General features: G+C 65.5%; 296 protein-coding genes, 2 tRNA genes, 1 pseudogene and 4 riboswitches (1 of these 303 cut by a window edge). Of the genes and pseudogenes, 161 read left to right on the forward strand and 138 right to left on the reverse strand.

The window, feature by feature from the left end:
- The 7 genes from WKW82_RS09990 to WKW82_RS10020 all read right to left on the reverse strand — a co-directional run.
- A protein-coding gene (locus WKW82_RS09990; protein WP_340342131.1) for an aldo/keto reductase crosses the window boundary here: on the reverse strand, window positions 1-854 show its 5' portion. 166 nt of this gene lie to the left of the window's left edge; only the first 854 of its 1,020 coding nucleotides appear in the window; the start codon lies at window positions 852-854; its stop codon lies beyond the left edge, outside the window.
- Window positions 851-2,533, reverse strand: a complete 1,683-nt coding sequence (locus tag WKW82_RS09995; protein ID WP_340342132.1) for a GMC family oxidoreductase — start codon at window positions 2,531-2,533, stop codon at window positions 851-853. The genes WKW82_RS09990 and WKW82_RS09995 overlap by 4 nt, the downstream gene beginning before the upstream one ends.
- The gene (locus tag WKW82_RS10000; protein ID WP_340342133.1) at window positions 2,523-4,025 is read right to left on the reverse strand and encodes an aldehyde dehydrogenase family protein; all 1,503 of its coding nucleotides are present in this window, start codon (window positions 4,023-4,025) and stop codon (window positions 2,523-2,525) included. Before WKW82_RS10000 ends, WKW82_RS09995 begins: the two co-directional genes overlap by 11 nt.
- A gap of 20 nt (window positions 4,026-4,045) precedes the next feature.
- Window positions 4,046-4,804, reverse strand: a complete 759-nt coding sequence (locus WKW82_RS10005; RefSeq protein ID WP_340342134.1) for an enoyl-CoA hydratase/isomerase family protein — start codon at window positions 4,802-4,804, stop codon at window positions 4,046-4,048.
- Between the two features lie 13 nt (window positions 4,805-4,817).
- Window positions 4,818-5,981 (reverse strand): dihydrodipicolinate synthase family protein, encoded by a 1,164-nt coding sequence (locus WKW82_RS10010; RefSeq protein WP_340342135.1) that lies wholly within the window; start codon window positions 5,979-5,981, stop codon window positions 4,818-4,820.
- A 29-nt stretch (window positions 5,982-6,010) separates the two neighbouring features.
- A complete protein-coding gene (locus WKW82_RS10015) occupies window positions 6,011-6,778 on the reverse strand; it encodes a 3-ketoacyl-ACP reductase (RefSeq protein ID WP_340342136.1) in 768 nt (255 codons plus the stop codon).
- 151 nt (window positions 6,779-6,929) lie between these two features.
- Window positions 6,930-8,060: an acyl-CoA dehydrogenase family protein gene (locus WKW82_RS10020; protein WP_340342137.1), complete on the reverse strand. Its 1,131-nt coding sequence runs from the start codon at window positions 8,058-8,060 to the stop codon at window positions 6,930-6,932.
- A 109-nt stretch (window positions 8,061-8,169) separates the two neighbouring features.
- On the opposite strand from WKW82_RS10020, the gene WKW82_RS10025 reads away from it, so the two are divergent.
- Window positions 8,170-9,690, forward strand: coding sequence for a CoA-transferase (locus tag WKW82_RS10025; RefSeq protein ID WP_340342138.1), 1,521 nt, complete (start codon window positions 8,170-8,172; stop codon window positions 9,688-9,690).
- A 49-nt stretch (window positions 9,691-9,739) separates the two neighbouring features.
- Here the strand turns inward: WKW82_RS10025 and WKW82_RS10030 are convergent, their stop codons facing one another.
- The 7 genes from WKW82_RS10030 to WKW82_RS10060 form a co-directional block, all read right to left on the reverse strand.
- Window positions 9,740-10,255 carry a hypothetical protein gene (locus WKW82_RS10030; RefSeq protein ID WP_340342139.1) on the reverse strand — a complete coding sequence of 172 codons (516 nt, stop codon included), beginning with the start codon at window positions 10,253-10,255 and terminating at the stop codon, window positions 9,740-9,742.
- Window positions 10,256-10,280: 25 nt separating this feature from the next.
- Entirely contained in the window at window positions 10,281-10,739 is a 459-nt protein-coding gene (locus WKW82_RS10035; RefSeq protein ID WP_340342140.1) for a deaminase, read from the reverse strand.
- Window positions 10,736-11,299, reverse strand: a complete 564-nt coding sequence (locus WKW82_RS10040; protein ID WP_340342141.1) for a dihydrofolate reductase family protein — start codon at window positions 11,297-11,299, stop codon at window positions 10,736-10,738. Before WKW82_RS10040 ends, WKW82_RS10035 begins: the two co-directional genes overlap by 4 nt.
- Window positions 11,300-11,510: 211 nt before the next feature.
- Window positions 11,511-13,022: a tripartite tricarboxylate transporter permease gene (locus WKW82_RS10045; protein WP_340342142.1), complete on the reverse strand. Its 1,512-nt coding sequence runs from the start codon at window positions 13,020-13,022 to the stop codon at window positions 11,511-11,513.
- A 13-nt stretch (window positions 13,023-13,035) separates the two neighbouring features.
- The gene (locus WKW82_RS10050; protein ID WP_340342143.1) at window positions 13,036-13,524 is read right to left on the reverse strand and encodes a tripartite tricarboxylate transporter TctB family protein; all 489 of its coding nucleotides are present in this window, start codon (window positions 13,522-13,524) and stop codon (window positions 13,036-13,038) included.
- A gap of 214 nt (window positions 13,525-13,738) precedes the next feature.
- Complete coding sequence (locus tag WKW82_RS10055; RefSeq protein ID WP_340342423.1) at window positions 13,739-14,140, reverse strand: phage holin family protein; 402 nt, start codon at window positions 14,138-14,140, stop codon at window positions 13,739-13,741.
- Between the two features lie 212 nt (window positions 14,141-14,352).
- Window positions 14,353-15,408 carry a sugar phosphate isomerase/epimerase family protein gene (locus tag WKW82_RS10060; RefSeq protein WP_340342144.1) on the reverse strand — a complete coding sequence of 352 codons (1,056 nt, stop codon included), beginning with the start codon at window positions 15,406-15,408 and terminating at the stop codon, window positions 14,353-14,355.
- Window positions 15,409-15,681: 273 nt separating this feature from the next.
- Here WKW82_RS10060 and WKW82_RS10065 point away from each other — a divergent pair, with 273 nt between their 5' ends.
- Window positions 15,682-16,650: a S1C family serine protease gene (locus tag WKW82_RS10065; RefSeq protein WP_340342145.1), complete on the forward strand. Its 969-nt coding sequence runs from the start codon at window positions 15,682-15,684 to the stop codon at window positions 16,648-16,650.
- A 196-nt stretch (window positions 16,651-16,846) separates the two neighbouring features.
- On the opposite strand, the gene WKW82_RS10070 is transcribed toward WKW82_RS10065, so the two are convergent.
- On the reverse strand, window positions 16,847-17,629 hold the full coding sequence (locus tag WKW82_RS10070; RefSeq protein ID WP_340342146.1) for an IclR family transcriptional regulator: 783 nt from the start codon (window positions 17,627-17,629) through the stop codon (window positions 16,847-16,849).
- 258 nt (window positions 17,630-17,887) lie between these two features.
- On the opposite strand from WKW82_RS10070, the gene WKW82_RS10075 reads away from it, so the two are divergent.
- From WKW82_RS10075 to WKW82_RS10095, 5 genes are read left to right on the forward strand one after another with little or no spacing between them, the layout of a single operon-like run.
- Window positions 17,888-18,847: a TRAP transporter substrate-binding protein gene (locus WKW82_RS10075; RefSeq protein ID WP_340342424.1), complete on the forward strand. Its 960-nt coding sequence runs from the start codon at window positions 17,888-17,890 to the stop codon at window positions 18,845-18,847.
- 19 nt (window positions 18,848-18,866) lie between these two features.
- The gene (locus tag WKW82_RS10080; RefSeq protein ID WP_340342147.1) at window positions 18,867-19,316 is read left to right on the forward strand and encodes a type II 3-dehydroquinate dehydratase; all 450 of its coding nucleotides are present in this window, start codon (window positions 18,867-18,869) and stop codon (window positions 19,314-19,316) included.
- Window positions 19,313-19,885, forward strand: a complete 573-nt coding sequence (locus WKW82_RS10085) for a TRAP transporter small permease (RefSeq protein ID WP_340342148.1) — start codon at window positions 19,313-19,315, stop codon at window positions 19,883-19,885. Before WKW82_RS10080 ends, WKW82_RS10085 begins: the two co-directional genes overlap by 4 nt.
- The gene (locus tag WKW82_RS10090; protein ID WP_340342149.1) at window positions 19,882-21,162 is read left to right on the forward strand and encodes a TRAP transporter large permease; all 1,281 of its coding nucleotides are present in this window, start codon (window positions 19,882-19,884) and stop codon (window positions 21,160-21,162) included. Before WKW82_RS10085 ends, WKW82_RS10090 begins: the two co-directional genes overlap by 4 nt.
- Window positions 21,163-21,209: 47 nt before the next feature.
- Window positions 21,210-22,208 carry a TRAP transporter substrate-binding protein gene (locus tag WKW82_RS10095; RefSeq protein ID WP_340342150.1) on the forward strand — a complete coding sequence of 333 codons (999 nt, stop codon included), beginning with the start codon at window positions 21,210-21,212 and terminating at the stop codon, window positions 22,206-22,208.
- 32 nt (window positions 22,209-22,240) lie between these two features.
- On the opposite strand, the gene WKW82_RS10100 is transcribed toward WKW82_RS10095, so the two are convergent.
- The 5 genes from WKW82_RS10100 to WKW82_RS10120 all read right to left on the reverse strand — a co-directional run bounded on the left by WKW82_RS10100 (window position 22,241) and on the right by WKW82_RS10120 (window position 25,597).
- A complete protein-coding gene (locus WKW82_RS10100) occupies window positions 22,241-22,546 on the reverse strand; it encodes a YciI family protein (RefSeq protein ID WP_340342151.1) in 306 nt (101 codons plus the stop codon).
- 142 nt (window positions 22,547-22,688) lie between these two features.
- Window positions 22,689-23,375, reverse strand: coding sequence for a hypothetical protein (locus tag WKW82_RS10105; RefSeq protein ID WP_340342152.1), 687 nt, complete (start codon window positions 23,373-23,375; stop codon window positions 22,689-22,691).
- 63 nt (window positions 23,376-23,438) lie between these two features.
- A complete protein-coding gene (locus WKW82_RS10110; protein ID WP_340342153.1) occupies window positions 23,439-24,593 on the reverse strand; it encodes a Shedu immune nuclease family protein in 1,155 nt (384 codons plus the stop codon).
- Window positions 24,594-24,667: 74 nt separating this feature from the next.
- The gene (locus WKW82_RS10115) at window positions 24,668-25,033 is read right to left on the reverse strand and encodes a DUF6697 family protein (protein ID WP_340342154.1); all 366 of its coding nucleotides are present in this window, start codon (window positions 25,031-25,033) and stop codon (window positions 24,668-24,670) included.
- 78 nt (window positions 25,034-25,111) lie between these two features.
- A complete protein-coding gene (locus WKW82_RS10120) occupies window positions 25,112-25,597 on the reverse strand; it encodes a hypothetical protein (protein WP_340342155.1) in 486 nt (161 codons plus the stop codon).
- 138 nt (window positions 25,598-25,735) lie between these two features.
- On the opposite strand from WKW82_RS10120, the gene WKW82_RS10125 reads away from it, so the two are divergent.
- Window positions 25,736-25,966, forward strand: a complete 231-nt coding sequence (locus WKW82_RS10125) for a site-specific integrase (RefSeq protein WP_340342156.1) — start codon at window positions 25,736-25,738, stop codon at window positions 25,964-25,966.
- A 125-nt stretch (window positions 25,967-26,091) separates the two neighbouring features.
- Here the strand turns inward: WKW82_RS10125 and WKW82_RS10130 are convergent, their stop codons facing one another.
- Together WKW82_RS10130 and WKW82_RS10135 are read right to left on the reverse strand one after the other, a co-directional pair.
- The gene (locus tag WKW82_RS10130; protein ID WP_340342157.1) at window positions 26,092-27,249 is read right to left on the reverse strand and encodes an acyl-CoA dehydrogenase family protein; all 1,158 of its coding nucleotides are present in this window, start codon (window positions 27,247-27,249) and stop codon (window positions 26,092-26,094) included.
- A 107-nt stretch (window positions 27,250-27,356) separates the two neighbouring features.
- Window positions 27,357-28,157, reverse strand: a complete 801-nt coding sequence (locus WKW82_RS10135; protein WP_340342158.1) for a CPBP family intramembrane glutamic endopeptidase — start codon at window positions 28,155-28,157, stop codon at window positions 27,357-27,359.
- Window positions 28,158-28,288: 131 nt separating this feature from the next.
- Between WKW82_RS10135 and WKW82_RS10140 the strand changes: the two genes are divergently transcribed.
- A complete protein-coding gene (locus WKW82_RS10140; RefSeq protein WP_340342159.1) occupies window positions 28,289-29,803 on the forward strand; it encodes a CYTH and CHAD domain-containing protein in 1,515 nt (504 codons plus the stop codon).
- A 155-nt stretch (window positions 29,804-29,958) separates the two neighbouring features.
- On the opposite strand, the gene gntK is transcribed toward WKW82_RS10140, so the two are convergent.
- Window positions 29,959-31,494, reverse strand: a complete 1,536-nt coding sequence (gene gntK, locus WKW82_RS10145; protein ID WP_340342160.1) for a gluconokinase — start codon at window positions 31,492-31,494, stop codon at window positions 29,959-29,961.
- A 187-nt stretch (window positions 31,495-31,681) separates the two neighbouring features.
- Between gntK and WKW82_RS10150 the strand changes: the two genes are divergently transcribed.
- On the forward strand, window positions 31,682-31,891 hold the full coding sequence (locus tag WKW82_RS10150; protein ID WP_340342161.1) for a hypothetical protein: 210 nt from the start codon (window positions 31,682-31,684) through the stop codon (window positions 31,889-31,891).
- Between the two features lie 218 nt (window positions 31,892-32,109).
- Here WKW82_RS10150 and WKW82_RS10155 read toward each other — a convergent pair whose 3' ends face one another.
- A complete protein-coding gene (locus WKW82_RS10155) occupies window positions 32,110-32,817 on the reverse strand; it encodes a glutathione S-transferase N-terminal domain-containing protein (RefSeq protein ID WP_340342162.1) in 708 nt (235 codons plus the stop codon).
- A 126-nt stretch (window positions 32,818-32,943) separates the two neighbouring features.
- Here WKW82_RS10155 and WKW82_RS10160 point away from each other — a divergent pair, with 126 nt between their 5' ends.
- Window positions 32,944-33,279 carry a COG4315 family predicted lipoprotein gene (locus WKW82_RS10160; RefSeq protein ID WP_340342163.1) on the forward strand — a complete coding sequence of 112 codons (336 nt, stop codon included), beginning with the start codon at window positions 32,944-32,946 and terminating at the stop codon, window positions 33,277-33,279.
- 45 nt (window positions 33,280-33,324) lie between these two features.
- On the forward strand, window positions 33,325-33,978 hold the full coding sequence (locus WKW82_RS10165) for a cupredoxin domain-containing protein (RefSeq protein WP_340342164.1): 654 nt from the start codon (window positions 33,325-33,327) through the stop codon (window positions 33,976-33,978).
- 59 nt (window positions 33,979-34,037) lie between these two features.
- Here the strand turns inward: WKW82_RS10165 and WKW82_RS10170 are convergent, their stop codons facing one another.
- The 6 genes from WKW82_RS10170 to WKW82_RS10195 form a co-directional block, all read right to left on the reverse strand.
- Complete coding sequence (locus WKW82_RS10170; RefSeq protein WP_340342165.1) at window positions 34,038-34,385, reverse strand: type II toxin-antitoxin system ChpB family toxin; 348 nt, start codon at window positions 34,383-34,385, stop codon at window positions 34,038-34,040.
- Window positions 34,379-34,630: an AbrB/MazE/SpoVT family DNA-binding domain-containing protein gene (locus WKW82_RS10175; RefSeq protein ID WP_340342166.1), complete on the reverse strand. Its 252-nt coding sequence runs from the start codon at window positions 34,628-34,630 to the stop codon at window positions 34,379-34,381. The genes WKW82_RS10170 and WKW82_RS10175 overlap by 7 nt, the downstream gene beginning before the upstream one ends.
- A gap of 134 nt (window positions 34,631-34,764) precedes the next feature.
- Window positions 34,765-35,484: an aspartate/glutamate racemase family protein gene (locus tag WKW82_RS10180; RefSeq protein WP_340342167.1), complete on the reverse strand. Its 720-nt coding sequence runs from the start codon at window positions 35,482-35,484 to the stop codon at window positions 34,765-34,767.
- A gap of 20 nt (window positions 35,485-35,504) precedes the next feature.
- Window positions 35,505-36,326 (reverse strand): ABC transporter permease, encoded by an 822-nt coding sequence (locus WKW82_RS10185; protein WP_340342168.1) that lies wholly within the window; start codon window positions 36,324-36,326, stop codon window positions 35,505-35,507.
- A 117-nt stretch (window positions 36,327-36,443) separates the two neighbouring features.
- The gene (locus tag WKW82_RS10190) at window positions 36,444-37,388 is read right to left on the reverse strand and encodes an ATP-binding cassette domain-containing protein (protein WP_340342169.1); all 945 of its coding nucleotides are present in this window, start codon (window positions 37,386-37,388) and stop codon (window positions 36,444-36,446) included.
- A gap of 32 nt (window positions 37,389-37,420) precedes the next feature.
- A complete protein-coding gene (locus WKW82_RS10195) occupies window positions 37,421-38,311 on the reverse strand; it encodes a LysR family transcriptional regulator (protein WP_340342170.1) in 891 nt (296 codons plus the stop codon).
- A 107-nt stretch (window positions 38,312-38,418) separates the two neighbouring features.
- Between WKW82_RS10195 and WKW82_RS10200 the strand changes: the two genes are divergently transcribed.
- The 4 genes from WKW82_RS10200 (at window position 38,419) to WKW82_RS10220 (ending at window position 42,538) form a co-directional block, all read left to right on the forward strand.
- Window positions 38,419-39,366: a pyridoxamine 5'-phosphate oxidase family protein gene (locus WKW82_RS10200; RefSeq protein WP_340342171.1), complete on the forward strand. Its 948-nt coding sequence runs from the start codon at window positions 38,419-38,421 to the stop codon at window positions 39,364-39,366.
- A 642-nt stretch (window positions 39,367-40,008) separates the two neighbouring features.
- Window positions 40,009-40,707, forward strand: coding sequence for an ArsR/SmtB family transcription factor (locus WKW82_RS10210; RefSeq protein WP_340342172.1), 699 nt, complete (start codon window positions 40,009-40,011; stop codon window positions 40,705-40,707).
- A 71-nt stretch (window positions 40,708-40,778) separates the two neighbouring features.
- Window positions 40,779-42,044 (forward strand): D-amino acid dehydrogenase, encoded by a 1,266-nt coding sequence (locus WKW82_RS10215; protein ID WP_340342173.1) that lies wholly within the window; start codon window positions 40,779-40,781, stop codon window positions 42,042-42,044.
- On the forward strand, window positions 42,041-42,538 hold the full coding sequence (locus WKW82_RS10220) for a hypothetical protein (RefSeq protein ID WP_340342174.1): 498 nt from the start codon (window positions 42,041-42,043) through the stop codon (window positions 42,536-42,538). The genes WKW82_RS10215 and WKW82_RS10220 overlap by 4 nt, the downstream gene beginning before the upstream one ends.
- Before the next feature lie 26 nt (window positions 42,539-42,564).
- On the opposite strand, the gene WKW82_RS10225 is transcribed toward WKW82_RS10220, so the two are convergent.
- From WKW82_RS10225 to WKW82_RS10235, 3 genes are all read right to left on the reverse strand, one after another.
- Window positions 42,565-43,893, reverse strand: coding sequence for an energy transducer TonB (locus WKW82_RS10225; RefSeq protein WP_340342175.1), 1,329 nt, complete (start codon window positions 43,891-43,893; stop codon window positions 42,565-42,567).
- A gap of 62 nt (window positions 43,894-43,955) precedes the next feature.
- The gene (locus WKW82_RS10230) at window positions 43,956-44,966 is read right to left on the reverse strand and encodes a J domain-containing protein (protein WP_340342176.1); all 1,011 of its coding nucleotides are present in this window, start codon (window positions 44,964-44,966) and stop codon (window positions 43,956-43,958) included.
- 2 nt (window positions 44,967-44,968) lie between these two features.
- On the reverse strand, window positions 44,969-46,681 hold the full coding sequence (locus tag WKW82_RS10235; protein WP_340342177.1) for a molecular chaperone HscC: 1,713 nt from the start codon (window positions 46,679-46,681) through the stop codon (window positions 44,969-44,971).
- 239 nt (window positions 46,682-46,920) lie between these two features.
- Here WKW82_RS10235 and WKW82_RS10240 point away from each other — a divergent pair, with 239 nt between their 5' ends.
- Together WKW82_RS10240 and WKW82_RS10245 are read left to right on the forward strand one after the other, a co-directional pair.
- Complete coding sequence (locus WKW82_RS10240) at window positions 46,921-47,640, forward strand: SIR2 family NAD-dependent protein deacylase (RefSeq protein ID WP_340342178.1); 720 nt, start codon at window positions 46,921-46,923, stop codon at window positions 47,638-47,640.
- Complete coding sequence (locus tag WKW82_RS10245) at window positions 47,637-49,610, forward strand: site-specific recombinase (RefSeq protein ID WP_340342179.1); 1,974 nt, start codon at window positions 47,637-47,639, stop codon at window positions 49,608-49,610. The genes WKW82_RS10240 and WKW82_RS10245 overlap by 4 nt, the downstream gene beginning before the upstream one ends.
- Window positions 49,611-49,812: 202 nt before the next feature.
- On the opposite strand, the gene WKW82_RS10250 is transcribed toward WKW82_RS10245, so the two are convergent.
- The gene (locus tag WKW82_RS10250; RefSeq protein ID WP_340342180.1) at window positions 49,813-50,025 is read right to left on the reverse strand and encodes a DUF3820 family protein; all 213 of its coding nucleotides are present in this window, start codon (window positions 50,023-50,025) and stop codon (window positions 49,813-49,815) included.
- Window positions 50,026-50,043: 18 nt separating this feature from the next.
- Window positions 50,044-50,415, reverse strand: a complete 372-nt coding sequence (locus tag WKW82_RS10255; protein ID WP_340342181.1) for a translation initiation factor Sui1 — start codon at window positions 50,413-50,415, stop codon at window positions 50,044-50,046.
- 12 nt (window positions 50,416-50,427) lie between these two features.
- On the opposite strand from WKW82_RS10255, the gene WKW82_RS10260 reads away from it, so the two are divergent.
- Together WKW82_RS10260 and WKW82_RS10265 are read left to right on the forward strand one after the other, a co-directional pair.
- Window positions 50,428-51,714 carry a DEAD/DEAH box helicase gene (locus WKW82_RS10260; protein WP_340342182.1) on the forward strand — a complete coding sequence of 429 codons (1,287 nt, stop codon included), beginning with the start codon at window positions 50,428-50,430 and terminating at the stop codon, window positions 51,712-51,714.
- On the forward strand, window positions 51,711-52,019 hold the full coding sequence (locus tag WKW82_RS10265; protein WP_340342183.1) for a hypothetical protein: 309 nt from the start codon (window positions 51,711-51,713) through the stop codon (window positions 52,017-52,019). The genes WKW82_RS10260 and WKW82_RS10265 overlap by 4 nt, the downstream gene beginning before the upstream one ends.
- A 283-nt stretch (window positions 52,020-52,302) precedes the next feature.
- Here the strand turns inward: WKW82_RS10265 and WKW82_RS10270 are convergent, their stop codons facing one another.
- The 5 genes from WKW82_RS10270 to WKW82_RS10290 all read right to left on the reverse strand — a co-directional run bounded on the left by WKW82_RS10270 (window position 52,303) and on the right by WKW82_RS10290 (window position 59,541).
- Entirely contained in the window at window positions 52,303-53,820 is a 1,518-nt protein-coding gene (locus tag WKW82_RS10270; protein ID WP_340342184.1) for an AMP nucleosidase, read from the reverse strand.
- A 451-nt stretch (window positions 53,821-54,271) separates the two neighbouring features.
- A complete protein-coding gene (gorA, locus tag WKW82_RS10275; RefSeq protein ID WP_340342185.1) occupies window positions 54,272-55,642 on the reverse strand; it encodes a glutathione-disulfide reductase in 1,371 nt (456 codons plus the stop codon).
- Between the two features lie 54 nt (window positions 55,643-55,696).
- Window positions 55,697-57,757: a DUF6600 domain-containing protein gene (locus WKW82_RS10280; RefSeq protein WP_340342186.1), complete on the reverse strand. Its 2,061-nt coding sequence runs from the start codon at window positions 57,755-57,757 to the stop codon at window positions 55,697-55,699.
- Between the two features lie 161 nt (window positions 57,758-57,918).
- Entirely contained in the window at window positions 57,919-59,100 is a 1,182-nt protein-coding gene (locus WKW82_RS10285; RefSeq protein WP_340342187.1) for an extracellular catalytic domain type 1 short-chain-length polyhydroxyalkanoate depolymerase, read from the reverse strand.
- A gap of 12 nt (window positions 59,101-59,112) precedes the next feature.
- Entirely contained in the window at window positions 59,113-59,541 is a 429-nt protein-coding gene (locus WKW82_RS10290; RefSeq protein ID WP_340342188.1) for a CopG family transcriptional regulator, read from the reverse strand.
- Between the two features lie 97 nt (window positions 59,542-59,638).
- Here WKW82_RS10290 and WKW82_RS10295 point away from each other — a divergent pair, with 97 nt between their 5' ends.
- The gene (locus WKW82_RS10295) at window positions 59,639-60,091 is read left to right on the forward strand and encodes a rhodanese-like domain-containing protein (protein ID WP_340342189.1); all 453 of its coding nucleotides are present in this window, start codon (window positions 59,639-59,641) and stop codon (window positions 60,089-60,091) included.
- 187 nt (window positions 60,092-60,278) lie between these two features.
- Here WKW82_RS10295 and WKW82_RS10300 read toward each other — a convergent pair whose 3' ends face one another.
- Complete coding sequence (locus tag WKW82_RS10300) at window positions 60,279-61,259, reverse strand: zinc-binding dehydrogenase (protein WP_340342190.1); 981 nt, start codon at window positions 61,257-61,259, stop codon at window positions 60,279-60,281.
- 47 nt (window positions 61,260-61,306) lie between these two features.
- On the opposite strand from WKW82_RS10300, the gene WKW82_RS10305 reads away from it, so the two are divergent.
- Window positions 61,307-62,080 (forward strand): type III pantothenate kinase, encoded by a 774-nt coding sequence (locus tag WKW82_RS10305; protein WP_340342191.1) that lies wholly within the window; start codon window positions 61,307-61,309, stop codon window positions 62,078-62,080.
- Between the two features lie 24 nt (window positions 62,081-62,104).
- Here the strand turns inward: WKW82_RS10305 and WKW82_RS10310 are convergent, their stop codons facing one another.
- The 3 genes from WKW82_RS10310 to argE form a co-directional block, all read right to left on the reverse strand.
- Complete coding sequence (locus WKW82_RS10310) at window positions 62,105-62,659, reverse strand: exonuclease (protein ID WP_340342192.1); 555 nt, start codon at window positions 62,657-62,659, stop codon at window positions 62,105-62,107.
- 116 nt (window positions 62,660-62,775) lie between these two features.
- A complete protein-coding gene (locus WKW82_RS10315; protein ID WP_340342193.1) occupies window positions 62,776-64,014 on the reverse strand; it encodes a DUF445 domain-containing protein in 1,239 nt (412 codons plus the stop codon).
- 67 nt (window positions 64,015-64,081) lie between these two features.
- The gene (gene argE / locus WKW82_RS10320; protein ID WP_340342194.1) at window positions 64,082-65,293 is read right to left on the reverse strand and encodes an acetylornithine deacetylase; all 1,212 of its coding nucleotides are present in this window, start codon (window positions 65,291-65,293) and stop codon (window positions 64,082-64,084) included.
- 304 nt (window positions 65,294-65,597) lie between these two features.
- Here argE and WKW82_RS10325 point away from each other — a divergent pair, with 304 nt between their 5' ends.
- The 6 genes from WKW82_RS10325 (at window position 65,598) to WKW82_RS10350 (ending at window position 72,778) form a co-directional block, all read left to right on the forward strand.
- Entirely contained in the window at window positions 65,598-66,773 is a 1,176-nt protein-coding gene (locus WKW82_RS10325) for a glycerophosphodiester phosphodiesterase (protein WP_340342425.1), read from the forward strand.
- A gap of 111 nt (window positions 66,774-66,884) precedes the next feature.
- Window positions 66,885-68,087 (forward strand): M20 aminoacylase family protein, encoded by a 1,203-nt coding sequence (locus WKW82_RS10330; protein WP_340342195.1) that lies wholly within the window; start codon window positions 66,885-66,887, stop codon window positions 68,085-68,087.
- A gap of 52 nt (window positions 68,088-68,139) precedes the next feature.
- On the forward strand, window positions 68,140-69,234 hold the full coding sequence (locus tag WKW82_RS10335; protein ID WP_340342196.1) for a M14 family metallopeptidase: 1,095 nt from the start codon (window positions 68,140-68,142) through the stop codon (window positions 69,232-69,234).
- 70 nt (window positions 69,235-69,304) lie between these two features.
- On the forward strand, window positions 69,305-71,362 hold the full coding sequence (locus WKW82_RS10340) for a molybdopterin-containing oxidoreductase family protein (protein WP_340342197.1): 2,058 nt from the start codon (window positions 69,305-69,307) through the stop codon (window positions 71,360-71,362).
- Complete coding sequence (locus WKW82_RS10345) at window positions 71,359-72,480, forward strand: aminopeptidase (RefSeq protein ID WP_340342198.1); 1,122 nt, start codon at window positions 71,359-71,361, stop codon at window positions 72,478-72,480. The genes WKW82_RS10340 and WKW82_RS10345 overlap by 4 nt, the downstream gene beginning before the upstream one ends.
- Complete coding sequence (locus tag WKW82_RS10350) at window positions 72,473-72,778, forward strand: polyhydroxyalkanoic acid system family protein (protein WP_340342199.1); 306 nt, start codon at window positions 72,473-72,475, stop codon at window positions 72,776-72,778. The genes WKW82_RS10345 and WKW82_RS10350 overlap by 8 nt, the downstream gene beginning before the upstream one ends.
- A gap of 168 nt (window positions 72,779-72,946) precedes the next feature.
- On the opposite strand, the gene WKW82_RS10355 is transcribed toward WKW82_RS10350, so the two are convergent.
- The gene (locus WKW82_RS10355) at window positions 72,947-73,930 is read right to left on the reverse strand and encodes an AraC family transcriptional regulator (protein WP_340342200.1); all 984 of its coding nucleotides are present in this window, start codon (window positions 73,928-73,930) and stop codon (window positions 72,947-72,949) included.
- A gap of 75 nt (window positions 73,931-74,005) precedes the next feature.
- Here WKW82_RS10355 and WKW82_RS10360 point away from each other — a divergent pair, with 75 nt between their 5' ends.
- Complete coding sequence (locus WKW82_RS10360; RefSeq protein WP_340342201.1) at window positions 74,006-75,250, forward strand: CaiB/BaiF CoA transferase family protein; 1,245 nt, start codon at window positions 74,006-74,008, stop codon at window positions 75,248-75,250.
- 24 nt (window positions 75,251-75,274) lie between these two features.
- Here WKW82_RS10360 and WKW82_RS10365 read toward each other — a convergent pair whose 3' ends face one another.
- The 4 genes from WKW82_RS10365 to WKW82_RS10380 form a co-directional block, all read right to left on the reverse strand.
- Complete coding sequence (locus WKW82_RS10365) at window positions 75,275-75,529, reverse strand: acyl-CoA-binding protein (protein ID WP_340342202.1); 255 nt, start codon at window positions 75,527-75,529, stop codon at window positions 75,275-75,277.
- A gap of 209 nt (window positions 75,530-75,738) precedes the next feature.
- Window positions 75,739-76,536, reverse strand: coding sequence for a tetratricopeptide repeat protein (locus tag WKW82_RS10370; protein ID WP_422823458.1), 798 nt, complete (start codon window positions 76,534-76,536; stop codon window positions 75,739-75,741).
- Between the two features lie 32 nt (window positions 76,537-76,568).
- Window positions 76,569-77,252: a TetR/AcrR family transcriptional regulator gene (locus WKW82_RS10375; RefSeq protein WP_340342204.1), complete on the reverse strand. Its 684-nt coding sequence runs from the start codon at window positions 77,250-77,252 to the stop codon at window positions 76,569-76,571.
- Between the two features lie 107 nt (window positions 77,253-77,359).
- On the reverse strand, window positions 77,360-77,824 hold the full coding sequence (locus WKW82_RS10380) for a phasin family protein (protein ID WP_340342205.1): 465 nt from the start codon (window positions 77,822-77,824) through the stop codon (window positions 77,360-77,362).
- Between the two features lie 301 nt (window positions 77,825-78,125).
- On the opposite strand from WKW82_RS10380, the gene rfbB reads away from it, so the two are divergent.
- From rfbB to WKW82_RS10440, 12 genes are all read left to right on the forward strand, one after another.
- The gene (gene rfbB, locus WKW82_RS10385; RefSeq protein WP_340342206.1) at window positions 78,126-79,196 is read left to right on the forward strand and encodes a dTDP-glucose 4,6-dehydratase; all 1,071 of its coding nucleotides are present in this window, start codon (window positions 78,126-78,128) and stop codon (window positions 79,194-79,196) included.
- Window positions 79,193-80,083, forward strand: a complete 891-nt coding sequence (gene rfbD / locus WKW82_RS10390; protein WP_340342207.1) for a dTDP-4-dehydrorhamnose reductase — start codon at window positions 79,193-79,195, stop codon at window positions 80,081-80,083. The genes rfbB and rfbD overlap by 4 nt, the downstream gene beginning before the upstream one ends.
- A 24-nt stretch (window positions 80,084-80,107) precedes the next feature.
- Complete coding sequence (rfbA, locus tag WKW82_RS10395; RefSeq protein WP_340342208.1) at window positions 80,108-81,004, forward strand: glucose-1-phosphate thymidylyltransferase RfbA; 897 nt, start codon at window positions 80,108-80,110, stop codon at window positions 81,002-81,004.
- The gene (gene rfbC / locus WKW82_RS10400) at window positions 81,001-81,549 is read left to right on the forward strand and encodes a dTDP-4-dehydrorhamnose 3,5-epimerase (RefSeq protein WP_340342209.1); all 549 of its coding nucleotides are present in this window, start codon (window positions 81,001-81,003) and stop codon (window positions 81,547-81,549) included. The genes rfbA and rfbC overlap by 4 nt, the downstream gene beginning before the upstream one ends.
- A 51-nt stretch (window positions 81,550-81,600) precedes the next feature.
- Entirely contained in the window at window positions 81,601-82,683 is a 1,083-nt protein-coding gene (rfbG, locus tag WKW82_RS10405; RefSeq protein ID WP_340342210.1) for a CDP-glucose 4,6-dehydratase, read from the forward strand.
- Window positions 82,680-83,531: an NAD-dependent epimerase/dehydratase family protein gene (locus WKW82_RS10410; protein WP_340342211.1), complete on the forward strand. Its 852-nt coding sequence runs from the start codon at window positions 82,680-82,682 to the stop codon at window positions 83,529-83,531. Before rfbG ends, WKW82_RS10410 begins: the two co-directional genes overlap by 4 nt.
- On the forward strand, window positions 83,506-84,486 hold the full coding sequence (locus tag WKW82_RS10415) for a glycosyltransferase family 2 protein (RefSeq protein WP_340342212.1): 981 nt from the start codon (window positions 83,506-83,508) through the stop codon (window positions 84,484-84,486). The genes WKW82_RS10410 and WKW82_RS10415 overlap by 26 nt, the downstream gene beginning before the upstream one ends.
- Before the next feature lie 19 nt (window positions 84,487-84,505).
- Entirely contained in the window at window positions 84,506-85,279 is a 774-nt protein-coding gene (rfbF, locus tag WKW82_RS10420; RefSeq protein WP_340342213.1) for a glucose-1-phosphate cytidylyltransferase, read from the forward strand.
- A gap of 31 nt (window positions 85,280-85,310) precedes the next feature.
- On the forward strand, window positions 85,311-86,015 hold the full coding sequence (locus WKW82_RS10425) for a class I SAM-dependent methyltransferase (RefSeq protein WP_340342214.1): 705 nt from the start codon (window positions 85,311-85,313) through the stop codon (window positions 86,013-86,015).
- Window positions 86,012-86,410: a GtrA family protein gene (locus WKW82_RS10430; protein ID WP_340342215.1), complete on the forward strand. Its 399-nt coding sequence runs from the start codon at window positions 86,012-86,014 to the stop codon at window positions 86,408-86,410. Before WKW82_RS10425 ends, WKW82_RS10430 begins: the two co-directional genes overlap by 4 nt.
- 129 nt (window positions 86,411-86,539) lie before the next feature.
- Window positions 86,540-88,135, forward strand: a complete 1,596-nt coding sequence (locus tag WKW82_RS10435) for a hypothetical protein (RefSeq protein ID WP_340342216.1) — start codon at window positions 86,540-86,542, stop codon at window positions 88,133-88,135.
- Window positions 88,136-88,846: 711 nt separating this feature from the next.
- Complete coding sequence (locus WKW82_RS10440) at window positions 88,847-89,596, forward strand: class I SAM-dependent methyltransferase (RefSeq protein WP_340342217.1); 750 nt, start codon at window positions 88,847-88,849, stop codon at window positions 89,594-89,596.
- Between the two features lie 286 nt (window positions 89,597-89,882).
- Here WKW82_RS10440 and WKW82_RS10445 read toward each other — a convergent pair whose 3' ends face one another.
- Complete coding sequence (locus WKW82_RS10445) at window positions 89,883-91,031, reverse strand: glycosyltransferase (protein ID WP_340342218.1); 1,149 nt, start codon at window positions 91,029-91,031, stop codon at window positions 89,883-89,885.
- Window positions 91,032-91,041: 10 nt separating this feature from the next.
- Window positions 91,042-92,439, reverse strand: coding sequence for a glycosyltransferase (locus tag WKW82_RS10450; protein WP_340342219.1), 1,398 nt, complete (start codon window positions 92,437-92,439; stop codon window positions 91,042-91,044).
- 990 nt (window positions 92,440-93,429) lie between these two features.
- Here WKW82_RS10450 and WKW82_RS10455 point away from each other — a divergent pair.
- The 8 genes from WKW82_RS10455 to WKW82_RS10490 are packed head-to-tail and all read left to right on the forward strand — an operon-like array spanning window position 93,430 to window position 102,417.
- The gene (locus WKW82_RS10455; RefSeq protein ID WP_340342220.1) at window positions 93,430-95,454 is read left to right on the forward strand and encodes an FkbM family methyltransferase; all 2,025 of its coding nucleotides are present in this window, start codon (window positions 93,430-93,432) and stop codon (window positions 95,452-95,454) included.
- The gene (locus tag WKW82_RS10460; protein WP_340342221.1) at window positions 95,429-96,598 is read left to right on the forward strand and encodes a glycosyltransferase family 4 protein; all 1,170 of its coding nucleotides are present in this window, start codon (window positions 95,429-95,431) and stop codon (window positions 96,596-96,598) included. The genes WKW82_RS10455 and WKW82_RS10460 overlap by 26 nt, the downstream gene beginning before the upstream one ends.
- Window positions 96,546-97,988 carry a glycosyltransferase gene (locus WKW82_RS10465; RefSeq protein WP_340342222.1) on the forward strand — a complete coding sequence of 481 codons (1,443 nt, stop codon included), beginning with the start codon at window positions 96,546-96,548 and terminating at the stop codon, window positions 97,986-97,988. The genes WKW82_RS10460 and WKW82_RS10465 overlap by 53 nt, the downstream gene beginning before the upstream one ends.
- Entirely contained in the window at window positions 97,985-98,557 is a 573-nt protein-coding gene (locus tag WKW82_RS10470; protein ID WP_340342223.1) for a dTDP-4-dehydrorhamnose 3,5-epimerase family protein, read from the forward strand. Before WKW82_RS10465 ends, WKW82_RS10470 begins: the two co-directional genes overlap by 4 nt.
- Window positions 98,558-99,784: a methyltransferase domain-containing protein gene (locus WKW82_RS10475; protein WP_340342224.1), complete on the forward strand. Its 1,227-nt coding sequence runs from the start codon at window positions 98,558-98,560 to the stop codon at window positions 99,782-99,784.
- Window positions 99,781-100,623: an NAD-dependent epimerase/dehydratase family protein gene (locus WKW82_RS10480; protein WP_340342225.1), complete on the forward strand. Its 843-nt coding sequence runs from the start codon at window positions 99,781-99,783 to the stop codon at window positions 100,621-100,623. The genes WKW82_RS10475 and WKW82_RS10480 overlap by 4 nt, the downstream gene beginning before the upstream one ends.
- Window positions 100,620-101,690, forward strand: coding sequence for a class I SAM-dependent methyltransferase (locus WKW82_RS10485; protein WP_340342226.1), 1,071 nt, complete (start codon window positions 100,620-100,622; stop codon window positions 101,688-101,690). The genes WKW82_RS10480 and WKW82_RS10485 overlap by 4 nt, the downstream gene beginning before the upstream one ends.
- A complete protein-coding gene (locus WKW82_RS10490) occupies window positions 101,680-102,417 on the forward strand; it encodes a cephalosporin hydroxylase family protein (RefSeq protein ID WP_340342227.1) in 738 nt (245 codons plus the stop codon). Before WKW82_RS10485 ends, WKW82_RS10490 begins: the two co-directional genes overlap by 11 nt.
- Before the next feature lie 97 nt (window positions 102,418-102,514).
- On the opposite strand, the gene WKW82_RS10495 is transcribed toward WKW82_RS10490, so the two are convergent.
- The 7 genes and pseudogenes from WKW82_RS10495 to WKW82_RS10525 all read right to left on the reverse strand — a co-directional run bounded on the left by WKW82_RS10495 (window position 102,515) and on the right by WKW82_RS10525 (window position 112,757).
- A complete protein-coding gene (locus WKW82_RS10495; protein WP_340342228.1) occupies window positions 102,515-104,041 on the reverse strand; it encodes a hypothetical protein in 1,527 nt (508 codons plus the stop codon).
- A 199-nt stretch (window positions 104,042-104,240) separates the two neighbouring features.
- The gene (locus tag WKW82_RS10500) at window positions 104,241-105,818 is read right to left on the reverse strand and encodes a hypothetical protein (protein ID WP_340342229.1); all 1,578 of its coding nucleotides are present in this window, start codon (window positions 105,816-105,818) and stop codon (window positions 104,241-104,243) included.
- A gap of 8 nt (window positions 105,819-105,826) precedes the next feature.
- Entirely contained in the window at window positions 105,827-106,075 is a 249-nt protein-coding gene (locus tag WKW82_RS10505) for a hypothetical protein (RefSeq protein WP_340342230.1), read from the reverse strand.
- Window positions 106,076-106,772: 697 nt separating this feature from the next.
- Window positions 106,773-106,925: pseudogene (locus WKW82_RS10510) on the reverse strand (IS66 family transposase); the annotation flags it as partial.
- Between the two features lie 30 nt (window positions 106,926-106,955).
- Window positions 106,956-108,962 (reverse strand): radical SAM protein, encoded by a 2,007-nt coding sequence (locus WKW82_RS10515; RefSeq protein WP_340342231.1) that lies wholly within the window; start codon window positions 108,960-108,962, stop codon window positions 106,956-106,958.
- 4 nt (window positions 108,963-108,966) lie between these two features.
- A complete protein-coding gene (locus WKW82_RS10520; protein ID WP_340342232.1) occupies window positions 108,967-111,027 on the reverse strand; it encodes an aminotransferase class III-fold pyridoxal phosphate-dependent enzyme in 2,061 nt (686 codons plus the stop codon).
- Window positions 111,024-112,757: an aldo/keto reductase gene (locus WKW82_RS10525; protein WP_340342233.1), complete on the reverse strand. Its 1,734-nt coding sequence runs from the start codon at window positions 112,755-112,757 to the stop codon at window positions 111,024-111,026. Before WKW82_RS10525 ends, WKW82_RS10520 begins: the two co-directional genes overlap by 4 nt.
- Window positions 112,758-113,122: 365 nt before the next feature.
- On the opposite strand from WKW82_RS10525, the gene WKW82_RS10530 reads away from it, so the two are divergent.
- On the forward strand, window positions 113,123-113,311 hold the full coding sequence (locus WKW82_RS10530) for a hypothetical protein (RefSeq protein ID WP_340342234.1): 189 nt from the start codon (window positions 113,123-113,125) through the stop codon (window positions 113,309-113,311).
- Window positions 113,312-113,372: 61 nt separating this feature from the next.
- On the opposite strand, the gene WKW82_RS40605 is transcribed toward WKW82_RS10530, so the two are convergent.
- The 6 genes from WKW82_RS40605 to WKW82_RS10555 form a co-directional block, all read right to left on the reverse strand.
- Window positions 113,373-113,834, reverse strand: coding sequence for a DUF4214 domain-containing protein (locus WKW82_RS40605; RefSeq protein WP_422823454.1), 462 nt, complete (start codon window positions 113,832-113,834; stop codon window positions 113,373-113,375).
- Window positions 113,835-113,999: 165 nt separating this feature from the next.
- Window positions 114,000-114,350 carry a class I SAM-dependent methyltransferase gene (locus WKW82_RS40610; RefSeq protein WP_422823455.1) on the reverse strand — a complete coding sequence of 117 codons (351 nt, stop codon included), beginning with the start codon at window positions 114,348-114,350 and terminating at the stop codon, window positions 114,000-114,002.
- A gap of 104 nt (window positions 114,351-114,454) precedes the next feature.
- Window positions 114,455-115,366, reverse strand: coding sequence for a GDP-mannose 4,6-dehydratase (locus WKW82_RS10540; protein ID WP_340342236.1), 912 nt, complete (start codon window positions 115,364-115,366; stop codon window positions 114,455-114,457).
- Window positions 115,363-116,400 (reverse strand): GDP-mannose 4,6-dehydratase, encoded by a 1,038-nt coding sequence (gene gmd, locus WKW82_RS10545; protein WP_340342237.1) that lies wholly within the window; start codon window positions 116,398-116,400, stop codon window positions 115,363-115,365. The genes WKW82_RS10540 and gmd overlap by 4 nt, the downstream gene beginning before the upstream one ends.
- 558 nt (window positions 116,401-116,958) lie before the next feature.
- On the reverse strand, window positions 116,959-118,479 hold the full coding sequence (locus WKW82_RS10550) for a glycosyltransferase family 4 protein (protein WP_340342238.1): 1,521 nt from the start codon (window positions 118,477-118,479) through the stop codon (window positions 116,959-116,961).
- Window positions 118,472-119,692 carry a glycosyltransferase family protein gene (locus WKW82_RS10555; RefSeq protein WP_340342239.1) on the reverse strand — a complete coding sequence of 407 codons (1,221 nt, stop codon included), beginning with the start codon at window positions 119,690-119,692 and terminating at the stop codon, window positions 118,472-118,474. Before WKW82_RS10555 ends, WKW82_RS10550 begins: the two co-directional genes overlap by 8 nt.
- 197 nt (window positions 119,693-119,889) lie before the next feature.
- Between WKW82_RS10555 and WKW82_RS10560 the strand changes: the two genes are divergently transcribed.
- The 4 genes from WKW82_RS10560 to WKW82_RS10575 all read left to right on the forward strand — a co-directional run bounded on the left by WKW82_RS10560 (window position 119,890) and on the right by WKW82_RS10575 (window position 126,339).
- Entirely contained in the window at window positions 119,890-121,719 is a 1,830-nt protein-coding gene (locus WKW82_RS10560; RefSeq protein WP_340342240.1) for a glycosyltransferase family 2 protein, read from the forward strand.
- A 6-nt stretch (window positions 121,720-121,725) separates the two neighbouring features.
- On the forward strand, window positions 121,726-122,898 hold the full coding sequence (locus WKW82_RS10565) for a glycosyltransferase (RefSeq protein WP_340342241.1): 1,173 nt from the start codon (window positions 121,726-121,728) through the stop codon (window positions 122,896-122,898).
- Window positions 122,899-123,257: 359 nt separating this feature from the next.
- A complete protein-coding gene (locus WKW82_RS10570; protein ID WP_340342242.1) occupies window positions 123,258-124,211 on the forward strand; it encodes a GDP-L-fucose synthase family protein in 954 nt (317 codons plus the stop codon).
- A complete protein-coding gene (locus WKW82_RS10575) occupies window positions 124,204-126,339 on the forward strand; it encodes a glycosyltransferase family 4 protein (RefSeq protein ID WP_340342243.1) in 2,136 nt (711 codons plus the stop codon). Before WKW82_RS10570 ends, WKW82_RS10575 begins: the two co-directional genes overlap by 8 nt.
- 79 nt (window positions 126,340-126,418) lie before the next feature.
- On the opposite strand, the gene WKW82_RS10580 is transcribed toward WKW82_RS10575, so the two are convergent.
- The 3 genes from WKW82_RS10580 to WKW82_RS10590 are packed head-to-tail and all read right to left on the reverse strand — an operon-like array spanning window position 126,419 to window position 129,408.
- Complete coding sequence (locus WKW82_RS10580) at window positions 126,419-127,183, reverse strand: ABC transporter ATP-binding protein (RefSeq protein WP_340342244.1); 765 nt, start codon at window positions 127,181-127,183, stop codon at window positions 126,419-126,421.
- 6 nt (window positions 127,184-127,189) lie between these two features.
- A complete protein-coding gene (locus WKW82_RS10585) occupies window positions 127,190-127,993 on the reverse strand; it encodes an ABC transporter permease (RefSeq protein ID WP_340342245.1) in 804 nt (267 codons plus the stop codon).
- Entirely contained in the window at window positions 127,990-129,408 is a 1,419-nt protein-coding gene (locus WKW82_RS10590) for a mannose-1-phosphate guanylyltransferase/mannose-6-phosphate isomerase (RefSeq protein WP_340342246.1), read from the reverse strand. Before WKW82_RS10590 ends, WKW82_RS10585 begins: the two co-directional genes overlap by 4 nt.
- Window positions 129,409-129,595: 187 nt before the next feature.
- On the opposite strand from WKW82_RS10590, the gene WKW82_RS10595 reads away from it, so the two are divergent.
- From WKW82_RS10595 to WKW82_RS10605, 3 genes are all read left to right on the forward strand, one after another.
- Window positions 129,596-131,608, forward strand: coding sequence for an acyltransferase family protein (locus WKW82_RS10595; protein WP_340342247.1), 2,013 nt, complete (start codon window positions 129,596-129,598; stop codon window positions 131,606-131,608).
- A gap of 13 nt (window positions 131,609-131,621) precedes the next feature.
- Window positions 131,622-133,493, forward strand: a complete 1,872-nt coding sequence (locus tag WKW82_RS10600; RefSeq protein WP_422823456.1) for a glycosyltransferase family 2 protein — start codon at window positions 131,622-131,624, stop codon at window positions 133,491-133,493.
- 61 nt (window positions 133,494-133,554) lie between these two features.
- On the forward strand, window positions 133,555-134,538 hold the full coding sequence (locus WKW82_RS10605) for a glycosyltransferase family 2 protein (protein ID WP_340342249.1): 984 nt from the start codon (window positions 133,555-133,557) through the stop codon (window positions 134,536-134,538).
- A gap of 89 nt (window positions 134,539-134,627) precedes the next feature.
- On the opposite strand, the gene WKW82_RS10610 is transcribed toward WKW82_RS10605, so the two are convergent.
- Window positions 134,628-135,380 (reverse strand): glycosyltransferase, encoded by a 753-nt coding sequence (locus WKW82_RS10610; protein ID WP_340342250.1) that lies wholly within the window; start codon window positions 135,378-135,380, stop codon window positions 134,628-134,630.
- A gap of 43 nt (window positions 135,381-135,423) precedes the next feature.
- Between WKW82_RS10610 and WKW82_RS10615 the strand changes: the two genes are divergently transcribed.
- From WKW82_RS10615 to WKW82_RS10635, 5 genes are all read left to right on the forward strand, one after another.
- Window positions 135,424-136,518 carry an MraY family glycosyltransferase gene (locus tag WKW82_RS10615; protein WP_340342251.1) on the forward strand — a complete coding sequence of 365 codons (1,095 nt, stop codon included), beginning with the start codon at window positions 135,424-135,426 and terminating at the stop codon, window positions 136,516-136,518.
- A gap of 230 nt (window positions 136,519-136,748) precedes the next feature.
- On the forward strand, window positions 136,749-137,642 hold the full coding sequence (gene argB / locus WKW82_RS10620; RefSeq protein WP_340342252.1) for an acetylglutamate kinase: 894 nt from the start codon (window positions 136,749-136,751) through the stop codon (window positions 137,640-137,642).
- Between the two features lie 175 nt (window positions 137,643-137,817).
- Window positions 137,818-138,462, forward strand: coding sequence for a nucleoid occlusion factor SlmA (slmA, locus tag WKW82_RS10625; RefSeq protein ID WP_340342253.1), 645 nt, complete (start codon window positions 137,818-137,820; stop codon window positions 138,460-138,462).
- 238 nt (window positions 138,463-138,700) lie between these two features.
- Window positions 138,701-139,762, forward strand: a complete 1,062-nt coding sequence (locus WKW82_RS10630) for a bifunctional nicotinamide-nucleotide adenylyltransferase/Nudix hydroxylase (protein ID WP_340342254.1) — start codon at window positions 138,701-138,703, stop codon at window positions 139,760-139,762.
- A 64-nt stretch (window positions 139,763-139,826) separates the two neighbouring features.
- The gene (locus tag WKW82_RS10635; protein ID WP_340342255.1) at window positions 139,827-141,275 is read left to right on the forward strand and encodes a nicotinate phosphoribosyltransferase; all 1,449 of its coding nucleotides are present in this window, start codon (window positions 139,827-139,829) and stop codon (window positions 141,273-141,275) included.
- A 138-nt stretch (window positions 141,276-141,413) separates the two neighbouring features.
- Here WKW82_RS10635 and WKW82_RS10640 read toward each other — a convergent pair whose 3' ends face one another.
- The 4 genes from WKW82_RS10640 to WKW82_RS10655 all read right to left on the reverse strand — a co-directional run bounded on the left by WKW82_RS10640 (window position 141,414) and on the right by WKW82_RS10655 (window position 145,807).
- Complete coding sequence (locus WKW82_RS10640) at window positions 141,414-142,472, reverse strand: malate/lactate/ureidoglycolate dehydrogenase (protein WP_340342256.1); 1,059 nt, start codon at window positions 142,470-142,472, stop codon at window positions 141,414-141,416.
- Window positions 142,473-142,478: 6 nt separating this feature from the next.
- Window positions 142,479-143,411, reverse strand: coding sequence for an SMP-30/gluconolactonase/LRE family protein (locus WKW82_RS10645; RefSeq protein WP_340342257.1), 933 nt, complete (start codon window positions 143,409-143,411; stop codon window positions 142,479-142,481).
- A 64-nt stretch (window positions 143,412-143,475) separates the two neighbouring features.
- On the reverse strand, window positions 143,476-145,002 hold the full coding sequence (locus tag WKW82_RS10650; RefSeq protein ID WP_340342258.1) for a UxaA family hydrolase: 1,527 nt from the start codon (window positions 145,000-145,002) through the stop codon (window positions 143,476-143,478).
- Window positions 145,003-145,099: 97 nt separating this feature from the next.
- On the reverse strand, window positions 145,100-145,807 hold the full coding sequence (locus tag WKW82_RS10655; protein ID WP_340342259.1) for a FadR/GntR family transcriptional regulator: 708 nt from the start codon (window positions 145,805-145,807) through the stop codon (window positions 145,100-145,102).
- Between the two features lie 179 nt (window positions 145,808-145,986).
- On the opposite strand from WKW82_RS10655, the gene WKW82_RS10660 reads away from it, so the two are divergent.
- From WKW82_RS10660 to WKW82_RS10670, 3 genes are read left to right on the forward strand one after another with little or no spacing between them, the layout of a single operon-like run.
- Window positions 145,987-146,721, forward strand: coding sequence for an SDR family oxidoreductase (locus WKW82_RS10660; RefSeq protein WP_340342260.1), 735 nt, complete (start codon window positions 145,987-145,989; stop codon window positions 146,719-146,721).
- Window positions 146,718-147,473 (forward strand): SDR family NAD(P)-dependent oxidoreductase, encoded by a 756-nt coding sequence (locus WKW82_RS10665; protein WP_340342261.1) that lies wholly within the window; start codon window positions 146,718-146,720, stop codon window positions 147,471-147,473. The genes WKW82_RS10660 and WKW82_RS10665 overlap by 4 nt, the downstream gene beginning before the upstream one ends.
- A 59-nt stretch (window positions 147,474-147,532) precedes the next feature.
- Complete coding sequence (locus WKW82_RS10670; protein WP_340342262.1) at window positions 147,533-148,384, forward strand: fumarylacetoacetate hydrolase family protein; 852 nt, start codon at window positions 147,533-147,535, stop codon at window positions 148,382-148,384.
- 158 nt (window positions 148,385-148,542) lie between these two features.
- On the opposite strand, the gene WKW82_RS10675 is transcribed toward WKW82_RS10670, so the two are convergent.
- Together WKW82_RS10675 and WKW82_RS10680 are read right to left on the reverse strand one after the other, a co-directional pair.
- Entirely contained in the window at window positions 148,543-149,814 is a 1,272-nt protein-coding gene (locus WKW82_RS10675) for a D-amino acid dehydrogenase (protein ID WP_340342263.1), read from the reverse strand.
- Window positions 149,815-149,841: 27 nt separating this feature from the next.
- Window positions 149,842-149,950, reverse strand: a riboswitch (glycine riboswitch).
- A 3-nt stretch (window positions 149,951-149,953) separates the two neighbouring features.
- Window positions 149,954-150,054, reverse strand: a riboswitch (glycine riboswitch).
- Between the two features lie 2 nt (window positions 150,055-150,056).
- Entirely contained in the window at window positions 150,057-150,260 is a 204-nt protein-coding gene (locus tag WKW82_RS10680) for a hypothetical protein (protein WP_340342264.1), read from the reverse strand.
- A gap of 165 nt (window positions 150,261-150,425) precedes the next feature.
- Between WKW82_RS10680 and WKW82_RS10685 the strand changes: the two genes are divergently transcribed.
- From WKW82_RS10685 to WKW82_RS10730, 10 genes are all read left to right on the forward strand, one after another.
- The gene (locus tag WKW82_RS10685) at window positions 150,426-151,103 is read left to right on the forward strand and encodes a TetR/AcrR family transcriptional regulator (RefSeq protein WP_340342265.1); all 678 of its coding nucleotides are present in this window, start codon (window positions 150,426-150,428) and stop codon (window positions 151,101-151,103) included.
- Window positions 151,104-151,147: 44 nt separating this feature from the next.
- Window positions 151,148-152,944, forward strand: coding sequence for an acyl-CoA dehydrogenase C-terminal domain-containing protein (locus tag WKW82_RS10690; protein ID WP_340342266.1), 1,797 nt, complete (start codon window positions 151,148-151,150; stop codon window positions 152,942-152,944).
- 30 nt (window positions 152,945-152,974) lie between these two features.
- The gene (locus WKW82_RS10695; protein ID WP_340342267.1) at window positions 152,975-153,412 is read left to right on the forward strand and encodes a DUF2147 domain-containing protein; all 438 of its coding nucleotides are present in this window, start codon (window positions 152,975-152,977) and stop codon (window positions 153,410-153,412) included.
- Between the two features lie 21 nt (window positions 153,413-153,433).
- Window positions 153,434-155,833, forward strand: a complete 2,400-nt coding sequence (locus tag WKW82_RS10700; RefSeq protein ID WP_340342268.1) for a 3-hydroxyacyl-CoA dehydrogenase/enoyl-CoA hydratase family protein — start codon at window positions 153,434-153,436, stop codon at window positions 155,831-155,833.
- Window positions 155,834-155,844: 11 nt separating this feature from the next.
- Window positions 155,845-157,044 (forward strand): acetyl-CoA C-acyltransferase, encoded by a 1,200-nt coding sequence (locus tag WKW82_RS10705; RefSeq protein ID WP_340342269.1) that lies wholly within the window; start codon window positions 155,845-155,847, stop codon window positions 157,042-157,044.
- 104 nt (window positions 157,045-157,148) lie between these two features.
- On the forward strand, window positions 157,149-157,979 hold the full coding sequence (locus WKW82_RS10710) for an acyl-CoA thioesterase (RefSeq protein ID WP_340342426.1): 831 nt from the start codon (window positions 157,149-157,151) through the stop codon (window positions 157,977-157,979).
- Between the two features lie 142 nt (window positions 157,980-158,121).
- Window positions 158,122-158,862, forward strand: a complete 741-nt coding sequence (locus tag WKW82_RS10715) for an SDR family oxidoreductase (protein WP_340342270.1) — start codon at window positions 158,122-158,124, stop codon at window positions 158,860-158,862.
- A 23-nt stretch (window positions 158,863-158,885) separates the two neighbouring features.
- Window positions 158,886-159,479 (forward strand): 2-hydroxychromene-2-carboxylate isomerase, encoded by a 594-nt coding sequence (locus WKW82_RS10720; protein WP_340342271.1) that lies wholly within the window; start codon window positions 158,886-158,888, stop codon window positions 159,477-159,479.
- Window positions 159,480-159,628: 149 nt separating this feature from the next.
- Complete coding sequence (locus WKW82_RS10725) at window positions 159,629-160,408, forward strand: enoyl-CoA hydratase (protein WP_340342272.1); 780 nt, start codon at window positions 159,629-159,631, stop codon at window positions 160,406-160,408.
- Window positions 160,409-160,564: 156 nt separating this feature from the next.
- Window positions 160,565-161,539 carry a tripartite tricarboxylate transporter substrate-binding protein gene (locus WKW82_RS10730; RefSeq protein WP_340342273.1) on the forward strand — a complete coding sequence of 325 codons (975 nt, stop codon included), beginning with the start codon at window positions 160,565-160,567 and terminating at the stop codon, window positions 161,537-161,539.
- A 79-nt stretch (window positions 161,540-161,618) separates the two neighbouring features.
- On the opposite strand, the gene WKW82_RS10735 is transcribed toward WKW82_RS10730, so the two are convergent.
- Window positions 161,619-162,041: an acyl-CoA thioesterase gene (locus WKW82_RS10735; RefSeq protein WP_340342274.1), complete on the reverse strand. Its 423-nt coding sequence runs from the start codon at window positions 162,039-162,041 to the stop codon at window positions 161,619-161,621.
- Between the two features lie 40 nt (window positions 162,042-162,081).
- Between WKW82_RS10735 and WKW82_RS10740 the strand changes: the two genes are divergently transcribed.
- The 10 genes from WKW82_RS10740 (at window position 162,082) to WKW82_RS10785 (ending at window position 174,585) form a co-directional block, all read left to right on the forward strand.
- Window positions 162,082-164,106 carry an ABCB family ABC transporter ATP-binding protein/permease gene (locus tag WKW82_RS10740; RefSeq protein ID WP_340342275.1) on the forward strand — a complete coding sequence of 675 codons (2,025 nt, stop codon included), beginning with the start codon at window positions 162,082-162,084 and terminating at the stop codon, window positions 164,104-164,106.
- Window positions 164,107-164,129: 23 nt separating this feature from the next.
- Window positions 164,130-165,071, forward strand: a complete 942-nt coding sequence (locus tag WKW82_RS10745) for a 2-hydroxyacid dehydrogenase (protein WP_340342276.1) — start codon at window positions 164,130-164,132, stop codon at window positions 165,069-165,071.
- Window positions 165,072-165,522: 451 nt separating this feature from the next.
- On the forward strand, window positions 165,523-166,161 hold the full coding sequence (locus WKW82_RS10750) for a MarR family winged helix-turn-helix transcriptional regulator (RefSeq protein WP_340342277.1): 639 nt from the start codon (window positions 165,523-165,525) through the stop codon (window positions 166,159-166,161).
- Entirely contained in the window at window positions 166,142-166,609 is a 468-nt protein-coding gene (locus WKW82_RS10755) for a MarR family winged helix-turn-helix transcriptional regulator (protein ID WP_340342278.1), read from the forward strand. Before WKW82_RS10750 ends, WKW82_RS10755 begins: the two co-directional genes overlap by 20 nt.
- A 52-nt stretch (window positions 166,610-166,661) precedes the next feature.
- Window positions 166,662-168,245: an ABC transporter substrate-binding protein gene (locus WKW82_RS10760; RefSeq protein WP_340342279.1), complete on the forward strand. Its 1,584-nt coding sequence runs from the start codon at window positions 166,662-166,664 to the stop codon at window positions 168,243-168,245.
- Window positions 168,246-168,255: 10 nt separating this feature from the next.
- Window positions 168,256-169,197, forward strand: a complete 942-nt coding sequence (locus WKW82_RS10765) for an ABC transporter permease (protein ID WP_340342280.1) — start codon at window positions 168,256-168,258, stop codon at window positions 169,195-169,197.
- 33 nt (window positions 169,198-169,230) lie between these two features.
- A complete protein-coding gene (locus WKW82_RS10770) occupies window positions 169,231-170,169 on the forward strand; it encodes an ABC transporter permease (protein ID WP_422823459.1) in 939 nt (312 codons plus the stop codon).
- A 4-nt stretch (window positions 170,170-170,173) separates the two neighbouring features.
- Window positions 170,174-171,802 (forward strand): ABC transporter ATP-binding protein, encoded by a 1,629-nt coding sequence (locus WKW82_RS10775; protein WP_340342282.1) that lies wholly within the window; start codon window positions 170,174-170,176, stop codon window positions 171,800-171,802.
- A gap of 53 nt (window positions 171,803-171,855) precedes the next feature.
- Entirely contained in the window at window positions 171,856-173,358 is a 1,503-nt protein-coding gene (locus WKW82_RS10780; RefSeq protein WP_340342283.1) for a M81 family metallopeptidase, read from the forward strand.
- A 42-nt stretch (window positions 173,359-173,400) separates the two neighbouring features.
- A complete protein-coding gene (locus WKW82_RS10785) occupies window positions 173,401-174,585 on the forward strand; it encodes a M20 aminoacylase family protein (RefSeq protein WP_340342284.1) in 1,185 nt (394 codons plus the stop codon).
- 51 nt (window positions 174,586-174,636) lie between these two features.
- Here the strand turns inward: WKW82_RS10785 and WKW82_RS10790 are convergent, their stop codons facing one another.
- From WKW82_RS10790 to WKW82_RS10800, 3 genes are read right to left on the reverse strand one after another with little or no spacing between them, the layout of a single operon-like run.
- Window positions 174,637-175,626 carry a tripartite tricarboxylate transporter substrate binding protein gene (locus WKW82_RS10790; protein ID WP_340342285.1) on the reverse strand — a complete coding sequence of 330 codons (990 nt, stop codon included), beginning with the start codon at window positions 175,624-175,626 and terminating at the stop codon, window positions 174,637-174,639.
- A 29-nt stretch (window positions 175,627-175,655) separates the two neighbouring features.
- Window positions 175,656-176,483, reverse strand: coding sequence for an alpha/beta fold hydrolase (locus WKW82_RS10795; RefSeq protein ID WP_340342286.1), 828 nt, complete (start codon window positions 176,481-176,483; stop codon window positions 175,656-175,658).
- A complete protein-coding gene (locus tag WKW82_RS10800) occupies window positions 176,480-177,031 on the reverse strand; it encodes a cupin domain-containing protein (RefSeq protein ID WP_340342287.1) in 552 nt (183 codons plus the stop codon). The genes WKW82_RS10795 and WKW82_RS10800 overlap by 4 nt, the downstream gene beginning before the upstream one ends.
- 158 nt (window positions 177,032-177,189) lie before the next feature.
- On the opposite strand from WKW82_RS10800, the gene WKW82_RS10805 reads away from it, so the two are divergent.
- Window positions 177,190-178,098: a LysR family transcriptional regulator gene (locus WKW82_RS10805; RefSeq protein ID WP_340342288.1), complete on the forward strand. Its 909-nt coding sequence runs from the start codon at window positions 177,190-177,192 to the stop codon at window positions 178,096-178,098.
- A gap of 79 nt (window positions 178,099-178,177) precedes the next feature.
- On the opposite strand, the gene WKW82_RS10810 is transcribed toward WKW82_RS10805, so the two are convergent.
- Complete coding sequence (locus WKW82_RS10810; protein ID WP_340342289.1) at window positions 178,178-179,632, reverse strand: amidase; 1,455 nt, start codon at window positions 179,630-179,632, stop codon at window positions 178,178-178,180.
- A gap of 114 nt (window positions 179,633-179,746) precedes the next feature.
- Between WKW82_RS10810 and WKW82_RS10815 the strand changes: the two genes are divergently transcribed.
- The 10 genes from WKW82_RS10815 to WKW82_RS10860 all read left to right on the forward strand — a co-directional run bounded on the left by WKW82_RS10815 (window position 179,747) and on the right by WKW82_RS10860 (window position 190,142).
- Complete coding sequence (locus WKW82_RS10815; RefSeq protein WP_340342290.1) at window positions 179,747-180,751, forward strand: LysR substrate-binding domain-containing protein; 1,005 nt, start codon at window positions 179,747-179,749, stop codon at window positions 180,749-180,751.
- A 102-nt stretch (window positions 180,752-180,853) separates the two neighbouring features.
- Window positions 180,854-182,305, forward strand: a complete 1,452-nt coding sequence (locus WKW82_RS10820) for an aspartate ammonia-lyase (RefSeq protein ID WP_340342291.1) — start codon at window positions 180,854-180,856, stop codon at window positions 182,303-182,305.
- Window positions 182,306-182,435: 130 nt separating this feature from the next.
- Window positions 182,436-183,329 (forward strand): transporter substrate-binding domain-containing protein, encoded by an 894-nt coding sequence (locus WKW82_RS10825; protein WP_340342292.1) that lies wholly within the window; start codon window positions 182,436-182,438, stop codon window positions 183,327-183,329.
- Between the two features lie 99 nt (window positions 183,330-183,428).
- Window positions 183,429-184,148 (forward strand): amino acid ABC transporter permease, encoded by a 720-nt coding sequence (locus tag WKW82_RS10830; protein ID WP_340342293.1) that lies wholly within the window; start codon window positions 183,429-183,431, stop codon window positions 184,146-184,148.
- A gap of 90 nt (window positions 184,149-184,238) precedes the next feature.
- Complete coding sequence (locus WKW82_RS10835; protein WP_340342294.1) at window positions 184,239-184,928, forward strand: amino acid ABC transporter permease; 690 nt, start codon at window positions 184,239-184,241, stop codon at window positions 184,926-184,928.
- A 135-nt stretch (window positions 184,929-185,063) separates the two neighbouring features.
- Entirely contained in the window at window positions 185,064-185,801 is a 738-nt protein-coding gene (locus WKW82_RS10840; protein ID WP_340342295.1) for an amino acid ABC transporter ATP-binding protein, read from the forward strand.
- Window positions 185,802-185,909: 108 nt separating this feature from the next.
- Entirely contained in the window at window positions 185,910-186,608 is a 699-nt protein-coding gene (locus tag WKW82_RS10845) for an HAD family hydrolase (RefSeq protein ID WP_340342296.1), read from the forward strand.
- 150 nt (window positions 186,609-186,758) lie between these two features.
- A riboswitch (TPP riboswitch) is annotated at window positions 186,759-186,867 on the forward strand.
- Between the two features lie 77 nt (window positions 186,868-186,944).
- The gene (thiC, locus tag WKW82_RS10850; RefSeq protein WP_340342297.1) at window positions 186,945-188,840 is read left to right on the forward strand and encodes a phosphomethylpyrimidine synthase ThiC; all 1,896 of its coding nucleotides are present in this window, start codon (window positions 186,945-186,947) and stop codon (window positions 188,838-188,840) included.
- Window positions 188,841-188,922: 82 nt separating this feature from the next.
- Entirely contained in the window at window positions 188,923-189,603 is a 681-nt protein-coding gene (locus WKW82_RS10855; RefSeq protein WP_340342298.1) for a glutathione S-transferase family protein, read from the forward strand.
- Between the two features lie 11 nt (window positions 189,604-189,614).
- Window positions 189,615-190,142, forward strand: coding sequence for a CinA family protein (locus tag WKW82_RS10860; RefSeq protein WP_340342299.1), 528 nt, complete (start codon window positions 189,615-189,617; stop codon window positions 190,140-190,142).
- 170 nt (window positions 190,143-190,312) lie between these two features.
- Here WKW82_RS10860 and WKW82_RS10865 read toward each other — a convergent pair whose 3' ends face one another.
- The gene (locus tag WKW82_RS10865) at window positions 190,313-190,570 is read right to left on the reverse strand and encodes a hypothetical protein (RefSeq protein ID WP_340342300.1); all 258 of its coding nucleotides are present in this window, start codon (window positions 190,568-190,570) and stop codon (window positions 190,313-190,315) included.
- Between the two features lie 530 nt (window positions 190,571-191,100).
- On the opposite strand from WKW82_RS10865, the gene WKW82_RS10870 reads away from it, so the two are divergent.
- Window positions 191,101-191,778: a hypothetical protein gene (locus tag WKW82_RS10870; RefSeq protein WP_340342301.1), complete on the forward strand. Its 678-nt coding sequence runs from the start codon at window positions 191,101-191,103 to the stop codon at window positions 191,776-191,778.
- Window positions 191,779-191,794: 16 nt separating this feature from the next.
- On the opposite strand, the gene WKW82_RS10875 is transcribed toward WKW82_RS10870, so the two are convergent.
- Window positions 191,795-192,832 carry an AraC family transcriptional regulator gene (locus WKW82_RS10875; RefSeq protein ID WP_340342302.1) on the reverse strand — a complete coding sequence of 346 codons (1,038 nt, stop codon included), beginning with the start codon at window positions 192,830-192,832 and terminating at the stop codon, window positions 191,795-191,797.
- Window positions 192,833-192,964: 132 nt separating this feature from the next.
- On the opposite strand from WKW82_RS10875, the gene WKW82_RS10880 reads away from it, so the two are divergent.
- From WKW82_RS10880 to WKW82_RS10955, 16 genes are all read left to right on the forward strand, one after another.
- On the forward strand, window positions 192,965-194,137 hold the full coding sequence (locus tag WKW82_RS10880; RefSeq protein ID WP_340342303.1) for an isovaleryl-CoA dehydrogenase: 1,173 nt from the start codon (window positions 192,965-192,967) through the stop codon (window positions 194,135-194,137).
- An 11-nt stretch (window positions 194,138-194,148) separates the two neighbouring features.
- Complete coding sequence (locus tag WKW82_RS10885; protein ID WP_340342304.1) at window positions 194,149-194,574, forward strand: PaaI family thioesterase; 426 nt, start codon at window positions 194,149-194,151, stop codon at window positions 194,572-194,574.
- 25 nt (window positions 194,575-194,599) lie between these two features.
- Window positions 194,600-196,279, forward strand: a complete 1,680-nt coding sequence (locus tag WKW82_RS10890; protein WP_340342305.1) for an AMP-binding protein — start codon at window positions 194,600-194,602, stop codon at window positions 196,277-196,279.
- On the forward strand, window positions 196,276-196,446 hold the full coding sequence (locus tag WKW82_RS10895; protein WP_340342306.1) for a hypothetical protein: 171 nt from the start codon (window positions 196,276-196,278) through the stop codon (window positions 196,444-196,446). The genes WKW82_RS10890 and WKW82_RS10895 overlap by 4 nt, the downstream gene beginning before the upstream one ends.
- A 2-nt stretch (window positions 196,447-196,448) precedes the next feature.
- Entirely contained in the window at window positions 196,449-198,071 is a 1,623-nt protein-coding gene (locus tag WKW82_RS10900; RefSeq protein ID WP_340342307.1) for a carboxyl transferase domain-containing protein, read from the forward strand.
- 22 nt (window positions 198,072-198,093) lie between these two features.
- Window positions 198,094-198,603, forward strand: a complete 510-nt coding sequence (locus WKW82_RS10905; protein ID WP_340342308.1) for a DinB family protein — start codon at window positions 198,094-198,096, stop codon at window positions 198,601-198,603.
- On the forward strand, window positions 198,603-199,406 hold the full coding sequence (locus WKW82_RS10910; protein WP_340342309.1) for an enoyl-CoA hydratase/isomerase family protein: 804 nt from the start codon (window positions 198,603-198,605) through the stop codon (window positions 199,404-199,406). Before WKW82_RS10905 ends, WKW82_RS10910 begins: the two co-directional genes overlap by 1 nt.
- Window positions 199,403-200,074, forward strand: a complete 672-nt coding sequence (locus WKW82_RS10915) for a DUF4126 domain-containing protein (protein ID WP_340342310.1) — start codon at window positions 199,403-199,405, stop codon at window positions 200,072-200,074. The genes WKW82_RS10910 and WKW82_RS10915 overlap by 4 nt, the downstream gene beginning before the upstream one ends.
- Window positions 200,067-202,067, forward strand: a complete 2,001-nt coding sequence (locus WKW82_RS10920; protein WP_340342311.1) for an acetyl/propionyl/methylcrotonyl-CoA carboxylase subunit alpha — start codon at window positions 200,067-200,069, stop codon at window positions 202,065-202,067. Before WKW82_RS10915 ends, WKW82_RS10920 begins: the two co-directional genes overlap by 8 nt.
- A 17-nt stretch (window positions 202,068-202,084) precedes the next feature.
- Window positions 202,085-203,026, forward strand: a complete 942-nt coding sequence (locus tag WKW82_RS10925; protein ID WP_340342312.1) for a 2-hydroxyacid dehydrogenase — start codon at window positions 202,085-202,087, stop codon at window positions 203,024-203,026.
- A 186-nt stretch (window positions 203,027-203,212) separates the two neighbouring features.
- Window positions 203,213-204,133 (forward strand): hydroxymethylglutaryl-CoA lyase, encoded by a 921-nt coding sequence (locus WKW82_RS10930; RefSeq protein ID WP_340342313.1) that lies wholly within the window; start codon window positions 203,213-203,215, stop codon window positions 204,131-204,133.
- Window positions 204,134-204,336: 203 nt separating this feature from the next.
- On the forward strand, window positions 204,337-204,825 hold the full coding sequence (locus WKW82_RS10935) for a YbaK/EbsC family protein (RefSeq protein ID WP_340342314.1): 489 nt from the start codon (window positions 204,337-204,339) through the stop codon (window positions 204,823-204,825).
- Between the two features lie 26 nt (window positions 204,826-204,851).
- Window positions 204,852-205,127: a DUF1289 domain-containing protein gene (locus tag WKW82_RS10940; RefSeq protein WP_340342315.1), complete on the forward strand. Its 276-nt coding sequence runs from the start codon at window positions 204,852-204,854 to the stop codon at window positions 205,125-205,127.
- Entirely contained in the window at window positions 205,124-205,765 is a 642-nt protein-coding gene (locus WKW82_RS10945) for a 2-hydroxychromene-2-carboxylate isomerase (protein WP_340342316.1), read from the forward strand. The genes WKW82_RS10940 and WKW82_RS10945 overlap by 4 nt, the downstream gene beginning before the upstream one ends.
- A 196-nt stretch (window positions 205,766-205,961) precedes the next feature.
- Complete coding sequence (locus WKW82_RS10950) at window positions 205,962-207,656, forward strand: MFS transporter (RefSeq protein ID WP_340342317.1); 1,695 nt, start codon at window positions 205,962-205,964, stop codon at window positions 207,654-207,656.
- Between the two features lie 102 nt (window positions 207,657-207,758).
- Window positions 207,759-207,917 carry a hypothetical protein gene (locus WKW82_RS10955; protein ID WP_340342318.1) on the forward strand — a complete coding sequence of 53 codons (159 nt, stop codon included), beginning with the start codon at window positions 207,759-207,761 and terminating at the stop codon, window positions 207,915-207,917.
- A 211-nt stretch (window positions 207,918-208,128) separates the two neighbouring features.
- On the opposite strand, the gene msrA is transcribed toward WKW82_RS10955, so the two are convergent.
- Both msrA and msrB read right to left on the reverse strand, forming a co-directional pair.
- A complete protein-coding gene (gene msrA / locus WKW82_RS10960) occupies window positions 208,129-208,638 on the reverse strand; it encodes a peptide-methionine (S)-S-oxide reductase MsrA (protein WP_340342319.1) in 510 nt (169 codons plus the stop codon).
- 17 nt (window positions 208,639-208,655) lie between these two features.
- Complete coding sequence (gene msrB / locus WKW82_RS10965; protein WP_340342320.1) at window positions 208,656-209,096, reverse strand: peptide-methionine (R)-S-oxide reductase MsrB; 441 nt, start codon at window positions 209,094-209,096, stop codon at window positions 208,656-208,658.
- Window positions 209,097-209,217: 121 nt separating this feature from the next.
- Here msrB and WKW82_RS10970 point away from each other — a divergent pair, with 121 nt between their 5' ends.
- The 4 genes from WKW82_RS10970 to WKW82_RS10985 all read left to right on the forward strand — a co-directional run bounded on the left by WKW82_RS10970 (window position 209,218) and on the right by WKW82_RS10985 (window position 220,037).
- The gene (locus tag WKW82_RS10970) at window positions 209,218-215,385 is read left to right on the forward strand and encodes an excinuclease ABC subunit UvrA (protein ID WP_340342321.1); all 6,168 of its coding nucleotides are present in this window, start codon (window positions 209,218-209,220) and stop codon (window positions 215,383-215,385) included.
- Window positions 215,386-215,646: 261 nt separating this feature from the next.
- The gene (locus WKW82_RS10975) at window positions 215,647-216,621 is read left to right on the forward strand and encodes a tripartite tricarboxylate transporter substrate binding protein (RefSeq protein WP_340342322.1); all 975 of its coding nucleotides are present in this window, start codon (window positions 215,647-215,649) and stop codon (window positions 216,619-216,621) included.
- A gap of 246 nt (window positions 216,622-216,867) precedes the next feature.
- Window positions 216,868-218,415, forward strand: coding sequence for an amino acid permease (locus WKW82_RS10980; protein WP_340342323.1), 1,548 nt, complete (start codon window positions 216,868-216,870; stop codon window positions 218,413-218,415).
- Window positions 218,412-220,037, forward strand: coding sequence for an amidohydrolase (locus WKW82_RS10985; protein ID WP_340342324.1), 1,626 nt, complete (start codon window positions 218,412-218,414; stop codon window positions 220,035-220,037). Before WKW82_RS10980 ends, WKW82_RS10985 begins: the two co-directional genes overlap by 4 nt.
- A 118-nt stretch (window positions 220,038-220,155) precedes the next feature.
- Here the strand turns inward: WKW82_RS10985 and WKW82_RS10990 are convergent, their stop codons facing one another.
- Window positions 220,156-220,983 carry an HAD-IIB family hydrolase gene (locus WKW82_RS10990; RefSeq protein WP_340342325.1) on the reverse strand — a complete coding sequence of 276 codons (828 nt, stop codon included), beginning with the start codon at window positions 220,981-220,983 and terminating at the stop codon, window positions 220,156-220,158.
- A 99-nt stretch (window positions 220,984-221,082) separates the two neighbouring features.
- Between WKW82_RS10990 and WKW82_RS10995 the strand changes: the two genes are divergently transcribed.
- From WKW82_RS10995 to WKW82_RS11005, 3 genes are read left to right on the forward strand one after another with little or no spacing between them, the layout of a single operon-like run.
- On the forward strand, window positions 221,083-222,078 hold the full coding sequence (locus tag WKW82_RS10995; RefSeq protein WP_340342326.1) for an ABC transporter ATP-binding protein: 996 nt from the start codon (window positions 221,083-221,085) through the stop codon (window positions 222,076-222,078).
- Window positions 222,078-222,914: an ABC transporter permease gene (locus WKW82_RS11000; RefSeq protein ID WP_340342327.1), complete on the forward strand. Its 837-nt coding sequence runs from the start codon at window positions 222,078-222,080 to the stop codon at window positions 222,912-222,914. Before WKW82_RS10995 ends, WKW82_RS11000 begins: the two co-directional genes overlap by 1 nt.
- A 1-nt stretch (window position 222,915) precedes the next feature.
- Window positions 222,916-223,719 carry an ABC transporter permease gene (locus tag WKW82_RS11005; RefSeq protein ID WP_340342328.1) on the forward strand — a complete coding sequence of 268 codons (804 nt, stop codon included), beginning with the start codon at window positions 222,916-222,918 and terminating at the stop codon, window positions 223,717-223,719.
- Between the two features lie 138 nt (window positions 223,720-223,857).
- Here WKW82_RS11005 and WKW82_RS11010 read toward each other — a convergent pair whose 3' ends face one another.
- The 3 genes from WKW82_RS11010 to WKW82_RS11020 form a co-directional block, all read right to left on the reverse strand.
- Window positions 223,858-224,316: a DUF3592 domain-containing protein gene (locus tag WKW82_RS11010; protein ID WP_340342329.1), complete on the reverse strand. Its 459-nt coding sequence runs from the start codon at window positions 224,314-224,316 to the stop codon at window positions 223,858-223,860.
- A 6-nt stretch (window positions 224,317-224,322) separates the two neighbouring features.
- A complete protein-coding gene (locus WKW82_RS11015) occupies window positions 224,323-225,951 on the reverse strand; it encodes a peptide chain release factor 3 (protein ID WP_340342330.1) in 1,629 nt (542 codons plus the stop codon).
- A gap of 245 nt (window positions 225,952-226,196) precedes the next feature.
- Window positions 226,197-226,832 (reverse strand): hypothetical protein, encoded by a 636-nt coding sequence (locus WKW82_RS11020; RefSeq protein ID WP_340342331.1) that lies wholly within the window; start codon window positions 226,830-226,832, stop codon window positions 226,197-226,199.
- Between the two features lie 96 nt (window positions 226,833-226,928).
- A riboswitch (S-adenosyl-L-homocysteine riboswitch) is annotated at window positions 226,929-226,998 on the forward strand.
- Between the two features lie 67 nt (window positions 226,999-227,065).
- Between WKW82_RS11020 and ahcY the strand changes: the two genes are divergently transcribed.
- From ahcY to WKW82_RS11040, 4 genes are read left to right on the forward strand one after another with little or no spacing between them, the layout of a single operon-like run.
- The gene (gene ahcY, locus WKW82_RS11025; protein WP_340342332.1) at window positions 227,066-228,505 is read left to right on the forward strand and encodes an adenosylhomocysteinase; all 1,440 of its coding nucleotides are present in this window, start codon (window positions 227,066-227,068) and stop codon (window positions 228,503-228,505) included.
- A 10-nt stretch (window positions 228,506-228,515) separates the two neighbouring features.
- Window positions 228,516-229,313, forward strand: a complete 798-nt coding sequence (locus tag WKW82_RS11030) for a TlyA family RNA methyltransferase (protein ID WP_340342333.1) — start codon at window positions 228,516-228,518, stop codon at window positions 229,311-229,313.
- A gap of 15 nt (window positions 229,314-229,328) precedes the next feature.
- Window positions 229,329-230,162: a methylenetetrahydrofolate reductase [NAD(P)H] gene (gene metF, locus WKW82_RS11035; RefSeq protein WP_340342334.1), complete on the forward strand. Its 834-nt coding sequence runs from the start codon at window positions 229,329-229,331 to the stop codon at window positions 230,160-230,162.
- Window positions 230,159-230,887: a septal ring lytic transglycosylase RlpA family protein gene (locus WKW82_RS11040; protein ID WP_340342335.1), complete on the forward strand. Its 729-nt coding sequence runs from the start codon at window positions 230,159-230,161 to the stop codon at window positions 230,885-230,887. The genes metF and WKW82_RS11040 overlap by 4 nt, the downstream gene beginning before the upstream one ends.
- 147 nt (window positions 230,888-231,034) lie before the next feature.
- Here the strand turns inward: WKW82_RS11040 and WKW82_RS11045 are convergent, their stop codons facing one another.
- Window positions 231,035-232,003 carry a 23S rRNA (adenine(2030)-N(6))-methyltransferase RlmJ gene (locus tag WKW82_RS11045; protein WP_340342336.1) on the reverse strand — a complete coding sequence of 323 codons (969 nt, stop codon included), beginning with the start codon at window positions 232,001-232,003 and terminating at the stop codon, window positions 231,035-231,037.
- 304 nt (window positions 232,004-232,307) lie between these two features.
- On the opposite strand from WKW82_RS11045, the gene rplM reads away from it, so the two are divergent.
- From rplM to erpA, 3 genes are all read left to right on the forward strand, one after another.
- Entirely contained in the window at window positions 232,308-232,739 is a 432-nt protein-coding gene (rplM, locus tag WKW82_RS11050) for a 50S ribosomal protein L13 (RefSeq protein ID WP_340342337.1), read from the forward strand.
- 11 nt (window positions 232,740-232,750) lie between these two features.
- Entirely contained in the window at window positions 232,751-233,143 is a 393-nt protein-coding gene (gene rpsI / locus WKW82_RS11055) for a 30S ribosomal protein S9 (RefSeq protein ID WP_213957394.1), read from the forward strand.
- A 127-nt stretch (window positions 233,144-233,270) separates the two neighbouring features.
- Entirely contained in the window at window positions 233,271-233,636 is a 366-nt protein-coding gene (gene erpA / locus WKW82_RS11060; RefSeq protein WP_340336028.1) for an iron-sulfur cluster insertion protein ErpA, read from the forward strand.
- A gap of 744 nt (window positions 233,637-234,380) precedes the next feature.
- On the opposite strand, the gene WKW82_RS11065 is transcribed toward erpA, so the two are convergent.
- Window positions 234,381-235,508 carry an anhydro-N-acetylmuramic acid kinase gene (locus WKW82_RS11065; protein ID WP_340342338.1) on the reverse strand — a complete coding sequence of 376 codons (1,128 nt, stop codon included), beginning with the start codon at window positions 235,506-235,508 and terminating at the stop codon, window positions 234,381-234,383.
- A gap of 23 nt (window positions 235,509-235,531) precedes the next feature.
- Window positions 235,532-236,881, reverse strand: coding sequence for a peptidoglycan DD-metalloendopeptidase family protein (locus tag WKW82_RS11070; protein ID WP_340342339.1), 1,350 nt, complete (start codon window positions 236,879-236,881; stop codon window positions 235,532-235,534).
- Between the two features lie 159 nt (window positions 236,882-237,040).
- Between WKW82_RS11070 and tyrS the strand changes: the two genes are divergently transcribed.
- Window positions 237,041-238,273, forward strand: coding sequence for a tyrosine--tRNA ligase (gene tyrS, locus WKW82_RS11075; protein ID WP_340342340.1), 1,233 nt, complete (start codon window positions 237,041-237,043; stop codon window positions 238,271-238,273).
- 88 nt (window positions 238,274-238,361) lie between these two features.
- Here tyrS and WKW82_RS11080 read toward each other — a convergent pair whose 3' ends face one another.
- Both WKW82_RS11080 and WKW82_RS11085 read right to left on the reverse strand, forming a co-directional pair.
- Window positions 238,362-238,886 carry an OmpA family protein gene (locus tag WKW82_RS11080; protein ID WP_340342341.1) on the reverse strand — a complete coding sequence of 175 codons (525 nt, stop codon included), beginning with the start codon at window positions 238,884-238,886 and terminating at the stop codon, window positions 238,362-238,364.
- A gap of 80 nt (window positions 238,887-238,966) precedes the next feature.
- Window positions 238,967-239,437: a FecR family protein gene (locus WKW82_RS11085; RefSeq protein WP_340342342.1), complete on the reverse strand. Its 471-nt coding sequence runs from the start codon at window positions 239,435-239,437 to the stop codon at window positions 238,967-238,969.
- A 158-nt stretch (window positions 239,438-239,595) separates the two neighbouring features.
- Here WKW82_RS11085 and WKW82_RS11090 point away from each other — a divergent pair, with 158 nt between their 5' ends.
- Both WKW82_RS11090 and dtd read left to right on the forward strand, forming a co-directional pair.
- Window positions 239,596-240,504, forward strand: coding sequence for a cation diffusion facilitator family transporter (locus WKW82_RS11090; RefSeq protein ID WP_340342427.1), 909 nt, complete (start codon window positions 239,596-239,598; stop codon window positions 240,502-240,504).
- The gene (gene dtd / locus WKW82_RS11095; protein ID WP_340342343.1) at window positions 240,501-240,941 is read left to right on the forward strand and encodes a D-aminoacyl-tRNA deacylase; all 441 of its coding nucleotides are present in this window, start codon (window positions 240,501-240,503) and stop codon (window positions 240,939-240,941) included. The genes WKW82_RS11090 and dtd overlap by 4 nt, the downstream gene beginning before the upstream one ends.
- A 73-nt stretch (window positions 240,942-241,014) precedes the next feature.
- Here the strand turns inward: dtd and ybeY are convergent, their stop codons facing one another.
- Together ybeY and WKW82_RS11105 are read right to left on the reverse strand one after the other, a co-directional pair.
- Window positions 241,015-241,476: an rRNA maturation RNase YbeY gene (ybeY, locus tag WKW82_RS11100; RefSeq protein ID WP_340342344.1), complete on the reverse strand. Its 462-nt coding sequence runs from the start codon at window positions 241,474-241,476 to the stop codon at window positions 241,015-241,017.
- Window positions 241,473-242,420, reverse strand: a complete 948-nt coding sequence (locus WKW82_RS11105; protein ID WP_340342345.1) for a PhoH family protein — start codon at window positions 242,418-242,420, stop codon at window positions 241,473-241,475. Before WKW82_RS11105 ends, ybeY begins: the two co-directional genes overlap by 4 nt.
- Window positions 242,421-242,565: 145 nt before the next feature.
- Between WKW82_RS11105 and ruvA the strand changes: the two genes are divergently transcribed.
- Window positions 242,566-243,138: a Holliday junction branch migration protein RuvA gene (ruvA, locus tag WKW82_RS11110; protein WP_340342346.1), complete on the forward strand. Its 573-nt coding sequence runs from the start codon at window positions 242,566-242,568 to the stop codon at window positions 243,136-243,138.
- A 50-nt stretch (window positions 243,139-243,188) separates the two neighbouring features.
- On the opposite strand, the gene WKW82_RS11115 is transcribed toward ruvA, so the two are convergent.
- The 7 genes from WKW82_RS11115 to WKW82_RS11145 are packed head-to-tail and all read right to left on the reverse strand — an operon-like array spanning window position 243,189 to window position 249,654.
- Window positions 243,189-243,800: a YdeI/OmpD-associated family protein gene (locus WKW82_RS11115; RefSeq protein ID WP_422823457.1), complete on the reverse strand. Its 612-nt coding sequence runs from the start codon at window positions 243,798-243,800 to the stop codon at window positions 243,189-243,191.
- On the reverse strand, window positions 243,772-244,725 hold the full coding sequence (locus WKW82_RS11120; protein WP_340342348.1) for a phosphatidate cytidylyltransferase: 954 nt from the start codon (window positions 244,723-244,725) through the stop codon (window positions 243,772-243,774). Before WKW82_RS11120 ends, WKW82_RS11115 begins: the two co-directional genes overlap by 29 nt.
- Window positions 244,722-245,399: a lysophospholipid acyltransferase family protein gene (locus tag WKW82_RS11125; RefSeq protein WP_340342349.1), complete on the reverse strand. Its 678-nt coding sequence runs from the start codon at window positions 245,397-245,399 to the stop codon at window positions 244,722-244,724. Before WKW82_RS11125 ends, WKW82_RS11120 begins: the two co-directional genes overlap by 4 nt.
- A 43-nt stretch (window positions 245,400-245,442) precedes the next feature.
- Window positions 245,443-245,877: a hypothetical protein gene (locus tag WKW82_RS11130; RefSeq protein WP_340342350.1), complete on the reverse strand. Its 435-nt coding sequence runs from the start codon at window positions 245,875-245,877 to the stop codon at window positions 245,443-245,445.
- Between the two features lie 24 nt (window positions 245,878-245,901).
- Window positions 245,902-247,245, reverse strand: coding sequence for a phosphatase PAP2/dual specificity phosphatase family protein (locus WKW82_RS11135; protein ID WP_340342351.1), 1,344 nt, complete (start codon window positions 247,243-247,245; stop codon window positions 245,902-245,904).
- Window positions 247,242-249,002, reverse strand: coding sequence for a bifunctional alpha/beta hydrolase/class I SAM-dependent methyltransferase (locus tag WKW82_RS11140; RefSeq protein WP_340342352.1), 1,761 nt, complete (start codon window positions 249,000-249,002; stop codon window positions 247,242-247,244). Before WKW82_RS11140 ends, WKW82_RS11135 begins: the two co-directional genes overlap by 4 nt.
- A 31-nt stretch (window positions 249,003-249,033) precedes the next feature.
- Window positions 249,034-249,654: a CDP-alcohol phosphatidyltransferase family protein gene (locus tag WKW82_RS11145; protein WP_340342353.1), complete on the reverse strand. Its 621-nt coding sequence runs from the start codon at window positions 249,652-249,654 to the stop codon at window positions 249,034-249,036.
- An 84-nt stretch (window positions 249,655-249,738) separates the two neighbouring features.
- Between WKW82_RS11145 and ruvB the strand changes: the two genes are divergently transcribed.
- A complete protein-coding gene (gene ruvB / locus WKW82_RS11150) occupies window positions 249,739-250,794 on the forward strand; it encodes a Holliday junction branch migration DNA helicase RuvB (protein ID WP_340342354.1) in 1,056 nt (351 codons plus the stop codon).
- Between the two features lie 4 nt (window positions 250,795-250,798).
- A complete protein-coding gene (gene dmeF / locus WKW82_RS11155; RefSeq protein ID WP_340342355.1) occupies window positions 250,799-251,791 on the forward strand; it encodes a CDF family Co(II)/Ni(II) efflux transporter DmeF in 993 nt (330 codons plus the stop codon).
- On the opposite strand, the gene WKW82_RS11160 is transcribed toward dmeF, so the two are convergent.
- Complete coding sequence (locus tag WKW82_RS11160) at window positions 251,776-253,521, reverse strand: lysoplasmalogenase family protein (RefSeq protein ID WP_340342356.1); 1,746 nt, start codon at window positions 253,519-253,521, stop codon at window positions 251,776-251,778. The two genes, dmeF and WKW82_RS11160, sit on opposite strands and share 16 nt — an antisense overlap.
- A gap of 95 nt (window positions 253,522-253,616) precedes the next feature.
- Here WKW82_RS11160 and WKW82_RS11165 point away from each other — a divergent pair, with 95 nt between their 5' ends.
- Window positions 253,617-254,486 (forward strand): UDP-2,3-diacylglucosamine diphosphatase, encoded by an 870-nt coding sequence (locus WKW82_RS11165; RefSeq protein WP_340342357.1) that lies wholly within the window; start codon window positions 253,617-253,619, stop codon window positions 254,484-254,486.
- Window positions 254,487-254,796: 310 nt separating this feature from the next.
- Here the strand turns inward: WKW82_RS11165 and WKW82_RS11170 are convergent, their stop codons facing one another.
- Together WKW82_RS11170 and WKW82_RS11175 are read right to left on the reverse strand one after the other, a co-directional pair.
- Window positions 254,797-255,519 (reverse strand): histidine phosphatase family protein, encoded by a 723-nt coding sequence (locus WKW82_RS11170; protein WP_340342358.1) that lies wholly within the window; start codon window positions 255,517-255,519, stop codon window positions 254,797-254,799.
- Between the two features lie 621 nt (window positions 255,520-256,140).
- A tRNA-Met gene (locus WKW82_RS11175) sits at window positions 256,141-256,217 on the reverse strand.
- 22 nt (window positions 256,218-256,239) lie between these two features.
- Between WKW82_RS11175 and WKW82_RS11180 the strand changes: the two genes are divergently transcribed.
- The 3 genes from WKW82_RS11180 (at window position 256,240) to WKW82_RS11190 (ending at window position 258,731) form a co-directional block, all read left to right on the forward strand.
- Complete coding sequence (locus WKW82_RS11180; RefSeq protein WP_340342359.1) at window positions 256,240-256,989, forward strand: sigma-70 family RNA polymerase sigma factor; 750 nt, start codon at window positions 256,240-256,242, stop codon at window positions 256,987-256,989.
- Entirely contained in the window at window positions 256,986-258,380 is a 1,395-nt protein-coding gene (locus tag WKW82_RS11185) for a hypothetical protein (protein WP_340342360.1), read from the forward strand. Before WKW82_RS11180 ends, WKW82_RS11185 begins: the two co-directional genes overlap by 4 nt.
- Window positions 258,381-258,512: 132 nt before the next feature.
- Complete coding sequence (locus WKW82_RS11190; RefSeq protein ID WP_340342361.1) at window positions 258,513-258,731, forward strand: hypothetical protein; 219 nt, start codon at window positions 258,513-258,515, stop codon at window positions 258,729-258,731.
- A gap of 2 nt (window positions 258,732-258,733) precedes the next feature.
- Here the strand turns inward: WKW82_RS11190 and WKW82_RS11195 are convergent, their stop codons facing one another.
- Window positions 258,734-259,513: an enoyl-CoA hydratase gene (locus WKW82_RS11195; RefSeq protein ID WP_340342362.1), complete on the reverse strand. Its 780-nt coding sequence runs from the start codon at window positions 259,511-259,513 to the stop codon at window positions 258,734-258,736.
- A gap of 111 nt (window positions 259,514-259,624) precedes the next feature.
- Between WKW82_RS11195 and WKW82_RS11200 the strand changes: the two genes are divergently transcribed.
- Window positions 259,625-260,089 (forward strand): CopD family protein, encoded by a 465-nt coding sequence (locus tag WKW82_RS11200; RefSeq protein ID WP_340342363.1) that lies wholly within the window; start codon window positions 259,625-259,627, stop codon window positions 260,087-260,089.
- Between the two features lie 114 nt (window positions 260,090-260,203).
- Here WKW82_RS11200 and WKW82_RS11205 read toward each other — a convergent pair whose 3' ends face one another.
- From WKW82_RS11205 to WKW82_RS11215, 3 genes are read right to left on the reverse strand one after another with little or no spacing between them, the layout of a single operon-like run.
- Window positions 260,204-262,021, reverse strand: coding sequence for a M61 family metallopeptidase (locus WKW82_RS11205; RefSeq protein ID WP_340342364.1), 1,818 nt, complete (start codon window positions 262,019-262,021; stop codon window positions 260,204-260,206).
- Window positions 262,021-262,749, reverse strand: a complete 729-nt coding sequence (locus tag WKW82_RS11210) for a DsbC family protein (RefSeq protein WP_340342428.1) — start codon at window positions 262,747-262,749, stop codon at window positions 262,021-262,023. Before WKW82_RS11210 ends, WKW82_RS11205 begins: the two co-directional genes overlap by 1 nt.
- Window positions 262,750-262,774: 25 nt before the next feature.
- Entirely contained in the window at window positions 262,775-263,893 is a 1,119-nt protein-coding gene (locus tag WKW82_RS11215; RefSeq protein ID WP_340342365.1) for an FAD-dependent monooxygenase, read from the reverse strand.
- 75 nt (window positions 263,894-263,968) lie between these two features.
- Between WKW82_RS11215 and WKW82_RS11220 the strand changes: the two genes are divergently transcribed.
- Both WKW82_RS11220 and ychF read left to right on the forward strand, forming a co-directional pair.
- Window positions 263,969-264,850, forward strand: a complete 882-nt coding sequence (locus WKW82_RS11220) for an MOSC domain-containing protein (protein ID WP_340342366.1) — start codon at window positions 263,969-263,971, stop codon at window positions 264,848-264,850.
- Window positions 264,851-264,988: 138 nt separating this feature from the next.
- Window positions 264,989-266,080 (forward strand): redox-regulated ATPase YchF, encoded by a 1,092-nt coding sequence (gene ychF / locus WKW82_RS11225; protein WP_340342367.1) that lies wholly within the window; start codon window positions 264,989-264,991, stop codon window positions 266,078-266,080.
- A 108-nt stretch (window positions 266,081-266,188) separates the two neighbouring features.
- On the opposite strand, the gene WKW82_RS11230 is transcribed toward ychF, so the two are convergent.
- The gene (locus WKW82_RS11230; RefSeq protein WP_340342368.1) at window positions 266,189-267,562 is read right to left on the reverse strand and encodes an MFS transporter; all 1,374 of its coding nucleotides are present in this window, start codon (window positions 267,560-267,562) and stop codon (window positions 266,189-266,191) included.
- A gap of 128 nt (window positions 267,563-267,690) precedes the next feature.
- Between WKW82_RS11230 and WKW82_RS11235 the strand changes: the two genes are divergently transcribed.
- Window positions 267,691-268,365 carry a glutathione S-transferase gene (locus tag WKW82_RS11235; protein WP_340342369.1) on the forward strand — a complete coding sequence of 225 codons (675 nt, stop codon included), beginning with the start codon at window positions 267,691-267,693 and terminating at the stop codon, window positions 268,363-268,365.
- 119 nt (window positions 268,366-268,484) lie between these two features.
- Here the strand turns inward: WKW82_RS11235 and WKW82_RS11240 are convergent, their stop codons facing one another.
- A complete protein-coding gene (locus tag WKW82_RS11240; RefSeq protein WP_340342370.1) occupies window positions 268,485-268,955 on the reverse strand; it encodes a YqaA family protein in 471 nt (156 codons plus the stop codon).
- Between the two features lie 179 nt (window positions 268,956-269,134).
- Here WKW82_RS11240 and dusB point away from each other — a divergent pair, with 179 nt between their 5' ends.
- The 3 genes from dusB to purH are packed head-to-tail and all read left to right on the forward strand — an operon-like array spanning window position 269,135 to window position 272,071.
- Window positions 269,135-270,187, forward strand: a complete 1,053-nt coding sequence (gene dusB, locus WKW82_RS11245; RefSeq protein ID WP_340342371.1) for a tRNA dihydrouridine synthase DusB — start codon at window positions 269,135-269,137, stop codon at window positions 270,185-270,187.
- Window positions 270,188-270,209: 22 nt separating this feature from the next.
- Complete coding sequence (locus tag WKW82_RS11250) at window positions 270,210-270,446, forward strand: Fis family transcriptional regulator (protein WP_340342372.1); 237 nt, start codon at window positions 270,210-270,212, stop codon at window positions 270,444-270,446.
- A 17-nt stretch (window positions 270,447-270,463) separates the two neighbouring features.
- Complete coding sequence (purH, locus tag WKW82_RS11255; RefSeq protein ID WP_340342373.1) at window positions 270,464-272,071, forward strand: bifunctional phosphoribosylaminoimidazolecarboxamide formyltransferase/IMP cyclohydrolase; 1,608 nt, start codon at window positions 270,464-270,466, stop codon at window positions 272,069-272,071.
- 244 nt (window positions 272,072-272,315) lie between these two features.
- Here purH and hemL read toward each other — a convergent pair whose 3' ends face one another.
- Both hemL and thiD read right to left on the reverse strand, forming a co-directional pair.
- Window positions 272,316-273,605 (reverse strand): glutamate-1-semialdehyde 2,1-aminomutase, encoded by a 1,290-nt coding sequence (hemL, locus tag WKW82_RS11260; protein WP_340342374.1) that lies wholly within the window; start codon window positions 273,603-273,605, stop codon window positions 272,316-272,318.
- 301 nt (window positions 273,606-273,906) lie between these two features.
- Window positions 273,907-274,878, reverse strand: coding sequence for a bifunctional hydroxymethylpyrimidine kinase/phosphomethylpyrimidine kinase (gene thiD / locus WKW82_RS11265; RefSeq protein ID WP_340342375.1), 972 nt, complete (start codon window positions 274,876-274,878; stop codon window positions 273,907-273,909).
- 111 nt (window positions 274,879-274,989) lie between these two features.
- Between thiD and WKW82_RS11270 the strand changes: the two genes are divergently transcribed.
- From WKW82_RS11270 to WKW82_RS11295, 6 genes are all read left to right on the forward strand, one after another.
- The gene (locus WKW82_RS11270) at window positions 274,990-275,160 is read left to right on the forward strand and encodes a rubredoxin (protein WP_340335923.1); all 171 of its coding nucleotides are present in this window, start codon (window positions 274,990-274,992) and stop codon (window positions 275,158-275,160) included.
- A gap of 84 nt (window positions 275,161-275,244) precedes the next feature.
- Entirely contained in the window at window positions 275,245-275,643 is a 399-nt protein-coding gene (locus tag WKW82_RS11275) for a response regulator (protein WP_340342376.1), read from the forward strand.
- On the forward strand, window positions 275,643-276,008 hold the full coding sequence (locus WKW82_RS11280; protein WP_340342377.1) for a response regulator: 366 nt from the start codon (window positions 275,643-275,645) through the stop codon (window positions 276,006-276,008). Before WKW82_RS11275 ends, WKW82_RS11280 begins: the two co-directional genes overlap by 1 nt.
- 95 nt (window positions 276,009-276,103) lie before the next feature.
- Window positions 276,104-276,640 carry a chemotaxis protein CheW gene (locus WKW82_RS11285; protein ID WP_340342378.1) on the forward strand — a complete coding sequence of 179 codons (537 nt, stop codon included), beginning with the start codon at window positions 276,104-276,106 and terminating at the stop codon, window positions 276,638-276,640.
- Between the two features lie 148 nt (window positions 276,641-276,788).
- The gene (locus tag WKW82_RS11290) at window positions 276,789-279,083 is read left to right on the forward strand and encodes a methyl-accepting chemotaxis protein (RefSeq protein ID WP_422823460.1); all 2,295 of its coding nucleotides are present in this window, start codon (window positions 276,789-276,791) and stop codon (window positions 279,081-279,083) included.
- Between the two features lie 21 nt (window positions 279,084-279,104).
- The gene (locus tag WKW82_RS11295) at window positions 279,105-285,437 is read left to right on the forward strand and encodes a hybrid sensor histidine kinase/response regulator (protein ID WP_340342380.1); all 6,333 of its coding nucleotides are present in this window, start codon (window positions 279,105-279,107) and stop codon (window positions 285,435-285,437) included.
- 187 nt (window positions 285,438-285,624) lie between these two features.
- Here the strand turns inward: WKW82_RS11295 and WKW82_RS11300 are convergent, their stop codons facing one another.
- From WKW82_RS11300 to WKW82_RS11310, 3 genes are all read right to left on the reverse strand, one after another.
- Complete coding sequence (locus WKW82_RS11300; protein WP_340342381.1) at window positions 285,625-286,557, reverse strand: aspartyl protease family protein; 933 nt, start codon at window positions 286,555-286,557, stop codon at window positions 285,625-285,627.
- A gap of 239 nt (window positions 286,558-286,796) precedes the next feature.
- Window positions 286,797-287,672 carry a helix-turn-helix transcriptional regulator gene (locus WKW82_RS11305; RefSeq protein ID WP_340342382.1) on the reverse strand — a complete coding sequence of 292 codons (876 nt, stop codon included), beginning with the start codon at window positions 287,670-287,672 and terminating at the stop codon, window positions 286,797-286,799.
- A 149-nt stretch (window positions 287,673-287,821) separates the two neighbouring features.
- Window positions 287,822-289,315 carry a cryptochrome/photolyase family protein gene (locus tag WKW82_RS11310; RefSeq protein ID WP_340342383.1) on the reverse strand — a complete coding sequence of 498 codons (1,494 nt, stop codon included), beginning with the start codon at window positions 289,313-289,315 and terminating at the stop codon, window positions 287,822-287,824.
- Between WKW82_RS11310 and WKW82_RS11315 the strand changes: the two genes are divergently transcribed.
- The 7 genes from WKW82_RS11315 to WKW82_RS11345 all read left to right on the forward strand — a co-directional run bounded on the left by WKW82_RS11315 (window position 289,314) and on the right by WKW82_RS11345 (window position 295,337).
- Complete coding sequence (locus tag WKW82_RS11315; protein ID WP_340342384.1) at window positions 289,314-289,913, forward strand: YqgE/AlgH family protein; 600 nt, start codon at window positions 289,314-289,316, stop codon at window positions 289,911-289,913. The genes WKW82_RS11310 and WKW82_RS11315 overlap by 2 nt on opposite strands.
- 22 nt (window positions 289,914-289,935) lie before the next feature.
- Entirely contained in the window at window positions 289,936-290,373 is a 438-nt protein-coding gene (gene ruvX, locus WKW82_RS11320; RefSeq protein ID WP_340342385.1) for a Holliday junction resolvase RuvX, read from the forward strand.
- Complete coding sequence (pyrR, locus tag WKW82_RS11325) at window positions 290,370-290,867, forward strand: bifunctional pyr operon transcriptional regulator/uracil phosphoribosyltransferase PyrR (RefSeq protein WP_340342386.1); 498 nt, start codon at window positions 290,370-290,372, stop codon at window positions 290,865-290,867. The genes ruvX and pyrR overlap by 4 nt, the downstream gene beginning before the upstream one ends.
- Before the next feature lie 108 nt (window positions 290,868-290,975).
- Entirely contained in the window at window positions 290,976-291,938 is a 963-nt protein-coding gene (locus WKW82_RS11330) for an aspartate carbamoyltransferase catalytic subunit (protein WP_340335913.1), read from the forward strand.
- A 145-nt stretch (window positions 291,939-292,083) separates the two neighbouring features.
- Entirely contained in the window at window positions 292,084-293,358 is a 1,275-nt protein-coding gene (locus tag WKW82_RS11335; protein WP_340342387.1) for a dihydroorotase, read from the forward strand.
- A 14-nt stretch (window positions 293,359-293,372) separates the two neighbouring features.
- On the forward strand, window positions 293,373-294,122 hold the full coding sequence (locus tag WKW82_RS11340; protein ID WP_340342388.1) for a lysophospholipid acyltransferase family protein: 750 nt from the start codon (window positions 293,373-293,375) through the stop codon (window positions 294,120-294,122).
- Between the two features lie 372 nt (window positions 294,123-294,494).
- Window positions 294,495-295,337, forward strand: a complete 843-nt coding sequence (locus WKW82_RS11345) for an NAD-dependent protein deacetylase (protein WP_340342389.1) — start codon at window positions 294,495-294,497, stop codon at window positions 295,335-295,337.
- Window positions 295,338-295,343: 6 nt separating this feature from the next.
- Here the strand turns inward: WKW82_RS11345 and WKW82_RS11350 are convergent, their stop codons facing one another.
- The 15 genes from WKW82_RS11350 to WKW82_RS11420 all read right to left on the reverse strand — a co-directional run bounded on the left by WKW82_RS11350 (window position 295,344) and on the right by WKW82_RS11420 (window position 314,476).
- A complete protein-coding gene (locus WKW82_RS11350) occupies window positions 295,344-295,757 on the reverse strand; it encodes a DUF1801 domain-containing protein (protein ID WP_340342390.1) in 414 nt (137 codons plus the stop codon).
- A 90-nt stretch (window positions 295,758-295,847) separates the two neighbouring features.
- A complete protein-coding gene (locus tag WKW82_RS11355) occupies window positions 295,848-296,324 on the reverse strand; it encodes an AAC(3)-I family aminoglycoside N-acetyltransferase (protein WP_340342391.1) in 477 nt (158 codons plus the stop codon).
- Between the two features lie 58 nt (window positions 296,325-296,382).
- Window positions 296,383-298,002, reverse strand: coding sequence for an FGGY-family carbohydrate kinase (locus tag WKW82_RS11360; protein ID WP_340342392.1), 1,620 nt, complete (start codon window positions 298,000-298,002; stop codon window positions 296,383-296,385).
- Window positions 297,999-298,139: a hypothetical protein gene (locus WKW82_RS11365; protein ID WP_340342393.1), complete on the reverse strand. Its 141-nt coding sequence runs from the start codon at window positions 298,137-298,139 to the stop codon at window positions 297,999-298,001. The genes WKW82_RS11360 and WKW82_RS11365 overlap by 4 nt, the downstream gene beginning before the upstream one ends.
- A 187-nt stretch (window positions 298,140-298,326) precedes the next feature.
- Window positions 298,327-304,335 (reverse strand): DUF4347 domain-containing protein, encoded by a 6,009-nt coding sequence (locus WKW82_RS11370; RefSeq protein ID WP_340342394.1) that lies wholly within the window; start codon window positions 304,333-304,335, stop codon window positions 298,327-298,329.
- A gap of 18 nt (window positions 304,336-304,353) precedes the next feature.
- Entirely contained in the window at window positions 304,354-306,513 is a 2,160-nt protein-coding gene (locus WKW82_RS11375; RefSeq protein WP_340342395.1) for a site-2 protease family protein, read from the reverse strand.
- Window positions 306,514-306,516: 3 nt separating this feature from the next.
- Window positions 306,517-307,329 carry an efflux RND transporter periplasmic adaptor subunit gene (locus WKW82_RS11380; RefSeq protein ID WP_340342396.1) on the reverse strand — a complete coding sequence of 271 codons (813 nt, stop codon included), beginning with the start codon at window positions 307,327-307,329 and terminating at the stop codon, window positions 306,517-306,519.
- The gene (locus WKW82_RS11385) at window positions 307,263-308,018 is read right to left on the reverse strand and encodes a hypothetical protein (protein WP_340342397.1); all 756 of its coding nucleotides are present in this window, start codon (window positions 308,016-308,018) and stop codon (window positions 307,263-307,265) included. Before WKW82_RS11385 ends, WKW82_RS11380 begins: the two co-directional genes overlap by 67 nt.
- 8 nt (window positions 308,019-308,026) lie before the next feature.
- Entirely contained in the window at window positions 308,027-308,926 is a 900-nt protein-coding gene (locus tag WKW82_RS11390; RefSeq protein ID WP_340342398.1) for an efflux RND transporter periplasmic adaptor subunit, read from the reverse strand.
- Window positions 308,923-310,356 carry a TolC family protein gene (locus WKW82_RS11395; RefSeq protein ID WP_340342399.1) on the reverse strand — a complete coding sequence of 478 codons (1,434 nt, stop codon included), beginning with the start codon at window positions 310,354-310,356 and terminating at the stop codon, window positions 308,923-308,925. The genes WKW82_RS11390 and WKW82_RS11395 overlap by 4 nt, the downstream gene beginning before the upstream one ends.
- Window positions 310,349-310,480: a hypothetical protein gene (locus WKW82_RS11400; RefSeq protein ID WP_340342400.1), complete on the reverse strand. Its 132-nt coding sequence runs from the start codon at window positions 310,478-310,480 to the stop codon at window positions 310,349-310,351. The genes WKW82_RS11395 and WKW82_RS11400 overlap by 8 nt, the downstream gene beginning before the upstream one ends.
- Window positions 310,481-310,700: 220 nt before the next feature.
- Window positions 310,701-311,084 carry a DUF1622 domain-containing protein gene (locus WKW82_RS11405; RefSeq protein ID WP_340342401.1) on the reverse strand — a complete coding sequence of 128 codons (384 nt, stop codon included), beginning with the start codon at window positions 311,082-311,084 and terminating at the stop codon, window positions 310,701-310,703.
- Between the two features lie 11 nt (window positions 311,085-311,095).
- The gene (locus WKW82_RS11410; protein WP_340342402.1) at window positions 311,096-311,581 is read right to left on the reverse strand and encodes a YidH family protein; all 486 of its coding nucleotides are present in this window, start codon (window positions 311,579-311,581) and stop codon (window positions 311,096-311,098) included.
- Window positions 311,582-311,590: 9 nt separating this feature from the next.
- Window positions 311,591-312,574 carry a formylglycine-generating enzyme family protein gene (locus WKW82_RS11415; protein WP_340342403.1) on the reverse strand — a complete coding sequence of 328 codons (984 nt, stop codon included), beginning with the start codon at window positions 312,572-312,574 and terminating at the stop codon, window positions 311,591-311,593.
- Between the two features lie 210 nt (window positions 312,575-312,784).
- On the reverse strand, window positions 312,785-314,476 hold the full coding sequence (locus WKW82_RS11420) for a GMC family oxidoreductase (protein ID WP_340342404.1): 1,692 nt from the start codon (window positions 314,474-314,476) through the stop codon (window positions 312,785-312,787).
- A 169-nt stretch (window positions 314,477-314,645) separates the two neighbouring features.
- Between WKW82_RS11420 and WKW82_RS11425 the strand changes: the two genes are divergently transcribed.
- On the forward strand, window positions 314,646-315,716 hold the full coding sequence (locus WKW82_RS11425) for an AraC family transcriptional regulator (protein WP_340342405.1): 1,071 nt from the start codon (window positions 314,646-314,648) through the stop codon (window positions 315,714-315,716).
- Window positions 315,717-315,858: 142 nt separating this feature from the next.
- Here the strand turns inward: WKW82_RS11425 and WKW82_RS11430 are convergent, their stop codons facing one another.
- The 3 genes from WKW82_RS11430 to WKW82_RS11440 all read right to left on the reverse strand — a co-directional run bounded on the left by WKW82_RS11430 (window position 315,859) and on the right by WKW82_RS11440 (window position 319,941).
- On the reverse strand, window positions 315,859-316,476 hold the full coding sequence (locus WKW82_RS11430; protein ID WP_340342406.1) for a response regulator transcription factor: 618 nt from the start codon (window positions 316,474-316,476) through the stop codon (window positions 315,859-315,861).
- A gap of 10 nt (window positions 316,477-316,486) precedes the next feature.
- Entirely contained in the window at window positions 316,487-318,754 is a 2,268-nt protein-coding gene (locus tag WKW82_RS11435) for a sensor histidine kinase (protein ID WP_340342407.1), read from the reverse strand.
- 395 nt (window positions 318,755-319,149) lie between these two features.
- Window positions 319,150-319,941, reverse strand: coding sequence for an SDR family NAD(P)-dependent oxidoreductase (locus WKW82_RS11440; protein ID WP_340342408.1), 792 nt, complete (start codon window positions 319,939-319,941; stop codon window positions 319,150-319,152).
- Window positions 319,942-320,309: 368 nt separating this feature from the next.
- Here WKW82_RS11440 and WKW82_RS11445 point away from each other — a divergent pair, with 368 nt between their 5' ends.
- Window positions 320,310-320,636, forward strand: a complete 327-nt coding sequence (locus WKW82_RS11445; RefSeq protein WP_340342409.1) for a hypothetical protein — start codon at window positions 320,310-320,312, stop codon at window positions 320,634-320,636.
- 11 nt (window positions 320,637-320,647) lie between these two features.
- The gene (locus WKW82_RS11450) at window positions 320,648-321,022 is read left to right on the forward strand and encodes a hypothetical protein (protein WP_340342410.1); all 375 of its coding nucleotides are present in this window, start codon (window positions 320,648-320,650) and stop codon (window positions 321,020-321,022) included.
- Window positions 321,023-321,049: 27 nt separating this feature from the next.
- On the opposite strand, the gene WKW82_RS11455 is transcribed toward WKW82_RS11450, so the two are convergent.
- Genes WKW82_RS11455 through WKW82_RS11470 form a run of 4 tightly spaced genes read right to left on the reverse strand, consistent with a single transcriptional unit; the run spans window position 321,050 to window position 324,620 of the window.
- A complete protein-coding gene (locus tag WKW82_RS11455) occupies window positions 321,050-322,027 on the reverse strand; it encodes a tripartite tricarboxylate transporter substrate binding protein (protein ID WP_340342411.1) in 978 nt (325 codons plus the stop codon).
- Between the two features lie 38 nt (window positions 322,028-322,065).
- Complete coding sequence (locus tag WKW82_RS11460; RefSeq protein WP_340342412.1) at window positions 322,066-322,857, reverse strand: class II aldolase/adducin family protein; 792 nt, start codon at window positions 322,855-322,857, stop codon at window positions 322,066-322,068.
- Window positions 322,858-322,879: 22 nt separating this feature from the next.
- The gene (locus WKW82_RS11465) at window positions 322,880-323,359 is read right to left on the reverse strand and encodes a MaoC family dehydratase (RefSeq protein ID WP_340342413.1); all 480 of its coding nucleotides are present in this window, start codon (window positions 323,357-323,359) and stop codon (window positions 322,880-322,882) included.
- Window positions 323,360-323,417: 58 nt separating this feature from the next.
- A complete protein-coding gene (locus WKW82_RS11470; RefSeq protein ID WP_340342414.1) occupies window positions 323,418-324,620 on the reverse strand; it encodes a CaiB/BaiF CoA transferase family protein in 1,203 nt (400 codons plus the stop codon).
- Window positions 324,621-324,737: 117 nt separating this feature from the next.
- On the opposite strand from WKW82_RS11470, the gene WKW82_RS11475 reads away from it, so the two are divergent.
- Window positions 324,738-325,661 (forward strand): LysR family transcriptional regulator, encoded by a 924-nt coding sequence (locus tag WKW82_RS11475; protein ID WP_340342415.1) that lies wholly within the window; start codon window positions 324,738-324,740, stop codon window positions 325,659-325,661.
- A 22-nt stretch (window positions 325,662-325,683) separates the two neighbouring features.
- Here WKW82_RS11475 and WKW82_RS11480 read toward each other — a convergent pair.
- Window positions 325,684-325,758: transfer RNA gene (locus WKW82_RS11480), tRNA-Arg, on the reverse strand.
- Between the last annotated feature and the right edge of the window lie 292 nt (window positions 325,759-326,050).

A 326,050-nucleotide genomic window follows, 5' to 3' on the forward strand; every position in this document is an offset into this window, starting at 1 on the left:
AACTGCAGTGCTACGGCCGGCAACGGCACCTGGTACTGCGCGCAGACTTCCTCGATGTCGGCCACGCGCTTCATGATCGCCGCTGGCGCGGGCGCGTAGTTGTACTTGGCGCCCGGCTTCGCGCCGGTCGCCAGGATGCCGGAATTGAAGCCACCGCCGACGACCACGGCAGCGCCGCGCTGTTCGCACAGGGGCAGGAATTCATCGAGCGCGTCCTGTTCGAGCAAGGTATAGCGGCCCGCCAGCAGGAAGCAGTCGAAGTCGCGCTGCCGCAGCGCTTCGTGGCAGACCTGCCATTCGTTGACGCCCACGCCGATGGCCTTGACGACGCCTTCGGAGCGGAGCTTCTCCAAGGCCTTCCAGCACCCATCCATCGCCTGCTTGAACACCGCGGGCTGGTCCGTGCCGCGGGTGAAGACATCGATGTCGTGGATGAAGCAGATGTCCATCCGCTCCAGGCCGAGCCGCTGCAGCGAGTCCTCGAAGGAGCGCATCGTGCCGTCGTAGCTGTAGTCGAAGTGCATCGTGAACGGCGCGGCATCGACCCAGGGGGCGAACTTGATGTCTGATCGGCGCGCGGGCTTGAGCACCCGGCCGACCTTGGAGGACAGGACGAAGTCGTCACGGTTCTTCCACCGCAAGCTTTGCCCTGTGCGCAGTTCCGAGAGTCCGTGGCCGTACATCGGCGCGGTGTCGAAGTAGCGCACGCCCGCGTCCCAGGCCGCGCCGAACATGGCGTCTGACTCGGCCTCGGGTATGGCGCGGAAGATGTTGCCGACAGGTGCCGTGCCAAAGCCGAAGGCGGTGACGTCGAGGTCGACGCGGCCGAGCTTGCGCTTTTGCGTGGGGTTCAATTGATCGTCTCCAGGGCTTTTGAACGGGAAGTCGCTGCGCCGTCGCTCACGCGCGCGTCGGCCATCCACGGTTGGGCCGCTCGACGAGTCGCAGCACCGCCGCCACGGATCAACTCCGCTGCCTTCTCCCCGATCACGATCGACGGCGCATTGGTGTTGGAACTGATCAGCCGCGGCATCACCGAGCTGTCGCAGATGCGCAGGCCTTCGATGCCGCGCACGCGCAGTTCCGGGTCCACCACCGAGTTCACATCGCCACCCATGCGGCAGGTTCCTACCGGGTGGTAGGACGTGCGGCCGAACTGGCGCGCATAGGCTTCGAGGTCCGCCGTGGTCGACACGCGGTCGCCGGGGAAGTGCTCCTTGCGGATGTACTTGGCCAGCGCCGATTGCCGGAAGATCTCGCGGCTGATGCGGACGCCTTCCACCGAGGTCTTCACGTCGCGCTCGTCGCCGAGGAAGTTCGGGTCGACCACCGGCATCGCGCGCGGGTCGGCGCTCGTCAGCGTGACCGAGCCGCGCGCATGCGGACGCACGGCGTAAGAGTTCAGCGTCACACCCGAGCCGGATTCGATCTTCGGCACACCGGCCTCCACGCCCGCCCCGACCAGGAAGTGAAACTGCAGGTCCGGCGTCGGCTCGTTTCGATCGGCGTACCAGAACGCACCGCCCTCGACGATGTTGGACGCCACCGGACCCTTCCGGAAGAGCGCGTACTGCAAGCCAGCCCAGGCCATCCAGTGCGGCTTCGCGTACTTGTCGAAGCTGTCCGGACCATTGAGTTCATAGACGATGTCGATGCCGAAGTGGTCGTGCAGGTTCTGCCCCACCTCGGGCTGGTCGGCCACCACGTTGATGCCGAGCTTGCGCAGCTGCTCGGCCGGGCCGATGCCAGACAGCAGCATCAGCTTGGGCGAGCCAATCGCGCCGGACGTCACCAGCACCTCGCGCGCACAACGCACCACGCTGGGACGCCCCGCCTCGATCACTTCCACGCCCACCGCGCGGCCCTTTTCGATCACGATGCGGTTGATCAGCGCATCCGTCTTCACCGTGAGGTTGCGCCGCCCTTGCGCGGGCCGCAGGTAGCCCACCGCCGCGGAGCAGCGCTTGCCGTTGCGCGTCGTGGTCTGGTAGGCGCCGGCGCCTTCCTGCGTCGCGCCGTTGAAGTCCGGGTTGTAGGGCATGCCCATCTGCTGGCAGGCCTGCACGAAAGCCTGCGTCATCCGGTGCGGCGCACCGTTGGAGACACCCAGCGGCCCGCCGATGCCGTGCAGCGGCCCCGACAGCGTGTCGTTGTCCTCCGAGCGGCGGAACAGCGGCAGCAGTTCCTCGAAGGACCAGCCGTCGCAGCCGAAGTCATTGGCCCAGGCGTCATAGTCCTGCGCACAACCGCGTGTGAACACCTCCGCATTGATAGACCCGCCACCGCCCAGCACACGCGCCTGCGCATACGGGATCTCGCGGTTCATCGCATGCTTCTGCGGCGCAGTCTTCAGGCCCCAGGTCATGGGGCCGGCGGTCATCTTGTAGAAGCCGACCGGCATGTGGATCCACGGGCTGCTGTCGCGCGGACCGGCCTCCAGCAGCAGCACCTTGACGTCGGCATCCTCGGACAGCCGGGCCGCGAGTGCGCAGCCTGCGGAACCGCCGCCGACCACGATGTAGTCATAGTCCATCGCTTGCTCCAATCCAGTGAGTGCGCGGCTGCAGGTTGATGTGCGCCGTCTTGACTTCGGTGTATTCCTCGATGCCGGCCAGCCCCGCATCCCGGCCGATGCCCGATTGCTTCATGCCGCCCATCGGCGCCTCGGGGCCATTGTCCAACGTCGTGTTGATCCACACACGTCCCGCCTGCACTTCGCGCATGGCGCGCAGGGCGAGGTTCACGTCCTGCGTCCAGATCGAGGCGGACAGGCCGAACTCGGTGTCGTTGGCGATGCGGATCGCATCCTCGAAGGTGTCGAAGGGGATGACGGCCAGCACCGGGCCGAAGATCTCGTCCCGCAGCAGCGGCATCTCGGCCGTCACGTTGGTGAGCAGCGTGGGCTGCACGAAGTTGCCCTTCTCGCAGCCGGTGCGTCCACCGCCCGCCACCACGGTCGCGCCGAGCGCCACGCCGCCATCGATGTACGACAGCACCTTGTGCATGTGGGCCTCGTCGAACAGCGCGCCGACTTGCGTGGCCGGGTCGAGCGGGTCGCCGACCACGATGCGGCGCATCTTGGCCGCGAGCTTCTGCGTGAACACCTCGGCGATCGAGCGATGCACCACGAGCCGGCTTGCGCCGACGCAGCATTGGCCCGCGTTGAAGGCCATGCCGAAGGCGACGCCATCGGCCGCATCGTCGAGGTTGGCATCGGCGAACACGACGTGCGGGTTCTTGCCGCCCAGCTCCAGCCCGAGCTTCTTGATGTTGCCGACCGAGGCCTGGATCGCCTTGCGGCCCGTGCCGGTCGAGCCGGTGACCGAGACCATGTCGACGAGGTCGCTGTCGAGCAGGACCTGGCCCACTTCCGAGCCGTGGCCGCTCACGAGGTTGACCACGCCGTCGGGCAGGCCGGCCTGTTGCAGCAGTTCACCGAGGCGCAGCGTGGTGCCGCTGGTGGCTTCCGAGGGCTTGACGACTGCGGTGCATCCGGCGGCCAGCAGGAAGGGCAGGCGCTCGGCCAGGATGAAGAAGGGGAAGTTCCACGGCGTGATGACGCCGATCACGCCCAGCGGTTGGCGCAGCACCAGCGCGAGCAACCGGTCGCCGAGGTTGTTGAGCGTCTCGCCCGCCATGGAGCGCGAGGCACCCGCGGCAAAGCGCCACACGTCCGCCGCGCCGCGGATCTCGCCCTTGGCCTGCGTGATGGGCTTGCCGGTTTCCAGGCATTCGATGAGTCCCAACTCGTCGACGTTCTGTTCGATCAGGTCCGCCACCTTGAACAGCACCTTGGCGCGCTCGGCCGCCGGCATGCGCGGCCACGGGCCGGTGTCGAAGGCGGTGCGGGCGGCGCGGATCGCGTCCTTGGCATCCTGCGCCGTGCCGGCGGGCCATTGCGCCACGGGGGTGCCGTGGCCGGGGCTGTGGCGTGTCGTCAGCTGGTTGCCATGGCCATCGGTCCAGCGACCATCGATGAACATCTGGAAGCGTCGGGGCGTGGCGGGTAGTTGGTTCTCATGCATGGGTTGTCTCCTCCTCGGGGTCAAAAGATGGCGGTTGTCTTGGCCTTGAACGCGGCGATGCCGATGGCGGCGTCGGCGCTGGCTTTCACGGCGCGGGCCGCTTCGGCGTAGAAAGTGGCGGGCTCGTCGGGGTCGTTCACGATGGCCGCCTTGGACCAGCGGGCGGCGGTGGGCGACATGCGGCAGAGCGTGTCGACGAACCGGCCGAGCGCGGTTTCGAAACCTGTCGCAGGCCACACGGCATTCAGCGCGCCCCACTGTTGCGCCGTGGCTGCGTCGAGTTCGCGGCAGGTCAGCACGGCTTCCAGCGCCCGGCCGCGGCCCACGATGCGTGCGAGGCGGTTGCCGCCTTCCCAGCCCGGCATCGCGCCGATGCCGACTTCCGGGAAGCGCAGCCGCGCCGCATGGCTGGCCACGCGCAGGTCGGTCGCCAGCGCCAGCTCCAGGCCGCCGCCGAAGCAGAGGCCTTCGATGGCGGACACGGTCGGGCAGCGCAGCGTTTCCAGCCGCCCGAAGACGCGGTTGCCATGCGCGATCCATTCCTTGGCGAACTGGGCCGGCGTCATCGGCGCCCACTGCGCGATGTCGGCGCCGGACGAGAAAGTGCCGCCGATCGTGCCGCGCAGCACCACCACGCGCACGCTGGCGTCCTGCTCGACCTGGTCGATGTGCCGGTCCAGCTGGCCCAGCATGTTCAGGTCCAGCGCGTTGGCCTTGCCGGGGTTCGACAGCTGAAGCGTCAGCACCGCGCCTTCGCGCGACGACAGGATTTCGCCCATGGCCCTGACTCCTTCAGGCCTGCACGCCGTAGAGCGCGAGGAACTGACGCATGCGCGACGCTGCCAGTTCAGGGTCGCGCAGCAGCCCAGCCTGGTCGGCCATCTTGTAGATGTCGACGAAGTAGGGCAGCGGGCGCATCGCCTGGTGGCCGGCCAGCATCACGAAGTGCGACTGGTGGCCGTTGAGCCAGGCGAGGAACACGACACCGGTCTTGTAGAACTGCGTCGGCGCGCCGAAGATGCGGCGCGACAGCGGCACGGTGGGTTCGAGGATGTCGAGGAAGCGTTGCTTGTCGCCTTGCGCGAGGGCGGCGAGGGCGTGCGAGGCGGCCGGCGCGATCGCGTCGAAGATGCCGAGCAGCGCATGCGAATAGCCCACCTCATCGCCGGCGATGAGTTCGGGGTAGTTGAAGTCGTCGCCGGTGTACATCTTCACGCTGGCGGGCAGCATGCGGCGCATGTCGATCTCGCGTTGCTTGTCGAGCAGGGAGATCTTGATGCCGTCCACCTTGCTGGTGGATTCGGCAATGACCTGCAGCGCGATGTCGCGTGCAGCCGTGAGGTCGTCGGTGCCCCAGTAGCCGGCGAGTGCCGGGTCGAACATGGAACCGAGCCAGTGCAGCACCACCGGATGCTCGGCACGCGCGAGGACCGTGCGGTACACCTTCAGATAGTCGTCGGGCGTCTTCGCCACACGGGCCAGCGCGCGGCTGGCCATCAGGATCAGCCGGCCGCCGGACTGCTGGATCGCATCGACTTGTTCGAGGTACGCAGCGGTCACGTCGTCGAGCGTGCGCACGGTGGCCGGGTCGAGGTGGTCGGTGCCGCAGCCGCTGTAGATGGGCACGTTGGTGCCGCTCAGGGCCTTTTGCGTTTCACGGATCAGCGTGAGCGAATCGGTCCAGGAGAGGCCCATGCCGCGCTGCGCGGTGTCCATGGCTTCGGCGATGCCGAGACCGAGTTCGGCCAGGTAGCGGCGGTATTGCAGCGTGGCCTCCCAGTCGATCTTGCCGCCGCTGGACGGTGCCACGTCGGCAAACGGGTCCGCCACCACGTGGGCCGCGGAGAACACCACGCGGTTGAAGGCGCACGCCGGTGCTTGCGCGGACCAGGGCGTGCCTTGCAGGCGGTAGGGCGTCAGGCGGCCGTCGGCACCGGGGAGCTTGAGTTCGGTCATGTTGTCGTGTCTCCTTGAATTCGTGTTGTTCAGAAGCGTTGGATCAGCAGGCCGCCGTCCACGCGAACTTCTTGCGCCACCGTGTAGGGCAGCAGGCCGGCGGCCATCGTGCGGATCACGCGGGCCACGTCTTCGGGCATGCCCCAGCGCGGCTCGATGGTCATGCCATTGGCGATGAGTGCGTCGTACTTGGGCTTGGACGGCGCCGTCATCTCGGTGAGGATCAAGCCAGGCTGCACCTCGAACACGCCGATGCCCAGCGGCGCCAGGCGCATCGCGAACAGGCGCGACGCCATGTGCAGCGCGATCTTCGACATGCAGTACTCGCCGCGCTCCACCGTCGCGGCGGCGGCGTTCGACGAGGTGACGAACACCATGCTGCGGTAGACACCATCCTGGCGCTGCTGCGCGACCATGTGCTTGGCCACGGCCTGCGACAGGAAGAAGGTGCCGCGCGTGTTGGTGTCGAAGCAGCGGTCGTAGCTTTCCTCGCTGACTTCGAGCAGGTCGCCGCGCTGCATGACGGAGACACCCGCGTTGTTGACCATGCAGTGGATCTCGCCGAACTCGGCCACGACCGCATCGATGAAGGGCTGGTGGCTCGCGCGATCGGCGATGTCGATCTCGTAGACCTGGCAATGGCGGCCGGTTGCGCGGATGTCGGTCTTGAGCTGATCGAGCTTCTCGCCGTCCTTCCAGGCCAGTGCCGCGATGTCGAAGCCTTCGGCTGCGAGGGCGAGGGCGGTGGCGCGTCCGATGCCGCGCGATGCGCCGCTGACGATGGCTGTCTTCTTCATGGTGAGATTGGCTTCGCTTTGATGTGTTGTGGTTGCACCGCATGTGACGGATGCGGTTCCATTTCCAGGGCACCCGCGGAACCGGCTTTGCCGGGCCGCTGGGTGCGCCCCCTTGAGGGGGAGGCGCCGCAGGCGCGTTCGGGGGCGGGCTTCATTTCAGAAGATTGCGCGCGATGATCACGCGCTGGATCTGGTTGGTGCCCTCGTAGATCTGCGTGATCTTGGCGTCGCGGTACAGGCGCTCGACCTCGTACCCGCGGATGTAGCCGCTGCCGCCGAAGATCTGGATCGCGTTGCTGCTGTGGGTCACGGCGGCATCGCCGGCAAAGCACTTGGCCATCGACGATGCGGCGGTGGCGTCCTCGCCCGCATCGATCTTCGAAGCGGCCGAGCGCACCAGCAGCCGCGCCGCCTCGGTGTCCTTGGCCATGTCGGCCAGCATGAATTGGATGCCCTGGAATTCGGAGATCGGCGCGCCGAACTGCTTGCGGATCTTGGCCTGTTCCACCGAGGCATCGAGCCCAGCCTGCAGGATGCCGACGGCCAGCGAAGCGATGCCGATTCGGCCCTTCTCCAGCACGCTCATCATCATGTGGAAGCCGCGGCCTTCGGTGCCCAGCATGGCATCGGCGGGCAACACCACATCGTTGAAGGCCAGTTCGCCAACCTGCGACGAGCGCTGGCCCAGCTTGTGTTCCTTGGGCCCGCGCGAGACGCCGGCCGAATGGCAGTCGACGATGAAGATGCTCATGCCGCGCTTGCCGGCGGCCGGATCGGTGCGGGCCAGCACGAAGGCCACGTCGGCCACCGGCGCGTTGTGGATCCACAGCTTGGCGCCGTTGAGCACCCAGCCGTCGCCCTTGCGCACGGCGGTGGTCTTCACTCCCGACACGTCCGAGCCTGCGCCGGCTTCAGTGATGCAGTAGGCGCCACGCTTCTGTGCGCGGATCAGTGGCTCGATCCACTGTTCTTTCTGTGCGTCGGTGCCGTGGGCGCAGAGCAGGGTGGTCAGCAATTCCACCAGGCCGCACTGGTCGGCGATGGAGCCGTAGCCGCGGCTCAGTTCCTCCATCACGATGCTGTAGGCCAGGCAGTCCAGGCCGGCGCCGCCATAGGTGTCAGGCACCGTGATGCCGAACAGGCCGCTCTCGCCCATCGCTGCATAGATGTCGCCGGCGAAGGCTTCTTCCCGGTCCAGGCGCTCCGCTTGCGGGCGAATCACCTCGTTGGCAAAGCGCTTCGCCATGTCGGCGACTTGAGTGTGTTCCATCGTCAATTTCATGCTCGTCTCCTTTGAATTAGGGTGAAACCCTGATGTATGTAACTGGTTAGTTATTACAATCATGGCAGACGTTTGGCCCGTCGGTCAAGCGCAATCACAAGGAAACGCAATGAAAAAAGTCAGAATCGTTGGCGCCGACCAAATGGCGAGCGAAGTTTTCGATGGCGCGACCGTGGTGCTCAGCGGCTCCGGCGGTGGCTTGCAGGAGGCGGATCACATCGCAGAGGCGATCGAGAAGCGCTTCCTCGCCACGGGGCATCCGCGCAATCTCACGTTGATCCACGGCCTGGGCATCGGCGACGGCATCGCCACCGGCATCACGCGCTTCGCCCACAAGGGCATGGTCAAGCGCGTGATCGGCGGCCACTGGAGCTGGTCGAAGAAGATGCAGGAACTGGCGCGCACCAATGAGATCGAGGCCTACACGCTGCCGGCCGGGCCGATCCAGACCCTGATGCGCGAAACGGGCGCCGGGCGCCATGGGCTGGTCACGCACATCGGCCTGCACACCTTTGCCGACCCGCGCCACGGCGGCGGGCGCTGCAACGACAAGGCGACGGAAGACCTGGTCGAAGTCATCACGCTCGGCGGCAAGGAACTGCTCTGGTACAAGCCGATCCAGGTCGACTTCGCGCTGATCCGCGGCACCGCCTGCGATCCGCAAGGCAACCTCACCTCGCGCGAGGAACCGTCGGAAATGGACGCCTTCGCCGCGGCGATGGCCGCGCACAACTGCGGCGGCAAGGTGCTGGCGCAGGTGCGCGACGTGCTCGACGAATCCATCTCGCCGGCCCGCGATGTCAGCGTACCGGGCGTGCTGGTCGACATGGTCTGCCAGTTCGCCGCGCAGACCCAGACCACCGGTGCGGCCTACGACCTCAGCATGAGCGGCATGCAACGCGCGCCCGACACTCGCGCCGCCATGCCCTTGCCGGATGGAGTGCGCTATCTCATCGCGCGCCGCGCCGCGAAGGAACTCCGCGCCGACGCCTGCGTCAACTTCGGCTTCGGCGTGCCGGATGGCATCCCCGCCGTGGCCCAGGCCGAAGGCCGCGAGATCGGCTGGACCACCATCGAACAAGGCCCGCACAACGGCGAGTTGCTCGGCGGCCACCTGTTCGGCGCGACGCGCTATCCGAGCGCCATCGTCAAGTCGACCGAGCAGTTCGACTTCTTCAGCGGCGGCGGCGTCGACATCGCCTTCCTCGGCATGGGCGAGCTGGATGCGGAAGGCAACGTCAACGTGTCATGGCTGGGAGACAGCATCGTCGGCCCGGGCGGCTTCGTCGACATCACGCAGCGCGCGAAGAAGGTGGTGTTCTGCGGCACCTTCGAGGCGAAGGGGCTGGTGGTGGAGCATGAAGGCGAGGAGGTGTTCATCCGCCGGCATGGCGACGTGTCGAAGCTGGTGAAGAAGGTGCGGCACATCACCTTCAGCGGCGCGCGGGCGCGGGCGGATGGGCAGGAGGTGCTTTACGTGACCGAACGGGCGGTGTTCCAGCTGACGCCGAACGGGCTGCGGCTGATTGAAGTGCCGCCGGGGGTGGATGTGCAGGCGGATGTGCTGGATCGCATGCCGTTCGAGGTGGAGGTGGGCATTGCCCTTTCTCCATGCACGGAAAGCGCCTGAACAACGCAATCCGGCCCGACGAGACCGCGGGTGGCAGGTCCGACGCGAGTCAGCCCCCGTTGCCTCCTGCCGGCGGATTCTCGAACTTGCTCACGATGTCCGTCACGAAGCGCTCCGAGAACCCTGCGATGAATGACCAGAACAGCATCTTTGCGTAGTCCACGCCGGTGCCATGCACGGCGAAGATGTTTGAAAATCCCTTGCGATCGTCTGAAGCATCGGGAACGAACTTCGGGAACAGGTCGCCGCTGACGAGCGTGGACAGGAAGAGCACGTACAGCACGATCGCCAGAATGCCGCCGACCAGTGGCGACAGGCAGACGTAGACCCACGAGTTGGCCAGCAGCGTGAGGTCATCGGCCGACATGGTCTTGAGCCGGCGCTGCAGGCCGACGAAACCGCCAACCACACCCACGGCGAACGCGGCCATGGGCGCGGCGATGATGTCCTCCGTGGGCCCGTAGTTGGAGAACAGCGCGCCCGAGACCACCACCACGACGAGTACGCCGAGACACAGCGCAAGTCGATTGCTGATCTTCCGGATGTTGGCGAGCGTATCCGTCATGAGGCCTCCCGTGCTTGTGTCGGCCTCATTGTGCGACGGATCGAGGCGGGCCCGCGTCCATCAGGGCGGGGCCGAAGTACATGCGGCTGACACCCGCCCGCGCTGCAGCGGCTTCGCACAAGGCGCAAGGGCGCGATGTCGAGTACAGCACCGAACCGGCCAGGTCGGCGCGCCCGAGGCGGCGCTGCGCATCGCGGATGGCCACGCGCTCCGCATGCGCGTTGATGTCCTTGTCCTTCACCACCCGGCTTGGACCTTCGCCCGCGAGGGTGCCGTTCAGCACGACGACGGCGCCGTAGGGCTGGTCGCCCCATGATTCGGCAAGCGACTTTTGCGCAGCGGCTGCTTGGTACCAGCTGCCGTCTGGCACGGCTGGAAACGCACGGCCAGCGGCGTACGACCCGGCAGGGGCAAACGCGAGGGCCGCAGTGCGAACCATGGCCACGCGGCGCGTGCAAGCGGTAGCGGGAAGCTTGTCGATCATGACCGTCCTCCTGGTACCTCGTATCGAAGTTCCGCGAAGCCGGCGCCGAAACTTCGCGCGGATGTCAGCCGCAGTGCGGCGGCTCCGGTGATCCGGCGCGGGAGAAGCGGCTTGCCTGTGGCCAGCGTGACCGACCCGATCTGGACGATGACCTCGTCCAGCAATCCCGCGTCGTGGAACTGACCCGCCAGGTCCCCGCCGCCGACGATCCACAGGTTCTTGCCCGATGCGGCCTGCCGCATCTGCTCGTGGACCGGGCGGACATCTCCTTGCACGAAGCGGATGTCGGCCCCTTCTACCCGCTCATGCTGGCGAGACGACAACACCCACGTCGGTTGCGTGTAAGGCCACGGCGCTTGCTTGCCGGTCCCCGGCTTGACGACATGGCGGAGCATCCACGCGTACGTGGACGAGCCCATCGCCATCGCGCCGACCTCCTGGATGAAGGCCGGGTAGCTCGTGTCGTTGATGTGGCCGAGGGGGAAGAGCCATTCGAGCGAGTCGTCCTCCGTGGCGATGAAACCGTCGAGGCTCGAGGCGGTGTAGTACTGGGTTTTCATGGCGCTTTCATGGTGGCGATTCATGTCGGATGTGAGCCGCACAAGGCATCGGACGCATTCTGGACAGCGCTGGCGCAGGGTCAAGCATCTCCCCCGCTCTTGCCGAGCTGCGGGATGGCGCAGCATCGCATCAGGTTCATCACCGCGCCAACAAAAAAGCCGCCCTCAGGCGGCTCCCTCGCATCACCGGGGATGCCCGGCCGAGTCGCGCTCACTCCTCCACGAACGCCTCTTCCCGCTTCGCCTTGATCGAAGGCAGCAGCACGATTCCCAGCAGCAGCAGCGCCGCCAGCAGCAGCCCCGCCGACAGCGGTCGCGTCACGAACACGCTCCACGTCCCGCGCGACAGCAGCAGCGCGCGGCGCAGGTTCTCTTCCATCATCGGCCCGAGGATGAAGCCCAGCAGCAGCGGCGCGGGCTCGGTCTTGAGCTTGAGGAACAGGTAGCCGATGAAGCCGAAGGCAGCGACCATCCAGATGTCGAAGGTGTTGTTGTTCGTCGAGTACACGCCAATGGCGCAGAACAGCACGATCGCCGGGAACAGGAACTTGTAGGGCACGGTCAGCAGCTTGATCCACATGCCGATCAGCGGCAGGTTCAGGATGATCAGCATCGCGTTGCCGATCCACATCGAGGCGATCAGGCCCCAGAACAGTTCCGGGTTGCTGGTCATCACCTGCGGGCCCGGCTGGATGTTGTGGATGGTCATCGCGCCGACCATCAGCGCCATCACGGCGTTCGGCGGGATGCCCAGCGTCAGCAGCGGGATGAAGGAGGTCTGCGCACCGGCGTTGTTGGCCGATTCCGGCGATGCGACGCCGCGGATGTTGCCCTTGCCGAAAGCGACTTCGCCCGGGCGCATCTTGATCTTCTTCTCCAGCGCATAGGCCGCGAAGGCCGCCAGCAGCGCGCCGCCACCGGGCAGGATGCCGAGGGCTGAGCCGAGTGCCGTGCCGCGCATCACTGCCGGCGCCATGCGCTTGAAGTCGTCGGCGGTGGGCCACAGGCCCTTGACGTTGGCGGTGAACACTTCGCGTTCGGAGTCGGGCTGCGAGAGGTTGCCGATGATTTCGCCGTAGCCGAACACGCCCATGGCGATCACCACGAAGCCGATGCCGTCGGTCAGTTCGGGGATGTCGAAGCTGAAGCGCGCCACGCCCGAGTTCACGTCGGTGCCGACGATGCCGAGCAGCAGCCCCAGCACGATCATGGCCACCGCCTTGATCAGCGAGCCGGAGGCCAGCACCACCGCGCCGATCAGGCCCAGGCACATCAGCGAGAAGTACTCGGCCGGGCCGAACTTGAAGGCCAGTTCGGTCAGCGGCGGCGCGAACGCGGCCAGGATCAAGGTGCCCACGCAACCCGCAAAGAACGAGCCCAGACCGGCGGCGGCGAGTGCCGGACCCGCGCGCCCCTGCCGCGCCATCTGGTAGCCGTCGATACAGGTCACCACCGAGGACGATTCCCCCGGCAGGTTCACAAGGATGGCGGTGGTTGAGCCGCCGTACTGCGCTCCGTAGTAGATGCCGGCCAGCATGATCAGCGCCGACACGGGTGGCAGCGCATAGGTGGCGGGCAGCAGCATCGCGATCGTCGCGACAGGCCCGATGCCCGGCAGCACGCCGATCAGCGTGCCCAGGATGCAACCGACCAGGCAGTACAGCAGGTTGGTGAAGGTGAACGCGACACCGAAACCGAGCGCGAGATTGTTGAAGAGTTCCATGAGTCAGGTCTCCTCAGCCCGTGATGAACGTAGGCCAGACCTGGATCTGGAGTTTCAGCGCCCAGATGAAGGCGATGTAGCTGCCGACGGCAAGGATGGTGGAGAGCACCAGCACGTCGCGCAACTTGAAGTGTTCGCCAGCGAGGCTGGAGATGATGGTCAGCGCATAGATCGCGATGATCATGCCCATGGCAGGGACGCCGATGCTCGGCAAGCCACCGAGCAGCACGCCGAACGCGAGGTTGGCCACGATCACGAAGAACAGCGGCTTCCAGGCCCATTTGCCGATCGGCTCGCCGTCCGCGGTCTCGACGATCATGCCCTCGGCCATGATGATCACGCCGAGGATCGCCAGGATGATGCCGAGCATCAGCGGGAAGTAACCCGGCCCCATGCGGGCGCCGTCTCCGATGTTGTAGGTGGTGGCGCCGATGGCGAAGGCGCCCCCGACGGCGGCGAACATGACTCCTGAAAAGAAGTCGGTCTGACTCTTGATGCGCATGGCGGATGTGTCCCCAGTTGGTCGGGGAAGCATCGTGTCAAGAGCCTGACCATTGACTGACCAAGCCTGTACGCACTAACGCGTATCGTTGTCTTGCGCTATCAAAAAAATAGCGAAATGTGGCGCTTGAACCTGACTTCCAGCGCCGTCTATCAGTCGATTCGCGCGTGAAGCTTGGCGCGGCAAGCACTTGCGAGCTGGCTGTGACAGGCCACTACAGCCACTGCCCGCTGCTGGGCATCTGGATCTGGATGTCCGGCGTGCCACCCACGAAGAAGCCGCCGATCACGATGCTGAGCACCGAGATGAAGAGACTTGCGAACAGCGCCGTCCAGAAGCCCGACACGTGGAAGCCGCGCACCAGCGCCGCCACCAGCAGGATCATCAACGCGTTGATCACGAGCAGGAACAGCCCGAAGGTCAGCAGCGTGAGCGGCAGCGTCAGCACGATCAGCAGGGGTTTGACGACGGCATTGGCCAGGCCCAGCAGCAAGGCCGAACCGATCAGCGCTCCCGTGCTGTCGAACTTGAGGCCGCGGAACAAAAGGCTCGCGAGCCAGAGGGAAAGGGCCGTGATGGCCCAGTGAAGCAGGAAGGGGGTGAGGTTGGCAAGCATGTGGTCCATTTTCAGTGAACCAGGGCGACGACGAGCGGATGCTCTGCGAGTGGGCACCCGCGGAACGGGCTTTACCGGGCCGCTGGGGGCGCCCCCTCGAGGGCTGAGGGCCGCGGCTCCGAGCCTGCCTGCGCAGGCTCGGACGGCCCGCAAGAGCAGCCACCTCTGGCAGCCGCCCGGGCGCCGCAGGCGCATCGGAGGGTGGGCCTGTTTCAGCCGATGCCGAGCACCCGCTTGTTGGCCGCGGTGTCGATGCCGCCTGCCGCGAAGTCGTCGAAGGCCCGGTCGGCCACGCGGATGATGTGGTCGGCAATGAAGGCCGCGCCTTCGCGCGCGCCGTCCTCCGGGTGCTTGATGCAGCACTCCCACTCCAGCACCGCCCAGCCCGGGAAGTCGTACTGCGCCATCTTCGAGAAGATCGCCGCGAAGTCGACCTGCCCGTCGCCCAGCGAGCGGAAGCGTCCGGCGCGGTTGATCCACGACTGGAACCCGCCGTACACGCCTTGCTTGCCGGTCGGATTGAACTCCGCATCCTTCACATGGAAGATCTTGATGCGCTCGTGGTAGTGGTCGATGTAGTCCAGGTAGTTGAGCTGCTGCAGCACGAAGTGGCTCGGGTCGTAGAGCAGGCAGGCGCGCTTGTGGCCGCCGACGCGCTCCAGGAACATCTCGTAGGTCACGCCGTCGTGCAGGTCTTCGCCGGGATGGATCTCGTAGCAGACGTCGACGCCGGCGTTGTCGAAGGCATCGAGGATCGGCAACCAGCGCCGGGCCAGTTCGTCGAAGGCTTCCTCGATCAGACCCGGCGGGCGCGGCGGCCACGAGTACAGGTAGGGCCATGCGAGCGCGCCGGAGAACGTGGCATGCGCGGTCAGCCCCAGGTTGGCCGAAGCCTTGGCTGCGAAGTGCAGTTGTTCGACCGCCCATTGCTGTCGTTTGACCGGATCGTTGCGGACTTCGGCCGCGGAGAAACCATCGAAGCCGGCGTCGTACGCGGGATGCACCGCCACGAGTTGGCCCTGCAGGTGCGTCGAGAGTTCGGTGATCTCCAGCCCGTGCGAAGCCAGCGTGCCCTTCACCTCGTCGCAGTAGGTCTGGCTTTCGGCGGCCTTCTTCAGGTCGAACAGGCGACCGTCCCAGCTCGGGATCTGCACGCCCTTGTAGCCGAGTCCCGCGGCCCATGCGGCGATGGCGTCGAGCGAGTTGAAGGGTGCACTGTCGCCGGCGAACTGGGCCAGGAAAATCGCTGGCCCCTTGATGGTCTTCATTCAGTGAATCTCCGTGGGTGAATGCGGCGCCGATGATGCGGCGCGGCGATTCCGCAGTCAACGCGCGCGCGTCGCGCGGACGCCGCGCTTCTTGTCGTGGGTCCACGATGCAAGCCGATGGGAGGGCCGTGCACATTACGACCCCGCGAGGCCGGCGGCGCGCTTCCGGGCGCAGCACAACGGTGTACGGATCGGCGAGCCGACTGGCCTCGACGCCCGGCCTTGCGTTTGCGAGCCCCGCCACCACCTGAGTCACCTGGAAGGAAAGCAATCATGGGTGCACGACCGGAATTCACGAGCGACGACGCGCTTCTCGATGCCTACTCCGAGACGGTCGCCTCGACCGTCGAGAAGGTGCAGGACGCGGTGGTGTACATCGCCGCGCACAAGACGGCCGCACGCGGTCGACAGGGCGGCGCCGGCTCCGGTTTCCTGTTCACGCCCGACGGCTACCTGCTGACCAACAGCCACGTCGTGCATGGTGCGACGTCGCTCGAAGTGGTGCGCCCGGACGGTACGCGCAGCGACGCGCAATGGGTCGGCGAGGACCCCGAGACCGACCTGGCGGTGCTGCGCATCGGCGCGAGCCGTGCGCTGTCGCATGTCGAGCTGGGCGACTCGTCGAAACTGCGCGTCGGCCAGGTGGCCATCGCGATCGGCAATCCGCTCGGCTTCAATCACACCGTGACGAGCGGCATCGTTTCGGCGCTCGGCCGCTCGCTGCCGTCGAACACGGGCCGGATGATCGACAACGTGATCCAGACCGATGCGGCACTCAACCCCGGCAATTCGGGCGGCCCGCTGCTCGACACGCGCGGCCGTGTGATCGGCGTCAATACGGCCATCATCCCCGGCGCGCAGGCGATCTGTTTCGCCGTCGCGGTGAACTCGGCCAAGTGGGTGGTGCAGCAACTGTTCGCGCATGGCCGCGTGCGGCGTGCGTTCATCGGGCTGTCGGGCTCGACCGTGCCGATCTCGCGCCGCGTGGCGCGCTTCCTGGACGTGCAGCAGGACACCTCGGTGCGCGTGTCGGCCGCACAGGAAGGCTCGCCCGCCGCGTTGGCCGGACTCAAGGCCGACGACCTCATCATCGGCATCGACGGAGCGCCGGTGCGCACGGTGGACGACCTGCAGCGCCTGCTCGACGAATCGCGCATCGGCAAGCTCTGTGTGCTGCGCGTCCTGCGCGGCGCGCAGCCGCTCTATCTCAGCGTGACGCCGTTGGAGTCCAAACGGAATTGAGCGCGGGAGCGCCTGGTCTGATCCCGGCGGCGGGGCTCATTTCAGTTTTCCACCACGCTAATCGCGTGACCCACGACGCATGAAACCAGTGCGAGCAATGCCTGTTCGTGGGCACCCGCGGATCCGGCTTTGCCGGGCCGCTGGGTGCGCCCCCTTGAGGGGGTGCGCCGCAGGCGCTGCGGGGGTGGGTTTCATTTCACGCGCGGCGCTTGAACATCGCCGACGCGCCGCTCGCATGTGCCACGTCTTCCGCCGTCGCAAGCAACGCCGGGCCGAGTTCCAGCATGCGGTCTTCCGTCAATCGAACCAGCGGCCCGGCGATGGTGATCACGCCGATGGTCCTGCCATTGCCGATGCGCACCGGCGCGGCCATCGCCGTCATCGCCGGCGCGAACACCTCGTTGATCATGCTGAAGCCGCGCTTGCGCGCCGCGCGCACGTAGGCCAGCACGGCCTTCACGGTGGTCGGCGCCTTGGGGCCGAATTCGCCCGGCTTGCCGAAGCCCTGTCGCGCAACCAGTTCCAGCGCTTCCTCGTCGGTCATCGTCGAGAGCCAGGCGTGCCCCGCGGAACTGCATGACAGGTTGACCGACAGGCCCATGTCCGGGTCGTAGCGCAGCCCGCGCCGCGCGCCCTGGGCCTTGGCCACGAAGGTGAGGTCGTCGCCATCGACCACGGCCAGCCGCACCAGTTCGCCGGCTTCGTTGGCCAGGTTGTCGAGCAATGGTTGCGCCACATCGACGATGCCGCTGTTGCTGAGGAAGCTCAGGCCCAGCGACACCAGCTTGATGGTCAACGTGTAGTCGCCGTGGCTCTGGTCCTGCCGCACATAGCCGCAGCGCACCAGTTCGACCAGCAGGCGGTGCGTGGCGCTCAGCGGCATGCCGAGGTCGGCCGCCAGCGAAGAGAGCGGCCGGCCTTCCGGATGCTCCGCCAGGTGCTCCATCAGTTTGAAGCTGCGTTCAAGTATTGCGCTCATGTCTTGGTGTCCGCGGCCTCCGGTGCAGTGCAGTGCTGGGAAGGGCCTCGTCTCGTGGTGCGGAACCGTCACTGTACTCCCAGAATGCGCAAGTGTTTTCCCTACTGGAAAAGTTTTCCACTAAACCTAACATCGCCCCGCATCGGGACATGAACGTGTCGAAATGCATCCGTGTCCCCGCCCGATCCTTCCTCCCTGGAGTCTGTCTTGAGAACCCTTCTTCTTCGTTCGCTGGCCGCCGCCGGCCTGTCCCTGGCCATGGTCGCCTCCGCCGTCGCGCAAGAGGCGCAGGAGCGCGTGATCCGCTTCGGCCACCTGAACAATGCGGACCATCCGGTGAGCTTCGGCGTCAAGCGCTTCGCCGAACTGCTGGCCGCCAAGAGTGGCGGCAAGATGAAGGTGCAGGAGTTCCCGGCCTCGCAACTCGGCAACGAACTGCAGCAGCAGTCCGCGTTGCAGGGCGGCGTGCAGCAGATGTCGGCGCCGGCCACCACCTCGCTCGCGGGCATCGTGAAGGAGTTCGGCCTGGTCGACTTCCCGTTCTCGGTGAGCAACTTCGCGCAGGCGGATGCGTTGCTGGACGGCCCGCTGGGCCAGGCGCTGATCGCCAAGTTGCCGGAGAAGGGCCTGGTCGCGCTGGGCTACTGGGACCTGGGCTTTCGCAACGTCACCAACAGCAAGCGTCCCATCACCAAGGCCGAGGACCTTGACGGCCTGAAGATCCGCGTGATCCCCAACCCGGTGTTCCTCGAGACCTTCAAGTCCTTCAAGGCCAACCCGGTGCCGATGCCCTTCGCCGAGCTGTACGGCGCGCTGGAGGCCAAGGCGGTGGATGGCCAGGAGAATCCGTACTCGGTGATCCTGTCGAACAAGATGTTCGAGGTGCAAAAGTACCTGAGCGCCACCAACCACGTCTATGCGGCCAACATCGTGCTGGTCAGCAAGAAGTTCTGGGATGGCCTTTCGCCCAACGAGCAGAAGTGGATGAACGAGGCCGCCAACGAGGCGCGCGGCTACCAGCGCCAGGTGAGCCGCGCGGCGGCACAGAAGTCGGTGGGAGAGCTGCAGGCCAAGGGCATGCAATTCAACGAGGTGAGCCCCGCCGAGCAGGCCCGCATGCGCCAGATCGCCAAGCCGGTCACCGACAAGTTCGCGGCCAGCTACGACCCGGCCATGGTCAAGCTCTACAACGACGAACTCGCGCGCATCCGCAAGTGATCACGCAGGACACATCAGCATGAAGATCCTCGTCCTGCACGGACCCAACCTCAACCTCTTCGGCCGGCGCGAGCCGCACATCTACGGCCACACCACGCTGGCCCAGATCAACGAGCGGCTGCAGAAGCTGGCCACCGAACTCGGCGTGACGCTCGACATCCTGCAGTCGAACCACGAAGGCGCGCTGATCGACTTCCTGCACGAGAACATCGACGCGGCGCAGGGCGCGCTGGTCAATCCTGCCGGCCTGACGCAACATGGCGTCCCCCTGCATGACGCCATCAAGGCCATGCCCTTCCCCACGCTGGAGGTCCACATGTCCAACATCGCCGCACGGGAAAGCTGGCGCGCGCATTCGATCATCTCGCCGGCCGTGAAGGCAACGATCCAGGGCCTCGGCCCGATCTCGTACCTGGCCGCCCTGCGCGCGCTGGTCGAGACCCTGCGCGAAAGCGAAGCTGCTGCATGAACCGCTGGATCGACCGCGCCTGCAAGGTCGTCGAGGCCGTCATTGCGCTGTTCCTCGCGGTGATGGTGGTGCTGGTGTTCGGCAACGTGGTGCTGCGCTACGGCTTCAACTCGGGCATCACGGTGTCCGAGGAAGTCTCGCGCTGGCTCTTCATCTGGGTCACCTTCCTCGGCGCCATCGTGGCGCTGAAGGAGCATGGCCACCTCGGCGTGGACATGGTGGTGCAGAAGCTGCCGCCCATCGGCAAGAAGTTCTGCGCCGTGGCCGGCCACCTCATCATGATCTACATCACCTGGCTGCTGTTCCAGGGCAGCCTGGCACAGACGCGCATCAACTGGGACGTGACTGCCCCGGTCACCGGCGCCTCGATGGCGATCGTCTACAGCGTGGGCATCGTGTTCGCGGTGCTGGCCGGCGGCATCCTGCTGCTCGACCTGGTGCGCATCCTCACCGGACAGATCGCCGACAAGGACCTGGTGATGATCCAGGAGTCGGAAGAGTCGGTGCAGTTGCAGCAGATCCTCGGAACTAACGCCGCGGACGCGTCGCACGGAGGCCGCAAGCCATGACCATCCTCGTCTTCGTCGGCTCGCTGCTGCTGGCCATGGCCATGGGCATCCCGATCGCGTTCTCGCTCCTGGCCAGCGGCGTGGCGCTGATGTGGCACCTCGACCTGTTCGACGCGCAGATCCTTGCGCAGAACGTCATCGGCGGCGCCGACAGCTTCCCGCTGCTGGCGGTGCCCTTCTTCATGCTGGCCGGCGAGGTCATGAACGTCGGCGGGCTCTCGCGGCGCATCGTCAATTTCGCGATGGCGCTGGTAGGCCACGTGAAGGGCGGGCTCGGCTACGTGACCATCCTGGCGGGTTGCCTGCTGTCGGCGCTGTCGGGCTCGGCCGTGGCCGATGCGGCGGCGCTGACCGCGCTGCTGCTGCCGATGATGGTGAGCGCCGGGCACGACAAGGCGCGTTCGGCCGGCCTCATCGCCGCCACCGGCGTGATCGGCCCGGTCATCCCGCCGAGCATCGGTCTGGTGATCTTCGGCGTGGCGGCCAACGTCTCGATCTCGAAGCTGTTCCTCGCGGCCATCGCGCCGGGCCTCATGATCGGCGGCGCGCTGTGGCTCACCTGGGCCTGGCTGGTGCGGCGCGAGAAGATCATCCCGCCGCCGCGCAAGTCGGCCGCCGACATCATGCGTGCCTTCCGCGATGCGCTGTGGGCCTTGCTGCTGCCGGTCATCATCCTGGTCGGCCTGCGCATGGGCGTCTTCACGCCAACCGAGGCCGCCGTGGTCGCTGCGGTGTATGCGCTGTTCGTGTCGATCGTGATCTATCGCGAGATCACGTGGAAGGACTTGTACGGCATCTTCGTCGGCGCGGCCAAGACCAGCGCGATCGTGATGTTCCTCATCGCCGCGGCGATGGTCAGCGCCTGGCTCATCACCGTGGCGGACCTGCCGTCGAAGGTGGTCGGGCTGCTGCAGCCGTTCATGGGCAACAAGATCCTGCTGATGTTCGCGATCATGGTGCTGGTGATGATCGTCGGCACCGCGATGGACATGACGCCGACCATCCTGATCCTCACGCCGGTGCTGATGCCGATCGTCAAGGCTGCCGGCATCGACCCGGTCTACTTCGGCGTGCTGTTCATCATCAACAACTCGATCGGGCTCGTCACGCCGCCGGTGGGCACGGTGCTCAACGTGGTGGCCGGGGTCGGGAAGATATCGATGGACGATGTCACCAAGGGCGTGGTGCCATTCATGATCGCGGAGTTCGCAGTCATGTTCCTGATGGTGCTGTTCCCGCAACTGGTCATCTGGCCGGCCCGCTTCTTCAGCGGCTGATTCCAGCCATCGCTTTTCGATTCATCAAGAAGACAGGAGATTTGCTCATGAAGATCTGGAAGACGCTCATCGCCACCGCCGCCGTGCTCGCCATGGCCAGCGCCGGCGCGCAAGTGAAGGAACGCAGCCTCAAGTTCGCGTTCCAGAACCAGACCGGCCATCCGCAGGCGCAGGGCGCGCAGAAGTTCGCCGACCTGGTGGCGGCCAAGTCGGGCAACAAGATCAGCGTCAAGCTGTTCGCGGGCGGCACGCTCGGCGGCGACCTGCAGACGGTGTCGGCGCTGCAGGGCGGCACGGTCGAGATCACGGTGCTGAACGCTGGCATCCTCAGCGCGCAGGTGAAGGAGTTCGCGGTCTACGACTTCCCCTTCCTGTTCAACAACGGGCAGGAAGCCGATGCCGTGACCGACGGGCCCTTCGGCCAGAAGCTGTTCGCCAAGCTGGACGAGAAGGGCCTGAAGGGGCTCGGCTACTGGGACCTGGGCTTTCGGAATCTCACCAACAGCAAGCGCCCGATCACCAAGGCCGACGACATCGCCGGCCTGAAGATCCGCGTGATCCAGTCGCCGATCTACGTCGACCTGTTCAACACGCTGGGTGCCAACGCGACGCCGCTGCCTTTCCCCGAGCTGTATCCGGCCCTCGACCAGAAGGCGGTGGACGGCCAGGAGAATCCGAACACGGTGATCCTGTCGTCCAAGTTCGCGGAGGTGCAGAAGCACATCACGCAGACCCGCCACATCTACAACCCGCAGGCGCTGATCATCAGCAAGAAGACCTGGGACTCGATGAGCGACGAGGAGAAGAAGATCATCTCCGACGCCGCCACTGAAGCCACGGCCTTCCAGCGCGGCGTGTCGCGCGGTGCGGCCGACAGCGCCCTGGCCGCGCTGAAGACCGCCGGCATGACCGTCAGCGAACTGCCGCTGGCCGAGGTGGCCAAGCTCCGCGAGAAGGTCAAGCCGGTGATCGACAAGTACACCGCGACCGTGGGCGAGGCGACGGTGAAGGAACTGATGGCGGAAGTGGCGAAGGTGCGGAAGTAGGGCGCGCTTGCCTGGCTATTTCAACGCTGCCCTCAGGACTGCGGGTCGAGCCGGAAGACGCGCAGTTCCTGGTCGCCGCGACAGGCCTGGGCGATGCGCGCCGCCCACGCGATGGCCTCATCGCGCGAAGGCAGTTCCAACGCGGTGAAGCCGCCGTCGAGCGTGGGCGTCAAAGGAAAGCCGCCCGTTGCAATCGCGCCGTCAGCAGAGACGAGAACGGGCGGGGCGTCTTCGTCGATTCCGCCGGCGAAGACGTAGACGCCAGCGGCTTTCGCCTCATTAATGACGGCGTCTGCGTCGCGGCCCACCGCTCCCAATTCGCCATGGGGCACAACCATCGCCGCGCTGGAAAAGAGATCAGGTATTTGGCCATGGTGTTCCTTCTCGTGATTGACGCGGTCGCGAAGCCTATGTGCGGCCTCTGACGTTGGGATTCATCTCAGTGATTGCCACGGCAGTTCGCTGGAACGAAGGGTAGATTCATCTTGACCGCTTAACCCTGCCAAGGTAGCCCGCAATACTAAGAACGATAAGACTCAAAGTAGCAAAGACCTGCAGAAAAAACAAATTTGCAATTTGAAGTTTGTCTGCGGCATAGGAAACGTTGGTTAACGTACTAACATATAGCGATGCAAGCACGGACACGCTGATATTTTCAGACTTCAATGATGTAACAGAGTAGAGGGCGGCCGAAAACAGGAAGATCTCCAAATAACTGCGGAGGGCAAGCTTCATTCGCGCTTCATTTGGTAATTTAGAGGCATTTCGGGAGGTCGTTATGTCGATCCCGAAAGCGATTGCAATCTCAAAACTGCGAGAAATTGAGCGCCAAACGATGAGTGCGACCGAGATGCCGAATGGACCGTAGCCCTCATGCTCCGTTGCTGCTACCGCGACAAAAATGATCGTGCTGAGGAGAAGGTTCCAAAGGTTGTAGTTCGCGATTAGGCGGGCTCTCAGTGCCACACGTTTGAACCCAGGTGGATTTATTAGCTTGCAGTTTCTCGCGAGCCAATAGCTAGGACTTACCAACATTGATATGTGGGGTGATGCAAGTTTCCAAGAAACATGCTTCCAGCCGGCGAAATATGCGAACACACCTATGCGCAATACGGCCTCCAATATGCCGTAGAGAACTAGCGCGATGATCAGGTTCAGTGCATCCATAAATCTAACGACCAAATTAACCTGCAAAAATGCCCCGTAATTTTGCCCGCATGGAACCTACAGTTAAATTTCATGCTGTTCGACGATGAAACGGGCCCGTTCATATAACTCATCGAACGTGATGATTTCAGGGCTAGACGTATTGCGTCTGAAAAGTTCAAATGAGCGATACCGCTCCTGATTGACCCCCTTGTCGCTGACGAATTCCTGCAGGCTACCAATGACCATGAATGACTTCGGAACGAAGTTGAACGCTTCTTCGCCCGTTGGGTTGCCAACGTCATCAGTTATTGAGAGCTTCGTGCGAATGGACTCAGTGGCTAGCGCGACGGTTCCATGTACTTGCGAAACTCCGCCTGCCAGTTCGTCCGACGGGGCCCAGCAACCGGAGCGATATGCCTTTGTTTGCAGCAAGGCAGTTTTGTGGGTCTTGATTTCAGTAAAGCACAAACTTGAGATAACGCCTCTGGTTCGGAGAAGTGTATCAACTCGCTTGCCGTGCTCTGAAAAGGTGTGCCCATGAACAACCTGCTCGAGCTTTTTTTCGTCAAGCGAAGATAGATGGATGTAACTCAAGCCATAACCAAATATCCAAGGGTTTTTTTCGAAAAATTTTTGCCAAACACCTTCGTCTTTGCATTGCTTCTTCACTTTCACTTCTTCGAAGTAGTCCGGATCTTCCAGGAGCTTGCAAAAAACTTGCAGCTGCCTCTTTCTATATCCAACCGCGACCACGTCTTCTTTGGTGATGGTTGACCGGAGTACTTCAGCGAAAAGCTCTTGGTTGTCGTGAAATATCGCTTGCGCTTGGGCATTGGAAAGCACGACCCGGCGTAGATCTTCGTCAGTGATTTTCTGCGAGCCACGTTCCGTCAAACGCATAGTCTGAACATGGTTCAGGAACTCTACGAGTTTGCCAATTTCTTCACCGATAAATGCGAAGCTAGCGTTGTGTGGCTTGTTTGTGGCAACCGTGTATCCTTGGATGCTGAGCACGAAAGTCTTGCGGTTGTCCTCAAAAAATTTCGCGGTAATGCATGACTTGGCACCCTCTTTGTGTCGAATTACCAATTCATCCTTGACTGACGCGAACGCATACGTTTCAGGCTGTTCCAACAACTTGGTCGCTATCCGAACCTTGCGGTCTGGATTGCCAAATGCATCCAGTCGTGGACTGATGTAGGTTGTCCCTGGTTCCGGATTTTGGTAGTTGTCCATTGGCGATTCGTCAGATGGCGCTGTTGGAAGGGACCGGTGAGACGCCGCCGTAAGCGATCGGCTCGACTGCTGAGTTAGGCCAATTCAACGGCAAGAGATACGTCTGATGGCTCGCGTCCTGAATCGGCGACCAGCGAGGCAAATGTGGGGCCTGAGTAGTGCGATGCGACTACTCGCAGCTTTCCGCAGTATTCCCATCTGTTGACCCCACGCTTCAGGAATACAGGAAGCGGTTCGCGTTGTTGCGCAAGCGCGGCACCCGCAGCGGCGATGATTGGACCCCGCCCGCATAGTACGACGCTTGGAGCGCGCGGGTTCAAATTTGGTTTGACGCACACGGCCACAACCTTGCCCCCTACGGTGGGAAGGTAAGCCTGTTTGCTGCCGCCGAGCGCCTCGTGGATTTCGTCTCTGGAATACTCACCGCCGATTTCGAACATAGCGCTCCGATGATTGATTTGATGGGGCTTAACGTACGAGTTCACCGGCTGCCGAAGACACTTCGCTGGAGCACGGGGCTATTTTTGAGAGCCAGCCATTTTGCGCGGCTGCGATTCTTGCTTTCGCCAAGAGCGGAAGCCAAGACCAGAGGCAATGGTGCCCAGCACGACGCAGACTCCGCCGATGTACATCCAGAGCGTTCGCATAAAAGCGAAATGCTTGTTCAGGTCACCGTGCTTCTTTAGCTCAACGATGGCCGTATCGACTGCCGGCATCAAGAGCTTGGTTTCATCGTTGAGTTTCCAGAAGTCGGCCAGTAGTGCCGCCCGCTTCGTTGCGTTGGCTTCTGCGCGAACAGACTTGGAAAGGTCAACCTGTCGGTCGATCGCTGCCGACAATCGAGCATATGCGGCCTTCGCTGCGTTTGCCTTCTCGTCAGCGTCGATTCTTCGCAATTCAGCTTGGTGGAATCGCTCAACCGCCACCGTGCCGCCGAGGACAGCGATGACAATTCCACCGACAGCGAAGAACTTGCACAGCTTGTCGGTTGGAAGTTCAGCCACAAGTCACTCCTTTAGCCTGCGGGACACGATGCGCAATAGTTTGTAGCACAAAGAGACCTGAGCGAACTGCCGATTCATCCTGCATTGGGGCAAGCGCCATCCGCGGGACACAGGGGCGGTCAAGGTGGAAGCGTTCCTGTGGACCTCGCAGTGGAGCGCAACGTTGCGGCCTCCACGCACAACCTCTACAAGAACGTCTTCGGTGCCGTCCTGCCATGGCTCGACGAGGCAGTGCAGGCGCGCACGCTCAAGCGCCTGCCGGTGATGCTCATGCAGCGCGAGGTGCGCGATCAGCTGGATGAACTCAACGGGCCGATGTGGCTCAGGGTGAGCCTGCAGTACGGCACCGGCATGCGCCTGCTCGAATGACTGCGGCTGCGCGTGTCACAAGCGACGTGAGCACCACCATGGCCTCAACGCACGTCCTCAACAAAGGCGGTCATGGCGTGCTGAGCCCGCTCGATGCGCTCTGGGCGAGCAGCAGGTACGGCCCACTACCGCGGCGGCCGCTTCGCAATCCCCATCGTCTTGGCGAGGATCCCCAGCATCACCTCATCCGCCCCGCCGCCAATCGACCCCAGCCGCCCATCCCGGTAAAGCCGCGACACCCGGTTCTCCCAGGTGAAGCCCATCCCGCCCCAGAACTGCAGGCACGTATCCGCCACCTGGCGCGTAAGGCGCCCGCACTTCAGCTTGGCCATCGACGCCAGCTCCGTCACGTCCTGCCCTTCCACATGCAGGTCGCAGGCCCGGTAGGTAAGGGCGCGCAGCGCTTCCACCTCGGTCTTCAGTTCGGCCAGCTTGAACTGCACCCATTGCTGGTCGGCCAGCGTGCCGCCGAACAGCTTGCGCTGCTGCGCCCATTCGATGGTGTCGCGGATGCAGTCTTCCATCGGCGCCAGCGAACTCGCCGCGGCCCACAGCCGCTCTTCCTGGAACTGCTGCATCTGATAGACGAAGCCCTGGCCCTCTTCGCCGATGCGGTAGCGCTGCGGCACCCGCACGTCGTCGAAGTAGATGAGGCCCGTGTCGCTCGAATGCATGCCGATCTTGCGGATCTTCTTTGCCTTCTCGATGCCCGGCAGGTTCATCGGCACCATCACCAGCGACTTGTTGCGATGCGCCGAGCCCTCGCTGGTGTTGACCAGCATGCACATCCAGTCGGCCTGGAAGCTGTTGGTGATCCACATCTTCTGACCGGTGATGAGGTAGTCGTCGCCGTCCTTGCGCGCCACGCTCTTGAGGCCGGCCACGTCGCTGCCGGCGCCGGGTTCGCTGACGCCGATGCAGCCGACCATATCGCCGGCAATGGCGGGCGCCAGGAACTCGCGGCGCAACTCGTCGCTGCCGAAGCGCGCCAGCGCCGGCGTGCACATGTCGGTCTGCACGCCAATGGCCATCGGCACCGCGCCGCAGCTGATGTGGCCCAGCGCCTCGGCCAACGCCATCGCGTACGAATAGTCCAGCCCGCCGCCGCCGAAGGCTTCCGGCTTGTTCAGGCCCAGCAGGCCGAGGTCGCCCATGCGCTTGAAGACCTGGTGCGCCGGAAAGGCCTCGGCCTCTTCCCATTCGTCGACGTGCGGATTGATTTCCTCGTCGATGAAACGGTGCATCGTCTTCTGGATCTCGAGGTGTTCGTGTGTGTACTGCATGGTGAGGGCGACTCTAGGGGCGGCAGGTGCGCAGCGGCTTGCGATAACTGGCTGGCAGGCCCGGTGGCCGGATTGCCGCCTGCAAGGCCTGGCGGGCGGGTTGCTGGTCAGCGCGCGCGCGGCGACAGCATGCGCCGCAGCGCCATCGTGCCGCAAGCCGCCGCTGCCAGCGACGCGAGCCAGACCATGGCCACGCTGGTCATCGACACGTTGCCGGAATGGCTGCTCATCAGGCGGCCCATCGCGAACGGGCCGCAGTTGTACGCACCATGCAGCGCGATGCAGGGAATGAGCGAGCGCGTTCGTTCGTAGAGCCAGCCGAGCACCATGCCCATCGCGACGCCGACCACGAACTGGTAGATGTTCATGTGCGCCGCACCGAAGAGAATCGCTGACCAGAGGATCGCCTGCCCCCTCGAATACTGCCGCAGGAAGCCGCGCAGCACGATGCCGCGGAACAGCATCTCCTCCAACACCGGCGCCAGCACGCACGCGGCGATCACCGATGCGATGCCGCTGTCGCTTATGCGCTGGAACAGCGTTTCTTCCCACCTCGACATGGGCGCGATGCGCACCAGCACCTCCAGCACCGCCGAGATCATCAGCATCAGCGCCGGAACCAGCAGCAACACCGGCGGCACGATGAGCGCCAACGTCGCCCGGCGGGATGCCGACGAGTGATGGAACAGGCTGCGGTAGGTGATGTTCTGGAAATGCATCACCACCACGAACACGCAACCGTGGGCGAGCACCAGGGTGAGCGCGCTGAGCTGGTCGGGAGTCAGCTGGACGAAGCCGCGCATGTCCCGCAGCGCCGCGCCGACAAACAGCTGGCAAAGAAGCAGCGCGCCATACAGCAGCACGGCCTGGAATGCCGTGGGAAATGCCTCTCCCTCAGGTCGCTGCATAGTCGATTGTTGTCTGGAGCCTGGACGCGTCGGCGATCGTAGCGTGGCCAACGCCATGAATACATTGGGCGTTCCCCGCACAAGCGCCGCGAGCCGTGCCAACATTCGCAGCTCCCCTTCGAAGAGCGTTCATGGAAATCGAATTCAAGTTCCAGGTGCCTGCTCACCGCCTCAAGGCCGTCACGCAGGACATGCGCGTCGGCAAGGCCGCCCGCCAGCACATGCAGGCGCATTACTTCGACACGCAGGACGGCGCACTCGCCGCGCGCGGCGTGGCACTGCGCGTGCGCAAGGAAGGCCGGCGCTGGGTGCAGACCGCCAAGGCGCTCGGCGACGGCCCGTTGCATCGGCTGGAACACAACGTCGACCTGGCCGCCAGCGGCGCGGTGCGCCCGGAGCCCGATGCACAGCGCCACGCGGGCACACCGGTCGGCGACCTGCTCGACAAGTTGCTCGACCACGGCGCAATACCGCTGGTCGAGACCTTCGGCACCGACATCTGGCGACTCGCGCGCAACGAACGCGAGGGCGACACGACCATCGAACTGGCACTGGACACCGGCAAGGTCATGACGCCGCCCGGCGACGGCCGCGAAGGGGGCGCGTCGCAGGTCTGTGAGCTGGAACTCGAACTGGTCGATGGCCGCGTGCAGGACCTGGTCGCGCTCGCGCTGCGCTGGTCGCAACGGCATGGGCTCTGGTTCAGCACGGTCACGAAGGCGGAGCGCGGGCAGCGGCTGCTGTTGGCCGAGGAGGGCGAGCGCCCGGTCAAGGCATCGCCACCTGTCTATGGCACGAATGCAATCACAGGCGACGCCGTGCAGCGCACGGTGCTGGCCGCCTGCCTGGCCCAGATCCTTCCGAACGCCAGCGCCATCGCCGCGGGCAGCGAGGACGCTGAGGTGATCCACCAGCTGCGCATCGGCATCCGGCGCACGCGCACCGCGCTGCGCGAGCTGGACGCGCTGGCGCCGGGGCGCTTCGATGCGGCCTGGGAGGCGCCGCTCGTCGAGGTGTTCCGTGCGCTCGGGGCGCAGCGCGATCGTTCGCTGCTGCTGTCGGTCATGCAGCCCAGGCTCGACGCGGCCGGTGCGCCGGCCATCGCCATGCAGTCGCCCGACGATGCGCAGCCGGCGCCGTCCGCGGGCGACGTGGTGCGTGCGCCGGCATTCCAGGCCGCGCTGGTGTCGCTCATCGGCTTCACGGCATCGCCTGTGGATGATCCAGCGGCAGCGCAGCTCGACGCAAGCGCCACACGCCAGGTCCTGCAAGCGCATCTGGGCAAGCTTCACAAGCAGGTCGTGCGCGACGGCAAGCGCTTCGAACAGCTCACCGCCGAAGAACAACACCGCACGCGCAAGCGCGTCAAGCGGCTGCGCTATCTCGCCGAGTTCGTGGCGCCGCTGTTCGACAAGGCGGAGGTCAAGCGCTATGTTGCGGGCCTGGTCCCGGCGCAGGATGCGCTCGGCGAATTCAACGACGAGGTCGTCGCCCTCGCCAACTACCGCGAAGCCGCCGCGACCGATCCGCACGCGTGGTTCGCCGTGGGCTGGCTGACTGCACAACAACCAGATGCCGCGCGCGCCTGCCGCAAGGCGCTGCGCCGACTTGCCACGGCGCGACGGTTCTGGCGGAAGAGCGACTGAAACAACTTTGCAATCAAGCGCAAGCCAAGGCGGCGCGCCGCAGACAGTGCTGCAGCACGGCAAGGCGATCCAACGCAGTCATGCGTTGGATTGCGAAGTCGTATGAAGCCATTTCACGACGTCAGTTGCGGATCGCGGCCTTGGCCTGGGGCGGATCACTCCCCCTGCTGGAACGCCGCAATCGCGCGGTACTCCTCGGCCAGCTTCTCCGGCAACGCCGAATAGATCGGCAGCAAGCGCTTGTAGACCGCCACGTTGCGCGGATTCGGCGTATGCCGATGCGTCGCGCCGACCATGCCGGCGACGACCTCGATCGAATCGACATGGCCCAGTGCATAGAGGCCGAGCACCGCAGCGCCCAGGCAAGAGCTCTCGAAGCTCTCGGGCACCACCACCGTGCGGTCGAACACGTCGGCCATCATCTGACGCCACAGGCCCGAGCGCGCGAAGCCCCCTGTGGCCTTGATCGTGGTGCTCGGTCCGATGATCGACTCCACCGCCGGCAGGATGCTGTGCAGGTTGAAGATCACGCCTTCCAGCGCTGCGCGGATCATGTGCTCCTTGCGGTGGTGCATGCCCAGGCCGAAGAAGGAGCCGCGCAGGTTGGCGTTCCAGTACGGCGCGCGCTCGCCGGCCAGGAACGGGTGGAACAGCAGCCCCTCGGCACCGGCCGGCACGCGTTCGGCAATGCGCGTGAGCACTTCGTACGTGTCGATGCCCAGGCGCTTGGCTGTCTCGGCCTCGGCCGCCGCGAACTCGTCGCGCACCCAGCGCAGGATGATGCCGCCGTTGTTCACCGGCCCGCCGACCACCCAGTGCCGCTGCGTGAGCGCATAGCAGAAGGTGCGGCCGGACGGGTCGGTCATCGGCTTGTCGACCACGGTGCGCATCGCGCCGCTGGTACCGATGGTCACGGCCACCTCGCCGGGCGAGATCGCATTCACGCCCAGGTTGGACAGCACGCCGTCGTTGGCACCCAGCACGAACGGCGTGTCGACCGCCACGCCCAGCTTCGTGGCGACCGTTGCGGCCAGCCCCGTCACATGCTCCGTCGTCGGTACGGGATGCGGCAACTGCTCCGGTCTCACCCCGGCCAGTTCCAGCGCTTCGGTGTCCCAGTCCAGCGTCGACAGGTTGAACAGCCCGGTGGCCGAGGCGATCGAATGGTCCACCAGCCAGCGCCCGAACAGCCGGAAGAACACGTACTCCTTGATGCCGACGAAGCGCGCTGCCTTGCCGAACAACTCCGTGCGGTCATGGCGCAGCCACACCAGCTTGGCCAGCGGCGACATCGGATGGATGGGCGTGCCGGTGCGCCGGTAGATCGCGTCGCCGTTCCATTCGGTCTTGATGCGCTCGGCCCATGTCACGGCGCGGTTGTCGGCCCAGGTGATGCTGTGGGTGAGTGGCTCGCCGGCCTTGTCCACCAGGATCAGGCTGTGCATCGCCGCGCTGAAGGACACGCAGACCACGTCTTCCGGCGCCGCACGGCACTGCGCGACGCAGGAGGCGATCACCGCGAGCACGGCCTGGTAGATCTGTTCCGGGTCCTGTTCCGCTGCGCCCGGCTCGGGCCGCAGCAGCGGGTAGTCGACCGCGTGGTGGGACAGCACCTTGCCCGCGATGCTGAACGCGACGGCCTTGGTACTGGTGGTGCCGATGTCGACACCGATGGCGATGGGATGGGTCATGGCAATCCGGGAGATTTCCGACATTAGACAGCGCCGCAGCGAACGGCCCCGGCGTTGCGCGCGGAAGATTCACCTCCGCCGTCGCGCGCGCCGAGTATTGCCCGAGCCGGCGGCTACAGTCACGCCCATGAGCGTCCAAGCCCTCCGATCCACCTTCGGTCCCAACTGTCACTGGTGCAAGCTGCCCATGGATTTCGACGAGCCGCACGGCCGGCCGGAGTCCGCCACCATCGAGCACCTGAACGACGCGACCTTGGGCAGCGTCCGCAAGCAGCAGCATCGCCGGCTGGCGCATGCGGCCTGCAACCAGGCGCGCAATGCGTTCAGGCTGCAGGCGGAGCGCGGGTTTGCGCAGTGGATCGAGGAGCGGGTGCGGGGCGCCGGGTCGGAGCTTTGATGATGGTGCGGACGACCCGGAGCACAGATCATTCCACGTCCAGGCGGGGTGGCGAGGACCAGGCAGCGTTCCTGGCGCGTGGCATGCGCTCGCTCGCCAGCGCGCGGAAATCAGGCCAGTACTTCGAGGCCGACGACGTCATAAAACAGCTCCGGGCCAGGCTTGCAGCAGCAAGGGCCCGTCGGCCGCTGGATACGCGGTGAGCTGCCGCGTTCGAGTCACGCAGGCCGCGCAGGAATCGTCAACCCTCTGGCCACCGCCGGCCGCGCCACGAAGGCCGCCAGCACCCGCGCCACGTTGGCAAAGTCCTTGAAACCCACCAGCTCGCCCGCCTCGTAGAAGCCGTTCAGGTTGCGGATCCACGGGAAGCTCGCGATGTCGGCGATGGTGTATTCGTCGCCCATGATCCATTGGCGGCCTTCGAGGTGCTTGTCGAGCACGCCCAGCAGGCGCCGGGCCTCGGCCACATAGCGGTCGCGCGGGCGCTTGTCCTCGTAGTCCTTGCCGGCGAACTTGTGGAAGAAACCCACCTGGCCGAACATCGGGCCGATGCCGCCCATCTGGAACATCAGCCATTGCAGCGTCTCGTAGCGGCGGGCGTCGTCCTTGGGCATCAGCTGGCCGGTCTTGCCCGCCAGGTACACCAGGATCGCGCCGGACTCGAACAGCGCCAGCGGCTTGCCGCCCGGGCCGTTGGGGTCGAGGATCGCCGGGATCTTGTTGTTCGGGCTTAGCGACAAGAACTCCGGCGTCATCTGGTCCTGCTTGCCGAAGTCGACCAGGTGCACCTCGTAGGGCAGCCCGGTCTCCTCCAGCATGATCGACACCTTCACGCCGTTGGGCGTGGGCAGCGAATACAACTGGAGCCGGTCGGGGTGCGTGGCGGGCCACTTCCGGGTGATGGGGAAATTGGATAGATCGGTCATGCGCCGATTCTGGCCGCGCCGCGCGTTCGCTGCAGGCCGTGCAAATTTCGGGTCGACCCTCTCGCACAGATGTATCTAAAAGCGCAATCTCGCGCCCATCATTCACATGCCATGACGAGGAAGTCCATGAAACTGGTTGCCTGCCTTGCCCTGAGTCTTGCCGTTCTTGCCGGTTGCGCAGCGGCGCCGACCAACCTGCCGGTCAAGGCCGCTGGCGGGATGCTGGTCAATGCCAAGGGCCTGACGCCCTACACCTTCGACAAGGATGTGGCGACCTCGGGCAAGTCGGTCTGCAACGGCGACTGTGCCGGGAAGTGGCCGCCGGTCATTGCCGCCGATGGCGCCCGCCCGGGCGGCGACTACCGCGACGACGGCAAGAAGCAGTGGGCCTTCCGCGGCAAGCCGCTCTACACCTGGCCGGAAGACAGGAGCCGGGAGACAAGTACGGCGACAACTACCTGAAGGTCTGGCACATCATGCCCGGCTGATCAACTTCAAAAGCGCTCCATGAAGACCAGGACACGCGGCCTCGTTGCCTCGGCATTGCTCGCGCTTGCCGGTTGCGCGGCAGCCAGCACCTCGCTGCAGGTCAGCGTGCTCGACAAGGAAGGCAAGCCCGTCACCAACGCGGTCGTGGTTAGCGCGGGCCGATCCACCACGCCCGCCCGGCTGCCGAAGGACGTGGTCATCAGCCAGCAGGACATGCGCCTTGTCCCGACGGTCAGCGTGGTGGCGGTGGGCGCCAAGGCGCACTTCGTCAACAACGATCCGTGGGAGCACCACGTGCGCGCCTCGGCCGCCGGCATCGCGCAGTTCAACGACGATGCCGCGGGTGGCTTCGAACTGCGCATCGACGGCAAGGCGGAAGGCAAGGCCGCCAAGGTCGCGGATGCGGTGTCCGACAAGCCCGGCGCGGTGCTGCTCGGCTGCCACCTGCACAACTCGATGCGCGGCTACGTCGACGTGCGCGATTCGCCCTTTGCCTCGCTGACCAACGCCGAGGGCCTCGCCACGCTCAACGTGCCGGAGGGCGCGGCGATCATCAAGGTCTGGCATGCGGACCAGCTCATCGACATCGCGCCGCAACAGGCCACGCTGACCGCGGCGCCTGCGACGGCGACGATGCAACTGAGCGTGGTGCCGAGGGGAAGGCAGCTTTAGTCTGCGCTGACCGGAGCGTTCGAGGGCGCCGCACGCTGGGCCGCAGCCGGTTTCCTCAACTACTCGATCAGCGCCATGAGTCGTCCCAAGGCGTCGTCAATGACTTCCTGCGGAACGCGTTCGACCTTGCGCGCTCCACGCGCTGCGAGGTCGAGCATTCGAATCTTGTTCATCAGCGCGACGCCTTGCGTCTTGCAACCTGTCCCCATGAGAGACGCCGCAAATCCCGCGTAGCGCGAATAGTCGCCTCCTTGCGTGATGGGTGCCACCAGCACGTCTCCGAGGCGATTGAACTCCTTCGTCGTCAAGACCAGCGCAAATCGTTGTCCACGAGTTTCATGCCCGACGATGGGGTCCAGGCTCACGCTCACGACATCGCCTCGATCAAAGCCGGCCGCTCTCACCATACTTCGTTGCCCACCGGCTTGGAGGCCTCCCAGAGCGCCATGTCCGCGGGGGGGGCGGCCTTGGTATCGCATTGACTCACCAGCTCAGCCAATGTGAAACGCCGCTTGGGAGATAGCACGATGTTGCCCTCCGATGTCGTTTCCAGACTCATCGTCTGGCCTGACTTGAGGCCCAGATCGCGCAGCACGGCAGGTGGCATGACCGCCACCGTGCTGTTTCCATATTTCCTCAGAACCACTTCCATTGCGTCACCTCCTTACGTTTGACACCGTTGAAAATGTTAGGGCATTCGAGCAATGAAGTAAAGCATTGCTAAACGTCGATTGCTGCGATCCGACGCAGCCAGCGGCCGGAAGACAATGCCAGTCGTATGGAACTTCAGGACGCCCCGACAGCCCTGCGCAACGCTGCCCGCGCCAGCAGCCGTGTGGAATCGAGCGTCGGCAGCGCCGCATTGCTGTCATCGACGACCAGCGGTATCTCCGTGCAGGCCAGCACGACGGCGTCGCAGCCGTCGTCTTCCTTCAGGCGCTGGATCACGCGCTGGTAGCGTGCCACCGAGGCGGGCTTGAAGATGCTGCGTACCAGCTCGTCCAGGATGATGTGGTTGCTGTCGTCGCGCTCTGCGACGGTCGGGCGCACGTACTGCAGGCCGCGCGCCGTCAGCTTCTCCGGATAGACCTCGCTGTCGACCAGCCAGCGTGTACCCAGCAGGCCGAGCCGCTGGAAGCCGCGCCGTTGCGCCTCGGCCGCGACCACTTCCGCGATGTGCAGCCACGGCAGCGGCGACGCCGGCGCGACCAGCGGCAGCGCCTGGTGGATGGTGTTGTCGGGGCAGACCAGGAAGTCCGCACCGGCACGCGCGAGCCTGTGGGCGGATGCCAGCATCAGGCCGGCGATGCCCTGCATGTCATTGCGCTCCAGGCAGCGCACGTAGTCGGCCAGCGAGGCCGTGTGCATCGACACCTCGGGATGCGCATGCGGGCCCAGCAACAAGGCGCCTTCGACGCAGATGGTCTTGTAGCAAAGCGCGGCGCCTTCGGCCGAGCAGCCGACGATGCCGATGTGCAAGGGGGCAGGTTGCATCTTGGTTTCCATCTCGGCAACTCCTTTCGTCATCAGGCGCTGAAGCGCTTGCGCGTGAGGGCCAGCGCGGCCCAGAACGCGACCACCGTGTAGACGACCAGCACCAGCACATGCTGCACCCAGCCGTCCGGCCACTGGTCCATGAACAGCGGCCGCACCAGCAGCACCGCACTGGTCAGCGGCAGCCACGCGGCCACGGCACGCACAACGCCGGGCAACTGCTCCAGCGGAAAGAACACGCCGCTCAGGAACATCATCGGTGTGAGGAACAGCGTGAAGTAGTAGGTGAAGAAGTCGTAGCCCTTGGCCAGCGCATTGAAGATCAGCGCCATCGACGAAAAGGTGATGCCCGCGCCGGCCAGCACCACCCAGGCCACCAGCAGCTTCGGACTGTGGCTGATGCCCAGGCCCAGCATCACGAACAGGATCGCCGTCACCGTGAAGATCGACTTGAACGCGGCCCAGAGCATCTCGGCCATCACGATGTCGTCCAGCCCGACCGGCGCGTTCATGATGCCGTCCCAGGTCTTCTGCACGTGCATGCGCGAGAAGGCGGAGTACAGCGCCTCGAAGGAGGCCGCGTTCATCGCGCTCATGCAGATCGAGCCGCTGGCGAGGAACAGGATGTAGGGCACCTTGGTGCCATCGACGTTGACCTCGCCCACCAGCATGCCCATGCCGTAGCCGAAGGCCACCAGCCAGATCAGCGGCTCGGCAATGTTGCCGATGAGGCTGGGCACCGCGAGCTTGCGCCATACCAGCAGGTTGCGCAGGAACACGGGCCACCAGCGCATCGACATGGTGGGTGCGCGCCATACCGATTCAGGTTCGCTCAGGGGTGCAGAAATGGGCATGACCTTTCCTTTCACGAGGCACCGCGGAACCGGCTTCGCCGGGCCGCAGGTGCCGCCCCCTGCAGGGGGATGGAGGAGCGACACGAAGTGCGCGGATGCTGGGGGCGAGCAACAAAGTTATCCGTCTTCACGAATCTGCCTCCCGGTCATTTTGAGGAACAGGTCCTCGAGATTGGCAGGGCGGTGGAAGGTGCGCAAGCCTTGGTGCGAAGCCAGTGCCTGCAGCAGGCCGCGCGCATCCTGCGTGTAGAAGAACACGGTCTCTCCGCTGACCTCCACGCGCGCCGCCAGCGCCCTCAATTCCGGCCGCTCTGCCAGCGAGAGCGCGCCGTTGCCGTATACCTCGATGACGTCCGGCTCCAGGTGCTTGGCGATCAGGTCGCGCGGCTTGCCTTCGGCGATCTTGCGGCCATGGTCGAGCACGATCAGGCGCGAACAGAGGCGCTCGGCCTCGTCCATGAAGTGAGTCGTCAGCAGGATCGACTTGCCCTGTTGCAGCAGCACCTGCAGGCGCTCCCACATCAGGTGCCGCGCTTGCGGGTCCAGCCCGGTGGTGGGTTCGTCGAGCAGCAGCAACTTCGGGTCGTTGACCAGCGCGCGGGCCAGCGACAGCCGGCGCCGCATGCCGCCCGACAACTCGCCGGGCTTGGCATCGGCCTTGTGCGACAGGGCCGCGAATTCCAGCAACTGCGGAATGCGTGGCAGGATCTGCGCCTTCGAAAAGCCGAAGTAGCGGCCGTAGACCACGAGGTTCTCGGCGCAGCTGAAGTCCGGGTCGAGCGTGTCGAACTGCGTGACCACGCCGATCTGCGACTTGATGGCCAGCGCGTCGCGCGGCATCTGCAGTTCGGCATCGCCGCCATTGCGGTAGGTGATGTCGCCGGTGTCGGGCACCGTCAGGCCCAGGCACATGCGGATCGTCGTGGTCTTGCCGGCGCCGTTCGGCCCGATCACGCCCAGGCATTCGCCCGGCGCGATGTCGAAGGACAGGTCGTCGACCACGGTGGTGTCGCCGTAGCGCTTGCTGAGCTGCGACACATGGAAGAGGGCGGGGGTTGTCACCGGCGCATTGTCCGCGAGGCCACCGCTTTCCGTCACAGCGCGAACCCGCTGAACTCCTGCTTCATCCATTCCACGAAGGCACGCGTGCGGGCCGGCATCAGGCGCGCGTGGGGATAGATCAGGCTCACCGGCCGCGGCGGCGGCTCGAAGTCTTCCAGCACGATCCGCAGCCGGCCCTGCGCCACATGCGGCAGCACCTGGTAGGAGAAGAAGGAGCCGAAGCCCATGCCGGCGGCGCAGGCCTCGATGGCCGGTGCGATGTGGTTGAACTCGATGCGTCCGGCGGTCTGCACGGCGAGTGACTTGCCGGCGACCCGGAAAGTCCAGGGGCCGATGTTGGCCGGATGAATGTGCACACAGTCGACGTTGCGCAACGCATCAGGATGTGCCGGCACGCCGTGCTGCTTCAGGAAGGCAGGGCTGGCGACGACCACGCGGCGGATCGTGCCGAGCGCCTGCGCGACCAGCGACGAATCCTCCAGTTCGCTGATGCGGATGCCGACGTCGATGCCTTCCTCGAGCAGGTCCACCTTGCGGTCCTGCAGCAGCACACTGCAACGCATCTTCTCGTAGCGCTGCAGGAAGCGCGTGACGGCGGGCGAGACGTACATGTGGCCGAACATCACCGGCGCAGTCACGGTCAGTCGACCGACGGGCTCGCCGGCCTCGCGTGCCATTGCGTTGTCGGCCGCGTCGGCGGCGGCCAGCACCTCGCGCGCGCTCTGCAGGTAGTGGCGGCCTTCTTCGGTCAGGGCGTTGCGCCGGGTGGTGCGGTGGAACAGCCGCACGCCCAGATGGGCTTCCAGTCCGGCCAGCGAACGCACCACCGCCGGCAGTGAACTGTCGAGTGCGCGCGCCGCGCCGGTGAGGCTGCCCTGGTCGGCAATCTGCACGAAGGTCTGCATGGCTTTGAGGCGATCCATCGCCGCATTAAACCGAAAAGTGGAGCAGTGCACTGCGTGGAGGGGGATTCATTCGAAGATTGAAAGAAAGAACAATGAATGCACTGTTCTTCTGCGAGGCAATGCCCATGACCATCTCTGTTCTCGAAGCCGACGCGCCTTTCCACGAAGGCGAGAAGGCGCTGCAGGCCCATGCCGGTTCGCGTGCCAAGCTGGAGGAGGTCGGTGCCCGCGTGATCCGCGAGGCGATGCCCGCGCAACACCGCGACTTCTTCTCGCAACTGCCGTTCCTGTTGTACGGCCTTGTCGACGGGGAAGGGCAGCCGTGGGCGTCGGCGCTGGCTGCGCCTGCTGGCTTCATCCGCTCGCCCGACGACCGTCACCTCGACATCGCGGCCTTGCCCATGCCGGGCGATCCGGTTGCGGCGCTGGCGGAAGGCGCATCGATCGGCCTGCTCGGCATCCAGCCGCACACGCGCCGGCGCAACCGGGCCAATGGCATCGTCGATCGCGTCTATGGCGATGGTTTCTCCGTGCGCATCACGCAAAGCTTCGGCAATTGCCCCAAGTACATCTGGCCCCGCGAGCCTTCGTTCGCGGCGCGCGAGGGCACGGCGATGCCGTCCGAACACGCCGACCGGCTCGATGCCGAAGCCATGCGCTTCATCGCGCAGGCCGACACTTTCTTCATTGCCACGGCGCATCCGCACGCGCAATCGTCGGGTGCCGCAAGGGCGCATGGCGTCGATGTGTCGCATCGCGGCGGGCCGCGCGGCTTCGTGCGCGTCGTCGACGAACATACCCTTGTCGTGCCCGACTACCTGGGAAATTATTTCTTCAACACGCTCGGCAACTTGCTGCTTGAGCCGCGCGCCGGATTGCTGTTCATCGACTACGACAACGGCGATCTCTTGTATGTCGCCGCCAGCGTCAGGATCGTGCAGGACGAGGAGGAAATCTCTGCCTATCCGGGGGCGCAACGCCTGCTGGTGATGCACGTCACGAAGATGCTGCGGCTGCCTGCAGCACTTTCGTTGCGATGGGGTCAACCCGCGTCGTTGCCGCTGGCGCCGTGAGCCTGCTGCACGCAGCGCGGCGCTCATCGTGAGCCAAGGAAACGCTGATCAAGTCCCCCGTGGACCGCGCATCCTTTGCTCGGGCGGTCTGCGACGTTGCAAATCCGGGCCGTCCCATGAAAGCGCGGGATGCGTCCGTTGACCGACGCACGGTAGTCCCATCCCGCCTTGCGGATCGCGTCCAGTTCCAGGCCTTGCTCGACCAGTGCCTGCACGCCGCAGCCCAGGATGGCCCAGCACGGCAGCCACCACATCGGCGCGGCTCGCGACCCACAGTTTCAACGTGTCGTCGAAGGCAAGCGGCGGCCCCTGGCGCAGGGTCGCGTCGTACGCGTAGGGATCGGCATGCGTCAGCGCATCGATGGCATTGGCAGGAATCATTGGCAACCTCCTTGCTGTGGTGCGAGCGCCTTCGGAGCGGCCGGGCGGCGCCGTTGGACCCCCACGCTCGGCACTTCTTGTCCTCGCTGCCCCCGCGGGGGCGCCCTGCTGGTGGCGCTGGTCGCGGCCAACCTGCCTTTCGATGGACGCGATTCCGATGCGATCTGCAAGAAGCGAGCTTGCTGGGGGCGGCCCGGCGCAGCGCTCATGCCACGCATGATGCAGTTGATCCGGATTGCATGCTTCGACTACCATCGAAGCATGGATGACGATCCGGACGATCAAGCCGACACCCACCTGGCAAGCGTGGCCGCAGCGATTGCGGAGCCGGCACGCGCCCGCATGCTGTGCAGCCTGATGGACGGCCATGCGCGCACCGCGACCGAGCTGGCGACGGTCGGCGGCGTGGCGGCCTCCACCGCGAGTTCACACTTGGCACGGCTGCGTGAACAGAAGCTCATCGAGTCGGTGGCGCAGGGCAAGCACCGCTACTTCCGACTGGCTGGCAGCGACGTGGCCGCGGCGCTGGAAGGCTTGCTCGTCGTTGCCGGCGCCAGGCGCGACACCTTCAGGCCCAACACGCCCACACGCCTGCGCGCCGCGCGCACCTGCTACGACCACATCGCCGGCTCGGCCGGTGTCGCATTGCACGACCAGTTGCTGGCACAGGGCTGGATCGAGGCGGCGGCGCAGGGCAGTGACTACGAACTCACCGCCAACGGTGCGCTGGCGCTGGAAAGCCTGGGCCTGGACATCGACGCCGCGCGCCAGGCCCGGCGCCGCTTCGCCTGCGCCTGCCTCGACTGGAGCGAGCGCCGGCCGCACCTCGGCGGCGCGCTGGCCGCGGCCTGGCTGCAGCTGTCGCTGCGGCGCGGCTGGGTGCGGCAGGCATTGGACGAGCGCGAACTCACGGTCACGGGCAAGGCACATCGGGAAATGCCGGAGTTGTTTGGTGACTGAAGGCCGCGAACGTTTGCCATCGCCCCCTACACTGGACCAACGCCTGCCCCGAGGCGCACCAAAGGACTCGAATGAAGGTTGTCGTACTCGGTAGCGGCGTCATTGGCGTGACCGCGGCCTACCAACTCGCACTCGCGGGGCATGAGGTGACGGTGATCGACCGCCAGCCCGCCGCCGCGCGGGAGACCAGCTACGGCAACGCGGGCGAAGTGTCGCCCGGCTATTCCGCGCCCTGGGCCGGACCCGGCGTGCCGCTCAAGGCGATCAAGTGGCTGCTGATGCATCACCGTCCGCTGGTGGTGCGCCCCCACCTCGACCTGGGCATGGTGCGCTGGGGCATGTCCATGCTGCGCAACTGCACGGCCGCGCGCTACGAGGTCAACAAGGGCCGCATGGTGCGGCTGGCCGAATACAGCCGCCAATGCCTGGAGGAACTGCGCGACCAGACCGGCATCCAGTACGACCAGCGCATGCAGGGCACGCTGCAACTGTTCCGCACGCAGGCGCAACTCGACCACACCGGCGCCGACATCGCCGTCCTCAAGCGCTACGGCGTGCGCTTCGAACTGCTCGACCGCGATGGCTGCATCCGGCAGGAGCCCGCGCTCCATGGCGTGCGCGACAAGTTCGCGGGCGGTCTGCTGCTACCCGGCGACGAGACCGGCGACTGCTTCAAGTTCACCCAGAGCCTGGCCGCGATGGCCGTGCAGCAGGGCGTGCAGTTCCGCTACGGCACGCGCATCGAGCGGCTCAAGCTCGCGGCGCAGCAGGTCGATGGCGTGGTCACCGATGCCGGCACCGTCAAGGGCGATGCCTACCTGGTCGCGCTGGGCAGCCATTCGCCCTTGTTGCTCGCACCGCTGGGCATCCGCATCCCGGTGTACCCGGTCAAGGGCTACTCGATCACCGTGCCGATCACGGACGCCGCCGGCGCACCCGAATCCACCGTCATGGACGAGACGCACAAGGTCGCCGTCACGCGCCTGGGCGACCGCATCCGCGTCGGCGGCACGGCCGAACTGGCGGGCTACACGCTCAAGCTGCACGAGGCGCGTCGCCACACCCTGGAGCACGTCGTGACCGATCTGTTCCCGCGCGGCGGCGATACGCAGCGCGCCGAGTTCTGGTGCGGCCTGCGCCCGATGACGCCCGACGGCACGCCCGTCATCGGCGGCACGCGCCGGCCCAACCTGTACCTGGCCACCGGCCACGGCACGCTGGGCTGGACCATGGCCGCCGGCACCGGGCGCGTGATGGCCGATGTGATTTCGGGGCGCAAGCCGGGCATCGACATGAAGGGACTGACCATCGACCGCTATGCAGGAGCCTATCGATGAGACGACGGGGGCCCCGGTGGCTGCTCGCCGCGCTGACGGTGGTGGCCGCCGCCTTGCTTGCGGCCTGTGCCAGCACGCCGCCGCAGTTGACGCCGGAGTTGGTGGCCCGCATCGGCTACCAGTCACTCGGCCCGGAGATGAAGCTGAGCGACCAGATGCTGACAGTGTGGGTGCCCGCGCCGGCCCCGCCTGCCGACGGCGTGCCGCCGCTGTCGCCCGAAGCCTTTGCCGCGCTCGTGGCCGCGTCGTCGCCCATGGTGTCGGACCTGGCCCTGGTGATGGCGCGCGGTGCGAACGAGCCGGTCAACCTCGCGGTCGGTGGACCTGACAGCGCACTGGCCGCGCAGATCCTGCTGCGCGCCTTCCGCGCCTTGCAGGTGCCAGTGCCTTACCTGCGCATCGCGTTCGTCGGTCGGCCGGTGGATGTGAGTGAGCTCGCCGCCACGGCGGCGATGAAGCGGGCCGCGCTGCGCTTCGAGATGGCGCCGATGTAGCCGGCCGCAGCTCGCGTCGTTGCGCGCTACTTCTTGTCCTGCGCGAAGTTGATCGGCACGATGAACCAGGCGTTCAGGGGCTCGCCATCGCGGCCCCTCGCAGGAACAAAGCTGGCGCCGCGCACGCCGTCGAGCGCGGCACGATCCAGCCGCGCGTGGCCGGAACTCTGGTAAACCTCGATGTCGCCGGGGGTGCCGTCGCGGCGAACCATGACACGGATCAGCGCCTTGCCCGTTTCGCCGAGGCGCTGCGAGTCCTTTGGGTACACGACAGCCGGCGGCCGCTTGTATTGCGCGGGCGCGATGGCCGCGGCCACGGCCTGCGTGCCCGCCTTCAAGCCCCGTTCGCGCGCTACGTCCGCCGGGGTCCGGGACTTTGCCGGGCCTGCCGATGGCGCAGCGGCTGCATGCGTCTCGGCAGCCGGCGTGCTGGAGAGCGTGGCGGGCAGGGGCCTGTGAGGTCCCTTGGGTGCCGTCAAGAACAACAGGATGAACGCAACCGCCATCATGGCTAGCAAGATCAAACCGGGCATGCGATCCACCAGGCCCCGCAGCCCGCGCCGTGGTTCTTGCACGGGCGCCGGCGCGGGCCGCGCGGCAATCGCCTGCGACTCCCATTCCCGCCATTGCTGAATGTTCCTTGTGTTGGTGATCACATGGACCAGGTGGGGGTACGCACGTGCCATGTGCTCGACGAACTGCATGTGCGTCATCAGGAACGGCGCCTCGGGCCGCGCATTTCCCCGCAGCAGGCGCATCACCTTGTCCAGCGACAGGCGCGGGTCGGGCGCTTGCTGCTCGTACAGTTCCAGCTCGGTGATCACGCTGTCGACGATCTGACCCGCGCGGCCGAAGCCCTGCAGCCGCGAATGCTCCACGTGCCAGCGGAAGATCCCGATCGCGGCGGGCACCAGGAACTCATGCCCCGGCTGCCAGCCTTCCGCAATCAGCACCGCGATGCCGCCCTCGAACATCCAGCGTGCGTCCAGTTCCAGCAAGCGGGGGTCGTCCAGTGCGGCATGCAGGCGGTCCTCCGCCATCCGCAGGTTGACGACGGGCTTCGCGATCATGGATTGCGACAATGCCCGCAGCAGTTCCTGCGCCGTGGCCGACGGGTCGGTGGGGGCCGCCTCCTGCGCCTCGACCGGCGGCGCCGCAGCAGCCTCCTCGCGCGGGCTGCGGACCCAGTTCAACGCCGCTTCATAGGCAGCACGCAGGGCCTGGAAGCCATGCGGGTCGGTCTCCGGGTCGATCTGCTTGAGGCGTTGCGCATAGGAGCGGCGCACGTCGCGTTCCTGCGCGCCCGGCGACAGTTCGAGTGCGGCAAGACATGACGGAAGCGCTTCGCCGCTCATTCAGCAGGCTTCGCGCTGCGCACTGCGAACGCATTCGGGCGGGAGAGCGGCGCTCATCGTGCCTACTTCCGCACGTCGCCGTGCGATGCGGCCGGCAAGCCCAGCGTGCCTTCCACGATCCGGCCCGGCGCATGGTCCTGTTCGGTTGCGGACAAGCCGGTGCCGTGCGGCATCGTCTCGCCTTCGGACAGCCATGCCCATCCGAGCACGCCCAGCACAACCAGCACCAGCAGCAATTTCACCAAGATACCCAACGCTTTACCGAACTTGCGTAAGGCGTTCGAGCGCGACTGGCGCGACGCCACGACGCCGTCCTCCTGCCACTGCGCGAGGCTCGCGGTGTTGGTCACGACACGCAGCCAGTTCGGATAGCTCGCGATCACCTGCCGCATGTACTCCGTGCTGTACCTCGACTCGCCGTGGGTCGGCGGAGTCTCCCGGCGCAGGTCGCGGATCACGTCGCGTTGCTCCTCGCGCCGCGCGGCCGGCTGGGTCTGGTGGATCTCGAGTTCGCCGATGGCCTTGTCGATGATGGCGCCAGCGTGACCGTAGGCCTTCAGGCGCGGCCGGTCGGTGCGCCATTCGAAGCAGAGGATGGCGGGTCCGAACAGGTGCTGGTGGCCCGGCCGCCAGCCGTCCGCCAGCAGGTTGGCAATGCCGCCTTCGAAGGTGAAGCGCGCATCCAGATCCTGCAACTGCGGATCGTCGAGCGTGGCGCGCAGGCGCAGGCGCGCGTCCTCGGTGTCCCGTGGCGGCTGTCCGCTCATGGACTGCTTGAATTCCTCCAGCATGGCGCGCGCGGTGGCCTGCGTATCGGCATGCTGCAACTGCCGGATGCCTTCAGGGGTGGCCGGTTCCGCCTGCATCGCCGGCTTCGCGTCCTCGGCCACCCAATGCAACGCGAACTCGTAGGCCTCGCGCAGTTCCTGGAAGGCCTGGGGCTGCGCAGCGGGCTCGATCTGCTTGAGCTGCCGTGCATAGGCGCCGCGGATCTCGCGCGCACTGGCGTCGTTCTCCAGGCCCAGGACCTGGAGGAAGGCGGGTGTTTCGTCCTCTGTGCGTCTGGCTGCCACGATCAGTCCGCGTCCATGATGTACCCATCGCGCTCGATGCGGTTCAGGTGGTCTTCAAGCTGCCTTTGCATCGACGCGATGGCGCGCTGCTGCTGGCCGGCCAGGGCTTGCTCGAAGGTCGTGATCTGCGTGCCCAGCCATTCGCGCACCTCGCCGCGAAGCTGCTGGTAGACACGCTCGGCGCGCGCCATCAGCGTGCGGTTCTCGAGGGTGTCGCGCGGGTGGATCTTCAACTCCGCCAAGGAGCGCAGGCGCTGGGCGATCTCCTGGTCGGTGAGCAGCCCGGGGTTGCCCTCGATCACCAGGCTCGATGTCTTCTGCGTCTTGCGCAACGTGGCCTCCACTTGCAGCAGCCCGTTCACGTCATAGGTGAAGCGCACCTCGACGCCGGCATCATCGGTCGCTCCGCGCGGCATCTCGACGCGCAGGCGGCCCAGGTGCACGTTGTCCTTCACCATGCGGGCCTCGCCCTGGAAGATGTTCAGGTCGACGAACTGCTGGCCATGCGTCATGGGCAGGTAGGTTTTCACGCGGCTCACCGGCACCGGCGTGTTGCGCTCGATGATCGGGTCGAAATGGCCGTGCGCGGCGATGGTCTCTGACAGGCGCCGGCTGATCTCGACACCGAGGGAATAGGGCGACACATCGGTCATCACCACTTCCTTCAGCGCCTCGTCCCTGGCCTTCAGGCCGGCCTGCACGGCGGCGCCCAAAGCCACCACCTCGTCGGGGTTGAAGTCGATGGCGGGGAAGCGGCCGAACATGGTCGTGACCAGCCGACGGATCATCGGCATGCGTGTCGCGCCGCCAGCCAGCACCACGTTGTCGAGCTGGCCGCCGCGCAGATTGGCATCGCGCAGCGCGCGCTCCACCGGCGTGCGCAGGCGCTTCAGCAGCAGTGCGCAAGCCTGCTCCAGCATGGGCTCGTCCAGCGCCAACGAGATCGTTTCCTCGTTCACCCGCGCCGACATCGACGTGCGCGGCTGGCTGCTGAGTTCGCGCTTGGCCGCCTCGGCCTGCGCGACCATCCGCTGCATGAACAGCGCGTCCTTGCGCAGCGTGGCCGGCAACGACTTGCGTTCGAAGAACAGGTCGACCAGGCAGTGCACGAAGTCCTCGCCGCCGAGGAAGTTGTCGCCGGCCGAGGCACGCACTTCCATCACGCCCTCGAACAGTTCGAGGATCGACACGTCGAAGGTGCCGCCGCCCAGGTCGAACACCAGGAAGCGCGTCTCCGTACCCATGCGATGCATGCCGTAGGCCAGCGCCGCGGCGGTGGGTTCGTTGAGCAGGCGGTCGACACGCAGGCCCGCGAGTTGCCCGGCGGCCCGCGTGGCCTTGCGCTGCGCATCGGAGAAGTAGGCCGGCACGGTGATGACGGCCTCGGTCACGGGCTCGCCGAGCATGGCTTCGGCGTCGGCCTTGAGTGACTTGAGGACCAGCGCCGACAACTCCTCGGGACGGAAGTCGCGCTGGCCCAGGCGCAGGGTCTTGTCGCTGCCCATGTAGCGCTTGAAGACGGCGGCAGTGCGGTCGGGATGGGTCTGCAGCCGTTCGCGGGCGGCACGGCCGACGAGCACGGTGCCGTCCTCGTCGATGCTGATGCACGACGGCGTCAGCAACTCGCCAAGACTGTTCGGGATCAGGACGGACTGGCCATCGCGCCACGCAGCCACGAGGCTGTTGGTTGTACCCAGGTCAATACCGACAATCATCCATCCGTCCCCACGTGCGCGTCATGGCAGCGATCGTAGGTGCTGGCAACGAATTTCGTACCTAGCTGAAAGTGCGAAAGTAAGCGCAAACGTGTCATTTGCCGGGGACCGGACGCTCGAAGAAAGGTATCCCATGCCTGCCTTGCGGCAACACGCGGCGCGTGGCGGGCGCTTGCTTGCTGGCGGGCCAACACTCCCGATATGCTCGACCTCCGACAACAACCGAAGCGTGCGCAAACATGGCCAGCCTCAACCCTTGCAAGATTGTCATCTTCTCAGGCGCCGGGGTGAGTGCCGAGAGCGGACTGCCCACCTTCCGTGACTCGGCTGGACTCTGGCGGCAATACGCTTGGGTGGAAGTGGCCAGTCCCGAGGGCTGGCGCAAGCATCCCGAGGTGGTCCAGGCCTTCTACAACGAGCGCCGCCAGAAAGCCGCCGAAGCGCAGCCCAACGCGGCGCACCGGGCCATTGCCGAACTGGAGAAAAGCTTCGACGTCGTCGTCGTGACGCAGAACGTGGACGACCTGCACGAACGCGCCGGTTCCACGCAGGTGGTGCATGTGCATGGCGAGCTGGCCTTTGCCCGGGGCGAGCACAGCGGCCTGCGCCAGCACGTCGGGGCCGAGCCGATCCAGATGGGCCAACGCTGCGCCCGGGGCAGCCAACTGCGTCCGGACATCGTCTGGTTCGGTGAATCCGTGCAGCATCTGGAGGAATCGAGGGCGCACTTTGCCGAGGCCGGCCGCGTGCTGGTGGTGGGCACCTCGCTGTCGGTCTTCCCGGCTGCGTCGCTGGTGCATGCCGCGTCGGCCGAGGCCGACAAGGTGGTCGTGGCGCCTGAATTGGACAGTCCCCCGCAGGGCTTTGACTGGCTGCGCGGGAAGGCCACCGAATGTGTGCCGCCCTTGGTGGTCCGCTGGCTGCACGAGGTTCGCGCATCGCAGGGGCGGGCGGCATGAACCGGCCCGCAACTGCCAACGACCTCGACACGCTCCTTCACAGGCTGGACCCGCAGGCCAGCCTGGCCCAGCGTCACATCTGGCTGATCGACATGCTCGCCTGGATACGCGGTGACGCCTCGTCGCCCCAGGCCGCCGTGGAACGGGTGCAACAGCTCTTCGACGCCGTGGAGGCGCGGCCCGAGGTCTACGAGCGCCTGCGCGCGTGGTGGCGCACGTTCGGCCGCACGGTCGACCTGACCGCGCTGCTGGCCGAGCACGGCGTTCCGGTGCGTGGCGCATTCCTGGGCGAACTCAATGAGCGCTGGCGTCGCAAGATCCTGCCGGGCACGCCGGAGACCACCGACGCCTCCGAACTCATGCGCCTGGTGATGCCCAAGGATTCGGACGCCGCCTGGATCCAGCAACTCGACATCCACCTGCTGAAGCGCATCGGCAAGCTGACGCCGACGGAACTGATCGACGGCCTGCCGCGCTGGCAGCACGACATCCTGGACGCCATCACCTTCTGCGCCAGCCAGGTGGTGGCGACCGGCTTTTCAGCCGAACTGCGGAATGGCATGGACGAGACGGGGCGCGAGAGCGAACCCTTTCACCACCTCATGCCCGACCTGGACGCATTGCGCGAGGAAGTCGTCCGAGAGCCGCGCAACCCGGAGGCGCTGCAAGCGGCATTCGTGGCGTTTCGAGATCGGCTCGACGGCTGCCGTGCCGCTGCCATGTCGGTGTACACGCACCTCGACGAAAACGGCGTCTCGGTGGGGTTGGTGTTCAAGCTGCGGCAACTGCGCGCGCGCCTCGTGCGCATTCGGGACCTGCTCGACTGCCTGCTGTCGGAGCAGCATCAACGCACCGTGGCGCAACTGGTGGCGCGGCTGGTGATGGCCGGCGGCGAGCGCAACAGCATCCGCCAGTTGATCTCCGACAACTCCTCGCTGCTGGCCGCGAAGCTCGCGGAGCGCAATGCCGAAGTCGGCGAGCACTACATCACGCGCGACCGGTCCGAATACCGCGGCATGCTGCTGTCGGCCGCGGGTGGGGGCTTCATCACCGGCTTCACGGTGCTGCTCAAGTTCGGCTGGCTGGCCTTGGGCCTGACCGCGTTCTGGACCGGCTTCGGCGTGGGCGTGCTCTATGCGTTGAGCTTCATCGTCATCCAGTTCACGCACGCGACCCTGGCCACCAAGCAGCCCGCGATGACGGCGCCAGCCATGGCCGCCAAGCTCAAGGACCTGGAATCCGCGGGCGCGATCGAGTCCTTCGTGGACGAGGTGGCCAACCTCGTGCGCTCGCAGGTCGCCGCCGTGCTGGGCAATGTGTTGCTGGTCGCGCCGACCGCGCTGCTGTTGTACATGCTGCTCGACCGGGTCTTCGGCATCCAGGCGATCGACGAGCATCATGCCCACGAGACGCTGGATTCACTGGGCCTCTTCGGGACGCTGGTGCCGATGGCCGCGGCCACCGGGGTGGTGCTGTTCGCGAGCAGCCTGATCGCCGGATGGGCTGAGAACTACTTCGTGCTGCATCGCCTCGACTCGGCCATTCGCTATAACCCGCGCATCACCGCCAGGCTCGGTGCGGCACGGGCGCAGCGGTGGGCGAGCTTCTTGCGCACCCATATTTCGGGCCTGGCCGCGAACATCTCGCTCGGGATGATGATGGGCCTGGTGCCGGTCTTCTTCGACTTCTTCGGCGTGCCACTCCAGACGCCGCACGTCACGCTGTCCACCGGGCAGATCGCCGTGGCGGCGGAGGCGTTGGGGGCCGGGATACTGACGTCGTCGCTGCTGTGGTGGAGCGTGGCCTCGATCCCGGTGCTCGGCCTGCTGAACGTCGGTGTCAGCTTCTATTGCGCCTTCAGGCTGGCACTGCGGGCCCACAACGTGAGTGGCGTCGACCGGGCGCGCATCCGGGCTGCGATACGCGCGCGGTTGCGCAAGCGGCCGATGAGCTTCCTGTTGCCGCGATAAGCCAGCCCTTGAATCCGCCTTGGGCGGCGGGGGGAGGGGCGCCATGGGGAGCGGCTGCTCTTGCGGGCCGTCCAAGCCTGCGCAAGGAAGGCTTGGAGCCGCGGCCCTCGGCCCCTCAAGCGGGCGCACTCAGCGGCCTGGCGAAGCCGGTTCCGCGAGTACCCCCGAACAGAGACTGTGAGGTCGTGAAGGAAACGACGGGCTATCGTCTTCGCAGCGGCGCCAGCAGACCCTTCAACCCGTTGTGGTCGATCTCGTGCATCAACTGCAGCAAGCGGCCGATCTCGCCCTTGGGAAAGCCTTCGCGCGCGAACCAGGTGAGGTAGTTGCCGGGCAGGTCGGCGATCAGCATGCCCTTGTGCTTGCCGAAGGGCATCGGCGTCGTCACGAGTTTCTCGAGGTCTTCGGGGACCATGTCAGTGGGGCCTCGAGTTCAGCCACCGGCGCGTTTCACGACCATGCCCTGCTTCTGCAGCGCAGCGATCACCGTGTCGCGATGGTCGCCCTGGATTTCGATCACGCCGTCCTTCGTCGTGCCGCCCGATCCGCAGGCCGACTTGAGCTGCTTGCCCAGCAGCGCGAGCGCCGCCGCGTCGAGCGCCACGCCCTTGATCACCGTCACGCCCTTGCCCTTGCGGCCCTTGGTGTCCAGCGACACACGCACAATGCCGTCTGTGACGGGAATTCCCGCCGCCTTCGATTTGCACGTGCAGGCCGCAACCGGTTGGCCGCACCCGGGGCAAACCCGGCCAGTCTCGGTGGAGTACACCAGGCGGCTGCCGCTGTCCGATTTGTTCATCGCCATTCATTGCCCTTCATGCCATTTCCATCACTCGGCCTCGCGCCCGCTCTTTCGCAAGCTGCCACCGACGCGGGCTACCTCGCGCCGACGCAGATCCAGGGCACCGCCATCCCGGCCATCCTGCGCGGGCAGGACGTCCTGGGCCTGGCGCAGACCGGCTCCGGCAAGACGGCCGCATTTTCGCTGCCCTTGCTGCAACGCTGGGCCGAAGCGCCCCGGCACCGATCGCGCCGCGCGGTGCACACGCTGGTGCTGGTGCCCACGCGCGAACTGGCGGCGCAGGTGGGCGAGACGCTGCGCATCCTGGGCCAGCATTTGCATGAACGCCCGAAGATCGCTGTCCTGTTTGGTGGCGTGTCGGTCAATCCACAGATGATGGGCTTGCGCGGGGGCGCCGACATCGTCGTGGCCACGCCGGGACGTCTCATCGACCTGCTCGATCACAACGCCTTGAAGATCGGCAACGTGTCCGCCCTGGTGCTCGACGAGGCCGATCGCCTGCTCGACCTCGGCTTCGCGGAAGAACTGCAACGCATCCTCGCGCTGTTGCCTGCGCAGCGACAGAACCTGTTCTTCTCCGCGACCTTCGTTCCCGCCGTCGAAGCGCTCGCCGCCCAATTGCTGAACGACCCGCTGCGCATCGAAGTCGAGGCCACCGAAGCGACCGTGCCCGACATCGCCCAGCGCGCCATCGAGGTCGACACCAGCCGCCGCACGCAACTGTTGCGTCACCTGGTCCAGCAACAGAAATGGACCCGCGTGCTCGCCTTCGTCGCCACCAAGCACGCCGCCGAGATCGTCGCCGACAAGCTGCGCAAGGCCGGCATCGAGGCCGAGCCCTTCCACGGCATGCTGAGCCAGGGCAAGCGCACCCAGGTCGTGGCCGACTTCAAGGCCAGCCGCGTGCAGGTGGTCGTCGCCACCGACCTCGCGGCACGCGGCATCGACATCGCGCAACTGCCCGTGGTCGTGAACTACGACCTGCCGCGCTCCGCCACCGACTACGTGCACCGCATCGGCCGCACTGGCCGTGCCGGCGAAAGCGGCCTGGCCGTGAGTTTCATCACCGCCGATGCCGAGCCGCACTTCCGCCTCATCGAGAAGCGCCAGGGCTTGAGCGTGCCGCGCGAGCGCGTCGAGGGATTCGAGCCGGTGGAGGTCGCTGTTGCCGCACCGGCAGCGAAGCCCCTGACCGCGCCTGGCGTCCAGTCGCCCAACGGCGGCATCAAGGGCAAGCGCCCGAGCAAGAAGGACAAGCTGCGTGAAGCCGCTGCCCGTGTGGCGACCGGCAACAAGCCATGAGCTTGCGCTGGCTCGATTTCGACTACAGCGAAGGCAGCGACGACACCGGCGTGTTCGACGCGATGGCGTCCGTCGAATTGAAGTACGCGGCGGATGTCGAGGCCGAGATCGCCACGGTCGTCGCCTGGGCCGAGGCAGCGTTCGCGGGCCGGCGTGCGCCGGTGGAAGAGAGCGGCGAGTGGGACTGCGATGTCGGCGTTATTGACGAACCGGGCGCGACACCGCGCCGTTGCTTCAGCCTCTCCATCACAGGCACCGCGACCTTTTGCGAAGCATTCCGCGAACGCTTCGATGTGCAAGGTTGATCCTGAAAACAGCGGTCGAGGGGGTTGCCCCTTCGACAAGTTCGATCACGTTGACCACCCCCAAGCCCGGCATGCGATGCCCCTCGGGTCGCCGCCTCTGTGCCGCCGAAGCGCGCAGCGTCTTGCGGATCAGGGCCATGTGTTGTCTGAGCCGAAGGCGAGTTTCACATGGACCCCGCAAGACGCGAGCACTGCAGGGGAGCCGCGAAGCGGCCGGCACAGTGAAGGCGACCCGAGGGGTATCGCGTGACGGGCGCTCTTCAAGACGAGCGCAATAGACGCGTTACTGAAACGCCACCTCCGCAAAACTCCGCAACTTCCGGCTGTGCAGCCGACTCGACCCTTCACTGCGCAGGATCTCGATCGCCGCCATGCCGATGCGCAGATGCTGCTCCACCCGCTCGCGATAGAAGTGGTTCGCCATCCCAGGCAACTTGATCTCCCCGTGCAGCGGCTTGTCACTCACGCACAGCAACGTCCCATAGGGCACCCGGAACCGAAACCCGTTCGCCGCGATCGTCGCGCTCTCCATGTCCAGCGCCACCGCGCGGCTCTGGCTGAAGCGCCGTTGCGGCCGGTTGTCCGGCAGCAGTTCCCAGTTGCGGTTGTCCGTGCTGGCGACAGTGCCCGTGCGCATGATCGTCTTGAGCTCCGGCCCATGGAAGCCCGTCACTTGGGCCACCGCCTTCTCCAGCGCCAACTGAATCTCCGACAACGCCGGAATCGGCACCCACAACGGCAATTCCTCGTCCAGCACATGGTCCTCGCGCACGTAGGCATGGGCCAGCACATAGTCGCCCAACTGCTGCGCATTGCGCAAGCCCGCGCAATGGCCCAGCATCATCCAGGCATGCGGCCGCAACACCGCGATGTGGTCGGTGATCGTTTTCGCATTGGCCGGCCCCACGCCGATGTTCACCATCGAGATGCCGCTGTCGTCCGAGCGCACCAGGTGGTAGGCCGGCATCTGCGGCAAGCGCGGCGGCGGCGTGCCCTGGGTGCCGTCGAGCAAGCGGGCGTACCCACCGGCCGCGTCCGGTTTCAGGCCGCGCCGGGGCGTGACCACGTTGCCTGGCTCGATGAAGGCGATGTACTCGCTGTTCTCGTCCATCATCGCCTCGTGCCCCAAGCGCACGAATTCGTCGATGTAGAACTGGTAGTTGGTGAACAGCACGAAGTTCTGGAACCACTCCGACGCCGTCCCCGTGTAGTGGCGAAGCCGGTGCAGCGAATAGTCCACCCGCGCACCCGTGAACAACGCCAGCGGCTGCGGCTCACCGGCCCGCGCCTCATGCGTGCCGTTGGCGATGCCGTCGTCCATCGCGCCCAGGTCGGGCAGGTCGAACACGTCGCGCATCAGGGCGCGGCGCTCGACGCTCATCGTGCCTTCGATGTGGTCGTTCTCGACGAACGAGAAATGGATCGGTATCGGCTGGCTGCTGGTGCCGATCTCCAGCTCGACCTGGTGGTTCTCCAGCAGCAGCCGGAACTGCTCCGTGTAGTAGCGCGCGAACAGGTCGGGCCGCGTCAGCGTCGTCTCGTACCGGCCCGGTCCGGCCACGAAGCCATAGCTCAGGCCGGCATTCTCCGGTGGCGTGTGGCGCGACACCGTGTGCGTGTGCACCCGCACGAACGGATAGCAGGCGCGCATGCGGCCCGGCAGCGATGCGCCGGCGACGAAGCGCTGCATCGCATCGCGCAGGTGTTCCAGGCCTTCGTCATAAATGGCGCGGACCCGGGCCAGCGCCTCGGTCGCGTCATTGAAGCGGGCGGGCGGGGTGAAGGGGGGCATGTAGGGCATGGCTCATTGTGCAATGTCGCCGGACCCGGCCGGAATATTCGGGAAGCGCTATTCCCATCGCGCGCATCGGTTCAGGAAGCCATGCTCAGGCCATCCGGCAACCGGGCAGTTGCACCGGGAAGCGGCTTGTCATATCAGTTTTCCATGACGCTAATCGCGTGACCCACGACGCATGAAACCAGTGCGAGCAATGCCTGTTCGTGGGCACCCGCGGAACCGGCTTTGCCGGGCCGCTGGGTGCGCCCCCTCGAGGGGGAGGCGCCGCAGGCGCTTCGGGGGTGGGCCTTCATTTCAGTTTTCCATGACGCTGGCGCGTCTTCCGCGACGCATGAAACCGGGGCGAGCACAACGCTGCCTGTTCGTGGGCACCCGCGGAACCGGCTTTGCCGGGCCGCTGGGTGCGCCCCCTCGAGGGGGAGCGCCGCAGGCGCAGTCGGGGGTGGCTTTCATTTCAGGGAGACGGTTCCCGCATCGTCACGAACTCCTCCGCTGCCGTCGGATGGATGCCGATGGTGCTGTCGAAGCAGGCCTTGGTGGCGCCCGCGCGCATCGCCACCGCAAAGCCCTGCACGATCTCGCCGGCATCGGCGCCGACCATGTGGATGCCCACCACGCGATCGGTCTTCTTCTCGACGATGAGCTTCATGAAGGTGCGTTCGCTGCTGCCTGACAGCGTGTGCCGCAGCGCCTTGAACTCGCTGTTGAAGATCGCGACCTCACCGAACTTCTGCCGCGCGCGGGCCTCGGTGTAGCCGCAGGTGCCGACGTTGGGGTGCGTGAATACGGCGGTGGGCGTGAACTCGTAGTCGACCTTGCGGCGCGGCTTCCTGGCCTGCTTCGGATCGGGGAACAGCTCATCGACCACCACCATGGCCTCGGCCAGCGCGACCGGTGTGAGCTGCAGGCGCGTCGACACATCCCCCAGCGCGAAGATCGACGGCACCGAGCTGCGGTATTGCGCATCGACCACGATGGCGCCCTTGTCGTCCAGCGCCACGCCCGTGTTCTCCAGCCCCAGGCCCAGCGTGTTGGCGACGCGGCCGGTGGCGCCCAACACCACGTCGGCCTGCAACTGCGCGCCGCGGTCCAGCATCAGGTCGAGCCCGTCCGCGCCGCGCGTGATCGAACTGATCTGCGCATTGAAGCGGATGTCGACGCCGGCCTTCTTCATCTCTGCCGCGAGGAAGGCCCGCGCATCCTCGTCGAACTCGCTGAGGATGTGCGTCCTGCGCTGCAGCAGCGTGACTTGCGCGCCGAGGCCGTTGAAGATCGACGCGAATTCGCAGGCGATGTAGCCGCCGCCGATCACGACCAGCCGCTTGGGGAAGGGTTCGAGGTCGAACATCGCATCCGACACCACCACGTGCTCGCGCCCGACGAACTGCGGCACGAAGGGCATGCCGCCGGTGGCGATGATGATGTTCTTCGCCGTATGGCGCTTGCCGTCGACCTCGACCGTGTGCGCGTCGACCAGCGTGGCCCAGTCCTGCAGCATCGTGACGCCAGGGCCGTCGAGCAGTGCGCGATAGGTGTTGTTGAGGCGCTGGATCTCGGCCGCGCGATGCTTCTTCAGCACCTGCCAGTCGAAGCTCGGCTGGCCCACGTTCCAGCCATAGCCGGGCGCCTCGTGGAACGCTTCCGCATAGCCTGCGGCGTAGCTGTAGAGCTTCTTGGGAATGCAGCCGACGTTGACGCAGGTGCCGCCGAGTTCGGCCACCTCGGCCAGCGCCACGCGGGCGCCACGGGCCGCTGACATGCGGGCGGCGCGCACGCCACCGCTGCCGCCGCCGATCACGAAGAGATCGAAGTCAAAAGTGCGCATCGGGTACCTCCGCTGCCGACTGTAGCCGGCAGCGGCGTCACCCGTTGCCTGGCTCTACGGGCCGTCGCCGTTGGAGTTGCCTTGCGGGAAGCGGCGCGGCCGGGACCCGTCCCGGATTTCACCGGGCAGGCCCTGCGGCGATCGATGCTGCTGTTGCGGAGCCGCCTGCGGTTGCTGCAACCGCTGCTGCAGCATCTGCTGGTTGCGCTGCTGCGCCTGCTGTTGTTGCAGCAAGGCTTGCGCCTGCTGCTGGGCCAGTGCCTGTTGCTGGGCGTGCATCTGTTGTTGCGCGAGGGCCTGCTGCTGGGCGATCGCTTGCTGATGCGCGAGGGCTTGCTGCTGCGCTTGCGCTTGCGCGGCGCGCTGTTGCATCTCCTGCTGCTGGCGCATGGCCTGCTGCTGCTGGATCTGTTGTTGCTGCTGCAGTTGCGCCTGGCGCATTTGCGCTTCCTGTTGCTGACGCAGCGCCTGCTGCTGTTGCTGCACCTGGAACTGCTGTTGTTGCACCGCCTGGTTCTGGTTCGCGCGCAGCTGCAATTCCTGTTGCTGGCGGACTGCCTGCTGCTGTTGCACCGCTTGCTGGTACTGCTGCAACTGCATTTGCTGCTGGGCCTGCATCTGTTGTTGTTGCAGTTGCGCCGGCGTCGGGCCCGCAAAGCCGCGCTGCGGCGGTTGGCCTTGCTGCTGGCGCTGGAACTCCTGCGGCTGGCGCCATTCCTGCGGCTGGCGCCATTCCTGTGGCGGCCGCTGGCCGAACTGCTGCCGATCCCGTTGCTGCCACTGCGGCGGTGGAATGGCCGCGGCCGGGCGACCGATGAACCCGGCCGGTGCGCTGCCGATGCCCGGTGCGAAGTGCGGCGGCGCCACGGCCGGCGCGTTGGCCACCGGCACGCCGGTGAAGGCGGCGTCGGGCATGCGGATGCGGTCGCGCCGGCCGATCGGGCCGCGCCCGAACACATCGCTCGGCACCATGGTCACGCCTTGCTGGCGCTGGTTGGCATAGAAGTCGCTGCGTTGCGGGGTCCGGTTGTAGAGCGCCATGCGATTGGCCTGCTCCACGTAGCGTTGGCTCGCGTGGTAGCCGGGTCGCCAGGCCTCGCCGGGCGCCAGCGGAAACCAGCCGATGCCATTGCGTCCGCCGCCGATGGGCACCTGCGCCGAACCGCCACGCCCGCCGCCGACAAAGCCGACCAGTGCCGGCGAATACACCGGCCGCGACTGCTGGCGACCCGGCACCCAGCCCCAGCGCGAACCCACCTGCGCCCAGCGCCCGTAGTGAAACGGCGCGAAGCCCCACGGTGCGTTGTCGACCCAGGTCCAGCCCCAGGGCGCGACGTTGACCCAGTTCCCATCGCTGTACGGCGCCCAGTCGGAGGCCACGTTGCGCGGATACCAGACCGGGCCGAAGTCGTTGTCGTTCTGCCAGTCGCCGAAGTTGTCGAGTTGCTGGTAGCCGACGGTTTCGCGCGACACATAGCGAGCTGAAATCGATGCGTCCTCGGCCCGGCTGCGGTCGGCGATCCAGCGCTCGAAGGCGTCGTCGAGCGGCAGCGGCGCAGTGCCGGTGTTGGCCAGGTTGCGGCCACTCACGAGGATCTGCTGGCGCGCCGACACGATCGTCGATTCGCCGTTCTCGCCGTAGGCCACGCCGGCGCCGCTGGCCACCATCACCTGGGTGAGGTCGCCTTGCGGATCGGCTTGCACGCGATAGTCGCCCGGTTGCTGGATCACGAAGGCGAGGTTCCCGGTGTCGATCTCGACCTTTTGCCCGCCCACGTCATCGCGCACGCGCAGCTGGGCGGTGCCTTGCTGGATGGTGATGCGGATCGCCTGGTCGTTGACTTCGGTGAACTCGATGGCGGTGTTGCCGTCCAGCCGCAGCGCCGCGGAGCCGACGAACAGTTCAGCGCGTGCGTTGCGGTCGGCCCAGAGGCGGTCGCCGGTGGTCAGCGGCCGGTTCGGGATGGCGTCGTACCAGGAGTCGTCGCCGGCTGGCGAGAAGCTGACGGTGCCTTGCTGCGCGTTCAGGCGGGCGACGCGGCCCGGCGGATCTTCCTGCGCCGTGGCTTGCAAACCTGTGCATGCCAGCGCAAAGGCCAGCAGCCATTGCGCCATTCGGGACGAGAAAAAAGTGCAAGAAAGAGTCATGAAGGGGACGCCGGTCAGGAGTGCGTCATGAATCAACGCGCCAGCATCGCATTCGGCTGGCCGCCGCCACGCAAAGAAATGTCAAGCTGTGACGGATTGGGTCCCCGGACGCAGGGCAAGGTTCCCGTTCAACGGCGCGGGTGCGCGAGAAAGAAACGCAGCATTTCGGCGCTGGCATCGACCCCGTTCGGGTCGGTGAAGCTGCCGCTGCGGCTGCCGCCGGCCCAAGCGTGGCCCGCGCCGTGGAGCTGCCAATGTTCGACGGCCGCGGTGGGATAGGTGGTCCGGGTGAACCGTTGGTTGCCTGCGGATTGGCCTTGCGTGACCTGCGGTGCGGCGCTGGTCCCATTGCGCGCGCCGCGCGCCGCGGCCACGATCGCGGCGCCGTTGCTTGCATGCACGGTGCTGTCGGCGTCGCCATGGAACACGATCACGGGCAGCGCCTTGCCGTCATGAGGCGACGCCGTCGCGGCCCGGCCGCCCATGGCGGCCAGCGCGGTCATCAGGTCGCTGGCGGCGCCCATCGGCAGGCCCGAGTGCACACCGACTGCCGCGAAGATGTCCGGGTAGGCCCGCCCGAGGATGTCCGCCATCGCGCCGCCGGCCGACAAGCCCGCAACGTAGACGCGCGCCGGGTCGATGGCATGGTCGGCCATCACGGTCTGCACCAGTGCGGCGAGCAAGGCGGGCTCGCCCCGGCCACGTTGCTGGTGCTGCGTCTTGAACCAGTTCCAGCAGCCCTGCGCGTTCTCCCGTTGCGTCTGCGCCGGGTAGATGACGGCGAATCCTTGTGCGCGCGCCAGATCGTTCATGCGCGTGCCGGCGGCGAAATCGGCCGGGTTCTGGGTGCAGCCGTGCAGCATCAGCACGAGTGGCATCGGCCTTGCCGCGGCGGCAGCCGTGCGGGGCGGCAGGTACAGCTTGTAGGCCAGCGTGCGCCCGCCGTGGGCGAAGCGGCCATCGGTCCATTGCTCGGGCTCGGGGACGTCGTGGACGATCACCGGCTCGTCGGTCTCGACAGGCTCGACGATCCCGGCCGGCTCGACAATCTCCACGGCTTCGACCACCTCGGCCGGTTGGGCGCGAGCGAACGCCGCTGGCGGATGGGGGTCGACGATCACGCGGACTTCAACCTCGATGACATCGCCGTCGGCCGCAGGTGCCGGTGGCCTTGGAGGGGCCTCGCCATTGGCAGGGCGCGCTTTGCCGATGTGCAGCGCGCGCTGGATCGCCGCAGTCGCGGCCTGCAGGTTTCCGCTGCGGGTGAGCCGCGTGGCCTCGTTCATCAGGCGTTGGAGTACGGGATTCATGGGGGTCCTTGTTCAATGGATTCGGCTGGCCAACGCGGCCTTCACGGCAGGACTCGCCTGCAGCGCACCGAGCACGGTGATGGATTGGATGGTGGCCAGCGCCAACTCGGCCGACACGTCGAACGCGATGCTCGCCAGGCCCAGCACGCGGATGTCGAGCATCTGCCCGGCCGAGCGCGCCGCCTCGAGTTCCGCCACGCCGAAGCTCTGCAGCCCCAGCACCAGCGTCTTGCGCGCCACGACCTGCTTCAGCGCGTCGCCATGGGTGGTGAGCTGGTTGCGGATGGCGGTGCGGATGAAATCGGTGCGATTCGAATAGAAGCCCTCGGCCACCAGCAGGTCGACCTGGCCGAGGTCGATGTAGCCGAGGTTGATCGTGATCTTTTCGGATTCGCCGGGCGGCTTGGCCCGGGGCTGCGTGGAGAGGCTGGAAGAAGGCATGAGCGCATCATACACCATCCATATGGATGGTGTATGGATGTCTGGCGGATGGTTTTTCTTCAAGTCACGATTTGCCGCCGAGTGGCAGAATTTGCGTATGACCACCCCCACCGCTACCGCCACAGCAAATTCCGCGCCCCTCGGCGCCGTCCAGCCCGCCGCGGGCTACGCGGGCGACATCAGCCCCATGCTCGCCGCCCAATGGGTGGCCAGCGGGGAGGCGGTGCTGGTGGACGTGCGCAGCGATGCCGAGCGCGAATGGGTCGGTTATGTCCCCGGCGGCGTGGGCCTGGCCTGGAAGCAGTGGCCGGGCATGGTGCCCAACGCGGATTTCGACGAGGGCCTGCGCGCTGCCGTGCCGCAGGGACTCAAGGCCGTCATGCTGTGCCGCAGCGGCGTGCGCTCCATCGCGGCAGCGAAGCGCGCGACCGAACTGGGCATCGAGGCGTACAACATTCTCGAAGGCTTCGAAGGCAACCCGGACGAGCACGGCCAGCGCGGCCACGTCGGCGGCTGGCGCTTCCGCGGGCTGCCGTGGAAGCAGAATTAACGCGTCCCTCCAGCCACCGATCCCTCGGGCGCTTCTTCAAGCCCCAGTCGAGGGCAGCCAGTGGCCGAAAAGGCTTCTTCGTGGCCCGGTTCTCAGCGACCGTTCGAGTGCGGCTTCCAGCCGCCTGCGGAGGATCACCGGCGGCAACACCTGTTCCGCGGTGCTGCTGACGGTTCGAATCGACCCGCTACGCCGCGGTCAAGACGATCTTCCCGGCACGTCCGGGCACATCGCTCGCGGCAGCGGCTTCGCCTGCGCGGGCAATGTCGAACGCGGCCTCCACCGGCAATTTCAGCGACCCGGTCGCCACGGCCTTCATCAACTCGCCGATCAGCCTCGCCAGTTCCGCGGGCGGCGTGCTCTCGCTGCGCTTGGCGCCCCAGAAGCCCTTGACCGTGGCTTGCTTGAAGATCAGGTTGTCGGCGCCGATGACCAGCGGCTTGCCCGACATCGCGCCGAAGGACACCAGCGTGCCGCCGACCGCCATGACGCCCGCGATCTGGTTGGCCGCATCGCCGCCGATCGAGTCGACTGCGCGCAGGATCGGCGCCTCCCCGGTGATCGCCTTGACGCGGTCTTGCCAACCCGCTTGCTCCGTAGAGACGGCGTTGGCAATGCCGAGCGCTTCGAGTTCGGCGATTCCCGCATCGCGCCGCACCAGGTTCACGACATGGATGCCGCGCGCCTTGGCCAGGCCCGCCACCGTCTTGCCGACCGCGCCGTTGGCGGTGTTCTGCACCATCCATTCGCCGGGCTTCAGCTGCAGGTCTTCGAGCAGCATTGCGGCGCTCAGCGGCATCGCGATGAGCTGGCAGGCCGCCTCGTCGGGCAGCGCGTCGGGCACCGGGATGAGCTTGGCGGCGGGCGCCAGGAAGTACTCGGCCCAGGTCGCGCTGGCGCCGGCCATCATCACGCGCTGGCCCTTGGCCGGCGCGCTGACGTCGTCTCCGAGCGCATCGACGATGCCGACGGCTTCCGTGCCTGGCGTGGCCGGCAGCGGCGGCTTGTAGCCGTACACGCCGCGCACGATCGCCAGGTCGTGGTTGTGGATCGGCGACATGCGCATTCGCACGCGAATCTGGCCGGGGCCGGGCTCGGGAAGGGGCCGCTCGCCCAGCGCGAGGACCTCCTTGGGGTCGCCAAACGATTCGATGATGACGGTACGCATGCTTTGTGTCCCTGTGTGAATCAAAGGCGCTCAGCATAATGCCGCGCATGACCTTTCTCGCCATTGACATCGGCAACACGCGCCTCAAGTGGGCCATGTACGATGCGCCGCGTCCCGGCGCCAACCTGCTGGGACATGGGGCCGAATTCCTGGATCACATCGAAACCCTGGCCGAAGGCGCCTGGGCCGAGTTGCCGCAACCCGGCTCGATGCTGGGTTGCGTGGTGGCCGGCGACCAGCTGCGACGCCGCGCCGAGGAGCAGATCCACGAGCGCTTCGACTGCGCCGCCCGCTGGGTGGTGTCGAGTTCGGCCGAGGCCGGCATCATCAACGGCTACGACCATCCGACGCGCCTGGGCGCCGACCGCTGGGTGGCGATGATCGGCGCGCGCCATCGCATGCTGGCCGAGGGGCCGGCGCGGCCGATGGTGGTGGTGCTGATCGGCACGGCCGTCACGGTGGAGGCCATCGATGCGAACGGCAAGTTCCTGGGCGGGCTGATCCTGCCGGGCCACGGGATCATGCTGAAGGCGCTGGAGTCGGGCACGGCGGGCCTGCACGTGCCGACGGGCGAGGTCACCGACTTTCCGACCAACACCAGCGATGCGCTCACCAGCGGCGGCACCTACGCGATCGCCGGGGCCGTGGAGCGCATGGTCGCGCATGTGCGCAGGCACTGCCGCGCGGAGCCGGTGCGCTACATGGCCGGCGGTGCCGGCTGGAAGATGGCGCCGTCGATGGTGTCGCCCTTCGAGCTGGTCGAGAGCCTGATCATGGATGGGCTGCTGGTGATTGCGCAGGAGCGGATGCTGGCGAATTGACGGCCGTTCGTACGAGCGTTCCGATCAACGGCCGCGGTTCTCCGCAAGCATGTTGCAGAAGAGCGCGCCTTGCTCGATGGCGTCGTCCAAGGCCACGTGGCTGTGCGGCAAGTCATCGAACCAGCGCTTGGGCATGTTGCGCTTCGTGCTGTCGCGGTAGTCCGTCTTGAGGACCGCCATGGCGAAGGTCTTCATGTCCAGCGCGGAATGGCTGAACGGGCTTTCGCCTGCGAAACGGATCAGGTACCAGTAGATGAACAGGAAGTCGAAGCCAGCCGGATAGGCCACGAAGACCGGCCGCCCCGGCAGCGACCTGATCCAGCCGACGTAGGCTTTCATGGCCTGTCCAGGCGATTGGAGGTTCGAGCGGCAGGCGGCCCAGGCTGCGGGTTGCGTGGCCCACCATTCGGCCGTCTTCGGGTGTGCGGTCGCGTCCGGAAGCGTCTCCAGATTGGCGCTGAAAGTCGATAGGAGTTGCTTGTCCGCCGTGTACGCGGCTGAGCCGAAGCTGAGCATCGAGTGCGGGCCCGGGATGTGGCCATCGGTTTCGACGTCGGTGCTGATGTAGATCTCATTCATCGGCGAATGATCCTCGAACATCGGCAGGGCCGGTCAGCCCATCAGCCGGTGCGCGGGCTTCTTGATGGCCGCCATCGTCATGGGCAAGTCCTTTCACGGAAAACCCCAGACCTGGGTCACCCGCCCAGCCAATGCGTCACCGCATGAATGAGCAGCCCCACCAGCCCGCCGACCAGCGTGCCGTTGACACGGATGAACTGCAGGTCGCGGCCGATGTGCTGCTCCAGTTCGTCGGTCATCTCGTGGGCGTTCCACTGGCCGACGCGTTCGATGATGTAGAGGCGGATGTCCTCGCGGTAGCGCTCGATGGCCAGTGGTGCGGCGGCCTCGATCTGTTCGTTGATCCACTGCCGGATCTCCGTGTCGGCCTGGAGGCGCGTGCCGAGCGCCGAGGTCAATGCGGCAATGCGCTGGCCGATGATGGAGTCGGCACGGCCGAGGTCTTCGCGCAGCCAGCCCAGCAACTCATCCCACAGGCCCTGCAGGTAATCGCCGAGGGCGGGGTGCGCCATCAGCTCGGCGCGGATTTCCTCCCCGCGCTGCTGCAGCTCGGGGTCGTGCTGCAGTCGATCGATGAATTCGGCCATGGCGCTGTCGAAGCGCGCGCGCAGCGGGTGGTCCGGCTCGCCCGCGATCTCGGCCAGGCTCGTGGCGACGGCGGACACCACCTTCTTCGTGCCCATCCGCGCGGCCACCTGGTCCAGGCCGACGAAGCGCAGTGACTTGACCTCGCGCGCAATGGCCTCGGTGATCTGCGCCTGCGCAGTCTCGCCTTCCAGCAGTTCCGAAATCTGGGCCAGCGCGTCGTTCAGCAGGGCCTGGTGGCGGCCGCCGGCGGTCAGGGCTTCGAGGGCCTGCCCGGCGGCGCGGGAGATGTCGAGCTGCGCCAGGCCCGCCTTGGCGATGTTGCCGAGGAAGTCGCGCACCCGCGCATCGTCGAAGGCGGACAGCCCGTAGCGCGCGGCCAGCACTCCCCACTCGCCCAGCTTTTCCGCGCTGGCCGGCCGGGCCAGCCACTCGGCCAGTCGACCTGCGGGGTCGAACTCGCGCAGCTTGGCCAGCACCTGCTCGGTGCCGAGGAAGTTGTTGCAGATGAAGCCGGCGAGCTTGGCGCCGATGCGGTCCTTGTTGCTCGGGATGATGGCCGTGTGGGGGATGGGCAGGCCGAGCGGGTGGCGGAACAGCGCCACCACCGCGAACCAGTCGGCAATGGCGCCGACCATCGCCGCCTCCGAGAAAGCCGCGACATAACCCCACGCGCCCCACGCCGCGTCCGGGTAGCGCGCGCCCATCACGCTGGACAGCGCATAGAGCAGCGCGGCTGCGCACAACAAGGCCAGCGCGACGCGCTTCATGGCGTCGCGCAGGGACCGTCGCCCGGGGGCGTCATGCAAGGCACAACGGCTTCGGAAAGTGCCAGCTTCACCCGATCGCCTTGACGGTCGCCAGGCCCCGAATGAACTCCTCGCAGCGGGCCAACTGGTCCAGCGTCACGAATTCGTCAGGCTGGTGCGCCTGGTGGATGCTGCCTGGGCCGCACACGACCGTCGGGATGCCGGCGCGCTTGAACAGCCCGGCCTCGGTGCCGAACGCGATCTGCGTCACGCGCGATTCGCCCGACAGGCGTTGCGCCAGGCGCGTGACCGGGTCGTTGGCCGAGCCCATGAAGCTGGGCACTTCGCAGAGCGTTTCGAAGGCGAAGCCGGCCTCGGGCGCGACTTTCTTCATCGCCACTTCGGTCTTCGCGGCAAAGGCCAGCACCTCTTTCTGCATGTCTTGCGCATCCGCCGTCGGCAGGTTGCGGAACTCGTAGCGGAACTCGGCGTCGCGCGGCACCACGTTGTCGGCAATGCCGCCACGGAACTGGCCCACGCTGGCCGTGCTGTAGGGCACGTCGAAGCCCTCGTAGCGTTGTTCGTGCATCTCGAAGCCCTCGGCCATGTCGCGCAGCTTGCCGATCACGCGAGCGCCCATCTCGATGGCGTTGACCGAGTTCGGCGTCAGCGACGAGTGCGCCTCCTTGCCGCGCACGCAGCACTTGTAGCGGTACACGCCCTTGTGCGCGATGGCGGGCACCATCTCGGTCGGCTCGCCGATGATGCAGGCCAGCGGCTTGATGCCGGCCTCCTTCATGTCGGCGATCAGCTCCTTCACGCCGAAGCAGCCGACCTCCTCGTCATAGCTGAACGCGAAGTGCACCGCGAAGGGCGAGGTGCTTTCGACGAAGCGCTCGGCATTGGCCAGCGCGATGGCGATGAAGCTCTTCATGTCGGCCGAACCGCGGCCATACAGGCGCGGCACCGAATGCGCGAGTTCGCCATCGTCAGCCACGCCCTCTGGCCAGGCCTGCACGATGCCCGAGAGCGGATCGACGCTCCAGTCCTGCCCGTCCCACGGCACGGTGTCGGTGTGGCCCGAGATGATCACGCCAGCCGGCTTGCCCGCCCCCAGCGTGGCGAACAGGTTGGCCTTGGTGCGGTCGGCATTGCGCGTGATGCGGCTGCGCACGCCGATGCCGGCCAGGTGGTCGCGAATGAAATCGATCAGTTCGAGATTGCTTCTGCTGCTGACGGTGTTCATGCGCACCAGGGTTTGCGCGATGTGCAGGCTGCGGCTGGAGAGAACGTGTGGCATGAGGTCATTCTCCCGGAAGTGGGGGCGCTTCGGCGCCCGCGTGCGACGCCCGGTGGCCGCGTGTGAGTTCGTTCTCGAATTCCTGGCCGTCGGTATTGGGTGTCATCCCCCATCCGGAGGAGAAAAGCGCCGGGCCGGGTGCGCCGTGACAGGCGCTGACACATGAGGCGGGTAGGCTGTGGTCTTCCTTAGCGAAAGAAAGAGAAAAGCCATGCGCGCCATGCCTTCCGCAATCCCTGTCGCATCCCCCGCCGCATCCCCCGCCGCATCCCCCGCCGCATCCCCCGCCGCACGCGCGGTGTCGATGGCCTTGTCCGCCGCGGCGCTGGCCGCATTGGGCGCTTGCACCACGGCCAGCGTTGGCCCCCGGCCCTTGCCCACGCTCGACGGCCGCCCGCCGCTGGTAGTGGCGCACCGCGGCGCCTCCGGCTACGTCCCGGAGGAAACCATCGAGGCCTACGCCCGCGCCATCGAACTCGGCGCCGACGTGATCGAGATGGACCTCATCGTCACCAAGGATGGCGTGCTCATCACGCGCCACGACCCCAACCTCGCGCTCAGCACCGACGTCGCCACCAAGCCCGAGTTCGCCTCGCGCAAGAAGACCATGCAGGTCGACGGCGAAACGCAGACCGGCTGGTTCAGCCAGGACTTCACGCTGGCCGAGATCAAGACGCTCGGCGCGATCTCCACCGACCCCGAGCGCCCGCAGCAGTTCAACGGCCGCTACAAGATCCCGACCTTCCAGGAAGTGCTCGACCTGGCCGCCGCGAAACAGAAGGAAACCGGCCGCCCCATCGCCATCTACCCGGAGACCAAGAACCCGACCTGGTTCCGCGACCTGGGCCTGCCGATGGAAGACAAGCTCATCGCCATGCTCGACAAGGCCGGCCTCAACAGCAAGGCGGCGCCGGTGTTCGTGCAGTCCTTCGAGCCCGGCAGCCTCAAGTACATGAAGGGCAAGGGCCTGAAGACGAAGCTGATCCAGCTGATCGACGGCGACGGCATCGACCCGAAGACCGGCGCCATGACCTATGCGGTGCCGGTGGAGCGCCCCTGGGAATGGACCAAGGCCGGCGACAAGCGCACCTTCGCCGTGATGGTCACGCCCGCGGGCCTGGCCGAGATCGCCACCTATGCCGACGGCATCGGCCCGTGGAAGCGCTACATCATCAGCACCCGGGGAACCATCGGCGCCGATGGCAAGCAGGTCGACATCAACGGCGACGGCAAGCTCAACGACGCCGACTCGACCTCCATGGCGCCGACCACGCTGGTGGTCGACGCGCACAAGGCCGGCCTGTTCGTGCATCCTTTCACCTTCCGCAACGAGAGCCGCCGCCTGGCCAGCGACTACAAGGGCGACCCGAAGAACGAGTACCTCGCGTACTACCGGCTCGGCGTGGACGGTGTGTTTACTGACTTCACCGACACCGCGCTGGCGGCGCGCGCGGCTTGGCTGAAGGACACAGGTCGCTGAGAAGCCAGGCGTCCTCGCGACGAACACGCCCGGCCTGTTAAGTAGTGGCAAGCGGGGAATCGAGCCGGGCCTTTGCGAGCATTCGCGGCAAAGCCTAGACTGTCCCCCACCATGAAACTCATCGATTCCCTCGTCACCCAGGCGGCCGGCATCGCCGCGGTACGACGCGACCTGCATGCCCATCCCGAGTTGTGTTTCCAGGAGGTGCGCACGGCCGACGTGGTCGCCGCCAAGCTCACCGAATGGGGCATCCCGATCCATCGCGGGCTTGGCACCACCGGGGTCGTCGGCATCGTCAAGAACGGCACCAGCGGCCGTGCCATCGGCCTGCGTGCCGACATGGACGCACTGCCCGTGACGGAGCTCAACACCTTCGAACATGCCAGCAAGCACCACGGCAAGATGCACGCCTGCGGCCACGACGGCCACACCGCGATGCTGCTCGCGGCCGCGCAGCACCTGGCGAAGAATCGCAATTTCGACGGCACCGTCTACCTGATCTTCCAGCCGGCGGAAGAGGGCGGCGGCGGCGCGCGCGAGATGATCAAGGAGGGGCTGTTCGAGCAGTTCCCGATGGAGGCCGTGTTCGGCATGCACAACTGGCCCGGCATGAAGGCCGGCCAGTTCGCCGTGAGCCCCGGCCCGTGCATGGCGTCGAGCAACGAGTTCCGCATCGTCATCCGCGGCAAGGGCGGCCATGCGGCGCTGCCGCACACCGGCATCGACCCGGTGCCGATCGGCTGCGAGATGGTGCAGGCCTTCCAGACCATCCTCACGCGCAACAAGAAGCCGACCGACGCGGGCGTCATCTCGGTCACGATGTTCCATGCCGGCGAGGCGGTCAACGTGATCCCGAACAACGTCGAAATGCGCGGCACGGTGCGCACCTTCATGCTGGAGGTGCTGGACCTGATCGAATCGCGCATGAAGCAGATCGCCGAAGGCTTGTGCGCGGTGCACAACGCGGAATGCGAGTTCGAGTTCGTGCGCAACTACCCGCCCACCATCAACACCCCCGACGAAGCCAACTTCGCGCGCCGCGTGATGGCCGGCATCGTCGGCGAGGAGAACGTGCTGCCGCAGGACCCGGCCATGACCGCCGAGGACTTCTCTTTCATGCTGCAAGCCAAGCCGGGCGCCTATGCCTTCATCGGCAACGGCGACGGCGCGCACCGGGACCTGCACCACGGTGGCGGACCCTGCACGTTGCACAACGCGAGCTATGACTTCAACGACGAGTTGATTCCGCTGGGGGCGACCTGCTGGGTGAGCCTGGCCGAGCAGTTCCTGAAGCCTGGTGGTGCAACGGTATGAGCGCCTCGGGGGGCAGCGAGGACACGCAGTGCCGAGCGTGGGGGCGCGGGACATGATCGGCGTTGTCGAGGCTTTCTCGCCCACCTACGCCGAAGCCCGCCGCAAGTTCCTCCAGGGCTGCGTGACCGCCGGCCTCAGGGTCGACACGCATCCGCACCCACTCAAGGGCCGCGAGGGTGAAGACCTGGCGATGGATGTCGCGCTCGATGGCGCGGCCGATGCGGCGCTGCTGTTGATCGTCACCAGCGCATGCCATGGCGTCGAGGGCTATTGCGGCAGCGGCGTCCAATCCTTCGCGCTCCACGATGCCGAATGGCGCGACAAGGCGCATGCGGCCGGTGTCGCGGTGCTGTATGTCCATGCGCTGAACCCGCATGGCTTTTCGCACCGTCGCCGCGTGACGCAGGAGAACGTCGACTTGAATCGGAACTTCGTCGACTTCGCGCAGCCGGTGCCGGTCAACACCGCCTACGACAAGTTGCACAAGCTCCTCCTGCCCAAGGAGTGGCCGCCCGCGCCCACCAACCAAGCCGAGATCGGGGCATGGATCGAGAAGCACGGCCTGGCGGCCTACCAGCTTGCCATCACCGGCGGGCAGTACCAGCACGACGACGGCCTGTTCTTTGGCGGCAAGGCGCCGACCTGGAGCAACACCACATTTCGCAAGGTGCTGAGGACCTGCGGCCAGTCGGCGCAGCGCCTGGCCTGGATCGACCTGCACACGGGCCTGGGGCCGAACGGCATCGGTGAGCGCATCTTCGCCTGCCGCGACGACAAGGCCGCCTATGCCCGTGCCAACGCCTGGTGGGGCAGCGAGACGGCGCCGGTCACGTCGATCTACGACGGCTCGTCGACATCGGCCTTGCTGACCGGGCTCATGATGAACGCGGTCTACGAGGAATGTCCGCAGGCGGAGTTCACCGCCATCGCGCTGGAATACGGCACGCAACCGCTGCTCGAAGTGATGGGAGCCTTGCGCGCCGACCATTGGCTGCACGCGCATCCCGGTGCCGCACCCGAAGTGGCCGACACGATCCACGCGCAGATGATGGACGCGTTCTACACGGACACCGATGCGTGGAAGGGGCAGATCATCAGCCAGGCGCGGCAGGCGATGTTCCAGGCGGTGAATGGGCTGACGGCCTGATTTCCTGACCTGATTGGCTGCCCAACCCCACTGCCATCACCTGGCACGTACAAATCACTAGACTCGGCCGATGCTCACTGCCCCGGCGACCCCTGAAAAAACGACCGTGCTCGGCGCCTGCCCGCACGACTGCCCCGACACCTGCGCGCTGGTCACCACCGTGCAGGACGGCATCGCCGTCAAGCTGCAAGGCAACCCGAACCACCCGCACACCGCGGGCGTCCTGTGCACCAAGGTCTCGCGCTACATCGAGCGCACCGAACACGCCGAACGCTTGACGACCCCTTTGCGCCGCTCAGGCCCAAAGGGGTCCGGCCAGTTCACCCCGGTGACATGGGATGTGGCGCTGGACGCCATCGCCGCGCGACTGAAAGTGGTGAAACATCCGGAAACTATCTTGCCCTACAGCTATGCCGGAACCATGGGTCTGGTGCAGGGCGAATCGATGGACCGTCGCTTCTTCAACAAGCTCGGCGCGTCGCAACTCGACCGCACCATCTGCTCCACCGCGGGTGCTGAAGCCTTGAGTTTCACCTTGGGCGGCAAGGTCGGAATGCGGGTCGAATTCTTTGCCGAGTCGAAGCTGATCCTGATCTGGGGCAGCAACTCGATCGGCAGCAACCTGCACTTCTGGCGCCATGCGCAGGCCGCCAGGCGCAATGGAGCGCGCCTGGTCTGCATCGACCCGCGCAAGACCGAAACCGCCGACAAGTGCGACGAGCACATCGCCTTGCTACCGGGCACCGACGCCGCGCTGGCGCTGGCGCTGATGCACGAATTGATCGTGCACGACTGGCTCGACCACGACTACATCGACAAGCACACGCTGGGCTGGGATCGCCTGCGGGAGCGCGCCTTGCAATGGCCCCCGTCGCGTGCCGCACAGGTCTGCGGCGTACCCGAGGCGCAGATCGTCGCGCTGGCGCAGGCCTACGGCACGACCCTGCCAGCCGCGATCCGCATGAACTACGGCATGCAGCGCGTGCGCGGCGGCGGCAATGCGGCGCGCGCCATTGCCTGTCTGCCGGCGTTGACCGGTGCATGGCGCCATCGCGCGGGCGGTGTGCTGCTGAGTTCGTCGGGCCTGTACCCGATCGATCGCGCGGCACTGCAACGCCCCGACCTTCTGGCCGGCCGCACGCCGCGCACCATCAACATGACCACCATCGGCGACGCCTTGAACGACACGGTGCGTCCGGTCGATGTCCTCATCGTCTACAACAGCAACCCCGTCGCCATCGCGCCGGACTCCAGCAAGGTGGTCGCCGGCTTTGCGCGCGAGGACCTGTTCACGGTGGTCATGGAGCAGTTCCAGACCGACACCGCCGACTACGCCGACTACGTGCTGCCCGCCACCACGCAGCTGGAGCATTGGGACATCCACACCAGCTATGGCCACACCGACGTGCTGCTCAATCGCCCGGCCATCGCCCCGCGCGGCGAGGCGCGCAGCAACGCCTGGGTCTTCCGCGAACTGGCGCGGCGCATGGGCTTCACCGAACCATGCTTCTCGGACGACGATGAAACGATCTGCCGCCAGGCCTTTGCAGCCGGCGTGATCGACTTCGACGAACTGGAAGCGCAGGGCTTCACGACCCTGCGGCTGCCCGATGCGCCCTATGCCGAGGGCAACTTCCCCACGCCCTCGGGCCGGTGCGAATTCTTCAGCGCGCGCCTGGCCGCCATGGGCCAGGACGGCCTGCCCGACCACGTGCCCAACTACGAGCCCGCCGGCAGTTCGCCCGACTACCCGCTGGCCATGATCTCCCCGCCGGCGCGCAACTTCCTCAACTCCAGTTTCGTCAACGTGCGCAGCCTGCGTGCGATCGAGGGCGAGCCGCTGCTCGAGATCCATGCCGACGACGCCGCCGCGCGTGGCATCGATGACGGCGCGATCGTGCGCGTCTTCAACGCGCGCGGCGAATACCGCTGCCGCGCCGAGGTCTCGCGTCGCGCGCGTGCCGGTGTGGTGCACGGCTTGGGCATCTGGTGGCGCAAGCTCGGCCTGGACGGCACCAACGTCAACCAGCTCACCAGCCAGCGCCTCACCGACATCGGCCGCGGCCCGACCTTCTACGATTGCCTGGTGCAGGTCGAGCGCGACGGCGGGCCTTCCGCCGCATCATGACGCGCCGCCGCAAGGCCGCATGGCTGCTGCTGGCCGTGGCCGCCGGCACCCTGGCATCACTCGCGGGTTGCAGCAACCTGGGCTATTACTGGCAGTCGGCCAGCGGCCACCTCGACCTGATGCGCGCGGCCAGGCCGGTGCCGCAATGGCTGGCCGACCCGAGCACCTCCGCCGCGCTGCGCGACAAGCTGGCGCTCACGCAGCGCATGCGGCGCTTTGCCGTGACGGAGCTCGCGCTGCCGGACAACGCCAGCTACACCGGGTACGCCGACCTGCATCGCGCCGCGGCCGTCTGGAACGTGGTCGCCGCGCCGCCGTATTCGCTCAAGCTCAAGACCTGGTGTTTCCCCGTGGCGGGCTGCGTCGGCTACCGGGGTTACTACATGGAAGCCGATGCTTTGGCGGAGGCCGCAACGCAACGTGCCGAAGGCCTCGAGGCCGGTGTGTACCCGGTCCCGGCCTACTCGACGCTGGGCTGGCTCGACTGGGCCGGCGGCGACCCGCTGCTGTCCACCTTCATCGGCTACCCCGAAGGCGAACTGGCCCGCCTGATGTTTCACGAACTGGCCCACCAGGTCCTCTACGTGCCGGGCGACACCGCCTTCAACGAGTCCTACGCCACCGCGGTGGAGCGCATCGGCGGCGCGCGCTGGCTCGCCACCCAGGCCAGCGACGCGGCGCGTGCCGAGTACGCGCAGTTCGACCAGCGCCGCCAGCAGTTTCGCCAGCTTGCCCTTGAAACTCGCCGCCGCCTGGAGGCCATCTATGACACCGGTGAAGCCAGCAACGACGTGACCCGCGACTGGCCTAGGGTGGACGCGCAAAAGCAGGCGGCACTGGAAGAGTTTCGCGCGCGTTACGCCGGTTTGCGTGCGGGTTGGAGTGGCCCGCAGCAAGGCGCTTACGATCGCTGGGTTGCGCGCGCGAATAATGCGATGTTCGGCGCGCAGGCGGTTTACGATGACCTGGTGCCGGCCTTCGAGGCGTTGTACGAACGCGAGGGCCGCGACTGGCAGCGATTCCATGCGGCTGCCGCGAAGCTTGCCAAGCTGCCCAAGAACCAACGCGAGGAGGCCCTGAAAAACATGACTTACGAGAACGGAAAGCCCGGTGTCTGAGATCCACATTGAACGCAATCACACCTTGGGCATCGAGCGTGCGCGCGAAGTCGCGCGGGGCTGGCTCACGAAGGTCGAGAGCGAATACGGCATGGACTGCAAGTATTCCGAAGGCTGGGTCAGCGACACCGCCAAGTTCTCGCGTCCCGGGGCGGATGGCACGCTGAGGGTGACCGAGGACAACTTCTCCCTGCGCATGACGCTGGGCTTCCTGATGGAGTCCTACACCCGGCAGATCGAGGAGCAGATCACGCGCAACCTCGACGAACTGCTCGGCGACGCGGACAAATCGGGCTGAAGAAGGGGCGAATCTTTCTACTGCGGCCACCGATCTCGGGTCTGCGGTCCTCACCGCACGAGAGTGCGGTTCCGGTCCTCAACCCGACCTCGGCGCCCTCGCTACGAAATCTTCACCCCTCCTTCCCAGGGGTTGCGGCCGCCGAGCCCGGCTCCTGCCGGCCCGTCGTCACGCCGCGGCAGAGTAGCCGCCCTCGGAGGACGCGGCCGCCTGCATGCGATGGTGCCGCCGGAACTTGGACGGCGGCATGCTTTTCTGCATCAGGAACTGGCGGTTGAAGTTCGACAGGTTGTTGAACCCGACGTCCAGGCACACGTCCAGCACCGGCCGCTCGCTGTGCGCCAGGAGTTCGCAGGCGCGGCTGATCCGCAGCTCGTTCACATAGCGCACGAATGACTGGCCGGTGTGCTTGCGAAAGGCCCGCGAGAACGCGCTCGGGCTGCGCCCCACAAGGCCGGCGAGCACCGGCTCGCGCAGTTCGGTATGCAGGTTCTGTCCGATGTGCGCCAGCACGTGGTTGATCGCATGCGACATGAAGGATCGCGCCTCCGGCTTGTAGTTGGCACTGGCAAGGCGGCGGCGCTGGGTGTCGGCGAAAAGCAGCTCGAACAGCGACAACAGCAGCGCCACCCGGCGCAGCCCGGTCGCCCCAACCAGTTCTTCCATGATCGGCTTGGCCGACGTCGCGGTCGACGTGCTAAACACCAGCCCGGCGTTGGCCTCGCCGAGCAGCGGAGCCAGTTTGCGGAACTCCGGAAAGGTGCGCACCATGCCGTCGGCCAGCGACGCGCCAAACTGCACCATGATGCCGCGCTGGTCAGCCGCACCATCCGCCGGCAGGTCGCCGATCCAGTTGTGCGGCAGGTCCGGCCCCATCATCACAAGGTGACCCGGTTCGAAGCGCCCGATATGGTCGCCGACGAAGTACACCCCCTCGGTTTCCAGGATCAGGTGGATCTCGAATTCCGGATGAAAGTGCCAGCGTGCGGCTGGGCTCGGGTAGCTCACCACCCTCGCGGTGAAAGACTCGTCCCGCGACAAATTAACGACTTCTCTATCTGGCAGCATGCCAATGCCCTCCCTAAGTGCCTCCGCGTGCGAGCGCGGTTTCAACGCACTGTAGGGATGAGTGCCAAAGGTCACAAGCTGCACGCCACTAGGTGTTTCCCCTTGTGCGTACTTTAGGTTTACACGATGCCGGGCTGGCGCACATGCACACTCTCGGCCATGCAAGACACTGGCATTCCGCCCCTCTGCACGCCGGCCGCCGGACCCTTGTCGGGATTGCGCGTGGTCGAGCTGGGGCAACTCATCGCCGGGCCGTTCGCCGCCCGCACGCTGGCCGACTTCGGAGCCGAGGTCGTCAAGATCGAGCCGCCCGGCGCCGGCGATCCCTTGCGCCAGTGGCGCATGCTGAAAGACGGCACTTCCGTCTGGTGGCAGGCGCAGTCGCGCAACAAGCGCTCGCTGGCGCTGGATCTGCGTGAGCCGGAGGCGCAAGCCATCGTGCGGCAACTCGCGACCGAGGCCGATGTGCTGATCGAGAACTTCAGGCCGGGCGCAATGGAGGGCTGGGGCCTGGGCCCGGAAGCGCTGCTTGCGCTGAACCCGTCGCTGGTCATGCTGCGCATCAGTGGCTACGGCCAGACCGGGCCCTACCGCGACCGACCCGGTTTCGGCGTGGTGGCCGAAGCCATGGGTGGTTTGCGTCATCTGACGGGCGAGCCAGGCCGGGTGCCGGTGCGCGTGGGCGTGTCGATCGGCGATACGCTGGCCTCGCTGCACGGCGTGATCGGCGTGCTGCTGGCGTTGCACCATCGCCACACCACGGCGAGCGCGGCGATGCCGAAGGGCCAGGGCCAGGTCATCGACGTGGCGCTTTACGAGGCGGTGTTCAATTGCATGGAAAGCCTGCTGCCCGAATACAGCGCGTTCGGCGCGGTGCGCGAGGCGGCCGGCAGCGCACTACCGGGCATCGCGCCGAGCAACGCCTACCGCTGCCGCGACGGCTATGCCATCGTGGCCGGCAACGGGGACAGCATCTTCCGCCGCCTCATGCAGTGCATCGGCCGCGCCGACCTCGCGGCCGATCCGACGCTCGCCAGCAACGCCGGCCGCGTGGCGCAGGTGCAGATGATCGATGCGGCCATCGGTGACTGGGCGGCTTCGCGAACCGTTTCCGAGGTGCTGGCCGCGCTCGAGGCTGCGCATGTACCGGCGGGCCGCATCTACACGGTGGCCGACATCGCAGCCGATCCGCACTACGCCGCGCGCGGCATGCTGCAGCAGACGCCCCAGGCGGACGGCAGCACGCTTGCGCTGCCGGGCTTCGTGCCCAAGTTGTCGGTGACGCCCGCGACCTATCGGCGCGCGGCGCCGGCCTTGGGCGAAGACTCCGATGCCGTGCTGCGCGAGATGGGATTGAAGGACGAACAGATCGCGAACCTGCGGTCGCGCGGCATCGTGGCGTAAGCCGACGGGAGTTCGCGTTGCCCTTCAGCGAAGCGACTCGATCAGGTCAATGTAGCCCTGCTTGGCATCGTCGGCGCTCATGCCCTTGCGTGCGGTCCATGCGTCCCACTTGGCGCGGGCCACGAAGTCGCTGAAGGCCGGCTTCTTCTCGACGTTGTCGCCGGCGGAGGCTTGCTTGTACAGGCCGTAGATCTTCAACAAGGTCGGGTTGTCCGGGCGTTCGGAGAGCAGTTTGGAATTGGCGTGGGCAGCTTCGAAGCGGGTCTGGAGATCGGTCATGCGGCGCATTGTCTCAGCAGGCAGTGACGCCTTCTGGAGTCAGGCGGAGGGATCCGGGATCGGGCAGCCGAACGCCGAGGAGACTTCTGCAATAGTCGCAAAAGAGTTCCCTTGGCTTTTTCCTTGTCTTCTCGTCGCGTTCGGCGCGGAACCTTCGCATCCTCTACGTCCGGCTGTCCGCTCCCGCATGTCCAGCGAGCCGTTGAACTTCAGTCCTCGAGCCCGGCGCGCGCCAACTCCACTTCCAGCCGCTCGCGTGCGTCGATGGGCTGGATCGCCGCCGCTTGCTCGTAGAGCCGGGTGGCTTCGGGCAGCAGGTTGTCGCCTTGCAGCATCAGCAGCCCGCGCGCGTACTCCATGAGCCCGAGGGCGGAGCCGGGATGCAGTTCGAGGCCGCGCTCGAACAGTCGCATTGCTGCGTCGGCGCGCACGCCGTACGTCATGCGGGCGACGAGCGGGCCGACCTTGTCGATGACCTCCGCATGGAAGACGCCCAACTGGATGTGCGCATCGGCATGGTCAGGCTGCAGTTCGATGACACGCTCCAGCATGTGCTTGACCTTGCTGCCGAGGCCTTGCGCCAGGGCCCTTGCGACGCTGATGCCCTGGCTGTAGTTGCCGAGCGCGTAGGACTGCCAATAGAGCGCATGGCAGTTGTCGGGCTCCTGCGCCAACTGTGCCGCCGCGCGATCGGCGACTTCGCGGAACAGCGCCAGCCGGGTGCCTTCGCGCGGCTCGACGTAGTTGGCGTAGATGGCAGTGGCCTGGTTGGCCAGCGCATGCCCTTCCACGCCCTGCGCCAGGCCCAGCGCGACCGCCCGCTCGAACTCACCACTGTGGTACAGCGCCCAGCCTTCGGCCAACGGCCCTGGCGGGGGCGGCGGCAGGCCTTGGCCGGCGTGCAGCCGGGTCCAATGCAAGTGCAGGTTGCCGGCGTCGAAGCGCGCGACATCGCTGTAGGGCAACGGCGCCCACGGGCGCGCCGAGGGTCCTGCGGGCGTCAACAGCGACTGGGCTCGGGTGTTGGCGGGAGGAGTGGTCAAGCTGTCAAGGCCTCGTCTTCGTCTTCGTCGGTGGCATAGGCATCACTCAATGTCAGAAGATAGCTGCGCTGCACAGGCGCCAGGTAGGGCGCCAGCAGGTGCAGCGTATGCAGGGCACCGCGCAGCAAGGCAGCCTGGGCGTGCGCCGGCTCCAGCGCCTGGCGCGGATTGCGCACGTACTCGTAGCTGAGCCAGTAGGTCAGCACCACGACCATGCTTCGCGACAACGCTTCCACTTCGCGCAGGTCGATCTCCAGGTGGCCGGCGCGCGCCATGCCGGCGAGCAGCGCGCGGATGGCGCGGGCCTTCTTGTCCAGCACGAGCTGGAAGCGCGTCTCCAGCAGGCGGTTCTTGCTCAGCAGGTCGTTCAGGTCGCGGTACAGGAAACGATGGCGCCAGATCAGCTCGAACAGGCTGTGCATGAAGAACCACGCGTCCTCCACGTCGTTCACGCCCTCGCTGGCTTGCAGCAGTTCGTCCAGCTCCAACTCGTAGTCCTCGTACAAGCGGTTGATCAGCGCGTCCTTGGCCGGGTAGTGGTAGTAGAGGTTGCCGGGGCTGATGCCGAGTTCGGCCGCGACGAGCGTGGTCGACACGTTCGGTTCGCCGAAGCGGTTGAACAGGTCGAGCGCCGCCTCCAGGATGCGTTGCGCAGTGCGGCGTGGCGCCTTCTTGGCCATGTCGTAGCCCCGGTTTTTTGACTCTGCGGCGACTCTAGCGCAAACCGCGTCGCATGCGGCACGGGCTGGCGCAGGAATCGTCGATGCGCCCGCCCGCGGGTCGGCGATCAGCGATCTGCAGGACCGCTGCGCTTGATGCGCCGGCTCAAGACTTTCTTGGTCGCCACTGTCGATCGGGTGGCCGTGGCCTTGAGGCTGGCCAGTTCGGCCTCGAGTTCGGCCACGCGCGCGCGCAGGGCTGTCAGTTCGGCGGCCGAGGGCATGCCGAGATTGTCGAGTGCGCGGGCCACGCGGTCCTCGAAGATGTTCTCCAGCTTGCCCCACTGGCCGACTGCCTTGGCGCCGAATTCGGTGGCAAGACCGGCCATGCGGGTTTGCGCCTGAGCGAGCGTCTCCTCCGCCGCCTGCTGGGTCTTCTTTTGCAGGCCTGCGCCGTCCTTCACCAGCGCCTCGAACGCCTTGGCGCCTTCCTGCTGGGCCTTGGCGAAGGCACCGAGGCCAGCCAGCCAGATCTGCTGGGCGGAGTCCTTGATGCGATCGGCTGCTTTGTCGTCGTCTTTGGGTGTCGCCATTTGTCCAATTTCCTTCAGGGCGGTTGTTGCAAGACTCATCACGCGCGGACCCGCCTTGGAGGGTGGGCCAATGGCATCGTACGCACGCAGCGGTTTCGCAGAATGGGGTCGATTGTGCTTGCGCAGTCTTGCCCAAGGCGACTCCCCAGCGAAGTACCGTCGCAGGAACTGAAACTATTGTGTTCGCGACACCAGCCATCGGCGGCGATGTGTCGCGAGCAAGCGTGTTCCGCGCAGGGATAATCGCCTGCTCAGCGGCTGAGAGGCGGCCGGTTTCAATTTCTTGCACCCGGGGTATCACATGATTCTGGTTACCGGCGGCGCCGGCTTCATCGGCGCCAATTTCGTTCTCGACTGGGTCGCGCAGGGCAGCGAACCCGTCATCAATCTGGACAAGCTGACCTATGCCGGCAACCCCGAGACGCTGGCCTCGCTCGCGGGCAATCCGCTGCATGTCTTCGTGCAAGGCGACATCGGCGACAGCGCACTGGTCGACAAGCTGCTGGCCGAGCACAAGCCGCGCGCCGTCGTGAACTTCGCGGCCGAGTCGCATGTGGACCGCTCGATCCACGGGCCCGAGGATTTCGTGGAGACCAACGTGCTCGGCACCTTCCGCCTGCTCGAATCGGTGCGCGGTTATTGGTCGGCATTGCCGGCGGAGCAGCAGGCGGCGTTCCGCTTCCTGCATGTGTCCACCGACGAGGTCTACGGATCGCTGTCCGCCACCGACCCGGCCTTCACCGAAGACAACAAGTACGAGCCCAACAGCCCCTACTCCGCCAGCAAGGCCGCCAGCGACCACCTGGTGCGCGCCTGGCACCACACCTACAAGCTGCCGGTGGTCACCACCAACTGCTCCAACAACTACGGCCCGTTCCATTTCCCGGAAAAGCTCATCCCGCTCATGATCGTCAACGCGCTCGCCGGCAAGCCGCTGCCGGTGTACGGCGACGGCATGCAGGTGCGCGACTGGCTTTACGTCAAGGACCATTGCAGCGCCATCCGCCGCGTGCTCGAGGCGGGCCGGCTGGGCGAGACCTACAACGTCGGCGGCTGGAACGAGAAGCCCAACATCGAGATCGTCAACACGGTCTGCGCGCTGCTCGACGAACTGCAGCCCCGTGCGGACGGCAAGCCCTACGCGGCGCAGATCAGCTACGTCACGGATCGTCCCGGCCACGACCGCCGCTACGCGATCGATGCGCGCAAGCTTGAGCGCGAACTCGGCTGGAAGCCTGCGGAGACTTTCGACACGGGCATCCGCAAGACCGTCGAGTGGTACCTGGCCAATGGCGAGTGGGTGCGCAACGTGCAAAGCGGCGCCTACCGCGAGTGGGTGCAGAAGCAGTACGACACCAAGGCATCGGCATGAAGATATTGCTGCTGGGCAAGGGCGGGCAGGTGGGCTGGGAATTGCAGCGCAGCCTGGCACCCCTTGGCGGACTGGTGGCCCTGGATTTCGACAGTACCGATTTCCACGCCGACTTCAGCCGACCCGACGAACTCGCCGAGACGGTGCGCAAGGTGCGTCCCGACGTCATCGTCAATGCCGCCGCGCACACCGCAGTCGACAAGGCCGAGGGCGAACCCGAACTCGCGCGCAAGCTCAACGCGACCTCACCCGGCGTGGTGGCCGAGGCGGCGCAGCAGATTGGCGCGCTGATGGTCCACTTCTCCACCGACTATGTCTTTGATGGCAGCGGTACCGCGCCCTGGCGCGAGGACAGCGCCACCGGCCCGCTGAGCATCTACGGCAAGACCAAGCTTGAAGGCGAGGAACTTGTGGCACGGCACTGCAGCCGGCACCTGATCTTTCGCACGAGCTGGGTCTATGCCGCGCGCGGTGGCAATTTCGCCAAGACCATGCTGCGGCTCGCAAAGGAACGCGACCGCCTCACCGTCATCGACGACCAGGTCGGCGCGCCGACCGGTGCCGAACTGCTGGCCGACGTCACGGCGCACGCCATCCGGGATACCGTGCGCGACGCATCCAAGTCCGGCCTCTATCACGTGGTGGCCGGCGGCGAGACGAGCTGGAATGGCTATGCGCGCTTCGTGCTGGCGCAGGCCCTGGCCGCAGGCGTCGAGTTGAAGGCGTCGCCCGGCACGGTCGACCCCGTGCCGACCAGCGCCTTCCCGACGCCAGCCACGCGGCCGCACAACTCACGGCTGGACACGGGCAAGTTCCGATCCGCCTTCGGGCTCGACCTGCCGCAGTGGCAGGCGGGCGTGGCGCGCATGCTGCGCGAGGCACTTTGAACCTGGGACAAAGCGAAAAAAACCATGACAACAAGAACGAAGCGCAAGGGCATCATCCTCGCCGGCGGCTCCGGCACCCGCCTGCATCCGGCCACGCTGGCCATGAGCAAGCAACTATTGCCTGTGTACGACAAGCCGATGATCTACTACCCCCTGAGCACGCTCATGCTCGGCGGCATGCGGGACATCCTCATCATCAGCACCCCGCAGGACACGCCCCGCTTCCAGCAGCTGCTGGGCGATGGCAGCCAGTGGGGCATCAACCTGCAGTACGCAGTGCAGCCCAGCCCCGACGGTCTGGCGCAAGCCTTCATCATCGGCGACAAGTTCCTGGGCGATGCCCCCAACGCGCTGGTGCTGGGCGACAACATCTTCTACGGCCATGACCTTGGGAACCTGCTGGCCGATGCCGACGCCAAGGACGCCGGCGCCACGGTGTTCGCCTACCACGTGCAGGATCCCGAACGCTACGGCGTGGTCGCCTTCGATGCCAATGGCAAGGCCAGCAGCATCGAGGAAAAGCCGCTGCAGCCCAAGAGCAACTATGCGGTGACGGGCCTGTACTTCTACGACAACCAGGTCGTCGACATCGCCAAGGCCGTGAAGCCGAGCGCGCGCGGCGAACTGGAGATCACGGCCGTCAACCAGGCCTACCTCGACCTGCAGCAACTCAATGTGCAGATCATGCAGCGCGGCTACGCATGGCTTGACACCGGCACTCATGACAGCCTGCTGGAGGCCGGGCAATTCATCGCGACGCTGGAGCACCGGCAAGGGCTCAAGATCGCCTGCCCGGAAGAGATCGCCTGGCGCCACGGCTTCATCGACAGCGAGCAACTCGCCAAGCTCGCTGGCCCGCTGGAGAAGAGCGGCTACGGCAAGTACCTGAAGCACCTGCTGAACGACGAGGTTCGCTCGTGAAAGTCACGCCTACCGCGATCCCGGAAGTCCTCGTCATCGAACCGAAGGTTTTCGGCGACGAGCGCGGCTTCTTCTACGAGAGCTTCAACCAGAAGGCCTTCGACGAGGCCGTGGGGCAACATGTCGAGTTCGTGCAGGACAACCATTCGCGATCGGCAAAAGGGGTGCTGCGAGGGTTGCACTACCAGATCCAGCAAGCGCAGGGAAAGCTGGTGCGCTGCGTGCGCGGGGCGGTGTTCGACGTGGCGGTGGATATTCGCAAGTCGTCACCGACCTTTGGCAATTGGGTGGGGGAGGAATTGAGCGAGACCAACCACAAGCAGATGTGGGTGCCCGTGGGATTTGCGCATGGATTCCTGGTGTTGAGCGATTCGGCGGAGTTCCTGTACAAGACGACGGATTTCTATGCGCCCCTATTCGAGCGGGCCATACGATGGGACGATGATCGGATTGATGTCCAGTGGCCGCAATTGGACGTCGAGCTCAAACTCTCCGCCAAGGATATGGACGCTGCGCAACTGGATGCCGCACCGATTTTTGACTGATACTGCGTGCCGGGCGTGCTTCACCGCCCTAATTTCGAGCTGAGGAGAAAGATGACGGATGCGACTGGCTTCGAGGCAGATCTGCGCGGTCGCAGGGTATTTGTCACCGGCCATACAGGCTTCACCGGCGGATGGGCTTGTCTCTGGTTGAAGGTGCTGGGCGCAACGGTCGCGGGCTATTCGCTGGCGCCCGAGACCACGCCATCGTTGTTTGCCGCCGCTGGGATAGGGTCGGAAATCACTGGAACGATCGGCGACATATGCGAATACGAGCCGCTTCTCGCCGCAATGAAATCGTTCGAGCCCGAACTGGTTCTTCATCTGGCTGCGCAACCGTTGGTGCGCCGCTCATACCGAGAACCGCTCTTGACCTTCAACGTCAATGCACAGGGGACGGCCCATGTACTCGAAGCGGCGCGCTCGACGCCTGGCGTGCGCGGCGTCGTGTGCGTGACGACCGACAAGGTCTACCTCAACAAGGAATGGCCCTGGCCCTACCGTGAGAACGATCCGCTCGGAGGCAAGGACCCTTACAGCGCATCCAAGGCAGCGGCCGAGATGGTGATCCAGAGTTATGCGGCGTCCTACCCGTTCGCTGAGGGCAAGGGGCCTGCGATTGCCATCGCACGAGGTGGGAACATCGTCGGTGGGGGCGATTGGTCAGAGGACCGCCTTGTGCCCGACTTCGTCCGCAGCGTGGTCGACGACCGCTTGATGACGCTCCGCTATCCGGAAGCGACCCGTCCGTGGCAGCATGTTCTTGCGCTGGTGCACGGCTATCTCTTGCTCATGTCGAAATTGCTCGGCCCACGCGCCGGGGATTTTGCACGCGCGTGGAATCTGGGCCCCCAAGATCCGTTGCAGTATTCCGTGCGCGATGTCCTGGAACTCATGAGCGAAGAATGGAAGCGCCCAAGACTGGAGTTCATGAGCAACCCATTGCCGGAGGCGCGGGCGCTTGCGCTTGACAGTTCGCTCGCACGGAATCTGCTGGGCTGGCAACCGGCCTGGGACACCCGTCGCGTGATCCGCGAAACTTCAAGTTGGTATCGTGAGTACTACGCCGCGCCGCACGATGCGAAGGCAATCACGTTGCGCCAGATCGCGAAATGGCGCGAGGACATTGACGCGTGATCTATGTGATCGGCGGGCGCGGAAGACTGGGCCGGGCGATCGAGGCGTCCTGCCCTCGAGGTGAGGTCGTCGTTCTGGACCGCGCGACCTACCAGGATTGGTGGCGCGATGACGCCGGCGCTTCGATCACGCGTTTTTTTCGCAACGCCGAGCCCGGTTCGAGCGTGTTTGTCACCGCCGGCTTGCTGGATCCCGCCGTGTCGGAGGCTGAACACACGCGTGTCAATTTTCAGCTTCCCGCACACATCATCGAGAGTGCCTGCCAGCTCGGACTTCGGGTGATTACCTTTGGCACCGTGATGGAACGGCTCGTTGAACACCCTAATCCATACGTTGCCAGCAAAGCCGCACTCGGCCGTTTTGTTGCCGACCAGGCTGCGACGGGCCGACCGGTCACCCACCTGCAGATCCACACGCTTTACGGCGGAGGAGAGCCCGCGCCGTTCATGTTCCTCGGGCAACTCTATGGCGCGCTTCGTGAAGGTACCCCCTTTGAGATGTCACCCGGTCGCCAGCTGCGCGAGTACCACCATATCGACGATGATGTGGCCGCTTTGAGCGCGATGCTCAATGCGGGCGCAATCGGCGTGGTTCACCTGAGCCACGGAGAGCCATGCTCGCTGCGTGAGCTTGCGCAACACATCTTCGCGGCGCTCGGTCAACCTGAGCTTTTGCGATTGGGGGTGCGACCTGAGCCCGCGCAGGACAACTATTCGACAATACTATCCCGGTCACAAGGGAGTGAACAGGTCAGCTTTCGCCCGGCATTGGAAGGCGTCACTGACTTCTTGAGAGCACTCTTGTCGAGTTTTCACCGCGAACATGAACATCAGCAGCGACCTGCCTGATCGTCGACCGCTTGTGTCGATATCCATTCCCGTGCTCAACGAGGCCGGGAACATCCGAATCCTCTACGGGCGACTGACCGCACTTGCAGACCGCATGGCAGACAGGTGCGATCTGGAATTTGTCTTCACGGACAATCACTCTGACGATGAAACCTGGTCACTCCTTTCGGAGATTGCAGCTGGCGATCCGCGCGTCCGCGCCATCAGGTTCTCGCGCAATTTCGGATTTCAGAGCTCGATCCTCGCCAACTACCTGCACACCCGGGGCGACGCAGTGATGCAAATCGACGCGGATCTGCAAGATCCGCCAGAAATGCTCGAGCAATTCTTTGCGCTCTGGAGGCAAGGGAACCACGTTGTTTATGGCATTCGCCGCAAGCGGCCCGAAGGCATGCTGCTCAACCTCATTCGCAAGTGCGGGTATTGGGTCATCGACAAGGTCAGCGAACATCCGATCCCGCGGGACGTGGGGGACTTCCGGTTGGTCGATCGTGCGGTGATCAACGCCATCGCGAAGTTGCGAACGGCCAACCCGTACCTGCGCGGCATGATCGCCGGCCTGGGATTCAACCAGACCGGCATTGCCTACGATCGCGATGCCCGGACAATGGGCGAGAGCAAGTTCAATGTCTCGCGCCTCACGCAATTGGGGCTCACCGCGGTGTTCAATCACTCGACGGTGCCGCTCCGGATGTCGTCATTCTTGGGTATCGTCATCCTGCTTGGAAGCCTTGTCGGGGCCCTGTACTACGTGGCACTGCGCGTGATGCGCCCCGACCTGCCTCCGGGTTTCGTGAGTATCCAGCTCATGATCCTGTTCGGCATCGGACTCAACGCCTTCTTGCTGGGGATCATTGGCGAATACATTCTGAGAATCTATCGAATTCTCCGATCCGAGCCCATTGCAATCGTTGAGCAAAGTCTCAACCTGCAAGCAGGCGAGTTGAAGCTTTAGCAAACGAGAAAACGAGTAAATGAAAGCAGTCATCCTCGCAGGCGGACTTGGCACCCGAATAGCGGAAGAGTCAGACTCCAAGCCCAAGCCGATGGTGGAGGTCGGTGGTCGACCCCTTCTGTGGCACATCATGAAGATCTATGCGCATCACGGGATCAATGACTTCGTGATCTGCCTTGGCTACAAGGGCTATGTCATCAAGGAGTTCTTTTTCAACTACTACCGGCACATGTCGGATGTGCGTATTGACCTCCACACAGGCGATCACCAGATTCTCAACACTCATGCAGAGGACTGGCGGATCACCCTCGTCGACACCGGTGCTGAAACGATGACCGGTGGGCGACTGAAGCGCGCCGCGAAATATTTGGACAACGAGACGTTCTGCATGACCTATGGGGATGGCTTGTCAGACGTCGATATCGGGGCGGAACTGGCATTTCATCGTCAGCATGGGAAGCTCGCGACGGTACTTGCAGTGCAGCCTCCTGGGCGATTTGGCGTGTTGAACGTGGACGCTTCGCAGCATGTCACGAGCTTCGAGGAGAAGCCCAGCGATGAAATCGGCTGGATCAATGGTGGCTTCTTCGTTCTTGAGCCTGCTGCGATCGAATTCGTTGCGGACGACTCAACATCGTGGGAGCGCGCTCCCCTGATGAACCTCGCGTGTGAAGGTCAGCTAGCGGCATTTCAGCACGGTGGGTTCTGGCAACCTTGCGACACATTACGAGACAAGCGTGAGCTTGAGAGTCTCTGGACCCATGGAAAGGCGCCGTGGCGTGTCTGGAAATGACCGTGGGGCGAAGGGGCCCCATCACTCCCTGGTGAATTCCCCCGAGGTCGACGGCGCACCGGTGAAAATCGACTTTGACGACTACTCCGGCGACTATGAAAAACTCCTGCATGACAGCACGAAGCTCTATGTAGAGGATTCAGAGTACTTTGCGCGCTACAAAGTCGATTTGATCAGCCAGGCCCAGCATCGGTCGATCAAGCGGGTACTTGAATATGGTTGCGGAACCGGTCGCAATATCCGCTACCTGAGAGCGGCCTTCCCGGACGCAAAAATTGTTGGCACCGACGTTTCGGCTGAAAGTCTGCGAATTGCCGCCGCCGACAATCCCGACGCAGTGTTTGAAGTCGAACGTGAAGGGCTTGAGCTCGTCGAGTTCGATCTCATCTTCGTGGCGAGTGTGTTCCATCACATTCCACCAATCGAGCGGCAAGGGGTGATGCGAATTCTTGCCCAAAGACTCGCGCCGGGCGGCTCGATTGACATTTTCGAGCACAACCCCTTTAACCCTCTGACGCGGCGCATTGTAAACAATTGCCCATTTGACGCGGACGCGGTTTTGCTCAGGCCTTCCGAATTGCGTGCCCTGTTCCGAGGCGCCGCACTGGATTTGCGTCGACAGGCTTATTGCCTGTTCATCCCTCCACGGCTGTCTTGGCTATTGCCACTTGAGAAGTATATGGGTTGGCTTCCGCTGGGTGGACAATACTGGGTCAGCGCGGGTCGCGGTCAATGAAGCAACTCATGCGGTTCGCCGCCGTTGGCGTGCTTAACACCGCTGTTGGGTATGCAGTGATTTTCGGGTGCATGTACCTGCTCGGACTCAGCGCCGTTGTGAGCAATGTTCTCGGATTTGCGGTCGGACTTGTCATCTCGTACGTGATGAATCGGCGCTTTACGTTTCGCAGCGTCGCCTCAGCGCCGCGCGAAATGTTGCGCTTCGTGTTGATCTTCTTATTGGCTTATTTCTGCAATCTGGGTGTGCTTCTCTTGTTGATCAAGAGTGTTGGCATGCATGAGGGGATAGCGCAGGTACCTGCCGGGATCGTTTACTTCGGAATATCTTTCATTTTGAATAAGTACTACGTCTTCGCGCGGGTGGCGGCGGATCCGACTCGGCAGAAAGCTTGACGCGCTGGCTGGTCCAATGAGAACCGAGAAAACCAGTCCGATGATTTTCACGTGCCATGAGGCGATACCTGCATACCCGCTATTTGCGGCGCACGCGACTCTCCTGCAATTGAGCGCGTGCCTCGCCGCATGATCGAGAAGGCAACCCGCTCGGCAGTCCTCTGGGTGCTGTCGATTACCCTTGCGGCGCTTTTTTCCGCCTTTCAGATCCAATCGGCGTTGCATAGCGGATCGTTGTCCGTGCCTGTCTCCTATGACGACGTCGGATATTTCAATGACGCGCTTGCACGACTCGAAGTCTTGTACCTCGACGGCGGCAAGGCATTCTTGAAGCAATTTTGGACGAACCCTCCTCACGCGCCATTGCAGACCCTGCTGGCTCTTTTGGGGTTTGGCGTGTTCGGACCAGCGCCTTGGGCGGCCGACGCCATGAACGCGCTGCCATTGGCTATTGTCCTGCGTTTGTTTCTCGAGTTTGCGTGTCGGTCGTTGCCTTTGCCTGTAGCGGCGTTGGCGGGGACCGCCTTCCTCGGGTATCCGCTTCTTGGTCTGTTCGTACTCGAGTTTCGACCCGACATGATGTGCGCGTTGCTAACTTCCATCGGCGCGCTCATTGTGGTTGCAGATCCTCGTTGGCGAGAGGGGAGACGCGTCACCTTGGGTACGACAGTGGCTCTGTTCGTCGGCGCGCTCTTGGCGAAACCAACGTTGGCACCGGTGACCGTGGCGGTATTTGGCGCGGCCTTCTTTGCTGCTGTCACCCTCCATTCAAATTCGCGGACTGAGGCGAAGAAAATTGTCAGGATCGCTTTCGTGTGCGGAGCACTCGGAGTTTTGATCGTACTGCCCTACTACGTAGCGATCTTGCCGCACCTCATTGACTATATCTCGGTCAATGCGTTGGGAATTAATGCTCACTTATGGCGCGCAAACCTGTCTTGGTCGAATCACGCGCTCTATTACTTGACCGGCGCTGGCGGCTTGATTGCTATTGGCCGGGCGTGGCTTGTACTAGGCTGCACGATCATGATCTTGACATTGCCCCTCGCGATCCGCTTCCACCGGACAACGCTGGCTATTTTTCTCGTCGCTTTGATGGCGTATGCTGGCGTGACCGTGCCTGCAATGAAAAGTCCGTTTTTGGGCGTGATCGTGTCTGCTTTCTTGCTGTGCATCATTGCGATCCTGGTAGTGCAAATTCTGAAACGGCTTCCGCGGCAATTTCTCCTTGTTGCAGCACTCGGCCTGCTCACATTTTCGGCACTGACGTGGAGGCCGGTGGCCCTGATTCTCAACACCTTCGGCAGGCCTGCCACTGGTATGCAGGCAGAGCAGTACACTAGAATTTATTCACAGACGGCCGACGCACTCGCATCCATATCTGATCTCGGTCGCCGACAGCTCTATTTTCCAGTCATCGCACAGTATTTGAACCCCGACAATATCGAGTTTGAATTGCGACGTCGCAACTTCCCTGTGCCGACAATGCCGCGTGTTTATCATGACGGAGATATCTCTGCTCATCGAGATCTCATTTCGAAGTCTGATTTGGCGGTCCTGTTTTCAAACGAAACTACGCTGCCGAACCCTTGGCCTGCCAGCACAGGCGTTCGCAACGAGATTGGGTCGGCGTTGGCTGCGACAAACTCGTTCGAGCTCTTCGCAACCGTAGATGGCGGCCCTTTCGGTGGGCAGGTTCTCATTTTCAAGCGCAAAGGAACTTAGGAAGTCCAGACATCCAGGTTCGATTGCTTTGAATCCGGGAGTTTCTGATTGAGCCCGTCGACGAGCAAGGCCGCTGGGCCGCAGCGGTGCACGCTCAGTGCGCGCTAGCTGCCTTTAGTTCCTGCCCAGCCGCAGCGCGTCGATGCGGATCATGGCGCGTTCGCGCCAGTACTGAGAACGGCCGAGGTCAGCTCGCGCAGCCACTGCACGCGTCGCGGCGCAACTGGACCTCGAGCACCGCGACATCTGTGAGCGGTGCCGGCGGTACTGTGACGCGGCGGGCCTGCCGACGCCTTGAGGTACTTGATCCACCCGTGCGTTTTTGGCGGCACGCATTGAGGCGCAGGCGATGCGTTATCCAGATAGCGCTGTTTTCCAACCGAGTGAACACATCGCGTTCGGTATGACTACGTTCACCGGGCAAGGTGGGCAAGTCATGAATGCGCATCTCGTTGATTGGTCGAGGATGCGCAGGAGAAAATGAAGCTTGATATCGCTCTGTAATATTTCTTCGAACACGGCACGTTCCTGGCACATGATCCAGATGGCGGCCACGAAACTCCTGCGCCGTCAATCGACGCGTACCGGAAGGCGACGATGGCAGACTACACTGATATCCGGCCTGAGTGGCTTGATCTGAGCCGACGCCTAACGCCCTTTGTAGCGCCCGTGTGCGACCTAAAATGCTCAATTTTACGAGGAGACGACTCAATGAGAACAGAACCGATTCCGAAGCTGGAAGACTGTTGGTTTTACCATGTCATGGATTTGCCCGGCATCGGCACTGTCGATCATTTCGGAAGCTGGGACCTGCGAGGCAGATTCGACGAATACACAGGCAATGTATCGTTGAAAGGCAAATCACTCGTTGACGTGGGAACCGCTAGCGGATTTCTAACTTTCGAGGCCGAGAAGCGCGGTGCTATCGTCACGAGTTTCGACGTCCCCTCAGGAGATACTGTCAACGTAGATCCCGGTACAAACGCTGCCGCCAAGCGCGCAGAAATCCTAAAACTCCACAATAGTTACGATCTGGCGCACAAACTCTACCAATCCCAAGCTAAACGTGCCTTCGGCGATGCGTGCGAACTCTCGAAGCATGTCGCCCCGCACGACATTGTCCTGATCGCGCAAATGCTGGTTCACGTCCGCGACCCGCTTCTCGTTCTACAGGAAGCCTGCAAAGTGGCAAAAGAGAAGTTGATTGTCGTCGAGGGAAGCTTTGACCATCCAGAACCAATTGCGAAGTTTTACGGCGCGCAGTTTCCCGGCACAAATAGCTGGTGGCATTTGAGCAGCACGCTTTACCGCGACGCGCTGTCGCTGTTTGGTTTTACTGTCACGATGTCTGGTTACTCCACTTACCAATGCAATCATCCTGCCGCGCGTGGCATGCAACAAATATGGACTTTCGTTGCTGAGCGCTCTCAGCCAAGCGCGCCTCATCTATCAATCAACTAGCCGAGCACCACCGCATGTACCGTAGCAAGCAATGCAACGCATCCGAGTTGCACATATTTGGCACAGCTCTTTGATCTCAATCCGGCCTCACCCTGCTTGCTGAAACCGACGATGTGCTTGGTCTGTAAAGCTGGCTTCTTCTCATGTCCGCCATTTTCCAAGTTGACGGCCTCGACTTCGTTTTCGTCGTGGATGGGAGGGGCAAGTCACACGACGACAAGCTGCTGGTTCGGATCGGACACCTTCAGCGGACAGCTAAGACCAAGCCGAGGCTACCGAGTTTGCTTCAGACCACCACGTCCACTTCGCCCTGCAACTGCCGGAGCTGGGCCCATCTACGATAGAAATCGCCGTAGGCTCCCGCATCAGCTTCGGTAACAAGTGATTGGATGTTCTTGACCAACTCCTCCGCAAAGGGTTGCCAACGAAATCTGACGGCTTGCAATGCACCACGCTCGATCAGTTTGGTGCGCATCGCTGGCTCACGCACTCGTCGAAGAGCATTAGCCATCTCGGCAATCGATGTTCCGGAAATCATCAGGGCAGCGTCTCCGGCCACTTCTGCCAGCGATCCATGCGAAGTGCAGATGACAGGGCAGTGGGCTCCCATCGCTTCCGCGACAGGCAGGCCGAATCCTTCGTAGAGCGACGGGTAGACAAGGGCCGCCGCACCGCCGTAGGCCAAGGCGAGTTCGTCGTCATCGAGTCTGGCCTGGATGATCCTGGGCCGATCGGGGCTCAAGCCGGCATCGGGTGCAATTGGCTCACCGCCGACGCACAGCACGTCGAAGTCAGCGTTCATGCCCTGGATCGCGTCGAAGAAGAGGCTCGCGTTCTTGTAGTTGTTGGCTTGGACGCGAGAGCCCACGAATATGAAATAGGGCCTGTCCAGCCCCATGCGTCTTCGAAACTCGGCGATGGCACCTTCCTCTCGGGGCCTGAACACGGTCGGATCGATCCCGCAATAGGCGACCGATGTCTCGGCAGCGTCGAGTTCGGGATAGAAATGGAGCAGGTCCTTGCGCGTGTTGTTGGAAATGCACAGATGCCGCCGGGCGTGCAGGATGGCCAATTCCTTTTCGCGCCAGTCCCTGGCCGAAAGGTCGAATCCGAGCCGCTCTGGAATCATGTCGTAGACCAGCAGTAAGGACGGTGTTTCGGTTGGTGTGGTGTAGTAGGTCGAGGCGAAGGCCCGGGCACCGTAGTGACGGCAGACCTTTTCAAGCAATTGTGAATCGCCTGCGTTGTATCTGGACTTATAGCTTGGAAACGGAACGACTTCGACGCCATCGAGGTTGTCGTCGAAGCCACCTCTGTCCAGGAACACGATCGGCATGTCGAGCTTCTGCGCCAACAACGGAAGCACAGCTCGCCAGATGCGGGCGATACCTGACTGCGCAAGTTGGAAGAACACACCATCAATCACTAGCGCCATTGATATTTCCTCACGCGAGGTCGCGGCCGCGAGCGGCGGCGGCATGAGCGCGCAAAGCCCGTTGCGCCGCTGTGTAACGCCATTCCGGCGAGGCTAGTTCGGCTTCGCTGACGTCGACTGGCACGCTTGCCAACCTGCTCAATTCGTCCATGAAGTTTTCGTCCGACGACAGCAGCCAAGGCGAAAGAAGGTACCGACCGTGTCGCTTGGTGGCTTGCCGCGCCTCCACGATTCCGCGCGTGTTGGGCTGCGTCGACAAGCCCTCAGGGTTCACGAAGTAGACGACGTGAGGGTCGTTCACCTTGAAGAAAGTTTTTCCGGCCTTCGCGCAGCGCATCCAGAACTCATAGTCACCCGCTGACCGAAAAGTGGCGTCGAATAAGCCGACTTCGTCATGAACAGAGCTTCGCCACATCGGGGCGTTGTGTGGAGAGTTCGAGTGCATGAGGTTGTATGGCGTGACGACGGGGACCTGGCTCTTGAATCCGGCCGCTGCGCTTTTTGCGAAGGGTGCCATTCCCTCAAAAGAATAGTAGAAGTCTTGGTAAACGACGTCCACGAAAGGGAATTTTTCAAGGATCTCGGCTTGTCGCTCGAATGAGTCAACCCGACGAAGATCGTCCAAGTTGGTGTTAGTCAGATATTTGCCCTTCGACATCTGCACGCCGAGGTTCCAAGCCTCGTAGATACCAATTCTCGTCGCGGCCCGGTGATAAACGATATTTGGAAATCTCTCCATGTAGCGACTGATCGTTGCGCCTTCATTCTCTGGGGAGTCTGCATCGATGATGATCAGCTCGCAATGTGTTTCAAAAATGGTCTGCGACGTGATGTTCTCAAGGAATTGCTCAATGTAGTCGCCTCCGCGATAGAGGCTTGCAATGGCAGAAATAAGAATTCTTGGCTCACCTAGGTTTTTGTTCAGGCTTGCGTATCGCCTGGGTTCGAGGTGCGGGTAGTCGGTGCCAATCTCTTCGACTTTCTCCTGCCACGCCTTGACGCTGATGAGCTGATCCGTGCCCATCGATGTGATGATGGTTGGATCGTGGGTGGGCGGTTGCGCCGCTTCCATGAGCGCCTCGGTAGCGTGCTGGACAAACAGTTGCTGGACCAATTGGCTGCGGTTCAATTTTCGTCGACCCAGCATGTGGTCCCAATAAACGACCTCCGGAATAAGCGGGCTGCGGTCCAGCAGATATTCGTAAGCGAATTGGATAAAGCGGCCGTTCGACACATCTGGTAAGACGTTCGCGCGCTGCTGCACGCGCCGGGCTTCTTCCGAGCCTGCGATGGCCTCGACCATCACAGGAACGCTCATTCCATGGATGAGCACGGAATCGACCCAGTGGCGCCGCTCGTCCGGGCCCGGCACCCGCTCGAGAGCCAGGCGATAGAGATGCACCGCCACAGATTCGACTTCACTGGCACTGTGGGTTGTAGGAGGGTTCGGATGTGGGGCAGGAACAGGAGGCGGCGGTAGCGCTGGCTCTGGCGCAGGAGGCACTGCCAGCGCGGGCCCTCGCGCTAGCGCTGGCAATGAGGCCGCCTGGGTCGAAATGAACATGGCGTGATAGCCGTGTCCCAGCAGACGAACTAACCATTTTGGCAGGCGCCGAACGGCAGTCGACCTTCGTATCTGTTCAATCACGTAGCACCTTGTCTTGAGCGGCCGACAAAACGTTTGGGAGGCTCGCACGGGCAACGCCAAATGGCGTGAGAAAGCTTCCGAAATAATTGTGAACTAAGCTTAACAGAGCGCGTGATGGGTGTGCTCAGTCCGGTTTATGATCTCCGAGTCGCATGGTGCGGACGACGCTACGCGTTGGGATCGTGGGGATTGACATCACCCGAGATTGCCGGCTTCGTCGCCAAGCCCACCGATCCATCCCACCCAACCTCCGCAAGGCGAAGTGTTCCAGTCTTCAGTGAATCGATCCAAAGTCGCGACGATCCGTGTACCCATCGGGCCTTCTTGGCGCGAGGGCCTCATGAAGCGCCTTGTCCGCGACAGCGGCTGTCTATCGTGCCGATCTTTAACGACGTGGGCTATCTGATAGATGGGTTCAGCGGGTTGGCCGTCCTGGATCAGAAGGGCATCGAGGCCACTGCGGCGTTTGCCTGAGATATCTCGGAGCAGTTTGCGCAAGGCATCGCAAATCGCCCAGGTGGGCGTGCTCAGCGAGGCCGGATTGACAGGTCAGTCCATGGGCGACGCATTCCCGAGTTTCCCATTCCATTCCGAATACGGGCCACCTTTGTCCACGCCCTTAATTGAGGGACTGTATGCCGGCGAGCAAAATCGATCAATCTTGGCTGTTCGTGCGCAACCGGTCTTGAGAGAAATGAGGAAACCCTTGATCTATTGCGCCCCGCGCGTCCCCTGTTGCTGCAAGTTCTCATGACCGACGAAGCCCAGTCAATATCCTCCACTCCCTTCGTCTCATACGCTCAAAACTACGAAGACGTGATGCTTTGGCGCGCCCTGAGGCGGGTCGACCACGGCTTCTACATCGACGCGGGAGCGCAATCGCCCGAAACGGATTCTGTGACGAAGGCTTTCAGCCTGCTAGGTTGGCACGGGATCAACATCGAACCGCATCCCTACTATTTCGAGCAACTGCTCAATTTGCGGCCGCGTGACGTCAATTTAGGCGTCGCCGTCGGCGAGACCTCAGGCTCGCTGACGATGAATCTCATCGAGGGATCGGGCTTGTCAACTGCCAATGAGGCGTTTGCCGAACAGCATGCTGCTGCCGGCCATGCCATCCGGAAACATGAAGTGGACATGTTGACGCTGACGCAGGTGTGGGAACAGCACGTGCCGATGGGGCAGCCGGTTCACTTCCTCAAGGTTGACGTTGAGGGCTTCGAGCGATCCGTGCTGGCAGGTAATGATTGGGTGCGCCATCGTCCCTGGATTGTGCTGGTTGAAGCCACGCTGCCGAATACGCAAATCGAGTCCCACGAGGAGTGGGAGCCGATCCTCGAGAATGCGGGTTACAGGTTCGTCTATGCGGACGGCCTCAATCGCTTCTACGTCGCATTCGAACACACCGAGCTTGCCGAGGCCTTCAAGTATCCGCCAAACGTATTCGACGGCTTTTCGACGGTCCTCGAAGCATCCCTGCGCGAAGGCGAGTTGGCGCTGCGGAAGGACTTGGATGCGACCCAAAGTGCACTCCAGCAAGCCAACGAAGGCGTCGCCGTGCTTGTGCAAGGCATTGATGCAGAACGGAACGCACTGCTGCAAGCTAACGAACGCATCACTGTGCTTGTGCAGGGCCTTGATGCAGAACGGAACGCAGGGCAACAAGCTAACGAACGCATCGCTGCGCTTTCGCAAAGCCTTGACGCAGAACGAAACGCACTGCTGCAAGCTAACGAACGCGTCGCCGTGCTTGTGCAGAGCCTTGATGAAGAACGAAACGCACGGCAGCAAGCCCAAGCTGCGCTGCAACAAGCCGAAGTCCAAGTCTCCGATCTGTCGCGAGAAGTTGTTGCGCTCGAGCGGAGCCTGTATGAATCGAATCGTCGAATCGAGCATGCAGAGGTGAGCTTGATTCAAGCGCACGAGAGAGCGGCGACACTCCAGGCCGAGACTGTGGCCTTGGGGCATGAGGTCGCCGAGCGCCAAGAGATGTTGGAACGAGTGAACCGACATGCCAGTGTCGTGGAAACACAGCGAGACGAAGCCTTGCGGCAGCGAGACGCCATCACCCAGCAGCGAGATGCCATCACCCAGCAGCGAGATGCCATCGTTCAGTCAGTATGGTGGCGCATCACGAGCCCGGGCAGGAAATTGATGACAGCTGTTCCCTTGTCCGTGCGGCGATCGATTCGTCGTTGCGCAAAGGGGGCTTGGTGGCTGGTAACGCCCTGGCGCATTCCGGCAAGGATTCGCTTCTTGCGTGACCGTGGCCGTGCGCTGGAAGCGGACGCCAACGCCAGCGCATTGAACTTGTACCCAAGTTCGGCGTCCGGCCAGGCCGCTCCGCCAATTGAGCCGCTTCCGAGCGAACTCACCGATCGCACGGTCGCCGCTCGCTGGTGCATGTCACTTTTGCGTTCGCAGCCGGAGCTCCGGGCCCGTTTTCCGCGCGCTCTGACTCGACCGAAGGATGGATTCATTGACTGGTTGCGCCAGGAAGGGGGCAATCATTTCGGCCTCTCGCAATCATCCAGGTCGCTGGTCGTGGATGTTCTGCAAGAAGGCTTTGGAGCCAGGGCCCGCCAGTACTATCTGGGCCGCTCGGATGTGCGTTCGCTGGTTCCGGATGGACTCAGCCCGGGCGGCTTGGGCGGGCTGTATCGCTGGTTCGTGCTGTACGGATGTGCTGAAGGCCAAATATCTCCCGAGGAAGTGCTCTGGCTCGCCATGGAGGTTTCGGAGGAGACGGATGAACGAGAAAAGCAAGGTGGCTGACCGGCGTCCACGCCTCGCCTTGGACGCGTACGTTCTGGCGCAAGGCATCAAGACCGGCGTGTACCGGGTCTGTGACGAACTGTTCCCGCTTCTGATGTCCAGCGAGCACTTGGACAGCCGCATGTACATTCTTCCGCACGATGCGGTCCAGGCTTCTGGATTGAAAGGGCGGTTCAAAGCCCGGCTTTCGGCACACCAAGACGTCTCGCCGGACAATGCCGACTTGCTGTTATCACCGTTTGGTGTGCCACCTGACGACTGGGTGCTCAACCGTCATGTGCTTCATGCCCACGTGGTCTACGACTTGATCGCCGTGGAGCACCCCGAGTATTTCTCGGCAGAAGGTGCTGCAGAGGTCCGGCGCATCATGGACGGCCTGCGCGAGGACACCACGATCTTCGCCATCTCCGAATTCACGAAGCAGGATCTGCTGGCATACAGGCCCGATCTCCGCCCTGAGCAGGTGACGGTCATTCCGTTGGCTGCCGGTGCGCGCTTTCGACATTGCGCTGATGCAGCTCAACGTGTTGCGGCTCGGGCGAAATACGGCATTCCGCAAGACGTCCCCTATGTGATGAGTCTCGCCACGCTCGAGATTCGCAAGAACCTGGATCAGGTCGTCCACGCATTCCTCATGCACTTGAATGAGGATCCGCAGAGCGACCTGCATTTGGTGTTGTCGGGGATGTCCGGTTGGAAACTCGACCATTTGCAAAAAGCGCTCGCGGTCGCTGAACGCTGGCGCCATCGCATCGTCTTGACCGGATTCGTTGAGGATGCTGATCTGTCCGCTCTCTACAGCGATGCAGTTTGCTTCGTCTATTTGTCGCGCTATGAAGGGTTTGGCCTTCCGCCTTTGGAGGCGATGGCCTGCGGCACACCAGTCATCTGCTCGGACAACTCTTCGTTGCCTGAGGTGGTGGGCCAGGCTGGGTTGCTGTTCAATGCCGATGATGTCGAGGGCGTCGCCGGTGCCATGCATCGCCTGTTGAGGTCGCCGGGCTTGCGGCAAGAACTGGCGCAGGCCGGATTTGCGCGCGCTCGCACTTTCAGTTGGGAGCGCTGTGCGGCGATCGTGGAACAGACGCTGCTTGACGCTCACGCTGCGCGACGCGCATCCCTCGGCGAGGTGCCTCGCGATTGAGTTCGACACCTGGACGCCAATTGTGGAGCGCAGCATGACAAGGCCACCCGACCACACCATCACGATCGTCATTCCGACTTTCAATCGGCGATCGCTTCTGCAGAAGGCGGTCGAGAGCGTGCTCGAAGAGCGGCGAGTCCCAATTGTTCTCCATGTCTTCGACAATGCCTCGGACGACGAAACGGAGGCTTACGTTCGAGCACTGGCCCGACAGGATCCTCGGGTTGCCTATACGCGCAGGCCGGAAAATATCGGTGCGACTGCCAATTACGCGCAGGCGCTCGCCAGCATCGAAACCGACTATTTCGTACCGTTGGCCGACGACGACTGGCTGCTGCCGGATTTTCTGCACGATGCCCACCAATTGCTGGAAGCCACGCCAGAGTTGGGCGCGGCCGTGTTCGTGACGGAGGCGCGCAACGCGCAGGGCCAGGTTCTGACCACCTATCCGACCGCGCTGGACCAGATTCGATACGGTGAACTGCAGCCGCGCGAGCATCTCGAGGACTGGCTGCGCTATGGCCATTACGCCTGGAGCTCGATTCTCTGGCGCACGAAGACGCTCGAATGCGTCGGAGAGCCCTATCTGCACGTCGGGCTTCCGAGCGACGTGGACTTCCAGGCCCAGATCTTCTGCCACTACCCGGTGTACCTGACTCGTCAGACCGGCGCCGTTTATTCGCTGCACGACTTCCAGGCGAGCGGTGGCTACGACGTCTCTCACACACCTTCGTGGGCGCATCTGTTCAGGCGACTCGATCGCGAAATTGCAAGAGAAAGGATTTTCAGCCGCGAGGCTTACCTGCCCCTGCGAGAAATAGCGGAACAGCGCTATCGGATCTGCTGGACGGCGCCAGCAAGAAAGCCTTGGTCCGTCGCAAGCCGCGCTACGGCCGCATGCCTGGCCGGCTTTCGGCTCGGCGACTGGGAGACCGCTTTTTCGCTGGTGGACGACGTTCCAGGCTTGGCCGGCGGTTCGCCCTCGACGGGATTCGATCCGACCGTCGTGCGTTTGCCTCCGATCGGCGGGCGCACGTTGCCTGCGCATCCGGTGTCGGGCGGCGCAGCCACGGAACTGGTCGTCGCTGCGCTGGGCTGGATGAAGCAGGCCGTGCAAACGGTTGCCGGGCTCGAGCAGGAGAAACTGCGCGTCGAGCAGGAGAGGTCCAAGCTCGAGCAGGACAACGCACGACTGCAAGACGAGAACGCTCAACTGCGGCAGACGCTGTCCGCGGCCAGCGAGAGGAAAGCACAGGCCGAACTGATGGCTGAAACAAGCAACCAGCAACGCGCCAGCGCCGAGGCGCAACTGGAGGCCCTGGGCAACCATCCCTTGCTGAGGGCAATGAAAGGCCTGGGTCTTCTCCGTTGGTCGAAGACGAGCGGATGAACGTGACGTCGACTGCTGCGCGCTTCAGCATTGCCGAGACGACGTTGGACGGACTCGTCTGCATTCAGCGAAAGCAGCAGGAGGATGTGCGAGGTTTCTTCAGCCGGTTCTTCTGCGCCGACGAACTGCGTGCCGCAGGCTTCCGCGACCCCATCCAGCAGATCAATCACACGCTCACGCGACGTCGCGGCTCGGTGCGCGGATTTCATTTCCAGCGTCCGCCCCATGCGGAAACCAAGTTTGTCAGCTGCATCCGCGGCGAGGTTTTTGATGTGGCGGTCGATCTCCGAAGAGGCTCAGGCACTTTTCTTCGATGGCACGGCCAACGCCTGAGCGCGGACAACCATTGCAGCTTGCTGATCCCCAAGGGCTTCGCACATGGCTTCCAGGCCCTGAGCGACGATGCCGAATTGGTTTATCTCCATTCGGAACCCTACAACCCGATGGCCGAAGGTGCGCTCAACGTGCTTGACCCGGCGCTTGCGGTCGCTTGGCCGCTGCCATTGGGCGACCTCTCCGAGCGCGATGCCAATCATCCTTACCTCACAACTGATTTCGGTGGTATCTAGATGAAGTGTCGCCATTGCCATGCAGAGTTGAAGCTCCAGTTCATGGATCTCGGCTCCTCGCCCCCATCGAACGCCTACCTCAGTGCGGCGCAACTCGCGGTCCCGGAGAAGTGGTACCCGTTGCGCGTGCTCACTTGCACCGAATGCTGGCTCGTGCAAACCGACGACTGCGCACACTATGCCGAACTTTTCTCGGACGACTATGCCTACTTCAGCTCCTTTTCGACCAGCTGGCTGATCCACAGCCGTCGCTACGTCGAGTCGGTGACGCAACGCTTCGCGCTGTCTGCGGCTTCGCACGTGGTGGAGGTCGCGGCCAACGACGGCTACCTGTTGCAGTATGTCAAACAGGCCGGCATCCCCTGCACCGGTATCGAGCCGACGTCGAGCACTGCACGTGCGGCGAGGGCCAGGGAACTGGACATCGTCGAAGAGTTCTTTGGCGTGGCGCTGGCCGAGCGCCTGCTTGCCCAAGGCAAGGCCGCCGATCTGATGGTGGCCAACAACGTGCTCGCGCACGTGCCCGACATCAATGACTTCGTGGCCGGCTTTGCTCGCCTCCTCAAGCCGAACGGCGTGGCGACCTTCGAATTTCCCCATCTGACGCAACTGGTGGCCAAATGTCTGTTCGACACAATCTATCACGAACATTTCTCGTACCTGTCACTGACGGTGGTTCGACGGATCTTCGAGGCCAACGGACTCGAAGTCTTCGATGTCGATCAGCTCGACACGCAGGGTGGAAGCCTGCGGGTGTTTGCGCAGCGCCGGGATACGGGTCAGCATGCCGTAGAGAACACGGTCGCCAAATTGCTTCAGGACGAGGCGCGGGCGGGCATCGGTTCGGCCACCTACTATGCGGATTTCCAGAGCCGCGCTGACGACGTCCGTGACGGCCTCATGGCCTTCCTGATCGAGGCACGTCGTGAAGGCAAACGTGTCGGTGCCTACGGCGCGGCTGCCAAGGGCAACACCTTGTTGAACTATGCCGGCGTTCGACCCACGTTGCTGCCTTGGGTGGTCGACCGCAATCCCGCCAAGCTATCGCAATACATGCCAGGCAGCCGAATTCCGATCGTCGAGGAATGGCGGTTGAAGCACGAGCGCCCTGACTTCGTTCTGATCCTCCCCTGGAACCTGAAGACCGAGGTCTTGCAGCAACTCGCCTATATCCGAGACTGGGGCGGTCAGTTCGTGTGCGCCGTGCCGAGGATCGAAGTTCTATGAGGATCGCGGTCACCGGCGCCAGCGGGTTCATCGGGCGGCATGTCCTGCAGGCGCTGGTGTCGCGCAAGGGCGTCGAGGCGATCGCCGTGTCTCGCACCGCGCCGGGTGACTGGCTGCCCCTGGGCGTGCGGCAGGTCGCGCTCGACATGGCGGCGCTCCCGACCGATCCTTTTGACGTCATCGGCCGGCCCGACGCGGTCATTCACCTGGCTTGGGGCGGTCTCCCCAACTACATGTCGCGCGGCCACTACGAGGTTCAGCTTCCCCTGCAATATCGCTTCCTCCAACGACTGGTCGATGGCGGACTCTCGTCCCTGATATGCACAGGCACCTGCCTCGAATACGGAATGCGCTCGGGTGAGCTCCAGGAGTTCTTGCCTACCGACCCGCGCAACCCGTACGGATTTGCGAAGGACGCATTGCGCCGGCAACTCGAATTCCTTGCCGTCGAGCGTGGCCTCCGGTTGGGTTGGGCTCGCTTGTTCTACATGTATGGCGATGGCCAGGCCGCCGGCTCCCTGTACAGCCAGTTCCTGGCTGCCGGCGCTGCGGGTGCGTCGGAGTTTCCCATGTCCGGCGGAGAGCAACTGCGCGACTTCCTCCATGTCGCCGAAGTTGCCCGATCCTTGGTGGCGTTGGCGTGTGACGCGCCGGGCCCGTGGGTCGTGAACGTCTGCTCCGGCCGACCCACCTCGGTGCGGCGCCTGGTCGAAGGCTGGCTGGAAGAGCGTGGCTGGTCGATGAAGCTCGCGCTGGGCCGGTATCCCTATCCGAACTATGAACCGATGGCCTTTTGGGGCTCGAACGCCAGGCTGACCCAATTGCTGGGGCGTGCGTGAAGCAGTACGAGCTTCTGCGTATCGTCGATCTGCCCGTGCTGCAGAACAGGGTGTACGCCAGCGCGGAGTCGGCGCGGAACTCGCCGCGTGGAGACATGGCGCTGGTCCAGGACGCAGGCAGTGGCCTGATATTCAATGCCGCATTCGACCCGGACCTGCTGAGCTATGACGAGGACTACCAGAACGAACAAGCATGCTCACCGGTCTTCCAGCAGCATCTCGAAAATGTGCTGGCCATCATTCGCCGGCATTTCGATACGCCGTCCTTGCTCGAGGTCGGCTGCGGCAAGGGCTACTTCCTCGAGCATCTGCGTCACGCGGGCTACCGGGCGATCGGCATCGATCCGGCGTACGAGGGCGCGAGCCCACACGTGATCAAGGCGCCGTTCTCGTCCGCGCTGGGTCTGAGCGCCGACGCGATCGTGCTGCGGCATGTCCTCGAGCACATTCAGGGCCCGATGCATTTTCTTCGTGCGATCGCTCGGGCGAACGGAGGCCGAGGCAAGATCTACATTGAGGTTCCGTGCTTCGACTGGATCCGTGAGCGGCATGCCTGGTTCGATATCTTCTACGAACATGTCAACTACTTCCGGGCTTCTGACTTCCGGCGCATGTTCGGGAACATTCTCGAGCAGGGGCACACGTTCAACGGCCAGTATCTGTACGTCGTTGCCGACCTCTCATCGTTGCGAGACCCGAGCGCCATCCCTGCCGCGTCCGCCGAGCTGCCAGTGGACTTCCTCGCAGGCATCGTCCGCAGCACCGCGCTGGCGCGCCGCACGCCGGGTTGCAAGGCGATCTGGGGCGGCTCGTCGAAGGGCGTGATCTTTGCGCATCACATGCAGCGTGCGGGGGTCGACTTCGAATGTGCAATCGACATCAATCCGGTCAAGCAAGACCGTTTCATGGCGGGGACCGGGTTGAAGATCGTGTCACCGGAGACCGCATTTCGAACGCTGTCCTTCGGCGCACTGGTCTTCGTGATGAATTCCAATTATTTTGAAGAGATCGCCGCGCTCTCCAGGGACCGGTTTTGCCTCGTGAAGGGGGATCAGCATGAAGTTTGAAGATGAAGTGGCGGGGCGTATCGGTGCCAATGGCAAGAACGCCAAGCTGCAATCCGACGCACGGGCGTTGATGGACTCGTCCATCCGGGCCGGCTATTCATATAACTTTTCCTGGCTGGGACGCCCGATCATTCAATATCCCCAGGACATCGTCGCGATGCAGGAGATCATCTGGCGCGTCCAGCCCGACCTGATCATCGAAACCGGCATCGCGCACGGTGGATCGCTCGTCTTCTCCGCGGCAATGCTGGAACTGAATGCCGCCTGCGGCGGCCCCAACGACGCCAAGGTTCTCGGTATCGACATCGACATTCGCGCACACAATCGCGCCGCGATCGAGGCGCATCCGATGTTCAAGCGCATTTCGATGATCGAGGGGTCCAGCGTCGCCACCGAGGTCGTCGAGGAAGTCCGTCGCCACGCGGCGGGCAAGTGCAGCGTCCTGGTTTGCCTCGACAGCAATCACACCCATGCGCACGTTCTTGCCGAATTGCGTGCCTATGCGCCTTTGGTGACGATCGGCAGCTACTGCGTGGTCTTCGATACCATCGTCGAAGATCTGCCCTCCGACTTGTTTCCCGACCGTCCCTGGGGCCCAGGCGACAACCCGAAGACTGCAGTGGCCGAGTTCATGGCATCGACCTCCGACTTCGAGATCGATCGCCAGAGGGATGACCAGTTGCTGATCAGCGTCGCGCCGACCGGATACCTCAAGCGGACACGTTAGCCGGGGGGGCCGAAGGTCGGTACGGTTGGAGTGGAGTCGATCGATGGCCGCCATGCCTCCGACGTTCAGACGCTGACCACGAGCTGGCCGAAGCAGGCTATTTCCGCTTGAGCACCAGCACCTGACCGCGGTAGTAGCCGCTATCGATGGTCGCCACGACCTCGAAAGCGCCAGAGTCGCGAACAGAAGCCCCAATCTCCTTGAGCACGCCGGTGCTGGCTGGCCACGGCAGCGGCAGCTCGCTGTCATCCGAGAACAGGATCGCCAAGTCAGCGCGCGCCATCGCGGCGCGGTGGTCTGCCAAGTCGGCATTCAAGTAGAGCTGTTCCATCACCGGTGCCTGCATCCCGCGCCGACGTAGCTCGAACGCCAGATTGTCGAGATTCAGGTACTGGGCGATGACCGGGAAATAGAGCCGGTGCTGGCCGAGATCAGGAATTGCCGCGATAGCGTCCGCCGTCTGCAGGTAGATTCTGGTGAAGTTCTGCGCTTGGATCGGCGGCACCGGGGCGCCAAAGAGCCTCAGTGCGACAGGTCGCCAGGTAACAACCGAGAACGCGAACAGCCCGGCCGCGGCCGCGATCGCCACGCGGCGTGGCATCCGCTGAGCCAAGGCCACCGTCACAAGCGCGACGATGCCCAGCATGAAGGCGGGGACCACCACACCGATGAACGGGCTTTTCATGGAGGGCACCGTCACGCCGAGATAGGCGACCAGGGCGACCGCCAGTACAGCCACCGCCGCGCGCCAAGTCCTGAACAAGATCGGCAGCGACACGACCAACAGACTGGTGCCAAGCGCGAGCCACGGCGTGCCGATGGCCACCTTCCCGCCCGGGCCGGTCAGGTAGTACAAGGCTGGATTCGGCGTCGCGGCGTTCTTTGCCCAAATGCTGGCTTGAGACCCGAAGGCGTTTGACCAGATGTATGCGAACAGGCTGGGCAACACTGCGGCGTAGTAGGGCAGAACCAGCAGTACGCCGATGCCGCCGCAGATCAAAGCCAGCCGCGCTATGGCCTTGGCGTGCTCCCTTTGCGAGGCCATGGCGGCAACAGCTGCCGCTGCGAACACCACCGCGGTAATGGGGGCCAGCGTTGGCTTCGTCAGGAGGGCGCCGACGAACAGGGCCGACGAGACAGCCAACATCTTGCGATCACCCGCGCGCCAGCGCGGATCCGCGGCGATCGTGAGCGCGCCTACGGTCGTGAGGAGCGCACACAACATGTCGGGGCGAAACTCCAACACCAAGAGGCCGAAGAGCGGGAAGCCAAGGAGCGCCGCCGCCAGCAGCGTCGAAATGCCGAGGCTCAGCGAGCGCGTTGCAAAGCCAAGGAACAGGCGCAGGATGAGAGTCAGGGGCACCGCGTTCATGGCATCTGCGGCCCAAGGGTGGGGGCCCAACAGGCCGAAGCCCATCAGTGCAAGCAGCGTCTGCAGCGGTGCGTGAGGCGGGTTCACCCAGAAGCCAGCGAGCAACGCACGGCCGCCATGTCGATACAGGACATCCAACCGCGCGAGGGCGTCGTTGAAGTAGCCTACGTCGTCGTAGGTGACAGGAAGCGACAATGAACCGCTGTGCAGCGATGATTGAATTTGAAAGGCGGTGAACAGGGTGGCGAGCATGCTCGCCAAAAGCCAATTCGCGCGTGCTGCCTGCGCCTCTGTCACGCCGCGTTGACCACGCAAGGACCGAGATCGCAAGGCGCCAATGGATTGGCGGCGACGTACCCCGGAAATACAAGGAGCGCCACGGCCACAGCCATTACGGCATTGATCTTCACTATTCTCATGGCCGCAGATTGTGGCAGAGCTCGCATGATTTCTATTGCTGCGCGCCGTTGCGCACGAACATCCAGACCGAGCGAAGATTCTTGTCGGTATACAGCGGCCGTCCCTTGAAATCGGCTCGCGCGCGCAGCGTGTCCAGCAGCCGCCCTTGCAATCGCACGCCGGGGAAGTCGTATCCCAATGACTGGCCCACCATGCCGGCCTCGGCCAATATGATCAGATCCATTGACGAAATGCTTTGCTCGAATGGTTCCCACGTTTCCCAAGGCGCTCCAATGATTTTCCATTCAATACCCTGGCGACGGCTCATGAACTCGACCGTGCCGGAATAGACTGGCCCTGGCGCCGTGACCAAGGCGCTCCCGCCCGGCTTGGCTCGCATGGCATCGAGCACCTGCGGAAGGACGGCATATGTTGCCTCGTTGATCGATGCGATCGAAGAATCATTGCGGTTGACTGCGCTGCGCGGCACCCAGCATGTGATGAAGACCAGCGCGCCAATCAACAATGCAATTCGTCCGCGCACGCGCGATCGCATCACGATAAAGGCCAAGCACCAAGTTGAAGAGGCAATGATCGCGCCGTACAGAAAGCTGCCGACCATGGGCGACTTGACTGGACTCAGCGTCACGATCAGGTAGGCAGTCAGCGTCGCGGCCGCCAGCCCGGCCATGGTGCACAACGCTTTCGCATCCTTGGTGAGGGCCGCCCACGTCAGGCTAAGGACGAACAGCGGCACGCTGGCGTACCAGACCCATCCCAACACAGGGGTGCCGGCGCCCTTGTTGAGGTAATAGCTGATGTGGCCCCAAGCAGAGGTCTGCGTGCGCCACACACTTCCAGGCGCCATCACGTCGCGGATTTGGGCCAAGATGGCTGGCCCGCCCGTGAGAAGGTAGGGCAAGAGAACGCAAGCCGCACCCAGACTCAGCACAGCCACTGCTCGCATCGCCGCGCGCGGTGACCGTGGCGACTGCACCCACACCCTAAGGCAAAGACTCACCGCCAAACCAGCTGCCAGCATCAGTGCGGCAGCTGGTGCCGCCGTGGGCTTGGCGATGATCGAAGCGCCGACCAGCAATCCCAGCGCGAACAGGCGGGAAGCCTTCATCTGAACGATGTTGGCACTCACCAACAGTAACGCGGTAAACCCCACCATCAAGCCCCAGACGGGGTCAGGTCGAAACTCCGACAGCACGGTACCGAACAAGGGTACCGCAAGCAGACTTACCAGAACACCAGACCGCTTCCACGGCTCCAATTCGCGCAGGGCCAGCCATCCCAGCAGCACCACGAACAGCAGCCACCCGGAGCTGAGAACATACGGGCCCCAATCGGCGCCGGCGCTGAGCATCAATCCGAAAAGTCCGGTCAGGGCTGTGAATGGGGCGTGCGGCGGATTGAAGATAAAAAAGTCGGCGAGGCAGCGAAAGATGCCGACGCGATCCAGTAGTTCCAGCCGCGTCTGCCCATCGTTCAGGTAGTAGACATCGTCGTAGATCGGAACACTCGACAAACGCCCAACGCGCAGCACATAACTCATGACGCCGACGATATGAAACAGGCAGAAGCCGAGCAGGACGTAGAGCGCAGAAGGTATGGACCGATTCATTGAAGAGCTCACGATAAAAAGGGGCGCGATTCGAAGAGTTTCAAGGCGCTGATCTTTTTTGGAAAAAGCGTCAAGCGCTCAGGGGAAATGACAGAAAAAATAGCTGATCTTTGAATACGGAAGCCGCCGAAACCCGCGCGGATGCTCACTTCTCGCACCGGCCTGTCACCACGGAAATCTTCGTTGCTTTGCGCGCACGGACGCAGTTCGCCATTGCGCTCATGGATTGCCACGCGTCGAAAGTGAATTGAAAGCATAGGCTATCCGGCGACGCGAAGCCACGGGCCCAAAAGGACCAGGACGCGCAGCTTTTGCGGAATACTTTCCAAAATGCGGAATAGATTCCATGGCGTCGTAGCTATGGTGGCCGTAAACGGGGCCAAGGGCAGACGAGCGCTTCATAGGCGGAAGGCTTGTCTTGCGCGTCTGCGCCCATGACTCGCACACCGTAGAGAAATCGAATTTACGGTAATCGTATCGGTGCTGAAAATTGACACGGTGGCAGGCTTGGGTTTCCGTCGTTTACGTTTAGTTGACAATCTTAACCGCCCAGCGGCGCGGGCCGCCCCAGCCCCAGCATGTCAAAGGGCGCGCGTGAGACTGGCTGCACTGCCCAAAGCATCTGGACTTGGGCGGTTCAAGCCGCTGCTACGGCCTGGTTCGCCGCCACGGGCGAGAAGACTCTTCGGGTCTACGAACTGTGAGTGCGAACCAAGCCACGCTTCCCGTCCATGCAATGTGCCGCGTGCCCAAGTTCTCTGCGAGTGGTACTGCGCTCTGCTCGTCGAGCGCTGTCGAGGCATTCGATCGATGGCGCGGTTCGGGTGGAGCGAATCCGGGCGATCTGCGCGGAATCCGACGCTACCTGCGAAGGCGTCGTCGGCGCGCAACGACTACGGTGACTGGTCTCCCCAACACACATCGTCGAGCGCCACATCACCGCCACAGGCATCGGCCGCTGTAGTTCGCAAGGTGTGCCTGGGGATGCTCACCCCTGCGGTTGGGCGAGTAGCGATGCCAGGCCGCGGGCGGTTTTGTGTTCCCGGCCGGCAGGTCGTCTCGCACATAGACCCACAGGCGCCCGATCTCGGTACGGCCACGGCCGGGGATCGAGCACCGGCGATCGGCCCGGACACTTCATTGCAGCCCGTGCTCACGAACAAAGCGGGAGAGCATCAACTGCATGGGAATCATCTGCGAAGGCGCGCGGGTGTCGTTGCCGCGGCAGGCATCACAGACCTGTACTTTGCCCAGTTGCGTCTGGCCTTCCCGCAATCGGGTGAAGACAGGGTTGCGCCACACATTCATGAAGCTCTCCCTGTCACTGAACACCACAGGGGTGTACGGTGCAAAGTTGACCGTGGCCAGCGGGCCCAGGCAGGGATAGAGGAAATTGCCGCCCGGGTGCGGCGACTGACCCTTTGCGGCGATGCCCACGCCAGCCTGTCTCCACAGATATTGACAGGGCCTTTGCTCGGCCCATGCCCACGAAGACAGCAGCATCTCGAGCGGGTTTCCGTTGCACTCCACTTGCGCGAAGTCACGGAAGGTGCGGGTCTCGGTACCGAATGCCGCCTTCTTGTCGTCCTGGGGTGGGGGCAACTCGACAGACACTTCCCAACGCTGCGCTTCTTCCAGGGTTTCGCGGTAAATCCCATCGTAGGCGGCACCGATATGGTGATATGCGTCTTCAGGCCCGAAGCGATCGTCGCGTTCATATCCGAGCGAGAAAAACGGGATCGCCGTGAGCCGGTCCATGCCGAGGCGGCGACACAGCGCCGGCATCCGAGGCAACTCGAACACACTTTCCTTCGTCAGCACCATGCTGGCGTAGACGACAGGTGTCACTGCGCCATGCGCGAGCTTCGCCTCATGCAATCGCTCCACTCCGCGCAACACTCGATCGAATTGATCGGTGCCGCACAGCCGCTTCCATTCTTCGCGCGTGGCCGCATTGAGAGACACGTTGATCCAGTTCACATGGCCGCGCACCAGCACATCAACAAGGCGCTGATCGTTCAAGAGGATGCCGTTGGTAAAGAAGTTCATTCCCACGTGCGGATGCGCATGTGTCACGTAGTCGATGAGCGCAGGAAGTTCGGGATTGACAGTAGGTTCGCCGTTGCCGCTGTGCAGGCGCAAGGTACGGATGTCGCGCAACAGTTCGAAGTTCATCAACTTCGACAACGTGACAAAGTCGCGGCCCGCAGCCTTGTGGCTGTAGGAGCAGAACCTGCATTCGATGTTGCACCGCCCAGAGACCGCGATGTGGACCTCGGGGGGAACGCTGGCGGGACGAGTGTGACCGGTGCGAAATTCCGTGATATTCAGGAGTTCGTTGAAGACCCAACGTACCGCGGATGAATCGCGCTGCGCGATCAATGCATTGCGCAGGCGCCCGACGTCGCGCTGCAGGCTTTCGTCCAGGATTGGACTCTCCATTGCTTCGGCGATGGCCGTGTTGAGGTAAGCGGGCGCGTCGGCGGTTGAAAATGCGGCCCGCGCAGACCGGCCGCGCAAGGCCGGAGAGGCGTCGGGCCCGTAGGCGGGCGGCAGATGCCAGCAGTTGTCTTCGCCATGCAGCGCCGGAAGGTCGGCACTACCCGCGTTCGGCGTGCGCATGCAGAGTGCGTGCAGCAGGGCGGCAAGCGATGGCTGCAGCCACAGTCTGTCCTTGGCCATCGCGAATGCATGAACGCCATCGGAGATGTTTCCGACGCCGGCCATGCCGTGCTGCATCGACCTTCGCAGCATGTCGTCAAGGCCGGGTTGGCCGCGCAATATATAGGTGGAGGACGCGAACACGATCACTTGCGCCTGCGCGCGCCCGCGTGGCGCTCGCTCATGCCGAAGCCTGAGGACAAGGTCTTCAAGCCGGCTTCTCGCCCAAGGGCTGGTGTCGCCGCGATGCCAGTCATCGGAGGGCTCCAGGACGGTGTTGGTGGCCGCGTCGAACCCGGCCACCGCGCAGTCAAGAGGCCTGGATTGCGCGGCGGGCGCTGCGCTGCAGAGTTGCATGAGGGAGCGGATCAGCACGCCGCCCAATCCGCTCGCGCTCGCCATCGAGGTCTTGGAGCCGGGGAAAACAATCAGCACCCGGAAGTGAACATCATGGGACGGCCCCGTGACGGCGTTTGCTGTCATCGTGTCAGGCTTGCAGCGCCAGCAGCGGCATCTCGATAGCCCGGTGCAGACTCTCGTCGCCCTCTCGGGCGTGGCGGGCGACCGTTTGCAGCGCCGCTGCGGCGACAGACAAGGTCTTCTCCAACTCGGCGTCCCGGTGCGCGTAGCTGGGCAGCATGACGCCCGAATAGGTGAGCACGCCGCCGCGCAGCAATTCCTGCAGGTAAAGAGTGCGCAGCAGACGCCGCCTCTGGAGGTCTGCCTCCTCGAAGTGCAGCACGCACCGAAACGGCGGACCGGCCACTACGGCTGCCACGCCCGTTTCTGCGCAGGCATGGCGCAATCCCTGCTGGAGCAACTGGCCGAATTGCCAGATGTGCTTGGCGACGGGTTCGGTGCGATGCACGCGAAGGGCAGCCAGGGCGGCGGCGAGCGCGTAGACCTCGCCCTTGAACGTCGGTCCGTAGAACGTGCGGGACAGTTCACGCATTACAGCGGTGCGGCCCACCAACGCCGACAACGGAAAGCCGTTTGCCAATGCCTTGCCGAAGCACGCCATGTCGGGCACCACACCTGTGGCCTTCTGGACGCTGCCCTGGTGATAGCGAAAGCCGGTAATGATTTCGTCGAAGATCAGCAGCGCGCCGGCTTTGCGGGTAGCGTCCGCCACTTTCGCCAGCTGATTGCGATCGATGTCCTCGGCCACCATGCGGGGTCCTCCCGAAGCCCCTGATGGCTCCATCATGACTGCCGCCAGGTCCGCGCGCTGAGTCTCGATCTGACTCAGCAAGACGTCCAGGCTGCCGCTCTCCACGCGTATCACCAGGGGCGGCGAGCGCTCGGGCACGCCGGTCGAGGCGAATCCCAGCGGTTCGGCGTACCAGTCCTGCCAGCCGTGGTATCCGTGGATCAGCACCGTCTGGCGGCCCGTACAAACTCGAGCCAGGCGGATCGCGAGCGTGCAAACGTCCGATCCGTTCTTGCCGAACGCCACGACTTCTGCACACGGAATTTCATCTTGACGACACAACTCTGCCGTGAGTTCCATTTCCACCCGGTGCGGCAGTGGCAGGGTGGGGCCGTTGCGCATGCTGCGTCGCACGGCGCTTTCGACGATGTCGTTGCTATGGCCTAACAGTGCGCATCCCCAGCCGATCGTGTAGTCGATGAAGCGCCGCCCGCTCGTGTCCCAGACATGGGGCCCGCGCGCTTGTTCGATGAAGCGGGGCAACGACGTGCCGTCGGCCAGCACGGAGACACCTGAAGACGGGTGATAGAACGACCAGTTGCAGCGCGCGGACAACGCATGCATGTCGGCATCCGCCGCCGGTTCACCGTGGACGGTCACGCACAATTCCAAGTCGTCGACGCCGCAGTCCCTGAAGTGGGCGATGCAGTGATGCACGAAGCCGATGAGGAGCTTGTAGTGGCCGGTCTTTGGGGGTGCGGTCACCACCAGATGGAGATCGCAGATGCCGCCCGGCGCAACGGCGTGAGGCAGTTCGCCGGAAGCCACGATATCGCCTTCGATGCGGACCGTGGCTACCACTGGCTGGGGGGCGTCACAAGGCCACGACGTGCTGCCTGTGTTGCGCACGCGCAGCCAGACACCGAAGTTCGATCGTGGCTGCACCCGCTTCGGAAGTTGGCAGTCCTGGTATTCAACCGCATAACCGCCAGGCATGGCTGCCGGCCCTTCAAGCGAAGCGTCGCGGACGTCGAGCACGAATGGCTCGGACCCCAACTCGCTGAAGAAGGCCACATTCTGTTTGACCATTTCGGCGCGCACGCGCACCAACGCCGCGCCGACCGGCCAAACAAAGGCGATGCGGACGCGAACCTCCTCGCCGGGCGCAACGTCGTGCGGCAACAGGAAGTCGTGGGGCGAGCCTGCAACATGCAGCAGGAGCGTCACCGGATTGCCGGCGGAGCACTTGGCCTCCCAAGTGGCCAGGCCCGTATTCCGCACCACCAGCGAACCTTCATGGCGCTGGCCGGGCTCGAATGATGAAAGGTTGGTGGGGGCCAGGAAATGCGATCGCCAGCAGACTTCCGCGGGCAGGGCGCCTACGATATTCCGGTTCATTCGCTTCCTTCATGAATTTCCAGTTCGACGCGTCCGCCATCGCGGCTGCGGATGTCCAGGAACAGCGAGACCTGATCGGCTGGAATATCCACGGGCAGAGCGACCCCGCAATGCATGACCGAGCCGGCAGGTACGTCGTCTCCGAGTTCCAGCGTGGCGACCGTCCCAGAACGGTAGCGGCAGAGCACTCGAACCTGGGGGTAGGTCATGTCGCGATGCCAGCCGTGCCAGCCAAGGTTGCGCAAGGCGATGCGCAGCACGCCCCCTTCCACTGTGCGTGTCATCAGTTGCACAGCCCACTGGGGTGCCGCGGCAGGGTTGAAGCTTCTCGTGGCGCCGGGTGTCAGCCCAAGCCGTCTGAGCGCCATCATCTCGGCATGACGTTTCGTCAGTTGACCGGGAATGTCAATGTCCGTGGGACAACGGCACGTTCGCTGATCGCAAGTACTGCACATGGCGACTTCTGACTCCGGATGCAGGTCGAAATAGTGATGACCCAGAGGAGTCTCGAACGTCATGGCCCCGGTCCGCTCTATGTCGGAGGCGCGAAACATCCAGGAAACCGGCAATTGCTTGCTGCACAGTGGCTCGCATGCGCCACAGCGAGTACAGAGCGTGCTTCGCATGGCATCCAGCGCTACTTGAAGATGCGGGGGCGTGCCGTGATCAGTGTTCTCGTTGGGCTGGTGGCCCGCGAGAGCGTTTTCCTGTGCCTCGGCGACGCTTGCCGTGCCCGGCAGCAGGGACGCAGCCTGCGGGCGCGTGCGCAACAAATGGGTGAGCAGTTCCGAGGCGCACGGCTTGGGTGCGGCCGGCGCGGGGGCCTCGACCAGGCCTCTCACCCTATCGCCGAAGGCCTTGCTCTCGCACAGCAGGCCACCACCGAGAACTTCCATGAGTAACACACCGACGTCGTGTTCAGCAGCCAGTTCGAAAAGGCTGCCGTTGCCGGCGAGGTCTTCGTGCTCACGGCCAGCAGGCGTGCGGTACGACAACGCGTGATGCCCCAGCGCGTTGTATGCAAACATCACCGCGTCGAAGGCCCCGCCGCGGATCAAATCAGCGATGAATGACGGAGAACCATGGGTGGTACAGAAGATGTTCCGCAAAACACCTTGCCGCTTCTTGCGCTGCAGGAAAGGGACTTGACCTTGATCACCCCAGACATCGTCGCCGAGTACGAGCCGGTCCTCGACGCTCGCAATGCCGAACATGTCCAGTCGCATTTTTCCGGACGCGTCGCGGCGACCAAACAGCGCCAGGCTCTGCTCGAACTGGGCCTCGAAGCTGTTCAATGCCCCCCAACCGTTGGAACAGACGTAGACCGGTTGGGGAGCCGTTCGAATGGCCTCCGCGACGGTCTCGATGGCCCCGCCGTAGTCCGCGGCTGTATGCACAATGTTGACCCCGAGTTCGAAGCCGCAGCGCAACGTATCCAGCGCCTGCTGGTGCGAGGTCATCCGCAACTGGCACGTACCGAAACCGACCTGGGAAACCATGAGTTCGGTTCTGCCAAGCCGACGGTACTTCATTGCGGAGACGCTGCCGTTCGCCTTCTGTGGCTTGCCCGCCGAAGTGCGCGCTTCCTGGTCCGCCTGAGCTGGTTTTGTCAGGAACGGGGCAAAGCGAAGGAATGAACGGATCGGGTGAATGGAATCGACCCCTCGTAGAACAGCGTGGCCAACCTTGTTGTTGCTTGAATCTGCTCGATCTGCCTCAGCGTATTCCATTCTATTGCGGCATGACATCACTCGCTGTTGATCTTGGGCTTGAGCGCCTTGGCCTCCCGCGCGGGACAAATTCACCGAACCAGAGCACAGCAATAGCGGCGTGCCAATCCAATTCCTCTGGCCTTTCAATGTGCCCGCCACCAACCACTACGCTACTGCGATTTGATGTCACGCGCGACTGCATCGCCGCCAATGGTCGGCCGCGGAGGGTCTATCGATGCGCGTTTGGAGTTCCGCGTCCAATCGGCGCGGAGCCATGTCATGGTTCGAAGCCGACTTCTCCAACCTTCGACGAGCGAAGAGCCGGGCCGCGATCGAATTCGGCGCGAGCCAACAGGGTGTCATTGAGCCCATTGAGCGGTGGCATGTACAAGAGACTGCGGGCCTTGGCGAAGGAGCGATCACTGACGCCGCGCAGCAAGCCGCACTGGGCCGGCAAGGATGCGGAGAACGAATCGAGCATGCACTGCTGGGAGACCGCGCACATGGACAGCAAGGCGGCGATCAGCGCGGGCAGCGGCAACTGGCGTGTGCGGGTGAAGTCCGTGGGGTGATCGGAACTGGACGGCTCAAATTCGGTGGATTGGGTACAGCGTCCTTCGCGAGGTCACGGTTTCACCTGATACGCCGTGCGAGGCAGCAAAGTACAAAGCGACCTTTGCCGGACGCCGCGCGCGAATCAAGTTTGGATTTGATGCATCGCGGGCCACGCTGTAGTCTGGTGAAGAACTGACATGAACTCTCGCTCCCGGTCGGTAGAAAGGCTCCTGCAATGCTCCCGCCGAACCGATGTCCTTGCGTGAAGCGTACCAGCGCTACCCCAGCAATGCAGACTTGAGCTGGTTCAAGGCCTGCCGGACGGTCAGCCGAGTTTGTGCGGGGGGCAAGGCGCTGCCCGTCGTTGATAAGGCGCCTGTCAGCCGAGACGTGACCAACAAGGTAAGAAGGCATCTCGCGCAGGATTTGGGCTTCCTCGCTGGCTTCCAGTTCACGAATCACTTCCTCGCGGGACATTCCGTCTCGCATTGCATGGACGAAGTGATTCAGACCATCGGGGTCAGCGGGTCTTCCAAGCACGCGGAAGTAGGCACTGTATACGCACTCACTGGCGTCTTTCAGCGTCTGGGTTTTGCGCGCAAGTACGTCAAAGCACCAGCCATGGACAATGTCCGCTCGGCAGATCTGAAGGCCAACCTCATTGAGATGCTTTTCAAGGACGGGGGCGGTGAAGACTGCAAGGTGCTAGTCGCCTGTATAGGCCTGGGTGCCGTACATCAGATGAATGACCTTGGCGGCTTCGTCGGCGGGTCGGTTCTGCGGCTGCGCGAGCATTCGAAACATCAGTTCAAGACTAGGGACCCGAACCTGAATAACGCCTTCCGGGGCCAGCAGTCTGGCCCATGCCGTGAGGGCCACATGGACCTGCTGGCGCTCCACGTGCTCGAGGACGTCCTGCGCAACAATCTCAGCGAATTTCCCGCTCGGGAGCATGCCCAAGCTAAGCACATTCGCCACCAAGTCGGGTCCGTGACGCTCATGCAGGTCGACGTTGAGATAGCCGGGCCGGACGTCATAACCGCATCCAAGATTCAAACGCGGAGGATAGGATCCTTAGCGATATTCATGTGCCCTCCGGCGTTATGTGCGAATTGTCGTCCTGCTTTTGAGCTGCTTGGAAGCCATGCCGCACACTTTTTTTAGCCCGCGCAGGCCCCGCAATGCCCAGGAGCGGCGCTAGGGATCGGCTGGTCCATCGAAGCCAGAACGGTCGACAGTGTTTCTTCCAGCGTCGGCAAGTTCCAGGAGCGTCCGGCGTTGGTCATGAGGTCTTTGAGCTTGCGCGGGTCGCCGCATAGCTCGTGGACCTCGTTCGGACGGACGAGCCGGGGATCGACGCTGACGTCGAGGCTGTGCCCAACAATGCGTTCGAAGGTCGAGATGACCTCCTGCAAGTCATGCATCCGGCCAGAGCAAACGTTGTACACCTCGCCAGCCACGCCCTCCCTGAGCAGGAACAGGTAGGCGGCGCACACACTTCGGACGTCGTTGAATTCGCGTTCCACGTGCAAGTTGCCCAACGCCACCGACGGAAGGTGCTGAATAAAGTGCTTGGCAAGCTTGGGAATTACGAATGCATCGTCCTGCCCCGGACCCGTGTAGTTGAATGGCCGGGTGATCACGACCCGAAGGCGATCCATGTAGGCTTGCGCCATGTACTCCATGGCCAACTTGCTCATGGCGTAGTGATTGACCGGCGCAAGCGGCTGACTTTCCGAGATCGGCGACTGCGTACAGTTACCGTACACGTTGGCGCTACTGGCCAACAATGTCATGGCCGGCGGCGATTCCAGACCAATCAGGGCGTCGAGCAGATTGGTCGTGCCTAACACGTTGACGGTGTAGAAGGCCTCCTCGTGTGCGTGCCCCACGAAGGCGATGCCTGCCAGGTGCACGACATAGTCGGGTTTAATGACCTGTACCTCTTTGTGCAAGGCCTCGACGTCGAGCAGGTCGGCGCGCAGCGGGACGACTTGATAGCCCTCAGCCTCCGCCAGCTTGCGGAAAGACCGGCCCGTGAATCCGTCAGCGCCTGTCAGCAGAAGCTTCAAAACGAAAACCCTTGCTTGTTGCGCCGCAGGTCTGCCTCCACCATCATCTGGCAGAGTTGCTCCAGTGTCGTCGTCGGTTTCCAGCCGAGCTTGGCTGTCGCCTTGGCCGGGCTTCCGATCAGGAGGTCGACCTCTGCAGGGCGGTAAAACTTGGGGTTGATGCGCATCACGGTCTTGCCCGATGCCAAGTCGATTGCGGTCTCGGATTCGCCGCTGCCGTTGAATTCGACATCTATGTCCGCACCCTTGAAGGCCATCTTCACAAAGTCGCGTACCGTCTCCATGCGATTGGTGGCCAGGACGAAAGTGTCTGGCTCGTCAGCTTGGAGCATGCGCCACATCCCTTCCACATACTCCTTCGCAAAGCCCCAATCGCGCTTGGCATCCAGGTTACCGAGTTCCAGCACATCCAGCTTGCCCAGCTTGATCTTGGCCACGCTGTCGGTGATCTTGCGGGTAACAAACTCGCGCCCACGGAGCGGGCTCTCGTGATTGAAAAGGATGCCGCTGCTGCCGAAGATGCCGTAGCTCTCACGATAGTTCACCGTCATCCAGTGCGCGTAGAGCTTGGCGACGCCATAAGGGCTTCGAGGATAGAAAGGGGTGTCCTCAGTCTGGGGTATAGCCTGAACCTTGCCGAACATTTCCGAAGTGCTGGCCTGGTAAAAGCGGATCTTGGGGTTGACAAGGCGAATGGCTTCCAGAAGGTGCAGGGCCCCGATCGCGGTGATCTGTGCAGTGGTCGTGGGCTGGTCGAAGCTCACTCCGACGAAACTCTGGGCGGCGAGGTTGTAGACCTCGTCGGGTGCCGCTCCCTTGATGAGATTCAGGGAGCTGCCGAGATCAGTCAGGTCGTATTCCACCAGATGCAAGTTGGGGTGGTTCTGGATACCCAACTCCTCGATGCGCCAGAAATTGACGGAACTGGTGCGACGATAGGTCCCAAAAACTTCGTATCCCTTGCCGAGGAGGAGTTCTGCCAAGTAAGCCCCATCCTGCCCGGAAATGCCTGTAACTACCGCTCTTTTTGCCATCTGTTGTGTTGCTGGGTTGTCTAGTTGGGGGAAGGACCGAAAAAGGTTCAGCCTCCGTGTGGAGGCGCTATTTTGCCAGCCTCGGCTGCCGGAGTACGCGATTTGCGCTCATCGCATCCCTGCTTTCGCGCAGGAGGAGGCCCGTTCGCGATGGATTTCTGTTCGTTCGCAATCATGCATGGCCTTTGTCTCGGGGGCGCAAAACCTTGAGGATGTGATGCTCAGGCGCGCGCTTGGGCAAATGAAGCGAGGGCTCGACGCCGGCGTGGGCCGTAGTCGACTGACATGATTCGGGTGTGCGCGCATTCGGCGATTCAGCCTGGTGGGGGAACGATCTTCTCGCCAACGTCCTCGCCCACGCGCTGCATGCGCAGCGCACCGTAACGCGGTTGGCGCCGCGGCGCAATTGGACCTCGATCACCGCGACATCGTCTGGCGGTGCCGATGCCACGGCCGCTTCGGCAGGCCTGCTTGGCGCTGGTATGCCGAGCGCAACCAACTGCACCGCCGTTGCCTGGACCTGCACCGCGGTGGCCCGCGCGACGACGGCACACTTCGCTAGCTGACAAGTGCCGCTCGGGGGGCGGTGTGTGCCTTGATCAGGCCGCTGCGGTATGCATGTGGCACGTTGTCAATCGCTGCGATCACCTGATCGGCCGTGTTCTCCCACGACGAGAGTCGGTAATGATTGGCTATGAGTTGTTCCTTGCTGCGCAGCGCCGCCGGGTCGGCGCAATACAAGCGGATCTTCTCGGTCCATTGCGGCACGTCCCACGGGTCCACATAGTCGAGGATGTCCCCAGCGATCTCGGGGATGGAGGCGGCGTTGGAGGCCAGACAGAACTTCCCGTAGGCCAGGCTTTCGGCGACGGGCAGGCCCCACCCCTCATAGAGTGACGGATAAAGCGTGAACAGGCAGTGTCTGTAGAGGGTGACCAGATCCGCGTCGGTCACTTGATCCAGGATCACGATCTTGTCCTCGACCCTCGGATCATTCCGGAGGGAATAGATGAAATCGTCGACCCGCCAGCCGAGCATGCCGACCAACACCAGTTTCGGCACATCAAAGCCTGATTCGATGAGGCGTATGTACGCCCTGTAGAGGCACTCATGATTCTTCCGGATCTCGATCGTCGATACGGCGAGCAGGAAGGGTGCCCCCAGAAGTTCCGCGACCTTTGGTGAGGGCTTGCCGCTGTTCATGGTGGCCGGCAGGGTGTCGCCCAGGCGCACAACGGACATTGACGGGCGTGGAGCCCCTACCTGCTCAAGGAACCCGCCCAGATCGCGTGCGGTGCATTCTGAAATGCAGATGATCCTGTCCGCTGTCCAACCCATCGTGGCGAAGTAAGTCGAGAACAGTTCGAACTTGCCGCTCGGGTAGTAATGAGGGAACTTGACCGGGATGATGTCATAGGCGAAGTTGAGGACTCTCAGGCCGGTTCTTTTCTTTGCGCGGTATAGCAAGTCCAGCTTGTTGCCATGGTCCCAGTCCAAGCCCATGGTCAGGTAGGTGTCGCCTTGCTGGAAGTGGGCCAGAGGGCGAATGGGCGAGCGAGATGGCTCGGCTTGTAAGGACGCAGGCTCACTGACAGGCGTCGTCGGGTCGCCCACCAACGCTGTCTTCAAATCTTTGTAGCTGCCGGCCAAGGTGCGGCGGATTGCGATCAGCTTGCTGCGAACTGCTGGTTGGTATGAGAGAGGAATTCTGCTCAGGGTCGCCAGGACCAATTTGCGCAGAACCTGCTTGATGTGGCTTGCCAGGCCGAGCGGCGCCGCAGGCGCTGCCGCCGGGCAGGAGACAGGCTCGGCAGTCCGACTGGAAGTGGGTGCCGCAGCTGGGTTGATCAACGACTCGGGGGGGCTCCGGTCTCGCCTCAACACTTCCCATGCTTCCTGTGCCTCCAGCTCCTTGAACTGGCCCTCAGACGAGTCAAAGGCGCAGATGCGAACGCGATCCTTCAGCTTGGTGAGAATCCACCGGCAGCATTCCTGCTCGACGCGGACGATCCCTACGGCCGGTCGCTTCCAATAGAGTGAAGTGGTGAGGTCAATCCAGATCAGATTTTCCTTATGCATGAAGCGACGATTCTTTAAAGAGTTGGGCTGGCATGGCCGAGAGGGTGGACTCCCAAAGCAGGCACTTGCGGACGGCCACGTCGGCGTCGCTCAATTGGGCGCGGTCGCTGTGGAGCAGCTCCACCAGTCGCTTCCGAAATCGGATGGGATCCGCCTCCACGTACACGTTGGGTTCGTCGAGGTATTCCTCGTAGCCGCGAAAAGCGGTGGGCGTACCCAGAACGTGAGCCCCCGTCAGCAGTGCCTCGGCCGTCTTGATGTTGGAGCCGCCGCCGGCAGTGATCGGTAGGACGAACACGTGCGCAAAGCGACGCATCGCCGCGATACCGACGTCGTCCACAATGCCAAGCCGCAATGTTCTGGCATTGTTGATGCCGGCCCACCTCCTGTAAGCCTTGGTGCGTTCGATAACCTCCGTCACGCCGCCTGCAATGACCAGTCTTCGATCGGGAGGCAGGAATGCCATCGACTTGCCCAGCACGGTAGAAAATCCCACCACGTTTGGTAGGTGGCCACTGCTGATGAAAACCGCGAAAGGATCGGAGGGCAGCATGCGACGCCAATCCTCGGTAGCGAGCTCAGGCGCTGTCGAAATGGCAGTGCCGTTGCGGGCGAGGATGCAATCCTTTCGAGCCCCCATGGCGTTGAGCGAGTCCCGATCGGAGTCGGACACTGCAAACACGTGACTCGCCTTTCGGACGATGTCGCGTTCCAGTTCAAACACCTCGTTGCGGTACTGTTCGATGGTTGTTGCAGGCGCGCCCAGCTCTACCAGGATCTGCCGCTTCATCTCATGCTCGATGTTCTGGGACGAGTAGATGATGCGGGGCCGCGGCTCGTCGGGGCCAAGCAGTGCCATGCACTGGCGAACCAGCGGCCAGACGTACAGCAGATCGACCTGAATGTAATCGTATCTGCCTGCGCGAATGCGCTCCAGCAGCGCATTGCGGGCCAACTCGCTGTCGGCAATGTGCATGCCCCAGACGTAGTCGTACAGAACCTGCTCGCAGTCGCTCAGAACGCGTCCACCGAGTTCGCCGGACAGCGGCAAGTCGGTGGACGCGTGCTGCGGATACGCGCCATGGGGAAATATGCCTACGTAGTCGACCTCGATGCCGGCCTTCCGATACAGCTCGTAGATATGGCGTGTTCTGAGTTGACCGCCGTGCCGAGGGTCAACAATGGAGTACGTGGCTAACAGCAGGACTTTCATCGAGCATCGAGCGCGAGGGCATCTCGGCGATAGTGAATGTCTCTGGCATTCTACGAATGTCAAAGGGCGGGTTATCCCCTCTCACTTGGGGAGCAGCCTGAGCAGATGAACTGGTCAATTGTATCAAAATTGTTTCCAAGTGGCTCACGTAGAATTCGGGTTTGTCTCGACACCACATCTGCCGAGAGAGAGAACGGATGAATGAACTCAAGCCTCAACTGGTGTTGGCCATGGATGTGCTTGCGTCCGCAGCGCACGGTGACGCCCCCCAGGCTTTTGGCGCCCTCTGTGTCGAACTCGCGCGCTTGACTCACTTCGACGTCAAGTTCGAGGCCAGCCCCGGGTGCGCGCAGCGCGTAGATGAATACTTGCGTGAACATGGAGTCACTGGGAGGTCGACGCCTCCTCAGGCCAAGCAAGGGAGTCAGACGGTAGTGGTCCTGCAATTGGCAGGCGCCGAGCCTGAACTGTCGCGCAACGAGTCCCATGGGGTCCGCGCTCGCATGATTTGCGAGCCCCTCGAATTTGTGCCAAGCGGAAATACTGGCCAACGCGAGATTGAGTCGAGGTGCGCTCGCATGTTGGCGAGCCTGGATGTCAGGACGGTGATCATTGTCGTGGCGCAGCAGATCAAGGACGATCTTCTGCATTTGCGACCTGACCTCAGCCCGGCGCAAATTTCGGTAGTTCCGCTGGCCGGAGCGCAAGATCGCGACTCGAGTCGGAACGCGTCCCTGGTGGCTGATGTATTGCTTGATGCGGTTCAGCGTTTCCGGTCTTGTCCAGTGTCGATGCTATGGCAGAGTCCCAGCGAGGCACCGGCGGACCCCGACGCCCCGGCGAGCTTTCTCGGCTTTCACAATGGTGCCGCAGGGCCGCCGTTCGCCGGGTCGCCGAAATGCCGTGCGCCTCGCAAGCTATCGTGGACGGACGCCTTGCCCTCGTCAGGCGCGACCAACCGACCGGAGGGCGGCCTGCGCACCAGGGGACTGCTCAAATGTGGTTCTTCGGACATGCCACTGGTGAGCTATGTCACGGTGGTACGCAACAACGTTGCTACGCTCGGGCGCGCAATCGAGAGTGTGCAGCGCCAGACCTATGCGAATGTGGAGCACATCGTGCTTGATGGCGCTTCGACGGACGGAACGGTCGAACTGATCGCTCGTCACGCCGACCGCCTGGACTACTTCGTGTCGGAACCCGATCAGGGTCTCTATGACGCCATCAACAAGGCGGCTCCGTTGGCGCGCGGGCAGTTGATCTGCATACTCAATTCCGACGATTGGCTGGAGCCTCACGCGGCCGAGATAGCCGTGCGTCGCATGCGCAACCACATGCAGGGCGCTGCATTGCTGGCGACCGGCGCGGTGATTTACAACTTGGCGAAGGAGGTCGTGGCCGAATGGCCGCCCATGTTCGTCCACCCCGGCAGCTACTTCGCCTGCGCCAACGTCTGCCACAACGGTGTATATGCCACGCGAGCCGCTTATGAGTGCTCCGGGCTTTATGACACCACCTACCGCATTGCCGCAGACTTCAAATGGGTCATGGCCTGCGTCGACGCAGGCGTCGATTTCGTTTACACGCGGGAGGTGACCGTCAACTATTCGCTCGGCGGTACCTCAGGCGATGCCCGTGGACACAGCCGCGAGTGCCAACGTGTCGTGGCCGAGCGCTTTCCCTTCCTCTCCAAGCACGATGTACATGGTTTGTATGACAGTTATTTCTTGTTTGGACACCAACCACACGACCCGGGCGATCAAGTGCAAGAACCATTGACTGTGTTGTTGCGTCGGTTATTCGCCGAGCACCCGCGGCAGACTGATTTTCAATTGGCCCTGGCTTGGGCCGCGATGACCAAGCTCGAACATCCGTCTGATCGGCCTCTTTCGACCGCATCGGCGGATGGTGCGACAGCGATTCCTTCGGTGCTTCGCTCTGCGAAAGATCTCGTCAAGGGCCTGCTGCATCGTTATCCGCTTCTGTACCGAGCTGCGCTGAGTGGCTATGCAAGATTGCGGAGGTAGTGGGGCATGGCTCGAATTGCCTATGTTGATCACTCCTACCACCGCACCACGAGATCAACCAACTTTCTGAGGGACATGCTGCGGCGGCGCGGGCATGACGTACAGGATTTCTGGGACGAGGCCTGGACCGGAGGGCCGCCCGTGAATTGGGTGCAGGTGCAGCATCACGACGTAGTCATCATGTTCCAGTCATATTGCCCGCCTGGCCGCGCAGCGTTTCGGCAGGTTCACCCGAATGTGGTCTACATCCCTATGCTGGACCAGTTCGGAATCTGGCAGGGTCCCATGTCGAACCAATCTGACTTCTGGGCGCCGTTTCAGGGGTCGAAGGTGCTGAACTTTTCAAGTGCAGTGCATTGCCTGACTACCGGCTTCGGGATTGCCAGTCATTGGGCGCGTTTCTACCAATCCGCGGAGCCGGCGACGATCCCTTCTCAGGAAGGACTGCGTGGCTTCTTTTGGCTGCGGCGGCAAGATCAGATCAGCTGGGCGCTGATACGCCAATTGATCGAAGGTAGTCGTTTCGACAGCTTCCACATACATCTGGCAGGCGATCCCGGTGCGCCGGAGCCCCAAATGCCGACGGACGCGGACATGGCGCGGTACAACATCAGCATTTCGACCTGGTTCGAAGACCGCAACCAACTCACGGCCCTGGTAGAGCGTGCCAACGTGTATTTCGCGCCACGGATGGAAGAGGGAATAGGCCAGTCTTTCTTGGAAGCGATGGCACGCGGCAAATGCGTGGTGGCTCCCAATCAGGGCACGATGAACGAGTACATCCTGTCCGGCCTCAACGGCCTGCTCTACGACCATCGCGCACCCCGTCCGTTGGACTTCTCCGAAGTTGAGCGCCTGGGTGGGGCGGCGCGCGCCAGCGTGATTGCAGGTCACGCTCAATGGCTGGCTGCGGAAGAGGGCATCGTGGACTTCATCCTGACGCCCAGCGAGAACTTCTATGTGAACAAATACCAGCACACTTTTCCTGCGTTGGCTCCTGAAACCTCGGAAGGCCAGAAGGACATCGCGATGGTCAAGGCATCGTCGCATGCGACCGTAGAACAACCAACAGGGCGGCTACGTGCATTGGCGCATCGCTATGCCATCTTTCAGGTCACCCGGCCGATATGGCACCCGCTTCTGAAACTGGCCCGTCAGTTGCGCCGGTCGCTGACTTGAACCTGCCCAACGCGTTGTTCACCCTGAAGAGTCTGGGACACTGGGGTGACCAGTCACCAGAGAGAACGTTCACGTGAACACCAACATTCCAGAACCCATATTGCGTGTCAAACGCATGCGGCGCATGGCCGGGTTCTGGGCCATCAAGCACACGTCTACCACGCCATGCAACTCGCAGGTCGATGACAAAGCCGGGCGCTTCATGCAGACGTGCCCGCGTGAGCGAGACTATTGTCGCCGCTGGGCAAACAGCGCCTTGGACGGACGGGGCGCTGCCTCTCGCCTTGGTGGGAACACCATCTCGCAACTCAATACCCAGCCGATCGAGAGCCGAACGCTCTCATTAAGAAGCACTCAATATGACTCAGAAGATTTTCGTTGCAGGACATCGTGGCCTGGTCGGCACGGCCGTCATGGGAGCCCTGAAAACTGATGCGCGCTATGACGTCGTGACGCGCAGTCACGCCGAACTGGACCTTGAAGACTTTCGGGCCACCCGCCAATTCTTTCTGAATGAACGCCCCGACATGGTGGTGATGAGTGCGGCCAAAGTGGGCGGCATTCTGGCGAACAACACCCTCCCGGTGGATTTCCTGCACCAGAATTTGCGGATCCAGCTCAGCGTGTTTGACGCCGCTCATGAGGCCGGAGTGCGCCGCATGATCTTCCTCGGCTCTTCATGCATCTATCCGCGTGATTGCCCGCAGCCAATCAAGGAGGACTATCTCTTGACGGGGCCGCTGGAGGCCACGAATCGGCCCTATGCGCTGGCCAAGATTTCCGGCGTGGAATCATGCTGGTCGTTCAACCGTCAGTACGGAACGCAGTACTTGGCGGTCATGCCTACCAACATGTATGGCCCTGGCGATAACTACCACCCGGAGCACTCGCACGTGCTGCCTGCGCTGATCCGCCGCTTTCACGAGGCCAAGGTCAACTCGGATCCGTCGGTCGTGGTGTGGGGTTCGGGCAAGCCCAAGCGGGAGTTCATGTACTCGCAGGATCTCGGCGATGCCGTACGGTTTCTGCTGGACCTGCCGGACGAGCGCTTTGCCGAATTGACGCGACCCGACATCACACCGCTCATCAATGTCGGCGTTGGTACCGACGTGACGATCCGCGAGGTCGCTGAGTTGGTCAAGGCCACCGTCGGCTACCAGGGCGAGCTGAAGCTCGATGCCAGCAAGCCCGACGGCACGCCGCGCAAGCTGCTGGATGTGAGCCGGCTCGTCGCCATGGGATGGAAGGCGCAGACCTCGCTCGACGCGGGCCTGCGCCATGCCTACGAGGATTTCGTCGCGCGCCATGGTTGACAACGTATTCGCACGCTATGCACGACGGGCTGCCAAGGGTGCATGGTGGCTCGCGACACCTTGGCGCATGCCGCAGCGCCTGGCTTTCCTGCGCGACCGGGCGGCCATGCAGGCGCAAGCGGACGAACTGGCGGCGCTTGCGGAGCAGGAGCGCTTGCGCGCCGAACGGCGCGAGCGCGGCGTCGAGATCGCGGCAGCGCCGATGCTGGATCTCTTCGACGACAACGCCTTGGCGGAAGTGGCCGGCGTGCCTGCCGACCGCGTCGCCTGCCCGCCGTGCGCCCCGCAGGACATCACCGACGCGTGGAGCGCTGCGCGCTTCTGCATCCAGCTCTGGCGTCGCCGCGCCGATCTCCGGCAGCGGTTTCCCGATGGCCCTGCCGGCGGTGCGAAGGGTGCGTGGGGCCATTGGGTCCTGCATGCGGGCGCAGCCGAGCTGGGGCTCGGCACAGCGGCGCTGGAGCATCTCGCAGGCGTGCTGGCAGGCAACTTTTCCGCGTCGGCGCGGCAGGCCTTCCTGGGCAATGCGGCGCTTCGGTCCGTCCTGCCGCATGGGCTGACGCCGGTCGGGATGCCCGCATTGTTCCGCTGGTACATGCGCACTGAACTGAGGGGGACGGGGCTTCGACTGGAAGAGCTCTGGTGGCTCCTGCTGGAGGCTGCGCAGGACCCCGCGCGCGAACTGCACCTGGCGCACGCCTTCGCGCCGGCATGGCAAGTCCGGCATCCCGACGGCGCGACCGTGTTCGGCCGTGACGATCTGGCCGCATGGTTCGCGATGGAATACGGCGCCACCGGGGATTGGCTCGATGCGCGCCGATGGCCCGAGCCCGGCATCTCGCCTGTGGAGCAGATCCGCACCAGCTGGCAGGTTCGCCCCTCCTGGCGCGCGGCCCACCCCCGGGCCCTGGACGACGTCCAGGCGGCGCAGCGCTTGCTGGCCTGGCTCGCTTCACCGCAGGCGGGCCTCTGCGGGCATGTGTGCGAATGGTGCTCGGCGCTCGATGCGCAGGCCGTGGCGGCGGCACTTGCGCAGCCGGGGGTCAACGTCCTTGGCCACTTCTGCTATCCGTCCGGACTGCGCGTCTCCGTGGAATCCATGGTGCAGGCGATGTCGCTGGTCGGTGTCCCCACCTCGCTGCGCGACGTGCGCGCGGACGCGAAGGACGACCCCCACCATGTCGACTTCCGCGGCATGGAGTCGCACGACATCACGATCATCCACACGCAGCCCGACCCGTTCTTCGACGACGCCTATGCACGGGCCGACCTGTTCGAGCGCACCCCCCGCACCTACCGCATTGCCTACTGGTACTGGGAGTTCGATTCGGTGCCCGAATCCTGGCGTGCACAGGCGCGGCAAGTCGACGAGATCTGGGCCGCCACGGAGTTCGTGGCCCACGGGCTGCGCGAGCGCTTTTCACTGCCCGTGCGCACGCTGTTCCCCGGCGTGAAGCTCGCACCGTTCGAGCGGCGCGAGCGCGCCCACTTCGGCCTGGACCCGGCGGCCTACACCTTCCTCTTCACCTTCCACATGATGAGCGTGATGGAGCGCAAGAATCCGTTGGGCCTGATTCGCGCGTTCAAGGCCGCCTTCCGGCCCGACGACGCGGTGTGCCTGGTGCTCAAGACCTCCTTCGGCGAGCGGCATCCCCAGCAACTCCAGGAATTGCACGACGCTGCCGCCGGCGCCAACATCCAGGTGATCAACGCGGTCTACAGCCCAGACGAAGTGCTTTCGCTCATGGAGACCTGCGATGCCTATGTGTCGCTGCATCGCAGTGAGGGCCTTGGCCTGACCATGGCGGAGGCCATGCTGATGGGCAAGCCGGTGATTGCCACCGGCTTCTCCGGCAACGTGGATTTCATGGACGAGAGCAACAGCCTGCTGGTGCGCCATGAACTCGTGAAGCTGGGCCGTGACATCCCGCCCTACCATGCCGACCTCGAATGGGCCGAGCCGTCGACGGAGCACGCCGCCGAGCTGATGCGAGGCGTGTTCGACGACCAGGAGGCGGCGCGAGCACTCGGCGAACGCGCCAAGGCCAGCGCCGAAGCGAATCTTTCGCTCGAAGCCGCGGGTCGCAGGATCGCTCGACGACTTGCCGAGATCAGGACAAAAGACTGACCCTTCGCAGCGCCTGCTGTGCCCGCGAACCCGTTTCGCAGTGCGCGCCCCGGCTACTGCCGGCGGCACGCGTGAAAAATCAGGCTTCTGCGCGTGGTGCAGCGGCGGCTTGCGCCTTGGCAAAAGCCTCGACCTGGGCCTCGGTCGGCTCGACCATGCGCCCATGCTCCAGGTAGACCACCCGGTTGCATTCCTTCGCGATCAAGTCGAGTGAATGCGAGGCCAGCACCAGGATGCCCGACTTCGCCACGACGTTCTTCATGCGCGTCTCCGCCTTCTCGGTGAACTCTGCATCGCCGACCGACAGCCATTCGTCCATGAGGAGGATGTCTGCCTCGATGCTGGTCGAGATCGAGAACGCCAGGCGCATCAGCATGCCGGTGGAATAGGTGCGTACCGGCATGTTGACGTAGTCGCCGAGCCCGCTGAATTCGCAGATGCCGGGGGTGAGTTCGTCGACCTGCCGCTTGCTCATGCCCATGACCAGGCCGCGCAGCATGATGTTCTCCACGCCCGTCGCGTCGACCTCGATGCCCAGCGCCGGATCGATCAGGCTGGCGACGGTGCCGGTCCGGGAAAACTCTCCCGACGAAGGCTCGTAGACGCCCGCCAGGGTGCGCAACAGCGTCGACTTGCCGGCACCGTTGTGGCCGATCAGCCCGAGGCGATCACCGCTCCTCAATTCGAGGTTGATGTTGCCGAGCGCCTGGACGACACGGATGCCCGTATCCTGGCCGAAGCGGCCACCCGTGACGGAGGACGCCAGGGTCTTCTTCAGCGATGCGGACCCCGCGCCATAGATCGGAAAGTTGACCGAGGCGTCTCTGAGTGAAATGGAGGCCATGGTTCCTTACAGCCAGTAGACCACGCGACGGCGGTATTTCGAGAAAAGCAGGCTGCACGCGATCAGGCTCGCGACCGTCCAGCCGAGGATGCCCCACCAGCTGTGCGCGTCAGCCACGTTGCCCATCAACGGTGCGCGCAGGAGGTCCAGCATTTGCGCGAACGGGTTATAGAGCACGTACCTGGCGCGTCCTGGCAGGCTTTCCGGCAACCAGAACACGGGGGTCAGGAACATCAGCATCTGCATGATGCTGGTCATGATCTGCGTGACGTCGCGAAAGCGGGTGCAGACGAGCCCCAACGCCAGTCCCAGTGCATGCGCATTGATCAGCAGGATCAGGAATGCGGGGATGAACAGCAGTGACGACCACGACAGCGAGATGCCGGCCCAGAGCGCGACCGGCAGGTAGAGCACGATCTGGTGCCCGAACACGATCATGTTGCGCGCCATGCCGCGCCAGACGAAAAGACTGATCGGGAAGTAGCCCTGCTTGAGGTAGTTGGACGAGCCTATGAAGGTATTGCAGGCATCCGTCACCATGCTGGAGAAGAAGCTCCAGAAGATGATCCCCAGCGCCAGGTGGGGAAAGAATTTGCTCAGCTCGGAGCCGAACAGCGAGCTGTACAGCGGCCCCATGCCACCGATCATCGCGCCCATGCTCAGCGTCAGCCACAGGGGCCCGAGCATGGAGCGGCGGTAGCGCAGCACGATGTCGAACCATGCGAGCGTCCACCAGATGTCGGTGCGGCGCGTGCCCTCCCACCAGTCCGCCCACGCGCTGCGATGCAAATTCGAATGTGCCTGACTCATACCCGTCCGTAAGTGTCGGCAAGTCGGACGATGTCGTCCTCGCCGAGATAGCTCCCGCATTGAACTTCGACGAGGACCAGTTCGTCGTCGCCTACGTTGGTGAGGCGATGTGTTTCACCGAGGGGGATGTAGCGATATTCCCCCGGCATGGTCTTGTGTTCGACGTCGCCGACCTGGACGATGGCCGTTCCCTTGACCACGACCCAATGCTCGGCGCGCTGGTGATGATATTGCAGGGAGAGCGACGCGCCGGGACGCACGGTGATCCGTTTCACCTTGTAGCCGTCTTCTTCCTTGAGCGAGGCATAGGTTCCCCACGGGCGGTGTACCACCGCGGGCAACTGCACGGTCTCATGGCGGCGCGCCTTGAGCGCGTCGACCACGTTCTTCACCTGCTGCGCGCTGTTCTTGTGCGCGACCAGCAGCGCGTCGGGCGTGTCCACGATCACGAGGTCCGACACGCCGACGGTGGCAACCACCTTGGGGCCGTGGCTTTGGACCTGCACATGGGTGCCCGTGGTCTCGATGGCGACGACATCGGCCGGCATGGTGTTGCCGCTCGCATCGGGCGTCAGCGCCTTGGCCACCGAGGGCCAGGAGCCCACATCGCTCCAGCCGAACTTGGCTGGCACGACGTGGACGTTGTCCGCGCGTTCCATCACCGCGTAGTCGATGCTGATGTCGGGTTGCAGGCCGAAGGTATGCATGTCGAACTGCATCGTGTCTTCGCTGGTGCTGGCGGATGACAGCGCGTTGCGCGCGGCGACGAGCACTTCCGGGGCATGTCGCTCGAAGGCGGCGATGATCGCGTCCGCCGTGAAGCAGAACATGCCGCTGTTCCAGTAGTAGCGGCCCGTGGCGAGGTACTCCTGCGCCGTCTCGAGGTCGGGCTTCTCGACGAAGCGCTTGACCGGCTGGCTCTGGCGCGACACGTTCTCGACTTCCACATAGCCGAAGCCGGTGTCAGGGCTGGTCGGGCTGATGCCGAAGAGCACCAGGTTGCCGGCCTCCGCCAGGCGGAAGGCCTGGCTTGCGCTGGCGACGAACGCCTCGACATCGGGCACCAGGTGGTCGGCTGACAGCACCAGCATCACGGTATCGCCGCCGAACTGCGCCGTGCACTGAAGTGCCGCCAGCGCAATGGCCGGCGCGGTGTTGCGGCCCTTGGGCTCCAGCAGCAGGGTGGTCTCCGGCGGGTCGGACATCTGCCGCAGCACGTCCCGGGTGAGGAACAGATGGTCCTTGTTGGTGACGACCATCAGCTTGCCGGTGCCGCACGCCTGGCCGCGCTCGATGGCTTGCTGCAGGAGCGTCGCACCCCCTAGTTTCATGAACGGCTTCGGATAAGCCTGACGAGAAAGTGGCCAGAGTCTTGAGCCCGCGCCCCCCGAGAGCACCACTGAAAGCAAACGCATCGTTGTCCTTAGGATTTCACAGTTAACAATTTTACCGTCCCCCCCTTTTTCGGGGTCCGGCACTTGAGACCCCCAATTTGACCTGCGTTTCGGTACCCTCGCGGCTTGGGCAGTGCGAAGATAATCACGATCCTGCTCCGCAACACTGCGGCGCCGACCGGGCCAATCCCTTCCGACCCGTCCCAGCATGCCGCCACACCAAGCAGCGCCCCACCTTCTTCATCCGAAATACCGCCCCGACATCGACGGCCTGCGGGCGGTTGCCGTGGTCTCCGTCCTCGGGTTTCATGCGTTTCCGAGCATGGTGCGCGGCGGGTTCATCGGGGTGGACATCTTCTTCGTGATTTCGGGATTCCTGATCTCCACGATCATCTTTGGCAGCCTGGGCGGCGCGGGCTTCAGCTATCGCGAGTTCTACGAGCGCCGCATCCGCCGCATCTTCCCGGCGCTGTTGCCAGTGATGGCGACGACGTTCGCGTTCGGCTGGTACGTGCTGCTGTCCGACGAGTTCCAGCAGCTCGGCAAGCACCTCGTGGCGAGTGCCGGCTTCGTCTCCAACCTGGTGCTGTGGGATGAGTCGGGCTACTTCGACACGGCGGCCGAGGCCAAGCCCTTGCTCCACCTGTGGTCCCTGGCGGTGGAGGAGCAGTTCTACATTTTCTGGCCGGTGCTGCTCGGTCTGGTCTGGCGCTGGAAGGGGCCGCGCGGGCTGGTGTTCTGGATGAGCGTGGCCGCGGGGCTGTCCTTCGTGCTGAACGTGGCGGGGGTGCACAAGTACGCGGATGCGACTTTCTACTCGCCGCTGTCGCGCATCTGGGAACTGGCCGCCGGCGCACTGCTCGCGCATGCCGGCCTGCGCCGGCTGCCGGGCACGCGCGTGCGGGGCGCGGGGCTGCGCAGCCTGGCGGGGCTGGTGCTGATCGGGCTGGGCCTGGCCATGATCCAGAAGGGCAAGGCTTTCCCTGGCTGGTGGGCGCTGTTGCCGATCCTGGGGGCCTGCCTCTGCATCTCGGCGGGCATGGGCGCGTGGCTCAACCGCATGCTGCTCGGCTCACGGCCCCTTGTCTGGATCGGACTCATCAGCTATCCGTTGTACCTGTGGCACTGGCCCTTGCTGGCCTTCGCGCGGGTGGTGGAGGGCGACACGCCGATGCGCAGCGTGCGCGTCGCGGCCGTGGCGGCGTCGGTGGCGCTGGCCTGGCTGACCTATCGCTTCATCGAACAACCCATACGCAAGAGCCAGGGCACGGCGGCCGTGCGTTGGCTGGGGGTTGGCATGCTGGTGCTGGCCGCGGTGGGTGCGACCGCCTACGCGCGCCTGCTGCCGCCGCGCAACAGCAATGCTGCCTTGCAGGCCATCGCGTCGGTGGGCAGCGACTGGGGCTATCCGGGTGACATGAAGCTGGTCGAGATCGAGGGGCAGAAGGTGTACCGTGTGGGCGAAGGCAAGCCCCGGGTGCTGTTGCTGGGCGACAGTCACGTCGAGCAATATGGGCCCCGCGCGATCGAGTTGGCGCGGGCCGAGCCCGAGCGCGTCGGCAGCCTGTACTTCGCCACGCGCGGTTCCTGCCCGCCCATCCCGGAACTGATCAAGGACAGTGACCCCGCATGCCCAGCCCTCAGGCAAAGCCTCCTGCCGTTCGCCATGGGCCCGCAGATTGACACGGTCGTGCTCGGCGGATGTTGGGCCTGCTATTTCGACGTGGGTCCGCAGCCGACGTCAGCGGGCGCGACGCCCGGCCCCGACGCCTACTACCTGCGCCAGGGAAACGTACGTCACCTGCTGCGCGGCGGTGACGGCGTGGAGCATTCGTATGAGGCATTGGCGGCGCTGATCCGGAGGCTCAAGGCCGCCGGCAAGAATGTGGTGCTGGTGCTCAATATTCCCGTGGGGGGCGAATTCGAGCCCAAGAACCTGATCACGGGCAGTCGGCTGGGAACCATGACGGCAAGGCCAAGCACTCCCACTGCCGCAGTGACCGCATCGCAGCAGGCCATTCATGATCGCCTCCTGGGCATTGCGCAGCAGACGGGCGCCACCATCGTCGACCCCATGGCCGCGCTGTGCACACCGCAAGGCCAGTGCCTGCGCAGCGACGCGCAGGGCGTGCCGATCTACAAGGACATATCGCACCTGCGGGCGACTTACGTGAAGCAGTTTGCGACCTTCCTCGACCCAGCGATCACGCAACCGAAATAAGACCGGGAGAACCATGGCGATGAAACGTCTACCCCAACTGTTCCGCATCGCCGGCAAGGCCGTGCAGCATGGGCCGCGCCTGATGGGCCGCCTGCCGCAGGCCTGGCGGGTCTATCGCAAGGCGGGCCGCCAGGGCGTGATGTGGGAGTTGCGCCGGCGCACGCGACCGGGCAACAACTACGCGGCCTGGGTGGAGGCGCACGACGTGCTGGGTGTCGAGCAGCGGGCCGCCATCGTCGCGCGTGTGGCGGCATTGACGGAGACGCCGCTGATCTCGGTGTTGATGCCGACCTACAACCCCGATCCGGTGTGGCTGCGCGCGGCCATCGAGTCGGTGCGCTCGCAGCTCTATCCGCATTGGGAACTGTGCATCGCCGACGATGCCTCGCCCTCGGAAGCGGTGCGCGACGTGCTGCGCCAGTATGCAGAGAAGGATGCGCGCATCAAGGTCGTGTTTCGTCCGAAGAACGGGCACATCTCGGCCGCGTCCAACAGCGCGCTGGAGGCGGTCAGCGGGCCCTGGATCGCGCTCATGGACCATGACGACCTGCTGGCCGAACACGCGCTGTTCTGGGTGGCCGACTGCATCGCCAGGCATCCTGATGCGCGGCTGATCTATTCCGACGAGGACAAGATCGACGAGAAGGACCAGCGCTCCGACCCCTACTTCAAGCCCGACTGGAATCCCGACCTGTTCCGCTCGCAGAACGTGTTCAGCCACCTCGGCGTGCTGTCCACCGAACTCGTGCGCGAGGTGGGTGGGTTCCGCCAAGGCATGGAAGGCTCGCAGGACTGGGATCTGGTGTTGCGCTGCATGGAGCGCATCGGGCCCGAGCAGGTGCGGCATGTTCCTCGCGTGCTGTACCACTGGCGCATCCATTCCGAGAGCACGGCCCGCTCGATGAATGCCAAGCCCTATGCGGCAGTCGCCGGCGAGCGCGCGCTGAACGAGCACTTCGAACGCACTGGCGTGCGGGCCACGGCCGAATACGTGGGCTTCGGCTACCGCGCGCATTACGCCTTGCCCGAGGTTCCGCCGCTGGTGTCGCTCGTCATTCCCACGCGCAACGGACTGGCGCTGACGCGGCAGTGCATCGATTCGATCGTGCGCAAGACCTCGTACAAGAACTACGAGATCCTCATCGTCGACAACGGCTCCGACGATCCCGCGGTGCTGTCGTACTTCAAGGAACTGGCGACGCAGCCGAACACCCGCGTGTTGCGAGACGACAGCCCCTTCAACTATTCGGCGCTGAACAACATGGCCGTGGCGCAGGCGCGCGGCGAGGTGCTGGCGCTGGTCAACAACGACATCGAGGTGCTCTCGCCCGACTGGCTCTCCGAGATGGTGAGCCTGGCCCTGCAGCCCGGCGTCGGCGCGGTCGGGGCGCGGCTCTGGTATCCGGACATGACGCTGCAGCATGGCGGCGTGGTGCTGGGTCTTGGCGGCGGCGTGGCGGGCCATGCGAACAAGGGGCTGCCCAAGGGCTTGAACGGCTACGCCGGACGCGCCGCGCTGATCCAGTCGTTCTCTGCGGTGACGGCGGCTTGCCTGGTGGTGCGCAAGTCGGTCTACGAGGAGGTCGGCGGGCTCGACGAGGAGCGGCTGAAGGTGGCCTTCAACGACATCGACTTCTGCCTGCGACTGCGCGAGGCGGGCTATCGCAACGTGTGGACACCGTATGCCGACCTGCTGCACCACGAGTCCGCCACGCGAGGAGAAGACATTGCGCCCGAGAAGCGCGAGCGCTTCCTGCGTGAAGAAAGCTACATGAAGTCGCGCTGGGCCGAGCTGCTCCGGCACGACCCAGCCTACAACCCGAACCTCACCGCCGACAGTGAGGATTTCAGTTACGCGTGGCCGCCGCGCGTGGAGGCGCCATGAACGCGGCGCCGGGCCGGCCCAAGCCCGCTCGCACCGCAGCGCGCAGCGCCGGGGTGAGGCAATGAGCGTCCCCACGGTATCCGTGGCCCTTTGCACCCGCAACGGCGCGCGCTACCTCGCCGCGCAGGTCGAGAGCGTCTGCGCGCAGGTGCCTCCGCCGGATGAGATCGTGGTGTCCGATGACGAATCGCGCGACGACAGCATTGCCATCGTGCGCGCCGCGCTCGCGCGCCATGGCGCAGCGGCGCCCACGTTGACCGTGCTGGAGAACCGTCCCGCCCTCGGCGTGACGCGAAACTTCGAGCAGGCCGTGCGCGCCTGCCGCTCGGAGCTGGTCGCCCTGTGCGACCAGGACGATGTCTGGCATGCCGGCCGCCTCGCGCGCATGGTGGACGCATTTCGCGCGCGCCCGGAACTGCTGCTGCTGCATTCCGATGCCCGGCTGGTCGACGGCGACCTCGCGCCGATGGGCTCGACCCTGTTCGAGGCGCTGGAGGTCAAGCCCTCTGAACTCGCCGGCATCGCCGCGGGGCAGGCCTTCTCGATCCTGCAGCGGCGCAATCTCGTCACTGGTGCGACGACAGTGTTTCGTCGCGACCTGCTTGCCGCGGCGCTGCCCTTTCCGTCGGAATGGGTGCACGACGAATGGCTGGCCGCCATCGCCGCCGCGACGGGGCGCATGGACGTGCTGCCCGAGCCGCTGATCGACTACCGTCAGCACGCCAGCAACCAGATCGGCGCGCGCCGCCCGACCCTGGGTGAGAAGCTGGCCAAGGCGATCGCGCCGCGCGGCACCAAGCATGGCGAGCGCCTGCGCCGTGCAGAGGTCCTGCTCGATCGCCTCGCGTCCCTGGGCCCGCAGGTACCCCCTGCCTGCCTGCAGGCGCAACGCGACAAGGTGGCGCACCAGCGCTTCAGGACGGAGTTGCCAAGCTCGCGCTTGATTCGTTGGGTGCCTGTGTTGCTGGCCGCCGCGCGCGGACGCTACGAGCGCTTCGACCGCGGCTGGCAATCGGTGGCGCAAGACCTGCTGGAGTCGGGCTGACGCTGCGGCCCTGAACTGGCTCGGATCAAGTCGCCGCGAGGGAACGCGCCAACAATGCGCCATCCGCAGGGTATTCGATCAGCGTCTCCCTATGCCGGCGGCAACGCGCGGTAGCGCCAGAACGCCGAAGACATCCAGACCCTCAGCAAGCTGCTGACGTGCCAGGTCAGATGCCGGCGGCTGGCATGGCTGGCCCGCTGGGCTTCATGGCGCGCCAGCAGGTTCTCCCCGACCTGCAGCTTCCAGCCCGCGAGCCGCACGCGCGCGCAGATGTCGAAGTCCTCGCCATACATGAAGAAGCGTTCGTCGAAGCCCTTGACCTGCGCGTAGGCCTGGCTGCGCAACAGCATGAAGAGGCCCGGGACCCAGGCCGGGACGGTAGGAATCGCATAACCCGCGCGCTTGCGCGTGAGGATCTCGAGCGGCGTGATGATGGCCCGATGCTGTTCGGGCGTGGTCTTGCCGGGCTCGAGGATGCGTGGCGTCAGCAGGCCGGCGTCGGGTGCGGCTTGCGCAATGAGCGGCGCCAGCACGTCGTTGTCGAAGCGCATGTCGGGATTCAGCACCAGGAACCAGTCGCTGCGGCAATGCGTGAACGCCTGGTTGTGGTTGGCGCCAAAGCCCATGGGCGTGGCGTTGGCGATGCGCTCGATCGGAAAGCGCCATTGCATGCCCGCGCCCAGGTCGGGCTCGGGAATGTTGATCGTGAGCACGACCTTCTCGACCACGGCCGCGCAATGCCGGTCCAGTTGCTCGAGCAGCGGCAGGATCAATGCCAGTTGCCCATGGCTCACGATCGACACCGTGATGGGCTTTGCGGGGCTGGAAGACGGCGTGGGCATGGTCTAATTTCGGTTGGGAATTCTAGGTTCCCAAACCACCCCAATGATTGCCCTGATCGTCATCAGTTTCCTCGTCGCGGCGATTGCCGTGCTGGCCTTCATGCGCCGCGGGCGTCGCCATGCGCGGCGCTATGGACACGACATGCCGCAACGCTTTCACAAGGGCCATGTGCCGCGTCTCGGCGGGGCCGGGATCTTCATCGGCACCGGCTTTGCATGGCTCGCCGCCGGATGGCCGGGCGATCCGTTCAATGTGTACTGGCCGGTGGCGGGCTCCGGCATTGTCTTGCTGTGCATTGCACCGGCGGTGCTGGGGGGCATCGCGGAGGACGTGACGCAGAAGGTGCCGGTCCGCGTCCGGCTCGCGCTCACGATGGGGTCGGCGCTGCTGCTGTGCTGGATGCTGGACCTGGGTGTCTCCCGCACCGGATTCTCCACGCTCGACGGCTGGATGCGGGCCGTGCCCTATGCGGGCATGCTGCTGGCCGCCCTGGCCATCGGCGGCTTGCCGCATGCGTTCAACATCATCGACGGCTACAACGGCCTGGCCGGCACGGTGGCGGTGCTGGTGTGCCTGGCCATCTCGCACGTGGCGCTGCAGGTCGGCGACCGCCAACTGGCCGCCATGGTGATCTGCATGGTCGGCGCCACGGTGGGCTTCCTGATGTGGAACTACCCGCGCGGCAAGATCTTCGCGGGCGATGGCGGCGCCTACGTCTGGGGCATCGTGATCGCGGTGGCTTGCGTCACGCTGGTCAAGCGACATCCCACCGTCTCGCCCTGGTTCCCGATGCTGCTGCTCATCTACCCGGTGTGGGAGACGATGTTCTCGATCTACCGCAAGCTGGCGCGCGGCCAGTCGCCCGGCACGGCGGACGCGCTGCATTTCCACCAGCTGATCTTCCGCCGCATCGTGCGCGTGGCCTTTGCCGACGACGAGGCCCGCCAGCTGCTGGCCCGCAACAACCGCACCTCGCCCTACCTGTGGATGTTTGCCGCGCTGTCGGTGGTGCCCGCGGTCCTGTTCCGGACCAACACGCTTGCGTTGATGCTGTTCTGCCTGCTGTTCGTCGCGACCTATGTGGCGGCCTACCTGATGATCGTGCGCTTCAAGGTGCCACGCTGGCTGCGACCCTAGCATTGGCGCTCCCGCAAGTCGTATTGATTCGTGAACCGCCTTCCCCTCGCCGGGGTACGCCAGCGATTCGGCAAGGCCGGTTGCGCAAGGATGTTGCTCCCCCCAGGTTGGCCTCACTGTGTGTAGGCCGCCCCCACCGGGGGCAACACCCTCGCCATACAAGCCAGTTCCGCGGCGTTTCACGAAATGGCTGCAAAATCCGCGCACTCCGTTTTCCTGAGCGAATCTCCATGACTGATCACGTCCAGAACATCCCCCCGCGCGACAAGGCCGAGATCCTGGCCCAGGCGCTGCCCTACATCCGCAAGTTCCACGGCAAGACCATCGTCATCAAGTACGGCGGCAATGCCATGACCGACCCGGAATTGCAGGCTGACTTCGCCGAGGACGTGGTGCTTCTCAAGCTGGTCGGCATGAACCCGGTGGTGGTGCATGGCGGCGGCCCGCAGATCGAGGCGGCGCTCAACAAGCTGGGCAAGAAGGGCCACTTCATCCAGGGCATGCGCGTCACCGACTCGGAAACCATGGAGGTGGTCGAATGGGTGCTGGCCGGCGAGGTGCAGCAGGACATCGTGGGTCTCATCAACCAGGCCGGCGGCAAGGCGGTCGGCCTGACCGGGCGCGACGGTGGACTGATCCGGGCGCAGAAACTCAAGATGCCCGACCGCAACGACCCCGACCTGCACCATGACGTGGGCCAGGTCGGCGAGATCGTCGCCATCGACCCGAGCGTGGTGAAGGCGCTGCAGGACGACGCCTTCATCCCGGTGGTCAGCCCGCTCGGTTTCGGCGCGGACAACGAGAGCTACAACATCAACGCCGACGTGGTCGCCGGCAAGCTGGCCACCGTGCTCAAGGCCGAGAAGCTGATGATGCTGACCAACACGCCCGGCGTGCTGGACAAGGCCGGCAACCTGCTGACCAATCTGAGCGCCCGCGAGATCGACGAGTTGTTTGCCGACGGCACGATCTCCGGCGGGATGCTGCCCAAGATCGAGGGCGCACTCGATGCGGCCAAGAGCGGCGTGAACGCGGTCCACATCATCGACGGCCGGGTGCCGCACGCGATGCTGCTGGAAATCCTCACGGACCAGGCCTACGGCACAATGATCCGGGCTCGCTGAGGCCTGCATCCGGCCCGTCGGGTGGGCCGCTGTCGCAACGGTCTTGGATAATACCGGGATCCGTTCTTGGTTGTGTGCAAATGTTGCAGATTACGCACGTAGCGGTACGTTTCCGGAAGGCGCGTGCTAACCACCGTGTGCGAGAATCATTTCATTACATATTTGTACGGCACACATGCAGCACGAAGAGTCAGACGATCCCGGCAGCGCAGTTCCGGCTGAAGTCAATTCGGCCGGCCCGCGCAAGCGTCCCAAGCCGGGCGAACGTCGCGTGCAGATCCTGCAGGCGCTCGCCACCATGCTGGAACAGCCCGGCGCGGAGCGGGTCACGACCGCGTCGTTGGCCGCCAAGCTCGAAGTGAGCGAGGCCGCACTGTATCGGCACTTTGCCAGCAAGGCACAGATGTTCGAAGGGCTCATCGAGTTCATCGAGCAAAGCGTGTTCACGCTGGTCAACCAGGTCACCGAGCGCGACGGGACGGGGCAAGAGCAGGCGGCTCGTATCGTTTCCCTGCTGGTCCAGTTCGCTGAAAAGAATCCCGGCATGACGCGCGTCATGGTCGGCGATGCGCTGGTCTACGAGAACGAGCGCCTGCAAAGCCGGATGAACCAGTTCTTCGACAAGATCGAATCCACCTTGCGCCAAGCATTGCGCGGCGCAGCGGCGGCCGAAGGGTCCGCCACGCCCACCGTCGATGCGCAGGTGCGCGCGGCGGCGCTGACGGCCTTTGTGGTCGGGCGGCTGCAGCGCTTCACGCGTTCGGGCTTCCGGCGCATGCCTTCGGAACATCTGGAAGCCAGCGTCGGCCTCATGCTTTGACGATTTCGCAGTCCAACGCATCACTGCGTTGGACCGCCTTGTCGTGCTACAGCACTGTCTGCGGCGCTCCGGCTTGTTCTGCGCTTGATTGCAAAGTCTTGTGCCTGCGGGCGCTTGGCGCTGGTGCATTTTTCACACGCGTCGCATGAAATTCGTGGCCGTGGGTTGAACGAACCAAAGGCCGGTGCTATCGTGGCTGCAAGCGCGAGTTGATCGCGCCCTTTTTGGGGGATTCCCATTGAGCACACGCAAGTACCCGTACGCGGTCGTCATCGGCCGTTTCCAGCCCGTCCATTTCGGTCACCAACGCCTCATCGAGGAAGCCGCTCGCGCGGCTGATCGCGTCATCGTGGTGGTCGGTTCCGACCGCACGCCGCGCAGTGCGAAAAATCCATTCACCTTCGATGAGCGCGAGCGCATGGTGCGCGCCTGCCTGCGCAGCACCGACCAGATGCGCGTGAGCGTCGTCGGCGTGGGCGATTCGCCCTACAACGACCAGCTCTGGATCGCATCGATCCAGTCCGCGGTCGACAAGCTCATCGTGCAGGACGGCCACAAGCCCAAGGTGGCACTGGTCGGCCACCTCAAGGATGCGTCGAGCTACTACCTCAAGCTGTTCCCGTCGTGGGAGTTCGTTGGCCTGCATGCGGTGGAGAGCATTCATGCGACCGACGTGCGCAATCTCTACTTCGACCCGGAGATGCGCGGGCAACTCTCCCCGTCCGACCTGCCGGATGGCACGGCCGCCTTCCTGGAGCGCTTCACGCAAACGGGGGACTACGCGGCGCTGTGCGAGGAGCGCGCCTTCCTCCTCGACTACCGAGACAAGTACCGCTATGCCGGCAGCGAGTTTCCGCCGATCTTCACGACGGTCGATGCGGTGGTGGTGGAGGCGGGGCACATCCTGCTGGTGCAGCGCAAGTTCCATCCCGGCAAGGGAACGTGGGCCTTGCCCGGCGGTTTCGTCGGCCAGCACGAGCGGCTGCAGGATGCGGCGGTCCGTGAACTAAGGGAAGAGACGCGCTTGAAGGTGCCGGTGCCCGTGCTCAACGGCAGCATGAAGGCGAGCCACGTGTTCGACGCGCCGGAGCGCTCGCAGCGTGGACGCACCATCACGCACGGCTTCTTCTTCGAGTTGGCGCACAACCAGTGGACGGGGCTGTCGGATGTGCGCGCGGACGACGATGCGGCCGCCGTGCGCTGGGTGCCGATCGCGGAGTTCCTCGATATGCAGGAATGCATGTACGAAGACCACTTCTTCATCGCGAACCATTTTCTGGGCGGCCTGGGCAAGAACTGAAGCCCCGGCTTTTTTTGTGGAAACGGTGCCCGGTTGACGGGCGCCAAGTGAAAGGAGCTTTCACATGTCTCGCAGCAACTTCTCCCCTTCATCGCTCGGCAGCAATCTGCTGCTGCGCACCGACTCCTACAAGGCGTCGCACTGGATGCAGTACCCGCCTGGTACACAGACGGTGTTCAGCTACATCGAGTCGCGCGGGGGTGCCTTCAGTCATTCGCTGTTTTTCGGCCTGCAAGCCTACCTGCGCGAATATCTGTCGACGCCGGTGACGGTGGACGATGTTGACGAAGCCACGGCGATGATGGCCGTGCATGGAGAACCGTTCAATCGCGAAGGATGGTTGGGCCTCATCGAGACGCATGGCGGGCGCATGCCGGTACGCATCCGCGCCGTGCCCGAGGGCAGCGTGGTGCCGGTGCACAACGTGCTCGCGACCATCGAGAACACGGACCCGAAGTTCTTCTGGCTCACGAGTTATCTCGAAACCGAACTGCTGCGCGCCATCTGGTACCCGACCACCGTGGCCACGCTGTCGGCCGCGGCCAAGGCGACATTGCTGCGGTATCTCGAAGCGACCTGCGACGACGCGCAGGGGCAGATTCCGTTCAAGCTGCATGACTTCGGGGCGCGTGGCGTGTCGAGCCTGGAGTCGGCGGCGCTCGGCGGTCTGGCCCACCTGGTCAACTTCATGGGCACCGACACGCTCATTGCACTGGTCGCGGGGCGTCGCTACTACGACTGCGACATGGCCGGCTTCTCGATTCCGGCGGCGGAGCACAGCACCATTACGGGCTGGGGGCGCGATCGGGAGTCGGACGCTTACCGCAACATGGTCACGCAGTTCGGCAAGCCGGGTGCGCTGTTCGCCGTGGTGAGCGACAGCTACGACATCTTCAATGCCTGCGACCGCATCTGGGGGACCGAGTTGAAGGACCTGGTGGTGCAGTCCGGTGCGACGCTGGTCGTGCGGCCGGACAGCGGTGACCCGGCCGAGACGGTGCTCCGGGTGGCCAACATCCTGGCCGCGCGCTTCGGAACCACGACCAACAGCAAAGGGTTCCGCGTGCTGAACAACGTGCGCATCATCCAGGGGGATGGGGTGAACCTCGACTCGCTGCGGCTTTGCTTGTCGAACCTGTACCACAACGGGCTATCGGCGGAGAACATCGCCTTTGGGATGGGCGGCGGGTTGCTGCAGCAGGTCAATCGGGACACGATGCAGTGGGCGATGAAGTGTTCGGCGATGCAGGTGGACGGGGTGTGGCGGGATGTATGGAAGTCGCCTGTCGGGGATATGGGAAAGGCGTCGAAGAAGGGGCGGATCACGCTGACGCGCGGTGTTGATGGGGGCGTGGAGACTTGCCGTGTCGATGATCTGCGCGATGGTCGGGAAGATCTGCTGGAGACCATGTTCGACGATGGCGAGATCGTGCGGCAGACCACCTTCGATGAGGTGCGTGCGCGTGCGGCGGCGGGTGTCGGGCAGGTGATCACGTCGCGCGCACCGTTGTGATTCTGTCTTTCCCCTCTCCCTCTGGTAGAGGGCAGGGTGAGGGGACTGGGCCTTTGATTCGGCGCGAGCCTTTGCAACCGCCGTGTGCCCTCACCACAGCGCTCTCCCAGAGGGAGAGGGGGCAAGTCGGGGAGGGAGTCAGGCGACCGTGACGCCGACTTTCGCACCTGACGCGACGATCTCGCCCCAGGTCGCGTCATCCAGCCAGATGCCTTCGACCTCGCGCGCCACGCGGGCCGCACGTTCCGGCTCGCCGGCGATCTGCACATGGTCGTAGCCCCCGCCGGGCGGGCTTTGGCGCAGCCAATCGACGAAGGCCGTGGCCTCCTGCTCGAAGGTCGCTTGCGTGCCCAGTTTCGAAGGATCGATCAGCACCGTCAGCATGCCGTTCAGCACGGTGCGTGCGGTGTCGGCCGGGCGGTGCCAGGTGCCGCCGCCGGTGAGCGCGCCGCCGAGCAGCTCGCAGGCCATCGCCATGCCGTAGCCCTTGTGCTCGCCGAAGGTCATCAGCGCGCCGAACAGCCCATTGCTTTGCGGCACGACCACCACGCCGGGGTCGTTGGTCGGCTCGCCCTTTTCGTCGATGAGGTAGCCATCTGGCACGCGCACGCCCTTGTTGTGGGCGACGCGCATCTTGCCCTGCGCGACGCGGCTGGTCGCGAAGTCGAGCAGGAAGGGCTCCGCGCCCGCGAGCGGAATGCCGATGCAGCACGGGTTGGTCCCGAAGCGCCCATCGCCGCCGCCCCAGGGCGCCACGACCGGCCGCGACAGCACGTTGACGAAGTGCATCGACACCAGTCCCTGCGCCGTCGCCATCTCCGCGAAGTGCCCGATGCGCCCGAGGTGGTGCGCGCTGGCCAGCGTGAAGATGCAACTGCCGTGCTGCTTCGCTCGCGCGATGCCCAGTTCCATCGCCTGCACGCCGACGATCTGGCCGAAGCCATGCTGGCCGTCGAGCGACATCATGGTGCCGATATCGATGTTGACCTTGACCGACGCATTCGGCGTGAGGCCGCCTTCGGCGATGGCGTCGGTGTAGCGCGGCAGCATGCCGACGCCGTGCGAGTCATGGCCGCTGAGGTTGGCCAGCACCAGGTTGTCCGCGACCTGTTGCGCTTCGGCGGGCGAGCTGCCGGCCGCTTTCAGGATGTTGGCGCAATGGGTGCGCAGGACGGCGGCTGCAAGGGTTTGGGGCATGGGGATTCAGAGTCCTCTGGCGTTCAGGTAGATGGAATACAGCGAGGTGGTCGCGGTGATGAAAAGACGGTTGCGGCTGACGCCGCCGAAGCAGACGTTCGACACGACCTCGGGCACGAGGATCTTGCCGATCAGCGTGCCATCCGGGTCGTAGGCATGCACGCCATCGGCCGCGCTGGTCCAGAGGCGGCCCTTGGTGTCGATGCGGAAGCCGTCGAACAGGCCGTTGGTGCAGTCGGCGAACAGCGTGCTGGCGCCGAGGCTCTTGCCGTCGGCATTCACCTTGAAGCGGCGGATGTGTTTGGGCGCGGCATCGTCGTGGCTGGCGCCGGTGTCGGCGATGTAGAGCTCCGATTCGTCGGGGGAGAAGGCGAGGCCGTTGGGCTTGACGAAGTCGTCGGCCACCTTCTCGACCGCACCTGTCGACGGATCGATGCGGTAGACGTAGCAGCCGGCCACCTCCTGCTCAGCTGCGAGGCCCTCGTAGTCCGACAGGATGCCGTAGCTCGGGTCGGTGAACCAGATGCCGCCGTCGGAATGCACGACCACGTCGTTCGGTGAGTTGAGCCGCTTGCCCTGGTAGTGCGAGGCCACGACGGTCTGCGTGCCGTCGGGCTCGTTGCGCACCACGCGCCGGCCCAGGTGCTCGCAGCTGATGAGGCGGCCCTGCTTGTCGACCGTGTTGCCGTTGGTGTTGTTCGAAGGCTGGCGCCACAGGCCGACGGTGTTGTTGAGTTCGTCGTACCGCATCATGCGGTTGTTCGGAATGTCCGACCACACCAGCGTGCGATGCGCCGCGAACCAGGCCGGGCCCTCGCACCAGCGCCCGCCGGTCCACAGCCGCACGAGGCGTTCGGGGCCGGGGATGCAGGTGTTGAAGCGCGGGTCCAGGCGCTCGAAGCCCGTTCCGTCGAGGATGCCGAAAGCTGTGGTGGCCATTCAATGTCTCCTTCTTCGTGTGAGGTTGAGTTGAAAGATCGGGGGCGACCATGGCCCCCGCGCGCTACATCACGGCGCCGACTTGCCAGGGCACGAACTCGTTCTGCCCGTAGCCGTGCTTCTCGCTCTTGCTGTGCTCGCCCGATGCGGTTGCAAGCACCAACCGGAAGATGCGCTCGCCCATCTCCTGGATCGATGCGGTGCCGTCGACGATCTCGCCGCAGTTGATGTCCATGTCTTCCTCCTGCCGCTTCCACAGCGTGGAGTTGGTCGCGAGCTTGAGCGAAGGCGAGGGCGCGCAGCCATACGCCGAGCCGCGGCCGGTGGTGAAGCAGATCATGTTGGCGCCGCCGGCCACCTGGCCCGTGGCGCTGACCGGGTCGTAGCCGGGCGTGTCCATGTAGACGAAACCGTGCGCCGTGACGGGTTCGGCGTATTCGTAGACCGCCTCGAGGTTGCTGGTGCCACCTTTGGCGACCGCGCCGAGCGACTTTTCCAGGATGGTGGTGAGCCCGCCCGCCTTGTTGCCGGGCGAGGGGTTGTTGTTCATCTCGCCGTCGTTGATGGCCGTGTAGTGCTCCCACCAGGCGATGCGGTCGACCAGCTTCTGGCCGACCTCGCGCTTGACGGCGCGACGCGTGAGCAAATGCTCGGCGCCGTAGACCTCGGGCGTTTCGCTGAGGATGGCGGTGCCGCCATGCGCGACCAGCAAGTCCACCGCATGGCCCAGCGCCGGGTTCGCGCTGATGCCCGAGTAGCCATCCGACCCGCCGCATTGCAGCCCGATCGTGATGTGCGCTGCGCTGCACGGCTCGCGCTTGACCGCATTGGCGCGCGGCAGCATCTCGTTGATGAGCGCGATGCCTTTCTCGACCGTCTTGCGCGTGCCGCCCGTGTCCTGGATGTTGAAGGTGCGGAAGTTCTCGCCTTCCGACAGCGACCCCGTCGCCAGCCAGGCATTGATCTGGTTCGCCTCGCAGCCCAGGCCCACCACCAGCACGGCGGCGAAGTTGGGATGCGTCGCATAGCCCGTGAGCGTGCGTTCCAGGATCTGCATGCCGAAGCCTTCCGTGTCCATGCCGCAGCCCGTGCCGTGCGTGAGCGCGACGATGCCATCGACGTTGGGATACGCCGCCAGCGCGGAAGGGTTGGTCTTGCGCGAGAAGTGGTCGGAGATCGCGCGCGCCGCGGTGGCCGAGCAGTTCACGCTGGTCAGCACGCCGATGTAGTTGCGAGTGGCGACGCGGCCATCGGCGCGCTTGATGCCGAGGAAGGTCGCTTCGCGCAGCGGCTGCACGGGCTTCACGTCGGCACCGAACGCGTAGTCACGCTCGAAGTGGCCCTTGTCGGGTCCCATGTTCAGGTTCTGCGTGTGCACATGCTCTCCGGCCGCGATCGGCTTGCTCGCAAAGCCGATGATCTGGTTGTAGCGGCGCACCGGTTCGCCCGTGGCGATGTCGCGCATCGCGACCTTGTGGCCGGCGGGGATCAGGCCGCGCACCGCAACGCCTTCGACGGTGGTGCCGCCCACGAGCTGCGCGCGGGCGATGACGACATCGTCGGCGGGATGGAGTCGGATAAAGGGGTTCATCGTGTTTTCTTCTGTGAGGGCAGGGCGTGATGTCGCGGGGTCAGGAAAGCATTCTTCGGCAAGCGCATTACCAATGAGGGCGCACTGGTAATGAGGGTCAGGCCGCCTTGGCCTTGCGCCAGCTTGCGCTGTAACGTTGATGGGATTTGTCCATGTGCGCATGCATCGCGGCACGCGCGGCATCGGGGTCGCGCGCGACGATCGCGTCCACGATGGCATCGTGCTCCGTGATCGCATGGCGCCATGACACGGCGTTCTCGAAGTAGCCGCCGAGCCGCGTGAACAACGGGCCGTAGCGCGAGTCCCAGAAGCTCTGCACCGTCTCGACCAGTACCGCGTTGCCGCTGGCCTCGACGATGGCGACGTGGAAGGCGCGGTCGCCTTCCAGCGGCATCTCGCTCTGGTCGGCCTGCGCGCGCATGTTGTCGACGGCGCGCCGCATGGCCTCGAAGTCGCGCTTCTTGCCGTGCATCGCTGCCAGTGCAGCCGTTTCGCCCTCGACCACGCGCCGCGCGCGGATGAGTTCGAGCGGGCCCCACTCGGTGACTTCCACGGCAGGGCTGGAGCGCTTCGAACGATCGAGCACATAGACGCCCGAGCCGGTACGCACCTCGACCCAGCCCTCCACCTCCAGTGCGATCAGCGCCTCGCGCACGGAGGGCCGGCTCACGCCCAACTCGCGCGCCAGGTCGCGCTCCGCCGGCAGCCGCGCGCCGGGCGCGAACTCACCCTTGGCAATGAGTGCGCGCAGCTGGTCGGCGATCTGCCGGTACAGGCGCTTGGGTTCGATGGATTGCAGAGGCACGGGGATGCGCGTAAGGTCGCGGGGCGTTTCAGCCGCGATGTTAAGGGTTGTCCTGAATTGGACAAGTGGTAAGGCCAATTCAGAATACGATTCCCGCCGCGCCGCGGCCATCGGGCGAAACCCTCGGCGGCCGCACTCCCCTCGGCATATCGCCATCTCATTCCAATCCAGGAGACAGCATGCGACTCAAAGGCAAGACGGCCCTCATCACAGCGGCCGGGCAGGGCATCGGCCGTGCCACCGCGTTGGCCATGGCCGCCGAAGGCGCGCAGGTGTGGGCGACCGACGTCAACCCGAAGTTGCTGGAGGCCTATGCCGGCACGGCCAACGTGCAGACCGCCGTGCTCGACGTGCTCGACAAGGGCTCGATCCAGGCGCTGGTCGCGCGCATGCCTGCCGTGGACGTGCTGTTCAATTGCGCGGGCGTGGTGCACAACGGCCCGATCCTCGAGGCCACCGACGCCGACCTGGAGTTCGCCTTCAACCTCAATGTGCGCGCGCAGTTCTGGACGATCCAGGCCGTGCTGCCGCGCATGCTCGCAGCGGGTGCGGGCAGCATCATCAACATGGCCAGCGTCTGCTCCAGCATCAAGGGGCTGCCGAACCGCAACGTCTATGGGACAACCAAGGCCGCGGTGCTGGGGCTGACCAAGAGCGTCGCCGCGGACTACGTGGCGCAGGGCATCCGTTGCAACGCGGTGTGCCCGGGCACCGTCGATACGCCTTCGCTCGGCGAGCGCATCAATGCCAACGAAGACCCGGTGGCCGCACGCAAGGCCTTCATTGCGCGGCAGCCGATGGGCCGCCTGGCGCAGGCCGAGGAGATCGCGCCGGTGGTGGTGTTCCTCGCGAGCGACGAGGCCGTGTTTGCGACCGGCCAAGCCTTCTCGGTCGACGGCGGCATCACGATATGAACCGCCTCGATTTCGAGGGCCGCCACGCGGTCATCACGGGCGGTGCGACAGGCCTCGGCTTTGCCATCGCGCAGCGGCTGCTCGATTCGGGCGGCAGCGTCACGCTGTGGGACCGCGACCTGGCTGCAGCGGAAGCGGCGGCGCAGCGGCTCGGCGCGAATGCCAAGGCCATCGCGGTCGACGTGTCCGACGCAGCCGGCGTGGCCAAGGCCGTGCAAGCCACGCTCGCGTTGCGCGATGCGGGCGGCGTGGTCGATGCGCTCGTCAACTCGGCAGGCATCACCGGGCCCAACACCAGTGTCGACAACTACCCCGTCGATGCCTGGCGCCAGGTCATCAACGTCAACCTCACCGGCACCTTCCTTTGCTGCCGCGAGTGGGTGCCGCATCTGCGCGAACGTCCCTGGGCGCGCATCGTGAACATCGCATCGGTGGCCGGCAAGGAGGGCAATCCGAATGCCAGCGCCTACAGCGCCAGCAAGGCCGGTGTGATCGCGCTGACCAAGTCGCTCGGCAAGGAACTCTCCGGCACCGGCGTGCGCGTGAACAGCGTAACGCCGGCGGCCGTGAAGACGGCCATCTTCGACCAGATGTCGAAGGAGCACATCGCCTTCATGCTGTCGAAGATTCCGATGGGCCGCTTCGGCACGCCCGAGGAAATCGCGTCGATGGTGGCCTGGCTCTGCACCGAGGACTGCGCGTTCTCGACGGGCGCGACCTTCGACCTGTCGGGCGGTCGCGCTACCTACTGAATCGCGGCGCACGCGCGCGCTGACTACACTTCCCATCCCTCTCTGAAAGGACTTTCGACATGAAACTCGTGCGCTACGGCAAACCCGGCAAGGAAAAGCCCGGCCTGATCGACGACAACGGCCAGTTGCGTGACCTCAGCGCCGTGGTCCCGGACCTGGGCGGCGCCCAGCTCGACGACAAGGTGCTCGCCAAGATCCGCAAGATCAAGACCGACAAGTTGCCGCTGGTCCGTGGCAAGCCGCGCCTGGGTTGCCCGGTGGCGAACACCAGCAAGTTCATCGCCATCGGCCTGAACTACGCCGACCACGCGGCCGAGTCCGGCATGCCGATTCCAGGGGAGCCGGTGGTGTTCACCAAGGCCGTGAGCTGCATCCAGGGTCCGAACGATCCGGTGATGCTGCCCAAGGGGTCGGTCAAGAGCGACTGGGAAGTCGAACTGGGCGTGGTCATCGGCAAGCGCGCACGCTGGGTGTCGCAGAAGGAAGCGCTCGATTTCGTCGCGGGCTATGTGCTGATCAACGACGTGAGCGAGCGCGAATGGCAGCTTGAGCACGGCCTGACCTGGGACAAGGGCAAGGGCTTCGATACCTTCGGCCCGATCGGCCCGTGGCTGGTCACGCGCGATGAAGTGCCGAACCCGCAAAAGCTCGGCATGTGGCTCGACGTCAATGGCCAGCGCATGCAGACCGGCAACACGAAGACCATGATCTTCAACGTCGCCAAGCTGGTGAGCTATGTGAGCCAACTCAACACGTTGGAACCCGGCGACATCATCACCACCGGCACGCCGCCGGGCGTCGGCATGGGCATCAAGCCCGCGCCCGTGTTCCTGAAGAAGGGCGACGTGATGACGCTGGGCATCGATGGGCTGGGTGAGCAGCGCCAGGAAGTGGTGCCGTTCAAGCTTTGAACGAGTAGAAATCGGGAACCTGACGCAGAGGACGCGAAGGTTCCGCGAAGGACGCGAAAGGAATCCAGAAAACTTCTTCTGGGTTCTTTCGCGTCCTTTGCGTTTCTTCGCGACCGTCGCGTACGGTCAAGCCCGCATTCGCCTGCTTGCAAATGCGCTCAGTGCTGAAAGGCGAAATCAACCTCGGGCGCCAAGCCGCTCACGATGTGCGCGATCGACTTGCCGGAACCGCAGGCATGCGTCCAGCCCAACGTTCCATGCCCTGTGTTGAGGAAGAAGTTCGGCAGCTTGGTCTTGCCGATCATCGGCACGTTGCTCGGCGTGGCCGGGCGCAGGCCGGTCCAGAACTGGGCCTTGGTCGTGTCGCCCGCACCTGGAAACAGTTGCTCCACGCGTCGCACGATCGCCTCGCAACGGATGCGGTTCAGGTCGCGGTCGTAGCCGTTGAGTTCGGCGGTGCCGGCGATCCGCATGCGGTCGCCGCGGCCGTCCTCTGACGTGTAGCGCGAGAACACCAGTTTGAATTCGTCGTCCGTCAGCGAAACCTGGTAGGCCTTCGATGCGTCCTTCACAGGCAGCGTGACCGAGTAGCCCTTGGCCGGGTAGATCGGCAATTCAATGCCCAGCGGCTTGGCATAGATCGGGCTCAGCGAGCCCATCGCCATCACGTATGCATCGGCCTGCAGGCGCTGGAAGCGGCCTTCGATGTCGGTGGCCTCCACGTGCTCGACTCTGCCGCCGGCCTCGCGGATCGCGGTCACCGTGTGGCTCATCAGGAATTTCACGCCGGACGCTTCGCAGAGCTTGACCAGCTCACGCGCGAAGCGGTTCGCATCGCCTGATTCGTCTTCGGCGGTGTAGGTGGCGCCGGCCAGTTGCGGCCGGATGTGGGCCAGCGCCGGTTCGAGCTTCACCGCTTCGTCGGCAGAGATGACGAGGCGCTCGCAACCCAGCGCGCGCATCTGCTCGGCCGGCTTCAAGGCGCCGTCGAACTCCTTCTGCGTCGTGTAGAAGTGCAGGATGCCTTGGGTGCGCTGGTCGTAGCCAAGGCCGGTTTCGCTGCGCAGCGCCTGCAGCATGCTGCGGCTGTAGGTGCCCAGGCGCACGATCTGCTCGATGTTGTGCTTCGTCCGTGCCGGCGTGCATTCACGCAGGAACTGCAGGCCCCACATCCATTGGCGCATGTCGGCGCGGATGCGGAACAAGAGCGGTGCGTCTTCCTTGCCCAGCCATTGCAGCACCTTGATCGGTGCGCTCGGGTTGGCCCAGGGTTCGGCATGGCTGACGGAGATCTGGCCGCCGTTGGCAAAGCTGGTCTCTGCCGCCGGTGTGGCCTGGCGGTCGACCACGGTGACTTCATGGCCGAGTTTCTGGAGGTAATAGGCCGAGGTGACGCCGAGCAAGCCGGCGCCCAACACGATCACGCGCATGGGAGGTCCTTTGAAATGATTTCAAAAGCCGCTCCCCCTGTCCTTGTTACCTGAGAGTTTCGACCGCCGCGCCCGCGGGGGTGTTGCTCCTTCGGTGCATCGGGCGTGTGCCCGATGGCTCTCCAGACGGCGATATCGATGGGTGCAGTACATGACCCGGTGAGGGGTCGACCTGAGCGTTCATGGGAGTTTGCGCCTTCGGTGGAGCGGCCTGGCCGCTCGCTCTCCTGCAGCCGCGAATTCTAGGGTGGCCGGTCCGGATCTCCAAAGGGAAACGTTGCAAGCCCTGACGTTTCGACACGGATGTGGCCTTGCAGCACCACATGGGCGAACCCGGCATCACCGGACTGCAGGGCCTTCGCGAAATCGACCGGACCGAGGCCCGGCGCGTGACGCCGGTAGTCATTGCACTTCTGCCGCAGGCGCGACGACGGCACGTTGGGCATCGCGGGCGAGGCAGCTTCAGCAACGCACCGCCGGGTCGCGGGGGTGTCGTCGAAACCTGCCGACCCGCGCAATAGTCCACCAAATGACGGGGGCTTTGCGCTTCTGTCTTGATTGGTTTGGCTGCAAAATAGCACGACCGTTCGTTTTATTGAATTCAACAATCCATGTCCGCCACCGCCGTGTCCGCGAAAGCCTCGCGAACCGCCCAGAAGGGCCAGCAGACCAAGGCCGCCATCGTCGATGCGGCGCTCAACCTTGCCGCCCAGATCGGTCTCGAAGGCCTGTCGATCGGCGCCGTGGCCGAACTCACGCAGATGAGCAAGTCGGGCGTCTTCGCCCACTTCGGCTCGCGCGAGGAACTGCAGATCTCGGTCGTCCGCGAGTACCACGCCCGCTTCGAGCAGGAGGTGTTCTACGCCGCCATGCCGGCACCGCGCGGCCTGCCGCGGCTGTGCGCCATGTTCGACAACTGGATGAAGCGCACCTCGGTCGAGATCGATTCGGGCTGCATCTACATCAGCGGCGCTACCGAATTCGACGACCGCCCAGGGCCCGTGCGCGATGCGCTGGTCGAGTCGGTCAGCATCTGGCAGGCGGCCATGTTCCGTGCCGTGCAACAGGCCACGGCCGAAGGCCACTTCCGCCCCGACATCGACGAGCGCCAGATCGCCTTCGAGATCCATGGACTGATCCTCGCGTCGCACTATGAAGCGCGCTTCCTGCACACACCCGGTTCCATCGAGCGAGCGCGCAAGGGCTTCGAAAACATCATCAACCGCTTTGCGACCCCATCAGCACCGCGGCTCTCCCTCACGCAGCCGTCGCCCACGCGCCAAGGCTGATTCCCTTTTCCTTTACCAATAAACCTGCTCAGGAGCTTTCGCACATGCCTTCCTACACCCCGCCGCTGCGTGACATGCAATTCGTGCTGCATGAAGTCTTCCATGTCGCCGACGAATTCAAGGCCATCCCCAAGCATGCCGATACCGACGTCGACACGATCAACGCGGTCATCGAGGAAGCCGGCAAGTTCGCTGCCGAAGTGACCTTCCCGCTGAACATCTCCGGCGACGAAGAGGGTTGCACGCTCGACAAGTCCACGCACGAAGTCACAGCGCCCAAGGGCTTCAAGGAGGCGTATGCGCAGTTCGTCGAAGGCGGCTGGCCGGCGCTGTCGTGCAGCCCCGAGTTCGGCGGCCAAGGCCTGCCCTACGTGCTGAACCAGTGCTTGTACGAGATGCTCAACAGCGCGAACCAGGCCTGGACCATGTACCCCGGCCTCTCGCACGGCGCGTACGAAGCACTCCAAGCCCACGGCACGGACGACCAGAAGAAGACCTACCTGCCCAAGCTCACCAGCGGCGAATGGACCGGCACCATGTGCCTGACCGAGCCGCATTGCGGCACCGACCTGGGCATGCTGCGCACCAAGGCAGAGCCCCAAGCCGACGGCACCTACAAGATCACCGGCAACAAGATCTTCATCTCGGCCGGCGAACACGACATGGCCGAGAACATCATCCACCTGGTGCTCGCGCGCCTGCCGGACGCGCCCAAGGGCAGCAAGGGCATCAGCCTGTTCGCGGTGCCGAAGTTCAACGTCAAGGCCGACGGTTCGCTGGGCGATCGCAACCCGATCTTCTGTGCCGGCCTCGAACACAAGATGGGCATCCACGGCAATGCGACGGCGCAGATCGCCATCGACGGCGCCATCGGCACCATGGTCGGCGAACCCAACAAGGGCCTGGCCGCGATGTTCGTGATGATGAACGCCGCCCGCCTGGGCGTGGGCAACCAATCGCTCGGCCTGACCGAAGTGGCCTACCAGAACGCGCTGGCCTATGCCAAGGACCGCATCCAGATGCGTTCGCTCTCCGGCGTGAAGGCCAAGGACAAGGATGCCGATCCGATCATCGTGCACCCCGATGTCCGCAAGATGCTGATGACCGCCAAGGCCTACGCCGAAGGTGGCCGCGCGCTGCAGGTCTTCTGCACGCTGCTGCTCGACAAGGAACACCACCACCCCGACGAGAAGGTGCGCAAGGACTCCGGCGAACTCGTCGCGCTGCTGACGCCGATCGTCAAGGCCTTCATCACCGACAACGGCCACATCGCGACCAACGCCTGCATGCAGGTCTACGGCGGCCACGGCTTCATCAAGGAATGGGGCATGGAGCAGTACGTGCGCGACAACCGCATCAACATGATCTACGAAGGCACGAACACCGTGCAGTCGCTGGACCTGCTGGGCCGCAAGGTGCTGTCGAACAACGGCGCGTCGCTGAAGAAGTTCGGCAAGCTGATCGGCGCGCTGGTCGCGGAAGAAGGCGTCAACGAGAAGATGAGCGAGTTCATCACGCCCATCGCCGTGCTCGGTGAACAACTGACCAAGCTGACGACCGAAGTGGGCTTCAAGGGCTTCCAGAACCCCGACGAAGTGGGCGCTGCCGCGGTGGACTACCTGCGCGTGGCCGGCCACCTCGTGTTCGGCTACCTGTTCGCCCGCATGGCGCAAGTGGCGCTGCGCGAGATCGCGGCCGGCAACACCGACCCGTTCTACGTCGGCAAGCTGCAGACCGCACGCTTCTACTTCGCCAAGCTGTTCACCGAGACCGCCACGCTGATGCGCAACGCGCGCACCGGCAGCAAGGTGTTGATGGACACCGACGCGGCGCTTGCCTGATCCACGGATTTCAATAACGAGGGGACGACCATGAAAAAGCTTGCACTGACAGCCATCCTTTTCGCAGCCACCGCCACGTCCGCCTTCGCGCAGATGACGCCGGTGGGCGCCTGGCAGACCATCGATGACAAGACCAACGAGGTCAAGTCGCAGATCCGCATCACCGAATCCGGTGGCGTGGTGAACGGCCGCATCGAGAAGCTGCTGCGCAAGGACGCCAAGCAGGATGCGGTGTGCGACGAGTGCAGCGACGACCGCAAGGGCAAGCCCATGGTCGGCCTTGAGATCATCCGTGGCGCCAAGAAGGTCGAGGGCAAGGACGTCTGGGAAGACGGCAAGATCCTCGACCCCGAAAACGGCAAGAACTACACGCTTCGCCTGACCCCGATCGAGGGCGGCAAGAAGCTGGAAGTGCGCGGCTCGGTGCTCGGCATCGGCAGAACCCAGACCTGGGTCCGCGTGCAGTAAGAAACATCAGACGGAAATTCAATGTCCCGATTTCAAGTGAAGAAAGTCGCCGTGCTCGGCGCCGGCGTGATGGGCGCGCAGATTGCTGCGCATCTGGTCAACGTCCGAGTGCCGGTGGTGCTGTTCGATCTCGCGGCCAAGGAAGGCCCGAAGAACGGCATCGTCACGCGCGCCATCGACAACCTCAAGAAGCTCAAGCCCGCGCCGCTCGGCGATGTGGCCGATGCATCGCTGATCGAAGTCGCCAACTACGACGACAACCTCGACAAGCTCGGCGAATGCGACCTGGTGATCGAGGCGATCGCCGAGCGCATGGACTGGAAGCTCGATCTGTACAAGAAGATCGCGCCGCATGTGTCGAAGCACGCGATCCTGGCCTCGAACACCTCGGGCCTGTCGATCACCAAGCTCAGCGAAGCGCTGCCTGAAGCATTGAAGCCGCGCTTCTGCGGCATTCACTTCTTCAACCCGCCGCGCTACATGTTCCTGGTCGAGCTGATCAACACGCCGACCACGCAGCCTGAAGTGCTGGACCAGCTCGAAGCCTTCGTGACGAGCACGCTCGGCAAGGGCGTGGTGCGCGCGCATGACACGCCCAACTTCATCGCCAATCGCGTTGGCATCGCCGGCATGCTGGCGACGCTGAAGGAAGTCGAGAAGTTCGGCCTGACGCCGGATGTGGTCGACGACCTGACCGGCAAGAAGCTGGGCCGCGCGAGCTCGGGCACTTTCCGCACGGCGGACGTGGTGGGCCTGGACACGCTGGCCCATGTGGTCAAGACGCTGCAGGACAACCTGGACGAGAAGAGCGATCCGTTCTATCCGAACTTCGCGACGCCGCCGGTGCTGGCCAAGCTGCTGGAACTGGGCAAGCTGGGGCAGAAGACCAAGGGCGGCTTCTTCAAGAAGGTCGGCCGCGACATCCTGCGCTTCGACCTGGCCAAGGGCGACTATGTGCCTTCAGGCGACAAGGCTGACGAGGTCTATGGCCGCATGCTGAAGAAGCCGGCTGGCGAGCGCCTCCGGTTGCTGCGCGAGAGCGAAGGCCCGCAAGGCCAGTTCCTCTGGGCCATCCTGCGCGACAGCTTCCACTACGCGGCGATTCATCTCGCGACCATCGCCGAGAGCGCGCGCGACATCGACTTCGCGATGCGCTGGGGCTTCGGCATGAAGCAAGGTCCGTTCGAGCTGTGGCAAGAGGCCGGCTGGACGCAAGTGGCCAAGTGGATCCAGGAAGACATCGATGCCGGCAAGGCGCTGACGACGGCGCCGCTGCCGAAGTGGGTGTTCGAAGGCCCGGTCGCGGAAGCCGGTGGCGTGCACACGCCTGAAGGTTCGTGGAGCGCTTCGGCCAACAAGTTCGTGGCGCAGCGCAAGCTACCGGTGCATGAGCGCCAGTTGTTCCCGGAAAGCGTGCTCGGTGCCAATGCGCCCGACGCGAACAAGGCCGGCACGACCATCAGCGACGAAGGTGACGTGCGCGTCTGGACGCTCGATGGCGAAGTGCTCATCGCCAGCATCCATTCGAAGATGCATGCGATCAGCCCTGACGTGGCTGAATCGCTCGCCGCAGCGGTCGATCTGGCCGAAGCGGAATACAAGGGCCTGGTGATCTGGTCGCCGGACGAAATGTTCTCCGTCGGCGCCGACCTGCAGGCGATGCTGCCGGCCTTCGTGGTCGCCGGCATCGGCGCGGTCGAAGGCGCGGAAGAGGCGCTGCAGCAAACCATGCTGAAGATCCGTTACAGCAGCGTGCCCGTGGTGTCGGCCATTCGCGGCCTGGCGCTGGGCGGTGGCTGCGAGCTCGCCGTCTACTCGTCGAAGCGCGTCGCCGCGATGGAAAGCTACATCGGCCTGGTCGAAGTCGGCGTTGGCCTGATTCCCGGCGCGGGCGGCCTGACCTACATCGCACGTCGCGCGGCCGAGAACGCTTCGGCATCGACCGGCACCGACCTGCTGCCCTTCCTCACCGAGGGCTTCACCGCCGCGGCGATGGCCAAGGTCGGCACCGGTGCACTCGATTCGAAGAAGCTCGGCTACCTGCTCGACAGCGACGTGATCGTGCCGAACAAGGACGAACTGCTCTACGTGGCGCAACAGCAGGTCAAGGCCATGGCCGACGCCGGCTACCGCGCCCCGCTGCGCCGCAGCTTCCGCGTGGCCGGCCGCAGCGGCGCCGCAACGATCAAGGGTTCGCTGGTCAACATGCGTGACGGCGGCTTCATCAGCGCCCACGACTTCCACATCGCCAGCCTGATCGCCAACGTGGTGACCGGCGGTGACGTCGACGCCGGCTCGCTGGTGACCGACGAATACCTGATGGCGCTGGAACGCAAGGCGTTCTGCTCGCTCATCGTGCACCCCAAGACGCAAGAGCGAATCATGGGGATGGTCCGCACCGGCAAGCCCGTGCGCAACTAAGGACAGATTCAATGAGCAAGCAAGTTCAAGACGCCTACATCGTCTCCGCCACGCGCACGCCGATCGGCAAGTCGCATCGCGGTTACTTCCGCAACTACCGCCCCGACGACCTGCTGGCGACCACGCTGAAGGCAGCGTTGGCGGCCGTGCCCAACCTCGACCCGAAGGCCATCGAAGACATCATCTGCGGTTGCGCGATTCCTGAGTCGCAGCAGGGCCTCAACGTCGCGCGCATCGGCGCGGTGCTGGCCGGCCTGCCGACCAGCGTCGGCGGCATCACCGTGAACCGCTTCTGTGCGTCCGGCCTCTCGGCCGTGCAGATGGCGGCGGACCGCATCCGCGTGGGCGAAGCCGACGTGATGATCGCGGCCGGCGTGGAAAGCATGAGCATGGTGCCAATGATGGGCAACTCGCCCTCGCTGTCGCCCTCGATCTTCGAGCGCGAAGGCGACGTGGGCATCGCCTACGGCATGGGCCTGACCGCCGAGAAGGTGGCGCAGCAGTGGAAGGTGAGCCGCGAGGCGCAGGACGCGTTCGCGCTGGCCTCGCACCAGAAGGCATTGGCCGCGCAAGCCGCCGGCGAATTCGCCGACGAGATCACGCCGATCGAGGTGACCGACCGCACGCCTGACCTCGCCACCGGCGAATCGATCGCGAAGAAGCGCATCGTCAGCCTCGACGAAGGCGCGCGCCCCGACACGACCATCGAAGGCCTGGCCAAGCTGCGCACGGTGTTTGCGGCACGCGGCACGGTGACGGCGGGCAACAGCTCGCAAACGTCCGACGGCGCCGGCGCGCTGATCATCGCGAGCGAGAAGGCGATCAAGCAATACGGCCTGACGCCGCTCGCACGCTTCGTGAGCTTCGCCAGCAAGGGCGTGCCGCCGCACATCATGGGCATCGGCCCGATCGAGGCGATCCCGGCGGCGCTGCGTTATGCGGGGCTGAAGCACGAGGACATCGACTGGTTCGAGCTGAACGAAGCCTTCGCGGCGCAGTCGCTTGCCGTGATGAACACGCTGGGGCTGGACCCGAGCAAGGTGAACCCGATGGGCGGCGCGATCGCCTTGGGACACCCGCTCGGCGCGACCGGTGCGATCCGTTCGGCCACCGTGGTGCACGCACTGCGCCGCAAGAACCTGAAGTACGGCATGGTGACCATGTGCGTAGGGATGGGCCAAGGTGCCGCCGGCATCTTCGAGAGAGTGTGAGTTTGAAAAAGGGCGCCGCGAGCGCCCTTTTTTGACGCCGAAGCAGCGTGCTCGGCGTCACCTCCATGACCGTCTTCCAAAGCCAACCCATGCAAACTGACGAAATGACCGCCACCCACAATTTCGACAAGGCCCTCGCGCTCACGCCGGGCACGCAGAGGGGCCACTTCGCCGGCACGACCAGCCCGGACTACTGGAACATGGTGGGGCCGTTCGGCGGTACCACGGCGGCGATCGTGCTGCAGTCGGTGCTCTTGCATCCGGAGTTGCTGGGTGCGCCGATCGCGATCACGGTCAACTACGCGTCGGCCATCGAAAGGGGCGCGTTCGAGGTGCAGGCCACCCCGGTGCGCACCAATCGCTCCACGCAGCACTGGACCATCCACATCACGCAGGCCGATGCCAACGGCGAGCAGCAGGTCAACACCACGGCGACCGTGGTCACGGCCGCGCGCCGCGAGACCTGGCGTGCCAGCGACATCCCGGTGCCCCAGGTGCCGCCGCCGGCCGAGGTCGCGCGCATGGGCATCGGGCCCTCAGGCGTGGCCTGGCTGAACCATTACGACATGCGACCCATCAGCGGGCATGTCCCCACCAAGTGGGACGGCAGCGGCGACCACAGCGAAACCCGCATCTGGCTGCGCGACGCCGAGCCGCGTGCGCTGGACTTCGCTTCGCTCGCGTCGATGAGCGACATGTTCTACCCGCGCGTCTGGTTGCGTCGCGCCAAGCATGTGCCGGCCGGCACGGTGTCGATCACGACCTATTTCCACGCGGGCAAGGCCGAACTGGCCGAGGTGGGCACGGGCTACCTGCTGGGCCGTGCCACTGGGCAACGGTTCCACAATGGCTTCTTCGACCAGGCCGCGCAGTTGTGGAGCGAGGCCGGAGAATTGCTGGCCACGAGCAACCAGATCGTCTACTTCAAGGAGTGAATATGGCCCCCACGTTCGGCACTTCGTGTCCTCTCTGCCCCCCGAGGGGGCGCTCGCTTGCTTGGGGCGGCCCGGCGCGGCGCTCGAGCGTGGCCCCCACATTCGGCACCTCGAATCCTCGCCGCGGAGAGGCACTCGTCGCATGACCAAGACCGCACTCATCGTCGGCGCCGGTGACGCCACCGGCGGCGCCATCGCCCGCCGCTTCGCCCGCGAAGGTTATGTCGCCTGCGTCACGCGACGCAGCCTCGACAAGCTGCAGCCGCTGGTCGCGCAGATCGAGGCCGATGGCGGCACGGCGCGCGCATTTGCTTGCGACGCGCGCAAGGAAGAGGAGGTGGTCAAGCTCGTGGAAGACATCGAGTCGACCATCGGCCCGATCGAGGTGATGGTCTTCAACATCGGCGCCAATGTGCCCGAGAGCATCCTGAACGAGACGGCGCGCAAGTACTTCAAGGTGTGGGAGATGGCCTGCTTCTCCGGCTTCCTCAACGGCCGTGAAGTCGCGAAGAAGATGGTCGCGCGCAATGTGCCAGAAGGCGCGCAACGCGGCACGATCATCTTCACCGGTGCCACTGCATCGCTGCGCGGCGCCGCCAACTTCGGCGCCTTCTCCGGCGCGAAGATGGCCCTGCGCGCATTGGCCCAGGCGATGGCGAGAGAACTCGGCCCGCAGGGCATCCACGTCGCGCACGTCGTGGTCGACGGCGCCATCGACACCGAGTTCATCCGCAGCAACTTTCCCGAGCGCTATGCGTTGAAGTCGGAGGACGGCATCCTGAACCCCGACCACATCGCCGACATGTACTGGATGCTGCACGCGCAGCCGCGCGACGCGTGGACGCACGAACTCGACCTGCGCCCCTGGTCCGAGAAGTTCTGAACACCAAATCAACGGAGGACGACATGACCAAGACAGTGGATTTCTATTTCGACTTCGGCAGCCCCGCCGCCTACCTGGCCGCCACGCAACTGCCGCACATCGCGGCCGACACGGGCGCCACGATCACCTGGAAGCCGATGCTGCTCGGCGGCGTGTTCCAGGCCACGGGCAACCATTCGCCGGTCGAGATCAAGCCCAAGGGCCCTTACATGACGGCCGACCTGCAGCGTTATGCCAAGCGCTACGGCGTCGCCTACAACCACAACCCGCACTTCCCGATCAACACGCTGCTGTTGATGCGCGCCGCCACCGGCATCCAGGCGCAGCAGCCTGAGCGCTTCGCGGATTTCGTCAAGGCGATCTACACCGCCATCTGGGTCGACGGCAAGAACATGAACGACCCGGCCGTCGTCGGTGGCGTACTGCAGACTGCCGGCTTCGACCCCGCCGCCGTGCTCGCGCTGGCCAACGCGCAAGCGACCAAGGACCAACTCAAGGCCACCACCCAGGAGGCCGTCGAGCGCGGCGTGTTCGGCGCGCCGACGATGTTCGTTGGCAACGACATGTTCTGGGGCCAGGACCGGCTCGATTTCGTCAGAGAATTTCTGGGCGCGTGAATGAATCTGTTGCGCGGTTCGATCTTGCGACTGCGGTCCTCACCGTACCGGGGTACGGCTCCGGTCCTCCTCCCGACGTCGAGCCGCTCGCTAGGATTTCTTCACGCACCCAGGGGCACTTAACTACCTTGAATTGAAACGGACTCACCATGAGCGACATCCTCGTCCACACCGAATCCGGTGTGATGACCCTGACCTTCAATCGCCTCGATCGCAAGAACTCGATCACCGGTGCGATGTACAACGCGCTGTCCGACGCACTCGACCAGGCCAGCGGTGACGCCGCCGTGCGCACCGTGCTGATCCAGGGTGACGCGACCATCTTCAGCGCCGGCAACGACATCGGCGATTTCATGGCCCAGTCCGCCAAGCCGGTGGCAACGACCGACGGCGAGTCGCCGGCGATCCGCTTCCTGCGTGCCATCGCCTCCTTCCCGAAGCCGATCGTTGCCAGCGTCTGCGGCCCGGCCGTTGGTGTCGGCACCACGCTGCTGTTTCATTGCGACATCGTGGTGGCGGGCGACAACGCGGCCTTCTCGATGCCCTTCGTCAACCTCGGCCTGGTGCCCGAGGCCGCGTCGAGCCTGCTGGCGCCGCAGATGTTCGGCTACCACCGCGCTGCCGAAGCATTGCTGCTGGGCGAGCCCTTCATGGCCGAGGCCGCGCTCGAAGTGGGGCTGGTGAACCGCGTCGTGCCGCCGACCGAAGCCAACGGCATCGCACAGGCGCAGGCGCGCAAGCTGGCCGCCAAGCCGCTGTCGGCGTTGGTCGAGACCAAGCGCCTGCTCAAGATGGGCCAGCAGCCCGCCGTGCTGGAGCGCATCGGCGTGGAGAGCATGAGCTTCGCGCAGGCGATGCGCGCGCCGGCGGCGAAGGAAGCCTTCTCGGCCTTCATGGAAAAGCGCAAGCCGGACTTCTCCAAGGTCTGAGCCAGTCGGGTGGCGGTACATCAGCGGCGCTTGTGTCGCTTCGCAACCCGGTTGGCTTGAACGGGGGCTGCGGGCGAGCGCGCTGACTCGTCGGTCCAGACAGCGGGTGCCGCGCGGTTTAGAGTCCGTGGCACAACAACTCCGGGAGACGACCCCATGACCCTCGACAGACGACAGGCCCTGGCCGCTGCCACGGTGCTTGCCATGCTCGGCAGCATCGCCCATGCGCAAACGCCCACACTCGAAGGCGGCACCCTCAAGATCGTCGTGCCTTACCCGGCCGGCGGCACCTCCGACCGCGCCGCGCGCCTGCTGGCCGATGCCATCGCGCCGAAGTTGGGCGTCACCGTGATCGTCGAGAACCGCGTCGGCGCTGGCGGGCGGCTGGCCGCGCAGCAGGTCTACAAGGACACCACCGGCCAGAACCTGGTCCTGCTGGCCAACCCGGCCACCATGCTGGTCGCGCCGCTGGTGTTCAAGGACAACGGCTACGACCCGGACAAGGACTATGTCGCGCTCTCACAGATCACGAGCTACGACTTCGGCGTGGCGGTCGGCCCGGCCGTGCCGGTGCGCGAGTTCGGCCACCTGCGCGCCTGGATGCAGGCCAATCAGGACAAGGTCGCGGCCGGCGTGCCCGCGACCGGCAGCTTGCCGCACTTCTTCGGCCTGATGCTCGGCGACAAGATGGGCATCAAGATGCCGGTCGTCGGCTACAAGGGTTCGGCGCCGCTGATGAACGACCTGATGGGCGGCCACGTGCCCATCGCCTTCGATTCGCTCGATGCGCTGGAGCCGCTGGCCAAGACCGGCAAGATCAAGATCCTGGCTGTGTCCGGCGTGCGCCGCGCGCCGACGCTGCCGGATGTGCCGACCTTCAAGGAGGCCGGGCTCGACCTCTCGGCCTCGGGCTGGAACGTGGTCTATGCCGCGGCCTCGATGCCAGCCGCGCGCCAGCGCACGATCGCCACAGCGATCCAGCAATCGATGGCCGACCCGGCCTTGCAGGCCCGTTTCAAGTCGGCCGAGATGGTGCCCGTGGCGAGCAGCAGTGCGCAGACCGTGGCGATGCTGGCGGCGTACAAGGCGCAGTGGGCGCCGGTGGTGAAGAACTCCGGTTTCCAGCCCTGAGGCAACGCTGAATCAATCCCCGTGATGCGAGGGTTTGTGCGACGCACGAGGCGCTCGCTCCGCGCCATCCCGCGCGCAGTCAGCCCTGCTCGATCGGCCGTGGTCGGCCGTTCTCGTCGATGGCGACGTAGGTGAACGTCGCCTGCGTCACCTTGATGTATTCGCCCTGCGTGCGGAAGCGCTCGGCGAATACCTCGACCGTCACGGTGACGGAGGTGCGCCCGATCTTCACCAGCTTCGAGTAGAAGGACAGAATGTCGCCCAGCCGCACCGGTTGCTTGAAGATGAACTCGTTGACGGCCACGGTCGCCATGCGGCCCTTGGCAAAGCGCGCCGGGATCACCGAGCCGGCCAGGTCGCACTGGGCCATGACCCAGCCGCCAAAGATGTCGCCGTTGGCGTTGCAATCGGCCGGCATCGGGATGACCTTGAGCACCAGGTCCATGTCGGTCGGCAGGCTTTTGAGGGTGGTGGCTGCGTTGGCGCTTGGAGAATGGGACATGGGCACAATCTGGTGAAAACAACAGCCACGATTGTCTTCCATGCGCCGAAGCGGCGAAACACTATCTCACCCATCGCACGCCGGTTCCCACGCACCGGCGCGCAGCGATCGCTCCGATTGGGCGACGCTGCGCCGCCTGTTTCCCTACCTGTGGCAGTACAAGTGGCGAGTGCTCGCGGCGCTTTCCTTCATGGTGGGCGCCAAGGTTGCCAACGTCGGTGTGCCGGTGCTGCTGAAGAACCTGGTCGACACCATGACGCCCAAGCCCGACATGGCGCAGGCGCTGCTGGTGGTGCCGATCGCCTTGCTCGTCGCCTATGGGTTGCTGCGCTTCTCGACCTCGCTGTTTGGTGAACTGCGCGAACTGGTCTTCGCCAAGGCCACGGAAGGCGCGGCGCGCAGCATCTCGCTGGAGGTGTTCCGGCACCTGCATTCGCTGAGCCTGCGCTTCCACCTGGAGCGCCAGACCGGCGGCATGACGCGCGACATCGAGCGCGGTACACGCGGTGTGCATTCGCTGATCTCGATGTCGCTCTACAGCATCGTGCCGACGATCATCGAGTTGACGCTGGTGCTGACCATCCTCGGCGTGAAGTTCGATTCGCTGTTCGTCTGGATCACGGGTGTGGCGCTGGTGCTCTACATCGGCTTCACCGTGACGGTGACCGAATGGCGCACGCAGTTCCGCAAGACCATGAACGAGCTCGACTCGGTGGCGCAGAGCCGCGCAGTCGATTCGCTGCTCAACTACGAGACGGTCAAGTACTTCAACAACGAGGAGTTCGAGGCGCATCGCTATGACGCGAGCCTGGACCGCTACCGCAAGGCCGCCATCAAGAGCCAGCGCACGCTGAGCATGCTCAACACCGGCCAGCAGATGCTGATCGCGGTGAGTCTGGTGCTGATGCTGTGGCGCGCGACTTCGGGCGTGGTCGAAGGGCGCATGACGCTGGGCGACCTCGTCATGGTCAACGCCTTCATGATCCAGCTCTACATCCCGCTGAACTTCCTGGGTGTGATCTACCGCGAGATCAAGCAGAGCCTGACCGATCTCGACAAGATGTTCGTGCTCATGGAAAAGGACCGCGAAGTGCGCGACGCACCCGACGCAAAGCCGCTCCGACTACTCCCTCTCCCGCCAGCGGGAGAGGGCCCGGGTGAGGGTGCCGCCCCCGACGCGACAGTCCGCTTCGAAGACGTCAGCTTCGCCTATGAGCCCGCGCGCCCCATCCTGAAGCACGTGAGCTTCGAGATCCCTGCAGGCAAGACGGTGGCTGTGGTCGGGCCGTCGGGCTCCGGCAAGTCCACGCTGGCGCGTCTCATGTACCGCTTCTACGATGTCGGCATTGCGCCCCCGCCATCGCCCGCTCCGCGCGGGTCCGAGTCCCCCGACGGACCCGCGGTCGGCATCGCGCTTTCCCAGTCGTCCGCTTCGCGTGGCGCCTTGCCTGCCACGGGTGCGTCCGCCGGCCTGGATCAGCCCGCCGTCGGCGCTGGCCGCATCACCATCGGCGGGCAAGACATCCGCACGGTCACCCAAGCCAGTGTGCGCCAGGCCATCGGCATCGTCCCGCAGGACACCGTGCTGTTCAACGACACGGTCGAATACAACATCGCCTACGGCCGGCCGGGTGCCACGCATGACGAGGTCGTGGCGGCTGCCAAGGCCGCGCGCATCCACGACTTCATCGCCGCCACGCCCAAGGGCTATGCCACGCCGGTCGGCGAGCGCGGGCTCAAGCTGTCGGGTGGCGAGAAGCAGCGTGTCGCCATCGCCCGCACGTTGCTGAAGAACCCGCCCATCCTCATCTTCGACGAAGCCACCTCGGCGCTCGATTCCGCCAACGAACGCGCCATCCAGGCCGAGTTGCAGAGCGCTGCGCAGAACAAGACCACGCTGGTCATCGCGCACCGGCTTTCGACGGTGGTCGATGCGCATGAAATCCTGGTGCTCGAAGGCGGCGTCATCGTCGAGCGCGGCACCCATGCCGGCCTGCTCGCACAGGATGGCCGCTATGCCCGGATGTGGGCCATGCAGCAAGTCGAAGCCACACCTGTCCTCTAGTTTCCCCAGGAGCTGATCACCGAATGTCCGACAAGATTCCACTGCTGGTTGCGACCACGCTCTCCAGCGAACACCAGGCCCGCCTCGCCGAGCGGTATGACATGCGCTACGCGCCCACCGCCTCGGATCGATCGGCCGCCATTGCGGCGCACGGGGCGGAATTCCGCGTGCTGCTGACCATCGGCGTGCTCGGCGTCACTGCGGCCGAGATCGAGGCCATGCCCAAGCTGGAACTGATCTGCTGCATGGGCGCCGGCTTCGAACTGGTCGACCTGGACGCCGCCCGCGCGCGCGGCATCGTGGTCGCGAACGGGCAGGGCACCAACGACGACTGCGTGGCCGACCATGCCTTCGGCCTCGTGATTGCGGCGGTGCGGAACTTCCGCATGCTCGACCAGAAGTGCCGCGAGGGCGTGTGGCGACTCGCGATCCCGCAGCCGCCCAATGTCTCCGGCAAGCGCCTGGGCATCCTCGGCATGGGCACCATCGGCCAGAAGATCGCCCGGCGCGCAGCCGGTTTCGACATGCCGGTCGGCTATCACAACCGCACGCCGAAGGCCGAATCGCCGCACCCCTACTTCGGCAGCCTGAAGGCGCTGGCGGAATGGGCCGACGTGCTGGTGTGCGCCGCGCCCGGCGGTCCGGCGACCAGGCACATCGTCAACGCCGAGGTGCTCGACGCGCTGGGGCCGCAAGGATTTCTGGTCAATATCGGACGCGGCAGCGTGGTCGACACCGATGCACTGGCCGCGGCCCTGCGCGACCAGCGCATCGCCGGTGCCGGGCTCGACGTCTACGAGAGCGAGCCCAAGCGCCCGGAGCAACTCATCGGCTTCGACAACCTCATCCTCACGCCGCACCTGGCCGGCTGGTCGCCGGAGGCGACCGAGGCTTCGTTCCTGCGCTTCCTGGCCAATGCCGAGGGGCATTTCGCCGGGCGCGGGGTCGTCACCTCGGTCCGCTAGCCGCAACGCGCGCGAGGCTTCATGCGGCGCGCGAGTCCGCCGCATCATGGGCATCCTGCGCAGCATCGAGACCCACGCGGCGTCGTCGAGGCTCACCGGTGACTTGGCGGCTGCCCAAGTCGGCGGCCGCTGGCGGACCGTCCCAGGCGGCGCTGGCGCATGGCGTCCAGTTGCCAGCGACCCCCCGCAGGTGGGCCCGCCGCTGCCCCCAGCCCCTCGACGGGGCGCCCGACGGCCCATTGCTTCCACGGCCGCCCACGAACGGGTCCGCATTCCCCGTCTTGGTGCCGCCGGCTGGCTCCTTCCATGAAACCCCTCAGCGTGAACCGAACGGCCGGCGCGGAATATCGGTGCAATCGCGGATGACGCCTGGCCGCAGATGCTGCTAATGTGCCCTCGGGGGAGGGTTGCAATCCGCAGCTGTTTCCGATTGCAACCAGGGAGAGCCGGAATGTCGCATGCCGCCATTGACTTCCTCACGTACCGATTGGACGTGTTCAACTGCAAGGCGAAGGCGCTCGCATCGGGCATCTACGAGCAATCGTGCGGTGTCAGCCTGCGTGAACTGCGCGTGCTGCGCCTGGTGGCTCATCAGCCTGGCATCACCCAGGGCGAAGTGGCGGACCCCGCCCAACTCGAGAAACCAGCCGTTTCCAGGATCGTCAAGGCGCTCATCGAGCGCGGCCTGATGGTGCGCGAAACCGGCACGCAGGACGCACGCTCGGGCCATCTGTTCCTGACAGAGCACGGGCACGCCCTGGTGCAGCGCGCCGCCCGCGTGGGCCGGAAGCTGGAGAAATCGATGCTGTCCGTCCTGAGCGACGCAGAGCGCGAATCGTTCGAGCAGTGCCTGGCGCGCTCACCGCCAGGGTCGAGATCGACATCGATTCCGCCCGCGAACGCTTCCTCTGAAATCGCGATGACCGCGTCCCTTTTTTGGACAGCAAGCATCCATCGGCCATGCGTGCCATCGGGTAAATCCGGGGGTCGCCAGTTGGCATGGATGCTGCTAATGTCGGGCAATAGTTGCATGAAGCAACTGTTGGTGTCGGAGATTACTGGAGAGATGGATGTCACGCCCCCCCATTGATTTTCTTACGTTCAGGATGGACGTGGTCAACGACCAGGCCAAGCAGTTGGCCACCGCCATCTATGAAAAAGCCTGCGATGTAAGCCTGCGCGAGCTTCGCGTGTTGCGTCTGGCCCATCGCCGGCCGGGCATCACGCAAGGCGAGGTGTCCAGCATGGCGCGGCTCGAGAAGACGCTCGTCTCCAAGTTGGTGACCTCACTGGCACGGCGCGACTTGCTGGTGCGCCAGATCGGCACCGAAGACGCGCGCTGGGTGCAGTTGCACCTGACGGACCAGGGTCGCGAGATCGTCAAGCATTGCGACCGTCTCGGCCGAAAGATGGAGAAGTCGCTGCTGTCCGTGCTCAGTAGTGAAGAAGTCGAGGTCTTCGAGGCCTGCCTGGCCAAACTCGCCGTCCAGGTCGAATCCGGATTCGACGAAGTATTGCCACGCAAGGTTTCCCGTTGATTGTTCTTGTCGAGTATTCGCTACCTACTTTTCACTTTAGGAACTGCCAGTCATGTCATTGAAGAAGTCCCTCCTCACCCTTCTGGTCGGCGGCCTGATGTCGACCGCAGCCGGCGTTTCGCTGGCGCAGGACGCACCCAAGGTCCTGCGGATGGTGCCGCAGTCCGACCTGAAGATCCTCGACCCGATCTGGACCACCGCCTTCGTCACGCGCAACCACGGCTACAACGTGTACGACACGCTGTTCGGTGTCGACATCAAGGGCAAGGTCAGCCCGCAGATGGTCGGTGACTACAACAGCAGCGCCGACGGCAAGACCTGGACTTTCACGCTGCGCGACGGCCTGGCTTTCCATGACGGCAAGCCCGTGACCTCGGCCGACGTGATCCAGTCGATCAAACGCTGGGCGCAGCGTGACGCGCTGGGCCAGAAGATGATGACCGCCATGGGCAGCATGGACGCGAAGAACGACAAGACCTTCGTGATGACCTTCAAGGAGCCCTTCGGCATGGTCATCGAAGCGCTGGCCAAGCCCTCGGCGAACCCGCCGTTCATCATGCCCAAGGCCGTGGCCGAGACGCCGGCGGACCAGCAGATCAGCAGCACGGTCGGCTCCGGCCCGTACATCTTCAAGACCGACGAATACCGTCCCGGCGAGAAGGTCGTCTACACCAAGAACACCAAGTACGTGCCGCGCAAGGAACCTGCCTCGGGCACGGCGGGCGGCAAGGTCGTCTATGTCGACCGGCTGGAGTGGATCGTGCTGAACGACGCGCAGACGCAGGTCAACGCGCTCACCAATGGCGAGGTCGACATGCTCGAGATCTCGCCACCGGACCAGTACGCCACGCTCAAGGACAACCCGAAGATCGAACTCGCCAAGCAGGTGCCGTCCGTCTCGTTCGCCTTGCATCTGAACCGCCTGGTGCCGCCGTTCAACAACGTGAAGATCGCGCAGGCCGCGTTCCTGGCGGTGAACCAGGAGGCCTTGCTGCGTGCGCAGATGATCAGCAAGGACCTCTACAAGCCCAACCCGTCGATCTACCCGCTGGGCTCCACCTACTGGTCGGACAAGACTTCCTACTTCACCGGCAAGCCGCAGTTCGAGAAGGCCAAGGCGCTGCTGAAGGAAGCCGGCTACAAGAACGAGCCGATCGTGCTGATGTATCCGTCCAACTTCACCTCGCTCAACAAGCTGCCGCCGGTGATGGCTGCATTGCTGAAGCAGGCCGGCTTCAACGTCGACATGGTCTCCATGGACTGGCCGACGCTGGTGTCGCGTCGCGCCGTCAAGAAGCCGGCGGCAGAGGGCGGCTGGAACGCCTTCATCACGGCCTGGAGCGTCGCCGACAACATGAACCCGATGTTCTTCGCGCCAATGACCGGCAATGGTGAGAAAGGCTGGTTCGGCTGGACCACCGACGAGCCGCTCGAAAAGCTCAAGGGCGAATTCCTGGCCGCGACGACCGAGGAGCAGCGCAAGCCGCTCGCCACCGCGATCCAGGAGCGCGTGCTCGATGCGGCGGTGTATGCGCCGGTCGGCGAATGGACCTTGCTTTCTGCGCTGCGCAAGGACGTCGTGACCGGCTTGGTGCCGTCGCCGGTCGGCGTGTTCTGGGGCCTGAAGAAGAACTGATTGCCGCGCCATGCTCAGCTTTCTCCTGCGGCGCATCGTCGCCACGATCCCGGTGCTGGTCATCGTGGCCCTCATCGTGTTTCTCATGACGCGGCTGGCGCCGGGCGATCCGGCGGCCAACATCGTCGGCGACAACGCCACGACCGAAAACCTGCAGAAGGTGCGCGAGAGCCTGGGCCTCAACGACGCACTGCCCACGCAATTCGCGCGCTGGGGATTCAAGGTCGTGCAGGGGAACCTGGGTGAGTCCTTCTTCATGAAGAAGCCGGTGACCGAACTCATCGGCCAGCGCATCGAACCCACGGTCTCGCTGGCCGGCGTCACGCTGGTGCTCACCATCCTGATTGCGGTGCCGCTGGGGGTGATCGCTGCGTGGCGACACGGGGGCTGGCTCGATCGCGGGCTGATGGGGTTCTCGGCGCTGGGTTTCTCGATACCGGCCTTCGTGATCGGCTACGTGCTGATCTGGATCTTCGCGTTGAAGCTGCAATGGCTGCCGGTGCAGGGCTACAACCGGATCGGGGAGGGCATCGGGCCGTGGCTGCGCAACCTGATCCTGCCGGCGATCACACTGTCGATCATCTACGTGGCGCTGATTGCCCGCGTGACGCGCGCCGCGGTGGCCGAGGCCATGACCGAGGACTACGTGCGCACGGCCCGGGCCAAGGGCATCTCCGAGGCGCGCGTGCTCATCAAGCACGGGCTGGCGAATGCGGCGGTGCCGATCGTCACGGTGATCGGCATCGGCATCGCGCTGCTGATCGGCGGCGTGGTGGTGACCGAGTCGGTGTTCGCCATTCCGGGGCTGGGGCAACTGACGGTCGACGCGGTGCTGTCACGCGACTTCCCGTTGATCCAGGGCATCACGCTTTTCTTCTCGGTGATCTACGTCGCCGTCAACCTGCTCGTCGACATCAGCTACCTGGTGTTCGATCCGCGCATCCGCTACTGACCGCAGGTCGAGGAAATCAAAGACATGACCGACATGACATCGGTGTTGGACGAGGCGCCGCTGCCCGTCGAGGCGGCGACGCCTCCCAAGAAGCGCCGCCCCCTGTGGAAGCGCGTGCTCGACAACTGGTCGGTACGCATCGGCGGCTGCGTATTGATGGTGCTCATCATCACGGGCATGGCTGCGCCGCTGCTGGGAACGATCGACCCCGGCGCGATCGATCCCGGCAGCGCCAACCTGCTGCCCGGCACCCGTGGCGAGTTCAACAGCCTGGACGGCAACACCTTCGAGCACCTGTTCGTGATGGGCACCGACAGCCTCGGTCGGGACATCTGGAGCCGCACGCTGTACGGAGCGCGCGTGTCGATCACCGTGGGCATTGCGGTGGCGCTGTTCACGCTGGTGTTCGGCCTTACGGTCGGCCTGTTGGCCGGCTATTTCCGCAGGCTGGACGGAATCGTCATGCGGCTCATGGACGGCGTGATGGCCATCCCCGGCATCCTCTTTGCCGTGAGCCTGGTGGCGCTGTTCGGCGGCACGCTGCCGATCGTGATCTTTGCGATTGCGGTGCCCGAGATTCCGCGCATGGCGCGACTGGTGCGCGCGGTGGTGCTGAGCGTGCGCGAGGAGCCGTATGTGGAAGCGGCCATCGCGCTCGACACGCCGACCTGGAAGATCCTGCTCAAGCACATCATGCCGAACGCGATCGCGCCGATGATCATCCAGGGCACGTATGTCTGCGCCACGGCGATCCTGGTCGAGGCCATCCTGTCCTTTCTCGGCGTCGGCCTGCCGGCCGAGATGGCGACCTGGGGAAACATCATGGCCGAGGGCCGTGCGCAGTTCAACCAGTTCCCGCACAACGTGCTGTTCCCAGGCATCTTCCTGGCGCTCACGGTGCTGTCGGTCAACGTGATGGGCGATGGCTTGCGTGACACGCTCGACCCCAAGTTCAACAAGCGCGGTGAATGAAGCCATGAATGCATCCACTTCATCCACCCCCGTCCTCGCGGTGCGTGACCTGGCCATCTCGCTGCCGCGCGGCGGCGACCGGCCGCATGCGGTCGAGAAGATCAGCTTCAACGTGCCGCCCGGCAAGATCGTCTGCCTGCTCGGCGAGTCGGGCTCGGGCAAGTCGGTGATCGCGAATGCCATCATGGGCCTGCTGCCCTCCGGCCTGGCACCGACGGCAGGTTCGATCAAGCTGCAAGGCAAGGAACTCGTGGGCGCACCGCAGAACGACTTCCGCAACCTGCGCGGTCCGTCGATGGCCATGGTGTTCCAGGAGCCGATGACCGCGCTCAACCCCGTCATGACCTGCGGCGACCAGATCGACGAGATGCTGGTGCAGCACGTGCAGATGGGCGCGGCCGAACGCCGCCAGAAGATCCTCGCGATCATGGCCCGCGTCAAGCTGCCGGAGCCGGAGCGCATTTATGCCTCCTACCCGCACCAGCTGAGCGGCGGCCAGCGCCAGCGCATCGTGATCGCCATCGCACTGATCCTCAAGCCCGTGCTGCTGATCTGCGACGAGCCGACGACCGCGCTGGACGTGACCACGCAAGCCGAGATCCTCAAGCTCATCCTCGAACTGCAGACCGAGAACGGCACCGCGGTGCTGTTCATCACGCACGACTTCGGCGTGGTGGCGGAGATCGCCGACGAAGTGGTGGTGCTGCAACTCGGCCACATGATCGAGAAGGGCGACAAGCACGAGGTGCTGACGCGCCCGCGCGAGCCCTACACCAGGATGCTCCTCGACGCAGTGCCCGAACTGGCCTCGCAGGCGCGTCCTCCGATTGCAGACGTGGAGCCGCTGCTCGACGCGAAGAACATCTGCAAGACCTACACCACTGGTTCCTGGCCCGGCACGCGCCGTACGGTGAACGCCGTGCGCGACGTGTCGCTCAAGGTGCGGCCGCGCGAGACCGTCGGCATCGTCGGCGAATCGGGCTCGGGCAAGTCAACGGTGGCGCGCTGCATCGCGCGGCTGATCGATCCGACCTCGGGCGACATCCATGCCAGCGGCAGATCGGTGGCGCACTTGAAGGGACGCGGCCTGTCGCCCTATCGCCGCGACGTGCAGGTGATCTTCCAGGACCCGTACCGCTCGCTGAACCCGCGCCAGACCGTGGGCGATTCGATCATCGAAGGCCCGCTCAACTTCGGCGTGAGCCGCGACCAGGCCTGGAAGGAAGCCGAGGACCTGATGCACCTGGTGCGCCTCAAGCCCGAGGCGCTACGCCGCTACCCGAGCGAGTTCTCCGGCGGCCAACGCCAGCGCATCTCGATCGCGCGTGCGCTGGCCTGCAAGCCCAAGCTCATCATCGCGGACGAGGCCGTGTCTGCCCTGGACGTGTCGGTGCAGGCGCAGATCCTGAAGCTGCTCGACGAGATCCAGCGCGCGACCCACATCGGCATCCTCTTCATCACCCATGACCTGCGCGTGGCCAGCCAGATCTGCGACCGCGTGATCGTCATGCACCAGGGCCAGATCGTGGAGCAGGGTGCGGTAGCGGACGTGTTCTTCAAGCCGAAGGAAGACTACACACGGCGGCTGCTGGCGGCGGCGCCGGGCCGCGACTTCGCGTTTGCCCGATCCTGAATTCCGCGCAGACGGAATCTTCACAAGAAATCTGCTCAAGCCAAGGACCTGAATTGAGAGTCTTCATCGCCGGTTTCCAGCACGAAACCAACACCTTCGCCCCTACCAAGGCCGACTGGGCCGCGTTCGAAGCCGGGTCGGCCTTTCCGCCGTACCGGCGCGGCCAGGCCATCATCGACGCCTACCGCGGGCTGACGCTGCCCATCAGCGGTTTCATCGATCATGCCGAGGAATGCGGCTGGTCGCTGGCGCCGTCGGCCTGGGCTGGCGCGGTGCCCTCCGCGCATGTCACGCAGGACGCTTTCGAACGCATCGCCGCGGCCATCGACGAAGACCTGGTGGCCGCGCTGGCGAGCGGTCCGGTCGACGCGGTGTACCTCGACTTGCATGGCGCCGCGGTCACCGAGCACCTGGAAGACCCCGAAGGCGAATTGCTCGCACGCATCCGCGCACGCGTGGGCGCGACGGTGCCGATCGTCGCCAGCCTGGACCTGCATGCCAACGTGACGCGGCAGATGCTCGACGTGTCCGACGCGCTCGTTGCCTACCGCACCTATCCGCACGTGGACACGGCCGACACCGGCCGGCTGGCGGCCAGGCTGCTGGAGCGCCGTCTTGCGCGCGGCAGCAAGGAGCCGATGGCAGTGCGTCGCCTGTCCTTCCTGCTGTCGCTCAATGCGCAATGCACCATGATGGCCCCGGCCGACGGCGTGTATGAAACGCTGAAGTCGCTCGATGCGCAACACGACTGCGTGCTGAGCTTTGCGATGGGCTTTCCGGCAGCGGACATCGCCGAATGCGGGCCGGTTGTCTGGGGCTATGGCGAAGAGGCCGAGGCAGCCGTGCAAGCGCTGTTCGAGCGCGCCGACCAGCCGCGCAGTCAATGGATTCTCGACATCCTCTCGCCCGAGGACTCGGTCTCCAGGGCGCTGGCGCTGGCCGCCGAAGCCAGCAAGCCGGTGGTCATCGCCGACACGCAAGACAACTCCGGCGCCGGCGGCGACAGCAACACCACCGGCATGCTGCGCGCATTGCTCGCGCTGAAGGCCGGCGAGCGCATGCCGGGCAAGGTAGCGATCGGCCTGCTGTTCGACCCCGAAGCCGCCGCCGCAGCGCATGCCGCAGGCGAGGGCGCGCGGCTCGATGTGACGCTGGGCAAGTCCGTGCCGACCTGGGGCGGGCAGTTCAGCGAACCGCCGGTGCCGGTGCACGCCACCGTGCGCAAGCTCAGCGATGGCAAGGTCATGATGAAGGGGCCGATGGGTCGCGGCAGCAAGGTCTCGCTCGGCCCCAGCGCCTGCCTCGACGTGGATGGCGTGCTGGTCGTCGTGAGCTCGCAGAAGACGCAAATGCTGGACCGCGAGTTCTTCCGCTACGTCGGCATCGAGCCCGAAGACATGAAGATCCTGGTCAACAAGAGTTCGGTGCACTTCCGCGCCGACTTCACGCCCATCGCCAGCACCATCCTCGTCGCCAAGGCCCCGGGTCCGATGGCGGTGGAACCGGGCGACCTGCCGTGGACGCGATTGCCCGCCACGATGGCTCTCCGTCCTTGAATTTCCCAAGACAACGAACAATTCAACGCTCAATAAACCACCATGCCAAAGACATCCGACCACTACCTGAAGTACATGCGCGAGCACGCCGCCGAATTCATCACGGTGCGCCAGACCATCCACGAGAACCCGGAACTCGGCTTCGAGGAACATGCCACCAGCGCGCTTGTCGCGGAGCGGCTCCAGCGGTGGGGCTACAAGGTAGAACGCAACATCGGCGGCACCGGCCTGGTGGGCCAGATCAAGCGCGGCAGCGGCACGCGCAGCGTGGGCATCCGGGCCGACATGGACGCACTGCCCATCGAGGAAAAAACCGGCCTCGCCTACAGCAGCAAGCGGCCCGGCATCATGCATGCGTGCGGCCACGACGGCCACACCGCCATGCTGCTCGGCGCGGCCAAGTACCTCGCGCAGGAGGGCGACTTCTCCGGCACCCTGAACCTGATCTTCCAGCCGGCCGAAGAGGGCATGGGCGGCGCGGTGCGCATGATCGACGAGGGCCTGTTCGACAAGTACCCCTGCGATTCGATCTACGCGATGCACAACATGCCGGGCCGGCGCCAGGGCGACCTTGTGTTCCGTGAAGGCTCGGCGATGGCGTCCTCCGACTATGCGACCGTCACGATCCATGGCGTGGGCGGCCACGGCGCGCTGCCGCACTTCACCAAGGACCCGGTGGTGGCTGCGGCCAGCATCATCATGGCGTTGCAGACCATCGTCTCGCGCAATGCCGATCCGCAGGAGATGGGTATCGTCACCGTGGGCGCGATCCATGGCGGCAAGGCCAACAACGTGATCCCGCAGACCGTGACGATGGAAATCAGCGTGCGCGCGCTCACGCGCGAAATGCGCGTGATGCTGGAGCAGCGGCTCCGCTCGATCGTCATCGGCCAGGCGGAGAGCTTTGGTGTGCGCGCCGAGATCGACTATCGCAAGGGCTACGCGGTGCTGGTCAACACGCCGGAGGAAACCGAGTTCGCACGCGGTATCGGACGCGCGCTGGTGGGTGACGCGCACGTGGAACCGCAAGGGCCGGCCGTCACCGGCAGCGAGGACTTCGCGTTCATGCTGGAGAAGCGGCCAGGTTCCTACCTGCTGATCGGCAACGGTCGTGATCAGGAACACGGGGCCTGCAACGTGCACAACCCGGCCTATGACTTCAACGACGGCAACCTGCCGATCGGGGCCGCGTACTGGGCCTTGCTGGCCGAGACGTATCTGGTCTGAGGAGACTCTGATCAGGTCTGCGCGCGCCGCGGGGGACTTGATCAGATCTCCCTAGCTGTCGATCCGGATCTTGTTGGCCCTGGCGATCTTCCCCCACTTGTCGAAGTCGCCACGGGTCACCTTCGCGAATTCCTCGACGGAATTGCCGACCGGCTGCAGGCCCAGCTCCGCCAGCTTGTTCCTGACGTCCTGCTGGCCAAGGATCTTGACGACCTCGGTATTGAAGCGCGCCACGATGTCCTTTGGCGTGGCTGCCGGTACGTAGAAGCCCTGCCATCCATCCCCGTCATAGCCCGGCAGCAATTCGTCCACGGCGGGCACGTCCGGCAGCGAGGGGTTGCGCTTCCGGCTCGTGACCGCGAGGGCTCGCAGCTTGCCGCCCTTGATCAGCGGAATCGCGGTCGTGGCCGGTTCGAAGGCCAGGGGAACCTGCCCGGCCATCACGTCGGCGATCGGGCTTCCCTTGTAGGGCACGTGCACCATGTGGACGCCGGCCATGTTGTTCATCATCTCCATCACCACGTGCGGGCCGGAGCCGACGCCGAGCGAGCCATATTCGATGGACTCCGCCTTTGCCCTGGCACGGGCCAGCAGGTCCTTCAGGCTCTTGTCGGGCTGGTTCGGACCGGTGACGAGCACATAGGGCACGAACGCGATCTGGGTCACCGGCGCGAAGTCGCGGAAGGTGTCGTAGGGCAGGCTGGTGTACACGTTGGGGTTGATGGCCATGATCGAATTGACGGTCATGAACAAGGTGTAGCCGTCGCCCGGGCTTCGAGCCGCTGCTTCCGCACCGATGATGCCGGCAGCCCCGGCGCGGTTGTCGATCACGATCGGCTGGCCCAGCGCGCGACCGAGGGGCTCGCTGATGATGCGTGCCACGACATCGGGCGACACCCCGGCTGCGAACGGCACGACAAGCTTGATCGGCTTGTCGGGCCACTTGCCCTGGGCGAAGAGCGGCGTCGCGGCTGAGGCGAGGGCCGCGGCGCCCAGGCGGCCGATGAAGGTCCGGCGTGAGGAAGGATGAGCGTGGGGCATGTTTGTCTCCTGTTGGAGTCTGGAGTTGTTCAGGAAAGCCAGGCGCGCATGGCCTGGATGAGGGCGCCGGGCGCCACGATGTGCGGATAGTGACCGCCGCCCGAAAGCAGCAGGCGTCTGGCAGCGGGGTAGCGTTGGTGCATGCGCTCCAGCACCCGGGGTGTGATCACCGCGTCATCCACGCAGCCGCAGACCAGGACGTTCGCGACGTCCGTGGCCGCCGGCAGTTCTGGCGCATGCGCAACCTGGCGCAGTCGCGCATGGAAGTCGGACGCGGGCAGGCCGTGGTAAAGCATGTGAAGCTGTACGCTGCGCAACAGGTCGTCGGGCCGCGATGTCAGCGCTGAATGCCAGCGCGCGATGACTTCCCGCGTCGGCGCGGTGTCGAGCCACCTGGCATCGAACAGCGGCGCGCCCGCCACGTCGCTGCCATCGACGAGTGAATTGCCGAGCCACAGGGCCCCGACCTGCCGCGGGTAAGTGGCTGCGAAGGCTTGCGCCCACCAGGCGCCGTATGACGAGCCCCAGAGTGCGACCGGACCGGTGACCAATGCGCGCAGCAATGCGTCCAGTCCTTCGGCCAGGGCGCGCGGCGTCGCACCGCCGGGGTAGGTGACGCTGATCACGCGCCGTTCGGTCTCGAACGCCTCTGCCAGCTGCCAGGCGGTGTCGCCATTGCCCAGGGCGCCGGGCAGCAGCACCAGCGGCGGCAGGTCGTTGACACGCCCGTTGTCGCGAAAGTACCAGGCCAGGCCATCACGGTGCATGAACGCGTGGAGCGCACGCGCTTGCGCATACGCTTGCAAGGCGGCGGGCGGATCGAACAACGCGATCGCGGAGGGCGCGCAAGATGTCACGTCAGCAGGCCTTCGTCGCGCAGCGTCTGCTTGGCCTTGTCGGTGAAATCGGCCTCGGGTGCATTGCCGCCGATCACGAACATCAGAAAGTGCGTCTTGCCAGGTTCGCTGTGCGTGATGTTTTCAAAGCGGCGGTTCACACCGGCCGGGAAGGAGCAGATGTCCCACGGCCCGACGTCGAAGTACTCTTCCTTGCCGTCGACTTCCCAGGCACAGCGCCAGGTGCCGGTGAGCGGCATGAAGGTCTCGTTGGTGTCGTGGTTGTGCATCATCGGGCCGTTGCCGGGCTTGGCCTCGCAAAAGCCCAGGTTGAAGCCTTCGCTGATGCGTATCGCCGCGTTCTCCGCGGCTTGCGCGCCGACCGGCGACACCACCTCGGTGCCACCCTTGCCCTGGGGCGGCTGGAAGCCGACCGCGTTGTAGAGCTTGCGCACCGCGCTCGGATACCGGCTGTCGGGCAATCCGCCGTCGAAGCCCTTCAGGTCCTTGAAATAGGCGACGCGCTTGCGCATCTCTTCGCGTGTCACCCGGATCTGGGGAATAGCCATCGGAATGTCTTTCTGCAAGAGTGGAGGAGTGCGGCAAGTATTCGTGCGCCCCGTCCAGCCAGCAATTGCAAAGCCCGATGGCGATCATCCGGTTCGTGATGGAAGGCGCGGGTTTTCCCGTGCGACACCCAAGATGCAGGGCCCAGACCCATGAACCCATGAAGCTGCAAGATCTCGACCTCAACCTGCTGCGCGCCTTCGATGCACTCCTGCGCGAAAAGCACGTCACGCGCGCCGCCGATCGCCTGGAGATGAGCCAGTCGTCCATGAGCGTGTCGCTCGCCAAGCTGCGCGAACTGCTCGGCGACGAGTTGCTGATGCGCTCCGGAGGCGGCCTGATGCCGACCGAACTGGCACTGTTGCTCTGGCCGCGCGTGCAGGACGCCATTGCTGCCATCGAGCGGGTGATCGAACCTGCTCGCTTCGAGCCGGAGAACTCGCGTCATACCTTCCGGTTGATCGTGATCGACTACATCGATCTGCTCATGATGCCCGCCGTGATGCACCGCATCCGCGCCGAGGCCCCGGGTGTCAAGGTGCACGTCCTGCAAACCAACCCGCATCATTTCGGCGAGATGATGGCGGCGGGCGAAGTCGACCTGGCGCTCACCTATTTTCCGAACGCGCCCGACTACCTCAAGGGCCGCAAGCTGTTCTCCGACCGCTTTCTGGGTCTGGCCGCGAGCGATCACCCGGTGCATCGCATGGCACTCGACGTGCCGGCCTTTTGCGCGCTGCCACACGTGACGATCGAGCCTGCGGCAGCCCAGATCTACAACGTGCAGATCGACGCCGCGCTGGAACCCTGGGGCGTGCGCCGACAGGTGCAGATGGTCAAGCCCAGCTTCCTCGCGCTGCCCTTCATGCTGGAGAGTTCGGACATGGTCGCCTGCGTCCCGGCGCGACTGGCCCGTCGCATGCAGCGCATGGCGGCAGTCACGCCTTTCGATATTCCGCTGGACCTTCCGCTCTTCGATGTGCGCATGCTCTGGCATCCGCGCACGCAGAACTCGCCGCCACATGAGTGGCTGCGCGACGTGATGCTCGCTTGCGCGCGGGACACTTGAGCCCGCACGGTCAGGCCGTGCCCCCGCTGGGGATTAGGCCGGGATGGCAACGCCAGATCGACTTGAGATCACCCAAGGTCTACGCCTGCGAGGCCACAGCGGGCGGTTGCAAGGCCGACCACTTGCACGCCTTGTCGTAGGCATGCCCCAGCCGCAGTACGGCCAGGTCGGAATTGACGGGGCCGGCGAGCTGCAACCCCATCGGCAGACCCTGCGGGCCAAAACCCGCGCGCAGGTTCAGCGCAGGCACACCGGCCAGCGTGAACGGTGTGACGATTTCCATCCAGTGGTGATACGTCTTGCTCGGCACGTCCGCCACTTGCGGCGGCCAATGCATCTCGGCGTCGAAGGGAAACATCTGCGCAGTGGGCGCGACGAGGAAATCGAAACGCTCGTAAAGCCGCACGAAGGCCCGGTACACATTCGACCGGAACACCGTCGCCTGATGCAACGACGCGGCATCCAGCTGCTTGCCTTGCTCCATTTCCCACAGCGCCTCAGGCTTGATGTGTGCGCGGTACGCGGGGTCGGCGCCCAGTGCGCTGAGCTTGCCGCTCACGATCAACTGGCGCAGCCGAAGCCATGCCGTCCAGTTCTGTTCGCGCGGAACATCGAGCACGCACGGCTCGACCTCGCAACCCAGCGCGCGGAAAGTCTGCAATGCGGATTCGCACAGCTCGCGCACGCCGGGCTCGATCGGCAGGTCCGGCCAGACGCTGCCGAGCCAGCCGATGCGCAAGCCCTTCCTCACATCGCCGTCCAGGTCTAGCGCGTCCGCCGATGGCAGGGGGTCGGTCATGGACAACGGCACACGCGTGTCGAAGCCGGCCTGCACGCACAGCAGGCGCGCCGTGTCTTCCACCGTGCGTGCCATCGGCCCTTCGATGCCCAGTTGCTGGAAGAACAGGTCGTCATCCGGCGAGCCTGGCACGCGTCCGCGCGAGGGGCGCATGCCGATCACGTTGTTGAAGCCGGCCGGGTTGCGCAGCGACCCCATCATGTCGCTGCCGTCGGCCACCGGGAGCATGCCCAGTGCCAGCGCCACCGCCGCGCCGCCGCTGCTGCCACCGGCGGTCTTGCTCGGGTCCCAGGCGTTGCGCGTGATGCCGAAGACCTGGTTGTAGGTGTGCGAGCCGAGCCCGAATTCCGGCGTGTTGGTCTTGCCGATGATGACGGCGCCGGCGGCACGCGCGCGGGCGACGTGCAGGCTGTCGGTGCGGGCGGGTGTCTTCGGCGCGAGCGGCGAGCCCATCGAAGTCGGCAGGCCGATGGCGTGGCTCAGGTCTTTTACCGCCAGCGGGAAGCCGTGCATCCAGCCCATGCGCTCGCCGCGCGCGAGTTGCGCATCGCGCTCGCGCGCATCGGCCAGGCAGGCATCCGCATCGCGGCGCGAGACGATCGCGTTGAATTGCGGGTTGAGGGCGTCGATGCGCGCGAGCGAGGCTTGCATGACTTCCACGCAGGACACCTCGCGACGCGCAATGCGACGGGAGAGTTCGGTGGCGCTGAGTTGGTTGAGTTCTGTGGTTGGCATGGCACGGGCATCGTAGCCCTGTCGCACCCGGCTGCAAGGCGCGGGGTTTTGGCGTTTTCCCTGCCTCCGCGGGGTGCCTCAGGCCCATGCCGGAAGAACATAATCCTCCGACTTATGGAAACCAAGTGGCTGGAAGATTTCGTCAGTCTGGCTGAAACGCGCAGCTTCAGCCGCTCCGCGCAACTGCGTCATGTGACGCAGCCGGCGTTCTCGCGGCGCATTCAGGCGCTCGAAGGCTGGGCCGGCACCGACCTGGTCGACCGCACCTCCTACCCCACCAGCCTGACGCCCGCGGGCCAGACGCTCTACGGCCAGGCGCTCGAGATGCTGCAAGGGCTGCAGAGCACGCGTGCCATGCTGCGCGGCCACACGGCGGCGGCGCAGGACGTGATCGAGTTCGCCGTGCCGCACACGCTGGCCTTCACCTTCTTTCCGGCCTGGGTCACGATGCTGCGCGAGCGCTTCGGGCCGATCAAGAGCCGCCTCATCGCGCTCAACGTGCATGACGCGGTGCTGCGCCTGGTGGAGGGCAGTTGCGACCTGCTGATCTCCTACCAGCATCCTTCGCAGCCGCTGCAACTCGATGCCAACCGCTACGAGATGGTGAGCCTGGGCAACGAGCGCGTGTCGGCCTGGGTCAAGCCCGATGCCGATGGCGCGCCGCGCTACCGATTGCCCGGGCGCGCGGGCCGCCCGCTGCCGTACCTGGGCTACGCACCGGGTGCCTACCTGGGGCGTGTGGTGGACCAGTTGCTCAAGGAGTCGGGCACGGCGATCCATCTCGATCGCGTATATGAGACCGACATGGCCGAAGGCCTCAAGGTGATGGCGCTGGAAGGCCATGGCATCGCTTTCCTGCCGGAGAGCGCAGTGCGCCGCGAGGTGAAGGCGCGCAGGCTGGTGAGCGCGCTGCCGCCGGGTGTCGCCAGCCTCGACGTCACGCTGGAGATCCAGGCCTATCGCGAGTTGCCCAGCGCGCCGCCGGCCGCAAAGACTTCGGCTCGGTCGGGCAAGGGGCCCGCCGTGGAAGCCGCGCCTGCCGGCAAGAGCGCGGCGGATGCGTTGTGGACCTATCTGCGGGCCAACCCGGTGCCGGTCTCGAGCGGAAGCAGCGCATGATGCATCTATGACAAGCGTGCATGACGGCGCCCGCATACGGCATTGGCGCTCGCCGGCACGCGAACTTACAGTCGCCGCACTCCAATCAGCAGAGGCTTCGCAATGGATTCCAACTTCCGCACCGAACACGACTTCCTCGGCGAAAAGCAGATTCCCGCGATCGCCTACTGGGGCGTGCACACGGCGCGCGCGGTGGAGAACTTCGCGATCTCCGGCACCCGCATCTCGGCCATGCCCGACCTGGTGCGCGCGCTGGCCCATGTGAAGAAGGCAGCGGCACGGGCCAACGCCGACCTGGGCGCGCTCGACCGGGAGCGCGCCGGCGCGATCATCCTGGCCTGCGAGGATTTGATCGAAGGCAAGCTGCTCTACGAGTTCGTGGTCGACGTGATCCAGGGCGGCGCCGGCACCTCGACCAACATGAATGCCAACGAGGTCATCTGCAACCTCGCACTGGAGAAGATGGGCCACGGCAAGGCGAGCTACGACGTGCTGCACCCCAACGACCACGTGAACGCGTCGCAGAGCACCAACGACGTGTACCCGACGGCCGTGCGGCTGGCGCTGTGGTTCGCCATCGGCCGGCTACTGACCTGCATGGCCAACCTGCGCAAGAGCTTCGAGGCCAAGGCGCTGGAGTTCCGCGACATCCTCAAGATCGGCCGGACCCAGTTGCAGGACGCCGTGCCGATGACGCTGGGCCAGGAGTTCCTGACCTACGCGATCATGATCGGCGAGGACGAGGAGCGCTTGAGCGAGGCCCGCGCGCTGATCGAGGAAATCAACCTCGGCGCCACCGCCATCGGCACCGGCATCAACGCACCGCACGGCTATGCCAACCTGGCCTGCCAGTACCTGGCCGAGCAGACCCAGGTGCCGCTGAAGCAGGCCGCCAACCTGATCGAGGCCACGCAGGACACGGGCGCCTTCGTGCAGCTGTCCGGCGTGCTCAAGCGTGTGGCGACCAAGCTCAGCAAGACCTGCAACGACCTGCGCCTGCTTTCCAGCGGCCCGCAGGCCGGCTTCGGCGAGATCCGCCTGCCGGCGCGCCAGGCCGGCTCTTCGATCATGCCGGGCAAGGTGAATCCGGTAATCCCGGAGGTGATGAACCAGGTCGCCTTCGAGGTGATCGGCAACGACATCACGGTGACGATGGCGTCGGAAGCCGGGCAGCTTCAATTGAACGCCTTCGAGCCGATCATGGGTTGGAGCCTGTTCAAGAGCATCCAGCACCTGAGCAATGCCTGCGTCACGCTGCAGAAGAATTGCGTGGAAGGCATCGAACCCAATCGGGAATTCCTGGCCAAGCGGGTGCGCGAGTCGGTCACGCTGGTCACGGCGCTGAATCCGATCATCGGCTACGAGAAGGCCGCGCTGATCGCCAAGACGGCATTGAAGTCCGGCGGCGCCATCGACGAGGTGGCCGAATCGCTGGGCATCATGACGCGCGAGCAGATGGCCGCGCTGCTGGTGCCCGAGCACCTGACGCAGCCGGTGCGGTTGGTCACGCCGGTTCCGCCGGCCGCGCAGCCGTCGGGCACAAAGCCTGCTTAACGGTGATGACGTGCGAATCTTGCATCAGTCCCGGTGGGCGCTGGACGCACCAGGAGCGGGCGCGGGTATTCCCGAAAACGTGAATGTTTAAAATTTCGGACGATTTCCACCCTTTATCAAAGGAACCTTCATGAAGAAACAGCTATTGGTGCTTGCAATTTCCGCAATGGCCGCGGGCGGCGCATTGGCGGAGGACACGCTGGCCAAGATCAAGGCCTCGGGCGTCATCACCGAGGGCGTGCGAGAATCGTCGGGTCTGTCGTACACGCTGGGCAACGGCCAGTACACCGGCTTCCACTACGACATCTGCGCCAACATCATCAAGGACCTCGAGAAGGCCGTCGGCAAGAAGCTGGAAACCAAGTACCAGCCGGTGACTTCGCAAAACCGCGTGCCGCTGGTCCAGAACGGCACCGTCGACCTGGAGTGCGGCTCCACCACCAACAACGCCACGCGCGGCAAGGACGTGGCCTTTGCCGTGACCACCTACGTGGAAGAAGTGCGCATCGCGGTCAAGGCCAATTCGGGCATCGCCTCGATCAAGGACCTGAACGGCAAGACCGTCGCCACCACCACCGGCACGACCTCGGTGCAGACCCTGCGCAAGAACGAACGCGCTGGCGGCATCGACTTCAAGGAACTCTATGGCAAGGACCACTCGGACAGCTTCCTGCTGCTCGAATCGGGCCGCGCCGATGCCTTCGTGATGGACGGCTCGATCCTGGCCTCCAACATCGCCAAGTCGAAGTCGCCGAAGGACTTCGCGATCGTGGGTGAGGTGCTGAGCGTCGAGCCGATCGCCATCATGATCCGCAAGGACGATCCGGCCTTCAAGAAGGCCGTGGACGACAGCATCAAGGGCCAGATCAAGAGCGGCGAACTGACCAAGCTCTGGGACAAGTGGTTCCTGAAGCCGATCCCGCCGGCCAACGTCACCGTCAACCTGCCGCTGTCGGCCGCGACGAAGGACGCATGGGCGAATCCGAACGACAAGCCGATGGAAGACTACCAGGTCAAGAAGTGATCGCATTGCGGCGCTGACTTGCAGGACGCCCGCCCATTTCGGCGGGCGTCTTTCTTCACAAGGCGTCCGCCAACATTCGAAGATAAGAGGAGATTCCCGATGGGAAACTGGGCTTGGCTGACTGAGGACCCCGGGGGCAAGTACCCGACTTACTGGGAATGGATGCTGAGTGCCTGGGGCTGGACCGTGTCCGTCGCCCTGGTCGCCCTGGTGGTGGCGCTGGTGCTGGGATCGCTGATCGGCATCATCCGCACGCTGCCTGACAACCCGTGGCTGGTTCGATTCGGCAATGCCTGGGTCGAGCTGTTCCGCAACATTCCGCTGCTGGTGCAGATCTTCCTCTGGTACCACGTGATTCCGGCGCTGGTGCCGTTCATGAAGGGCGTGCCGCCGTTCATGCTGGTGGTGTTGGCGCTGGGCTTCTTCACCTCGGCGCGTATCGCCGAGCAGGTGCGATCGGGTATCCAGGCGTTGCCCAAGGGCCAGCGCTACGCGGGCATGGCGGTGGGCTTCACCACGCCGCAGTACTACCGCTACGTGATCCTGCCGATGGCCTATCGCATCATCATGCCGCCGCTGACCAGCGAGACGATGAACATCTTCAAGAACTCGTCGGTGGCCTTTGCGGTGTCCATCTCCGAGATGACGATGTATGCCATGCAGGTGCAGGAAGAAACGTCGCGCGGCGTCGAGGTCTACCTGGCCGTGACGGTGCTCTACATCGTCTCCGCGCTGACCATCAACCGGATCATGTCGTACATCGAACGCAAGACCCGCGTGCCCGGCTTCATTGCAAGCGCCGGCGGAGGGGGACACTGACATGAACTACCCCCACGCTTATCTCCTCGTGTATTCGCTGCCCCCCGAGGGGGCGCATGCCTCCCTTGGGGCGGCCCGGCGGGAGGCATCATGATGAATCTCGACCTGAGCTTCTACAACTGGGACGTCATCAGCAGCTTCGTCCTCAAGGGCTTCTACTTCAGCGTGACGCTGACGGTGGTGGCCACGATCGGTGGCGTGATCTTCGGCACCTTGCTGGCGCTGATGCGGCTGTCGGGCAAGAAGTGGCTGGACGCGCCCGCGGCGCTGTACGTCAACGGCATGCGCAGCATTCCGCTGGTGATGGTGATCCTGTGGTTCTTCCTGCTGATGCCCGCGACTTTCTACGCGATGTTCGGCAAGGTGGGTGTGAACTACCGGTCCGAGATCTCTGCCGTGATCACCTTCATCGCCTTCGAGGCGGCGTACTTCAGCGAGATCATGCGCGCCGGCATCCAGTCGATTCCGCGTGGCCAGGTCTACGCGGCGCAGGCCGTGGGCATGAGCTACGGCCAGCAAATGAAGCTGGTGATCCTGCCGCAGGCGTTCCGCAACATGCTGCCGGTGCTGCTCACGCAGACCATCATCCTGTTCCAGGACACCTCGCTGGTGTATGCCATCGGCGCCTACGACTTGCTCAAGGGCTTCGAGACGGCGGGCAAGAACTTCGGGCGACCGATCGAGGCCTACTTGCTGGCGGCCGTCGTGTACTTCATCCTTTGCTACACGCTGTCGTACTTCGTCAAGCGCCTGCACAAGAAGATCGCCATCATCCGGTAGCCAGGCTCTCCCCATGCTTGCCCACTTCGTGTGGCCGCCAACCCCCTCACCGGGGGCACCACCAGCGGCCCGGCAAAGCCGGTTCCGTGGTGGTTCACGAATCAGTCGCCTCGTTCAAGGCACAGGAGTATTGAAATGATTGAAATCAAGAACGTATCCAAGTGGTATGGCCCGGTCCAGGTGCTGAACGATTGCTCGGTCAGCATCAAGCAGGGCGACGTGGTCGTGGTGTGCGGGCCGTCGGGCTCGGGCAAGTCGACGCTGATCAAGACGGTGAACGCGCTGGAGCCTTTCCAGAAGGGCGAGATCACGGTCAACGGCATCGCGCTGCACGACCCCAAGACCAACCTGCCCAAGCTGCGCTCCAAGGTTGGCATGGTGTTCCAGCACTTCGAGCTGTTCCCGCATTTGTCGGTTACGGAGAACCTGACGATCGCGCAGATCAAGGTGCTGGGCCGTAGCCCGGAAGAAGCCAAGACGCGCGGCCTGAAGATGCTCGACCGCGTGGGCCTGATGGCGCACAAGGACAAGTTCCCCGGGCAGCTCTCCGGCGGCCAGCAGCAGCGCGTGGCGATCGCCCGTGCGCTGAGCATGGACCCGATCGTGATGCTGTTCGACGAGCCCACCTCGGCGCTGGACCCGGAAATGGTCGGCGAAGTGCTGGACGTGATGGTGACGCTGGCCAAGGAAGGCATGACCATGATGGTGGTCACGCACGAGATGGGCTTTGCGCGCAAGGTCGCGAGCCGCGTGATCTTCATCGACGTGGGCGGGCGCATCCTGGAAGACTGCTCGAAGGATGAGTTCTTCAGCCATCCGGAGAACCGCCAGCCGCGGACGAAGGATTTCTTGAACAAGATCCTGGCGCATTGAGCCTGGCTTGCAGGTTGGCGGCCCCCGGAGTTCGACCACAGAACCCGCTTTTCCGCGGCCGCCCTCGAATCCTGACCCTGCGCGCGACAGCGTTGCTACGATCGACGCATGCCCCATCTCCCCTTTGACGCCGTGCTGTTCGACTGCGACGGCGTGTTGGTCGACTCCGAACCCATCACCAACACCGTGCTGCGCGACATGCTCGAAGAGCTGGGCTGGCCGCTCACGCTCGAGGAGTGCATGAACACCTTCGTCGGCAAGGCCGTGAAGGACGAAGCCGCGACCATCCTGCAGCACACCGGTTTTGCCATCACGCCCGAATGGCTGAAGGGCTTCCAGGCGCGTCGCAACGAAGCGCTGGACCGCGACCTGGTCGAGGTGCCCGGCGCGCCCGTCGCGGTGCGCGCGATCCATGCGGCGCTGCAGGGTCGCATCGCCTGTGCCTCGGGCGCCGACCGTGGCAAGGTGCAGTTGCAACTGGCCAAGGTCGGGTTGCTCGACGCCTTCGACGGGCGGATCTTCAGCGGGCACGAGACACCGCGCAGCAAGCCTTTCCCCGACGTGTACCTGGCGGCAGCCGCCGCGCTGGGCGTCGACCCCGCGCGATGCGCCGTGATCGAAGACACGGTGACGGGCGCCATGGCCGGCATCGCCGCTGGCGCGACGGTGTTCGGCTACAGCCCCGGCGGCCTCAGCCACAGCAGCGCGGCGGCCCTGCGCGCGCTGGGGGTGCGTGAGGTGTTCATCGACATGGCCCAGTTGCCTGCCTTGCTGGCGGGGTGGTGCACCGAGGCCGTGTCCCGCTGACCACGCAGCGCCGCGGCCGCCTGGCCTGCCGGTACTGATGCGATCGCTTGGCGGTGGAACGCTGCCCTGGGGACTGCGCAACGTGCACACGTCCTGACACAACTCCAGGGCTTGTCGAGGCTGCTTCGTCCGCATCGCGCCCCTAGAATCCGCTTCGCTCCGGGGTGCACGCATCAGCGTGCTGAGATGGTCGTCAGGCGACCGAACCCGCGAACTTGAACCGGTTAGTACCGGCGGAAGAAGAGCTGCAGTTTGATTCGTTTCCGGTGGTCCGTCGTGGCCTCCGGGCTTGTCGGGCGATTGCGGAGCACCCTCACAACCCATGGAGTGCCCCACATGAATGCTGTCGACAAGTTTGCCTCGCTGCTCACACTGACGCGCGAGCCCTTTCCCGCTTCCACCAAGTCCGCCATCATTGGCAGCCGGCCCGATCTGCGTGTGCCCGTGCGCGACGTTGCGCTGACCAACGGCGAGTGCGTGTCGCTCTACGACACCTCGGGGCCGTACACCGATGCTTCGGTTGACATCGACGTGCGGCAGGGGCTGCCCAGCGTGCGTGCCGCGTGGATCGCCGAGCGAAGTGATACCGAGCGGTATGAAGGCCGGATTCGCGCGGCGCTCGACGACGGCGTGAAGCACGAGGAACGCATGTCCGACAAGGAGGGCGAGCGCATCGCACAACTGCGTGCCGAGGCCTCTGCCCTGCAACGCACGCCGCGCCGCGCCCGCAGCGGCGCCAACGTCACGCAGATGCACTACGCACGCCGCGGCATCGTCACGCCCGAGATGGAATACGTCGCGCTGCGCGAGAACGGCAAGCGCGAGTGGATGGCCGAGTACCTCGACAACGACGAGCGCGCCAAGCGTGTCGCCGGCAACCCGATGGGCGCACGCATCCCGCAGATCATCACGCCGGAATTCGTGCGCGACGAGGTGGCGCGCGGCCGCGCGATCATCCCGGCCAACATCAACCACCCGGAGGTCGAGCCGATGGCGATCGGGCGCAACTTCCGGGTCAAGATCAACGCCAACATCGGCAACTCGGCCGTCACGTCGAGCATCGAGGAAGAGGTCGAGAAGCTGGTGTGGGCGATCCGCTGGGGCGCGGACAACGTGATGGACCTGTCCACCGGCAAGAACATCCACACCACGCGCGACTGGATCGTGCGCAACTCGCCGGTGCCGATCGGCACGGTGCCGATCTACCAGGCTCTGGAGAAGGTCGGCGGCGTGGCGGAAGACCTGACCTGGGCCATCTACCGCGACACGCTGATCGAGCAGGCGGAGCAGGGCGTCGACTACTTCACCATCCATGCCGGACTGCGCCTGCCCTTCATCCACCTGACTGCGAACCGCATGACGGGCATCGTGTCGCGCGGCGGCTCGATCATGGCCAAGTGGTGCATCGCGCATCACAAGGAGAGCTTCCTCTACACGCACTTCGAGGACATCTGCGACATCATGAAGGCCTACGACGTGAGCTTCTCGCTCGGCGACGGCCTCCGTCCGGGCTCGGGCGCCGATGCCAACGACGAGGCCCAGTTCGCCGAACTGCGCACGCTCGGCGAGCTCACGAAGGTCGCCTGGAAGCACGACGTGCAGACCATGATCGAAGGCCCGGGCCATGTGCCGATGCACATGATCCAGGCCAACATGGACGAGCAGTTGAAGACCTGCCACGAGGCGCCGTTCTACACGCTCGGCCCGCTGACCATCGACATCGCGCCGGGCTACGACCACATCGCGAGCGCGATCGGCGCGGCGATGATCGGCTGGGCCGGCACCGCGATGCTCTGCTACGTCACGCCCAAGGAACACCTGGGCCTGCCGGACCGCGACGACGTGAAGCAGGGGATCATTGCGTACAAGATCGCAGCGCATGCGGCCGACGTGGCCAAGGGCCATCCGGGTGCGCGCTCGCGCGACGATGCGCTCTCCAAGGCACGCTTCGAGTTCCGCTGGCAGGACCAGTTCAACCTCGGCCTCGACCCCGACACGGCGCGTGACTTCCATGACGAGACGCTGCCCAAGGACGCGAGCAAGACGGCGCACTTCTGCTCGATGTGCGGCCCCAAGTTCTGCTCGATGAAGATCACGCAGGAGGTGCGCGAGTACGCGGCTGCGAAGGGCCTGGCGGAGGATGCGGCGCTGGCGCAAGGGATGAGCGCGAAGTCGGCCGAGTTCAAGGCCGGCGGCGGCGAGTTCTACATCCCGATCCAGCCAACGGCCTGACAGCCTGTCGCCAGGCGCAGCATCGGAACCCCGTGCTTGCACGGGGTTACCTCCGAGCCGTCGCTGCGCCTAGACTGGGGCGATGATCATCCTTCACCATTGCCTCAGCGCCCGTTCGTTCCGCCCGCTCTGGACACTCGAGGAACTCGGCGCGCCCTACGAACTGCGCATGCTGCCCTTTCCGCCGCGGGTGTTCGCCAAAGAGTACCTGGCCCTCAACCCGCTCGGCACGATTCCCTTGCTGGAAGACGGCGCCACGCGCATGACCGAGTCGGCGGCGATCTGCCAGTACCTCTCCGTGCGTTGCGATCCGGACAACCGCACCGGCATGCAGGTGCGCGCCGATGAGCCGGCCTACGGTGCCTGGCTCAACTGGCTGCACCACGGCGAAGCGACGTTGACCTTCCCGCAGACCATCGTGCTGCGCTACCGCTACTTCGAACCCGCCGAACGCAAGCTGCCGCAAGCGGCGGACGACTATGCCAAGTGGTTCATTTCGCGGCTGCGCGGCATCGATGCGGCGCTTGCCGGCAACGACTGGTTGTGCGCCGGTCGTTTCACCGCCGCCGACGTGTCGGTCGGCTACGCCCTGTTGCTGGCCAGCCAGATCGACCTGGTGAAGCGCTTTCCGCCCAACGTGGCGGCCTATTGGGAAAGGCTGCAGCAACGCGACGGCTACAAGCGCGCGATGGTCGCTCAGCATGACGCTGCCGTTGCGCAGGGCGTTTCGCCGGACTCTTCTGCATCGTTGCAACCGAGCTGAGATTGCCGCGCATGCCAGGGCCTGGCGCCGCCGAACTTCCGTCCCTCGTGGAACTGGCCGCGCGCGTGGGCGCTGCGCTGCGCGAGCGTGGCGAGCGGGTTGCGGTGGCGGAATCGTCGGCCGGCGGCCTCGTGTCGGCCGCATTGCTGGCGGTGCCGGGTGCCTCGGCCTACTTCCTCGGCGGCGCGGTCGTTTACTCGCGGCGCGCCGGCCGCAACATGCTTGGCGTGACCGCCGAAGACATGGCCGGCATGCGCGCGGAGACCGAGCCCTACGCCACCTTCATCGCCGGCCGGATGCGCGACAGGCTGCATGCGACCTGGGGCATCGCTGAAAGCGGTGCCGCCGGTCCGATGGGCAGCCCCTACGGCGACGCGCCGGGCCATGTGTGCGTGGCGGTCGTCGGTGCGTCCGCCGCGCACGTCAGGACCATCGAGACCGGGGACACGAACCGCGCTGCCAACATGGATGTATTCGCGCGGCAGTTGCTACTGCTGTTCGCCGAAGTGCTGCGGGAGCCGGCGCTGCGAGACGGCTGACAGGGTGAACTCAGATCAGTTTTCCATGACGCTAATCGCGTGACCCACGACGCATGAAACCAGTGCGAGCAATGCCTGTTCGTGGGCCCCCGCGGAACCGGCTTGCCGGGCCGCTGGGTGCGCCCCCTTGAGGGGGTGCGCCGCAGGCGCTGCGGGGGTGGGCTTTCCTCTCAGGCGTTCAGGAATTCCTCCTGCCATTCGCCGACGTCCGCGCCGGGGTCGGAAATGGGATGCAGCTTGTCGCTGCGGCAAAAGTAGGTCCAGCCTTCGAAGGCCACGTCGTAGTAGGTGCCGGGCAGGTAGCTCAGGTCCGGCGCCTCGTAGGGTGCCGACACCACCTCGACGATGCGCCCGACCGCGCCGCGGGTGGCGGGGCTGGCTTCGCAGCTGCTGTCGACATAGCACAGCGTGCCGATACGGATGGTCATCGCGAATCCTCCTTGGGAGAAATGACGGTGAAGAGCCCCCAGGGCCGGGCCATGCCCAGCCCGCCCCCCGCGGGGGATTGAGTCGAGATGGCAAAGCCACATCGAGTCAAGAGCATTCCAACCCCGTGGCCGGGGCAGGCGTTCGCAGAGAAACGGACTCAACGAGTTTTGTTTCTCAAGAGCATTCCAACCCCGTGGCCGGGGCAGGCGTTCGCAGAGAAACGGACTCAACGAGTTTTGTTTCTCAAGAGAGAAACGGACTCAACGAGTTTTGTTTCTCAAGAGGACCATTGTGCGGTGGGCGGCGCAGGCGTGCGAGCCTGCGCTAAAGTGACCGCTGTCGGTCTGCGGCCATACAAGGGGAAGACAGTGCCGGTGATGCAAGCTCACGTGCCAGAGCGTGCAATGCGCCAGAGTGCGCAGGCGCGACGCCTGCGGGATGTTTCGTGCGTGCAGCAACGCAGTCGTTCCATTTTCAATCAACCACGCGGCGCAGGCCGCCGCCTCGCGGACGCAAGTCCGTCCATCCCATGATCCATTTCCTCAAGATCCGCTGGCCCCGGCTGGTGACGGTGCTGTTGGCGTCCGCGCTCAGTGCGTGCGCCGTGCAAGTGGCGCGTGACGCGAACCCGGAAGACGATCCGAACAATGGCGTGGTGGTCTTTTCGGTCTCTCACGACCGGGAGAGTGGCTCGCGGGCCAAGGCGATCGTGTACCTGGACGAGGGCACGCTCAGCACCGCCGGCAGCGCAGCGCTCCAATCGTCCAACTATCCCATTCCCGGCGGCAACGATTTCGAGGAAGTCCAGGGGCGGCTGTACGTCCTCTCGCTCCCCGCCGGCGACCATCAATTCTCAAGTTGGGTGATTGCCGACAGTGGAACGGGCCAGCGCATTGTTCCGGGCAAGGGTGCGCAAGTACTGCGATTCCGTGTGGACGGCGGAAAGATCAAGTACCTCGGCAACCTGCATGCCAGCGTCGAGAGCGGACGCGGCGATGTCGCCGGCGCGTCGAAGGCCGTCAACGGCGCGATCGAGGTGAAAGACGAGCAGGAGCGGGATGGCAAGGTGCTGCTGGAGAAGTACCCGCAGTACGCCGGCAAGGTTGGCAAGGACCTGCTCCGCATGGGGCCGTGGGTCGGAGCCGAACCACCCAAGTCGAGCTTCGACATGCCGATGTTCATGCCGCCGTTCCGCTTCCTCAAATAGCCGCCGACGCGCCGCGCTATTCACCCGCCCCCGCCGAGCGGCGTCGCAGCGCACCCGGCGATTCGCCCGTCCATTCGCGGAAGGCGCGTGAGAAGCTCTTTTCGTTGCGAAAGCCCACGGCCAGCGCCACCTGCTTGATGGGCCGCGTGCTACGCAGCAACTGGTCGATGGCCTGCTCCTTGCGCACTTCGTCCTTCAGCGCTTGCAGCGACACGCCTTCCTCGTGCAATTGCCGGTGCAGCGTGCGCGTGGAGATGTGGAGCAGGGTGGCCAGTGCCTCGGCATGGACCACTTCGGCAGGGCGGGAGCGCATCAGCTCGCGCACGCGCTGGCCGAGCAATCGGTCGCGCCGGTACTGCAGCACGGTAAGTGGAAGGGCGCGTCTGAGCATGGTACGCAAGGCGCGTTCGTCGCGCTGCAGCGGCAGGGCCAGGTAGCGCGCATCGAAGCTGTAGCTGGCGTGGGCTGCGCCGAAGCAAAGCTCGCCGCTGAACATGAGCGGGTAGGCATCGCGGTGCGGCGGCGCGTCGAAGGGAAAGCCGGCCTCGCGCAGCGTGATGCGCGAATCGATGGCCCAGCAGGCGTAGCCGTGCAGGAAGCGCAGGTTCGACACCAGGCAGAACTCGCGGAAGTCGCCGAGGTCGCGCTGCTCGGTGATCGTCACGGTGGCGATGCCGCCCGCCACCTGCAGGTCGAGCAGGATGTCGTCGGTCAGCAGGCGATGGTGGCGGCACCAGCGCTTGATGGCGACGCCCAGGTCCGGCGAGCCGAGCGAGGCCCGGCACAGCATGCCGTAGCTGCCCCAGGGCAGCTTGCGCGAGAACCAGCCGAGCGCCTCGTCGTCGAGCTCCTGCATGGCATGGGCATTGAGCGCCTCGAACTGCGCGGCGGTGACGCGAGACTGCGGCTTGTTCACCTCGCGCGGCGCAATCTGTGCCTGTCGCAGTGCCTCTGCCGGGTCCATTCCGTAGCGCTTGTAGCCCAACACGATCGCTCGCACGAAGGCCATCGGCGTGGCCGCGCGGCCGGCGGGAAGGAGCTGTGAGGACGACATGCGGCTTGGCGAATCAGGTGGCGCAATTTGCAACCATTGTGGCGCCAATTGCGACGGTGCAGGGCGTAAGCTGCGATTCTTGGCGCGCCAATCCGCGGCGCGAGCCACACCCCCCTGAGGAGACAAGAACCCATGCACGATCCCGGCCTGAACTTCGACCTGGGCGACACCATCGACTCGCTGCGCGACGCGATCCAGGACTTTGCCGCCAACGAGATCGCACCCCGTGCGGCCGACATCGACCGCGACAACCTGTTCCCCAAGGACCTGTGGAAGAAGCTCGGCGACCTCGGCCTGCATGGCATGACGGTGAAAGAGGAATACGGCGGCACGGAACTGGGCTACCTCGCGCACATCGTCGCGATGGAAGAAGTCTCGCGGGCTTCGGCTTCAGTGGGCCTGTCATACGGCGCGCACTCCAACCTGTGCGTGAACCAGATCCACCGCAACGGCACCAATGCGCAGAAGAAGAAATACCTGCCCGGGCTGGTGAGCGGCGAGCATGTCGGCGCACTGGCCATGAGCGAGCCGAACGCCGGCTCCGACGTCGTGAGCATGAAGCTCAAGGCCGAGAAGAAGGAAGGCTACTTCGTGCTCAACGGCGGCAAGATGTGGATCACCAACGGCGGCGACGCCGACACGCTGGTCATCTATGCCAAGACCGAACCCGAGATGGGCGCGCGCGGCATGACCGCCTTCATCGTCGAGAAGAACTTCAAGGGCTTCAGCGCCGGCACCAAGCTCGACAAGCTGGGCATGCGCGGCAGCAACACCTACCCGCTCTTCTTCGACAACTGCGAAGTGCCCGAAGAGAACGTGCTCGGCGGCGAGGGTCAAGGCGCGAAGGTGCTGATGAGCGGCCTCGACTACGAGCGTGCCGTGCTCTCCGGCGGCCCGCTCGGCATCATGGCCGCCTGCATGGACGCGGTGCTGCCGTACATCCACGAGCGCAAGCAGTTCGGCCAGAGCATCGGCGAATTCCAGCTGATGCAAGGCAAGCTGGCCGACATGTACTCGACCTGGCAAGCCACGCGTGCGTATGTCTACGCCGTCGGCAAGGCCTGCGACCGCAACGACCATGCGCGCACCTTCCGCAAGGACGCGGCCGGCGCCATCCTCTACTCGGCCGAGAAGGCGACCTGGATGGCCGGCGAGGCGATCCAGACACTGGGCGGCGTGGGCTACACCAAGGACTTCCCGGTGGAGCGCCTGTGGCGCGATGCCAAGCTGTACGAGATCGGCGCGGGCACGAGCGAAGTGCGGCGCATGCTGATCGGGCGCGAACTGTTCGCCGAGACGGCTTGAGGGCACGCCGCATGGTGACCGATGAACTTCGCCAGCGCATTGCAGCCAGCTTCGATGCCCAGGGCCTGATGTCGACCCTGGGTGCGCAACTGGCCCGGGTGGCGGACGGCGAGGTGGACATCGAACTGCCCTTCGCCGGAGGGCTGTCGCAACAGCATGGCTTTGTCCATGCAGGCGCCATCACCAGTGTGGTGGACAGCGCCTGCGGCTATGCGGCGCTGACCCGGTCGCCGCCGGACTGCGGCATCGTCACGGCGGAGTTCAAGGTGAACTTTTTGCGACCCGCCATCGGCCAGCGCTTCCTGGCGCGGGGCAAGGTGCAGAACGCGGGCAAGCTCATGACGGTCTGCACCGGCGAGGTCCTCGCCTTCAACGGCGAAGACGCCGGCAAGGTGGTGGCGCTGATGCAGGCCACCATGGTCAACGTGCGCCAATGACGACATTGCACGAGGAGACAAACGAATGAGCGATATCGCGATCACGACGACGGGCAGCATCGCCCATGGCGCCACCGACGTGCCATTGATCGAACAGACCATCGGCGACTTCTTCGACGACATGGTCGCGAAGCAGCCCGGGCGCGAGGCGCTGGTGAGCCGCCACGAAGGCAAGCGCTTCACCTACCTTGAATTGCAGACCGAATCGAACCGGCTCGCGAGCGCCCTGTTGAACCTGGGCCTGAAGCCCGGCGACCGCATCGGCATCTGGTCGCACAACAACGCACCGTGGGTGCTGATGCAAATCGCCACCGCCAAGGTCGGGCTGATCCTGGTCAACATCAACCCGGCGTACCGCACTTCGGAAGTCGAATACGCGCTCAACAAGGTCGGCTGCAAGGCGCTGGTGTCGATGTCGCAGTTCAAGACCAGCGACTACCTGGGCATGCTGCGCGAACTCGGGCCAGCCAAGCTGCCGACCTTGCAGCACATCGTCTGGATCGACAAGCCGGGCGAGGGCGTCAAGGAAGGGATGCAACGCTTCTCCGACCTGCTCGCGAGCGGCGACCCGGCCGATGCGCGCATCGCGCAGATCGGCAAGACATTGAAGGCGAACGACGCGGTCAACATCCAGTTCACCAGCGGCACCACCGGCTTCCCCAAGGGCGCGACGCTGACGCATCGCAACATCCTCAACAACGGCTTCTTCATCGGCGAGTGCATGAAGCTCACGCCGCAGGACCGGCTCTGCATCCCGGTGCCGCTGTACCACTGCTTCGGCATGGTGCTGGGCAACCTGGCCTGCCTCACGCATGGCTCGGCCATCGTGTATCCGAACGACGGCTTCGACCCGATCACCGTGCTGGAAACGGTGCAGGCCGAGAAGTGCACCGGCCTGCATGGCGTGCCGACCATGTTCATCGCCGAGCTGGACCATCCGCGCTTCAAGGAATTCGACCTGTCGACCTTGCGCACCGGCATCATGGCCGGCTCGCCGTGCCCCACCGAGGTGATGAAGCGCGTGGTCGAGCAGATGCACCTGCGCGAGATCACCATCGCCTACGGCATGACCGAGACCAGCCCGGTGAGCTGCCAGAGCTCGACCGACACGCCCCTTGAAAAGCGCGTGTCCACGGTCGGCACGGTGCAACCGCACATCGACATCAAGATCGTCGACCCTTTGACCGGTGCCGTGGTGAAGCGCGGCGAGTCCGGCGAGTTCTGCACGCGCGGCTATTCGGTGATGCTGGGCTACTGGGAAGACGAGGCCAAGACGCGCGAGGCCATCGATGCCGAAGACTGGATGCACACCGGCGACCTGGCCACGATGGACGCCGAGGGTTACGTCAACATCGTCGGCCGGATCAAGGACCTGGTGATCCGCGGCGGCGAGAACATCTATCCGCGCGAGATCGAGGAGTTCCTCTACCGCCACCCCAAGGTGCAGGACGTGCAGGTCGTCGGCTTGCCCGACAAGAAGTACGGCGAGGAACTTTGCGCCTGGATCATCTCCAAGCCGGGCCAGACCGTGAGCGAAGACGAGGTGCGCGACTTCTGCAAGGGCCAGATCGCGCACTACAAGGTGCCGAAGTACATCAAGTTCGTGCCCGAGTTCCCGATGACGGTGACCGGCAAGATCCAGAAGTTCAAGATTCGCGATGCGATGAAGGATGAGCTCGGATTGAACGAGGAGAAGACTGCATGAATGCGGACTTGACCGTACGCGAAGGTCGCGAAGAAACGCGAAGGACGCGAAAAAGACAAAAAGAAGAAAAGGAATCCTTTTCGGTCTTCTTTCCCGTCCTTCGCGAAACTTTCGCGTCCTCTGCGTCCGGTATCCGCATTTCCGACGGCCTTCGCCAAGAACAATAGCCATGACCAAACTCGAATCCAAACTCAACCCCCGCTCGGCCGACTTCCAGGCCAATGCCGCTGCGATGCGCGCTTTGGTCGATGATCTGCACAAGCAGTTCGCCAAGGTCGAGGCCGGCGGTGGCGAGGCCGCGCGGGCCAAGCACACCGCGCGCGGCAAGCTGCTGCCGCGCGACCGCGTGGCCGAGTTGCTGGACCCGGGCACGCCGTTCCTCGAGATCGCGCCGCTGGCTGCGCATGCGATGTACCTCGATGGCAAGGGTGTCGAATCGGCGCCGGGCGCCGGCATCATCGCCGGCATCGGCCGCGTGAGTGGTGTCGACTGCATGATCGTCTGCAACGATGCGACGGTGAAGGGCGGCACCTACTACCCGATGACGGTGAAGAAGCACCTGCGCGCGCAGGAGATCGCCGAGCAAAATCGCCTGCCTTGCATCTACCTGGTCGACTCGGGCGGCGCCAACCTGCCGAACCAGGACGAGGTCTTCCCGGACCGCGAGCACTTCGGCCGCATCTTCTACAATCAGGCGCAGATGAGCGCGCAGGGCATCCCGCAGATCGCGGTGGTCATGGGCTCCTGCACGGCGGGTGGCGCGTATGTGCCGGCGATGAGCGACGAGTCGATCATCGTGAAGAACCAGGGCACGATTTTCCTGGGCGGCCCACCGCTGGTGAAGGCGGCCACGGGTGAAGTCGTCACGGCAGAAGACCTCGGCGGCGGCGACGTGCACACGCGGCTCTCCGGCGTGGTCGACCACCTCGCGCAGAACGACCTGCACGCGCTGGCGCTCGCGCGCTCGGCCATCGCCAACATCAACCGCAAGGACGCGACCGATGCGCCGCATCCCGGCGTGGCCGCGCCGGACTTTCCGCGCGAAGAGTTGTACGGCGTGATTCCGACCGACACGCGCAAGCCCTTCGACGTGCGCGAGATCATCGCCCGCATCGTCGACGCCAGCGAGTTCCACGAGTTCAAGGCGCGCTTCGGTGCCACGCTGGTCTGTGGCTTTGCCGAGATTGAAGGCATGCCAGTCGGGATCGTCGCCAACAACGGCATCCTGTTTTCCGAGTCGGCGCAGAAGGGCGCGCACTTCATCGAACTGTGCTGCCAGCGCAAGATCCCGCTGGTGTTCCTGCAGAACATCACCGGCTTCATGGTCGGCCGGAAGTACGAGAACGAAGGCATCGCCCGCCACGGCGCCAAGATGGTGACGGCGGTGGCCACGGCCAATGTTCCCAAATTCACCATCATCATCGGCGGCAGCTTCGGCGCCGGTAACTACGGCATGTGCGGCCGTGCGTACTCGCCGCGATTCCTCTGGATGTGGCCCAACGCGCGCATCAGCGTGATGGGTGGCGAGCAGGCCGCGAGCGTGCTGGCCACGGTCAAGCGCGACGGCATCGAGCTCAAGGGCGGCCAGTGGAGCGCCGAAGAGGAAGAAGCATTCAAGGCGCCCATCCGCCAGCAATACGAGGACCAGGGCCATCCGTACTACGCCACCGCGCGGTTGTGGGACGACGGCATCATCGATCCGGCCGACACGCGCCGCGTGCTGGCGCTGGGCCTGTCGGCTGCGCACAATGCGCCGATCCCGGAACCGAAGTTCGGCGTGTTCCGCATGTGATGAACCCAACCGGGAGATCGTCATGCAACTCCAGAAGTACTTTGCCTCCCTCGCGCGCTACCACGCGTGGGCGACGGCGCGCCTGCTCGAATCGAACCTGGCGCCCATCAGCGACGACGAGTGGCATCGCCACAGCGGCCTGTACTTCGGCTCGGTGCATCGCACGGTCAACCACCTGCTGGTGACCGACAACATCTGGTACGCGCGCTTCGCCGAGAACCATTCGCTGCGACTGCCGCTCGACACGGAACTGCATGCCGATCGCGCATCGGTGATCGCGGCGCTCAGCGCCGCCGTCGGGCGCTGGACGCCTTGGCTGGCCACGCTCGATGCTTCGCGCTTCGAAGGCGAACTGGTCTACACACGCAACAACGGCGAGACGGTGCACATCCCCTTTGCGCCCGCGCTCGGCCACGCCTTCAACCACGCGACCCATCACCGCGGCCAGCTCTCGGCCGCGCTCACGGCCATGGGCCGCCCCGGACCCGAACTCGATTGGGTCTACCTGCTGCAACAAAAGACACGCGCCTGATGACGACTGCAACACCCACTTCATTCACCACGCTCGAAGTCCAGGCCGAGGGCCCCGTCGCGCGCATCTGGCTCAACCGGCCGGACCTGCGCAATGCCTTCGATGAAGTCGTCATCGCGGAGCTGAGCGCCGCCTTCGCGTTGGTGGCCTCGATGGCGGCGGTGCGCGTGATCGTGCTCGGCGCGCGCGGCCCGGCGTTCTGTGCCGGCGCCAACCTGAATTGGATGCGCCGCGCCGCGGACTTCACGCACGAGCAGAACATTGCCGATGCCGGTGGGCTGGCCCGCATGCTGCGCGCGATCCACGAGTGCCCGAAACCGGTGGTCGCGCGCGTGCAGGGCGACGTGTATGCCGGCGGGATGGGACTGGTCGCGGCCTGCGACATGGCGGTGAGCGTCGACACGGCCTGGTATTGCCTCAGTGAAGTGAAGATCGGCCTCATCCCCGCGACCATCAGTCCGTATGTGCTGCGTGCGATGGGCACACGTGCGGCACAACGCTACTTCCTCACGGCAGAGCGTTTCAGCGCGGCCGAGGCGCATCGCATCGGGCTCGTGCACGAGGTGGTCGGCGCCGATGCACTCGATGCCAAGGTCGATGAGATCGTCAAGGCGCTGTGCAATGCCAGCCCCGCGGCCGTGCGCGCTTGCAAGACGCTGATTGCCGATGTGGCGGGTCGCGAGATCGACGACGCGCTGATCGCGCAGACCGTGGACGGCATTGCCGACATCCGCGCCAGTGATGAGGGTCGCGAGGGCGTGCAGTCCTTCCTGCAAAAGCGCAAACCTTCCTGGTTGGTGTGACATCCCTCGACATGCCCCAACTGCTCGCCCTGGCCGGTGCCATCGGCTGGGCCAGCGGCGTGCGCCTCTACCTGGTGATCCTGCTGGTGGGGTTGGCCGGCTTCTTCGGCTGGATGCCTCTGCCCGGCGGCTTGCAGATGCTGGCCCATCCGGTGGTGCTGGCGGCCAGCGGCTTCATGGTCTTCGTCGAGTTCTTCGCCGACAAGATTCCCGGCCTCGATTCGCTCTGGGACATGGTGCATACCGTGATCCGTGTGCCGGCAGGTGCCGCGTTGGCGGCCGGCGTGTTCGGTGCGGACAACGGGGCGATGGCACTGGTGGCCGCGTTGCTCGGCGGCGGGCTTGCGGCAACGGCGCATACCGCCAAGGCGACCACGCGGGCCGCCATCAACACATCGCCGGAGCCCTTCAGCAATGTGGGCGCCTCGCTGGTGGAAGACAGCATGGTGCCGGCGAGCCTGTGGCTCGCTGTGGCGCACCCGGTGGTGTTCTTCATCGTGTTCGCGATCGTGCTGGTGCTGAGCGTGTGGCTCATCCGCAAGAGCTGGCGCTTCCTGCGCGGGCTCGTGAACCGCGTGCGGAAGATCTTCAGCGGCAAACCCGACCCGGGCGTGACGCCGGCATTCCAACTCAAGAAACCCTCCTCGGAAGACAAGTCCCATGTTTAAGAAGATCCTCATCGCCAACCGTGGAGAGATCGCTTGCCGCGTGGCGGCGACAGCACGCCGCATGGCCATCCGCACCGTGGCCGTGTATTCCGATGCCGATGCGAATGCCAACCATGTGCGCGCCTGTGACGAGTCGGTGTACCTCGGCGGCAGTGCACCGAAGGACAGCTACTTGCGCTGGGAAAAGATCCTCGAGGCCGCCAAGGCGACCGGTGCGGAAGCCATCCACCCAGGCTACGGCTTCCTCAGCGAGAACGAGGAATTCGCACAAGCCTGCGCCGACGCGGGCCTGGTCTTCATCGGCCCGCCGCCGTCGGCCATCAAGGCAATGGGCCTGAAGGCCGAGTCCAAGCAGCTGATGGAAAAGGCCGGCGTACCGCTGGTGCCCGGCTACCACGGCAGCGAGCAGGACCCGGCGCTGCTGCAACGCGAAGCCGATCGCATCGGCTATCCCGTGCTCATCAAGGCCAGTGCCGGCGGTGGTGGCAAGGGCATGCGCGCGGTCGACAAGTCGGAAGACTTCGCCGCCGCGCTCGCTTCCTGCCAGCGCGAGGCCATCAACAGCTTCGGCGACGACGCGGTGTTGATCGAGAAGTACGTTCAGCGTCCGCGCCACATCGAGATTCAGGTGTTCGGCGACACGCATGGCAACTGCGTCTACCTGTTCGAGCGCGATTGCTCGGTACAGCGTCGCCACCAGAAGGTGCTGGAAGAAGCCCCTGCGCCTGGCATGACCGAGGCGATGCGCGCGGAGATGGGCGCGGCGGCGGTGGCGGCGGCCAAGGCGGTGAACTACGTCGGTGCGGGCACGGTGGAATTCATCGTCGAGCAGCGCGACGGTAGCGCCATGAATTTCTTCTTCATGGAGATGAACACGCGCCTGCAGGTCGAGCACCCGGTGACCGAAGCCATCACTGGCTTGGACCTCGTCGAATGGCAATTGCGCGTGGCCTCCGGCGAACCGCTCCCGCTGAAGCAGGAGCAACTCCAGATCCACGGCCATGCGATCGAGGCGCGCATCTGCGCCGAGAACCCCGACAACAACTTCCTGCCCGCCACCGGCACGCTGCACGTCTACCGCAAGCCGCAAGCGACGGCCTTCCAGCGCAGCCGCGTGCGCATCGACGACGGCGTGCGCGAGGGCGGCGAGATCTCGCCGTTCTACGACTCGATGATCGCCAAGCTCATCGTGCACGGCAGCACGCGCGCCGAGGCGCTGGCGCGGCTCGATGCGGCGCTGGCGCAGGTGCACATCGTCGGCGTGTCGACCAACGTGCAGTTCCTGCGCGGCATCATCGCGACCGATTCCTTTGCGAATGCCAACCTCGACACCGCGTTGATCGAGCGCGAGCGCGCCGTGCTGTTCGACCGCGAGCCGCTCGGCCTGCCGCTCGCTGCGGCCGCGGCCATCGCGCGCCAGTGCATCACCGAATGGCCGGCCGCCATGCCCGAGCCCTTCGCGCGGCGCGACGGCTTCCGTGCACTTGGCGAATACAAGCGCCGCTTCGACTTCGAATTCCGCGGCGAGCCTGCGTCTGCGACGCTGACCTACAAGCGCGACGGCAGCTTCGGCCTCGAGGCTGGTGGCGTCTCGGGTCCGCTGGTCGTGGGCCAGTTCCCGTCCGGCGAATTCGAGGTCGAGTTCAACGGCGGTCGCCACACGCTGAACGTCTACGAACGCGACGGCAGCTCGCATGTCTTCGCGGCACAGGGCGCCACGAAGATCCTCGCGGTCGACCGCCTCGCGCATGCCGGCGACACACAGGCTGAAGGCGGCCGCCTCACCGCACCGATGCCGGGCAAGGTCGTCTCCTTCGCAGTCAAGGCCGGCGACAAGGTCAGCAAGGGCCAGCCGCTGGCGGTGATGGAGGCGATGAAGATGGAGCACACCATCGCCGCACCGGCCGACGGCACGGTGGAGGAACTCATGTTCGCGCCGGGCGACCAGGTGGCCGAGGGCAACGAGTTGCTGCGCATCACGGCCGGCGCCTGATTGGGTAAGCTCGATCGATGCGCATCACCGTCTGCCTCACCGACAACAACCGCCCCGAACCTTGGGTCGCCGGCCTGCAAGCCGAACTGCCCGATGCCGACATCTCGCCCTGGTCACCGGGCGACGCGCCGGCCGACCATGCGGTGGTGTGGGCGCCGCCGCAGGAATTCCTCGACGAGCAGCAACAGTTGCGTGGCCTCTTCAACATCGGCGCGGGCGTCGATGCCTTGCTGAAACTCAAGGTGCCGCCGCAGACCCGCATCGTGCGGCTCGACGACGCCGGTATGTCGGTGCAGATGGCCGAGTACGTCTGCCATGCGCTGATCCGCCACTTCCGCGAGTTCGATGTCTACGAGGCCGATGCGCGCGAGGGCCGCTGGAGCTATCGCCGACCACGTGAGCGCAAGGACTTCACCGTAGGCGTGATGGGCCTCGGTGTACTGGGCGAGCGCGTGGGCAAGGCGATCGGGCAGTTCGAGTTTCCGGTGATGGGCTGGAGCCGTTCGCCCAAGCAGATCGACGGCATCCAGTGCTTCTCCGGCGAGGCGGGCTTCGATGATTTCCTGGCCGTGAGCCGCGTGCTGGTCTGCCTGCTGCCGCTCACCGCCGAGACGCGCGGCATCATGTGCCGCGACAACCTCGTGAAGCTCAACGGCGGCAAGCCCGGTGGCTACATCATCAACGTCGCGCGCGGCGCCCATCTGGTGGAGGACGACCTGATTCCGCTGCTCGATGCCGGCCAGCTCGCCGGCGCGACGATCGACGTGTTCACTGCCGAGCCGCTCGCGCCCGCGCATCCCTTCTGGCGCCATCCGAAGATCACCGTCACGCCGCATGCCTCGGCGCGCACGCTGCGCGAGGAATCCATTGCGCAGATCGCCGGCAAGATCCGAGCGCTGGAGGCGGGTGTCCCATTCGACGCGCTGCCGGGCGTGGTCGATCCCGGCCGCGGCTATTAGGCGGGTACGGTGGGCTTGAGCCCTTTTTGCTCACCAAGATCTGTTCAAGATCCCGTTAGACACGCGTCACCGCACATGAGATTTCCTGCCCCTGCGACATTGGCTTTCTTCCATCGCGCACGGCCGCCTTCCGCGTTGCGGGTATGGTGACGCGGGCGAACGCATCCTCTTGAAACGAGACACATCATGAAACTCCCCGCCCACGTCAAGATCGTCGATGTCGGCCCGCGCGACGGCCTGCAGAACGAGAAGCAACCCGTGCCCGCCGAAGTCAAGATCGGCCTGGTGCATCGCCTGCAGGACGCGGGCCTGCGCGAGATCGAGGTGACCAGCTTCGTCAGCCCGAAGTGGGTGCCGCAGATGGCCGACAACGCCGAGGTGATGCATGGCATCACGCGCAAGCCGGGCGTGCGCTACTCGGTGCTCACACCCAACATGAAGGGCTTCGAGGCGGCCATCGCGGCGCCGCGCGATGAATGGCCCGACGAGATCGTGGTGTTCGGCGCGGCGAGCGAGTCCTTCAGCCAGAAGAACATCAACTGCTCCATCGCGGAGAGCATCGAACGCTTTGCACCTGTGGTCGCCGCGGCGCGCGACAAGGGCATCTACGTGCGCGGGGCGATGTCGTGCACGGTGGGGTGTCCGTACGAAGGCGAGATCGCGCCCGAGGCCGTGGGCCGGCTCGCCAAGCTCATGAAGGACATCGGCGTGCAGCACGTCGGCGTGGCCGACACCATCGGCGTCGGCACGCCGGTGAAGGTACAGCGCGCGATCGAGGCCACGCTGGCGCACTACGGCATCGACGACATCTCCGGCCACTACCACGACACCTACGGCCAGGCGCTGGGCAACACGCTCGCCAGCCTGGAGATGGGCGTGTGGCAGTACGACACCTCGTCGGCCGGCCTCGGCGGCTGCCCGTATGCGAAGGGCGCGACCGGCAACGTCGCGACCGAGGACGTGGTCTACATGCTGCAGGGCATGGGCATCGAGACCGGCATCGACCTCGACAAGCTCATCGACGCCGGCGTCTACATCAGCCAGGCGCTGGGCCGCGAGCCGAACTCGCGGGCGTCGAAGGCGATTCGCACGAAGCGTGCTGGGTAAGGGCTGAATGAATGCGGACTTGGTCGTACGCGAAGGACGCGAAGGACGCGAAGGACGCGAAGGACGCGAAGGACGCGAAGGTTCCGCGAAGGACACGAAAGAAGACAATGAAAAAATGAAACTTCTTCTGTCTTCCTTTTGCGTCCTTCGCGGAACCTTCGCGTCCTCTGCGTACGGTTCCCGCATTCTTTCTTCGTCCAGCCATGTGCGGTTCTGAACTTCATTCTCTTCCCGACGGCGTCCAGCGCGTCGCCCGTGCCCTGCAGGAGGCCGGCCATCCGCATGCGCCGCAGATGCTCGACGATGCGGCGCGCACCGCGCAGCAGGCGGCCGACGCGCTCGGCATCGCGGTCGGCCAGATCGCCAAGAGCATCATCTTCCGCCGCAAGAGCGACGAGTCGGCCGTGCTGGTCATCACCTCGGGCGACAAGCGCGTGGACGAGAAGAAGGTCGATGCCATCGTCGGCAAGACCGGCCGCGCCGATGCCGATTTCGTCAAGATGAAGACCGGCTTCTCCATCGGCGGTGTGTCGCCCTTCGCGCATGCCACCCCGGCCGTCACGCTGATCGATCGCGAGCTGTTCCGCTTCGACGAGATCTGGGCTGCCGCCGGCCATCCGCATGCGGTCGTGCGTCTGGCGCCGCAAGACCTCGAACGCCTGACCGGCGCGCCTGTCGCCGACGTGGTGTGAGCCCGGCGGGCTTCGGGGACATGCCCATGCCGGAAGCCTCGGCCTCGATGCGCGACGACGCCGCCTTCGATGCGCTGGCGGCGCAAGCTCTCGCGACTCGTGCGGCCGAGGTGATCGACGAGGAGCCCGTGCCTTCGCCGTGCATCTCGGTCTGCCGCATCCATGACGGCAGCGGCCTCTGCCTCGGCTGCTTCCGCACGCTCCGCGAAATCGCGCAGTGGAGCCGCATGGACGGCCCCGGCAAGCGACAGGTCTGGGCCCGCATCGCGCAACGCATCGACGAATCCATTTCATCGCCATGAAGCACATCGATTTCTACCTGGACTTCATCTCGCCCTATGCCTACCTGGCCTTCGAGCAACTGCCCAAGGCGCTGGAGGGTTTGAGCTACAGCGTGGCCTACAAGCCCGTGTTTCTTGGCGCCATGCTCAAGCACCACGGCCAACTCGGGCCCGCCGAGATTCCGGCGAAGCGCGAGTGGACCTACCGCCAGGTGCTGTGGCTCGGCCACAGCCACGGCATCCCGATCGACATGCCGGCGACGCATCCGTTCAACCCGCTGGCCCATCTGCGGCTGGCGCTGGCCACGTCGCCGGATGGAAACATCAGCCGCTACGTGGCCGAGACGATCTTCCGCGAGGTGTGGCGCGGCGGCGAGGAGGCGGGCGATGCCGGTCGGCTGGCGGCGCTGGCGTCGCGCCTGGAATTGCGCCGCGAGCCCGGCGGCGATGCAGTCAAGGCGCAACTCAAGGCCAACACCGATGAGGCCATCGCGCGCGGTGCCTTCGGCGTGCCCGCCTATGCGGTCGACGGGCGGCTGATCTGGGGCTTCGACAGCCTGCCGATGCTGCGCGCGGCGCTTCTGGACGACCCGTGGTTCGACAGCCCGCAATGGCTGCGCGCGGCAGAGCGGCCCTCCTTGCACCGCCCCCGACCCTGACCCGTAAAAAGCGCGGTCCCGCACCATATAGCGGTTTTTCCCAGTGGTGATTTCCGCATGACGAAATACGTCAAACGGGTTTCACCCTAGTTTGTAAGCATCTGTCAGTTTCGCGAAAGTCTCGGGTCAGTCCACGGGCGAAGAATTCGGCACGGTCCCGATCGGGGCCGCATGTTTTTCTTCAGGAGACGACGCAATGGCAGCAACACTGGATTCCAGGGGGGTGCCGCACGCGGCACCCCGACCGATGTCCGCAGAGGAAAAGAAGGTCATCTTCGCGTCCTCGCTAGGCACCGTGTTCGAGTGGTACGACTTCTACCTCTACGGTTCGCTGGCAGCCATCATTGCCAAGCAGTTCTTCAGCGGCCTCGACCCGGCCGCCGGCTTCATCTTCGCGCTGCTGGCCTTTGCCGCCGGCTTCCTGGTGCGGCCGTTCGGCGCCATCGTGTTCGGCCGCCTGGGCGACATGATCGGTCGCAAGTACACCTTCCTGGTCACCATCCTGATCATGGGCCTGTCGACCTTCATCGTCGGCTTGCTGCCCACCTACGCCACCATCGGCGTGGCTGCTCCGGTCATCCTGATCGCGCTGCGCATGCTGCAGGGCCTGGCGCTCGGCGGCGAGTACGGCGGTGCCGCCACCTACGTGGCCGAGCACGCGCCGCACGGCAAGCGCGGTGCCTACACCTCGTGGATCCAGACCACGGCCACGCTCGGCCTGTTCCTGAGCCTGATCGTGATCCTGGGTGTGCGCGAGACCATGGGCGCGGACAAGTTCAACGACTGGGGCTGGCGCATTCCGTTCCTGGTCTCGGTGCTGCTGCTCGCGATCTCGGTCTGGATCCGCCTGTCGCTGTCGGAGTCGCCCGCGTTCCAACGCATGAAGGCCGAGGGCAAGACTTCGAAGGCGCCGCTGGCTGAGTCCTTCGGCCAATGGAAGAACCTGAAGATCGTGATCCTGGCGCTCGTCGGCCTGACCGCCGGCCAGGCCGTGGTCTGGTACTCGGGCCAGTTCTATGCGCTGTTCTTCCTGACGGCCCAGCTCAAGGTGGACGTGACCACGGCCAACCTGATGATTGCCGCCGCGCTGCTGCTCGGCACACCCTTCTTCGTCGTGTTCGGTACGCTCTCGGACAAGATCGGCCGCAAGCCGATCATCATGGCCGGCTGCCTGCTGGCCGTGGTCACCTACTTCCCGGTCTTCAAGATGCTGACCGAAGCCGCCAACCCCGACCTGGCCCGCGCCCAGCAGACCGCTGGCGTGACCGTGACGGCTGACCCGGCGACCTGTTCCTTCCAAGGCAACCCGGTGGCCCGCGAGATCGACTTCAAGAACTCGTGCGACATCGCCAAGCGCTTCCTGGTGCAGAACTCGGTGAGCTATGAGAACGTGGCCGGCGCGCCGGGCTCCAAGGCGATCGTGAAGATCGGCGACAAGACCGTGGAAGCGCCGGTGGGCAATGTGGTCAACCTCAAGTTCGACGAAAGCTCCGCCAAGGAAATCGCCGCCTTCAAGAAGACCATGGCCGAAGACCTGAAGATCGCCGGCTACCCGAGCAAGGCCGACCCGGCCAAGATGAACAAGTTCATGGTGGTGGCCCTGCTGTTCTGGCTGGTGCTGCTGGTGACGATGGTCTACGGCCCGATCGCCGCGATGCTGGTGGAACTGTTCCCGACCCGCATCCGCTACACCTCGATGAGCCTGCCGTACCACATCGGCAACGGCTGGTTCGGCGGCCTGCTGCCGACCACGGCCTTCGCCATCGTGGCCAGCACCGGCAACATGTACAACGGCCTCTGGTACCCGATCATCATCGCGGGCATCACGCTGGTCATCGGCGCCTTGTTCATCAAGGAAACCAAGGACGTCGACATCTACGCGAACGACTGATCCCGACGGAGGGCGCGCGCCCTCTGTTCAACAAAGGGGCTTCGTGCCGCTCTCGCGGACGAAGCCTTTTTCTTGAGCACGTTTTTCAGGAGGACTCGAATCATGTGGAAACTCATCGTCGGCTTCGTTGCCTTTGCCGCCATCTCGCTGTTCGTGATCATGAAGGGCGGCGACAAGCTCGACATGTCGGGTGAAAAGCACGGCGGAGAGAGCGCCACGCACGCGCCGGAACCTGCGAAGCCAGCCAGCGAACCCAAGTAAGGGCCGCAACAAGAAGGGCACTGCCCGCCATGACTGACCCTGCAAGGTTGGACCGGTGTCCAATTCTTGAGTCGATGTGGCTTTGCCATCTCGACTCAATCCCCCGCGGGGGGCGGGCGGGGCGCGGCCCGGCCCTGGGGGCTATTGCGTGCAGTTCATCTGAGCGCCAAGGCCTCGATCCTGGTGCGTCCGGCATGGCGCACGAGCAAGCCTACTGCCTTGCTTCCCGCTTGGGCAGGCGCCAATCCTTGCGCGGGAAATGGCAGGTGTAGCCGTTGGGGAGGCGTTCCAGGTAGTCCTGGTGCTCGGCCTCGGCTTGCCAGAAGGTGGGCGCGGGCGTGACTTCGGTGACCACCTTGTCGGGCCAGAGTCTCGACGCGTCGACGTCCTTGATCGTGTCCAGCGCCACCGCCTTCTGCGCGTCGCTGGTGAAGAAGATGGCCGAGCGGTAGCTGGTGCCGACGTCGTTGCCCTGGCGGTTCTTCGTGCTGGGATCGTGGATCTGGAAGAAGAACTCCAGCAGTTCACGGTAGCTGATGGCCTCGTTATCGAACACGATCTCGATGCCTTCGGCATGCCCCGGATGGTTGCGGTAGGTGGGATGGTCGTTGCTGCCACCCACATAGCCCACGCGCGTGGCTTTCACACCCGGCAACTTGCGGATGAGGTCTTGCATGCCCCAGAAGCAGCCACCGGCGAGCACTGCGGTTTCGGTTGTCATTTGAAAGCTTCCTTTGCTCAGAGTTGAGGGATGTAGTCGCCGTAGCCTGCCGCTTCCATTTCCGCTTCCGGAATGAAGCGCAGCGAGGCCGAGTTGATGCAGTAGCGCAGGCCGCCGAGCGCCTTGGGGCCGTCGTCGAAGACATGGCCCAGGTGACTGTCGCCATGCGTCGAGCGCACCTCCGTGCGGATCATGCCGTGGCTGCGGTCCTTGATCTCGTTGACGTTCTCGTCGACGACCGTCTTCGCGAATGCGGGCCAGCCGCAGCCCGAGTTGAACTTGTCGCGCGATGAAAACAGCGGCTCGCCGGAGACGATGTCGACGTAGAGGCCGCGTTCGAAGTGTTCGTCGTATTCGCCGGTGAACGGCCTTTCCGTGCCGCTTTCCTGGGTCACGCGCCGCTGTTCCGGGGTGAGACGGGCAATTGCCTCGGCGCTTTTTTCGTACTTGCTTGCCATGCGAGCCTCCGCGAAGTTGGATGAACAGCCTACATGGTGCCGGCGGCCGCAAGCGCAAGCCCCTGCCACGGCGGGGTCGCAATGCGCTCCCTAGAATGTTTGCCCCACACCCAAGGCACGCATGACACAGGGCTCCATCCGGATTCGCGGCGCACGCCAGCACAACCTCCAGAACATCGACATCGACATCCGCACGGGCGAGATGACGGTGGTCACGGGTCCGAGCGGCTCGGGCAAGTCCAGCCTGGTGTTCGACACGCTGTACGCGGAGGGCCAGCGCCGCTATGTCGAGACCTTCTCGGCCTATGCGCGCCAGTTCCTCGACCGCATGGACAAGCCGGCGGTGGACAAGGTCGAGGGCGTGCCGCCGGCGATCGCGATCGACCAGACCAATCCCGTGCGTTCGTCGCGCTCGACCGCGGGCACGATGACGGAGCTGAACGACCACCTGAAGTTGCTGTTCGCGCGGGCCGCCGAACTGTTCGACCGTGAGACGGGACTGCAGGTGCGGCATGACTCGCCGGATTCGATCTACGCCGCTCTGTTCGAGCGCGCGGCCGCTGCAGGTGATCCGCGCTTGGTGCTGACCTTCCCGGTGGAACTGCCGGCGACGACGAGTGCCGAGGAAGTGACGCAATGGCTTTCCGCCAGCGGCTTCACGCGCGTGCATGGTGAGCGCGAAGTTTCCACGCCGACCGGGCCGCGCAAGGTGCTGGATGTGGTGGCGGACCGCTTCCGCATGGCGGGTGTGGAGCGTGCGCGGGTGATCGAGGCCATCGAGGTGGCGCTGAAGCGCGGCAGCGGGCGGCTGACGGTGTATGCCATGCCGGCGGAAGAGGGTGGCGAGACCAACGCATGGAAGTTTTCGACCGGCCTGCATTGCCCCGAGAGCGACATCCGCTACGGCGACCCGATCCCGTCGATGTTCTCCTTCAACTCGGCGGTGGGCGCCTGCGAGACCTGTCGCGGCTTCGGCCGCGTGATCGGCGTCGACCTGGGCCTGGTCATCCCCAACGACAAGCTCACGTTGCGCGCCGGCGCCATCAAGACGATCCAGACACCCGCGTGGAAAGAGGCGCAGGACGATCTCATGCGCCATGCCGAAGCCGCCGGCGTCCCGCGCGACACGCCGTGGGCCAAGCTCACGCAGGAGCAGAAGGACTGGGTCATCGAAGGCTCGCCCAACTACAAGGGCAAGTGGAACCAGCAGTGGTACGGCATCCGGCGCTTCTTCGGCTACCTGGAGAGCAAGGCCTACAAGATGCACATCCGCGTGCTCTTGTCGAAGTACCGCAGCTATACGCCTTGCCCGGTGTGCGCGGGTGCGCGGCTCAAGCTGGAGAGCCTGTTGTGGCGCATCGGCAGCAAGGAAGACGCGGATGCGGTGCTGCCGCCGGAGAAGCGCTTTATGCCGGTGGGCGTGAAGTGGTCGCGTGCGCAACTGGAGGCGCTGCCAGGGTTGTGTTTGCATGACTTGATGCTGTTGTCGATCGAGCGGCTGCGGTGGTTTTTTGATCGGCAGGTGCCAGCCTCACCCCAACCCTCGTTCACAAGCGGGCAGAGACCCTCACCCCAACCCTCTCCCGCAAGCGGGAGTGGGAGTGAACTGCCTCCTTCCGCACGCGGAGGAGGAGATGATTTCCCCCCTCTCCCTCTCCCGCCTGCGGGAGAGGGCCGGGGTGAGGGCGAAACCCAAGCCCTCAAACTCCTCTTCGACGAAATCACCACCCGCCTGCGCTACCTGCACGACGTCGGCATCGGTTACCTGACGCTCGATCGCCAGAGCCGCACGCTGAGCGGCGGCGAGGTGCAGCGCATCAACCTCACGACTGCGCTCGGCACCTCGCTGGTCAACACGCTGTTCGTGCTCGACGAGCCCAGCATCGGCCTGCACCCGCGCGACATGAACCGCATCACCGAGGCCATGCTGCGCCTGCGCGATGCCGGCAACACGCTGGTCGTGGTCGAGCACGATCCGGCCGTGATGATCGCCGCCGACCGCATCATCGACATGGGCCCGGGCCCCGGCATCCGCGGCGGCCAGGTGGTGTTCGACGGCACCGTCGATGCGCTGCGCAATGCCGACACGCTCACCGGCGCCTATCTCGGCGGCCGCAAGCAGATCGGCATGGGTTTCAAGCGCCTGGTCAGCGAGAACACGCACCGCCTGATCCTCGAAGGCGCCAAGGAGCACAACCTGCAGGATGTGACGGTGGAGATTCCCTTGCACCGACTCGTCGTGGTGACAGGCGTCAGCGGCTCCGGCAAGTCCACGCTGATCCAGGACGTGCTGGCCCCCGCACTGATGCGCCACTTCGGCAAGCAGACCGAGACGCCGGGCGCGCACGACCGCATGCTCGGTGCAGACTACCTGAGCGACGTGGTCTTCGTCGACCAGTCGCCGATCGGCAAGACCGCGCGTTCCAATCCTGCGAGCTACGTGGGCGCCTGGGATGCGGTGCGCGAGATCTTCGCGACCGCGGGGCTGTCGAAGCAGCGCGGCTACACCGCCAGCAAGTTCAGCTCCAACAGCGGTGACGGCCGTTGCCCGACTTGCGGCGGCTCCGGCTTCGAGCATGTGGAGATGCAGTTCCTGAGCGACGTGTACCTGCGCTGCCCGGATTGCGACGGCCAGCGCTACCGGCCGGAAATTCTCGAAGTGACGATCGAGCGTGCGGGCAAGACGCTCAACGTCGCCGACGTGCTCGAACTCACCGTGGCCGAGGCCGCGCAGGTGTTCATGGAAGACCGCGATGTGCTGCGCATGCTGCAACCCATCGTCGATGTGGGCCTCGACTACGTGAAGCTGGGCCAGCCCGTGCCGACGCTTTCGGGCGGCGAGGCGCAGCGCCTCAAGCTCGCAGGCTTCCTGGCCGAGGCCGCGAAGAACGCGACGTCGAGCAAGCAGGCGGTGGCGCGCAAGGGCACGCTGTTCCTGTTCGACGAGCCGACCACCGGCCTGCACTTCGACGACATCGCGCGGCTGATGCGCGCCTTGCGCAAGCTGCTCGAAGCGGGGCATTCGCTGGTCGTGATCGAGCACAACCTCGATGTGATCCGCGCGAGCGACTGGCTCATCGACCTGGGGCCGGAAGGCGGCGAGGGCGGTGGTCGCATCGTGGCCGAAGGGACGCCGGAGAAGGTGCGCGAGATGGCAGGGACATTCACCGGTGAGGCGCTGCGCGACTATGAACTGGCGATCGGCCCATCGCGGCTGCGCGCAGCGGAACCTACCGCGCGGTATGACGCCCTCTCCCGCGAGCGGGAGAGGGTGGGGGGTAGGGCAAGTGGCGACCGCATGGCCGATGCTGGGAGCCCTCACCCCAACCCTCTCCCGTATACGGGAGAGGGAGCAAGAAACGGGGAAGGCGCCATCCAGATCGTGAACGCGCGCGAACACAACCTCAAGAACCTGACGGTCGACATCCCGCGGGGCAAGTTCAGCGTGGTCACCGGCGTCAGTGGCTCCGGCAAGTCCACGCTCGCGTTCGACATCCTGTTCAACGAAGGCCAGCGCCGCTATCTCGAATCGCTCAACGCCTATGCGCGCAGCATCGTCCAGCCAGCGGGCCGACCCGAGGTCGATGCGGTCTACGGCATTCCCCCTACAGTCGCCATCGAGCAGCGCCTCTCGCGCGGCGGCCGCAAGAGCACCGTCGGCACCACCACCGAGGTCTGGCACTTCCTGCGCCTGCTCTACGTCAAGCTCGGTATCCAGCACTGCATCCATGACGGTGCGGCGGTGCAACCGCAAACGCCCGACAGCATCGCCGCGCAGTTGATGAAGCACTTCCGCGGCCAGCACATCGGCCTGCTGGCGCCGCTGGTGAGCAACCGCAAGGGTGTCTATACCGAGCTGGCCGACTGGGCGCGCCCGCGCGGCTACACCCACCTGCGCGTGGACGGCGCTTTCCTGCCGACCCTGAACTTCCCGCGCATCGACCGCTTCAAGGAACACAGCATCGAACTGCCGGTGGCCAGCCTGGATGTGCTGCCGGAGAACGAGGCGCTGCTGCGTGAATCGCTCACGCGCGCACTCGAACATGGCAAGGGCGTGGTGCATGTGCTGAGCGAACTCACCGGTCTCAAGGCCGCGATGATCGCGGGCGTGTCGACCCACGGCATCGGCCGCGTGCAGGTGTTCTCCACGCTGCGTGCCTGCCCTGTCTGCAGCACCAGCTACGCGGAACTCGACCCGCGCCTGTTCAGCTACAACAGCAAGCACGGCTGGTGCCCCGATTGCGTGGGCACCGGCGTCAAGCTCACCAAGGACCAGCGCAAGGTCTATGACGACTCGGTGATGGCCGATGACCAGAAGGGGCGGGAGCAGACCTTTGCAGAGCCGGAGGCGGAGGATGTGGGTGATGTGGATTGCCCCACCTGCAGCGGGACGCGGTTGAATGCGACGGCGCGGGCGGTGTTGTTCGCGGGGGGCGGGGCAGCCCCTCAGCCCGGCCCTCTCCCCGGCGGGGAGAGGGAGCAAGACCTATCGGCGAAGGGCTTGGTATTGCCCCCTCTCCCGCTCGCGGGAGAGGGCAGGGGTGAGGGTGTATTCCAGGGCATCGGCATCACCGAACTGGCCCGCATGAGCGTCACCGACATCCGCCAATGGTTCGAAGGCCTGGAACTCATCGGCCGCGATGCCGAGATCGCTCGCGACCTGGTCCCCGAGATCAAGAGCCGCCTCGAGTTCCTGGAGGAAGTCGGCCTCGGCTACCTCACGCTCGACCGCGGCGCCCCCACCCTCAGCGGCGGTGAAGCCCAGCGCATCCGCCTGGCCGCGCAACTCGGCAGCAACCTGCAAGGCGTCTGCTACGTGCTCGACGAGCCCACCATCGGCCTGCACGCCCGCGACAACCAGATCCTGCTCGACGCACTGCACAAGCTCGGCGACAAGGGCAACACGCTGGTCGTCGTGGAGCATGACGAGGACACGATCCGCCGCGCCGACCACATCATCGACATCGGCCCCAGCGCCGGCAAGCGCGGTGGCCAGCTCGTCGCCGAAGGCACGGTCGCCGACATCCAGGCCGCTGGCAATTCGCAGACCGGTCGCTACCTGCGCGATGCGATCAAGCATCCCCTGCAACCCCGCAGGCCGGTCCTACTCCCTCTCCCCTCCGGGGAGAGGGCGGGGGTGAGGGGCAGCGCCCCCCAGGCCACCGAATCCAACGCCGCTGCAGACCCTCACCCCAACCCTCTCCCGCAAGCGGGAGAGGGAGTGCAGAAATGGCTCACCGTCCACGGCGCCAACCTCCACAACCTGCAGGACATCACAGCCACGCTGCCCTTGCATCGCCTCGTCGCCGTTACCGGCGTCAGCGGCTCCGGCAAGTCCACGCTCGCGCGCGACGTGCTGCTGGCCAACGTGCATGCCATCGTGGTGCAGCGCATGACCAAGGCCGGCCGCGATGCCGATGCCGCTGGAAAGCGTCCGGCATGGGCAGGCTGCACCTCGGTGAACGGGTACAGCACCATCGACCGCGTGCTCGAAGTCGACCAGACCCCCATCGGCAAGACCCCGCGCAGTTGCCCCGCCACCTACATCGGTTTCTGGGACACCATCCGCAAGCTCTTCGCCGACACGCTGGAGGCCAAGGCGCGCGGTTACGGCCCGGCGCGCTTCAGCTTCAACACCGGCGAAGGCCGCTGCCCCGGCTGCGACGGCGCCGGCATCCGAACCATCGCGATGAGCTTCCTGCCCGACGTGAAGGTGCCCTGCGAGGTCTGCCACGGCGCGCGCTTCAACCCGGAGACATTGGCCGTCAGCTGGCGCGGCAAGAGCATTGGCGAGGTGCTTCAGATGGAGGTCGACGAAGCCGTCGGCTTCTTCGCCTCGATGCCCAACATCAGCCACCCGCTGCAGTTGCTCAAGGACGTGGGCCTCGGCTATCTCACGCTCGGCCAGCCCTCGCCCACGCTCAGCGGCGGTGAGGCGCAACGCATCAAGCTTGTCACCGAACTCAGCAAGGTGCGCGATGACATCACCCGCCGCGGCAACAAGGCGCCGCACACGCTCTACGTGCTCGACGAGCCCACGGTCGGGCTGCACATGGCCGACGTCGAGAAGCTCATCCACGTGCTGCACCGCCTGGTCAACGGCGGCCACAGTGTGGTGGTGATCGAGCATGACCTCGACGTGATCGCGGAAGCCGACTGGATCATTGATCTTGGCCCCGAGGGCGGCAATGCGGGTGGCCGGATCGTCGCGGCGGCACCTCCCGAGGAAGTCGTGCGCTTGGGCACGCACACCGGCGTAGCGCTGGCGCCCGTGCTGGCGCGTGGTTGAAGCGGGGTCGGACGGGTCGCGGAAGGCGCCAGCGGAAGGTGTCAGGCTGGCCCGCGGGCCGTCATTTAAACGAAAGAAGTCTTTGATTGGACCGCTGGCAATCAAAGATTGCTTTGATACCCGATTCGACAATTCAAGACTTCTTCAATTGGCCCTTCCGCCCCGCGCACGGGACTTCACGGATTGCTGACTTCCACCTGACCGGGCCCAATGCGCGGTTCGTCATCCATCGTCCCCCGACAACATCCAGGAGGCCCCCGCATGTTCACCCGTTCCCGCCTGCTGCGCGCCATGGCGCTCGCCGCCCTTGCCACCGCCGCGCCGCTTGCCGCAATCGCCCAGGCGTTCCCGGCCAAGCCCATCAAGCTGATCATCGCCTTCCCGGCCGGCGGCCCGACCGACATCACGATGCGCCAACTCGCCGAGAACGCCTCGAAGATCCTCGGCCAGCCGGTCATCATCGACAACAAGCCCGGCGCCGGCGGTACGCTGCCCGCGCAGGCGCTGCAGACCACCGCGCCCGACGGCTACACCATCGCCCAGATCCCGCTCGGCGTGTTCCGCCTGGGCTACACCACCAAGATCAACTGGGACCCGATCAAGGACATCAGCTACGTCATCAACGTGACCGGCTACGCCTTCGGCATCGTCGTGCCGACCGACAGCCCCTTCAAGACCTGGGCCGACTTCGTCGCCTATGCCAAGGCCAATCCCGGCAAGCTCACCTACGGCTCCACCGGCACGCTGACCAGCCCGCACCTGACCACTGAAATCATCGCCCAGAAGGCCGGCATCGAACTGCAGCACGTGCCCTACAAAGGCAGCGCCGACCTGTCGCTGGCCGTGCTCAGCGGCCAGTTGATGGCCGCCGCCGACAGCACCGGCTTCGCGCCGCAGGTCGAGGCCGGCAAGCTGCGCGTGCTCAACACCTGGGGCGAGAAGCGCCTGGCCAAGTTCCCCGACGCGCCCACGCTGAAGGAACTGGGCTACGACGTCGTGCAGAACTCGCCCTTCGGCATCGGCGCCCCCAAGGGCACGTCGCCCGAGGTGGTGAAGAAGTTGCACGACGCCTTCAAGCAGGCGATGGAGGAGCCCAGCTACCTCGCCGCGCTCGGCCGCTACGACATGCTGCCCGACTACAAGAGTTCAGCGCAGTACACCCAGTTCGCAAAGGACACGGTGGCGCGCGAGAAGGTGATCATCGAGAAGCTGGGGCTGGCGAAACCCGTGAATTGATTGAAACTATCTGCCGCCCGTGACGATGGAACTTGCATAGGTTCTTCGGATTTCTGGGCGCGTAGACAAGGATGTGTATGGAAATCTGATTTTTCCATACATGTCGCGCTGTGCTCGGCGGCGCGTGAGACTGCCCCCTCAGGCCCTGATCTATCATCCGATGCGCCGATAGCAAGCACCAACATTGGCGCCGCGTCCGGCGCACCCGCAAGGGTGATCACAACGAGAACCGGGGGACAAGACCAGATGCCTGAGCACACGCCGCGCGCCAGCGCGCCCGCCGCTTCCGCGGCCGAACCCGCGCCCACGCTGCACCGCGTCCTGCGCGCCAGGCACCTGACGATGATCGCCATCGGCGGCTCCATCGGCACCGGCCTTTTCGTCGCCTCCGGTGCCACCATTTCGCAGGCCGGCCCGGGCGGTGCCTTGCTGGCCTACCTGCTGATCGGCGCGATGGTCTATTTCCTCATGACCAGCCTCGGCGAACTGGCTGCGTACATGCCGGTGTCGGGCTCCTTCGCCACCTATGGCGCGCTGTACGTGGACGAGGGCTTCGGCTTCGCGCTGGGCTGGAACTATTGGTACAACTGGGCCGTCACCATCGCGGTCGAACTGGCCGCCGCGCAACTGGTGATGCAGTACTGGTTCCCGGGCAGTTCCGGCATGCTGTGGAGTGCGCTGTTCCTGGGACTCATGTTCCTGCTCAACGCGATCTCGGTGAAGGGCTTTGGCGAGGCCGAGTTCTGGTTCGCGCTCATCAAGGTGGTGACGGTGATCGCCTTCATCGCCCTCGGCCTGTTGATGATCGTTGGCGTGTTCCGCGGCCAGGCATCGCCGGGCCTGCAGAACTTCACCCTCGGCGACGCGCCCTTTGTTGGCGGCCTGCCCGCGATGATCGGTGTGGCCTTGATTGCCGGCTTTTCGTTCCAGGGCACGGAGCTGATCGGCGTGGCCGCTGGCGAATCGGCCGACCCGGCCACGCAGATCCCGAAGGCTGTGCGCCACGTGTTCTGGCGCATCCTGCTGTTCTACGTGCTGGCCATCGCCGTCATCGGCGTGCTCATTCCGTACACCGACCCGAACCTCATCAAGACCGACATCGGACAGGTCGGCGTGAGCCCCTTCACGCTGGTCTTCCAGCGCGCGGGGTTGGCCTTTGCGGCAGGGCTGATGAACGCGGTGATCCTGACGGCCGTGCTCTCGGCCGGCAACTCCGGCATGTACGCGTCCACGCGCATGCTGTTCAACATGGGCGTGGAGGGCAGGGCGCCCAAGGTCTTTGCCAAGCTCACGCGCAACGGCGTGCCGATCAATGCGCTGTTCGCGACCGCGGCAGTCGGCGCGCTGTGCTTCCTGACCTCGCTGGCGGAGAGCCAGTCGGTGTACCTGTGGCTGCTCAACCTCTCGGGCATGACCGGCTTCGTCGCGTGGCTGGGCATCGCCGTGTGCCACTACCGCTTCCGCCGCGGCATGGAAGCGCAAGGCATCGACCCGGACCGGCTGCCTTACCGTTCGCCGTTCTTCCCCTGGGGACCGTTCTTCGCCTTCGGCCTCTGCCTCGTCGTGACCCTCGGGCAGAACTACGCAGCCTTCACCGCCGACCGCATCGACTGGGTGGGCGTCGCCGCCACCTACATCGGCATACCGCTCTTCCTGGCCCTGTGGTTTGGCTACAAGGCCGTGCGGAAGACGCGGGTGGTGCGCTACGAGGACATGAAGTTCGACGAAACACCACTGAGGGAGAAAAAATCAAACTGCGACTTTCCATCCTTGCCGCGGCGTGTGCCGCGATGACATTGGCAGCCACCGTGGCGCAGGCCGAGCCGACCGTCGTGACCCACGTGAATGGCTACACGCTGGCCGGCAAGAAGCTGGTGAGCTTCACCGGCGTGGCCTTCGACAACGGCAAGGTGCTGGCCACCGGCAGCGATGCGGCGCTGGTCAAGCGCTACCCGCGTGCCACCCGCATCGACGGCGAGGGCAAGACCCTGCTCCCCGGCCTGATCGATGTGCGCGGCCATGTATTTCGCCTCGGCTTCCGGCGCAACGAGGTGCTGATGGGCGGCACCCAGTCCCTGGACGAAGCGCTCGCGAAGATCCGCGACTATGCCAAGGCCAACCCGAGTCGCCAATGGCTGCTCGGCTCCGGTTGGAACCAGGTGATCTGGAAGCTCGGGCGCTTTCCCACCGCGGCTGAACTCGACAGCGCCGTGTCCGACCGGCCCATGATCCTGCGCCGCGTCGACGGCCACGCGACCTGGGCCAACAGCAAGGCCCTGGAGGCGGCCGGTATCACGCGCGACACCCCCGATCCAGCCGGCGGGCGCATCGAGCGCGACGCCGCAGGCAACCCCAGCGGCGTGCTGGTCGACAAGGCCCAGTTGCTGGTCACGAGCATCATCCCGGCGCCGACCGATGAAGAACGACGACTGGCCCTGGGCACCGCGCTTGCGCACTTCGGCTCGCTCGGCCTCACCAACGTGGGCGATGCCGGCATCGGCGTGCACGAGGCGCGCATCTACCGCGAGTTCGCCGACCAGAACAAGCTGACCACCCGCATCTACGCCATGATCAGCGACGTCGGCGACGACTTCAAGGCGCTGTCCGCCAATGGCCCGCTGAAGGGCTATGCCAACGACCGCTACAACCTGCGCGCGGTCAAGCTGCGCGGCGACGGCGCACTGGGCAGCCGCGGCGCCGCCATGCTCGAACCCTATTCGGACGACCACGGCAACAAGGGCCTGCTGCTGCAGGACGATGCCACCATCAATGCCAAGACGCGCACCGCACTCAAGGCCGGCTACCAGGTCAACACGCATGCCATCGGCGACGCCGCCAACCACCAGATCCTGAACGCCTACGCGTTCGCCTACAAGGATGTGGGTGGCAAGCAGCTTCGCAACCGCATCGAGCATGCACAGCTGGTGGCGCTGGCCGACATCCCGCGCTTCAGGACGCTGGACCTGATCGCATCGATGCAACCCACGCATGCCACCAGCGACATGAACATGGCCGAGGACCGCATCGGCAAGAAGCGCCTGAAGGGCGCCTACGCCTGGCACACCTTCCTCCAGCAGGGGACCATCGTGGCGGGCGGCTCGGACTTCCCGGTCGAATCGGCCAATCCCTTCTACGGCCTGCATGCCGCAGTGACGCGCACCGACCATGAAGGCAAGCCGGCGCAAGGCTGGCATCCGGAAGAGGCCATGACCTTGCTGCAGGCCTTCCGCGCCTTCACGCTGGATGCCGCCTACGCGCAGCATCAGGACAAGGTGCTGGGCTCACTGGAGCGCGGCAAGTGGGCCGACTTCATCCTGGTCGACCAGGACCCGTTCAAGGCGCTGCCGGCCCATCTGTGGAAGACGCAGGTGCTGCAGACCTGGGTGGGCGGCGAGCGCGTGTACCGCAAGGAGTAGATTTAGCCCACCCCCGAATGCGCCTGCGGCGCTCCCCCTCAAGGGGGCGCACCCAGCGGCCCGGCAAAGCCGGTTCCGCGGGTGCCCACGAACAGGCATTGACTTGTTCGCTCGGGTTTCAGGATCGGCGGCTTGCCAAGAGGATCGCAGCCGCGACTTCGGCAAAGCCCGCGCCGCGCTCGCTCGGCGCCACGTAGCGCGGCAGGTGCGAAAGCGCTGATTCGAAGCGGCGCACGTTCGCCACGCCGACGCTGTGCGCGAAGTGCTGGAACATCAGCGCATCGTTGGTCGAATCGCCGACGTAGGCCCAGTGACCCATCTCTTCGTCCAGCGAGCGGCCCCACAGTTCACGCACGATCCAGCGCGCACCTTCCAGCTTGTTGTGCTCGCCATACCAGCCGTTGACGTGGATGCTGCTGACGGTGGCATGCATGCCTTCCTCGCGCATCAGCGTAACGACCGCCGCGATCCGCGCATCGTCGAGTTGCACGAACTCGCTGTGGTCGATCGCGATGTCGCACTCACGCCCTGCCGAGTCGGTCGCACGCCGTGCACCCGGAATCTCGCGCTCGATGCGTGCCAGCACCGCCTGCATGCGCGCGTAATTGCGCTTCCGCGTGGCATCGTCCTGCTGGTAGGTCTTCGCGAGCACGCCGTGTTCATTGACCAGCGCCACGGCGCCGTTCTCCGCAACGATCGCATCCACCGGCCACACCAGGGCAAAAGGCTCGCTCCAGCCCACCGGCCTTCCGGTGATGGCGATCACGGGCAGCCCTGCAGCCTTCAGATCGTGCAGCGCACGCAAGGCCTCGGGCGCGATGGCGCCTTCCGTGGTCAGCGTGTCATCGATGTCGGTGAAGACGCCGATGAGCGCAGCGCGATCGTTTGCCGGCCACAGCGTCAATGGAAGTAAACGTTCGGACGGGGCGGGCAGGGAAGACGGCATGGCGATGGCAGGAAATCCGGAGGGGGCCGCGATCCTACCGGGGCTTTGAGGTAGCATCCCGGCCCCGCCGCGCCGGCGAGGTGGGCGCGGCAACCCACCATGCCCCAGATCCTCGTAGACCAACTCCGCAAGACCTATCGCATTTCCGGGCGCGATCCCGGCGTGATGGGTGCGCTGCGCGGGCTCGTCCGGCGTCGCCATCGCACGGTGACGGCGCTGGCGGACGTGTCCTTCTCGCTGGAGCGCGGTGAACTGCTGGGCTTCATCGGGCCGAACGGCGCCGGCAAGTCGACCACCATCAAGATCCTCTCGGGCATCCTGCGGCCGGATGGTGGCCGCGTGGAGATCGACGGGCGCGACCCCTTTGCCGACCGCGCACGCCACGTGGCACGCATCGGCGTGGTCTTCGGCCAGCGCACTCAACTGTGGTGGGACCTGCCGGTCGGCGACGGCTTCGACCTGCTGCGCGACATCTACCGGGTCGACCCGCTGCGCTACCGCCGCACGCGCGACGAACTGGTCGCGCTGCTGCATCTGGAGCGTGTGCTGGACCAGTCGGTGCGGCAGTTGTCGCTGGGCCAGCGCATGCGCGCCGAGATCGCGGCAGCGCTGCTGCATGAACCCGACATCCTGTTCCTCGACGAGCCGACCATCGGCCTGGATGCGCCCTCCAAGCTGGCCGTGCGCGACTTCGTGCGCCGCGCCAACCGCGAGCGCGGCACCACCGTGCTGCTGACGACGCACGACATGCACGACATCGAAGCGCTGGCCCGGCGCGTGATCGTCATCGGCCACGGCCGCGTGCTGGCCGACAGCCCGGTGGAGTCCTTGCGTGCGCAAGTGATGGCGGAGCGTCGACTGGTGGTCGACTTCGCGCAGGATGTCAACCTGCCCGAGCAGGTGGAGGGCACGCGCGTGCATTCACGCGACGGCCGCACGCTGGTGCTGGACTTCGACCCCGCCACGACGTCGGCGCCCGCGCTGATCGCGCGCATCGCGGCCGAACATGCGGTGGAAGACATCCGCCTGGAAGGCCTGCCCATCGAGGCCGTCATCGCGCGCTTCTACGCCATGCACGGCGCGGCCGAAGGGTGATGGCCTTGCCCGACTTCGCACGGCCCTATGTCGCGGCCTTCGCGTCGCGCTTCCTGCAGATGCTGCAGTACCGCACCGCCGCGCTCGCGGGCTTTGCCACGCAGTGCTGGTGGGGCGGGATCAAGGTCATGGTGCTGGCCGCGTTCTACAGCGGGGCATCGCTGGCGAGCGCGCCGATGTCGCTCGCGCAAGCCATCACCTACACGTGGCTCGCACAGGGCTTGCTCGCGCTGTTGCCCTGGCTCGGCGATCCGGAAATCGCGCAGGCCGTGCGGACCGGTGCCATCGCCTATGACCGCTTGCGGCCGGTGGACGCGTATGCGCTGTGGTTCGCGCGCAGCGCCGGCTGGATCCTCGCGCGCGTGCTGCCAAGGATGGCGTTGATGGCAGCCTTCGCGGCCGTCGCGTTGCCGTTGTGCGGGCTCGGCGAGTGGGCCTGGCAGCCGCCCGCAAGCCTCGCGGCCGGACTCGCCTTCTTCGCATCCGCCGTGTTGGCGGTGCTGTTGTCCACGTCGATGGTGATGCTGCTCAACATCGCGGCTGCGGCGGCGCTCAACGAACGCGGCATCAACGCACTCGCCGCGCCGGTCGTCATCGTGTTCTCCGGCAACCTGCTGCCGCTGATGCTCGCGCCGGATGCCTGGCAGACCGCCTTGCTGTTGCAGCCGCTTGCCGGCGTGGTCGACATTCCTGCGCGCCTGTACTTCGGACTGATGAGCGGCCCGCAGGCGCTGGTCGGCCTCGGCCTGCAGTGCTTCTGGCTCACCGTGCTGGTCGTGACAGGTCACCTGGCGATGGACCGGACCATGCGCAAGCTCGACGTGCAGGGCGGTTGACATGGGATCGCTGGCGCTCTTCTTCCGCTTGGTGAGGGCATCGCTCGACAGCCAGGCGCGCTATCCCGCGTCTGCCCTGATGCTGACGCTCGGCCAGTTGCTGGGGACCGGCATCGAGATGATTGCCGTCTGGGCGCTGTTCCATCGTTTCGGCGACGTGCAGGGTTGGCGCATCGGCGAGGTGGCGGTGTTCTACGGGCTCGTCAATTGCATGTTCGCCATCGCCGACGCGATGGGCCGCGGGTTCGACGTGCTGGGCACCGATTTCCTGCGCACCGGAACATTCGACCGGCTGCTGCTGCGCCCACGCCCGCTGGCGTTGCAGCTGATGGGGCACGACTTCCGCATCAGCCGCCTGGGCCGCTTGCTGCAAGGTGCGGCGCTGCTGGCCTTCGGTGCGGTGCAGACGGATCTGGCCTGGACGCCGCAGGCGGTGCTCATCGCGCTGTTCGCGCTGGCCGGCGGCGTGGCGCTGTTCCTCGGCATCTTCGTCTTGCAGGGCACGCTGTCGTTCTGGACGGTGGAAAGCCTGGAGATCGCCAACGTGCTGACCTACGGCGGCGTGCAGGCCGCGCAGTTCCCGCTGGCCATCTATGCCCAGTGGTTTCGCCGTGTGCTGACTTTCATCGTGCCTTTGGCCTGCGTGGCCTACTACCCGGTGCTGGCGATCCTCGACAAGGTTGATCCGCTGGGTGCGCCGGGCTGGGTCGGCTGGGTATCGCCGCTCGCGGGCTTCGTGTTCCTCGCTGCGGCATTCGGGGTGTGGCGCTTCGGCTTGCGCCACTACGCTTCGACGGGGAGTTGAGTGGCGGCAGATGGGGACGGACGGCCGAAACGCAGACGTTGCTTTCCGTGATCAGCGTGTCATCGATGTCGCTGAAGAGTCCGGTCAGGCGCTGCCGTTCGATCGCGCTCCACGAGTCCATGGAAAGCAGGGCGTTCTTCATTCGCGATGAAGCAAGCTGACCGCGAAGGCGAACACGACGAATCCGGTCAGGATGAAAAGACTTTTCCACGTTCGTCCTGTCCGGCCAGGTTCAAGCAGCGAATCTTGCGGCATCGTTGGGTTGTAGTAGACGGTGAGGGTGTCAACGCCCGTATATCTCGCGTTGAATTCGCTGCGCTCTGCGGTTGACACGCACCATGGTGTGCTGCGGATCCGGTCGTTCTTGTAGCGCACGCCCGCGACTGCGTATTCGTATCGGACCCACGCGGTGGGGCAATCCGTGTCATCGGTGCCGGTTTCCGCGATCCCCTTTGCCACGAACTGCCCGTGGACGCTCGGCCAGCTTCGGGTCTTGGATGCCCGGACCAGGTCCCCACCCATAGGGGCTGCACACAAGAGAAATATCACGGCAAAGAGCAAGATCTTCAAACCCAGCGGGCTCAAGAGCTTGTCCATCGCCGATCACCCCGCCGTCTGCAACGCCAATCCCGCGTGCTCCCGCAGCGGATGAAAGTGAATCTTCGGAAAGCGCTCCTGCGCCAAGCGCACGTCATACGGCGACGTGCACAGGAAGGCCAGCGTATCGGCCGCATCCTTGGCCATGCGCTGCGGATACGCGTTCACGAACTCGCGCAACTCGGCCGGCGTGTCGGCCGTGATCCAGCGTGCGCCCGTGTACTGGCAGCCTTCCAGCTTCACGTCGGCGTCGTACTCGGCCTTCAGGCGATGCTGCACCACTTCGAACTGCAGTTGCCCGACCGCGCCCAGCAGCATCGGCCCGCCGATCTCCGGCCGGAACACCTGGATCGCACCCTCTTCGCCAAGCTGCGCGAGGCCTTGTTGCAATTGCTTCGTGCGCAACGGGTTCTTCAGGATCACCGTCATGAACAACTCCGGCGCGAAGAACGGCAGCCCGGTGAACTGCAGCGATGCACCATCGGTGATCGTGTCGCCCAGCTGCACACCGCCATGCGTGGTGAAGCCCACGATGTCGCCCGCATAGGCCTCGTCCACCGCCTCGCGCCGCTGGCTCATGAAGGTCACGACGCTGGTCGGCCGCAACTCCTTGGCGGTGCGCTGCACGCGCAGCTTCATGCCCGGTGTGTACTTGCCCGAGGCCATGCGCACGAAGGCGATGCGGTCGCGGTGGTTGGCGTCCATGTTGGCCTGCACCTTGAACACCACGCCGGCAAAGTCCTTGTCCTCCGGCTGGATCTCCTTCACCACCGGCTGGCGGTTCACCAGCGTGGTGCTGGTGCGCGACTGCGGCGACGGCGCGAGGTCGACCAGCGCATCCAGCACTTCCATCACGCCGAAGTTGTTCACGCCGGACCCGAAGAACACCGGCGTCTGCTTGCCCGCCAGGAAGGCCTCATGGTCCCAGGAATGCGACGCGCCGGTGGCCAGTTCCATGCTCTCCATCGCGTCCTCGAAGTCCTTGCCGAAGCGCTTGGTCAGCGTCTCGCGGTCGGACAGCGGAATCGTCTCGAAGTCCTGCGGCAGCCGCTCGCTGCCCGACTCGAACACCGTCATCGCCTGCGTGCGCAGGTTCATGATCCCGCGGAAGGCCTTGCCCTGACCCACCGGCCAGGTCATCGGCACGCAGGCCATGCCGAGCTCGCGCTCCACCTCGTCGAGGATGTCCAGCGGCTCGCGCACTTCGCGGTCCATCTTGTTGACGAAGGTGATGATGGGCGTGTCGCGCTGGCGGCAGACCTCGATCAGGCGCCGCGTCTGCGCTTCCACGCCGTTGGCCGCGTCGATCACCATCAGCGCCGAGTCCACGGCCGTCAGCACGCGGTAGGTGTCTTCCGAGAAGTCCTTGTGGCCCGGTGTGTCGAGAAGGTTGATGACATGCTCGCGGTAGGCCATCTGCATCACCGACGAAGCCACCGAGATGCCACGCTGCTTCTCGATTTCCATCCAGTCCGACGTGGCATGGCGCGAGGCCTTGCGCGCCTTCACCGAGCCGGCGATCTGGATCGCGCCCGAGAACAGCAGCAGCTTCTCGGTCAGCGTGGTCTTGCCCGCGTCAGGGTGGGAGATGATCGCGAAGGTGCGACGGCGGCGGGTTTCGGAAAGATAGGACACGAAGAGGGTTCCAGGGACAGGGTGCGGCCCGCAAGGCTTGCGCAGCCGCGCAGTCGCCTTGATGAGGCGCACGAGGCGCGGCGGGCCAGTGGTCGAGGAGAACCCGCGATTATCGCCGCCCGGGCATGAACGGTCACTTGCACGGTGCCGCCACATCCTTCTCCCCTCTGCGGAGTTGAGGACGGATGCGGCGCGCCGGGCCGCGAGAGCCTGCCCGCGAAGAGCACGCCCCAGGCCTTTCAACGTCACATCGGCGGCTGGAACCCATCGCGCCCGACCAGCATGCGCAGCGCGGTCGGCTTGCCGTCCTTTTCCTGCGCCGTGATGACCACCTTCGCGCCCGGCACCACCAGCGCCGCCTGGTCCTGGTTGCCCGGCTTGAAGGTCACGACCGGCGTGCCCGCAGGCACGATCACCGTCTGCTCGCCACCCTTGTACTTGAGCAACAGTTTCTGCCCGCCCGGCACCGATGCCGGCGCGGCCGACAGCGTGGACACCGTGGCGTTCGTCATCGTGCTCTCGGGCATGTAGTCCCAGGGACGGAAGCCTTCGCCCGTGCCGCGCGCGGATTCGGGAAACACCACGATCTCCAGCGCACGCTGCGTGCCGTCGGGCTGCGGCATCGACCCGGCGCCGACGAAGCTGTCGGCCTTGATGTCCGCCATCGTGAGCGGCACGACTTCCGAGACGTTCATGTCCGCAGGCCGCACCAGCGTGACCACTTCCCCGCTGCGGTCCTTGACCACCATCGACGTGGCATCGACACGTTCGATCACGCCGCGCACGCGGACCTGTGCGGGCGTTTGTGCCGACACAAGCAAGGGCAGGGCGGAAGCCGCTGCGATGGCCAACGAAATGGCAAGCTGCTGGGCTCTCAACATGGCGTGAAGTCTCCGTACAGGCAGTGGGGATCGGCAGTCTAGGACGATCGGGGTAACGTTGCTGGCCACCCAAAACCCAGCCGCGCTAAAATCCGCCGTTCCGAGGAGCGTTGCAGCGCCGACAGGCGTGAGGCTCGGACCCTTATCGCAACCACGCTCACCCGCTGTTCTCGCGGTGAGTCTTCATCCCCGAACGCAGTGGCATTCTTCAAACCAGCTTTGTTGGAGTTCACATGAGCGCAGTTCTCAAGCCCACCCCCGTTTCCACCGTCGACCAGGCCATCGCCGACCTGTCCCTTGCCGCCTGGGGCCGCAAGGAAATCCGGATCGCCGAGACCGAGATGCCCGGCCTCATGGCCATCCGCGAAGAGTTCGCGAAGTCGCAACCGTTGGAGGGCGCACGCATCACCGGCTCGCTGCACATGACCATCCAGACGGCCGTGCTGATCGAGACGTTGCAAGCCCTCGGCGCGCAAGTGCGTTGGGCCTCGTGCAACATCTTCTCGACGCAAGACCATGCCGCCGCCGCCATCGCGGCCGCCGGCACGCCCGTGTTCGCGATCAAGGGCGAGTCGCTGAAAGACTACTGGGACTACACCCACAGCATCTTCGACTTCGGCGCCAAGGGCACGAAGGGCGAAGGCCCGAACATGATCCTCGACGACGGCGGCGATGCCACGCTGCTCATGCACCTGGGCCAGCGCGCCGAGAAGGACCAAAGCGTCTTGGCCAACCCCACCAGCGAAGAAGAACGCATCCTCTACGCCGCCATCAAGGCCAAGCTCGCCGTCGACAACAGCTGGTACACCCGCAAGTCCGCCGAGATCATCGGCGTGACCGAAGAAACCACCACCGGCGTGCACCGCCTCAATGAAATGTCGGCCAAGGGCACGCTGCTGTTCCGCGCCATCAACGTGAACGACTCGGTCACCAAGAGCAAGTTCGACAACCTCTATGGCTGCCGCGAATCGCTGGTCGACGGCATCAAGCGTGCCACCGACGTGATGATCGCCGGCAAGGTCGCCTGCGTGGCCGGTTACGGCGACGTGGGCAAGGGCTCGGCACAAGCCCTGCGTGCACTGAGCGCGCAAGTGTGGGTCACCGAGATCGACCCCATCAATGCCCTGCAAGCCGCGATGGAAGGCTACAAGGTCGTCACGATGGAATACGCCGCCGACAAGGCCGACATCTTCGTGACCACCACCGGGAACAAGGACGTCATCACGCACGACACCATGGTCAAGATGAAGGACCAGGCCATCGTCTGCAACATCGGCCACTTCGACAACGAGATCGACGTCGCGTCGATCGAGAAGTACGAATGGGAAGAGATCAAGCCGCAGGTCGACCACATCACCTTCCCCGATGGCAAGAAGATCATCCTGCTGGCCAAGGGCCGCCTTGTGAACCTCGGCTGCGGCACGGGCCATCCGAGCTTCGTGATGTCCTCGTCCTTCGCCAACCAGACCATCGCGCAGATCGAGCTGTTCACCAAGCAAGATGCGTATCAGGCCGGCAAGGTCTACGTGCTGCCCAAGCACCTCGACGAGAAGGTCGCGCGCCTGCACCTGAAGAAGGTCGGCGCGATGCTGACCGAACTCACCGACGCACAGGCCGCGTACATCGGTGTGAACAAGGCGGGTCCGTACAAGGCGGACACCTACCGCTACTGATCGGCGCCCCTTGCGCGCTGATCAATTGCTCGTGGAGCGCGGCCTGGCCGCGTCCCGATCCCAAGCTGTTCGCCTGATCGCCGGTGGCCTGCGCTGGCGCGATGCCGGCACCACCGACGCCTGGCGCAACGTGGCGAAGAACCGCGACGACCTGCCCGAGACGGCGGAACTCGAACTGCTCGACGCGGCCGAGTCACGCTACGTCTCGCGCGGCGGGCTCAAGCTCGAAGGCGCGTTGCGCGTCGCGGGCCTCGACGTGTCCGGCAAGCGTTGCCTCGACGTGGGCCAGTCGACCGGCGGCTTCACCGATTGCCTCCTGCAGCACGGTGCGCTGCACGTGACCGGCATCGATGTCGGCCACGGCCAGTTGCATGCGCGGTTGCGCGAGGACGAACGCGTGACCGCCATCGAGAAGGTCAATGCGCGCGCCTTGACGCCTGCCGACCTGACGGACGATGACGTTGACGACGACGCCACATCGGAGCCATCAGCTGAACCCGCTTTCGACCTCATCGTCGGCGACCTGTCCTTCATTTCACAGACGCTGGTGCTCCCGGCCGTCGTGCAGTTCCTCACGCCCTCCGGCGATTTGCTGATGCTCGTCAAGCCGCAATTCGAATTGCAGCCCGGGCAGGTCGGCAAAGGCGGTATCGTTCGCGACTCGGCCCTGTACGCGGTGGTCGAGCAGCGTTTGCGGGAGGCATGCGCTGCGCTGGATCTGCGTGTGGTGAACTGGTTCGACAGTCCGATCGAGGGCGGTGACGGGAACCACGAATTTTTCTTGCATGCCGTTCGCGCAGAGCGGTGAACCCAGGAGTAGGCCGTGCGTCTGCCACTAAGTTTTGAATTCTTTCCGACCAAGACGCCAGAAGGCGCGGTCAAGCTGCGCGCCGTGCGCCAGCAGTTGTATGCCATGCAACCCGAGTTCTGCTCGGTCACCTATGGTGCCGGCGGCTCGACGCATGCCGGCACCTTCAATGCCGTGCGCGAGATCCTGGCCGAGGGCGTGGATGCGGCCAGCCATTTCTCCTGCATCGGCGCTACCAAGGCAACGGTGCGCGAGCAACTGGCCGAGCTGAAGTCCATGGGCGTCAAGCGCTTGGTCGCACTGCGCGGCGACCTGCCGAGCGGCTATGGCGCCGGTGGCGAGTTCCAGTACGCCAGCGACCTGATCGGCTTCATCCGCAACGAGACCGGCAACGACTTCCACATCGAGGTGGCTTGCTACCCCGAAGTGCATCCCCAAGCCCGCTCACCCGAAGCCGACCTCAAGGCCTTCGCGACCAAGGTGCGAGCAGGTGCCGACTCGGCGATCTCGCAGTACTTCTTCAGCCCCGAGGCGTACTTCCGCTTCGTCGACGAGGTGCGTGCGTTGGGCATCGACACGCCCATCGTGCCGGGCGTCATGCCGATCATCAGTTCGACGCAACTGATGCGCTTCTCCGATGCCTGCGGCGCGGAGATTCCCAGATGGATTCGCCTGCGCCTGCAAAGCTATGGTGACGACGTGGAATCGATCAAGTCCTTCGGCCTTGACGTGGTCGCCGCGCTGTGCGAGCGCTTGCGTGCCGGCGGCGCACCGGCGATGCACTTCTACACGATGAACCAGTCGGTGGCGACCCTCGCAGTGCTGCAGCGATTGGGTTGGGGCCCATGAACTTCTGGCGCGTCGGTCGCAGGGTTGCAGCGTTGCTTGCGGTGGCATTCACCGCCGGCTGCGTCGTCCCGCCCGCCGCGCCTGATTCGCCTGGTTCCGAGGGCACTGAAGCAGCTTCGAACGCCGGAGCGGGCACCCCGTCCACCGGCTTCTCCTGGCCCGGCCTGCGTCCCCTTGCGCGCCAGCCCGCGACACCGCCCGGTGCCGCGCCACAGTCGGCCGTCGCGACAGTGAACTACGACATCTACAACTCGGAGTCGCCCGACGACGGTGTGCCGGGCGACACCGGTCCGCGGGAAGTGATCGAGCGCGGCAATGCCTCCTGGTACGGCATCGATTTCCACAACAAGAAAACGGCGAACGGCGAACGCTTCGACATGAGCGCCATGACCGCGGCCCACAAGACCCTGCCCTTCAACACCAAGGTATGTGTGCGAAGCCTGGTCAACGGCAAGGAAGTCCTGGTTCGCATCAATGATCGCGGCCCTTTCGCGGCCGGTCGGATCATCGATCTCAGCCGAGCCGCGGCGGAGCAGATCGGCATGATGGGCCTGGGCATCAAGCAGGTGGCCTTGTCGGTGATCGACCGCAAGGAGCAACGCTGCGGCGGTGTCGCAGGCGGCGCGGACGGCTTCGAGCCGCTGGTCTACACGCCGGCCGCGCCCACGCGGCGCAAGGCACCGGAGCCCGGCCCCAAGGCCATCAATCCGCGCCAGCGCCGCTGAAGCTTTCTCGTATCAGTGCGCCATTACGCCGCGCGCTCCACGAGGCACGAAGCTTAGCAAGCAAGGGGAAGCCCGATCGTGGACACCCGCCCGCGGCGTGCGCCCCCTTGAGGGGGAGCGCCGCACGCGCATTCGGGGGCTCCTCATCTATCCGCCGCGGTCGAGTGAGAACGCAGCGTGCCGGTCCTGCGCCAGCAGGACCTTGAGTTGCTCCAGCGCCGGCTGCAACCGACCCTTGAGCGTGTACGGCGGATTGATGAGGAACATGCCGCTCGCCGGCAGCCCCGGGCGCTTCTGGTCCCCGGTCACGGTGGTCAATATCTTGCTCGACTTCACCGTCAGCGTGGCGTGCAACCAGGATTTGCCCGCCTTCGTCGCCATGGTCTTGAGCCGGCGCGGCAGGTCGTGCGCCTCGGGCCGCGGAATGATGGGGTACCACACCGCATAGGTGCCGGTTGCGAAGCGCTTGAGCGATTCGCCGATCAGGTCGAGCACGCGGCCGTAGTCGGTCTTCATCTCGTAGCTCGGGTCGCACAGCACCAGCGCGCGGCGCGACGGCGGCGGCAGGAACTTGGTGGCGCTGCCAAAGCCGTCCTCGCGCAGCACGGCGATCTGGCGGCCGGCTTCGAGTTGCGCGATGTTGGCGTCGAGCGTGCGCGCGTCGGTGGGATGCAGTTCGAACAGCTTGAGCTTGTCGTGCTCGCGCAGCAGGTGGTGGGTGATGAACGGGGAGCCGGGGTACACGCGCGACCCGCCGTTGGGATTGAACGCGCGGATCAGGTCAAGGTAGCTCTGGATCGCCGGGGCCAGCGGTGCGTCGGGCGCCACGGCTGTCTTTGCGGCGGGTTTCTTCGCCGGGCCTTGAGCCAGCGCCGCGGCTGCAACTGGCGCCGCTTCCTGCTTCGCCGCCAGCAGGCGCAAGACGCCATCGGCCGCTTCGCCGCTGGTACCGGCGTAGTCGCCATCGAGCCGGTAAAGGCCTGCGCCCGCGTGGGTGTCGACCACGGTGAGCGCGGTGTCCTTCTCGAGCAAGTGCTCCAGGGTGGCGATCAGCACCGTGTGCTTGAGCACATCGGCGTGATTGCCGGCGTGGAAGGCGTGGCGATAGCTGAACATGGTGGGAGGGTCCCTGTCGGATGAACTGGCAAACGCCGGCTTGCCGACATGCAACCATGTTTCGGATCTCGCGCCTGCGTTCGGGAAGCCCCCGATTTTGAGGCCTGCGCAGGTGTCCAGGCCGAATTTGCCTGCATTTGCCTTTCCTTCGTATAATTGAAGGCTTCGCAGCGCTTTTGTGGCCCCGCGGCGAAGAACCTGACGGCGCTCCGCCATTCAGGTGCACCCCACCTAAGAGATTCCCGCCAGAGGAACGCCGATCGTGGAAAAGGGCCCGCCAAACCCTCTTCAAAAGAGAAAACTCATGACCAAAACGTTCAGCGCCAAGCCCGCTGACGTGACGCACGAGTGGTTTGTGATTGACGCGACCGACAAGGTCCTCGGACGAGTAGCCAGCGAAGTTGCTCTCCGTTTGCGCGGCAAACACAAGGCCATTTACACGCCTCACGTCGACACCGGTGACTTCATCGTCATCATCAACGCAGCACAACTCCGCGTGACCGGCGCCAAGCCGCTCGACAAGGTGTACTACCGTCACTCGGGCTACCCGGGCGGTATCACTGCGACGAACTTCCGCGACATGCAAGCCAAGCACCCGGGCCGCGCCCTGGAAAAGGCCGTCAAGGGCATGCTGCCCAAGGGCCCGCTCGGCTACGCGATGATCAAGAAACTCAAGGTTTACGGTGGCGCCGAGCACCCGCATACCGCCCAACAGCCCAAAGCGCTGGAAATCTAAGGAGCCTTGAGATGATTGGTGAATGGAACAACGGCACCGGCCGTCGCAAATCCAGCGTCGCCCGCGTGTTCCTGAAGAAGGGCACCGGCAAGATCACGGTCAATGGCAAGGACATCCAGGCCTATTTCGGCCGCGAGACCTCGATCATGATCGCGAAGCAACCCCTGTTCTTGACGAACCATGTCGAAACCTTCGACATCATGGTCAACGTCAATGGCGGCGGCGAATCGGGCCAGGCAGGCGCCACGCGCCACGGCATCACCCGTGCGCTGATGGACTACGACGCGAGCCTCAAGCCCGTGTTGAGCCAAGCCGGCTTCGTCACGCGCGATGCACGTGAAGTCGAACGTAAAAAGGTCGGCTTGCACTCTGCACGCCGCCGTAAGCAATTCTCGAAGCGTTAATTCGCTATTGGACATGTCATGGGCCTATGGCCTGTACCGACAAAGAGCCGCCTTCGGGCGGCTTTTTGCTGGTTGCAGTAGCATGAGTCCATTGGCCGCGCGATCGGCCCCCCAACGGAGTTTCCCTATGAGCGCTGTCGCTGAACAAATCCCCACCGAAATGCCCGCCCCGATCGTCTTCACCGACAGTGCGGCGGCCAAGGTGGCTGACCTGATCGCCGAGGAAGGCAATCCCGACCTCAAGCTGCGCGTGTTCGTGCAGGGAGGCGGTTGCTCCGGCTTCCAGTACGGTTTCACCTTCGACGAAATCACGAACGAAGACGACACCACCATGACCAAGAATGGTGTCTCGCTGCTGATCGACGCGATGAGCTACCAATACCTGGTCGGCGCCGAGATCGACTACAAGGAAGACCTGCAAGGCGCCCAGTTCGTCATCAAGAACCCGAACGCGACCAGCACCTGCGGCTGCGGTTCGAGCTTCTCGGCCTGAACTCCTCGCAACCGGCCTTGTTAACTCGAAAAAACCGCCTGAGGGCGGTTTTTTCTTGCCTGTCGTTTCGTTGGTTGGATCGGGTGCGCGATGTCGCGGGGGCTGGGGCAACTGGTCGTGGCCCGGGTGCTCCAGGGGGGGCGGGCGGTCCTGTTGCCCGTCTGACGCTTTGGCATTGCTGCGAACGGTGCCAACGCAGTGAATTCGTCCGGGCGATGAGCTTCTTGGCGATTCCCAGCCTGATCGGGCCGCCCTGGGCCCCCCACGCTGGGCGACTGGCCAGTGCAGCACGCGTCCTGGACTGATTATGAATCGTCCTGATCAAACGTGCCCATGGAGCTGGCGGGCTGCATCGCCACGCTGAAGATCATGCCAGAGCCGCGAGCGACGCGGCGCTGGCGTGCTTCGATGGCATGGGCTACGCGTTGCTGCCATTCGGAATGGAGGCGCTGTCGCTTGCAATGCACGGCGTATCTGGACTCGCCTTTGGACTCGCCTGCGCCAGGGCGGCGAGCTGTTGCTGGTAGTGTTCGGCTTTGCAAACTCGTCGCCTGTTCGACGGATGCAGCGCGCCGGCCCGATCCGCTATTTCCACCGGTCGTGTTGCGAATCCCGACTTGCAGCGCCGGCTTGGCCGGCACCCTGCAAGCAACTGAACTGAACAGCCACTGCCCAAAAAGCAAGGGCCGGGCCGTCCGGGAGGCCGCTGGGTGTGGCGCCGCGGGTGCTACAGGGTGGACCCGATCATGCCGGGTAGATCCCGCCGAGCACCCGGCCGCCGCGCGCCCCCGTGACGCTGGCCAGATTGCCTTGCTCGCGATGGATGGCCGCGCGAGCCAGCCACGCGAAGGCTGCAGCTTCGACTTGCTGGGGTGGCAAGCCGCGCTCGCTCGAGGAGACGACGGCCAAGCCGGGCAGCAAGGCACGCAAGCGCGCCATGAGATGATCGTTCAGGGCGCCACCGCCGCAGACGATCAATTCCTTGCACTCGATTCCATGGCGTTGAACGTCGGCCGCGCATGCGCTGGCGGTAAGTTCGGCCAATGTCGCCTGGACGTCGATCGGCGCTGCATCGCTCGCGGCGCCCAGATGCGTTGCCAGCCAAGCCGGGTTGAAAAGGTCGCGCCCGGTGCTTTTGGGCGGCGCCTTGCCGAAGTAGGGGCTGCCGATCAGGCGGTCCAGCAATTCGGGCAGGACAACCCCACTGGCGGCCCATTGGCCACCCCGATCGAAGGGTTCCCCGATGTGGCTCTGGCACCAATGGTCCATCAGCGCATTGCCGGGGCCGCAATCGAAGCCGAGCACGGTCTGCCGGGCGCTGCGGGTTGCCGGCAGCAGGCTCAGATTGGCAATGCCGCCGATGTTGAGCACCGCGACCGATTGGTCCGGATGGCCGAACAGGGCCCGATGAAAGGCTGGAACCAGAGGCGCACCTTGGCCGCCCGCTGCCACGTCGCGGCTGCGGAAATCGGCCACCACGTCGATTCCGGTCCACTCGGCGAGCGCGGCCGGGTTGTTGATTTGCAGGGTGTAGCCGGTTTCATCGAATTCTCCGGGTCGGTGCCGCACTGTCTGTCCATGGGCGCCGATGGCGCGCACGGCGGTCGGAGGGAGGCCGGTCTCGGTCAACAACCGCTGCACGACTGCGGCGTAGATCCTGGCCAAGCCATTTCCGGCCAAGGCAGCGCGATGCAATTCGTCGTCGCCATGCGGGAGGTTGAGCGCCAGGAGTTCGGCCCGCAACGCCACCGGAAAGTGGGTCGTGGCATGGGCCTTCACGGCGATATGGCCGCCCGCGAAGTCGGCCAGGACGCCATCCACACCATCGAGCGAGGTGCCGGACATCAAGCCGATGAACAAATCCTCGGCCATGTCAGAGCGGATCAGGAGTTCGCTCAGTCGGCGCTCGCCTGGACCACGGACATCGCCGCCGCCAACTCGGTCCGGGTGGCCTTTGCCACGCGCTCGAACGCCTGCCGCGAAGACGCAGCGATCGGCGTGCCGCCGCCCTGGTCCGCGAGGGTGGCAGGATCGGCGTAGTCCCCGTTGACCCGGTACTCGAAGTGCAGGTGAGGGCCGGTGGACCAGCCGGTCATGCCGACGGCACCGATGAACTGGCTCTGCGTGACGGGCTGGCCGACCTTGACGTCGATGCGGCTCAGGTGGGCGTACACCGTACTCTGGTTGTTGCGATGGTTCAGGATGACCAAATTGCCGTAGCCGCTTTGCACCCCGGCAAACTCGACCACGCCATCGCCCACGGCGCGCACGCCGGTACCGATAGGCGCCGAGAAGTCAATGCCGTGGTGCTGGCGCCAGTCATTGAAGATGGGATGCACGCGCGCCGCGAAACCGCTGGTGATGCGTGAATATTCCACCGGCGAACTCAAGTAGGCCTTGCGCAGGCTGTCGCCATTCGGGCGATAGTAGCCACCTTTGGTGCCGGGTTGCTGGAACCACAGGGCCTGATAGAGCCTGCCGCCGCTTTCGAACTCGGCCGATAGAACACGGCCGCTGCGCAGCGACTGACCGTCGGCCTCGAAGGATTCGTACACGACGGCGAAACGGTCGCCATTGCGCAACTGGCGGATGTCGATGTCGGTGCCGAAGATGTCCGCCAACTGGCTGGCCACGCCGTCCGGAATGCGGGCCTCGCCGGTTGCTGCGAGCAGGGATGTGCGCACCACACCACTGGCCAGGCGCGTACTCGCGGTCAGCGGATCGACTTCAGTCTTGAGGGCGAAGCCGTTGGCCGTCCGGGTGATGACGACGCGCTTGAAGCCGCCGTCTGCATCGGGAATCCAGCGCGCGCTGAGCTTCTGGAGCTGGTTGTCTTGTCCGGCTTCAGCGGTGACGGTGCGTCCGGGGCGGCCGAAGAGTGCCGCGCGGGCGTCGGCGTTTGCGCGAATGAACGTGGCGGCACGCGAGTCGGAAAGGCCGAGTCGCTTGAACAGCGCCTCGGCTGTGTCGCTGGAGCGCGTCAGGTCACTTCGAAACAGCGTGAATCCAAACGCATCGAGTGCGTCCGTCTGCGCTTCGACAGGGAGTGGTGCAACCGCTTCGAGCACCTGCCTGACAGGCAGGTCACCCGGGTCGGTGCCTAGCGATGCCACTGCGAAGGCACCGCCGCCGGCGCACAGAAGCATTGCCGCGATGGCCGCGGTGATCTGCTTCGGATACTTCCGGAATGTGTGAGCCACACGAGAAGCAAGCAACTCCTCGGCAGCAAGAATGCCTTTGATCAACTTGATTCAGTCCAAAATTCTGGTCGGCCAACCCGTGCTGAAAAGGCCTTGCGGCGAAGGCGGCAGCACGGTGCGGAAGGTGCGCCGCTTAGAATCCGGCGCTTGAAAATCGGACTGAGTATAGCTTCGGCAGTACGCAAGTCAGCCAATAAAAACCCAATGACCGCCAAGTCTGTTACATCCCCAAGTCTCTCAAAAGGTGTAGGACATGCTCTGGAGGTGTCGCTGCGCGGCGCCGACGAGCTGTTGCCGCAGGACGAATGGATCAAGAAACTCCAGCGTTCAGAAGCCACCGGCCAGCCGCTGCGCATCAAGCTTGGCCTGGACCCGACGGCCCCCGACATCCACATCGGCCACACCGTGGTGCTGAACAAGATGCGCCAGTTGCAGGATCTTGGGCATACCGTGATTTTCCTGATCGGGGACTTCACCACCACGATCGGCGATCCCTCTGGCCGAAACAGCACGCGCCCGCCGCTGACGCGCGAGCAGATCGAGGCCAACGCGCAAACCTACTATCGTCAGGCCAGCATGGTGCTGGACCCGGACAGGACCGAGATTCGCTACAACTCCGAATGGAGCGACCCGCTGGGCGCCCGCGGCATGATCCAGCTGGCGGCCAAGTACACGGTGGCCAGGATGATGGAGCGGGATGATTTCAACAAACGCTTCAAGGCGGGCCAGTCGATCTCGGTGCATGAATTCCTGTACCCGCTGATGCAGGGCTACGACTCGGTCGCGCTCGAGTCCGACCTGGAACTCGGCGGCACCGATCAGAAATTCAACCTGTTGGTCGGTCGCCATCTCCAGCAAGAATACGGGCAAGAGCCGCAGTGCATACTTACTATGCCATTGCTTGAAGGGCTGGACGGCGTCGAGAAGATGTCGAAGAGTAAGAACAACTACATCGGTATCAGCGAGGACGCATCGACCATGTACGCCAAGGTACTGTCGATCTCGGACGTGCTGATGTGGCGCTGGTACACGCTGTTGAGCTTCAGGTCGCTGGCGGAAATCGAAGCGCTGAAGGCGGAAGTCGAGGCGGGGCGGAACCCGAAGGACGCCAAGGTGGCGCTGGCCAAGGAGATCACCGCCCGGTTCCACAGCGCCGCTGCGGCCGATGCGGCCGAGCAGGACTTCAACAATCGCAGCAAAGGCGGCATCCCCGACGAAATTCCGGAGCGCACGGTGTCGGGGGCGCCGATCGGCATTGCCCTACTGCTCAAGCAGGCGGGCCTGGTGGAATCGAACGGCGAGGGCAATCGCATGATCGACGGCGGCGGTGTCCGCATCGATTCGACAGTGATCAGCGACAAGGGACTGAAACTGCCCGCCGGTAGCTATGTGCTGCAGGTGGGCAAGCGGAAGTTCGCGCGGGTCCTGCTTTCGTGAAGCGCGGCTGCTGCCGGATGCCCGGGGCGGGCTGTCCGCACGGGCCAAGCGGCGGGCATCGTGCGAAGGGCAGGCCCGCGTTCGGGCTTTAGCGGACGACGACCGTCACGCGCCGATTGCGCGGTTCGTCCACGTCGGGGCCGGTCTGCACGGCCAGGTCGCGCGAGCCGCGGCCGACGGCCTCTACGCGGTTCGATGGGAATCCGCGCTGGGTGAGCATGTCGCGCACCTGGGAGGCGCGCTGAAGCGACAGCGTGTCATTCTGAGCGGCTGCACCCGTGGTGTCGGTATGGCCGGTGACCACGATGTCGCCACCGCTGCGGGCGACCGCGGCCACGAGCAGGTCCTGCAAGTCCTTCTGCGATTCGGGGGCCAGCTCCGTGCCGCCCGCCTCGAAGTACAAGGTATAGCGCTCCGCCCTGGGCGGTGCCATGTCGAACAGCGCGCCGTTGGCCTTGCGGATCTTCGCCGGGTCGGCCTGGTCCACCACCGGCGGGCCGCTGGCGCCGAGTGCCGCCTCGGCACGCTCATAGGGTTTGTCCAATACTTTCTTGCCGCCCTTCGATTCCACGACCACTGCAGAGCTTGTGCCGTCCGCCTGGGGCAGCAGCACGACGCGGGTTCCCGGCGTGGAGCAGGCGGCGAGCAAGACCGCGCAACTTGCCGCAAGGCAAATACTGACTCGACGACCAATCATTGCGGCTCCACCTCCACGATGAAGTCGGTACCGCGGATGCCGATGGTCGCGGTCTGGGTTTCGATGCGCACCGCGTCGGGATGCGTCTTGCCGATCAGGCCGGTGATCATTCGAAGCGACCCTCGCAGCAATGCGACCAGCACGTTGCCATCCTGCGTCGTCGATTCGTAGCTGAAACCCTTGAGATCGAGCCGTGACGATGGGCCGATCACGAGCGTGGTTCCGTCGCGCAAGACGACGCTGGCGCCGGAGTCGGGGCCGGTCACCAAGCGCTCGACGGGGGACACCTCTTCACCCGTGCGGGCAGGGCGCATCACGCCATTGGCGTCGAGCAGTTTCACGTCGCCGCGCAAGTTCTTGACGAATCCGGCATGCGCCGGCGCGGCGGGCTGGACTGGCGTCTGTGCGGACGCGGTTGCGGCGGCGCAAGCCAGAGCGACCACAGCAAGGCAAGTTCTTGTCTTCATTGAATACCCCCTTCTCTCTGTCCATCGAGCTTTTGTAGCGCCGATGGTACGCGACCTTTGCGCGGGTGCGCCGGACATAATCGATGGCTCGAGGCCTCCTTCTGCTTCCAGTGCCCGCCAACGCCCCTCTTTCTCCCGCAACTGCCACCCCCGCGCCGATGTGCCCGTCGACGTGGCTGCGCTGGTCGATTGCCGTGGCCTTGCTAACGATCGTCCTCAAGGGACTGGCGGGCTACGTGACGAACTCGATGGGCCTGATCTCGGACGCGATGGAGTCCTTCGTGAACCTTGCGAGCGCGATGTTTGCGCTGGCCATGGTGACCATTGCAGTACGTCCGGCGGATGCGGATCATCCTTATGGCCATCACAAGGCCGAGTACTTTTCGTCCGGCTTCGAAGGCGTGCTGATCGTCGGCGCGGCGCTGGCGATCCTGTGGGTCTCGGTGCAACGCCTGCTGACGCCGCAGCCGGTCGAGCAGATCGGCTGGGGGCTGGCGTTGGCGATCGTCAGTTCGGGATTCAACGGGGCCCTGGCCTGGGCCTTGTTCCGGGCGGCACGGGCGCATCGCTCCATCGCGCTCGAAGGCGACGCGCGGCATCTGCTGGCGGACGTGTGGACCTCGGCCGGCGTCGTGGTCGGCATCGTGGCGGTGCATTTCACCGGCTGGCTCTGGCTCGACCCGTTGCTGGCGATCGGCGTGGCGCTCAACATTGCGCGGGAGGGCGTGAGGCTGGTGTGGCGTTCGTCCCAGGGCCTGATGGACGAGGCGCTCGACGCCGAATCACAAGCCGCGCTGATGGGCACGCTCGATCGCTTCAAGGCCACCGTGCCAGAGGGCGCACAGGTGCGCTTCGACGACATCGTGACGCGCGGCGCGGGCCAGCGACGGTTTGCCGACCTGCACATGCATGTGCCCGGCGAATGGTCGCTGCAGCATGCGGCCACCTTGCGCGACGGGCTGGAGCAGTCGCTCATGGACGCGGTGCCGGGCCTGCGCGTGACGATCCAGTTGCTGCCGCTGGGCATGGAGGCGCGGGCCACGCGGATCGAGGAATCGGCTGCATGAAGGCGTTGTTGCAGCGCGTGCGCGAGGCGCGGGTGGAGATCGGCGGGCAGACCGTGGGACGGATCGACGGGGGCCTGCTCGTGCTGGTCTGCGCCGAGCGCGGCGATGGCGATGCGGTGGCGGACCGCCTGCTGGCCAAGATCCTGAAGCTGCGCATCTTTTCCGATGAGGCCGGCAAGATGAATCGCAGCGTGCAGGACGTGGGAGGCGGGCTGTTGATGGTCAGCCAGTTCACGCTGGCGGCGGATGTGAGTGGCGGCAACCGGCCGAGCTTCACGCAGGCGGCGCCGCCGGACGAGGGTAAGCGCCTGTACGAGTACTTCGTGTCGCGGGCGCGGGCCGCGCATCCGCAGGTCGCGACGGGCGAGTTCGGCGCCGACATGCAGGTGCACCTGGTCAATGACGGGCCGGTGACGATTCCGCTGCACATGGTGTAGTTCTCAGGTCGATGTGGCTTTACCATCTCGACTTGATCCCCCGCGGGGCACGGCCCGGCCTTGGGGGCTCACGTCAGTACGGGTTCTTGATGCCAAGGCCGGCGAGGATCTCGATCTCGCGCGCTTCCATCTCCTCGGCGTCCTCTTCGCTGGTCTCGTGGTCCCATCCTTGCGCATGCAGCGTGCCGTGCACCAGCAGGTGCGCGTAGTGCGCGGCGAGGGTCTTGCGCTGCTCCTTCGCCTCGCGCGCGACGACCGGGGCGCACAGCACGAGGTCGGCCATGACGAGTGGGGCTTGCGCGTAGTCGAAGGTCAGCACGTTGGTCGCGTAGTCCTTGCCGCGGAACTCGCGGTTCAGGCGCTGGCCTTCGTCGGCATCGACGATGCGCACCGTGATCTCGCCGTCGCAGTCGAGCGAATGGCGAATCCAGCGCGTGACGCTGTGGCGCGGCAGGGCGGCGCGGTGCCGCTCCACGCCCTTGAAGCGGCCGAACTGCAGCGACAGCGACAAGTCCGAAAGCAGCGGCCGGCTCATCGTGGATCCGTGCGCTTGCGCTGGTTGTCGTAGGCGTCGACGATGCGCGCCACCAGCGGATGACGTACCACGTCGGCCGAGGTGAAGCGCGTGATCGCAATGCCCTTGACGCGGCGGAGCACGCGCTCGGCATCGATCAGCCCGCTGAGCTGGTGCTTGGGCAGGTCGATCTGGCTCACGTCGCCCGTCACCACGGCCTTGGCGCCGAAACCGATGCGGGTGAGGAACATCTTCATCTGCTCCTGCGTGGTGTTCTGGGCCTCGTCGAGGATGACGAAGGCGTTGTTGAGGGTGCGGCCGCGCATGAAGGCGAGCGGCGCGATCTCGAGGGCGTTGCGCTCGAAGGCCTTCTGCACCTTGTCGAAGCCCATGAGGTCGTAGAGCGCGTCGTACAGCGGGCGCAGGTACGGGTCGACCTTCTGCGACAGGTCGCCGGGCAGGAAGCCGAGGCGCTCGCCGGCCTCGACCGCCGGGCGCGTGAGGACGATGCGCTGGACGGCGCTGCGCTCCAGCGCATCGACGGCGCAGGCGACGGCAAGGTAGGTCTTGCCGGTGCCGGCGGGGCCGATGCCGAAGGTGATGTCGTGGGCTGCGATGTTCTCGAGGTACTGGGCTTGCGTGGGGGTGCGGGCGCGCAGGTCGGCGCGGCGCGTGACCAGCATCGGGCCGGGTTCGCCGTCCTCCGTCATGCCGGAATCGCTGGCGAGGGTGAGTTGCACCACGGCGGGGTCGATGACGTGGTCGGCGATTTCGTAGAGCGCCTGCAGCACGTCCATGGCCTGCTCGGCCTGGGCCTTGGCGCCTTCGACCTTGAACTGCTCGTGGCGGTGCGCGACCTTGACGTCGAGTGCTTCCTCGATGCGACGCAGGTGCTCGTCGAGCGGGCCGCAGAGATGGCTCAGGCGGGCGTTGTTGAGCGGCTTGAAGGTGTGGCGGATGATCAAAGGGATAATTCCGATCCACTTTCAATTCAATCCGATACGTTGTCGCGCCGCCTTGCCGTGCTTCAGCACTGTCTGCGGCGGCGCTTCGCGTCTCGGATCGAATTGAAAGTGGATCCAGTTAAGTTAGGCACGACGAAGGGCTCCGATGATAGGCAAGTTGACCGGCACGCTGGCCGAACGCAATCCACCGCAGGTGGTGGTGGACTGCAATGGGGTCGGCTACGAAGTCGATGTGCCGATGAGCACCTTCTACAACCTGCCGCAGACGGGGGCGCGGGTGTCGCTGCTGACGCACTTCGTGGTGCGTGAGGATGCGCAGATTCTTTATGGCTTCGGCACGCCGGAAGAGCGCATGGCGTTTCGGCAGTTGATCAAGATCTCGGGCATCGGGCCGCGCATGGCGCTGGGGGTGTTGTCGGGCCTGAGCGTGGCGGAACTTTCGCAGGTGGTCACGCTGCAGGACGCGGGCCGGCTGGTGAAGATTCCGGGCATTGGCAAGAAGACGGCGGAGCGGCTGTTGCTGGAACTCAAGGGCAAGCTCGGCGCCGATATCGCGCTGCCCGCGCATGCGGCAAGCGACGCGCAGGCGGACATCCTGCAGGCGCTGGTCGCGCTGGGCTACAGCGACAAGGAGGCGGCTGCGTCGCTGAAGGCGCTGCCGAAGGACGTGGGCGTCAGCGAAGGGATCAAGCTGGCGTTGCGGGCGCTGGCGAAGTAGGGCTTTGCCTGCGTTTCCGCGGCCGCGTAGCTGGCGCTTCGGGGGCCATTTCAGTTGTGAAGCTTCTCGCCCCGCGCCAGCATCGCCACGAATTGCGCGATGCGCTTGGCCCGCGTTTCGGGCTTCTTTGCGGTCTGCGTACGGAACAGCACGGCATAGCGGTTGGTTGAATCGAGGGTTGCAAAGAAGGCTGCCGCCCGGGGCTCGGCATCGAGCGCGGCTTGCAGGTCGGGCGGGATGGTCGACGCTCGGGCGCCATCGTAGGCGGCGTCCCATCGGCCATCTGCCTTCGCGCGATCGATCTCGGACTGGCCGGCGGGTTGCATGCGGCCCGCTTGCACGAGCTTCATCGCCTTCTCGCAGTTGATCTTCGACCAGATGCTGCGCGACGCTCGGGGCGTGAAGCGCTTGAGCCAATAGTGCTCCCCTTCGGACTGGCTGCGCGCATCGATCCAGCCATGGCACAGCGCGAGATCGAGCGCTTCGGCGTACGTGAGGGTCGCGCGATCGGCGCCCTTCTTGGACAGGCGCAGCCAGACGCCGGTCGACTTGGCATGGTGGCGCCGCAGCCAGGCCGCCCACTTCGCGGCGGACGCGCACTCAAGGATGGGCTCGTCTTGGATCACCGCGGTATCAAGGCACCCACCAGTACCGCAACGCATGGAAGTAGATCGGCGCCGCGAAGATCACCGAATCGAGCCGGTCCAGCATGCCGCCGTGGCCTTCGATCATGGTGCCCCAGTCCTTGACGCCGCGGTCGCGCTTGATGGCCGACATCACGAGACCGCCAAAGAAGCCCATCACGCAGATCGTGAGCGCCATCACCGCAGCCTGCCAAGGCGTGAACGGCGTGGCCCATGACAGCGCGGCGCCCAGCGCGGTGGCGCTGGCCACGCCGCCGATCAGGCCTTCCCAGGTCTTGGAGGGCGACAGTTCGGGCGCGACCTTGCGCTTGCCGAACAGCTTGCCCCACACGTACTGCAGCACGTCGCTGCCCTGCACCACGATGACGAGGAAGGCGATCAGCAGCAGGTTGCGGCCTTCGAAGCCGGGGATCTGCAAGGTGAGCAGGGCCGGCACGTGGCTGATGCAGAACACGCACACCATGAGGCCCCACTGGATCTTCGAGGTGCGTTCGAGGAAGCGCCGCGTGTCGCCGCCCACGGCCGCGAGGATCGGCAGCACGAGGAAGGCGTAGACCGGGATGAAGATCTCATACAACCCGTACCAGTCGATCCAGATCAGGAAGTACTGCACCGGCAGCGCAATGAAGAAGGCGAGCGCGATCGCATGGTGGTCGCCGCGCCGCGTGTAGGCGAGGCTGATGAACTCGCGCAGCGCGTAGAACGAGGTCAGGTAGAACAACACGATCACGCCGCCTTTGCCGAACGCGAAGGCGAGGCCGATGACCGCCACCATCACCCACCATGCGTTGACGCGTGAGTTGAGGTTGTCGATCACCGCATTCGGCTGGCCCTTGGCCACGCGCCACTTGAGCAACGCGCCAATGGCGGAGGCCAGGATCAAGACGCACGCGACACCGCCGAACAGCGTGATGGTTGTTTGTGTGGAGGAAGCGCTGTTCATGCGGCGGCTGCCTCTTCCCGGTCGTACTCCGGTCGCAGGTCCAGCATCGCGGCGCGCGCGCGGGCGATGAAGCTGTTCTTGTCCTCGCCCTCGGCCAGCACGATGGGCGTGCCGTAGCGCACCGTGCAGGCCAGCGGGATCGGCACCAGCGTGCCCTTGGGCAGCACGCGCTTGAGGTTCTCGATCCACACCGGCACCAGTCGTACGTTGGGGCAGGCGCGCGCCAGGTGGTAGAGGCCGCTCTTGAGCGGCAGCAGCACCTCGTCGCCCATGTTGCGCGTGCCTTCGGGGAACATGATGAGCGAGTCGCCGGCCTGCAGCGCGTCAGCCATCTGCTGCACCGGGTTGCTGCCGTCGGCGGAGCCGTCGCGCTTGATCATCAATGCGTTGAAGACCTGCTCGCCGACGAAGCGGCGCCCGTTCGATGCGAGCCAGTAGTCCTGTCCCGCCACCGGGCGCGTGATGGCGCGCAGGTCGGGCGGCAGCGTGGCCCAGAGCAGCACGAAGTCGCCGTGGCTGGTGTGGTTGGCGAAGTAGAGCGTCTGCTCGGCCTTGGGCGTGGTGCCGCTCCAGATGGCGCGCACGCCGGTGAGCAGCTTGGCGATACCGACGATCAGCCACGCGGTGACGATGGCCGCGAACTTGCGGCTCTCCCTCTGCACGGATGCGTTCATGAAAAATCCCTCTCCCTTTGAATCGTTGTTGTCTTCTTGTGGTTCATTGCAGGTCCTGCGTCAGCAAGGCCAGCAGCAGCATCGCGGCCTGGCAGGCGACGGTGATGCCGTGCCTTTGCAGCAACTGGCGCGTGCCAAGTACACGGTCGGCCAGCGAGCGCGAGGCATCAGGCACCTGGCGCAGGCCGGTGCGGCTCAGCGCGTTGTCGAGGGCGGGCAGCGACGTGATCGTGCCGTGCGCCAGTCCTTCGAACAGGCCGGCGTCGAAGCGCAATCGCAGCGCGAGGTAGCGCTCGAGCACGCCGATGATCGCCACGGCCCCGAGGCCCATGCAGGAGGTAAGCGAGAGCGAGCGCGCGGTGAGGGCGAGCACGCCGAGCGCGATGCCGCTCAGCGCCAGGCCGAGCGCGGCGATGCCGCCTGCCGCGCGCAGCAGGCTTGCCGTGGTGGCGCACAGGGTGCGGTCGTTGTCGGTCATGCCTTCAGTACTGTCGCACGGGGTTCAGGAGTCCTGCGCATCGTTTTCGCTGATCGCTTGCGCAAGCGCAATGCGCCAGGCCGGGCGCAGCACGATCTGCGGGCGGGTCTGCCGCACCAGTTCCTCCGCATCCGCCAGCGCCTGCGCCACCTTGGCATCGCGCGAATGCGCGGCGATCCAGCCGACCAGCGATGCGGCGCTGCGCGAGAAGCCGAGCGCGCAGCAGATCCAGACGGTTCCGCCCGTTCGGTGCTGGGCTTCGATGATCAGCGCGGCGCGGCGCAGGTGTTCGGGAGAGGGCACCACCAGGTCGAGCATCGGCAGGCAGTGTGAGCCGGCGCTGGTGGGCAGTTGCAACTCGGCGCTGAGGCTGACCATGCGCGGCTTGCCAGCGGCCAGCCATTCCACGAAATCGGGAATCCGGCCGAGCCAGAGGCCGGGCAGGACTTCCGAGGAGGCCCGCATCCGGCGCGTCCAGATCATGGCGTTGAGCCCGGCGCCGGCGCGATAGGGCAGCAGCAGCCAGCGCGCCGCCCAGGCCATGCGACCGCGCGCATTCATCTGGAAGCCTCGTGCGCCGAAGCCGAGGTAGTTGAGCGCCACCAGCGCCAGCGAGGCCGCGGGCCAGCCCAGCCACAGCGCACCGCCACCCAGCCGCAAGCCCGCAGCCAGGCAGGCCGCGGCACCGATCGCGTAGAAAGCGGCCAGCTTCCAGCGTTGCGGGTCGCGTGCGAGCGCCCACACGCGCGGCATCGAGGGCACCCGTTCCAGCGGCCACAGCCAGACGCAGAACAGCCCCAGCAGGGCGCCCGTGGGAATGTCGATGAAGTGGTGCTGCCATGTCGTCAGCACCGAGGCGCAGATGGCGAAGGTCCAGAGGTGCAGCACCAGCCGCGCCCACGGATTCGTCAGCAGCCGCTGGTACCAGTCCCACAGGATCACGGCCAGCGCGATGTGCAGCGAGGGCGCCTGGTTGAAGGGCTTGTCGAAGCCGCGCAGCGCATCGAACAGGAAGGCCGGCGCGCCCTCGACCGGCGGTTGGCCGAAGCTGAACTGCAGCGGCCACAGCACGAAGCAGCTGACGGCAATGACGGTGGCGCTCAGCAGTCGCAGCGCATGGCGGTCGACCACATGCTTGCTGCGCCCGAAGAACAGTGACAGCGCGTAGAAGACGTTGATGGTCCAGTACGGGAAGATCGTCCACGGCCAGAACGGGATCTCGCGCTCCCATTGAAAAGCCGCGCTCGGCACGTCGGCGCGCGTGGTGGCCCACCAGTTGGCGAAGCCGTAAGCGGCGTAGAACAGCGGCCCGAGCAGCACGAGCCACGCCGCGGCGCGTTTCCAGGGGCGCCCGGCCGCGGAGATCATCGTCCGGTCCGTACCGCCAGCGAGACGGTGAAGATGCCCCACTTGTCGACCCGCTGAGTGATCTTGCGGAAGCCCGCCGCTTCGACGAGCTGGTCCATCTCGACCTGCGTGCGGCGCCGCATGACCCAGGCCTGGCCCTGCCGATGGCTGGTGAGCGCACGCGCAATCATCTCGAGCTGCGGATGCCAAGGCTGGCCCGTATAGACGAGGTAGCCGCCGTCTTCCACCGCATCGCCGACGCCGGCCAGCGAGCGGCTGACCATCTCGTTGTCGGGGAAGAGTTCGTACAGGCCGGAGACTACGGCGAGCGTCGGGCGCGGCATGACGTTCGCGAGGCTCAGGCGGTCGAACGCGTCGGCCTGCACGAACTGGGCGATGTCCTGCAGTTCCTTCTCCGCAATGAGCGCACGGCCGTCGCGCACGTTGATGTCGCTGTAGTCGCGCAGCAGCACCGAGGCGACCTTGATCGGGCTGGCCTTCACCGCGTCCAGCACATAGCGGCCATGGCCGGCGGCGATGTCCATGAGCCGCACGTCGCGATGCTTCTCGGCCAGGCGCTCCATGGCTTCGCGCAGCAGTTCCTCGACATGGATCTTGCGCTGGCGGATGCCGCGCCAGCCGATGGACTGGAGATAGGTCTTGTCGATGGAGCGGCCGAGCGGCCCCTTGCCCTGCGGCGTGTTGCGGTAGACGTAGTCCAGCGTGCTGCCGGAATCGAAGCCGGTCTGGTGGCCGAGCGCGACGCCGCTGGACAGCGTGCCGCCCAGGCGCAGGCCGGCGCGCGTCAGGGCCCAGTACGCGCCGCGTGGCGACATCGGGGACAAGGGCTCGGCCAGTGCGCGCGACTCGTCGGCGGTGTCGCCGCTGAGGTGGGCATTGCGCCGGTCGACGCGCATCAGCGGCTGGTCGAACAACTGCAGCACGAAGGCGCGGATGGCGGCCACGGCGGGGGCGCGGTCCTTCTCGCCGAGCGTGTCGTGGAAGAAGCCCGGCAGTTCCATCTTGGTCTTGGTGGCGCTGCCCAGCCGCTTGAAGAACTCGTGCTGCGGCTTGTGATGCACCACCCAGTCGGCGCCGGAGATCAACAGTTGCACGGGCTGCGTGATCGCTTTGGCATCGGCCACGACGCGGTCGGCCGCCTCGTACAGGCCGAGCAGAATGTTCACCGCGATGGGACGGGAGATCAGCGGGTCGGTGTTGTAGCTGGCGATGCGTTCCGGGTCGTGCGTGAGGAACCTGGCCTTGACGTAGCTGTTGACGAAGAACAGGCCGCGCAGTTTGTGCATCAGGCCCAGCCCGGCGCGTGCGAAGGGCACGTACAGCTTCACCTTGAAGGCCGGTGAGGCGAGCGTGAGGCCGCGCACCTTAGGCGCGTAGTCGTGCGCCCAGGTGGCGATGAGCACCGCGCCCACGCTCTGCGCGATCACGTGGATGTCTTCCGGCGGTACGCCGTAGGCCTTGTCGATGTGTTGGATGAAGGTCTGCACGTCGCGCACCGAGGTCGCGAAGCTCGGGCTGTAGCCGCGCTGGCCGGGGGACTTGCCGTGGCCGCGTGCGTCCCAGGCGTAGAAGTCGAAGTCGGGCAGGTCGAGCTCGTCGACCAGGTGCGCCATGCGCGCGCCGTGCTCATGGCCGCGGTGGAACAGGACGATGGCACCGCGACGCACGGGGCTGGCGGCGGGCCAGCGACGGTAGAAGAGAGAGACGCCGTCGTGCGTCGTGAAGTGCTGCTCCTGGGCAGTACGTGAGGTGGTCATCTTGTTGTTCTGGAGCGGGCTGACGCGATTCTCATGGGTTTCCTGCTCGTGCGGCGGGCTCGGCCAGCGCACGACGGACGCGGTTGACGATGGTCCACGCGACGCCCACGGCGAGCAAGGGCATAAGCCACGATACGGCTTGCGGCATCGGCCAGCCGAGCGCAACGTACAGGCCCAGCGCACCGAAGACGAAGGCCCGGTCGCTCTTGCCCAGCGGGCCGTCGTAGCGGCGCGAGGCACCGACCGTCGGGCCCAGGGCGCCGGCGAATTCGCTGAGGCCCGCGAGCACGATCACCGTGCCCACCCAGAACGGGCTGAACGGCGCGACGAGCGCGAAAGGCAGGTACAGCGCGGCGTCGGAGACCACGTCGGTCAGTTCGTTGAGGAAGGCGCCGAGCCGGCTCTGCTGGTGGTGTTCGCGGGCCAGCATGCCGTCGATGGCATTGAAGGCCATGCGTAGCAGCATCCAGATCGGCACCAGTGCAAAAGCGGTCGCTGCGGGCCTTGCGAAGAACAACCAGAGCCCCAGCGCGACGGAAATGGCGCAGGCGAGCAGCGTGACCTGGTTGGCCGTCGCGCCCGAAGCGTGCAGTCGCTTCACCAGCGGCCGCAACAAGGCCTGAAATCGCGGTTTCAGTTCATAGATCGACACGTAACTTTTCCATCTTCTCCCTTATTGGAGCGGCATTCTGCCTGCGAGTCATCTGGCTAAACTGCCGTAACCGCCCTATCACTTATGACCATCCAGACCGACGATTTCGCCCCGGCCCCGCAACGCGTGGTCTCCGCCGCCCCGGCGTCGCCGAACGAGGAAGCGATCGAACGGGCACTGCGGCCCAAGCTGCTGCAGGAGTATGTCGGGCAGGCCAAGGTGCGCGAGCAGCTGGAGATCTTCATCGGCGCGGCGCGCAAGCGCGAAGAGGCGCTGGACCATGTGCTGCTGTTCGGCCCGCCCGGTCTCGGCAAGACCACACTGAGCCACATCATTGCCGCCGAGCTTGGCGTGAACCTGCGCCAGACGTCCGGCCCGGTGCTGGAAAAGCCCAAGGACCTGGCGGCGCTGCTGACCAACCTCGAGCGCAACGACGTGCTCTTCATCGACGAGATCCACCGACTCAGCCCGGTGGTCGAGGAAATCCTCTACCCCGCGCTGGAGGACTACCAGATCGACATCATGATCGGCGAAGGTCCGGCGGCGCGCAGCATCAAGCTCGACCTGCAACCCTTCACGCTGGTGGGCGCCACCACGCGCGCCGGCATGCTGACCAACCCGCTGCGCGATCGCTTCGGCATCGTCGCGCGGCTGGAGTTCTACACGGCCGAGGAACTGGCGCACATCGTGCGACGCAGTGCGAGGCTGCTGAAGGTGGCGATGGACGAGGCCGGCGGCTTCGAGATCGCCCGTCGCTCGCGCGGCACGCCACGCATCGCCAACCGGCTGCTGCGCCGTGTGCGTGACTATGCCGAGGTGAAAGGCGACGGCCGCATCACCGAGGACATTGCGCACAAGGCGCTGGCCATGCTCGACGTCGATCCGCAAGGCTTCGACCTGATGGACCGCAAGCTGCTGGAAGCCGTGATCCATCGCTTCGACGGCGGGCCTGTCGGGCTCGACAACGTGGCGGCCAGCATCGGCGAGGAACGCGAGACCATCGAGGACGTGATCGAGCCCTACCTGATCCAGCAGGGCTACCTGCAACGCACGCCGCGCGGACGCATCGCGACCTTGGCGGCGTACCGGCACTTGGGCGTAGCGCCACCGTCGCGCGATGGGGACATGTTCGGAGCCTGAAGCCATGCACACCCACGACCTCGCCCCCTGGCGCCACGACCACCGCTTCACCGACGACAACGAACGCGCCGAGCGCGGCACGCGGCTGGTGATGTGGATCACCGCCGTGACGATGGTGGTCGAGATCGGCGCGGGCTGGTGGTTCAACTCGATGGCGCTGCTGGCCGACGGCTGGCACATGAGTTCGCATGCCTTGGCGATCGGGCTCAGCGCCTTCGCCTATGCGGCGGCGCGCCGCTACGCGAGCGATCCGCGCTTCGCCTTCGGCACGTGGAAGATCGAGGTGCTGGGCGGCTTTGCGAGTGCGCTGTGCCTGTTGGGCGTGGCAGCGTTGATGGTGGTTGGCTCGCTGGAACGGCTGTGGTCGCCGGCGGTCATCCACTACAGGGAGGCGATCGCGATCGGGGTGCTCGGGCTGGTCGTCAACCTGGTCTGCGCACGGCTGCTGGGCGCGGCACATCACCATGGTCATGACCATTCGCATGGTCACGAGCACGAGCACGAGCACGAGCACGGGCATGACCACGACCATGGACATGCCCACGGCGAAGACCTGAACCTCAAGTCCGCCTACCTGCACGTGCTGGCCGATGCGGCCACTTCCGTGCTGGCCATCGTGGCGCTCATCGGCGGCTGGCTCTGGGGCTGGGCCTGGCTCGACCCGGCGATGGGCATCGTCGGCGCGGTGCTCGTCGCGGTCTGGGCCAAGGGCTTGCTGATGGAAACCGGCCGCGTATTGCTCGACCGCGAGATGGACCACCCGGTGGTCGACGAGATCCGCGAGGGCATCGAGCACACGCTGGCCGCGAGCGAGACGCGTGTGGCCGACCTGCACGTCTGGCGCGTCGGCCGCGGCGCGTACGCCTGCGCCGTCACCGTCGTCACGCACTCACCGACGCTGAGCGCGGACGAGGTGCGCGCCTGCTTCTCGATGCACGAGGAGATCCGGCACTCGACGGTGGAGATCCAGCGCTGCGGCGATCAGGCAGCGGCTTGAGACACTGGCCGCACATGCCGAACGATCAGCATCTGCGCCGCGTAATACGTCGCCAGCACCCACAGCGAGGCCAGCGGTAGCGGCGTGACGAAGCGGTTCATCGCCAGCAGCGCATCGCTGAGCATGAAGAAACAGGCGCCCACTGCCACCCAGCGCGAGGCCGCATCACCCGCCGCTGCCGCACGGCCGATCGCCTGCGCTGCCATGCATGCGATCACGACGACATAGAGCCCGACCGGCGCACGCAACGCAACAGGCAATCCGCCGAACCACAGCACGGCATACATCGCGGCGCCAACGGCCAGCGTCGCCGCGAGCGCACCTCGCCGCGGAAACAGGCCGACGCTCATTCGAAACAGCGCGATGTACGCCAGGTGCGCGAGCAGGAAGCACACAAGCCCGGGAACGAAGAACTGCGGCCACATCAGCAGCACGTCGCCGGCCAGCGAAGCGACCAGGCCGGCGATCAACCAGCCACCGAACTTTCCGTCGATGCCCTCTCGACGCGTGCGCACGATCGCGAAGGCGATCAGCAACAGCAAGGCCAGCGGCTTGAAGACGACATGCAGCCCGTCCAACCCCAGCGCGCCGCTCGCGGCCGCCAGCGCGGCGGCCTCGACGAACAACACTTCCAGCACACTCAATCGCGCCTGCAACACCCCGCCGATGGCCCACAACGCAGCCGTGAGTGCGGCCAGCCATACGGCGCTGCGTTCCAACGGCATGGCGTCCGAAACCCACAGAAAGCTCGCCACGCCGCCCAGCACCAGCAGGAACTGGACCCCCGCGAACCACAGCACACCACGCGACACCGGCGGCTCGTAGCGCGTCACCTGCGCGATGTCGAAGTCGCTCTTCGGAAAGCGAGCCGCAACGTCCGCCGGCCGCCAGCCCGGCGGCTTGAGCCACACGCGCACCTTGTCGGCCCAACTGCGCGCATGCCACGAATCCTTCGCGAGCGACCAGTACACCTCCGCATTGGCCCACAGCGGGTCCCAGCTTTGCAGCGGGCTGCGCGTGCCGTAGACGCAGGGCTCGCCTTCCTCCTTGAAGCTGCCGAACATGCGGTCCCACACGACCAGCACGCCGCCATAGTTGCGGTCGACATAGCCATCGTTCACCGCATGGTGCACGCGATGGTTCGACGGCGAGCAGAACCAGCGGTCGAACCAGCCGAGCTTGCCGACCTGCTCCGTGTGAACCCAGAACTGGTAGAGCAGGTCGACCAGCGCCACCACGCCGAACACCAGTGGCGGCACGCCCGCCACGGCCATCGGCAGGTAGAAGATCCAGCCGAGCAGCGCGCCGCTCGATGTCTGGCGCAGCGCGGTCGAGAGGTTGTAGTGCTGGCTCTGGTGGTGCACCACATGGGCGGCCCAGAGGATGGCCGACTCGTGGCCCATGCGGTGCAGCCAGTAGTAGCAGAAGTCGTAGAGCACCAGCGCCAGCAGCCAGCCGTACCACTGCGTCCAGAAGTCGCGGGCTTGGTCGAGTGGGAACAAGGCCACGGTCGAATAGACCGCCGTGTAGATGCCGATGCGCAAGAGCCCCGTCAGCACCGTGGTGATCTGGCTCAGCATGCCCAGGCCGATGCTGTTGACCGCATCGGCCAGCCGATAGGTGTCCTGCCCGGTGCCGCGGCGGGCACGCACGCGCCCCACGGAAAACTCGATCGCAATCAGCAGGAAGAACACAGGGGTCGCAAGAACAATGATCTGGCCAGGTCGCATAGGCGGGGATTGTCGTGTGGCCGAATGCCCACGGTCATGGGGGTGTCACCCCATTGCCACGGTGCCGTCATGCCGCACTGCGAACCTATGCGTCCATGCAAAGAGAAGACGCACTCCTTCGCGCATGGCGCGACACTCCCGGCCTCGATGGCGACGCGGCGACGACGCGCCCGCGCCAGCACTATCGCTCGCTGTGGATCTCCGACCTGCATCTCGGCACACCCGGCTGCCAGGCGCGCGCGCTGCTCGACTTCCTCAAGCACACCGAATGCGAGACCCTGTTCCTGGTCGGCGACATCATCGACGGCTGGCAGCTGCGTCGCCACTGGTACTGGCCGCAGGCCCACAACGACGTGGTGCAGAAGCTGCTGCGCAAGGCGCGCAACGGCACGCGCGTGATCTTCATCCCCGGCAACCATGACGAGTTCGCGCGCAAGTACCTGAACCACAACTTCGGCGGCATCGAGGTCGCCGAGGAATGGATCCACGAGACCGCCGACGGCCGCAAGCTGTGGATCATCCACGGCGATCTGTTCGACGGCGTCATCCAGTGCGCCAAGTGGCTGGCGCACGTGGGCGACTCGCTCTACGAATTCACGCTCAAGCTGAACCGGCACCTCAACTCGCTGCGCGCACGCATGGGCCTGCCGTACTGGTCGCTGTCCAGCTACCTCAAGCAGAAGGTGAAGCGCGCGGTGAGCTATGTGGGCGACTTCGAGACCGCCGTGGCGCGTGAGGCGCGCAAGCGCGGCGTGCAAGGCGTGGTCTGCGGGCACATCCACCATGCGGAGATGCGCGACATCGACGGCATCCTGTATTGCAACGACGGCGACTGGGTCGAGAGCCTGACGGCGCTGGCGGAGCATGGGGATGGCACGCTGGAAATCCTCCATTGGGCGGAGCAGATGGCGGCAAGCGCGCAGGCGCCGGTGCTTGCGCGGCGAAGGCATTCAGCGGCGGCCTGACTTGAGAGCCACCAGGCCATTCCCAGCCCGCCCCCCGTGGGGGATTTGAGTCGAGATGGCAAAGTCACATTGACTCAAGATGTCGCGGGTCCAGCCCAAGACCTCGGGTCAACGGAGCGCAGGGCCGGCGTCGACCCGAACGCGCTGCTGCCTTGCGCCTCCATCATGCCCCGGTTAACTGGCACCGTCGACAAACGAGGGAGCGTTGTCGGAAGCTTGGCCGCTCGTGGAAATGAGCGCGGTGACTTCGGGGGAATTTCAACAGCCAACGTGGTTTGACAGTCCGGTTGAAGGCCTGCAGGGTGCCAGCCTATTGAATCGCATGCGCCGGATCCAGCACCGCCGGCATCTGGCGCGAGACCTCGGCATTGAACTGGATCCGCCAAGTGCCGTCACCGGGGCCATGCAGTTCATAGACGGCGCAATTGGGCATCGGCAGGCCGATCTGGAACTGACGAAACGATTTCATCGAGAGCCGATCCGCGACCGGAAAATTCAACGTCCGCCACAGCAACATCGCGAACCACATGCCATGGCCGAAGACGACGGTGTGGTGCGGCAGCGCGTCGAGTTGCGGGCGGTAGTCGTCGGCTCGTTGCGCAAACTCCATGAACGTTTCCGCGCCCGGGCCCATCCGCAGCCTCGGATCGCCTTGGGTCCAGTAGCTGTCGATGAGCGGGCGGCGCTCTTTCGTGCCGGTGCCGGCAACGCTGGCAGGATCCAGCGTCACGAATTCGTTGAGTAGCGCATGCCGGGAATAGTCCAGGCCGTGGCGCGTGGCAAGGGGTCGTGCCGTGTCGATGGCCCGGATGTATTCCGAAGTCACGATGGCCGCAGGCCGGACAGCGAGCAGTTGGGCGAGTTGCGCCGCCTGCGCCCTACCGCGTGGGGTGAGGGGAATCAGCTCAGGTTCGCTCGTCGGCAGGCCGGCATTGGCGGCGCTTTCGCCGTGCCGGACCAGATGGATCGTCTTCATGTTGCTTGTTGCCTCCCGTGGAAGCTGCCATTTTGGCGTCAGCGGCCGTTCCCGCATGGACAGCCTGGCTGGCAGACGACCTGAGTCATTTGCTCACAAGCACGCCAACACGCTGCGCGAACGTCAACGGGTCTTTGGTTCGAAAACGGACACCACGCTGGCCGCCTGCCCTCGCACGCGGCCATTGCTGCTTCTGTCCAATGAACCCGGTGTTGCGCTTGGGACGGGCACCCGCCCCCCTGAAAAAACAGGCAGGGCGAAGCACGTCGACGGGATCGAGACGCGGGGGCTTCCAGGGCACGTCGTCTGTGGCGCTCGATGCGCACCCTGCGCTTCTCGCAGTGGACGTTCATGGAGTCTCGGAACCCTTGACCGCTTCAAGCCGGCCATCAGGGAACTGTCGGTACACGACGCCGTCAATCACGACGGCCTTCGGCAACCCGAGTTGCTTGCAGTTGCCGCAGCGACTACAGCGTCTTCCATGAGCCTGAGAGCAGGCTCCCGCCCGATTTCGTCGATGATTGATCTGGCCATGCGGTCGAGGTCAACCTGCGTAAAAGCCTTGTCGGTCTGGCTCGAGCCAACGCGTCTCCATCAGTTCGAGTCGCTTCACAAAGTGGATGTCGGCCATGAGAAAAGCCCCGCAAGTCGTTGACTCACGGGGCTTTCCTGGATTTTTGGTGGCTCTTCACGGATTCGAACCGCGGACCTGTGGATTATGATTCCATCGCTCTAACCGACTGAGCTAAAGAGCCGAGCCTCGAATTATAGCCCGAGTTGCAACCCGCTTCCCAGTTACATGTGTTTTCAACCCCGAACGGGGTCGCCGCCCGTAGAAGCAGGGGTGAGAATCACTTCATGTCACCGGTTTCCTCCGACAACGCCGATACCGCCGCCAGCAACGATGGCGCGGTGCCCGACGACCAATTGATGATTGCCTACGTCGGCGGCGACACCACCGCGTTCGATGCACTCTATGCCCGCCACGAGAGCGGGCTGTACCGGTTCGTGCGCCGCCTGCTGGGCGTGCGCCTGTTGGCGGAGGTCGACGAGGTGTTCCAGGAAACCTGGGAGCGCATCGTCAAGGCGCGTGCGAGTTTCGCGCCGGAGCGCGCAAGCTGGCGGACCTGGGCGTTCACCATCGCGCACAACCTGGCGATGGATCGCCTGCGCCTGAGTGGCCGCGAGGTGTCCTTCTATGCCCATGACGAAGACGGTGACGGATTGGAAGCGGGCGTGTTGTTCGGGCGCGGCGTGTTGCGCGCGGATGCGGCGCAACATCCGTCGGCCGAGGAAGCTGCCTTCTGGCGCGCGGCCGGTCGTCGGCTCTTGGCCTGCCTGGACGAACTTCCGGACGAGCAGCGAGCCGCCTTCCTGCTGCAGCAGGAAGAGGGCTTCACCATTGAAGCGATGTCCTTGAGCCTGGACGTCGGCTTCGAGACGGTGCGCAGCAGGTTGCGCTATGGCATGCAGAAATTGCGCGCATGCATGGAACGCTACCTGACCGCATTGGGGCGCTCGTCATGAACGACAAGCACGCCATGCCGGAGGCCGACGATCTCCCCGACCCGGCGCTGCGCCGTGCGCTTGACAACGCGCCGGATCACGCGACCGTGCCCAGTTTCCACCTCCGGCGGACCATTCGCCAGATGGCGTACGACGCCGTCGGGCCCACCGATGCGGAACTGAGCGAGTCGCTGGACCGTTCATGGTGGCGTCAACTGCTCGGGCTGGGCGCTCCCGCAAGATCCCGCACGCCTTGGGCTGCGGCGTTCGCGACGGTAATGGTCGGCGTCCTTGTGACGGTGCTGTGGCAATCGAAGCCCGTGCCGGGCCCGCAACTTGACAGCCAGGCGCCGCCGACGCCTGCTGCGAGCGCCCATGCCCCGATGGCCCCCGCAGCCCCCGCAGCCCCTGCAGCCCCAGCAGCCCCAGCAGCAAGGAACGAGCCCTCCGCGCCAGCTGCGGCGGCGTCCGACAGCGCGTCGGAACCGCAGATCGCATTGCCGGCAACCGTGGCGCCAGCGCCTGAACTGCCGCCCCTGCCGCCTGAGCCACCCCGCGCACTCCCCCAGCCGACGGCACAGGACATCGCGATCCAGGCCGCCCTGCGCAAGGCGCAGGAGGCCGAGCGCGAAGCGCAGGAAGTGGCCAGCAAGGCGGTGCCCATTCCCGGCACCGGGGCGCGGGCACCCAATCCCCAGTCGATGGCGCCGCTGTCGGGACCCCGCCGCCCAGACGAACGTGCATTCGCTGACGCGAGTGCGCCGGCTGCTGCACCGGAGCGTCGCAGTGCACGCGCACGCGATGAGCTGGCAGCCGCCCCGCCACCGCCAGCCATCGCCAATACACCACTCTCGGGCGGCGCCTCCCGGTCCATCAAGCCCGAGCCCGGTGCGGCTGCGAATGCCGCCGCCAGTGCGGCCCCATCGTCGTCGGTGCGCACCGATGCCAGCGAGCCGCCGACCTTTGCGGCATTGGGCCAGTGGACCCGCATGACGGTGGTTGGCCCGAACGGCCAGAGCCGGACCTACTCGCGCGGCGAGGTGGGCGAGCTTGGCACCTTGGTGGGGTCCGCCGCGCTAGCGGCCGTGGGGCCGCAGCCCTTGCGCAACAAGGTGGAATGGCGAGTCATGCTGGAACGCAATGGCAAGCCGCTGGCGCAGTTCGAACTGGCGCGTGGCGAGGTGCGCTGGCGCGAGGGTGGCTCGGCGCCAGCCACGGGCCATCCGCCGGAAGGCGCGCTCGATGGATTGCGCGAGGCGCTTCGCGATGCGACGGCGCCGTTGCCTGCGGTGTCCAATCAAGCGCCGGCCGCCCCTGCAGCCGCGCCTTCGGTGAAGTCTGCCGAGCCGCCGGCCCAACCCGCCGAGCCCCAGGCCCCCCACATCGAATCCGCGCCCTTGCGCCGGCAATAGATTGCCAGGATGGCAGCCGGCCGCTGCTGGACAGGGCGCTGGTCAGTGCCGCTGCCGCGAGCAGTCGCCTATTCGTCTTGCAGGGCGCTGCGTCGCTCGCGCCTTGGCGAGGCTTCAACCTAGAAAAAGCAGTTGACCGCGCTCAACCTTTGGACTGACAGCATGGACATTGACGCTTTCGCCTTCGATCACGGCCACCGCCGGGGTGAGAGCGCTATGCACCCGATTGCACCGCGCTCGACGCGCCATGCGGCGTTGCTCGGCCTTGCGGGCATGAGCCCGCCGCGTTCTCGCGCCTTGCCTGGCACGCCGATCACGGCGCAGTCGGGCGCATCCAACTGCTTTTTCTAGGTTCAAGTGTGCGTGAACGTCGGCTCGCGCTTGTTCACGAAGGCGTCCATGCCTTCCTTTTGGTCGTTGCTCGCGAACAGCGAGTGGAACAGCCGGCGCTCGAACATCACGCCGTCGCTGAGCCCGCTCTCGAAGGCGCGGTTGACCGACTCCTTGGCCGCCATCACCGCGATGCGCGAGAAGCCCGCGATGACCAGCGCCGCGCCGAGCGCCTCGTCGGCCAGCTTGTCGAGCGGCACCACGCGGCTCACCAGGCCCGAGCGCTCGGCCTCGGCCGCGTCCATCATGCGGGCCGTGAGCGCCATGTCCATCGCCTTGCTCTTGCCGACCGCGCGCGGCAGGCGCTGCGTGCCGCCGGCGCCGGGGATCACGCCGATCTTGATCTCGGGTTGGCCGAACTTCGCGTTGTCCGCCGCGATGATGAAGTCGCACATCATCGCCAGCTCGCAGCCGCCGCCGAGCGCAAAGCCGGCCACCGCGGCGATCACGGGCTTGCGCACCGAACGGATGATTTCCCAGTTGCGGGTGATGAAGTCGCCCTTGTAGACGTCTGCAAAGCTGTAGTTGGCCATGGCGCGGATGTCGGCGCCCGCGGCAAAGGCGCGCTCGCTGCCGGTGACGATGATGCAGCCGATGGCTTCGTCGGCATCGAAGGCCTTGAGTGCGTGGCCCAGGTCGGTCATCAAGGCATCGTTCAGTGCGTTGAGCGCCTTCGGGCGGTTCAGCGTGATGATGCCGACCGTGCCGGCCTCGGTGCGGACTTCGATGTTTTCGTAGTTCATGCGGGTCTCCGTCGGAATGGGGAGGAATGGGTGAAATTCGGGATCGAACGACTATAGCGAGACGGGGCAGCCCGCGCGGTGCACACTCGGCGCTCCGCAAGAGGTGCCCCGATGAGCTTGATGTTTGCTGTGCTGCTGTTCCTTCACCTGGCCTCCGCCGCCTTCTGGGTGGGCGGGATGGCAGTCATGCACTTCGCCGTGCGCCCCGCGGCAGTGGCCGTGCTGGAGCCGCCGTTGCGGCTGCCGATGTTGAGTGCGGCGCTCGGGCGCTTCTTCGTGGGGGTGAACGTTGCGATCGTGCTGTTGCTGCTGAGCGGCTTCGCGATGATCGGGTTGGCAGGCGGCATGGGCGCGCTGCGCTGGCATGTGCATGCCATGCTGGGCATCGGCCTCTTGATGATGGCCGTCTATGGCCATATCCGCTTTGGCATCTATCCGAAGGTGCGGCGCGCGATCGCTGTGAAGGAGTGGCCTGTCGCGGCCAGGCGGCTTCACCTGATCCGCATGCTGGTTGCGCTGAACCTCGCGCTCGGCGTACTGGTGTTTGCGCTGGCCGTGGTCGGCCGCGCAGGATGAGTGCGTGTCCTGGTGCGCCTCGAATCGCCTTTGCGGGCCCCCGCGGAGGCGGCTTTGCCGGCCACTGGGCGCGCGCCCTGGGGAGGGCGCGCCGCAAGCGCTCGGGGGTGGCTGTCAGTTCACGAGCCAGGCCGCCAGCAGCGCGGCGTCCTGCGCGAACAGCCGCCAGGTCGTCGAGCCCGTCGGCAACGTGAGCGGAAGCCGCAGCATGCGCCGGTCGCGCGCGACGATCGCGGTCATCTTCTTCTGCGGACCGAGATAGAGCGCCAGGTCGTCCAGCTTGGTGATGCGCCAGGTCTGGGCCGCATGGCCCTTCCTGGCGGGCACCTCGATGCCGAGCCATTCGTCGTTGGCCGCGAACCCGGCCTGCTCGGCTGCACCGCCGCGCAGGACGACCTTCACATGCACGCTGCCGTTGGTCTCGCTCACGCGCAGGCCCAGTTCCTGCGCACGTTGCGACGGGTCGTCGAGCGTGGCCACGCCGTGTGCACGCAGCAGTTCCGACAAGGGCAACTCGTCGGTGCCATGCACCCAGGCAGCGATCTCCTCGTCATAGGTGCGACCACCGATCGCCAGCAGCGCGCTGGCGAAGTCGGCCTCGGTGATGGGGCCGCCCGCGCTCACGTTCCACAGGAGGCGCATCACATCGTCGAGCGAGCCATTGCCTTCGCGCCGCAGCGTGAGGTCGAAGCACATCGCGACCAGCGAGCCCTTGGTGTAGTAGCTGATGGTGCTGTTGGGCGTCTGCTCGTCCTGCCGGTAGTACTTGACCCAGGCATCGAAGCTGGCCTGCGCCACCGACTGCACCAGCCGCCCGGGCGACTGCAGCACGCCGTTGATGGTCTTGTTGATGAGCTTCAGGTAGCCCGCGTTGTCGATGCGCTCGGCGCGGCGCAACAGCAGGTCGTCGTAGTAGCTGGTGAAGCCTTCGAACAGCCAGAGCATCTGCGTGTAGTTCTCCTGGCCGTAGTCGTAGCGCGCGAACTCCGCGGGCCGCAGCCGCTTCACGTTCCAGGTGTGGAAGTACTCGTGGCTGATCAGGCCCAGCAGCGTGGTGTAGCCCTCGGGCTGTTTGCGGGCTTCGAGTTGCGGCAGGTCGCGGCGCGTGCAGATCAGCGCGGTGGAATGGCGGTGCTCGAGGCCGCCGTAGCCATCGTCGACGGCGTTCAGCATGAACACGTAGCGGTCGAACGGCGCGCTCGGGCCGCCGCGCTTGCCGACCTTGTCGCCGTGCCAGAAGCGCATCTCGGTCTCGCAGATGGCGCGGGTGTCGGCGATCAGCTTGTCGCCGTCGAAGGATGCGGTGGCGCCCGCAACGACGAAGCGGTGAGGTACGCCGAAGACGGTGAAGTCGGCGCTCCAGAAGGCGCCCATCTCGACGGGTGAGTCGGCCAGTTCGTCGTAGTTGGCGGCCCAATGTGCGCCGAAGCCTTGCGCATCGGTGTCCACGCCATGCAGGGCCGTGGCGCAGGACCAGCGTGCGTTGCCGGCAACCTGCGCGGGCGCGACGATGTCGATGCCGTGTGGATTGTCTTCCTGTCCCTCGACGCGCAGGCAAAGGCTGGTGCCGTTGAAGAAGCCGCGGTCGGCGTCGAGCCACGCGGTGCGCACCGAATGGTCGTACGCGCAGACCTCGTAGCGCAGCACCAATGGCTTGCCCTCGGTGCATTCGATTTGCCAGCTGTGCTTGTCCAGTTGCTCGATGACCAGTGTGCGGCGGCCTTGCGATGCGCTCAGCTTCTGCAGGTTCTTGGCGAATTCACGAACCAGGTAGCTGCCCGGAATCCACACCGGCAGCGAGACGCGTTGCAGCGCGGCCGGGCTGTCGATGGTGAGCGAAATGGCGAACAGGTGCGCATTGGGGTTGGCGCATTCGACGCGGTAACGCAGCGCCGGCGCCTCGCGGCGCTGGGTGGCAACGGTTGGCGCCATCAATTGGCCGCGGCGAGATGCTTTTCGACCTGGGCGGCCGGAATGGCGCCCGGTGCGCGCGAGCCGTCGGCAAAGATCAGCGTGGGCGTGCCCGTGATGTTGTACTTGCGGCCGAAGGCGACGTTGCGCTCGAGCGCCGCCGCGTCACAGCTCGCGGGCGCGTCCTGTGGCTTGACCTCGCTCGTCATCCAGTCGTTCCAGGTCTTCGCCTTGTCCTTGCTGCACCAGATGTTCTTCGACTTGGCGGTTGAATCCGGGCCCAGCACCGGGTAGAGGAACAGGTAGACGGTGACGTTGTCGACGTTCTTCATGTCGCGCTCGAAGTGCTTGCAGTAGCCGCAGTTCGGGTCCTCGAACACTGCCAGCTTGCGCTTGCCGTTGCCGCGCACGATCTTGAAGGCATCCTTGACCGGCAGCTTGTCGAAGTCGACTTCGCTGAGCTTCTCGATGCGCTCCTCGGTCAGGTTGCGGCGCGCCTTCACGTCGATGAGGTTGCCCTGCAGCAGGTAGTTGCCGTCGGCGTCGGTGTAGAAGATCTCGAAGCCGTTGATGCGCACTTCGAAGAGGCCCGGCATCGGCGACTTGGTGATCTCGTCGATCTTGGCGAACTGCGGGATGCGGGCGGCCAGGTTCTTGCGGATCTCGGCTTCGCCGGCTTGGGCCTGCAGCGAGACGGCAAGGACGCTGCCGAAGGCCAGGGTGGCGAGGAGGTTGCGAGCGAGCTTCATCATGGTTGGCGTTGTTGTTGGGGGATCAGCGAAGGCCCATGGCCTGTCGTGCGATCCAGTTCTTGAGCGGTTGGGCTTGGTTGAAGCCGCGCATGCCCCAGTTGCGCAGCGCCGGGATTGGATCCACGGTCTGCGAAAAAAGTTGCTGGAGGCCGTCGGTGGTGAGGCTCATCGCCAGCACGTCGGCGCGGCGGGCGCGTTCGTAGCGGCGCAGCAGGCGCGGGTCGCCGACGCTGCGCCAGTATTCGCGGTCCCTCAGGACGCCGGCCAATGCGGCGGCATCGGCCAGGCCCAGGTTCAGGCCCTGGCCCGCGAGCGGATGCACCGTGTGGGCGGCATCGCCGGCCAAGGCCCAGGACTTGCCGTCCGGAAAGGCGCCGGTCCAGCGGTCGGCCATGGCGCGCTGCAGCGGCCAGGCCGCGCGTTCGCTGGTGAGCGTGAGGGCGCCGAGGGCATCGTGCGTGGCCTGGCCCAAGGCCGCAGCGAACTGGGCCGGGTCCTGCGCCATCAGTTCAGGCGCGTGAAACTGGTCGACTGACCACACCAGCGCCAGTTGCCGGCCGGCCGCGCCGCCCAGGGGGAGCAGTGCCAGCACTTCGCCCTTGTCGTTGAACCATTGGCGGGCCATGCCGTCGTGGGGGCGTTCGGCTTCGAGGCGGGCGGCGATGGCGTGCTGCGGGTAGCGGGTGACGTCGTAGCGCACGCCCAGTCCCTCGCGCGTGGCGCTGCCCTTGCCTTCGCAGACCACGGTCAGCGGGGCGGGGACAGGTGCCTCGCGCACGTCGATCATGGGCTGGAAGCGCACGGCGTCGGCCAGTTGGCGTTCGAGGGCAGGGACATCGACGATCCAGGCCAGCGCATCGACTTTCTGGTGTTGGGCGTCGAACTGCACGCGTCCGCCGTCGTCGCCATGCACCTGCATCTCGCGCACCGCGGTGGCGTGTGCATCGTCGGGCCAGGCGCGCAGCGATTCGAGCATGCTGCGCGAGGCGGTGTTGAGCGCGTAGGCGCGCACGTCATCCTGGGTGGAACGGGCGGCGGGCGCAACGAGGGCCACGCGCACCCGCTCGCGCGCGAGCAAAAGTGCCAATGTGCGGCCGACGATGCCGGCGCCGCGAATGCAAACCTCGGGGGGAAGAGCCATCGCGGGATTGTAGGAGTTGGGGCTGGGCGGCGTGGACTGCGGGAGAATCCCGCTTCGCCCTCAAGGAACCCATCCGTGACATCTGCCGCTTTCGATCTCCAGGCCACCATCGCCCGTCTTCTCGTCTACCCGGTCAAGTCCTGCGCCGGGGTGGACCTGCCGGAGGTGCTGCTGACGGAGACCGGGCTGGAGTTCGACCGGGCCTGGATGGTGGTCGATGCCGAGGGCGAGTTCGTGTCGCAACGCGAACTGCCGCGCATGGCGCTGATCCAGCCGAAGCTCAAGCAGTTCGAGATGGTGCTGCGCGCGCCCGGTATGCTGGCGCTGCATGTGGCTTACGACCGGGTCGAACTGCCGATGCGCGTGCGGGTGTGGGACGACGAGGTGGCCGCCTACGACATGGGCGACGTCGCGGCCCAGTGGTTCAGCGATTTCCTGTCGGAGCCGGGCAAGCCGCAGAAGCTGCGCCTGGTGCGCTTCGATCCGGCGCACAAGCGCATTTCCAGCCTGAAGTGGACGAATGGCGTCGAGGCGCAGAACCAGTTTTCAGACGGCTTTGCGGTGCTGGTGGCGAGCGAGGCGTCGCTGGTCGAACTCAATGAGAAGCTGGTGGCGGAGGGCCACGACGCAGTCGTCATGGAGCGGTTCCGGCCCAACATCGTGCTGGCCGGCGTCGAGGCGCAGGATGAGGACCGCCTGGAGACCATGCACATCGCGACGGGCGAGGGCGAGGCGCTGCTGCAGCCGGTGAAGCCCTGTCCGCGCTGCCCGATGCCGGACATCGACCCGAAGACCGCGGTGAGCAGCCCCGAGGTGGGCGACATGCTGCGCACCTACCGGCAGAACGCACGCGTCGATGGCGCGGTCACCTTCGGCATGAACGCGATCGTGCTGCAGGGCATCGATTACATGCTGAAGGTGGGTCAGCCGGTCAGCGCCAATTACCGCTTCGAATAGCGCGCCAGCCGCCTCAAGGCACCGCTGAGCAAGTCCCTTGTGCGTCGCGCGTCCGCGCTTCAGGCGCTCTGTGGCGTTGCTCGAACGTCCCGGCCGCTAAAATCGCCGGTTCCCCAGATTCCCTGAAAGAACCCCGCCATGAGTCTCCAGTGCGGCATCGTCGGCTTGCCGAACGTCGGCAAGTCCACCCTTTTCAACGCATTGACCAAGGCAGGCATCGCGGCGGAAAACTATCCCTTCTGCACCATCGAGCCGAACACCGGCGTGGTGGAAGTGCCTGACCCGCGCCTCGCGCAACTGAGCGCGATCGTCAAGCCCGAGCGAATCGTGCCGGCCATCGTCGAGTTCGTCGACATCGCGGGCCTGGTGGCCGGCGCCAGCACCGGCGAAGGCCTGGGCAACAAGTTCCTCGCGCACATCCGCGAAACCGACGCCACGGTGAACGTGGTGCGCTGCTTCGACGACGACAACGTGATCCACGTGGCCGGCAAGGTCGACCCGATTTCGGACATCGAAGTGATCCAGACCGAACTGTGCCTGGCCGACCTGTCGACGGTCGAGAAGGCGCTGCACCGCCACACCAAGGTGGCGCGATCGGGCGACAAGGATGCGCAGAAGCTGGTCGGCCTGCTCGACCGCTGCCAGAAGGCACTCAACGAGAACATCCCGGTGCGCGCGCTGGAGTTCTCGAAGGAAGAGATGCCGCTGGTCAAGTCCTTCACGCTGATCACGGCCAAGCCGGCGATGTTCGTGGGCAACGTGTCGGAGACCGGCTTCGAGAACAACCCGTACCTCGATCGCCTGCGTGAGTACGCGGCCAAGCAGGGCGCGCCGGTCGTTGCCATCTGCGCCAAGATCGAAGCCGAACTGGCCGACATGGACGACGAGGACAAGAAGATGTTCCTCGCCGAAATCGGCCAGGACGAGCCGGGCCTGAACCGCCTGATCCGTGCCGCCTTCAAGCTGCTGGGCCTGCAGACCTACTTCACCGCCGGCGTGAAGGAAGTGCGCGCCTGGACCATCCACATCGGCGACACCGGCCCGCAGGCGGCTGGCGTGATCCACGGCGACTTCGAGAAGGGCTACATTCGCGCCCAGACCATCGCCTTCGACGACTACATCGCCTTCAAGGGCGAGCAGGGCGCCAAGGACGCGGGCAAGATGCGCAGCGAAGGCAAGGAATACGTCGTCAAGGATGGCGACGTGATGAACTTCCTGTTCAGCCCTTGAGGGATTCGGCCTCGCCCGGAGGCCCACCGTTCACCCCTGAGCGACCAAGCCTGGTCCGGGCGCACACCTTCCTCCCTGAGCGACCACGGCCATACTGGGCCGCTCATCCTATTTGGCGACGACCAGCCGCAGCCCGCTGGTCACGCTCGCCACAGCCGCGAAGGCCGCGCCCAGCCACAGCGCATTCGTCGCGCCGTGCACGCCCGCCAAGCTGAAGCACAGCGCGGTCAATGCAGCGCCCGTCGCCTGGCCCAGCAAGCGCGAGGTGGCGATGGTGCCGCTCGCACCGCCGGCACGCTCAGGCGGCGCGGCCGACATGAGGGCGCGCAGGTTGGGCGCCTGGAAAAAGCCGAAGCCCGCGCCGCAAATCGCCATACGGATCGCGATGTCGAGCACGCTGGGGTCGGACGGTAGCAGCGCCAGCGATGCCATGCCCGCGCTCAGCACCACCAATCCGATACCGCCGAGCATCCCCGGCGGATAGTGGTCGGCCAGACGGCCTGCCACCGGCGCGGCGAATGCGACCACCAGCGACCACGGCGACATCAGGAAGCCCGTGTCGACCTGGTTGCGATGCAGCACGCCTTCGAAGTAGAACGGCAGCGAGACGAAGGCCAGCCCCTGCGCGGCAAAGGTGCAGACCGCGGTGATCGACGACAGCGCGAAGGCCGGACGCCGGAACAGGTCGACCGGCAGGATCGGCGACGGCCGTCCATGTTCGCGGCGCACCAGCAGCACACCGAACACCAGCGCCACGGCGAGTGCGCTCAGCCACCAGGCCATCGGTTCGCGCTGCGCCGCCGAGCCCAAAGCCAGGATCAGCGCAGTGAACGCGACCACGTTGTAGGCGGCTGCGAGCTTGTCGAAGCCGTGCGTGCCACGCGGCGAGGCCGGCAGCGAAGGCAAGGCGATCGCCAGCGCCACGAGTCCCAGCGGCAGGTTGATGCCGAACAGCCAAGGCCAGGGCGCGACGCTCAGCACCAGCGAGGCCACGCTCGGCCCGACCGCGAACCCGATGCCCACCACCAGCGCATTGAGTCCCACGCCGCGGCCAAGCCGGTGCGGCGGATAGATGAAACGCAGCAGCGCGGCATTCACGCTCATGATTCCGCTTGCGCCCAGGCCTTGCAACGCACGCGCCGCCGCAAGCGTGGGCAGCGTGGTGGCCAGCGCGCAGGCCAGCGATGCGAGCGTGAAGAGCGCAAGCCCGCCGATGTAGATGCGCCGGTGCCCGACGATGTCGCCCAGCGCGGCAAGAGGCAGGATGGTCGCGACCATCGCGAGCTGGTAGGCGTTGATGACCCAGACCGATGCGGCCGGCGCCGCCAGCAGGTCGGCCGCGATCGCGGGCAGGGCGGTGTTGGCGATGGCCGTGTCGAGCGTAGCCAGCAGCACCGCCACCAGGATCGCGGCCACGGCGCGGCGGCCGCGTGGCGTGAGTGCATCGGTCGATGCGTTGTAGTGAGTCGACGGGCGGTCCATGAGGTCGCTGGCTGGTGCGACCGGAATGCCGCGTGTTCGATCGATGGTAGCGGCGCGCCGCCCTTTGTGTCGGCGTGCGGTTGTCGGCACGCTGGCATAGACTGCGCCGTTCCTTCCGGCCCTCATCCATGCTCACCGTCCACCACCTCAACAATTCGCGCTCGCAGCGCGTCCTCTGGCTGCTTGAGGAACTCGGCCTTCCGTACGAGATCGTGCACTACCAGCGCGACGCGAAGACGATGCTTGCGCCGCCCGAGTTGCGCAAGGTTCATCCTCTGGGCAAGTCGCCGGTAGTGACCACGGACGATGGCTTGGTGCTGGCCGAGTCCGGCGCAATCATCGAGACCATCATCGAGCGCTTCGGCCAGGGCCGACTCGCGCCGGCGTCAGGTTCTGCGGAGGCGGTGCGCTACCGTTACTGGCTGCACTTTGCCGAAGGCTCGGCCATGCCGCCGCTGCTGATGAAATTGATCTTCGACAAGATCGAGAGCAGTGACATGCCCTTCTTCGCCAAGCCCATCGCGAAGGGCATTGCCGACAAGGCGAGGAGCCGGTTCATCCTGCCGAACATCGCGTCGCAGCTCGATTTCATGGAAGGCGAGCTGGGCAAGAGCGAATGGTTTGCAGGCGATGCGTTGACGGGTGCGGACATCCAGATGAGCTTTCCGGTCGAAGCCGCGCAAGTGCGTGGCGGGCTGGATGCATCGCGGCCGAAGTTGATGGCGTTCCTGGAGCGCATTCATGCGCGGCCGGCCTACCAGCGTGCGTTGGAGCGTGGCGGGCCTTATGGCCTGTTGAGTTGAGGCGAGAGGATGCACCGACGCTGCGCCCTTGGCATTGCGTGCGCTGAGCGCTCTCTCGTGCACTGAGGACCGCAGGCCTGGGATCGGCGTGTGCAGTAGAAGGCTTCACTCCTTCAGCTTCAGCTCGGCCAGATATACAAGAGCGCGACCGTCATCGTCAGGTAGCGTGCGAACTTGCCGATGGCCATGTAGAACACGCAGGGCCAGAACGAAAGCTTCAGCCAACCTGCCACCGCGCAGAGCGGATCGCCGACCAGCGGCAGCCATGCGAGCAGGCAAGCCTTCGGGCCCAGCTTCTCGAGCCAGGTCAGTACGCGCATGTGGTGCTTCGAGTGTGAGTACTTATCTGCAATCTCGTGCGCGCCGTAGCCCATCCACCAATCAACCGCACCGCCCAGCGTGTTGCCAGCGGTGGCCACGAAGATCGCCGGCCAGAACATGTCGGGGCTGAGCTGGAGCAAGCCGAACAATGCCGGCTCCGAGCCCAGAGGAATCAACGTTGCAGAAACGAACGCAACAAAAAACAGCGTCGACAGGCCGTACTGTGGAAGCGCGAGAAGCGTCAGGAGGGAGTCGAACCATGCTTGCATGTGCGCTGGAGTATAGGAACGTGGCTGAAGAATGGCGTGTGGGAAAACGCGAGATGCGCGTGTCAAGCGAATGTGGGAAGTCCCTTTCGGCGCATTCTGTTTCAGTCCCTGAAATTCTGCGCCGGTACAATCGTGCCTCATTTTTCAGCAGCCTCGCTCGCTTCCCCTTTCCCTCCACCATGCAGATCGGCAACATCGCGCTGGATAACCGTCTGTTCGTCGCGCCCATGGCCGGCGTGACCGACCGGCCTTTTCGCATGCTGTGCCGCGAGCTGGGCGCGGGCTATGCGGTGAGTGAGATGGTGACGTCGCGCAAGGAACTGTGGAACACGCTGAAGACCTCGCGCCGTTCCAACCATGACGGCGAGCCTGGCCCTATCGCAGTGCAGATCGCTGGCACCGATGCGGCCATGATGGCGGAGGCCACCGCCTACAACATCGATCGCGGCGCGCAGATCATCGACATCAATATGGGATGTCCCGCCAAGAAGGTCTGCAACAAGTGGGCCGGCTCCGCGTTGATGCGCGACGAGCCGCTGGCGCTGGCGATCGTGCAGGCCGTGGTCGATGCGGCGGCGCCGCATGGCGTGCCCGTGACGCTGAAGATGCGCACCGGCTGGAGCATGGACCATCGCAATGCGGTCAAGCTGGCACGCGATTTCGAATCTGCCGGCGTGCAGATGCTGACCGTTCATGGGCGCACGCGCGAGCAAGGCTACAAGGGCCAGGCCGAGTACGACACCATCGCCGCGGTCAAGGCCGCGGTGCGTGTGCCCGTGGTGGCCAACGGCGACATCACATCACCGCGAAAGGCGCGCGATGTGTTGGCACTCACTGGCGCGGATGCGGTGATGGTCGGACGGGCTGCGCAAGGGCGCCCATGGATCTTTCGCGAGATCGCGCACTACCTGGCCACGGGCACGGACCTCGCGCCACCGCTCGTTGCGGAAGTGCGGCGACTGATGCTCGAGCACCTGCAGGCGCACTACGCGCTCTACGGCGAGTTCAGCGGCGTACGAACCGCGCGCAAGCACATTGGCTGGTATGTGCGCGCGTTGCCGGGGGGCGAAGCCTTCCGTGCGCACATGAACACCCTCGACGACTGCGCGCTTCAACTGCGCGCGGTTGCGGATTTTTTCGATGCGCTTGCGGTCCACACCGACCGCATGCCAGTCCGGGACGCAGGCGAAGACCTACCCCTGGATGAGGAGGCGGCCACTGCCGCCGGATGAGAGAGAAGAAGAGAAACCCGACATGAGCAAGAAACAAATAGAGGACTGCGTGCGCAGCAGTCTGGAGAGCTACTTTCGCGATTTGCGCGGCACCGAGCCCGACGGCGTGTACGACATGATCGTGCAGGTCGTGGAGAAACCGTTGCTCGACGTGGTGATGACGCGCGCCGAAGGCAACCAGTCCCGCGCCGCGCAATGGCTGGGCCTCAACCGCAACACGCTGCGAAAAAAGCTTGTCGAGCACAAGCTCATCAAATAACAACCAACACCTGATTCATGGCACTGACCGCACTGCTTTCCGTTTCCGACAAGACCGGCATTCTCGAATTCGCGCAAGCGCTCGACGCACTCGGCATCAAGCTCCTCTCCACCGGTGGCACTGCCAAGCTGCTGGCCGATGCCGGCCTGCCGGTCACCGAGGTAGCCGACCACACCGGCTTTCCGGAAATGCTCGATGGCCGCGTGAAGACGCTGCATCCCAAGATCCATGGTGGCCTGCTCGCACGCCGCGACTTGCCGGCGCATGTGGCCGCGATCAAGGAACACGGCATCGACACCATCGACCTGCTGGTGGTGAACCTCTATCCCTTCGAGGCGACCGTGGCCAAGGCCGGCTGCACGCTGGAAGACGCGATCGAGAACATCGACATCGGCGGCCCGGCCATGGTGCGTAGCGCGGCCAAGAACTGGAAGGACGTTGGTGTGCTCACCGACGCCTCGCAGTACGCGGGCGCGCTGGCTGAACTGAAGGCCGACGGCAAGCTCAGCGACAAGACCAAATTCGCGCTGTCGGTGGCCGCGTTCAATCGCATCGCCGACTACGACGGAGCCATCAGCGACTACCTCTCGGGCATCGACTTCGACGCCAGCGTGGGGCAGCCCGCGCCCAAGCGCTCGCTGTTCCCTGCGCAGAGCAACGGCCGCTTCATCAAGCTGCAGGACCTGCGCTACGGCGAGAACCCGCACCAGCAAGCCGCGTTCTATCGCGACCTGTATCCCGCGCCGGGATCGCTGGTCAGCGCGCAACAGTTGCAAGGCAAGGAACTCAGCTACAACAACATCGCCGATGCGGATGCGGCCTGGGAATGCGTCAAGAGCTTCGACGTGCCGGCCTGCGTGATCGTGAAGCATGCGAATCCGTGTGGCGTAGCCATCGGTGCGAATGCGCTCGAAGCCTATTCGAAGGCCTTCAAGACCGATCCGACCTCGGCCTTCGGCGGCATCATCGCGTTCAACCGCACGGTCGATGTCGCGGCGGCGCAGGAAATCAACAAGCAGTTCGTCGAAGTACTGATGGCGCCGGGCTACACGCCTGAAGCGCTGGAAGTGTTCAAGGCGACCAAGGCCAAGTTGAATGTGCGCATCCTGGCGATTGCATTGCCGCCGGGCGGCGCGACCGATTGGGACAACGGGCGCAATGCGGTGGATGTGAAGCGCATCGGCTCGGGCCTGTTGATGCAGACGGCGGACAACCGCGTGCTGCTCGAAAGCGAACTCAAGGTCGTCAGCAAGAAGCAGCCGACGGCCGAGCAACTGCAGGACCTGCTGTTCGCCTGGAAGGTCGCCAAGTACGTGAAGAGCAACGCGATCGTTTTCTGCGCAGGCGGCATGACGATGGGCGTGGGCGCGGGCCAGATGAGCCGGCTCGACTCGGCGCGTATCGCGAGCATCAAGGCCGGGCATGCGGGCCTGTCGCTTCACGGCACGGCGGTGGCGAGCGACGCCTTCTTCCCGTTCCGCGATGGCCTGGATGTGGTGGTGGACGCGGGCGCATCGTCAGTCATTCAGCCCGGGGGGTCGATGCGTGATCAGGAAGTGATCGATGCGGCGGACGAGCGCGGCGTCGTGATGGTGCTATCAGGCATCCGCCACTTCCGTCACTGAACTTCGCCGCTCGGCTATTGCGCGCACGCAAGGCGGCGTTGAAAACTTCGCCGCTCGGCTACTGCGCGAATGCATGGCGGCGTTGAGCCGCTGCTCGGGATCCTCACTTACTGAAGTACGTTCCGGTCCCTGCGCTGCGTTCGCCTTGCCCTGCATCCGCTCGCTACGCCGCTCGGCGAAGTTTGCACGCCCACCGCTGGCGCTAGGGGAACACCATGCGGCGGAGCGGGCGTGGCTGTTGTGGCTACTGTCTCGCGAGCGCCTTGAAGATCTCGCCTGCGGCTTCGATGGTCGCAGCGATGTCTTGTTCGCTGTGCGCAGCGCTCACAAAGCCGGCCTCGTACAACGCGGGCGCGATGTAGACGCCGCGGTCGAGCAGGCCGTGGAAGAGGGTGTTGAACTTCTTGTTGTCGGTGGTCATCACCGTGGCGTAGTTCTGTGGCAGTTGGTCGAACAGGAAGAAGCCGAACATGCCGCCTTCGCTGTCGGCGCTGAAGGGCACGCCTTCGGCTGCGGCGGCGGACTTCAGGCCTGAGACCAATGATTGCGTCTTCGCGGCCAGTGCTTCATAGAAGCCGGGCTTGGCGATTTCCTTGAGCGTTGCGAGTCCGCAAGCCGTGGCCACCGGGTTGCCCGAAAGCGTGCCGGCCTGGTAGACAGGGCCAAGCGGGGCGAGCTGTTCCATGATGGCGCGCGGTCCGCCGAAGGCCGCGAGCGGCATGCCGCCGCCGATGACCTTGCCGAGGACCGTGAGATCTGGCGTGATGCCGAGCACGCCTTGGGCGCCATGCAGGCCGACCCGGAATCCCGTCATGACCTCGTCGAACACCAGCAGTGCGCCATGCTGCGTGCACAGCTCGCGGCAGCGCTTCGCGAACTCGGGCGTCGCGCGCACGAAGTTCATGTTGCCGGCGATGGCCTCGATCATCAGGCAGGCCAGCTCGTGGCCGTGCAACGCGAAGGCTTCTTCCAGTTGTGCGAGGTTGTTGTATTCGAGGACCAGCGTGTGCTGCACCACTTCCGGCGGCACGCCGGCGGAGGTCGGGTTGCCAAAAGTCGCGAGGCCGGAGCCGGCCTTGACCAGCAGTGCGTCCGCATGGCCGTGGTAGCAACCTTCGAACTTGATGATGTACTTGCGGCCGGTGGCGCCGCGGGCCAGGCGCAGCGCGCTCATGGCGGCCTCGGTGCCGGAACTCACGAGCCGGACCATCTCCATCGAGGGCACCAGCGCGAGGATGGCCTCGGCCAGTTCGATCTCGCGCTCCGTCGGCGCGCCATACGAGAAGCCTTCGAGCACCGCCTTCTGCACCGCCTCGACCACGGCCGGATGTCCATGGCCCAGGATCATCGGACCCCAGGAGCCGATGTAGTCGATGTAGCGCTTGTCGTTGGCGTCCCAGAAGTACGCGCCTTGCGCGCGCTGGATGAAGCGCGGCGTGCCGCCCACGGCCTTGAAGGCGCGCACCGGCGAATTCACGCCACCAGGAATCACGGCGCGGGCGCGCTCGAAAAGAATGTCGTTGCGGTCGGTCATGGCGGTGATTCTCACAGGTGACGGCGGCCTTGTTGGCATAGCGGCACGCAGCGGAGGCATTGGTGATCCTGGCGCGTACTGTTGCGCATTGCCTTTGCAGTCTGGCGCTCTGAGAAGCCCTTTGAGGCTCATCGATTCAGCCCGGGTGCTGGACAGAAACCATAGAACCTTTGCCGGGCCGCCAGGTGCGCCCTCTATAGGGGCTGAGGGGCGCGGCTGCCTGTGCAGGCTTGGACGGCCCGCAAGACCAGCCGCCTCTGGAGCCCGTCCCGGCGCCGCAGGCGCATTCGGGGGGGCGAATCTAATGTCGCGTCTCGTGCGGCGGCAATGCAAAGTCCGCCGGATCGGCCGGACTCGCGTCGCCATCGTCGTCTTCATCTTCCTCGGTCTGCGCCCAGAACAGCCGGTCCGGCAGCACGTGGCCCATTCCGGGGCGGAAGCCCGCATCGAGGCAGCGGTCCATGTAGCTCAGCGCCTCCGCGGTCGCGGCGGTCAGGTCGGTGCCGCTCGCGAGCAGCGCGGCGAGCGCGGCCGACAAGGTGTCGCCCGCGCCAGAGAACACGGCCTCGAGTCTTTCGTATTTCTCATTGGCCAGCACGGCTTGCGGCGAAGCCAGCACGTTGTCGAAAAACTGGTCGGGCAGTACGATGCCGGTCACGAGCGTGTAGGGCACGCCGTGTTCGCCAGCCGCCCGGGCAATGTCGCGTGCCGTGGGGCTGCGGTCACCGGTCCAGTCGGGGAGCAGCCAGCGCCACAGCGTGCTGTGGTTGCCGACGAGCACCGTGGTCTGCGGCAGCAGCAAGTCACGGAAGGCATCGTGATAGGGCTCGATCTGGTTTTCTTCCCACCATGAAAGGTTGGGCATGTAGGCCACCAGGGGCAGATCGGGATAGTCGCTGGCCGTTTCCGCAATCGTGCTGAGGTTCTCGGGGGTGCCGACGAAGCCGACCTTGATGAGGCGCACCTCCACATCTTCAAGAATGGCGCGGGCCTGTTCGGCCACGGCCTCTTCGTCGAAAGGGAAGTGGTCGAAGATTTCCGCGGTGTCGCGCGCGTAGGCGCCGGTGACCACCGGCAGCATGTGCGCACCGACCGAAGCCATGGCCAGCGCATCGCCCGCGAGTCCGCCGGCACCGCTGGGATCGCTGGCATTGAAGACCAGCACGCAGGGGGGATTGAGGTCCTCTTGCGTCTCCAGGTTTTCGTCGTCGGAGGCCCCGGTAAGATCAGCCGGATCACTCGCGGCTTTTGAAGGTAAGAGGTAAGTTTTCATGCGCCGTGGTGAGTCACCGTGATGGTGGCACAAGTAGGACGGTCATCACAGGGACCTGTGAAACGTCTAGATACAATCGTTGCATTCTATGAACAGGGACTTTAAGCTGCGATGAATACGAAAACCTGGATGTGCCTGATTTGCGGGTGGATCTACGACGAAGCGACAGGGGTGCCGGAGGATGGTATTGCGGCTGGAACAGCCTGGGCGGACGTCCCGATGAATTGGACATGCCCGGAGTGTGGCGCCCGCAAGGAAGACTTTGAAATGGTAGAAATCTGAAGCATGGCACAGGGCTGCGCTGCATGATGCGTCGAACGTGCCGGCGCGGTATTGACCGAAGTCTCTCAATGAGGAGCTTGCGCCATGAGCACCCACGCATCCGGTTACAAAGTGCTGGTGATTGATGACAGCAACACGATTCGGCGCAGTGCCGAGATCTTCCTCAAGCAGGGTGGACATGAGGTCCTGCTCGCAGAAGACGGCTTCGATGCACTCTCCAAGGTCAACGATCACAAGCCGCACCTGATCTTCTGCGACATCCTGATGCCGCGCCTGGACGGCTACCAGACCTGCGCCATCATCAAGCGCAACGCCCGGTTCTCTTCCGTACCGGTCGTCATGCTGTCTTCGAAGGACGGTGTGTTCGACAAGGCGCGCGGCCGCATGGTTGGCTCGCAGGACTACCTCACCAAGCCGTTCACCAAGGACCAGTTGCTGCAAGCCGTGCAGCGGTTCGGTATTGTTCAGACGGAAGCGTCCTGATGGCCATCCGCAAGGTTCTGGTGATTGACGACTCGAAGACGGAGCTGATGTTCCTCTCCGACATGTTGCAGAAGAACGGCTATGCCGTGAAGACGGCGCAGAACGCCGACGACGCCATGCGCCGCCTGGAGGAAGAGCGTCCGGACCTGATCCTGATGGACGTGGTGATGCCTGGCCAGAATGGTTTCCAATTGACGCGAACGCTCGCACGCAACCCGAAGTACGAGAACCTGCCGATCATCCTGTGCACCAGCAAGAACCAGGAGACCGATCGCCTGTGGGGCATGCGCCAGGGTGCGAAGGATTACATCGTCAAGCCGGTGGTGGCGGCCGAACTGATGTCCAAGATCAGCGCGCTGGCATGAAGATGACCCGCTCGCCCGGCACTGCGTGTCCTTGTTGCCCTCCGAAGGGGCGCGGACCTGCTTGGGGCGGCCCGGCGCGGGCCCGAGGCTGAGTCATGGCCAATCGCGAATCCCTCCGCGCATTCCAGTCCCGCCTCGCGGGTCGCCTGCAGGCGGCGCGCAGTACCGGTGTGTCGGCCTCGTGGCTGGCCGTCGAGGCGGGCGATGCCCGATACCTCTTCCCGCTCGGGCATGCGGGCGAAATATTCCCTTGGACACATCCAGCGCCGGTGCCCTACACCCAGCCGTGGTTCCTGGGCGTGGCCAACCTGCGCGGCGGGCTCTATGGTGTGGTGCAGTGGTCCACCTTTGCCACCGGCGGGCGCAGTGCGGTGGCCGTGACGGAAGCGCCCGGCGCGCAGTCGCGCCTGGTGGCGCTCAACGAATTGCTGGAAGTCAATTGCGCGTTGCAGGTCGATCGACTGATCGGGCTTCGCGGCGTCGAAGCCTTCACCGATGCCACAGCCCCGGATGCGGAAGCGCTGGGCTGGATGGGCCATGCGTACTTCGATGCCGAGGGCGTCCGGTGGCAGGAAGTCAACCTGCAAGCGCTTTCGCAGCAACCCGAATTCCTGGGCATCGGCGCTGCCTGACGGCGGGCCAGGAACTGAAATCACACGAGGAATGACAGTGAGCTCCATCGCCGATAAGTTCAAGAAACTCATGCCCGCCCACGGCGACAGCGGGGCCGTGCGCGCCGATGATGCGCCGGGACTCGACGGGATCGAGGCCGCAGCGCCGATGGAGGAAAAGACCGTGCAAGTGCCACGCGATTCCTCGGCTTCGATCGCGCACGCGGCGGGCGAGCCTGTTTTGGCCGCCAATGACGCGCCGGTGGCCGACGAATCCGCGCCTGTCGAGCCGACGATGGAGCCCTTGCAGGCGCAGGTGCAGGTGCCGGCGGTGAAGCCTTCGGTGGCGCAGGAGCCCGCGGTTGCGCCGGTGGCTGTCGCCGCGGCTGCGGCCCGCGCTGGCGCCCCGGCAGGCGAACCGCCGCGTTCCGGTTCGGCGCGCCAGCAGCGCATCCTGGCGGCGGCGCTGGCCGGCGTGGTGCTGGTGCTGTTGCTGGTGGCAGGTTCCTCGATTCTTCGCGCCGAGCGGCTGGCGCAACAGGTGGCGGCCACGGGCCAGTCGCTGATGCAGTCGCAGCGCCTGGCCAAGTCGGTGTCGCAGGCCATGGTGGGCAGCGTGCCGGCCTTTGCCGAGGTGAAGGACAGCGCCGACGACCTGTCGCGCCGCGTGCAGGGCCTGGCTCACGGGGATGAATTGCTCAAGCTGGAGCGCGTCGGCAGCCAGTACGACGAGGAGTTCGCCAAGATCATGCCGCTGGTGCAGCGTGCCGATGCGAGCGCCAAGGCGGTGCTGTCGCAGCAGAAAGTCCTGACGCAGGTCGGCACCGCGCTGCGCGGCATCAACCGCCAGTCGTCCGACCTGTTGGAAATGGCCGAGACGGTGGCGTCGCTGAAGGTGCAGCAGAACGCCACCATTCCCGAGATCTCGGCCGCGGGCCAACTCGTGATGCTGACGCAGCGCATCGGCAAGTCGGCCAACGAATTCCTGACGGTCGAAGGCGTGAGTCCGGCCGCCGTGTCCCTGCTCGGCAAGGACCTCGGCACCTTCCAGGAAGTGACCAGGGGCCTGCTCGACGGCAATCCGCAACAGCGCCTGCCGCCTGCGCGGGACACGCAGACCCGGGTGCAACTGGAGAAGATCCTCAAGACCTTCGAGCAGACGCGCGCCCAGGCCGGTGCCATCCTTGGCAACCAGCAAGGCCTGGTGAGCGCACGCGAAGCGCAGACGACCATCCTGGCCGACAGTGAACCGCTGCGGGCCCAACTCGGCAACCTGCAGGACAAGCTGTCGGCTCGCACCGGCCTGGGCGCCGGCACCATCCTGGTGCTGCTGGTGTTGTCGATCGCCGCACTGGCACTCGCTGGCGCGATCGGTTTCGTGCAGGTACGCGAAGGCCGCGAACGCGCTGCCATTGCCGAGCAGGAGCGCCTTTCTGCCGACATGCAGCGCGAAGAGGCCAGCCGCGTGAACACCGCCAACCAGGCCGCCATCTTGCGCCTGATGAATGAACTGCAGACCGTGGCCGAAGGCGACCTGACGCAGGTGGCCACGGTGACGGAAGACATCACCGGCGCCATTGCCGACTCGGTGAACTACACGGTGGAAGAACTGCGCCTGCTGGTAGGCAACGTGCAGAACACGGCATCCCGCGTGGCGGCCACCACCTCGCAGGTGGACAGCACCTCGACCGAACTGCTGGCGGCGTCGACCGAACAGCTGCGCGAGATCCGCGAAACCGGCCAGTCGGTGCTGACGATGGCGGCACGCATCAATGAGGTTTCCTCGCAGGCGCAGGAGTCGGCCACGGTGGCGCGTCAGTCGCTGAAGGCCGCATCCTCGGGCCTGCGGGCCGTGCAGAACGCCATTGGCGGCATGAACTCGATTCGCGACCAGATCCAGGAAACCTCCAAGCGCATCAAGCGCCTGGGCGAATCCTCGCAGGAGATCGGTGAAATCACCGAGCTGATCTCGGACATCACCGACCAGACCAACGTGCTGGCGCTGAACGCCGCCATCCAGGCTGCGTCCGCGGGAGAGGCCGGCCGCGGCTTCTCGGTGGTGGCGGAGGAAGTGCAGCGACTGGCTGAACGTTCCGCAGACGCCACGCGCCAGATCGCGGCGCTGGTGAAGGCGATCCAGACCGACACGCAGGATGCCGTTGGCGCCATGGAGCGGTCGACGCACGGTGTGGTCGAGGGGGCCAAGCTGTCGGACAACGCGGGCACCGCGCTGTCGGAGATCGACCGCGTGTCGCGCCGCCTAGCCGAACTCATCGAGCAGATTTCGCAGTCCGCCGCCCGCGAAGCCGATTCGGCCAACCTCGTGGCCGCCAACATCCAGCACATCTTTGCGGTGACGGAACAGACCGGTGAAGGCACGCGGACCACGGCCGCCCAGGTGCGGGAGTTGTCGCACATGGCCGAAGAGTTGCGCCAATCGGTGGCCCGTTTCAAGATTGTCTGATTCACTGCCTGAGCCTCACCCGTGCCGACTCCCACCGCCCCCGTTGCCGGCATCGCGCCGGTCACCGAAGACCTGGGGCCGCTGGCCTGGGTGCTCGAAGAGATCCAGCAATCCGTCGACGCCACGAGCCAGTCGCTGAGGCGATTCCTGCGCGAGTCCCATGGCGCGCCCGATGCCGACATCGCCCCCCTGCGCGCCGCGCGGCAGCAGTTGCACCAGGCCGTCGGCGCGCTGCAGATGGTCGACCAGCGCGCCCCGGCGCTGGTGCTCGGCGCCATGGAATTCGCGGTGCAGAGCTTCGTGCAGGAGCCATCGCACTGCGGCGAGGCGGCCGTCCTCAAGATGGAGCGTGCCGGATTCGCCGTGGTCGACTTCCTGAACGCGATGCTCGCGGGCAGGACGGTGTCCTCCGTGGCCCTGTTCCCGCAGTACCGCGACGTGCTGGAACTGGTCGGCAACGAGCGCGTGCATCCGGCCGACCTGTGGACCACGCCCTGGCACTGGGCCGGCATCTCGCTGCAAAGCCACAAGCCGGCGCTGGTGTACGACCCGGCGGTGCGCTCGCGGCTCGACCGCGAAGTGCTCAAGGTCGTCAAGAGCGGCGACTACGAAGCGGCGCGACGCCTGCAGGAAATCTGCGTGGGCCTGTCGCGTGGTGCGGGCGTGCCGCACGTGGCGGACTTCTGGGCCATCGCGGCCGCCTTCTTCGAGGCCTTGGGCCTGGCCCTGGTGCCGGCGGATGTCTACGTGAAGCGCGCCGCATCGCGCGTGCTGCTGCAGTACGCCACGCTGGCGCGCAGCGACAACACGGTGTCCGAGCGGCTGGCACACGACCTGCTGTTCTTCTGCGCGCAGGCCACGCCCGGCATTCGCGATGAGGCCCGCATCCTGCGCGCCGTGCGCGCGGCATGGGGCATCGCCGGCGAGCAGACGGTCGACTACGCCACCGAGCAGTTCGGCCGCTTCGACCCGGTCGTGCTGGCGCAGGCGCGCAAGCGCATCAAGGCCGCCAGGGAGATGTGGTCGGCTCTGTCGGATGGCGACGTGGGCCGTTTGCCGCAGGTGGCGGACGCCTTCGCCCAACTGGACGAGTCGCTGCAGGTGCTGCATCCGCCAAGCCTGCCGATGGCGCATGCGCTGACCCGTGCCGTCGGGGTTTCCGTCCAGTCCGGCAAGCCGCCGGAGTCCGGCCTGGCGATGGAAGTCGCCACCTCGGTGCTGTACCTCGAGGCTGCGTTCGACGACTTCGATCCGCACGATAGCCAACTCACCGCGCGCACCGTGCAGTTGGCCGACCGCATCGATCGGGCGCGTGAGAGCGGCCAGTCGGAGCCGCTCGAGCCGTGGATGGAAGCGCTGTATCGCCGCGTGAGCGATCACGGGGCCATGGGCACGGTGGTCGATGAACTGCGCGCCCACCTTGGCGAGCTGGAGAAGTCGCTCGACCAGTTCTTCCGCCGGCCCGCCGACAAGAGCCTGCTGCGCAGCGTGCCGACGCAACTGATGAAGATGCGGGGCGTGTTCCTGGTGCTGGGCCTGGAACAGGCGGCGCAGACCGTGGAGTGCATGCGCGACAACGTCGAGCACCTGGTGGCGAGCAGCACGCCGGCCGACGAATCGCACGACTTCGATTCGCTGGGCAACAACCTGGGCGCGCTCGGCTTCCTGATCGACATGCTGGGCTACCAGCCGAACCTGGCCAAGCGCCTGTTCGTGGTCGATGAAAAAGTCGGCGAACTCAAGCCGTTGACGGGTCACCAGGCGGCCGGGCCCGAGCCCGAAGTGGGGGTGGCGGCGCCGGCGCCTGCGGCTCCCGAGGCCCTGCCGGTGGCAGCGCCAGCCGCGGCCATCGACCCATCGGCTGCGGCCATGCCGCGTTCCGAGGCGATCCTGGGTGTCGAAGAGATCGACGCGCAGATCGCCGCGCGCCTGGCCGCGCTGGCCACGCCGAAGGACCAGCCGACCACCCCGATCGAGGAGATCAGCCCCGCCACCGACAGCTGGACCTCGAAGATCTCCGGCCCGGCACCGCTCGAAGCGCTGCCTCACACCGAAGTGACCGAGTTGGACGAAGACGACCTTCAGGGCATCTTCCTGGATGAGGCGCGCGACGTGCTGCAGAGCGGCCTCGCGGCCCTTTCGGCGTTGCGGCGCGATTCCTCGGACATCGGCGAGTTGACTGTGCTGCGCCGCGCATTCCACACGCTCAAGGGCAGTTCGCGCATGGTCGGCCTGACCGACTTCGGCAATGCGGCCTGGTCCTTCGAGCAGTTGCTCAACACCTGGCTGGCCGACCAACGCCCTGCCACACCGGACCTGCTGGAAGGCGCCGGCACCGCGATGCGCGACTTTGCCAAGTGGGTCGAAGCCGTTGCATCGGGCGAGCCGCACACCTGGCAGCCTGAACCTTTCCACAAGCTCGCGGAAGCACTGGGCAGCGGCCAACCGGTTGTCGCGCCGGCGCCCATGCCCAGCGCCGATCAGTTGGGCGTGGCCGCCCGCCGCATCGCCGACGAGCCACCCGCAGCGCCAGCGCCAGAGCCACCCGAGGCCGAGCCGGCGCGCGTCTCCGTGCCGCTGCCCAGCAGCGCCTACGCACAACCGCCAACGCCCGAATTGCCGGACGTGGAGTTCGCGCCGACCGACTTCCCGGCGCCACCGTTCGACATGCCGATGGTGTTCCGCTCCGACGGACCGCCCTTTGCGCCGGCTCCCGTGGGCCCGGCCGGGCCTGCAGACGGCCAAGTCGCCGAGGGGTCCGGCCCGCACTCGCGCGGTCAGGCCGGCGACAGGCCGCAACGCGAGGAAAGCTACGACGAGTTCCTGGGCTCGTTCGCGACGACCGACCTCGCCGGCCTCGATGATCGAGCGCAACCGGGCAGCCCCGACGCCGCACCGATCGCCGGCGCCGAAGACATCGATTTTTTCGCTGTCCCGGTGGCATCGCCGGCGCAGGACTTCTCCTTCGGAGCGACCGGCCTGCAGTCGCTGCATGAATCGCCAGCGCAGTCGCCGACGGAGGTGCCGGCGGAGGCGATGGTCGATTTCCCGCTGGATCTCGAACCGGAGGAGCCGGCGCCCGTGGCACCTGTCCTGGCACCTGCCCGTGCGCCCGCCATGGAGGTCGACTTCGATCCGCTGGAACCCGCCGAACAGGCGCCGTTGCCGCAGGCCGACGACCCCGCCACCAAGGCCGCGGGCGCGAGGACCGAAGCCGCCGCCGAGCCGCCGCCCGTGGCTGTTGCCGTGCCGGCGGGAGCAGCCGCCAATCCGCGCACAGACGAGCGGATCAAGTCGATCGGCCCATTGCGCATCGGCATGGCCTTGTACAACGTCTACCTCGACGAAGCCGATGAATGGTCGCGCCAACTGGCAAGCGATGTCGGCGCGTGGGCACTGGAGCCGCGGCTGCCGATGCCCGATTCGGCGGTCGCGCTGGCGCACTCGCTCGCGGGCAGTTCCGCCACGGTCGGTTTCCAGGGCCTGTCGGGGCTGGCGCGTTTGCTCGAGTCCGCGCTGCAGCTCTTCCATGTGCGGGGTGGTGGCACGCCGGAACAGGGCGCCCTGCTCATAGGCGCCACCGATGAACTGCGCCGCTTGCTGCATCAGTTTGCGGCCGGCTTCCTGAAGGAACCGGCACCCGAGACCTTGGAGGCGTTGCGCGTCCTGGCTGCCTCGCCGCCAGTGCCGCGCGAAGCCGACGAGCCCCTGGCCGTGGGGGATGCGGCCCAGGCGGATGAACCGGCGGATAAACCGGCGGATAAGCCGGTGGATAAGCCGGCGGTTGAACCGTTGATTCAAGCCGCGGCGATGGAACGCGATGTCGCCGATGCCGAAGCTGGCATGTTCAAGCCGGCCCATGCCAAGGCTGCCGTCTTCGAACAGGTCGTCTACGACGACAGCGAAGACCTCATCGACCTGGTCGATGCGGTCGATGTCGACCTGTTCCCGGTCTTCGAGGAAGAGGCAGCCGAGTTGTTGCCGCAACTCGGCACCGCGCTGCGCGCCTGGCATGCACAGCCCGAGATCATGGCGCCACGTGCGTCGATCCTGCGCACGCTGCATACGCTCAAGGGCAGCGCGCGGCTCGCCGGCGCGATGCGCCTGGGCGAACGCGCGCACCGCATGGAGTCCGAGATTGAACGGCTCGGCAATGAAGGCGTGCCGCATGGCGCCATCAGTCGCTTGATCGCGCGTCTCGATGTGCTGCAGGCCACGTTTGACGACTTGCGCGCGGCCGACGATGCAGCGCAGGCAGAGATCGCGAATCGCGCGGCGGAAGCCGCTGCCGCCACGCGCCGTGACGTGGTGGAGGACGCGCTGCGACCCGACAAGCCGGTGATCGCTGAAACGGACGGGGCGGCCATCGAGCCGCCGGCCGATCCGCCACAGGCGGCGCAGTCTGCACATCAGGCCGCGCCAGTCATCAAGCCCGGCTTGCCAACGCCCGCGGCGCTCGCCGTGCCGCGCCAGGCTTCGAGCCAGGCCGTGCGCGTGCGCACGCAATTGCTCGACCGCCTGGTGGCCCAAGCCGGCGAGGTCATCATCACGCGCTCGCGTCTGGAGGTCGAGATCGGCCAGCTGCGCAGTTCGCTGACCGACCTGACCGGTAACCTGGACCGCCTGCGCCAGCAGTTGCGCGACATCGAGGTGCAGGCCGAAAGCCAGATGCAATCGCGCCTGGCCCAGGCCAAGGATTCGCAGCAGGGCTTCGACCCGCTGGAGTTCGACCGCTTCACCCGCGTGCAGGAACTCACGCGCATGATGGCCGAGTCGGTGAACGACGTGGCCACCGTGCAGCGCACCTTGCAGAAGACGGTGCAGCAGACGGAAGACGACCTGAGTGCGCAAGCGCGCCAGACGCGCGAGCTGCAACGCGGCCTGCTGCGCACGCGCATGGTCCAGTTCGAGGACTTGTCGGAACGTCTCTACCGCGTGGTGCGCCAGGCGTCGAAGGACACCGGCAAGCAGGTGCGGCTGGACATCACCGGCGGCAACATCGAAATGGACCGCGGCGTGCTGGACCGCATGACGCCGGCCTTCGAGCATCTGCTGCGCAACTGCGTGGCGCATGGCATCGAGGACGCCGACGTGCGCGAGAAGGCCGGCAAGGATGCCAGCGGCTTCATCGGCATCGAGCTGCACCACGAAGGCAACGACGTGTCGGTGAGCTTCCGCGACGACGGCGCAGGCCTTGATTACCGCCGCATCGCCGAACGGGCACGCTCGCTGGGCCTGGTGGCCGCGGGCCATGAGGCGACCGAACAGGAAGCGGCCGAGTTCATCTTCCAGCCGGGCTTCTCGACGGCGACGCAAGTGTCGGAACTGGCCGGTCGCGGCATCGGCATGGACGTGGTGCGCTCGCATGTGGCGGCGCTCGGCGGACGCATCGAGACGCAATCGACGCGCGGGCAGGGCACCACCTTCAAGCTGGTGCTGCCGCTCACGACCGCGGTGACGCACGTGGTGATGCTGCGGGCGGGCAATGTCTCCTTCGGCGTGCCCTCGAACCTGGTGGAGTTGGTGCAGCGCGCCAATGCGCCGGATCTCGAAGCGGCGTACGCGAACCAGCACTACAACTTCGGCGGCGAGCAGGTGCCGTACTTCTGGAGCGGTGCGCTGTTGCAGGCGAACGCGCGCAGCGAGCGCGGCCCGGCCAAGAACAACGTGGTCGTGGTGATCCGCAGCGCGGCGCAACGCGTGGCGCTGCACGTCGACGAAGTGCTGGGCAACCAGGAAGTCGTGGTGAAGAACCTCGGCCCGCAACTGGCGCGGCTGGCCGGCATGGCCGGCGTCTCGGTGCTGGCCTCGGGCGCGGTGGCGCTGATCTACAACCCGGTGGCGCTGGCCGCGGTGCATGGCGATCAGGCGCGCGCGTTGCAGTCCACGGGTGTTGCGTCGCTGGTGAAGGCCGGCGGGGGCGGCGAGGCGGACGTGCCGGTCGAGGCGCAGCAGGCAGCGCCGCAAGTGCCGCTGGTGCTGGTGGTGGACGACTCGATCACGGTGCGCCGCGTGACGCAGCGCCTGCTGCAACGCGAAGGCTATCGCGTGGCATTGGCCGCGGACGGCTTGCAGGCGCTGGAGCGGCTGCAGCAGGAACGGCCGGCGGTGGTGCTGTCGGACATCGAGATGCCGCGCATGGATGGCTTCGACCTGGCCCGCAACATCCGTGCGGACGAATCGCTGGCCGGCCTGCCGATCATCATGATCACCTCGCGCATTGCCGAGAAGCATCGCGAGCATGCCAAGCAACTGGGCGTGAACCACTACCTGGGCAAGCCGTACTCGGAAGAGGAACTGCTGCGCCTGGTGCGCGCGTTCACCGACGAGACGGTGCTCGCCGCCGCGGCCTGAAAGGAAGCCCGGCCCCGAAGCGCCTGCGGCGCCGGAGCGGCCGCCAGAGGCGGCTGCTCTTGCGGGCCGTCCAAGCTTGCGCAGGCAGGCTCGGAGCCGCGGCCCTCAGCCCCTCGAGGGGGCGCACGCAGCGGCCCGGCAGAGCCGGTTCCGCGGGTGCCCACGAACAGGCATTGCTCGCCCGGGGTCAGGGTTTGGCCGGCACCCGTTCCAGCAGCAGTTGCCGCGTCCCGTACGACACCCAGACCTTGCGCTTGCGCAGGAAGTCGAGGCCGAGCAGTCCGTCATAGGGCTTCACGTCGATTTCGGAGACCCTGATCTTTCCGTTGGCGTAGAAGGCCTGGCCGATCTGCACCTTGTCGAAGCGCATCGCGAAGTTCGACATCGATGCGCCGGTGCTGCTGTAGCTCGTCGAGCGCGGTGATTCGGCCTTCAGTCGCTCGAGGTCGAGGCCGAGCTTGTTGGCGGCGGCGTCCATGGTGATCTTGGTGCTGGTCGCGCCGGTGTCGAGGGCCAGCTCCAGCGTCTTGCCGTCGATGGTGAAGGGCAGCGAGAGGATGTGCTTGGCGCTGACCTTCAGCGGCACGGCGTCGTAGGGGTTCAACCACGGCAGGAGCAATGCAGCGCTGTTGGGGCCGCAGTCCGTGACGCGGTACAGGTTCAGGCGCTGGCCGGGGAAGTCGAATTCGATGTCGTAGCGGTTCAGCAGCTCCGCGCCGATCACGCCCTGTACGCCGTCAGGGCGGCCGCCCGACAGGTCGCTCACACCCATCCGCACATTGCGATTTGGTACATCCGCAAAGGCGAACCGGTCGGCGGTCACGTCGAAGTATGCGCGGCCTAGTGTGCCATCCGTACCGATCATGCGACGCGGCGTGGTGCCGAAGTTGGGCAGCGCCAGTCGCCCGGCAACGCCCGCGTCGATGGCGCTGCGCTCCGAGCCGGTATCGGGAAGGAAGGCGATCCCGGATGTGTCGTTGATGACCACGGGCAGGACGAAGTGACCGCCTTGCGCCACCAGCGCCGTCGAGCCGACACGCTCGATGCCGCAGCTGTCGGCCTGGGCTGCGCCCCAGGCGAAGAGGACGAGGCAACCGATGACCAGTCGTGTGGCCTGCACGGCAGTAGCCTGACGCAGCCATGATCCGATCGGCCCACGTCGAAGGCGCGTCACGACATTCATTGCTTTCCACCCTGGTGCTTGTTCTGATCGGCGGATTCTGCGGGCTTTTCAGGGCTCCGTCTCCGGGGGCATCGTATTCCGCACTGAGCACGCGCAGCGCATCTGCAAGCGTCAAGTTTTGCGCACCCAGCCGGGCGCAGTCGGCAGCCGCGCCTGCCGGCCGCGGCGTCCTCGGCTCACGCCAGTCGCAGCATCCGCACCAGCACGCTGGATTCCCTGCCCAGGCGCAGCCGCGCGTCGGCCGGGGCCAGGTCCAGCAGCAGTCCGTCCGACTTCTGATGCGCGGGCACGGTGAGCCGCTCCGGCGTGCCGTGCGCGACGACGCGCTCCAACGCATCGAGCAGGCGCGCGCGGAAGGCCTCGGCGGGATGCCACAGCCGGCCACCGCGCACGCGCAGCGCTGTTCCGTCGCCCAGCCAGCCCTGCGCCTTGGGCGACATGCGCAGCATCGCGCCGTTGCTGTTTACCATGCAGAGCGCTTCGTCGAAGGCACAGAAGCCGGACTCGGCGGAGTCATACCAGTGGTTGGCCATCTCGCGCCGCCGCAACACCGCCTCCTGCATCGTGCCGGCGAGCTTGCGGATCGGCGTGCTTTCGAACTGCCAGCGGGCATGGTCGTGCGGCTCGCTGCGCTGCACGGTCAGGCCGCCGCGCCGCTGCGGGTTCTCCTCGACGATGTAGGTGAGCATCTGCCGCATGCGATGCCGGCACATGAAGTCGACGTAGTAGCCGTTGCGCGACAGGGTGCTGGGCGAGAACAGTTCCTGCGTGTCGAACCATGTGCCTTCGCCCGCGCCGATGGTGGCTGGCGTGACGATGTCCTGCGCGTGGTAGTGGCTCGCGTACTCGAGTTCCGCCAGCGGGTCGACGTGGACCTGCTCCAGCGTGAGCAGCGCGCCGGTGCCGTCGAGCATGATGAAGCTCGCGCTGTCGCCGCCGAGGACCTGCCGCACGCCGTCGAGGATGTCGGGCCACGGCGGTTCGGGGTCGGTCAGGTGATGGGCCGCTTCGACGGCACGATGGAGCGCAAGATCGGTGGTCGCGGTCATCATGGGATGCCTCACTTCCGAAATGGTGGCAGGGGCTTGGGGCCTCAAGTCGATGTGGCTTTGCCTGCTCGACTCGATCCCCTCGTGGGGCGGGCCGGGCCAGAGAGGCCACGACCCTGGGGGCTTGGACGATACGCCTTTGACCGCTGCCGTCAATGCGACTTTGTTTCAACGGCGCGCACCACCGCATAGCGCTGCAAGGTCCGCTCGCGCGCCTCCGCATGGTCGACCACGGGCTTGGGGTAGTTGTCGCCCAGCTTCACGCCGGCCGCTTCCAGCTCGACCGGCGAAGCGGTCCACGGCGCATGGATCACCTTGCTGGAAAGCTTCGCCAGTTGCGGCAGGTAGCGCCGGATGAACTTGCCTTCCGGGTCGAAGCGCTCGCTCTGCGTGACCGGGTTGAAGATGCGGAAGTATGGTTGCGCATCACAGCCGCTGGAACTGGCCCATTGCCAGCCGCCGTTGTTCGAGGCGAGATCGAAGTCGTTCAGGTGCTCGGCAAAGTAGGCCTCGCCGCGGCGCCAGTCGAGGCCGAGGTCCTTGCAGAGGAAGCTGGCCACCACCATGCGCAGGCGGTTGTGCATGTAGCCGCTCTGGTTGATCTGGGCCATGGCGGCATCGACCAGCGGGTAGCCGGTGCGGCCCTTGCACCAGGCATCGAACAGGCCGTCGGCATGCTTGCCGTGGTGCCACTGGATCTTGTCGTAGGCGGGCCGGAAGCTCTTGCCCTCCGCCACGCGTGGGTGATGCGCGAGGATCTGCACGTAGAAGTCGCGCCAGATCAATTCACTGAGCCAGGTCGCCGCGCCGTTGTCGCCCTGAAGCGAGAGCTGGTGCGCGACGCCCGCCAGTTGCCGGATCGACACGGTGCCGAAGCGCAGGTGCACGCCGAGGTAGCTCGGGCCGCGCACTGCGGGGTAGTTGCGCGCGGCGTCGTAGCGGTCGATGCGCTGGAAGAAGTCCTCGAACAGCGCTTCGCCGCCCGTTGCGCCGGTGGGCATCTCCAACTGGCCGAGGTTGGTCGGTTCGAAGCCGATCTGCTGCAAGGTCGGCACGGGCGCGCGGAAGGCCTCGGGCGGCGGCACCAGCGCGTCGGCGTAACCACGCGTGGGGTAGGGCTTCAGGTAGAACGCGTCGAGCTTCGCGAGCCAGGCGCGCTTGTAGGGCGTGAACACGGTGTAGGGCGCGCCGGCCTGCGTCACCACCTCGTCGCGCTCGAAGATCGTGTGGTCCTTGAAGGTGTGCAACACGATGCCGGCATTGGCGAGCGCACCGCGCACCTTGGCGTCGCGCGCCAGGGCGGCGGGCTCGTCGTCGCGGTTGGTGAACACGGCCTGCACGTCGAGCTTGTGGGCCAGCGCGGCGATGTCGTCCTCGGCCACCGCATGCCGCACGATCAGGTCGCCGCCGAGCTGGCGCAGTTCGGTGGCCAGCTCGACGAGGGATTCACGGATGAATTCGACGCGCCGGTCGGCACGCGGCAGCGGGTCGAGGATGCGCTTGTCGAACACGAAGACGCACATCACCTGCCGACAGGTTCGCAGCGCGTGATAGAGGGCTGCGTTGTCGTCGACACGCAGGTCGCGGCGAAACCACATCAATCCCCTGGGATAGGTCTTGTCGACGGCAAGTAAAATCGGCGGCATGTCCTCTGATTCTGCCCCGATGAACCTGACGCATCACTTCTTGATCGCCATGCCGGGCATGCAGGACGAGACCTTCAGCCGCAGCGTGGTGTACCTGTGCGAGCACAGTGAGCGTGGTGCGCTGGGTCTCATGATCAACAAGCCGAGCGACATCAACCTGCGGGTGCTGTTCGAGAAGGTCGAGCTGCACCTGTCGAATCCGGCCTTCGGCGAAGGGCCTGTGTTCCAGGGCGGGCCGGTGCAGACGGAGCGTGGATTCGTGCTGCACGAGCCGGTCACGGCGAATGCGCCGAACAGCAATGAGTCGGTGTATGCCTCGACCATGACGATCCCCGGCGGGCTGGAGATGACCACGTCGAAGGATGTGCTCGAAGCCATCGCCACGGGCTCCGGGCCGCGCAAGGTGCTGGTGTCGCTGGGGTATTCGGCGTGGGAGCATGGGCAGCTGGAGTCGGAGCTGGCGGAGAACAGCTGGCTGACGGTTGAGGCTGATCCGGCCGTGATCTTCGACACGCCAGTGGCGCAGCGCTACGACCGTGCGCTGGCGCTGCTCGGGCTCGAGGCCTGGAAGCTGTCGCCCGATGCGGGGCACGCATGATGGCTGTGCCGCGGGTGGATCGATGAGCGCTCCGGCGGGTCCTGCCGACAAGGCTGCCGCTGCTTCCGTCCCTTCCCATTTCCAGAGTTTCCTGGCCTTCGACTTCGGTCTGAAGCGTACCGGCGTCGCCAGCGGCAACCGGTTGATGCGCAGCGCCACGCCGCAAGCCACGATCAAGGCCGAGGGCGATGCGCGCTTTGCCCAGGTCGAGGCCCGCATCCGCGAATGGCAGCCCGATGCACTGGTGGTGGGCGTGCCCTACCACCCGGACGGCGCGCCGCATGAAAACACCGCGAAGGCGCAGCGCTTCGCGCGCCAGTTGCATGGCCGCTTCAAGCTGCCGGTGTACGAGGTCGACGAGCGCTACAGCACGACCGAGGCGCTGGCGGCCGGCGCCAAGGATGCCGACGCGGCATCGGCCTGCATCATTCTTGAACAATTCCTGAGGAGCCTCCCTTGAGTCAAATTCCTGATGCAGAGGCGCTCTACGTCGACCTGCTGGCCGGCGTGAGAGCGCTGATGCGTGCCGATACCCAACTGGTCGGCGTGACCTCCGGCGGCGCCTGGCTGGTCGGGCGCCTGCAGAAAGACCTGGGCCTGGCGGGTGCGCCCGGCATCATTTCCTCGGCGATGCACCGCGACGACTTTGCGCGGCGCGGGTTGTCGGCCAGCGCGCAGACGGTGCTGCCCTTCGACGTGAACGGCGCCGATGTGCTGCTGCTCGACGACGTGCTCTACACCGGGCGCACGATCCGTGCGGTGCTCAACGAATTGTTTGACTTCGGTAGGCCGGCCTGCGTGCGCCTGGCGGTGCTGGTCGACCGCGGTGGGCGGCAGCTGCCGGTGGCGGCGGATTTCGCGGCGACGCGGCTCACGTTGCCGGACACGCAACTGCTGGCCTTGGCGCGCGCCGCCGATGGCGCCTTCAGCCTCCAGATCGAGGAGAACACTTGAACCCCCACGCTCATCACTTCGTGTATTCGCTGCCCCCCGAGGGGGCGCAGGCCTCCCTTGGGGCGGCCCGGCGGGAGGCCTGAACGTGAACGCAAGAAGGCCAGCCTGATGCTCTACAAGCGCAACCCCCAACTCAACAAGCACGGCGAACTGCTGCACCTGCTGTCCATCGAGGGACTGCCCAAGGACACGCTCACGCACATCCTTGACACTGCTGCCAACTTCACCAGCGTGAGCGACCGCGAGGTGAAGAAGGTGCCGCTGCTGCGCGGCAAGAGCGTGTTCAACCTGTTCTTCGAGAACTCGACGCGCACGCGCACCACCTTCGAGATCGCGGCCAAACGGCTGTCCGCCGACGTGATCAACCTCGACATCGCGCGCTCCTCGGCGACCAAGGGCGAGTCGCTGCTCGACACCATCGCCAACCTCAGCGCGATGGCGGCGGACATCTTCGTGGTGCGGCACAGCGAATCGGGCGCGCCCTACCTGATCGCGCAGCACGTCGCGCCGCACGTGCATGTGGTGAACGCGGGCGACGGGCGGCATTCGCACCCGACGCAGGGCCTGCTCGACATGTACACGATCCGGCACTACAAGAAGGACTTCAGCAACCTCACGGTGGCCATCGTCGGCGACGTGCTGCATTCGCGCGTGGCGCGCTCCGACATCCATGCGCTGACCACGCTGGGCTGCGCCGAGGTGCGCGTGGTCGGCCCGAAGACGCTCGTGCCGGCCGACCTGGCGCCGATGGGCGTGCGCGTGTGCCACACGCTCGAAGAGGGCATCAAGGACTGCGACGTGGTCATCATGCTGCGCCTGCAGAACGAGCGCATGAGCGGCGCGCTGCTGCCCTCGTCGCAGGAGTTCTTCAAGACCTACGGCCTCACGCCCGAGAAGCTGCAGCGGGCCAAGCCGGATGCGATCGTGATGCATCCGGGGCCGATCAACCGCGGCGTGGAGATCGACTCCGCCGTGGTCGACGGACAGCAGAGCGTGATCCTGCCGCAGGTCACTTTTGGGATCGCCGTTCGAATGGCGGTCATGAGCATCGTCGCGGGCAACGAAGCATAGGCATGTTGCTCGCCCCCAGGATCCGCGCCACTGCGTGGCGCTCCTCCAACCCCCTACCGGGGGCAACACCAGCGGCCCGGCAAAGCCGGGTTCCGCGGTGTTTCACGAACGCGTTTCGCTTCGCTTGTCGCTTGAAGAAGAGAGCATGAATATTTTTATCGCAAATGCCAGAGTGCTCGATCCGGCATCGGGCTTCGACGCGGTGGCCGACGTCGCCATCGCGGATGGAAAGATCCTCGCCGTCAAGGACATCCCGGCGGACTTCAATCCCGAAGTCGGCATCGATGCCGAAAACATGGTCGTCGTGCCCGGCCTGGTCGACCTCGCGGCGCGCCTGCGCGAACCCGGCTACGAACACGAGGGCATGCTCGCCAGCGAAATGGCCGCGGCCGTCGCGGGCGGCGTGACCAGCCTGGTGTGCCCGCCCGACACCGACCCGGTGCTCGACGAATCGGGCCTGGTCGAGATGCTGAAGCACCGCGCCCAGAAGCTGCAGTGCGCGCGGCTCTTTCCGCTGGGTGCGATCACGCGCGGCCTGTCGGGCGAAGTGCTGACCGAGATGAACGAACTCACCGAGGCCGGCTGCGTCGGCTTCGGGCAGGCCGATGTGCCGCTGACCAACACCGTGGTGCTGCAGCGCGCCCTGCAATACGCGAGCACCTTCGGCTACACGCTGTGGCTGCGTCCGCAGGAGCGCGACCTAGGCAAGGGCGTGGCGGCCAGCGGTCCGCTGGCCACGCGGCTCGGGCTGGCGGGCGTGCCGGTCGCGGCGGAGACGATCGCGATCTTCACCATCATCGAACTGATGCGCAGCACCGGCGCGCGCGTGCACCTGTGCCGCCTGTCGAGCGCTGCCGGCGTCGCGCTGGTGCGCGCGGCCAAGGCCGAGGGCCTGCCGCTGACCTGTGACATCAGCATCAACTCGTTGCACCTGATCGACAGCGACATCGGCTACTTCGATAGCCGCGCCCGGCTGAACCCGCCCTTGCGGCAGCAGCGCGACCGCGATGCGCTGTCGGCGGCCCTGGCCGACGGCACCATCGACGCGCTGGTGTCCGACCACACGCCGGTCGAGGCCGATGCCAAGACCTTGCCCTTTGCCGAAGCCGAGGCTGGCGCGACCGGGCTGGAACTGCTGCTGCCGCTGGCGCTCCAGTGGGGCGAGCAGAGCGGCGCGGGGATGAAGCGGGCCATCGAGGTCGTGACCTCGGCACCGGCGCGCATGCTGGGCGCGGATGCGAGCGCCAGCATGGCCGTGGGTGCGGTGGCGGATCTGTGCGTCTTCAACCCCATCGACGAATGGCAGGTGACGCCGGACAGCCTGAAGAGCCAGGGCAAGCACACGCCCTTCGCCGGCTATGCGATGCGGGGGCGGGTGCGCATGACCCTGGTGGGCGGGCGCATCGTCCACCACGCCTGACCGTCGGGCCTTCGATGCGCTCGCTCGTCGCCTGCTGGAAGCTGCTCTACGCCATCGCCTATGCCTTCAAGGGCTGGTGCACGATCCGTTTCACCTTCGCGCGGCGCACGCCCGAGGAGCGCGCCAAGTGCGTGCAGGACTGGGCGCGCGGCATGCTCGGCGTGTTCGGCATCCAGGTGGTGGTGCAGGGCACGCCGCCGGGGCACGGGCCGATGCTGGTGGTCATCAACCACCTGTCGTGGCTGGACATCCTGGCCGTGCATGCGGCGCAGCATGTGCGCTTCGTGGCCAAGTCGAACATCCGGCATTGGCCGATGCTGGGGATGATGTCGGCCGAGGCCGGCACGCTGTTCATCGAGCGTGAACGGCCGCGCGATGCGCTGCGCGTGGTGCACCGCATGGCCGAGGCGATGCGCGGCGGCGACCTGATCGCGGTCTTTCCGGAAGGCACGACGGGCGATGGGCGGGAACTGCTGCCGTTCCATGCCAACCTCCTGCAGGCGGCCATTTCGTCAGGGGCGCCGGTGCTGCCAGCGGCGCTGCGCTTCGCGGAAAGCTCGACGGGTGAAACCAGCTTCGCGCCCAGCTACATCGGCGACGACAGCCTGCTCGACTCGGTCTGGCGCACGCTGTGCGCGCCGCCGCTGACGGCGTTCGTGCGCTTCGGTGAGCCGCAAGACCCGCAGGGCCGCGACCGGCGCGCATGGGCGGAAAGCCTTCATGGCGATATCGACGCGCTGCGCCGCCAGACCTTTGTTCCCTGAAACTCGACCCAGGCGCCCACTCGACTCCTCACCGCAGGTGCCCCATCGCCGGGTCATGCCGCCATCCGACCGCCCAAAAAAAGCAGCGCCCCGCAGGGCGCTGTTGAACGACGCCGAGGGGCGCCGGGAGGAGGGTAACAAAGATCCCGCAGGACCAAGTCGAAGATACGACCCCTTCGATCGCCGGCATGCGGGAGAAAAGCGCGTCATGACTGTGGGTCTGGGCCTACATCGATTCCTCAACCCACGCGCAAACCATGCGATCTTCGTCTTCCCGATGAGGGTTTGTTGGCGATGTCGCGCCGGAATTCCCTGCGGCCGGGCCGACGCCGCGAATGCACGCAATCGGGTTCTGCCGTAGCCTGAGGACCCATGCACTCCGACCTCCATGCACTTGCCGATTTCGTGCTTCGGCACCCCCGCCTGTTCGTGTTGACAGGCGCCGGCTGCAGCACCGACTCCGGCATTCCGGACTACCGCGACGACAACGGCGACTGGAAGCGCCCGTCGCCCGTCACCTACCAGGCCTTCATGGGCGATGAGTTGACGCGGCGGCGCTACTGGGCGCGCAGCATGATCGGGTTTCCGGTCATGGCGGGCGCCCGGCCTGGTGCGGCGCACTTGGCGCTGGCCCGACTGGAAGCCGCGGGCCACGTCGGATTGCTGCTCACGCAGAACGTCGACGGCCTGCACAGCGCAGCGGGCAGCCGTCGCACCATCGACCTGCACGGGCGCATCGACACGGTGCGCTGCATGGCTTGCGAAACCCGCAGCCCGCGCGCGGCGCTGCAGGCGGACTTGATGCGGCGCAATCCGGCCTGGGCGGAATTCGAGGCGCGCATTGCGCCGGATGGCGATGCCGACCTGGACGGCCGGGATTTCGCCAGCTTCGAGGTGCCGGCCTGCCCGCTCTGTGGCGGCGTGCTCAAGCCGGATGTGGTTTTCTTCGGTGAGAGCGTGCCGGTGCAGCGTGTGTCGGATGCGCGTGCCGCGCTGGCCGAATGCGACGCGGTGCTGGTGGCCGGTTCATCGCTGATGGTCTATTCGGGCTATCGCTTCGTGCAGGCAGCGGCGGCGACCGGCAAGCCGGTGGCGGCGGTGAACCTGGGGCGGACGCGGGCGGATGACTTGTTGACGCTGAAGGTGCAGCGGTCGGTGGGCGAGGCGCTCGCGGGGTTGGCGGCGCGGTTGTCGGCGGCGGTGCCTGGCGGCTGACGAGGCTCAGCCCGCGGTCTTCGACCTGGCAGGGCTCAGGTCCGTGGGATCGCCGTGGATTGCGTTGAGGGCGACCGCTTCCTTGACCAGTTCCACCACCGTGGCCTGCGCCAGCGGCGTGCCCTCCATGAGTTCCAAGGTCGCCATCTCGTACTTGCCGCCCGGCTTCAACCGGGGCTCGATGCCCCGCAGGCGCCGGCCGCGCCAGAAACCGAACAGGATGCGCTGCGCTTCCGCGCGAATGAGCAGCACCGGGCCGTTCGAGAAGTACACCAGGTGGCCCCACTTCACGAGCTCCTGCAAGGGCGCGGCATCGACGACGGTCGATCGCAGTGCTCGAACGTGCTGCTGTCGCCAGCCGCTCATGGACGCAACGTAGGCGTCGGGGCTCTCCGCGGGTACCGATTTCTTCATTGGCATTGGCGTGGTACTCCCGCGCGGCCAGTGGGCGCCCTGCGAGGCTTGCCGAAGGCTGTCGACCCGATGCCGATGCCGATGCCGAGTTCGAGGCTAGCCATCTTTGCCGTCAAGAGGAATGTCGAAGTGAAGTACATCTTCCCGGACTCCCAGTTTCGTGTACAGGGCAATGGCCGCATCGTCTCCATGATCTGCCTGGACGTAGATGACGTACGCGCTTCTCGCCCGGGCGGCATTCTTGAGTTCTTCGATCATCGCGGTGGCGATGCCACGGCGCCGGAATGACGCGTGCACCGCCAGGTCATAGATGTAGATCTCCTTGCGCGCCTGCTCGAATTTCGGCAGCACGTAGGCCGCGAGGCCGCCGACGACCGTGGCTTCGGACATCGCGGCCACTGCGATGAAGGTCTCGCTGGACAGCAAGGCCGCAAGGTAGGCGTCGTCCGGTTGATCGCGCGTGTAGGTTGCGCGTTCATCGAAGGCGTCGCCGAACATCGCGAGCATCCCGCGCATGGCAGCGATGTCTTCGCCTGAAAGAAGCTGGATGCGGAAGGAGGGGTCGAATGGCATGGTTCTCAACGCTTGGCGCGAGGCGGCAAAGAAACTGAGGCAAGCCGCCTGCCGTGTCTCATCCCGGCGTCTGCCGAAGCTGTCCGGCCAGCGCCTGCAATCGTACGAACGCGTCGAAGCGCGCCTGATGCAGCGCCGCCGTTGCGCCGACCTGCGGTTCATAGGCCTTGCCCTTCTGCGTCATCCCCGCCATCGCCGCTGCGACGTCGGCGAAAGCACCGCACGCCACGCTGCCCAGGATCGCCGCGCCCAGCAGCACGGGCTCTTCCGCGTCGGTGGTCAGCACCGGCTTGCCGGTCGCGTCGGCCAGCAGTTGGCGGACCAGGCCGAGGCGCCCGGCGCCGCCGCTGATCACGACTTTCTCGACGGGTGCGCCGGCCGTGGCCTGCGCGTCGATGATCTGGCGCAGGCCGTAGGCGATGCCGCAGATGCCGGCGATGTAGAGCGCGACCAGGCTGTCCATGTCGTTGTCCATGCCCAGGCCGGCGATCACCGCGCGCGCATGCGGGTCGGCCAAGGGCGCGCGGTTGCCGAGGAATTCGGGCACGACGTGCAGGCCGTGCGCCAGGGTCACGGCGTCCGACAGGCTGCGCGTGCGTTCCGCGGCCAGCGCGGCCAGCATCGTCGGCAAGGACTGGCCCCGGGCTTGCGCCTGGGCGCGTGCTTCGGCCGCGAGCGGATGCATCGCCAGCAACTGCTCGATGGCGGCGCCGGCCACCGACTGGCCGCCTTCGTTGAGCCAGGTGCCGGGCACCATCGCTTCGAAATACGGCCCCCAGACGCCCGGGACGAACACCGGCTCCCGGGTGGTGGTCATGGTGCAGGACGAGGTGCCGAACACGTAGGCCAGGCAGGCGAAAGGATCGCCCTCCAGCCCGACCGTGCCGATCCCGCCGGCGTGCGCGTCGATGATGCCGGTGGCGACGGCGGTGCCTGGCCGCAGGCCCAGTTCCGCTGCAGCTTCTGGCGTGAGTCCACGGCCCAGCGCGGTGCCGGGCGCCACGACGGCCTGCCCGATGCGCTTGAAGTCCTCGTCGGCCAGCACACCGAGGCCGACGGCGCGGAAGTAGCCCGGGTCCCAACGCTGCTCGTGCGCGAGGTAGGTCCACTTGCAGGTCACCGTGCAGGTCGAGCGGGACAGGTCGCCGCTGGCGCGCCAGGTCAGGAAGTCGGTCAGGTCGAGGAACTGCCACGCAGCGGCGAAGACCTCGGGCTTGTGCTCCAGCAGCCAGAGCAGCTTCGGCGTCTCCATCTCGGGCGAGATGCGGCCGCCGACGTACTTGAGCACGTCATGTCCGGTGGCGTTGATGCGGTCCGCTTGCGCCACGGCACGGTGGTCCATCCAGACGATGATGTTGCGCTCGGCTTCCCCGCTGGGGCCCACGGGCAAGGGTCGACCGCCTTCGCCCAGCACGACCAGCGAACAGGTCGCGTCGAAGCCGATGCCACCCACCTGCTCCGTGGCAACGCCGGACGCCGCCAACGCCCCGCGCACCGAAGTGCACACGGCCTGCCAGATCTCGTTGCTCGACTGCTCGACGATGGAGCCCGGCGCATGGAACAGCGTGATGTCCTGCCTGGCGGAACCGAGCATGTTGCCGTCGAGGTCGAACACGCCGGCCCGCGCGCTGCCGGTGCCGACGTCCACGCCGATGACGCAGTTGGCTTGCTTCGTCATCCGAGGTCGACGCTGTCGGGAGGGATGACGATCGGATCAGCTTGCCAACGCACCGTCCGGAGCGGATCGCCATGCGCCGCCCACGCGTTGAGCGATGAGGCCCGCAGTGTGTGAACGACGTCGAGGTCTTGTTTCATCGGCTTGTCTCCATAGGCGCCGCTGCTTCCTGCCGCGTGTCGCGTCGCTGTCTCCGGGGGCGGTGTGATGCCATGCGGGCATCGTAGCCACCGCTTCCGCGCGACCCAAGACGTTTCGCTCGAATGCGGACTGCCACCTCACGCGGCGAGCCTTGCTCACGCTTGCCGCGCGCTCTGGCGCCCGCGCTCAAGCCAGCGCTTCGAGCAATTCCGCATCGACCGAAGCGGGCCGGCGGCTGGCCTGCGCGAGCTGGGTGGCGAAATCGCGCGGATGGTCAATGTGCTTCGCATCGGCGCGGGTGCCGTTGGCGCTCCGCTGCGGCGCGGTGGCCGTGCGATCGAGCAGTTGGTTGGCGCTGGCGTCGACATCCACGGTGTGCGTGTGCGTTTCGCCGTTGCGGCGAAGCACGGTGATGCGCAGGCCGATCAGCTCGGTGCCCGCGGGTGCCTCGATCAGGATCAGGCCGCTGGCGTCGACCCGGATCCACGGTGGCAGCGGGCTGCCGTCGGCGAGCGTGACGGCGACGCGCAGGATCGGCGAGCGTGCGGTGTCGAGCGTGTCGTCCACGCCGATCCAGATCTGCCGGCCGCGGGTCTGCATTTCGAGGATCACGTCGGTGCGGTTCGGTGCGGCCAGCAGGCGCAGGGAGGAGCCGCTGTTGAGCGCGGCGAAGTCGAGGTTCCCGGCGTCGATCGCGCGTGCGCCCGGTCCGCCGAGACTGCTGCCTGCCAGCGGGGCGTTGGGGCCTGTCGCGTGCGAGATGGCGTTGTAGCCCGCGGGTGAACCGAGCACCGTATCCTCGCCCGTCAGATGGGTGCCGTTGAGCGAACCCATGTCGTTGACCGCCTTGAGGATCACGTTGTCCGAGCTTAGCAGCGTGGAGATCCCGACGTTGCCCAGGTCGGCCACCGCACCGAGCACCGCGCCGGTCACATTGTGCATGGCGTCCGGCGCCAGCGGGCCCTGCGTGGCGTCGCCGGGGGCGTAGACGAAGACGAAAGTGGGGTTGACCGGTGCATCCCCCGAGGGCGCGGGCGGCTGCGGTTGCGCCACGACGTCCAGCGACAGCTCGCCGGTGGCGGTGCCACCCTCGCCATCGCTGACCGTGAAGATGGTCTTGGGGAGGGGGCCCGAGAAGCTGGCGTCCGGCACGAAGGTGTAGCTGCCGTCGGGGTTGATGGTCAGCACGCCCACGCCGGGGATGTTGGCCGGTGTGCCGGCCGGGATCGGGCCCGGGACGCCTTCGACGGTGAAGCTGGTGATGACGAGTTGGTCGCCGTCGATGTCGCTGGCGCCGGCCAGCAGGCCGGAGTCGGCGCCCACGATGATGGTGCCGCCGCCCGGCAACGCGCCGCCGCCGTTGCCGACCGCCGGCACATCGTTGACCGGCGTGACGCTGAGGCTCAGCGTGCCGGTGCGGGTCGTGCTGCCGTCGCTGACGGTGTAGCTCACTGCAGGCACCGGACCGTTGTAGTCGGGCGCGGGCACGAAGCTGTAGCTGCCGTCGGCGTTGACCGTGAGCACGCCGACGCCGGCGATGTTCGCGGGCGTGCCGGGGGCGAAGGCACCCAGGCCGGCGACGCTGTAGCCGGTGATGGCGAGCGCATCGCCATCGGCATCGCTGTCGTTGGCCAGCAGGCCGGAGGCGGCGGGCACGGAGAGGGGCGTGTCCTCGTCGAGCGCGACGATGTCGGCCTGCGCCACCGGCGGTGTGTTCGGCACGGTGTTGAAACTCAGTGCGCCGCTGCCGGTCGCGTTGCCGTCGCTCACGGTGTAGCTGAGCGGGCCGCCGGTGCCGGTGTTGCCGTTGTCGTCGGTGAGCATCGTCAGCGTGACGGTGCCATTGCCATCGGGGGCAGGGTGGTAGACGGGCGCGGCCGGCGAGGCCAGGTAGAGGTTGATGCCGAAGAGCCGTCCGGTCAGCGTGATCGACGAGGTGCCGGAGTTGGTGACGGTGATGCCGCCCAGGTTGTTGGCCGTGATCGTCCCGGCGTCCACGCTCAGTTGCACGCTGATGAGGCCCAGGCCCGCATCCACGTCCGCGACCTTGAGGCCGGTGAGCGCGATGGCGGTGTCTTCGTCGGTGGTCCAGCCGGCGGCGGGCAGGGTGTTGACCGGTGGATCGTCGAACGAGCCGATGTTGATGGCGACAGTGGTGGTGTCGATGTCGCGTTGCGATCCGCCCGCGCCGGTGTTGCCCAGGTCGTCGGTGACCATCGTCAAGGCGAAGGTCCCGGTGGCGTCCAGCGTGGGCGTGTAGACCGGTGCTTCGATCGACGCGAGGTAGGCATTGATGTCGGGCAGCGTGCCGGTCAAGAGGAGCGTGTCGGTGCCGGAACCGGTGACGGTGACGTTGCCCGCATCACTGGCGCTCATCGTGCCGGAGTTGACCGACAACTGCACGGTGACGATGCCCAGGCCGGCGTCGATGACGGCCGGGTCGCTGTCGGTCAAGGGGCCGCCGGGCCCGGTGTTGCCGCCATCGTTGGTGAGCATCGTGAGCGTGACGTCACCGTTGGCATTGAGCACCGGCACATACACCGGCGCGGTCGCAGCGAGGAAGGCGTTGATATTCGCCAGCGTGCCGGTGAGCACCAGCGACCCGGAGCCGGAGCCGGTCACGCCGACGCCGCCACCCGCCGTGGCGGTGAGCGTGCCGGTGGGCACGGAGAGCGTGACGGTGATGGCGCCTGCGCCCGCATCGGCGTCGGCCACCGAGAGGCCGGTGAGGGCCACGCTGGTTTCTTCCGGCGTGGTCCAGCCGGCGACGGGCACGGTGTTGATGGGTGCATCGTTGAGCGGCGTGACGGTGATCGCCACGGTGTCCGAATCGGTGAGGCCGCCGCTGTCTCTGGAGAGCACGGTGAGCGTGTCGCTGCCGCTGAAATCGGTGTTGCCGGTGTAGGCCAACGTGGCCAGCGAGGCATTGATGTCGGCCTGCGTGCCGCTGATGGTGACGGTGGCCGAGTTGTTGGCGCCGGCGCTGAAGGTGGCGGCGCCGGACAGGCTCACGTTGAGCCTGCCGTTGGTGACGGTGAGCGTCACGCTCGTGAGGTTGGCGTCCACGTCGTTCACGCTGATGGCGTTCGCGCCGCTGAAAGCGAGGGCGACATCCTCACCCACGGTCTGCGCACCGGGCACGGTGTTGAGCGGCGCGTCGTTGGCCCCGTTGATCGTGACGGTGAGCGTGGCCGACGAGGTATCGCCGTCGCCATCGGTCAGCGTGTAGGTGAACACCTCGGTGAGCGACTGGCCCACGTTGAGCGCATTGACGGTGGGGTTGGCGTTGTCCAGCGTGTAGACATAGCTGCCATCGGCCTGCGCGGTGATGCTGCCGTAGGTGCCTGCCACCGCCACGCCCACGCCACCAGCCGCGGGCGTGAAGCCGGCGGAAATGCTGTCGATGGTGGCGGCGTTGCCATCGGCGCTCGGCCGGTCGTTGGTCATGACGTTGCCGCTGACCATGTTGGGCACCGCGTCCTCGGTGATGGCGGCGGTGTCGTTCTGCGCGAGCGGCACGTCGTCGACGATGTTGATGGCCATCGTCTTGGGGAAGGCGGCCGTGTTGTTGCCGGCGCCATCGGTCATCGTGAGCTGGACGGTGTCGGACTGCGGCGTGGTGTTGTTGACCGCCTCGGTGAGCGTGTAGCGATAGCCCACGCTGCCGCTGACCGTGCCGTTGCCGTTGGTGTCGGAGATGTAGTTGGGCGCGGCGGCCGATGCCAGGTAGGCGTTGATGCTGGCCAGCGTGCCCGACAACTGGATCGACGACGTGCCGGAACTCGCCACGCTGACGCCGGCCCCGGACGCTGCGACGAGCGTGCCGGCGTTGACGCTGAGCGTGACGGTGATGATGCCGCCGGCCGCATCGGGATCGGCCACCTGCAGGCCCGTGAGCGGAAGCGACACGTCCTCGTTGCCGGTGAACGTGGCCGGCAGCGTGTTGACCGGCGGCTTGTTGACCTGGGTGACCGCGGGCTGGATGGTGTCCGTGGCCAGCGAGAAGGCCGAGTCGCCGCCATTGGCCGCCGTGCTGGCCCGACCGCCATTGGTGCCGCTGGTCGTGTCCCACGCGCGGAAGGTCAGGCCCGGGTCGAGCGCGCCGTTGTAGCCCGCGGCTGGCGCGAAATACAGCCGGTTCGTCGCCGACGCCGAGAGCAGCAGCGCATCGGCGTTCGATCCCGCGGGCATGGCCGTCCATGACGTGCCGCTGTTGACCGAGAAGTACCAGACGCCGTAGGTCGTGGGCGCGGAGGTGATGGCAATGCCCTTGACGGCACCCGGATCCACGTCGGTGATGTTGCCGCCCGCAAAGCTTGAGACCGGTGAGCCGACCGCACCCACGGGCGGACCGCCGCCCTCGGCCACCGGAGGCATGGTGAACACCGGCGAAGGGTCCAGCACCGGCGCATCGTTGGCGGGCGCGACGTTGATGGGGATGATGTTGGTGTTGGGGACGCCGGGGTCGTCCGCCGTGGTCGAGACGATCTGGATCTGCGCGGCGCCGCTGAACTCGGGGTTGCCCCGGAAGGTCAGGCCATTGAGCGCCGCGTTGACCAGGCTGCGCGGCCCGCTGAAGGTCATGGTGCCGTCGTTCGTGCCATCGCCCGCGGTAAAGGTCAGGCCGGCGATGCCCGACAGGCTCATGGTGCCGTTGGTGGCGGTGAGGGTCACGGTGGTGGCGCGGTCGACGCCGACCGGGTCCAGGCCATCGATGTCCACCACCTTGATGGCCGTGCCGCCGCCGAGCACCAGGGGCATGTCCTCGACCGCGCTTTGTGCGCCGGGCACCACATTGACGGACCCGAGCACCTCGACGTCGGTCAGCAGCAAGCCCAGGTCGACCCCGTCGCCCGCAAGGCCGGTGGTCGTTGTGGTGAAGAAGTTGAACGAGCCCGTGACGGTGCCCACTGCCCGGACCGCAAAGCCGAGGTCCGCCCCGCCCGTGCGGGTGCTGAAGCTCAGGACCTTGCCCGACACGGTGCCGTTGATGCCGGCCTGGTCCACGATGGTGATCGAGGTGATACCGGCGTCGGTGAAGGTGTACTTGCCGGGTGGATCCGTTTGCGCCGCCAGGAGGACCGGGTTGGTGACCTGGACAGAATGGCCCGACGCATGCGAGAAGACAATGCTCGTGTTGGCGGGCGCGCCGCTCGGGGTTTGATGCAATTCCGAGTTGCCGACGACATTGCCGGCGTTGATCGCGCCTGCAGCGATGCCATTGGATTCGGGAAGCGTGTCCCATGGAATCCCGTAACCCGACTTTCCGTTGCCGTAGTCAGGCGCGGTGGTCATCTTGATGTCGATCGTGCGGGGCGTCCCGCCCGCCGGTGTCTGCGTGATCGTGCCGTTGACGATGCCGTCCATGTTCTTGTCGGCCGGATCCCACAGGACGATGATGGCTGGCCCGGGCGCCAGCGCGTAGCCCCAGCTTGCCGCTGCGACACTTTGCGCCTCGATGGGTCCGACTTGCGTTTCCAGCGTCCAGTTGCCACCCAGGCTTGCGGCGCCGGTGTTGTCGCTCGACGCAGCCACGTCGGCGCCGGTGATCGCGGCCAGCGTGTCGGTGGCCTCGATGCCCGCGGTGCCCGCGCTGAAGTCGCAGCCGTAGACCAGGATGTCCCCATCGGCCGTGAGCGCGCTGCCAATGGCCACCAGGTCGTCGTGGTACTGGCCGCGCATGCTGTCCGTCGTGAGCACGGCGCTGCCCAGGTCCAGCATGCCGGCCGAGCCGTGGCTGAGGATATGGATGGCGCCGATGCCGCTGCGGCCCTGCAGGGCCAGCGCGATGTCCTTCACGCCGTCGCTGCCTTGTGCGATCTGGTGCACCTCGGCGTTGGCCGGGAGGGCCGCGACGAGTTGCTGTGTGTCGGGCAGGGCGGCGTCGATGAAGTAGACATCGGGGCCTTCCTGCGCGACGGCGGGTGGTACGACGGACGGTGGCGTCATGGCCTGGGCCATCGCCTGGCTCAGCGCTTGCACCAGTGCGGCGGCCTCGACCTGCATGTCATGGGCGGCCTGCACGGCCAGCGCCTGCGCATCCGCCACCTGGTGGGTCGCGGTTGCCGCGGCGGCCGCATCGAGCAGCACGCGCGGCTCCAGTGCCTGCAGCAGCATCGGCCCCGCGAGATCCATCGAGGGACGTGCCCAGTCGATACCGGCATGACGCTTCGCTCTGGCGTTTCTCTTGAACATGTCGCACTCCTTGTCTGCTCACGCGGCGCCTTCGCGCACCAGCACATGGGCCACGCGTTCGAACACGCGCACGGCCAGGCTCTGGAATGCGCCTCGCAACTGAAGCTCGCCGCGCACCTCCGTCGGCATCTGCGCGCCGCCTTCCATCACGGTGGCCGACACCTCGAAGGTCGAGTGCTCCGACTTCGCCTTCCTGCCGTCCTGCCGCGAGGCCACGGGGCCGCCATGCACCGAGGCCAGCACCCAGTTGTCGAGCGTGTCCGAGGCCGCGGCGCCGATGCGCTTGACCTGCACGTCGAGCGGCGGCGTGAGCCTCTCCTCGTCGACGAAGCGGCCCTTGACGCCTTCGCCGATGCGCTCCAGGTCGTCGCCATCCACATAGCCGCGCGCTTCCACCACGGAGGGCACGCCGACCAGCACGAGCTGTGTCCGCGCATCGACCCAGCGGCCCTTGTGCATCTCGCGCGTGATGTCCATGACGATGCCGTCCATCGGTGCCTGCACGACGAGGCGCGCCTGCTCGCGCAGGTAGCCGTCGATGCGGTCGCGCTCCATGCGCAGCTCGCGCACCAGCACCAGGCTGTCGGCCAGGTCCTTGGTGTCGGAGGTGCGGCGCGCGAGGCGCTCCTCGATGAGGCGGGCGCGGTCGCGCGCGCTTTCGAGCTGCTGGTCGAGCTCGGGCGCGCCGAGCCGCATCATCACCTGCCCCTCCTTCACGGCCTGCCCCGGTTCGATGAGGATCGCGTCGATGCGCGCCGGCCGCGGCGCAAAGGAGGGCACTTGCTGCGCCGCCGTCAGCACCGCGGGAATGCGCACGCGGTACGGCAGCGGCACCACGAAGATCGCCAGCAGCGTCAGCACCACCAGCGCCGTGACGCGCACGCGCGCGCCGCTCTCGCGCCGGCGCTTGAGCCACACGCGCACCTCGCGCCAGATCGGCAACGCGATGAACCAGGCCAGCTCCACGATGAACATCACGATGCCGAGGATCTTGAAGAAGAAGTGGTAGACCAAGAGCGCGATGCCGAGGAACAGGAAGAAGCGGTAGATCCAGGTCGCGAACGCGAAGCCGATGAAGAAGGCGCGCGAATGCAGGCCGACGACCGCGGGTGGCTTGTCGCCATAGCCGAACAGCTGTTCGCGCAGGAACCAGCGGCCCATCTCGAAGGAGCGCTCCTGCAGGTTCGGCACGTTGATGAGGTCGCTGAACAGGTAGTAGCCGTCGAAGCGCATCATCGGATTCAGGTTGATGGCCAGGCTCAGGATCCAGCCCGTGGTGGCCAGCGCGAAGGCCGCGTGCCGCACCGGCCCGTCGGGCACCAGCACCCAGACCCAGGTCGCGATCACCGCCACGATCAGCTCCACCGCCATGCCGGCCGCGTCGATGAGCACGCGCTGGCGGTGGTCGCGCAGCCGCCAGGCATCGGTGGTGTCGGTGTAGAGCACCGGCATCATCACGATGAAGGCCACGCCCATGGTCGTGATGCGCGAACCCATGCGCACCGAGGCATAGCCATGGCCGAGTTCATGCAGCGTCTTCACCAGCGCCAGGCTGATGCCGAAGGTGACCACGCCGGAGGCGGTGAACATCTCCGGCAGCGTGCTGCGGAAGGCCTCCCACTGGCGCGAGACCAGGTAAAGGCTCGCAAGGCCCGCGACCAGCAGCAGCCACCAGAAAGTGCGCGTGAAGAAGAAGGTCGTGAGGTGCTGCGTCGCGCGCAGGAAGCGGTCCGGCCGGGCCAGCGGCACCTTGAGGAACAGGTAGTTGTGGACGATGCGGTGCCAGATCGAACGTTCCCGCAACCGTGCCGCATGCTGCTGCGCGCGCGCATAGGTCACGTGGCCGATGGACTGCACCAGCTCGTTGCGCAGCAGGAATTCCAGCAGCGCGACCGCGCTCTGTTCCGACACCGGCCGGCCGCTCTTCACGCTGGCGCGCGCACGCAACTCGCTCAGCGTGCCGCCGCCCCAGCAGGCCAGCAGGTCAACCGCGTCCTGGTCGATCTCGAAGAAGCGTTGTGCCAGCGGGTCGTGGATCTTCCATGGATGGTCGGCATCGCCTTCGATGAGGCGCAGGTCCGGCCGCAGCGGCGGCAGGGGCCGCTCGCCGGGGTCCATCTGCATGGCCTTCGGAAGGGGCGGCGCGGGTGCGTCGCCCGGAGACAGGATGTCGTCCATGGATCACATCCCCGTCCATTGGCGCAAGGCGGTGATCGGGCGGCGCAGCAGGTAGAAGAACAGGGTGACCTGCTCGCCGTACACGCGCGCCGTGCCGCGCAAACCCAGGCGCGCGGCCGGTGCCGAGGTGTCGGTGGGCCGTGCCGTGACGATGAAGCTGGCGACGCCGGCCGGATCAGTCTCGGCCTTGTAGGCGGCGCGCACCACGGTGGCATCGACCGGCCGCAGCGGCGCGGCATCGAGGAACACCTTGGTCTCCGCGCCTTCGCGCAGGTTCACCGCATCGGCCACCGGCACCTTGAGCTGGAACTCGACCTGCGACGGATTGGCCACGCGCATGATGGCCTCGCCCACCACCACCGGACGGCCGACCCAGTCGCGCGGGTCACCATACAGCGCGACGCCGGGTTGCTGCGCCTTGATCACGGCCTTGTCGAACATGGCGCGGGCATAGTCGCGCTCGGCGCGGGCCACGGTTTCCTCGGTCTGCGCGATGGCCAGCTCGCGCTTGGCGGTGGAGTCGTCCATCGAGGCCTGTTGCAGCCGCAGCATCTTGGCGCGCGCCACTTCCAGCTTCTGCTGCGCGACCTCGGCATCGCTGCGCAGGGCGGTGTCGACGAGCTGCACGAGCGGGTCGCCTTCCTTCACCTGCGCGCCGGGTTCGACCAAGATGCGCTCCACCACGCCAGCGACCGGCGCGGCCACGACGAAGGGATCGAGCGGCGTGACCTCGACCGGCGCGAGTGTGGTCAGCGGCACCGGGATGAAGGCCAGCGCCGCCGCGATGATCGCCAGCACGAGGCCGGTGCGGCGCAAGGTCCGACCCCAGTCGCGCGTGGGCTTGGCGCGCCCGAGGATGGCGCTGGCGCCGTGGCCATAAGCCTGCGCGATGCGTTCGCCAGCTTCCGGTGCGACTCCTCCCATTCGGTGTCGCGCGCCAGCAGCCAGCCGGCATGCGGCGGCTGCGCGACGTCGGCCACCGGCACCCACATCAGGTGGCGCAAGGCGGCCTCGGCCGTGCAGGGGTCGCTGGCATCGGCATGCGTGGGCAGCGTGAAGGTCTCGATGGCGGCGCGGTCCTCGCTGTCGGCCCAGATCCGGCCGGCCATGTCCTCGTACCAGCGCAGCATCGGCGAGTCGCGGTTGACCGTGGACAGTGCCGATACGGCCGCCGCGCGCCAGCCGCCGGACCTGTCCTTGCCGGCGGTCTCTCGCAGCGGATGCACCGGCTCGAAGACCAGCGCCTGCCCGAAAGGCAGCAGCGCCACCGGCTCGTTCGCCAGGTGCGACCACAGTGCCTTCAACGTGGTGCACTGGCGCAAGCCGCCTTCGACGCTGATGAGGTGCACCAGGCCACCGCCGGGCGTGGCGCCGACCTTCGCCTTGAGGGGTGCGGTGCCTTCGCCCTCGGCGGACTTGCCCTCGCGTACGACCAGCCTTGGCTTGCCTGTCGGCTTGCCAGCATCGATCGCCTCAGTACCCTGGACTTCGCTTGGCTGGCTCACGGTGTGTTTCAGCGACTCGTGCCGCTGCTCCCTTTGGGTGGTGGTGAGGTTGCCGGTGCAGTGCCTGGCGAGGGTCGGGCGGGGGCAGTGACCGGCGAGGCCGAAACGGCGGCAGGCGCGGCCACGGGAGCTGCTGCTGGCGATGCGCCCGCGCCTTGTTCCAGCCGGGCCGCCCCGCTCATGCCGGGCAGCACGCCGGCCGGCACGTTCGGCACCTTGCAGATGATCTTCACGGTCTGGCTCACCGCATCCACGGCGCCGGAGATGCGGTCGACCACGGCCTTCACGGTCGCGCCGGTCTCGTCGACCTTGAAGTCGAAGCTGGAGCCGACCTTGAGCCAGCTCAGCCACTTCGACGGCACCACCATGTACAGCTCCAGCGGCCCGTCGCTGACGATGCGCATCAGCTTCTCGTTGGGCGGCGGCGCCTCGTGCTTGCGTGCCATGGTCTCGACCACGCGGCCCGCAAAGGGCGCGACGACGGTGCAACCCGCCATGCGCGCCTGGATCGTCTGCGCCTGCGCGCCGCGCTCCTTCTGCTTGAGCAGCGCGATGTCGGCATCGGCCCGGCCCGTTGCGCCCATGGTCAGCAACTCGGCCTGCACCGTGGCATTGCGCGCCTCCGCGGCCTCGCCTGCGCGGGCCGCGCGAAGGTCGGCGGCCAGGCGGCTGCAATCGAAGGTGACCAGCGCGGCGCCCTTGGGAAAGCGATCGCCTTCGCGGTACGGCATGTTCAGGATCACCTCGGACAGCGTGCTCGACAGCACCGCCTCGTTCTGCGCGCGCAGCACGCCGCGCGCGATGCTGGCATCGGGTCCGCCACCACCGCTGCCTTGTGCAAGGGCCAGGGTGCCGGCCAGCAGCAGGCCCAGCGCGCCGGCGCCACGTGGGAGGGAATGCAAGGTCATCGGCGAATCGAGGTCGCGGCCAGCGCGTCATCGCGCTGCGCCCAGAGCGTGCGCAGCTTGTTCGACAGCACCTCGACCGAGTCGCTGCTGCTCATGCTGACGTCGATCGGGTCGATGCCGATGGAGGCATAGATGTTGGCGTAGGCGTTCTGCAGATCGGCCAGCGCCACGTCCAGCCGCACCTCCGACACGACCGTGTTCATCTGCTCGCGGATCAGCGTCTGGCGGCTCAGCTTCTCGGCCTTGAAGCCGGCATCGAACTGGTTCTCGATCTTGCCCTGCACCGCCAGGTAGCGCTGCGCGGTGTCGAGTTCGCGCAGGCGGAACTCATAGCGTGCGCGACTCACTTGCACCTGCGTGGCGACGGCCATGGTCAGCGCCTTGGCACGCTCGTCGAGCAGGTCGTTCTGTGCCTGTACGCGGGCCCGGTCGGCCGGCAGGCGGAACACGTTCAGCACGTTCCAGCTGGCGCGTGCGCCGTAGCCGGTCCAGCTGTTGTTGTAGAGATAGCTGTTGTCGCTCCAGTCGGCGCCGATGAACACGCGCAGGCTGGGCAACGTGCGCAGGATGGCGGCCACGCCTTCGCGGTCGTTGCTGCGCATCTGGTAGGCCACTTCGCGCAACTCGGGCCGGTTCTCGATCGCCATGCGCAGCATCTCGGCGTTCTGCATGCGAACCGGTTGCCACGGCGTGTTGCGCGGCGGCAGCACGACCTGGAACTGGGTCTCTGGCGGCACGTTCATCAGGGCGGCGAGCTGTTGCTTGGCCACGCTGAGCTCGCGAGCCAGCGTCTGTGCCTCGCGCCGGATGCTCAACAGTTCGCGCTGGTAGCTCAGCGCGGAGAGCGGAGCGGTCAGGCCGGTGCTCTGCTGCTGCTCGGCCTGCTGCAGGGCCTCCTGCGTCACCCTCTCCAGGTCGGTGATCTTGGTCAGCAGGCGCTGCGCGCTCACCGCGCGCCAGTAGGCCGAGCGCACGTCCTCGACGATGCGGTTGATCACCTTGCGCTTGCGTTCCTCCGACAGCATCACCTCGTCGGCAGCCTGTTGCGCACGCACATAGGACAGGCCGAAGTCGAGCAGGTCCCAGCTCAGCGTGAGGTCCTGCGCGAACACATCGCGGTCGCTGGAGGTCGATGGTTCCAGGCTGATCCTTCCGGTTAGCAAGGACCGGCTGAAGCCGCCCGAATCGTTGCTGCGGCCGGTGTAGTCCAGGTCGGCCATCACCTTGGGCAGCATGTCGAAGCGCTTGAGGTTGAGGTCCTTGGTGCGCAGCGCCTGGTCCATCACCTCGACGCGATAGTCCAGGTTGTACTTGATGGCGCGCGCCATCGCGTTGTAGAGGTCCACCGGCGCCGAGACCGGTTCCTGGTCCGCGGCCATGCGCGAGATCAGGGCCGCGGACCGGTCCTTGTGCTTCTGCTCATCAAGCATCGCCGGGGTGATCGAACAACCGTTCAATGCGCCGCAAATCATCAGGATGCTGGCCGACACGGCACTCAGGCTGCGGGTCGGCGTTCGACGGATCCGGGGCTTTGAGCGGGATGACTTGTTGCATCCGCTTTCCAACTTCTCAGTTGATGACATTGCCACCTCGTCGGGTTGTTGTGGATGCAGGTTAACGCCCACTTCGCACGAAGCAAATAGTTGGTGAAACAATTGAGTGACAAATTCCTACGGAAAAAGTCGGATTTGTCCGTCAAGCGCCCGAGCGCATTTGTGCCAGCCGGACGAGGCATTTCGCGCCCGGAAATCGGGCTGACACCGTTACCTGTGTGTCAAGCGGAACGCTTCTCGAAGCCTTCCTGCATTTCGATCTTTTCTTCCACCTCGCGCTCGAGGAAGAAGTTGAGGAAGGTCCGTATCACCGCGATCGCGGCGAGGTGGCCGAGTTCTTCCCAGGTGGGCGAGAAGGAGGTGTTGACGATGTCCGCCGCCAGCTGGAACGTGAGCCCCGCCACCAGCCAGCGCGCGAACGACAGCCAGACGGCGCGCCGCTGGTAATCGGCGTCGTCGGTGCGCTTGCCCATGCCCACGCGCACGATCTTGAGCAGGGCCGCGATCGCGCCGATGGCGATGAACAGCACTGCGCAGGTCTCGATGACCAGCGACACCAGGTGGGCGATCTCGCGCAGCGTGATTTCCAGGTGTTCCAGTTCCATCTGCAAGCCCCCTAGTGAAACGGTCCGATGTTGAAGCTCATGCCGAAGATGGCCACGAGGCCCAGCGCGAGCAACAGGATCGCGACGATGAAGGTCATCGACAACGGGAAATGGCTCTCTGCATGCACCAACCCCTGCGCATGCAGCTCCGCCCGCTCCTTGCGCAGGCCGCGCATGAAGCCGATGTGATAGATGATGCCCAGCACCAGCATCAAGAGGCCGAGCCACACCAGCGCTTCACCGAAGAGACGCGGCGCCGCGGCGCTCTTGAGCATGTCCGCATCGCGCATCTTCTGGAACACCTGGTAGATCGTGAAGCCGAAGCCGATCAGCGACAACGAGGTGCGGATCACCGACATCAGCGTGCGGTCCGCGCTCATGCGCGTGCGCTGGAAGGACATGCCGGTGCGGCGCGACGACAACTCGGTGGACGCCTCCTCGGAGGAGCCGCTGTGCTTGAGCTTCCCTGGCGTAGCGTCGAATTGCCCGTCGGCCATGTGTCGTTCCTATGTTGGCCCTGCCGCGCGCGAGATGCAGCGGAAGCCGAGGTGGCAGGTGGAGGTGTCGATGTCCTGCGGCATGCGCGCGGCCGGCCGGTAGCGCTTGCAATAGTTGGGTGCGCAAAGGTACGAGCCGCCCTTCATGACCTTGCGCGGAATGCGCAGGCCGGCCGATGCACTCGGATTGGGGCTGTCCTCCTGCGTGCCGCCGCGCGGGTTGTCGAGCGTGCAGCAGGGATGCGCGATCTTGCCGTGCTCCTGGTACCAGTCGGTGGTCCATTCCCAGACGTTGCCGGTCATGTCGTAGAGGCCATAGCCGTTGGGCGGGTAGGAGCCCACGGGGGCCGTCCATTCATAGCCGTCCTCGAGATGGTTCTGCCACGGGAATTCGCCTTGCCAGGTGTTGGCCATGTGGCGGCGTCCGGGCGTCAGTTCGTCGCCCCATGCGTAGTCGGCGCCGTCCAGCCCGCCGCGCGCGGCGAACTCCCATTCGGCCTCGGTCGGCAGGTCCTTGCCGGCCCATGTCGCATAGGCTTGCGCGTCCTCGAAGGCCACGTGCACCACGGGATGTTTCCACAAGCCTTGAAGTCCGCTCTTCGGTCCGCGCGGATGCTTCCAGTTGGCGCCTGCGACATAGGTCCACCAGTTGTGGTGGTTGCTCAGGTCCACGCGTTGCGCAGCCTTCTGGAACATCACCGACGACGGCACCAGCAGGGCCGGGTCGGCGCCCGGATAGTCGGCCGCGTTGGCCGGCCGCTCGGCCAGCGTGACATGGCCGGTGGCATCGACGAAGCGCTTGAACTCGGCATTGGTGACGGTGTGCCGGTCGATCCAGAAGCCGTCCACGGCCACGCGATGCACCGGCGCCTCTTCGGGGTAGAAGTTCTCCGACCCCATGCGGAAGGTACCGCCCGGGATCCATGCCATGTTGTCGCCGGGCGCCGCATGCGCCTTCGCCTTCGCCGGCTCCGTTTTCACAAGATCGTTCAATTCAAGCTTCCTGGTGACCGATGGCAGCACGCGACCGACCGGCGCAGGTTGTCGTCCGGGAATCGCACAGCCAATGTTGCAAAGCGGATGTTGTACCTCAAGCCGACGCGGCGGCTACTGGCCTTTGGTGCAGCCCCGGCCCATGCAGAAAAGCCCCCGCTGCGGTTGCAACGGGGGCTGTACAGGGGGACTTGCGACGAAGCGCTTGCCTTATGCGGCGACAGCTTCCTCGGCGGCGGCCGGCGCCACGCTGGTGCTCGTGGCGATGTTCACTGCAGCGCCTGCCTTGGCTTGCGCCGGCACGCCGCGGATCATGTCCGCCGCCTTCTCCGCGATCATCACCGTCGGCGCATTGGTGTTGCCGCCGATGACGGTCGGCATGACCGAGGCGTCGACCACGCGCAGGCCTTCGATGCCACGCACGCGCAACTGCTCGTCCACCACCGACATGCGATCGCTCGCCGGGCCCATCTTGCAGGTGCCGCAGGGGTGGTACTGCGTGTCGGCGCGGTTGCGGATGTCTTCCTTGATGGCGGCAACGTCGTTGCGGTCCACCTTGTAGAGCATCTTGCCGCGGTAGGCGTCGAAGGGGCGAGCCTCCAGGATGCCCATCTGCAACTGCACGCCCTTCACCAGGGTGTCGAGGTCGCGTTCGTCGTCGAAGAACTTGGGGTCGATCACCGGCGCCACGGTCGCATTGCGGCTGGCCAGCTTCACGGTGCCGCGGCTGTAGGGGCGCAGCAGGTCGACGTGGCATGAATAGCCTTGGCCCGTGTGCATCTTGCGGCTGTGGTCGTCCACCACCGCCACCACGAACACCAGTTGCAGGTCGGGCACCTTCACGTCGGGCGAGGAGCAGACGAAGCCGCCGGACTCCGCGAAGTTGGAGGTCACGAGGCCGGTGCGGCGCTTCTTCCACTCGGGGATGGCCGACAGCACGCGCATGCCGCCGCGCACCGAGACGCCGAAGGTCTCGTTCGGCGAAGAGGTCTTGTAGCTCTGCACATGGTCGATGTGGTCCTGCAGGTTCTCGCCGACGCCGGGCAGGTCATGCACCACCGGGATGCCGAGCTTCTGCAGGTCGGCCGCAGGGCCCACGCCCGACATCAGCAGGATCTGCGGCGAGCCGAAGGCGCCGGACGAGAGGATGACCTCGCGCCGTGCGCGCACCTGCTTCTCGACGCCATCCACCGTGTACACGACGCCGACCGCGCGCTTGCCTTCGAACAGGATGCGCGAGGTGAGGGCGTTGGTGCGCACGGAGAGATTGGGGCGGAACAGGTTGGGCGTGATGTAGCCCTTGGCCACGCTGTGGCGCTCGCCGTTCTTCTGCGTGACCTGGTAGATCTGCACGCCGAGTTGCTCGGCGCCGTTGACGTCCCTGTTGAGCGGAATGCCCTGCTGCTGGCAGGCTTCGAGGAAGACCTTGTTGATGGGGCTCGGGCTGCGCAGCTCGGCCACGTTGAGCGGGCCGCTGGTGCCGTGCAGCGGGTCGTTGCGGTGCGTCTCGTTGTTCTCGGCGCGGATGAAGTAGGGCAGCACGTCCTCGTAGGACCAGCCGGCGTTGCCGAGTGCCGACCAGTGGTCGTAGTCCCAGCGGTTGCCGCGCATGTAGACCATCGCGTTGATCGAGCTCGACCCGCCCAGCGTCTTGCCGCGCGGCTGGTAGCCCTTGCGGCCGTTGAGGCCCTTCTGCGGGACCGTTTCGTAGGCCCAGTTGTTGAAGGGCCTGGGCAGCATGGTCACCACGCCCAGCGGGGCGTGGATCATCACGCTGGTGTCCGGCCCGCCGGCTTCGAGCATGCACACCGTGGTGGCGGACTCCTCGCTCAATCGCGATGCAACGACGCAGCCGCCCGAACCGGCGCCAACGACGACATAGTCAAATTCTTCAATGCTCATGCTTGTCTCTCGGAGTTGTGGTGAATCTGTGCTCTGGAATTCCTGAAGTCGCAGGGCGGGGCCTGCGACGTGACTGCCGCGAATGTAGGGCCGCACCGGGGGTCGCGCCTAGGTTGAACTCAGCCACATTCGGGTGAAAATCCGCCAAGACCCAACAAACTGTTTGATCGTGCGCAAATCCATCGCCTTTGAGGCTCCCGCGGGGCGAATCACCGTGCGCGACGGCAGCGATCTGGACCGCCCGTTGCACAGCATGCTGGGCCTCAATGCCCTGGTCGACGCCATGTCCGCGCAGGGGGTGGGCGTCGAGCGGCTTTTTGCGGGCACCGGCATCGCACCCCAGGCCGTTTCAGACTCGCAGGCCCGCATCTCGCACCGCCAGAAGATTGCGCTCTTCGGCAAGGTGCGCGAGCTGTCGAATGACCCGGCGGTAGGCCTGCTGGCCGGGCAGCGCCAGCGCCTGTCCGACTTCGGCGTCTATGGCTATGCGCTCCTGAGCAGCGCGACCTTTGGCGAGGCCATCGATTTCGGCGTCAAGCACGTGCGCCTGGCCGGCCCGGTCATCGAGAAGACCTTCCGGGTCGCGGGCAACGTCGCCATTTTCGAAGGCCACGACGTCATCGACCTGGGCCCCTTGCTGCCGCTGGCCACGGAGTTCTGGTTCAGCTCGATGCAAATGCTGATCAGCCGCGTGCTGGAGCGGCCCTTCGAGGCGCTGCGCCTGGAGTTGCCCTACCCGGCGCCGGCCAGCGCGCAGCGCTACGAGGAGATCCTTCGCTGCCCGGTGGCTTTCGACTCGCCGGCCATGCAGTGGCACTTCGACGCCCGCCTGCTCGAGTTGCCGCTGCCCAATGCCAATCCGATCACGGCCGAGGTGTCATCGGCCTTCTGCAGCCGCATGCTGGAAGCCGCTGGCGGAGAGAACCCGCTGGTCCTGACCATCAAGGAAATCTGCCTCAACGCGTCGGGTGGCCTGCCCCGCGCGGAGCAGATGGCCGACCGGCTGCACCTGTCGACCCGGACCTTGCACCGCCGCCTGTTCGAGGCCGGCACCAGCTACCAGAACATCATCGACGGCGTGCGCAAGCGCCTGGCCATCGAGTTCCTGGAGCGCACCGAACTCTCGGTCGGCGAGATCGCGGAGCGCACCGGTTTCTCCGATGTGTCGAACTTCCGCAAGGCGTTCCGGAAGTGGACGAACCAGACGACGACGTACTACCGGGACCGCCGAGCAAGTTGAGAAGGCGCGAATATTCCTACTGCGGCCACCGATCTCAGGCCTGCGCTCCTCGCCGCACGAGAGTGCGACTGCGGTGCGCGGCCCGACCTCCCGGCTGGCGCCCTCGCTACGGAATCTTCACGCCTTCTCGGCGCTGCTGAATTCACCACCCCAGCTTCGCGGCCACGTGCATCAGTTCCGCCACGGTGCGCGTCTGCATGCGTTCCATGATGCGCGCACGGTGGAACTTGACGGTCTGCTCGACGATGCCGAGATCATTGGCGATCTGCTTGTTGAGGCGGCCCTTGACGACGGCGGCGAGCACCTCGCGTTCGCGCGCAGTCAGCGTGGCCAGCCGGGCCTCGCAGGCGGCGGCCTCGGCGTTGGCCTGGCAGGTCGACGCATCCTGCGCCACGGCCCTTCGCACCGCCTCGACCAGGGTGGCGGCGCTGACCGGCTTGGTGAGGAAGTCGGCGGCGCCGGCCTTGATCGCCTGCACCGTCATGGGAATGTCGCCATGTCCGCTGAGGAAGACGATGGGCAGCGGATGGCCGGTCTGCATCAGGCGGTGTTGCAGTTCCAGCCCGTCGAGCCCGGGCATCGTCACGTCCAGCACCAGGCAGCCGCGCGTGCGTGGATCAGGCCGCGTGAGGAAGGCCTCCGCGGAGGTGAAGCTGTGGACGCGCCATCCCTCCCCGCGCAACACCCGCGTGAGCGACTTGCACACGGACGGGTCGTCGTCGACAAGGAACACGGTATCCAGTTCGGGCATGGTTTCCATGGCCTTGGATTCAACCGGACTGTCGCAACGGCCATGTGACAACGAAGGTCGCGCCGCCCTCCGGGTTGTTGCCGGCGGTGAGCGTGCCCCGGTGCGCCGTGATGATCGACTTGCAGATCGCCAGGCCCATGCCGGTGCCGCCGGCCTTGGTGCTCCAGAACGGCTCGAACACACGGCGGATGTCCTGCACGTCGATGCCCGTGCCCCGGTCGACCACATGGACCCGCACGTGGGTGTCGTCGCATTCGGTGCGGATGCTCAAGCGGCGCCGGCACGTGTCGACTTCGTTCATGGCGTCGGCGGCATTGAGGATGAGGTTCAGCAGCACCTGCTGGAGTTGCACCCGGCCGCCCTCGACCAGCGGCAGCCAGGGCGCAAGCTCGGTCGCGGCGTGGATGTGACGGCGGTTCAGCTCGGTGCGCACCAGGTCCAGCGTCTCCGTCACCAGTTCGTTGAGGCTGAGCGCCGTGAAGTGCATCTCGCCGTGCTTGAACAGCGCACCCAGGCGCCGGATGATCTCGGCGGCGCGCCGGTCCTCGCTGATGATGTCCTCGCAGATCTCGCGCACTTCCGCCAGGTCGGGCTGGTCATGCCGCAGGATCTTGCGTGCGGCCTCCGCGTTGCCGAGGATGGCCGCCAGCGGCTGGTTCAACTGGTGCGCGATCGAGGCCGACATCTGGCCCATCATCGACACGCGGGTCATGTGCGTCAGCGCGGCGCGGTCCTTCTCGGCCTGCAGCTCGGCTTCCTTGCGCGCGGTGATGTCGAGCGCCACGCCGGTCATGCGGTGGTCGGAGCCGGCTTCGGCACGGCCGCGCGCGGCGATCCACCGGACGCCGCCGCTGGGCTCCAGCACGCGGTATTCGACGTCGACTTCCACGTCCTGCGCCACCGCGCGCCGCACGGCCTGGTCGACGCCTTCGCGATCGGCCGGGTGCACGGTGTCCAGCACGCGGTCGAAGCGCACCGGCTTCTCCTTCGACGGGCCGACGTACTCGCGCAACTCGGCAAGCGGCCAGATCTTGTCGCGGCCCACGTCCCAAATCCACATCGACAGCCGGGCCGCGCGCGCCGCGAGATTCATGCGCCGCTCGCTTTCCTCCAGCGCGAAGATGGTCCGCCGACGCAGGCGCCATTCGAGCAAGAACGCCGTGATCAGCATGGCCAGCAGCAGCCCCACGCCCGACAGGACGAGCGCCTGGTCCCGGTACCGGTCCCAGAAGGTCGGAGCCCTGAAATGAACGATGGCATCGGCCGGCAGGCTGTCGACGGGCAGGCCCCATTTGCGCGCCTGGCGCCAGTCGACTTGCAGGTGCACCGGCACGCTGGCCGGGAGCGCCAGCGCCTCGGGCAGCGCGCCGTCCAGCAGGCCGTCGATGGCCTTGGCCGCTTGCCGGCCCATCTCCAGGTAGGAAGGCATCAGGCCGCCCACGATGCCGGTGCCGATGAGTGCGCTGTAGGGGGCGTAGACCGGCGCGCGTGACGCCTCGGCGATCAGCGTGGTCGATTCGCGGGGGCGGAACATGCGGCCGTCGCCGTCCTGCTCGTAGCCGGGCGTGAACACCACGGTGTCGGCGCCGAGCTGCCGCAGACGCCTGGCCGTCGCATCGGCCGAGAGGCCCGAGAGGTATTCGACCGGCACGTGCAGGTCGAGCCCGGCGATGGTTGCGCGCGCATCGGTGGCGGGTTGCCGGTCGGCCGGACCGGCCCCGGTGACCACCACCACGCGCCGCGCTGCAGGGTGCCATTGCAAGGCCTGGCGGATGGTCCCGCCAAAGTCGTCGTCGACCGGCATGCCGACCACATTGGCGGGCAGCGGTTGCGCCGTGGCGATGGCGCTGCGCGAGACGGCGACATGCACCACGGGCACGTCCGGGAACAGGGCGGCGCGATGGCGCAACAGGAAGTCGAGCGCAGGCCGGCCGCCGGCGACGATGACTTCGGGCTTGCGCAGGGCGTACTTGTCGCGCAGGTAGGTGGTGACGGTCTGCTCGTAGGCGTCGCCGGCAAAGACGGCTTCGTCGAGGAATTCGGTGAAGAAGTCGACCTCCCGGTCGATCGGGTCGCCGAGGCTTTCCCGCAGCCCACGCTCGATCTCGACATTGGCCGCGGCCTGCCGGTCGCCGGAGAAAAGCACCAGCACATTCCGGCCCGCCGGCTCGGCGTTCGCAGTGGCCGGCAACAGGCAACAGGCAAGCAGCAGAAACACGAGGTGCACCATGACACCATGGGGCGAGCCGGTCTTGAGCAGGTCCCGGCGCTGGGTCGAACTGATCATGGGTCCCGTTGGTTCACAGGATGTCGTCGCGCAAGAAATCAGACATCGGCAGTCGGTTGGAGGTGCGTAATGTAGCCGTTCGCGCCAACCGTCAATTCAATTTTTACCAAAGTAAATAAGTGTTATTTGTATCGCGGAAGACGACGGAATCCGGTAGCACGGTGAGCGCGGGCATGCGGGTACAGTGCGCAGCGAAGGCGTTACGGTCCACCTTTCCACAGGCGCCAACAGCGCTAGTGCCGCGAGGATTTCCTCTCATCGAGCGCGGCGCCCGGACCGGCCTCAATGCGAGGCCAGACTCGCCTGAACGCGCCCGCCGACGAACGCGCGCAGGACAAAAAAGCCCGCGCACCTTGCGCGCGCGGGCCATCCCTGGAACAGCGGGCGTGCCCCCGTTACTTCGCCGCCTGCACCACGGCTGGCGGACGGCCGAGGTGCGTCCCCGAATCCAGTAGCACCAATTCGCCCGTGACCGTGCGGGCGCCTTCGGTCAGCCACAGCACCGCTTCGGCCACGTCTTCGGCCGAGCAGGCCCGGCCGAGCGGCGTCGACTGTTCGTATTGCGCTTTCAGCTTCTGGAAGTTCTCTTCGCCGATGCCGTCGGCGAACCATCGCGTCGTGATCATGCCGGGGCAGACCGCGTTCACGCGTATTTCCGGCGCGAGCGAGCGCGCCATGTTCAGCGTCATCGCGTTGACCGCGCCCTTCGAGGCGATGTAGGCCAGGGAGGAGCCGATGCCGAGCGCCCCCGCGATCGACGACACGTTGACGATCGACCCGTTGGGCGACCTCTTCAGGTGCGCCATGCAGGCGCGCACCATCTGGAACGCACCGATCACGTTCACGTCCAGGATGCGCTGGAAGGTCTTGGCGTCCAACGCATCCCAGTTGGCCGAGCCGGCAAAGGAGGTGATGCCCGCGTTGTTGACCAGTGCGTCGATGCGGTTCCAGCGCGCCATGGCGGCCTCGGCCATCGCGCGGCAGGCGGCATCGTCCGAGATGTCGCCGCACACGAGCAAGGTGTCGGCGCCGGCCTCGCGGCAGGCCGCCTCGGATTCCCTGGCCTCGCGTTCGCTGCGAGAGTAGTTGATCAACACGTCGTAGCCTCGACGCGCCAATGCGAGCGCGGTTGCGGCGCCGACGCCGGTTGCAGAGCCTGTGACGATGGCTGCCTTGCGTTCTGTCATGTTTTTTCGGGAGTCGTTGAAGGGGAGGGGGGTGCCCGGCGATGCAGGCGCCGTGGATTCTGCGCCGGCCGGGTGCACAAGGCGCGTCCTCGAACAACGGTGGTCGAATCCACAGGCCGGTTCACGCTGGCCAGCTTCAGCCCCGACAGGGCGGCCAGGTTCGGGTCACCGAAGTTTGAGACGAGGCGGGCTGCGCAATCGCAAGGTCTTGTGGATGAGAAACATTCTCATTAAACTCCACGATCGGACGGTGGGTGCCCGGACTTGGCGCCCGACACCGTCCACCCTCCAAGGCAAGCCGCCGCCAGCCCCAATCCCGCCCCCGCGATTCGTTGCGGGGGAGACCTGATGCGCTGACGGAGCAAGCCATGCATGAATCCCCCGACGACGACGTCCATGACGCCCCCTGCGCCTGTGCGCTGGTGGCACGTGCCGTGACCTTGATGACCGAATGGGCCGGTCCCAGCCCCGGCCACGCAGGCCAGCCCGAGGCCTATCGCGCCTTGCTGGCGCGACAGGTGATGAGCGACCTGTACTTCCTGCGGAGCCATCCCGGACTGAGCCCGCACCTGCGCGAGGCCATGGCGCACGCGCACCAACGGTGGATCGCGCTGGCCCGCCCGACGTCGATTGCGGCGCAAGACACCGTCATGGACGAGATGTCTCCCGGCGCGCGCGGTGTGTCCCTGCATTGACCGGAGTGCCCATGCAACGACTCGATGCCGAAGCCGAGGACGATCTCCTGCTGCGGCGCTGGAACCGCCTGCGCATGTACGTGCGCTGCGGCCTCTACGCGCACCATTCCGGCTACATCCGCCTGTACGTGAAAGCCGGCCTGGCGATTGCCCGCCGCGATATCCGCCCCGCAAGGGAAGTGCACCTGCGCGTCTTGCAAACCTTGCTGAGCACCGGCCAGGACGAGGCGCTGCCATGGTCCTGGCGCAACGCTTGCCTGGACCATCTGGACCTGCCGGTGGCGAACCTCACGCCCTTGCTGGCCGTGGATGACCCGGTGGCCCTGCGTGCGATCGAGGCCGGGGTGCAGCGTGCGCGGGACGGGTTGCCGGCGCTGCCCGGTTGAGGGCGCGCGATTGCCACGGCGCGCGTATCAATCCACCTTCACATTCGCACTCTTCACTATCGCGCCCCATTTGGGCACCTCCTTCGCAAGGTAGCTGCCGAAATCGGCCGGCTTCATCCATTCCGCCGTGAAGCCCTGCGCTGCGAGCTTGTCCTTGATCTCCGGCATCGCGAGGATTTTCTGCATGTCCGCGTTGATCTTGTCGACGATGGGCTTGGGTGTCGCGGCCGGGGCCATCATGCCGATGAAAGCGACCGCCTCGAAGTCGGGATAGCCCTGCTCGGCCACGGTCGGCACATTGGGCAGCACGGCCGAGCGCTTCCTGCCGGTGACCGCCAGCGCCTTGAGCTTGCCGGAGGTCACGAAGGGCGTGGCGGAGATCATGGTGTCGAGCATGTAGGTGGTCTGGCCACCCATCACGTCGGTCAGGCCGGGGCCGCTGCCCTTGTAGGGCACGTGAATGGTCTTGATGCCCGCCACGCTGTTGAGCATCTCGCCGCCGAGGTGCGTCGACGAGCCATTGCCCGACGATGCAAAGGACAGCTCGCCCGGCTTGGCCTTGGCGGCCGCGACGAGTTCCTTCAGGTTGTTGGCCGGGAAGTCGGGCCGGGTCACCAGCACCAGTGGGCCGGTCATGATCATCGAGACCGGCGCCAGGTCCTTCAGCAGGTCGTACTTCAATTGCTCCTTCGGGAACAGCGACATGTTGATGGCATGCGACGTGGCCGCAATCAGCAGCGTGTAGCCGTCGGCCGGCGCCTTGGCGACGAAGTCGGCGCCGATGTTGGAGCCGCCGCCGGGCTTGTTCTCGACGATGAAGGACTGCTTCTCGATCTCGCCGAGCTTCGACGCGAGCAAGCGGGCCACGATGTCGTTGGGGCCGCCCGGTGCATAGGGCACGATGATCTTCACCGGCTTGGAGGGGTACTTGTCGTCGGCATGCGAGAGCAAGGGGGATGTGAATGCGGCCGTGGCGGCCAGGGCGATGGCGAGGGTCTTGAACACGGTTGTCTCCAGTCTTGAAATGAGGTGAGCGCGGCCGCTCAGGTCTTGTAGGAAGGGTCTTCGCGGTCGAGCTGGCGCAGCAGCGCAGGCCATTCCATCGGCGCGAAATTGACCTTGCCTTGCGGGCCGTAGCGCCTGGCCATCTGGGCGGCCAGCTCCGGGCTGGGCATGCTGACTTCGGCGCCGCTGGCCAGCACGTCGACCTGCACCTGGCAGGCGGTCTCCAGCCAGTACATCAGGTTCCAGGTGTCCTGCACGCTCGGGCCGCAGGCCACCAGGCCGTGGTTGCGCAAGATCAGCGTGCTGTGCGGGCCGAGGTCGCGCGCGATGCGGTCGCGCTCGCTCATGTCGACCGTGGGCTGCTCGTAGTCGTGGAAGCCGATGGCGCCGTAGAAGCGCATCGCCGATTGCGTGAGCGGCAGCAGCCCCTGCTTCATCGCCGACACCGCCATGCCGGCGCGGGTGTGGGTGTGCATCACGCACTTGAGGTCGGGCCGTGCGCCATGCACGGCGCTGTGGATCATGAAGCCCGCGCGGTTCACCGGGAACTCGCCGAACTCGCCATCGGGCTTGTCGACCACGTTGCCATCGAGGTCCAGCGTGTAGAAGCAGGAGGCCGTGATCTCCGTGTACAGCAGCCCGAACGGGTTGATCAGGAAGTGCTTCGCATCGCCCGGCACCTTGGCCGTGATGTGGTTGTAGATGATGTCGCTCATGCCGTACTTCGCGACGAGGCGGTAGCAGGCGGCAAGGTCGGTGCGGACCTTCCATTCGGCGTCGCTCACGCGATCGCGGACGGAAGCGGGGCGGGTCTGGACAGCGGCGGTCATTGTGATTCGGGCCTCTATGGAGTCAATGGGATTCGGGGCGGCCGGCGAGCATGCGGCGGGCCGTGTAGCGCAGCACAGGCTCGCCGCGCTGGTTGAAGACGTCGATGTTCGAGTCGACGATGGCGCGGTTGCCCTTCGACGTGGGCTTGACGCCGGCGACCTCGACGACCGCGTGGATGGTGTCGTTGACGCGCACCGGGCCGAGCACCTTCTGCGTGCATTCGAGCATTGCCATGCCGGTGCCCTGGATCATCGTCTGCAGGATGAAGCCCTCGATGAGCGAGTAAGTGAGGGCAGCGGGAACGGGACGCCCACCGATGGCGCTGGCGGCGCCTGCGGCATCGATGAAGATGATCTCCAGCATGCCGGTGCACGAGATGAAGTTGACCAGGTCGGTCTCGGTCACGGTGCGGTTGAAGGTCTGGAATCTCTGCCCGACCTCGAGGTCTTGCCAGAAGAAACCGTGGCCGAGCAGTGGGTACTTGGCGGCGGGTGCGGTCATGGGCGAATCTCCGTGTTGTGCGATGCGGTGCGAGCACCTTGGGGCCGCTGGGCGGCGGTCATATCGGTGCTCCTTGCAATGCGGGTTGTTCGGCGCCGAGCGGCGCGATGCCGGCCTCGCTCAGTACCTGGTGGGTGTGCTCGCCGAGGCGCGGCGCCATGCGCACCAGCAGCTGTTGTCGATCGATGCGCACCGGTGCGCCGGGGAAGTGCAATGTGCCCATCCGCGGGTCGTCGATGGTCTTGAAGAAACCGGTCGCCTTGAGGTGCGCGTCGTCGGGCAAGTCTTCGAGGCGGTTCATGCGCGAGGCCGGCACTTCGAGGCGCGCGAACACTTCGAGCCATTCATCGGTGCTGCGGGTCTCGATGACCTGCGCGGCCAGCGTGTAGAGCGCATCGATGTGCCGCGTGCGCTCGGTGATGTCGGCGAAGCGCGGATCGGCCGCGGCCTCGGGCATGCCGCCTTCGGTGAAGAAGCGCTTCCAGTGCGCGTCGGTGTAGGGCATGGCGCAGAGGTAGCCGTCCGCGGTGCGATAGGGCCGGCGGTGCTTGGCGAAGAGGCGCGGATAGCCGGTGTCGGCCAGCGGCGGCGAGAAGTGATGGCCGTAGAAGTGCTCGACCAGGTTGAAGGACACCATCGACTCGAGCATCGGCACCTCGACATAGCCGCCCTTGCCGGTGCGCTCGCGTCGGAACAACGCGGCCAGGATGGCGTGGGTGGCGACGAGTCCGGAGGTCTTGTCGGCTGCGATCGTCGGGAAGTACTGCGGTGCGCCGGACTGCCGCTCCATCAGCGCCGCGCAACCGGAGAGCCCCTGGATGATGTCGTCGTATGCCGGCATGCCGCCGTAGGGGCCGTCCTCCGCGAAGCCATGCAGGCCGACGTAGACCAGGCGCGGATTGCGTGCGAGCAGCGTTTCCGGGTCCAGGCCGATGGCCGCGAGCTTTTGCGGGCGGATGCTGTGCATCAGCACGTCGGCGGTGTCGACCAGCGTAAGCAGGGCGGCGCGGGCGTCCGCTTGCTTGAGGTCCAGCACCACGCTGCGCTTGCCGCGGTTCACGCCGAGGAAGATGGCGCCCATGCCGGGCTCGGTGCTGGGGCCGGTGCGGCGCGTGGAGTCGCCTTCGGGCGGCTCGATCTTGATGACGTCGGCGCCGTACTCGGCCAGGTTCTGGCTGGCGTAGGGGCCGAGCACGACCGCGCTCAGGTCGAGGACGCGGACGCCTTCGAGTGGCAGGTTGGGCGCAGGGGCGATGGTCATGGTGGCTGGCGGTGTCTCGGGCCGCTCGTCTGTTGGGGTATGCACGAATCGTAGAAGTGGAGCCTTAACGCGTCCAATACTGTTCATGTCACTTGCCATACATGTGAAGTAAGCCTCATGGAGTTGCGCCAGCTGCACCAGTTCATCGCCGTGGCCGAGACGCTCAACTTCGGCCGGGCCGCCGAGCGCCTGCACATGGCGCAGCCGCCGCTCTCGGTGGCGATCCGCAAGCTGGAGGAGGAAGTTGGCGCGCCGCTGTTCGAGCGGCAGCCGCGCGGCGTCGCGTTGACGGCGGCGGGTACCGCCGCACTGGCACTGGCGCGGCGTTGTGTGAACGATGCAAAAGCCTTGCGCGAGGCGGCGCTGGCGGCGGCCGGGGGCGAGCGGGGAACGTTGCGGGTCGGCTTCGTCGGGTCGGCCACCTATGCGCTGCTGCCCGGCCTGCTCCCGGCGTTTCGCGCGCGCTATCCGCAGGTCGAACTGGTGCTGCGCGAGTCGGCGAACCTGGAACTGCTGGCGATGGTCGAGAGCGGTGAGCTGGATGTCGGGCTGGTGCGCCATCCGACCGGGTCCGCCAGCGAGTTGGTCGTCGAGATCGTGGAGCGCGATATGTTCTGCGCGGTGCTGCCCTCAACGCATGCGCTGGCAGGCAAGAAGCGCCTGACCTTGCAGGAACTCGCGCGCGAGCCTTTCGTCGACTACGCCTCGACGCACGTTCCCGGCCTGCACGCGATGGTGATACTGGTGTTCCAGCAGGCCGGTCTCACGCCGCGGGTCGCGCAGGAAGCCACGCAGGTGCAAACGGTGATCAGCCTGGTGCAGAGCGGCATGGGAGTGGCGCTGGTGCCATCGGTCAGTGCGCGGCTGGCGGCGCGCGATGTGGTGTTCCGGCCGGTGCAGGGGCTGCCGGCTTCAGCAGGGATCTCGTTGGCGATGGCAACGCGTATCGACACGCTCAATCCGGCGGCGATCCGGTTTCGGGAAGTGGCGCTGCAGCGGGCTTCGAAGGGGCGAGGTGCGCCTTCCCGAGGGCTCGATTGAGCGTGGCGACTGCGTCCGAAGTTGGTGCCCTCGACAGGAATCGAACCTGTATCTGAGTCTTAGGAGGACCCCGTTCTATCCATTGAACTACGAGGACTGGGCGCGGGGACTTTACCAGCTTGTGCCATGCATCTGCCGGGCAATCGGCACGCAGCGTCCGCAAGATTCCCGGCCGGATCGAATGGTACGGCTCGTGCTCTATTTCGTACAGGGCCGAGCGGGTTCGCGTGCTTGGCGGGTCGTGCGCTTGCTTGAGGCGCCATTCGTGGATTCGCCAATAGAGCATCCACTCCAACTATCGACCGGTTCTAGCTTTTGCCGACTACGCCTTCAGCGGGAAGATACGTCCATACCAACTGAAACCCAAAGGAAACAAGCCATGACGAACC

It is taken from the genome of Variovorax rhizosphaerae (genome assembly GCF_037889975.1).
GTDB classification, from domain to species: domain Bacteria; phylum Pseudomonadota; class Gammaproteobacteria; order Burkholderiales; family Burkholderiaceae_C; genus Variovorax; species Variovorax rhizosphaerae.

Bases quoted from the DNA above. Each gene is read 5' to 3' on its own strand.
- WKW82_RS09995 (WP_340342132.1), bottom strand. From the start codon at position 2,533: ATGGACTATGACTACATCGTGGTCGGCGGCGGTTCCGCAGGCTGCGCA.
- WKW82_RS10000 (WP_340342133.1), bottom strand. From the start codon at position 4,025: ATGCATGAGAACCAACTACCCGCCACGCCCCGACGCTTCCAGATGTTC.
- WKW82_RS10005 (WP_340342134.1), bottom strand. From the start codon at position 4,804: ATGGGCGAAATCCTGTCGTCGCGCGAAGGCGCGGTGCTGACGCTTCAG.
- WKW82_RS10010 (WP_340342135.1), bottom strand. From the start codon at position 5,981: ATGACCGAACTCAAGCTCCCCGGTGCCGACGGCCGCCTGACGCCCTAC.
- WKW82_RS10015 (WP_340342136.1), bottom strand. From the start codon at position 6,778: ATGAAGAAGACAGCCATCGTCAGCGGCGCATCGCGCGGCATCGGACGC.
- WKW82_RS10020 (WP_340342137.1), bottom strand. From the start codon at position 8,060: ATGAAATTGACGATGGAACACACTCAAGTCGCCGACATGGCGAAGCGC.
- WKW82_RS10025 (WP_340342138.1), top strand. From the start codon at position 8,170: ATGAAAAAAGTCAGAATCGTTGGCGCCGACCAAATGGCGAGCGAAGTT.
- WKW82_RS10030 (WP_340342139.1), bottom strand. From the start codon at position 10,255: ATGACGGATACGCTCGCCAACATCCGGAAGATCAGCAATCGACTTGCG.
- WKW82_RS10035 (WP_340342140.1), bottom strand. From the start codon at position 10,739: ATGATCGACAAGCTTCCCGCTACCGCTTGCACGCGCCGCGTGGCCATG.
- WKW82_RS10040 (WP_340342141.1), bottom strand. From the start codon at position 11,299: ATGAAAACCCAGTACTACACCGCCTCGAGCCTCGACGGTTTCATCGCC.
- WKW82_RS10045 (WP_340342142.1), bottom strand. From the start codon at position 13,022: ATGGAACTCTTCAACAATCTCGCGCTCGGTTTCGGTGTCGCGTTCACC.
- WKW82_RS10050 (WP_340342143.1), bottom strand. From the start codon at position 13,524: ATGCGCATCAAGAGTCAGACCGACTTCTTTTCAGGAGTCATGTTCGCC.
- WKW82_RS10055 (WP_340342423.1), bottom strand. From the start codon at position 14,140: ATGCTTGCCAACCTCACCCCCTTCCTGCTTCACTGGGCCATCACGGCC.
- WKW82_RS10060 (WP_340342144.1), bottom strand. From the start codon at position 15,408: ATGAAGACCATCAAGGGGCCAGCGATTTTCCTGGCCCAGTTCGCCGGC.
- WKW82_RS10065 (WP_340342145.1), top strand. From the start codon at position 15,682: ATGGGTGCACGACCGGAATTCACGAGCGACGACGCGCTTCTCGATGCC.
- WKW82_RS10070 (WP_340342146.1), bottom strand. From the start codon at position 17,629: ATGAGCGCAATACTTGAACGCAGCTTCAAACTGATGGAGCACCTGGCG.
- WKW82_RS10075 (WP_340342424.1), top strand. From the start codon at position 17,888: ATGGTCGCCTCCGCCGTCGCGCAAGAGGCGCAGGAGCGCGTGATCCGC.
- WKW82_RS10080 (WP_340342147.1), top strand. From the start codon at position 18,867: ATGAAGATCCTCGTCCTGCACGGACCCAACCTCAACCTCTTCGGCCGG.
- WKW82_RS10085 (WP_340342148.1), top strand. From the start codon at position 19,313: ATGAACCGCTGGATCGACCGCGCCTGCAAGGTCGTCGAGGCCGTCATT.
- WKW82_RS10090 (WP_340342149.1), top strand. From the start codon at position 19,882: ATGACCATCCTCGTCTTCGTCGGCTCGCTGCTGCTGGCCATGGCCATG.
- WKW82_RS10095 (WP_340342150.1), top strand. From the start codon at position 21,210: ATGAAGATCTGGAAGACGCTCATCGCCACCGCCGCCGTGCTCGCCATG.
- WKW82_RS10100 (WP_340342151.1), bottom strand. From the start codon at position 22,546: ATGGTTGTGCCCCATGGCGAATTGGGAGCGGTGGGCCGCGACGCAGAC.
- WKW82_RS10105 (WP_340342152.1), bottom strand. From the start codon at position 23,375: ATGGATGCACTGAACCTGATCATCGCGCTAGTTCTCTACGGCATATTG.
- WKW82_RS10110 (WP_340342153.1), bottom strand. From the start codon at position 24,593: ATGGACAACTACCAAAATCCGGAACCAGGGACAACCTACATCAGTCCA.
- WKW82_RS10115 (WP_340342154.1), bottom strand. From the start codon at position 25,033: ATGTTCGAAATCGGCGGTGAGTATTCCAGAGACGAAATCCACGAGGCG.
- WKW82_RS10130 (WP_340342157.1), bottom strand. From the start codon at position 27,249: ATGCAGTACACACACGAACACCTCGAGATCCAGAAGACGATGCACCGT.
- WKW82_RS10135 (WP_340342158.1), bottom strand. From the start codon at position 28,157: ATGCAGCGACCTGAGGGAGAGGCATTTCCCACGGCATTCCAGGCCGTG.
- WKW82_RS10140 (WP_340342159.1), top strand. From the start codon at position 28,289: ATGGAAATCGAATTCAAGTTCCAGGTGCCTGCTCACCGCCTCAAGGCC.
- gntK (WP_340342160.1), bottom strand. From the start codon at position 31,494: ATGACCCATCCCATCGCCATCGGTGTCGACATCGGCACCACCAGTACC.
- WKW82_RS10150 (WP_340342161.1), top strand. From the start codon at position 31,682: ATGGATTTCGACGAGCCGCACGGCCGGCCGGAGTCCGCCACCATCGAG.
- WKW82_RS10155 (WP_340342162.1), bottom strand. From the start codon at position 32,817: ATGACCGATCTATCCAATTTCCCCATCACCCGGAAGTGGCCCGCCACG.
- WKW82_RS10160 (WP_340342163.1), top strand. From the start codon at position 32,944: ATGAAACTGGTTGCCTGCCTTGCCCTGAGTCTTGCCGTTCTTGCCGGT.
- WKW82_RS10165 (WP_340342164.1), top strand. From the start codon at position 33,325: ATGAAGACCAGGACACGCGGCCTCGTTGCCTCGGCATTGCTCGCGCTT.
- WKW82_RS10170 (WP_340342165.1), bottom strand. From the start codon at position 34,385: ATGGTGAGAGCGGCCGGCTTTGATCGAGGCGATGTCGTGAGCGTGAGC.
- WKW82_RS10175 (WP_340342166.1), bottom strand. From the start codon at position 34,630: ATGGAAGTGGTTCTGAGGAAATATGGAAACAGCACGGTGGCGGTCATG.
- WKW82_RS10180 (WP_340342167.1), bottom strand. From the start codon at position 35,484: ATGGAAACCAAGATGCAACCTGCCCCCTTGCACATCGGCATCGTCGGC.
- WKW82_RS10185 (WP_340342168.1), bottom strand. From the start codon at position 36,326: ATGCCCATTTCTGCACCCCTGAGCGAACCTGAATCGGTATGGCGCGCA.
- WKW82_RS10195 (WP_340342170.1), bottom strand. From the start codon at position 38,311: ATGGATCGCCTCAAAGCCATGCAGACCTTCGTGCAGATTGCCGACCAG.
- WKW82_RS10200 (WP_340342171.1), top strand. From the start codon at position 38,419: ATGACCATCTCTGTTCTCGAAGCCGACGCGCCTTTCCACGAAGGCGAG.
- WKW82_RS10210 (WP_340342172.1), top strand. From the start codon at position 40,009: ATGGATGACGATCCGGACGATCAAGCCGACACCCACCTGGCAAGCGTG.
- WKW82_RS10215 (WP_340342173.1), top strand. From the start codon at position 40,779: ATGAAGGTTGTCGTACTCGGTAGCGGCGTCATTGGCGTGACCGCGGCC.
- WKW82_RS10220 (WP_340342174.1), top strand. From the start codon at position 42,041: ATGAGACGACGGGGGCCCCGGTGGCTGCTCGCCGCGCTGACGGTGGTG.
- WKW82_RS10225 (WP_340342175.1), bottom strand. From the start codon at position 43,893: ATGAGCGGCGAAGCGCTTCCGTCATGTCTTGCCGCACTCGAACTGTCG.
- WKW82_RS10235 (WP_340342177.1), bottom strand. From the start codon at position 46,681: ATGATTGTCGGTATTGACCTGGGTACAACCAACAGCCTCGTGGCTGCG.
- WKW82_RS10240 (WP_340342178.1), top strand. From the start codon at position 46,921: ATGGCCAGCCTCAACCCTTGCAAGATTGTCATCTTCTCAGGCGCCGGG.
- WKW82_RS10245 (WP_340342179.1), top strand. From the start codon at position 47,637: ATGAACCGGCCCGCAACTGCCAACGACCTCGACACGCTCCTTCACAGG.
- WKW82_RS10250 (WP_340342180.1), bottom strand. From the start codon at position 50,025: ATGGTCCCCGAAGACCTCGAGAAACTCGTGACGACGCCGATGCCCTTC.
- WKW82_RS10255 (WP_340342181.1), bottom strand. From the start codon at position 50,415: ATGGCGATGAACAAATCGGACAGCGGCAGCCGCCTGGTGTACTCCACC.
- WKW82_RS10260 (WP_340342182.1), top strand. From the start codon at position 50,428: ATGCCATTTCCATCACTCGGCCTCGCGCCCGCTCTTTCGCAAGCTGCC.
- WKW82_RS10265 (WP_340342183.1), top strand. From the start codon at position 51,711: ATGAGCTTGCGCTGGCTCGATTTCGACTACAGCGAAGGCAGCGACGAC.
- WKW82_RS10270 (WP_340342184.1), bottom strand. From the start codon at position 53,820: ATGCCCTACATGCCCCCCTTCACCCCGCCCGCCCGCTTCAATGACGCG.
- gorA (WP_340342185.1), bottom strand. From the start codon at position 55,642: ATGCGCACTTTTGACTTCGATCTCTTCGTGATCGGCGGCGGCAGCGGT.
- WKW82_RS10280 (WP_340342186.1), bottom strand. From the start codon at position 57,757: ATGGCGCAATGGCTGCTGGCCTTTGCGCTGGCATGCACAGGTTTGCAA.
- WKW82_RS10285 (WP_340342187.1), bottom strand. From the start codon at position 59,100: ATGAATCCCGTACTCCAACGCCTGATGAACGAGGCCACGCGGCTCACC.
- WKW82_RS10290 (WP_340342188.1), bottom strand. From the start codon at position 59,541: ATGCCTTCTTCCAGCCTCTCCACGCAGCCCCGGGCCAAGCCGCCCGGC.
- WKW82_RS10295 (WP_340342189.1), top strand. From the start codon at position 59,639: ATGACCACCCCCACCGCTACCGCCACAGCAAATTCCGCGCCCCTCGGC.
- WKW82_RS10300 (WP_340342190.1), bottom strand. From the start codon at position 61,259: ATGCGTACCGTCATCATCGAATCGTTTGGCGACCCCAAGGAGGTCCTC.
- WKW82_RS10305 (WP_340342191.1), top strand. From the start codon at position 61,307: ATGACCTTTCTCGCCATTGACATCGGCAACACGCGCCTCAAGTGGGCC.
- WKW82_RS10310 (WP_340342192.1), bottom strand. From the start codon at position 62,659: ATGAATGAGATCTACATCAGCACCGACGTCGAAACCGATGGCCACATC.
- WKW82_RS10315 (WP_340342193.1), bottom strand. From the start codon at position 64,014: ATGAAGCGCGTCGCGCTGGCCTTGTTGTGCGCAGCCGCGCTGCTCTAT.
- argE (WP_340342194.1), bottom strand. From the start codon at position 65,293: ATGCCACACGTTCTCTCCAGCCGCAGCCTGCACATCGCGCAAACCCTG.
- WKW82_RS10325 (WP_340342425.1), top strand. From the start codon at position 65,598: ATGGCCTTGTCCGCCGCGGCGCTGGCCGCATTGGGCGCTTGCACCACG.
- WKW82_RS10330 (WP_340342195.1), top strand. From the start codon at position 66,885: ATGAAACTCATCGATTCCCTCGTCACCCAGGCGGCCGGCATCGCCGCG.
- WKW82_RS10335 (WP_340342196.1), top strand. From the start codon at position 68,140: ATGATCGGCGTTGTCGAGGCTTTCTCGCCCACCTACGCCGAAGCCCGC.
- WKW82_RS10340 (WP_340342197.1), top strand. From the start codon at position 69,305: ATGCTCACTGCCCCGGCGACCCCTGAAAAAACGACCGTGCTCGGCGCC.
- WKW82_RS10345 (WP_340342198.1), top strand. From the start codon at position 71,359: ATGACGCGCCGCCGCAAGGCCGCATGGCTGCTGCTGGCCGTGGCCGCC.
- WKW82_RS10360 (WP_340342201.1), top strand. From the start codon at position 74,006: ATGCAAGACACTGGCATTCCGCCCCTCTGCACGCCGGCCGCCGGACCC.
- WKW82_RS10365 (WP_340342202.1), bottom strand. From the start codon at position 75,529: ATGACCGATCTCCAGACCCGCTTCGAAGCTGCCCACGCCAATTCCAAA.
- WKW82_RS10375 (WP_340342204.1), bottom strand. From the start codon at position 77,252: ATGGCCAAGAAGGCGCCACGCCGCACTGCGCAACGCATCCTGGAGGCG.
- WKW82_RS10380 (WP_340342205.1), bottom strand. From the start codon at position 77,824: ATGGCGACACCCAAAGACGACGACAAAGCAGCCGATCGCATCAAGGAC.
- rfbB (WP_340342206.1), top strand. From the start codon at position 78,126: ATGATTCTGGTTACCGGCGGCGCCGGCTTCATCGGCGCCAATTTCGTT.
- rfbD (WP_340342207.1), top strand. From the start codon at position 79,193: ATGAAGATATTGCTGCTGGGCAAGGGCGGGCAGGTGGGCTGGGAATTG.
- rfbA (WP_340342208.1), top strand. From the start codon at position 80,108: ATGACAACAAGAACGAAGCGCAAGGGCATCATCCTCGCCGGCGGCTCC.
- rfbG (WP_340342210.1), top strand. From the start codon at position 81,601: ATGACGGATGCGACTGGCTTCGAGGCAGATCTGCGCGGTCGCAGGGTA.
- WKW82_RS10415 (WP_340342212.1), top strand. From the start codon at position 83,506: ATGAACATCAGCAGCGACCTGCCTGATCGTCGACCGCTTGTGTCGATA.
- rfbF (WP_340342213.1), top strand. From the start codon at position 84,506: ATGAAAGCAGTCATCCTCGCAGGCGGACTTGGCACCCGAATAGCGGAA.
- WKW82_RS10430 (WP_340342215.1), top strand. From the start codon at position 86,012: ATGAAGCAACTCATGCGGTTCGCCGCCGTTGGCGTGCTTAACACCGCT.
- WKW82_RS10435 (WP_340342216.1), top strand. From the start codon at position 86,540: ATGATCGAGAAGGCAACCCGCTCGGCAGTCCTCTGGGTGCTGTCGATT.
- WKW82_RS10440 (WP_340342217.1), top strand. From the start codon at position 88,847: ATGAGAACAGAACCGATTCCGAAGCTGGAAGACTGTTGGTTTTACCAT.
- WKW82_RS10445 (WP_340342218.1), bottom strand. From the start codon at position 91,031: ATGGCGCTAGTGATTGATGGTGTGTTCTTCCAACTTGCGCAGTCAGGT.
- WKW82_RS10455 (WP_340342220.1), top strand. From the start codon at position 93,430: ATGACCGACGAAGCCCAGTCAATATCCTCCACTCCCTTCGTCTCATAC.
- WKW82_RS10460 (WP_340342221.1), top strand. From the start codon at position 95,429: ATGAACGAGAAAAGCAAGGTGGCTGACCGGCGTCCACGCCTCGCCTTG.
- WKW82_RS10470 (WP_340342223.1), top strand. From the start codon at position 97,985: ATGAACGTGACGTCGACTGCTGCGCGCTTCAGCATTGCCGAGACGACG.
- WKW82_RS10475 (WP_340342224.1), top strand. From the start codon at position 98,558: ATGAAGTGTCGCCATTGCCATGCAGAGTTGAAGCTCCAGTTCATGGAT.
- WKW82_RS10480 (WP_340342225.1), top strand. From the start codon at position 99,781: ATGAGGATCGCGGTCACCGGCGCCAGCGGGTTCATCGGGCGGCATGTC.
- WKW82_RS10490 (WP_340342227.1), top strand. From the start codon at position 101,680: ATGAAGTTTGAAGATGAAGTGGCGGGGCGTATCGGTGCCAATGGCAAG.
- WKW82_RS10495 (WP_340342228.1), bottom strand. From the start codon at position 104,041: ATGCTCGCCACCCTGTTCACCGCCTTTCAAATTCAATCATCGCTGCAC.
- WKW82_RS10500 (WP_340342229.1), bottom strand. From the start codon at position 105,818: ATGAATCGGTCCATACCTTCTGCGCTCTACGTCCTGCTCGGCTTCTGC.
- WKW82_RS10505 (WP_340342230.1), bottom strand. From the start codon at position 106,075: ATGCTTTCAATTCACTTTCGACGCGTGGCAATCCATGAGCGCAATGGC.
- WKW82_RS10515 (WP_340342231.1), bottom strand. From the start codon at position 108,962: ATGACAGCAAACGCCGTCACGGGGCCGTCCCATGATGTTCACTTCCGG.
- WKW82_RS10520 (WP_340342232.1), bottom strand. From the start codon at position 111,027: ATGAACCGGAATATCGTAGGCGCCCTGCCCGCGGAAGTCTGCTGGCGA.
- WKW82_RS10525 (WP_340342233.1), bottom strand. From the start codon at position 112,757: ATGGAATACGCTGAGGCAGATCGAGCAGATTCAAGCAACAACAAGGTT.
- WKW82_RS10530 (WP_340342234.1), top strand. From the start codon at position 113,123: ATGTACAAGAGACTGCGGGCCTTGGCGAAGGAGCGATCACTGACGCCG.
- gmd (WP_340342237.1), bottom strand. From the start codon at position 116,400: ATGGCAAAAAGAGCGGTAGTTACAGGCATTTCCGGGCAGGATGGGGCT.
- WKW82_RS10550 (WP_340342238.1), bottom strand. From the start codon at position 118,479: ATGCATAAGGAAAATCTGATCTGGATTGACCTCACCACTTCACTCTAT.
- WKW82_RS10555 (WP_340342239.1), bottom strand. From the start codon at position 119,692: ATGAAAGTCCTGCTGTTAGCCACGTACTCCATTGTTGACCCTCGGCAC.
- WKW82_RS10560 (WP_340342240.1), top strand. From the start codon at position 119,890: ATGAATGAACTCAAGCCTCAACTGGTGTTGGCCATGGATGTGCTTGCG.
- WKW82_RS10565 (WP_340342241.1), top strand. From the start codon at position 121,726: ATGGCTCGAATTGCCTATGTTGATCACTCCTACCACCGCACCACGAGA.
- WKW82_RS10570 (WP_340342242.1), top strand. From the start codon at position 123,258: ATGACTCAGAAGATTTTCGTTGCAGGACATCGTGGCCTGGTCGGCACG.
- WKW82_RS10575 (WP_340342243.1), top strand. From the start codon at position 124,204: ATGGTTGACAACGTATTCGCACGCTATGCACGACGGGCTGCCAAGGGT.
- WKW82_RS10580 (WP_340342244.1), bottom strand. From the start codon at position 127,183: ATGGCCTCCATTTCACTCAGAGACGCCTCGGTCAACTTTCCGATCTAT.
- WKW82_RS10585 (WP_340342245.1), bottom strand. From the start codon at position 127,993: ATGAGTCAGGCACATTCGAATTTGCATCGCAGCGCGTGGGCGGACTGG.
- WKW82_RS10590 (WP_340342246.1), bottom strand. From the start codon at position 129,408: ATGCGTTTGCTTTCAGTGGTGCTCTCGGGGGGCGCGGGCTCAAGACTC.
- WKW82_RS10595 (WP_340342247.1), top strand. From the start codon at position 129,596: ATGCCGCCACACCAAGCAGCGCCCCACCTTCTTCATCCGAAATACCGC.
- WKW82_RS10600 (WP_422823456.1), top strand. From the start codon at position 131,622: ATGGCGATGAAACGTCTACCCCAACTGTTCCGCATCGCCGGCAAGGCC.
- WKW82_RS10605 (WP_340342249.1), top strand. From the start codon at position 133,555: ATGAGCGTCCCCACGGTATCCGTGGCCCTTTGCACCCGCAACGGCGCG.
- WKW82_RS10610 (WP_340342250.1), bottom strand. From the start codon at position 135,380: ATGCCCACGCCGTCTTCCAGCCCCGCAAAGCCCATCACGGTGTCGATC.
- WKW82_RS10615 (WP_340342251.1), top strand. From the start codon at position 135,424: ATGATTGCCCTGATCGTCATCAGTTTCCTCGTCGCGGCGATTGCCGTG.
- argB (WP_340342252.1), top strand. From the start codon at position 136,749: ATGACTGATCACGTCCAGAACATCCCCCCGCGCGACAAGGCCGAGATC.
- slmA (WP_340342253.1), top strand. From the start codon at position 137,818: ATGCAGCACGAAGAGTCAGACGATCCCGGCAGCGCAGTTCCGGCTGAA.
- WKW82_RS10635 (WP_340342255.1), top strand. From the start codon at position 139,827: ATGTCTCGCAGCAACTTCTCCCCTTCATCGCTCGGCAGCAATCTGCTG.
- WKW82_RS10640 (WP_340342256.1), bottom strand. From the start codon at position 142,472: ATGCCCCAAACCCTTGCAGCCGCCGTCCTGCGCACCCATTGCGCCAAC.
- WKW82_RS10645 (WP_340342257.1), bottom strand. From the start codon at position 143,411: ATGGCCACCACAGCTTTCGGCATCCTCGACGGAACGGGCTTCGAGCGC.
- WKW82_RS10650 (WP_340342258.1), bottom strand. From the start codon at position 145,002: ATGAACCCCTTTATCCGACTCCATCCCGCCGACGATGTCGTCATCGCC.
- WKW82_RS10660 (WP_340342260.1), top strand. From the start codon at position 145,987: ATGCGACTCAAAGGCAAGACGGCCCTCATCACAGCGGCCGGGCAGGGC.
- WKW82_RS10665 (WP_340342261.1), top strand. From the start codon at position 146,718: ATGAACCGCCTCGATTTCGAGGGCCGCCACGCGGTCATCACGGGCGGT.
- WKW82_RS10670 (WP_340342262.1), top strand. From the start codon at position 147,533: ATGAAACTCGTGCGCTACGGCAAACCCGGCAAGGAAAAGCCCGGCCTG.
- WKW82_RS10675 (WP_340342263.1), bottom strand. From the start codon at position 149,814: ATGCGCGTGATCGTGTTGGGCGCCGGCTTGCTCGGCGTCACCTCGGCC.
- WKW82_RS10680 (WP_340342264.1), bottom strand. From the start codon at position 150,260: ATGCCCAACGTGCCGTCGTCGCGCCTGCGGCAGAAGTGCAATGACTAC.
- WKW82_RS10685 (WP_340342265.1), top strand. From the start codon at position 150,426: ATGTCCGCCACCGCCGTGTCCGCGAAAGCCTCGCGAACCGCCCAGAAG.
- WKW82_RS10690 (WP_340342266.1), top strand. From the start codon at position 151,148: ATGCCTTCCTACACCCCGCCGCTGCGTGACATGCAATTCGTGCTGCAT.
- WKW82_RS10695 (WP_340342267.1), top strand. From the start codon at position 152,975: ATGAAAAAGCTTGCACTGACAGCCATCCTTTTCGCAGCCACCGCCACG.
- WKW82_RS10700 (WP_340342268.1), top strand. From the start codon at position 153,434: ATGTCCCGATTTCAAGTGAAGAAAGTCGCCGTGCTCGGCGCCGGCGTG.
- WKW82_RS10705 (WP_340342269.1), top strand. From the start codon at position 155,845: ATGAGCAAGCAAGTTCAAGACGCCTACATCGTCTCCGCCACGCGCACG.
- WKW82_RS10710 (WP_340342426.1), top strand. From the start codon at position 157,149: ATGACCGCCACCCACAATTTCGACAAGGCCCTCGCGCTCACGCCGGGC.
- WKW82_RS10715 (WP_340342270.1), top strand. From the start codon at position 158,122: ATGACCAAGACCGCACTCATCGTCGGCGCCGGTGACGCCACCGGCGGC.
- WKW82_RS10720 (WP_340342271.1), top strand. From the start codon at position 158,886: ATGACCAAGACAGTGGATTTCTATTTCGACTTCGGCAGCCCCGCCGCC.
- WKW82_RS10725 (WP_340342272.1), top strand. From the start codon at position 159,629: ATGAGCGACATCCTCGTCCACACCGAATCCGGTGTGATGACCCTGACC.
- WKW82_RS10730 (WP_340342273.1), top strand. From the start codon at position 160,565: ATGACCCTCGACAGACGACAGGCCCTGGCCGCTGCCACGGTGCTTGCC.
- WKW82_RS10735 (WP_340342274.1), bottom strand. From the start codon at position 162,041: ATGTCCCATTCTCCAAGCGCCAACGCAGCCACCACCCTCAAAAGCCTG.
- WKW82_RS10740 (WP_340342275.1), top strand. From the start codon at position 162,082: ATGCGCCGAAGCGGCGAAACACTATCTCACCCATCGCACGCCGGTTCC.
- WKW82_RS10745 (WP_340342276.1), top strand. From the start codon at position 164,130: ATGTCCGACAAGATTCCACTGCTGGTTGCGACCACGCTCTCCAGCGAA.
- WKW82_RS10750 (WP_340342277.1), top strand. From the start codon at position 165,523: ATGTCGCATGCCGCCATTGACTTCCTCACGTACCGATTGGACGTGTTC.
- WKW82_RS10755 (WP_340342278.1), top strand. From the start codon at position 166,142: ATGTCACGCCCCCCCATTGATTTTCTTACGTTCAGGATGGACGTGGTC.
- WKW82_RS10760 (WP_340342279.1), top strand. From the start codon at position 166,662: ATGTCATTGAAGAAGTCCCTCCTCACCCTTCTGGTCGGCGGCCTGATG.
- WKW82_RS10765 (WP_340342280.1), top strand. From the start codon at position 168,256: ATGCTCAGCTTTCTCCTGCGGCGCATCGTCGCCACGATCCCGGTGCTG.
- WKW82_RS10770 (WP_422823459.1), top strand. From the start codon at position 169,231: ATGACATCGGTGTTGGACGAGGCGCCGCTGCCCGTCGAGGCGGCGACG.
- WKW82_RS10775 (WP_340342282.1), top strand. From the start codon at position 170,174: ATGAATGCATCCACTTCATCCACCCCCGTCCTCGCGGTGCGTGACCTG.
- WKW82_RS10785 (WP_340342284.1), top strand. From the start codon at position 173,401: ATGCCAAAGACATCCGACCACTACCTGAAGTACATGCGCGAGCACGCC.
- WKW82_RS10790 (WP_340342285.1), bottom strand. From the start codon at position 175,626: ATGCCCCACGCTCATCCTTCCTCACGCCGGACCTTCATCGGCCGCCTG.
- WKW82_RS10800 (WP_340342287.1), bottom strand. From the start codon at position 177,031: ATGGCTATTCCCCAGATCCGGGTGACACGCGAAGAGATGCGCAAGCGC.
- WKW82_RS10805 (WP_340342288.1), top strand. From the start codon at position 177,190: ATGAAGCTGCAAGATCTCGACCTCAACCTGCTGCGCGCCTTCGATGCA.
- WKW82_RS10810 (WP_340342289.1), bottom strand. From the start codon at position 179,632: ATGCCAACCACAGAACTCAACCAACTCAGCGCCACCGAACTCTCCCGT.
- WKW82_RS10815 (WP_340342290.1), top strand. From the start codon at position 179,747: ATGGAAACCAAGTGGCTGGAAGATTTCGTCAGTCTGGCTGAAACGCGC.
- WKW82_RS10820 (WP_340342291.1), top strand. From the start codon at position 180,854: ATGGATTCCAACTTCCGCACCGAACACGACTTCCTCGGCGAAAAGCAG.
- WKW82_RS10825 (WP_340342292.1), top strand. From the start codon at position 182,436: ATGAAGAAACAGCTATTGGTGCTTGCAATTTCCGCAATGGCCGCGGGC.
- WKW82_RS10830 (WP_340342293.1), top strand. From the start codon at position 183,429: ATGGGAAACTGGGCTTGGCTGACTGAGGACCCCGGGGGCAAGTACCCG.
- WKW82_RS10835 (WP_340342294.1), top strand. From the start codon at position 184,239: ATGATGAATCTCGACCTGAGCTTCTACAACTGGGACGTCATCAGCAGC.
- WKW82_RS10840 (WP_340342295.1), top strand. From the start codon at position 185,064: ATGATTGAAATCAAGAACGTATCCAAGTGGTATGGCCCGGTCCAGGTG.
- WKW82_RS10845 (WP_340342296.1), top strand. From the start codon at position 185,910: ATGCCCCATCTCCCCTTTGACGCCGTGCTGTTCGACTGCGACGGCGTG.
- thiC (WP_340342297.1), top strand. From the start codon at position 186,945: ATGAATGCTGTCGACAAGTTTGCCTCGCTGCTCACACTGACGCGCGAG.
- WKW82_RS10855 (WP_340342298.1), top strand. From the start codon at position 188,923: ATGATCATCCTTCACCATTGCCTCAGCGCCCGTTCGTTCCGCCCGCTC.
- WKW82_RS10860 (WP_340342299.1), top strand. From the start codon at position 189,615: ATGCCAGGGCCTGGCGCCGCCGAACTTCCGTCCCTCGTGGAACTGGCC.
- WKW82_RS10865 (WP_340342300.1), bottom strand. From the start codon at position 190,570: ATGACCATCCGTATCGGCACGCTGTGCTATGTCGACAGCAGCTGCGAA.
- WKW82_RS10870 (WP_340342301.1), top strand. From the start codon at position 191,101: ATGATCCATTTCCTCAAGATCCGCTGGCCCCGGCTGGTGACGGTGCTG.
- WKW82_RS10875 (WP_340342302.1), bottom strand. From the start codon at position 192,832: ATGTCGTCCTCACAGCTCCTTCCCGCCGGCCGCGCGGCCACGCCGATG.
- WKW82_RS10880 (WP_340342303.1), top strand. From the start codon at position 192,965: ATGCACGATCCCGGCCTGAACTTCGACCTGGGCGACACCATCGACTCG.
- WKW82_RS10885 (WP_340342304.1), top strand. From the start codon at position 194,149: ATGGTGACCGATGAACTTCGCCAGCGCATTGCAGCCAGCTTCGATGCC.
- WKW82_RS10890 (WP_340342305.1), top strand. From the start codon at position 194,600: ATGAGCGATATCGCGATCACGACGACGGGCAGCATCGCCCATGGCGCC.
- WKW82_RS10895 (WP_340342306.1), top strand. From the start codon at position 196,276: ATGAATGCGGACTTGACCGTACGCGAAGGTCGCGAAGAAACGCGAAGG.
- WKW82_RS10900 (WP_340342307.1), top strand. From the start codon at position 196,449: ATGACCAAACTCGAATCCAAACTCAACCCCCGCTCGGCCGACTTCCAG.
- WKW82_RS10905 (WP_340342308.1), top strand. From the start codon at position 198,094: ATGCAACTCCAGAAGTACTTTGCCTCCCTCGCGCGCTACCACGCGTGG.
- WKW82_RS10910 (WP_340342309.1), top strand. From the start codon at position 198,603: ATGACGACTGCAACACCCACTTCATTCACCACGCTCGAAGTCCAGGCC.
- WKW82_RS10920 (WP_340342311.1), top strand. From the start codon at position 200,067: ATGTTTAAGAAGATCCTCATCGCCAACCGTGGAGAGATCGCTTGCCGC.
- WKW82_RS10925 (WP_340342312.1), top strand. From the start codon at position 202,085: ATGCGCATCACCGTCTGCCTCACCGACAACAACCGCCCCGAACCTTGG.
- WKW82_RS10930 (WP_340342313.1), top strand. From the start codon at position 203,213: ATGAAACTCCCCGCCCACGTCAAGATCGTCGATGTCGGCCCGCGCGAC.
- WKW82_RS10935 (WP_340342314.1), top strand. From the start codon at position 204,337: ATGTGCGGTTCTGAACTTCATTCTCTTCCCGACGGCGTCCAGCGCGTC.
- WKW82_RS10940 (WP_340342315.1), top strand. From the start codon at position 204,852: ATGCCGGAAGCCTCGGCCTCGATGCGCGACGACGCCGCCTTCGATGCG.
- WKW82_RS10945 (WP_340342316.1), top strand. From the start codon at position 205,124: ATGAAGCACATCGATTTCTACCTGGACTTCATCTCGCCCTATGCCTAC.
- WKW82_RS10950 (WP_340342317.1), top strand. From the start codon at position 205,962: ATGGCAGCAACACTGGATTCCAGGGGGGTGCCGCACGCGGCACCCCGA.
- WKW82_RS10955 (WP_340342318.1), top strand. From the start codon at position 207,759: ATGTGGAAACTCATCGTCGGCTTCGTTGCCTTTGCCGCCATCTCGCTG.
- msrA (WP_340342319.1), bottom strand. From the start codon at position 208,638: ATGACAACCGAAACCGCAGTGCTCGCCGGTGGCTGCTTCTGGGGCATG.
- msrB (WP_340342320.1), bottom strand. From the start codon at position 209,096: ATGGCAAGCAAGTACGAAAAAAGCGCCGAGGCAATTGCCCGTCTCACC.
- WKW82_RS10970 (WP_340342321.1), top strand. From the start codon at position 209,218: ATGACACAGGGCTCCATCCGGATTCGCGGCGCACGCCAGCACAACCTC.
- WKW82_RS10975 (WP_340342322.1), top strand. From the start codon at position 215,647: ATGTTCACCCGTTCCCGCCTGCTGCGCGCCATGGCGCTCGCCGCCCTT.
- WKW82_RS10980 (WP_340342323.1), top strand. From the start codon at position 216,868: ATGCCTGAGCACACGCCGCGCGCCAGCGCGCCCGCCGCTTCCGCGGCC.
- WKW82_RS10985 (WP_340342324.1), top strand. From the start codon at position 218,412: ATGACATTGGCAGCCACCGTGGCGCAGGCCGAGCCGACCGTCGTGACC.
- WKW82_RS10990 (WP_340342325.1), bottom strand. From the start codon at position 220,983: ATGCCGTCTTCCCTGCCCGCCCCGTCCGAACGTTTACTTCCATTGACG.
- WKW82_RS10995 (WP_340342326.1), top strand. From the start codon at position 221,083: ATGCCCCAGATCCTCGTAGACCAACTCCGCAAGACCTATCGCATTTCC.
- WKW82_RS11000 (WP_340342327.1), top strand. From the start codon at position 222,078: ATGGCCTTGCCCGACTTCGCACGGCCCTATGTCGCGGCCTTCGCGTCG.
- WKW82_RS11005 (WP_340342328.1), top strand. From the start codon at position 222,916: ATGGGATCGCTGGCGCTCTTCTTCCGCTTGGTGAGGGCATCGCTCGAC.
- WKW82_RS11010 (WP_340342329.1), bottom strand. From the start codon at position 224,316: ATGGACAAGCTCTTGAGCCCGCTGGGTTTGAAGATCTTGCTCTTTGCC.
- WKW82_RS11020 (WP_340342331.1), bottom strand. From the start codon at position 226,832: ATGTTGAGAGCCCAGCAGCTTGCCATTTCGTTGGCCATCGCAGCGGCT.
- ahcY (WP_340342332.1), top strand. From the start codon at position 227,066: ATGAGCGCAGTTCTCAAGCCCACCCCCGTTTCCACCGTCGACCAGGCC.
- WKW82_RS11040 (WP_340342335.1), top strand. From the start codon at position 230,159: ATGAACTTCTGGCGCGTCGGTCGCAGGGTTGCAGCGTTGCTTGCGGTG.
- WKW82_RS11045 (WP_340342336.1), bottom strand. From the start codon at position 232,003: ATGTTCAGCTATCGCCACGCCTTCCACGCCGGCAATCACGCCGATGTG.
- rplM (WP_340342337.1), top strand. From the start codon at position 232,308: ATGACCAAAACGTTCAGCGCCAAGCCCGCTGACGTGACGCACGAGTGG.
- rpsI (WP_213957394.1), top strand. From the start codon at position 232,751: ATGATTGGTGAATGGAACAACGGCACCGGCCGTCGCAAATCCAGCGTC.
- erpA (WP_340336028.1), top strand. From the start codon at position 233,271: ATGAGCGCTGTCGCTGAACAAATCCCCACCGAAATGCCCGCCCCGATC.
- WKW82_RS11065 (WP_340342338.1), bottom strand. From the start codon at position 235,508: ATGGCCGAGGATTTGTTCATCGGCTTGATGTCCGGCACCTCGCTCGAT.
- tyrS (WP_340342340.1), top strand. From the start codon at position 237,041: ATGACCGCCAAGTCTGTTACATCCCCAAGTCTCTCAAAAGGTGTAGGA.
- WKW82_RS11085 (WP_340342342.1), bottom strand. From the start codon at position 239,437: ATGAAGACAAGAACTTGCCTTGCTGTGGTCGCTCTGGCTTGCGCCGCC.
- WKW82_RS11090 (WP_340342427.1), top strand. From the start codon at position 239,596: ATGTGCCCGTCGACGTGGCTGCGCTGGTCGATTGCCGTGGCCTTGCTA.
- dtd (WP_340342343.1), top strand. From the start codon at position 240,501: ATGAAGGCGTTGTTGCAGCGCGTGCGCGAGGCGCGGGTGGAGATCGGC.
- ybeY (WP_340342344.1), bottom strand. From the start codon at position 241,476: ATGAGCCGGCCGCTGCTTTCGGACTTGTCGCTGTCGCTGCAGTTCGGC.
- ruvA (WP_340342346.1), top strand. From the start codon at position 242,566: ATGATAGGCAAGTTGACCGGCACGCTGGCCGAACGCAATCCACCGCAG.
- WKW82_RS11115 (WP_422823457.1), bottom strand. From the start codon at position 243,800: ATGCGTTGCGGTACTGGTGGGTGCCTTGATACCGCGGTGATCCAAGAC.
- WKW82_RS11120 (WP_340342348.1), bottom strand. From the start codon at position 244,725: ATGAACAGCGCTTCCTCCACACAAACAACCATCACGCTGTTCGGCGGT.
- WKW82_RS11125 (WP_340342349.1), bottom strand. From the start codon at position 245,399: ATGAACGCATCCGTGCAGAGGGAGAGCCGCAAGTTCGCGGCCATCGTC.
- WKW82_RS11130 (WP_340342350.1), bottom strand. From the start codon at position 245,877: ATGACCGACAACGACCGCACCCTGTGCGCCACCACGGCAAGCCTGCTG.
- WKW82_RS11135 (WP_340342351.1), bottom strand. From the start codon at position 247,245: ATGATCTCCGCGGCCGGGCGCCCCTGGAAACGCGCCGCGGCGTGGCTC.
- WKW82_RS11140 (WP_340342352.1), bottom strand. From the start codon at position 249,002: ATGACCACCTCACGTACTGCCCAGGAGCAGCACTTCACGACGCACGAC.
- ruvB (WP_340342354.1), top strand. From the start codon at position 249,739: ATGACCATCCAGACCGACGATTTCGCCCCGGCCCCGCAACGCGTGGTC.
- dmeF (WP_340342355.1), top strand. From the start codon at position 250,799: ATGCACACCCACGACCTCGCCCCCTGGCGCCACGACCACCGCTTCACC.
- WKW82_RS11160 (WP_340342356.1), bottom strand. From the start codon at position 253,521: ATGCGACCTGGCCAGATCATTGTTCTTGCGACCCCTGTGTTCTTCCTG.
- WKW82_RS11165 (WP_340342357.1), top strand. From the start codon at position 253,617: ATGCAAAGAGAAGACGCACTCCTTCGCGCATGGCGCGACACTCCCGGC.
- WKW82_RS11170 (WP_340342358.1), bottom strand. From the start codon at position 255,519: ATGCGGGAACGGCCGCTGACGCCAAAATGGCAGCTTCCACGGGAGGCA.
- WKW82_RS11185 (WP_340342360.1), top strand. From the start codon at position 256,986: ATGAACGACAAGCACGCCATGCCGGAGGCCGACGATCTCCCCGACCCG.
- WKW82_RS11195 (WP_340342362.1), bottom strand. From the start codon at position 259,513: ATGAACTACGAAAACATCGAAGTCCGCACCGAGGCCGGCACGGTCGGC.
- WKW82_RS11200 (WP_340342363.1), top strand. From the start codon at position 259,625: ATGAGCTTGATGTTTGCTGTGCTGCTGTTCCTTCACCTGGCCTCCGCC.
- WKW82_RS11205 (WP_340342364.1), bottom strand. From the start codon at position 262,021: ATGGCGCCAACCGTTGCCACCCAGCGCCGCGAGGCGCCGGCGCTGCGT.
- WKW82_RS11210 (WP_340342428.1), bottom strand. From the start codon at position 262,749: ATGAAGCTCGCTCGCAACCTCCTCGCCACCCTGGCCTTCGGCAGCGTC.
- WKW82_RS11215 (WP_340342365.1), bottom strand. From the start codon at position 263,893: ATGGCTCTTCCCCCCGAGGTTTGCATTCGCGGCGCCGGCATCGTCGGC.
- ychF (WP_340342367.1), top strand. From the start codon at position 264,989: ATGAGTCTCCAGTGCGGCATCGTCGGCTTGCCGAACGTCGGCAAGTCC.
- WKW82_RS11230 (WP_340342368.1), bottom strand. From the start codon at position 267,562: ATGGACCGCCCGTCGACTCACTACAACGCATCGACCGATGCACTCACG.
- WKW82_RS11235 (WP_340342369.1), top strand. From the start codon at position 267,691: ATGCTCACCGTCCACCACCTCAACAATTCGCGCTCGCAGCGCGTCCTC.
- WKW82_RS11240 (WP_340342370.1), bottom strand. From the start codon at position 268,955: ATGCAAGCATGGTTCGACTCCCTCCTGACGCTTCTCGCGCTTCCACAG.
- dusB (WP_340342371.1), top strand. From the start codon at position 269,135: ATGCAGATCGGCAACATCGCGCTGGATAACCGTCTGTTCGTCGCGCCC.
- WKW82_RS11250 (WP_340342372.1), top strand. From the start codon at position 270,210: ATGAGCAAGAAACAAATAGAGGACTGCGTGCGCAGCAGTCTGGAGAGC.
- purH (WP_340342373.1), top strand. From the start codon at position 270,464: ATGGCACTGACCGCACTGCTTTCCGTTTCCGACAAGACCGGCATTCTC.
- hemL (WP_340342374.1), bottom strand. From the start codon at position 273,605: ATGACCGACCGCAACGACATTCTTTTCGAGCGCGCCCGCGCCGTGATT.
- thiD (WP_340342375.1), bottom strand. From the start codon at position 274,878: ATGAAAACTTACCTCTTACCTTCAAAAGCCGCGAGTGATCCGGCTGAT.
- WKW82_RS11270 (WP_340335923.1), top strand. From the start codon at position 274,990: ATGAATACGAAAACCTGGATGTGCCTGATTTGCGGGTGGATCTACGAC.
- WKW82_RS11275 (WP_340342376.1), top strand. From the start codon at position 275,245: ATGAGCACCCACGCATCCGGTTACAAAGTGCTGGTGATTGATGACAGC.
- WKW82_RS11280 (WP_340342377.1), top strand. From the start codon at position 275,643: ATGGCCATCCGCAAGGTTCTGGTGATTGACGACTCGAAGACGGAGCTG.
- WKW82_RS11285 (WP_340342378.1), top strand. From the start codon at position 276,104: ATGGCCAATCGCGAATCCCTCCGCGCATTCCAGTCCCGCCTCGCGGGT.
- WKW82_RS11290 (WP_422823460.1), top strand. From the start codon at position 276,789: ATGGAGGAAAAGACCGTGCAAGTGCCACGCGATTCCTCGGCTTCGATC.
- WKW82_RS11305 (WP_340342382.1), bottom strand. From the start codon at position 287,672: ATGATGACCGCGACCACCGATCTTGCGCTCCATCGTGCCGTCGAAGCG.
- WKW82_RS11315 (WP_340342384.1), top strand. From the start codon at position 289,314: ATGTCCTCTGATTCTGCCCCGATGAACCTGACGCATCACTTCTTGATC.
- WKW82_RS11310 (WP_340342383.1), bottom strand. From the start codon at position 289,315: ATGCCGCCGATTTTACTTGCCGTCGACAAGACCTATCCCAGGGGATTG.
- ruvX (WP_340342385.1), top strand. From the start codon at position 289,936: ATGAGCGCTCCGGCGGGTCCTGCCGACAAGGCTGCCGCTGCTTCCGTC.
- WKW82_RS11330 (WP_340335913.1), top strand. From the start codon at position 290,976: ATGCTCTACAAGCGCAACCCCCAACTCAACAAGCACGGCGAACTGCTG.
- WKW82_RS11335 (WP_340342387.1), top strand. From the start codon at position 292,084: ATGAATATTTTTATCGCAAATGCCAGAGTGCTCGATCCGGCATCGGGC.
- WKW82_RS11340 (WP_340342388.1), top strand. From the start codon at position 293,373: ATGCGCTCGCTCGTCGCCTGCTGGAAGCTGCTCTACGCCATCGCCTAT.
- WKW82_RS11345 (WP_340342389.1), top strand. From the start codon at position 294,495: ATGCACTCCGACCTCCATGCACTTGCCGATTTCGTGCTTCGGCACCCC.
- WKW82_RS11350 (WP_340342390.1), bottom strand. From the start codon at position 295,757: ATGCCAATGAAGAAATCGGTACCCGCGGAGAGCCCCGACGCCTACGTT.
- WKW82_RS11355 (WP_340342391.1), bottom strand. From the start codon at position 296,324: ATGCCATTCGACCCCTCCTTCCGCATCCAGCTTCTTTCAGGCGAAGAC.
- WKW82_RS11360 (WP_340342392.1), bottom strand. From the start codon at position 298,002: ATGACGAAGCAAGCCAACTGCGTCATCGGCGTGGACGTCGGCACCGGC.
- WKW82_RS11365 (WP_340342393.1), bottom strand. From the start codon at position 298,139: ATGAAACAAGACCTCGACGTCGTTCACACACTGCGGGCCTCATCGCTC.
- WKW82_RS11370 (WP_340342394.1), bottom strand. From the start codon at position 304,335: ATGTTCAAGAGAAACGCCAGAGCGAAGCGTCATGCCGGTATCGACTGG.
- WKW82_RS11375 (WP_340342395.1), bottom strand. From the start codon at position 306,513: ATGGACGACATCCTGTCTCCGGGCGACGCACCCGCGCCGCCCCTTCCG.
- WKW82_RS11390 (WP_340342398.1), bottom strand. From the start codon at position 308,926: ATGACCTTGCATTCCCTCCCACGTGGCGCCGGCGCGCTGGGCCTGCTG.
- WKW82_RS11395 (WP_340342399.1), bottom strand. From the start codon at position 310,356: ATGCTTGATGAGCAGAAGCACAAGGACCGGTCCGCGGCCCTGATCTCG.
- WKW82_RS11400 (WP_340342400.1), bottom strand. From the start codon at position 310,480: ATGCAACAAGTCATCCCGCTCAAAGCCCCGGATCCGTCGAACGCCGAC.
- WKW82_RS11405 (WP_340342401.1), bottom strand. From the start codon at position 311,084: ATGGAACTGGAACACCTGGAAATCACGCTGCGCGAGATCGCCCACCTG.
- WKW82_RS11410 (WP_340342402.1), bottom strand. From the start codon at position 311,581: ATGGCCGACGGGCAATTCGACGCTACGCCAGGGAAGCTCAAGCACAGC.
- WKW82_RS11420 (WP_340342404.1), bottom strand. From the start codon at position 314,476: ATGAGCATTGAAGAATTTGACTATGTCGTCGTTGGCGCCGGTTCGGGC.
- WKW82_RS11430 (WP_340342406.1), bottom strand. From the start codon at position 316,476: ATGGAAACCATGCCCGAACTGGATACCGTGTTCCTTGTCGACGACGAC.
- WKW82_RS11435 (WP_340342407.1), bottom strand. From the start codon at position 318,754: ATGATCAGTTCGACCCAGCGCCGGGACCTGCTCAAGACCGGCTCGCCC.
- WKW82_RS11440 (WP_340342408.1), bottom strand. From the start codon at position 319,941: ATGACAGAACGCAAGGCAGCCATCGTCACAGGCTCTGCAACCGGCGTC.
- WKW82_RS11445 (WP_340342409.1), top strand. From the start codon at position 320,310: ATGCATGAATCCCCCGACGACGACGTCCATGACGCCCCCTGCGCCTGT.
- WKW82_RS11450 (WP_340342410.1), top strand. From the start codon at position 320,648: ATGCAACGACTCGATGCCGAAGCCGAGGACGATCTCCTGCTGCGGCGC.
- WKW82_RS11460 (WP_340342412.1), bottom strand. From the start codon at position 322,857: ATGACCGCCGCTGTCCAGACCCGCCCCGCTTCCGTCCGCGATCGCGTG.
- WKW82_RS11465 (WP_340342413.1), bottom strand. From the start codon at position 323,359: ATGACCGCACCCGCCGCCAAGTACCCACTGCTCGGCCACGGTTTCTTC.
- WKW82_RS11470 (WP_340342414.1), bottom strand. From the start codon at position 324,620: ATGACCATCGCCCCTGCGCCCAACCTGCCACTCGAAGGCGTCCGCGTC.
- WKW82_RS11475 (WP_340342415.1), top strand. From the start codon at position 324,738: ATGGAGTTGCGCCAGCTGCACCAGTTCATCGCCGTGGCCGAGACGCTC.